Source organism: Bifidobacterium asteroides (assembly GCF_030758775.1).
In the GTDB taxonomy this organism is placed as follows: Bacteria; Actinomycetota; Actinomycetes; order Actinomycetales; family Bifidobacteriaceae; genus Bombiscardovia; species Bombiscardovia kimbladii.
In genome coordinates, this window is the sequence record NZ_CP132384.1 from 980,418 (window position 1) to 1,441,790 (window position 461,373).

372 protein-coding genes, 11 tRNA genes, 6 pseudogenes and 3 riboswitches (1 of these 392 cut by a window edge) are annotated in these 461,373 nt (G+C 61.5%); of the genes and pseudogenes, 135 read left to right on the plus strand and 254 right to left on the minus strand.

The window, feature by feature from the left end; all coding sequences use genetic code 11:
* The 15 genes from RAM15_RS03730 to RAM15_RS03800 form a co-directional block, all read right to left on the minus strand.
* Positions 1-582 carry the 5' portion of a response regulator gene (locus tag RAM15_RS03730; RefSeq protein ID WP_306222149.1) on the minus strand. Its footprint begins 45 nt before the window's first position, so 582 of the gene's 627 nt are visible here — the first part of the coding sequence; the start codon lies at positions 580-582; the stop codon falls past the left edge of the window.
* A complete protein-coding gene (locus RAM15_RS03735) occupies positions 579-1,961 on the minus strand; it encodes a sensor histidine kinase (protein ID WP_306222150.1) in 1,383 nt (460 codons plus the stop codon). The genes RAM15_RS03730 and RAM15_RS03735 overlap by 4 nt, the downstream gene beginning before the upstream one ends.
* Positions 1,962-2,059: 98 nt before the next feature.
* Positions 2,060-3,784: an MFS transporter gene (locus RAM15_RS03740; protein ID WP_372338677.1), complete on the minus strand. Its 1,725-nt coding sequence runs from the start codon at positions 3,782-3,784 to the stop codon at positions 2,060-2,062.
* A gap of 421 nt (positions 3,785-4,205) precedes the next feature.
* A complete protein-coding gene (locus tag RAM15_RS03745; RefSeq protein ID WP_306222153.1) occupies positions 4,206-4,610 on the minus strand; it encodes a DUF2511 domain-containing protein in 405 nt (134 codons plus the stop codon).
* Positions 4,611-4,645: 35 nt separating this feature from the next.
* Positions 4,646-5,506, minus strand: coding sequence for an ABC transporter ATP-binding protein (locus tag RAM15_RS03750; RefSeq protein ID WP_306222154.1), 861 nt, complete (start codon positions 5,504-5,506; stop codon positions 4,646-4,648).
* Between the two features lie 31 nt (positions 5,507-5,537).
* A complete protein-coding gene (locus RAM15_RS03755; RefSeq protein WP_306222155.1) occupies positions 5,538-6,296 on the minus strand; it encodes a murein hydrolase transporter LrgB in 759 nt (252 codons plus the stop codon).
* The gene (locus RAM15_RS03760; RefSeq protein ID WP_306222156.1) at positions 6,293-6,910 is read right to left on the minus strand and encodes a hypothetical protein; all 618 of its coding nucleotides are present in this window, start codon (positions 6,908-6,910) and stop codon (positions 6,293-6,295) included. Before RAM15_RS03760 ends, RAM15_RS03755 begins: the two co-directional genes overlap by 4 nt.
* Positions 6,911-7,017: 107 nt before the next feature.
* Entirely contained in the window at positions 7,018-7,863 is an 846-nt protein-coding gene (locus RAM15_RS03765; protein WP_306222157.1) for a hypothetical protein, read from the minus strand.
* A gap of 14 nt (positions 7,864-7,877) precedes the next feature.
* A complete protein-coding gene (locus RAM15_RS03770) occupies positions 7,878-8,474 on the minus strand; it encodes an RNA polymerase sigma factor (protein ID WP_306222158.1) in 597 nt (198 codons plus the stop codon).
* Positions 8,475-8,684: 210 nt separating this feature from the next.
* Positions 8,685-9,218 carry a ClbS/DfsB family four-helix bundle protein gene (locus RAM15_RS03775; protein ID WP_306222159.1) on the minus strand — a complete coding sequence of 178 codons (534 nt, stop codon included), beginning with the start codon at positions 9,216-9,218 and terminating at the stop codon, positions 8,685-8,687.
* A gap of 284 nt (positions 9,219-9,502) precedes the next feature.
* Positions 9,503-10,888, minus strand: a complete 1,386-nt coding sequence (locus RAM15_RS03780; RefSeq protein ID WP_306222160.1) for a hypothetical protein — start codon at positions 10,886-10,888, stop codon at positions 9,503-9,505.
* A 32-nt stretch (positions 10,889-10,920) separates the two neighbouring features.
* A complete protein-coding gene (locus RAM15_RS03785; protein ID WP_306222161.1) occupies positions 10,921-11,586 on the minus strand; it encodes an ABC transporter ATP-binding protein in 666 nt (221 codons plus the stop codon).
* Positions 11,587-11,967: 381 nt separating this feature from the next.
* A complete protein-coding gene (locus RAM15_RS03790; protein WP_306222162.1) occupies positions 11,968-13,008 on the minus strand; it encodes a zinc-dependent alcohol dehydrogenase family protein in 1,041 nt (346 codons plus the stop codon).
* A gap of 250 nt (positions 13,009-13,258) precedes the next feature.
* The gene (locus tag RAM15_RS03795; protein ID WP_306222163.1) at positions 13,259-13,882 is read right to left on the minus strand and encodes an endonuclease III domain-containing protein; all 624 of its coding nucleotides are present in this window, start codon (positions 13,880-13,882) and stop codon (positions 13,259-13,261) included.
* A 120-nt stretch (positions 13,883-14,002) separates the two neighbouring features.
* Entirely contained in the window at positions 14,003-14,650 is a 648-nt protein-coding gene (locus RAM15_RS03800; protein WP_306222244.1) for an HAD family hydrolase, read from the minus strand.
* A gap of 311 nt (positions 14,651-14,961) precedes the next feature.
* On the opposite strand from RAM15_RS03800, the gene RAM15_RS03805 reads away from it, so the two are divergent.
* Complete coding sequence (locus tag RAM15_RS03805) at positions 14,962-15,300, plus strand: metalloregulator ArsR/SmtB family transcription factor (protein ID WP_306222165.1); 339 nt, start codon at positions 14,962-14,964, stop codon at positions 15,298-15,300.
* Between the two features lie 10 nt (positions 15,301-15,310).
* Complete coding sequence (locus RAM15_RS03810) at positions 15,311-16,039, plus strand: SdpI family protein (RefSeq protein ID WP_306222166.1); 729 nt, start codon at positions 15,311-15,313, stop codon at positions 16,037-16,039.
* Between the two features lie 217 nt (positions 16,040-16,256).
* On the opposite strand, the gene der is transcribed toward RAM15_RS03810, so the two are convergent.
* On the minus strand, positions 16,257-18,365 hold the full coding sequence (gene der, locus RAM15_RS03815; protein WP_306222167.1) for a bifunctional cytidylate kinase/GTPase Der: 2,109 nt from the start codon (positions 18,363-18,365) through the stop codon (positions 16,257-16,259).
* Positions 18,362-19,135 (minus strand): pseudouridine synthase, encoded by a 774-nt coding sequence (locus RAM15_RS03820; RefSeq protein WP_045924410.1) that lies wholly within the window; start codon positions 19,133-19,135, stop codon positions 18,362-18,364. The genes der and RAM15_RS03820 overlap by 4 nt, the downstream gene beginning before the upstream one ends.
* Before the next feature lie 170 nt (positions 19,136-19,305).
* Between RAM15_RS03820 and RAM15_RS03825 the strand changes: the two genes are divergently transcribed.
* The gene (locus RAM15_RS03825; RefSeq protein ID WP_306222169.1) at positions 19,306-20,526 is read left to right on the plus strand and encodes an MIP/aquaporin family protein; all 1,221 of its coding nucleotides are present in this window, start codon (positions 19,306-19,308) and stop codon (positions 20,524-20,526) included.
* Between the two features lie 6 nt (positions 20,527-20,532).
* Here RAM15_RS03825 and RAM15_RS03830 read toward each other — a convergent pair whose 3' ends face one another.
* The 17 genes from RAM15_RS03830 to RAM15_RS03910 form a co-directional block, all read right to left on the minus strand.
* Positions 20,533-20,880, minus strand: coding sequence for a DUF3017 domain-containing protein (locus RAM15_RS03830; RefSeq protein WP_306222170.1), 348 nt, complete (start codon positions 20,878-20,880; stop codon positions 20,533-20,535).
* A gap of 133 nt (positions 20,881-21,013) precedes the next feature.
* Entirely contained in the window at positions 21,014-22,387 is a 1,374-nt protein-coding gene (locus tag RAM15_RS03835; RefSeq protein ID WP_306222172.1) for an NAD-dependent succinate-semialdehyde dehydrogenase, read from the minus strand.
* A gap of 131 nt (positions 22,388-22,518) precedes the next feature.
* Positions 22,519-24,120, minus strand: coding sequence for a bifunctional phosphoribosylaminoimidazolecarboxamide formyltransferase/IMP cyclohydrolase (purH, locus tag RAM15_RS03840; protein WP_306222173.1), 1,602 nt, complete (start codon positions 24,118-24,120; stop codon positions 22,519-22,521).
* Positions 24,121-24,172: 52 nt separating this feature from the next.
* Positions 24,173-25,549, minus strand: a complete 1,377-nt coding sequence (locus tag RAM15_RS03845) for a cell division protein PerM (protein ID WP_306222174.1) — start codon at positions 25,547-25,549, stop codon at positions 24,173-24,175.
* Positions 25,546-26,469 (minus strand): succinate--CoA ligase subunit alpha, encoded by a 924-nt coding sequence (gene sucD, locus RAM15_RS03850; RefSeq protein WP_306222176.1) that lies wholly within the window; start codon positions 26,467-26,469, stop codon positions 25,546-25,548. The genes RAM15_RS03845 and sucD overlap by 4 nt, the downstream gene beginning before the upstream one ends.
* Positions 26,466-27,680 carry an ADP-forming succinate--CoA ligase subunit beta gene (gene sucC, locus RAM15_RS03855; RefSeq protein WP_306222177.1) on the minus strand — a complete coding sequence of 405 codons (1,215 nt, stop codon included), beginning with the start codon at positions 27,678-27,680 and terminating at the stop codon, positions 26,466-26,468. The genes sucD and sucC overlap by 4 nt, the downstream gene beginning before the upstream one ends.
* 22 nt (positions 27,681-27,702) lie before the next feature.
* The gene (locus tag RAM15_RS03860) at positions 27,703-28,287 is read right to left on the minus strand and encodes an adenine phosphoribosyltransferase (protein ID WP_110412910.1); all 585 of its coding nucleotides are present in this window, start codon (positions 28,285-28,287) and stop codon (positions 27,703-27,705) included.
* A gap of 107 nt (positions 28,288-28,394) precedes the next feature.
* A complete protein-coding gene (locus RAM15_RS03865; RefSeq protein ID WP_306222178.1) occupies positions 28,395-28,982 on the minus strand; it encodes a preprotein translocase subunit YajC in 588 nt (195 codons plus the stop codon).
* 66 nt (positions 28,983-29,048) lie between these two features.
* Positions 29,049-30,125, minus strand: a complete 1,077-nt coding sequence (gene ruvB, locus RAM15_RS03870; RefSeq protein WP_257468485.1) for a Holliday junction branch migration DNA helicase RuvB — start codon at positions 30,123-30,125, stop codon at positions 29,049-29,051.
* Between the two features lie 3 nt (positions 30,126-30,128).
* Positions 30,129-30,740 carry a Holliday junction branch migration protein RuvA gene (gene ruvA, locus RAM15_RS03875; RefSeq protein ID WP_306222179.1) on the minus strand — a complete coding sequence of 204 codons (612 nt, stop codon included), beginning with the start codon at positions 30,738-30,740 and terminating at the stop codon, positions 30,129-30,131.
* A gap of 42 nt (positions 30,741-30,782) precedes the next feature.
* Positions 30,783-31,364 carry a crossover junction endodeoxyribonuclease RuvC gene (gene ruvC, locus RAM15_RS03880; RefSeq protein ID WP_045924420.1) on the minus strand — a complete coding sequence of 194 codons (582 nt, stop codon included), beginning with the start codon at positions 31,362-31,364 and terminating at the stop codon, positions 30,783-30,785.
* A 4-nt stretch (positions 31,365-31,368) separates the two neighbouring features.
* Complete coding sequence (locus RAM15_RS03885) at positions 31,369-32,124, minus strand: YebC/PmpR family DNA-binding transcriptional regulator (protein ID WP_024627747.1); 756 nt, start codon at positions 32,122-32,124, stop codon at positions 31,369-31,371.
* 61 nt (positions 32,125-32,185) lie between these two features.
* Positions 32,186-33,472, minus strand: a complete 1,287-nt coding sequence (locus RAM15_RS03890; RefSeq protein WP_306222180.1) for a glycosyltransferase family 4 protein — start codon at positions 33,470-33,472, stop codon at positions 32,186-32,188.
* The gene (locus tag RAM15_RS03895) at positions 33,447-34,457 is read right to left on the minus strand and encodes a phosphatidylinositol mannoside acyltransferase (RefSeq protein ID WP_306222181.1); all 1,011 of its coding nucleotides are present in this window, start codon (positions 34,455-34,457) and stop codon (positions 33,447-33,449) included. The genes RAM15_RS03890 and RAM15_RS03895 overlap by 26 nt, the downstream gene beginning before the upstream one ends.
* Before the next feature lie 4 nt (positions 34,458-34,461).
* Positions 34,462-35,136 carry a phosphatidylinositol phosphate synthase gene (gene pgsA / locus RAM15_RS03900; protein WP_306222183.1) on the minus strand — a complete coding sequence of 225 codons (675 nt, stop codon included), beginning with the start codon at positions 35,134-35,136 and terminating at the stop codon, positions 34,462-34,464.
* 3 nt (positions 35,137-35,139) lie between these two features.
* Complete coding sequence (gene thrS, locus RAM15_RS03905; RefSeq protein WP_306222185.1) at positions 35,140-37,185, minus strand: threonine--tRNA ligase; 2,046 nt, start codon at positions 37,183-37,185, stop codon at positions 35,140-35,142.
* Positions 37,186-37,261: 76 nt separating this feature from the next.
* Positions 37,262-38,092 carry a PAC2 family protein gene (locus RAM15_RS03910; RefSeq protein ID WP_306222186.1) on the minus strand — a complete coding sequence of 277 codons (831 nt, stop codon included), beginning with the start codon at positions 38,090-38,092 and terminating at the stop codon, positions 37,262-37,264.
* A 162-nt stretch (positions 38,093-38,254) separates the two neighbouring features.
* Here RAM15_RS03910 and RAM15_RS03915 point away from each other — a divergent pair.
* The 4 genes from RAM15_RS03915 (at position 38,255) to RAM15_RS03930 (ending at position 38,625) form a co-directional block, all read left to right on the plus strand.
* Positions 38,255-38,327: transfer RNA gene (locus RAM15_RS03915), tRNA-Gly, on the plus strand.
* A gap of 28 nt (positions 38,328-38,355) precedes the next feature.
* Positions 38,356-38,426 (plus strand) — tRNA-Cys (locus tag RAM15_RS03920).
* Positions 38,427-38,449: 23 nt separating this feature from the next.
* Positions 38,450-38,521: transfer RNA gene (locus RAM15_RS03925), tRNA-Val, on the plus strand.
* A gap of 31 nt (positions 38,522-38,552) precedes the next feature.
* Positions 38,553-38,625: transfer RNA gene (locus RAM15_RS03930), tRNA-Val, on the plus strand.
* A gap of 600 nt (positions 38,626-39,225) precedes the next feature.
* Here RAM15_RS03930 and RAM15_RS03935 read toward each other — a convergent pair.
* The 3 genes from RAM15_RS03935 to RAM15_RS03945 form a co-directional block, all read right to left on the minus strand.
* The gene (locus RAM15_RS03935; protein ID WP_306222187.1) at positions 39,226-39,879 is read right to left on the minus strand and encodes a helix-turn-helix transcriptional regulator; all 654 of its coding nucleotides are present in this window, start codon (positions 39,877-39,879) and stop codon (positions 39,226-39,228) included.
* A gap of 755 nt (positions 39,880-40,634) precedes the next feature.
* Positions 40,635-44,174 carry an RCC1 domain-containing protein gene (locus RAM15_RS03940; RefSeq protein WP_306222188.1) on the minus strand — a complete coding sequence of 1,180 codons (3,540 nt, stop codon included), beginning with the start codon at positions 44,172-44,174 and terminating at the stop codon, positions 40,635-40,637.
* Between the two features lie 185 nt (positions 44,175-44,359).
* The gene (locus RAM15_RS03945) at positions 44,360-45,235 is read right to left on the minus strand and encodes an undecaprenyl-diphosphate phosphatase (protein WP_029678827.1); all 876 of its coding nucleotides are present in this window, start codon (positions 45,233-45,235) and stop codon (positions 44,360-44,362) included.
* Between the two features lie 145 nt (positions 45,236-45,380).
* Here RAM15_RS03945 and RAM15_RS03950 point away from each other — a divergent pair, with 145 nt between their 5' ends.
* Positions 45,381-46,175 carry a fructosamine kinase family protein gene (locus RAM15_RS03950; RefSeq protein WP_306222189.1) on the plus strand — a complete coding sequence of 265 codons (795 nt, stop codon included), beginning with the start codon at positions 45,381-45,383 and terminating at the stop codon, positions 46,173-46,175.
* Between the two features lie 10 nt (positions 46,176-46,185).
* On the opposite strand, the gene dnaJ is transcribed toward RAM15_RS03950, so the two are convergent.
* Both dnaJ and hrcA read right to left on the minus strand, forming a co-directional pair.
* Complete coding sequence (gene dnaJ / locus RAM15_RS03955; RefSeq protein ID WP_306222190.1) at positions 46,186-47,322, minus strand: molecular chaperone DnaJ; 1,137 nt, start codon at positions 47,320-47,322, stop codon at positions 46,186-46,188.
* Positions 47,323-47,406: 84 nt separating this feature from the next.
* Complete coding sequence (gene hrcA / locus RAM15_RS03960) at positions 47,407-48,480, minus strand: heat-inducible transcriptional repressor HrcA (RefSeq protein WP_154313491.1); 1,074 nt, start codon at positions 48,478-48,480, stop codon at positions 47,407-47,409.
* Between the two features lie 184 nt (positions 48,481-48,664).
* Here hrcA and tkt point away from each other — a divergent pair, with 184 nt between their 5' ends.
* Both tkt and tal read left to right on the plus strand, forming a co-directional pair.
* A complete protein-coding gene (gene tkt / locus RAM15_RS03965; protein ID WP_306222191.1) occupies positions 48,665-50,767 on the plus strand; it encodes a transketolase in 2,103 nt (700 codons plus the stop codon).
* 155 nt (positions 50,768-50,922) lie between these two features.
* Positions 50,923-52,033: pseudogene (gene tal / locus RAM15_RS03970) on the plus strand (transaldolase).
* A 93-nt stretch (positions 52,034-52,126) separates the two neighbouring features.
* Here the strand turns inward: tal and hemH are convergent.
* The 12 genes from hemH to RAM15_RS04030 all read right to left on the minus strand — a co-directional run bounded on the left by hemH (position 52,127) and on the right by RAM15_RS04030 (position 66,875).
* Positions 52,127-53,050, minus strand: coding sequence for a ferrochelatase (gene hemH / locus RAM15_RS03975; protein ID WP_306222192.1), 924 nt, complete (start codon positions 53,048-53,050; stop codon positions 52,127-52,129).
* Positions 53,043-54,389: an MFS transporter gene (locus RAM15_RS03980; protein ID WP_306222193.1), complete on the minus strand. Its 1,347-nt coding sequence runs from the start codon at positions 54,387-54,389 to the stop codon at positions 53,043-53,045. Before RAM15_RS03980 ends, hemH begins: the two co-directional genes overlap by 8 nt.
* A 55-nt stretch (positions 54,390-54,444) precedes the next feature.
* The gene (gene hemQ, locus RAM15_RS03985; RefSeq protein ID WP_306222195.1) at positions 54,445-55,203 is read right to left on the minus strand and encodes a hydrogen peroxide-dependent heme synthase; all 759 of its coding nucleotides are present in this window, start codon (positions 55,201-55,203) and stop codon (positions 54,445-54,447) included.
* 233 nt (positions 55,204-55,436) lie between these two features.
* Positions 55,437-55,685, minus strand: a complete 249-nt coding sequence (secG, locus tag RAM15_RS03990) for a preprotein translocase subunit SecG (RefSeq protein WP_101432389.1) — start codon at positions 55,683-55,685, stop codon at positions 55,437-55,439.
* A 60-nt stretch (positions 55,686-55,745) separates the two neighbouring features.
* Entirely contained in the window at positions 55,746-56,528 is a 783-nt protein-coding gene (gene tpiA, locus RAM15_RS03995; RefSeq protein WP_306222196.1) for a triose-phosphate isomerase, read from the minus strand.
* A gap of 90 nt (positions 56,529-56,618) precedes the next feature.
* Positions 56,619-57,815: a phosphoglycerate kinase gene (locus tag RAM15_RS04000; protein ID WP_306222197.1), complete on the minus strand. Its 1,197-nt coding sequence runs from the start codon at positions 57,813-57,815 to the stop codon at positions 56,619-56,621.
* Between the two features lie 79 nt (positions 57,816-57,894).
* On the minus strand, positions 57,895-58,854 hold the full coding sequence (whiA, locus tag RAM15_RS04005) for a DNA-binding protein WhiA (protein WP_045935384.1): 960 nt from the start codon (positions 58,852-58,854) through the stop codon (positions 57,895-57,897).
* A 120-nt stretch (positions 58,855-58,974) separates the two neighbouring features.
* A complete protein-coding gene (gene rapZ, locus RAM15_RS04010; RefSeq protein ID WP_306222199.1) occupies positions 58,975-59,868 on the minus strand; it encodes an RNase adapter RapZ in 894 nt (297 codons plus the stop codon).
* A gap of 2 nt (positions 59,869-59,870) precedes the next feature.
* Positions 59,871-60,842, minus strand: coding sequence for a shikimate dehydrogenase family protein (locus RAM15_RS04015; protein ID WP_306222201.1), 972 nt, complete (start codon positions 60,840-60,842; stop codon positions 59,871-59,873).
* A 49-nt stretch (positions 60,843-60,891) separates the two neighbouring features.
* Positions 60,892-63,192 carry an excinuclease ABC subunit UvrC gene (uvrC, locus tag RAM15_RS04020; protein ID WP_306222203.1) on the minus strand — a complete coding sequence of 767 codons (2,301 nt, stop codon included), beginning with the start codon at positions 63,190-63,192 and terminating at the stop codon, positions 60,892-60,894.
* On the minus strand, positions 63,189-66,110 hold the full coding sequence (gene uvrA / locus RAM15_RS04025; protein ID WP_306222245.1) for an excinuclease ABC subunit UvrA: 2,922 nt from the start codon (positions 66,108-66,110) through the stop codon (positions 63,189-63,191). The genes uvrC and uvrA overlap by 4 nt, the downstream gene beginning before the upstream one ends.
* Before the next feature lie 162 nt (positions 66,111-66,272).
* Positions 66,273-66,875, minus strand: coding sequence for a DNA-3-methyladenine glycosylase I (locus tag RAM15_RS04030; protein ID WP_306220866.1), 603 nt, complete (start codon positions 66,873-66,875; stop codon positions 66,273-66,275).
* A 197-nt stretch (positions 66,876-67,072) separates the two neighbouring features.
* Between RAM15_RS04030 and RAM15_RS04035 the strand changes: the two genes are divergently transcribed.
* Positions 67,073-68,251, plus strand: coding sequence for a TspO/MBR family protein (locus RAM15_RS04035; protein ID WP_306220867.1), 1,179 nt, complete (start codon positions 67,073-67,075; stop codon positions 68,249-68,251).
* 117 nt (positions 68,252-68,368) lie between these two features.
* Positions 68,369-69,970 carry an ABC-F family ATP-binding cassette domain-containing protein gene (locus RAM15_RS04040; protein ID WP_110412939.1) on the plus strand — a complete coding sequence of 534 codons (1,602 nt, stop codon included), beginning with the start codon at positions 68,369-68,371 and terminating at the stop codon, positions 69,968-69,970.
* A 21-nt stretch (positions 69,971-69,991) separates the two neighbouring features.
* Here RAM15_RS04040 and RAM15_RS04045 read toward each other — a convergent pair whose 3' ends face one another.
* Positions 69,992-70,681: an MgtC/SapB family protein gene (locus RAM15_RS04045; protein WP_306220868.1), complete on the minus strand. Its 690-nt coding sequence runs from the start codon at positions 70,679-70,681 to the stop codon at positions 69,992-69,994.
* 136 nt (positions 70,682-70,817) lie between these two features.
* On the opposite strand from RAM15_RS04045, the gene RAM15_RS04050 reads away from it, so the two are divergent.
* The 3 genes from RAM15_RS04050 to RAM15_RS04060 are packed head-to-tail and all read left to right on the plus strand — an operon-like array spanning position 70,818 to position 74,499.
* Positions 70,818-72,725, plus strand: a complete 1,908-nt coding sequence (locus tag RAM15_RS04050; protein WP_306220869.1) for a bifunctional ADP-dependent NAD(P)H-hydrate dehydratase/NAD(P)H-hydrate epimerase — start codon at positions 70,818-70,820, stop codon at positions 72,723-72,725.
* Positions 72,726-72,753: 28 nt separating this feature from the next.
* A complete protein-coding gene (locus RAM15_RS04055) occupies positions 72,754-73,536 on the plus strand; it encodes a 2,3-bisphosphoglycerate-dependent phosphoglycerate mutase (protein ID WP_306220870.1) in 783 nt (260 codons plus the stop codon).
* A 24-nt stretch (positions 73,537-73,560) separates the two neighbouring features.
* Positions 73,561-74,499 carry a LysR family transcriptional regulator gene (locus RAM15_RS04060; RefSeq protein WP_306220871.1) on the plus strand — a complete coding sequence of 313 codons (939 nt, stop codon included), beginning with the start codon at positions 73,561-73,563 and terminating at the stop codon, positions 74,497-74,499.
* 85 nt (positions 74,500-74,584) lie between these two features.
* Here the strand turns inward: RAM15_RS04060 and RAM15_RS04065 are convergent, their stop codons facing one another.
* The 13 genes from RAM15_RS04065 to RAM15_RS04125 all read right to left on the minus strand — a co-directional run bounded on the left by RAM15_RS04065 (position 74,585) and on the right by RAM15_RS04125 (position 89,812).
* Positions 74,585-75,703, minus strand: coding sequence for a DsbA family protein (locus tag RAM15_RS04065; RefSeq protein WP_306220872.1), 1,119 nt, complete (start codon positions 75,701-75,703; stop codon positions 74,585-74,587).
* 126 nt (positions 75,704-75,829) lie between these two features.
* Positions 75,830-76,579, minus strand: a complete 750-nt coding sequence (pyrE, locus tag RAM15_RS04070; RefSeq protein ID WP_306220873.1) for an orotate phosphoribosyltransferase — start codon at positions 76,577-76,579, stop codon at positions 75,830-75,832.
* Complete coding sequence (locus tag RAM15_RS04075) at positions 76,576-77,523, minus strand: dihydroorotate dehydrogenase (RefSeq protein ID WP_101432402.1); 948 nt, start codon at positions 77,521-77,523, stop codon at positions 76,576-76,578. The genes pyrE and RAM15_RS04075 overlap by 4 nt, the downstream gene beginning before the upstream one ends.
* Positions 77,520-78,365 (minus strand): iron-sulfur cluster-binding protein, encoded by an 846-nt coding sequence (locus tag RAM15_RS04080; RefSeq protein ID WP_306220874.1) that lies wholly within the window; start codon positions 78,363-78,365, stop codon positions 77,520-77,522. Before RAM15_RS04080 ends, RAM15_RS04075 begins: the two co-directional genes overlap by 4 nt.
* Complete coding sequence (pyrF, locus tag RAM15_RS04085) at positions 78,362-79,423, minus strand: orotidine-5'-phosphate decarboxylase (protein WP_306220875.1); 1,062 nt, start codon at positions 79,421-79,423, stop codon at positions 78,362-78,364. The genes RAM15_RS04080 and pyrF overlap by 4 nt, the downstream gene beginning before the upstream one ends.
* 2 nt (positions 79,424-79,425) lie before the next feature.
* Entirely contained in the window at positions 79,426-80,850 is a 1,425-nt protein-coding gene (locus tag RAM15_RS04090; protein ID WP_306220876.1) for a dihydroorotase, read from the minus strand.
* A gap of 1 nt (position 80,851) precedes the next feature.
* Positions 80,852-81,265 (minus strand): aspartate carbamoyltransferase regulatory subunit, encoded by a 414-nt coding sequence (locus tag RAM15_RS04095; protein ID WP_015021856.1) that lies wholly within the window; start codon positions 81,263-81,265, stop codon positions 80,852-80,854.
* Positions 81,262-82,269: an aspartate carbamoyltransferase gene (pyrB, locus tag RAM15_RS04100; protein ID WP_306220877.1), complete on the minus strand. Its 1,008-nt coding sequence runs from the start codon at positions 82,267-82,269 to the stop codon at positions 81,262-81,264. Before pyrB ends, RAM15_RS04095 begins: the two co-directional genes overlap by 4 nt.
* A gap of 70 nt (positions 82,270-82,339) precedes the next feature.
* Positions 82,340-85,420 carry a bifunctional [glutamine synthetase] adenylyltransferase/[glutamine synthetase]-adenylyl-L-tyrosine phosphorylase gene (locus tag RAM15_RS04105; protein WP_306220878.1) on the minus strand — a complete coding sequence of 1,027 codons (3,081 nt, stop codon included), beginning with the start codon at positions 85,418-85,420 and terminating at the stop codon, positions 82,340-82,342.
* Positions 85,421-85,505: 85 nt separating this feature from the next.
* Entirely contained in the window at positions 85,506-85,706 is a 201-nt protein-coding gene (locus RAM15_RS04110) for a hypothetical protein (protein WP_024627988.1), read from the minus strand.
* A gap of 85 nt (positions 85,707-85,791) precedes the next feature.
* A complete protein-coding gene (mmsB, locus tag RAM15_RS04115) occupies positions 85,792-87,027 on the minus strand; it encodes a multiple monosaccharide ABC transporter permease (protein ID WP_024627987.1) in 1,236 nt (411 codons plus the stop codon).
* Positions 87,024-88,580 carry a sugar ABC transporter ATP-binding protein gene (locus RAM15_RS04120; RefSeq protein WP_306220879.1) on the minus strand — a complete coding sequence of 519 codons (1,557 nt, stop codon included), beginning with the start codon at positions 88,578-88,580 and terminating at the stop codon, positions 87,024-87,026. The genes mmsB and RAM15_RS04120 overlap by 4 nt, the downstream gene beginning before the upstream one ends.
* A 77-nt stretch (positions 88,581-88,657) precedes the next feature.
* The gene (locus RAM15_RS04125; RefSeq protein WP_306220880.1) at positions 88,658-89,812 is read right to left on the minus strand and encodes a sugar ABC transporter substrate-binding protein; all 1,155 of its coding nucleotides are present in this window, start codon (positions 89,810-89,812) and stop codon (positions 88,658-88,660) included.
* A 236-nt stretch (positions 89,813-90,048) separates the two neighbouring features.
* Here RAM15_RS04125 and RAM15_RS04130 point away from each other — a divergent pair, with 236 nt between their 5' ends.
* Genes RAM15_RS04130 through RAM15_RS04140 form a run of 3 tightly spaced genes read left to right on the plus strand, consistent with a single transcriptional unit; the run spans position 90,049 to position 92,434 of the window.
* Positions 90,049-91,242, plus strand: a complete 1,194-nt coding sequence (locus RAM15_RS04130) for an ROK family transcriptional regulator (protein WP_306220881.1) — start codon at positions 90,049-90,051, stop codon at positions 91,240-91,242.
* A gap of 15 nt (positions 91,243-91,257) precedes the next feature.
* Entirely contained in the window at positions 91,258-92,097 is an 840-nt protein-coding gene (locus tag RAM15_RS04135) for an ATP-binding cassette domain-containing protein (RefSeq protein ID WP_306220882.1), read from the plus strand.
* A 16-nt stretch (positions 92,098-92,113) separates the two neighbouring features.
* Entirely contained in the window at positions 92,114-92,434 is a 321-nt protein-coding gene (locus tag RAM15_RS04140) for a hypothetical protein (RefSeq protein ID WP_306220883.1), read from the plus strand.
* A gap of 59 nt (positions 92,435-92,493) precedes the next feature.
* On the opposite strand, the gene metF is transcribed toward RAM15_RS04140, so the two are convergent.
* The 12 genes from metF to lepA form a co-directional block, all read right to left on the minus strand.
* Positions 92,494-93,375, minus strand: coding sequence for a methylenetetrahydrofolate reductase [NAD(P)H] (metF, locus tag RAM15_RS04145; RefSeq protein ID WP_306220884.1), 882 nt, complete (start codon positions 93,373-93,375; stop codon positions 92,494-92,496).
* On the minus strand, positions 93,368-95,704 hold the full coding sequence (gene metE / locus RAM15_RS04150) for a 5-methyltetrahydropteroyltriglutamate--homocysteine S-methyltransferase (RefSeq protein ID WP_306220885.1): 2,337 nt from the start codon (positions 95,702-95,704) through the stop codon (positions 93,368-93,370). The genes metF and metE overlap by 8 nt, the downstream gene beginning before the upstream one ends.
* Positions 95,705-95,881: 177 nt before the next feature.
* Positions 95,882-96,442, minus strand: a complete 561-nt coding sequence (locus tag RAM15_RS04155) for a SixA phosphatase family protein (protein ID WP_306220886.1) — start codon at positions 96,440-96,442, stop codon at positions 95,882-95,884.
* Between the two features lie 80 nt (positions 96,443-96,522).
* Positions 96,523-97,656, minus strand: coding sequence for a tRNA (adenine-N1)-methyltransferase (locus RAM15_RS04160; RefSeq protein WP_306220887.1), 1,134 nt, complete (start codon positions 97,654-97,656; stop codon positions 96,523-96,525).
* A gap of 6 nt (positions 97,657-97,662) precedes the next feature.
* Positions 97,663-99,609, minus strand: coding sequence for an ABC transporter ATP-binding protein (locus tag RAM15_RS04165; RefSeq protein WP_306220888.1), 1,947 nt, complete (start codon positions 99,607-99,609; stop codon positions 97,663-97,665).
* On the minus strand, positions 99,610-101,373 hold the full coding sequence (locus tag RAM15_RS04170; protein WP_306220889.1) for an ABC transporter ATP-binding protein: 1,764 nt from the start codon (positions 101,371-101,373) through the stop codon (positions 99,610-99,612). It abuts the gene before it with no gap.
* 141 nt (positions 101,374-101,514) lie between these two features.
* Positions 101,515-102,354 carry an ABC transporter ATP-binding protein gene (locus RAM15_RS04175; RefSeq protein WP_306220890.1) on the minus strand — a complete coding sequence of 280 codons (840 nt, stop codon included), beginning with the start codon at positions 102,352-102,354 and terminating at the stop codon, positions 101,515-101,517.
* Positions 102,355-102,356: 2 nt separating this feature from the next.
* Complete coding sequence (locus tag RAM15_RS04180; protein WP_024627974.1) at positions 102,357-102,809, minus strand: hypothetical protein; 453 nt, start codon at positions 102,807-102,809, stop codon at positions 102,357-102,359.
* Between the two features lie 45 nt (positions 102,810-102,854).
* Positions 102,855-104,402, minus strand: a complete 1,548-nt coding sequence (locus RAM15_RS04185; protein ID WP_306220891.1) for a glutamate synthase subunit beta — start codon at positions 104,400-104,402, stop codon at positions 102,855-102,857.
* Between the two features lies 1 nt (position 104,403).
* A complete protein-coding gene (gene gltB / locus RAM15_RS04190) occupies positions 104,404-108,978 on the minus strand; it encodes a glutamate synthase large subunit (protein WP_306220892.1) in 4,575 nt (1,524 codons plus the stop codon).
* A gap of 123 nt (positions 108,979-109,101) precedes the next feature.
* A complete protein-coding gene (gene hemW / locus RAM15_RS04195; RefSeq protein ID WP_306220893.1) occupies positions 109,102-110,445 on the minus strand; it encodes a radical SAM family heme chaperone HemW in 1,344 nt (447 codons plus the stop codon).
* 4 nt (positions 110,446-110,449) lie between these two features.
* The gene (gene lepA / locus RAM15_RS04200; RefSeq protein ID WP_101432419.1) at positions 110,450-112,327 is read right to left on the minus strand and encodes a translation elongation factor 4; all 1,878 of its coding nucleotides are present in this window, start codon (positions 112,325-112,327) and stop codon (positions 110,450-110,452) included.
* Between the two features lie 145 nt (positions 112,328-112,472).
* On the opposite strand from lepA, the gene rpsT reads away from it, so the two are divergent.
* Positions 112,473-112,733, plus strand: a complete 261-nt coding sequence (gene rpsT / locus RAM15_RS04205) for a 30S ribosomal protein S20 (protein ID WP_015021872.1) — start codon at positions 112,473-112,475, stop codon at positions 112,731-112,733.
* Positions 112,734-112,772: 39 nt separating this feature from the next.
* Here rpsT and RAM15_RS04210 read toward each other — a convergent pair whose 3' ends face one another.
* The 3 genes from RAM15_RS04210 to RAM15_RS04220 form a co-directional block, all read right to left on the minus strand.
* Positions 112,773-113,567 (minus strand): trimeric intracellular cation channel family protein, encoded by a 795-nt coding sequence (locus RAM15_RS04210; RefSeq protein WP_306220894.1) that lies wholly within the window; start codon positions 113,565-113,567, stop codon positions 112,773-112,775.
* A gap of 183 nt (positions 113,568-113,750) precedes the next feature.
* Positions 113,751-114,878, minus strand: coding sequence for a branched-chain amino acid aminotransferase (locus RAM15_RS04215; RefSeq protein WP_306220895.1), 1,128 nt, complete (start codon positions 114,876-114,878; stop codon positions 113,751-113,753).
* Between the two features lie 204 nt (positions 114,879-115,082).
* Positions 115,083-115,706, minus strand: a complete 624-nt coding sequence (locus RAM15_RS04220; protein WP_306220896.1) for a 50S ribosomal protein L25/general stress protein Ctc — start codon at positions 115,704-115,706, stop codon at positions 115,083-115,085.
* Between the two features lie 235 nt (positions 115,707-115,941).
* Here RAM15_RS04220 and RAM15_RS04225 point away from each other — a divergent pair, with 235 nt between their 5' ends.
* Positions 115,942-117,951, plus strand: coding sequence for an AMP-dependent synthetase/ligase (locus tag RAM15_RS04225; protein WP_372338636.1), 2,010 nt, complete (start codon positions 115,942-115,944; stop codon positions 117,949-117,951).
* A gap of 6 nt (positions 117,952-117,957) precedes the next feature.
* On the opposite strand, the gene era is transcribed toward RAM15_RS04225, so the two are convergent.
* The 6 genes from era to RAM15_RS04255 form a co-directional block, all read right to left on the minus strand.
* Complete coding sequence (gene era / locus RAM15_RS04230; protein ID WP_306220897.1) at positions 117,958-118,911, minus strand: GTPase Era; 954 nt, start codon at positions 118,909-118,911, stop codon at positions 117,958-117,960.
* Complete coding sequence (locus RAM15_RS04235) at positions 118,908-120,320, minus strand: hemolysin family protein (protein WP_306222247.1); 1,413 nt, start codon at positions 120,318-120,320, stop codon at positions 118,908-118,910. Before RAM15_RS04235 ends, era begins: the two co-directional genes overlap by 4 nt.
* Positions 120,313-120,867, minus strand: coding sequence for an rRNA maturation RNase YbeY (ybeY, locus tag RAM15_RS04240; protein WP_101432424.1), 555 nt, complete (start codon positions 120,865-120,867; stop codon positions 120,313-120,315). Before ybeY ends, RAM15_RS04235 begins: the two co-directional genes overlap by 8 nt.
* Positions 120,864-121,991: a PhoH family protein gene (locus tag RAM15_RS04245; RefSeq protein ID WP_306220898.1), complete on the minus strand. Its 1,128-nt coding sequence runs from the start codon at positions 121,989-121,991 to the stop codon at positions 120,864-120,866. The genes ybeY and RAM15_RS04245 overlap by 4 nt, the downstream gene beginning before the upstream one ends.
* A gap of 40 nt (positions 121,992-122,031) precedes the next feature.
* Positions 122,032-122,379: a histidine triad nucleotide-binding protein gene (locus RAM15_RS04250; protein ID WP_306220899.1), complete on the minus strand. Its 348-nt coding sequence runs from the start codon at positions 122,377-122,379 to the stop codon at positions 122,032-122,034.
* Between the two features lie 88 nt (positions 122,380-122,467).
* Entirely contained in the window at positions 122,468-123,268 is an 801-nt protein-coding gene (locus RAM15_RS04255) for a 16S rRNA (uracil(1498)-N(3))-methyltransferase (protein ID WP_306220900.1), read from the minus strand.
* Positions 123,269-123,387: 119 nt separating this feature from the next.
* On the opposite strand from RAM15_RS04255, the gene RAM15_RS04260 reads away from it, so the two are divergent.
* Positions 123,388-123,476: transfer RNA gene (locus tag RAM15_RS04260), tRNA-Leu, on the plus strand.
* Here RAM15_RS04260 and RAM15_RS04265 read toward each other — a convergent pair.
* The gene (locus RAM15_RS04265) at positions 123,458-124,330 is read right to left on the minus strand and encodes a MerR family transcriptional regulator (RefSeq protein WP_306220901.1); all 873 of its coding nucleotides are present in this window, start codon (positions 124,328-124,330) and stop codon (positions 123,458-123,460) included. The genes RAM15_RS04260 and RAM15_RS04265 overlap by 19 nt on opposite strands.
* Positions 124,331-124,597: 267 nt before the next feature.
* Here RAM15_RS04265 and RAM15_RS04270 point away from each other — a divergent pair, with 267 nt between their 5' ends.
* From RAM15_RS04270 to RAM15_RS04280, 3 genes are all read left to right on the plus strand, one after another.
* Positions 124,598-126,121 carry a carboxylesterase/lipase family protein gene (locus RAM15_RS04270; RefSeq protein WP_306220902.1) on the plus strand — a complete coding sequence of 508 codons (1,524 nt, stop codon included), beginning with the start codon at positions 124,598-124,600 and terminating at the stop codon, positions 126,119-126,121.
* A gap of 36 nt (positions 126,122-126,157) precedes the next feature.
* Positions 126,158-127,414, plus strand: a complete 1,257-nt coding sequence (locus RAM15_RS04275) for an MFS transporter (protein WP_306220903.1) — start codon at positions 126,158-126,160, stop codon at positions 127,412-127,414.
* Positions 127,415-127,518: 104 nt separating this feature from the next.
* Positions 127,519-128,385, plus strand: coding sequence for a TrmH family RNA methyltransferase (locus RAM15_RS04280; RefSeq protein WP_306220904.1), 867 nt, complete (start codon positions 127,519-127,521; stop codon positions 128,383-128,385).
* Between the two features lie 89 nt (positions 128,386-128,474).
* On the opposite strand, the gene RAM15_RS04285 is transcribed toward RAM15_RS04280, so the two are convergent.
* The 12 genes from RAM15_RS04285 to aroC form a co-directional block, all read right to left on the minus strand.
* A complete protein-coding gene (locus tag RAM15_RS04285) occupies positions 128,475-129,791 on the minus strand; it encodes a uracil-xanthine permease family protein (protein WP_306220905.1) in 1,317 nt (438 codons plus the stop codon).
* 101 nt (positions 129,792-129,892) lie between these two features.
* Positions 129,893-130,615 carry a metal-sulfur cluster assembly factor gene (locus RAM15_RS04290; protein ID WP_306220906.1) on the minus strand — a complete coding sequence of 241 codons (723 nt, stop codon included), beginning with the start codon at positions 130,613-130,615 and terminating at the stop codon, positions 129,893-129,895.
* Positions 130,612-131,199, minus strand: a complete 588-nt coding sequence (gene sufU, locus RAM15_RS04295) for a Fe-S cluster assembly sulfur transfer protein SufU (RefSeq protein ID WP_306220907.1) — start codon at positions 131,197-131,199, stop codon at positions 130,612-130,614. The genes RAM15_RS04290 and sufU overlap by 4 nt, the downstream gene beginning before the upstream one ends.
* 60 nt (positions 131,200-131,259) lie before the next feature.
* Positions 131,260-132,534, minus strand: coding sequence for a SufS family cysteine desulfurase (locus RAM15_RS04300; RefSeq protein ID WP_306220908.1), 1,275 nt, complete (start codon positions 132,532-132,534; stop codon positions 131,260-131,262).
* 21 nt (positions 132,535-132,555) lie between these two features.
* Positions 132,556-133,335: a Fe-S cluster assembly ATPase SufC gene (sufC, locus tag RAM15_RS04305; RefSeq protein ID WP_306220909.1), complete on the minus strand. Its 780-nt coding sequence runs from the start codon at positions 133,333-133,335 to the stop codon at positions 132,556-132,558.
* A 1-nt stretch (position 133,336) separates the two neighbouring features.
* Positions 133,337-134,563: a Fe-S cluster assembly protein SufD gene (gene sufD / locus RAM15_RS04310; RefSeq protein WP_306220910.1), complete on the minus strand. Its 1,227-nt coding sequence runs from the start codon at positions 134,561-134,563 to the stop codon at positions 133,337-133,339.
* A complete protein-coding gene (gene sufB, locus RAM15_RS04315; RefSeq protein WP_081581024.1) occupies positions 134,563-136,017 on the minus strand; it encodes a Fe-S cluster assembly protein SufB in 1,455 nt (484 codons plus the stop codon). The genes sufD and sufB overlap by 1 nt, the downstream gene beginning before the upstream one ends.
* 260 nt (positions 136,018-136,277) lie before the next feature.
* Positions 136,278-137,942, minus strand: a complete 1,665-nt coding sequence (locus RAM15_RS04320) for a CTP synthase (protein ID WP_306220911.1) — start codon at positions 137,940-137,942, stop codon at positions 136,278-136,280.
* Between the two features lie 65 nt (positions 137,943-138,007).
* On the minus strand, positions 138,008-140,551 hold the full coding sequence (locus RAM15_RS04325) for an excinuclease ABC subunit UvrA (RefSeq protein ID WP_306220912.1): 2,544 nt from the start codon (positions 140,549-140,551) through the stop codon (positions 138,008-138,010).
* Entirely contained in the window at positions 140,548-141,018 is a 471-nt protein-coding gene (aroQ, locus tag RAM15_RS04330) for a type II 3-dehydroquinate dehydratase (RefSeq protein WP_306220913.1), read from the minus strand. The genes RAM15_RS04325 and aroQ overlap by 4 nt, the downstream gene beginning before the upstream one ends.
* 3 nt (positions 141,019-141,021) lie before the next feature.
* Complete coding sequence (locus RAM15_RS04335) at positions 141,022-142,653, minus strand: bifunctional shikimate kinase/3-dehydroquinate synthase (RefSeq protein ID WP_306220914.1); 1,632 nt, start codon at positions 142,651-142,653, stop codon at positions 141,022-141,024.
* A 13-nt stretch (positions 142,654-142,666) separates the two neighbouring features.
* Positions 142,667-143,860, minus strand: coding sequence for a chorismate synthase (gene aroC, locus RAM15_RS04340; protein ID WP_306220915.1), 1,194 nt, complete (start codon positions 143,858-143,860; stop codon positions 142,667-142,669).
* 62 nt (positions 143,861-143,922) lie between these two features.
* Between aroC and RAM15_RS04345 the strand changes: the two genes are divergently transcribed.
* On the plus strand, positions 143,923-144,396 hold the full coding sequence (locus tag RAM15_RS04345; RefSeq protein WP_306220916.1) for a hypothetical protein: 474 nt from the start codon (positions 143,923-143,925) through the stop codon (positions 144,394-144,396).
* A 25-nt stretch (positions 144,397-144,421) separates the two neighbouring features.
* On the opposite strand, the gene mltG is transcribed toward RAM15_RS04345, so the two are convergent.
* The 7 genes from mltG to rpsD all read right to left on the minus strand — a co-directional run bounded on the left by mltG (position 144,422) and on the right by rpsD (position 151,128).
* Positions 144,422-145,618 carry an endolytic transglycosylase MltG gene (gene mltG / locus RAM15_RS04350; protein WP_306220917.1) on the minus strand — a complete coding sequence of 399 codons (1,197 nt, stop codon included), beginning with the start codon at positions 145,616-145,618 and terminating at the stop codon, positions 144,422-144,424.
* Positions 145,619-146,101 carry a Holliday junction resolvase RuvX gene (gene ruvX, locus RAM15_RS04355; protein WP_306220918.1) on the minus strand — a complete coding sequence of 161 codons (483 nt, stop codon included), beginning with the start codon at positions 146,099-146,101 and terminating at the stop codon, positions 145,619-145,621. It lies immediately after the preceding gene.
* A 7-nt stretch (positions 146,102-146,108) separates the two neighbouring features.
* On the minus strand, positions 146,109-148,790 hold the full coding sequence (alaS, locus tag RAM15_RS04360; protein WP_306220919.1) for an alanine--tRNA ligase: 2,682 nt from the start codon (positions 148,788-148,790) through the stop codon (positions 146,109-146,111).
* Between the two features lie 178 nt (positions 148,791-148,968).
* Positions 148,969-149,202, minus strand: a complete 234-nt coding sequence (locus tag RAM15_RS04365) for a hypothetical protein (RefSeq protein ID WP_306220920.1) — start codon at positions 149,200-149,202, stop codon at positions 148,969-148,971.
* Positions 149,202-149,648, minus strand: a complete 447-nt coding sequence (locus tag RAM15_RS04370; RefSeq protein ID WP_306220921.1) for a DUF948 domain-containing protein — start codon at positions 149,646-149,648, stop codon at positions 149,202-149,204. Before RAM15_RS04370 ends, RAM15_RS04365 begins: the two co-directional genes overlap by 1 nt.
* Before the next feature lie 92 nt (positions 149,649-149,740).
* Positions 149,741-150,409, minus strand: a complete 669-nt coding sequence (locus tag RAM15_RS04375; protein ID WP_306220922.1) for a histidine phosphatase family protein — start codon at positions 150,407-150,409, stop codon at positions 149,741-149,743.
* Between the two features lie 92 nt (positions 150,410-150,501).
* The gene (gene rpsD / locus RAM15_RS04380; RefSeq protein ID WP_015021916.1) at positions 150,502-151,128 is read right to left on the minus strand and encodes a 30S ribosomal protein S4; all 627 of its coding nucleotides are present in this window, start codon (positions 151,126-151,128) and stop codon (positions 150,502-150,504) included.
* A gap of 426 nt (positions 151,129-151,554) precedes the next feature.
* Between rpsD and RAM15_RS04385 the strand changes: the two genes are divergently transcribed.
* From RAM15_RS04385 to RAM15_RS04395, 3 genes are all read left to right on the plus strand, one after another.
* On the plus strand, positions 151,555-151,896 hold the full coding sequence (locus RAM15_RS04385) for a hypothetical protein (protein WP_306220923.1): 342 nt from the start codon (positions 151,555-151,557) through the stop codon (positions 151,894-151,896).
* Positions 151,893-152,192: an MFS transporter gene (locus tag RAM15_RS04390; protein ID WP_306220924.1), complete on the plus strand. Its 300-nt coding sequence runs from the start codon at positions 151,893-151,895 to the stop codon at positions 152,190-152,192. The genes RAM15_RS04385 and RAM15_RS04390 overlap by 4 nt, the downstream gene beginning before the upstream one ends.
* A gap of 240 nt (positions 152,193-152,432) precedes the next feature.
* Positions 152,433-152,870 carry a hypothetical protein gene (locus RAM15_RS04395; protein WP_306220925.1) on the plus strand — a complete coding sequence of 146 codons (438 nt, stop codon included), beginning with the start codon at positions 152,433-152,435 and terminating at the stop codon, positions 152,868-152,870.
* Between the two features lie 163 nt (positions 152,871-153,033).
* Here RAM15_RS04395 and RAM15_RS04400 read toward each other — a convergent pair whose 3' ends face one another.
* The 4 genes from RAM15_RS04400 to RAM15_RS04415 all read right to left on the minus strand — a co-directional run bounded on the left by RAM15_RS04400 (position 153,034) and on the right by RAM15_RS04415 (position 157,243).
* Positions 153,034-153,606, minus strand: coding sequence for an NAD(P)H-dependent oxidoreductase (locus tag RAM15_RS04400; RefSeq protein ID WP_198200463.1), 573 nt, complete (start codon positions 153,604-153,606; stop codon positions 153,034-153,036).
* A 121-nt stretch (positions 153,607-153,727) separates the two neighbouring features.
* Positions 153,728-155,065, minus strand: a complete 1,338-nt coding sequence (locus tag RAM15_RS04405; protein ID WP_306220926.1) for an ABC transporter permease — start codon at positions 155,063-155,065, stop codon at positions 153,728-153,730.
* Positions 155,052-156,245, minus strand: a complete 1,194-nt coding sequence (locus RAM15_RS04410; protein ID WP_306220927.1) for an ABC transporter permease — start codon at positions 156,243-156,245, stop codon at positions 155,052-155,054. Before RAM15_RS04410 ends, RAM15_RS04405 begins: the two co-directional genes overlap by 14 nt.
* A 41-nt stretch (positions 156,246-156,286) precedes the next feature.
* Positions 156,287-157,243 carry an ABC transporter ATP-binding protein gene (locus RAM15_RS04415; protein WP_306220928.1) on the minus strand — a complete coding sequence of 319 codons (957 nt, stop codon included), beginning with the start codon at positions 157,241-157,243 and terminating at the stop codon, positions 156,287-156,289.
* A 178-nt stretch (positions 157,244-157,421) separates the two neighbouring features.
* Here RAM15_RS04415 and RAM15_RS04420 point away from each other — a divergent pair, with 178 nt between their 5' ends.
* Together RAM15_RS04420 and RAM15_RS04425 are read left to right on the plus strand one after the other, a co-directional pair.
* Entirely contained in the window at positions 157,422-158,684 is a 1,263-nt protein-coding gene (locus tag RAM15_RS04420) for a sensor histidine kinase (protein ID WP_306220929.1), read from the plus strand.
* Entirely contained in the window at positions 158,681-159,334 is a 654-nt protein-coding gene (locus RAM15_RS04425; RefSeq protein ID WP_306220930.1) for a response regulator transcription factor, read from the plus strand. Before RAM15_RS04420 ends, RAM15_RS04425 begins: the two co-directional genes overlap by 4 nt.
* A 27-nt stretch (positions 159,335-159,361) precedes the next feature.
* On the opposite strand, the gene RAM15_RS04430 is transcribed toward RAM15_RS04425, so the two are convergent.
* Positions 159,362-161,890, minus strand: a complete 2,529-nt coding sequence (locus RAM15_RS04430; protein ID WP_306220931.1) for a UvrD-helicase domain-containing protein — start codon at positions 161,888-161,890, stop codon at positions 159,362-159,364.
* Positions 161,891-162,096: 206 nt separating this feature from the next.
* The gene (locus tag RAM15_RS04435) at positions 162,097-162,390 is read right to left on the minus strand and encodes a hypothetical protein (protein WP_045924523.1); all 294 of its coding nucleotides are present in this window, start codon (positions 162,388-162,390) and stop codon (positions 162,097-162,099) included.
* 247 nt (positions 162,391-162,637) lie between these two features.
* Between RAM15_RS04435 and RAM15_RS04440 the strand changes: the two genes are divergently transcribed.
* Positions 162,638-163,228, plus strand: coding sequence for a xanthine phosphoribosyltransferase (locus tag RAM15_RS04440; protein ID WP_306220932.1), 591 nt, complete (start codon positions 162,638-162,640; stop codon positions 163,226-163,228).
* A 39-nt stretch (positions 163,229-163,267) separates the two neighbouring features.
* On the opposite strand, the gene RAM15_RS04445 is transcribed toward RAM15_RS04440, so the two are convergent.
* The 3 genes from RAM15_RS04445 to RAM15_RS04455 all read right to left on the minus strand — a co-directional run bounded on the left by RAM15_RS04445 (position 163,268) and on the right by RAM15_RS04455 (position 166,785).
* Positions 163,268-164,260 carry a D-2-hydroxyacid dehydrogenase gene (locus tag RAM15_RS04445; RefSeq protein ID WP_306220933.1) on the minus strand — a complete coding sequence of 331 codons (993 nt, stop codon included), beginning with the start codon at positions 164,258-164,260 and terminating at the stop codon, positions 163,268-163,270.
* Between the two features lie 70 nt (positions 164,261-164,330).
* Positions 164,331-165,500, minus strand: a complete 1,170-nt coding sequence (locus tag RAM15_RS04450; RefSeq protein WP_306220934.1) for an aminotransferase class I/II-fold pyridoxal phosphate-dependent enzyme — start codon at positions 165,498-165,500, stop codon at positions 164,331-164,333.
* 340 nt (positions 165,501-165,840) lie between these two features.
* Positions 165,841-166,785 (minus strand): sugar-binding transcriptional regulator, encoded by a 945-nt coding sequence (locus RAM15_RS04455; RefSeq protein ID WP_306220935.1) that lies wholly within the window; start codon positions 166,783-166,785, stop codon positions 165,841-165,843.
* 154 nt (positions 166,786-166,939) lie between these two features.
* On the opposite strand from RAM15_RS04455, the gene deoC reads away from it, so the two are divergent.
* From deoC to RAM15_RS04505, 10 genes are all read left to right on the plus strand, one after another.
* A complete protein-coding gene (gene deoC, locus RAM15_RS04460) occupies positions 166,940-167,590 on the plus strand; it encodes a deoxyribose-phosphate aldolase (protein ID WP_267430489.1) in 651 nt (216 codons plus the stop codon).
* Between the two features lie 94 nt (positions 167,591-167,684).
* Positions 167,685-169,055 (plus strand): L-fucose:H+ symporter permease, encoded by a 1,371-nt coding sequence (fucP, locus tag RAM15_RS04465; protein WP_306220936.1) that lies wholly within the window; start codon positions 167,685-167,687, stop codon positions 169,053-169,055.
* 14 nt (positions 169,056-169,069) lie between these two features.
* Positions 169,070-170,086, plus strand: a complete 1,017-nt coding sequence (locus RAM15_RS04470) for an aldose 1-epimerase family protein (RefSeq protein ID WP_306220937.1) — start codon at positions 169,070-169,072, stop codon at positions 170,084-170,086.
* A gap of 7 nt (positions 170,087-170,093) precedes the next feature.
* Positions 170,094-171,020, plus strand: coding sequence for a ribokinase (gene rbsK / locus RAM15_RS04475; RefSeq protein WP_306220938.1), 927 nt, complete (start codon positions 170,094-170,096; stop codon positions 171,018-171,020).
* 153 nt (positions 171,021-171,173) lie between these two features.
* On the plus strand, positions 171,174-171,998 hold the full coding sequence (locus tag RAM15_RS04480; protein ID WP_306220939.1) for an oxidoreductase: 825 nt from the start codon (positions 171,174-171,176) through the stop codon (positions 171,996-171,998).
* A gap of 350 nt (positions 171,999-172,348) precedes the next feature.
* Entirely contained in the window at positions 172,349-173,356 is a 1,008-nt protein-coding gene (locus tag RAM15_RS04485; RefSeq protein WP_306220940.1) for a hypothetical protein, read from the plus strand.
* Entirely contained in the window at positions 173,343-173,669 is a 327-nt protein-coding gene (locus RAM15_RS04490) for a hypothetical protein (protein ID WP_306220941.1), read from the plus strand. The genes RAM15_RS04485 and RAM15_RS04490 overlap by 14 nt, the downstream gene beginning before the upstream one ends.
* Before the next feature lie 428 nt (positions 173,670-174,097).
* On the plus strand, positions 174,098-174,394 hold the full coding sequence (locus RAM15_RS04495; protein WP_306220942.1) for a hypothetical protein: 297 nt from the start codon (positions 174,098-174,100) through the stop codon (positions 174,392-174,394).
* A gap of 1,640 nt (positions 174,395-176,034) precedes the next feature.
* The gene (locus RAM15_RS04500) at positions 176,035-176,460 is read left to right on the plus strand and encodes a TetR/AcrR family transcriptional regulator (protein ID WP_306220943.1); all 426 of its coding nucleotides are present in this window, start codon (positions 176,035-176,037) and stop codon (positions 176,458-176,460) included.
* Positions 176,457-176,813, plus strand: a complete 357-nt coding sequence (locus RAM15_RS04505) for a hypothetical protein (RefSeq protein WP_306220944.1) — start codon at positions 176,457-176,459, stop codon at positions 176,811-176,813. Before RAM15_RS04500 ends, RAM15_RS04505 begins: the two co-directional genes overlap by 4 nt.
* 138 nt (positions 176,814-176,951) lie before the next feature.
* On the opposite strand, the gene guaA is transcribed toward RAM15_RS04505, so the two are convergent.
* Positions 176,952-178,514 (minus strand): glutamine-hydrolyzing GMP synthase, encoded by a 1,563-nt coding sequence (gene guaA, locus RAM15_RS04510; RefSeq protein ID WP_306220945.1) that lies wholly within the window; start codon positions 178,512-178,514, stop codon positions 176,952-176,954.
* A gap of 337 nt (positions 178,515-178,851) precedes the next feature.
* On the opposite strand from guaA, the gene RAM15_RS04515 reads away from it, so the two are divergent.
* From RAM15_RS04515 to RAM15_RS04525, 3 genes are all read left to right on the plus strand, one after another.
* Positions 178,852-181,326: a phosphoketolase gene (locus tag RAM15_RS04515; RefSeq protein ID WP_306220946.1), complete on the plus strand. Its 2,475-nt coding sequence runs from the start codon at positions 178,852-178,854 to the stop codon at positions 181,324-181,326.
* A gap of 126 nt (positions 181,327-181,452) precedes the next feature.
* Positions 181,453-183,141: a phosphate acetyltransferase gene (gene pta / locus RAM15_RS04520; protein ID WP_306220947.1), complete on the plus strand. Its 1,689-nt coding sequence runs from the start codon at positions 181,453-181,455 to the stop codon at positions 183,139-183,141.
* 189 nt (positions 183,142-183,330) lie between these two features.
* Positions 183,331-184,557 carry an acetate/propionate family kinase gene (locus RAM15_RS04525; protein ID WP_306220948.1) on the plus strand — a complete coding sequence of 409 codons (1,227 nt, stop codon included), beginning with the start codon at positions 183,331-183,333 and terminating at the stop codon, positions 184,555-184,557.
* 157 nt (positions 184,558-184,714) lie between these two features.
* Here the strand turns inward: RAM15_RS04525 and hisN are convergent, their stop codons facing one another.
* Together hisN and aroA are read right to left on the minus strand one after the other, a co-directional pair.
* On the minus strand, positions 184,715-185,515 hold the full coding sequence (gene hisN / locus RAM15_RS04530; RefSeq protein ID WP_306220949.1) for a histidinol-phosphatase: 801 nt from the start codon (positions 185,513-185,515) through the stop codon (positions 184,715-184,717).
* Positions 185,516-185,547: 32 nt separating this feature from the next.
* The gene (aroA, locus tag RAM15_RS04535) at positions 185,548-186,903 is read right to left on the minus strand and encodes a 3-phosphoshikimate 1-carboxyvinyltransferase (protein ID WP_372338637.1); all 1,356 of its coding nucleotides are present in this window, start codon (positions 186,901-186,903) and stop codon (positions 185,548-185,550) included.
* A 118-nt stretch (positions 186,904-187,021) separates the two neighbouring features.
* Between aroA and RAM15_RS04540 the strand changes: the two genes are divergently transcribed.
* Positions 187,022-187,095, plus strand: a tRNA-Pro gene (locus tag RAM15_RS04540).
* Here the strand turns inward: RAM15_RS04540 and RAM15_RS04545 are convergent.
* The 9 genes from RAM15_RS04545 to RAM15_RS04585 form a co-directional block, all read right to left on the minus strand.
* A complete protein-coding gene (locus RAM15_RS04545) occupies positions 187,087-188,373 on the minus strand; it encodes an MFS transporter (RefSeq protein ID WP_306220951.1) in 1,287 nt (428 codons plus the stop codon). The two genes, RAM15_RS04540 and RAM15_RS04545, sit on opposite strands and share 9 nt — an antisense overlap.
* Positions 188,374-188,386: 13 nt before the next feature.
* On the minus strand, positions 188,387-189,082 hold the full coding sequence (locus RAM15_RS04550) for an ABC transporter permease (RefSeq protein ID WP_306220952.1): 696 nt from the start codon (positions 189,080-189,082) through the stop codon (positions 188,387-188,389).
* A gap of 1 nt (position 189,083) precedes the next feature.
* Positions 189,084-189,815 (minus strand): ABC transporter ATP-binding protein, encoded by a 732-nt coding sequence (locus tag RAM15_RS04555; protein WP_306220953.1) that lies wholly within the window; start codon positions 189,813-189,815, stop codon positions 189,084-189,086.
* Positions 189,816-189,931: 116 nt separating this feature from the next.
* Complete coding sequence (locus RAM15_RS04560) at positions 189,932-190,645, minus strand: TetR/AcrR family transcriptional regulator (protein ID WP_306220954.1); 714 nt, start codon at positions 190,643-190,645, stop codon at positions 189,932-189,934.
* Positions 190,646-190,773: 128 nt separating this feature from the next.
* A complete protein-coding gene (locus RAM15_RS04565) occupies positions 190,774-191,457 on the minus strand; it encodes an NUDIX hydrolase (protein ID WP_306220955.1) in 684 nt (227 codons plus the stop codon).
* A gap of 35 nt (positions 191,458-191,492) precedes the next feature.
* Entirely contained in the window at positions 191,493-192,410 is a 918-nt protein-coding gene (locus tag RAM15_RS04570; RefSeq protein ID WP_306220956.1) for a Nif3-like dinuclear metal center hexameric protein, read from the minus strand.
* A 49-nt stretch (positions 192,411-192,459) separates the two neighbouring features.
* Positions 192,460-195,354 carry a DNA polymerase I gene (gene polA / locus RAM15_RS04575; protein WP_306220957.1) on the minus strand — a complete coding sequence of 965 codons (2,895 nt, stop codon included), beginning with the start codon at positions 195,352-195,354 and terminating at the stop codon, positions 192,460-192,462.
* Between the two features lie 7 nt (positions 195,355-195,361).
* Positions 195,362-195,994, minus strand: coding sequence for an ANTAR domain-containing response regulator (locus tag RAM15_RS04580; protein WP_197071164.1), 633 nt, complete (start codon positions 195,992-195,994; stop codon positions 195,362-195,364).
* A gap of 64 nt (positions 195,995-196,058) precedes the next feature.
* Positions 196,059-196,132: transfer RNA gene (locus RAM15_RS04585), tRNA-Leu, on the minus strand.
* A 121-nt stretch (positions 196,133-196,253) separates the two neighbouring features.
* Here RAM15_RS04585 and RAM15_RS04590 point away from each other — a divergent pair.
* Positions 196,254-196,847, plus strand: coding sequence for an NUDIX domain-containing protein (locus RAM15_RS04590; protein ID WP_024627356.1), 594 nt, complete (start codon positions 196,254-196,256; stop codon positions 196,845-196,847).
* 149 nt (positions 196,848-196,996) lie between these two features.
* On the opposite strand, the gene pyk is transcribed toward RAM15_RS04590, so the two are convergent.
* The 6 genes from pyk to RAM15_RS04620 all read right to left on the minus strand — a co-directional run bounded on the left by pyk (position 196,997) and on the right by RAM15_RS04620 (position 205,092).
* Positions 196,997-198,439: a pyruvate kinase gene (gene pyk / locus RAM15_RS04595; RefSeq protein WP_306220958.1), complete on the minus strand. Its 1,443-nt coding sequence runs from the start codon at positions 198,437-198,439 to the stop codon at positions 196,997-196,999.
* A gap of 111 nt (positions 198,440-198,550) precedes the next feature.
* The gene (locus tag RAM15_RS04600) at positions 198,551-199,552 is read right to left on the minus strand and encodes a TerC family protein (protein WP_306220959.1); all 1,002 of its coding nucleotides are present in this window, start codon (positions 199,550-199,552) and stop codon (positions 198,551-198,553) included.
* 141 nt (positions 199,553-199,693) lie between these two features.
* Positions 199,694-201,805, minus strand: coding sequence for an excinuclease ABC subunit UvrB (uvrB, locus tag RAM15_RS04605; protein WP_045924557.1), 2,112 nt, complete (start codon positions 201,803-201,805; stop codon positions 199,694-199,696).
* A 38-nt stretch (positions 201,806-201,843) separates the two neighbouring features.
* Positions 201,844-202,491: a dephospho-CoA kinase gene (gene coaE, locus RAM15_RS04610; protein WP_306220960.1), complete on the minus strand. Its 648-nt coding sequence runs from the start codon at positions 202,489-202,491 to the stop codon at positions 201,844-201,846.
* Positions 202,492-202,562: 71 nt separating this feature from the next.
* Positions 202,563-204,068, minus strand: coding sequence for a 30S ribosomal protein S1 (rpsA, locus tag RAM15_RS04615; RefSeq protein WP_306220961.1), 1,506 nt, complete (start codon positions 204,066-204,068; stop codon positions 202,563-202,565).
* 103 nt (positions 204,069-204,171) lie between these two features.
* On the minus strand, positions 204,172-205,092 hold the full coding sequence (locus tag RAM15_RS04620; RefSeq protein ID WP_306220962.1) for a bifunctional methylenetetrahydrofolate dehydrogenase/methenyltetrahydrofolate cyclohydrolase: 921 nt from the start codon (positions 205,090-205,092) through the stop codon (positions 204,172-204,174).
* A 212-nt stretch (positions 205,093-205,304) separates the two neighbouring features.
* Here RAM15_RS04620 and RAM15_RS04625 point away from each other — a divergent pair, with 212 nt between their 5' ends.
* Together RAM15_RS04625 and RAM15_RS04630 are read left to right on the plus strand one after the other, a co-directional pair.
* Entirely contained in the window at positions 205,305-206,180 is an 876-nt protein-coding gene (locus tag RAM15_RS04625; RefSeq protein WP_306220963.1) for an ABC transporter ATP-binding protein, read from the plus strand.
* Positions 206,177-207,004, plus strand: a complete 828-nt coding sequence (locus RAM15_RS04630; RefSeq protein WP_045924561.1) for a metal ABC transporter permease — start codon at positions 206,177-206,179, stop codon at positions 207,002-207,004. The genes RAM15_RS04625 and RAM15_RS04630 overlap by 4 nt, the downstream gene beginning before the upstream one ends.
* Positions 207,005-207,010: 6 nt before the next feature.
* Here the strand turns inward: RAM15_RS04630 and RAM15_RS04635 are convergent, their stop codons facing one another.
* Together RAM15_RS04635 and RAM15_RS04640 are read right to left on the minus strand one after the other, a co-directional pair.
* Positions 207,011-207,490: a 2-C-methyl-D-erythritol 2,4-cyclodiphosphate synthase gene (locus RAM15_RS04635; RefSeq protein WP_101432492.1), complete on the minus strand. Its 480-nt coding sequence runs from the start codon at positions 207,488-207,490 to the stop codon at positions 207,011-207,013.
* Between the two features lie 14 nt (positions 207,491-207,504).
* A complete protein-coding gene (locus tag RAM15_RS04640) occupies positions 207,505-208,125 on the minus strand; it encodes a CarD family transcriptional regulator (protein WP_024627346.1) in 621 nt (206 codons plus the stop codon).
* Between the two features lie 224 nt (positions 208,126-208,349).
* Here RAM15_RS04640 and RAM15_RS04645 point away from each other — a divergent pair, with 224 nt between their 5' ends.
* From RAM15_RS04645 to RAM15_RS04660, 4 genes are all read left to right on the plus strand, one after another.
* On the plus strand, positions 208,350-209,087 hold the full coding sequence (locus tag RAM15_RS04645; RefSeq protein ID WP_045924564.1) for a response regulator transcription factor: 738 nt from the start codon (positions 208,350-208,352) through the stop codon (positions 209,085-209,087).
* A gap of 9 nt (positions 209,088-209,096) precedes the next feature.
* Entirely contained in the window at positions 209,097-210,236 is a 1,140-nt protein-coding gene (locus tag RAM15_RS04650) for a sensor histidine kinase (RefSeq protein ID WP_372338638.1), read from the plus strand.
* A gap of 70 nt (positions 210,237-210,306) precedes the next feature.
* Positions 210,307-210,924 carry a LexA family protein gene (locus RAM15_RS04655; RefSeq protein ID WP_144085689.1) on the plus strand — a complete coding sequence of 206 codons (618 nt, stop codon included), beginning with the start codon at positions 210,307-210,309 and terminating at the stop codon, positions 210,922-210,924.
* Positions 210,921-212,273: a Y-family DNA polymerase gene (locus RAM15_RS04660; RefSeq protein ID WP_306220964.1), complete on the plus strand. Its 1,353-nt coding sequence runs from the start codon at positions 210,921-210,923 to the stop codon at positions 212,271-212,273. The genes RAM15_RS04655 and RAM15_RS04660 overlap by 4 nt, the downstream gene beginning before the upstream one ends.
* Here the strand turns inward: RAM15_RS04660 and RAM15_RS04665 are convergent.
* Positions 212,270-213,010 (minus strand): ComF family protein, encoded by a 741-nt coding sequence (locus RAM15_RS04665; RefSeq protein WP_306220965.1) that lies wholly within the window; start codon positions 213,008-213,010, stop codon positions 212,270-212,272. The genes RAM15_RS04660 and RAM15_RS04665 overlap by 4 nt on opposite strands.
* A 112-nt stretch (positions 213,011-213,122) precedes the next feature.
* Positions 213,123-213,962, minus strand: a complete 840-nt coding sequence (locus RAM15_RS04670; protein ID WP_372338639.1) for an HAD-IIB family hydrolase — start codon at positions 213,960-213,962, stop codon at positions 213,123-213,125.
* 65 nt (positions 213,963-214,027) lie between these two features.
* Here RAM15_RS04670 and RAM15_RS04675 point away from each other — a divergent pair, with 65 nt between their 5' ends.
* The gene (locus RAM15_RS04675) at positions 214,028-214,462 is read left to right on the plus strand and encodes a metallopeptidase family protein (protein WP_024627339.1); all 435 of its coding nucleotides are present in this window, start codon (positions 214,028-214,030) and stop codon (positions 214,460-214,462) included.
* 10 nt (positions 214,463-214,472) lie between these two features.
* On the opposite strand, the gene RAM15_RS04680 is transcribed toward RAM15_RS04675, so the two are convergent.
* From RAM15_RS04680 to RAM15_RS04690, 3 genes are read right to left on the minus strand one after another with little or no spacing between them, the layout of a single operon-like run.
* Positions 214,473-215,996, minus strand: a complete 1,524-nt coding sequence (locus RAM15_RS04680; protein ID WP_306220966.1) for a DUF5719 family protein — start codon at positions 215,994-215,996, stop codon at positions 214,473-214,475.
* Positions 215,993-219,133, minus strand: a complete 3,141-nt coding sequence (locus RAM15_RS04685) for a glycosyltransferase (protein WP_306220967.1) — start codon at positions 219,131-219,133, stop codon at positions 215,993-215,995. Before RAM15_RS04685 ends, RAM15_RS04680 begins: the two co-directional genes overlap by 4 nt.
* 58 nt (positions 219,134-219,191) lie before the next feature.
* Positions 219,192-219,449 carry a WhiB family transcriptional regulator gene (locus tag RAM15_RS04690; protein ID WP_029676165.1) on the minus strand — a complete coding sequence of 86 codons (258 nt, stop codon included), beginning with the start codon at positions 219,447-219,449 and terminating at the stop codon, positions 219,192-219,194.
* A gap of 304 nt (positions 219,450-219,753) precedes the next feature.
* Between RAM15_RS04690 and RAM15_RS04695 the strand changes: the two genes are divergently transcribed.
* The 4 genes from RAM15_RS04695 to RAM15_RS04710 all read left to right on the plus strand — a co-directional run bounded on the left by RAM15_RS04695 (position 219,754) and on the right by RAM15_RS04710 (position 224,924).
* Positions 219,754-221,208, plus strand: a complete 1,455-nt coding sequence (locus RAM15_RS04695; protein ID WP_306220968.1) for an LCP family protein — start codon at positions 219,754-219,756, stop codon at positions 221,206-221,208.
* 341 nt (positions 221,209-221,549) lie between these two features.
* Positions 221,550-222,521: an LCP family protein gene (locus RAM15_RS04700; RefSeq protein WP_306220969.1), complete on the plus strand. Its 972-nt coding sequence runs from the start codon at positions 221,550-221,552 to the stop codon at positions 222,519-222,521.
* A gap of 93 nt (positions 222,522-222,614) precedes the next feature.
* Positions 222,615-224,567: an FtsK/SpoIIIE domain-containing protein gene (locus RAM15_RS04705; RefSeq protein WP_306220970.1), complete on the plus strand. Its 1,953-nt coding sequence runs from the start codon at positions 222,615-222,617 to the stop codon at positions 224,565-224,567.
* Between the two features lie 78 nt (positions 224,568-224,645).
* Positions 224,646-224,924, plus strand: a complete 279-nt coding sequence (locus tag RAM15_RS04710) for a WhiB family transcriptional regulator (RefSeq protein WP_015021978.1) — start codon at positions 224,646-224,648, stop codon at positions 224,922-224,924.
* An 81-nt stretch (positions 224,925-225,005) separates the two neighbouring features.
* On the opposite strand, the gene RAM15_RS04715 is transcribed toward RAM15_RS04710, so the two are convergent.
* Entirely contained in the window at positions 225,006-226,493 is a 1,488-nt protein-coding gene (locus tag RAM15_RS04715) for a sensor histidine kinase (RefSeq protein ID WP_024627333.1), read from the minus strand.
* 168 nt (positions 226,494-226,661) lie between these two features.
* On the opposite strand from RAM15_RS04715, the gene trhA reads away from it, so the two are divergent.
* Positions 226,662-227,582 carry a PAQR family membrane homeostasis protein TrhA gene (trhA, locus tag RAM15_RS04720; RefSeq protein WP_101432503.1) on the plus strand — a complete coding sequence of 307 codons (921 nt, stop codon included), beginning with the start codon at positions 226,662-226,664 and terminating at the stop codon, positions 227,580-227,582.
* Positions 227,583-227,744: 162 nt separating this feature from the next.
* On the opposite strand, the gene RAM15_RS04725 is transcribed toward trhA, so the two are convergent.
* From RAM15_RS04725 to RAM15_RS04785, 13 genes and pseudogenes are all read right to left on the minus strand, one after another.
* Positions 227,745-228,224 carry a GreA/GreB family elongation factor gene (locus RAM15_RS04725; protein WP_024627331.1) on the minus strand — a complete coding sequence of 160 codons (480 nt, stop codon included), beginning with the start codon at positions 228,222-228,224 and terminating at the stop codon, positions 227,745-227,747.
* Between the two features lie 105 nt (positions 228,225-228,329).
* Complete coding sequence (locus RAM15_RS04730) at positions 228,330-228,737, minus strand: FKBP-type peptidyl-prolyl cis-trans isomerase (protein ID WP_024627330.1); 408 nt, start codon at positions 228,735-228,737, stop codon at positions 228,330-228,332.
* Between the two features lie 90 nt (positions 228,738-228,827).
* Positions 228,828-228,913 (minus strand) — tRNA-Leu (locus RAM15_RS04735).
* Between the two features lie 24 nt (positions 228,914-228,937).
* Positions 228,938-229,939: a Ppx/GppA phosphatase family protein gene (locus RAM15_RS04740; protein ID WP_306220971.1), complete on the minus strand. Its 1,002-nt coding sequence runs from the start codon at positions 229,937-229,939 to the stop codon at positions 228,938-228,940.
* A gap of 11 nt (positions 229,940-229,950) precedes the next feature.
* A complete protein-coding gene (locus RAM15_RS04745; RefSeq protein WP_372338678.1) occupies positions 229,951-230,559 on the minus strand; it encodes a DUF501 domain-containing protein in 609 nt (202 codons plus the stop codon).
* A gap of 136 nt (positions 230,560-230,695) precedes the next feature.
* Entirely contained in the window at positions 230,696-231,250 is a 555-nt protein-coding gene (locus RAM15_RS04750; RefSeq protein WP_306220972.1) for an FtsB family cell division protein, read from the minus strand.
* Positions 231,251-231,351: 101 nt separating this feature from the next.
* On the minus strand, positions 231,352-232,647 hold the full coding sequence (eno, locus tag RAM15_RS04755) for a phosphopyruvate hydratase (protein ID WP_024627326.1): 1,296 nt from the start codon (positions 232,645-232,647) through the stop codon (positions 231,352-231,354).
* A gap of 43 nt (positions 232,648-232,690) precedes the next feature.
* Positions 232,691-236,293 (minus strand): transcription-repair coupling factor, encoded by a 3,603-nt coding sequence (gene mfd / locus RAM15_RS04760; RefSeq protein ID WP_306220973.1) that lies wholly within the window; start codon positions 236,291-236,293, stop codon positions 232,691-232,693.
* Entirely contained in the window at positions 236,283-236,882 is a 600-nt protein-coding gene (pth, locus tag RAM15_RS04765) for an aminoacyl-tRNA hydrolase (protein WP_306220974.1), read from the minus strand. The genes mfd and pth overlap by 11 nt, the downstream gene beginning before the upstream one ends.
* A gap of 40 nt (positions 236,883-236,922) precedes the next feature.
* On the minus strand, positions 236,923-237,453 hold the full coding sequence (locus RAM15_RS04770) for a GNAT family N-acetyltransferase (protein ID WP_306220975.1): 531 nt from the start codon (positions 237,451-237,453) through the stop codon (positions 236,923-236,925).
* Positions 237,450-240,656 carry a UPF0182 family membrane protein gene (locus RAM15_RS04775; protein WP_306220976.1) on the minus strand — a complete coding sequence of 1,069 codons (3,207 nt, stop codon included), beginning with the start codon at positions 240,654-240,656 and terminating at the stop codon, positions 237,450-237,452. The genes RAM15_RS04770 and RAM15_RS04775 overlap by 4 nt, the downstream gene beginning before the upstream one ends.
* A 9-nt stretch (positions 240,657-240,665) precedes the next feature.
* A pseudogene (locus RAM15_RS04780) lies at positions 240,666-241,830 on the minus strand (glycosyltransferase family 4 protein).
* Positions 241,827-242,459 (minus strand): NAD(P)H-dependent oxidoreductase, encoded by a 633-nt coding sequence (locus RAM15_RS04785; protein WP_306220977.1) that lies wholly within the window; start codon positions 242,457-242,459, stop codon positions 241,827-241,829. The pseudogene RAM15_RS04780 and the gene RAM15_RS04785 overlap by 4 nt, the downstream one beginning before the upstream one ends.
* A gap of 133 nt (positions 242,460-242,592) precedes the next feature.
* Positions 242,593-242,751: riboswitch (M-box (ykoK) riboswitch) on the plus strand.
* Positions 242,752-242,848: 97 nt separating this feature from the next.
* On the opposite strand from RAM15_RS04785, the gene RAM15_RS04790 reads away from it, so the two are divergent.
* The 4 genes from RAM15_RS04790 to RAM15_RS04805 all read left to right on the plus strand — a co-directional run bounded on the left by RAM15_RS04790 (position 242,849) and on the right by RAM15_RS04805 (position 246,983).
* A complete protein-coding gene (locus RAM15_RS04790; RefSeq protein ID WP_306222250.1) occupies positions 242,849-244,588 on the plus strand; it encodes an ABC transporter permease in 1,740 nt (579 codons plus the stop codon).
* Between the two features lie 20 nt (positions 244,589-244,608).
* Complete coding sequence (locus RAM15_RS04795) at positions 244,609-245,961, plus strand: ABC transporter ATP-binding protein (RefSeq protein WP_372338640.1); 1,353 nt, start codon at positions 244,609-244,611, stop codon at positions 245,959-245,961.
* A gap of 46 nt (positions 245,962-246,007) precedes the next feature.
* A riboswitch (Fluoride riboswitch) is annotated at positions 246,008-246,080 on the plus strand.
* Positions 246,081-246,168: 88 nt separating this feature from the next.
* On the plus strand, positions 246,169-246,606 hold the full coding sequence (locus RAM15_RS04800; RefSeq protein WP_306220979.1) for a fluoride efflux transporter FluC: 438 nt from the start codon (positions 246,169-246,171) through the stop codon (positions 246,604-246,606).
* Complete coding sequence (locus RAM15_RS04805; RefSeq protein ID WP_306220980.1) at positions 246,603-246,983, plus strand: fluoride efflux transporter FluC; 381 nt, start codon at positions 246,603-246,605, stop codon at positions 246,981-246,983. Before RAM15_RS04800 ends, RAM15_RS04805 begins: the two co-directional genes overlap by 4 nt.
* A 33-nt stretch (positions 246,984-247,016) precedes the next feature.
* Here the strand turns inward: RAM15_RS04805 and RAM15_RS04810 are convergent, their stop codons facing one another.
* From RAM15_RS04810 to RAM15_RS04835, 6 genes are all read right to left on the minus strand, one after another.
* Entirely contained in the window at positions 247,017-248,024 is a 1,008-nt protein-coding gene (locus tag RAM15_RS04810) for a bile acid:sodium symporter family protein (RefSeq protein WP_306220981.1), read from the minus strand.
* Between the two features lie 123 nt (positions 248,025-248,147).
* Positions 248,148-248,936, minus strand: coding sequence for a L,D-transpeptidase (locus RAM15_RS04815; protein ID WP_306220982.1), 789 nt, complete (start codon positions 248,934-248,936; stop codon positions 248,148-248,150).
* 54 nt (positions 248,937-248,990) lie between these two features.
* A complete protein-coding gene (locus RAM15_RS04820) occupies positions 248,991-249,791 on the minus strand; it encodes an alpha/beta fold hydrolase (RefSeq protein ID WP_306220983.1) in 801 nt (266 codons plus the stop codon).
* Positions 249,788-250,894, minus strand: a complete 1,107-nt coding sequence (gene ychF / locus RAM15_RS04825; RefSeq protein WP_306220984.1) for a redox-regulated ATPase YchF — start codon at positions 250,892-250,894, stop codon at positions 249,788-249,790. The genes RAM15_RS04820 and ychF overlap by 4 nt, the downstream gene beginning before the upstream one ends.
* A 42-nt stretch (positions 250,895-250,936) precedes the next feature.
* Complete coding sequence (proC, locus tag RAM15_RS04830; protein WP_306220985.1) at positions 250,937-251,740, minus strand: pyrroline-5-carboxylate reductase; 804 nt, start codon at positions 251,738-251,740, stop codon at positions 250,937-250,939.
* A gap of 10 nt (positions 251,741-251,750) precedes the next feature.
* Positions 251,751-253,130, minus strand: coding sequence for an alpha/beta fold hydrolase (locus tag RAM15_RS04835; RefSeq protein WP_306220986.1), 1,380 nt, complete (start codon positions 253,128-253,130; stop codon positions 251,751-251,753).
* 253 nt (positions 253,131-253,383) lie between these two features.
* Here RAM15_RS04835 and RAM15_RS04840 point away from each other — a divergent pair, with 253 nt between their 5' ends.
* The 7 genes from RAM15_RS04840 to RAM15_RS04870 all read left to right on the plus strand — a co-directional run bounded on the left by RAM15_RS04840 (position 253,384) and on the right by RAM15_RS04870 (position 268,102).
* Complete coding sequence (locus RAM15_RS04840) at positions 253,384-253,530, plus strand: hypothetical protein (protein WP_306220987.1); 147 nt, start codon at positions 253,384-253,386, stop codon at positions 253,528-253,530.
* Positions 253,531-253,771: 241 nt separating this feature from the next.
* A complete protein-coding gene (locus tag RAM15_RS04845; protein WP_306220988.1) occupies positions 253,772-256,984 on the plus strand; it encodes an RCC1 domain-containing protein in 3,213 nt (1,070 codons plus the stop codon).
* Between the two features lie 606 nt (positions 256,985-257,590).
* On the plus strand, positions 257,591-261,118 hold the full coding sequence (locus RAM15_RS04850) for an RCC1 domain-containing protein (RefSeq protein WP_306220989.1): 3,528 nt from the start codon (positions 257,591-257,593) through the stop codon (positions 261,116-261,118).
* 477 nt (positions 261,119-261,595) lie between these two features.
* Positions 261,596-262,633, plus strand: a complete 1,038-nt coding sequence (locus RAM15_RS04855; RefSeq protein WP_306220990.1) for a LacI family DNA-binding transcriptional regulator — start codon at positions 261,596-261,598, stop codon at positions 262,631-262,633.
* Positions 262,634-262,687: 54 nt separating this feature from the next.
* Positions 262,688-263,671 carry a ribokinase gene (locus tag RAM15_RS04860; protein ID WP_372338642.1) on the plus strand — a complete coding sequence of 328 codons (984 nt, stop codon included), beginning with the start codon at positions 262,688-262,690 and terminating at the stop codon, positions 263,669-263,671.
* Positions 263,672-264,349: 678 nt separating this feature from the next.
* Complete coding sequence (locus RAM15_RS04865) at positions 264,350-267,028, plus strand: DUF7134 domain-containing protein (RefSeq protein ID WP_306220991.1); 2,679 nt, start codon at positions 264,350-264,352, stop codon at positions 267,026-267,028.
* 384 nt (positions 267,029-267,412) lie between these two features.
* Entirely contained in the window at positions 267,413-268,102 is a 690-nt protein-coding gene (locus tag RAM15_RS04870; RefSeq protein WP_306220992.1) for a response regulator, read from the plus strand.
* 19 nt (positions 268,103-268,121) lie between these two features.
* Here the strand turns inward: RAM15_RS04870 and RAM15_RS04875 are convergent, their stop codons facing one another.
* Together RAM15_RS04875 and RAM15_RS04880 are read right to left on the minus strand one after the other, a co-directional pair.
* Complete coding sequence (locus tag RAM15_RS04875) at positions 268,122-270,770, minus strand: ABC transporter permease (RefSeq protein ID WP_306220993.1); 2,649 nt, start codon at positions 270,768-270,770, stop codon at positions 268,122-268,124.
* 31 nt (positions 270,771-270,801) lie between these two features.
* A complete protein-coding gene (locus tag RAM15_RS04880; RefSeq protein WP_306220994.1) occupies positions 270,802-271,686 on the minus strand; it encodes an ABC transporter ATP-binding protein in 885 nt (294 codons plus the stop codon).
* 88 nt (positions 271,687-271,774) lie between these two features.
* Between RAM15_RS04880 and RAM15_RS04885 the strand changes: the two genes are divergently transcribed.
* On the plus strand, positions 271,775-271,969 hold the full coding sequence (locus RAM15_RS04885; RefSeq protein ID WP_306220995.1) for a hypothetical protein: 195 nt from the start codon (positions 271,775-271,777) through the stop codon (positions 271,967-271,969).
* Positions 271,970-272,129: 160 nt separating this feature from the next.
* Here RAM15_RS04885 and RAM15_RS04890 read toward each other — a convergent pair whose 3' ends face one another.
* The 3 genes from RAM15_RS04890 to RAM15_RS04900 form a co-directional block, all read right to left on the minus strand.
* Complete coding sequence (locus RAM15_RS04890) at positions 272,130-274,781, minus strand: ABC transporter permease (RefSeq protein ID WP_306220996.1); 2,652 nt, start codon at positions 274,779-274,781, stop codon at positions 272,130-272,132.
* Positions 274,782-274,834: 53 nt separating this feature from the next.
* A complete protein-coding gene (locus RAM15_RS04895) occupies positions 274,835-275,725 on the minus strand; it encodes an ABC transporter ATP-binding protein (protein ID WP_306220997.1) in 891 nt (296 codons plus the stop codon).
* A 192-nt stretch (positions 275,726-275,917) separates the two neighbouring features.
* Positions 275,918-277,237 (minus strand): O-acetylhomoserine aminocarboxypropyltransferase/cysteine synthase family protein, encoded by a 1,320-nt coding sequence (locus RAM15_RS04900; protein WP_306222251.1) that lies wholly within the window; start codon positions 277,235-277,237, stop codon positions 275,918-275,920.
* 266 nt (positions 277,238-277,503) lie between these two features.
* On the opposite strand from RAM15_RS04900, the gene RAM15_RS04905 reads away from it, so the two are divergent.
* The 4 genes from RAM15_RS04905 (at position 277,504) to RAM15_RS04920 (ending at position 282,869) form a co-directional block, all read left to right on the plus strand.
* Positions 277,504-278,400, plus strand: a complete 897-nt coding sequence (locus tag RAM15_RS04905; protein ID WP_306220998.1) for a pyridoxamine kinase — start codon at positions 277,504-277,506, stop codon at positions 278,398-278,400.
* Between the two features lie 491 nt (positions 278,401-278,891).
* Positions 278,892-279,620, plus strand: coding sequence for a YraN family protein (locus RAM15_RS04910; RefSeq protein ID WP_306220999.1), 729 nt, complete (start codon positions 278,892-278,894; stop codon positions 279,618-279,620).
* Positions 279,620-281,206, plus strand: coding sequence for a YifB family Mg chelatase-like AAA ATPase (locus tag RAM15_RS04915; RefSeq protein WP_306221000.1), 1,587 nt, complete (start codon positions 279,620-279,622; stop codon positions 281,204-281,206). The genes RAM15_RS04910 and RAM15_RS04915 overlap by 1 nt, the downstream gene beginning before the upstream one ends.
* A gap of 1 nt (position 281,207) precedes the next feature.
* Positions 281,208-282,869, plus strand: a complete 1,662-nt coding sequence (locus tag RAM15_RS04920; RefSeq protein WP_306221001.1) for a DNA-processing protein DprA — start codon at positions 281,208-281,210, stop codon at positions 282,867-282,869.
* On the opposite strand, the gene RAM15_RS04925 is transcribed toward RAM15_RS04920, so the two are convergent.
* Positions 282,785-283,129, minus strand: a complete 345-nt coding sequence (locus RAM15_RS04925) for an MGMT family protein (RefSeq protein ID WP_306221002.1) — start codon at positions 283,127-283,129, stop codon at positions 282,785-282,787. The genes RAM15_RS04920 and RAM15_RS04925 overlap by 85 nt on opposite strands.
* 78 nt (positions 283,130-283,207) lie before the next feature.
* Between RAM15_RS04925 and RAM15_RS04930 the strand changes: the two genes are divergently transcribed.
* The 3 genes from RAM15_RS04930 (at position 283,208) to RAM15_RS04940 (ending at position 287,148) form a co-directional block, all read left to right on the plus strand.
* Positions 283,208-285,109 carry an FAD-dependent oxidoreductase gene (locus tag RAM15_RS04930; RefSeq protein WP_306221003.1) on the plus strand — a complete coding sequence of 634 codons (1,902 nt, stop codon included), beginning with the start codon at positions 283,208-283,210 and terminating at the stop codon, positions 285,107-285,109.
* Between the two features lie 142 nt (positions 285,110-285,251).
* A complete protein-coding gene (locus tag RAM15_RS04935) occupies positions 285,252-286,397 on the plus strand; it encodes a succinate dehydrogenase/fumarate reductase iron-sulfur subunit (RefSeq protein ID WP_444832397.1) in 1,146 nt (381 codons plus the stop codon).
* A 73-nt stretch (positions 286,398-286,470) separates the two neighbouring features.
* Complete coding sequence (locus tag RAM15_RS04940; RefSeq protein WP_306221004.1) at positions 286,471-287,148, plus strand: O-methyltransferase; 678 nt, start codon at positions 286,471-286,473, stop codon at positions 287,146-287,148.
* 18 nt (positions 287,149-287,166) lie between these two features.
* Here the strand turns inward: RAM15_RS04940 and RAM15_RS04945 are convergent, their stop codons facing one another.
* The 3 genes from RAM15_RS04945 to RAM15_RS04955 all read right to left on the minus strand — a co-directional run bounded on the left by RAM15_RS04945 (position 287,167) and on the right by RAM15_RS04955 (position 289,960).
* Positions 287,167-287,934 (minus strand): LOG family protein, encoded by a 768-nt coding sequence (locus RAM15_RS04945; RefSeq protein WP_306221005.1) that lies wholly within the window; start codon positions 287,932-287,934, stop codon positions 287,167-287,169.
* Between the two features lie 324 nt (positions 287,935-288,258).
* Positions 288,259-289,014 (minus strand): ABC transporter permease, encoded by a 756-nt coding sequence (locus RAM15_RS04950; RefSeq protein ID WP_306221006.1) that lies wholly within the window; start codon positions 289,012-289,014, stop codon positions 288,259-288,261.
* A 31-nt stretch (positions 289,015-289,045) separates the two neighbouring features.
* Positions 289,046-289,960, minus strand: a complete 915-nt coding sequence (locus RAM15_RS04955) for an ABC transporter ATP-binding protein (protein WP_306221007.1) — start codon at positions 289,958-289,960, stop codon at positions 289,046-289,048.
* A gap of 387 nt (positions 289,961-290,347) precedes the next feature.
* On the opposite strand from RAM15_RS04955, the gene RAM15_RS08525 reads away from it, so the two are divergent.
* Complete coding sequence (locus RAM15_RS08525; protein ID WP_372338643.1) at positions 290,348-290,749, plus strand: EXLDI protein; 402 nt, start codon at positions 290,348-290,350, stop codon at positions 290,747-290,749.
* A gap of 1,106 nt (positions 290,750-291,855) precedes the next feature.
* Here RAM15_RS08525 and RAM15_RS04960 read toward each other — a convergent pair.
* The 5 genes from RAM15_RS04960 to RAM15_RS04980 form a co-directional block, all read right to left on the minus strand.
* Positions 291,856-292,902: a hypothetical protein gene (locus RAM15_RS04960; protein ID WP_306221008.1), complete on the minus strand. Its 1,047-nt coding sequence runs from the start codon at positions 292,900-292,902 to the stop codon at positions 291,856-291,858.
* 1,676 nt (positions 292,903-294,578) lie between these two features.
* Complete coding sequence (locus RAM15_RS04965) at positions 294,579-294,932, minus strand: hypothetical protein (RefSeq protein WP_306221009.1); 354 nt, start codon at positions 294,930-294,932, stop codon at positions 294,579-294,581.
* Between the two features lie 84 nt (positions 294,933-295,016).
* Positions 295,017-296,258 (minus strand): ABC transporter ATP-binding protein, encoded by a 1,242-nt coding sequence (locus RAM15_RS04970; protein WP_306221010.1) that lies wholly within the window; start codon positions 296,256-296,258, stop codon positions 295,017-295,019.
* A gap of 9 nt (positions 296,259-296,267) precedes the next feature.
* The gene (locus RAM15_RS04975; protein ID WP_306221011.1) at positions 296,268-296,774 is read right to left on the minus strand and encodes an ABC transporter transmembrane domain-containing protein; all 507 of its coding nucleotides are present in this window, start codon (positions 296,772-296,774) and stop codon (positions 296,268-296,270) included.
* Complete coding sequence (locus RAM15_RS04980; RefSeq protein WP_306221012.1) at positions 296,775-298,682, minus strand: ABC transporter ATP-binding protein; 1,908 nt, start codon at positions 298,680-298,682, stop codon at positions 296,775-296,777.
* Positions 298,683-298,969: 287 nt separating this feature from the next.
* Between RAM15_RS04980 and RAM15_RS04985 the strand changes: the two genes are divergently transcribed.
* Positions 298,970-299,944, plus strand: coding sequence for a helix-turn-helix domain-containing protein (locus RAM15_RS04985; RefSeq protein WP_306221013.1), 975 nt, complete (start codon positions 298,970-298,972; stop codon positions 299,942-299,944).
* Between the two features lie 596 nt (positions 299,945-300,540).
* Here the strand turns inward: RAM15_RS04985 and RAM15_RS04990 are convergent.
* From RAM15_RS04990 to RAM15_RS05000, 3 genes are all read right to left on the minus strand, one after another.
* Positions 300,541-301,179, minus strand: coding sequence for a hypothetical protein (locus RAM15_RS04990; protein WP_306221014.1), 639 nt, complete (start codon positions 301,177-301,179; stop codon positions 300,541-300,543).
* A 516-nt stretch (positions 301,180-301,695) separates the two neighbouring features.
* Entirely contained in the window at positions 301,696-302,040 is a 345-nt protein-coding gene (locus tag RAM15_RS04995; RefSeq protein ID WP_306221015.1) for a hypothetical protein, read from the minus strand.
* Between the two features lie 703 nt (positions 302,041-302,743).
* Positions 302,744-302,956: a hypothetical protein gene (locus RAM15_RS05000; protein ID WP_306221016.1), complete on the minus strand. Its 213-nt coding sequence runs from the start codon at positions 302,954-302,956 to the stop codon at positions 302,744-302,746.
* Positions 302,957-303,217: 261 nt separating this feature from the next.
* On the opposite strand from RAM15_RS05000, the gene RAM15_RS05005 reads away from it, so the two are divergent.
* Together RAM15_RS05005 and RAM15_RS05010 are read left to right on the plus strand one after the other, a co-directional pair.
* A complete protein-coding gene (locus tag RAM15_RS05005) occupies positions 303,218-303,526 on the plus strand; it encodes a hypothetical protein (protein ID WP_306221017.1) in 309 nt (102 codons plus the stop codon).
* Positions 303,490-303,966 (plus strand): hypothetical protein, encoded by a 477-nt coding sequence (locus RAM15_RS05010; protein ID WP_306221018.1) that lies wholly within the window; start codon positions 303,490-303,492, stop codon positions 303,964-303,966. The genes RAM15_RS05005 and RAM15_RS05010 overlap by 37 nt, the downstream gene beginning before the upstream one ends.
* On the opposite strand, the gene RAM15_RS05015 is transcribed toward RAM15_RS05010, so the two are convergent.
* Positions 303,917-304,501 (minus strand): hypothetical protein, encoded by a 585-nt coding sequence (locus RAM15_RS05015; protein WP_306221019.1) that lies wholly within the window; start codon positions 304,499-304,501, stop codon positions 303,917-303,919. The two genes, RAM15_RS05010 and RAM15_RS05015, sit on opposite strands and share 50 nt — an antisense overlap.
* Positions 304,502-304,889: 388 nt before the next feature.
* On the opposite strand from RAM15_RS05015, the gene RAM15_RS05020 reads away from it, so the two are divergent.
* From RAM15_RS05020 to RAM15_RS05030, 3 genes are all read left to right on the plus strand, one after another.
* Entirely contained in the window at positions 304,890-305,471 is a 582-nt protein-coding gene (locus RAM15_RS05020; protein ID WP_306221020.1) for a hypothetical protein, read from the plus strand.
* Positions 305,468-305,668, plus strand: a complete 201-nt coding sequence (locus tag RAM15_RS05025) for a hypothetical protein (RefSeq protein WP_306221021.1) — start codon at positions 305,468-305,470, stop codon at positions 305,666-305,668. The genes RAM15_RS05020 and RAM15_RS05025 overlap by 4 nt, the downstream gene beginning before the upstream one ends.
* 92 nt (positions 305,669-305,760) lie before the next feature.
* On the plus strand, positions 305,761-306,654 hold the full coding sequence (locus RAM15_RS05030) for an Ltp family lipoprotein (protein ID WP_306221022.1): 894 nt from the start codon (positions 305,761-305,763) through the stop codon (positions 306,652-306,654).
* Positions 306,655-306,801: 147 nt separating this feature from the next.
* Here the strand turns inward: RAM15_RS05030 and RAM15_RS05035 are convergent.
* From RAM15_RS05035 to RAM15_RS05130, 20 genes are all read right to left on the minus strand, one after another.
* Positions 306,802-306,878: transfer RNA gene (locus RAM15_RS05035), tRNA-Arg, on the minus strand.
* A 106-nt stretch (positions 306,879-306,984) separates the two neighbouring features.
* Positions 306,985-307,743, minus strand: coding sequence for a TlyA family RNA methyltransferase (locus RAM15_RS05040; RefSeq protein WP_306222253.1), 759 nt, complete (start codon positions 307,741-307,743; stop codon positions 306,985-306,987).
* A 47-nt stretch (positions 307,744-307,790) separates the two neighbouring features.
* Positions 307,791-307,934, minus strand: coding sequence for a hypothetical protein (locus tag RAM15_RS05045; protein WP_306221023.1), 144 nt, complete (start codon positions 307,932-307,934; stop codon positions 307,791-307,793).
* A 182-nt stretch (positions 307,935-308,116) separates the two neighbouring features.
* Positions 308,117-309,178 carry an HAD-IIA family hydrolase gene (locus tag RAM15_RS05050; RefSeq protein WP_306221024.1) on the minus strand — a complete coding sequence of 354 codons (1,062 nt, stop codon included), beginning with the start codon at positions 309,176-309,178 and terminating at the stop codon, positions 308,117-308,119.
* Positions 309,175-311,367 (minus strand): helicase, encoded by a 2,193-nt coding sequence (locus RAM15_RS05055; RefSeq protein WP_306221025.1) that lies wholly within the window; start codon positions 311,365-311,367, stop codon positions 309,175-309,177. Before RAM15_RS05055 ends, RAM15_RS05050 begins: the two co-directional genes overlap by 4 nt.
* A gap of 23 nt (positions 311,368-311,390) precedes the next feature.
* Entirely contained in the window at positions 311,391-312,722 is a 1,332-nt protein-coding gene (gene tyrS, locus RAM15_RS05060) for a tyrosine--tRNA ligase (protein WP_306221026.1), read from the minus strand.
* A 222-nt stretch (positions 312,723-312,944) separates the two neighbouring features.
* Complete coding sequence (locus RAM15_RS05065; RefSeq protein WP_306221027.1) at positions 312,945-313,676, minus strand: SGNH/GDSL hydrolase family protein; 732 nt, start codon at positions 313,674-313,676, stop codon at positions 312,945-312,947.
* 93 nt (positions 313,677-313,769) lie between these two features.
* Positions 313,770-315,215: an argininosuccinate lyase gene (gene argH / locus RAM15_RS05070; RefSeq protein ID WP_306222254.1), complete on the minus strand. Its 1,446-nt coding sequence runs from the start codon at positions 315,213-315,215 to the stop codon at positions 313,770-313,772.
* A 17-nt stretch (positions 315,216-315,232) separates the two neighbouring features.
* Positions 315,233-316,468: an argininosuccinate synthase gene (locus tag RAM15_RS05075; RefSeq protein ID WP_306221028.1), complete on the minus strand. Its 1,236-nt coding sequence runs from the start codon at positions 316,466-316,468 to the stop codon at positions 315,233-315,235.
* Between the two features lie 59 nt (positions 316,469-316,527).
* Entirely contained in the window at positions 316,528-317,064 is a 537-nt protein-coding gene (locus tag RAM15_RS05080; RefSeq protein ID WP_306221029.1) for an arginine repressor, read from the minus strand.
* On the minus strand, positions 317,064-318,038 hold the full coding sequence (gene argF / locus RAM15_RS05085; RefSeq protein ID WP_306221030.1) for an ornithine carbamoyltransferase: 975 nt from the start codon (positions 318,036-318,038) through the stop codon (positions 317,064-317,066). Before argF ends, RAM15_RS05080 begins: the two co-directional genes overlap by 1 nt.
* 54 nt (positions 318,039-318,092) lie before the next feature.
* The gene (locus RAM15_RS05090) at positions 318,093-319,358 is read right to left on the minus strand and encodes an acetylornithine transaminase (protein WP_306222255.1); all 1,266 of its coding nucleotides are present in this window, start codon (positions 319,356-319,358) and stop codon (positions 318,093-318,095) included.
* Between the two features lie 7 nt (positions 319,359-319,365).
* Positions 319,366-320,313, minus strand: a complete 948-nt coding sequence (argB, locus tag RAM15_RS05095; protein ID WP_306221031.1) for an acetylglutamate kinase — start codon at positions 320,311-320,313, stop codon at positions 319,366-319,368.
* Between the two features lie 72 nt (positions 320,314-320,385).
* Positions 320,386-321,555, minus strand: a complete 1,170-nt coding sequence (gene argJ / locus RAM15_RS05100) for a bifunctional glutamate N-acetyltransferase/amino-acid acetyltransferase ArgJ (protein WP_306221032.1) — start codon at positions 321,553-321,555, stop codon at positions 320,386-320,388.
* Positions 321,552-322,646, minus strand: a complete 1,095-nt coding sequence (gene argC / locus RAM15_RS05105) for an N-acetyl-gamma-glutamyl-phosphate reductase (protein WP_306221033.1) — start codon at positions 322,644-322,646, stop codon at positions 321,552-321,554. Before argC ends, argJ begins: the two co-directional genes overlap by 4 nt.
* Positions 322,647-322,754: 108 nt before the next feature.
* Entirely contained in the window at positions 322,755-323,345 is a 591-nt protein-coding gene (locus RAM15_RS05110) for a DJ-1/PfpI family protein (RefSeq protein WP_306221034.1), read from the minus strand.
* Between the two features lie 23 nt (positions 323,346-323,368).
* Entirely contained in the window at positions 323,369-323,986 is a 618-nt protein-coding gene (locus RAM15_RS05115) for a DUF4190 domain-containing protein (RefSeq protein WP_306221035.1), read from the minus strand.
* A gap of 25 nt (positions 323,987-324,011) precedes the next feature.
* Positions 324,012-326,618 carry a phenylalanine--tRNA ligase subunit beta gene (gene pheT, locus RAM15_RS05120; protein WP_306221036.1) on the minus strand — a complete coding sequence of 869 codons (2,607 nt, stop codon included), beginning with the start codon at positions 326,616-326,618 and terminating at the stop codon, positions 324,012-324,014.
* Between the two features lie 7 nt (positions 326,619-326,625).
* Positions 326,626-327,693 carry a phenylalanine--tRNA ligase subunit alpha gene (gene pheS / locus RAM15_RS05125; RefSeq protein WP_306221037.1) on the minus strand — a complete coding sequence of 356 codons (1,068 nt, stop codon included), beginning with the start codon at positions 327,691-327,693 and terminating at the stop codon, positions 326,626-326,628.
* Positions 327,694-327,762: 69 nt separating this feature from the next.
* Positions 327,763-328,683, minus strand: a complete 921-nt coding sequence (locus RAM15_RS05130; RefSeq protein WP_306222256.1) for a TrmH family RNA methyltransferase — start codon at positions 328,681-328,683, stop codon at positions 327,763-327,765.
* 220 nt (positions 328,684-328,903) lie between these two features.
* Here RAM15_RS05130 and RAM15_RS05135 point away from each other — a divergent pair, with 220 nt between their 5' ends.
* On the plus strand, positions 328,904-329,524 hold the full coding sequence (locus tag RAM15_RS05135) for a superoxide dismutase (RefSeq protein ID WP_015022073.1): 621 nt from the start codon (positions 328,904-328,906) through the stop codon (positions 329,522-329,524).
* A gap of 109 nt (positions 329,525-329,633) precedes the next feature.
* On the opposite strand, the gene RAM15_RS08575 is transcribed toward RAM15_RS05135, so the two are convergent.
* The 3 genes from RAM15_RS08575 to RAM15_RS05150 form a co-directional block, all read right to left on the minus strand.
* Positions 329,634-332,129, minus strand: coding sequence for an ATP-binding cassette domain-containing protein (locus tag RAM15_RS08575; RefSeq protein ID WP_306221038.1), 2,496 nt, complete (start codon positions 332,127-332,129; stop codon positions 329,634-329,636).
* Positions 332,130-332,139: 10 nt separating this feature from the next.
* Complete coding sequence (locus RAM15_RS05145; protein ID WP_306221039.1) at positions 332,140-332,814, minus strand: ECF transporter S component; 675 nt, start codon at positions 332,812-332,814, stop codon at positions 332,140-332,142.
* A 168-nt stretch (positions 332,815-332,982) separates the two neighbouring features.
* Entirely contained in the window at positions 332,983-334,359 is a 1,377-nt protein-coding gene (locus tag RAM15_RS05150; protein ID WP_306221040.1) for a dipeptidase, read from the minus strand.
* 66 nt (positions 334,360-334,425) lie between these two features.
* Between RAM15_RS05150 and RAM15_RS05155 the strand changes: the two genes are divergently transcribed.
* The 5 genes from RAM15_RS05155 (at position 334,426) to RAM15_RS05175 (ending at position 340,574) form a co-directional block, all read left to right on the plus strand.
* Positions 334,426-335,052 carry a DUF3043 domain-containing protein gene (locus tag RAM15_RS05155; RefSeq protein WP_306221041.1) on the plus strand — a complete coding sequence of 209 codons (627 nt, stop codon included), beginning with the start codon at positions 334,426-334,428 and terminating at the stop codon, positions 335,050-335,052.
* Between the two features lie 140 nt (positions 335,053-335,192).
* Complete coding sequence (locus RAM15_RS05160; protein WP_306221043.1) at positions 335,193-336,680, plus strand: dihydrolipoyl dehydrogenase family protein; 1,488 nt, start codon at positions 335,193-335,195, stop codon at positions 336,678-336,680.
* A gap of 48 nt (positions 336,681-336,728) precedes the next feature.
* Positions 336,729-337,463 (plus strand): DUF4191 domain-containing protein, encoded by a 735-nt coding sequence (locus tag RAM15_RS05165; protein ID WP_306221044.1) that lies wholly within the window; start codon positions 336,729-336,731, stop codon positions 337,461-337,463.
* A gap of 143 nt (positions 337,464-337,606) precedes the next feature.
* Positions 337,607-339,043, plus strand: coding sequence for a type I glutamate--ammonia ligase (gene glnA / locus RAM15_RS05170; RefSeq protein ID WP_101432564.1), 1,437 nt, complete (start codon positions 337,607-337,609; stop codon positions 339,041-339,043).
* A 184-nt stretch (positions 339,044-339,227) separates the two neighbouring features.
* Positions 339,228-340,574 carry an MFS transporter gene (locus RAM15_RS05175; RefSeq protein WP_306221045.1) on the plus strand — a complete coding sequence of 449 codons (1,347 nt, stop codon included), beginning with the start codon at positions 339,228-339,230 and terminating at the stop codon, positions 340,572-340,574.
* 44 nt (positions 340,575-340,618) lie between these two features.
* Here RAM15_RS05175 and RAM15_RS05180 read toward each other — a convergent pair whose 3' ends face one another.
* The 3 genes from RAM15_RS05180 to RAM15_RS05190 all read right to left on the minus strand — a co-directional run bounded on the left by RAM15_RS05180 (position 340,619) and on the right by RAM15_RS05190 (position 347,897).
* The gene (locus RAM15_RS05180) at positions 340,619-341,815 is read right to left on the minus strand and encodes an Mrp/NBP35 family ATP-binding protein (RefSeq protein WP_306221046.1); all 1,197 of its coding nucleotides are present in this window, start codon (positions 341,813-341,815) and stop codon (positions 340,619-340,621) included.
* Positions 341,816-341,884: 69 nt separating this feature from the next.
* A complete protein-coding gene (gene ligA / locus RAM15_RS05185) occupies positions 341,885-344,473 on the minus strand; it encodes an NAD-dependent DNA ligase LigA (protein ID WP_306221047.1) in 2,589 nt (862 codons plus the stop codon).
* Positions 344,466-347,897, minus strand: coding sequence for a tetratricopeptide repeat protein (locus tag RAM15_RS05190; RefSeq protein WP_306221048.1), 3,432 nt, complete (start codon positions 347,895-347,897; stop codon positions 344,466-344,468). The genes ligA and RAM15_RS05190 overlap by 8 nt, the downstream gene beginning before the upstream one ends.
* Before the next feature lie 53 nt (positions 347,898-347,950).
* On the opposite strand from RAM15_RS05190, the gene RAM15_RS05195 reads away from it, so the two are divergent.
* Entirely contained in the window at positions 347,951-350,206 is a 2,256-nt protein-coding gene (locus tag RAM15_RS05195) for a hypothetical protein (RefSeq protein ID WP_306221049.1), read from the plus strand.
* A gap of 18 nt (positions 350,207-350,224) precedes the next feature.
* Here the strand turns inward: RAM15_RS05195 and RAM15_RS05200 are convergent, their stop codons facing one another.
* From RAM15_RS05200 to ppgK, 4 genes are all read right to left on the minus strand, one after another.
* Positions 350,225-352,462, minus strand: a complete 2,238-nt coding sequence (locus tag RAM15_RS05200; RefSeq protein WP_306221050.1) for an exo-alpha-(1->6)-L-arabinopyranosidase — start codon at positions 352,460-352,462, stop codon at positions 350,225-350,227.
* A 70-nt stretch (positions 352,463-352,532) separates the two neighbouring features.
* Positions 352,533-353,909 (minus strand): MFS transporter, encoded by a 1,377-nt coding sequence (locus RAM15_RS05205; protein ID WP_306221051.1) that lies wholly within the window; start codon positions 353,907-353,909, stop codon positions 352,533-352,535.
* A gap of 131 nt (positions 353,910-354,040) precedes the next feature.
* Positions 354,041-355,222 carry a pyridoxal phosphate-dependent aminotransferase gene (locus RAM15_RS05210; RefSeq protein WP_306221052.1) on the minus strand — a complete coding sequence of 394 codons (1,182 nt, stop codon included), beginning with the start codon at positions 355,220-355,222 and terminating at the stop codon, positions 354,041-354,043.
* A 75-nt stretch (positions 355,223-355,297) separates the two neighbouring features.
* Entirely contained in the window at positions 355,298-356,068 is a 771-nt protein-coding gene (gene ppgK / locus RAM15_RS05215) for a polyphosphate--glucose phosphotransferase (protein WP_024626544.1), read from the minus strand.
* A gap of 172 nt (positions 356,069-356,240) precedes the next feature.
* Between ppgK and RAM15_RS05220 the strand changes: the two genes are divergently transcribed.
* Together RAM15_RS05220 and RAM15_RS05225 are read left to right on the plus strand one after the other, a co-directional pair.
* Complete coding sequence (locus RAM15_RS05220) at positions 356,241-357,020, plus strand: nitroreductase family protein (protein ID WP_306221053.1); 780 nt, start codon at positions 356,241-356,243, stop codon at positions 357,018-357,020.
* Positions 357,021-357,072: 52 nt separating this feature from the next.
* Complete coding sequence (locus RAM15_RS05225) at positions 357,073-357,846, plus strand: histidine phosphatase family protein (RefSeq protein ID WP_306221054.1); 774 nt, start codon at positions 357,073-357,075, stop codon at positions 357,844-357,846.
* Between the two features lie 12 nt (positions 357,847-357,858).
* Here RAM15_RS05225 and RAM15_RS05230 read toward each other — a convergent pair whose 3' ends face one another.
* Positions 357,859-358,884 carry a glycosyltransferase gene (locus RAM15_RS05230; protein WP_306221055.1) on the minus strand — a complete coding sequence of 342 codons (1,026 nt, stop codon included), beginning with the start codon at positions 358,882-358,884 and terminating at the stop codon, positions 357,859-357,861.
* Between the two features lie 238 nt (positions 358,885-359,122).
* Positions 359,123-359,257: riboswitch (FMN riboswitch) on the plus strand.
* Here RAM15_RS05230 and RAM15_RS05235 point away from each other — a divergent pair.
* A pseudogene (locus tag RAM15_RS05235) lies at positions 359,242-359,867 on the plus strand (ECF transporter S component). (Overlaps the previous riboswitch by 16 nt.)
* Positions 359,868-359,876: 9 nt before the next feature.
* Entirely contained in the window at positions 359,877-362,309 is a 2,433-nt protein-coding gene (locus tag RAM15_RS05240; protein WP_306221056.1) for an energy-coupling factor transporter ATPase, read from the plus strand.
* A gap of 393 nt (positions 362,310-362,702) precedes the next feature.
* Here RAM15_RS05240 and RAM15_RS05245 read toward each other — a convergent pair whose 3' ends face one another.
* The 6 genes from RAM15_RS05245 to RAM15_RS05270 form a co-directional block, all read right to left on the minus strand.
* Positions 362,703-365,351 (minus strand): ATP-dependent Clp protease ATP-binding subunit, encoded by a 2,649-nt coding sequence (locus tag RAM15_RS05245; protein WP_306221057.1) that lies wholly within the window; start codon positions 365,349-365,351, stop codon positions 362,703-362,705.
* A gap of 102 nt (positions 365,352-365,453) precedes the next feature.
* On the minus strand, positions 365,454-366,473 hold the full coding sequence (locus tag RAM15_RS05250) for a DUF3027 domain-containing protein (protein WP_306221058.1): 1,020 nt from the start codon (positions 366,471-366,473) through the stop codon (positions 365,454-365,456).
* Between the two features lie 68 nt (positions 366,474-366,541).
* On the minus strand, positions 366,542-366,931 hold the full coding sequence (locus tag RAM15_RS05255; protein ID WP_015022102.1) for a cold-shock protein: 390 nt from the start codon (positions 366,929-366,931) through the stop codon (positions 366,542-366,544).
* Positions 366,932-367,017: 86 nt separating this feature from the next.
* Positions 367,018-368,973: a sensor histidine kinase gene (locus tag RAM15_RS05260; protein ID WP_444832404.1), complete on the minus strand. Its 1,956-nt coding sequence runs from the start codon at positions 368,971-368,973 to the stop codon at positions 367,018-367,020.
* Positions 368,963-369,721: a response regulator transcription factor gene (locus RAM15_RS05265; protein ID WP_306221060.1), complete on the minus strand. Its 759-nt coding sequence runs from the start codon at positions 369,719-369,721 to the stop codon at positions 368,963-368,965. The genes RAM15_RS05260 and RAM15_RS05265 overlap by 11 nt, the downstream gene beginning before the upstream one ends.
* Positions 369,722-369,725: 4 nt before the next feature.
* A complete protein-coding gene (locus tag RAM15_RS05270; protein WP_306221061.1) occupies positions 369,726-370,517 on the minus strand; it encodes a TPM domain-containing protein in 792 nt (263 codons plus the stop codon).
* A 69-nt stretch (positions 370,518-370,586) separates the two neighbouring features.
* On the opposite strand from RAM15_RS05270, the gene RAM15_RS05275 reads away from it, so the two are divergent.
* The gene (locus RAM15_RS05275) at positions 370,587-370,880 is read left to right on the plus strand and encodes a WXG100 family type VII secretion target (protein WP_306221062.1); all 294 of its coding nucleotides are present in this window, start codon (positions 370,587-370,589) and stop codon (positions 370,878-370,880) included.
* A gap of 206 nt (positions 370,881-371,086) precedes the next feature.
* On the opposite strand, the gene groL is transcribed toward RAM15_RS05275, so the two are convergent.
* From groL to RAM15_RS05290, 3 genes are all read right to left on the minus strand, one after another.
* Positions 371,087-372,706 (minus strand): chaperonin GroEL, encoded by a 1,620-nt coding sequence (groL, locus tag RAM15_RS05280; protein WP_101432598.1) that lies wholly within the window; start codon positions 372,704-372,706, stop codon positions 371,087-371,089.
* A 320-nt stretch (positions 372,707-373,026) separates the two neighbouring features.
* Positions 373,027-373,230 (minus strand): cold-shock protein, encoded by a 204-nt coding sequence (locus tag RAM15_RS05285; protein WP_045924634.1) that lies wholly within the window; start codon positions 373,228-373,230, stop codon positions 373,027-373,029.
* A gap of 170 nt (positions 373,231-373,400) precedes the next feature.
* Positions 373,401-374,045 (minus strand): LytR C-terminal domain-containing protein, encoded by a 645-nt coding sequence (locus RAM15_RS05290; protein WP_306221063.1) that lies wholly within the window; start codon positions 374,043-374,045, stop codon positions 373,401-373,403.
* Between the two features lie 149 nt (positions 374,046-374,194).
* Here RAM15_RS05290 and RAM15_RS05295 point away from each other — a divergent pair, with 149 nt between their 5' ends.
* The 12 genes and pseudogenes from RAM15_RS05295 to RAM15_RS05350 all read left to right on the plus strand — a co-directional run bounded on the left by RAM15_RS05295 (position 374,195) and on the right by RAM15_RS05350 (position 386,502).
* Positions 374,195-374,983: a uracil-DNA glycosylase gene (locus RAM15_RS05295; protein ID WP_231575791.1), complete on the plus strand. Its 789-nt coding sequence runs from the start codon at positions 374,195-374,197 to the stop codon at positions 374,981-374,983.
* A gap of 45 nt (positions 374,984-375,028) precedes the next feature.
* Positions 375,029-376,084 carry an AAA family ATPase gene (locus RAM15_RS05300; RefSeq protein ID WP_372338645.1) on the plus strand — a complete coding sequence of 352 codons (1,056 nt, stop codon included), beginning with the start codon at positions 375,029-375,031 and terminating at the stop codon, positions 376,082-376,084.
* A complete protein-coding gene (locus RAM15_RS05305) occupies positions 376,081-377,013 on the plus strand; it encodes a DUF58 domain-containing protein (protein WP_306221065.1) in 933 nt (310 codons plus the stop codon). The genes RAM15_RS05300 and RAM15_RS05305 overlap by 4 nt, the downstream gene beginning before the upstream one ends.
* Complete coding sequence (locus RAM15_RS05310) at positions 377,010-377,543, plus strand: hypothetical protein (RefSeq protein WP_306221066.1); 534 nt, start codon at positions 377,010-377,012, stop codon at positions 377,541-377,543. The genes RAM15_RS05305 and RAM15_RS05310 overlap by 4 nt, the downstream gene beginning before the upstream one ends.
* On the plus strand, positions 377,540-378,616 hold the full coding sequence (locus RAM15_RS05315) for a vWA domain-containing protein (RefSeq protein WP_306221067.1): 1,077 nt from the start codon (positions 377,540-377,542) through the stop codon (positions 378,614-378,616). The genes RAM15_RS05310 and RAM15_RS05315 overlap by 4 nt, the downstream gene beginning before the upstream one ends.
* Positions 378,613-379,641: a vWA domain-containing protein gene (locus RAM15_RS05320; protein ID WP_306221068.1), complete on the plus strand. Its 1,029-nt coding sequence runs from the start codon at positions 378,613-378,615 to the stop codon at positions 379,639-379,641. The genes RAM15_RS05315 and RAM15_RS05320 overlap by 4 nt, the downstream gene beginning before the upstream one ends.
* Complete coding sequence (locus RAM15_RS05325) at positions 379,638-380,171, plus strand: DUF6466 family protein (protein WP_306221069.1); 534 nt, start codon at positions 379,638-379,640, stop codon at positions 380,169-380,171. The genes RAM15_RS05320 and RAM15_RS05325 overlap by 4 nt, the downstream gene beginning before the upstream one ends.
* Before the next feature lie 127 nt (positions 380,172-380,298).
* Positions 380,299-380,628 (plus strand): hypothetical protein, encoded by a 330-nt coding sequence (locus RAM15_RS05330; protein WP_306221070.1) that lies wholly within the window; start codon positions 380,299-380,301, stop codon positions 380,626-380,628.
* The gene (locus tag RAM15_RS05335) at positions 380,625-382,052 is read left to right on the plus strand and encodes an esterase/lipase family protein (protein WP_306221071.1); all 1,428 of its coding nucleotides are present in this window, start codon (positions 380,625-380,627) and stop codon (positions 382,050-382,052) included. The genes RAM15_RS05330 and RAM15_RS05335 overlap by 4 nt, the downstream gene beginning before the upstream one ends.
* A gap of 72 nt (positions 382,053-382,124) precedes the next feature.
* Entirely contained in the window at positions 382,125-383,570 is a 1,446-nt protein-coding gene (gene purB / locus RAM15_RS05340; protein WP_306221072.1) for an adenylosuccinate lyase, read from the plus strand.
* Between the two features lie 2 nt (positions 383,571-383,572).
* On the plus strand, positions 383,573-386,044 hold the full coding sequence (locus RAM15_RS05345) for a lysylphosphatidylglycerol synthase transmembrane domain-containing protein (protein ID WP_306221073.1): 2,472 nt from the start codon (positions 383,573-383,575) through the stop codon (positions 386,042-386,044).
* A 169-nt stretch (positions 386,045-386,213) separates the two neighbouring features.
* A pseudogene (locus RAM15_RS05350) lies at positions 386,214-386,502 on the plus strand (HU family DNA-binding protein).
* Positions 386,503-386,602: 100 nt separating this feature from the next.
* On the opposite strand, the pseudogene RAM15_RS05355 reads toward RAM15_RS05350, so the two are convergent.
* The 10 genes and pseudogenes from RAM15_RS05355 to rpoZ form a co-directional block, all read right to left on the minus strand.
* Positions 386,603-388,031 (minus strand): annotated as a pseudogene (locus tag RAM15_RS05355) (proteasome accessory factor PafA2 family protein).
* 3 nt (positions 388,032-388,034) lie between these two features.
* A complete protein-coding gene (locus RAM15_RS05360) occupies positions 388,035-388,238 on the minus strand; it encodes a ubiquitin-like protein Pup (RefSeq protein WP_306221075.1) in 204 nt (67 codons plus the stop codon).
* Between the two features lie 24 nt (positions 388,239-388,262).
* A complete protein-coding gene (locus RAM15_RS05365) occupies positions 388,263-389,099 on the minus strand; it encodes an inositol monophosphatase family protein (protein WP_045924645.1) in 837 nt (278 codons plus the stop codon).
* 90 nt (positions 389,100-389,189) lie between these two features.
* On the minus strand, positions 389,190-390,698 hold the full coding sequence (gene dop, locus RAM15_RS05370) for a depupylase/deamidase Dop (protein WP_306221076.1): 1,509 nt from the start codon (positions 390,696-390,698) through the stop codon (positions 389,190-389,192).
* Entirely contained in the window at positions 390,695-392,272 is a 1,578-nt protein-coding gene (arc, locus tag RAM15_RS05375; RefSeq protein WP_306221077.1) for a proteasome ATPase, read from the minus strand. The genes dop and arc overlap by 4 nt, the downstream gene beginning before the upstream one ends.
* Positions 392,273-392,337: 65 nt before the next feature.
* Positions 392,338-393,312, minus strand: a complete 975-nt coding sequence (gene fmt / locus RAM15_RS05380) for a methionyl-tRNA formyltransferase (RefSeq protein WP_306221078.1) — start codon at positions 393,310-393,312, stop codon at positions 392,338-392,340.
* Between the two features lie 45 nt (positions 393,313-393,357).
* A complete protein-coding gene (locus RAM15_RS05385; protein ID WP_306221079.1) occupies positions 393,358-394,062 on the minus strand; it encodes an HAD family hydrolase in 705 nt (234 codons plus the stop codon).
* 101 nt (positions 394,063-394,163) lie between these two features.
* Entirely contained in the window at positions 394,164-396,467 is a 2,304-nt protein-coding gene (locus tag RAM15_RS05390; RefSeq protein WP_306221080.1) for a primosomal protein N', read from the minus strand.
* Positions 396,468-396,559: 92 nt separating this feature from the next.
* The gene (metK, locus tag RAM15_RS05395; protein ID WP_045924651.1) at positions 396,560-397,780 is read right to left on the minus strand and encodes a methionine adenosyltransferase; all 1,221 of its coding nucleotides are present in this window, start codon (positions 397,778-397,780) and stop codon (positions 396,560-396,562) included.
* 61 nt (positions 397,781-397,841) lie between these two features.
* Positions 397,842-398,126 (minus strand): DNA-directed RNA polymerase subunit omega, encoded by a 285-nt coding sequence (rpoZ, locus tag RAM15_RS05400; RefSeq protein WP_015022131.1) that lies wholly within the window; start codon positions 398,124-398,126, stop codon positions 397,842-397,844.
* Between the two features lie 178 nt (positions 398,127-398,304).
* On the opposite strand from rpoZ, the pseudogene ilvD reads away from it, so the two are divergent.
* A pseudogene (gene ilvD / locus RAM15_RS05405) lies at positions 398,305-400,165 on the plus strand (dihydroxy-acid dehydratase).
* Positions 400,166-400,241: 76 nt separating this feature from the next.
* On the opposite strand, the gene gmk reads toward ilvD, so the two are convergent.
* The 10 genes from gmk to RAM15_RS05455 form a co-directional block, all read right to left on the minus strand.
* Positions 400,242-400,865: a guanylate kinase gene (gmk, locus tag RAM15_RS05410; RefSeq protein ID WP_306222257.1), complete on the minus strand. Its 624-nt coding sequence runs from the start codon at positions 400,863-400,865 to the stop codon at positions 400,242-400,244.
* Between the two features lie 98 nt (positions 400,866-400,963).
* The gene (gene carB / locus RAM15_RS05415) at positions 400,964-404,338 is read right to left on the minus strand and encodes a carbamoyl-phosphate synthase large subunit (protein WP_306221081.1); all 3,375 of its coding nucleotides are present in this window, start codon (positions 404,336-404,338) and stop codon (positions 400,964-400,966) included.
* On the minus strand, positions 404,331-405,560 hold the full coding sequence (gene carA, locus RAM15_RS05420) for a glutamine-hydrolyzing carbamoyl-phosphate synthase small subunit (protein ID WP_372338681.1): 1,230 nt from the start codon (positions 405,558-405,560) through the stop codon (positions 404,331-404,333). Before carA ends, carB begins: the two co-directional genes overlap by 8 nt.
* 196 nt (positions 405,561-405,756) lie before the next feature.
* On the minus strand, positions 405,757-406,461 hold the full coding sequence (gene nusB, locus RAM15_RS05425) for a transcription antitermination factor NusB (RefSeq protein ID WP_372338646.1): 705 nt from the start codon (positions 406,459-406,461) through the stop codon (positions 405,757-405,759).
* Positions 406,462-406,483: 22 nt separating this feature from the next.
* Positions 406,484-407,047 carry an elongation factor P gene (gene efp / locus RAM15_RS05430; protein ID WP_306221083.1) on the minus strand — a complete coding sequence of 188 codons (564 nt, stop codon included), beginning with the start codon at positions 407,045-407,047 and terminating at the stop codon, positions 406,484-406,486.
* Positions 407,048-407,283: 236 nt separating this feature from the next.
* Complete coding sequence (gene tuf / locus RAM15_RS05435; RefSeq protein WP_015022138.1) at positions 407,284-408,483, minus strand: elongation factor Tu; 1,200 nt, start codon at positions 408,481-408,483, stop codon at positions 407,284-407,286.
* A gap of 195 nt (positions 408,484-408,678) precedes the next feature.
* The gene (fusA, locus tag RAM15_RS05440) at positions 408,679-410,805 is read right to left on the minus strand and encodes an elongation factor G (RefSeq protein ID WP_045924656.1); all 2,127 of its coding nucleotides are present in this window, start codon (positions 410,803-410,805) and stop codon (positions 408,679-408,681) included.
* A 26-nt stretch (positions 410,806-410,831) separates the two neighbouring features.
* Positions 410,832-411,302: a 30S ribosomal protein S7 gene (gene rpsG / locus RAM15_RS05445; RefSeq protein ID WP_015022140.1), complete on the minus strand. Its 471-nt coding sequence runs from the start codon at positions 411,300-411,302 to the stop codon at positions 410,832-410,834.
* Positions 411,303-411,305: 3 nt separating this feature from the next.
* On the minus strand, positions 411,306-411,677 hold the full coding sequence (rpsL, locus tag RAM15_RS05450; RefSeq protein WP_015022141.1) for a 30S ribosomal protein S12: 372 nt from the start codon (positions 411,675-411,677) through the stop codon (positions 411,306-411,308).
* Positions 411,678-412,125: 448 nt separating this feature from the next.
* Positions 412,126-412,494, minus strand: coding sequence for a DUF488 domain-containing protein (locus RAM15_RS05455; protein ID WP_306221084.1), 369 nt, complete (start codon positions 412,492-412,494; stop codon positions 412,126-412,128).
* A gap of 112 nt (positions 412,495-412,606) precedes the next feature.
* On the opposite strand from RAM15_RS05455, the gene RAM15_RS05460 reads away from it, so the two are divergent.
* The 5 genes from RAM15_RS05460 to RAM15_RS05480 all read left to right on the plus strand — a co-directional run bounded on the left by RAM15_RS05460 (position 412,607) and on the right by RAM15_RS05480 (position 416,643).
* Positions 412,607-413,605: a YwiC-like family protein gene (locus RAM15_RS05460; protein ID WP_306221085.1), complete on the plus strand. Its 999-nt coding sequence runs from the start codon at positions 412,607-412,609 to the stop codon at positions 413,603-413,605.
* A complete protein-coding gene (locus RAM15_RS05465; protein ID WP_306221086.1) occupies positions 413,602-414,171 on the plus strand; it encodes a DNA-deoxyinosine glycosylase in 570 nt (189 codons plus the stop codon). Before RAM15_RS05460 ends, RAM15_RS05465 begins: the two co-directional genes overlap by 4 nt.
* A 190-nt stretch (positions 414,172-414,361) precedes the next feature.
* Positions 414,362-414,619 (plus strand): hypothetical protein, encoded by a 258-nt coding sequence (locus RAM15_RS05470; RefSeq protein ID WP_306221087.1) that lies wholly within the window; start codon positions 414,362-414,364, stop codon positions 414,617-414,619.
* A gap of 121 nt (positions 414,620-414,740) precedes the next feature.
* Positions 414,741-414,813 (plus strand) — tRNA-His (locus tag RAM15_RS05475).
* A gap of 642 nt (positions 414,814-415,455) precedes the next feature.
* Positions 415,456-416,643, plus strand: a complete 1,188-nt coding sequence (locus RAM15_RS05480; RefSeq protein ID WP_306221088.1) for a hypothetical protein — start codon at positions 415,456-415,458, stop codon at positions 416,641-416,643.
* A 1-nt stretch (position 416,644) separates the two neighbouring features.
* Here the strand turns inward: RAM15_RS05480 and RAM15_RS05485 are convergent, their stop codons facing one another.
* Positions 416,645-419,104: a DNA cytosine methyltransferase gene (locus RAM15_RS05485; protein WP_306221089.1), complete on the minus strand. Its 2,460-nt coding sequence runs from the start codon at positions 419,102-419,104 to the stop codon at positions 416,645-416,647.
* Positions 419,105-419,332: 228 nt separating this feature from the next.
* Between RAM15_RS05485 and RAM15_RS05490 the strand changes: the two genes are divergently transcribed.
* Positions 419,333-420,253, plus strand: coding sequence for a LysR family transcriptional regulator (locus tag RAM15_RS05490; RefSeq protein WP_306221090.1), 921 nt, complete (start codon positions 419,333-419,335; stop codon positions 420,251-420,253).
* 115 nt (positions 420,254-420,368) lie between these two features.
* Here the strand turns inward: RAM15_RS05490 and RAM15_RS05495 are convergent, their stop codons facing one another.
* The gene (locus RAM15_RS05495; RefSeq protein ID WP_306221091.1) at positions 420,369-420,737 is read right to left on the minus strand and encodes a VOC family protein; all 369 of its coding nucleotides are present in this window, start codon (positions 420,735-420,737) and stop codon (positions 420,369-420,371) included.
* Between the two features lie 318 nt (positions 420,738-421,055).
* Between RAM15_RS05495 and RAM15_RS05500 the strand changes: the two genes are divergently transcribed.
* A complete protein-coding gene (locus RAM15_RS05500; RefSeq protein ID WP_306221092.1) occupies positions 421,056-421,382 on the plus strand; it encodes a carboxymuconolactone decarboxylase family protein in 327 nt (108 codons plus the stop codon).
* 13 nt (positions 421,383-421,395) lie between these two features.
* Positions 421,396-421,857: an NAD(P)H-dependent oxidoreductase gene (locus RAM15_RS05505; protein ID WP_306221093.1), complete on the plus strand. Its 462-nt coding sequence runs from the start codon at positions 421,396-421,398 to the stop codon at positions 421,855-421,857.
* Positions 421,858-422,060: 203 nt separating this feature from the next.
* Here the strand turns inward: RAM15_RS05505 and RAM15_RS05510 are convergent, their stop codons facing one another.
* On the minus strand, positions 422,061-422,750 hold the full coding sequence (locus RAM15_RS05510; protein WP_306221094.1) for an aldo/keto reductase: 690 nt from the start codon (positions 422,748-422,750) through the stop codon (positions 422,061-422,063).
* 16 nt (positions 422,751-422,766) lie between these two features.
* Positions 422,767-422,913: a hypothetical protein gene (locus RAM15_RS05515; RefSeq protein ID WP_306221095.1), complete on the minus strand. Its 147-nt coding sequence runs from the start codon at positions 422,911-422,913 to the stop codon at positions 422,767-422,769.
* Between the two features lie 1,254 nt (positions 422,914-424,167).
* On the opposite strand from RAM15_RS05515, the gene RAM15_RS05520 reads away from it, so the two are divergent.
* The 6 genes from RAM15_RS05520 (at position 424,168) to RAM15_RS05545 (ending at position 430,975) form a co-directional block, all read left to right on the plus strand.
* Positions 424,168-425,040, plus strand: coding sequence for a hypothetical protein (locus RAM15_RS05520; protein WP_306221096.1), 873 nt, complete (start codon positions 424,168-424,170; stop codon positions 425,038-425,040).
* 557 nt (positions 425,041-425,597) lie between these two features.
* Positions 425,598-426,788, plus strand: coding sequence for an NAD(P) transhydrogenase subunit alpha (locus RAM15_RS05525; protein ID WP_306221097.1), 1,191 nt, complete (start codon positions 425,598-425,600; stop codon positions 426,786-426,788).
* The gene (locus tag RAM15_RS05530; protein ID WP_306221098.1) at positions 426,785-427,153 is read left to right on the plus strand and encodes an NAD(P) transhydrogenase subunit alpha; all 369 of its coding nucleotides are present in this window, start codon (positions 426,785-426,787) and stop codon (positions 427,151-427,153) included. The genes RAM15_RS05525 and RAM15_RS05530 overlap by 4 nt, the downstream gene beginning before the upstream one ends.
* Complete coding sequence (locus tag RAM15_RS05535) at positions 427,150-428,559, plus strand: NAD(P)(+) transhydrogenase (Re/Si-specific) subunit beta (RefSeq protein WP_306221099.1); 1,410 nt, start codon at positions 427,150-427,152, stop codon at positions 428,557-428,559. Before RAM15_RS05530 ends, RAM15_RS05535 begins: the two co-directional genes overlap by 4 nt.
* Before the next feature lie 81 nt (positions 428,560-428,640).
* A complete protein-coding gene (locus RAM15_RS05540; protein WP_306221100.1) occupies positions 428,641-429,666 on the plus strand; it encodes a threonine aldolase family protein in 1,026 nt (341 codons plus the stop codon).
* Positions 429,667-429,925: 259 nt separating this feature from the next.
* Positions 429,926-430,975 carry an NAD(P)-dependent alcohol dehydrogenase gene (locus RAM15_RS05545; RefSeq protein ID WP_306221101.1) on the plus strand — a complete coding sequence of 350 codons (1,050 nt, stop codon included), beginning with the start codon at positions 429,926-429,928 and terminating at the stop codon, positions 430,973-430,975.
* A 192-nt stretch (positions 430,976-431,167) separates the two neighbouring features.
* Here RAM15_RS05545 and RAM15_RS05550 read toward each other — a convergent pair whose 3' ends face one another.
* On the minus strand, positions 431,168-432,073 hold the full coding sequence (locus RAM15_RS05550) for a sensor histidine kinase (RefSeq protein WP_306221102.1): 906 nt from the start codon (positions 432,071-432,073) through the stop codon (positions 431,168-431,170).
* A gap of 50 nt (positions 432,074-432,123) precedes the next feature.
* Positions 432,124-432,816, minus strand: a complete 693-nt coding sequence (locus RAM15_RS05555) for a response regulator transcription factor (protein WP_015022157.1) — start codon at positions 432,814-432,816, stop codon at positions 432,124-432,126.
* Between the two features lie 157 nt (positions 432,817-432,973).
* Here RAM15_RS05555 and RAM15_RS05560 point away from each other — a divergent pair, with 157 nt between their 5' ends.
* Both RAM15_RS05560 and RAM15_RS05565 read left to right on the plus strand, forming a co-directional pair.
* Complete coding sequence (locus RAM15_RS05560) at positions 432,974-433,906, plus strand: ABC transporter ATP-binding protein (RefSeq protein WP_306221103.1); 933 nt, start codon at positions 432,974-432,976, stop codon at positions 433,904-433,906.
* Positions 433,903-434,679: an ABC transporter permease gene (locus RAM15_RS05565; protein ID WP_306221104.1), complete on the plus strand. Its 777-nt coding sequence runs from the start codon at positions 433,903-433,905 to the stop codon at positions 434,677-434,679. Before RAM15_RS05560 ends, RAM15_RS05565 begins: the two co-directional genes overlap by 4 nt.
* 6 nt (positions 434,680-434,685) lie before the next feature.
* On the opposite strand, the gene RAM15_RS05570 is transcribed toward RAM15_RS05565, so the two are convergent.
* From RAM15_RS05570 to RAM15_RS05590, 5 genes are all read right to left on the minus strand, one after another.
* Positions 434,686-435,864: a glycosyltransferase gene (locus tag RAM15_RS05570; protein ID WP_306221105.1), complete on the minus strand. Its 1,179-nt coding sequence runs from the start codon at positions 435,862-435,864 to the stop codon at positions 434,686-434,688.
* Positions 435,865-435,941: 77 nt separating this feature from the next.
* Positions 435,942-436,805, minus strand: coding sequence for a MetQ/NlpA family ABC transporter substrate-binding protein (locus RAM15_RS05575; RefSeq protein ID WP_306221106.1), 864 nt, complete (start codon positions 436,803-436,805; stop codon positions 435,942-435,944).
* 33 nt (positions 436,806-436,838) lie between these two features.
* Positions 436,839-437,720 carry a MetQ/NlpA family ABC transporter substrate-binding protein gene (locus RAM15_RS05580; protein WP_306221107.1) on the minus strand — a complete coding sequence of 294 codons (882 nt, stop codon included), beginning with the start codon at positions 437,718-437,720 and terminating at the stop codon, positions 436,839-436,841.
* Between the two features lie 25 nt (positions 437,721-437,745).
* On the minus strand, positions 437,746-438,426 hold the full coding sequence (locus RAM15_RS05585; protein ID WP_144085182.1) for a methionine ABC transporter permease: 681 nt from the start codon (positions 438,424-438,426) through the stop codon (positions 437,746-437,748).
* Complete coding sequence (locus RAM15_RS05590; RefSeq protein WP_306221108.1) at positions 438,423-439,475, minus strand: methionine ABC transporter ATP-binding protein; 1,053 nt, start codon at positions 439,473-439,475, stop codon at positions 438,423-438,425. Before RAM15_RS05590 ends, RAM15_RS05585 begins: the two co-directional genes overlap by 4 nt.
* Before the next feature lie 135 nt (positions 439,476-439,610).
* Here RAM15_RS05590 and purT point away from each other — a divergent pair, with 135 nt between their 5' ends.
* From purT to purD, 6 genes are all read left to right on the plus strand, one after another.
* Positions 439,611-440,918 carry a formate-dependent phosphoribosylglycinamide formyltransferase gene (purT, locus tag RAM15_RS05595; protein WP_372338647.1) on the plus strand — a complete coding sequence of 436 codons (1,308 nt, stop codon included), beginning with the start codon at positions 439,611-439,613 and terminating at the stop codon, positions 440,916-440,918.
* 77 nt (positions 440,919-440,995) lie between these two features.
* Positions 440,996-441,748 (plus strand): phosphoribosylaminoimidazolesuccinocarboxamide synthase, encoded by a 753-nt coding sequence (purC, locus tag RAM15_RS05600; protein ID WP_045924672.1) that lies wholly within the window; start codon positions 440,996-440,998, stop codon positions 441,746-441,748.
* A gap of 79 nt (positions 441,749-441,827) precedes the next feature.
* Positions 441,828-445,607: a phosphoribosylformylglycinamidine synthase gene (locus RAM15_RS05605; RefSeq protein WP_306221110.1), complete on the plus strand. Its 3,780-nt coding sequence runs from the start codon at positions 441,828-441,830 to the stop codon at positions 445,605-445,607.
* Between the two features lie 17 nt (positions 445,608-445,624).
* Positions 445,625-447,130, plus strand: coding sequence for an amidophosphoribosyltransferase (gene purF / locus RAM15_RS05610; RefSeq protein ID WP_306221111.1), 1,506 nt, complete (start codon positions 445,625-445,627; stop codon positions 447,128-447,130).
* A gap of 45 nt (positions 447,131-447,175) precedes the next feature.
* Positions 447,176-448,225, plus strand: coding sequence for a phosphoribosylformylglycinamidine cyclo-ligase (gene purM, locus RAM15_RS05615; protein ID WP_306221112.1), 1,050 nt, complete (start codon positions 447,176-447,178; stop codon positions 448,223-448,225).
* A gap of 18 nt (positions 448,226-448,243) precedes the next feature.
* Entirely contained in the window at positions 448,244-449,515 is a 1,272-nt protein-coding gene (purD, locus tag RAM15_RS05620) for a phosphoribosylamine--glycine ligase (RefSeq protein ID WP_306221113.1), read from the plus strand.
* On the opposite strand, the gene RAM15_RS05625 is transcribed toward purD, so the two are convergent.
* Together RAM15_RS05625 and RAM15_RS05630 are read right to left on the minus strand one after the other, a co-directional pair.
* On the minus strand, positions 449,512-451,689 hold the full coding sequence (locus tag RAM15_RS05625; protein ID WP_306221114.1) for a sulfatase-like hydrolase/transferase: 2,178 nt from the start codon (positions 451,687-451,689) through the stop codon (positions 449,512-449,514). The two genes, purD and RAM15_RS05625, sit on opposite strands and share 4 nt — an antisense overlap.
* Positions 451,690-451,815: 126 nt before the next feature.
* Complete coding sequence (locus RAM15_RS05630) at positions 451,816-452,736, minus strand: metal ABC transporter solute-binding protein, Zn/Mn family (RefSeq protein ID WP_306221115.1); 921 nt, start codon at positions 452,734-452,736, stop codon at positions 451,816-451,818.
* A 220-nt stretch (positions 452,737-452,956) separates the two neighbouring features.
* Here RAM15_RS05630 and RAM15_RS05635 point away from each other — a divergent pair, with 220 nt between their 5' ends.
* Together RAM15_RS05635 and RAM15_RS05640 are read left to right on the plus strand one after the other, a co-directional pair.
* Positions 452,957-454,321, plus strand: coding sequence for an alpha/beta hydrolase (locus RAM15_RS05635; RefSeq protein ID WP_306221116.1), 1,365 nt, complete (start codon positions 452,957-452,959; stop codon positions 454,319-454,321).
* A 54-nt stretch (positions 454,322-454,375) separates the two neighbouring features.
* Entirely contained in the window at positions 454,376-456,985 is a 2,610-nt protein-coding gene (locus tag RAM15_RS05640) for a bifunctional lysylphosphatidylglycerol flippase/synthetase MprF (RefSeq protein WP_306221117.1), read from the plus strand.
* Here RAM15_RS05640 and RAM15_RS05645 read toward each other — a convergent pair.
* From RAM15_RS05645 to purE, 3 genes are all read right to left on the minus strand, one after another.
* Positions 456,957-457,400 carry a Fur family transcriptional regulator gene (locus tag RAM15_RS05645; protein ID WP_306221118.1) on the minus strand — a complete coding sequence of 148 codons (444 nt, stop codon included), beginning with the start codon at positions 457,398-457,400 and terminating at the stop codon, positions 456,957-456,959. The genes RAM15_RS05640 and RAM15_RS05645 overlap by 29 nt on opposite strands.
* A 69-nt stretch (positions 457,401-457,469) precedes the next feature.
* Positions 457,470-458,636 carry a 5-(carboxyamino)imidazole ribonucleotide synthase gene (gene purK / locus RAM15_RS05650; RefSeq protein ID WP_306221119.1) on the minus strand — a complete coding sequence of 389 codons (1,167 nt, stop codon included), beginning with the start codon at positions 458,634-458,636 and terminating at the stop codon, positions 457,470-457,472.
* The gene (gene purE, locus RAM15_RS05655; RefSeq protein WP_045924682.1) at positions 458,620-459,126 is read right to left on the minus strand and encodes a 5-(carboxyamino)imidazole ribonucleotide mutase; all 507 of its coding nucleotides are present in this window, start codon (positions 459,124-459,126) and stop codon (positions 458,620-458,622) included. The genes purK and purE overlap by 17 nt, the downstream gene beginning before the upstream one ends.
* Positions 459,127-459,307: 181 nt before the next feature.
* Between purE and RAM15_RS05660 the strand changes: the two genes are divergently transcribed.
* A complete protein-coding gene (locus RAM15_RS05660) occupies positions 459,308-461,185 on the plus strand; it encodes a 1-deoxy-D-xylulose-5-phosphate synthase (RefSeq protein WP_306221120.1) in 1,878 nt (625 codons plus the stop codon).
* Positions 461,186-461,229: 44 nt separating this feature from the next.
* A tRNA-Arg gene (locus RAM15_RS05665) sits at positions 461,230-461,306 on the plus strand.
* Positions 461,307-461,373 lie beyond the last annotated feature (67 nt).

Consider the following 461,373-nt stretch of genomic DNA (forward strand, 5'->3'; position numbering starts at 1 on the left):
AGCCGTGCGATCGCTGACCTCCAATTTGGCGAAGATCCGACTGAAGTATGTTTTTACTGTTGCCTCGCTGATGTATAAGTGTTCTGCGATTTGCCGATTGGTCATGCCTTTGGCGGCCTCGCGCAGCACACGTGTCTCTTGTTCGGACAGTGCTGGTCTGGTCGCAGGGCGCAGCGCCTTGCTGACTGCTTCCGCGGCGGTCGGATTCAGGACAGTGGATCCTGCAACAGTGTCACGGATAGCTTGGGCCAAGACATGAGGTTCTACGTCTTTCAGCAGATAGCCATTGGCTCCGGCTTCTATGGCCGGCAGAATATCGTGGTCGGAATCGTAAGTGGTAAGAATCAATACCTTGGTTTTGGGATAAGAAGCCAGCACTTTTCGGGTGACTTCAGGACCGTTCATATCAGGCATCCGCAGATCGAGTAGCAACAAATCCGGACGTGTTTTCGCTACAGCCTCTATGGCCTGGGTGCCATTACATGCTTCGGCAACCACTTCAAGGTCTGCATGGCGTTTCAGCATGCTGCGTATGCCCTCCCGAACCATGGGGTGGTCGTCGGCCATGACAAGTCGGATCATCTTTCCTCCTTATCTGGTCGAGTAGTGTTACTTGGTCTTTCGACAGGAATATTTACAGTTATGGAGGTGCCTTGCCCGGGAACGGAGGTTACCGTACAACGCCCACCCGCGTCTTGAGCTCGTTTGGCCATATCTCGCAGACCATAGCCATGCCCGGCCTTTTCCATCTCCTGGAAATCCAAGTTTTGAATATCAAAACCACGACCATCATCCTTGATCCGAAGCTGTAACAGTTCCTGCCCTTTCAAAAGCAAGCTCACCTGTACATGCTGGGCACTGGCATGCTTGGAAATATTAGTCAGGGACTCCTGGACTATACGCAGCAGGTTGACCTCGGTCTGCTTAGGCAAGGGCGGCAAGGTTCGTTGAATCCGACACTGTGATTGAAAACCTGTCTTTGCTGCGGTGGAATGCACTGTCCGCTCCAGGGCCGTCTTCAGGTCCCTGCCATCCAGATCAGCCGGTGCCGAATCCGCAATCATTCTTCTGGTGTCATCCAAAGAACCCTTCGACGTGCTGGCGATCATTTCCAAATGCTTCTGAGCTGCAGGTATGTCGTCGATCAGTTCTTCATGAGCTACCCTGGCCAAGGCCAGAATGGAAGTCAAAGACTGGGCGATCGTGTCATGCATTTCGTCGGCCACACGTTCACGCTCGATGGACGCTCCTTCAGCTCTGCTGAGTCTGCGAATCGTCTCTTGTTGAGACTCCATTTTGTCCAGCAGCATTTGATTATGTCCGTTGGTCAAAGCCAGGACATTAAAGGACTTTCCAATCATTGCGGAGAATACCACTACGAGAATCATGAGCATAAGATTGCCGGATAGATCTGTACTCAAGAACCTTTTTCCAGCCAAAGCCATGGCCAAATAGGCTATATTCAGGACTCCCACCAACCCCAGAGCAGGAAGGTAGGCAAAAGCGATGAAGAGTTGTGGCACGATAAACAGCTGAGCCAGAATGGCGGTACCATCCAACCAGGCGCCCATGGGCAGGCAGCCCAGCGTCAGCAGAGCGAAAATCCAACCATATGCTCCTGTTTTGCTTACCGGCTGATCTGCCGTTTGCCGATCAAATCTTTCAGACTTGTCATATACCCTAGGCAGAACCAAGATCATGAAAAACAAGCAAGGCAATAGGATGAGAAGGCTTGAAACAAGTTTATAGGTCATGGATGCAGTAGAGAAGAAGCAATTGGCTCCTACTACGCAGCCTGCTTCCACAATGAAATACCAGTTCCAGGTGTTATGAAGACGTTGACGCTGGGCATCGGTTCTTGCGGTCGCGTCAAGTTGACCGTCGCCGCAATCACCATTTAGATTCATTGAAAGCTGGTCTTGCTGTTGGTTTTCTCGATTAATTCCCTCAGTGATTTTCACTCATGTCTCCCATGACTTGCACACTTATTCACCCTACTGCCAAAATGCCTGTAGAAATCGTCGGGTTTTCCTGTTTCCGAGCCTCGAAACCGGGATCTTCATTGGTTTTTGATTGTCTTACCAGCGAAAATTTGCTTGCCTTTTCGGGGATACAAGAGAGCCAAGGGAATGAATAGCAAGGACAGACAACCCATTGCTAGGAAGACCTTGCTGCTGCCGCTGGCATAGGAGGCCCTGATCAGAGGCATGATCATATTCCGCATGGATTGGGGCATACTGGCGAATTGTGATTGAGCACCTGCCGAAGTTCCGGATCCAATAGTATCTGCGATGGCTTGCGCTCGGGATGCACTTACTCCGTACTTGCCCAAGGCCTTATGAATATCCAGGGCAAAATAATGGGTGCACAAGGGTCCAAGCATTGCCATGCCTAAGGCGCCGCCGAAGTTTTTGAAGGTCTGATTGATGGCAGTGACTTCGCCATAAGAGGCGTTGATGGCCCGATTGACCGCATCAGTGGATGATGGCGAGAACATGAATCCGATCCCTGCACCCGCAACCACCATGGAAAGTGACAGCCAGACGGTATTGGAGGGCAGTCCTTTATCGAGCGAACCGGCTGTAAGCGACATGAGGGAGAAACCCGTTGCGGCTATCAAGCCGGCGATCAGCAATACCGGTTTCATGCCATGTCTGTTGAAGAGTTGGGCGCCTAACAAGGCGGAAACCAGGAAACCTAAGAAAAAGTAGAGGATGAATAGGCTGGTCATCAATGTTGACCGGTTGAGTGCAAGGAGCCCATAGACGCTGAGGAAGTACATGATGGGTTGGAAGATCACGGCGGCTACCAACATGGCGAGCTGGGAAATGTCGAATGGTGGGTTGCGGAAGATTCTGAGTTTAATGATTGGATTGTCAACGTGCGAATCCCAGAAGCCGAACACCAGGAATAGCACAAGGCTGGCACCAAAACTGGCAATAATGCGCCAATCCGACCAGCCAACGGTGCTGCCCTGTTGAATCGGCACGATCAGAGCTATCATGGCGAGTCCTACGGCCAGGCCGCCAGCCCAGTCAATATGCTGACTACCGGGTTCGGTTGTGGGTGAGTCCTTCGGAATCATCGAGACGATCATGGCGATTGCCGCCAGAGCCAGAGGCAGATTGATGAAGAAGATGTCGCGCCAGGAGTATTGAATCAGCCAAGAGCCCAGAATGGGGCCCAAACATGTCATGGCTCCTGTGATGGCGAAGAACAGAGCCATGTTTCCGGCCCTCTTGTTTTCGGCCGAGTAGGAGAACAGAATACCGATAGCGGCCGGGAACATCATGGCTGAACCAATGCCTTGGAGCGCTCGGGAGAAGATCATCAGCATCAGCGACAGTGAATTTGCAGGAACAAGTCCGCAACATAAACTGCCCATTCCAAAAAGGAATGTACCTGAAAGCATGATGCGCTTGTAGCCCGCTAGATCAGACAGATGCCCGCAGATGGGGAAAGTGGCGGCCGCAGCCAGCATGTAGGCGTTGACAATCCACTGTATGCCGCTTGCGGTCAGACCCAGACCTGATTGGACTGCCTGACTCGATAAGGAGACGATTGTCGAATCTATGTTGGTCATAGAGACGGCGACAATAAGTCCAATCATGATCAGGCTGAGTTTTTTGTGATTGATAGGAGGTTGTGAACCCTCAATCACTGGCAAGGGGTCTTCTTGTCTTTTGACTTTGCAATCTTGCATGCTGTCTCTCTTTCGTGTTTGCGCAATTGATTTCGCCGTAATCAGCTTTGGAGGCGCTACACCATGAGAGTAAAAAGATATTCTCGCTTCTTATGTCATCCCAGTCGCTGTATCTCTGTCCCCCATTCGGATGACATGATGTCAGCCGTGTCAGAGCTGGGGCTAGAAGATCAGCAATACAACAGTTTGCGGAAACAGACTGTGTGAGTTATAGGGCTGTCTGGTGCTGGGAAAAGTACTGTCTCGCAGTTTATCGAGTGATTTTATAAGCCAATTGGTGGGGGGGGGGGAATCGATAGTTATGGCAGGCAGATTACCCAGAAGACTCGCGAGCAACTGCCCTCTCCACTGGCCAATGTGAGCGGTATTCGCCTGACGCTATGAATGAGTAATATCAGCGACAGACAATGCAATGTGAGGACATTCTCCACGCAGTCAACCTGGGTGACCTGTTGTCATTGTTGCCCACCGTTTGGCTATCTGTTGGGCCCTGTAAATTGGTTTATTTTGGTATGTCGCAGACCGAGAAGGCGAAACTCATCAGAGTTCCTACTGACTTACTCTTGTCTGATTTTAGTGTTTCAATGCTTTTGAGATGCTCGTTGTCTTGTACCTGGTTCAGTGCGTACTGTTCACCATCTGAGGTGGTAAAGCGGAGGATGGGTTCTCCCTGCTTGTTGAGCTTGCATGACACGGTGCCCTCATCAACTTTAAGAGGCCAGGTGTGACCCAGATCTTCTTTCGAAATTGTTTGCGGGTTGCTGGTAGCTGCGACTTTATTGTTTCCATCAGTGGAATACTCTTCAGGGTGCTTCATGCCATCAGCGCAGCCGACAACCCCCACTGTCAGCATAACTGTGGCGCATATAAGGAAAAGGGTCCTAAGGCTCTGCTTGATTCGTTTCATAATTATCGACGTTCTTTCATACTTGGAGACGGTTTCTAGCGCTCGCTGGCCAAAGCCATATATCCGTCCTCAAGGTTGGGCGCAGTTTCGACAGAGCCTGCGGGCGGGGTGTCGGTGACTATGCGGTATCTTGTCCCCTGTGGGGTGGGTTCCGCGTTGATGATTGTGGCATTTTCCGGTGGGGCCGCGATAGGGGGCGTGACCCAGGTGTGACCGGCAGCTTCATGGATCAGCCCCTCTGTCGGCCCGTCATACTGGTTGCGTCCGCAACGTAATACACACACCCAAGGGCAGGTTTGTGCAACATCATCGAGTATGTGGGTGGAGAGGATAACGGTTCGATCCTGTCCCAGCTGGGCAAGGAGCGTGCGGAATCGCATGCGCTCTTCGGGATCCAACCCCGCTGTGGGTTCGTCGACTACCAGTAGCTGGGGGTCGCCCATAAGTGCCTGTGCAATGCCAACCCTGCGCCTCATGCCCCCGGATAGCCCCCCGATAGGTTGGTTCATCACGTCTTCCAATCCCACCTGTTCCAGGAGGGTATGCGCCTGCTCCTGCCGCATGTGTTTGTTGTCGATCATTTTCAAGATGCCGATATAGTCAAGGAATTCAAGCGGGGACAGGTTCTCGTAGGGGGTGATGTGCTGTGGCAGATAACCCAGGTGCCGTTTTAGATTTCGCCTGTTGGCCGGCGAAGAGAGGTCTTGTCCATCAATAAAAATTTTACCTTTAGTCGGTTTGATTATTCCGGTGAGAATGCGCATGAGGGTTGTTTTACCGGCACCATTTGGTCCTATAAGCCCTATCATGCCCTGTGGAAGATCAACGGTCAGATCGTTTAAAGCGGCTGGTCTCCCCCGAAAATCCTTGGTCAGATGGTCAATGGAGATAAACATGTGAGCAATTCCTTTCAAAGTCAGATGAAAGTCAGACCCGAGCTTTTATGCGGTTGGAGGCTATGTTTGCACCAGTGAAAAGGAGGAAGATAATACACACCTGCCAGAGCAGGGATATGACTCCTGACTGGACGGTAAAGGGGCCGTTCGCCGGCATGTACATAGGATTGGTATGAAACCATCCCTGTGCAATGGGATCGCCAATGACTGCAAGCGGTCCGCCATTGAGTGTTGGAAGTGGTAAGAGGGGGGTATAGAAAGCCAGCCAAGCCCATGCCAGGACGGCAAGAATTCGGGCTACGATCGTGGGCAACAGGGCTCCTAACAGGGCGGATATCCCCATAGCGATCAGCATTGATGGCGAGAGTATGACAAGTGCTACTGCCGGGGCTACCAGTATTGCCTTACCGTTGCCGTGGATGGCTTGGTGGACCGCGATCAATACAAGGAAAAGCAGGGAAGATGATATGCAGATGACCCAGGCTCCCAAGACATGAGCTGAGCGGATGACTGACATCGGCAAGGGGGAGGTGGATTCAAGCTCGTCCATACCTGTTCGCCTGCCGGCAGTCATAAGGTCGCTAAAAGATGCTGCGTATGCCAACGGGGTGAACATAGCAAGAACCTGTCCGGTAAAGACAAGACCATCTGTGTCGCTGAATCCAGGTGACATAGGAGAAGCATAGGCTAAAAAGAGGGCGAAGAGCGCCAGCGGCATGCTGGCTATCCACAAGGCTTTGCGCCGATAAAACATCAGTAGCGTGATGCGTACAAGGCTCAGCATCCTCATAGGGCTGCCACCTTTACAACATTGCGCTCCGCATCACCGCACATGTTCCATCCGAAGATTGCGCCTGCCGCTGCAAAAAACATTGGGAGGAGTCGTTGCCGGACTGGATCGGTTATGTATGGATCCCATATAAAACATAAAAACAGCCAAATAGCTATGGAAGCCAGCGATGACGTTGGCATAGACATGGTAAGTACGGCTATAAGGAAAACCAGACAGTTGACAATGAATATACTGCCAACCGGGGTAATGATGCTCACCCATCCCATGTCACGTGGCCAAAGTCGCATCATATGCAAGCCGATAAAAAGAAGGCCTGCGGCAGCAAGAAATGCTCCGGTAATGATAAGCAGCCTGGTAACTTGAACTTTCCGCCATCCAGTTGGAGTTGACTCAGCAAGTTCAACGATTGGGTCACCATTGAGCACAAAAGCTGTAGATAGGCCAGCAGCAATTACTGGCACCTGAGTAAGAACCATCATAACCGGCCGTATGCGGCTCAATGACCAGATGCCCTCCAGTACGAAGCCCACAAGAAGAATACCTGCGGTCAGTATGAACGGCAGTAATACCAGCCTATAAAGCCTCTTGAGCTGTATACCTACGAAAGCCAACCTCGTCCACCTTCCTCATATCTGGTTTTGGCCTCGGCCGCCGCCAGACATTGCTCGCTGCTCGTTCCGTCTGCTTAGTTAGTAGCGAGAGAGGATGAAAAGGTTCATTAATTTTTATCTCCACCGGCGAGTTGAGTATGCCAGACAAGAGGGGCTGTAAGGATAACAGCAGATATGAGTCCCACTGTAACGAGGATGAACCCTGCCCAGGCTGCGGCGGTAGTGGGTGCCGAATTGACCCATGCCGGGAGGAAAAATGATGACCTCAAGTTCTGCAAAGTTCTCAATAGTGGTGCAAGTACCCCTAGGAGTAGTGCAATCCAAGAGCATTGCCATATGCATAAGAGGGCCACGATATTCGCCAGGAGTGTTATGGGGGCTATCGTTTGGGCAATAACTGGCAGGGGCCTTATTCCAGGGTTGATTGCAGTGACAATCAATAAGGCTGCTCCCCCGACGACAATGTTGGAGATAAAGGCCAGCAATAGCCTAGAAGCTACTACAACTTGAGGTCCCAGGGGCATACTGAGCATTAATTCACGATCATCTTTAATGGAAAAGACCAGGATCATGGTCAGTGCCATGTTGAGCATGAGCATATTTGAAAAGATATGCGTACCGAGACTGCCGTAACGCGCACCTTGCATAAGGTTGCTAATTAAAACCGAGCACGCTGCTATCGCGATTTCCACCAGTAAGATATATCGCGGTATGAGGCGTAATTGTGCCAGAACAAGCGGGCCACAGGAACGCACTCGATGCATGAATGGTATTGGTTGATCCGTTGCCAACGACGGCTTCTGGTGGATGGCCTTCATTACGCTAGTAAAAGCCGGAACTGCCGGTTGGGCATTCTGCTCTTTTTCCCTAAGCGCCTCTTGAACTTCACCCCGGTATTCTTCAGTGACTGGGCCTGTGCTGTCTGGGCTTGTGCTCTTATATCGGTCTGTCATAATCACCCCTTCAATTATCTCTGGCTCGGCACTTTATGGCTTTTGACTGGAGCGAAGTCGGTCAACTGTGGGCGCAGGATCTGCCTTGCCCGAGCAATACGAGACTTCACAGTCCCAACCGGGATGTCGAGCAGGGAGGCTATTTCCGGGTAGGGTAACTCGTGGAGCCAGGCCAGCGTCACCGTGTATGCCATTTCTGCTGGGAGTGCACCAATCCTTTGCCGTATTATTTCCATCGTCAGATCCTTATTGACCAGTTCTACAGGCTCCAGCTGATCATCGGTTATCGAGTCAAGTTCCACCTGATCCATTTGGTCAGGTGGTTTCGGTTTGCGACGTTTCATATAGATTTGCCGTCGGGCAATGCTGAGTATCCAGGTAAGCACCTTGCTGTCTGTGCGGAAGGTTTTTGAGGAACGCCAGCAGCCCAGCCATGTGTCAGCAAAAACTTCACTGGCATCCTCATCGTCGGATATTCGCAGGGAAATAAAGGCTTGGACGGTATGAGCATACTTATTGTAAAGTGCTTCAAAGGCCGATTCATTCTCAGCGGCCACCATTTTGATCAGCCTTATATCATCAGCATCTGGATCAATGCGAGATCGTTTCACTGATGATGTCCTTCTCTGTATTGTCTACATCCTAGATATCGTCCTGCATACTGTTATGCAAGCGGTTATCGCGGTTATGCTCCATTGCTATTACGAATATGTTGGGATGTCGCTTTTAGGGTCGCCCGTACTGTGAATTTAGTCGCAAAGTCGCAGGGCAACCCATTACTGTCTGTGAGTGAAGCTGGCTCTTTTCAGGTGTCCTAGCGCTTATTTGCGTCCTTTCAAGTACTTCCGTATCTTCTTCAGGGCCCAGTCGTAATGGCTGGAGGTTGAAGAGATGAAGGCAGAGCCCAAGGTAGAGTTTCCGGTCCATGGAAGGGCGCCCTTGGTGAATAGCTGCTCGTTGGTGAAGGATTGTGCTAGGGCCATGACCTTCTTATGGGATTCGATAAACAGGTTCAAGGCCTGATCATAGGTGGTGTCATCATGCTTGTCCCGCAGCTTCACATTCATCTCGCCGTAATTGCGCCAGTTGTAGCCCTCAGGAAGAAAGTCGTGGGTCCTGCCCTGCTGGTTGTCCTCGACCCAATTCAACAGCAGCTGATGCCACTCGTAGAGATGGACGAGCACATCCTTGATGTTCCTGTCGCGTGCCCAATGGGCCCCCTTCTCCTTGCTCAGGTCGAAGGAAAAGCGGCCATTGCGTTCTTCCGGTGTGAGCGGCTCAAGCAACGCCATGAGTTTGTCGAAGCCATCATCAGCCGCCTTGATGAGTTCTTCCTTGGTGGTCGGTCGCGCCATGACGATCCTCCATTTGTCTGTTGTTGACAAGATTTGACTGGTCCATCGTCACCTGTCTCGGTTTGTCATCGACTGTACCCTATATGAGCCTTACAAATGCTCGCGTGTAGGAAATCGTCGCGAACTCAAATGCTCACAGTCGCATCTACCTACCAATCAAATTCATCAAGCCGAGCGCTACATATACCGACTTAATTTATTTAACAAGAGCCATGAAGGAATGACAGAGGTGGCAGGCTTGCTATGGCTCAAATATGTACCCGGCTGTATGCAGCGGGACTTTATCACTCGCCGATGGCATGCGATATGACACTGACAGAGTTCTCGAATCTGGTGGTCAGAGCTTGGATTCCTGTGGCTGCGGCACCAAGCACGGATGCGATGAGCACCACTACGATCCAAGCGCCCCATTGCACGCTCATCTGTGCTTTGCCCATGAAGCGTGAGAGCATGAAAGTCAGGGATGAGGTGCAGAGCAATGTGATGACCAGGGAGAACAGTGTGCTGGTAATCATAGTGATGATGCCGTCAAGCGCGCCCAATACTCTGAGCTGGCCGATTCCAGCACCTGATACGTAGGTCAGCGCCAGATCAAGTCCTCTGCCTTTGGAAGTGATCAAGGTGCCTGCAATTGCACCTGTTATCGCGATGATTATTGGCGGTCCAGTGAGCGCCAAGAGACTCGCAAACATGTCTGTGGTCGCCGGAACGCTGCCTGGTGTGTGGGGAAAAGCGACTAGCAAGGTGGTGATCATTGTGCTCAACCCTCCGCTGACGGTCATCAGCAATGATAGACCCGCAGTCATCGGGATTATCGTCGCTCCCTGGCGCTGTATGCTGCCGACAGCCTGTTGGCCTGCCAGCCTCCAGGTTCTGGATGGCAACGCTACAATACGCGTCCATATCGCCGTGAAGCCGGGCAGGAGATATGGCGCGAAAGCTGCCAGCGAAAATATCAGGAGGAACATGCCGCCCATGGCGAAGGCGAGAAATACCGTCATCCGATCTGGAGCGGCAGCGCTGCTCATCTGACTGGCACGAGGGTTAGTTGCAAGTGCAAAAGCTGGAATCAGCAACATGCAGCCAGCACCAATCAAGCATACGATTCCCAGGAGGAAGCGGAAGACGCCTATCCGCTTTGGAGGGTCCTGGGATTGCCTGAGGGCTTCCATTGGTCGTATTTTCGAGAGCGAACGGATAGTCAACAAGGTGCTTATGAAGATGGGCGCAGCGCTGAAAGCGAGGCCTTTGCCTAGCGAATCGAACAGGTGGCTGCCGGCATAGGTCAAATGCAAATCAAATGGATTTGTCACCATGGCGAAGGTCAAGGGCGTAATCACTGGCAGCAAAAGGCAGGTGGCTGCAATGGACAGGATGAATAATCCCATGACTATCAGCAGATTCCAGGCCAGCAGTTGCCAAGGCAGAGCGCCTTGCAAAACCATGAGCGCCAGTTGATGCCGGCGTTGATTCAGTGCTGAATTCATGACCCATAGCAGCACAGCTACGGTGATGATCACGCTGAATGCTAAGGCGGGACCAGTGTATGTGGATCCAAGTACCTGCTCCGGGCCCTGATAGTCCTGATCAATGATCGTGGCGATCGCGATGAGGGAGCAGATGACAGTCTGGGATACGACCATGGCCAGCAAGACGGCGCTCCAGACCATGGGCGCTGCTTTGAGTTCGGACAGAGCGCCTCTCATGCCATGGGCGCTTTCGCAGAGAATGACTGGCTGATACGGCCATCGCGCACGGCAAAAAGCCGATCGCACTGGTCTGCCACCTCATTGTTATGCGTCACCAGTACGATGGTTTTCTTTTCGTGGTTGGCAAGTTCCTTAAGCACCGATATGACCTTTTCTCCCGATTCCTGATCCAAGGCGCCAGTTGGCTCGTCCGCGAATACCACGTCTGCGTCGGATAACAGAACCCGGGCCAGGGCAACACGTTGCTGCTCGCCGCCTGACAGTAGGGTGACGCTTTTCTTTTTCTGATCGATCAGGCCAAAGTACTTCAAGAGGGAATCCGCCGTCTTTCTGGGAAAGCGGGATCCGCGAAGGGTGAATGGCAGAGCCAGATTCTGCTCGACTGTCATGCTGGTGATCAGGTTGTAGGACTGGAATACGAAGCCTAGATGCTGGCGTCTGAACTTGGTCATGGCCGACAGCCCCAGACGGGTTATGTCCTTGCCCAGCAGAAGCACATTGCCGCTAGTGGCCTTCTCCAGCCCAGCCAGGCAGTACAGCAGCGTCGATTTGCCGCTGCCTGACGGCCCTATGATGCCGGTCATCTCCCCCGGATACGCAGTGAATGCTATGTCATTGAGAATGGTCAGCGAATCGCCGCGGCGCGGGGAGACCACCATGGACAGCCCCGTAGCTTCAATCGTTGGTGTCGGGCCTCTGCTCACGCATACGTTGGGGTTATTCATAGTTGCATCTTTCCCTTGGATGATCATCGACGACCTTCCAGACTGAGGCATCTACGCTCAGTAATGCTGATTCGCCTCGCAGATGTCATGTGCCCTCGTTCGTCGCTTGACCCTGTATGACGGTCATCCTTGTCGTCATCAGTCACTTCCATTGATATCAGCGAAAGAAGGGATGAAATACCCTGATTTACCCTGAACTATCCCTGACTCGGCCCTGATTTTTTCGGAATAAGAGGTATGTTCAGGCAGGCATGCTTACGCGGCGCCACCGGTAATGTCAGCAGCGCCGAGAATCAGCTGATTACTGCTGCAGCCTCATTCGCCAACAAGCACCAGGGATTTGATGGCGGTGCGCTGGTCCATGGCCTCATAGGCCTCCTGGATGTGATCCAAGGCAAAGCGCTGGGTGAAGACCTTGCCTGGCTGGATGCTGCCCTTGAGCACCTGGTCAAGCAGCAGATGCCTGTCATATGTGGTGACTGCGGCCGTCCCGCCTCGCAGACCGACATTGCGCCAGAAGAGCTTAGAGGTGTCCATGGTAGCCTGCTGCGGTACGCCGACCCGGCCGACCACTGCGCCGGGCCGGGCCACCCTGACGGCGGTGTCGGTGGACAGTTCGGTGCCCACGCATTCCAGGACCGCATCGGCTCCTGCTCCGTCGGTGAGAGCCATGACCTGCTCCACAGCAGCGTCGCCGCGTTCAGCCACGATGTCAGTGGCTCCGAATTCACGCGCCAACCTCTGGCGGTCCTCATGCCGGCTCATGGCGATGATGCGTTCGGCCCCACGCAGCTTGGCTGCTAAGACTCCGCACAGACCCACCGCTCCATCGCCTATGACCACGACTGTATCGCCCTCTTTGGCCTGGGCTGTGGCGGCTGCATGATAACCCGTGGCCATCACGTCGGAGAGGGTCAGCAGGGAGTCGAGCATGTCGTCGCTGTAGTCCTCAGGTTGGCCTGGAATCTGCACCAAGGCCCAGTCCGCGTTGGTGAATCGCAGATACTCGCTCTGATAGCCGCCGCTCCCCCGCCTGTCCGGATCAAGGCAGTCACCGTCGAAGCCGGCCCTGCAGGCCGCGCAGTGCCCGCAGCCATGGGTGAAAGGCGCTATGACGAAGTCACCAGGTTTGACATGAGTGACATCGGAGCCCACCTTTTCGACCAGGCCGATGGCCTCGTGCCCTACGTGACTGCCTGAGGGCATTGAGGAAATACCCCGGTACCACCACAGGTCGGATCCGCACACGCAGGCCCGTATGACCCGAATCACGGCATCTCCCGGCTTTTCGATGGTCGGCATCGGTGCTTCCTCCAGCTCGATGCGGCCTGGCTTCACAAACTTTGCTGCCTTCATGCTCCTGCTCCCCATTCTTCACTACCTGGCATATTCGCCTGCCAAGTATGCGAATGAAACATAGTCTACGGAGTTCAATCCGCTTGAAGTCAAGTCGATGCCTTATTGTGTGCGATTCACCGAGGTTCGGACAAGATTGTCACACCGGAATACGGTCATAAGATGCAGCCGTATATAGGTGCTTTATAGGGGTGCCGTATCGGGATACCGTCATATGCCTTGTGACTCGGCCGAACCTCAAGGGATCAACTCATTTGGAAGAGCTTTCATGACCGCCAAGTTCCTTAAGGAAGGCGGCATAGGCTTGGGGGTTGCGATGGTTTTTGCCTGCTTGGACAATCAACCCGTGATATTCGCACAAGTCGTTGAGCGGCCATTGATCAACCCGAATAAAATCCGCCTCGTACTCTTCACCCTCCTGGTATGACCGCAGGGAGGCCCAACCCAGACCGTCCAGCATCCGGCGTGCATAGGCATCCCAGATGAAGCAGCGCTGGCCGAAGGCATAGAGCCGTATGACATCCGCCGTCTCGCGTCCGACTCCGGCAATGGTGAGCAGATCGTCACGCAGACCTTCATCCGCGCAATCCTCAACATCGGCCGTGCGGATGCCGTGAGCCAGCAGCCACTGAGCCAGGGCCTTGCATGTGCGTGCCTTGGCCTTCATGAAGCCGCTTGATCTGATCAAGTTCGTCAGCCTTGCCAGATCGACGTCGGCCATGTTGCAGGGGTTGAGCAGATCGGCCTTGCGCAGCTGCTCGATGGACATGGCCGCGTTTCCCCAGGCCGTATGCTGGACCAGCACCGCTCCGATCATCATCTCGAAGTCGGTCTCTGCCGGCCACCAATTCTGCAATCCCAGGCGAGCGAGCAAACGTGAATACAGCCACTTTGAGCAACCGGCATTTATCCTGCCTGAATTGCTCATAACGCCTCCACCAAACTACTTGACGCTTTTCATGGTAACAGCTGGCTCCAGCCGGTGCGGAGCGAGTCAGAGAATGGCAGGCGCCTGGGCGAAGTCAGTGATAGCGCCATCAGCCTCAGAGCGAATGGCATCCCAATCCTTGTCCGAAGACTGGTCGTACATGGCCCAGACCTTCATCCCAGCCCGCTTGGCCGAATCGACGGCGACCAGAAGATCCTCGAACACTGTGCAGTGGTCGGGCGCAACTCCCAGCATCCGTGAAGCCAACAGGTAGATTTCCGGTTCCTCTTTGCCGATGCTTTTGGCATCATCCACGCTGCAGACCTGGTCGAAGCAATCGGTCATCCCAGCGTGCTTCAGAGCAGCCTGTCGTAGGCGCGGCGGAAGGCTGGTTGCCACAGCCAGGGCGGCACCGCTGGCTTTTAGCGCCTGCAGGTAATCGCGTGCATGTGGTTTGGGCTGCACAGCTGTGGCGTAGAGCAGGAGTGCGTCCTCGTTCCACTCCTCCACAAGATCTTCTGGGCGCTCGTCAAGGTGGAAGCGGTCGATGGTGTATCTGGCAATGGCACCGGTCTGCATGGAGGCCACTGCAGATGCGTAATCGTCCGGCATGGGGATGTTGCGGCGAGCAAAGAAACGTTGGTCGATTTCCTTCCAAACTCCCATGGAATCCAGAAGTGTGCCGTCCAAGTCGAAGATGGCGGCCTTGCCAATGTTGACTTTTGTTCTATCTTCGCCCACGCCGCACGTTCTCCTGTCTGTCGAAGTTCTTCATAGTAGCATGACCTAAGAGCATGACCTGCCCAGCGGCTTAGAGCCAAGGCCCTCCCCAATAAGCCTTGGCTGTAGAAAAGTAGGTAAGTTCAACAGTTTAATGTTGCTACACAAGCCATTAATCCGAGTGATTGTCAATTATTTTGCGCTCAGCGAGCTAAAAGCACATAAAAGTTGAAGAGTATATACAATATTGGTTGAAACAATGTTAGCATGCAAATACTAGAGAAAATCATCGAAAAAGGAGACCTATGGCTATTCAAGAAACAACAGCGGCTCTGGCTGATCCCCTGCGTCGTCGTGTGCTGGATCTTTTGGAGCAGGGCGGCATGGAGGCGGGACGCCTGGCCGAAAAACTGGGAATGACGCCATCCAAGCTGTCCTATCATCTGCGGAAGTTGAAAGAAGCAGACCTGATTGTCGGCCACAAGCAGGGCACCAGGGTCATCTACGAACTCAATCTGAGTGTGCTGGACAGCACTATTCAGTGGCTCTACCGCCTGCGGACCAGCGCCAGCGACAAGAGAAGTCTGCCCGAGCCGCGGATTGTGAGCAAGGAAACTGGTTCGACAGCAGTTTCCGAGTCCTAAGGAGACTCTCATGGCTGATGGCGGCAAAGCGGGTCGGTTCGTCCCGACCCTGGTCGTGGCTCAGTGGTTGCCGGGGATAATCATGCTGGGCGTAAGCTGCTTAGTGGTCAATCGTCTGCCGAATGAAAACGTCCCGCTTCATTGGAATGCACAGAACCAGGTGGATCGCTGGGGCTCTCCCCAGGAGCTGGTTTGGATGCCCTGCTTCTGTCTGGTCATTGCGCTGATTTGGACCATCCTCATGTTCGTCCTGCGTGCATATTTGATTAAACGTGGTGATGAAGCGGGGCATACCTTGACCGTTTTTCTGCTTGGTGGTCTATGCATGCAGATTATTGTCGCGGTTTTAGATCTGTTCGAATTAGCTGTTGCTGATTCTCATTGGGGCTGGTGGCCGACGGATTTCGGCATCGATAAGGTCGCCATGCTATTGACCGGTCTGACTCTCATAGTCATCGGCAATCTTGCTCCTAAAACCAGACCCAACGGCATCAGCGGTTTTCGAGTGCCAGGTGCCTACGCCAGCCGCGAGGCTTGGCGCCGTTGTCAGCAGTTTGGCGGGGTGCTATTCATGATTCTGGGCGTGGTCATGATCCTGGCTGCCCTGGCTTATAGCGGAGTCAGGCTCTACTGGATCTGTGGAACCGCTCTGGCAATCGTCCTTGTACTCATATTTGCCTATGGTTCATACGCTGGCAGAAAGTATGCCGGGCAGGGCGGACCCGTGTACCACCGTTAGAGCTTATATGCAATGAGTGGTTTGAAGGAGACTGCAAATAACAGATCTGCATATACGCAATGGGGACTATCCGAATCCTTTGGAAGGATTCGGAGGTTCCCTAAATACAACAAATGTCCAGAAACACAGTTCTTTCTACAAGGATTTGCAGACAAGGCCGTCTAGTCGAGAAGGCAAGGTCCCTGGGCCGACTAAAGAACCGGCCCAGGGACCTTCTTTATTTGCGCTTCTTCTTTTCGCGGATATGCACGGAGATCTGGATGGGAGTGCCCTCGAAGCCGAACTCTTCGCGCAGACAGCGTTCCAGATAGCGGCGGTAGCCATGCTCCAGGAAGCCGGTAGCGAAGATCACGAAACGCGGCGGCCTGGTGGAGGCTTGGGTGGCGAAGAGAATCCTCGGTTGCTTGCCGCCCCGCAGTGGATGCGGGTGTGCAGCCTGAACCTTGCCCAGGAAGGAGTTGAGCTTGCCGGTCGGTATGCGCTTGTCCCATGATTCCAGAGCAGTGCGCATGGCCTTGGCCAGCCGGTTGGTGTGCCAGCCGGTCTTGGCAGACAGGTTGACCCGCTCGGCCCAGGTGACCCGGTCGAATTCGGTCTGCCAGAGCCGCTCAAGACGCTGACGGCCGAAGTCGTCCAGCAGATCCCACTTGTTGAAGACCAGAACGATGGCCCGACCAGCATCCACGGCCTGGCTCATGACCTTCAAGTCCTGATCGGCGATGGGCTGGGAGGCATCGAAGAGAATCAGCGCCAGTTCCGAGCGTTCGATGGCCGCCTGGGTGCGCAGGCTGGAGTAGTATTCGGCACCCGAGATCTTGTGCAGGCGGCGCTTGATGCCGGCGGTGTCGATGAAGAGCCAGTCCTCGCCGTCCACCTGTACCACCTCGTCGACCGGGTCACGGGTGGTGCCCGCTACATCGTGAACCACGGCCCGCTCCTCGTGGGCCAGCTGGTTGAGCAGGGAGGACTTGCCCACGTTGGGCCGGCCGACCAGGGCCACCCGGCGCAGGCCGTCCGGGGTGAGGAATCCCGAAGTCTTGTCGGCTTTGCCGAGCTGTTCCAGCGCGGCGTCCAGCAGGTCGCCTATCCCTCGGCCGTGCATGGCGGAGATGGCATAGGGTTCGCCCAGGCCCAGCTTCCAGAATTCGGAGGCGGTGTAGTCGGCCATCCGGTCATCCAGCTTGTTGACGGCCAGGACGACCGGCTTGCCGGCGGCCCGCAGCATGGTGACGATCCGCTCGTCGCTGGCGGTCAGTCCCACCTGGCCATCCACGACCAGAATGACGGCATCCGCCAGCGATACGGCGACCTGTGCCTGGGAGGCGATGGCGGATTCGATGCCCTCCACATCGCTCTCCCAGCCCCCGGTGTCTACCAGCTTGAATTGGGTGCCGGCCCACTCGGCCTCGTAGCTGACACGATCCCGGGTCACGCCAGGGGTGTCTTCGACTACGGCAGCACGGCGGCCGAGAATCCTGTTGACCAGGGTGGACTTGCCCACGTTGGGCCTTCCCACCACGGCCAGCACGCCCACGGCCTTGGGGCCATGGTCCTGGTCATCCTGGTCCTGGGAGCCGCCCTCCAGCAGAGCACGGTCCTCCTCGTCCAGCTCATAGTCGTCCAGGTTCCGGGCGTACTCGTCGTAGGAGTCCTCCTCCATGGCCGAGGAGACCAGATCGATCAGGGCCTTCAGGGTCTGCTCGAAGGTCAGATCGGAGTTGTCCACGGTGGTCACCCCGTCGGCGGCGCTCATGAAGGAGGTGACCTTGGAATCCCGGGCATCCCGGGCAGCCAGATCCTCGGCGCCTGCTGATCCAGCCTGGGCCTGGCCGCTGCGACGGGCCTGGCGGACCTCTTCGCGGGCTGTCAGCAGCACACGGATCTGGGCATCCGGGGCCACCACGGTGGTGATGTCCCGTCCTTCGGCCACCACACCGCGCTCCTGGTCAGCCATGATGGCCCGCTGGGCGGCGATGAGGACATGGCGCACAGCCGGAATCGAAGAGACTACGGAGACGTGTTCGGAGACCCTGGTGGAGCGTATCGCTTCATCCACGTCACGACCGTCCAGGCTGACAGTGGGATGTTCGGGGTCCAGTCCCATGACCAGGTGGCCACCGGTGATGGAATCGGCCACGGCCTCAGTGATCGCCTCCTGGTCGGGCTGGTCCGTATCCAGGTCCAGCCCGCGGTCCATGCACCAGAGGGTGGCCGCCCGGTACATGGCGCCCGTATCCAGGTAAGCCAGGCCGAAATGCTTGGCCAGGGCCCGCGAGGTGGAGGACTTGCCCACTCCCGCAGGGCCATCGATGGCGACAGTGATCACAGTCCGACCTCCTTATCCAGGGCCTTGATCTCAGCTGCAGAGAGCACCCGGTAGGAGCCAGGACGGATCTCGCCCAGCCGGATGGGGCCGATCTGGGTGCGCACCAGCCGGGTCACCGGGTAGCCGATGGCGCCGAAGATGCGCCGGACTATCCGGTTCTTGCCCGAATGCAGGACCACCTTGACGATGGTGTGCTCGCGGTTGTGGTCGATGATGGCGCAATGGTCCAGCCGGATCAGGCCGTCGTCCAGCTCCACCCCCTGGGTGACCAGCCGTCGGCAGACGTTGCCGCCGATGTGGCCGCTGAGCGTGGCAATATAGGTCTTTTCCACCTCGTAGCGCGGGTGCATGACGTGCTGGGCCAGCTCCCCATCGTCGGTCATGAGGATCAGGCCCTCTGAGTCATAGTCCAGCCTGCCCATGTGGAAGACGCGCTCGTAACGGTCCCCGATGATGTCGCGCAGGGTGAACCGGCCCTTGGGGTCGTCCATGGTCGAGAGGACCTTGCGCGGCTTGTTCAGGGCAAGGGTGACATGCTTGTCGTTCAGATGGATGCGGGATCCATCCACGCGGATCTGCTGATGGGAGGGGTCCACCCGGCTGCCCAGCGTGGTGACCAGCTTGCCGTCGACCTCGACCCTGCCCTGGGTGATGATCTGCTCGCATTTGCGACGAGAGCCGAAGCCGGCCTGGGCCAGCACCTTCTGGAGGCGGATGCCCTCCTCCCCCTGTTCGCGCGCTCTGATCGCCTGTGTGTATGGATGTGGCATCGTTCTCCCAACGTGGCCTGATAGATATGTAACGGATGACGTTCTGGACGACCGCAGCCGCCGAAAGGTCATATCATACTATATCGGAGCCTAGGGAAGTGTTGTTGGCTTGCCCTAAGCTGGAAGCTGTTGTTGTTCATTGTCGTCGAAGGGATTGCAAGGTGGGGAACATGACTATGGAAGCAAGTGCTGAGCCGGTTCTCGAACAGGCCGACGGGCAGGTTGCCGCAAAGCCCGTCCGCAGGCGGATCAGGCCCCGTGATGTTCGTTGGATTCGTGCGGCCGCAGAGCTGGTGGGCACCTTCCTGATCTGCGCGGTCATCTACCTGTCCTACAGCTTCGGCCAGCTGGTCATGGGCCAGCCCAGCGTGGTGCTGCCGGTCCTGGGAACCGCCCTGACCTACCTGGTCGTTACGGCCATGCTGGGCGGCGTCTCCGGCGGCCACTTCAACCCCGCCGTGACCGTTGCCGCCATGTTCACCTCGCAGATCAGCATGGTGGACGGGCTGATCTACATCGTCGCCCAGGTGATCGGCGCTATTGGCGCCGGTGCGCTCGCCGTTGCCCTTGTGCCAGTCAGCAAGTCCGTGCCGGACAGGACCTGGCTCATGTTCTCGGTCAACGGTTTTTCAGGCGGCTCGCCCGCTGCAGCCACCCTGGGCCAGCAGCACATCGCCTTCGGGGCGCCCATGGCCATCGTGGTTGAGCTGATCGGCTGCATGATCGTGGTGGCTGCGGCCATCACCACCCTGCGCTCCGACGGCCGCGCCCGTCGCAACCATGCTCTCTATACCGGGCTGGCCTACGGCGTCGGCGTGCTGGTCACCTACCCCATCACCTGCTCGGGACTGAACCCGGCTCGTTCCACCGGTATCGCCATCTTCGCCCAGTCCAAGCACATGGCCGTCAGCCCGATCTCCCAGCTCTGGCTCTTCTGGATCTGCCCCCTGCTGGCTGCCTCTCTGGTGGCCCTGGTCATCATCATGACCAGCATCATCACCGACAACATGGCCATGCGCGCCATGGGTGCCGCCACTGATGCGCAGCTAGTTGTACAGGTGGATGCAGATGCTCAGGCACAAGCACAAGCTGATGCTTTTGCCCCCGGTGCCCAGGCTCAGGATCAATCGGCCCAGGCATCTCCTGCTCCGGTTCAAACCCCTGGTGCTGATACAACTGACACGGCCGCCCCTGCAGACACCACTGCTCAGACCGTCGATGTATCTTCTCTATCCGATTCCGATGCAGAGCAGGAGGCTGATGCTGGAAAGGATGCTGTTGCCCCAGCTAATGCAGGAACCATTCCCGATCTGCAGGTCGAGCCCCTTCATAGTGCTTCGGAAACAGAAGACAGTGATGATCAATCCGAAGACAAGCCTACTGAAGGCTGAGAGGGGTCACAGCATCAGCTGAATGCTGGTGTAGGTGACCAGCAGGCCGATGCCCAGGGCGATGCTGATGAAGGCATCGAAGGGCACCGACCGGACCTTCCAGGGGCTGCGTTCCTTGAGGATCAGGCGCAGGGCGCCGCAAACCAGGGCCGCGACGGACACCAGTCCAGTCGCGGCCCATGTGTATCCGCAGAAGGCCACGAGCGCGGCGACAAGCACCACGAGAAAGATGATGGCCTCGCAGATAGGGCGACCCTCCTGAGCCTCCGAGACGAAGGGGTGGCCTCGACCAGAAGTCTTGGGCGGTTGCGGGGGCTTGGGGTTCGGGTTTTCGGTCTTAGCCGCGTCTGCCATGTTCTCCTGCCTTCTGCACATGCTCTGTCGGTTCGAGCCTACCAGTGCTGTTGACGCAAAGCGACCGTGCCGCCATCGCCCTTGGACGATGATGGCACGGTCGCTCTTTCAACAAGGAGCCGGAGCAGTCCGATCAGTTCTTGTGCTGGAAGATCAGGTGCTCGTTGGCGAAGGTGTCGAAGCCCAGGCTGTAGAGCTCACGGCCATAGCCGGAGTTCTTGATGCCTCCGAAGGGCAGCTCGGGCATGGTCACCCATCCGCCGTTGATGAAGGTCATGCCGGTCTCGATGCGACGGGCCAGGGCATCCGCATGGTCGGTATCCGAGGAGAAGACCACACCGCCCAGGCCGTAGCTGGAGTCGTTGGCCAGCTCGATGGCCTCATCCTCGTTGGCCACCTTGTAAATGGATGCCACAGGGCCGAACATCTCCTGGTTGTAGACAGGGTTGTTACGGTCGATGTCCGTCAGAACCGTCGGGGTGAAGAAGGCCCCCGGCGAATCGTAGGGCTTGTTACCGTAGACGACCTTGGCTCCACCGGCCACTGCCGTTTCGACCTGCTTGGCCAGGTTGTCGCGGGCGGAGACCATGCACATGGGGGCCAGCGTGGTTTCGGGGTTGCTGGGATCGCCCAGAACCGCGTGCGAGAAGGCGTCGACGATGAGCGAGACGAAGTCGTCGTAGCGGTTCTCCGTGACGATGAAGCGCTTGGAGGAGGTGCAGACCTGGCCGGCGTTCGTCAGCCTGGCGCCTGGGGCCACCTTCTTGAGCAGATCCCAGTCAGCGTCATCCAGGACGATGAAGACGTCGTTGCCGCCCAGCTCCATGGAGGACTTCTTCAGGTTGGCTCCAGCCGACTTGGCCACCGAGGCGCCGCCGCGCTCCGATCCGGTCAGGGCCACGCCAGAGACACGAGGATCGGCGATGGCACGGTCCACCTGATCATAATTGACGAAGAGATTGGTCAGGCTGCCCTCGGGGGCTCCTGCTTCTCTTACGGTCTGTTCGAAGGCTACAGCCGAGCCGGGCACGTTGGAGGCGTGCTTGAGGATCATGGGGTTGCCCAGAATGAAGTTGGGGGCGAACACGCGCATGATCTGGTAGTAGGGGAAGTTCCAAGGCTCAACCATGAACACGATGCCGGTGGCCTGCTTGACGTAGTAGGCCTTGCCGGCGGGGTTGTCCAGGGGGACGGGAGCCAGCAGCTCCTCGGCGTGATCGGCGAAGTAGTCGGCGATGTCGGCGCACAGCTCCACCTCGGCACGGGCCTCGCCCACCAGCTTGCCCATATCCAGGGTCAGGTTGGCTGCCAGGGCATCCTCGTTCTGGCGGAAGAGCTTGGCGACCTGGTGCAGTTGTGCGGGACGGTCTCCCGGGCCCTCCTGCTTGCGCCAGGTCTTGTAAAGGTCATGGCCACGGGCCAGGGCGTTCTCCAGGTCTTCATCGGTGGCATCTGGATACGTCTTGATCAGTTGGTTGTTAAAAGGATTGACTGTCTGATAGGTCACAATATCTCCTTCGAATTATGGGTACCTAGTCAGCATCATCGCTGGTCAGTTCTTTCAGCATATCACCGCATTGGACCCCACGGTCAAGGAATTTGTCGCAGGGCGACATTCGGCCGCAGGGTCCGGTTTCATCAGTGGAAGAAGTGGCGTGTCCCGGTCAGATACATGGTCAGATCGGCGTCCTGGGCGGCCTTGATCACCTCGGGATCACGGATGGATCCTCCCGGCTGCACCACGGCCCTGATGCCGGCCTGGATCAGATATTCCAGACCGTCGGCGAAGGGGAAGAAGGCATCGGATGCGGCCACCGAGCCCTTGGCCCGGTTGCGGCCCTCATCCAGCGTGTTGGCCCGCTCCACGGCCAAATGGCTGGAGTCAACCCTGTTGACCTGGCCCATGCCGATGCCCACGGTGGCTCCCTGGTTGGCCAGGAGCACGGCGTTGGACTTGACCGAGCGGATGGCCCGCCAGGCGAAGGTCAGATCATCCATGGTCGCCTGGTCGGCGGGATTGCCGGAGACCAGACGCCAGGTGGAGGGATTGTCTCCCGGGGCGTCGATCAGGTCGGGTGTCTGCACCAGGGCTCCCCCGTCGATTTGACGGATGATCGGGCGCTGACGCGGGCGGCGTTGCACAGACAGGATGCGCAGGTTCTTCTTGGTCCGCAGCAGGTCCAGGGCCTCGGGCTCATAGCCTGGTGCCACAATCACCTCGGTGAAGACCGGCTTGATCTGCTGGGCCATGGTCAGGGTGACCGTGCGGTTGGCGGCGATGACCCCGCCATAGGCGCTCATGGGGTCGCAGGCGTGGGCGCGGCGGTGGGCCTGGGCGATGTCCTCCCCCACGGCCAGACCGCAGGGGTTGGAGTGCTTGACCACGGCCACTGCGGGCAGGTCGGGGAAGTCCCAGACCGAGCGCCATGCGGAGTCAGCGTCCACATAGTTGTTGTAGCTCATTTCCTTGGCCCCGCCCAGGTGCTCTGCCGCAGCGAAGCCGTCCCGGTCCAGCGGGTCCAGGTAGAGGGCGGCCTTCTGGTGGGGGTTCTCCCCGTAGCGCAGTTGGTTGGCCAGACGCCAGGTGCGGGTCATCGCCTGTGCTGGTTTCTGATCCTCTGCCTTGTCCTGCTTGTCGTCAACCCATGTGCGTGCTGTCCACTCGGCGATGGCCGCATCATAGGAGGCTGTCAGAGCGAAGGCTTTGGCAGCCAGACGTCCGCGCTCAGCCAGGCTGAAACCGGTGCCGGAGGCGATGCGATCGGCGGCCAGGGCATAGTCGTCCGGGTCGGTGATCACAGCCACGCTGGCATGGTTCTTGGCGGCGGCCCGGATCATGGCAGGGCCGCCGATGTCGATGCGCTCCAGGCACTGGTCCGCGTCGGCGCCCTCGAGGACGGTCTGTTCGAAGGGGTAGAGGTTGACCACCACCAGGTCGAAGGGGGCTATGCCCAGGTCTTTGAGTTGCCGGACATGGTCGGGGTTGGTCATGTCGGCCAGCAGCCCGGCATGGATGTGCGGATCCAGGGTTTTGACCCGGCCGTCAAGGCTCTCAGGGAAACCGGTGACCTTTTCCACCGGGGTGACCTGGACGCCCAGATCCTGCAGCTTCTTTGCGGTGCTGCCGGTGGATACGACCTCGGTGCCTGCCTGGCGGAAGGCCGATGCCAGGGCCTCAAGGCCCTGCTTGTGGTAGACCGAGACCAGCGCTCGGTTGATGGTTCGATTCGTGGTGACCATGGAAACTCCTACTCCTATGCTTGAATGCCGAGGCGCCCCGCCACCTTCGGACCTACTTGCCTGGTCTGCGGGTGGACGAGACCTGTCGTGGTGTGTCTGCTCGGTCGGTTGCCTTGGACTCCTTTCTCCCCTGACCGCGTGATTGGTTGTGTTTTTCCTTGTTTTCCGCCTGGGCGGAAGTCTTTTTGGTGTCTGCCTGACGCAGATAGTCAATCAGGACGTCCTTGATGATGATCAGGGCGGCGATGACGAGTGCCAGCAGCCATATTCCCAGCAGGCCGACCCCCAGGGAGGTCCCGATCATGCGCAGGGAGGAGGCTATGGGCACGCCCACTCCGGACAGTCGCTGGCGGCCCAGGGCCCCGTTGGAGAGCTGGAAAAGCAGGGCAAGACCGAGCAGGGCGACCATCCAGGCCAGGACCATGGCCAGGGTTGCCATCAGGAAGCAGACTGCGGTGTCTCGGGACTTCAGCCCTGCTTGGCGCACAGCAGCATGAATTCTGACTCCCCATGGCCCGGTCAGCAGCAGAATGCCCGCAACCACTCCGGCCAGCAGGGGCAGGTTGAGCAGGAGCAGACGAACCTCCTGCCGGGAGACCGGCTCCGGGAACAGCCCGAAGAGGGGCAGCGAGGGCAGGCTTGAGGCGTGTCCGGACCAGAGGGTGAAGGCGGCCAGCTGGCCTATCTTGAAACCGTCACCGAAAAGCCAGGAGGCAGCCCAGATGATCAGATTGGGCAGCCAGGCCAGGGAGGCCAGACTGGTCGTTACAGCCGAGGCGGTGCCCATACGTGTCAGTTCGAACAGGCGGCCCACGTCTCCGTGATAGAGAACAATCCATACAATCAGGGCGATCAGGCCGGCGGCCAGCATGGCGGCCAAGAGGATCAAGCCGGCCGTGAGCCCGAGCCGGATGGTCCTGCGGACCTGAACGGGCACGGCCTCTTTGATTCGTTTGGTGAAAGCCTGGCGGAATGGTTCAGAGCGGACCCAGGCCCAGCCGTAACCCAATAGGAAGACCAGGCCGGTCCGCAAAAGAATGACCGGGGTGGTGTCCACCTGGATGGTCTGGCTGCCCTGCATGAGGATGAGGCTGCAGAGCACCCAGACGACCAGGCCGGCAATGCAGCCGCCGACGGACATGCCCAGCCGGCTGACCAGGGAGCGGATCATCCAGATCAGCAGGCCGGTCAGCAGCAAAGGAATGATGGTCAAGGTCAGGGCCCCTGCCGTGAACCCACAGCCCTGGGTGAGCAGGGTGATGGTTTCCGTCAGGGCCACGGTGGCCATGGACAGGGAAGGCCCGCCCTCCTCGATGGAGATGATGAGCAGGAGCAGGGCCATGCAGGCCCCGAGGGCGACAGTGTAGATAAGTATGGCTAGGTAGGCCTCGAGGGCCCCCCGGAGCCACACTTTCACCCTGTCGGTCATATGATGGCATGCTCCCGTAGCAGGTCGAGTGTCAGCCGGGCGGTCTCGCCGGGTGTAGTGCCCACCTGGATGCCGACGGACTCAAGCACTTCCTTCTTGTCTGCAGCTGTGCCCTTGCCGCCCGAGATGATGGCTCCGGCGTGGCCCATCTGCTTGCCCTCTGGGGCGGTGAAGCCGGCGATATAGGCCACGATGGGCTTGGTCATGTGGGTGGAGGCCCAGCGGGCGGCCTCCTGTTCAGCCGAACCGCCGATTTCGCCGATCATGACGCAGGCCTTGGTCTCGGGATCGCGGTTGAAGGCCTGCAGGGCCTCCAGCATGGTGGTGCCCACAATGGGGTCGCCGCCGATGCCCAGGCAGGCGGTGAAGCCGATGGAGGACAGCTCCCCCATGAGCTGGTAGGTCAGGGTGCCGGACTTGGAGACCAGCCCCAGCGGGCCGCGACCGGCGATGCCCTGCGGGATGATGCCCAGGTCTGCGCCGACGCCGTTGGGCCGGTCGGACATGGTCATCAGTCCTGGGCAGTTGGGGCCGACGATGCGGCAGCCACGTTCCCTGGCCAGGGCCACGCAGTAAGCGGTGTCGGCCACGGGAATGCCCTCGGTGATGACCACGATCAGGGTGATGCCGGCCTCGATGGCCTCGACCATGGCGTCCTTGGCGAATTTGGGCGGGACGAAGACCACGGAGGTACGAGCCCCGGTCGCCTGCCGCGCTGCTGCGCAATCGGCGTAGACGGGCACTTGACGAGCCTGGCCGTCAGGGCCGTCAAAGTCGACTGTGATTCCGGCCTTGCGGGCGTTGACCCCAGCCTGGATGTTGGTGCCTGCCACCATCATGCGGGCCGTGTGGACCATGCCCTGGCGACCGGTCATGCCCTGAACCATGACGGGGGCGCCGTCTTCAACGAAGAGGGTCATCGTCCCGTCTCCTTTCCTGCCTGGGCGGCCAGGGCCACGGCCTGGTCCGCCGCCTCCTCCATGGTGCGGGCCACCTTGAGCCGAGGCTCTTGGGCCTTGGCCAGCAGGTCCAGTCCCTCGGCAGCCTCATTGCCGTCGAAGCGGACCACGATGGGCCGGTCGTCGTTCTGATCTTGCTCGCCCGCAGCGTTCACGGCTGCCAGGATGCCCTGGGCCACCTGCTGGCAGGAGGTGATGCCTCCATAGACATTGACCATGACCGAACGGACCTTGGGGTCGGAGAGGACCACGTCCAGGCTGGTGCGCATGACTTCAGGAGAGGCTCCGCCGCCGATGTCGAGGAAGTTCGCGGGTCCGATAGGAAGGCCCTGACGCTGTCCTGACCCGGCAACCGCGTCCAAGGAACTCATGACCAGTCCTGCGCCGTTGCCGATGACGCCCACCTGGCCGTCCAGATGGACGTAGTGCAGGCCAGCGGCCTTGGCCTTGGCTTCCAGAGGGTCGACTTGCGCCGGGTCCGTGAACCGTTTCCAGCCGTCGTGCCGGAAGGCCGCATTCCCGTCCAGGGAGATCTTGGCATCGAGGGCGTCCAGGTGCTTGGTGGCCTCGTCGTCCGGGTCGCCCACCTTGGCCAGGGGGTTGATCTCGACCAGGGTCGCGTCGCTGTCCTGGAAGGTGTGCCACATGCCCAGAAGTATCTGCGCGGCCTGCTCCAGATCGGCATGGTAGAAGCCGATGCGCTCGGCCATGGTGCGGGCGGCCTGCCTCTCGAAATCCTCCAGGGGGCCGATGTGCAGGCGCCGGACCGATCCGGGATGCTCGCGGGCGATGGTCTCCACCTCGGTGCCGCCGCTGGCCGTGGCCAGGACATCGTAGTCCCGGGAGGTGCGGTCCACCGAGATGGACAGGTAGTACTCGTGCAGGATGTTGCGTGCCTCGGTGACCAGGATCCCGCTGACCGGATGGCCATCGATGTTCATGGGCAGGATGGCCTCGGCCAAGGCTACGGCCTGATCGTGATTCTCGGCTCTCTTGACGGCTCCGGCCTGTCCCCTATGGCCAATGGTGGCCTGGCCCTTGATCATGCAGGGGTAGCCGATGACGTCGGCTGCCTGGCCGGCCTCTTCTGCGGTTGAGGCATAGACGGCCCTGGGTTGGGAGATGCCATGTTCAGCGAGCAGCTGCCTGGCCTGGTATTCGTACAAATCCATGGTGAAGGTCCCCCAATCGTGCTCAGGCAGGCATGTTCATCAGGCAGGTGACCGGGTAGGCACCCAGGGCCTTGCGACCGTCCAGACCGTTGAGCTCCATGACGAAGCTGAAACCAGCCACCTGGCCCCCGGCCTGCTCCACCAGACGCGCTGCTGCCTGGGCGGAACCGCCGGTGGCGATCAGGTCGTCGACAATCAGGACCCGCTGGCCAGGGCGCAGGGAGCCCTGCTCGATTTCGATGCGGGCGTTGCCGTATTCGAGGGCATACTCCTGGCTGTAGGTGGGCTCGGGAAGCTTGCCGGCCTTGCGCATGGGCAGGAAGCCCTTGCCCAGATCGGTGGCCAGCTGGGGGCCGATCAGAAAGCCGCGTGCCTCAAGCCCGGCCACCAGGTCGAAGTCCTCCGGCTTGACGGGCAGGGTGCGCTTCATGGCGTCGAGGATGATGGCCAACCCTCTGGGATCCGACATGGCGGGGATGAAGTCCCTGAAAAGGATCCCCTTCTTGGGAAAGTCCGGAATGGTACGGATCAATGAGATCAGATAAGCGGCGTCATCATCGCCCACCTGCTTAAGTTCTCCAACCTTGATATCGTCCGATTGAGCCATGATCTTCTTTCTGTTTTGCTCCTTGGAAGTGGTTGCGGGGCCATCATACGCGCGCCGCGTTTCCGTTCGGAGTCAGACTGACGGGAGGTGTGGCGCGCGTATGAGGTTCAGGACTTGGCGGAAGTCGAATCCGAAGTCTTGGAAGCCTTGGACGTATCCGATTCGTCAGTGTCGTCGGACTTCTCCGCAGTCTCTTCCTTGTCCGATTCGTCTTCAGGATCCGGCTGGGTATCCGACTTAGCCTCGGCATCATCCTTGCCTTCTGAGGCGGCAGAGTTTTGGGCGGCAGCATCATCGGCGGCGGTTTCCTCACCGTCGGCATTGCCGCTGGCGTTGTCGTCTTCTTCAGCGGCGGTGACCTCGGCGGGCGCATCTGCATTCTCGGGCAGGGGGTTGCCGTTTTCGTCAACCTCGTCATCGTGGATGTAGGCCGGGACGATGGGCGGCTTGGTGATGGCCTGGATGCGCCAGCGGGACTGCGAACCCTCGGAGTCGATGACCACCTGTTCCTTCTCCAGATCCACAGAGACGACCTTGCCCAGAAAGCCTGTGGTGGTGGCTACCTCGTCACCGGGCTGCAGGGACTGGCGGAAGTCCTGGACCGCGGCCTGCTGCTGCTTGCTCTTGCGGGAGCTTCCCCACATCATGGCGATCATCAGGGCGATGATGACGATCATGAAAATCATGGATCCCATGGCTGTTTCCACTCCTTGTTTCGGCGGGTATCAAACGGCGATATGCATTGCTGCGAAGACCCCAGTCTAGAACAGCTTCATGACATCCTCGGGCGGTTTGCGGCCCAGGTGCTCCCAGGCCTTGGTGGTGGCCACACGCCCCTTCGGGGTGCGTACCAGGAAGCCCTCGCGCACCAGGTAGGGCTCACAGACCGTCTCGACCGTCTCCGCCTCCTCGCCCACCATGGCGGCCAGGTTGTTCAGGCCCACGGGTCCGCCGTCGAAACTGTTGACGATGGCCTTGAGGACGGCCAGATCCAGACGGTCCAGCCCCTCGGAGTCGATCTGGTAGAGGGACAGGGCCTGCTTGACATCGTCAGGGCCGACCTGGTCAAGATCGTGGACTATGGCCCAATCGCGCACCCGGCGCAGGAGGCGGTTGGCGATCCTGGGCGTGCCGCGGGAGCGCAGGGCCAGCTGATGGGCGGCGTCATCCTGCAGGACGATGCCCAGGACCTTGGCCGACCGTTCGACCAGCTTCTCCAGCTCCTCCTCCGGGTAGAAGTCCAGGTGGGCGGTGAAGCCGAACCGGGCCCGCAGGGGCGAGGGCAGCATGCCTTCGCGGGTGGTGGCGCCTATGACCGTGAACCTGGGCAGGGTCAGCGGAATGGAGGAGGCTCCGGGGCCCTTGCCCACCATGACATCCACCCGGAAGTCCTCCATGGCGATGTAGAGCAGCTCCTCGGCGGCCCTGGGCAGGCGGTGGATCTCGTCGATGAAGAGCACCTCGCCGGCTTCCAGGGAGCTCAGGATGGAGGCCAGGTCGCCGGCATGCTGGACGGCCGGCCCCGAGGTGACGCGGATGGGCACCTCCAGCTCGTGGGCGACGATCATGGCCAGGGTGGTCTTGCCCAGGCCTGGAGGGCCCGCCAGAAGGATGTGATCGGGGGCCACGTCCCGCTTTTTGGCGGCCTTCAGGAAGAGGCCCAGCTGGGCCTTGAGCCGGGGCTGTCCGATGAATCCGTCCAGGGTTTCCGGACGCAGCTCCTCGTCGCTGACCGGCTCGCCTTCGATGGGCCGGGCCGAGACCATCCGCAGGGATTCCTCCTGGGCGTCGCCGTTCTGGGAATCGATGTACCCGGTAGACATCTGCTTGTCAGCCATGGGTCAGCGCCCCCTGTCCAGCCGGGTCAGGGCTTGCTTGAGCACCTTGGGAATGTCGGCCGGCTGCAGGGGCAGGGTGTAGCCGCCCTCGCTGCAGGTCTGCTCCACGGCCTGCTCGGCATCACGCTGCAGCCAGCCCAGGGAGATCAGTCCTTCAACCACCTGGTGGGCGCCGTCGTCGGTCTGGGCGGGTCCCTGCTTGCCTGTGCCGGCATCCAGATCCAGCTTGCCGGAGAGCTCGAGGATGATCTTCTGAGCGCCCTTCTTGCCCAGGCCGGGCGCCCGGGACAGGGCCGCAGCGTCGCCGTCGGCCACGGCCTGGGCCAGCTGGTCCGAGTTCAGGGTGGCGAGGATGGACAGGGCCACGCGCGGTCCGATGCCGCTGACCTTCTGCAGCTGGGCGAAGAGGGATTTCGACGTGCGGCTGAGGAATCCGTAGAGGGTCAGTGCATCCTGGGTCAGGGAGAGGGCCGTGTAAACAGTGACCGTGGATTCGGCCCGCATGGAGGCCAGGTCCGACTGGGGCATGCGCACCTCGAACCCCACCCCCGAAACATCGATGACGGCAGAGCCTGTTTCGATGGCGGCCACCCGCCCGGTCAGCATTGCCAGCACTTGATCACCCCTCGATGGAATCGAACGTCTGTTCGAATCAGCTTACATGTCTCGCTGGACTCCCCGATGCTTGCCGTACTTGGCGGAGGCCTGTGCCCACTGCCGTTGGGCCTGGGTCAGATGCTCCTCGCGCTCCCCGCCCTGGATGGCGCCGGCGGGCCTTAGGGCGTGGCAGATGGCCTGGGCCAGAGCGTCGGCAGCGTCGGCGGGCTTGGGCAGCTGGTTGAGCCCCAAGATGCGGGCCACCATCCGCTGCACTTGGATCTTGTCAGCCTGGCCATTGCCGGTCACCGCCATCTTGGCCTCGGTAGGGGTGTGCAGGGCTACGGGGATTCCCCGCTGCGCAGCCCCCAGCATGGCCAGCCCTGCCGCCTGGGCGGTGCCTAGCACGGTGTTGTGGTTGGACTGGGCAAAGACCCGCTCGATGGACACCACGTCAGGGCTGAAACGGTCCAGGGCGGCCGTCAGCCCCTGGTAGATGGCCAGCAGCCGCAGGTCCTGGCTCTGTTCGGGGTCTGAGCGCACGACGTCCACATGAACAAAGGAAAGCCGGCGCGATGCACCGGCTTCAATGACGCCAACGCCGCATCGGGTGAGCCCCGGGTCGACGCCGAGAACGATCATAGGGTCACTCGTCGTCCAACTGGGCCATGACCTCGTCGGGGGCGGTCCAGTTGCTGTAGATCTCCTGCACGTCGTCCAGGTCGTCCAGGTTGTCGATCAGCTTGGAGACCTTGCGGGCGGAGTCCAGGTCCAGGGTGACCTCGCTCTTGGGGTTGAGGACCAGGTCGGCGGAGTCGTAGTCCATGCCCGCGTCCTGCAGGGCCTTGCGGACGTTGACCATGTCGCCGGGGGCAGTCAGCACGGTGTAGCTCTCGCCGTTGTCCTGCACGTCCTCAGCACCGGCCTCGGCGGCCTTCTCGAAGACCGTGTCGTAGTCCAGGCCCTCCGAGGGGACGATGATCTGGCCCTTGCGCTCGAAGTTGAAGCTGACCGACCCGTTCTGGGCCAGGGAGCCGCCGCCCTTGGTCAGGGTGGAACGGACCTCGGCGGCCGCGCGGTTGCGGTTGTCGGTCAGGCATTCGATGATGATGCCCACGCCTGCGGGAGCGTAGCCCTCGTAGACGATGGTCTCGTAGTTGGCTGCTCCGGCCTCCTCGCCCGAGCCGCGCTTGACGGCCCTGGTGATGTTGTCTGCGGGCACGGAGGACTTCTTGGCCTTGACGATGGCGTCGTAGAGGGTGGGGTTGCCGTCGGGGTCACCGCCGCCGGTGCGGGCGGCGATCTCGATGTTCTTGATCAGCTTGGCGAAGAGCTTGCCACGCTTGGCGTCGATGGCTGCTTTCTTGTGCTTGGTGGTCGCCCACTTCGAATGCCCTGACATATGTCTCCTGACGGTACGAATGCGTAAACGAATGGAATTCTAGTTCCGCTCTTCGACAATTTTACGGGTTTTCAGGCCCTTTCGTGGGGGCTTCATCGCAAGGAGAACCAGCCTTCCGGCCCACCAGCCTGCCCAGCAGGCCACGGCGATGATCGGGCCTGGCCGCCAGGGCCCGGGCGTAGACATCCAGAACCTGGTCGGTGACCCGCTCCCAGTCGTAGTCGCTGGCCCGACGCATTCCGCACGAGGCCAGGTCCAGGCGGGCAGGTCGGTCGCTCAGCAGTTCAAGAACCGCCCTGGCGCAGTCCTGGGGGTTTCCGGTGGCGAACAGACGTGCACCGCGGCCGTTCTGGGAGACGTCCTCGAAGGCGGGCAGGTCCGAGGCCACCACCGGGCAGCCTGCCGCCATGGCCTCAACCAGCACGATGCCAAAGCTCTCTCCCCCGGTCTGCGGTGCCACATACAGGCCCAGGCTGTGGTAGAAGGAGGCCTTGTCCTCGTCGCTGATCCGGCCCAGGAAGGTGAAGTGCCGGGCCAGTCCGGGATCGACGTCCTCAAGTATTTTCCGGGCCTCCGCCTGGCCGTCGCCTGCACACAGGAAGCGGGCTCCGGGCACCCGCTGCAGAATGGCAGGTGCGGCCTGGGCCAGAATCCTGAACCCCTTGCGCTCCTCCTTCATCCGTCCCAGGAATCCGATGGTGGGCTCCCGCTCGCTCCCCTGCCATTCCGGGCGCGGCCGGGCATTGCGCAGGGCTCTGGTTTCGATGCCGTTGGGGATGATCTGGCTGGGTATGCCCGGTTCCAACAGATTCTTGGCGTTCTGCATGGCCGAGGGGCTGACGAAGATGGCCTGGCTGATGTTGGCCAGGTATCGGCGCAGGTAGCGCCTGGTCAGCCTCAGGGCCAGCGGGGTCGTATCGAAGGCCGCATGGAAAGTGGCCACATAGGGGCAGGGAATGAATCCGGGCCTCAGGGGCTTGTGGCTCAGGGAGGGCACCTCGGGCTCGTGCAGGTGCAGAATGTCGAAGTGGCCCTGCCTGACCCATTGCCGGGTCTTGTGGCCGGCCACACCGAAGTAGCTCAGGTTGGCCACGGATCCGTTGTAGGGAATGGAGAAGGAGGAGCCGGTGGTCTGCACCCAGAGGGGCATGTCCTGGGTGCGTCGGCCCGGGGCCAGAACCTGCACCTGGTGGCCGCGGTCCATAAGATGCCTGGCGAAGTCGCGGATGTGCAGTTGGACGCCGCCCGGGGTTTCGAAGGAGTAGGGCGAGATGATCCCCACCCGCAGGGGCGCCTTGATGGCGGTGCGCTCTGATTCCTGCTCAGGCCTTTGCTCGGGTGCTTTCATGCCCGTCACCTCCCTTGTTCTTGGATGCCTGGGCCAGGATGAAGTCCGGCAGGTCGTGCATCCGGGAAAGATCCAGATCCTCAAGGAAAATCGGCTGGAGCATGTGCCAGTCCTCGGGATGCTCGCGAATGCCCTGGGCCCACTGGTCCACCCAGGCCTGGGTCAGGTCCTTGATGGCCTGCTCCCGGGGCATGTCCAGGTAGGGCTCGATGGCGATGGGCCCGTCCACCTGGCAGACATAGCCGTAGGGGGTCTTGGCCTGCCGACGGCGCTCCCCCTTCAGCTTTTCCCTGTGCATGTTCACGGTATACAGGGGCAGACGGGCGTCCAAGGCGATGACGGCAGGTCCGGCGGCCACGCGAATCCAGGAGTCGAAGGCCTTGACGAAGACGCCTCGGCGGCTCAGGTCGCGGTCGGCCAACAGGGGCACCACCTGGCAAGGCTTCCGCAGCAGGGTCGTCAGACGGCCGGTGATGTCCTGCTCGCCGGTCAGCAGGATGTTCATGCCCAGGCGGCGACGGATGTCCGCAAAGGTGTTCAGCATCCCAGGATCCCGCAGCCGCTCGGCCACCGTGGTGACCTGGCCGACCGTGGAGCAGGCCCAGAAGCCCGCGTAGTCCCAGTTGCCCTGGTGGCCCATGCCGATGGGCAGGGATCGCAGGCCGATGTCGCTCTTGGCCGGATCCGGGTAGGCGCTGCCGCCGCCGTGTATGCGTGCCAGCAGCTGCTCCTTGGTGCGGGCTCCCACGGTCAGGGCTTCGACGAAGTAGACAAAGTAGGAGCGCATGCCCTGGCGCGAGGTGCGCCGCAGGCTGCGATGGTCGGCCTCTGGCATGACATGGGCCAGGTTGCGCTCCAGCTGTCTGACGCCGCCTATCCGGAACAGCCAGCAGAGGTCGGCCGCCGCCAGGAAGAGGCCGCGCAGCAGCCCCTCGGGCACCAGACGCGCATGCTGCGCCAGAAAGATGAGCAGTCGGTCCGGCATAGGCTCACTCGTGGTTGGGGTTGGCGGGCTGCGGGTTGCGGCTCATGTCCTTGGCGACGTGGCTGATCCGCTGCCAGACGGTGACGATGCCCAGCAGGGCCAGCAGGACCAGGAAGCAGCTGAGCACGGCCAGGGGCAGCCCGGCTCCCGTCAGGGCCATGCCCACCAGGATGATGACCAGCCGGTCCGATCTGGTGGCGATGCCGTTCTTGGCCTCGAAGCCCTCGGCCTCGGCCCGGGCCCGGGCGTAGGAGGTGACGAAGGAGGTCATGATGGCGAAGAGGGCTGCGGCCATGCCCACCTGTGCCCAGATGTCGGGACCCTGGTGGCTGCCACCGGCCACCCAGTCCAGCTCGTGGCGGCGCAGGTAGATGATGACCCCGGCCAGGACGGCCCAGTCGGCTATCCGGTCAAGGGTGGAGTCCAGGAAGCCCCCGAACTGGGTGCCACCGCCGGTCAGCGCGGCCACGGAACCATCCAGGGAGTCGAAGGCCACCAGGATTGCCAGGACGATGGCCCCGGGCAGGAGCCAGCCGGTGAACCCGGTCGCGATGGCTACCAGGGTGGTGCCTACGGCTCCGCTGATGGTGACACCGTTGGCGCTCACGCCCAGACGAACCAGGCCGCGGGCGATGGGGGCGATGATGCGCTTCCAGGGGCGCCGTAGATGTTCGAACATTGGTCAGTCCTGACTGCAGGAGGTGTTCGCTCGGAAGTCGTCTGCCGAGTTGATCTGGGCGCGGACCTTGATGGCCTCGTTGATCCAGGCGCGGGCCTGCTCCACGGGCACCCCGTTGAGCTGGCTGCCGTCGCGGAAGCGGAAGGAGACCGCGTTCTTGGAGGCATCCTCCTCGCCGGCGATCAGGATGAAGGGGGCCTTGGACTTGGCTGCGTTGCGGATCTTCTTGCCGAAGCGGTCGTCGGAGCGGTCGATCTCGCAACGGACCATGTCGTCGCGCAGCTGGTCCAGCAGGTGCTCCAGGTGGGGGGCGAACTCGTCGGCCACGGGCACGGCCTGCACCTGGACGGGGGCCAGCCAGGCCGGGAAGGCGCCGGCGTAGTGCTCCAGCAGGATGGCGAAGAAGCGCTCGATGGAGCCGAAGAGGGCCCGGTGGATCATGACCGGCCGCTGGTGGGAGCCGTCGGCGGCGATGTACTCCAGCTGGAAGCGCTCGGGCAGGTTGAAGTCCAGCTGAATGGTGGAGACCTGCCAGGTGCGCCCAATGGCGTCCCGGGCCTGCACGGAGATCTTGGGCCCGTAGAAGGCGGCGCCCTCGGGGTCGTCGACCAGCTCCAGTCCGGAGTCCTTGGCCACCTCGGCCAGGGTGTTGGTGGCCTCCTCCCAGACCTCGTCGGAGCCGACGAACTTGTTGGGATCCTTGGTGGACAGCTCCAGGTAGAAGTCGTTGAGGCCGAAGTCCTTCAACACCTTGAGCACGAACTGGAGCAGGTTGGTCAGCTCCCCCTTCATCTGGTCCCTGGTGCAGTAGATGTGGGAGTCGTCCTGGGTCAGGCCGCGCACGCGGGTCAGGCCGTGGACCTCGCCGGACTTCTCGTAGCGGTAGACGGTGCCGAACTCGAACAGCCGCAGGGGCAGCTCCTTGTAGGAGCGCTGGCGGGACTTGAAGATCAGGTTGTGCATGGGGCAGTTCATGGGCTTCAGGTAGTAGTCGAAGCCCTGGCGGGTGACCTTGCCGTTGGCGTCCTTCTCCTCGTCCAGGTGCATGGGCGGGTACATGCCGTCCTTGTACCACTGCAGATGGCCCGAGATCTCGTAGAGGTGGCCCTTGGTGATGTGCGGGGTCTGCACGAAGGAGTAGCCGTTGCGCCGGTGCATTTCACGGGAGTAGTCCTCCATGGCGTTGATGACGGCCGCGCCCTTGGGGTGGAAGACGGGCAGTCCGGGCCCGATCTCGTCCGGGAAGGAGAAGAGGTCCATCTCGGCGCCGAGCTTGCGGTGGTCGCGGCGGGCGGCCTCCTCCAGACGGGCGGTGTAGGCCTTCATGTCGTCCTTGTTGGCCCAGGCGGTGCCGTAGATGCGCTGGAGCATGGGGTTCTTCTCGTCCCCGCGCCAGTAGGCGGCGGCAGTGCGCATGAGCTTGAAGCTGCGGATGTAGCGGGTGTTGGGCAGGTGGGGGCCCCGGCAGAGGTCCTTCCATACCGTGTTGCCCTCGCGGTCCAGGTTGTCATACATGGTCAGCTCGCCGCCGGTGGCCACCTCGGTGGCCTCCTCGCTGTTGATCTCGGCCTCCTTGGCTCCGATCAGCTCCAGCTTGTAGGGCTGGTCGGCCTCCTCCTTGCGGGCCTCCTCTTCGGTGACCACGCGCCGGCGGAAGCTCTGGGAGGACTTGATGATCCGCTTCATACGCTGTTCGATCTGCTTGAGGTCGTCGGGGGTGAAGGGCTTGTCCACGTCGAAGTCGTAGTAGAAGCCGTCCTTGATGACCGGGCCGATGCCCAGCTTGGCGTCGGGGCGGATCTCCTGGACGGCCTGGGCCATGACGTGGGTGGCCGAGTGCCGCATGATGGCCAGTCCCTGGTCGCTCTCCAGGGTGATGGGCTCGACCTTGTCGCCCTCGTGCAGGGGCGTGTAGAGGTCGCGTGGCTGCCCGTTGAGGTCGACGGCGATGATGTCCTTGTCGTCAGCAAAAAGCTGGACGCCAGTCTGATCCGCCGCCACCTCCTTCCGTTCGCCCTTGACGATGATGGAGATGCTCGACTGTGTCATGAATGCCGTCCTTGCTATCGGAGCCCGCGTTACAGGGTGCAGGCTGGACATGGTTATCGAGCCACAGCCTAGGTCGTCACTCAGACAAGGAGGGGCCTTTGTTGCCCATGGAGCGCAGATAATCCTCGGCTTCCCGGACCAGCTCTTCGGCGGCCGGCTCGTCCACCTGGGCCTGGTCGACGTCCATCTCCAGACGGTGGACGTAGTTGGCCAGGTCGTCGTTGCAGCGCAGCAGCATTCCGGCCTGGGCCTTCCACTCGGCGGCCTTGCGGGGCAGGTCCCCCTCGTCAAGGCGGACGCCGAGCATGGCCGAGAGCCTTTGCAGCAGCTGCAGGGTGCCCTGGGCGCACTCGTCGCTGCCCAGGTACTGGGGAACGGAGACCCAGATGGACTCGGTGCTGTAGCCGTCCTGGGTGGCCAGGGCGTCCAGGACGGTGGGGATGCCTATGGGGCCGGAATGGCCGTCGGTGTCGGTCTTGGGCTGGTCGCCGGCCAGGTCGTCGATGGGCAGGGGCCTGGTGTGGGGGCAGTCGGCGAACATGGCGCCTAGGGTGATGATGGCCTCCGCCTCGTCGTCTTCGGCCCAGTGGATGCTGCGCCGGCAGAAGTCGCTCCAGTGGTAGTTGGGCTCCGGGCCCATCTCCAGCAGAAGGGTGTGGGTATCATCAATCCGCACCCGGTAGATCTTGGCGGAGGGCCAGATGATCCGCCGCCTGCCCTGCACATGGCAGAGCATGGGCCGTGACATCTGGTAGTCGTAGAACCCGTCGCCCGGAATGCTGCCGATCTCGTGGGACTCGTAGACGTTCAACAGGTGGCGGATGACGTTGGTCGAGGCTGAGCACGCATCGTTCCAGCCATCGAAGGCGGCCACCATGGTGCAGTGCTGCCTGGCTTCTTCACTCATACCTTTCACCCTACCGGTAGGAAGCCCTGTATTTCGCGGCTTTGCCGTCAGCGGAGGGTGGCTCTATGACGCGGCGACACGCGCTTTTTGCCAAGTGCGGAGGTCTACGCTACAGTAGTGCAACGTGCTTCGGCAGTCACCACCACGGTGAAAGTTGAAAGTGCGGGCATAGCTTAGTTGGTAAAGCGCGACCTTGCCAAGGTCGAGACCGCGGGTCCGAGTCCCGTTGCCCGCTCGAGGTTTTCGAGCAGTTTAACCAATACGGTGGGTTAGCCAAGCGGTTAGGCAGCGGCCTGCAAAGCCGTATAGACGAGTTCGACTCTCGTACCCACCTCTCTCTCGAAACGAGAATGACCCGGGCGGTTGGCGCAGAGGTAGCGCACTTCCCTGACACGGAAGGGGTCACTGGTTCGAATCCAGTATCGCCCACAAGGATCACTTCGGTGGTCTTTCCCAATCCGGGCGATTGGCGCAGCGGCTAGCGCACTTCGTTCACACCGAAGGGGTCGCAGGTTCGATTCCTGCATCGCCCACCTGGATCTTCTCCTTCTCCCCTATCTTCCATCTAAAGACAGTTTTCAGTCAGTAATTGATGCCTACAAATCTTCTCAATTATCAGTGATCGTATTCCCCATGATCCCCGACTAATGATTCCTTCTGCAGAAATTTAGGTAATAAATTATTGTTACCAATACAAACGAGGTTTGCTCTTCATGCTCACTTACAGTGCTCGTATCGGCTGTATTGCGCACCAGCTGCCGCTTGCCATGCCGGTTGTCATGGCGGATAGCGAACGGAGTGTTGAGCATGTCCGGGACCTTGTGATAATTTGCTCTTAGCAACAGGTCGGGGGACCTGCCTGAAACGGGAGTACCTGTGCATCCTTGAAGAGGTGATAGCATGAAGAAAGGCCTAGGCCAATGAGGGCACGTAACTAGCCTGGCTGAATCTGCAATACGCCACAGCTTGAGGAAACTGTGGTCTCCCTGTTTTACCTATGCAATACTTGCGTGGTCTGTTTGCGTGGCCACGTTCCGGTTGTCGCCAATGGCGGCGGCCGCGCTGTAAAGCTCCTCCGGCGGCACAGAAATATACCCCCCTCTCCTGCCGCCGGAGGTCTTACTTTTCAGGCCCTATTTGAGGGCCTGCAGGTAGCGGTAGAGGGTGGGAATCGATATCTTGAGCTCGGGGGCTACGATACCTACCGCGCCCTTGATGAGGAAGATGCCCCGGTCCTTGATGTTGCGGATGATGTCCAGCCTGTCCTGCTTGGTCAGCTTGTCCATGGGGATGTTGAACTGGCGGACCTCGTCCCTGGTGATTCTGCGGATGTTCTCTGCGGGTTCCTCGCTCATGTGACTGCGTGAGGTTTCGGTTGAGATCTGCACATCGTCGGAGTCGATCGAGGACAGGGTCTGCAGCACATGCGCCGCCTGCTGCAGCTCGGTGATGTTGATGCTGATGCAGAGCAGGCCAATGACGGTCTGCTCCCGGTTGCGGATCAGGTAGGAGGAGACGCGGAACTCGTGCTTGTTCAGGCGGCGCCCACGGTAGTCGGAGACGAAGTCGGCCCCGTCCTGGTCGGCCCGTGTGGCCAGCTGAAGCGTCTGGTCCGTAACCCCGTCCCCCAGGGAGCGTCCGGAGAGCTGACCGTTGCGGATGAAGACGATGGAATTCTCCGGGCGGGTGATGTCATGCACAACAATCTCGGCCATAGGACCGAAGGAATCGGCTATGAATTCTGCCAGGGGAAATACCTGTTCAAGGTTGTCTACTGTGAAATGCATGGCTGATCCTCAACATCCTAACAGGGCGGCTTGTAGCCACCGGTTGGTGCTGCGGGAAGCGAAAGGCATTGGATGGCGTGATATGGTCCATCACCTCCATACCAGCCAATCGGCCTCCTCTAATCCCGTATATTAGACCTTCTTTTGCGCACTTCAGTCCTTTGCATACGGCCTATTGAGACCGCAGGAGTGCTGAAGTGCCGAAGGGGTTTTCATGGTAACGCATCAAGGCGGCTGAATCTTGCTTTTCGCAAACCCGGCCAGTCGTAACGGACTCGGTGTCGTGGCGAAGCTGCTTTTCCCCAATCCTGCAGGACAGAAAGAGACAAGATGATCGGTAATCATTGTAAACTAAGTAATTCAGAAGCGGGGCATCAGTACCTGTATGGTTCCTAGGACAAGACGCAAGGACAATGTGAGTCTGGTCACATGTTTTGTTGTCGGGTGGATCTGAAAGCGACTTTGCCAAAGATATTGAACTGGCTTATGTGAGGCACATAATGAAATGAGTAAACAGCGGCCGGGCGGGCTGGGGGCTGTTTAAGCCTCTTGGCCGGCCTGGCTGTGTTTCCTCCTCTCCCAGGCGGGGATGGGGGCGTGCATGCCTGCCTTCGGCTGCTGCCTGCGGAAGTGTGGTGGGGGCGCGGGAGGGAAGTGTCGGCTCTCTTGGGGTTTGAGCCTTCAGTGACACGTTTCCTCCCTGCTCCCCCTATGTGGGCCGGGGGCGGGGGGATTGATACGCCGCCCGGCCGCTCTTACTCGTGTGAAGCGTGTGACAGCCTGTGTTGTTCTCTCCTGTGGCGGCGTGAGGCGAGGACCCCGCCCATGCCGGTCATTCCTGTGGCCAGGATGAGCAGGATGCCCTCCCCGCCTGCTCTTGGGAGCACGCCTGCGGGCAGGTACGTGTATCGGAGGGTGGTGTCGGGCGTTTGGGGTGCGCCGCCCAGCGTGTAGTCCACGCTGACCGTGACCGTGCCCGGCTGGTGCGCGGGCGTGGTCACGGTGACACTATTGCCGTCGCCGCGCGTCAGCCCTGATACGGGTGTCTGGTCGAATCTGACGCCGGTGATCACCAGCTGCAGGTTGAACGACACCGGCACAGGAACAAGACTACTAGCGCTAAAGTTATAGTGCCCTGTGGGGATGCTGTCGTTGCCGAGCTGGCCATAGCCGTTGTATCCCCAGGCGTAGGCGTTGCCGTCGCTGCCCACGGCCAGCGAATACTCGTATCCGCCGCTGACCTGTGCGGCTTTGAGCCCTTGGCTCTTGTCGGTGGGGCTGGCGGGGTCGCGCACGCGCACAGGAACAGACGAAGAGCCGGCTCTGCTGTTGTTGCCGAGTCCGCCATAGGCGTTGGTTCCCCAGGCGTAGACGTATCCGTCGCTGTCCACGGCCAGCGAATGCCAGTATCTGGCGCTGACCTGTGTGGCTTTCAGCCCTTTGCTCGTGTCGGTGGGGCTGGCGGGGTCGCGCACGCGCACAGGAACGGATGAATTCGCATAGTCGCCGCTGGTGTTGTTGCCGAGCTGGCCAACGTTGTTGACTCCCCAAGCGTAGACGTTCCCGTCGCTGCCCACGGCCAGCGAGTGCCATTCTCCGCCGCTGACCTGTGTGGCTTTCAGCCCTTTGCTCGTGTCGGTGGGATTAGTGGGGTCACGCACACGCACAGGAACATACGAAGAGCCTCCGCCGTTGCCGAGCTGGCCATACTTGTTGTCTCCCCAGGCGTAGGCGTTCCCGTCGCTGCCCAGGGCCAGCGAATGATCGTATCCGGCGCTGACCTGCACGTAGGTGAAATCCTCTGGCAGGTCCGGGTACGTGCTGCGGTCGGGCGTCTTCACCCTGACCGGCGCATGCCGCTCGCTGGTTGTCCCGTCGCCGAGCCGGCCATTGCTGTTGTCTCCCCAGGCGTAGGCGTTCCCGTCGCTGCCCAGGGCCAGCGAATGAGAGCCTCCGGCGCTGACATGCACGTAGGTGAAATCCGCTGGCAGATCCGGGTACGTCTTGCGATCAGGCTTCCTCACCCTCACTGGCGTAGACCGATAGCTGCCGCTCGTCCCATCGCCGAGCTGGCCATAGTAGCTATTGTCTCCCCAGGCGTAGGCGTTCCCGTCGCTGCCCAGGGCCAGCGAATGAGAGCTTCCGGCGCTGACCTGCACGTAGGTGAAATCCGCTGGCAGGTCCGGGTACGTGTTGCGGTCAGGCTGCTTCACCATGACCGGCGTATGACGTTCCGTGATGCTCGTCCCGTCGCCGAGCTGGCCATAGTAGTTGTCTCCCCATGCGTAGGCATTCCCGTCGCTGCCCACCGCCAAGGAAAAATTGCCGTTGGCTGCTCCGCTGACCTGGCTGAGCCTGATGCCCCGGCTGGCGCTGTCAGGCGGGGTGATGGTGGTGGATTCCCTGCCCAGCTGGCTGCCCTTGTCGGGGCTGATGCTCCACGCGCTGTTCCGGCCTGCGTGCGACCATCTGGCGGTCAGGGTCAGGTTCTTGTCGACGGGCTTGCTGAAATCGTAGGCGATATCGCCGATGAACCATCCGTCGAACAGGAAGCCTTGGCGCGCCGGGTCAGGGGAGGGGCGCTTCACCCTGCTGTTCGGGGCGGAGAAACTCTGGTCTGTGGGTTCTGGTTTTCCTCCGCCTGTGTCGAATCGGACCGTGAGTGTGGATCGTGGTTCGGTGTCTCGTGTCAGCGTCTGGTCGGCCGTGTAGTTGAGGCTCCTGGTGAAGGGCCGGCCGTCTTGCCTGCCGGTGATGAGGATGGCGGCTGGCCCGGGCTTGCTGGCAGGTATGTCCGCCTGCCATGAATCGTTGTTCCTGCTGAGCGTCAATGCTTGGCCGTCCATGCTGGCTGATTCCAAAGCGGGCGACTGTGTGGTGTCGAGCCGGGCTGGCCTGCCTGGCTGGCCCTGCTTGTCTAAGCTCCACGTGAACGCATTGTCCTGCCTGCTGATGGCGGTCATCCTGCTGCCGGTGCTTGCAGCCTGCGTGTACTGCTGGCTCCCGTCGTCTGCCCGGGTGGGTGCTTCGCCAGGCTTCCAAGCCCAGATGTGGCCTTTGGAATCAACCAAAGCTGCTTGTGTTGTATTAATGCTTATTGCTATTACGGCAGAATGGTCAGGCAGGACTAGCGACTCTGTCTGGTTTTGTCCGTTGTCCAGATAGCTGGCCTGGCCTGTTGAGTCCAGAAGTATAAAGCCGTGATCCATAGCTGATATCTGAACAATTCGGTTGGCTAGCTTGACGGGTTGAATCTGATTGGTATTAATGGCATACGGCTTCCGAGTCCAGGCCTGGCCCTTGCTGTCCAAGGCGAGCAGGCGATCAATGTTGGCAGCCGCTTTGACTGCCAATGCCTGCCTTGGCAGGCTTATGGCCTTTCCTGTTGGCTCACCCTTACTGGTCCATGTGTGGATACGCCCTTCCTGATCTACTGCCATAAGTCGGTCAGCAGCCATGGCAATGCTGGTGTAGGTCGTGGGGTCTGCCTCGAGTAGGGCTGGCGTCTCCCCGCTTTTGCTCCAAATGTAGATGCGGTGGTCCCGGCTCAGGGCCGCGTAGCTGTTATCGCCAGCGACTCCAGCTGTGAATCGCACCTCGCCAGACGTATCTCGAGGTGATGGCACCTGAACAGGCATCTTATCGTTCGTTGTCCACGTGAAAAGGTGGCCATCGCCGGTCACGCCGATCAGCTTGCCGTCATGGGCTTCCAAGGTGCTGAACGATGGTGAATCCGAGTTTGGCGGTGTGATGGTGATGCTGGTGCCGACGGAAGCCGGACCATGGTCAGGGCTGAGCGCCCAATCAGTCACCGGGGTCCACTTGGCCTTCAAAACGGTGTCCCCGGTGATCGGGGTGCGGAAGTCCATGATCCTGTCATGCTCCGACCAGCCGTCAAACCTGTAGCCGTCACGCTTCGGATTATCGGCAGGAGGTGACGCTAGCGATCCATCCGGCACAGTTACACGTTCCGCTTTGCTTCCATTAGCAGGATCGAACATGACCGTGTGAGAATCAGCAGCAGACTTGATTACTGCGGTTGAATAAGAGCTGGATGGGGAGATTCCAAGGGACTGGGAAGGGCCAGTTGGAGACTGACTAGCAGAAGGGGAAACAGATGAAGTGGTCAGCGGCGAGGGGGAAGGCAGGCTAGAAGGTTGTAGATGGCTAAGGGAACCGTTATCTACCTGAGTTGTATAGCGACCCCCCCCCCTGTTGACATCTGAGCCGGAGGCGAAGACGGTGCCGGTGGCCATGCCGGTCAGCAGCAGGGGTATCAGCACCATTGCTGACATGAGCGACCGCAGGCCAAACCTATGCGTGCGAGAATCGGCAGACGTCGACGACGAAACCACAACAAACCTCCCCAAAGGATTCAAAACATTTCACTGACCCAGTCCCCCGCAACCATGGGCAGCGCATGAGCAAATCCTATCACGGGGCCATATGAGCGTCGAATCCCCCGGCAATTCACCCAGGCTCAGCTGGCCGCCACGCCCCCTACTGCGGGCAGGGCGCCGACCATGAGCATGATGGCCACGAAGATGGCCAGGCCGATCCGGTAGATGACGAATCCCCGGTAGGAGAAGCGCGAGACGATCTTCAAAAAGGCGATGATGACGATGTATCCCAGCAGGAAGCTGACCACGGTGGCGCAGATGGTGGCCCCCCAGCCGGGGAAGGCAGCGTCCGCGTTGATGTTCTTCAAGGATTTTACCGTCTCGAGGATGCCGGCGCCGAAGACGGCGGGAATGGCCATGAGGAAGCTGACCCGGGTGGCGGACTCGCGGGTGTAGCCCAGGGCGCGGCCGAAGGTCATGGTGCCGCCCGAGCGGGATACGCCGGGGATCAGGGCCAGCATTTGCCCGATGCCGAAGAGCAGGGCGTCGCGGGCGCTCATCTGGCGGATCTCCTTGTTCTGGCGGCCGTGGCGGTCGAAGTAGTCCAGCAGCAGGCCGAAGACGATCAGCACCACCACGGTGATCCAGAGGTTGCGCAGCTTGGTCTCGATTATCTTCTGGAAGAGCAGGCCCGCCACCACGATGGGCAGGGTTCCCAGAATGATGTACCAGCCTAGGGCCGCGTCATGATCCTTGGAGCCCATCCGCTCGCGCCAGGAGGAGCCGTCCTTGCCGGCCAGGCAGCGGAACCAGTGGGTCAGTATGCGGGCAATGTCATGCCGGAAGTAGAGCAGGACCGCCAGCTCGGTGCCGAATTGGATGATGGCTGTGAAGGCCGCGCCAGGGTCCTGGCCCAGCAGGCCGCCCACGATGCGGATATGGGCGCTGGATGAGACGGGGAAATACTCCGTCAGGGCCTGCACCAGGCCGAACAGAATGGCTTCGAAGAAATTCATGGACCCCTCTTGCTATGTCGGACAACAATGGCAAGCATAGCCACCGCGCAGGGCAGGCAGAGCCAAGGGCCGGGCATGTCTCGCAGAATGCCCACAATGGGTCTTGTCGGAATCGACGACTCGACGAATAGGGGTGTGGATCATCATGGCCAAGACCTACAGAAAATCCAGGGGCGGGGCCCCGGCGGGATTCTTCGAGTGCGAGGGGCGTGGGCTTCAATGGCTGGGCCAGGCTCAGGCCCAGGGCGGTCCCCGGGTGGTGGACGTTTACGACTGGGGCCCGGACTACCTGGACATCGAGGAGGTGGCCTCCGCCTCCCCCACGCCTGGTGCCGCCTACCGTTTTGGCGCCCAGCTGGCCCACATGCATGATGCCGGGGCCGACCACTTCGGCTCCGCGCCCGAGGGCTACACGGGCACCTGCTACTTCGGACCCCTGCAGGATCCGCTCCCCATGGACGTGGGCGCCTGGGACGACCCGGCCACCTACTGGGCCAAGGGACGGCTGGAGCCCATGGTGGGCATGGCCATGGATCGGCGAGCCCTGAACCGCAATGACATGAAGATGACCGAAGAGGTGATCCAGGCCCTGCCGGAGCTGCTGGGCGCTGCCGCCAATGACAAGCCAGCCCGGGTCCACGGGGACCTGTGGAGCGGGAACGTCATGTGGACCAGGAACGACGGGAACACCCAGGCCGTCCTGATCGACCCTGCGGCCCATGGCGGCCACCGCGAGGAGGATCTGGCCATGCTGCAGCTGTTCGGCATCCCCTACCTGGGGCAGATTCTGGACGGTTACCAGAGCGTGCATCCCCTGGCGGCCGGCTACCGGAACCGGACCACGCTCTGGCAGCTCTACGCCATCGCCGGGCACTGCGCATTCTTCGGCGGCGGCTATGTGAGCGAGTACCGGTCCATGTGCCGGTCGCTGCTGGGCTGACTCAGCCGGCTCAGCTGAAGATGTCCTTGAGCTTGCCGAAGATCCCCTTGCGGCCCCAGGCTCCGGCAGGCTTGGCGCTCTGCGGGACCTGCCTGGCTTCGGAGTCGTGGCTGTTGGCGAAGTCCTCAATAAGGCGGCGCTGATCGTCGTCCAGCTTGGTGGGGATCTGGACCAGCACGTGGACGATGATGTCGCCGCGCTCCTCCCGGTTGCCGAGCCTGGTTACTCCCAGGCCCTTGATGGTGATCTCCTGGTCGGGCTGGCAGCCGGCGGGGATGTCCACCTGGCGCTGGCCGTCGAAGGTCTCCAGGTCAACCTGGTGGCCCAGCACGGCCCAGGTCATGGGCACGGCGATCCAGCAGTGCAGATCCTGGCCGCTGCGGGTGTAGTGTTTGTCGGGCTTGATGGTGATGTCCACATACAGGTCGCCGGCGGCACCGCCGCCCTCGCCCACCTCGCCCTGGGAGGCCAGCCGCAGCCGGGAGCCGTCAGCCACGCCTGCGGGCACGTTGACGCCCACCTCGCGCCGGGTGCGCACACGGCCGTGGCCGTTGCAGACCGGGCAGGGGTGCTCGATGATGGTGCCGTGGCCCTCGCACCGCTCGCAGGGTGCCTGGCTCATCATCTGCCCCAGCAGGGTCCGCACCACCTTCTGGGCATAGCCCTTGCCGTTGCAGACCGGGCAGGTCACCGGGGATGTCCCCTTCTGGGCCCCCGAGCCGCCGCACTCCTGGCAGAGGCCGTAGGTGCTGATGGGGGTGCGCACCACGCCGCCGAAGATGGCGGTCTTCATGTCCACGGAGACCTGGGCCAGGGCGTCCCGGCCGGGCTGGGTGCGCGGAATGGGCCCCTGGGCGGTGCCCCCGAAGCCGCCGCCGAAGAACTGGTTGAAGACGTCGCCCATGTCGAAGGGGCTGCCCCCCTGGGAGGCCTGCGGGTCGTTGGGGTCCACGCCCGCGTCGTACATGCGCCGCTTCTCGGGGTCGGAGAGCACCTCGTAGGCGCTGTTGACCTCCTTGAACTTGTCCTCGTATTCAGGCCCGGCGATGTCCGGGTGGTACTTGCGGCTCATCTTGCGATAGGCACGCTTGATGTCCTGATCGCTCGCGCCGCGCTCGACTCCCAAAACCTCGTAGTAATCTGCCACCGATCATCCTTTTCGTTTGATGCCCTCTCGACCCATAGTTGCATGGGCCCACGATACCTATGACTTATGCGTTTGCCTTGACGGTCACGGCTCCCCGTCGCCTGCCAAAAAACCGGTCAAATACGAGGCCACGGCACGAACCGCGCTCATGGTCGCCGGATAGTCCATGTGGGTCGGGCCGATGGAGCCCACGAAGGCCACGGGCTCGTCGGCTTCGGAGCCGTCGGTCTGCCTGGACCGGGCATGCCCGTATCCGCTGGTCACCACCGAGGCGTGGGCCAGCTCCGGGGTCCTGGTTTCGGTGCCGATGGCCACGCTGACCCCGTTGCTCTCGCGGGAAAGCTCGCTCTGGGCCCGCATGAGCCGCATGAGCACCACCTGCTCCTCCAGGGCGTCCAGCAGCGAGCCCAGGTCCCCCAGGGAGACGGCCTGGCTGTGGGTCAGCTGGGAGGTGCCGGCCATGTAGAGGCCGCTGGTCTGCTCCCGGGTGGCCATCTCGTCGAAGACCGTGGCCACCAGGCGCAGCATGGACTTGTCACGGCCCTCGGTCAGGGAGTCGGCCAGCATGCGGCAGCGGTCGGCGGCGCGGTCCAGGGGCAGGTCCTGGCACTGCCTGTTGATTTTGTCGGACAGATCCGCCAGGGCATTCGGGTCCTCCTGCAGGGGCCCGTGCAGGGTGCGCTGGACCACCCGGCCGGTGTCGGTGATGACCACCATAAGCACGGTCCCCCGGCTCAGTCCTATGAGCTCGGCCCGGCGCAGGTTCGAGCTGGCCAGGGAGGGCGAGGCCACCACGGCGATCTGCCCGGTGATCTGGGCCAGAAGCCGGGCGGCGTGCTGCAGGGTGTCCTCCAGGTTGACCGACCCGGACAGGAAGGCGTTGATCCCCCGGCGCTGGGCGGCGGACAGGGGCACGATGGTGGCCAGCCTGTCGACGAAGTAACGGTAGCCCTTCTGGGTGGGGATGCGGCCGGCCGAGGTGTGGGGCTGGATCAGGTAGCCCTCGCTCTCCAGGGCCGCCATGTCGTTGCGCACGGTGGCGGAGCTGACTCCAAGCTGATGATTTCTGGTGAGCGAACCCGACCCTACCGGCTCGCGAGAACGGATATAGTCCTCGACGACCGCGCGCAGCACCAGCATGCGTCTGGTATTAGGCAATGTCGCTCCTTCCGTCATGGTTTCATTATTAGCACTCGGGCCATGAGAGTGCCAAAATGTCGCGCGAAGAGCCGAATTGTGTCGTCTCAAACCGATACGATGGAAGCGCAATGTGAAGGTAATCGAACATTTTCGACACAAGTCGAACATGGAGACCTCTAGATTGGAAGGAAAGCAGCACCATATGGCAGATTTCACATGGTCCGAACTCGATGAGCGGGCTGTCAAGATGGCCAAGGTCCTCTCGGCCGACGCGGTCGAGAAGGCCGGAAGCGGCCACCCCGGCTCCCCTATTTCGCTGGCGCCCATCGCCTACGCGCTCTACCAGCACTTCATCCGTCACGACCCCAACGACCCCGACTGGGTCGGGCGTGATCGGTTCATTCTTTCCGGCGGCCACGCCTCGCTGACCCAGTACGTGCAGCTCTACTTCTCCGGGTACGGACTGACCCTGGACGACCTCAAGCGCTTCCGCACCGCCGGCACCAGGACCCCCGGCCACCCCGAGTACGGCCTGACCCCCGGCATCGAGATGACCACCGGCCCGCTGGGCCAGGGTCTGGCCTCGGCCGTGGGCTTCGCCTATGGACAGCGTTACGAGCGCGGTCTGCTGGATCCGGATGCACCCGAGGGGCAGTCCCCCTTCGACCATAAGGTCTGGGTCATCTGCGGCGAGGGCGACGTCGAGGAGGGCGTCTCCTCCGAGGCCAGCTCCCTTGCCGGCGACCAGCGCCTGGGCAACCTGACCGTCATCTTCGATGCCAACCATATCCAGATCGAGGGCGACACCCGCATCTCCCTGGGCGAGGACATCCTCAAGCGCTACCAGGCCTACGGCTGGTACACCGACGAGTTCAGCTTCATCCAGCCCGACGGCTCCTACAAGGAGGACGTCGAGGGCCTGGCTGCCGTCCTGGAGAAGGCCGAGCAGGTCACCGACCGGCCCAAGTTCATCAAGGTGGACACCCTGATGGCCTGGCCCACCCCCGGCAAGACCAACGATCCTTCAGCCCACGGCTCAGCCCTGGGCGCCGAGGCCGTCGCCGGCCTGAAGAAGGCCCTGGGCTACGACCCTGAGCAGAGCTTCCAGATTGACGAGGAGGCCCTGGCCCACGCCCGCGAGGTCGCCCAGCGCGGCCTGGCCGCCCACAAGGACTGGGACGAGAAGTACCGGGCCTGGCGCAAGGCCAACCCCGACAAGGCCGACCTCTACGATCGCATCCATGCCGGCAAGCTGCCCGAGGGCTTCGACAAGGCCCTGGACGACCTGGAGGCTGGCTTCGAGCCCGGCTCCAAGGTGGCCACCCGCAAGGCCTCCGGCGCGGTCATCAACGCCCTGGCCCCCATCATGCCCGAGCTCTGGGGAGGATCCGCCGATCTGGGCGGCTCCAACAACACCAACATCAACGGTGCAGTCTCTTTCGCCCCGGAGGCCGACGAGACCGTCCAGTGGCCCAAGGCCAGCAAGTACGGCCGCCAGCTGCACTTCGGCGTGCGCGAGTTCGGCATGGGCGCCATCACCAACGGCATCCTGCTGGGTTCGGACACCAGGCCCTACAACGGGACCTTCTTCCAGTTCAGCGACTATGAGCGCCCCTCGGTGCGCCTGGCCGCCCTGATGGACATCCCCAACCTGTATGTGTGGACCCACGATTCCGTGGCCCTGGGCGAGGATGGCCCCACCCACCAGCCCATCGAGCACCTGACCGCCATGCGCGCCATCCCCCAGATGGAGGTTGTGCGCCCCGCCGATCAGTACGAGACCGCTGAGGCCTACCGCGCCTTCTTCGAGAAGGACAACACCCACCCCACGGCCATGATCCTGACCAGGCAGGGCGTGCCCACCCTGGAAGAGACCAAGGCCAAGGCCCGCGAAGGCGTGCGCAAGGGCGCCTACGTGCTGGTCGACACCGAGGGCCAGCCCGACGTGCTCATCATGGCCTCCGGCTCCGAGGTGCAGCACGCTGTGGCCGCCTCCAAGACCCTGGCCGAGCAGGGCGTCAAGGCCCGCGTCATCTCCGTGCCCTCGCTGGAGTGGTTCGAGGAGCAGGACGACGAGTACAAGGAAGCCGTTCTGCCTGCCTCCGTCAAGGCCCGCGTCTCCGTTGAGGCCGGACTGGCCACGCCCTGGTACAAGTACCTGGGCAGCTATGGCAAGCCCGTCTCCATCGAGCAGTTCGGCCTGCAGGGCAGCGGCGACGAGAACATGCGCGACCTGGGCATCACCGCCGATCATGTGGTCGAAGCAGCACAGGCCTCCCTGGAGGAAGTCCGTCGGGCCCGCTGAACCCGGCATCGTGATCAATCGGGGGCCGTCCGCGACGCCGGCCCCCTCCCCTGCAGGCACGCCCGAAACGCGGGCCTGCGGGAATACAGCAACAGACTTCCCGGTAGTGCATAGTGAATGTGATTCCATCGGGAACCCAAATAAGGAGTGACAAGATGGCAGAAAATGCAAACACCCAGCGCACCAGCGATTCAGGTGTCTCGATCTGGTTGGACGATCTGAGCCGCACCCGCATCGAGTCGGGCAATCTGCAGCAACTGATCGCCGAGCGCAATGTGGTGGGCGTGACCACCAACCCCTCGATTTTCCAGAAGGCCCTGAGCCAGGTGGGTCCCTATGACGAACAGCTCAAGCAGCTGGGCCGCATCCCCGTCGAGGAGGCCGTCCGCGAGCTGACCACCACCGATGTGCGCAACGCCACCGACATCTTCCGCGAGGTCGCCGAGAAGACCGACTACGTGGATGGACGCGTCTCCATCGAGGTCGATCCTCGTCTGGCCCACAACACCGAAGAGACCGAGAAGCAGGCCGAAGAGCTTTGGAACAAGGTCGATCGTCCCAACGCCATGATCAAGATCCCCGCCACCCTGGAGGGCCTGCCTGCCATCACCGCCACCCTGGCCAAGGGCATCTCGGTCAACGTGACCCTGATCTTCTCCCTGGAGCGCTACAAGCAGGTCATCGACGCCTTCATCGAGGGCATGGTCCAGGCCGACAAGAACGGCCATGACCTGAAGCACATGGGCTCGGTCGCCTCCTTCTTCGTCTCCCGCGTGGACACTGCGGTTGACAAGCTGCTCGAGGCCAACGGCTCTGACGAGGCCAAGTCCCTGGAGGGCAAGGCCGCTGTGGCCAACGCCCGCCTGGCCTACGAGCTCTTCGAGAACGGCCTTCGACAGCGATCCTCGCTGGGCCGGCCTGGAAGCCAAGGGCGCCAAGCGTCAGCGTCCGCTCTGGGCCTCCACCGGCACCAAGAACGCCGCCTACTCCGACTGCAAGTACGTGGACGAGCTGGTGGCCCCTGACGTGGTCAACACCATGCCTGAGAAGACCCTGAACGCTCTGGCCGATCACGGCAACGGCGCTCCCTCTGTCAAGGGCACCTATGAGGAGAGCCACCAGGTGATGCAGAAGCTGGCAGACCTGGGCATCAACATCAAGGATGTGACCGACAAGCTGGAGGCCGATGGCGTCGCTGCCTTCATCGACTCCTGGGATTCGGTCCTCTCCGACGTGCAGAAGGGCATCGACCGCGTCAACGGCTGAGCGCCTGACTGACAGTCGCTGACTGACACTCGCTGCCAATAAAGATTGTGCCCCCGTCCGGCTCAAACCGGACGGGGGCACAATTCGTATCGGTTACTCGGCCTTGGTCTCCTCGACCACCTGCTGCAGGGTGGCGATCAGGGCTGGGCTGTCGTTGGGCATGTTCAGCCTGGTCAGGGTGCCGCCGGCGGACTCGATGGCCTTGGCCAGCTCCATGTCCACGTCGTAGCAGATCTCCAGGTTGTCGGCGATGAAGCCGATGGAGGCGGAGACGATGGTCTTCATGCCGCTCTCGGTGATCAGATCCTTGGCCACCTTGACGAAATCAGGCCCGATCCAGGGCTCCTGGGTGCGGCCTGCCGACTGCCAGGCCAGCACGTACTGGTCCTCATTGAGGCCGGCGGCCTGGGCCACGGCATTGGACAGACCGATGACCTCATCCTTGTAGGGATCCCCTCCCTGGATGATGCGCAGGGGCAGGGAGTGGGCGCTGAAGATCACCTTGGTGTCCGGCCGGTCGGTCAGATCCTTCTTGGCCACCAGCTGGTCGCTCCAGAAGTGGATCAGCTCCTGGTGGTTCCACCAGGACCGCACCGGCAGGTATTCCATGCCCGGATGGGCCTCGATGGCCTTGCGGGCGCGGTTGTGGTAGTCCTCGCTCGAATAGGAGGAGTACTGCGGGGCCAGGGGCAGGCCGATCACCCTGGTGATGCCATCGGCGGCGATCTGGTCGACCGCATCCTGGATGAAGGGGGTGATGTACTTCAGCCCCTCGTAGACCTTGTAGGCGCCGGGGTGGGCCTTGTCCAGCGCAGCCTGGAGGCCGTCGCGCTGGGCCGTGGTGATCCTGGCCAGGGGCGAGGGCAGACCGATGGCCTTGTAGCGGCCGACCAGCTGGTCCATGAGCGGCTTGGGCGGCTCCTGCCCATGGCGGATGTTGGTGTAGTACCCCCTGATGTCGGACTCCTGGTAGGGGGTGCCGTACGCCATGAGGAGGACTGCTGTAGGTTCAGTCATCAGCAACTTCTTTCTGTGAAAATGGAATGCAGTATGTCAGGCCGATATTGACCAGGGCTATGACGATGACCACCAGGAACATGTTCCTGTAGGAGGCCAGACCGGCCTGTCCGCCCACCTTGCCCAATTCAATGGCCGAGGCGAAGAGCAGTGGGGCGATGGTGGTGCCGATCTTCTTGCAGGCCGACAGCCCGCCGATGGCCTGCATGCGGTTCTCGGGCCCGGCCAGCCTTCCGGCGATGACCTGGAGCGGCGAGGACATCATGGAGCCCATGCCGACCCCCATCAGGAAGGACAGGACCATGAAGAGCTGCAGGTTGTGCAGGGTCAGGGTGATCACCAGGGCCATCAGGCCTATCAGCGACGACGAAAAGACCAGCGTGGTCCGGTAGCCGAACTTGTCGACCAGGAGACCGCCCAGCCAGGACCCGACCACGGAGCCGAGCCCGACGCCGACCATGACCATGCCGGCCGAGCGGACCGGGAGCCCGAAGACGGAGTGGACATAGGTCGGAATGTAGACGAAGAGGGAGAAGAACATGCCTCCCAGCGTTCCCAGCAGCAGGGTGAGCCCGTAGGAGGGCAGCTTCAGCAGGCGGATGGGCAGGAAGGGCATGGTCTCCTTGGAGTCGCCCAGCCCCCGCTCATGTACCAGGAAGACCGCGCCGGCCACCACTGTGACCAGGAGGCATCCGATGATCAGGGCCAGATAGGTCGTGCCGTACTGGAGGAAGGTGATCGCCACCATCAGCAGGGCCAGAGCGATGCTGAAGGAGCCCAGGCCCAGGTAGTCGGTCTTCCAGGCGCGGTCGGTCTGGGAGTCGCCCATCATGAACCAGGCCAGAATAAACAAAATGGCCAGGAAGGGCAGCATCATGAAGTAGTAGGCCCGCCATCCGTGGGTGATGCCCAGGAGCATGCCCGAAAGGACCGGGCTGACCATGGCGGAAAGGCCGGCGATGATGCCCACCGTGGAGACCTTCCTGCCCTGGTTGTTCCTGCGGGCGCGCTGCAGAAGGACGTTCATGGACAGGACCATGATGCCGCTGTCTCCCAGGGACTGGATGAACCGGCCCAGCAGCATGACCGCATAGTTGGGCGAGACCGCCGTCATCAGACATCCAAGGAACCAGAAGGCCAGCTCCCAGAGGAAGACCTTCCTGGTCCCGTGGGCGTCGGAGAGGTTGGAGGTGATGGGGGTGCCCACCACCAGTCCCAGGGTGTAGAGTCCGACCACCCAGGAGGAGCCCATGGTGGTCAGGCCGAAGGTCCGTGTGATGGACGGCAGCATGGTCGGCACCGCTCCCCCATCCAGCTGGGTGATGAAGACGATGACCATGAAGAACCATATGGGCGTGGAAAGGATCGATCTTCTCTCTCTTGCAGACATGGTGTTACTGTCCCATCTGGTCCGTGAGCAGCCTGTCAATGCGCTCGGGATCGGTATGGGTGCCTACCAGGAAGTAGGGGAATTCTCCGTAGATGGAGCTGGCTTCGATGTAGCGCATCTCGGTGACGATCTTCTTGAATTGGACAGGGTCGTCGGCGAAGAGGGTGACGCCCCACTCGTAGTCGTCCAGGCCGATGGAGCCCGTCAGGATGATGGAGACCTTGCCGGCGTATGAGCGGCCGATCTTGCCGTGGTCGTGCATATAAGCCTTGCGCTGGTCGTAGGGCAGCGTGTACCAGTTGGCGCCTGGGACGCGGGTCTTGGACATGGGGTAGAAGCAGATGTAAGGCTTGTCGGGCGTCTTGGGATGCAGGCTGGCGTTGACGTAGGACCAGCCGCGGTCCGTGGTCGGCTTGCCCGAGTAGAGGCCCACCTCGGTGACCGACACATAGGAGATGGTCGGCTCCAGGTAATCGGAGATGCGCAGCTTCTCCAGGGAGGTCTCGACCTCCTGCAGCTGGTCCAGGGTCTCCCTGAGGACCATCAGGCCCAGGTCGGCCTTCTGCCCGTTGACCTGGCACCAGTAGTGGCTTCCCTGGCCCTGGGACTGGACCGCGTCCAGCTGTGCGGCCAGGGCCTTGAACTCATCCAGGCATTCCCGGCGTTCGCCCTGGGGCACTCGGCGCCACTTGGCCCAATCGATCTTCCAGAAGAGGTGGAGGCAGAACCAGCCCTCCAGGCTCGGTGCAGCTTGCTCAGCCATGAGCACTTCCTTTCGCTTGCTTAGCTTGCACGGCATTGTGTGATGCGCCGCTCGTCGGGCACACCATTCTCCACTCTATCCGTCAGACGGCTGAATTGTTGGATTATCGATGCATTGTGAATGACATATTCTGGTAATCGTCAAGGAGTATGAGCACTGCACTAAAGTCATTCTGATACAGAAAAACCCCGGTCAATGCCGGGGTCAGAAATTTCAGGTATTGGCGACCGGAATCAGGCCAGCTTGTACTTGGTAATGAGATCCAAGGCGATGATGATGGCCACCCAGATCAGGGCCACGATAATGGTCAGCCGGTTCAGGTTCTTCTCGGCTGCGCCTGAGGTGCCCGCGTTGGAGCCGATTCCACCGCCGAACATATCGGACAGGCCGCCGCCCTTGCCCTTGTGCAACAGAATCAGCATGGTCAGCAGTATGCTGGCGAGGATCACAACGACTTCGAGCACAATCTTGACAATGGTCACGGCACATACCTCCATGTAAGGAACTGGGAACAAGTATACAGACACCCGGGGAAAAACGCATCAGCCCTTGGCGGCCAGTCTCACGATTCGCGAGAACTCCTCCACATCCAGGGAGGCGCCGCCCACCAGAAAACCGTCCACGTCCGGCTGGGTAATCATCTGGGAGGCGTTCTTGGAGGTGACCGAGCCGCCGTAGAGGATGCGCACGGCCTGGCCGGCAGGCTCCCCGAACTTGCTTGAGATATGGTCGCGGATGGCCCGGGCGGCCTGCTGGGCGGTGTCCGGGGTGGCCACCATGCCCGTGCCGATGGCCCAGACCGGTTCGTAGGCCACGATCAGGTTTTCCATGTCCTCCTTGGCCAGGTCGCGGGTGACGTCATTGACCTGGCCAACGGCGAAGTCCAGCTGGATGCCCTGGCGGCGCTCCTCGTAGCTCTCCCCCACGCAGAGGATGGGCTTCATGCCCGCAGTCAAGACGGCACGGACCTGGTCGACAATGTTGGCATCGTCCTCGGGATGGTACTTGCGCCGCTCGGAGTGGCCCACGATGACGTAGCTGCAGCCCAGCTGAGCCAGCATGTCGGCGGACACATCCCCGGTGAAGGCGCCCTGGGCGGTGACTGAGACGGCCTGCGCCCCGTATTCGATGGGCAGGTTGTCGGCCTCCACCAGCACCTGGACGGAACGCAGGGCGGTGAAGGCGGGCATCAGAGCCACCTGGCAGCGCCTGCGGTCGAAGTGGGCGTCGCGCAGGAGCCAGGCCAGCTTCTGCACGAAATAGGTGGCTTCCAGGTGGTCGAAGTTCATCTTCCAATTGCCGGCCACCAGGGGAATGCGTGCCATACCAGACCTTTCCATCCGCGCAACAACAACAATGCCGGGCCGCCGGATGCGAAACCCGGTGACCCGGCATTGCCCGTCTGTCTGCCGATCTTACTCCAGCACCTTAAGGCCCGGAAGCTCCTTGCCCTCAAGGAACTCCAGAGAGGCGCCGCCGCCGGTGGAGATGTGCGAGAAGCCATCCTCGGGGAAGCCCAGGTTGCGCACGGCCGAGGCGGAGTCGCCGCCGCCGACGATGGTGAAGGCTCCGGCCTTGGTGGCGTCGACCAGGCCCTGGGCCACAGCCCGGGTGCCATCGGCGAATGCCGGGAACTCGAAGACGCCCATGGGGCCGTTCCAGACCACGGTCTTGGAGTCCACGATCTTGTCGTGGAAGAGCTTCTGGGAGTCCGGACCGATGTCCAGACCCATCTTGTCCGCGGGGATGCCGTCGGCAGGAACCACCTGGTGGGGCGAATCCGCCTTGAACTCGTCAGCCGCCACGATGTCGGTGGGCAGGACCAGCTCCACGCCCTTCTCGCGGGCGGTGGCCATGTAGCCCTTGACGGTGTCTACCTGATCCTCCTCCAGCAGGGAGGAGCCGACCTCGTAGCCCTCGGCCTTGAGGAAGGTGAAGACCATGCCGCCGCCGATGACCAGGCGGTCGGCCTTGCTGAGCAGGTTCTCGATGACACCCAGCTTGTCGGAGACCTTGGAGCCGCCCAGGACCACAGTGAAGGGCCGCTCGGGGTTCTCGGTCGCCTTGGACAGGGCCTTGACTTCCTTCTCGACCAGCAGGCCTGCGGCAGAGGGCAGGAACTTGGCCACGGAGTAGTTGGAGCCCTGGGCGCGGTGGACCACGCCGAAGCCGTCGGAGACGAAGACGTCGCCCAGGTCGGCGATCTTGCGGGCGTAGGCGTCGCGCTCGGCCTCGTCCTTGCTGGTCTCCTCGGGGTTGTAGCGCACGTTCTGCAGCAGGACCACGTCGCCGTCGTTCATGGCGGCCACCTTGGCATGGGCATCGGGACCGTAGGTGTCCTCGGCCAGGGTGACCTGCACGCCCAGCAGCTCGCCCAGGCGGGCGGCCACGGGAGCCAGGCTCAGCTCGGGAACGACCTTGCCCTTAGGGCGACCCAGGTGGGCCATGAGAATGACCTTGGCACCCTGGCCACGAAGCTGCTCGATGGTCGGCAGGGCGGCGCGGATGCGGCCGTCGTCCGTAATGGTGGTGCCGTCCAGCGGCACGTTGAAGTCCGCGCGGACGAGCACGCGCTTGCCCTTGAGATCACCGAGGCTCTTCAGTGTTTTCATGCGTATCCTTTCTGACTGCGGGTCCATGCGCCCGCTCCCCTGCCATGGTACTCAGGCAGACCGACCTGTGTGAGCTATCTCACTCTTGTTTGGCCTGTTCCTCGGCCCTCTTCTTTTCGACCTTGGTGGCCAGCTGCAGCAGACGGCGGATGCGTCCGGCGATGGCATCCTTGGTGACCGGCGGGTCGGCCAGGCGGCCCAGCTCTTCGAGGGAGGCCTCGCGGTGGTCCAGACGAAGCTGGCCGGCCGCACGCAGGTTCTCGGGGATGTCGTCGCCCAGAATTTCAAAGGCCTTGGTGACCTTGGCGCTGGCCTCGACGGCGGCCTTGGCGGAGCGGCGCATATTGGCATCGTCGAAGTTGGCCAGGCGGTTGGCCTTGCCGCGGGATTCACCGTCGCTGCGCTTGCCGGTCCACTCACGGGAGGACTTGGGGGCGCCCATCAGGTTGAGCATGCGTTCGATGACGTCCGGATCACGCAGGGTGACGCGCTCGGAGCTGCGCACCTGGCGGGCCTTGGCGTTGATGCCCAGACGGCGGGCGGCGCCCACCAGGGCCAGGGCGGCCTCGGATCCTGGGCAGACGATCTCCAGGTAGGAGGCCTTGCCCGGGTCGGACAGCTCGCCATGGGCCAGGAAGGCCCCTCGCCAGGCGGCCTTGACCTGGGCGATGTTGCCGGAGACGATGTCGGCGGGAAGACCGCGAACCGGATGCTTGCGGCGGTCCAACAGACCGGTCTGCAGGGCCAGGGCGCCGCCCGCCCGCAGCACGCGGACCGAGTAGCGGGTCAGGTTGCCGGTGGGGGCCTGCCGCTTGACCTGGATCAGATCGGAATCATGACCGTAGACGTCCCTGATGGTGTTCTGCAACCACTGCGCTGCCGGCAGGGAGTCGAATTGCGCTTCCACCACAATGTGACGCTGAATGATGTGCAGTCCGCCGCCGAAGCGGATCATGGCCGCCGATTGTGCTTTCTTGGCAGAGGGGGGTTCGTTGTCAATCGCGGCCAGCTCGCTTTTGACATCATCAAGTAGGGCCAAGAGCCGTCCTCCTACGAAAAAATACTGAAAAATGAATACTTCTCGGCCGCACGACACACCTGCCGTGGCGACCACCGGATTACTGTGATACCGAATATCTTGGACAAATTGCGCCTTTGGCTATCCGCGGGAACGGTGCGGCAGCTCGCGGGCCGAGACCGTCACCTCCATTCCCCGGGACCGCAGACGGGCGGCCAGAGCGTCGGCCATGGCCACTGACCGGTGCTGTCCGCCAGTGCAGCCAAAGGCGATGGTCACATAGTGCTTGTCCTCGCGCGCATAGCCGCTGAGCGCGGTCAAGATGGCGGTGGTGTAGGCATCCAGGAACTCCTTGGCGCCCTTGCTGTCCATCACATAGTCGCGGACCGGGCCGTCATGGCCGTTCAGGTCCCGCAGCTCGGGGACCCAGTAGGGGTTGGGCAGGAAGCGAACGTCGGCTACGAAGTCGGCATCGATGGGCAGGCCGTACTTGAATCCGAAGCTCATGATGTGCACGCCCACGGTGGTCGGGCCGGAGCCCAGGACCATTTCGTAGAGGCGCGTGGAGAGCTGATGGATGCTCAGATTGGAGGTGTCGATGACCATGTCCGCACGCTCCTTGAGACCGCCCAGCAGGCGGCGCTCCTCGTGAATGCCGTCGATCAGGCGGCCCGAGCCCTGCAGGGGGTGGGGACGGCGGACGGACTCATAGCGCTTGACCAGCACCTGGTCGGAGGCGTCCAGAAAGAGGATGCGGCAACGCACGCCCAGGTCGTCCAGATGGCTGAGCACGGCCGACAGGTCGTCGAAGTAGGAGCGGGACCGGACGTCGATGACGGCAGCCAGGCGGTGCAGGGAGCTTCCGGCGGAGGTCATCATGTCGACCAGGGGGACCAGCAGGCGCGGGGGCATGTTGTCGACCACATACCAGCCCATGTCCTCCATGGAGTCGGCGGCGCGGGAGCGGCCTGCGCCGGACATGCCTGTGATCAGCAGCACCTCGAAGCCTGCGAAGGGCGGTTTTTCCGTCGTCATCGTCATGCCTCCCTCAAGGCTTGGTCCATGGCGGCCACCGGAACAGCGGCCAAGGGTCGGCCGGTCATCAGCGCCACCTGACGCACGGCTTGATAGAGCAGCATGCGTTCACCGCTGATGGCCCGTGCGCCCGGCCGTCGGCAGAAGGCCCTCATGAGCGGGGTGGGCCGGGGGTCATAGACCACATCCAGCAGGACCGGGCCCATGCGACTGCCGCCATCAGCCGTATTGAACAAATCGGCCAGGGGGTCGGCTGCACCCGAAGGCAGGGTGGAGACGACAATATCAGCCTTGGTCAATGCCCTTTCAGCTGCCTCAGCCCGGTCCATGGCGGTCACGTTTGGTTCAGGCAGGCCCAATCGAGAGGAAAGGTCCAGCATGTGGTCACAGTGCTCCGGGTTGCGGGCCAGCAGGTCCGCACGCTCGACCCCCAGCACCTTCAAGGCACAGAAGGCGGACTCGGCGGTGTTCCCGTTGCCGATGACCAGGGCCTGCGCTCCCCCATACGGTTGGTCAGGAAGCCGGTCCTGCCGACCCTGACCGGCTGCCTTAAGCAGGGCGGACAACTCGTCAGGGTCTTCGTCGGCCCGGCAGCGGTCGGCAGCCTCCAGCAGGGCGGCCACGATCCCCTCCACGTCGGTGTTGTACAGGGACAGCCCATTGGCTGGGCCGCCCTGTGCAAAGACTGCTGTGTTGGCCACTTTCAGGGTCTGGGACCAGCAGTCACGAAAATCGCCCAAGGGGCCGACGGCACTCTTCAAGGGCATGGTCAGGCTGAGACCGGCCCAGGACGGGTCAAGGCCGTGGATAAAGTCCGCCAGGCCGTCAGCGTCCATGCGCACACGGCCGTAACGCCAGCCGTCCAGGCCAAGCGCGGCATAGGCTGATCTATGCAAAAGTGGCGAAAGGGAATGGCTGATGGGGTCGCCCAGGACGGCACAACGACGATCAGGCCCATTCATATCTGCAATCACGCACCAATCAAGATCAGGGCATGGCCTTCTGCCAGCCTTCTGAGCCATTTTATCGCTGGCTGTCCCCGGCCTGATCCTGGTCGCTGTGCAGGGCCTGGTAGATGGCCTCGGCCTTGGCGGAGCCGATGCCCTTGACGGCCTCCAGCTCCTCCTGGGATGCCTGGCGCATGCGCTTGACCGACCCGAAGTGATTGAGCAGCTTCTTCTGGTAGGCGGGGCCGATGCCCGGAATCTCGTCCAGGGCCGACCGGAGGGCACCCTTGCGCCGGGTCTGCCGGTGGTAGGTGATGGCGAAGCGGTGGGACTCGTCGCGCACCCGCTGCAGCAGGTACATGCCCTCGGACTGGCGCTTGAGGATGATGGGATAGTCGTCGTCGGGCACCCAGACCTCCTCCAGGCGCTTGGCCAGCCCGCACAGGGCCACATCGTCCACCCCGCAGTCGTGCAGGGCCCGGGCGGCGGCGGTCACCTGGGGCTTGCCGCCATCGACCACGATCAGGTTGGGCTTGTAGGCGAAGTGGCGGGCGGCGGTGTTCTGCTGGACGATGGCCCCCTCCTCCTGCTCCACCAGTTCGGGTGCCTTGTCGTTGGCCTTTCGCTCGGCCTCCATGCTGTCGCCGCTGTCGCCTGCGATGTTGCCGTGGCGGAAGCGCCTGGTCAGAGTTTCGTAGATGGCGCTCATGTCGTCCACAGCGCCCTTGCCGTCCTCGCCTCGGATGGCGAATCGGCGGTACTCGGACTTCTTGGGTACCGCGTCCTCGAAGACCACCATGGAGGCCACCTGGAACTGGCCGCCCACGGTGTTGGAGATGTCGTAGCACTCGATGCGCAGCGGGGCGCGGTCAAGACCTAAAGCCTTGGCCACGTCGTTCATGGCCTGGGTGCGGGTGCCCATGTCGCTCATGCGGCTGAGCTTGCTGCGCTGCAGGGCCTGGCGGGCGTTGGCGTTCGCCCGGTCCATCAGGGACTTCTTCTCACCCCGGCTGGCCACCCGGATGGTCACTGAGGACCCCCGCAGCCCCCGCAGCCACTCCTGCAGGTCGCCGGTCCGGTCGGGCTGGATGGGGACGATGACCTCGGGAGGCACCGGGGAGATGGGGGCCAGCAGGTCGGCGCGTCCGGTCTGATCCTGATGCTGGTGTCGGCTCCTGGTGGCCTTGGCCCGGGCCTCGGCATCCAGGGCCGTGACCCTCTGGGTGGAGCCCATGGCATCCCTGTCCTGGCTGATGGAGACCTGGGTCTCGGAATCCCCAGGCAGCTTGTGCAGCTCGCTGTCGTTCTCATTCATCAGATCCGAGTAGACCTGCACCAAGAGGTCGCTGATCAGCTCGCTGTCGGAGACGTCCTCGACCCGCTCCACGCTCCAGTTGCGTTCGCCGCGAATGGCGCCCGAGCGCACGAAGAAGGCATGGACCGAGGCCTCCAGTTCGTCAGAGGCCACGCCGAAGACGTCCACATCCACGTTGGAGGCGAAGGCGACGGCATTCTGCTCGATGACCGTGTCCAGCATGGCGATCTGGTCGCGCAGACGGGCGGCCTTCTCGAAGTCCAGCTCCTTGCTGGCCTTCTGCATGCTCCTGGTCAGCCCGGCCCGGTAGCTCTTGCCCAGCCTGCCGGTGATGACCCCGGTCAGCTCCGTGCACAGACGCCGGTGGTCGCTGGCGCTGATCCGGCCCACACAGGGGGCTGAGCACTTGCCGATGGAGGCCAGCAGGCAGGGGCGGCCGCTGAGCTTGGCCTTGCGGAAGACGCCGGGGGTGCAGGTGCGCACCGGATAGGTCTTGAGCAGGGCGTCCAGGGTGTGCTTCATGTCCCAGACCTTGGCGTAGGGGCCGAAGTAGCGGGTGTCGTGCCGCTTGCGCACGCGGGTCATCCACACCCGGGGGAACTCCTCGCCCACGGAGACGGCCAGGTAGGGGTAGGTCTTGTCGTCGCGCAGCTTGACGTTGAAGTGCGGATCGAACTCCTTGATCCAGGTGTATTCAAGGGTCAGGGACTCCAGGTCGGTGCCCACCACGGTCCACTCCAGGCTCCGGGCCGTCAGCACCATGGTCTGGGTGCGCGGGTGCAGGTTCTCCAAGGGCTGGAAGTAGTTGGTCAGACGGTTGCGCAGGTTCTTGGCCTTGCCCACGTAGATGACCCGGCCGTCGCCGTCCCGCCACTTGTAGACCCCCGGCTGGGCGGGGATGTCGGAGGTCTTGGGGCGGAAGAGGTCCCGGCTGTCTCCCAGCAGGGGCGCGCCGTTCTTGTTGACGCCGGTCGTGGCGCCGGTGGCGGACTCCTCCTCCAGGGCTTGGGCGGTGCGTCGCCATACCTGCGGCGTGTGCCGCTCGAAGCAGCTGCGGGTCATGATCGTGTGGCCTTGGCTACCTTGGCGGGATCAAGCATGGGCTTCAAGTACTTGCCGGTCCAGCTGTCCGGGTTGGCGGCCACCTGCTCCGGGGTGCCCTGGGCCACCACGGTGCCGCCGCCGTCGCCGCCCTCGGGTCCCAGGTCGATGATCCAGTCGGCGGTCTTGATCACGTCCAGGTTGTGCTCGATGACGATGACCGTGTTGCCCTTGTCGACCAGACCGTGCAGGACCTTGAGCAGCTTGCGCACGTCCTCGAAGTGCAGGCCCGTGGTGGGCTCGTCCAGGATGTAGACGGTCTTGCCGTCGGAGCGCCGCTGCAGCTCGGTGGCCAGCTTGACCCGCTGGGACTCCCCTCCGGACAGGGTGGGCGCCGGCTGGCCCAGGCGGATGTAGCCCAGGCCCACGTCCACCAGGGTGTCCAGGTAGCGTGCGATGGAGGGATAGGCCTTGAAGAAGCGGGCGGCCTCCTCGATGGGCATGTCCAGCACATCCGAGACGGTCTTGCCGTTGTAGGTGACCTCCAGGGTCTCCCTGTTGTATCGCTTGCCATGGCAGGTCTCGCACTGCACGTAGACGTCGGGCAGGAAGTTCATCTCGATCTTGATGGTTCCGTCACCGTGGCAGGTCTCGCAGCGGCCGCCCTTGACGTTGAAGGAGAAGCGGCCTGGACCGTAGCCGCGCACCTGGGCCTCGGGGGTCTTGGCGAAGAGCTGGCGGATCTTGTCCCAGACGCCGGTGTAGGTGGCCGGGTTGGAGCGCGGGGTGCGGCCGATGGGGTTCTGGTCCACGTGGATGACCTTGCGCACCTGGTCCACACCCTCCACCCGGGTGTGCTTGCCGGGCACGATGCGGGCGTTGTTGAGCTGGTCGGCCAGCACCGGATAGAGGATGGAGTTGACCAGGGTGGACTTGCCGGAACCGGAGACGCCGGTGACCAGGGTCATGACCCCCAGCGGGAAGGAGACCTTGAGATTCTTCAGATTGTTCTCGCGAGCTCCCACCACGGTCAGCTGACGGGTCTTGCTGGTCTTGCGGCGGCGCTTGGGCACCTCGATGGAACGGCGTCCGGCGATGTAGTCTGCTGTGATTGAACGCGAGGCCTTGACCAGGTCCTCAGAGCGCCCGGAGAAGATGACCTCCCCGCCGTGCTCGCCGGCACCTGGGCCGATGTCGACCAGCCAGTCGGCCTGGCGGATGGTGTCCTCGTCGTGCTCGACCACAATCAGGGTGTTGCCCAGGTCGCGCAGCCGCTGCAGGGTCTTGATCAGCCGGTCGTTGTCCCGCTGGTGCAGGCCGATGGAGGGCTCGTCCAGCACGTACATGACGCCCACCAGGCCCGAGCCGATCTGGGTGGCCAGGCGGATGCGCTGGGCCTCGCCGCCGGAGAGGGTGGCCGCCGCCCGGGACAGGGTCAGGTAGTTCAGACCCACGTCGTTGAGGAAGCGCAGACGGGCGCGGATCTCCTTGAGGACCTCCCCGGCGATCTTGGCCTGGGCGCCCTCCATGTGCAGGCCCTCAATCCACTTCAGGCTGGCGGAAATGGCCATGTCGCAGACCTGGGCGATGGACAGGCCGTCCACGGTCACGGCCAGGACCTCGGGCTTCAGGCGCTTGCCCTGGCAGACCTGGCAGGGCACCTCGCGCATGTAGGACTCGTAGTACTGCTTCATGGGCTGCGAGTCGGTCTCGTCGTGGCGGCGCATCAGGGTGCGGACCACGCCCTCGAACCCGGTGGTGTACTCGCGCAGGCGGCCCCAGCGGTTCCGGTAGGAGACGTCCACCTTGAAGTCGTGCCCGTACATGACGGCATGGCGGACCTCCTCGGGCAGGTCCTTCCAGGGGGTCGAGGTGGAGAAGCCCATCTCCTTGGCCAGGCCGTCCAGCAGGTGGCCGTAGAAGCGCTGCTGGCTCTTGGTGCCGCTCCAGGGTTCCACAGCCCCGTCCTTGAGGCTCTTCTCCGGGTCGGGCACCACCAGCTCGGGGTCGATCTCCAGGTTGAATCCCAGGCCGGTGCAGGCCGGGCAGGCTCCGTAGGGGGCGTTGAAGGAGAAGGTCCGGGGCTCGATCTCGTCCAGCTCCAGCTCGTGGCCGTTGGGGCAGGAACGCTTTTCGGAGAAGGGCTGGCGGCGCTCGGGATCCTTGGCATCCAGATCCACGAAGTCGGCCACCACGGTGCCCTTGGCCAGCCTCAGTGCGGTCTCCACAGAGTCGGTCAGCCGCTGGCGCATGCCCTCGCGGATGACCAGCCGGTCCACCACCACCTCGATGGTGTGCTTCTTCTGCTTGGTCAGCTTGATGGAGTCGGACAGCTGATGCATGTCCCCGTCGATGATGGCCCGGGAGTAGCCGTCGGAGCGCAGGAGCTCCAGGGTCTCAACGAACTCGCCCTTGCGGCCCTTGACGATGGGGGCCAGGAGCTGGAAACGGGTCCCCTCCGGCCTGGACATGAGGGTGTCGACGATCTGCTGCGGCGACTGGGCCCGCACCTCGGCCCCGCAGACCGGGCAGTGGGGAATGCCTGTCCTGGCGAAGAGCAGGCGCAGGTAGTCGTAGACCTCGGTGATGGTGCCCACGGTGGAACGGGGGTTGCGGTTGGTAGTCTTCTGGTCGATGGAGACGGCCGGGCTCAGGCCCTCGATGAAGTCCACGTCGGGCTTGTCCATCTGGCCCAGGAACTGGCGGGCATAGGCGGAGAGGGACTCCACGTAGCGGCGCTGGCCCTCGGCGAAGAGGGTGTCAAAGGCCAGGGAGGACTTGCCGGAGCCCGACAGGCCGGTGAAGACCACCATCCGGTTGCGGGGTATGGACAGGTTGACGTTCTTGAGGTTGTGGGCCCGGGCGCCCTGGATGACGATTTTGCGGTCGTTGGGCACCGTGGACAGGTCCGCCACCAGGGACCCCTTGGATTCGATCATGCGCGGGTTCTCGATGGCCGCGTCCACTGTCGACTTAGGCTTGTTCTGCTGCTTCACGTGCTTCCCATCCGCTTCCCTGAAGACCCATGGCCAAGGCTGAGGCCAAAGCCTGACCATACTATCGCCGGGGCCGAATAATTCGAACAGGTGTTCGACGACGGCTTAGATGGCCGGGGCGGGCGGATCCAGGGGCGGACGGCCGCAGCCGTTGAGGAAGCAGTCGTGCTGGTGGTCGTTGATCATGCCGGCCGCCTGAAGAAACGAATGGACCGTCACCGGCCCCAGGAAGCGCAGGCCCAGGTCGCGCATGTCCTTGCAGACGATGGCCGACAGGTGGTCGTAGCGCGGTATGGACGGATCGTCCGGGTAGTCGTGGTTGATGGTCAGCCCGCCGGTGAAGGACCAGCAGTAGCGGTCGAATGCCTCCCCGGGAAATCGGCGGGCGATCAGGGCGGCATTGGCGACCGTGGCTTCGATTTTCCGCCGATTGCGGATGATGGACGGGTCAGCCATGAGAGAGTTGATTCGGTCGGCATCGAAGGCCGCGACCGCTTGAATATCGAAGTTGTCGAAATCCTTGAAGAGGGCCTGGCGGCGATGCAGGACCAGCTGCCAGCTGAGCCCGCACTGGAATATCTCCAGGGAGAGCATGGCGAAGAGCCTCTGGGAGCCGTGCAGGGGGCGGCCCCACTCATGGTCGTGGTAGCTGCGCATGAGCGGATCATCCACCTGAGCCCAGTCGCATCGATATAAAGGTTCGGCCACTTCACGCTCCCCTCTGCAGTATTTGGCTTCAGGATTTGGCTTCAGGCTAGCACCGGCGGCCGCCCGAACCGGGTGGTCAATACCACTGAGCCGGGCTGGCCGCTTTAGAGTTGAAACAGAGGCCGGTCGGCCCATGCCCGGGGCCATCCCCATGGCGGCGGTACGGTTGCGGCCGGCAAGGAGAGGAAGCATGTGCCATGACTGACAAGGACAATCCGCGCAGACTCTGGACCGACGATGAGGACCCGGTCGAGAGGGCCAAGCGCACCTCCCCTGCCATGCAGGGCAACCAATCAACCTCGGGCTCGTCATCGGCAGCCCGGAGTTCGAGGAATGAGAGTTCAGCATCTTCCGGTGCGTCGACTTCAAATTCTTCGACTTCGAATTCGTCTAGTTCAGGTTCATCGTCTTCAAGTGCCTCAGCCAAGCAGTCTGGTGATTCGTCGCAGAAGGCCTCGACTGAAAAAACCAGCACAGATGAGACCGCCAGTAGAGGCGAGAAACGCTCTGATAACAACAGCACTAAGGCAGCACAGGAATCAAATCAGACCAAAAGGCAGGGTCAGCCCGAGAAGGAGCAGGAATCCTCCAAGGGACGCGGCTGGAAGCTGTTCGAGGACATCCTGCTCTGGGTGGCCTGGGTGGCCATGGTGGGCTTCAACGGCTATGCGGAGGTCTACCACTTCAATGGCACGACCGTGGGCGGCCTGGCCCGCAAGGTCGATCTGTGGATCATGCCTGCCGGCTACGTCTTCGCCATCTGGGGGGTCATCTACATCGCCCTGGCCATCTGGCTCTTCCGCTTCTGCCTGGCCGGGCCAAGCCGCAAACGCCTGGGCTTCCTGCCCTTTACGCTGAGCGGGCTGCTCTTCGTGGCCACCTGCTGCCTGAACATCGCCTGGCTGGCCCTGTGGCACATGGAGCGCAACTTCTGGGCTCTGGTCATCATCCTCATTCTGACCGTGCTGGCCTGGATGCTCTACGCCCTGGTGCGCCGGGACGCCACCAAGGCCGGAACCCCCACCGCCGCCAAGGCCCTGGACTGGATTCCCCTGTCGATATACGCCAGCTGGCTGAGCGTGGCCACCCTGGTCAACGCCGGATACATGGTGGTCGCCGGGCACAAGGTCGGCAGCGCGGTCCAGGGATTCGCCACCATCATCCTGGTCGGCGCCCTCCTGGCCGTCGCCTACCTGATGAACAGGCACGGCAAGGACTGGGTCTTCGGCCTGGTGGTCATCTGGACCTGCCTGGGCATCGGCATCAGGATCTTCTCCTTCGCTGCCGCCATGGGCGTGCTGGTCATCGCCCTGACCGCCGTGGGCGCCTTCCTGGTCTACTTCCCTTGGGACAAGTTCAGGCTGGTCCGTCGCTGATCCGTCCATGATCCATCCATTGCCCCGTCAGCCGAGACGCTCTGGCGGGGCTTGCTTCTTGCTACCATGATTCCTTGCAAGTTTTGAATCCATAAGGAAAGCGGGGTCGGAGGCGGCATGGCTATTGAGGCGCAGGGACTTGAGATCCGGATAGGTGCCCGACTACTCCTGCAAGCCACCGACTTCCACGTGACCAAGGGCGACCGGATCGGCCTTGTGGGCCGCAACGGCGCCGGCAAGACCACGCTGACCCGGGTCATCACCGGCGACATGCTCCCCTCGGCTGGCAAGGTGCGGGTGACCGGACAGCTGGGGTACCTGCCCCAGTCCACCCATGCGGGCGACTCCGAGCAGAGCGCCCTGGACAGGGTCATGAGCGCCAGGGACATCGCATCCATCATCCAACGGATGCGCAAGGCCGAGACCGATATGACCAGTCCTGACCCCAAGGTCATGGAAAAGGCCATGAAGCGCTACGACAAGGCCCAGCAGGACTTCGAGAACGCCGGCGGCTATGCGGCCCAGTCGCAGGCCATCGTCATGGGCGAGAGCCTGGGGCTGAGCCAGGAGACCCTGCAGCAGGCACTGGGCACCCTCTCCGGCGGTCAGCGCCGACGGGTCGAGCTGGCCAGGATCCTCTTCTCCGACGCCGACACCCTGATTCTGGACGAGCCCACCAACCACCTGGATGCCGACTCCATCGAATGGCTCAAGGGCTATTTGCGCCGGTTCGAGGGCGGCTTCCTGATCATCTCCCACTCCACCGAGCTGCTGGACGAGACTGTCAACCGCATCTGGCACCTGGATGCCCAGCGTTCCTGCATCGACATGTACACCATGGGATGGAAGGCCTACCTGCGCCAGCGGGTGGTGGATGAGGAACGACGCCGCCGCGAACGGGAGGTGGCCGAGAAAAAGGCCGACCGTCTGATGCGGCAGGGCATCCGCCTGCACGCCAAGGCCACCAAGGCCGTGGCCGCCCAGAACATGATGCGCCGCGCCCAGCGCCTGCTGGCCGACACCCAGGAGGCGGAAAAGGCCGAGAAGGTGGCGGACCTGCGCTTCCCGGATCCTGCTCCCTGCGGCCGTACGCCCATCATGGCCGAGGACCTGTCCAAGGCCTACGGCTCCAACATCGTCTTCGCCGGCATCAATCTGGCCATCGACAAGGGCTCCCGGGTGGTCATCCTGGGGTACAACGGCGCTGGCAAGACCACCACCCTGCGCCTGCTGGCCGGCATCGAACAGCCCGATACGGGCAAGGTGACCCTGGGGCATGGGGCCAAGATCGGCTACTTCGCCCAGGAGCACGACACCCTGGATAACGATGTCACCGTTCTGGAGAACCTTCAGCATGTTGCTCCTGACCTGGACAACACCCAGGCGCGGACCATCCTGGGATCCTTCCTCTTCTCAGGGGACGACGCCATGAAACCTACAAAGGTGCTCTCCGGCGGCGAAAAGACCCGTCTGGCCCTGGCCACCCTGGTGACCAGCCGGGCCAACGTCCTGCTGCTGGACGAGCCCACCAACAATCTGGACCCCGCTTCGCGTGACGAGATACTCAAGGCCATCGCCAAGTACGAGGGGGCCATCGTGCTGGTCACCCACGACGAGGGGGCCGTCAAGGCGCTCAACCCCGAGCGGGTGCTGCTCATGCCCGACGGCGATGAGGACCTCTGGAGCGACGACTACCTGGATCTGGTGGCCGAAGAGTAGGCAGCCGCAATAGCGAGCGGGTCAGTCGTCCCCGCCTAGGACCTCCACGCCCTTGACCCCTGGGGTCTGACCAATGGATTCCACCAGCTCGATCACATCCCCCTTGCCTAGCAGGTTGACGGTGACATCAGCGCCCTTCCAGGCATCCCGGTGCAGCTCGTGGATGGTCAGCACCCGGGATTCGAAGCCCATGCGGGTGGCCAGGAGCAGGGATTCGCGCAGACAGCCGTGGCCATCCTGATATACGATGCGCAGAACCGTGTTCTGACGGTTGCGCAGGAACCACTTGAGGATGGGCGCGATGACCAGGACGGCCAGAAAGTAGAAGACGACCGCCAGGATGGCGATGGCGAAGAGCTGGACCCCGCAGGCCATGCCTACGGCGGCGGCCACCCAGATGGCGCTGGCTGTGGTCAAGCCCTTGACCGAGTCGTGGTTGAAGAAGATGACTCCGGCCCCGATGAAGCCGATGCCCGAGGCCACGCCGGCCGCGATTCGCGAGGCATCCCAGGAGTAGTTGCCCACAGCGGCCTGGATGCCGTAAAGGGAGACCATGGTGAACAGGCAGCTGCCCAGGCCCACCAGAATGTGGGTGCGGATGCCAGCGTCGTGTTTGAGGAACTCGCGCTCGAAGCCGATCAGACCACAGAGCACCACCGTCAGGACCACCGCCATAATCTGTCCTTGATTCGGCATTGCGAATCCCTGCATGGATTTCCTTCCTACCCTCGTAAATAGGCAGACCTTATAACGCTTGCAGGACAAGGCCATCGGATAGAGTGGAGCCAGCACGTGGCCGGCCGTGCCGCCGCCACACGTGGACCTTTTGAATGAGGGGTGTGATGCCATGAAGCCGTCACCAGATGAACGCCGCGAAGCCCGCCGGACTCTGGCCACCAGCGCCTATACCGCCGACATGATCCGATCCTTGGAGCAGCCGTTTTTGGATGACGGGGTGCCCCTGATGCGTATCGCCGCCGGATCCCTGGCCTCCGTGGCCGACGTCATGCTGACCCAGGCCGGGCTGGAGCCGGCAGGAGCCCGGATCGTCCTGCTGGCAGGAGCCGGCAACAATGGCGGCGACGGGCTCTACGCTTCGGCTGACCTGGCCGGGCACGGGGCCGACGTGACGGTGGTGGCGACCGGGCGCAGCCTGCACCAGGGCGGATTGGATGCCCTCCTGCGTGCCGGCGGAGTGGTCACGGCCCTGGATCCCCAGGCAGCCATCCCCGGCTGCGAGGCACCGGCCGGCCCGGACCAGGCCTCCGAAGAGCTGGACCAGGCCCTGGAGCTGTGCCGACAGGCGGATCTGATCATCGATGCCATGACAGGCATCGGCCTCAAGGGGGCGCTGCGCGGCATCCCCGCCGCTCTGGCCGCGGAACTGGGCATGGAGGGCAGCCTGCCCGACAGGCCAGCCTGGCACGACCCCGCCGATCAAGACGGGCCCCTGGTGCTGGCCGTGGATACTCCCTCCGGCGTGGACATTGATGAAGGCACCCTGCCCGGGGCCTACATACCGGCGGATGTGACCGTGACCATGGGAGCCATGAAGCCCTGCCTGATGCTGCCTCCGGCCGCCTACGTCTGCGGCAGAATCGTCCTGGTGGACTTCGGCTTCGACACCTCGGCCCTGGTCCCCAGCGTCTCCTGCATGAACGCCGAGGACTGCGCCGGACTTCTGCGGGCGCCCCGGGTGGATGACACCAAGTACACCAGAGGCGTGGTCGGCCTGGTCACGGGATCCGCCCTTTACCATGGTGCGGGGCTGCTCTCCAGCAGGGCGGCGGCCAGCGGCAATGTGGGCATGATCCGTTATTGCGGCCCCGAGCAGGTGGGCAACTTGATCCTGCAGGAGCTGCCCGAAACGGTCCTGGGCCGTGGACGTGTCGAATCCTGGGTGCTGGGATCGGGCGTGCCTACGCAGCAGGCCCTGGAGGCCGCTGGCCCTGAAGGCCAGGACGGCCAGCGGGATCTGATTGCCGACATACTCAACCGTCAGGCCGCGGACCTGGACGAGGACGAGGCCGCGGCAGATCCGCCGGTGGTCGCCGATGCCGGAGCCCTGGACCTGCTGCCGGACCGGCTGGGGCCACGCACCGTCCTGACCCCGCATGCGGGCGAAATGGCCGCCCTGCTCAACTCGCATGGCGAGAACGTGGACGGCAACCAAGTCATGGCGGAACCCCTGCACTGGGCTGTCCGCGCCTGCCAGCTGACCGGGGCCACCATTCTGCTCAAGGGCGCCATCACACTGGTTGTCGGCGAGGACGGCACCGACCGCCCCCGGGTCATTACCACCGGCTTCGGGCCGGCCTGGCTGTCCACGGCCGGATCAGGGGACGTGCTCTCCGGCACCATCGGAGCGCTGCTGGCCCAGAACGCCGGACCGATCCAGGATGATGCCACCCTGATGGCGGATCTGACGGCAGCTGCGGCCTTCCTGCACGGACTGGCCGGTTCTTTGGCCAGCGGCGGCAGGCAGACCGGCTGGGAGCAGCCGCTGATCTTCGACCCCCGCAAGCCCCAGGATTTCGCCGATCTGGTAGCCCAGGACAGCCAGCGGGATGGTCACGGGACTGTTGCAGGACCCATGGGACAACCGATTCGCGCCGGGCAGGTGGCCGATGCCCTGCCCAGGGCCATAGGGCTGGTCATGTCAAGAGCCGAGGGAACTGCCGACCAGAACGACCGATCCGCCCAGGATGGGGACGATGCCTCTCAGTTCTTCGAGAACAGCTCGCTTTGGTTCTAAACACGTCATCAGCAAAGGAGTCTATTCGATGACCGCGCAGCTCATCGTCATGCGTCATGGGGAAAGCGTCTGGACTCAGAAGTCGGTCAACCGTTTCGCCGGTTGGGTGGACGTGCCCCTGACGGAACGCGGACTGGATCAGGCCCGCCATGCCGGACGGCTGCTCAAGGAGTCAGGCCTGCTGCCCGACCTGGTCTTCACCTCCCTGCTGACCCGCAGCATCGTCACCGCAAACACGGTGTTGGACCTGGTTGATCGGGCCTGGATTCCGGTGGAGCGCACCTGGAGGCTGAACGAGCGCCACTATGGCGCCTTCCAGGGACAGACGCGACCGGCCATGCTGGAACGCTACGGCCAGCAGCAATTCGACATCTACCGGCGTTCCTACGATGTTCGGCCGCCTGCCATCGCAACCGATTCGCCATACTTTCAGGGACGGGATCCGCGCTATGCCCTGGCCATGCGCGACGGGCTGGACAGCCGGAATCCGGCCGAGATCCGTGCCGAGTGCCTCAAGGACCTGCTGCTCCGCCTGCAACCCTACTGGCGCAGCAAGATAGCCCCGAACCTGGCCCAAGGCCGGACTGTGCTCGTCGTCACCCACGGGTCCGTGGTCCGCAGCCTGATCAAGGTCCTTGAAGAGGTTGACGACAAGGACATCAGATCCATCAACGTGCCCACTGGCGTGCCCATGGTCTACAGCTTCGTGAACGGCGAAGACGGCAACCCCCAGGTCCAGGGTCCGGGTCGCTATCTGGATCAGGAGGCCGCCGACCAGGGTATGGCTGAAACCGCGGCCCTGGGCCGATAGGGCCTTAGGTATAGATTGGCTTGTATGACACTGCTCCAACTGCGCTACATCGTCAAGATCGTCGAATGCGGCTCGATGAACGAGGCCTCGCACGAGCTCTACATCTCCCAGCCGGCACTGAGCTCATCGGTCAAGGAGCTGGAGAACGAGCTGGGCATCGAAATCTTCACCCGCCACTCCCAGGGGATCGCTCTGACCGTGGACGGGGCGGAATTCCTGACCTATGCCCGACAGATTCTGGACCAGACCGACCTGCTGGAGGCCCGCTATAAGCAGGTCAGGCCCCGCAAGCAGCTCTGCCGGGTCTCCACCCAGCACTACATGTTCGCAGTGGAAGCCTTCGTGGAGATGATCAACTCCATCGATTCCGACGAGTACGAATTCACCATACGGGAGACGCGCACCAGGGACATCATCGACCAGGTGGCCACCCTCCAGTCCGAAATCGGCATCATCTACGAGTCCGACTTCAACAAGCGGGTGCTGTCCAAGATGCTCCGGGAGAAGCACCTGGACTTCCACCCCCTCTTCCGGGCGGACCTACATGTCTTCATCGCACGAACCAACCCCCTGGCCGATCGGGCCATGGTGACCATGAAGGACCTGGAGCCCTACCCCTTCCTGCAGTACGAGCAGGGCGAAGAGGGTTCCTTCTACTTCGCCGAGGAGGCGGTCTGGCCCGACTACTCCCCCAAGCAGATCACCGTGAGTGACCGGGCCACCATGCTCAACTTCATCGTCGGGCTCAACGCCTACACGGTCTGCACCGGCATCGACAACGAGGACCTGAACAACGAGAAGATCGTCAGCGTCCCCCTGGAGTCGGACGAATCCATGCTGGTGGGCTGGATCGTCAACAGCCGGACCAAACTGTCCCATGCCGCCGAACTCTACTTGGACAAGCTGCGCCAGGTGGTGTCCAGCCACGGATACTCGCTGATCGAGCAGGAGCCAGACAAGTAAGAGCCAGGCAAGCGACCGTCCAAGAGGTAACAGTTCCTCCTGTAGCGGTGACGAGTGAACTTCGCCGCTGGTCACTAATCGCCGTTCACTTTACTGCCAGCGCTTTTCCCTGTGCTCCGATGGAGGGCATCTTCCCCTGATGGCCCACATCCTGCGATTTGAGCCCCAGGGCCTTGAGCAGGGCCCGGTCCAGATGTTCCAATCCGCCCTGGCTCTTGGCCGCTGCGGTCAGATCCCAGACCCTGCCGTTGATCATGATGGTGGGGGTCGAGAACTCCCCTTTGGTGTCCTTGGCGTCCTTGCGGGTGATGGCATAGGCGTTGACCTTGTCCACCCATGGCCTGTAGGTTCCCTGGGCGAAACGGTCTGCCAAAGCCCTGGGCACGCCCGCGCCCACGGCCTTGTCGGCCAGACGTGCATCGGAGACCGCCTGATAGGAGCTTTCATTGGGTTGGAAGTCTGCTGCAAAGACGGCGGCAGCGAAGGCCGGCAGATGGTCCGGATCCTCCTGGGCCACCATGGCCAGGGCGTTGTCCACGCGGCTGGAATACTGGTCGCTGGAGGCCGAATCCAGGAAGTTCAAAAAGTTGTAGGTGACGTTGATTTGGCCGGCGCTGATCATGCGCTGCAGCTGGGGATCGATGACCCGGCCCACCTTGCCGCACCAGGGGCACATGGGGTCCATGAAGATCTCAAGGGTCGGTGCGTCGGCAACCTTCTTCTTGCTGCCGACCCCCTTGGCTGAAACAGTCAGCCCTCCCTGGTCGTCGGCCACCGAAGGCTTGACGGTGACCTCTTGCAGGGCCCTGTAGGCCTTGGCATCCCCGCTGGGACCATGGCTGACTTGCGCGGCCGATGCTCCTGATGAGGGCTTTTGGGCTGACTGGCTGCCTGTTGCATGATCAGCCCACAGCATGTATATGCCTGCCGCAAGCACCAGCACAAGAGCCACCGCCACCAGTATCAACGGAACCCTCCGCGAGCTCTGTGCAGGTGCACTTTCTTCAGAGCCGCTCTCCTGAGGCTGACCTGTCCCTACGGGTTTCTCCTCAGTGGCAATTCGCCCTTCAGCAGGTTCTGCAGTATCCGCAGGTTTTGCTGCATCAGCTGAAGTGGCCGAAACGGTAGGCTTGGTCGCATTCACCGCATCGGCCGTAGTCCGGTCCGGTTCCTCATGACCGTTCTGCTCCAGAGGTTTTGTCATGATCCATGGCCTTCCTTGCGATGATGATCCGTCGGCCTGCCCGTCGGACCTTTACCAATCTACACGAGGGTCGGCCGACGGGATGACCGTCCGGAGAATGTGCGCCGATATGAGCTGGTCACTCGCTCAGGCCCCGTAGCGCTCCAGATAGTCCCTGGCGGCATCGGCCGTGCGCTGATCCAGAATGGGCGACCCGTCCGGGCCTTTCATGGAGGCGGCCGCGTCGAAGATCTGGCGGACGTTGACGATGCTGATGACCGGGAAGTGGAATTCGTCCATGATGGATTCGACAGCCGAGCCCTGGCCCTGTCCGGTGCGCTCCATCCGATCCACGGAGAGCACCAGGCCGACGATGGTCACCTTGGCCTGGGACATGATCTTGGGCACCACCTGGCGGACCGCGGTCCCGGCGGTCATGACGTCATCCACCAGCAGCACCCTCATGCCATCCCTTAACTGGGTGCCGACCATGAGCCCTCCGTCGCCGTGGTCCTTGACCTCCTTGCGGTCAAAGGTGTAGCCGACCGGCATGCCGTGCGCCCCGCTCAGTGCGATGGCGGTGGAGACGGCCAGGGGGATCCCCTTGTAGGCCGGACCGAATACCGTATCGATGTCGGCCGGCAGGGTCCCCTGCTTCACGGCCTGCACGATGGTCCGGGCGTAGAACTCCCCCAGCAGGGCGATCAACCGTCCGTCATTGAAGGCTCCGGCATTGATGAAGTAGGGCGAGCGCCGCCCCGACTTCAGAGTGAAGTCACCGAACTTGAGGGCCCCGCTCTGCAGCAGGAAGCTGGTGAAGCCCTCCTGGATGCGGCGGGTCTGCTCCTGGTCATCCCCGTCATGTTCGGCCCTGTTTTCTGCTGCGGATGCGCTCATCGCCAGCACTCCCCTTTCTTGAGCAAATCGGCCAGCTTGGGCCGCTCGTCCAACAGATCGTCCAGCTCCCGGGCCACCCTCATGGGCGCCACAGGATCCACCAGGGCCGCAGCCCCTACTTCCACGGCGTTGGCTCCGGCATAGAGGAATTCCAAGGCCGTGCGTCCCGAGTCGATGCCCCCGATGCCGATGATGGGAACCTCGGGCAGTGCCTGGCGCACCCGCCAGACGAAGGACAGAGCTATGGGCAGGATGCAGGGGCCGGAGACTCCGCCGGTGCCCTGGGCCAGGATGGGCCTGCCTGTGTTGATGTCGATGCGCATGCCCACCAGGGTGTTGATCAGGCTGAGGGCATCCGCCCCCCCATCGACGGCCGCCTTGGCCACTTCCACGATATCGGTGACGTTGGGGGTCAGCTTGACCACCATGGGCTTGTCGGTCAGACCCCGCAGCCTGGTGATCAGCCGGTTCAGGGCCTTGGCGTCGGTGCCTACGGACATTCCACCATGTGAGACGTTGGGGCAGGAGACGTTGATCTCCAGCATGTCAGCCGGGGAGTCGGCCAGCCGTTCCACGACTGTGGCATAGTCCTCGTCGCTGTGGCCGGCCACATTGGTGACCACGTTGGCTCCCAGGGCCTTGAGCCTGGGCAGCTCGTCCACCAGGTAATGGTCCACGCCCGGGTTCTGCAGGCCCACGGAGTTGACCATGCCGGCGGGGCTCTCGGCTGTCCTGGGCGTGGGGTTGCCTTCCCAGGGCACCGGCGAAACCCCCTTGGTGGAGATGGCGCCCATTTGGGAGACGTCGTAATAGTCGCCGCATGCATCCAGGTTGAAGGTGCCCGAGGCCGTGCCCACCGGGTTCTTCCAGGGCGTGCCGGCCACAACAGTGCCATGCCGCCAGGCGTGCGGCTCCAGAGGGTCCATGATCGTCAGCCCGCTCATCGTGCCTCCTTCTTGTCCCCGCCTGCATCCCAGATCAGACGGTCGGCGGCAAAGACCGGGCCGTCCTTGCAGACCTTGAGCCTGCCGTCCACGGTGTCGACCACGCAGGCCACGCAGGTGCCATAGCCGCAACCCATCCGGGACTCCATGCAGCACTGGGCGGGCAGGCCGGTCTGGCGGGCCCAGGCGGCCACGGCCCGCATCATGGGCAGGGGTCCGCAGGTCAGAATGATGGTCCGCTCGGGATCGATGTCGCCGCGCACCCGGTCCAAGAGGGTTATGACATCCCCGGAGGCATTGTCGATGGACTCCAATCGATCGGTCAGCGGGCCCATGATGGCATCGGCGAACCGATGGTCACGGTAGCCCAGCAGGGCGGTGGTGCTCACACCGGACCGGCCTTGAAGGCACTGGGCTGCGCGGATCAGCGGGGGGACGCCCAGGCCGCCGCCCACCAGCAGATAGTCAGCCGGCTTCCCCAGGTCGAAGCCATGGCCCAGGGGCCCCAGCAGGTCCACGGCCATGCCTGGCTGCAGGCGGGAGAACTCATAGGTCCCCTGGCCCACGACGGCGAAGATGATCTCGATCTGCTCGCCTTCCAGGACCCGGCTGATGCCGAAGGGCCTGGGCATCATGGTCATGCGGTCGGCCGAGTAGAGGTTGATGAAGGCTCCTGCAGGAGCATGGGCTGCCAGGTAGGGGTCGCAGATGGTCATCCGCCAGACCTGCTGGTCCAACGGCTCCATGCCGGTGACCTGGGCCGTGCGGCGTCCGGGCATCCGGCCTGCCTGTTGGGCCTGCTCCTCCACCCGGCTGGTGGATATGAAGAGGTTGGGTTTCATCGGGCCTCCTTGATCGCCTGATTGAGATCGTCCTTCATGGCCTGCGCGGCTTGGCGGGCATCGCGTGTTACCATGCCCAGGGCCGCCTGAACGCTGAGCTGCGGGCTGTAGTCAGGATCCTTTCGCCAGGCTGCGATGATTCCCCGAGAGGAATTGACCACAGCGCCGCCGCCGGACCGGTCGAACATGGGCGCCACGTCGGCCGCCGAACCGCCCTGGGCTCCGTAGCCGGGGACCAGGAAGAAGGTGTGGGGCATGGCCCGGCGCAGAAGGGCCCCGTCCTCGGGGTGGGTAGCGCCGACCACGGCTCCAAGCCTGGAGTAACCTGATTGGCCGATGGAGGGCCGTCCCCAGGATTCGACCAATTCGCCCAGGCGCTGATAGATGGTGCCGCCGCCTGAGTCCGTATCCAGGCCCAGCTCCTGGATCTGGCTGCCCGAGGGGTTGGAGGTGCGCACCAGGGCGAAGAGGTCGCCCTGGATGTGCTCGGCCGCCTGCAGGAAGGGTTCCACCCCGTCGGAACCCAGGTAGACGTTGATGGTCAGGGCATCCTCATACCAGGGGAACCTCCCGCCTGTTCGCCCCGGGCCATCCACAGCCTGCTCCGGGGCGAAGGGCAGGGGAAGCCCATCCAGGTGGGCGGCGTAGGCCTCGGCCGTGGAGCCGATGTCCCCGCGCTTGACGTCCCCGATGACGTAGAGGCCTCGATCGGCTGCGGCCCGGCAGGTGCCGGTGTAGGCCCTGATGCCCCAGGCTCCTAGGGCCTCGTACATGGCGATCTGGGGCTTGACTGCGGGCACCAGGTCGGCCACGCCTTCCAGGATGGCCAGGTTGAAGCGCAGATAGGCCCGGGCCAGGTGGTCCGCCCAGACGGCCTGAGCCTGTTCGCCCTGGGTCTGCTGCGGGTCCTTGGGGTCCAGGCCCATCCGGGCCATGCTCCCGGCGGCACGCTGCCGCGCCTGTTCGATCAGCTGGCTGGGCAGCAGTTCCGGTCGCGGATCCAGACCGACCACCGTCGGATTCTGCTTGTCCTGGATGAGCGCGGTCAGTCGATCCATGCTCAGTTCCTTTCCCTGGTGATGACGCGGCTTGCGGGCAGGCGGGAGAAGACCAGACGCCCATCCTTGATGGTGGCCATGACCCGTCCGGTCAGCTCTGCACCGGCAAAGGGGGTGTTCCTTGCCTTGGAGTGGAAGCGGTTGGGATCAACCTTCCACTTGGCCTCAGGGTCCAAAATGACCAGGTCGACGGGTGGCTGGTCAGCCCCGCTGTGCTGATCGACTTCCAACAGAAGGTGACCGGTGTCGGCTTGATTGACCTTGTTGGCCTTGCGCGAGGACAGGTCTTCGGGCAGGAGCCGATGCATGCCCATGAGCTCGGCCGGGGCCAGGGACATGAGCTCTATCAGGCGGTCATGGCTGACGAGCCCGCTTGTGACCAGGATCTGGTTGCAGACCGCGTAGGCAGTCTCCAGGCCGATGATGCCGTTGGGGGCGTCCTTGAGCCCCAGCGCCTTCTCGGCAGCGGTGTGGGGGGCGTGGTCGGTGGCAATCATGTCGACAGTGCCGTCGGCCACGGCCTCAAGCGCAGCCTGCTGGTCAGGGCGGGAGCGCAGCGGAGGGTTCATCTTGGCCATGCTGCCGCAACGCAGCAGGTCCTCGTCGCAGAGGGCCAGATAGTGGGGCGCGGTCTCGCAGGTAATCGGCAGCCCATGGGCCTTGGCGCTTCGGACGGCTTCGAACCCGCCGGCGGTGCTGACATGCTGCAGATGCACCCTGGTGCCGGTGCGTTCCGCCAAGGCGATGTCCCGATTGATGATGGCGGTCTCGGTTGAGGCGGGAATCCCCTCCAGCCCCAGTTGACGGCTGACAGCGCCAAGATTGACCTGACCGTGCTCGTGATGTTCGCAGTGGTCCAGGATGGGCAGGTCGAATTCCCGGGCGTTGGCGGCCACAGCCTCCAGGGTCTGGTCGGTGACGGCCGAGCCGTCGTCACTGATGGCCACTACAGGGTGTGCCCATCCGTGGCCGGGCAGGTGACCCGACCAGTCGTCTGGGTTTGAGGCCCGACGACCTGCCCGGTCCATGGTGGCGGCCACGCAGAGGGCATACTCCACCGGCAGGTGCAGTCCGTGGTCACGCTCATAGGATTCCAGGTAGTCAATGACCGTGCGCCCGTCGGCCATCCTGGCATGACCGTCCATGACGGGCCGGGTGTTGGGCATGAGCAGTATCAGCCCATAGCCTCCAGCTGCTGCGGCAGTGGCGCCGGTGACCATATCCTCCTTGTCGGTCTGCCCAGGGTCGCGCAGGTGAACGTGGGGATCGACCAGGGCCGGAGCCAGCACCAGCCCTGAGGCATCTATCTGATCCACCTCTGCCGACACGGCGCCGGTCTCGTCGATCAGCGCGCTGTCAGCGGCCTGGGGAAGCACCAGATCGATCGCCCTGCCGCTGCGCCAATCGGTCAACCCCAGCAGCCGCATGTCAGTCTTCAGCCTTCTCGTCGCAGTAGTCGCAGCGGTAGACCCCGGCAGCGTCCAGGTGGAAGCGCTGGTCCACGCCGGTCTCCACCGTGGTGACGCAACGGGGGTTGACGCAGGTGATGACGTTGACCAGATGGTTGGGGCGGTCAGGCTGATGCTTGCTGACGATCCTGCCCTGCCGGACCACGTCTACGGTGGCCTCGGGTGCGATGAACCCCAGAGCGGTCAGGTCCAGATCCCCGGTCTGCTCGATCTTGATGATGTCCTTGGACCCGTACTTGCGGCTGTCCGTGTTCATGATCAGGGCCAGCCGGGTTTTCGCCGGATCCACGCGCAGGTAGTGCAGGACTTTCAGGGCTGTGCCCGCACGAACGTGGTCGATGATGATGCCGTCAACAATGCTGGTGACCTTCATGCGGCCACCTCCTTCTGCTTGCGGTAACCAGGCAGCTCGTCGCCCAGCAGGGCGCTCTCCAGGGCCATTCTGACCAGCATGCCATTGCGGACTTGCTGGAAGTAGGCCGCACGCGGATCATCGTCCACCTCCACGGCGATCTCATTGACCCTGGGCAGCGGGTGGAGGATGGCCATGTCGGGGCGCGCGGCCCGAAGCTTGTCGGCATTCAGAATGTAAGTGTCGCGCAGACGCAGGTAGTCGTCCTCGTTGAAGAAGCGCTCCTGCTGGACACGGGTCATGTAGAGCACGTCCAGGTCGCCGATGACCCCATTCAGGTCCCCGGTCTCCCGGTAGGTGCAGTCGGCCGAGGAACGTATTCGTTCCAGAACGTACTCGGGGGTGCGCAGCTCGTCGGGGCTGATCAGGACGAAGTCCACGTGGCCCAGGCGGCAGAGGGTGGTGATTAGGGAGTGGACGGTGCGGCCGAAGGTCAGGTCCCCGCACAGGCCGATGGTCAGGTGGTTCAGCCGGCCCTTGCGCGCGCGGATGGTGGCCAGGTCGGTCAGGGTCTGGGTCGGGTGCATGTGTCCGCCGTCTCCGGCGTTGATGACCGGGACCGTGGCTGTCTGGGAGGCCACCAGTGCGGCACCCTCCTTGGGGTGGCGGATGGCCACGATGTCGGCGTAGTTGGAGACCGTCTTCAGGGTGTCGCTGATGGACTCCCCCTTGGAGACGCTGGCCAGCTGGGCGCCGGCGAATCCGATGACCTGGCCGCCCAGACGGAGCATGGCCGTCTCGAAGCTGAGCCGGGTGCGGGTGCTGGGTTCATAGAAGAGCGTGGCCAGGACACGGCCGTCGCAGGTATGGGCCACCTGACGGCGATGGGTGTCGATGTAGGCCGCCCGATCCAGCAAATCCAGGATCTGGGTCATGGGAATGTCGTCGAGGGTCACCACACTTCGCCCACGAAGCGGAACGACGGCGGAAGAGGTGTTGGATGCGTGATCAACTTGTTGGGACAACGGCTCACCTTCCTCAAGGTGGCCACCTTATGTGACCTGAACAAGCATACGACCCCGGATGGACCCAGGGTCAGCCGCCGTAGAAGAGCCGTTCCATGACCTGCCTGCAGCGGCGCATGGCCGCCAGCAGCTCGTTGACAAAGCGCTGGCCTCGGTGGGCCGGGTAGCCCAGGCAGACTGCAATGCCTCCCAGCACCTGTCCGTCGTCAGGCAGGATGTCCGCCTGGGATACCCTTCCGGACCAGAGGAAGTTGGCGTTGCGGGCTGCTGTGCAGAGCACCCAGCTGCGGCGCAGGGCCTTGGCATCCTTGGCCTTGATAAGTCCCGCAGCCTCCAGGGCATCCAGGGCGGTCAGCGTGCCGGTGACCTGCAGCTCAGGCAGATCGTGGGCATGACGCAGCTGGAGGAGCTGAACCGTCCATTCCACGTCAGACAGCCCTCCCCGGCCCAGCTTCAGATGCCGGTCCCGACGCACGCCGCGCGGCAGCCGCTCTGCCTCCATCCGGGCCTTGAGACGGCGGATCTGCCCCAGCTCCTCCTCGTTGGGCGGCTGCTGAGGGTAGCGGAGCGGATTGGCTATGCCCTCCAGAAAGTCCTTGGCCAAGCCGGCGTCCCCAGCTGCGAACCTGGCCCGGATCAGGGCCTGATGTTCCCAGGTCTCGGACCATTCGCGGTAGTAGCGCTGGTAGGAGTCCAGGGAACGCACCAGAGGACCCTGGCGACCTTCGGGGCGCAGGTCAAAGTCCAGGTCGATGCCGGGCTCCAGGCTGGCTGGTCCAGCCAGGACGGCCCGCAGGTCGGCGGTCACCCCACGTGCGAATTCGGCCGCCTGGTCCTGGTCGGCGCCTGATGACGGACGGTAGACCAGCATGATGTCGGCATCCGAGTTGAAGTTGACCTCCCTGCCCCCGTATCGACCCATGCCGATCACGGCCAGATCGGCTGGTGCGCCAGCCTGTTCCGAGCGGTGGTCCACGGCCCAGTCCAGGGCTGCATTGATGGCTGCATCGTAGACATCGGACATGCCCGCCAGGCAGGCCTGCTGATCGTCCACCCCGCTCATCCAGCCCAGCCCGATCCGCTCGATCTCCTGTCGGCGCATGGCCCGGACGGCTGTGGCGAACTCCTCCAGCGAGTCCGCATGCCGGGTTCGATAGGCTGCGGCGCGCTTGTCCAGAGTGGCCCGATCACGGGGGTTCATGTCCTGGTCATGGCCCAGCCAGGTCACCGACTGGACGGACCGGGCCAGGGCGCCGGACAGATAGCGGGAGTTGGACAGGACATGGCAGAGGCGGCGGGCGGCCGAGGTGGAGTCCCGCAGGAATCCCAGGTAGGTGCTCTTGCCGCCGAAGTGCTCCTCAAGGGTTCGCCAGCCCAGGAGTCCCATGTCCGGATCCTGCCCCTCCCCCAGCCACTGGAGGACGGCGGGCATGAGGATGCGGTTGATGCGCGCCGATCGGGTGACCCCTGTGGTCAGGGCTGTGACGTGACGAATGGCTGCATCGGGGTCGGCGAAGCCGATGGAGGCGAACCTGGCGCGGGCCGCCTGGGGGCGCAGGCTGACCTCGTCCTCGTCCACCTGGGCATTGATGGGCAGCATGGGACGGAAATAGATGGCCTGGTGAAGGTTGCGGACCTCGATTCTGGTGGCCTGGTATTGGGCCAGCATCTGGTCGGCGTGCAGACCGAAGGCCCGGGCCAGCCGCCTCAGATCGCGGTTGCTCTCCAGCTCCTCCAGGCTGGGCGGCCGCTGGCCGAGTGTGCCTGAACGGGTGATTTTCGGGAAGAGGTGGGTGCGGCGCAGCTGCCACATCTGCAGGCGATGCTCCATGACCCGCTCGAAGCGATAGTCATGGTCCAGCTGGTCGCCGTGCTTGCGTGAAATGTAGCCGCCGCGGGACAGGGCCTGCAGGGCATCCAAGGTGGCCGGACAACGCAGATCCGGGTCGCTGGAGCCATGGACCAGCTGGAGCATCTGGACGGTGAATTCCACATCCCGCAGTCCGCCCTGGCCCAGCTTGATTTCGCGCTCCTTGCGGTCCTCGGGTATCAGCCGCTCCACACGCTGGCGCATCCGCTGGCAGTCGTAGACGAAGTTGGGACGCTGACAGGCCCCCCAAACCAGGGGCTCGACCATGGCCGAATAGTCCTGTCCCAGGGCCTTGTCGCCAGCGACAGGACGGGCCTTGAGCAGGGCCTGGAATTCCCAGTTCTCAGCCCACTGGGCATAGTAGTCGGCGTAAGAGGCCAGACGGCGCACCAGGGGTCCGTCACGTCCCTCGGGCCGCAGGGCAGTATCGACCTTCCACAGCGGCGGCTCGGTCGATCCGGGAATGACCGCCTGGCAGACACGCTGCAGGAGGACGGCCATGGCAGTGCCGACGGCAATAAGATCAGTCCCATTCGGGTCCGCCCCCGAAGCCGGCTCCACCAAGTACATGAGATCCACGTCGGACACGTAGTTGAGCTCCTGGGCGCCCAGCTTGCCCATGCCTATGACGGTCAGACGGCATGAATCCGCATTGGGGACCTGACGGCAGGCAATGCTCAGAGCCCCTTGGAGTGCGGCATCGGCCATGTCTGACAGGGCCCTGCTGATTGATGGCTCCAACTCCAGAGGGTCCTCGGCTGCCAGGTCGCGGGCCATGACTGCAGCCAGCTGCAGCCGGTATTCGAACCGCAGTGCATCGGCGTAGGCCGCCAGTGAAGGCGAGGATTCTGAATTCTTCTCCACCTTATCCAAGGCGTCAAGGACCCGCCTCTGCCTGGTTTCCGCCGGGCAGTCAGCCAGGTGGTCGGGGTCGAGGGCAGCCGCCTCTGCCAGTTCCGGCCGCGAGCGCATCAGTCGGCCCATGGCCTCCGAGGCCCCCAACACCCTGATCAGCGACTGGGCTCCCTTTTGGTTTTCCTGCGGGGATCCGGCCAGAAAGCCCGGCCGGGCTCCTTGCGGATACTGCTCCAGAATTCGTATCATCCCAGCAAGGGCTTCGTCCGGATCACAGGCCTGGTCTAGGCTCTGGACCAGGGTTTGCTCCAGAGCCTGGTCGTCCACCAGACGGGCAAGCCGATCCAGCCGGACCCGGGCCTTGTCCAGGTCATGCAGCCCAAGGTGTATCAGGGTCGAAGTGGTCGGTTGCGCCGGATCTTCCATGACTCATCCCCTGCCTTTGCTTAAGGCTCCACAACGACTCTGATGTCTGCGGAACCGGTACAGGCATTATAGGGGTGACGGGTCGTCAGCCCTTGCGGCCCTCCCGGAAGGCGCAGACGGCACAGTATACAGTGACGACGGCTAAGCACACGGAGAAGATCAGTGTGGGCCATGTCAGCAGGCTGCCGTCCCGCACAGCCTCAGCCAGGGATTGGACCAGCCAGATGGCGCAGGCAGCAGCAGTCAGGCCATACATCCGAGAACGAGCCTTGCCGGTGATACGCACGATTGTTCTCCTTTTTTACCAATGTTTTAAAAATAGTTGACGGTATGAGGGGCGGGAAATGCCCGTCTCTCATACCGATAATCGGTTAGCTCTTGCGGCGCTTGGACATGACGTCGATAGCCACGGCCAGCAGGAGCACCAGCCCCTTGATGGTCTTGACGATGGCCGTGTCCACGCCCATGATGGACAGTCCCTGGTTGATCACACCCATGACGAAGGCTCCGACGACCGCCCCGGGAATGGTGCCGATGCCGCCGGTGACAGCCGTGCCGCCGATGAAGCAGGATGCGATAGCGTCCATTTCGAACTCCATACCAGCCTGGGCGGTGGCCGAGGCCAGTCGTGAAAGCATGCAGATGGCTGCCACAGCGGACAGGAAGCCCATGTGGACGAATAGCGTGAAGTCCACCCGTTTGGCATTGATGCCCGAGAGCACGGCAGCCTTGCGGTTGCCGCCCACTGCGTATACATGTCGGCCGAAGACGGTCCTGGTGAGGATGAAGTTGTAAATCAGGACCAATACGGCCACGATGACCAGCATTATGGGCGTCCCGCCCTGGTTCTCATTGCCGGAGGAGGCCAGCAGGTAGGTCACGAAGAGGATGACGACTGCGGCCACGATGATCTTGCCGGTCATCAAGGCCTTGGGCTCGGGAACCAGACCTACAGCCAGGGTCTTGCGGCGGCGGGCAATCTGCGACCAGGCATAGGCCAGGATGCAGATCAGGCCCAGAACCACGGTCAGGCCGTCGAAGGGGCCCCACCATCCCAGGATGTTGGGCAGGTAGTCACGGGCGATCCCCCTGAACTGTGCGGAGGTGATGGGCACGGATTCGCCGACGATGACTGTGGCCAGACCACGGAAGATCAGCATGCCGGCCAGGGTGGTGATAAATCCTGGAATGCCGATGACGGCGACCCAGAAGCCCTGCCAGATGCCGATCAGCAGACCTACGATCAAGGACAGGCCGATGGCCACGATCCAATTGACCCCCATATGTTCCATGAGGATGGCGCACACGCCTCCGATGAAGGCCACCAGCGAGCCCACCGACAAATCAATGTGGGTGGCGATGATGACCATGACCATGCCGATGGCCAGGATGATCACGTAGGCGTTCTGCTGGATCAGCGAGACGAAGCTGTTGGGTTTGAGCAGCACCCCCTTAGTCAGTATTTCGAAGACGACCACGATGACCACCAGAGCGCCGACGATGCCATACTGCCGGGCGTTGCTGGCCAGGGAGGCCAGAATGCCAGGTCCTGCCTGTTCTTGTTCCACCGCCTGGGCGGTGCTCTTGTTGCTGTTGGGCGAGCTCATCTGGCTGCCACTCCCTTCTTTTCCTGGGTCATGCCCTTCATCAGATATTCCTGCGAGAAGTCCCGGCGCTCCACGTCGTTGGTGATGACCCCCTGGCTGACCGTATAAATCCGGTCACAGATGCCGATCAGCTCGGGCAATTCAGAGGAGATGACCACCACAGCCTTGCCCTGGTCGACCAGCCGGTCGATGATCTCGTAGATCTCGTACTTGGCTCCCACATCAATGCCTCGGGTGGGCTCGTCCAGGATGAGCACATCAGGATCCGAGATCACCCACTTGGCCAGCACGACCTTTTGCTGGTTGCCGCCGGAAAGGGTGGAGACGGGCACATCGATGTTGCTGCACTTGATGTTGAAGTCCTTGCGGTACTCCTCCACCCGTGCCCTCTCCAGGTTCTCGTTCATGACCCCATGGCGGCTCATTTTCTTGAGCGAAGCCAAGGAGGCGTTTTCCCTGATGTTCTGCAGCAGGTTGAGTCCGAAGACCTTGCGGTCCTCAGTGGCATAGGCCAGGCCCGAGTCGATGGCCGACTGGACGTTCGGCAGCTCGACCTGACGGCCATGCATCTCGATTCTGCCGCTGATATGGCTGCCATAGGACCGCCCGAAGATGCTCATGGCCATCTCGGTGCGACCAGCACCCATGAGTCCCGCCAATCCGACGATCTCACCCTCGTGAACCACCAGATTGGCATGATCGACCACGGTGCGGGAGGGATCCTGCGGGTGGTGGACAGTCCAATCGCTGACCTTGAGCACCTCCTTGCCGATGTGCGGCACGTGCTCGGGATAGAGGTTGGTCAGCTCGCGGCCGACCATCTTCTGGATGAGCAGATCCTGATCCAGCGGGTGGTCTTGGTCGATTCGCATGCCGCCCACCGTGGAGCCATCCCGTAGAATGGTCACCCCATCCGCAATCTGTCCCACCTCGCCCAGCTTGTGGGTGATGAGGATGCTGGTCACTCCCTGCTGGTCACGCAGCTGTCTGACCAGATCCAGCAGATGATCGGAATCATCGTCGTTCAAGGCGGCTGTGGGCTCATCCAGAATCAGCAGCCTGACGTGCTTGGACAGCGCCTTGGCGATCTCCACCAGCTGCTGCTTGCCCACTCCAAGGTCCATGACCCTGGTGTCGGGTTTCTCGTCCAGCCCCACACGCTCCAACAGACGCGAGGCCTTGGCCCTCGTCGTGTCCCAGTCCATTACGCCATTGTGGGCCTGCTCATTGCCCAGGAAGATGTTCTCGGCAATGGATAGGAAAGGGCTCAGCGCCAGCTCCTGGTGGATGATGACGATGCCGTCGTCCTCCGAATCATTGATGGTCCGGTAGCGGCAGGGCTTGCCGTCGAACAGGATTTCGCCGGTATAGCTGCCATGAGGGTAGACCCCGGACAGCACATTCATCAGGGTTGACTTGCCGGCCCCGTTTTCCCCGCAGATGGCATGGATTTCGCCCTTGTGCACATCCATGTCGACATTGGACAGAGCCTTTACCGGACCGAAGGTCTTGGTGATTCCCTGCATTCGCAACAAGATGTCCTCGTCGGACATGCTTTCACCTCCTGTGCGCCGACCGTCCCTCCCCTTGACCGGAAGCGGGACGGTCCGGCGCGACTGTGATGCCGACCTCACTTGGTCAGCTGATCGAATCGTGCCTGGGTCAGGTAGTTCGCCTTGACCAGATCGGTCAGGTTGTCCTTGGTGATGGCCTTGGGATCCAGCAGCTTCGAGGGTACCTTGATGCTGTTGTTGTCAAAGGTGCCGTTGATGCCGGTAACCTTCTTGCCCTGGGCAATTTCGAGGATCATGTCGTAGACGGCCTCGGCCAGCTTGTTGACGTCCTTGAAGACGGTCTGACCTTGCAGTCCCTTGGAGATGTTGGCCACGGAGATCTCCATGGCGTCCTGCCCGGTGATCTTGGGCCAGCTGTCGGTATTGGGCTGGATGTCGGGCCTCTTGGACTGGATGGCGTTGATGACTCCCTGGCTGATGCCGTCATAGGGACTGAGCACGGCATCCAGACGCTCGCCATGGGCGTAGGTCGAATCAAGAATGGACTCCATATCCTTCTGAGCCTGCTCGGTCTTCCAGGATTGGACGGAGATCTTCTGCCAGTCTGAAAGCTTGAAGTCCTTGGTCACGCCGCCGCCATGCTGGGAGGGACTGACCAGAACGCCCGACTTGAAGTAGGGCTGAAGCAGCTCCCAGGCGCCCTTGAAGAAGTACTTGGCGTTGTTGTCGTCGGGAGAACCGGTAAAGAGCTCAATATTGAATGGACCCTTGGCTCCGTTTTTGAGCCCCAGCTGGTCTATCAGCCAGTTGGCCTCCAGCACGCCGGTGCGCTCAAGCTGGAAGGTCGCATAGTAGTCAACGGCCTTGGTGTTCATGATCAGCCGGTCATAGGCGATGACCTTGGCCCCGGCATCCTTGGCCTTCTCGACAGCCGGCCCAACAGCGGTGCCGTCCTTGGAAGCCACCACCACGATCTTGGCGCCCTTGTTGACCATGTTCTCGATGTCGGCATTCTGCTGGGCGGGCTTGTCATCCGCGAAGGAGAGCACTACCTTGTAGCCTGCCTTCTCCAGTTTGCTCTTGAGGTTGTTGCCGTCCTTGTTCCAACGCTCCTCGGACTTGGTGGGCATGGACACGCCGATGGTGGCTCCTTTGCTGATCGCCCCTCCCTCCTGGGAGGAACTGGAGGCACGTGATCCTCCGCAGGCGCCCAGTCCGGTCAGCATGGCGACGCCGATGACTGCCGCCATGGTTCGTTGCATCATCTTCATGAAGACTCCTTCATCCTTGAATTCTCCGGCAGGCATCTCCGTCTGCCTGGGCCCCTTCATTGCAGGCCCAGTGGTCAGCATACCCATTTGTGTTTACTTTATCAACTCAATAAAGCTAAATATCTATTTATATGTTATGTACATGAATTTAATAATTCGTCCGGATTACTTACTCCCATCGGCGGAAGAGGTGCTATGGGCGGGGGCAAGCCACGATCTTGGCTACACTGGAACCTATGGCACATCGATTGTTCGGTTCACAGTCCTCATTGCGTGAGGCCAACCGTGCACTATTGCTGGATACGATCCGAAAATTCGGCGCCATGACCCAGATCGAACTGGCTGAAAATACCGGGCTTTCAACGGCAACTGTCTCCAACCTGGTGCGTTTGATGGGCGATCAGGGACTACTGGAGACATCCTCCACCACCAGAAACGGCCGCCGCGCCACCCTGGTCATGCTGGCCCGCCGCAAGGGCCTCGGAGTCGGGCTCTATATCGGCCGTCACGAAATGCGGCTGGAAGTTGTCGACGCCAGCCATGCCATCCTGGCAGAGCATGATATGGCGCTGCCACGGCAGCACAAGCCTGACACAACCCTGGAACGGGCCATGATCCTGATCAAGGAGACGCTGACTTCCATCGGCGCCCAATCGGATGAGCTTGTCGGCCTGGGCCTGGCCATGGGGGCCCCAGTGGACTGCAGAACTCACCAGCTGGCCATTCCCGGCATCCTGCGGGGCTGGGACAAGGAGGATCTGATAGGCACCTTCCATGAGGCCTTCCAGGTGCCGGTCCAGGTGGACAACGATGCCAACTTCTCAGCCATGGCCGAGCTGAGAATGGGCGCGGCAGTCGGCAGACGAAACTTCGTTTACATCCACGCCAATGACGGTGTGGGTGCGGGAATCGTCATCAACGGCGACGTGTGGCGGGGCACCACCGGGCTGGCAGGCGAAATAGGCCATGTCCAGGTGGATCCCTTGGGCGATATCTGCATCTGCGGCAACCGCGGGTGCCTGAATACTGTGGTGGACGAGAGCCGTCTGGTCTCCTTGCTCAGCGTGACACACGGGAACATGACCCTGGAGGATCTGGTGGGCAATGCCGTCAAGGGGGACCCGGGCTGCAGACGGATTGTGGGCGACGCGGCCATCCGCATCGGCAATGTAGTAGCCGATCTGTGCAACGCCGTGGATCCCGAGGTGGTGATTCTGGGAGGCATTCTGAGCACAACCGAAGACGTGTTTCTGGAACCCCTCCGGGAGACCCTTCAGCGCATGCTTTTCCCTGACGCCATGGTTCCCATGGAGGTGCTCCCTGCCCGCTATCCGATTACCGGTTCCGCTTTGGGGGCGGCTATGATGGCTGTCGACAGCGTCAACGAACACATTGATGTGTCCAACAAGTCCGCAGGTCGATCATCGTAGAGGAGGTGACCTGGATTGCATAAAACCGCTGTCTTGATGCAGATGGACGACCTCTGCATCAGGTTCGGGTTCGTTGAGGCCCTCAAACATATCAACCTGGATATCCGCCAACACGAAGTGCTCGCCATCGTAGGCGACAATGGAGCAGGCAAGTCCACACTGGTCAGGATTCTGTCCGGCTTGATCCGACCCGACCAGGGTACCTTGCTCTGGAAGGGCCGACCAACCAGCATTCCCTCGATCAGAGTCGCCAATCAGTTGGGCATTGCAGCCGTTTTCCAGGGGCAGGACTTCTGCGACAACCTGGATGTCTCCTCCAACCTCTTCCTGGGCAAGGAATTGCGCGATCGTCACCATCGGCGTGACGACGAAGCCATGCGTCGGCGCACCCGTCAGGTCCTCCAGTCGCTGTCCTCCCCCATCCGCGTGGGACAACCCATGGCAACCCTTTCCCTGGGGCAAAAACAGACTGTATCGATCGCCAGGACCCTGCTGGACAATCCGGAGCTGATCCTGCTCGACGAGCCGACGGCCTCCTTGTCAGTCATGCAGTCCGCAGAGGTGCTCAACTACATCAAGCGCATGCGTTCCGAGGGGCGCAGCATACTCATGGTCTGCCACGATCTGCCGGACGTTTTCGCGGTTTCCGACCGCATAGCAGTCATGCGCCAGGGACGGCTGGTAGGAGTCCTTCCTACGGCCAAGACATCTTATGAGACTGTAATAGCCTTGATTTCGGGCATTGATCCCGAAGATGTCATACAGGACCAGGAGCAGCTGGATGCCATGGCCAGAGCCAACGCCCGCGTCCACGCCCTGCGCGGCACCAGAAAGGCCTTGCCCGAGCAATCATGAACAAAGGAATCCTAGAATGCAGCTGACCGATATCCTCCTGACCATTGCCTGCGCCCTGATAGGGCTGGCGGTGGGACTGATCTACGGACTTCTGCCGAAGAAAAACGACCGACTGACCGATTCGCAACAGCGCTGGACACAGGTCCTGTCCCTGATCGGGGTCGGCCTGGTGGTGATCCTCATTCTGCTGGGGCGCGACCTGGCCTCCTGGGTGACCATCGGAGGGATGATCCTCGGTCTGTTGATTGGCATGATACCGCCGCTGAACAGGGCTGCGCTCAAGGTCTGGCCATGGCTGAGGCCCCGCACCGACAATCAGGGCCAAAAGCGTCGCTGAAAGCTGGCGATCACGCTTTTGCCGTCATCGATGCGGGGCCTCCCCCTGCTCCTATGCAATTATTTTTGGCTGCTGACCGGCTCTTCCTTGGCCCCCGCCTGATGGAAGAGGTGGCGGACGTTGTGCCAGATGCGCCTGGTGACGCCGGAGTGGTTCATGGAGTAGAGGTGGATGCCGTCCACCCCATGGGCCACCAGGTCGGCGATCTGCTGTGAGGCGTAGATGATGCCCGCCTCGCGCAGGCTGGCCCGGTCGTCGCCCCAGCGCTCCAGGATGGATTCAACCGCCGCCGGGATCCGCGCCTGGCAGACCTCGCTCATGTGCCGGACCTGGCCCTCGTTGGTGATGGGCATGATGCCGGCCTCGATGGGCACTTGGATGCCGGCTGCCCGGGCCCGGTCCAGGAAGTCAAGAAAATCGGCGTTGTCGTAGAAGAGCTGCGAGACCAGATGATCCACGCCGGAATCCACCTTGATCCGCAGATTCTCAATGTCCTCCTCGGGCGAGGCGGCCTCAGGATGGGTCTCCGGATAACAGGCCCCGTATATCGACAGGTTCGGCCGACGGGAGCGGATGTAGGCGGCCAAGTCGCTGGCATGATCGAAGACTCCGGCGGGCTCGCGGCCCTCCACGCTGTCGCCGCGCAGGGCCAGCACCGCTGCCACCCCTGCATCATCGAACATGTCCAGGGCCTGGTCGATCACCTCGCGGTCCGCATACTGGGCGGTCAAGTGAGCCACGGCAGGGATGCCGTACTCGGTATGGATGGTCTTGGCTATGCGGGCCGTGGCTGTGCGGTCCGAGCGCCGGCCGGTCCCGTAGGTCACCGAGATGAAGTCGGGCATCAGCCCTTCCAGCCCATCCAGGGTGTCATAGATGGTGCCCACCGGGGCATCGCGCTTGGGGGGAAAGACCTCCAGGGAAAAGATAGGCTCATGCATGATCCGACTCCTGACTGGACGATAGCTCCGCACGCACCTGATGGGCGGCGGCCACCATGTGCTCCAGGCTGGGCCAGGTCTCCTTGTCGCCTCGGGTCTTCAATCCGCAGTCGGGATTGATCCAGACCTTGGCCGCATCCAGCTTCTTCAGGATGGCGTGGATACGGTCCACGATCTCCTCGGTGGAGGGGATGCGCGGCGAGTGGATGTCGTAGACTCCGGGGCCTGCCTCGGTCTCGAACTTGGCCTCCTGAATGGCATCCAGGACGGTCAGGTCGGAGCGGGAGGCTTCGAAGGAGATCACATCGGCGTCCATGGCATCAATGTCCTTGATGATGTCATTGAACTCCGAGTAGCACATGTGGGTGTGAATTTGGGTAGTGGGTTTGACCCCGGAATGCACCAGCCGGAAGGCGGGGATGGCCCAGTCCAGGTAACGGCTGTGCCAGTCGGAGCGCCTCAGCGGCAGCTTCTCGCGCAGGGCGGCTTCGTCGATTTGGATGATGCGGATGCCCGCAGCCTCCAGGTCCAGGACCTCGTCACGGATGGCCAGGGCCAGCTGGCGGGTCTGCTGCTTGTGATCGATGTCCTCGCGGGGCCAGGACCAGTTGAGAATGGTCACCGGACCGGTCAGCATCCCCTTGACCACATGGTTGGTGCGGGACTGGGCATATGAGGACCAGCGGACGGTGATGGGCCTGGCGCGGGAGATGTCCCCCCAGACGATGGGAGGCTTGACGCAGCGGGTGCCGTAGGACTGGACCCAGGCATTCCGGGTAAAGAGGTAGCCCTTGAGGTTCTGGCCGAAGTACTCGACCATGTCGTTGCGCTCGAACTCGCCGTGGACCAGCACATCCAGGCCGATCTGCTCCTGGTGGTCGATGACCTGGTCGATCTTGCGGGCGATGAAGTCGTCGTAGTCCTCCTGGCTGATCTCCTTCTTGCGCAGGCGGGCACGCTCGGCGCGGACCTCGGCGGTCTGGGGGAAGGAGCCGATGGTGGTGGTCGGCAGCAGGGGCAGACCCAGCTCCTGGGCCTGGATCCTCTGGCGTTCGGGCCGGGCCGGGGTACGCACAAAGTCCTCGTCCTTAAGGCCGGCCAGGCGCTGCTGCACCTGGGGGTCGGGCTGGACGCGGCTGCCGTCGAAGAGCTTCTGGTTGTCGGCAAGGGCCTTGCTGGAGCGGCGCTGGTCCTCGTCGGCATCGGCCAGCTGGGCCAGGTCGTGCAGCTCGCCCAGCTTCTCCAAGGCGAAGGCGAAGTGGGGCCGCACGGTGTCGGCATCCAGCCCATCCTCGTCGGCCACGGTATAGGGCACGTGCAGCAGTGAGCATGCGGTGGACACCACCACGTTCGGGGTCACCTGGTGCAGGGCATCCAGCAGGCCCAGGCTGACTGCATAGTCGTTGCGCCAGATGTTGCGGCCGTTGACCAGGCCGGCGAAGATGGTGGTTCCCTCCGGCACGCTATGCTCCTTGAGGGCCGCCAGGTTCTCATCCCTGCCCTCGACCAGATCCAGACCGATGCCGTCGAAGCCCAGGTCAGCCAGCCGGGCATAGCAGTCGCCAATATGGCCGAAGTAGGTGTTGAGCAGGATACGGACCTTGCCCTGGCCGCTCTGGCGGGCCTTGAGAATGGGCCCATAGAGGGTATCGAAGAGGTCCTGGTCGCCCGGTTCCTTGTCCAGGACCAGATAGGGCTCGTCCAGCTGTACCCAGTCGGCGCCAAGGCCGATGAACCGCTCCAGTATGGTCGCATAGGCCTTGGCCAGGTCCTGGACCAGTGCCGGGTCAGGATCCAGCAGCTCGCCCTGGGGGCCGCGTGCCAGCTTGAGGAAGGTGTAGGGGCCGATCAGCACCGGCTTGGCGGCGATGCCCTGCTTGCGCGCCTCCTGGAACTCCTTGAAAGGCTTGTCGCCCTCAAGGGCGATTTTGGTGTCCTGGTCGATCTCGGGCACCAGGTAGTGGTAGTTGGTGGTGAACCATTTCTTCATGGGCAGGGCGGTCACGTCACCCTGCTCCCCCTGGTAGCCGCGGCCCATGGCGAAGAGGGTGTCCTCAGGGCCCAGGCCCAGCTTCCGATAGCGCTCGGGCACGACGCCCAGGAGGATGGACGTATCCAAGACCTGGTCGTAGTAGCTGAAATCGTTGACGGGAATCAGGTCGACGCCGGCCTCCTGCTGAAGCTGCCAGTGCCTGGCCCGCAGATCAGCGGCCGTGCGCCGTACCTCGTCCAGATTCCGTTCGCCCTTCCAATAGCCCTCGATGGCCCTCTTGAGTTCGCGGTGCGCGCCGATGCGCGGGAATCCGGACACGGATGTAATCGCTGCCATGAAACCTCCCAGTTTCGTCCTGATGTCTTTGGTCAGCCTATCAGCGGCGGGAGGAGGCGGGTAATTGGTGCAAATAAGGTGTCGCCATAACCTGAATCGATAACGGCAGGACAGCAGCAACGGGATTACTGGACGCTAAGACTGCCTATAGAAGATCGTCTACGGCTTGTTCGCCGGTCAGTCTTCAAGGTCCTGGGGGCCCAGAATGCCAAGCAAACGGGCCTGGTGGGTTCCCCAGTCGGTCAATGGCCGTTCAGACCCCAGCACGACCATAGTGGCCGGGGGCAGTCCAAGATTGAGCAGGTCCAAAAGGTCGGGATCGGAGTTGTCCTCGGCCAGCCATTGTGAGCAGATAGACATGGTGGGCTCATGACCCAGGATGAGGACCCGACGGTCACGATCCTCGGTCTGCGCCAGCTCGTCGAAGACCGCCTGCATGCCGGATTCATAGAGGGATTCCCGGTAATCGACACGCGGCCCATCCCCCAAGGGCTTGAGCATGCCGTCCAGGGTCTGACGGGCCCGGGGTGCGCCCGAGCAGATGATGCGGTCAGGCACCAGGCCCAAAGCGGTCAAGCCACGGCCCATGATCCGAGCCTGTCTCTGGCCACGGTCGGTCAGCTGGCGGCTGCGATCGCCCTGCGACCCCTGGCGTCCGGTCTTGGCGTGACGCATGAGCATGAGGGTTCGGCTGCACCGCCGCAGATCCTCAGCCTTCAGACCCTTTCGCAAACCCATCCATGCTTCCTTTCCCGACAATCTCATCAGTCGCCCTTCCCATTATGACAGAGCCCAGTGGATACGCCGGTCATGGGTGATCAGTCTTCCTGATCCTGTCCGCTTTGCACAGTTCGCACCTGATGGTCCAGGTCACGCAGCACCTTGCGCAGCTTGCGATCGGAGACCCGGCGCAGCTCCAGATCCTCGAGATCCTCCAGGTTATCCATCTCGCGCTCGCGATTGGAGCCGCTGGTCTCGGCAGGCCCCCGGCCCTGATCCACGTCTGTCTGGTAGTCCTTGGTGGCCCGGATATGCTTGCGCAGAGCCTGCTGGCCGGAAGCCATGGCCCTGCTGGTCAAGAGGAAGCCGGTGTGCCCGATCATCTCATGCTCGGGTCGGACCGCCAGGCCGTCGGCCTTCCAGGAACGCTCCAGGCTCTCCATGATCTCGGGCTCGGTCCACCGGCCGTCGGCGCGCAGGGCCTCGGCCAGCCGGCTGAGCTGGGTGGTGGTGGTCACATAGGCGGTCAGCACGCCGCCGGGGGCCATGACCCGATAGGCCTGCTCCAGACGGTTCCAAGGGTCCAGCATGTCCAGAACAATACGGTCGAATTCATCCTCGGGCAGGTCGGCGGCAAGGGTGTCGAAGTCGCCGGTGCGCAGGTCCCACTGGGCAGGGCGCTGTCCAAAGAAGACGGTGGCATTGCCCATGGCCACCCGGGCGAACTCCTCCCGCCGCTCGATGCTGGTCAGCTTCCCCTCCGTGCCGATGGCATCCAGCAGGCCCAGGCTCATGGCCCCTGATCCGGCCCCCGACTCCAGGACCCTCATGCCCGGACAGATGTCGCCCAGGAGGATGACCCTGGCCACGTCCTTGGGGTACATGATCTGGGCGCCGCGCGGCATGGAGAGGATGTAGTCCTCCAGCCGGGGGCGCATGACGGTGAAGGCCCATCCCCCTATGCTTCGCGAGGACTTCCAGGGCTTGGCCCTGTCAGGTGCTTCTGTGACAGTGCCGGCATCCTGCTTGTGGCGCATCTGCCGCCACTTGTCAGCCGAAATGGTCACCACCACGGATCCCTCGGGCAGGCCAATCATGGCCTCGTGCGGCAGGAGCCCGTGGTCGGTCTGGGTCAGGCCGCCAGGTTCCAGCATGACCGTCAGCCTGCGGCCACGCCGGTCGGTCAGCTGGACCCGCTCCCCTACGCTCAGCGGACCGCGTCTAAGGCTCATGCCCCCTCAGTCCTCCTCGCCCTTGGTGAACTGGGAGTTGTAGAGGGAGGCATAGGCGCCTCCGCGCTCCAGCAGCTGGTCGTGGGTGCCCTGCTCGACCACCGAGCCGTGGTTGACCACCAGGATCAGGTCGGCGTCGCGGATGGTGGACAGCCTGTGCGCGATGACGAAGGAGGTCCTGCCCTTGCGCAGGGTGTTCATGGCCTGCTGGACCAGCAGCTCGGTCCTGGTGTCCACCGAGGATGTGGCCTCGTCCAGGATCAGGATATCGGGGTCGGACAGGAAGGCCCGGCAGATGGTCATCAGCTGGCGTTCGCCCTGGCTGAGCTCGCTGCTGTCCTCATTGAGGACGGTGTCGTAGCCTTGGGGCAGCTTGCGGATGAACTCGTCCACATGGGTGGCCTTGGCGCCGTCGATCATGGTCTGCTCAGGAATGGTCTGCCCCTCGTCCAGCCCGTAGAGCAGGTTGTCGCGGACGGTGCCGTCGAAGAGCCAGGTGTCCTGCAGGACCATGCCGAAGTGGCTGCGCAGGTCGTGGCGGGTCACCCTGGAGGTGTCCACGCCGTCGATGGTGATGTGCCCGCCCTGGATCTCGTAGAAGCGCATGAGCAGGTTGACCAGTGTGGTCTTGCCGGCGCCGGTGGGCCCGACGATGGCGATGGTCTGCCCGGGCTTGGCCTCGATGGACAGGTCCCTGATCAGCGGCTCGGCCGGATCGTAGGAGAAGCGGACGTGGTCGAAGCGGACGTGGCCCTCGACCTTGCCTCCGGTCTCCTGGCCCAGATGGTCGGGATGCTCGATGTCCGGCACCTCCTCGGCCTCGTCCAGGAAGTCGAAGACCCTGCGGCAGGAGGCCAGGGAGGACTGGAGCATGGTGCCCATGGAGGCCAGCTGGCCGATGGGCTGGGAGGCCTGACGGGTGTACTGGGTGAAGGCCTGCAGGCCGCCCAGGCTCATGCTGCCGTTGAGCACGTGCACGCCGCCGATGATGACCACGATCACGAAGCTCAGGTTGCCGAAGAAGGTAGACATGGGCGTGACCAGGGCCGAGAAGAAGGAGGCCTTGAAGCTGGCCTGGTAGAGCTCCTGGTTGCGCTCCTCGAACTCCTCTTCAGCCTTGTGCTGGTGTCCGAATGCCCGGACCACCATGTGGCCTGAGAACATCTCCTCCACGTGGCTGTTGACCTGGCCGGTGCGTATCCACTGCCTGGTGAACTGGGGCTGGGTCTTCTTGAGGATGATGCCCGCGCACAGGGCCATGACCGGGATGATGATGAAGGCGATCAGGGTCAGCAGGGGCGAGATGGTCAGCATCATGATGAAGGCGCCGATGATGGAGAAGACCGAGAAGAGCAGCTCGCCAAGGATCTGCTGCAGGGTGCCCGAGATGTTGTCGATGTCGTTGGTGGTCCGGCTCATGACCTCGCCGCGCGGGGTCCGGTCGAAGTACTGCAGGGGCAGCCGGTCCAGCTTGTCCTCGATCTGCCTGCGCATGGTATAGACCGCGTCTGAAACCAGCCGGGTCATCAGGAAGTTCTGCACCAGCCTGACCAGGATGGAGATCAGGTAGATGCCGATGACGAACATGAGGATGGTGCCGAAGCGCCCCCAGTCGATGCCCACGCCAACCTGGACGTTCATGGAGTCGATCATCCGGGCGAACTTGTCCTGCCCGCGGGACTGCAGGTAGGTGACCACAGCCTGCTTGGGGGTGCCGGGCTTGGCGCCCATCTTGACCAGCATGGAACCCAGCAGCCCCTCGAAAAGGACGTTGGTGGCCTCGCCCATGACCTTGGGCCCGATGACGATCATGGCCACGGCAATCATGCCGGAGAGGACCATGACGATGACCCTCCAGGGGCTGGCCAGCAGGTAATGGACCAGCCGGCCCACGGTGTGGCGGCGGCCGCCTACGGCCTTCGAGCCTGTATTTGCGCTCAAGTTCCTTGCCATCTACTCGGCCCTCCCCTCGTCAATGCTCAGCTCTTCCACGTCGGGACCCTGCCCGCCCTGGGATTGGACGATCTCCTGGTAGGTGGGGCAGTCCTCCATGAGCTCGTCGTGGGTGCCCCGGCCGACGATGCGGCCTCGGTCCAGGACCAGAATCTGGTCGGCGTCGCGGATGGACGCCGCCCTCTGGGCCACGACGATCTGGGTGGCCTCGCGGGTGACCGGCACCAGGGCCTCGTGCAGGGCGCGGTCGGTGGTCATGTCCAAGGCCGAGAAGGAGTCGTCGAAGGTGTAGATGCGGGGGTTGCGCAGAATGGCCCTGGCCATGCAGAGCCGCTGCTTCTGCCCGCCGGAGAAGTTGGTGCCGCCCTCGGCCACGCGGGCATCAAGGCCCTCGGGGATCTCATGGACGAAGTCCTCTGCCTGGGCGATGCGCAGGGCCTGCCAGATGCGGTCGTCATCGGCATCGGGGTCCCCGTAGTGCATGTTGTCGCGGATGGTGCCGGTGAAGAGGGTGGCTTTCTGCGGGACCGGCCCGAAGATCAGGGCCAGCTGGTCGGGGTCGTACTCGCGCACATCGTGCCCGTCCACCAGGACCTGGCCGTTGGTGACGTCGAACATGCGGTTGGCCAGCCGGATGATGGTGGACTTGCCGGATCCCGTGGCCCCGATGATGGCCGTCGTGGTCCCCGGCCGTGCAGTGAAGGAGATATCCGAAAGGACCGGGTCCTGGGCGCCAGGATAGCTGAAGTCCACATGCTTGAACTCCAGCAGCCCCTGAGGGTGCTCGTTGCGGTAGGGATGCTCGGGAGCGGCGATCTCGCTGGTGGCCTCCAGGACCTCGTTGATCCTTCGGGCGGCCACAGCGGCCCTGGGCAGCATGACCGACATCATAGCGGCCATCATCAGGCCTGACAGGATGATCATCAGGTACTGGATGAAGGCCTGCAGGGCGCCGATCTGCATGGCCCCGGAGTCGATGCGGCGGCCGCCGAACCACATGATGGCCACGTTGGACATGTTCAGCAGGAACCACATGAGCGGCACCATCATGCTCATCAGCCGGCCGGTGGAGATCAGGACGCCGTAGACGTCGCGGTTGGCCTTGTCGAAGCGGGCTGCCTCGGTCTTCTCGCGGACGAAGGCACGGATGACCCGCACGCCGGAGATCTGCTCGCGGACCAGGCGGTTGACGGAGTCCAGCATGTTCTGCAGGCGGGTGAACAGGGGGCCCATCCTGCCCATGAGCACCAGGGCCACCAGGAGAATCAGGGGGATGATGACCGCCAGGGACCAGGTCAGGGGGCCGTCCTGGCGCAGGGCCAGAATCAGCCCGCCGATCAGCATGACCGGGGCCTGCAGGATGATCATCAGGGTCTGCATGGTGGTCATCTGCATCTGCTGGACGTCGTTGGTGGTGCGGGTGATCAGGGAACCGGCCGAGAAGCGCTCGATCTCGTTGAGGCTGAAGCCCTCCACCGAGGCGAACAGGTCCCTGCGCAGCTCGTAGCCCATCCTCATGGCCAGCCGGGTGGCGCAGTAGACGGCGACCACGTTGGCCACGATCTGGAGGGCGGTGATCCCCATCATCTGCCAGCCGATCCTGTAGATGGCATCCTGGTCGCCTACGGCCACGCCCTTGTCGATGATGTCCGCCTGCAGGTTGGGCAGGTAGAGGTTCAAGGCCGTCTGCGCCACCTGAAAGAGCACCAGAACGGCCACCTGCAGCCAATAAGGCCTCAGGTAGCGGGTCCATATCTTGATCACGTCAACATCCTTCACGCAACAGGTCTGCCGCAGTCCCCGGGCAGACAAACCACCACAGTCTATACCCGGGCCTGAGTTGATGAATTGGCTATTCCTTGAGCTGACACGGGCGTGTCAGAACGGGTCCGCAGGCAGTGGCGTTCAGACGGCGAAGGCACCCCAGCGTCCGTCACGGTGGACCACGGTCAAATCCAGCCCGAAGAGCTCGCTCAGGCGCGGACCGGTCAGTCCACCCTCCAAGGGGCCCTGGTAGACGATGGTGCCCGGATCCGGGTCGCCGGTGTCTGCAGTATCGGCAGGACGCCGGCCCATCATGGCTATCCGGTTGAAGCCCAGGGGAATCTCCTCAAGTCGGTGGGTGACGAGTATGACCGTGCGGTCCTTGTCCTCCCTGCCGATGTCGCTCAAGGCCCTGAGCACCAGCTCCCGGCCGCCCAGATCCAGTCCGGTGGTCGGCTCGTCCAGGATGAGCAGGTCGGGATTGGCCATCAGCGCCCGGCATATCAGCACCCGGCCGCGCTCCCCTTCGGAGAGCCGGTACATGCGCTTGCCCTTGAGGTAGGCGATGCCGAACCGGTCCATCAGGGCCAGGGTGGCCTCTTCCTGCTTGGCCGTGAAGGTCTCCCTCCAGCGTCCGGTGGTATCGCTGAAGGCTGTCAGCACCACGTCGTAGGGATCCTCCTGGGGGCTGATGGTCTTGGCCAGGCCGGCCGAGGCCAGACCAATCCGATGCCGGTAGGAGAAGACGTTCACCTTGCCCAGCCGGTTGCCCAGGATCTCCACGCTGCCGGTGCTGGGGAAGCCTCGGGTGCTCATCATGGCCACCAGGGTGGATTTGCCCACCCCGTTGGGTCCGAAGAGGACCCATTTCTGCCCACGGCCCACCTCAAGGTTGACATCGTTCAGTATGACCCGGCCCTGACGGCGGAATCCCACGTGCTGCATGCGCACGGCCTGCTGTTCTGCCACGCTTTCGGTCATGATCACAGGGCCGTTCCGTAAGAGTCCAGACGGGGATTGTCCCGGTTGCCGCCCACCAGGAAAAGCCCCAGCACGCCCAGGCAGAAGACCGCCGCGATGGCGATGGTGGCCCAGATGGGAACGTGGGGCAGCCACATGCAGACCAGGAAGGCCAGGCCGGAGCAGATGATCAGGGCCCAGACCAGGATTCGCAGCCATTGGCGCACGCCGCTGGGAGCCCTGAGCAGACGGGGGTTGCGGTCATTGGGGTCCACGGAGTCCTTCTGCACCAGGTCATCGGTGTGCCCAGTGGGCTTCCACTCGGCGCCCTGGCCAGCCTCCAGCCGGCGGGAGCGCTCCTGCAAGGCCCGTTCATCCATCACTCCGGCCCTGCCCTTGGCCGTCATCCTCCGGTCATCGTTGCCGCCACGGCGGCTCCGCTTGGCCTGCGCCCTACGTTCAGCGCGGTTGGTCATATCCCACTGCCTCCATCCCTTCGATCGGCACCATACCTTTTCATATTAGCGTGGGTGCTTGTCGGCCGCAGGCAGGGCCATGGCGCGCTCATCGGCTCGGATGGGGGCGGGCAATTCAGTGGCGCCAGTCAGATACCGGTCCACGGCCGCCGCGCAGGAACGGCCCTCGGCCAGGGCCCAGACCACCAGGGACTGGCCGCGTCCGGCATCACCGCACACGAAGATGCCGTCACGTTCGGTGGCGTAGTCGGCATTCCGTGCCACGTTGCCGCGCGGGTCCAGCCCTAGGCCGGTCTGTCCGGTCAGGGTGGCCGTCTCGGGATGGGCAAAGCCAATGCTGATCAGCACCAGGTCGGCAGGCAAGACCCGCTCGGTGTCGGGATGGGGGATGATTCGGTCCTGGTCGTCACGGCTGACATCCACCACGCGAACGCCGCGCACCCGTCCCTCATGGTCCTGGTCGAAGCCAGTGGGGGCGCTGGTCCGGTCCAGGTTGATCCGGTCATCGGAGCCGTCGCCCAGGTATTCCAGGCTGTCCACCGCGTACTCGTAGTGGCCGCCCTCCTCCATGGAAGAGGTGGGATTGTAGAGCCGGGCGTAGGTTGGCCAGGGCCGGTTATCGGGCCTGGACGAGGGCTCTTTGGGTCGGATCTGGAGGACGGTGACCGACTTGGCGCCCTCTCGCAGGGCCGTGCCCAGGCAATCCGAACCTGTGTCGCCGCCGCCGATGATGATGACGTCCTTGCCGGCGGCATCGATGTTGTTGATGGGCTCGCGGCCCATGAGTTTGCGGGTGGGGTCGGGCAGGAAGTCCATGGCGTAGTGGATGCCCTTGAGCTCCCTGCCGGGAAGGTCCACCCGCCGGGGTTCGGTGGAACCGATGGCCACCACCAGGGCGTCATAGCGGGCCCGCAGCTGGTCCCAGCCCAGGTCCCGGCCCACCTCGACGCCGGTGCGGAATCGGGTCCCCTCGGCCTCCATCTGCTCCAGCCGACGGTCCAGCAGGGACTTCTCCAGCTTGAAGGCTGGGATGCCGTAGCGCAGGAGTCCGCCAATGGCATCGGCGCGCTCATAGACCACCACCGTGTGCCCGGCCCGGGTCAGCTGCTGGGCGCAGGCCAGCCCCGCAGGACCCGACCCGACCACGGCCACGGTCATGTCGGTCAGCCGCTGGGGCGGCCTGGGCTTGACCAGGCCCAGGGACCAGGCCTGGTCGATGATGGTCTGCTCGTCTAGCTTGATGGTGGTGGCCGGCTGGTGGATGGAGAGCACGCAGGAGGACTCGCAGGGAGCCGGGCAGATCCGTCCGGTGAACTCCGGGAAGTTGTTGGTCAGGCTCAGCCGTTCGTAGGCCTCCTCCCAACGGCCCCGTGACAGCAAATCGTTGAACTCGGGGATCAGGTTGCCCAGGGGGCAGCCGGTCATGCAGAAGGGGGTGCCGCAGTCCATGCAGCGGGCGGCCTGCTCGGCGGTCCAGGGACCGGGGCCAGTGGTCTGGTGCACGTCCCGCCAGTCCTTCAGGCGTTCGGCTACCGGGCGCTCGGCCAGCTCGTGCCGGGTGCGTACCTTGAGGAATCCCTTGGGGTCGACCATATCAGTGCGCTCCTTCCATGACCTGGGCGTAGGTGGCGTCCCAGACGCCGGGCTCGTTGAAGTCCACCTGCTCGCGTTCGGCCTCTTCCATGGCCTTCTTCATGGCCAGATAACGACGGGGAACCAGATGGGTGAACCGGGCCAGCGCGCTCGGCCAGTCCTCCAGCAGCCCGGCCGCAGCCTTTGACCCGGTCAGCCGGACATGCTCCGCTATCAGTTCCTTGAGCATGGCCGCCTGGTCCTGGTCGGGCTCCAAGGCCAGCAGGGAGCCGTCATTCCAGGCTTGCGGATTCAGCCGGGAGGTGTCCATGTCCAGCAGGTAGGCATCCCCTCCCGAGAAGCCGGCGCCGAAGTTGCGCCCTGTGGGCCCCAGAACCACCACCAGGCCGCCTGTCATGTACTCGCAACCGTGGTCGCCCAGGCCCTCGACCACGAAACGGCCGCCCCCGTTGCGTACGGCGAAGCGCTCCCCGGCCCGGCCGGCCACGAACATGTCGCCCGAGGTGGCGCCGAATCCGGCCACGTTGCCGCAGATGACAGTCTGGTGCGGATCGAACCTGACGCCTTGGGCAGCCTGGAGGATCAGACGGCCGCCGGACAGGCCCTTGCCTGCATAGTCGTTGGCCTCGCCGATCACCCGGATGGTCTCGCCCCTGGGGATGAATGCACCCAGGGATTGACCGGCAGAACCTGTCAACGTGATGTCCACGGTGTCCACAGGCAGGCCGGCGGCTCCGTATTGGCGGGTGATCCTGTAGCCCAGCATGGTGCCCACGCTCCGGTTGACGTTGCGCACGGTTGTCTTGATGGCCACCGGTCGGCCCTCGTCCAGGGCGTCGACGGCCTGATTGATCAGGTCCACATCCAGGGACTTGTCCAGTTCGTGGTCCTGGGCCTGGGTGTGGTGCAATACCGTGCCCGGGGTGGGGCCAGGCTTGCGCAGGATGGCATCCAGGTCGATGCCCTGGCTCTTCCAGGTGCGCACGGAGGGGTCCCGGCGCAGGCACTCCACGTGGCCGACCGCCTCCTCCAGGCTGGCGAATCCCAGGGAGGCCAGGATCTCCCGCACCTGACGGGCCATGAACATGAAGAAGTTGACCAGGTCCTCGGGCCGACCGGTGAAGCGCGAGCGCAGCTCCGGATCCTGGGTGGCTATGCCCTGGGGGCAGGTGTTCTTATGGCAGGCCCGCATCATGACGCAGCCCTCCACCTGCAGCGCCGTGGTGGCGAAGCCGAACTCCTCGGCCCCCAGCAGGGCGGCTACGACCACGTCGCGGCCGGTCTTGAGCTCCCCGTCGCACTGGACCACGATCCGCGAGCGCAGGTCGTTCATGACCAGGGTCTGCTGGGTCTCGGCCAGGCCCAGCTCCCAGGGGGTGCCCGCGTGCTTGATGGCGTTGAGCGGCGCCGCCCCCGTGCCGCCGTCCTGGCCCGAGATGAGGACCACATCGGCATGGCACTTGGCCACGCCCGCAGCCACGGTTCCCACCCCGTGCTCGGAGACCAGCTTGACGTGGATGCGGGCTTGGGGGTTGGCCATCTTCAGGTCGTGGATCAGCTGCTTCAAGTCCTCGATGGAGTAGATGTCGTGGTGGGGCGGAGGCGAGATGAGCTCGACACCGGGTGTGGACCGTCTGACCTGGGCGATCCAGGGCGGGACCTTGGCGCCGGGAAGATGGCCGCCCTCCCCCGGCTTGGCTCCCTGGGCCAGTTTGATCTGCAGGTCGGTGGCCGAGACCAGGTAGTCGCTGGTCACCCCGAACCGGGCCGAGGCCACCTGCTTGATGCGGCTGGTCCTGGCAGGGTCTGCAATCCGATCCGGCGACTCGCCCCCCTCGCCCGAGTTTGACCGCGCGCCGAGCCGATTCATGGCCAGGGCCATGGTCTCATGGGCCTCCTGGGAGATGGACCCGTAGCTCATGGCGCCGGTGGAGAAACGGGTGACGATGGACTCGGCGGGCTCCACCTGGTCCAGCGGTATGGGCGCCCTGTCGGAGTGCAGCTCCATGAGGCCGCGCAGGGTCATGCCCTGCTTGGCCGCAGCGTTCACATGGTCGGTGTAGGCATTGAAAAGCCCGTAGTCCCCGCGCTTGGTGGACTGCTGGAGCAGGAAGATGGATTCGGGGTCGTTCAGGTGGTCCTCGCCAGTGCGCCGCCAGTGGTAGTTGCCGCCTGTCTCCAGATCATGCCCGGAGCCGGCGGTCCACTCGATGGGGTAGGCCACCCGATGGCGCTGGGCCACCTCGGCGGCGATCTCATCCAAGCCTATGCCGCCCACCAGGGAGGTGGTGCCGGTGAACCAGCGGTCGATGACCTCACGGCTCAGTCCGACGGCCTCGAAGAGCTGGGAGCCGCGGTAGGACATGATGGTGCTCACACCCATCTTGCTCATGATTTTCAGGACCCCAGTGCTCAGGGCCCGGACCAGGTTGGCGGAGGCCTTTTTCGCATCCACGTGCAGGTCGCCGCTGTTGGCCAGGTTCTCCACGGACTCCAGAGCCAGGTAGGGGTTGACGCAGGCGGCGCCATAAGCGATAAGCAGGGCCACATGATGGACCTCGCGCACGTCGCCGGCCTCCACCGCCAGGGAGACCTGGGTGCGGGTGTGCCGACGGAGCAGGTGGTGCTGGACGGCCCCGGTCAGCAGCAGGGAGGGTATGGGCCCCCAGATGTGGTTGGAATCCCGGTCAGAGAGGACAAGGACATTGCAGCCCTCCTCGATGGCCTGATCCACCTCTCTTTCGATGGCCTCCAGACGCTCCTCAAGGGCCTTGCCACCTCCGGCAACCTGGTAGAGGCCGCGGATCAGACGGGGGCGGAAGCGGCCTTCCAGGACCGGCGCCCGGTCCAGGCGCTTGATCTGCGCCATCTGGACGGAGTCCACCACCGGCAGGTCGATGTGGATCTTCCAGGCGTGCTCGGGGGTGTCCTCCAAAAGGTTGGGCTCGGGCCCGATGGCCGAGGCGATGCTGGTCACCAGCTCCTCGCGCTCCCAGTCCAGGGGCGGATTGGTGACCTGGGCGAACTTCTGGGTGAAGTAGTCGAAGAGCATGCGCGAGCGGCGCGAGAGCACGGCGATGGGCGCGTCATTGCCCATGGAGCCGATGGGCTCGCTGCCGGTTTCGGCCATGGGCCCCAGCAGCATGGTCAGATCCTCCCGGGTATAGCCGAAGGCCTGCTGTCTGCGGTGGACCGAGATGCGCGAGTAGTTGACATGCTCGCGCTCGGGCAGGTCATCCAGGCGGACGGTCCGCTCGGAGACCCACTTCCTGTAAGGGTGCAGGCTGGCCAGCTGGTGCTTGATCTCGCTGTCGGGCACTATCCGGCCCTCTTCGGTGTCAGCCAGGAACATGCGTCCCGGCTCCAGCCTGCCCTTGGCGACGATGGACTCCTGGGGCGTATCCTCAAGGACGCCGGCCTCCGAGGCCAGGACCAGGTGGCCGTCATCGGTCAGCTGCCAGCGGCCCGGGCGCAGGCCATTGCGGTCCAGCTGGGCGCCCACCAGGGTCCCGTCGGTGAAGACGATGGCCGCCGGGCCGTCCCAGGGCTCGATCAGGGTATCGTTGTACTGATAGAAGGCCTTCAGGTCAGGGTCCATGTCCGGATCCTGCTGCCAGGCCGGAGGCATCATCATGGAGACGGCGTGGGGCAGGGACCGTCCTGCCAGGTGGAGCAGCTCAAGGGTCTCGTCGAAGGTGCCTGAGTCTGAGGCTCCAGGGGTGTTGACCGGCAGCAACGGGGCCATGTCGCCCAGCAGTTCCGAGCTCAGCTTTCCCTCGCGGGCCGACATCCAGTTGCGGTTGCCCTGGATGGTGTTGATCTCCCCGTTGTGGGCGATCATCCTGAAGGGCTGGGCCAGCGGCCAGGAGGGGAAGGTGTTGGTGGAGAAGCGGGAGTGGACGATGGCCAGGCGGGCCTTCAAGACCGGGTCACCCAGATCGGGGAAGAAGCCCTGCAGCTGCTTGGTAGTCAGCATGCCCTTGTAGGTGATGGTCCGGCAGGACAGGGAGGCGAAGTAGACGCCCAGCTCGTGCTCGGCCCGCTTGCGGACCCGGTAGCCCAGCCGCTCCAGATCCAGTCCTCCGCGGCTATCCGGCCCGGCGTCGCACATGATGGGCATGAGGAAGCGAGGCATGGAGGCCAGAGCCTGCAGACCCAGTCCGTCAGGATCGGTGGGCACTGACCGCCAGGCCAGGACGCGCAGCCCCTCCTGGCCAGCGATCGATGCTATGGCCTCCTCCTGGCTGGCAGCCTGCGCCGGGTCCCTGTCCAGGAAGGCCATACCCGCCAGATAGTGGCCGGCTTCGGGCAGATCCCGGCAGACCCGGGTGCGCATGAACTCGTCGGGCATGGAGAGCATGATGCCGGCCCCGTCGCCGGTGTTGGGCTCGGCTCCCACGGCCCCTCGGTGGTCCAGGTTGACCAGGACGCGGATGCCCTGTTCGACGATCAGTCTTTCATCCCGTCGGTTCAGGGTGGCCACCATGCCGAAACCGCAGGCATCGTGTTCCGTATCAGGGTCGTAGAGCCCTTGCGGGCCGTGGACATGCAGATCGAGAGGGGCCGTGAATGACACCGCAATCACCTCATTCGTGGACGGGGGCGGGGCCGGCATGCTCCACCCTTGAGGAGCCTTGTCAATGGTGAATCAACAGAATAATGCATCCACAGGTGACATCCGTGTAACGTTCCGCAGTGTCTAACGAATTCCTACCGCCTCCAGGACCTGGTCGATGACCAGATCGTTGAGCAGGCGGCCCCGGCGGGTCACCTGGATTCTGTCGCGCACGGGCAGCAAAAGGCCCTGATCGACCAGATCCCTAAGGATCTTCGGGTCGGCCGGACGACCCGCCTGCCTGGTCAGCCGATCCAGTCCTAGACCTTCCGGCAGGCGCAGGGCCAGCATGACCGTCTCCTCCAGGTCCTGCCTGAAACCCAGAAGCTCGGCATCCTGCCAGGGCACATGTCCGGCGTCCATGGCGGCGGCCCAGTCCCTGGGGTGGGCGATGTCCCAGGAGCGAATGGCCCTGGCACGCCGCTCCCCCAGGCCGGGCTCCGGCGATAGCCACCAGCGTGCCCCGGGATCGGCCTCTTGCGCCGCTGCTGTTCCTGTGGCCCTGAACCCGGGAGAGACGGACGGCATAGGCTCCTGTTCCCGAGCTTCATCCACCGGCGCCATGCCCGTGTCCTGGCCTTCCAGAGCACGATAGTGGGAGTGGGCGCCGGGGCCGATGCCGGCCCAGTCCACGTTGTGCCAGTAGCCCAGGTTGTGGCGGCTCTCCTGGCCGGGGCGGGCCCAGTTGGAGATCTCATACCAGTTAAGGCCTGCCTGGGAGAGCATGTCGTCGGCCATCTCGTACTTGGCCGCCTCGTCGTCGTCATCGGGTGCAGGCAGCTGGCCCCGGCGCACGGCTCGGCCCATCTTGGTGGTGGGCTCCAGGGTCAGGGCGTAGGCGGAGACATGGTCCACGCCCAGGTCCAGGGCCGCCTGCAGGCTGGTCCGCCAATCCTCAAGCCGCTCCCCCGGCGTCCCGTAGATCAGGTCCACACTGGCCCTGAGTCCCAGGTCCTTGGCGGCGGCCACATCAGTGGTCACATTGGCCGGAGTATGGGTGCGGTCCAGGGTGGCCAGGACGCTGGGCACCGCTGACTGCATGCCGAAGGAGACCCGATTGATGCCGCCCCGAAGCAGCTGCTCCAGATAGGCCCGATCAACGGTGTCGGGGTTGGCCTCGGTGGTGATCTCGGCCCCGGGGGACAGACCCCAGAGGTCGGCCACGGCCTCGACCATGCGCACCAGATCCTGGGCCGGCAGAATGGTGGGCGTGCCTCCGCCGAAGAAGATGGTGGACACGGGCGGCTCTATCAGGCCTCGGGAGGTCTGCCAGTCGCGGACCATGCGCATCTCCTGGATGGCCAGGTCGGCATAGTGCTCCCGGCTGGCGCCCCCGCCCAGGTCGCGGGCCGTGTAGGTGTTGAAGTCGCAGTAGCCGCAGCGGCGCATGCAGAAGGGCACATGGATGTAGACCTGGTAGGATCCCACCCGTTCAGCCCTCCTTCCTGGCGGCGGCCCGGATCTTGTCCTTGGTGTCCCGGTCCTGGGCCTGGCCGGTGCTCAGAGCGGCGATGAATGCCTCCTGGGGCACCTCGACATGTCCCAGCATCTTCATGCGCTTCTTGCCGGCCTTCTGCTTCTCCAGCAGCTTGCGCTTGCGGGTGATGTCCCCGCCGTAGCACTTGGCCAGCACGTCCTTGCGCAGGGCGCTGATGGTCTCCCGGGCGATGATGCGCGACCCTATGGCCGCCTGGATGGGGATCTCGAACTGCTGGCGCGGAATCAGCTTGCGCAGCTTCTTGGTCATCATCACCCCGTAGGCGTAGGCCTTGTCCTTGTGGACGATGGCCGAGAAGGCGTCGATCTTCTCCCCCTGGATGAGGATGTCCACCTTGACCAGGTCGGCGGACTGGGTGCCGTCGGGCTGGTAGTCCAGGCTGGCGTAGCCCTTGGTCCGGCTCTTCAGCTGGTCGAAGAAGTCGAAGACGATCTCGGCCAGGGGCATCCTGTAATGCATCTCGACGCGCTCGGGGCTCAGATACTCCATGGTCCCCATCTGCCCGCGATGGTCCTGGCAGAGCTCCATGACCGGTCCGATGAACTCCTTGGGGGTGATGATATCGGCGCTGACCACGGGTTCCAGAATCCGGCGAACCTTGCCGTCGGGGAACTCGCTGGGGTTGGTCACCGTGTGCTCGCTGCCGTCCTCCATGGTCACCTGATAGGTGACGTTGGGGGCCGTGGCGATCAGATCCATGCCGAACTCCCTGCTCAGGCGCTCGGTGACGATCTCCATGTGCAGCAGCCCCAGGAAGCCGCAGCGGAAGCCGAAGCCCAGGGCCACCGAGGTCTCCGGCTCATAGACCAGGGCGGCATCGTTGAGCTTGAGCTTGTCCAGGGCGTCACGCAGCTCGGGGAACTGGGCGTTGTCGATAGGGAATAGTCCGGAATAGACCATGGGCTGGGGGTCCTGATAGCCGGGCAGGGGCTCCTTGGCCGGGTTGGCCTCGGTGGTGACCGTGTCGCCCACCTTGGACTGGCTGACGTCCTTGACGCCGGTGATCACGTAGCCGACCTCCCCGGCACCCAGGGCCTTGGTGGGTGTCATGTCGGGACTGATCACGCCCAACTCGATGGGGTCGTGCACGGTCGCCCGGCCCATCATGCGGATCTTCTGGCGCTCCTTGAGCTCGCCGTCCACCATCCGGATGTAAGTGACGATTCCCCGATAGGAGTCGTAGACCGAGTCGAAGATCAGAGCCCGGGCCGGGGCCTTGGGATCCCCCTTGGGAGCCGGCACCTGGTCCACGATGCGGTCCACCAGCTCACGGATCCCCTGGCCGGTCTTGCCCGACACCCGGAGCACCTCGTCCGTGGAGCAGCCGATCAGGTTGGCGATCTCCTCGGCGTGCTTGTCCGGCTCGGCCGAAGGCAGGTCGATCTTGTTGAGGACGGGGATGATGGTCAGGTCATCCTCCAGGGCCATATAGAGGTTCGAGAGGGTCTGCGCCTCGATGCCCTGGGTGGCGTCCACCAGCAGAACCGCGCCCTCGCAGGCCTCCAGGGCCCGGGATACCTCGTAGGTGAAGTCCACGTGGCCCGGGGTGTCGATCATGCCCAGGGTGTATTCGACGCCGTCCTTGACCCAGGGCAGGCGGACGGCCTGGGACTTGATGGTGATGCCGCGCTCCTGCTCGATGTCCATCCTGTCCAGGAACCGGTCGTGCATCTCGCGCTTAGGCACAATCCCGCTCAGCTGCAGGATCCGGTCGGCCACCGTGGATTTGCCGTGATCGATGTGGGCGATGATGCAGAAGTTGCGGATCAGCGATTGGTCGGTGAATCCTGGTTGGTTCTTGGCTTCCTGCACCGGTCTGCTCTCCTCACGTACGTCTGGTCTAACGATTCTAGACGATGCCCTGGGCCGAAGCGCCCGTCTATGGCGGATTCTTCTCCCGGTCGGGTGCTACTATGGTGGGTTGTCTGTACAGATACATTCATCGTTTGGAGCAACATTGGCAAACATCAAGTCGCAGAAGAAGCGGGTCATCACCAACGAAAAGGCGCACCTGCGCAACAAGGAGGTCAAGAGCGCAATCAAGACCTCCGTGCGTTCCGTGCGCAAGGCCGTGGATGCCGGTGACAAGGAGGCCGCTCAGGCTGCCTACCAGGTGGCCGCCCGCCGTCTGGACAAGGCCGCCGGCAAGGGTGTGATTCACCGCAACCAGGCCGCCAACCGCAAGTCCGGTCTGGCCAACGCCGTCAACGCCCTCTGAACCGGGTGCCCACAAGGGCCGGTGATCCAAGCGCTTGGGTCACCGGCCCTTCTTCGTATCCGGTTTCCGGTCGGAATCCTCGTCGTTGTGCTTGATGGTGACACTGATGTTCGACCGGCCACGCATCAGATGACGGATGGCCCTGGCCAGCTGGGCATCGTTGAGCGGCAGCCGGGCCGAGCGCCGGTCCACCGCCCCAGGCACCAGAATGTTGAATTTCACCGAGATGATGCGCAGGACGACCACCAGGGCCACGATGGCCAGGTCCAGGGCCATGTCGACCCGGGCCGGATAGAGCCCATGCTGCTGGGCGCGCGTGGATGCCAGGGTCAGCATGCAGCCGATCAGGGAAGGCAATGCATACCAATGCTGGTCCTGGATGACCGCAGGCACCTGGTTGAGGAGGATGTCTCGCAGCAGGCCGCCAACCAGGGCCGTGGCCATGCCCATGAAGATGGCCGTCATGCCACCGGTTCCACTCATCAGCGCCTTGGCCGTGCCGTTGACGGCAAAGGATCCCAGGGCCATGGCATCAGTGACCAACATGGACCAGGTCATCCTGCTGATTTCAGGATGGGCGACAGCCACCACCAGGCCGGATGCCAGGGTGACGATGACTGAGCCCTTGTCGGTAATGCCGCTGGGCGGCACCTGACCCAGAAGAACGTCTCGGACCACCCCGCCTCCCAGGGCACTGATCCAGGAGACCAGCAGAATGGAGATGATGTCGTAGCCCTTGCGCACGGCAGCCAGGCCACCCGAAAGCCCGCAGCTGAAGATGCCCAGGTACTCGATGACCATGAAGATCAGGTTCCCCTCCAAGGCCGTCTTCATCCCGCGCTTCTCCTCCCGGAATCGTCCCGCACTCAAGTCTGTCTATAGATTAGCCAAGCACAGAGCTGAACAGGCCGGTGATGTGCGCAAGGCCACAAATATGAAGGAAGGCGGCCCAAGGCGAAACGTCGCCCTGAAGTCGCCTTCCATTCAAGACCTGTCAGGCAGGAATGGGGTCAGCGCTCAGCAGACCTTCCACATCCAGTCGTGCGGGTCTTCGATCTCGCCCAGCTGGATGCCCAGGAGCTCGTTGCGCAGGTCCATGGTGACCTTGCCGGAGCCGCCGTCGGCCACCTGGACGTCGAAGTTCTCGGACTTGAAGCGTCCGATGGGGGTGATGATGGCGGCGGTTCCGCAGGCGAACACCTCAGTGACCTCGCCCGAGCGGATGTCGTCCAGCAGGGTGTCCAGGCGGATCATGGTCTCCACCACATCCCTGCCGTGATCCTGGGCCAGGGCGATCAGGGAGTTGCGGGTGACGCCGGGCAGAATGGTTCCGGTCAGGCTGGGGGTCTCCAGGTGCCCGTCCTTGTGGACGGTGAACATGTTCATGCCGCCCAGCTCCTCCAGGTAGGTCTTGGTGGCCGCGTCGACGAAGCAGACCTGCTCGCAGCCATGCTCGGCACCGCGGTTCTCACCCAGGAGGGAGGCTGCATAGTTGCCGCCGCACTTGGCAAAGCCGGTGCCGCCGGGGCCGGTGCGGAACCACTTGTCCTCCACCCAGATGCTGACCGGCTTGACCCCGCCGGCGAAGTAGGGCCCCGAGGGCGAGGCGATGACGCAATAGTCCACCGCATGCGGGGCGCGCACGCCCAGGAACGGCTCGGAGGCGAACATGTAGGGGCGCATATAGAGCGTGTACTCGCGCCGCTTGGGCACCCAGGCCGCGTCACGACGGACCAGGGCCGCAACCGAGCCTAGGAAGTCATTGGGCTCAAGCGGAGGCAGGGCCAGACGCTTGGCTGAATTGTAGAAGCGCTGAGCGTTGGCATCGGGGCGGAAGAGCCAGATGGAGCCGTCGTCGTGGTAGTAGGCCTTGAGTCCCTCGAAGGCCTCCTGGGCGTAATGGAGCACCGAGGCCCCCGGATCCAGGCTGAGCGGTCCGTAGGGCTCAACCCTGCGATCATTCCAGCCGTCTTCCGAAGTCCATCCCATGTGGGTCATGTTGTCTGAGAAGAGCTGGCCGAAGGCGGGCTTGTCAATCAGCCGGGCACGCTCCTCGTCAGAGGCGGGATGATCGTTGGGAATGACCTTGAAAGCGTCCGCCAACTCATTGAGTGCCTTCGGGTCGTGATGTGATTGCTCTGCCATTGTCTACCACTTCTTCTTGCTGCTGTATTTGTTTGCTCGGGTGCAATGCTTATGGCGATGCCCGGTACACGAACTATCGCATAGGCAGGCCTTGACCTGTTCAGCGCATTTCGCATAGTGACCGTCATAGGCAAAAAGGCCGCAGGATCGTGATGATCCCACGGCCTTAGCAGCAAACGCCTTGGCAGTAACGAACCTCTGGGTTCACTCGCTCTGGGCGTCAGCCTCCGGAGCGGCTTCCGCATCAGCCTGTTCGGTCTCCTCGGCGGGGGTCTCCAGGCTCTCCTCCTTGGGGATCTCGACGGAGACGATGGATTCCTCCATATCGTCGATGATCAGCTCGGAGCCTTCGGGCAGCTTGACATCCTTGGCCAGGATCTTGTCGCCCTCGGACAGGCCCTCCACACTGATGTCGATGCGCTCGGGCAGGTTGGACACGTCGGCCCGGACCTGCAGGTTCTGGGTGTCGATCAGGGCCACGGCAGCGCCCTTGGTCTCGCCGCTGACGAAGACGGGCACCTCCACGGTGACCTTCTCGCCTGCGCGGACCTCATAGAAGTCGATGTGCTCCACCTGGCGCTTGACCGGGTTGCGCTGCACGTCCTTGACCACGGCCGTCTTGGTCTGCCCGCCGAAGCTGATGGAGAAGAGGGCGTTGGCGCGGCGCAGGGCCAGAGTGGTCTCGCGCATGGGCAGCTTGATGTAGTCGGGCTGGGCGCCGCCGGCGTAGATGGTGGCGGGGATCTGCTGGGCCACGCGCATGCGGCGTGCCGCCCCCTTGCCGAATTGGTCGCGGACTTCGCCCTCGAGCTTAATTGTGTTAGCCATGTTGGCTTCCTTCCTTGAGTGGTTCCTCAAAACCGACCTGGGCCGGTCCTGGCGCATCGCCGCGTCGGATTCCGGACCGCCCATAAGGAAAGGCCGCCGATGATCCAGCCGAGTCGATAACGGAGGCCATGAAGCCTCCCTCGCCAAAGCAACGTGCCTACTTTAGCACCGGGCCATCCCTTCTCCAAGTAGGCGGCTATTCTGGACATATCCCGCGATTATTGAAGGAGACAACGTGTCGTTACTAGCATCGGTCAAATCTTTTGTGGCACACCAGGTGGGTCATGGGGAGGGACCGACTGGCGAACAGGCCGCGGATCCGTCAGGTGCCGCCCAGGAAGCCCTCGCCCTGCCCAATACGCATTTCTGGTCAGCTGACTACGCCACCACCACGCGCATGGATCCGGCCTCGGGACTGCTCTCGGCCACCACCGCCGGCATGGGACCGGTGCCTGACGACATGACCGTCTATGACATCTACGCTGATCGGGCCCGCCGTACCCCCGACCAGCCGGTCCTGCACTTCGTTGAAAACGGCAGCTGGACCTACCGGACCGGCCGAGAGATCCTGCATGACATCAGGACCACCGCCAAGGGCTTCATGCACTACGGGCTGAAGAAGGGCGATGCCGTGGCCTTCATGTGCAGGACCAGCTATGAGTGGGACATCGTGGATGCCGCGGTCCTGTCCATCGGCGGGATCATCGCCACCATCTACGACACCGATTCGGCCGAACAGATCCGATTCATCGTCAACAACTCCGACGCCAAGCTGCTGGTGGTGCAGACCACCGAGATGCGCGCCAAGGCCGAGGGGGCCGATAAGGACTGCCCCACCCTGGAGCGGATCGCCTGCCTGGAGTCCGGAGCCCTGCAGGAGCTGCAGGCCTACGGGGAGTCGGTCAGCGATGCCGAACTCGACGAGCGGATCAACTCCATCCGCAAGACCGACCTCTGCTCCATCGTCTACACCTCCGGTTCCACAGCGGCGCCCAAGGGCGTGGAGATGACCCATGAGCATTACTGCCAGCTGGCCAGGAACCTGAACGCCTTCATCCCCAATCTGACCCACGACCCGGATGGATCCATCCTGCTCTTCCTTCCCCAGGCCCACACCTTCGCCCGGGCCATCAGCTACGGGGTCGTCTACGGAACCATGCAGGTGTACATCTCCTCCGGGCTGGCCACCCTGCTGTCCGACCTGCAGGAGTCCAAGCCCACGGTCATCATCGGCGTGCCCAGGGTCTTCGAGAAGGTCTACAACGCCGCATCACAGAAGGCCGGGCATGGCATCAAGGGCAGGATCTTCAACGGGGCGGCCCGGGCGGCGCGCACCTACATGGAGGACATCTCCCGCAAGGGCTGGCCGACCAAGCGCAGCGCCCTGCGGCGAGCCATCTATGACCCGCTGGTCTACGCTTCCCTGCGCCAGGTCCTGGGCGGACGGGCCAAGTGGATCGTCTCCGGAGGCGCTCCCCTGGATCCTGAACTGTTGGGGTTCTTCCGTGGCGCCAATGTTCCGGTCTATGAGGGGTACGGCCTGACCGAGACCACCGCACCCTGCGCCTTCAACCCCCTGGGCACCCCCTACCACCGGGGCTCAGTGGGCATCCCCTTCCCGGGATTCACCATCCGCATCGCCTCGGACGGCGAGGTGCAGATCAAGGGCGTCTGCGTATTCCACCGCTACCACAAGAATGAGGAGGCCACTCGTGCATCCTTCACCGAGGACGGCTGGTACGCCACAGGCGACCTGGGCCGGCTCTCCCGCGACGGGTTCCTCTTCCTGACCGGGCGAAAGAAGGATTTGATCATCACAGCTGGCGGCAAGAACGTCTCCCCCAGGCCCATCGAGGAGGTCATCGAGCGCTCCGAGATCGTCTCCCAGGCCCTGGTTCTGGGCGACAAGCGTCCCTTCATCTCGGCCCTGGTCACCCTGAACGAGTCCGCCCTGCGGCCCTGGCTGGCATCCAAGGGACTGGATCGCAACATGTCCCTGCAGGAGGCGGCCCAGAACGCCGTGGTCCGGGCCGAGGTCCAGGAGTATGTGGACCGGGCCAACGAGGGCGTCTCCCGGGCCGAGTCAGTGCGCAAGTTCATCATCCTGCCCGAGGAGTTCACCCAGGACAACGGGCTGATGACACCATCCATGAAGGTGATCCGGCCCAAGGTCATCGAGCGCTACGCCGACCTTCTGAACACCCGGATGTACACAGCCAAGCGCACCCCGGCACCGCGCCGCTGAGTAGGATCAGAACCCCAGGCGCTCCAGCTGCTTGGGGTCGGTCTGCCAGTTGCGGGCCACCTTGACATGCAGATCCAGCCGGACCTTGCGACCCATGGTCCGGTTGATGGCGGTGCGCAGCTTCTTTTTCACCCGCACCAGGTGCTCGGCCCCCCGTCCAATGACGATGGGCTTCTGGGAGTCGCGCTCTACATAAATGCCGATGTGAACAGTGTCGCGCCCGCCCTCCGGATCCGGATCGATGGACTCCACGCGGACGGCCAGGGAGTGGGGCAACTCGTCGTTGAGCTCCTCCAGGTAGGCTCCGCGGACCAGCTCGGCGATCATGTCTTCGGGACGTTCCTCGGTCAGCTGGTCGTCAGGGTAGAGCTGAGGGCCCTCGGGCATGGCATCCATCAACACCTGGGCCACCTCGTCCACGTTGTCAGCTTCCAAGGCGCTGACCGGAACAATCTGGGAGAAGTCGGCGAAGGCGCCTATCTCCAGGAGCTTGTCCACCAATTGACCCTTGCTCAGCTGGTCAATCTTGGTCACCACGGCAATCAAAGGCTTTCGCCAGATCCACTTGCCGTCCTTGTCCTTGCGGGCGAACTCGGACCGCAGCCGGCTCAGAATGCGGCGATCGCCGGGGCCAATGGCCTGGTCGGCAGGCAGCAGGAATGCAATGGCATCCACATCGGACAGGGAGGCTTCCACAACGTCGTTGAGCCGCTGGCCCAAGAGGGTGCGCGGACGGTGGATGCCCGGTGTATCCACCAGGACCACCTGGGCCTCGGGACGGGTCATGATCCCCCGGATAGCCTTGCGGGTGGTCTCCGGCCGGGAGGAAGCTATGGCGATGGGTCGGCCAACCAGGGCGTTCATAAGGGTGGACTTGCCCACATTGGGTCGGCCCACTACTGCCACGAACCCCGATCGGTGGGCCGGCGCCTTGGCATCGCTCTGTTCTTCCTTGGTCATGAATTCTCCTGACTGTCCTGCTCGGGTTGATCCCCGTCGGCCTGTTCTTCTTTTTGTTCTGCACCGTCCTCCAGGGCGATGCTTGATCCGTTGGCTGGCTCGACCACGATGGTGGCGATCTTCTTGCGGCGGCCGACCGCCTCGCCTGCGGTCAGCCTGATGCCGCGTGTCACCGCCGATGCGCCCGAGACGGGCACTGAACCAAGCAGCTTGGTCAGCAGGCCATAGACTGTGTCCACATCGTCCTCGTCGATGGTGATCTCGTAGAGCTCCTCCAGGTCGGTGATGGGTGTGCGGACCGGCAGTTGCCAGGTGTGCGGGCCGATCTGTTTGGGCTCATCGTGCTGGACACGGTCGTGCTCGTCCTCCAGCTCGCCCACGATCTGCTCAATGGCATCCTCTATGGTGACCAGACCGGCGATGCCCCCGTACTCGTCCACGACCACGGCCAGGTGGTGGCGGGAGCGCTGCATGTAGTGGAAGAGGTCGTCGACCGGCTTGGATTCAGGTACCAGAACCGGCCGGCGAATGATGGAGGCGACCGATCTGTCGCCCTTGCGGTTGAAGGCCAGGGCGCGAACCACGTCCTTCAAGTAGACGATGCCGACCAGGTCATCCACGTCGTCCCCTATAGCGGGAATGCGGGAGAATCCCGACCGGGAGAAGAGCTTCAGGGCCGAATCCAGGCTGGCATCCTTGGAGATGCAGATCATGTCGGTGCGGGGAACCATGATCTCGCGCGTCAGCGTGGTCGACAGGGTCAACACGTTCTTCAGCATCTCGGAGATCTCGGGATCGAAGGCACCGGCCTCCACCAGTTGGTCGACCATAGCTCGACCCTGCTCGATCTGGATCTTCTCCAGCTCCTCGTCGTCGGAAAGGTCGCCGCGGTGGTTTTTGCGGGAGCGGGCTTCGGCCTGCCGCCGACGCTTGAAAGGCGTCAGAAGAACAGCCAGCCCGACCAGGCGAACATGCTTGAGCAGTGCCTCCATGGGCTGGCGGGAACGTCCATGAGGACCCAGGGTGACGGAGATGGCGGCCACCAGGACGGCCATGACCACTCCGCACAGCAGTTGCTCCCAGAGGGGCAGACCGCCAAGGGCAGCCATGCAGGCCACCAGGACACCGACCAGGATGTCGCAGATGATGCGTACGTAGGCGCAAGCGCTGCCCGTCACCTGACGCTGGGAGATCAGACTCTGGGCCCGATGAATGCGGTCGATCCGCTTCATCCTGGAGAACTGGCTGAGCTCCTGGTCGGTCTGCAGGCCCAAAATCAGATTGTTGAGACTGGATCGGGTCACCCTGTTGAGCGCCCCCTGGGCCTCGGCCAGAGCCAGGGAGAGCACGACCAGAGCGATGGCGGCCAGAGCCATGACCACCAAGGCGACTATAGCCCGGTCACTCATGGGATCTGCCTCTCCGGTGGGCACCACGGCCATACCGCTCATAGATCTCCAGAGCGTTGGTGGCCCCGGCCGGCAGCCCGGCCTCCGCTATGGGCCCCTGCCTCAGGGCCAGAAAGGTCAGCAGCAGCTGGCGTTGCAGACCGAACATCTGCTCCTCCTGCTCCCTGCTGGTGTGGTCGTAACCCAGCAGATGCAGGGTGCCGTGGATGGCCAGCAGCAGCATCTCCTCCATAGTGGAATGACCGGCTGCCAGGGCCTGCTGTGCCGCCACCCAAGGGCAGATGACGATGTCGCCCAGGATGCCCTCCTGCCGATGGTTCTCGTCGCCGGGGCGCAGCTCGTCCATGGGGAAGCTCATGACATCGGTTGGGCCGGCCAGGTTCATCCAGCGCTCGTGCAGCACCGCCATGGGCTCGGGGTCGTTGAAGATGATGGTCATGTCGGACTGGGTGCTCACCCGCATCTGGTCCAGCACCCATACTCCCAGGTCGGAGAAGGTCTTGGCATCGATCAGCCACTGGGTCTCGTTGGTCACTTCCACGCTCATGCCTGCTCCCGTCTCCGTCTGCGGGCTTGATCGGCACGGTCGTAGGCCCGGACAATCCGCCCGACCAGCCGATTGCGCACCACGTCGGCCGCCTGCAGGTGCACGAAGGCGATGTCGTCGATGCCGTGCAGCACCTGTTCGATGGTGGCCAGACCAGATGCAGGCCCGCCCAGATCCACCTGGGTGACGTCGCCGGTGATGACCATCTTGGTATTGAAGCCCAGGCGGGTCAGGAACATCTTCATCTGCCTGCCGGTGGTGTTCTGCGCCTCATCCAGGATGACGAAGGCATCGTTCAGGGTTCGTCCGCGCATGTAGGCCAGCGGGGCCACCTCAATGGTCTCATCGGCCAGAAGGCGGTGGAGCCGCGAGGTGCCCAGCATGTCGGCCAGGGCATCGTAGAGGGGCCGCAGGTATGGGTCCACCTTCTCATTGAGGGTGCCGGGCAGAAAGCCCAAGCTCTCCCCCGCCTCCACGGCAGGCCTGGTCAGGATGATGCGCCCGATGCGTCCGGCCCGGAATTCCTGAACCGCCTTGGCCACTGCCAGATAGGTCTTGCCGGTGCCTGCCGGTCCGATGCCGAAGGTGATGGTATGCGTTTCAATGGCGGCCACATAGGCGGACTGGCCAGCGGTCTTGGGCCTGATCGGGCCCTTGGAGGCCTGGGTCAGGGGGCGGCGACGAAGAGCAGCAGGGGCTGCCTGACTCGATAGGTTGATGCCGTCCAGGGCGTTGACCCCCTCTGACCCTGCAATGGCCGTCTCCTGATAATCGCGGTCTGCAGGGATTCGATCCGCCGTTTTACGGCCTCTTGCCTGATGGTCTGCCGAGTTGGCAGCGACGGGCTCCAAGCGTCGGTGATCCAGTATTCGCCCCACCTGATCGGCATCCACAGGGACCTGATCTGCGGTCTGCATGAGTTCGGACAGCAGGTCACGGATCTGGGCCGCCTGCACGTCTCCCTGTCGATCCCGGGCCCTCAGCATGATCCGGTTGCCCCGAACCAGGATGGAGACCGCTGGGAAGGCGCGCTCGATCCTTTCGATGACTGCATCCTCCGGCCCCAGCACCTGAACCGGGTCGATCCCCTCTGGAATCTCCAGGGTTCGCGTAGTTACCGCCACGGATTCCCTTCCTGCACGACGACGATGGTGAACACGAGCCTCACTCAGGCAACACCTGTCCGGTCAGAACGTGTGCGTGGACATGGAAGACCGATTGGCCGGCATCCGCTCCCGTGTTGAAAATCAGCCGGTAGGCTCCATGGAAGTCCTTGTCGGCGATCTGCTGCGCCAGCTGGACGATGTGGGCCAGAGTGTCGGGAGCGGCCTTGGCCAATTCGGCCACGGACGCGTAGTGGTGACGCGGGACGATCAGGACATGGACGGCGGCCTTAGGGTTGGCATCCTTGAAAGCGTAGACGGTCTCATCCTCATAGACCTTTTCGCTGGGGACCTCCCCTGCCACGATTCTGCAGAAAATGCAGTCCTCCTGCCGATCGTCATCGCTCATGACCGCTCCTCACTGTTTGCCGACATTGCTGTTTTGGTATTTTCGCTGTTTTCCATCTTATTGTCGAGGTTGTATATTGCGCGCGACTTCATGCGCTGGGCTCAGGGGCTGCTGACTGCCAGCGGCCCATCATGTCCGCCAGCAGGGTCAGGGCTACAGGTCCGGCCAGGGAAGCCCGGAGGATGTTGCCGCCCAGCCGAACCGGCAAAGCTCCCTCCCTCATCATGGCCTGAATCTCCTGATCGGCAATCCCGCCCTCGGGTCCCACAACCACGGCTACGGACGAACCGGCCGGCAGCTTGTTTACACGTTTACGGACCGCATCCCATCCAAGGTCAGCATCCTGGTGCAGTATCAGGACCATACTTCCCTGGTCGGTCGCCTTCCGGCACCAAGAGGCCAGGCCATGGCTGTCCACCTTATTGAGCAGTCGAGGACGGTAGGCCCTCCGGCTCTGCTCGGTCGCGGCATCCAAGGCGGACTGCCAGTGCCGGTCGTTGCGGCCCGGCCGCCATTTGGCTATGGACCGGTCAGCCTGCCAGGGCATGACCTGATCGACTCCGATCTGGGTGGCCATGTCGATGGCCTGCTCGTCCCTGCCGCCCTTGGCCAGGGCCTGGACCAGAATCAGTTCCTGCTCGGGTGGTGCCTGCCGCCCTACTGCGGTGACCTCCACCAGGCCGGTCGAAGCATCCCTGACCAGAGCGCTGATATGCAGTCCGTCTCCGTCGGAAAGATCCAGTTGGTCCCCGTTCTTTAGCCTCATAGAGCCCAGAGCATGGCGACAGATGCGCTCGGGCAGGGTCAGGCGCCAGCCTGTATGGAGCTCATCGCTGGCCAGTGGGGAATCATCGTGGTCGGGATCCAGCAGGAAGAGGGGTGCAGTCATGGTGTTAGGCTACAGCCCGCCGCCGAAAAGCGCTCTTCCGTGACGACACGCTCCCCCAATCGCCCAGTGCGCAATATCGTCTGAGATGCTATGATTATCTCCGTTGCGATTACGCACCTGTCCGGGTGGCGGAATGGTAGACGCGCTAGCTTGAGGTGCTAGTGCCTATATATATACAGGCGTACGGGTTCAACTCCCGTTCCGGACACTCGATTCCACGTCGTTGGGGACTACAGGGATCTCCATCCTGCTCACATACTCATCGAAGTCATTGGACTCATATTCGCCGATGAGGCAGAATTCCAAGGGATCCCCGTCCACACGGTAGCCCATGGTCTTCAGATCTTCCAGCATCTTGCCATGGATCTGTCTGCAGCGGGCAAAACTGCCCACAAAGGTACAGGAGGCATAGGTGCCGGCTTGCAGATCATAATCACCGCTGAACCCCGGATCGGGGCAGTAGAGCAGGATGGCCTTGGGCGGGAACCAGCCCTTGACCGGGCGTGAAGCATCCACTTGATAGCAGGTCAGCGTATTGAGGATCTGCAACGTCTCATGGTGCAGTGCCGTGTAGTGGGCGAATGCAAAGGGTATTCGGTCATAGTCGATCATGTGATCAGACACCAAAGCGCAGTGGCGCAGGGGACGGTGGACGATGACGGTCCGTGCCGGAGATATGGAGGTCATGGCCTGCGTATACTTCTGCAAGCTGCTCAAGAGGCCTCGCTTGATGGAGGCCAAATATCGCATCTGGCTGTCCACATGTTCCACCTCCTCGTCAATCAAGGACAGTGTGGCATCGAAAGTGCGATTGTCCAAGTAGTGTCCGATGCGGTCCAGACTGAAATCCAGCTTCCGAAGGGCCTGAATGACGTTCAGCCGAGCGAAGTCATCTGGTCCATAGAGACGGTAACCATTGACCGGATTGCGACGAGGGACCACCAGCCCGATCTGCTCATAGTAATACAAGGTCTCGGTCGTGATGTCATACAAGCGCGCCGTCTGACGGATGGTGTAGCCCTCCTCCATCAGGCTTGCTGTTTCGTCAGCCTTGACTTCCATAACTACCTCCTGCAAGGGTCTGGTCCGACCCTAAGGTTTTTCATGCCCCTCTCACCTTGACCTTTTATGGACGCAATCCATCATATCAGCCTGGAAGCCTTGCACTGCAAGGGTTTTGCCCTCTACCTACATCTTCAGATTCAAACTTCCGCAATGACTGTTTGCTCGATTTGACCCTCGCCTGACACCAGGCCATAGGGTGAAATTCATCCAGGGTCGACGGGGACACAACCGCCGACCGAGCACTACCTCGCGGAAAGGAAAATCATGCCAACCGTCACCACAGAATTTGGCACCTACCATGGCATCACCACCCCTCAGGGGACCGTCGCCTACTTGGGCATCCCCTACGCCAAGCCTCCCGTCGGCTCCCGACGCTGGAAGGCCCCGGAACATCTGGATCCTGAGCACCGGGACTACGACTGCACCCACTTCGGGGATTCCGCCCTGCAGAAGTACGACCCGGTCATGTATGCCTCCCGCCGTCAGCAGAGCGAGAACTGCCTGAGCCTGAACGTCTGGGTCGGCCATGAGGGGGCCCAAAAGCTGCCCGTCATGGTCTTCATCCACGGCGGAGCTTACGTGGAGGGCGGTTCGTCCGACCCCATGTATGACGGAAGCAACTTCACCAAGCGCAACGATGTTGTCTATGTCACCATCAACTACCGGGTCAACCTCTTCGGGTACATGAACCTGGCAGGACTGCCCGGAGGCGACGAATACCGGCAGTCAGGCTATCTAGGGCTCATGGACCAGGTGGCTGCCCTGCAGTGGGTCCAGGAGAACATCGCTGCCTTCGGCGGAGATCCTGACCGGGTCACCCTCTTTGGCGAATCCTGCGGTTCGGGCTCCACCATGCTGCTGACCGTCGCCCCAGCCGCCAAGGGACTCTTCCAAAGGGCCATTGGCGAATCCGGCCCCATCCAGCTCTACAACACCCCGGAATCCACGGCTCCCTATGCCCAGGAATTCATGGAGATGATGGGCTGCAAGACTGCCCAGGAGCTGGCGGCCCTGCCCGTCGGCGACATCATGATGAAGTTCACCGGAGATTTCTTCGCCAAGCATATCCATGAGATCTCGTTGATCTTCGCTCCCACCACCGACGGCGACTACCTTCCGGCCAAGCCTCTCCAGGCATTCAAGGACGGTGCCGCAAAGGACGTGGAGATCATGCTGGGCTGCAACGCCGACGAGTTCGCTTACTGGAAGCTCTACTTCAAGGACTTCGCCAACGAAATGCCCGACTTCTGGCACCACCAGGCCATTTTCCACTTTGACGGCAAGCTGGACTCCGAGCGCTACGAGAAGCTTTGGGAGCAGGCTCACCCCGGAGAAGACCCCGCCGAGCGCTATCTGGAGTACACCAACCAGATCGGCTTCAGGGTTGGCACCAACCTCATGTGCGAGTACCAGTCCAAGTACAACACCGTCTACCAGTATTTGTTCACCTACGCCTCCAAGATCCCCGGCATGGGCTCCTGCCATGCCATTGAGCTGCCCTTCGTGCTGCATAACACCCAGCGGCCTGACCTGCCCGAGACCTTGACCGGCGAGGTACCGCCCATGCACCTGTCAGATGAGATGAACGACGCCTGGTGCTCCTTCGCAACCACCGGCCGTCCTGTCAGCGGCGCCGGGGATGCCTGGGAGTCCTACAGCGTCGACCATCCAGACACCATGGTCATCGACGAGAACGGCTGGAAGCTGCGCCGCGACGTCAACAAGGAGAACATCGACCTGCTTCGGCCGGCATTCGAGGAGTGCCTGCTGGACGGAGACCGTCACTAGGCCGCCTGTTCCACGTAAATCGTGGAGGGAGAGAACATGAATACTCGAAAATCATCCAATTACCGCTGGGTCATCGCGGCCGTGGTCTGCCTGATCGGCATTCTGTCCAACTACATGCAGTACCAGATATCCGCCCTTGCGGTCTACCTGATGCCCATGCTGCACATCGACCAGGCCGGATTCTCGACCCTGCTGCTCATGCCCATGCTGACCGCAGTATTCCTCAGCATCCCCATGGGCACCATCGGTGACCGTGTCGGCCCCAAGAAGGTAGTGCTGACCGGTCTGGCCATCGCCGTGGTCGGCGCCTACATCAGGACCTTCGGCCTCAACTTCCCCTTGCAGATGCTCTCGATGTTCCTGTTGGGGGCTGGCATCGCTGCCCTCAACGCCAACCTGGTCAAGATCTTCAGCGTCTGGTTCGGCGATCAGACGCAGATCGCCATGGGATTCTTCTACGGCTCGGCCGGCATCGGGGTCATCCTGGCCCAGATGGTTGCTCCCCGGTTCTCGGTGCGCACCTCCTATCTGAGCGCAGCCATCATCCTGACCGTGGCAAGCCTGCTCTGGGTCTTCCTGATTCGTGACGCTCCTGAAGGAGTGCAGCTGCCGCCAGCCACCGATTCTCCGCTCAAGTACTTCAATGTCGCGGCAAGGAGCCGCAATGTCTGGCTGATCGCCCTCTGCTACGGCTGCTCCATGGCCGCGTCCACCGCCTTCGCTGGATTCATTCCCCAGACGCTGATCAACAACAACGGCTTCAACAAGACCTCAGCCGGTCTGGTTGCCTCTGCAGCTGCCTTGGGATCCATCGCAGGATCCATCATCGGACCCATGATCAGCTCTCGTCTGGGCAAGTGGAAGGGCTACCTCTTCGCCACCATTCTGGTGGGTACTGCACTCATGGTCTACTTCTGGGCGGTGGTGCTTATGCTGAAGAAGGCCCCGGTCGTGGGTCTGCTCTGCTGCATCATGTTTGTTTCGGGCGCCTTCGGTGCCATAAACGGCCCCATCGTCCAGGCTATGCCCTTCGCCCTGCCTGAGATTCGCGGCAAGTATGCCGGAAGCGCCGGCGGTCTGGTCAGCACTGTTGGCCTTCTCTGCGCCTTCCTGCTGCCCATCATCATCTCCTCGGTCAGCAAGGGCAACTACGTGCTCAACCTGGGACTGGAAAGCATGATCTTCCTGCTCTCCGATGTCTTCGTTCTGCTCCTGCCCGAGCTCGGCCCTCAAGGCGAGATCGCCAAGCGCATCGCTGCCTCCGACCGTCAGGCTGCAGAAGAGAAGAAGTGATAGCTTAGCAGAGCTGAAACTCCGACTGCCTTAGGCGGCGCGACCGTATGTTTTCGGTTGCGCCGCCTATGCTGTTGTCAGAACGAGAAGGAGGAGCGGCAGGCGTGCTCAGGGTGAACATCGACTCCATAGAGGATGACAGAATCGAGGCCTACACCAGGCTGACCGAGCCTCAGCTGCGCAATCGTCTGGAGCCAGCCAAGGGCCTGTTCATCGCCGAGTCCCCCAAGGTCATCGCCCGCGCCCTGGATGCCGGGGTCGAGCCCATCTCCTTCCTGGTGGAAGAGCCCTGGCTGGAGGGGATGCGCCCCATGTTCGACCAGGTGGACGCAAGCTTCGGGCCCAACGTCCCTGTCTATGTGGCCAGCCCCGCACAGCTCAAGGCCATCACCGGCTACCGGCTGCATCGGGGCGCGCTTGCCGCCATGAGACGCTGGCCCCTGCCAACCGTGGAGCAGATCTGCCGCTCGGCAAAGCGGGTGGCCGTCATGGAAAACATTGTAGACCACACCAACATTGGCGCCCTGATGCGTTCGGCGGCAGCCCTGCAGGTGGATGCGGTCCTGGTCACTCCCTCCTGCTCCGACCCTCTTTACCGCAGGGCCGCACGGGTCTCCATGGGCACGGTCTTTCAGGTTCCATGGACCAGGATTGGCGGCGACGACATCCACGCCTGGCCCGACCAGGGTATGAGCCAGCTGCATGATCTGGGCTTCACCACGGCGGCCATGGCCCTGAACCGGGACGCCATCAGCCTGGATGAGCTGGCGGAACGGCTAAGGCCAGGTCCGGACCGGATCAATCGCCTGGCCCTCATATTCGGTACCGAAGGCGACGGGCTGAGCCACAGAACCATCGCCCGGGCGGACCTGACTGTGCGCATCCCCATGAGCCACGACGTGGACAGCCTGAATGTGGCTGCCTCAAGTGCCGTGGCCTTCTACGCGACCAGACCCGAACAGGCTGGCTGAGCCTTGCCAGCTGCACAAACAGGCAAACCTTGGCATCAGGCATCTTCGAGTATCGGGCAGCTGCGGAAAGTCGGGCAAACCTGACGCAATCAGCGCTCTTGGGAGACGGCCTGCGAATCCTCATGAATGTAGTCGTCCGGGTCGATAGTCCCCCGCCAGCGGCCGATGGCCTTGAGTCCGTGGTACATGACCAGCGTTGCCACAGAGCCGATGGCGATGCCGTTGAAGCTGACCCCGGCCACAGCAAAAGTGAAGTCCGCGATGCCCACGATCATGACGACGGCGCCCACGGTCATGTTGACGGACTTGCCGAAGTCCACCTTGTTTTCCACCCAGATGCGGATGCCCAGCATGCCGATCATGCCGTAGAGCATGGTGGTGACCCCGCCCAGAACGCCAGTGGGAATGGTGTTGATGATGGCCCCGAACTTGGGGCAGAGGGAGAGCAGGAAGGCGAAGATTGCGGCGCACCAGTAGGCGGCCGTGGAGTAGACCTTGGTGGCGGCCATGACGCCGATGTTCTCCGCGTATGTGGTGGTGCCCGAGCCTCCGCCCAGCCCGGCCAGCGTGGTGCCCAGACCGTCGGCCATCAGGGCGGTGCCGATCTGGTCGTCATAATCGCGGCCGGTCATCAGGGCCACTGACTTGACATGACCGATGTTCTCGGCCACCAGGACAAGCACTACGGGGATGAACATGGCCAGGACTGATGGGTTGGCCTGAGGAGTGTGGAAGTGAGGCAGACCGAACCAGGCGGCCTTCTCCACAGCCGCGAAGTCGACCTGGCCCTGGGTGACCGCGAAGATGTAGCCGACGATGACTCCCAGAAGGATGTTGAGCCGGCCGATCAGGCCCTTGAAGAGGACGGCTATCAGCATGACGGCCACCAGGGTGACCAGGGCGGTCAGCGGGGCTGATTTGAAGTTCTTCCAGGCTGAGGGCGCCAGATTGAAGCCGATGATGGCCACGATGGCGCCGTTCACCACTGGGGGCATGATCAGATCGATCCATCGCGAGCCGGCGAAGTGCACGATCAGGCCGATCAGGAAGAGCAGGGCGCCGGTGACCATGATACCAAAAGAGGCTACAGCCAGACCCTTGTGGGCGGTGGTCACTGCCAGGACGGGAGCGATGAAGCCGAAGGAGCTGCCCAGGTAGGAGGGCAGCCGGTTGCGGTTGATCAGCAGGAAGAGGGCCGTGGACATGGCCGTGAAGAAGAGGGTGGTTGAGGGATCGAATCCGGTCAGAATGGGAACCAGGAAAGTGGAGCCGAACATGGCGATGACATGCTGGGCACCGATGCCAGCCGTACGTGGCCATGTGAGTCGCTCGTCGGGTTCCACAACCTCGCCCGGAGCCAATGTTTTCCCGTCGCCGTGCAGTTTCCAGCCCATGGACAATGCCATTTCACTGTGCTTTCTCTCATGCGCCGTGCCGGTCACGGCGGACCGGAATCATCAGTATATTCGCATGGGAGGACCCGGGTTGGTCTACCGGAGGGACGGTCTCACTGATAGGTGGGCATGTTCTCGAAGTTGAAGCCGATGGCGGCCAGCTGCTCGCGACCCTCAGGGGTGATCATATCCAGGGTCCAGCGCGGCGACCAGGTCCAGTCGATGCGGAACTCCTCGACCAGGCCCGCCAAGACGCTGGCGCACTGGTCTTCAATCAGGTCAGTCAGCGGGCAGGCCGGCGTGGTCAGGGTCATGGTGATGATGGCCCTGCCCAGTTCGTCGATTTCGATGCCATAGACCAATCCCAGATCGACCACGTCAATGCCCAGCTCGGGATCGATGACCTGGTGCAGGGCCTCCCTGACATCCTCAGCAGTGGCCCGGCCGATGTCGTCGACGGCCTTGAGAGGGATGGCCTCCTCAGCGGCGGCCTCAGCATCAGCGGCATTCTGGTCCGCAGCCTTCTCACCATTGGCGGCCGACGCACTGGCCGGGTTTTGGGCACTCGAGCCTTGGTCCGCTGACGGGCCTTCAAGGGAGACTTCAGAGTTAGCTGTGTTAGCACGCTGATCGTCAGACTTGGCCGAATCGGACTTCTTGTCAGCCTGGCCATCGACCTGACGCATGGAACCACCCTCGGCCGACTTCAGCACCGTTTCCGCGCCCAGGGGATTGCTGGCCAGGGCCTGTGCCGTGCCGGGATCGCTGATGGCCCTGCCCACCGAGGCCAGGATGGAGTCCTGGGGCTCGGGCACCAGATTCGTATTGCCGCTCATGCCTGCTCCTCCTTCTCACCTTTGTCGCCCTCTCGCCCAGCTGACAGGGCCTGAGCCACCGAGGCCTTCATGCCCTCCCAGCCCAGTAGGGCGCACTTGATTCGCATAGGATACTTGGACACGCCCTGGAAGACCATGGCATCACCGAGAGCGTCCTGCTTCTTCTCGTCCTCGATTCCAGCTCCCCGCGATTCCATAAGCTGGCGGAAGTCTGCAGCCAGATCCATGGCATGGTCAACGGTCTGTCCCTGGACCAGATCCACCATGATGGACAGGCTGGCTTGGCTGATTGAACAACCCGAACCCTGCCAGACGATCCGCTGGATGAGGTCGGGACCGCCCTGCTCGCCGGGCGCCACCTCCACATGAATGGTGGCCTGATCCCCGCAGGTGGGATTGAACTGGTGGGACTCGGCAGCCAGGCAGGCCTCGTGCTCCACCCTCATGGTCACGCCGTCGCCATCAGGGTCTTCTCCCCCATCAGCCTGATCCCCTACACGCCCGTGAGGATCCCGGGCTGCATCCAGGATCACCTCCTGGTACATCTGCTCCAGTTCTTCGTCATCCATCCCGAAATCCGCCATGTCCTCAAACCTACCAGTATGTCTTTGCCAAATCCGTCTATGCGCTGCCGGTGAAGACCCTCAGGCCACCCGGAAGAACTTGCGGACCCCGGCGACGGCATCCAGCAGGGCATCCGTGTCGGCCACGGTGTTGTACACGCCGGTCGAAGCCCGGTTGGAGGCCATCAGGCCAAAGTGCCGATGGACCGGCTGAGCGCAGTGGTGTCCTACGCGGATGGCAATGCCGCGCGAATCCACATACTGGCCTACGTCATGGGGATGAACCCCTTGAACGTCGAAGGCGACTGTGCCGATCCGGTCCTCGGGAGTGGTCGGCCCCAGGATGCGTACCCCGTCCAACTCCCCCAGCCTCAGCAGACCTGCAGTGATGGCCTTCTCATGTTCGGCCACGTTCTCCATGCCCAGATCCATCAGCCAATCGGCAGCTACGCCAGCGCCGATCATCTGGGCCACCGGCTGGGTGCCGGCCTCGAACCGGGCCGGAGGATCCATATAGCTGGCTGGGCGGTCCAGATAGGCCAGCTCCACCATGGATCCGCCGAATGATGCCGGAGGCAGGGCTTCCAGCAACTCACGGCGGCCGTAGAGGAAGCCCACGCCGGTGGGGCCATACATCTTGTGAGCACTCCAGGCGGCGAAGTCCACATCCATGGCATGCAGGTCCACAGGCAGGTGAGGCACCGATTGGCAAACGTCCAGCACCACCAGGGCGCCCACCTGGTGGGCACGACGGACGATGGGCTTGATGTCAGTGACGGCGCCGGTCACATTGCTGATGTGGGTAACGGCAACCACCTTGGTTCGCTCGGTGATGACCTGGTCGGCGGTATCGGCCAGAACACGACCCTCCGGATCCAGATCAAAGTATTTGAGCACTGCTCCGGTCCGGTAGCAGAGCTCCTGGAAGGGCAGGAGGACCGAATGGTGCTCGGCCTTGCTGACCACGACTTCATCCCCCGGCTTCAGGGCGAATCGACGTGCCGCCTTGCCTCCACGACCGAGGCTGGCGTTGCCGAAAGCGGTGGCCAGCAGGTTCAGAGCCGCTGTGGCCCCGGCGGTGACGACAATCTCCTCGCCGCCCTCCTGGCCTTCTGCGCCTACCAGGGCGGCCACGCGGGAGCGGGCATGCTCGAAGGCCATGGTGCTGCGGGCGGCCAATTCGTGTGCGCCCCGATGCACCCCGGCGTTGTCCTTCAGGTAGAAGTCCCGAACGGCATCGATGACCGCCAGGGGCTTCTGAGCCGTTGCGGCCGAATCCAGATAGACCAAGGGGTGGCCATGCACCTGCTGGTCCAGAATCGGAAACTGCTGCCGAATGCTGTCATCGATGACCATTGCGGACCTCTTCTCTTATCCTCAGGCCAGGGCTGATTCCGAGTCGGCGCCCTCGGGCAGATACTGGTCGTACCCGGTCTCCTCCAGGGTGTCGGCCAGCTCGGGGCCGCCGGTCTTCACAAAGCGCCCGTCGGCGAAGACATGGACGATATCAGGCTTGATGTACTTGAGGATCCTGGTGTAGTGGGTGACCATGAGCACGCCCATGCCGGTGTTCTCCTTGGCCCTGTTGACCCCCTCGGAGACGATGCGCAGGGCGTCCACGTCCAGACCGGAGTCGGTTTCGTCCAGGATGGCAAACTTGGGCTTGAGCAGCTCCAGCTGCAGAACCTCGGCCCGCTTCTTCTCGCCACCGGAGAAGCCCTCGTTGACCGAGCGCCGGGCGAACTTGGAATCCATGCGCAGCCGCTTCATGGCATCGTTCAGGTCCTTGGTCCACTGGCGGATGGCCGGGGCCTTGCCGTCGACCTCGGTCTTGGCAGTACGCAGGAAATTGGTCATGGACACGCCCGGCACCTCGACCGGGTACTGCATGGCCAGGAAGAGCCCGGCCTTGGCCCGCTCGTCAGGGGTCATCTTGAGCAGATCCTTCCCATCCAGCAGGGCCTGGCCGGAATCCACCTCATACTTGGGATGGCCGGCCAATGTGTAGGCCAGGGTGGACTTGCCCGACCCGTTGGGCCCCATGATGGCGTGGGTCTCGCCGGAGTTGACGGTCAGCGTGGCCCCCTTGAGGATCTGCTTGCGACCCTCCTTGGTCTCCACTGAGACGTGCAGATCCTTGATTTCCAATGTGGACATGTCAGTTCTCCTCCAAAACGTGCTGCATCTCTTGATCCTCGCCGGCCGCCAGCCTGCGGTCGATGACCCCCATCAGGTGCCCGGAGACGCTGGGGACGTCGATCTCCTCCACCAGTTCGCCGAAGAAGCCTCGGACCACCAGCTTGCGGGCCTCCTGCTCGGGGATGCCGCGGGACTGCAGGTAGAAGAGCTCCTCGTCGTCGAAGCGGCCGACCGAACTGGCATGGCCTGCCCCGATAATGTCGCCATTCTCGATCTCCAGGTTGGGCTCGGAATCGGCGATGGCCCCGGGGGTGAGCACCAGGTTTCGGTTGAGCTCGTAGGAGTCGGTTCCTGGCGCGGTGGGCTGAATGAGCGCGTTGCCCACCCAGGTGGTGTGTGCGCCTATTCCGTCCAGGGCCCCCTTGTAGACCACACGGGACTTGCAGTTGGGATGGTTGTGCACCACCATGGTCCGGTGCTCCATGTGCTGGCCGGGATCGACGAAGTAGATGCCCAGCATGTTCAGGTCGCCCTGCTCGCCGCCGAAGTCCTGGTCCATGCGCAGCCGCACGACATCGCCTCCCAGACTGACCACCGAGTGACGCAGGGAGGACTCGGCTCCCAGGTGGATGCGGTGGTTGCCTACATGCTTGCTGCCCTTGTCCCACTCCTGGATGAAGGTGGTCGACATCTGCGAATTGTCGCCAATGTCGATTTCAACCCCCTCGGCCAGACGTGCCTGGCCCTGGTGTTCGACCACCAGATCGGCCTTGGTGCCCGCTTCGGCCTTGATGACCAGGTGGAAGGCATCCAGTTCGGGGCCGCCGCCGTTGACACGGACCAGCACAGGCTGATCCAGGGTGCCCCTGAGGTTGACCACAGTCGCCTGCTTGCCGCTGGCCCACTCCACAGCTGCCGCTCGGTCGCTGGGTTTGAGGACGGTGCCGCAGGGGGCCTGATCCATGGGAATCCGGCTGAAGCTGACCTGATCTGCAGGCGGTTCAGACCCGTCGATCATGGTGACTGAGACCTTGGTCAGGCCGCTGGGCTGGAAGACGGTGAAGAACTCCTCCATCCGGTCGATGGGGGTGAACCGCCAGTCATCCTGCTTGCGGGTGGGCATGGGGAAGTCGTCAGGGTTGAAGGAGCGGGGCTCCTTGTCGGCGCTGGACGGCATGGTGGCCGGGAAAGCATAAGGATCCTTGGGATCCGCATGCGGAATGGTTATTTCGCTGTTTTGTGACATCAGCCTACCGAACCCTCCATCTGCAATTCGACCAAGCGGTTGAGCTCCAACGCGTACTCCATGGGCAGCTGCCGGGAGATGGGTTCTACGAACCCACGCACGATCATGCCCATGGCCTCCTTCTCCTCCAGGCCACGGCTCATCAGGTAGAAGAGCTGGTCCTCGGAAACCTTGGAGACGGTGGCCTCGTGGGCCATGGAGACGTCGTCCTCGCGGACGTCCACGTGCGGGTAGGTGTCCGAGCGGGAGTAGTCGTCCACCAGCAGGGCGTCGCAGACCACCGAGGAGGAGGACTTCTCGGCTCCCTTGATGATCTTGACCAGGCCCCGGTATGCGGCCCTTCCCCCGTTGCGGGAGATGGACTTGGAGACGATAGTGGAGGAGGTGTGGGGTGCCAGGTGGATCATCTTGGCGCCCGTGTCCTGGTACTGTCCCTTGCCGGCGAAGCCCAGGGAGAGGGTCTCCGCCTTGGCATAGGGCTCAGCCAGGATGCAGGCCGGGTACTTCATGGTCGCCTTGGAGCCGATGTTGCCGTCAACCCACTCCATGGTGCCGCCCTCGCGCACATATGCACGCTGGGTGACCAGGTTGTAGACGTTGTTGGACCAGTTCTGGACCGTGGTGTAGCGCACGCGGGCGTGGGGCTCGACCACAATCTCCACGTTGGCCGCATGCAGGGAGTCGGTGGAGTAGATGGGGGCCGTGCAGCCCTCCACGTAATGGACGTAGGAGCCCTCGTCGGCGATGATCAGCGTGCGCTCGAACTGGCCCATGTTGGGCGTGTTGATGCGGAAGTAGGCCTGCAAGGGGATGTCCACATGGACGCCCTTGGGCACGTATACGAAGGAGCCGCCCGACCAGGCCGCCGTGTTCAGGGCGGCGAACTTGTTGTCGTCCGGAGGGATGACCGTGGCGAAGTACTTGCGGAAGAGGTCCGGGTACTCTTTCAGGGCCGTGTCCGTATCCAGGAAGATGACCCCCTGTTTGCGCAGATCGTCGCGGATGGAGTTGTAAATGACCTCGGACTCATACTGGGCGGCCACGCCGGAGACCAGCCGCTTCTTCTCGGCCTCGGGGATGCCCAGCCGGTCATAGGTGGTGCGGATGTCGTCGGGCAGGTCCTTCCAGTCTTTGGCCTGCTCCTTCAAAGGCTTGACATAGTACTTGAAGTCGTCGGCATCGAACCCGCTCAAATCCACGCCCCACTTGGGCATGGGCTTCTCCATGAAGGCCCGATAGCCCTTGAGACGCATCTGCAGCATCCAGTCAGGCTCGCCCTTGTCGGCCGAGATGGCCCGGACCACGTCCTCGTCGATGCCCTTGTGGGCGTTGCGCCCGGCATCGTCGGAGTCGTGCCAGCCATAGGTATAGTCGCCGAACTCGGAGATGATCTGGTCGTCTTTTTTGATTTTCTCTTCATTGACGCGGGAGCGGTCGGCCACATACTGGCTCATTTCCACATCCCGCGATGTGTCTGTCCGCTGCGAGGTGCTGTCCACGAGCTGAGACCTCCTAACACACGCACGGCCGCCATATGCGGCCGATCACACCTTTACAGAATAACCAGGACAGTAGTAAACCGCCAGACCTGGGCTTACGCTCTCTAAGGAATCCAGCCGACCCTCTTGACAAAGCCGTCGATACGGACAATCGCCCGCTTCCCAACAAGAGGGAAACGGGCGATCATACCGAAAGAGTCCGAAAGGAATCGACCTCAGGCCGCCTCCTGGCCTCCGTGCTCCAGGCTGGCCTTGACCAGGCCGGCGAAGAGGGGATGCGGCTTGGTGGGCCGGGACTTGAACTCCGGGTGGGCCTGGGTGCCCACATAGAAGGGGTGCTGGTCCTGGGAGAGCTCCACGAACTCGGTCAGCTGCCCGTCCGGGCTGGTGCCCGAGATGTGCAGACCGGCCTTGTCCAGCCGCTCCTTGTAGGCCACGTTGACCTCGTAGCGGTGGCGGTGGCGCTCGGAGATCTCGGTGGAGCCGTAGAGCCGGGCCACCAGGGAATCGGGCTTGAGCACCGCCGGGTAGGCGCCCAGCCGCATGGTGTGGCCCATGTCGCCGTGGCCGGCCACGATGTCCTTCTGCTCCTCCATGGTGGCGATGACCGGGTTCTCGCAGTCAGGCTCGAACTCCGAGGAGTTGGCGTCCTCCAGCCCCAGGACATGGCGGGCGAACTCGATGACCATGGACTGCAGGCCCAGGCAGAGGCCCAGGGCAGGCAGGCCGGTCTCACGGGCGTAGCGCAGGGCGCCGATCTTGCCCTCGATGCCGCGGATGCCGAAGCCTCCGGGGACCACGATGCCGTCCACGCCCTCCAGGGCCTTGCGGGCGCCGTCCATGGTCTCGCAGGTGTCGGCGGCCACCAGCTTGACCTGGACCTGGGAACGGTTGGCGAAGCCGCCGGCCTTCAGGGCCTCGATGACCGACAGGTAGGCGTCAGGCAGGTCGATGTACTTGCCCACGATGGCGATGGCCACCTTGGTGCGGGGGTTGTGGACCCGGTCCAGCAGATCCTCCCACTCGTTCCAGTCGACGTCGTGGAAGGGCAGTCCCAGCTTGCGCACCACGTAGGCATCCAGACCCTCCTTGTAGAGGATCTTGGGCACGTCGTAAATGCTGGGCGCATCCACGCAGTTGACCACGCCCTCGGCATCCACGTCGCACATCAGGGAGATCTTGTCCTTGATGCCCTGGTTGAGCGGCCGGTCCGAGCGCAGCACCAGGGCGTCGGGGGCGATGCCCAGCTGGCGCAGGGCCATGACCGAGTGCTGGGTGGGCTTGGTCTTGAGCTCGTGGGCGGCGGCCACGTAGGGCACCAGGGAGACATGGACGAACATGCAGTTGTCCGGGCCGATGTCCCGACGAACCTCACGGGCGGCCTCCATGAAGGGCTGGGACTCGATGTCGCCCACAGTCCCGCCGATCTCGGTGATGATCACATCCACGTCGTCGCTGGCCTGGGCCCGCATACGGCTCTTGATCTCGTTGGTCACGTGGGGAATGACCTGGACGCACTGACCCAGGTACTCCCCCGCCCGCTCCTTGCGCAGAACGGACTGGTAGATCTGGCCCGTGGTCACGTTGGCCTTCTGGGAGAGGAAGACGTCGGTGAAACGCTCATAGTGGCCGATGTCCAGATCGGTCTCGGCCCCATCCTCGGTCACGTAGACCTCGCCGTGTTGGAAGGGGTTCATGGTCCCCGGATCGACGTTGATGTAGGGATCCAGCTTCTGTTGAAGAACGCGAATTCCGCGGCTTCTCAGCAGTCGGCCCAGAGAGGATGCGGTCAGTCCCTTGCCCAGTGAAGAGACCACGCCGCCGGTGACGAAAATGTGTTTGGTGATATGCCCTTGCGAATTTCCATGTTCTCTGACCATGGAACTTCAGCCTATCAGGCAGGAGCGACCAGAAAGCGGCCAACACTCGAGGAGGAGGGACGGATTCAGGCACGGCTCAGATGCAGGTGGTCGGCCAGGTAGCGGCCGGTCACTGAATCCGGGTTACGGGCCACTGATTCAGGGTCGCCCTGGGCTACGATCCTTCCGCCACGGTCGCCGCCGCCCGGGCCCATATCGACCACATGGTCGGCGTTGGCGATCATGTCCAGATCGTGCTCGATGAAGACCACTGTGGCCCCCTTGCTGACCAGGCGCTCCAGCACCCCGATCAGGACGCGCACATCCAAGGGATGCAGGCCGGTGGTGGGTTCGTCCAGGACGAACATGGAGCCATTCTGCCTGCGGCCCAACTCGTTGGAGAGCTTCAGCCGCTGGGCCTCCCCGCCAGACAGGGAGGGGGTGTCCTCCCCCAGGGTCAGGTAGTCCAGGCCCAGGTCCTTCAAGGTCTGCAAGCCTCGGCGGATGGCCGTGTACTCGCGGCCCTGCGCGAAGACCTCCAGGGCACGGCCCACCTCCATGGCCAGCAGATCGGGTAGGCTCATAGACTCCGGGTGTGCCGGCGTGGATAGACGGTACTGCTCGGCCTCCGGGCGGTATCGACGACCCTGGCAGCTGGGGCAGGTGATGGGGATGTCGGGCAGGAACTGCACGTCCAGGCTGATCTGTCCGGTGCCGTCGCACTGGGGGCAGCGCAGGGATCCGGTGTTGTAGGAGAATGCGGAGATGCCCAGCTTGTCTTTTTTCGCCTGGTCAGTGGCCGCGAAGAGGCGGCGCAGCCGGTCCATCAGCCCCGAGTAGGTGGCCACTGTGGAACGCACGTTGATGCCTATGGGCGAGGAGTCCACCAGGCGAACCCTGTCGATGCCCGCAGGGTCCAGACTGTGCACATGCTTGGGCATGGGGTCGCCTTGGATGCGGGCCTGCAGGGCCGGAACCAGGGACTCCAGGATCATGGTGGTCTTGCCGGAGCCGGATACGCCGGTTACAGCCGTCATGCATCCGCGAGGAATGGCCAGATCCAAAGGGTGGACCGTGTGAATGGGCCCTGACTGCATGCGGATCCACTCATGCTCTGCAGGCATGGGATGCCGGTCCCGTACCAAAACGGATTCACGTCCATCCAGAAAACCGGCGATGCGTGAGTCCGGGTCTGCAGCGATCCGCTCAGGGGCTCCCTGGGCCAGGATCCTGCCGCCGCGCTCCCCTGCACCGGGACCCATTTCGATCAGATAGTCGGCTGATTGCAAAACCTTGACGTCGTGGTCGACGAAAACCACCGAATTCCCATCGGCCAGCAGGTCGCGCATGACCCCTATCAGCCCCTCCAGGTTGGCAGGATGCAGGCCGGTCGAGGGCTCGTCCAGCACATAGAGCACGCCTGTGGTCTCGTTGCGCACGGCCCTGGCCAGCTGGGCCCGCTGCCGCTCGCCGGTGGACAGGGAGGCGCTGGAGCGGTCCAGGGTCAGGTAGCTCAGCCCGAGCTGGATCAGCCGCCTGCCCATCTCATCCAGGGTCTTGCAGAGGGCCGAAGCCATGGGCTGCATGGGTTCAGGCAGCGTGGGCGGCAGCTTCCGACCCCAGTCCAGCACCTCATCCAGGGGCCAGGAGGTGACCTCGGCCAGATTGTCCCCGTTGATTCGGGGCAGACGCGCCCGCTGGTTGAGGCGGGTGCCCTTGCAGTCCGGGCAGGTCCGCTCGGTCAGGAACTTGGTTACCTTGGCCAGACGCTTGTCGTCGTTGGCCCTCTTGAGCTCCTCGGTCACGGTCAGCCGTGCGTTGCGGAAGGTGAAGTCCAGCTCGTGGACCCCCTTGATCGAAGTAATGGTGATGTGCTTCTTCTCGGCCGGCCCCTCGAAGACGATCCTCCGCTCCCAATCGGTCAGGTCCCGCCAGGGCACGTCGGTGCGGACTCCGAACTCGCGAACGATGTCGGGCTGGACGTTGAAGCCGAAGGTCCGCCAGGGCACCACGGCCCCCTGGTCGATGGTCAGGCTGTCATCGGGGACCAGGGTGGCATCGTCCACCTCGCGCACGGTTCCGGTCCCCTGGCAGGTGGGGCAGGCTCCCAAGGAGTTGAAGGCCAGCTCCTCGGCGCTGGGAGGCTCGACTTTAGCACCGCAGATGGGGCAGGTGATGGGCATCTCGGCTGCGACAGCCAGGGTGGGCTCCTGGCGATGGCCATTGGGGCAGACATGGCTGGACAGCCGGGAGAACATCAGTCTGAGCACATTGAGCAGCTCGGTGGCGGTGCCGAAGGTGGAGCGCATGCCGCCCACGCCCGGCCGCTGACGCAGGGCCAGCGCAGGGGGCAGGAAACGCACCGACTCCACCTGTGGGCGCTGGGCCTGGGTCATCCGCCTTCTGGTGTAGGTGGACAGGGATTCCAAGTAACGCCGGGACCCCTCGGCATAGAGGACCCCCAGAGCCAGGGAGGACTTGCCGGAGCCGGAGACCCCCGCGATGCCCACCAAGCGATTCAAAGGAATGTCGACATCCAGATTGCGCAGGTTATGGACCCTGGCGCCGCGGACAAGGATGGCCTCGGGCGGTGCGGAGAGTTTCTCGCTGGTCTCCCCGCTCTCGCTCATGCGGTCTCCAGCAGGTGGGCCACTGCTTCCAGGGCCAGCCGGTAGCCGTAGAAGCCCATGCCTGTGATGGTGCCGGTAGCCACCGGCGAGATGACGCTACGCCGGCGGAAGGCCTCCCTGGAGGCCGGATTGGAAATATGGACCTCCATCAGCGGCAGCCCTGCCTGGGTGACCTGGACGGCGGCATCGGCAAGCCCATAGCTGTAGTGGGTGAAGGCGGCCGGGTTGAGCACCACCGCGCTGCCCTGGTCCACAGCCTGATGCATCCAGCGGATGACCTGGCCCTCGTCGTCCGACTGCAGCACCTGAACATCCAGACCCAGCTGCTGACCCCAGTTTTCGCAGTCCCGGGTCAGCGTCGCAAGATCCTGTCGACCGTAGACATCAGGGTCGCGCACGCCCAGCCGACCCAGGTTGGGTCCGTTGACCACCAGAACCGTCTGCCTGCCCTTGTCGGCATCCGCCATATGTCATTCCTCCTTGCGTATGGCCTGGAAGGCCTCCTTGAGCGCCGAGACCGGCGGGTCGTCCAGGTGGGTGGGTTTGCCCAAACCATCAAGAATGATAAACCGCAACTTGTTGCCACGGGCCTTTTTGTCCCGATGCATGAGGGCCAGCACCTGGTCGAAGTCGCCCCCGTTCCACCAGGTTCTCAGTCCCAGGGAGGATAGCAGCTGCCGGTGGTAATCGACCGCATCCTGATCCAGATGGCCGGTGATCCTGGCCAGCTCGGCTGCAAAGACCATGCCCACGGACACGGCCTGGCCATGCCGCCAGGTGAAGTGTTCGATCTTCTCGATGGCGTGGCCCAGGGTGTGGCCGTAGTTGAGGAACTCCCGCAAGCCCGACTCCTTGAGGTCGACTGAGACGTGCCGGGCCTTGACCTCGACCGTACGCTCGATCAGATCCTGGACCACTGTTCCCAGCCACTGGTCGGACTCCTGTCCGTCGAAGGCGCGCAGGGACTCGGCCCGCTCCTCCAGCTCGCGCAGGATGCCTCCGTCCATGATGAACCCGGACTTGGCCACCTCGCCCAGGCCTTCTACAAAGATGTCATTGGGCAGGGTCCGCAGGGTCCGCAGATCAGCCAGGACGCCGGCAGGGGTATAGAAGCTGCCGACCAGATTCTTGCCCTGCTCCAGGTTGATGCCGGTTTTGCCTCCGGTGGAGGCGTCGACCATGGCCAGCAGGGAGGTGGGGCAGTTCACATAGCGGATGCCCCGCATCCAGGTGGCGGCGATGAACCCGGCCTGGTCTGTGGCCGCTCCACCGCCCAGCCCCACAACCGCGTCGGAACGGGTGAAGCCCTCGGTGGCCAGACGCTCCCAGATGCCCTGGCTGACCTGGATGGTCTTGCCGGCCTCTGCGTCGGGAATGGTAAGATCCACCACCTGATACCCGGCCTGGCGAAGCAGGGCCCGGGCATGGTCGGAATGGCGCTGGACCGGCTGGGTGTGGATCAGGGCCACACGCATGGTCTGGTCGCCAAGCAGCTCGTGCAGCCGCCCCGTCACCCCTGCTCCGATCCTCACGTCGTAGGGGTCGGGACCGCTGACGTGAACCACCCGCTCAGTCAAGGCATCGGCCAGCCGTCTGGCCAGGGCCCGGGGGGTGGTGTTTCTGGATTTAAGGGTGATGGTGGCCAGCTCCTGGTAGACGCTGCGACGCTCACGATAAAGAGCCATCCAGCGCTCCGATGCGCCGCCGCGTAGAAGGGGGCGATGATCTGACCGAGCTGCTCGGCTGACCCCCTCCTCGGGGTCGACTTCCAGGTAGACCACAGCGCCTCCTGCCAGCCGATAGTCCTGCAGCGCCTGGAAGACCTCGGTGCTCATGGGAGCGCCTCCTCCCAGGGACAGGATGCCGCCAGGAAAGTCCTTCAAGAGGTCCAGGACCGTCCTGGTCTCCATGCCGCGGAAAGCCTGCTCGCCCTGAGTATCGAAGATCTCGCTGACCGATCGGCCTGCTTCCTCCTCGATGCACTGGTCCGTATCCCGGAAGGGCGCCTTGATCAGGGCAGCCGTCTCCCTGCCCAGCCGGGTCTTGCCCGCACCGGGCATGCCGATGACGACGGCCTTGGGCATGCTGCTACTTTCAATCATGGAAGTCCGCCCCTCACCGCAGATGCTCGGGCCAGGACTGGAGGTAGGCTTCGGCGTTGCGCCGAACCTCCTCAAGCGAGTCGCCGCCGAACTTCTCCAAGACGAATCGCGCCAGGGTCAGGTTCATCATGGCTTCGCCGATCACTGCTGCGGCAGGCACGGCGGTCACGTCGGAACGCTGATGGATGGCCTGGGCAGGCTGGCCGGTGGCCACATCCACCGTGCGCAGGGCCCGCGGCACCGAGGAGATGGGCTTCATGGCGGCCCTGACCCTGATGGGCTGGCCGTTGGACGTGCCGCCCTCCAAGCCTCCTGCGTGATTGCTGAGTCTGCGGATGGTGCCGTCCGGACCGGGCTCCATCTCGTCATGGGCCTGCGAGCCGGGGCGATCAGCCTCGCTGAAGCCATCGCCGATCTCCACGCCCTTGATGGCCTGAATGCCCATGAAGGCGCTGGCCAGGGCAGCATCCAGACGGCGATCGTCCTCCACATAGGTGCCCAGGCCTGCCGGCACACCATAGGCAATAACCTCGAAGACCCCGCCTGCGGTGTCGCCGTCCTTCTTGATCTGGTCGATCCTGGCCATCATCCGCTTCTCGGCGTCCTTATCCAAGGTCCTGACCGGCGAGGCGTCCAGTGCAGGTCCGTCCTCAGGGCCGGGCGTGACTTCATGGCCCTCCCGGCCGACCCCGGCTATGGAAATGACATGGGAGACGGTCCGTATGCCCAGAGCCTGCTGCAGGAAGTCGGCAGCCACCGATCCCAGGGCCACCCGGGAGGCGGTCTCCCTGGCCGATGAGCGCTCGAGGACCGGGCGCGCATCCGTAAACCCGTACTTGCGCATGCCGGTCAGATCGGCGTGGCCGGGCCTGGGCCTGGTCAGCGGGGCGTTGCGGCCGGTCGCCGGAGGCTCCTGGTCGGCAGGCAGCTCGTCCACGCTCATGATCCGCTCCCACTTGGGCCACTCCGTATTGCCGATCTCGATGGCCACCGGAGAGCCGAGCGTCCGTCCATGTCTGACCCCGGTCAGCAGCCGAACCCGATCCTGTTCGAAGCCCATCCTGGCTCCGCGTCCATAGCCCAGCCGACGACGGGCCAAGGCCGATTCAATATCCTTGGTGGACACGGCGACCCCTGCGGGCAGACCCTCCATCATGGCCACCAGGGCCTCTCCGTGGGATTCCCCTGCCGTCTGCCAGCGCAACATATTCAAGCTCCTCGTTCGTTCCTCGTTTGCCAGGTTAGGGCTACGTATGATTATCTTAGAAGATGGTCTACCTCATCCCAGCGCCGGGACTGCTAACCGCCCTCCTCCTGGCCCTGATCGACATCCGCACCCGGCGGGTCCCACGTCTTCCAGTGCTCTTGGGACTGGTTCTGCAGACTGTGACCCTGCTGGTCTTTTCACTGTTCCAGGCTCAGCCGATGCTGCTGGTGCGGTGCCTGCTGCTGACTCTGGCCTCTGCAGGCCTTCAGCTCACGCTAGCCCTGATCCGACCCGGTGCCCTAGGGCTGGGCGACGTGACGGCCACAGGTCTGGTGGCCCTGAGCCTGTCGGTTCTGGGATGGACAACGATCCTGGTCTGGTGGGTGATGATGGGACTGCTGGGGCTAATTGCCTTGGCTCTGGCCTGGTTGGCTCGTCGGCGTGGATCGGCCGGAACACGCAACCCGCTCTCGCTGGCCTACGTCCCGGTCATCCTCGCCGCAGCAGTAGCGGCCCTGATCATTGACGCCGTCTAGGCAATTGCGGCCCCAGAGCAGGGCACTAGTTGTTCTGCTCGTTGTGCTGAGATTCCCAGGCCTTGTATTCCTTGACATCTCGGTTGAACTGATCCTGGTTGTCGCTGAACCTGGTCTCTCCCGTGTCCAAGTTGACAGTCACGAAATAGAGCCAGTTGCCCGACTCCGGGTGCATGGCCGCCTGGATGGCCTCGTCTCCCGGGCTACCGATGGGGCCTGGAGGCAGGCCCTGGTGGACCCTGGTGTTGTAGGGGTCGTCGGCGTTCTGGAGCATGGCATCGGTCAGCTTCAAGGCCGATACGTTGTTGGAGTAGGCCACCGTGCTGTCCATGCCCAAGGGCATTCCCTTGGCCAATCGGTTGTCGATGACCTTTGCCACCTTGCCGTAGTATTCCGATTTGTTGACCTCGGCTTCGGTAATGGAGGCTGTATTCAGGATGGTCTGCCGTTCCTGACCGCCGGGTACGCCCAACTGATCCAGATGCTCAATACGCTTGGAGACCAGGTTGGTCAGGATGGCCTTGGCTGACCCGGCCTTGCGCACATCGTACTCCCCGGGCTGCAGCCAGCCCTCGAAGTCTCCCTGGGCCTCCTGGGGCAGAATCCCCTCCCCCTTGGCTTGAACCAAGGCATCGAATTCGCTCTGCGGCACCCCAGAAAGCTGAGCGGCCCTGGCAATCACATCACGTACTCGCTCGCCGGCCCGCACCTGCAGGAAGCCGCCGGCCTTGTTCCGGTCAGTCAGAATGGTCACGACATCGGAGGCTTTCATTCGCAGACGCAGATCGAAGGTGCCGGGCACCAGCCTGGACTCGGATTGGGCGCTGGTGATGGCGTGCAAAAAGGCCTCCGTGGACTTGACCACTCCAGCCTTGACCAAGTTGGCACCGACCTGATCAGCCCCCTGGCCGCTCTCGATCGTGAACTCCACCGGCGCTCCACCAGGGCCGGGATAATCAGGGGCGACCTCCTTGGTGGCTACGATCCTGGGAGTTCCATGGCGTAGCCCGCCCACCAGAATCACCACGCAGGAGGCAGCAACCACCACGGCCAAAGCGATGAGGAGAACCATAATCCGCTGACGGCGCTTGCGACGTTCACGCCGACGACGCATCTCACGACGCGAACGAGGAGGACGTGGCGGCATGGCGGAGACCGGGGCTTGCCCATCGGCCACCCACTGGACCTTATCCTGGAAGAATTCCTGCATGTCGTCGGCCAATTACCACTCCTTGTCGGCACGTTGGTTGTCCAGGGCCGACTGCAGCAGCACAACAGCGGACTGCTGATCGACCACAGGACGATGTCTTCGCCCGTCCACGCGAGCATCGTATAGCTGACGATGGGCGCTGACGGTCGTCAGTCGTTCGTCTCGCAATACTACACTGGGCAGCTGCTCAGGGGCAATGTCGGCATCCCGGGAAGCCTCCTGAAGGCGTCCGGTCAAGGCGCGCACCCAACGGGAAGCCTTTTTGGCGCTGCGACCAGCCTGACCGCTCAGGAGCAGAGGGTATCCGACTACGACCTTGGACACACATTTATCCATAATCAGGTCTTCCACCTGGTCCAGAGCCTGGAAGTAGTCGCCCTGAACCCTGATGTTGCCAGCGGGAAAGGCCAGGGTCAGCTCCGGGTCCGACAGGGCCAGACCCACCCTGGCTTCCCCAAGATCCACCCCCAGCCATACGGCTGTATGTGATCGCACGAGAAGCTCAGCCCTCTCGGACCTGATCACTCAGGGCCTTCAAGGCCCGATCAATAGCCGAGGCATCCTGACCGCCGCCCTGGGCGAAGTCAGGCTTGCCTCCTCCGCCGCCTCCCAGGACCTTGGAGGCTGTCCTGACCAGGTCGCCGGCCCTGAGACCGCGATCACGGGCAGCCTGATTGGTGGCTACGAAGATGACGGGCTTGTCATCCTCGCTGACACCGGCCAGGGCGACTACCACAGGGTACTCCTCGCCCATGCGGGCCCGCAGGTCGGTCACCGTCTTGCGCAAGGCATCCACAGAACCGAAACGGCCCATATTCCGGGATGCGATCTTGACATCTTCCGGGGCATGCAGGGCCTGGCTGGCCAGTTCGGGCACAGCCTGGGCCATCTGCTGCTCATAGGTGGCCGCCAGTCGGCGGTCAGACTCCTTGAGCTTGGCCAGCAGGGCCGAGATCCTGGATTCCAGCTCATCGGGGCGGGCGTTGAGCTTGTCGGAGAGCTGGGAGACCAGAGCGTGCTCACGGGCGTTGTACTCGTAAGCCCCCTGGCCCACTACAGCATCGACACGACGGACGCCGGTGCCCACCGAGGCCTCGGACATGATGGAGACCGCACCGATCTTGCCCACGTGATCCACATGGGTTCCCCCGCAGAGCTCACGGCTCCAGCCGTCCTCACCTATGGAGACCACACGGACCACGTCGCCGTACTTCTCCCCGAACAGGTGCATGGCGCCCAGGGCGATGGCATCGTCGTACTTCATCTCCTGCGCGGTCACAGCCAGGTTGTCGCGCAACCGGTCGTTGACGCGGGCTTCCACCGCATCCATGGCCTGGCGGCTGGGGGCCTGCGACCACTGGAAGTCGAAGCGGAGCCTGTTGGGCGCATCCTCGGAGCCGCGCTGCGTGGCCTGGGGACCCAATTCCTCGCGCAGGGCCTTGTGGACCATGTGCGTGGCCGTGTGCGAGCGGGCAATGGCGCCGCGCCGGTTCCGGTCGATGTTGGCCGTGACCTTGGCCTGCAGGGTCAGCGTTCCCTCGGTCAGGCGGCAGCGGTGGATGGTCAGCCCTTTGATGGGCTTCTGCACGTCATCCACCTCCAGGACGGCCCCATCGTCGGTCAGGATCTCTCCCTGGTCGGCCAGCTGACCGCCTGCCTCGGCGTAGAAAGGCGAACGGTCCAGAATCACCTCGACCTGGGCAGGGGCCTTGACGGCCGGAACCGCTCCCTTGCCCTCCTGGATGATGCCCAGGACGGTCGAGCGGCTGGAAAAGTCGGTGTAGCCCAGGAAGACCTGAGGCTCTTTCAGGCTCTTGCGCATATCGTCGTAGACGCTCAGGTCCACGTTGTGCCGCTTCTTCATGGCATCGGCGCGGGCCCTGGACTTCTGCTCGTTCATGAGCTTCCGGAACTCGTCCTGATCCACCTTGACGCCCTGCTCGGCGGCCATCTCCAGGGTCAGCTCAATGGGGAAGCCGTAAGTGTCGTGCAGGGTGAAGGCATCCTTGCCGGAGACCTCGGGATCGCCCTTGCCCTTCTTGGCCTTGTTGACGGCCGTATCCAGAATGGTGGTCCCCTTGTCCAGGGTCCGGCGGAAGGCCAGCTCCTCGCCATAGGCCGACTCGGCCACCTCGGAGAAGGTGTCGTTGAGCTCAGGGTAGCTGGGGGCCATGGCCTCCTTGGAGACCGGGAAGAGCTGGGGCAGAACCTCCTGGTCCACGCCCAGCATCTTCATAGAGCGGATGGTCCGGCGCAGCAGACGACGCAACACATAGCCGCGGCCGACGTTGCTGGGGCGGACGCCGTCGCTCATGATCATCAGGGCCGAGCGGACGTGGTCGGCCACCACGCGGAAGCGCACGTCAGCCTGGGCATCGTCGCCGTAGTGCCGGCCAGACAGGTCCTCGGCCGCCTGGATGACGGGGTAGACCTCGTCGGTCTCATAGATGTTCTGCTTGCCCTGGAGCAGGTAGGCCAGGCGCTCCAGTCCGGCGCCGGTGTCGATGTTCTTGTGCTCCAGCTCGCCTACGATGTGCAGGTCGGTCTTGGAGCGGACGTTGTCCACCTCGTAGTTTTCGAAGACCAGATCCCAGATTTCGATGTACCGGTTCTCATCTGCCGAGGGACCGCCCTCCTTGCCGTAAGCAGGGCCGCGGTCCACATAGATTTCAGAGCAGGGGCCGCCGGGGCCGGGGCCACCAGTGGTCCAGAAGTTGTCCTCCATGCCCAGGATTTCCATGTGCTCGGGATCGAAGCCCTCGTTCTTCCACAGGGAGCGGGCCTCGTCATCGTCGGTGTAGGTGGTCACCCAGATCGTTTCGGGATCGAAGCCGTAGCCACCCTGGTCCTGGGGCTTGGTCAGCAGGTCCCAGGCGTAGTGGATGGCCTCCTCCTTGAAGTAGTCTCCGAAGGAGAAGTTGCCCAGCATCTGGAAGAAGGTGCCGTGACGGGTGGTCTTGCCCACCTCGTCGATGTCCAGGGTGCGCACGCACTTCTGGTTGCTGGCCATCCGGCTCCTGGGCGGGGTCTGCTCCCCCAGCAGATAGGGGATGAAGGGGACCATGCCGGCGATGGTGAAGAGCGTGGTGGGATTGGGCGAGATCAGGGAGGCGGATGGAACCACCAGATGATCCTTGCCCTGGAAATAATCGAGGAAACGCTTGGCGATTTCCGATGTGCGCATGCTGCTTCTGCTCCTTCAGACCCGGTGAACGCCGACGGGATTACGGGTTGTCCAAATGACTCTGTTGTCCGGGGCGCGAACATGTCGCCCGCACCCCGGACTCATAGCTATAGCTGAATATGGTGATTTTACACCGGCCAGGCGCATCTGTCCTGGCCTGTCCGCCCCAGGCTCAGCCCTAGAAACGGTCCAGATAGCGGCGGTCCAGCTCCTCCTGCCGCTGGTGCATTGTCTGGGTGAACTGGTGCACCAGGCCGGACAGGGTCCGTGAAGCCACCTGATCCTGGTCCTCGCCCAGCACGAATTCCCTCGCACGCTTGGGGGTGTTGGCCCTCACATAGGCCTCGGCCTTGGTCACCAGGACCACGCCTGCAGTGACTCCCAGCCCCATCCAGAAGATCCGTTTGAACATCAGCGGGTCCTCCCCTCGTTCCCTTGGCCCTCATTGGCCTTTTGTGCGGTGGTATTTGGTGCGGTGGAGGGCTTGGATTCGGCGCTGTTGCGGCCTCCTGAAAGGAATGACGAGATCGTCTTGCGCAGGGCGTAGAAGAAGGCCGCCACTTTGATGACCGGCTTGCCCAGCATTGATCCATACAGGTCGGTCAGGGCGCCAACGTTGCCTGCCGTGGTCGAAGCCGCTGCGGAGATGCGATTGACGTCAGTCAGAGTCTGGTTGAGCTGGGTGACCGTGCTGGTGGACTCGTCCAGGGTGGGCACGACATGGTCGCCCGCCTGCTTGATGGTCTGCGCCAGCTGATCGAAGAGCTTCCCCAGACGAATCAGGGGATAGATCAGAAACCCCGCCAGGATAGCGAAGGCAATGGCCGCTATCAGGCCGGCAATCTGTCCTACGTCCATCTGCTACCTCTCTTCCATAGGTACGATACTGGGGACAAGGCTAGCACGCGCCGTCTATCAGTCCAGGCCATGACTGGCCTATTGAAGCCGGTTCATTGATTGAAGGACCGAACCTGCAGGGCCCGCTCAAAGGGAGCCTCCGTATCGAAGTCAAATATGGTGACACTTCCGTTGCTTGGGCGGCTGCTGGTGTCGTAACGCCCGCCGCCGAAGCGGTTGACCAGACTGAGCAAGGTGTTGCCGTGCGAAATCAGCAGGACGCGGTCGCCATCTTTCAGATGGGGATCAGCGGCAATCAGGGCGAATCCACCGGCAATGCGAGTCCAGTACTCGCTGTCGGACTCGGCATCGCCAAAGGGATCGGCCTGCTTGAGGAAGTCCCTGGTGGCGGCCAGACCAAACTGGTCCACGATCTGCTGGTAGGTGCCTGCTCCATGGGGAGCGCCTGCAGCCCACCAGGCCATGGCCATATCCTGTCCCTCGAAGTAGCCATAGAACTGCTCGCGGAAATGACTGTCGCTGACTGGTTCGGGCTTTTTCTCCGACTGGTTCTGGGCCAGGATCCTGCGGACTGTCTCCTGGGCGCGTGTGGTGTCCGAGCAGTAGGCTGCCGCAAAGCTCACCTTGCTCAATTTCTGGCCCGCACGATCGGCATCCTCCAGCCCCGATGAGGTCAGGGGCGAGTTGGACCAGCCCTGAAGACGGTTGTAGCGGTTGAAATAGGTCTGCCCATGGCGGACGGCATACAGATGGAGCAACATGCCTCCATTATCCCACCCACAATCCGGCAGGGGTGGCAGATCCTGACACGCAAAGGGCCCCGGACGAACCGGGGCCCCAAAGTTCCTGGTGGTCAGCGAGCGTAGAACTCGACCACGTACTGGATGTTGATCTGAACCGGGATCTCCTCCGGCTCAGGCTTGCGGACCAGGCTGGCCTTCAGAGAGGCCAGGTCCACGTCCAGGTAGCCGGGGACTGCGGGCAGCACATCCCGATGGACACCTTCGGCGGCAATCTGGAAGGGCACCATGGTCTGGCTCTTGGGCTTGACCTGGATGGTCTGGCCGGGCTTGACCCTATATGAGGGGCGGTCCACGATGTTGCCGTCGACCAGGATGTGGCGGTGGACCACGTACTGACGGGCCTGGGCGGTGGTGCGGGCGATGCCGGCGCGCAGAACCAGGTTGTCCAGGCGGCACTCCAGCTCGCGAAGCATGGCGGCACCGGTCTGGCCGGACTCGTGGGTGCCCCGCTCATAGGCGGCGCGCAGCTGCTTCTCGGAGACGCCGTACTGGGCGCGCAGCCTCTGCTTCTCGCGCAGACGGACGGCGTAGTCGGACTCGGTGCGACGGCGGCTGCGGCCGTGCTCGCCGGGGCCATAGGGGCGCTTCTCGAACAGGCGCTGGGCCTTGGGAGTCAGGGCGATGCCCAGAGCGCGGGACAGGCGGACCTGGCGACGCGCACGCTGAATGTTAGTCATTGATGCAATCCTTACTTGCTTCTGTCGTTATCTGAACGAAGACGGCCGGAACCGTCGAGTCAGGCCTCTCCAATGCTTCACCGTGCCAAGCACGAACGACCTTGCGGCCGCCGACCCATTGATGGGCTGAGACTCCAGATAGGTTCGCGCACAACCGCGCAAACCAAGTGTTCATTAAACCACATGCGGCCGACCGACGGCAGTGCGTATGTCGTGACATATTCATACCAACAGTCGGTACGATATTCAGTCACGGCTGGCAGACTCCCCCAACCAATCAACGACAACTCGTCTCAGCGACCGGAAAGGAAGACGATCATGGCCCGCAACGCACACCCTGAGCTGACGCAGGAGCGAATCATCTAAGCCGCCACCGAGCTCTTCTCCCCCAGGCGAGCGCAAAAAAGACTGGAGGCCGCGAATCTGATGTGCCGCAAATTCAACCCAAAGGCCAATCCCAAGATGATCGGCATGGAATTCACCGCCCTGGTGGATGAGCGGGACGACTTTGTCGACCTGATCACACAGGGCAATCAGGACGGCTCAATGCATGTAGAGCATATAGAACAAACCGCGGAGATCATCCGCCTGCTGGCCAACATGTGGCTGCTGCCTTTCTTCCGCCGGGGAACACAGGCTGAGCTGCGCACCAGAGCAGCTTGCTTTTTCTCAATCATGCAAGGCTTGGGCATCCCCCTGGAGGACCAGGGATTCTCCGACCTGCTCGCATCCTTCGGCACCGACGCCCAAGGCGAAGCCGGGATATGAGCTCGCCCGATCAGGCCCAAACCTCAAGCAAAGGACTGCTGACACCGCCATTCATTGCTCTTCTGACGACTGAGATTCTCTCCAATCTAGGGCAGACATGTTTGGTCTTCGCCCTTCCACTTCATTTGCTGAACATTTCAGGATCAGCATCCCTCTATGGCATGGCCTCCGCTCTGGCCGTCCTTCCATTCATACTCCTGACGCCTCTGGGCGGAGCTCTGGCCGACCGGCTGCACAAGCAGTCCACCATGGCAGTGCTGGACATTCTGTCAGCGTTGACTACATCATGCAGGTAGTCGGGGTTTCCGCCCTGGCCTGCCTTCTGTCGGCTGCCTGGATCAGGATCGCCGTCAGAATTCCCGAACCAGCACAAAGCCACTTCCAAGGCCCAAAAGCACTGGTGAGCCATCTGGTCGCTGACACGAAAGAGGCTGCACAATTTCTGGTCAGGCATGGCAACCTCAAAGTGGTCATAGGACTCAGCCTGGCGGCCAATCTGATCTTTGCCTCCTACGTCAACGTGGCCCTGCCCTTATATGGTCACTCGCACGCTGGGCCTGAGCAATGCCATGCAGGGGCTGGCCGAAGGAATACTTGCCTGCGGAAGCCTGCTTGGAGCCATTCTGGTATCCATCCGTCCAACCTGGTTCCATCTGCGACGGATACCCTTGCTGCTCTCGGGCAGCGCCCTGGTTCTCCTTCCCATTGCAGCAGAACTGCTCATGCATTCGCCTACACATGTCCTCTTCGCACTGGTAACCGGATGCATGGCTCTGGCTGCGGGAATGGTGCAGACGGTCAACATCACTTCCCTGTCCTATGAACAGATTCACATCCCCGCAAGGCTGATAGGCAAGGTAATAGGACTGACCAACAGCTTGTGCATGTGCGCGATCCCGCTGGGACAGGCCGCCTTCGGCCCGCTGATCGACCACAGCCCTATGACCCTGATCATCACTGGGGTGTTCTGGTGACACTGCTGACATGTCTAATCGCCAGGCTGGCCATGAAACCGGACGAATAGTCAGCGAGGCGAAGGCCTTTTGAATGCCGCGCCGGCGCTTTTTCGTCATTGATGACCTAGGATCCGTCACTTAGCGACGTAGACACAAAAGTATCTCAATAAGGCTGATGGCCTTAATTTGCTGAGGGCACTTTATTGCATATCTTCTGAGTGAAGGCCTTGCGGCGTTCAGGTGTATCAACCTTCGAGTCGATGCGGCCCAGAATGCTGGCCCCTGTGAATTTGATACCACAGAATTTTAAGATGGAGTACTTCCATCGGGTCACGGTGGAGCCATACATCTTGGAGACGAAGGCCGGCCCATGGCTGCTACTGATGATTTGCGCTGTCTTGCCTTTGAGCAGTCCCTCCGATTTAAGGCTGCTCTCATATCGGTAGGCAAATTGGGGCGTGAGTACCCTATCCAGCCAGCCCTTGAGGATGGCCGGTTCGCCCGCCCACCAAATGGGGAAGACGAAGACCAGATGATCAGCTCGGGCAACCATGTTTTGATAACGCTTAGGCGCTGATTCGTCCTCCATGTGCTTGGCATAGCCGTAGCGAAGCACCGGGTCAAAGTCTTCCTGGCTAAGGTCGATCATTTCGACTGTGTGGCCTTTACGCCGGGCAGCTTGCGCATAAGCCTGGGCGTTGGTATGGCTAAAACTACCTCCATAGGGTGATCCTTGAATAACGAGTATGTTCATATCATTTACTTCTTCAGTTGTGTTGCATTTGGTTTTTGCTCTATTATCCAAAATTATTTTATATTCGGTAGATTACCGTAAGCAAAACCGTTGACAGAAAGATGATATGAATCCGGAAAAACTACCCGATCATACTGGGGTCGGAGCTGACAGGAGCGACCAGGGTGGCCCGGGTGCGTGTCAGGCGTGAGACCATAAGGCCGACACAGGCATAAGCCAGCGCGAACAAGGCAACCACGGTCAGCGGAAGGCCCCAGGAGGCCAAGCCTGCTGCGCTCGAATCCATGATTGATTGGACTGCAGTGTTGTACCACCAGCCCGGCGTCAGTTTGCCGATCGTCTGCATGACCGGAGGCAGGGGGCCGCCGGAACTTGACCCGGAGGTGAACATAACCACCAGGCCGAAGGTGACCCCGACGGAGTTTATGAGCGAAGAAGAAGGATTGAACTGAGCAAGCATGAATCCAAAGGATGCCGCCGATACAGCGAATACCAGCATGACGAAAAAGCTCAGCAGCACCCTCCCCCAGCCAAGCGAAGCCAGGGAAACCCCCGATGCCGCCATGCTGAAGGCAACGAGTGCCACGTAGTATACCCAGGAGAAGCCTGCCAGGATGAGGGCTGCCGTGAGCTCCTGTCCATTCAGGCTGCTTGACCGCACTGGAGAGGCAAGCAGGCGTCGATGTCGGTCGGGAGAACTGAAGGCCCCGAAGAGTGTGGCAACGCAGACCGTCAATGCCGTCATCAAGGGAAAAGCAGCCAGGCCGACTGTCGTAGCGAAGCCTTTCAACAAAGCTCCATGGTTATCAGTCTTGGGGCTGGCATGGATGCCCATATGTGGCTGGTTGCCGGCATAGTGGGCTACTGCATAGGCAGCCGCATCCTTGACCGCCGCAGATGAATGCAGCTCCATCGAACCTTTTTGGCCTAGACCCGTAAGCAAGGCAGTACGAAGAGCATCAAAATAACTGTCCACCTGCAATTGTGCCAGACTGCCGCGGCTGGAATTATAGGAGGCAGCCGTTTCAACTTTAGGAAAACTCGGTGTCTTACCGCCGCTGTGAGCTTGGGCAGCAGTGTCGTCAAGCGCATCAAGGAACCGGTTGCCATATCCGGCTGGGATGATAACGGTCAAATCGCTTTTACCGGATACATTGGCGTCCTGCAGGGCTTGAGGCTCATCTTTGACTGTCACCAATTGGGCCGACTTGCCCAGATACTGCTCCAGACCCTGGCCCATCGCGCAACCAGCCTGGTTATCGCAGTCTCGGTTGATGACGACTATTTTCGCCTGCGCAGGTTCAAAGCGACCAACCGAGCTTGAGGTATTGGCACGTACCGCGGCCTGCATGTTCGTGGAACCGATGACAATCATGATCAGGCTCATGCCCACTAGATACAGGAGGAGGTAGAACTTATGCGCCCAGATGACGCGCAGTGCTGTTTTACAAGTATTCATACCGTTGTTTCCTTAGGAGCAGACCACAGATGGCCAGGAAGATGGCAGCCATAGTGACCAGAATGCCGCAGGTGCGGGCGAAGGGTGCCAGGCTGTCGTAGTAGACGATGTCGTAAAAGAGGTTGGAGACCTGCTTGACCGGGTTGAGCAGGTGAAGGATGGGAGCATGCTCCTGGATGGCATTGTTCAGGTCCATAGCCAGGCTGCCGTAGAGGCCGATAAAGGCACTCAGCGTGCAGTCGATTCCTATGACCAGGCCAACCTTCGTCTCGGTGGGGAGTTTGGGAATCGCGCCCATCATAGAGCCGAAAGCGGTGGCCATAAAGGTGCCTACGGCGATGGCTATGAGGGCTATCGGGTCGCGACCACCGGTTTGCACTCCACAGACTGTGCGGACGAAGATGTAGGCAACCAGGAGGCTGACTGCGGAGAAGAGCCAGGAGGCCAGAAAGGCGCCCGCTGCCTGCCGCCACTTGGGACTGGGAGAACTGGCTCGTCGGGCTCCCAAGGCTGAAAGGTTGGGCTGAGTCCTGGCAATCATCTCGGCAGCGGTGCTGGCACCGATAAGGCAGGCCATAGCCAGCACAGCGAAGAAGTAGGGCGCGGTCATAGATGGGTGGATGTGCGTCAGGCGGATCTGCCTGGTGTAGGTCGGTCCGCCGGATTGCAACAGAATTTGATTGCTTGGTGAGGCAATGGCTGCCCTTGCGGAATTGGCTTGGTTGAAACTGCCCAGCGAGGCGGACAGAATGGAGACCGCTATGCCTTCTGAGGCGGTTGCATCGGATTGGATGCTGGCGGCTTCGCGGTCGGACAGGACCATGTTGACCAGTCCGTCAGAGCCCGCGTACAGGTAACCAATATCCTTCCGGCTATCCAGACGCGTGTTCGCTTCCTCCCTGGAAGCCACTGTCGTCGGGATAAGCAGCTGAGTGTCGTCAGACCCAGCCTTGGGCTTCTTCGATAGCGATGAGACCAGTTCGTCAGCACCTGGGCTGGCTTTCCAGTTGGCGTCCGAGACTATGGCGAAGTGCTGTGCCTCGGCAGTGTAACTGTCTTGCAGGTTGCCCATGATGCCCAGCATCAGAGCGGCCAGAATGACCGGGAAGGCCAGAACCCAGAATAGGGAGGAGGTGTTGCGTATCGAGGTTTTGACGTTGATCAGGAATGAGTTCCACATGGATAGGTGCTCCTTACGGCAATCGAGCCTATGGACCGCGCTCAGTCGCGCAGTTCCTTGCCGGTCAGTTCCAGGAACACGTCGTTCAGGGATGGCGGACGGCTGGTCAGGTGGCCGTAGCTGGTCTTGGTGGATTCCAGGACCGTCAGCACGTCCTGGAGGTTGTGCTCGCCCTGTCTGCAGTGGATAACCAGTTCCTTGCCGTCATAGTCGACGGACTGGGCCAGGGGCAGGGCACGGATCTGGGCCAGAGTGGAGTCCTGAAGATCCAGGGTCTCGACGGTGACCTGCTCGCCGGCCTGGACCATGCCCTTGAGCTCCTCGGCAGTGCCCAGGGCGATCTGACGGCCGTGATCCATGATCATGATCCGTGTACAGATCTGCTCCACCTCCTCCATGTAATGGCTGGTGTAGACCACCGTGGCCCCCTCGGTATTCAGCCGTTCGATGCCCTCCAGGATGGCGTTGCGGCTCTGGGGGTCAACAGCGACGGTGGGCTCGTCAAAGAAAATGAGGTCAGGCTGGTGGGCGATGCCGCATGCGATGTTGAGCCTGCGCAGCAGACCGCCAGACAGTTTGCCGGGTCGGAACTTGCGGAATTCGCCCAGCCCCACGAAGTCGATGGCCTGCTCGACCAGATTCTTGCGGTCGGCCTTCTTGGGCACATAGAGGGAGCAAAAATAGTCGATGTTCTCCTGCACGCTCAGTTCGTTAAAGACAGCCACATTCTGCGGAACCACGCCGATACGACTTTTCAGGTCGTAGGAGGTCGGGGTCATCTCCTGCCCGAATATGCGAACCGTCCCCGATTCAAAGCTGAGCAGGGCCAGTATGCAGTTGATGGCGGTTGACTTGCCTGAACCATTGGGGCCAAGCAGTCCGAATACCTCACCGCGATTGACTTCCATGTCGAAGTGGTCCAAGGCCACCATGTCACCGTAGCGCTTCACCAATGCGCTGACCTTCAAGGCCGGCTCTTGCTCACGTGAACTGTTCATAACTCCATCATCCCAGCCTGGGCTGGCCCAACACCATGACAGCCGTCATCAAAGTTGTGGATGCTCAAATCAAACCTATGACATTTGTCACGGGTGGTCCTGCCTGCGCCTAGGCTCAGGAACGGGTAGCCCGAGAATTACTATTTGAGGCAATAGGTAACAGGGCAAGGAGGCATTCATGGGCAGGATAGCTGGCTGGCTGATCCTGCTTGGTCTGGGGACCTTGTGCGGATCGTGGTATGGTTCAGGGGTTTCAGGAACCCTGATCGCCGGGCTTCTGGCCTCAATAGCCGCAGGAGCCCTGTGTGAATGGCTGCTGCCAGCGCCAGGTTCCATCTGGGGCGGCGCTCTGGTGTCGCTTTTGGCAATGTTCATTCAAGACTGGCTTTTCTTCTTGCCGGCTCTGGCCTTCGAGGCGGGGGTCGGACTCGGAGCTATGGTTCCGGCTATCAGATCAGCCGGCATGAAAGATTCCCGAGCCAAGGACTCCGGGCTTGCCCGGCCCAGGCTGCTCTTGGCCTTGCTGCCGGCATTCTTTTGGCTGATACCGGCCATGGCCGACCTCATACTGTTCACAGGCCTCACCCAGCGCTATGCCCTGCTGACTTTGTTGACATCAGCACTGGCGCAAGGCGGCGGACTGGCATGTGCACACTTGGCCGTGGCTAAGGGTCGTGTCTGGCAGATTGAAGACACCGAGCGCTACCGGATTCGCCAACTGCACGGCCGCATCAACGACTTGGACGAAGAGCGGGCCCAGGCGACCCGAATGGCGCACTTATCCGAGCGGACCCGGATCGCTCGGGATATTCATGACAATGTGGGTCACCTGCTCACCCGAGCCATCATGCAGATCCAGGCTGGCCGGGTGGTTGCGCAAAGCAAGGGCGATCAGAGTACCGAGCAGATATTGGGTGATGTCGGCAAGACCTTGGATGCAGCCATGACCACAATCCGTCGTTCGGTGCATGACTTGGAGGATGAAGGCACCGACTTCGCATCCCAGATGGAGGATGCCAGCTCCGAGGCTTCTATGGGGCGGCTGAAGGTCGATCTGAACAACGGCATTGAGACAGCGCCTGCACCAGTGTGCCGTTGCCTGGCCACCATTGTTCGCGAGGCCCTTACCAATACGGTCCGCCATTCCTCAGCCAGGTCGGCGCAGGTCATTCTGCGCGACCTCCCTGCCTTCTGGCAGATGGTGGTGCAGGACGACGGCGGAATTCAGCACTCGCAGCCTGACAGCTCGCCCACTCAAGAGTCAAGGCTCCAGCGCGGCATGGGACTGGCTGATATGGAAGCCAGGGCCAGGGCCTTGGGCGGCACGGCCAACAGCGGCCCCAACCGACAGGGTTGGAAGGTCTTCGTATCCTTGCCCAAGGAGCCCTGGTCCAACCACAGCGCAGCTGAGCATGGAGAGGATAGGAAGGTCATGGCATGAAAGTCGCTATCGCTGATGACGATCCGATTGTCTGCTCGTCCCTGTCAACGATTTTGACGGCAACCGGTACTGCAGACGTGATCTGGACAGCCAATGACGGCCAGTCAGCCCTGGATTGTTTCCAAGCGACTGGCGGCTGGCCTGACGTGCTGCTGCTCGATGTACAGATGCCTGGCATGGACGGCCTGGAGGCGGCGGAGCGCATCATCGCCCTGGATCCGGCTGCTCGGGTGCTCTTTCTGACCACCTTTGCAGACAAGGAATATATTTCCCGCGCCCTGGCCTTGGGAGCCAAGGGGTATGTGATCAAGCAGGACGTGGCCTCAGTGGTGCCGGCCCTCCAAGCCGTCATGGCAGGGCAGACGGTTCTTGGAGCCGAGGCCGTGGCTAACCTGTCACTTGGCAAGCAGGAGGAGCAGACGCGAAAGGACCCAGCTGAGCCTGCTCCCCGGCGCTTCCAAACCCTGACTGACCGCGAGCGTGAAATCGTCGTTCTGGTGGCCGACGGCCTCGATAATCAGGCCATCGCCAGGCGTCTCTATCTCAGCGAGGGCACCGTCCGCAATCACATCTCAGCCATCCTGGCCAAGACCAACCTGGCCAACCGCACCCAGCTCGCTGTGGAATGGCTGTCTGCACAAGAGTCGTGAGCATACAGTTTTTGGAGTCTCAGTCCTTTAGAGCTTTTCGATCGGCGCCAAACGCAGCATCAGCCTCTTGGTTCCCTCGGAACCGAAGTCCACAGTCAGGACCGAGTTGTGACCCTTGTCCTGAATGTCGACCACCTTGCCCAGGCCATACTGGTCGTGGGCAACCCTGTCACCCAGGGAGAAGTCCTGAATGGACAGGCCGTTCGACTTGGGCTGGACCGAGGCCTTGCCAGCGTGCGAGGTTGACGACGGGCTTGTCGTGCTCCGCCGAGTCGTGACCCTTCCATTTCTGGAGGAGGAGCCGCGGGAGCCGTAACCCGATGATCCGAACGACCGCTGCGAGGAGGCCCGCGAGCGCCCGTACCCATTGCGGGAAGAGCCGAAGCCGGAGCCGAACCCGCCGAATGAACGATGACCGAATGCACGGCCGTCGCTTTCATCCTCGAAGCCGCCGAATTCGTCCTCGTCGTCACCCAGGTCCCAGCCTGCGCGCATCCGCTCGTTGCCGGCCTGCCGACGCTTCCAGTCGATCAGATCGTCAGGGATGTCATCCAAGAACTGGCTGGGCAGCATCTCATTGACCTGCCCCCACTGGGAGCGGACGGCCGCCCGGGTCAGGTAGAGACGCCGCTTGGCACGGGTCACGCCCACATAGGCCAGTCGACGCTCCTCCTGCATCTCATCGGTATCCTCCAGGCAGCGGGAGTGCGGGAAGGTTCCCTGCTCCATGCCGGTCAGGAAGACCACCGGATACTCCAGGCCCTTGGCCGTGTGCAGGGTCATCAGCGTCACCTTGCCCGAGTCGTCGCCCAGGCCCGGCAGCTGGTCCGAGTCGGCCACCAGTGCCGTGGTCTCCAGGAAACCGGCCAACGTAGCGTCAGGAGTCTTCTGCTCGAACTCGGCGGCCACGGACTGCAGCTGGCCAAGGTTCTCCAGCCGGGAGGCATCCTGCGGATCCACCGACTTGCGCAGCTCGTCCAGCATGCCGGAGTCCTCCAGAACCTTCTCAACAATCTGGGATGGCTTGGTATCGTGCTCTGCGGCAAAGTCGGTCAGGGAGGTGATCAGATCCCTGAAGGCCTTCATCCGCTTGACCATCAGCGTGGAGGCCCCGGGCACCTCCTCGATATGCTGCACCCCCTCCCAAAAGGAGACCTGATGCAGATCCGCATAGGAGGTCGCCGCCGCCTCGGCACGTGCGGCCAGGCCCCGCTTGGGCACGTTGAGTATCCGTCGCATGTTCACATCGTCCTGGGGATTGGCGATGGCGTGCAGGTAGGCCAGGGCGTCCTTGATCTCCTTGCGCTCGTAGAAGCGGGTCCCGCCCACCAGCTGATAGGGCAGGCCGGCGTTGATGAGCCCCTCCTCCAAGGCGCGGGACTGGGCGTTGGCCCGGTACATGATGGCCATGTCGGAGTAGGGAATGCCCTCCTCGCTGCGCAGCCGGGCGATCTCGGTGGCGATCCAGGCAGCCTCCTGCTGGGCGTTGTCGGCGGCATAGCCCACGATGGGCTCCCCCTTGCCCAGGGCGGTCCAGAGCTTCTTGGGCTTGCGGCCCTCGTTCTTGACAATGATGGCATTGGCCGCATCCAGAATGGTCTGGGTGGAACGGTAGTTCTGCTCCAGGAGGATGGTCCGGGCTCCAGGGAAGTCCTTCTCGAAGTCCCTGATGTTGCTGATGTCAGCCCCTCGGAAGGCATAGATGGACTGGTCCGAATCGCCCACCACGGTGATCCAGGCCTGGTCCTGCTTGTCGGCATCGGCACCGGCCAGCTCGCGCATGAGCACATACTGGGCATGGTTGGTGTCCTGGTACTCGTCCACCAGCACGTAGCGGAACCGATGGTGGTAATACTGGGCCACCATCGGGGACTGCTGGAGCAGCTGGACCGTGCGCACGATCAGATCGTCGAAGTCGACGGCGTTGGCCTGAGCCAGCCGATGCTCGTACTCGGCGTAGACCACGGAGTAGAGCTCCTCCTCGTTGCCGAAGCGGGCGGTGATCTGCTGGCCGCGCTGCCCGGGCCGGTAGTCGGGGGCGTACTCCTGCAACTGTGTGCGCCAATCCTGCAGGTTGTTCTTGTAGTCGGATATGCGGCTCAAAATGTTTCTGGGGGTGTAGCGCTTCAGATCGATGTTGAGATCCTTACCGATCAGTTTGATCAGACGTTCGGAATCGGCCGTGTCATAGATGGTGAAGCCTGATCGCAGGCCGATTTCCTTGCCGTCCCGCCTCAGAATGCGCACGCAGGCCGAGTGGAAGGTGGACACCCACATGCGGTCGGCCACGGGCCCGATCAGCCTGCGCAGACGTTCACGCATCTCGGAGGCCGCCTTGTTGGTGAAGGTGATGGCCAGAATCTGGCTGGGCCAGGCGCCGAACTGACTGAGGATCCAGGCGATTCTGCGGGTCAGCACCCTGGTCTTGCCCGAGCCTGCGCCTGCTCCGATCAGCAGGGCCGGGCCCTGGTATTGCACCGCCTCGGCCTGCCGATCGTTGAGCCCCTTGAGCAGCTCCTTGGCGCTGCGCTGGATCAAGTCCGGTTCCTCGTTCACAAGCCACCTCTTGCCATCTGGTCTCGGTCACCGTCTCAGGCCGGATGGCGCACACCCGGCAGACAACTATTTCTACCACAAAGCGGTGTCATCGATCTTGGCTCATGGGTTAGCCGGCAGACATACCAGCAGACATAGAAGACCCCGTCCGCCTTGAGAATAGGGAAAGCGAACGGGGTTTAGTCGGGGAAGTCGAGATGACCCAGTCAGTTGCGCACTTGGTCCTTGGCGTTGTTGACAGCCTCGGTTGCGCCCTGCTCAGCCTTGGCCTTGCCGACCTTGGCATCGGCCTTGGCCTGGTCCATCTTGTCGGAGGCGGCGTCCTTGGCGTCGCCCATCTTGTCCTGGGCAGCGTCCTTGGCGTCGCCCATCTTATCGGCAACGGCGTCCTTGGCATCGGATGCCTTGTCCATAACGGTGTCTTTTACATCGCCAGCGACATCGGAAATCTTCTCGCCGGCAGACTTCATGGCATCCTTTGCATCATCCAGAATCCCCATATGGTCCTCCTTAGGTCCTTGAACGCACCGTGACGATGCGTGACCATTGCGGTCAATTTTCACTGTAACAGTCAGGGCCTTGAATCCGCGGATTGACGGGCTGACACGCCAGGAAGACACTCCAATCCGCTGGAGGTGAAACCTGGCGGATCAGGGCAGCCGGACCACAGTCCCAGAACCGGGTTATCTTGGTGTCTATCCGTCGGGACCATAGGGGCCCCGCATTCATGACGACAAGGACGATGACATGCAGGAACTTGAGGAGCGAATCCGCCGCCAGGGCACGGTCAAGCCTGGCAATGTACTCAAGGTGGACGCCTTCCTCAACCATCAGTGCGACGTGCGGCTCTTCGACCACATGGGCGCTGAATGGGCCCGCCTGTTCGCTGGACACAAGATCGACAAGATTCTGACCATCGAGGCATCCGGCATCGGCATCGCCTGCCTGGCCGCCCGCCACTTCGGGGACGTGCCGGTGGTATTCGCCAAGAAGACCCAGTCCATCAACCTTGACGGCGACCAGTACACGGCCCGCATCTACTCCTTCACCAAGCAGCGTGAGTACCCCGTCATCGTGGCCAAGCGCTTCCTCAAGGAGGGCGAGCACGTGCTGATCCTTGACGACTTTTTGGCCAAGGGCAACGCCCTGCACGGTCTGATCGACATCTGCCATGATGCCAAGGTCGTCATCGAGGGCATCGGCATCGCCGTGGAGAAGGGCTTCCAGGAGGGCGGCCGCACCCTGCGCAAAGAGGGCTACAACCTCAAGTCCCTGGCCATCGTGGAAAGCATGGACCCGGACCGGGGCACCATCACCTTTGCTCAGAACCCAGCCTGAGCAGGTCGGCGCCCGGTCCGGGTGGCATAAACCATGGACTCAGTCCACCTGATGCTCGCTGGTGCCGCCCTCCAGGATGGTCTTCACATCGTTCAGGGAGATGTTGACCATGGCGTTCACGGCGGCATCGGTGTAGAAGCCGATGTGGGGCGAGACCTCCACATTGGGCATGGCCTTGAGGGTCTCCAGGGCCTGGTTGTCGACCTTGGTTCCGCTCAGATCCTTATCGAAGATGCCGGCCTCCCCCTCGATGGTGTCGATGGCGGCACCGGCGATGGACTTGGTCTGCAGGGCCTTGATCAGTGCCGGGGTGTCCACAATAGGGCCACGGGCGGCGTTGATCATGAAGGCTGAGGGCTTCATGGCATCCAGGGCCTGCGCATTGATCAGATGATGGGTGGTCTCGTCCAGCGGCGTATGGACGGTGACGATGTCGGCCCGCTTCAAAAGGGTGGGCAGATCCACATAGTCCAGGGTGTCTGCCAGCTCGGGGCGGTGAACCGGATCATTGGCGATCACGGTGGAGCCCAGGGCCCGGAAGATCCTGGCCACGGCCGATCCGATCTTGCCGGCTCCGATGATCCCCACGGTCAGATTGTGGATCTCGTGGGCCTGAAGCCCAGCCCAGGTATAGTCATCCTTGGCTTCGCGAGCGCTGGCCTCCCCCAGATGCCGGACCAGACGCATGACCTGGGCCAGGACCAGTTCGGAGACCGACCGGGGCGAGTAGGCAGGCACGTTGGTGACGACCAGCCCGTTCTCCCGAGCGGCCTGCAGGTTGACGATGTCATAGCCCGTGATCCGCAGGGTCAGCTGCTTGAGGCCATACTCCTTGAGCCGCTGGTAGAGCTCGGGCTCGGGCAGGGCCGCGTGCTGCTGGATGACGATACCGTCGTATCTCTTGATCATGTCCACGGTCTTCATCCCCAGATCGTGGTCGGTGGTGTCCACCTGAATGTCATTGGCTTGCGCCCAGGCCTGAATGGCCTCCTGCTCGTCGGGGCGTACTGAATACATGAGAATACTGGTCATTTTCTAGTCCTTGGTAACTGTCTTCGTTGATGGTTGATAGAGAGTGGTTGTTGGATGAATCCCAGGGGAATCATCCGCGATTTTGACGCATATAGTCGCTGATTCGCTCCACCGCGGTGTGCAGATCCTCCATGGAGGCAGCATAGGAGATGCGGACGTAGCCTTCTCCCCCAGGCCCGAAGCTTGCTCCGGGGATTACCGCCACCTTGGCCTTTCGAGCCAGGTCGTAGACGAAGCTCCAGCTGTCGCGCATGCCCTCAGGCAACCGGGCGAAGATATAGAAGGCGCCCTTGGGATCGATGACATCCAGACCGACCTCGGGCAGGGCCTTGACCAGATAGTCCCGCCGCTTGCGGTAGGCCTCGCGCATCGGATCCGTGTCATTCATGCCCTTGGTCAGAGCCTCCTGGGCCGCATACTGGGCGTTGGTGGTCACCGAAGTGATGGTGAACTCGTTGACCTTGCTGAGCTGGTCAATGACGTCGGCCGGGCCAGCGGCGATGCCGACCCGCCATCCAGTCATGGCATGGGACTTGGAAACCCCGCCAAGAACGACCGTCTGCTCAGGCAGAATGGTGCCCATGGACACATGGGTGCCCTGGTAGGTCAGCTCGGCATAGATCTCATCGCTGAGCACGAAGAAGCCGTGCTTGCGCGCCACCTGGGCCAGTGCTTCCAGATCCTCGCGGGCGTAGGTCACCCCGGTGGGGTTGGTCGGATAGTTGAGCACCAGGGCCTTGACCGGACCATCGCTGTGTTCGATGGCGGCCTCCAGCTTGTCCGGCCTGAGAATGAAGCCGTCATCGGATGTGTCGACGAAGACGGTCTTGGCGCCGCTCAGCTGGGCGATGGGGATATAGAGAGGGAAGATGGGCGTGGGCAGAATGACCGTGTCGCCCGGGTTGATCATGGCGGTAAGGCCCGAGAAGATGCCCCCGGTGGCCCCGGCCGTAATCACCATCTGCGTGTCAGGGTCGTAGTCCAGCCCGTACTTGGCGTGTAGATAGTCGGCTGCCGCCTTGCGCAGACTGGGCATGCCGCGACTCTCGGTGTAATGACTGTGGTTGTCCTGGATGGCCTGAATGCCCGCCTGCTTGACGTGCTCAGGGGTGAAGAAGTCCGGTTCCCCCAGGGTCAGCTTCACGATGCCGTCTATCCCGGCGATCTCCTTGTTGAACTCGAGAATGTCGCTCGGCGCCAGAGCTTTGACCCTGGCATTCATATGATCCGCCAATGTCATTGGCTTGTCCTTTCCCATGCGGTTACTTCAACCATTGTCGCTGGTGCTGCCCTACCGACTATGCGGTGACGATGCACGGGAAATGCTGTCGACGACTGCAGGGCCGGTGGGTTCCGATCCATGCAACCGTTCCTACAAGGCACGCGGCGTCACAGATCGAATCCGTGCCACCAATAGGTAAATCGTGTGCCCTGCATGCTGAAACCTCCTGCGGAATCTACAATCAGCATTGATAGTAAGCGTACAGCGGTGTTTCAACAATCATACGAGCGCGACCATTATTTGACCAAACGCTTGTGTACTGGCAAGCAGCGCAATTCCCTCGATTGCAGAGGTTCGCCTATTCCTCCAACAGACGCATGGCAGCCTGCGAATCCGTAATCAGCACGTTGGCATAGCCGCCCAGAAGCGCCGCACGCATGGATGCTATCTTGGGAGGCCCTCCCGCCACCAATATGGAACATGGCTTCTTGCGCAACCGATCAAGCTGTATCCCCACCGTTCTTGCGTCAATGCCGTCATCCGCAATGGAGCCGTCAGGAGCTATAAATCGTGAAAGCACATCGCCGACAGCCTTGTGCTGCAGCATGGCAATCTCCCTACGGGAGAGATATCCCAGCTTGAAGAGCATGGCATCGTCACGAACGGTTCCGCAGGTAAACAAGGCGATATCGGTCCGATCGCCCTGACGAACAATCCTGTCTATAAAACGGTCCTTGAGCACAATATCCCGAGTCAATGCGTTGTCGAAGATGACCGGCAGGGGCAGCACTGTAGTGGTGGTGCCGAAGGCCATGCCGAATTTCAAGGCGATATCCGCGGCATAGTTGTTGAAGTCAGATGCGGAGACACTTCCCTTCAACTGCACCACCGATACATCCTTGTGCTCATTAGGGCGCAGATGATCGGCTACAGCCTTGAGGGTTCTCCCCCAACTGATGCCCAGCCGGTCGTGATCGCCGACGATCTCAGCCAGGTAATCTGCTGTAACAGCACCCAGTTTGTCCCTGATGGCATCTTCATCGCCGGTCGAGTCATAGGCCAGCCTGACCTCGCGCAGGCCGAAAGCCACCTTGAGTCTTCTGGCCAGGGACTGCAGATCAGCCTGGGGATCAGTGATGAGCACGCGGACAAGCCCTTCTTGCCTGGCGTAGGCCAGAAGACGCGAAACCGTCGGGCGAGAAACGCCCAGTCTGCGGGCGATGGCGTTTTGACCCAAGCCCTCCTCGTAATACCAGTGACAGACTGTGACAGCTTGATTCCTATGCTGTTCATCGTCGATCATGAAACTTCCTCTTCTCCTAGTCGTGCGGAAACAGCAGCCAATGACAGCGTCAGGTCATGTGATGTTCGAGCTTCAGTTTTGAACATATGTTCATTTTAGCATTTTACTTCCGTGCATTGACTGTTACAGTGATGCCCACAAGGAGGTAACAATCATGCAGATCAATCGCCTAATCGATCACACGCTGCTCAAGCCGGAGGCAACACTCGCTCAGATCGACCAGGTCATCGACGAAGCCCTGAACAATCATTTCTATTCGGTCATGGTCAATCCCTACTGGGTTTCCCACGTCCATGAGCGGGTCAAAGGTTCGGATGTCCTGACTGCCTGCGTCATCGGCTTCCCCCTGGGTGCCAACACCACAGCCAGCAAGGTCGCCGAAAGCCGGGAAGCCATCGCAAACGGAGCCGATGAGCTGGATATGGTGATCAACATCGGCGAAATGACGGGCGGTCGAGAGGAGCTCGTTGCCAAGGATATTCGTGCAGTCGTCGAGACCGTGCATCAGGCAGGAAAAGTCATCAAGGTCATCATCGAGACAGCTCTGCTTGACGATAAGCAGATCGCGCGGGCCAGCAGGCTGGTGGCCGACGCAGGCGCTGATTTCGTCAAAACATCCACTGGATTCGCCAGCCGTGGCGCCAGTGTGCACGACATCGAAGTCATCAAACAAGCAGTCGGCGACAGAATTCACATCAAGGCCGCCGGCGGCATCCACACCAGGCAAGAGGCTGAGGCCCTGATCAAGGCAGGTGTGGAACGGCTGGGCACCAGCTCCAGCATGGCCATCATCGGCAAGGCCTGACCTCGGCGTCCGGGGGCCGGCCCCCCGGACCGACTCTTATATTCTCGGCACACGCAATGCGGCGGCCACCGAATGCAAACCCAAGGAGGGGTTCATGCAATCAACAACCTTACAGAAGCGTCCAAAAGCATCCTTTCATCCATTCAGACTGCGCGCGCAGGAATTGGATGATGGATACCTGGACAGGACGCCGATGCTCCAGTACATCCTGCTCTCCTGTCTATTCCCCCTTTGGGGAGCGGCCGCCAGTCTCAATGACATACTCATAACCCAGTTCAAGACCATCTTCACCCTGTCCAATGTCGCCAGCGCCTTTGTACAGACAGCCTTTTATCTGGGCTACTTTCTGATCGCCATACCGGCTTCGCTCATCATCAAGAAGACCTCATACAAGGTCGCCATCATGATCGGCCTTTCGCTGTACACCATCGGCTGTTCGATTTTCTTCCCAGCCTCGCGCATGGCCACCTACGGCTTCTTCCTGATCGCCCTGTTCGCCTTGGCCTGCGGTTTAAGCTTCCTGGAGACCTCGGCCAACACCTTCAGCTCCCTCATGGGACCTAAGAAGTATGCCACTCTGCGGCTTAACATCTCTGAGACTTTTTACCCGCTCGGCGCCATAGCGGGCATATTGCTGGGCAAATACCTGATCTTCGGTGCAGGCCAGAGCCTTGAAAAGCAGATGGAAGGGCTTCACGGACAGGCCCGCATCACCTTCGGCGAGCGCGCCCTTCAACATACGCTTTTGCCTTACAAATACATCATCTTCGTCCTGCTGGTCGCCCTAGTGCTTTTCGCATTGACGCAGTTCCCTTCAGGCAAGCCCAGGGTGGATTCCACCAAGCAGCAGCCTCAAGCGCGCATCGGCGAGACACTGGCCTATCTTGCGCACAATCGCCGCTTCCTTTGGGGAATTTTCACCGAATTCATGTATATAGGAATGCAGACGGCTGTATGGTCCTTCACCATCAGATTGGCCATGGAGCTCAATTCCTCAATCAATGAACGTTCGGCATCGACTTTCATGATCTACAGCTATGTCGCCTTCTTCGTAGGCAAGGTGATCGCCAACTTCATGATGAAGTCCATGCACCCCTCCCGGGTCCTGCAGTGGTTCTCGGCATTCGGATTGGCTGCCCTGGTCTACATCCTCCTGGTGCGCAACATGAGTGCCGTCTATGCGGCCATTATCGTCTCGGGCCTGTTCGGACCCTGCTGGGCCACCATCTACTCCCAGACCTTGGAGACGGTAACCGATAAGCGCCACACGGAAACAGCGGGCGCCATCATCGTCATGTCCATCGTGGGCGGGGCTTTCATCCCTGTTGTGCAGGGATTCCTTGCAGACATCTCGAACATGTCCCTGTCCTTCCTGGTCGATGTGGTCTGCTTCGCGGTCGTCTGCGTCTATTCCACAGCAAAGATGCGCGCTTTCAAGGCTGAAGGCGCTCGAGAAAACCAATGAAAGGAAAACCAATCATGCAACAGCTTCACCTCAATCATGACATGTTCGGCCCGGCCGAGTTCACCCTCTATCAGGACGACGATTTCAAAGCCGTCACCTTCACCTACCCATCAGGAGTTGAAGCGGTCCGCATGGAGAACTCGCGCGGCCAGCTCACCGTCCTGCCCTACATGGGCCTGATCATCTGGGATGCGGTCTTCGACTCCATCAGCCTGAAGATGAAGGACATGTTCTCGCAACCCCTTCCCGGCACGGCCATAGCAGATACCTACGGCTGCTTCCAGTTCACGTCAGGACTCCTTGGCGGCGGAACCCCGGCCCCGGAGGACGACTACCAACTCCACGGCGAGGCTCCGACCAGCCGTATGGACAGCGCCTGGCTGGGATTCGGAGATGGGACCATGTCAATACATGGGCAATTCGAATATGTCAAAGGGTTCGGCGACCACTACCTGAGCCGGCCAGCCGTAACCCTGCACGCTGATTCCGGACTCTTCGACATCGGCCTGGAGGTCACCAACCTCTCCAACTACCAGACCATGCCTCTGCAATACATGTGCCATATGAACTACGCCTACGTGCATGACGGGCACATGGAGCAGAACGTGCCTGACGAGGCTTTCCGTCTGCGCCAGACCGTTCCCGCCCACGTCCATCCCACCCCGCAATGGCTGGCCTACAACGAAGAGCTCAAGGCCAGCGGCGAGCTGATCAACGACCTGAACGACGAGAGCCACTACGATCCTGAGATCGTCTTCTTCTCCCAGAACCTGACCAAGTTTACGGATGTGGCCGAGTTCCGGCTCCATCTGAATGCCGAACACAACTTCCTGACACGGTTCAGCACGGAGCAATTCCCCATTGTCACCCGCTGGATCCTGTACAACGCCGACCAACAGGTGGCGGCCTTTGCGCTGCCCGGCACCAGCACGCCTGAGGGCCGCGCCGCCGCTGAGAAGGCGGGCACCCTGATCCATCTGAAGCCCCAGGAAACACGTTCATTCCTGGTAACTACCGGCCTGGAAAGGTAAGGACAATATGGCTGACATCACCGTCATCGGTTCCAACATGTATGAGCTGACCACCTTTGTCGATCGCATGCCGGTGGAAGGAGAGACCGTAGAGGCTCCTGAATTCGAGATGGGATTCGGCGGCAAGGGGGCCAACCAGGCCATCGCCGCCGCCCGTCTGGGTTCACAGGTCAGCTTCATCACCATGGTCGGCAGGGACGAATTCGGCAGACAGCAGCTGGAGAACTATCGCAGCAACGGCATCAGCTCCGATGGAATCGGCATCGCCGATGGAAGCAGCGGCGTGGCGCCCATCTTTGTGGACACCAGCGGCGACAATCGGATCCTGATCGTCAAAGGCGCCAACAAACAGCTCACACCAGCCGCCTTGGACGATAAAAAAGACCTGATCAAGGGATCGAAACTGGTCGTTCTCCAACAGGAGATCGCCTTGGAGACCAACTACCATGCCATTGAACTGGCAGAGGACTACGGCGTGCCTGTACTGCTGAACCCTGCTCCAGCAAATGACGATCTGAACATCGACTATGTCTCCAAAGTGGCCTTCTTCGCACCGAATGAGACCGAGCTGGCCACGCTCACAGGAATGCCCACAGGGACATTGGATGAGATCAAGGCCGCAGCACGGAACTTGGTAAGGCGCGGAGTAGGCAACCTGATTGTCACCATGGGCGGCAAGGGCGCCCTATGGGTCAGCGCCGACCAGGAGCTGCTGGTGCCTGCTGTCACGGTTGAAGCCGTGGATACCACTGGCGCCGGAGATGCTTTCATCGGCTCGTTCGCCCACTACTACACGCAGGGCGAGGATGTGCCAACCGCTCTGGGGCACGCCAACAGATACGCTGCAATCAGCGTCACGCGCCGTGGCACCCAGAAGGCTTATCCAACAGCTGCCGAGCTGAACGACCTCCTGCTGGAAAGGGTGCAGGCATAAGATCTTCGCTATGGTCGCATTGCCAGGCGTGGACGGGTAGACCGCCCTCGTCTGGCTTTTTTATGTCCTTGCAACGAAATGCTGTCATATACTGTGCCTCAAAGAAAAGCAGGAGCCACGATTCACAGACACCAGCCAGAAGGGGTGATAAGTATGACCAATCGAGTGGCGCTGGTCACTGGAGCCACCAGCGGCATCGGGTATGAAACCGCTGGCCTGCTCGCCGATCATGGATACCAGGTATATGCGGCAGGACGACGAGTCGAACGATTGAAGCCACTGGCCGACAAGAGGGTGACGGCCGTGCAGATGGACCTGACCGATTCCGCCTCCATTGAGAAGGCCGTCGCACGAATTCTGCAGAAGGAGAAGCGGGTCGACCTACTAGTCAACAACGCCGGCTACGGCTCATATGGCCCAGTCGAGCAGGTTTCCATCGACGAGGTCCGGCGACAATTCGAGGTCAACCTCTTCGGCCTCGCCCGACTGACCCAGCTGGTGCTGCCAGCCATGCGCCGGGCCAGACGCGGCCGGATCGTCAACACCTCATCCATGGCTGGCCGGATGGTCACCTATATGGGTGCCTGGTACCATGCCACCAAGTACGCCCTAGAGGCCTTCAGCGACGCTTTACGCATGGAAACCCGCCCCTTCGGCATCGACGTGGTCCTGATCGAGCCTGGAGCCATCGCCACCAACTGGGGCGCAATCGCCGCCGACCATCTTCAGAAGGTCACCCGCAAGAGTGCCTATCGAAAGTCAGGGTTCCAAGCTGCTGCTGGATTGCGCAAGCTTTACTCCAGCAGGCATTTGACCCGACCATCAACCATTGCCAAGGCCATCGTCCGTGCTTCGACGGTACGCCATCCCCGTCCGCGCTACCTTCTGGGCTTCGGAGCCAAACCTCTGGTCGCCCTTCATGCCCTGCTCCCCGCCCGTGCCTGGGACTGCCTGATGGTCCATGCCAAGGACCTGTAAACGCTAAAACTACGCACCAGAGCAGTGTCTTCATTGAAACCAGATGCGTGCATGAAGCTTAAGCTCCCCGAAGTCAAATACTGTCCCAGCTATTGTGAAATACCAACAGTCTCATTTACCTCGATTTCCTTGCCAAGGCCGGTATTGACCAGGAGAGCCATGCGAACGACGCTGGGTTGGGGTATTGCAAGTACCTTGCCCCGCCTATTCATTGATATTTGGTTGAGTTTCTGACTGCCCACAAACAAAGCAATTGCTGTAAGCGCCTTTGAGTATCGGACAGTTATAATCTAATTAATTATCGTCATTTATTAGCGTGCAGCCAGCATGTCCTTCGATAGGGGGTTTCATTGAAGCCTGAAGAATCTGAGCTCAACGCCGATCCGGACTCGCCTTTGGCATTTTTCCTGAACGGAATAAGGAATGGCGTCAATAAAAGCAATGCCGCTATTAAAGACATAGTTCATGCACTGGAACGCGAATCCTCCGGATTCGCCTTGGCATATAAGGCCAGGAAAAGTGATTTTCGCCTGGTGGTAGATGCTCCAAAAAATACGCTTGACGCCATCGCCAATGGTGACATTAAGCTGACTGCCGATAGAACAGGCAATACCTTTGCCCAACTTTTGGATCCTAACGGACGATATGGAAAGAAACTGCCCATCAAGCGCGAGGATTTCAGCGGGGGAATTGATCCCGTTCAAGCGGCGAACGCCATACAACTCAGGGCAATCCAAGGTCAGCTTGAAGACATCGCCCACCAGATTGCAGTCATAGATGTGCGCGTGCAGGAAGTCCTCGAGGGGCAGCAGAGCGATAGGCTCGGCCTCCTACAGAGCGGCATGCGCCTTTATCTGCAGGCTCGTGAAGTTGATGACGACACTCTCAGAAAGCTCCTTGTGTCTCAGTCCTTACGCGCTCTATCGGACGCAGAGGCCCAGCTCGAGCTGAAGATGGAGTCTGACGTGAAATATCTCGCTAATGGCGACTATGAGCATGAAAAAGGCAAACGCACAAAACTCATCGATGAAAGAATGGACAGCATCAACAGTTGCTTTCCTGCCATACACCAGGCGTCGATTGCCAGAGCAGCCATTTTTTGCGAGCAAGGAGAGCCCAAGGCCATGGCGAAATCCCTGGAAACATATTCGCACTTCATAAAGACGACTGTGGGAGACCATGCGGGCCTTCTAGCGGAATGCGATCGCTCTGATACAGGAACAGAACAGGGAATTTGGCGATCTCGAGCCGCACTTCAACTTGACGTTTCCAATCTAAGCGAGGCCCTAGCATTGCCTGAGAAGCACCTGTACCTTAAGGTATCTGATGAAAAGGATGAGAGCCATGAAGAGCGTTAGAGGCTGCACCAACCAGGAATGCGACTCTTACAAAAAGAACGACAAATATAAAAAAGACTATGATTACTGCCCAAAATGCGGCTCAAAACTGATGGCCGTATGCAACTCCCGTGGATGCCACACTTTCTTGGATAACCCGGATAGCATCTTCTGCGCCCGCTGTTTGGCCAAAAGAAAAGACCGTGCGGATCATGTGAAGAAGAACATGTCCACCATCGGCGGAAGCGTGTTAGTAGCAGGTGGTTTCCTCGCAAAAAAAGGCAAGACAATCGCCTCAGTTTTAGCGACGGCAAGCAAATTCATACCAAAATGAAGGCCTTCATGGACCGGAACAACATGCCTTGGGCGCGGTGGCTGGCATCCAACATGTACTCCACCCCATATGCGTGGCCAGATGACTGAGTCGACACCATACCAGCTGTTTGCTGACCGGCCAGGGAGCAACACGCTACGCCCAGATCAGTAGGTTCGAAATATGCAACATACTGACGGATAGAGCCAGAAGGCGTTGGGAGTTGAGAGCGGCCAAGGCCGCGACATCAGAGTTTGACGACACAAAACGTGCGATTAGTGATTCCATGATGTTGTTATATAGTTGTTATGAAAGTGAGTCATAGGCGATTCATGAAAGCGTTGAGGTATCGGCGGCTTCTGTGACGAAGACTCTCGCGGCTGGATTCTAAAAGCGATCAGAACTTCAGCGGCCAACAATGAGCACCAGGAATTTTGAGAGGAATAGCCATGAGCTTGACGAATGACAAGAATCCGAGGGTTGAAGTCACAAAGATATTTGCCGACTACGAACACCCCATGACTGCGGCAGTGGAATGGGCCCAAAGCATCGCCACTTCCAGGGGAATAAATCCCAGCAAGGATCAAGTTGTGTTTATCCGTGAACTCAGGCGTGAGGAGCCGAGTCTAAGTCTGAAATCCGCCGTGTACCTTGCTCAGATGACAGAGAAAGCTGTCCGAACCGAACACAACGCAGATGAAACAGGCATCAAGAGTCTGCTGCACACTGATAGCATTATTCCGTGATCCCCACCAGTCCCATTCAAGCGAACTGGGGGTATGGGTATACCTCGAAGTCATCTAAGTGACGATATATTGGGCTCAATATGATTGGGGTCCTTTTGTTGAAGCCAACCTCTCCCCCAAATAAGATAGTGCTTTCAATTTTCTCAACTGCTATGTGGCGATGAGCCACCTGCCCTCTGGTCGGGTATAACACCAGTGTGGCCATACTCTGATCTTAATGATGGCGGTGCTTCCCGAAACGCTTACGTGGATTGCCAAAGATCGGGTCAGACTTGGCTTGAACCACTTCGCTAACCTTGCCCCTCGCATTAATCGGAGCCGATAAAGCGCCCTCTAATCGCGCAATAGAAGACTTCGAGACACCATATGTTTCCCTACATATTTATCTCTTCAACAATTATGTTGGCTTTTTGTTTTTCTGCAGCTAATGCACGGCTATGCCATTTGGCATACATGTCAACCAAAGGAAACTGATATGCAGTCATAGAACACACACAAGGTACTGGCCCTAGTGCAAACAAGCGCGTCAGCGGCACTGATGTTGGTGTTACCGGAACGGCTAGCGTTCCTGAACTCATTACAACTGCGCAGAAGCCAATGATTGAACAGCTCCAAACCAGAGAAAATGGTTCATCGCTCAGCACTGCAGAACTTGATCAATTGGCCGATTGTCTGGATCAGCTTCCTACAGAGATTAAAAATGCCGACTCCAGGACCATTCCGCATTTCGCTGAAAACTGGATAACTTCTTAGCTGACGGAACCTTCTTTTATAACTGACCCTCAGATAACCAGATCCAACCGAGGTTTGATTTGGGAGGGTTCATTTTCCAGACAGGAATTGTCTTTATACAATACGGTGTCCCGGCCTATAGGATCGTCAGCGGAATCAGCACGCTCGGTAAAGTCTGGGGCGGAATTTCCGGTATCAAATGGGCGCTGCGATCAGGTCATGCTGAGCTCTGATTGGAGGAGATGTTGCCAGAGTGCTGTTGTGAATAATTGGGATTGACTGTGTAATAAGGGAATGCTTCGGCTGATTTATGCTCTGAGTATTTGCAATTCAGGTGACTACTGACACCATAAATGTTGATGGTCGCCAACTCTACTTGTAATTAAAGGAGTGTCGAATGAAACCTGGAAGAGACGCGGAACTTGTTCCGGGTCCATTTATCGATATCTGGATTGTCAGTATCATCGTTAGCGACGTTGACGGGTCGATATTTACACTGGTCTTTCTCGTTGTAACCATTATCGAAAACTGCACATATAAGTTCAACAATTCTCGTTGATATCCAGCTGATAATCGTATTCCTTGTTGATTCCCTAGAAGCCCTGAATATATTCGTTCAATCAAAAAACAGAACACCGAAAGTTCCTCAGGGCAGTAGTTTCAGCGGGAAACATGGTTATTACACTGGTTATCACTTCTCCTATGGCAGTTTTTATGCTCGGATAGGCTTTATGCTCGGATGGGGGCCATCTTCATGGCTCTTGATTCTCGTGCTCATCGCTGGAAGCTTGCCATCGAATTACTATTTCCATCACCGACTGCTTCTAAAAAGAAGTAACGATAATCATGAGCAAGAAGACCGTCCATTATTCTTGACCATTCAGTCAAATAATGCTATCTTGGCGTGTATGGGTCGCAAGAGAAGTTTCGATGATGATGAGGTACTTGCCCGTGCCCGCGAGGTTTTCCTGGAGCATGGCTATGAGGGCACTTCGATTGATGCTCTCGTCGAGGCCACGGGTCTGCTCCGGGGCAGTCTCTACGGTGCCTTCGGCAGCAAGCGTGGCATGTTCGTGGCTGCGCTACGTGATGCAACGGATTCTGAGTCGAACGATTCAGGAGTGCTCAATCTGGTATTGGTGGCACTCATGGAGCTGTCAGATCATGATCTTGAGGTTCGCAGGCTGGTCAGGGATTACCTTGTAAAGCTGTCCAGCTCAGGATCTGACGATACCAATGCTGTGACCGTTGATGTCGCCACGCTCCTTGGTGAGACGCTGCTGCAGCGTGCACATATTCGGTTGCAGTCTGATGATGAAAGAAGCAAGTCATGAACAACAAGGTGGCAATTGTCGGACAAACGCTGGAGATTGAACCGCAAGGCTTGGATAAGATGTGGTCGTTCAAAGGGAAACTGGTGGTGCCGCTCGAGCATGTTCTCGGTGCCAGCGAGGATCCGGGCATTCTTGATGATGCCAAGGGGCTGCGTGCGCCCGGCCTTCATGTTCCCGGTAAATGGGCCGGCACATACATTGAGCATGGGGAAAAGACATTCTGGAATGTCACCAGACCGGAAAGTCCCATTGTCATCCAACTCAAGGGTGAGCGCTATGACCGACTGGTGCTCGGGGTGGAACATCCTCGTGAGCTGGTTGACCAGATTAACGCGGCCATTACAAAGCAATAAACAATAAATTGCTGGACCTGAGTTCTTCTATCGACTATCGGAAATTCAATAGCCCGAGAACCAGATAACTGGGCCGACAAGTCATATGTGACCATACCGTCTTCGACGTATCGCCGTATGGCTCGTCGGCCCAAATGCTCACTCCCATTCGATGGTTGCCGGAGGCTTTGAGGTGCAGTCCAGGACCACGCGGTTGATGCCCGGGCACTCGTTGGTAATGCGAGTGGAAATAGTAGACAGCACATCATAGGGCAGCCGTGTCCAGTCAGCGGTCATGGCGTCCTCGGAGGAGACCGGACGCAGCACGATCGGCGAGCCATAGGTGCGCTCGTCGCCCTGCACACCTACCGAATGCACATTGGCCAGCAGCACCACCGGGCACTGCCAAATCTGCCGATCCAGCCCAGCCTTGGACAGCTCCTCGCGGGCGATGGCGTCAGCCTCGCGCAGGGTCTCCAAACGTTCCTGGGTGATCTCGCCGATGATGCGGATGCCCAGACCAGGGCCCGGGAAGGGCTGACGCCAGACGATCTGGTCAGGCAGGCCCAGTTCGGTGCCGATGGCCCGGACCTCGTCCTTGAAGAGGGTGCGCAGAGGCTCGATCAGCTGGAACTTGACGTCCTTGGGCAGACCGCCCACATTGTGGTGGGACTTGATATTGGCCGCTCCGTCTCCGCCGCCCGATTCGACCACGTCGGGGTAGAGCGTGCCCTGCACCAGGAACTTGACTTCCTTGCCGGTCTTGCCGGCCTCCTCAATCACCTGCCGCTGGGCCTTTTCAAAGGTGCGGATGAACTTCTCGCCGATGATCTTGCGCTTGCGCTCTGGTTCGGAAACACCCTTGAGGGCGGTCAGGAAGTCCTGCGAGGCATCCACGGCGATCAGCTTGATGCCAGTGGCGGCTACGAAATCATGCTTGACCTGCTCGGCCTCCCCCTTGCGCAAGAGCCCATGATCCACAAAGACGCAGGTCAGCTGGTCGCCGACGGCCCTGTGGACCAGAGCGGCCGCCACGGCTGAATCGACGCCGCCCGACAGGCCGCAGATGACCTGGTCGTCACCCACCGTGCGACGGATCTTCTCCACCTGCTGTTCGATGATGCCCGAGGCGTTCCAGTCCGACGGTAGTCCGGCGCACTGGTGCAGGAAGCGGTCGATCAGGTCCTGCCCCAGAGGGGTGTTGGTCACCTCGGGATGCCACTGGACCCCGTACAGCCCCCGGGAAGGATCCTGCATGGCCGCCACCGGAGCACCCTCGGTATGCGCCAGGACCTCAAATCCCTCAGGCGCACGGTTGACAGCGACGCCATGGCTCATCCACACATCCTGCCTTGCGGGTGAATCCTGCAGGATTCCCTTGGCGCTGTCGATGAAGGCCTCGGTCTTGCCGTACTCTCCCAGGGCCGCCTTGTCCACCTCGCCGCCCAGCTCATGGGCCATGACCTGGAAGCCGTAGCAGATGCCCAGCACGGGCACCCCTGCCTCGAAAATCCTCTTATCTATGGAAGGTGCCCCATCCACGTAGACGGAGGCCGGGCCGCCGGAGAGGATGACCGCCTTGGGATCCTTGGCCAGCATCTGATCCAGGCTCATTGAATGAGGCACCAGCTCGGAGTAGACCCCCGCCTCCCTGACTCGACGAGCGATCAGCTGGGCGTACTGCGCACCGAAATCGACCACCAGGACGGGACCCTGTGCCATAAGACTCCTTATATATACGTATGCTGTATCTGCCATGGATGCCCGAGAGCGACGATTCAACGCCCGCGGACAAGTCCAGTATGGTTGCAGTTTTCGACAATGCTACCGTCATTGAGCCCTGGTCGGCACCCCCGGCGGAAATTCAAGTCTGCAAGCAGACAATTCCCTCGCATTTTCTCACAAGAGCGAACACACACTGCAAGAAAACGTTCAGAAAAGTCTGCTCGTTCACGTACCATGTAGGCATTGGGTACGAACCCGACGGATGCCTGAAATGACACCGTACGAGCCCGTAACCGAGGTAAATAAACAATCGCACTATAGTGCAGGAGTACACATGACGAATCCTGTTATCGGCACCCCTTGGGCGAAGCTGGAGACCCCAATCGCCGAGGAGACCCTCGAGGCCGTCGACAAGTATTGGCGGGCGGCCAACTATCTTTCCATCGGACAGATTTATCTTCGCAGCAACCCCCTGATGAAGGAGCCCTTCACTCGGGAGGATGTCAAGCATCGTCTGGTCGGCCACTGGGGCACCACCCCCGGCCTGAACTTCCTGCTGGGCCATATCAACCGTCTGATCGCCGACCATCAGCAGAACACCGTAATCATCATGGGCCCCGGCCACGGCGGCCCCGCCGGCACCTCGCAGTCCTACCTGGACGGCACCTACAGCGAGTACTACCCCAAGATCACCAACGATGAGGCTGGCCTGCAGAAGTTCTTCCGCCAGTTCTCCTACCCGGGCGGCATCCCCTCCCACTTCGCGCCTGAGACCCCCGGGTCCATCCACGAGGGCGGCGAGCTGGGCTATGCCCTCTCCCACGCCTACGGCGCCATCATGAACAACCCCAGCCTCTTCGTGCCCTGCATCGTGGGCGACGGCGAGGCCGAGACCGGCCCTCTGGCCACCGGCTGGCAGTCCAACAAGCTGGTCAACCCCCGCACCGACGGCATCGTCCTGCCCATCCTGCATCTGAACGGCTACAAGATCGCCAACCCGACCATCCTCTCGCGCATCTCCGACGAGGAGCTGCATGAGTACTTCCATGGCATGGGTTATGAGCCCTTCGAGTTCGTTGCAGGGTTCGACGACGAGGACCATCTGTCCATCCACCGTCGCTTCGCCGACATGCTGGAGACCGTCTTCGACAAGATCTGCGACATCAAGGCCCGGGCCGAAACCGACGACATGACCCGTCCCTTCTACCCCATGATCATCTTCCGCACCCCCAAGGGCTGGACCTGCCCCAAGTTCATCGACGGCAAGAAGACCGAGGGATCCTGGCGCGCCCACCAGGTGCCGCTGACCTCCGCCCGCGACACCGAGGCCCACTTCCAGATCCTCAAGAACTGGCTGGCCTCCTACAAGCCCGAGGAGCTCTTCGACGAGAAGGGCACCCTGCGTCCCGAGGTCACCAGCTTCATGCCCAAGGGCGACCTGCGCATCGGCGAGAACCCCAACGCCAACGGCGGCCGGCTGCTCAAGCCGCTTGAGCTGCCTGACATCCACGACTACGAGATCGACATCAAGAAGCACGGCCACGGCTGGGGCGCCACCGAGGCCACCCGCGTCCTGGGCTACTACACCCGCGACGTACTGGCCAAGAACCCCACTGACTTCCGCATCTTCGGGCCCGATGAGACGGCTTCCAACCGTCTGGCCGCTGCCTACGAAGTGACCAACAAGCAGTGGGATGCCGACTACCTGTCGGAGCTGACCGACGAGCATATGGCCCACACCGGCCAGGTCATCGAGCAGCTCTCCGAGCACCAGATGGAAGGCTTCCTGGAGGGATACCTGCTGACCGGGCGCCACGGCATCTGGAGCTCCTACGAGTCCTTCGTGCACGTCATCGACTCCATGATCAACCAGCACGCCAAGTGGCTGGAGGCCACCGTCCGCGAAATCCCGTGGCGCAAGCCCATCGCCGGACTGAACCTCCTGGTCACCTCGCACGTCTGGCGTCAGGACCACAACGGGTTCTCCCACCAGGATCCCGGCTTCGTCGACATCCTGCTGAACAAGAACTTCAACAACGATCACGTGGTCAACATCTACTTCCCCGCCGATGCCAACATGCTGCTGAACGTGGGCGAGCGTTGCTACAAGTCGACCAACTGCATCAACGCCATCTTCGCCGGCAAGCAGCCCGCCGCCACCTACCAGAGCGTGGACGAGGCCGCCGCCGAGCTGGAGAAGGGGGCCGCCCGTTGGGATTGGGCCTCCAACGCCAAGGATGCCGAGGATGCTGATGTCGTCATCGCCACCGCGGGCGACATCCCCACCCAGGAGGCCCTGGCCGCCGACGACATGCTGCAGAAGCTGGGCCTCAAGGTTCAGTTCGTCAACGTGGTCGACCTGCTGAAGATCCAGGACACCGAGGAGAACGATCAGGCCCTGTCCGACGAGGAGTTCACCGAGCTCTTCAGCAAGGACAAGCCGGTCCTGTTCGCCTTCCACGCCTACCCCGGCTCCATCTACCGCCTAATCCACGGACGTCCCAACCACGACAACTTCTCCGTGCACGGCTACGAGGAGCAGGGCTCCACCACCACGCCATTCGACATGGTGCGCGTCAACAACATGGATCGTTGGTGCCTGGCCGCCTCCGCCCTGAAGTTGGTGGATACCGGCAAGTACGCCGACCAGATCGACAAGTGGACCAAGTTCCGCGACGAGGCCTTCCAGTTCGCCGTGGACAAGGGCTACGACCACCCCGATTACACCGATTGGGTCTGGCCCGATGCCAACCGCGCCGGCCAGGAGACCATCTCCGCCACCGCCGCGACCGCCGGAGACAACGAGTGATACGCTGATCCGACCCTGAAACCGCCCGTCATGCGCAGCCCGCATGGCGGGCGGTTTCTGTATACTGGACAAGGTTGTGAACAAAGCAGTCATCAAGGCAACCACATCCGGACAGGAGAAGACACAGTGAGTCTTGCAAGCATCACCATCATCAGCCCAGAAGCCGCCAACGGCCGCAATGTCGTGGCCTACGGCCTGACCAAGGCCCTGAGCGCCAAAGCCAAAACGGCCGTATTCAGGCCAATCGCCTGCAGGAAGCACCCATTGACCCCGGAACTGGTTGCAGCCAGCTCATTCCCCGATACGGATCCAGAGATCTGCCGTGGCAAGTGCCCCGGGCACGCCACTGAAGATCCCATGCAGACCCGGGCCGATGTCCTCAACGCCTATGACGGGCTGGTGGAGGCCACCCATCCCGAGCGCGTCCTGATCGTGGGCAGTGATGCCTCGAAGCTCTTCGACCCCGGCCTGTTTGCCCTGAACGCGCAGATCGCCGCCGACCTGAGGTCCCCGGTCATGCTGGCCGTCTGCACCATCGGCAGGGAACCCGGTCAGGTCATGAAGACCGTGGCTGCCTGCCGCCGGACCATCGAGGCCCAGGGAGCCGTGCTTGCCGGAATCTTCATCACCGGATGCCAGCCTGAACAGAAGGCGCCTCTTGCTCAGGCCTTCCAAGAGTATGATCTGCCGACCTGGACCGTCTCCAAGATGGACTTCGACACGGATCCGTCCGCCGATCAGGCCCGCCAGGCCACCAGCCAGACATTCCAGCAGGAGGTGGACGTCGACCAGGTGCTGAAGGCCGCCGACGCCGCCAGCCCCAAGGCCACCACTCCTGTAGCCTTCCAGAACGATCTGCTGGCCAAGGCCAAGGCCAACAGGAAGACCATAGTCCTGCCCGAAGGCGGCGAGGACCGCATCATCAAGGCGGCCGACTACCTGCTGGCCCGCAACATCGTTGACCTGATCATCGTGGGCGACAAGGATTCCATTCTGGCCCGCGGCAAGGAGCTTGGCCTCAACAACCTGGACAAGGCCTCCTTCCAGCCCATGGACGACGAGCAGGTGCTGGCACCCATGGTCGATCGCCTCTGCCAGCTGCGCGCCAAGAAGGGCATGACCCCGGAGCAGGCACGCAAGCAGCTGGCGGATCCCTCCTACTTCGGCACCATGCTGGTGGTGCTGGGCAAGGCCGACGGCCTGGTGTCCGGCTCCATCAACTCAACCGCCAACACGGTCCGCCCAGCCCTGCAGGTGATCAAGACCAAGCCGGGCGCCTCGCTGGTCTCCGGAGCCTTCCTCATGTGCTTCCCCGACCATGTGGCGGTCTTCGCCGACTGCGCCATCAACCTCAACCCGTCGTCCGAACAACTGGCTGACATAGCCATTCAGTCGGCCCAGACGGCCCGCTCCTTCGGCGTGGAACCGCGCGTGGGCATGCTCTCCTACTCCACCCTGGGCTCGGGCAAGGGCCCGGATGTGGACCTGGTGGAAGAGGCCACCCGCCTGGCCAAGGAGAAGGCGCCGGACCTGCCCATCGTGGGCCCCATCCAGTTCGATGCGGCCTGGTCCCCCACTGTGGCGGCCACCAAGGCCAAGGGCGATCCGGTCGCCGGAACGGTCAACGTCTTCGTCTTCCCCAGCCTGAGTGCCGGCAACATCGGCTACAAGGCCGTACAGCGCACCTCGGGCGCCCTGGCCATCGGACCGGTGCTGCAGGGGCTGAACAAGCCGGTCAACGACCTCTCGCGCGGTGCCCTGGTAGCTGACATCATCAACACCGTGGCTCTGACCGCCGTCGAGGCCCAGGACTGACGACCGTCTTATAACGTCTATGCAAACCTCTGGGGCTGCTGCTGGATCCTATCTTCAAGAAGGTTCCGGCAGCAGCCCCAAAATCATGTCGGCCTGGCTATATACCGCGCCTTGTAAGGGCCGACGAGTAATCTTGAAGACTGATTGAGGAGCGCAGGCTCTATACAAGCACATCAGGAGGATGCCCCAATGGCGAAAACCGTCCTAGTCATCAATTCGGGTTCAAGCTCGATCAAGTACCAGCTGGTCGATCTGGAGACCAGCCAGAGCCTGGCCTCGGGTCTGGTCGAGAAGATCGGCGAGCCCACCGACGGCCACTACAAGCACGAGGTCAACGGCGAGAAGCATGAGCTTGAGGAGCCCATCCACGACCATGAGACCGGACTCAAGCGCGTCCTGGGCTTCTTCAAGGAGTATGGCCCTGATCTGGACAAGGCCGGCATCATCGCTGTTGGCCACCGTGTCGTCCAGGGTGGAGCCATCTTCCCCAAGCCTGCCCTCCTGACCAAGAAGACCCTGAGCCAGGTCAAGGATCTGGCCGTGCTGGCCCCCCTGCACAACGGACCCGAGGCTGAGGGCGCCGAGGTCATGAGCCGGCTGATGCCGCAGACCCCCCAGGTCTTCGTCTTCGACTCCTCCTTCTTCTTCGAACTGCCCAAGAAGGCCTCCACCTACGCCCTCAACAAGGACATCGCCAAGCAGTACCACATCCGTCGCTATGGCGCCCACGGCACCAGCCACCAGTATGTGGGCCAGCTGGTTCCCGGCCTGCTGGGTAAGCCCGCAGAAGGCCTGCGGCAGATCGTCCTGCACATCGGCAACGGGGCTTCCGCTTCGGCGCAGGTCTCCGGGCATCCCGTCGAGACCTCCATGGGCCTGACCCCTCTGGAGGGCCTGGTCATGGGCGGGCGCACCGGCGACATCGACCCTGCCGTTGTCTTCCACCTGATCCGCAACGCCCACATGAGCGTTGACGAGCTGGACACCCTCTTCAACAAGCGCTCCGGCATGACCGGCCTGACCGGCCACGGCGACATGCGCGAGGTCCACAAGCTGATCGCCGAGGGCGACGAGGATGCCAAGCTGGCCCTGGATATCTACATCCACCGCATTGTCGGCTACATCGGCAACTACACGGCCCAGATGGGCGGCCTGGATGCCATTACCTTCACGGCCGGAGTGGGCGAAAACGATGAAATCGTGCGCCGTCGGGTCATCGAGCAGCTGGCACCCTTCGGCGTGAAGCTGGACCAGGAGAAGAACGACCAGCGGTCCAAGGAGGCCCGAATCATTTCCACCCCCGACAGCACGGTCGCCGTCTGCGTCATCCCCACCAACGAGGAACTCTCCATCGCCCGCCAGGCCGAGGTCGTCGCCAGCCAGGGCGATGCCTACGGCAACAAGTTCCAGGCCTGACCGTTGACCGGACCTTTCCCCTCAATCTGATTGATGATTGAATGAGGGATGATTGAGTTCAAGGTTTGGTTCTAGGAACCTGGTCCTAAGAGCAGAAAGAGGCCGGCGACCACAGCAATGCATGTGGTCACCGACCTTTTTCTATATATCGTTTGGGTCAGTCCCCCAAAGCCGCCAGTGCCTCCTTGTGCAGAAGACCGTTGCTGGCTAGACCATTGCCACCCCATGGACCCGGGTTGCCTGCCAGGTCGGTAAAGCTGCCGCCTGCTTCGGTCACGATGGGAACCAGCGCACCCATGTCATAGAGGTCAAGTTCCGGCTCGGCCGCCAGGTCGATGGCACCCTGGGCCAGGAGCATGTACTGCCAGAAGTCGCCGAATCCGCGCAGACGCCAGATCCGGTCAGTCAGGTCGAGAAGCCGCTCCCGGCGGCCTATGGCCTTCCACCCTGTCAGCGATGACAAGGACATGGAAGCGTCTTCCATCCGATCCACTCTTGATACGTGGATGGCCTTGGGGGCCTCGCCCTGGCGCGCCATGTAGGCTCCCTGACCCTGCGCAGCATACCAACGGGTGCCCAGCATGGGGGCCGATACCGCGCCGACCACCATCTGGTGGTCTACCTCCAAGCCGATCAGGGTCGCCCAGACGGGGACCCCGCGCACATAGTTCTTGGTCCCGTCAATCGGATCGATGATCCACCGCCTGCCGTTGGACTCCTGCTTTCCCAGCTCCTCGGCATAGATGGTATCGTCCGGCCTAGCCCGGGCCAGCACGCGACGAATCACCGCCTCCGCCTCTTTGTCGGCCTGAGTGACCGGGGTATTGTCCGACTTGCGTTCCACGTGAAGATCCGGCGACTTGAAATAGCCCATGGTGACCTGATCCGCCTGGTCGGCCATGGCGATGGCCAGGTCCAGATCCTCCTGCCAGGTCTGCCCTTCAGCCTCGATGCTCATAACACGGCTCCTTTCGCTCGAATCACTGTAGCTCAGCCTTGGTCCTCGCCTGCCAGCATCCGCTTCCACATCCCCGGGAAGTCGGGCATGGTCTTGGCCGTGGTGCCGATGTTGCGCACCCTGATGCCAGGTATCCTGAGCCCGATCATGGCGGCAAAGGTGGCCATGCGATGGTCGGCATAAGTCTCCATGACGGCCCCGTGCATGCTCTGAACAGGCACAGGCTCGATGGCCAGGCCATCATCCAGTTCGCGAGCCTGACCGCCTATTCTGGTGATTTCGGTGGCCAATGCCTTCAGCCGATTGGTCTCATGACCGCGCAGGTGGCCGATGCCGTGCAGGCGGCTGGGTCCGTCGGCAAAGACCAGGATTGCTGCAATCGAGGGAACAATCTCGCCCGCCGGGGAAAGGTCGAAGTCGCCGAGTCCATGGATGGCTTCCCTACCGGTCACCCTGCAGGCGGGACTGCCCTGCCCGTCGGGAACCATGTCTACCTGCGCACCCATGGTCCCCAGATACCCGGGCAGCAAGCCACCTGGCTGGGTGGTATGCTCTGGCCAGTTGGGCACGCTGACCTGCCCGCCTCCGATCAGGGCCGCTCCCAGGAAGGGGGCCGCATTCGACAGGTCGGGCTCCACCTGGACCTGATCAGGCAGCCCTGTCCCTGCAGTCCCTCTGCCCTCAACGCTCCACCTGCAGCGGTCGGGATTGGCCCGGACCTGGACTCCGGCCTGACGCAGGTCCTCAACGGTCATCGCGATATGCGGAAGACTGGGCAGAAGCTGACCAGAGTGGACGATGGTCGTCGGGCCATCAGCCCTGGCAGCCAGCAGCAGGAGGCCGGAAATGAACTGCGAAGATGCAGATGAGTCGATGGTCACCTCCCTGCCCACCAGGCGATCCGGCGGTGTGAGCACAAAGGGCAGGAAGCCCTCCTGGCCCAGGTACTCGATCCTGGCTCCCAGCTGGGTCAGCCCCTCCAGCAGAGGTCTCATGGGACGGCGATAGGCCTGCTCGTCTCCGTCAAATCGTGTGGGGCCATCAGCCAGCATGGCCAGGCCCGGCACAAAACGCATGACGGTTCCGGCCAGTCCGCAGTCCACGCGAGTGCCACCGCGGAATCGCCCGCCTGCCGGTGGAGTGACGGTCACATTCGTAGCCTTGTTCGGGTCAACCCGACAGTCCACGCCGAGAGCCTCCAGGGCCTGAATCATCAGGTCCGTATCACGCGATCTGAGCAAACCAGTCAGCCTGACCGGACGACTTCCCAGGGCCGCCAGAATCAGATACCTGTTCGAGAGGGACTTACTCCCCGGTATGGTCACCGTTGCATCCAAAGGACTATCGGCCTGCGGTGCCGCCCATGTCTCTTCCACTGTCATGGTCACAATGGTAACCGCAGGCGCAGAGCTGTTCTTGCTCCCTGCTCACCCCCACAGGACCGGCCGGGACCCGACCCTGTGCTATATTGATACATTGTGCCCATACGGTGATGCCTATGGGTGCCGGGCTATAGCGCAGCTTGGTAGCGCGCCTGCTTTGGGTGCAGGATGTCGCCGGTTCAAATCCGGCTAGCCCGACTTTTGCCTTCGTCCCATGTCGGGAGTTGGATCCCTGGCGTTCATGCCCAGCAATCCCACAGAGAAAATCGCCAGAGCAAGAAGGCCCGTCAGGCTCGCATAAATCGACATGGTGATGGGGATGCCGACCAGATTGCCCAGCGTCAGAAAGACCATCTGCCCCAGAGGCGCTCCGATCATCATGACAGTCTGTACCACTCCCATAGTTGCAGCCAGGTGGTCCTCACCCACTGTGCTGATGAGCATGGTCATGAACCGAGGGTTGATCTTGCCCAAAAGATAGTTCATGACCAGGAGCGGGAGGAACAGCAGGGCAGGAATGTGCAGCCATACCAGGTTGATCCCTACCATGGCGGCTGCGGCCATGACTCCGGTCAGCAGGTGGGCCATGGGCAGCCGCCTGAGTGGATCTGCGGCAAGGAGTGCGCCAAGGATAAGTCCCAGCGAGGAGATGCCGTTGACGGCGGCTATGGTCGTGCCGTAGCTTCCCCACCAGACCTCGGGCATGGAGATAAGCCCCAGATTGAGCAGGGGCTGCAGAGCCGTCCCCAGAAGGTTGACCAGACAGCCGAAGCCTACCATCATGACCAGGAATGTAGAGCTGCGGAACTCCCCCAAGGCCATACGGAGGCTGGAGGACAGGCCCACATGCTTGCCCACAGGTGAACCATTGCCTGTGACCTCCGCCCTGGCGAATGCCTTATAGCCAATGGCCACCAAAATTCCCGCCAGCAGAAAGGTGGCAGCATTGATCAGCGCGAATACAGCGAATCTATTGCCCAGGATAGCGATCAACACCGCACCTCCGCCTGCACTGATGACAGCCGCGACATTGGATGCAGCGGAGGTGATTGAGGTCGCCTGATGGAGCTGGCCTGGCTGGACCAGGTGTTTGAGGACCGGCATCCACAGACTGCCTGCATATCCCTCCAGCATGGAGGATGCCATGTCCATGGCAACTAGCAGCACAAAGACGGGCAGGCTCTTGGACCTGCCGATCATTATGGCCATAACCAGATAGATACACACTTGAATCAGCTTGATCACAACTTGCATCCGCGTCTTGTGCACGGTCCTGTCGGCCAGGTATCCGGTCAGGATGGCCGTCAGAGCTGGAGCCACCCAGGCCATTGAGGCTATGGAAACAGCCAGTCCGGCAAAGGGCATGGTCTGGGCATAGACGATGAAGACGATGTTGAAGAGCTCGCCTCCCACCGTATTCAACAGACTGGCCAGAACCATGGTCACAAAAGGCTTGTTCTTCAGAAGCTCCTGCATGGTCAGCCGTCGATCAGGGCAGTTCAATCTTCATGAGGGTCCGATGAAGCAGCCACCATGCCGGCAGGGAGGCCAGAAAGATGATCAGAAGTAGCAGAGCAGACAGTAGCGGGGACAGGGAGAGCAGGTTGCCCACTACAGCGTCCAGCAGGAGCAGGACCGCGAACATGATGGGCAGCGAACGCTTCCAGAAGCCTATAGAGAGGGCGATGCCAACCAACCCCACCAGTCCGGCAAGGCTGGTAACCAGCATGAGGAGAACCTGTTCAAGCAGACTGCCTGGCGAGCCCGTTCCAAGCGAACCCACAAGACGGTCGATCAGTAGCATGACGGTCAGGGTGATGGCCGTCCCAGACAAGTAGGAGAGCGCAGTGAAGAGGCCGACGAAGATCAACTTGGCCAGCAGGATTCGGCTTCGCGATATGGGCAATGAGAGGGTGAGCGCCAGGTTCCTCCCCGTATAGGGCTCAATGAAGACCAGGTTGCAGAGGGCAGCAGCCACCAGGGAGAAGCCCACCAGAAGGATGACCAGGGCCATCTGCAGCACGAAGGCCAGGCTTGACAACCGAGGATCTGACCGTCCGCTAGTGTGGCCAATGGCCAGGAACATGCCTCCCAGAGCCAATGCTGCAGCTACTACTGCCAGTCCTCCGAAGATGCAGGGCCAAAGCCTTGTCTTTTTCAGTTCCAATTTCAACAGCGTCTTCATATCAACCCTCCATAGCCTTGATCAGAGTTCGCTCGGCGGCCTCCTGGCCCTGATTGATCAGTTCCGGCATACTGGCCCGCAGGCTGACTCTGCCGTCCGCCACGACCATCACGTGGTCGGCCGTGCGCAACACTTCGGAGAGAATGTGGCTGGAAAAGAGGATTGCACTCCCCTGGGCTGCCAGGCTGCGCAGGCTATCTCGCAGCTGTCCGATGGCCACAGGGTCCAGTCCGTTGAGCGGCTCGTCCAGTAGGTAAAGGTCAGGATGATGGCCCATGCACCTGGCCAGGGCCAGCCTCTGCCTCATGCCCATGGAATACCTGCCGACAGGCGTGGCTGAGTCGGCGGCCAAACCGACCTTCTCCAAAAGTTGGCTGATCCCCGTAGGCTCGGCATCCCTATGCTCCCGGTCTGCCAATGACAGGTAGGTCAGGTCAATCTCAAGATTCTCCCTAGCGCTGAGGGACTCATAAAAGACCGGCTCGTTGATGAACACTCCCATCCTGGCCAGATTGCCCGGGTAGTCTTCGCTCAGAGGCCTCCCCAGAAAACAGACTCTGCCGCCGACAGGCCTCTGCATTCCGGTCAGGATCTTCAACAGCGTGGACTTGCCAGCCCCGTTGGCACCTAGCAAGCCCAGAATCTCGCCCTGCCCCAGGGTCAAATCCAGTCCGGACAGCACCTCCCTGCCTTCAAACACTTGGACAATTCCGTCCGCCTCCAGCAGCTCCATAAAACTCCTTTCAAAAATACCAATGGTATGTTTGGTGGAAACAAAAACCAGTACTCGTTGAGTGCCCGAATCTTGCTAGTAGCCAGAGCCCTCTGGCCTTAAGAGATCTATCAGCTCTAAGAGACCCCTTGATCCCGATTCTTGTCAGATTTCTCTTGCGTGGACTCCCCGCCGGTGGCAGTCAAAGGATTGCTCTTCAGATGCGCATGCAAGTGCACGGCCGCATGAATAACCCGATCATCGATGAGCGGCGCCCCTATTCCCTTGAGCATATCGGCCAGCAGGGTGAACTTGGAGACCACCTGGTCCCGGGTCATGGTCGAGAATCGAATCCCTATCCACATGTTGAGCAGGATATAAAGCACCTGGGCCAGATCCTCAGGATTGCAAGGGGCGATAGAACCGTCCTCCATGCCTTCACGGACATAGGGGGTGATCACGTCCACAATCCTGTCCATGGATTTCAGGTACATCTGGCCTACCATTCGGGGACTCTTCAGCAGGGTTCTGGCGGAAAAGGTGACATCGAGACGCGAGTAGGCCGACAAGGAGGCAATCAGCTCGTTGCGCAGCTTGTCCAGCCCGGTTTCGCCCGGCCAGTCCCCCAGCCAGTCACCTTGGGATGAGGACGAGGCCATGCGCTCGGTAACTGCGTGGAAAATAGCCGTCTTAGAGGGGAAATGGTAGTAAACCGCTCCCTTAGTCATGCCGCCCAGACCATCGACGATGTCCTGGATGCTGGTTCCGTCGTAACCCTTTTCCAGAAAGAGCCGCTGCGCTACATCGAGGATCTGATTGCGATGTCCTTCAGGATCCTTCGGCGTGCCCATGCAGTGCTCCTCTTCCTGTCAGCGCAACAATGCCTGATCATTCTGACCTGACCATCTTTTCTGACAAGAACCTATCATACCACCGGTATGTTCTACTCGCCCAATCACAGGCGTTGATGCCTGGGACCTTAATCCTTCTGCAGGCGACGGATGGCCTCATGCTGAATGGCCACCACTGCCTTGGCATCGGCGACTCCAGCTGCGCAGAGCTCCTGCCAGGAGACCCAGGCCGACTGGATATGCTCGCCCGGGTCGAAGTCGGTGGATCCTTGATGCCAGCGACGCAGATGCAGGACCACGATGTGGCCGAGCTCGTCGCTCATGCCTAGGGAGGAGTAGACATCGGGAGCAGCATCGATCCAACCGTCTTCAGGATTCAGATGGCTTTCTGAGGCCGGTGCGCCCTCAGGTCCAGGCACCAGACCAGTCTCCTCACGCAGCTCGCGCAGGACAGCCTTGACAGGGCTCTCCCCCGGGTCGATGAAACCGGCTGGCAGGCCGAAGACATAGGCCTGGGCGCCCACCCGGTATTCGCGGGTCAGCAGATAGGCATCGGCAGCGCAGTCGTGTACCAGCATGACCACGCAGGGGTCGTGACGGATGAGCTGCCGATCGATGGTTTCCTTGGAACCGTCGCGCCGGAACATAGCCACCTGCTGCTGGTCGATAACGAATATCGGGCCGCGGAAGACCTCCCTGTCATCCATCAACTCGGGAGCGCGGGTCATATCGATGCCCTTGGGTCCCTGTCCATCGCGGCCGTCCAGCCTGGCAGCCAATCGTGCCTGCAGATCCTGTGCTTCATCGCTCATGAAATCACTCCTCCTCAACCATCAACCCTCAGCTGTCAACGCATCACTATGGTCCAGGGATCGGTGACGATGGACGAAACCTCCACCTGCGGGCGAACACCGGTGGCCGTCTCCATAGCCCCGGCGATGTCTCCCTTGGCGTAGCGGAACCAGAGGCTCTCAATTGCCGAGTGCGGGGTGTTGATCAGCATGGGTCTGGGTTGATTGGGCCGACCGGCCATCCGGGCCTCATAGAGCGCCTGTTGGTAGGCATCCGTGGCAGGGTGATGGCGCAAATCGCTGGTGATGTAGACATCGGCCCCCGTGGACCGAACCAGGTCGAACTCGGAGTCCCCCGAGCCGGGCAGCAGGGCGACTGTGGAGACCATGGCATCGGACGGACCGACCGCCTGAACACCCAGAGCCGTCCTGGGCAGGAGATTCGCCACCGTATGAACCAAATTCTCAAATGGCATGGGCTTGGGAAGCCGTCCCCAACGACCCAGGCCTACCTGGATCCCCTGATCGGCGTGCAGGTCGCGGTTTGAGACCGGCTGAGGGGCCAGCGGTCGCGCATCCTGCAGGCCCAGGGCATCGGCAGCCGCCTGGGCCACGCCACGGTAGGCGGCATCAGCGTTGGTATGCCCCACCCAGAGCCCGCAATAGCCCTCGATCAGCCTGGTTATCATATCCCCGCGGAAGCCCAGGCCGGAAACCTGGTGGACTGATCTGAAGAAAAGCGGATGGTGAGTGATCAGCAGGTCGGCCTTGTGATCCAGGGCCTCCTGAACCACATCGGGCCGAGGGTCCACAGCGCACCAGATCCGTCTGACCGGCCAGGACGGATCCCCCGCCACCAAACCCGGATGGTCCCATTCCTCCGCGTAATCCAGTGGGTAAAGCCCCTCTAGCAGATCCACCACCTGACCCAGGGGCACTGAAGGCCTCTGGGCCTCATCCTGTTCATCAGACATGACGATCCCTCCTCGGATCCTGCTGGGCCCAGGCCACCCCCGTGTCAGGTCAGTGAGCAGCCAGCTCCCAGTCCTGGCCGATGCCGGTGGACACGTCCAGGGGCACAGCCAATTCAACGGCATGTTCCATGGAATCCTTGACCAGCTTGGTGGCCTTGTCGGTCTCTCCGGGAGCTATTTCCACCAGCAGTTCATCGTGGATCTGCAGAGAGATGCGGCTCTTCAGCCCCTGGTCGGACAAGGCACGGCTGGCCTTGATCATGGCGATCTTCATAATGTCGGCAGCCGACCCTTGGATGGGCGCGTTCAGGGCGGCCCTCTCGGCGGCCTCGCGGGTGGGACGGCGCTTGGATCGCAGCCCAGGGAAGTAGCGCCGCCGCCCGAACATGGTCTCGGTGTAGCCCTTCTCCCGGGCGTCGGCCACCAGGGACTCCAGGTACTCATGGACCTTGCCGAAGGTGGCGAAGTACTTGGCGCGCAGCACGTCGGCCGCAGCCGGGCTGATCTTGAGCTGCTGGGCCAGGCCGTAGGTGCTCAGTCCATAGGCCAGGCCGTAGCTCATGGCCTTCACGTGGGAGCGCTGGTCTCCCGTGACCTCCTCCATGGGGATGTCATAGACCAGGCTGGCCACGTACCGGTGGAAGTCGGCGCCAGACTTGAAGGCATCGATCAGGGCCTGGTCCCCGGAAAGATGGGCCATGATCCGCAGCTCCACCTGGGAGTAGTCCGAGGAGAGCAGCGCCTCGTAGCCGCTGCCAGGCACGAAGGCCGAGCGGATCTCGCGGCCCCGGGCATCCCGGTTGGGGATGTTCTGCAGGTTGGGATCCACCGAGCTCAGCCGACCAGTGGCGGCCACGGTCTGCTCGTAGGTGGTGTGCAGCCGTCCATCCCGGAGATTGACAGCCTCGCGCAGGGTCTGCACGATCTGCTTGAGCTTGTTAGTCTCCCTGTGCTTGAGCAGGGCGCCCAGGAAGTCGTTGGCCCGCTCGTTGTTGACCGACTTGATGTACAGGTCCTGCAGGACTGAGACGTTGGTCGAATAGGAGCCGGTCTTGGTCCTGTGGGTGGGCACCAGGCCCATGTCGTCGAAGAGCACCTTGCTCAGCTGCTTGGGGCTCTGCAGGTTGACACGGCTGCCGGCCCTATCCCAGGCGATTTCCTGGGCCTGGCGGGCCTCGGCGGCGAACCGGTCGTGCATCTCCTTCAGGCGGGCATCATCCACCTTGGCGCCCTCGGTCTCCATCTGCGCCAGGACTGCGGAGGTGGGCAGCTCTATGGTGCGCAGCAGGCCGTACTGGTGGCGCTCGTCCATCAGCTCCTGCAGCCGCTCGGAGACCATCATGACGTACTGGGCCTGACGCAGAATCCGGGTCCCCCGCCTGCGTTCGTCCTCTTCCTCTCGCCCGTCCAGTGCCAGGGCCCCCTGGGTAGCCTCGGGCTCCTCCTCTACTGGGATGGCCAGGAAATGGGCGACGGCCTGTTCCAGGTTGTCGGCATGAAAATCAGGCTCAGCCAGATAGCCTGCCAGCTTAGTGTCGAACAGGGGTAGGGGCATGTGCAGCCCCTGGCTCTCCAGGAGGTGCAGGTGCTCCTTGTAGCCATGGACCACGCAGGTGCCGATCCGCTGGTCGATCAGCTCCTGGATGGCCCCACGCATGTCTTCGTCTATGTCTTCTGCCATCAGGACCAGGCCGTGCCCGTCCATGGAGAGAATGGCCAGCTCCTCCAGGCCATAGTCGCCGTGCTTGGCCCAGCCGATGGCGTGGAGAACCCAGTGCTCCTTCATGGCCTCGCTGCAGCGCATGGCATTCTGGTCGGAGTCGCCGATGTCCTTGATTTTGTCCAAGGAATCGGCCATGGCCTTGACATGGTCCGCCGAACGCCGGCAGAGAGCCTTGTCCGGCAGATGCTTCTGGCACCAGTCCCGCAGCTGGTCGGCGGACTCCGCCTTATCGCGCTCGGGCTGGACGAACTCCTCCTGCTTGTTGCTGACATCAACCAGTGCCGAGGCTGGAGAATAATCGTAATCGGCTACCGTGTTGAATCCGCGCAGGATCTTCTTGCGAGTCTGCGGGCCGAACTGCAGCTGCTCGAAGATGGGCAGCACCTGATCCGTATGGATGGTGCCGAAACGCAGATCCTCCACCTTCACGCCCAGATCCAGATCCCGCACCAGGGCATTGACCTTCCGGTTGAGCCGCACCTGGTCGGCGTTCTCCGCCAGGGCCTGGCCCTTCTTGCCGCCGATCTCGTCGGCGTGCTCCAGAATGGAATCCAGCGATCCGTACTTGTTGATCCACTTGGCGGCATAGCCGTCGCCCACGCCCGGCACTCCGGGGATGTTGTCGGCCCCTTCGCCGCGCATGGCGGCCAGGTCCGGATACTGCTGCGGGGTCACCTTGTAGCGGTCCATAATGGCCTGGGGGGTCATGTGCTTGAGGTTCTTGAAGTGGTGGCCGGGGTAGAGCACGGTGATGTCGTCGTCCACCAGCTGGAAGGCATCCCGGTCCCCTGACAGGACCAGGGTCTTGAATCCGGCCTGCTCCCCCATGGTGGCCAGCGTGCCGATGATGTCGTCGCCCTCGTAACCGGGCTTTTCGATATAGGTGATGCCCAGGCCCTTGAGCAGGTCCTGGATCAGGGGCAGCTGGGTCAGCAGCTCCTTGGGGGCGGCTTCACGGGTGCCCTTGTACTGGGGCAGCATGGCATTGCGGAAGGTGCCGCCCTTGACGTCAAAGGCCACGCCCATATGGGTGGGCTTCTCCTTGGCCATGACATCCGCCAGCATGGTGGCAAATCCCCACACCGCGTTGGTGGGCTGCCCGGTCGAGGTGGTGAAACTCTCGACGGGAAGGGCATAGAAGGCCCGGAAGGCCAGCGAATGTCCGTCGACGACCAGCAGGGTGCGGCCGTCCTTGTCCTGCTTCTTCGTCTGGTCTTCCATGGGAGGGCTAACGGTCGTTCTGGTTGGCCACGTTGTTGATGACCACGTCGGCCACCTCCTGCATGGTCAGCCTGCGGTCCATGGAGGTCTTCTGGATCCAGCGGAAGGCCTCGGACTCGGTCATGCCCATGCTCTCCATGAGCAGACCCTTGGCCCTGTCCACCCGCTTGCGGGCCTCGAAACGGGCCTTCATGTCGGTGACCTCGTCCTTCAGGGCGTTGATCTGGTCAAAGCGCGAGATAGCCACCTCAAGGGCCGGCAGCAGCTTTTCAGGAGCGAAAGGCTTGACCACGTAGGCCATGGCTCCTGCATCAGCCGCCTTCTCAACCAGGCTTTGCTGGGAGAACGCCGTCAGCATAACCACCGGAGCCAGGTTCTCCTTGCCGATCTCAGTGGCGGCGGTAATGCCGTCAGTGCCGGGCATCTTCACATCCATGACCACCACGTCGGGCCTCAGCTCGCGAGTCAGATCAATGGCCTCCTGGCCGCTGGCCGCCTGGCCGACCACGTCATAGCCGGCATCCTCGAGAGCTTCGACGGTATCGAGCCTGATCAAAGCCTCGTCCTCCGCCACAACCACGGTCCGCCCTTCGGGGGAATCGCTGCGGTTCTTACTCTCTGAAGCCACTTTCAACCTCATTTCCTGAAAGTCCAACCGATCTTCACCTAAAACCGATGAGGGACGGATGGGGTTCGCTTTATCGTGCCCCCGGTGAGACTCGAACTCACACTGCACGGATTTTGAGGCCGTTTCCTCTACCAGTTGGGATACGGGGGCTTTTCGTTACCACAGAGAATCTACCATACTTTGGCGACGACGCAAGGTTATTCGTGTTGAATCTGCCTTAGAATGAAGACAGTTATGTATACAGGCACATCAGCAGTCGAAGGAGAGCATGATGACCACTCAGATCTATCGACGGTTCGATCCTTGGCGCACCTCCCCCGTCCAGGAGAAGGCCCGCAAGCAGATTATGGACAGCCACTACTTCAGCGTCGACAGGGTCACCTTTGAATCCAGCGACAATCAGACCTTCGATCGCAGCATCGTCAGCGAGAAGCATGGAGACACCATCGCCGTCCTGGCCATCACCGACGACGGGAGGATACCGCTGGTCGAGCAGTACCGTCTGCCCACCCACCGCTGGACCCTTGAGCTGCCGGCCGGGCATCCGCTCAACGACAAGGAAGCCCCCATCGATGTGGCCACCAGGCGGTTGCGCGAGGAGGCCGGATACAAGGCTGCCTCCTTTAACCAGTTCGCGAGGTTCATCAACACCCCCAGCTTCTCCACCCAGCACACCACGCTCTTCTACGCGGAGGGCCTTACCCCGGTCCAGCCGGCCAGCCTGGCACCAGAGACCCCGCACCAGAACGTGCGGCTCTTCACCGTGGATGAGGCCTACGACATGGTGATTGCAGGGACCATACTGGACGCCAAAACCACCATTGCCATCCTGCGGGCCAAAATCGGACTTTCCGACCTGCACTGAGACAGACACCCTCACACAAAGAACCGGTGGCCTCTCCCCCTGCATTTACCAACGGGGAAAGACCACCGGTTCACTGCTTCATCAGCATCTTGGGAATCTCAGGGTCCGCCTGACTGACTCAATCGACAGTCAGGCGGCAAATCCGAGAATCACTCGTTGGAGCCCACGGTGTGGACGTAGATGCAGTCGGTGTTGCCCGGCTCATGCTCGCCCTGGGCGCAGCTGAGCACCACCAGGCAGTCGCCGTCGGAGACCTTGCCCTGCTTCTTCAAGGTGGAGTCCACGAAGTTCATCAGGTCTGCGCGATTGAAGTCGTGGTAGTCCTGCCCGCAGAGGAACGCCTCGGTGCCCCAGCTCAAGGCCAGCCAATGATAGGTGTGCTCATTGGTGGTCAGTGCATAGATTGGGGCAGCCGGACGCTCGCGAGAGATCCGGTGCACGGTGTTGCCCGTCTGAGTGAAGGCCACGATGGCCTTGGCGTTGATCTTGTCGGCCAGATCCACGGCGGCGGAGGAGACGGCGCCAGAGTTGGACATATCCAGGTTGTGCATGGCCGGGATACGGTCGAAGCCGTGCGTGGTGGCGTAGTCGGAGATCCGGGCCATGGTGGAGACCGTGGTGTCGGGGTATTCGCCCACGGCGGTCTCATTGGAGGTCATGGTGGCATCGGCGCCGTCAAGAACGGCGTTGGCGCAGTCTGAGGCCTCAGCGCGGCTGGGGATGGGCGAATGCACCATGGAGCCCAGGACCTCGGTGGCGACGATGACCGGCTTGGCGTACTGACGGGCCAGCTCGATGCAGCGCTTGGTCACCAGTGGGACCTGCTCGAAGGGCATCTCCACAGCCATATCGCCGCGGGCCACCATGATGCCGTCGAAGGCCTTGACGATCTCCTCCAGGTTCTCAACAGCCTGGGGCTTCTCGATCTTGGCCACGATGGGGATGCGGCGACCCTCCTCGTCCATGATCTCGTGGGCGCGGTCGATGTCGGTGGCGAAGCGGACGAAGGACATGGCGATGATGTCGGAGCCGGTGCGGATGCCCCAGCGCAGATCCTCCTCGTCCTTTGGGGTCAGCGCCGGCAGGCTCACGGCCACACCAGGCAGGTTGATGCCTTTGTGGGAGGAGACAGGACCGGCCACGACCACCTTGGTGTGGACCTGGTTGCCCTCGACCTTGGTGACCTCCAGGCGGACCTTGCCGTCGTCGATCAGGATGGGATCGCCGGGGTGGCAGTCCCCGGGCAGACCCTTGAAAGTGGTGGAGGTCATGTGCTCGTCACCCTCGACATCGTCGGTGGTGATGATGAACTCCTGGCCCTCCTTGAGGACGACCTTGTCTTCGCCCTGCTCGTTCTTCTTGAACCAGCCACAGCGAATCTTGGGACCTTGCAGATCGACCAGGGCCGCCACATTTCGTCCAGTCTCCTTGCTGGCCTGACGGACGTTGTTGTAAACCTTGAGGTGATCTTCAGGGGTGCCGTGCGACCGGTTGAGCCTGGCCACATCCATGCCGGCCTTGACCAGCTTGGTAATGTTTTCCAGAGACTCCGAAGCCGGCCCGATGGTGTCGACGATCTTGGCTTTGCGCATATGCTACCTGCCTGTTCTTTTTCCTGTTTACCGTTCTATTGTACAGACTCGGCCTGATGGGAACCACTATTTCCCGTTAGCGCTAACAACCCTTGTGATTCAAAGGATTGTTTATTGGTTTTTCCCCTGCGAGGCGGTTTCAAGGGACTGACGACGGCTCTTGAGCACCGAAGCCAGAGCGGCGATGCCTACGGCCAGGACGATGACCAGCAGGGATGCCCAGGTCGGTATATCCGGCACGGCTGTCAGGGGCCGTCCGCCGTTGATGAAGGGCAACGTGTTGCCGTGCAGAGCCTCCAGGATCAGCTTGACGCCGATGAAGGCCAGGACCACAGCCAGCCCCAGGGGCAGATACTCCAGCTTGTCCAACAGGGATCCCAGCAGGAAGTAGAGCTGCTGCAGGCCCAGCAGGGCGAAGACATTGGAGGTGAAGACGATGAAGGGATCCTTGGTCAGTCCGAAGATGGCCGGAATGGAGTCAAAGGCGAACATGACATCGGTGGTGCCGATGGCCAGGAAGACCACCAGCATGGGCGTGAAGTAGCGCTTGCCCTCGAAGGTGGTCCGCAGACGCTCACCGTCGTAATGGCTGGTGATGGGGATGACCCGTCGCAGGGCCTTGATCAGCCCGTTCTCGTGGTACTCCTCCTGCTTGCCCCGGCTGGAGACCATGTTCCAGGCGGTATAGAGCAGGAAGAAGCCGAAGATGAAGAAGACCCAGGTGAAACGGGTGATCAGCGCCGTCCCGGCCAGGATGAAGACGCCGCGCAGCAGCAGGGCGATGGTGATGCCGACGCTGAGCACATAGCGCTGAAGCTGCAGGGGCACGGCGAAATTGCTCATGATGATGACGAAGACGAAGAGGTTGTCGATGCTGAGCGAGTATTCGGTCAGCCAGCCCGAATAGAACTCGATGGCCGGCTTGGATCCGGCCACCTTCCAGATCAAAGCACCAAAAATCAGAGCCATGACCACGAAGAAGCCGATGTGCCTGACGCACTCGCCGGTCGAAGGCACGTGCGGCCGGCGCCCAATCACCAGAAGATCGACCACGAAGAAGACGGCCAGCACAACCAGGCTCACAACCATGAACGGCAGAGGTGTCTCGGACATATCACCAGACTCTAGCGGCAAGATATGACGTGTTCGTCTCCCCCGTCTGCCCGTAGGACATCCTCACAGGCAGCGGTCTGCAGGTCGGGCCTGTGATGCTCTTGCCTCCACATCACAGGCCGAACTTGCTTTTTGGCCTACTTACTTTTTGGCCTCGGTCATCTGCCGCAGCTCCTTCTTCAGATCCTTGATTTCGTCGCGCAGACGAGCCGCAAGCTCAAACTGCAGCTGTTGCGCAGCTGTGTGCATCTGGTCGCTCAGCTGACGGATCAGGTCGGCAAGGTCCTGCGCCGGCAGACCGGCCTGGAGTATCTCCTGATGCCGCTTGTCGGCCTCCTCCTTGTCGTAGAGGGGCACGCCCAAGTGGGAATTGCCGGCCTTGTTGGCGTTGCGGTAGCCGCCTGCCAGCAGGGTCTGGGTGTCCACATCCTCCTTGGCCAGCATGTCGTTGACGTCGCTGATCTTCTTGATCAGCGGCTTGGGATCCACGCCGTGCTCCTTGTTGTAGGCGATCTGCTTGGCCCGGCGACGGTTGGTCTCGCTGATGGCCTTGTCCATGGAGTCGGTGACCTCGTCCGCGTACATGATGACCTTGCCGGACACGTTCCTGGCCGCACGGCCGATGGTCTGGATCAGGGACCGGTAGGAGCGCAGGAAGCCCTCCTTGTCCGCATCCAGGATGGCCACCAGGGAGACCTCGGGCAGATCCAGCCCCTCACGCAGGAGGTTGATGCCCACAATGACGTCGATCTTGCCCTCGCGCAGCTCCCGCAGGAGCTCCACCCGCCGCAGGGTGTCCACGTCCGAGTGCAGGTACTCCACCTTGATGTCGCGCTCGAGCAGGTAGTCGGTCAGATCCTCGGCCATCTTCTTGGTCAGCGTGGTCACCAGAACCCGCTCGTGACGTTCCACCCGGGCCTTGATCTCGTCCAGGAGGTCGTCCACCTGGCCCTTGACAGGCCTGACCTCCACCTCGGGATCCAGAAGGCCTGTGGGTCGGATGACCTGCTCCACCACACCGTCGGACAGGCCCATCTCGTAGTCGCCAGGCGTAGCCGACAGGTAGACGGTCTGGCCCACCTTGTCCAGAAACTCGGGCCACTTCAGGGGACGGTTGTCCATGGCCGAGGGCAGACGGAAGCCGTGCTCAACCAGGGTCCGCTTGCGGCTGGCATCCCCCTCGTACATGGCTCCGATCTGGGGAACCGTCACATGGGACTCGTCGATGACCAACAGGAAGTCGTCGGGGAAGAAGTCCAGCAGGGTGTGGGGCGGGGAACCGGGTTCGCGCCCGTCGAAGTGGCGGGAATAGTTCTCCACTCCGGAGCAGGTGCCGATCTGGGTGAGCATCTCCAGGTCGTAGGTGGTGCGCATGGTCAGCCTCTGGGCCTCCAGCTCCTTGCCCTGCTTGCGCAGCTGGCCCACACGCCAGTCCAGCTCCTCCTTGATGGTCTTCAGGGCGCGTTCCATCCGCTCGGGACCGGCCACATAGTGGGAGGCTGGGAAGATGTGCACGGAGGTCTCATGGGCGATCTCGTCCCCGGTCAGCGGGTGCAGTGTGGAGATGCGGTCGATCTCGTCGCCAAAGAATTCGATGCGGACGGCCAGCTCCTCATAGACGGGGATGATCTCGACCGTGTCGCCGCGCACGCGGAAGGTGCCTCGGGTGAAGGCGATGTCGTTGCGCTTGTACTGCATGTCCACGAACTTGCGCAGCAGGTCGTCCCGATTGATCCGGTCGCCCTCGTGCAGGAAGAGCATGCGTCCGGCGTATTCCTCGGGCGTGCCCAAGCCGTAGATGCAGGAGACGGTGGCCACCACCACACAGTCGCGCCTGGTCAGCAGGTTGGCCGTGGCGGCGTGCCGGAGCCGCTCCACGTCGTCGTTGATGTTCGAGTCCTTCTCGATATAGGTATCCGTTTGAGGGATGTAGGCCTCGGGCTGGTAGTAGTCGTAGTAGGAGACGAAGTAGGAGACCGCGTTGTCGGGCATGAGCTCGCGGAACTCGGCGCAGAGCTGGGCGGCCAGGGTCTTGTTGGGCTCCAGAATCAGAGTGGGCCGCTGCAGGCGCTCGATCAGCCAGGCCGTGGTCGCGGTCTTGCCGGTGCCGGTGGCGCCCATGAGCACCACGTCGTTCTCGCCGTTCTCGATCCGCGTGGCCAGCTCCTCGATGGCCTCTGGCTGGTCGCCGGAGGGCTTGTAGGGAGACTTGACCACGAAGGGCTTGTCGGTCCGCTCAATGTTGAACCCCATGAAACTCCCTTCCAGGATGCGTCATTCGCCAAGGCCCCTCAGTCGCTGTGCGAGGACCCCTGGGCCAAGGATTTCAGCTCTTCATATATCCTATCAACAGACTCGAACATTTGTTCGATAGGCTGGGATCCGTCCACCAGCAGATCGGCCTGGGCGCGTCGCGAACTGCTGCTGGCCTGGGAACCGATGCGCTCAACAGCCTGGCTTGGCGTCATATGCCGCTGATTCACCATACGCGCAATCCTCGCCTGGCTTGGGGCCTCCACCAGCAGGACCCTGTCGAAATGAAAAGGAATGGCTGATCCCACCTCGATCAGCAGGGGCACCTCATGGACCACCACCTCGGAACCCTCCAGCCAGGGCTGCTCGGCCTTGGCGGCCAGCTCATAGACCAGCGGATGGATGATGTCATCCAAGTCCTTGCGATCCCGGTCGGCCGTCGGCCCGCCGAAGACCCGTGCCGCCAGGGCTGACCTGTCCACTCCACCACGACCGTCCCCGCAGTCTGAACCGAACCGCTCCAGGACCGGCTTTACGCCGGGTCCGCCTGGGGCGATGACCTCATGGGAGAGCCGGTCGTAGTCAATGACCTTGGCTCCGTCCTGAGCCAGCCGAGCCGCCACCGTGCTCTTGCCAGCCGCTATCCCGCCAGTCAACCCCACACGTATCATCCCGACCTCCCGCATAACCCTTATGGCAGCAGATACAAATGGAGGGGCCCGACCGAGGCCGGACCCCTCCATTCACCGCTTGATGCTCACTTCTTTTCCTTGAGCAGCTGCTCACGCAGGGCGGCCAGCTGGTCGTCGGAGGCCAAGGTGCCCTCGGAGCTGGACTCCGAGCTGTAGTTGGTGGTCTCCTCGGAGCTCTGACGGCGGGAGCGCGAACCGGAGGAGGGCGCCTGGGAGGACCGGCTGTCCTCGGCGGCCGAAGCCTCGGCGTTCTCCAGCTCCTTGGCCACGAAGGCCTTGTGCTGCTCCCAGAGGTCGTGGGCGGCCGCATACTGGGACTCCCACTCCTCCCGCTGCTTCTCGTAGCCGGCGATCCACTCGTTGCTCTCGGGGTCAAAGCCCTCGGGGTACTTGTAGTTGCCCTCCTCGTCGTACTCGGCGGGCATGCCGTAGATGGCCGGATCGAAGTCCTCGGAGGTCGGGTCGACGGAGTCGTCGGCCTGCTTGAGGGACAGGGAGATGCGGCGGCGATCCAGGTCGACGTCGATGACCTTGACGAAGATCTCCTCGCCCTGCTTGACCACGGTCTCGGGGTTCTCCACGTGGCGGTTGGCCAGCTCGGAGATGTGGACCAAGCCCTCGATGCCGTCCTCGACGGAGACGAAGACGCCGAACTGCACGATCTTGGTGACCTTGCCCTTGACGATCTGTCCGGGCACGTGGGTCCGGGCGAAGCGCTGCCAAGGATCTTCCTGGGTGGCCTTGAGGGACAGCGAGATGCGCTCGCGGTCCATATCGACATCCAGCACCTCGACGGTGACCTTGTCGCCCACCTTGACGACCTCGCTGGGGTGATCGATGTGCTTCCAGGAGAGCTCGGAGACGTGGATCAGGCCGTCCACACCGCCCAGGTCGACGAAGGCGCCGAAGTTGACGATGGAGCTGACCGTGCCCTCGCGGATCTGGCCCTTCTTGAGCTGGGCCATGAAGGTCTCGCGCACCTCGGACTGGGTCTCCTCCAGGTACTGGCGGCGGGAGAGGACCACGTTGTTGCGGTTCTTGTCCAGCTCCAGGATCTTGGCCTTGATCTTCTGCCCGATGTAGGGAGACAGGTCGCGCACGCGGCGCATCTCGACCAGGGATGCGGGCAGGAAGCCACGCAGGCCGATGTCGACGATGAGCCCGCCCTTGACGGCCTCGATGACGGTGCCCTCAACGACGCCGTCAGCCTCCTTGATCTTCTCGATGTCGCCCCAGGCGCGCTCGTACTGGGCACGCTTCTTGGACAGGATCAGGCGGCCTTCCTTGTCCTCCTTGGTGACGACCAGAGCCTCGATGGTGTCACCGACCTGGACCACATCGTCGGGATCGACATCCTTCTTGATGGAAAGCTCGCGGGAGGGAATCACGCCCTCGGTCTTGTAGCCGATGTCCAGCAAAACCTCGTCATGGTCGATCTTAACGACCGTCCCCTCGACCAGATCCCCATCGTCGAAGTTCTTGATGGTGGAATCGACTGCCTTGATGAAGTCTTCCTCGGACCCGATGTCATTGACCGCGACCTGGGGGACTTCCTTCTTGTTCTCTGCCATTAATTAAATTGTTTCTTGTATAGTTGGTGGATATTTTTTCCGTATTGAGTTATGTGTTCCCGCCGGCAGGCGCGAACATTCTCCATGATAGGAGACACCACGGTCATTGTCGCCGGGAGACCTCGGGCGTGTCGCAAGCAAGGATTCCGGCGGCCCGCTCAGCGGATTCGACCACATTGACCAGGAGCATGGCCCGGGTCATGGGCCCCACCCCGCCGGGATTGGGCGTATAGGCGGCTGCAGACAGCCTGGCGGCCGGATCGATGTCGCCCTTGATCCGCCAGCGCCCCTCCTGCTGATCCCAGATCCGGGAGACGCCTACATCCACCAGGACGGCACCCTGGCCAACCTGGTCCGGGCCAACCAGCCCTGCCCGGCCCACGGCTGCGATGATCACGTCAGCCCTGCGCATATGGGCATCGACATCCCTGGTGCGGGTATGGCAGAGGGTCACGGTGGCATCCACTCCGCGGTTGGTCAAGAGCAGCCCGATGGTGCGGCCCACGGTCAATCCTCGGCCCAGCACGCAGACCTCCTTGCCGGCCAGGTCGATCCCGTAATGGTCCAGCAGGTGCAGGATACCCCGCGGGGTGCAGGGCAGGGGGGTCCGCACCCGGCCCTCGGTATGCAAGACCAGCTGGCCCAGGTTGTAAGGATGCATGCCGTCGGCGTCCTTGGCCGGATCGATGCGATCGATGATCTCGGTGGGATCCACGCCCTCGGGCAGGGGCAGCTGAACGATGTAGCCGGTGCATTCAGGATCCTGATTGAGCTGATCCACCGCAGCAAGAATCCGCTCCTTGCCGGCATCGGCGGGCAGATCAATCCTGATCGACCGGATGCCCACCTGGCTGCAGTCCCGGTGCTTGCCCTCTACGTATTTGACCGAACCGGGGTCATCCCCCACCAGAATGGTCCCCAGGCCAGGAGTGCGTCCCATGGCCGTCAGCCTCGCCACGCGAGCGCGCAGGTCCTCCTTGAGTTCCGCAGCCGCCGCCTTGCCGTCCAGTTTCACTGCAGTCAATACATCTCCATCATCCAAGCGGGCGCAAACCCTTGTCGAAATCGTCTGGGCCAGATTAGCGCAGATTCCTCCCCCGACGGGACCAGCGTCCATTGGCCGGTCTGGGAGGACTCGACTGCTGAAGTTGCGTGCTGTCCCCTCCCCAGCGATAATGAGAATCATGCTCAATAAGAGCAGGTTCACCATTTTGAGCCCGTGCAGGAAAGGAAGCCATGGATACGGACACGGATAGAACATCCACGCAGGCCTGCATCGTCTGCGACCATGCCGCCATCCGCCGTTCCGGGCGGCTGATCTGGTCGGAGGGGACCTTCACCATTCCCTCGGGGACCGTGACGGCCATCGTGGGCACCAACGGCACGGGCAAGACCAGCATGATGCAGGCCGAGCTGGGCCTGCTCCCCCTGGACGCCGGCAGCCTGCGGGTCCTTGGGCAGCCGGCCGGCCAGGCCAACGACCGCATCGGTTACGTACCCCAGAGCTACACCTCGGACATCGACTCCAACCTTACGGCCGAACAATCCGTCCTGCTGGGGCTGACCGGCACCCGGTTCGGCATTCACCCCGTCACCCGGCAGGACCGCGAGCGCGCCAGAGAAGCCATGCGCTTCGTCGGCGTTCAGGACAGGGCCCACCTGCGCCTGTCCCAGCTCTCCGGCGGCCTGCGGCAGCGGGTGGCCATCGCCCAGGCCCTGGTCTGCGATCCTGATCTGCTCATGCTCGACGAGCCCCTGGCCAATCTGGACCTGGCCGGGCAGCGCGCCACCGTCCACCTGCTGGCGCAGCTCAACAGCCGTCTGGGCATGTCCATCCAGGTGGTGGCCCACGACCTGAACATGCTGCTGCCTGTGCTGACCGGGGCGGTCTATCTGCTGGACGGGCACCCTCATTACGCCCGCATGGACGACGTGCTGGACTCGGACCTGCTCACCCACCTCTACGGCACCAAGGTGGAGGTGGTCACCACTCCCCAGGGGGACATGTTCGTGGCCCCCGACATGGACGAGCCGATCGGGCCCGTCCACAATCGCTACCAACCCAGCCAGGTGGCCCGCCTGCACGGGACGGACCGGGAAAGGAACTCATGACCACGCCAGTCTTCGACCCCCATTGGACGGAGATTCTCGCCGCCCCCTTCATGCGCAATGCCATGGTGGCCGGATTGTGCATCGCCGTGGCCGCCGGAGCCATGGGCTACTTCACCATCGCCAGACACTCCACCTTCGCCGCCCACGCCCTGGCCCACATTGGCCTGCCCGGCGCCACGGGGGCCGTCCTGCTAGGGCTGCCGGTCTCTGCCGGCATGGGCCTGTTCGCCCTGGGCGGGGCGCTGGTCATCGGAGCTCTGGGCAAGCGGGCCTCCCAGAGGGAGATCGCCACGGGCACGGTCCTGGCCTTCGCCACCGGCCTGGGGCTCTTCTTCGCCAGGATGTCCAGCTCGGCCTCCCAGCAGATGCAGGCCATCCTCTTCGGATCCATCCTGACCATCACCCGGGGCCAGGTCGTCGGCTTCATCATCTTCGATGCGATCCTGCTGATCCTGTTGGCCCTGATCTACCGGCCCCTGCTCTTCAGCTCCCTGGATGAGCAGGTGGCCCAGGCTCGCGGCGTGCCCATCGGGCTGATGAACCTGACCTTCATGGCCATCATGGCCGGCGTCATCACCATCGCCGTGCCGGCAGTGGGGACCCTGCTCATCTTCGCTCTGGTCGTCACTCCGGCGGCCACGGCCAACATCCTGGTGGCCTCTCCCCTGCGGGCCATGCTTCTATCAGGATTGATCTGCCTGGCTTCAATCTGGGGAGGCCTGGTGATCTCGGCCATGGTGCCGGCCCCTCCCAGCTTCGTCATCGTGACCCTGTCCACCCTCTTCTGGGCTCTGGCCAAGGGATGGGCGGCCCTGCGCGCCTGATGCCGGTCAGTCCACCAGGGCGGTGGCCATGACGGCGATGCCCTCGTTGTGACCGGCAAAGCCCATGCCGTCAGTGGTGGTGGCAGTCAGCCGAACCGGTGCCCCGACAGCCTGGCTCATGGCCTGCTGGGCCAGGTGACGACGCGAGGAAATTCTGGGGCGCTGGCCGACGATGACCAGGGAGGCGTTGAGCAGCCTGCGACCGTGCTCATGCAGACAGTCCATGGTCTTCTCCAGCATGGCCGACCCATGCATGCCCGCTCCAGGGGCCTGCGCTCCCAGGCCGAACAGGGTGCCGATATCGCCCAGATCGGCGGCTGACAGGATGGCATCGATCAGGGCATGGGCGGCTGCATCGCCGTCAGAATCGCCCAGCAGTCCGGGGGTTCCGTCATTCCAGGACAGACAGGCCAGCCAGAGGGGACGCTCACCGGTTGGATCAAAGCGATGGGCGTCAAAGCCCAGTCCAATGCTTGGATGGCCCATGACCGGCTCCGGTCTCAGCGCTTGGCCTTGGTCTTGCCCTTGCCCTTGGTCTTGGCGGCCTCCTGGGCCACCCGTGCCAGGGTCTTGGAAGCCGGCTCCTTGGGGGACTTGGTATGGTGCTTGTCGTCGCCGGGCATGGGCTCAGCATAGCCCAGGTTGACGTCCAGCAGGCGCTGGGCCTCGTCCTCGTCCAGCTTCTCGGACAGGGCGATCTCGGAGGTCAGGATCTTGCGGGCCTTGATCAGCATCCGCTTCTCGCCTGCCGACAGCCCGTGCTCGTCCACGTCGCGCTGGGAGAGGTCGCGCACCACCTCGGCGATCTTGTTGACCTCGCCGGTGGCGATCTTCTCCACATTCAGCTTGTAGCGGCGCGACCAGTTCATCTCCTTCTCCTCGACCACCGGGGTGCGCAGGATCTCGAAGACCTTGGCCACCGCCTTGGCGTCGACGATGTCCCTGACGCCCACCTTGGCCGCGTTCTCGACGGGGACGTTGATGACCAGTCCGTCCGAAGAGAGCACGGACAGCTGCAGGTACTTGCGGGTGACGCCCTTGACAGTCCGTTCGGTGATGGCGTCCACCCTGGCGGCCCCATGACGCGGATAGACGACCATGTCACCGACCTTGTAACCCATATGCCCTCCAGAACGAGTCGAGAAAATACCATATAATAATGCCATTGCGCATGGACTTGCTGACGGGCGCCCTGGGACGACGCGATTCTCCGCGAGCACACTTCCCCTGGAGGCTCTGAAGACTATTCTGGAAGAAACGACGGTGGTGGAACGAATGCCGACAAGGCTCCACCCCGCATGACGAGCATCGTTTTGCGGATCAGTGATCGAAAACAGAGGTAGGCATGATCAGAAACACAAGCCGCTACACTACACCCAGCACCATCCTGGTGGTTGAGGACGAACCCACCCTGGCCACTGCCATAGCCCAGCGCATCACCGCCGAAGGGTGGACGGCCCGGGTGGCATCGGACGGTGCCAGCGCCGTGCAGGCCGCTTCCCAGATCAAGCCCGACCTGGTCATCATGGACATCATGCTGCCCGTCATGGACGGACTGGAGGCCACCAAGCGGATCGTGGCCGAGCGGCCGGTGCCGGTGCTGATTCTGACCGCCAGGGACGACGAGGCCGACAAGGTGACCGGTCTGGGCGCCGGAGCCGACGACTACATGACCAAGCCCTTCTCCATGCGCGAGCTGATCGCACGCTGCAAGGCCCTCCTGCGCCGGGTGGAGCGGGCCAAGGTCATCGCCAAGAACTCCGAGAACGAGAAGGTGCTGGACTTCGGATCCCTGGTCATCGACCCGGCCCAACGCATCGTGACCCTGCGCGGGGAGCAGATTCACCTGACACCCACCGAATTCGACCTGCTGGCCACGCTGGCCCGCCGGCCCAAGTCCGTGCTCACCCGCGAGAAGCTGTTGGAGGAGGTCTGGGACTGGGTGGATGCCTCGGGCACCAGGACGGTGGACTCCCACGTCAAGGCCCTGCGCCACAAGCTGGGCTCGCAGATGATCCGCACCGTGCATGGCGTGGGCTACGCCTTCGAGCCACCCGAGGATCAGGAACAGGACCAGCGGTAGCAGCCGCGGATGCACGCTATGAGCAAGGACGGCAGAAGCCGGCGCAAGGGGCCCGGTCTGAGTGCGCGTGTGGACCGGGAACGGCCCATTGGATCCTTCGCCTCATTGAAAGTGGAGCTGAGCGTACTGATCATCATCTCCACAGCCATCGCCTTCGTCATGGCCTGGTTCCTGCTGAAGATGGGCTGGAGCGGCTGGATCGCCATGCCGCTGACCCTGGTGGTGGCCCTGGGGATCACCTACTTCTTCTCCCGAGGGCTCACCGCTCCCCTGCGGCAGATGCGGGATGCGGCCGAGGCCATGGCCGACGGGGACTACACGGTCCGGGTCCACGCCACCACGACCAGCCATGACGAGGTGGGGCTCCTGGCCCAGTCCTTCAACGAGATGGCCGAGGAGCTCCAGCACGCCGACCAGATGCGCCGGGACATGGTGGCCAATGTCAGCCACGAGCTGCGCACCCCCGTCTCGGCCCTGCAGGCCATGGTGGAGAACATGGCGGACGGGGTGACCGAGCCCACGCCAGCCAACCTGGAGGGGATCCTGGAGCAGACCCACCGCCTGTCCGACCTGATTGCCTTCCTGCTGGACCTGTCGAGGATGGAGGCCGGGGCCGCCAGCCTGCAGATCGAGGACTTCGACTTCGGGGACTTCATCGACGAGACCCTCCAGCCCCTGGCCATAGCCGACGCCGGGCATGCCCATGACATCCAGGTGGATCTGGAGAAGGGCCTGAGAATGGAGGGCGACCAGGATCGGCTGCGCCAGCTCTTCACCAACGTCATCAGCAACGCCCTGAAGCACTCGGCCGACGGCACCACGGTGCTGATCCAGGCCCACGAGGATCAGCAGCAGGAGACCATAGTCACCAACGTGGTCAACTTCGGCTCGCAGATACCCCCCGAGGCCCGTACCGATATCTTCCGGCGCTTCGTCAAGGGCAAGGCCGGCCCGGGCACGGAGTCAGGCGGCACCGGGCTGGGGCTGTCCATCGCCCGCTGGGCGGCCCAGTTGCATGGAGGCCAGGTGCAGGTGGTGGACGACCCGCGCGGAGCGGACTTCGAGATCACCCTGCCCAGATATCACCGCGACCCCGACGAGGACGAGGGGGACGGGGACGGCTCCGGCGGGCCCGACGCGCCGCATTGACGGGGAGGCGCACTTCGGCTCATAATGAAATCGAACATTTGTTCGAATGCCATCGAGTTCGAGGTGTGCCATGGTCGCTACCATTCATGGGTCGCCGGAGGCGGCCCCTGCTTCCCTGCCGGAGTGCCGGGTCGATGCCCTGAGTCCCTTCCGAGGGCACCCCAGCCCTGTCCCGCAGGCCCTGGAGGCTGTCCACGCCGGCTTCCCCTCAGTGGCCCAGGACTACTTCAGCGGCGACTTCAGCTTCGACCAGAACGTCATCGTCCACCCCGACTCCACCTTCATCATCCATGTGGCCGGCGATTCCATGACCGGAGCCGGCATCTTCGATGGGGACCTGTTGGTGGTCGACCGGTCACTGGAGCCACGCGAGGGGGACATCGTCATCGCCATCCTGGACGACGAGCTGCTGGTCAAGCGGCTGGCCAGGCGCAAGGGACGGACCATGCTGCGGGCCGAGAACCCCGACTACCCCGACTTCCTGCCCCAGGAGGGCGAGGAACTGGTCATCTGGGGGGTGGTCATCGGCAACTACCACTGGCAGCGGGTGGACACCAAGGGCGAATCGCGGAGCGGCTCTCCCCTGCCCCAGGTCACCTATCCCGGACATACCCCGCACGGACGCAGGCGCACGGGAAGCCAGGGCCGGAAACCCGCCTATCCTTCCACGGGCTGGGGGTCGGCATGAGCGCGCAGAGACCAGCCCAGCCGGCACCCGGGACCGCTCTGACAGGCCGGGTGGTCCTGGCTGATGCCAACTCTTTCTTTGCCTCATGTGAGGCCGTCTTCGACCCCTCCCTGGCTGATCGCCCGGTGGTTGTGCTGTCCAACAACGACGGCTGCGTGGTGGCCCGCAACCGCCCGGCCAAGGCCCTGGGCATCACCAACGGCACACCCTGGTTCACCATTCGCGACCGGGCCCTGCAGGACGGAGTGGTGGCCCGCAGCTCCAACTATGAGCTCTATGCCAGCCTCTCAAGGCGCATGATGGCCATCATGGCCCATTTCCTGCCCAACCAGGAGATCTACTCCATCGACGAGTGCTTCATGGACAGCATCTGGAACGACAAGCGCACCGTCGAGATCTGCCGGGAGCTGCGCGCCGCGGTCCTGCGATGCACCGGCATTCCCGTCAGCGTGGGTGTGGCGCCTACCAAGACCCTGGCCAAGGTGGCCAACCACTGGGCCAAGGACCATCCCTCGACCGAGGGGATCACCCTCTGGAGCCAGGTGGAGTCCCAGTATGGCGACCAGGCTCTGGCATCAGTGCCCATCGACCAGGTCTGGGGAGTGGGCCGGCGGCTGACCGGCAGGCTCATGGGCATGGGCATCACCACCGCCCTGGATCTGCGCGATGCCGATCCCTCCCTGATCCGGCATCGGTTCTCCGTCATGCTGCAGCGCACCGTCCTGGAGTTGAGGGGACGACCCTGCATTGAGCCCGAGGCGGATGCCGCCAGGGGCGTGCGCACCGATCAGATTCTGTGCTCGCGCATGTTCTCCCACCCCATAGAGGGCTACGCCACCCTGGCCCAGGCGCTGAGCATCTACGCCCAGAAGGCCTGCCGCCGCCTGCGTCGACAGCACGGCCTGTGCGGCAGGGTGCGGGTCTTCTGCTCCACCAGCCCCTATGCGCCCCAGCAGTTCTGCTCAGCTGGCCGGACCGTCGTCCTGGAGGATCCCAGCGACGATCCGCTGGTCATCGCCGGCGCAGCCAGCCGGGCGCTCAAGGGCCGAGTGGATCCCCACGCCCGTTGGATCCGGGCCGGGGTGGTTCTGCTGGACCTGACCGATGCCGACCACTTCCACACCTTGGAAGGACTGGATGCAGCCCGGGACACCCATGGTCTGGGGGACGTCCTGGAGGACGCCACCCGTCGTTTCGGCCCCTTCCGCGTGGGCGTAGGCTACGGAGGCATCCGCGGCCAGGGCCGGGGCGACGAGGATACGGGGGCCGACTGGGCCATGAACCGGGGCATGCTCTCCCCCAGGGCCACCACCCGCTGGGACGAGATGGCCGTAGCACAGGCCCGTTAGAGGTCCTCATGGCCTGGAGGAACAGCCGCCAGAGCCAGGGCAGCCAGAGGCAGAGCACCCGCAGTCTCCAGGGCACGGGCGCACTGGCGGATGGTGGATCCCGTGGTGATGATGTCGTCCACAACCAAGACAGGATGACCGGACAGCCGTGATGGATCCACAACCGCGATCCGGCCTGCCAGCCGACGCGAACGGTTCCGACGGCCGCCCGCCTGGACAGACTTGGTCCTGACGGAGTTCATGATCAGAGCAGATTCCACACGGGCGGTCAGGCCCTGCCGCTGCAGGGCCTGGACCAGAGACAGGAGGATCGGCTGCAGATGAACCCTCCCCCGCCTTCGCAGGGATGAGGACGAGGAGGGGGCGGGAACCACCAGAATGGCCCCGGCAGGCTTGGGCCGGAGCAGAGGATCGATCAGCCTGGACAGGGCTGGAGCCAGATCGGCCATGACCTGGCCCAGCGGCCTGTCCAAGGGCCGGTTGTCATGGTCCTTCCAGGCCAGAATGATCCGCCTGACAGGTCCTCGATAGGGCGCGCAGGCCAGGGCCAGACCTACGGCATAGGCGGGCGCAGGCACCGACAGGGGCCGGAAGAGCAGGGATCTGCAACTGGGGCAGAGCAGAAGGTCAGGGCGGCCGCAGCCGGCGCAGGCTCGAGGAGCCAGCAGGTCCAGGACCGAGCCCGCCAAGGCCGAGGCGACAGCACAAGCGGCCTGTCGGAGTCGATCAAATGCCAATGAAGGGTTGCGCATACCGCCCAGCCAACCCCAATACGCAGAGGATAGGCAAGCAGATCAGATCCATGTGCATAAACAGGCTGTCTGTTCACAGAATTGTCTGCAGACAGGTTCAGACCAGATCTGCCTCCATGGCCTGAATCAGGTCCAGGGCATCAGCAGGATTGTGCACCCGCAGAGCCATGGCCCCGGCCAGGGCCGCCGGATAGTCGTTGCCGTCAGGATCCATCCGGTCGCCCACGAAGGCGATATCGCCGACATCCACACCCAGTATCCTGGCCAGGGAGGTCACGGCGTAGGCCTTGTCAATGCCCTTGGCCGAGATGTCCACGCTGGTGGAGCCGCCGGAGCGCACCTGCAGGTTGGGCAGATCAGCGGCCACGGCCCGGGCCAGGGCGTCCTTGCGGCTGTTGTCCGGATCCCAGGCCTCCTTGGCTTCTACGGGGGCCTGCTGACCCAGGGCGGAGAAGGTAATCTGGCTGCCACGATCCTCGATGCGCGGCCCCCAGACCTGCTCCTCCCAGTCGCCCAGCTGCTTGGCCCTGCGCTCCAGGCTGGCCTCGGCGGCCTGCCGGTCCTGGGCGCTCAGGTCGTGGGCGTAGACGCAATCCCAGCTTCCATCCTGCCAGCGGTAGTAGCGGGTGCCGCTGGTGGGCATCAGATGCAGTTGGCCGAAACGGGTATCGTCAGGCAGGGCATCCAGCACCTGGTCGCGGAACTGGCTGAACCGCCCGCCAGAGACGATGGCTACGGGCCGAAGCCGGGTCAGGGCGGCGAAATGAACGGCCATGGTCTGGTCCATGCGGGTCTTGGACAGCGCCAGGGTATTGTCCAGATCGAAGGCCAGCACCCGTGCCCGTGCGCAGATGGACCCTATGTCTTGGCTGCCCCACCAGGCCACGTTCACCGCACCGTCCTCCGCCATGATTGCTCCCATCCGCTTGTCGATCATCGCTCCATGCTACAAGACACCCTGAATCGAAACTGCCACTGGATTGAGGGGCTATGGTGAGTGTCATGATCAACGATCAGCCGCCTTGGTCCCGCAGCGTCTACCGGGACAGTCATGGCCGGGGGATTCGTCGGCCCACCTTCGGCACCCGCCTGCCCCGCTATCGCACCAGATGCGGGATCTTCGACGACCTGACCGCGGCCCAGATCCGGCGTCTGGGAGCCGGCTGGCCCCAGCTGGTCAAACCCGTCCAATTCGCAGTCGAGGATGTGCCGCCCTCCGACCCCACCCCCTGGGAGGACAGGGCGGATCTCTTCTCACGCAGTTTCCCGGCAGGCCGCGGCATCCCCGCCAGAATCGTCCTCTACCGGCTGCCCATCCAGAGCAAGACCCGAGACCGCACCGAGCTGGAGCTGATTATCCGCGACGAACTGGTTCTGCAGCTGGCTGACCTTTATGGGCGCGACCCCGAGGAAATCGACCCCATGTGGGGACGCTGACAGCCGACTTTCAGGGCAGGACAGCGGAATCCGGGCCGGAGCGGATCAGCGTGGTGGCAGGCATGAGCCCGTCAGGAGCCATGACCGCCAGACCGGCCAGGCCAGCCTGGTTGACCGCGTCCACGCTCAGGCGGGCATTCCAGATCAGCCGGGAGGAGCCATGCCCGGAATCCTCGTTCAGCCGCACGGCGGCCACCTGGTCGCCCAGATCGTGGGCTGAAAGCTCATGGGCCCGACCCGGCTCAACCGTCAGCGAGCGCTCATCCAATTTTTTGCCCTTCTCGTCGAACCCGACCAGTTCGGCCTTGATCGGATCCGTCGATGGGTTGACCAGGGTCAGCGCAGCCTGGGCAGGCTGGGATATGGTCAGGGCCGAGGAGGCGGCAGCAGCACCCGCAGGAATCAGGGCCAGATCGGACTGCGACTGGTCCTGGCTGCCTTGGCCGGTCACCTGCAGGACCGCTCGGACAGGCTGGTCGGCATGCACCTGCAGAGCCAGCTTGCCGTCAGGCACGCCGCCCAAGTCCACCGCAGCAGCCCTGGAACCCTGCAAATCCACCCGCCGCAGGGATTCCCGACCGTCTTCATCCATCCAGGAAAGCTCCACCGCAGTGGCCTTGGAACCCTGCAGAAGCAGGGTGGCCTGGTCTGCCCCGCGCAGGCCGGGAATAACCAGATCATGGCCGGGCGCCGCCAAGGCGGTTGCCTGATCCGACCCGCGTGGATCGAGTCCAGCCATGACATTGACCGAGACCGACATGGCCACTGGCGCCTGGGAGCTGCGAGCCCGGACATAGATGGCCTGCTGTCCGGGAGCCGCCGCAGACAGGTCGTATGAGGCATAGCCTCCAGGCGCCACAGTCATGGTGTTCCCGGTCTCCAAGGACAGGTTGCCGGAAGAATGCGAACCCTGGATCTCAAGACTGATGACCGTAGCCTTGGATGACGGGTTGTAGGCCACCAGCCGCTGTGTGGCCCCTCGGCCGGTGGCGGGCAACAGGAAGTCGGCATCCATGGCGGCCCGAGGGCAGGCCAGCGCCTGGATCCCTCGCAGATCGCCCTTGGTGGCCCAGGAGACCATGCCGACGGCAGCCCCTGTGCCCGGCTGGGACTTGAGCATCCGGGAATCGAATGCAGTGGCCGAAGTGCCTGGATCGAGCGAGGCGGCCATCGCCTTCTGCCCGTCCACAGGATCGGGATCAGTCATCATGGTGCGTCGCCCGCCTGCAAGCGGGGTCAGGCTGGCACTGCCGATGGCTCCAAAGGCGGCGGCTGTGACACGGGCGCTCAGATCGCCCTCCGAGGCCTTGAACTGGTCATCGCCGACCTTGTCCTCATCCGCTACCGTCATTCGAGCCGGGCAGTAGGACGCTGCCTCACGTTGGCTGACCCGGGTGGCAACGACTGCCGAGCCCTGGGCCCCGTCGGCCAAAGAGGCTGGAGGCGTCCATACCGTCAGAACAGCAATCAAAACCGCCACCAGAGGTGCCGTGACCAGAGCAGCCACCAGGGATCCCTTGCTTCGTGCACTCATAGTTGCTCCCCTCCAAAGTAGCCAGGACGCGGCAGAGCCACCAGGCAGTATCCCAGCAGAACCAAGCCCAGGGCCCAGAGCCAGACCCTCCTCCAGGTGCTGGCCGCCGCCTGACGGGCCCCGGCCATGTTGACCCCCACATCCCTGCCGGATTGCGAGCTCAAACGGAAATAGGTTCCCTGGGCATTGGTCGCCACCTGCTGGGCGCCATCGCTGGCGGTGATGTTGGATACCAGGTCATCGTTGGGCGTGGATCCCATGCCGCCGGCACCAGAACGGTCGGCAGGCACATAGATTCCTCCGAAGCCCAGGCCGGATACAGCCGCTACAGCCTTGGAGTCGGCATTGGCCATCAGAGCCGCCGCCGAACGCGAGAGGACATCCTGACCGGCCATCTTCCCGCCGTTCACCATCTGGGCGCGCAGGGCAGGCGAGGCATCGATCAGCTCTCCTCGTGAGGTGTGCAGACCCGTGTAGGCCACGCGGCCATGTGAGGGCGAGGTCAGCACCAGCACCCGGTGGGACGGATCCTTGTTCAGATAGTCCACCGCCACTGCCGGAAGCTGCCGGTCATCAGCGGACAGGGGCCCTCCGACTGGCGCCGCCAGACCAGCCGCTGCCACGCCTGCCGTGACCAGGGTCAGGATCAAACCCAGCAGGAGCCTGAAAATCCGTCCTCCGCCATCAGCCGCAGCTGCAGAGGTTGAAGAGGACTGCGCAGGAGGCAGGGGCGGACGATCACCATCGCCGTCTGGAACCTGACCGTGCCCGGGAGCAAGGGGCGAGAAGGGACGGACGGCCCGGCCAGCCAGGAGGCCCAGACAAGCCAGCAGTCCCATGAGTGCAAGCATCACACCGGGCAGGACCGAACCGGCCACTGGACCGGTCTCGTCCAAGCCGGTGCAGACCGCCTGGGAGATCAGCGCCAGAATCAGGCCCAGCAGAACGGTAATCCAAAGAATCCTGGCAGTCTTGAGCGCCCGAGGCACAACCAAGGCGATAAAGGCCAGCAGGGCCACCACCAGCAGACAGCAGGCCAGGGTGGTCGGGCGCCAGAGCTCAGGTCGCCACCTGACGGGCCACAGGGCCGAAACGTCCAGGCCCAACAGGCGGGCCAGCAGTTGCCCCAGGCTCCCGGTTCTGGGCTGACCGGCCAGGCCCGTCGAGGGGATCAGAAGATCTGCGAAAAGCTGTCTGAAAAGCCCTTGATGGGCATGGTGCAAGGAATTGACCAGGGTGGGCGCCAGGGCCAGCGCCGAGGGCAGGGGCATCAGGAGCAGCATGACCCGATGGGAAGGTACCAGGCAGATCGCCATGATGAAGAGCGGGATCATGGCCAGCATGAGCTGAGGTTCGGCAGCCAGGACCGGCAGGAAGCAGATAGAGGCCAGAGCCGCCTGCTGCACCGAAGCCTTGGGGCGCACGGGAGCCTCGGTCTGATACAGCCCCACGGCCTTGAAAACAAAGGCAAAGGCGGCAGGCATGAAGGCCATGACCGTCAGCATGGGCAGCTGCAGGCCATCCACTATGCCCAGGGCGAATGCCAGACAAGCCCAGAGCAACCCCAGCAGGACGCGGACGGGATTGGACCTGGTGACCACGCCGGCCAGAGCCCAGAACGACAGAGCGGCCAGTCCCGTCTCCGCCAGGAGCATCAGGGCCATGGCTTGGGCTACGTGACCGCCGGTCAGCAGAGCGAAGGGCAGAAGCACCAGGAGGAAGGGGGCAGGAACTGCAGGCTGCCCAACGCCTCCGGCCAGGGACCAGGAGGTGGTGGCCGCCGTCAGCAGCTGGGACCAATCGGCTCCTGACGAGGGCAGGGAGGGCGCATGGATGGCCCCTCCCGAGAAGATAGCGCGACACAGGGGCCAATGGGTGACCACCAAGGCCGCCAAGACCGCTAGGGTCATCCCTGTAGCCCAGGCCATGCGACGCAGGAACTGCTGCCGCAGATGAGCCAGGGCCAGGTGGCTGAGCATGGGATGCTCACGCTGATCATGAAAGGCCTGCCTGCGCTGCCGCCACTGCCGGATCTGCTGGCCGTTGGCCTGAAGAATGTCCAACCGGCGGGGACTGCCATGGCAGGCGGAGGTCAGACGGCGGCGCATGGTCAGCAGCGCTGCAGGTCGAGCCAGGATCCGCCAGGGCGCGCACAGACGGCAGAGGGCCCTGTAGGGCCGCTTGCCGATAAGATCAACCGCCATGAGCCACAATGCCGCCAGAACTCGCCAGAGCCAGACCAGCGGCCACCAGGGCAGGGCAAAATCGGTCAGCAGGTAGCGTTCCCGGGCCAGTATGGGACTCATGGAGGCGTCCAAGGGGCGGTCGGGCTGCACCGCCCGCCCGTTCCGATCACGCAACCCGCTCATCCGGGCGCTGGCATGGGCCATCCGGGCTCCCGGCACGATTACCACCCGTCCCCCTGACAGGCAGATACGGCGGCAAAGATCGTCGGACTGGCCGAAAGTGCCAGCCCAGGCGCCTGGTCCATCCAAGTCCTTCATGGTCTGCATGGGCACCAGGGCGCCAGCCAGGCTCACCGCGAAGACATCCTGACGCGCGTCATACTGCTGCTGGTCGGGCTCGCTGTCCACTACCAGGCTCACCGTTCGGTGACGGTAGGCGTAACGACCCACGTCACGCAGCCCCTCGCCCTGCCAGTCATACTGCTTGGCACCCAGCAGGGAGGCAGTGGGATTGCTGTGCCAGGTGTCCACCAGCTCGTCCAGACAATGATTGTCCAGTGGACGGCAGTCGTCGTGCAGAAGCCAAAGAGCCCGGATCCGACCAGGCAGGCGGGCATAGCCAAGCGCCTTGTCCAAGGCATCGCCAAAGGAGGAGGCGCCTCGCGCGCGAACCACCTGCACTTCCACCCGCGCGGGCCCATCCACCGGAAACTGCGCATAAAGTGGCTCTGCGGTGGACCCCGAACAGTCCGCGATGACCAGGACCCGCGGCAAGAGGCTCTGCCGCAAGAGGGCACGCAGGGTGTCCGGCAAATAGGTCAGATCATGCTCGACCGTGATCACCGCCGCCACGGCATCCTCCACATGAGGACTGGCGGCGGGTGAACATTCGTTCATGACCGAAGAGAGGACCTGCCGGACATCCTGGGCTTGAGGCGCGACGAAACTCATGCGTTCCAGTCTACGCAAACCAGGTCACCGAATGCCTCGCTCGGGCATCCGCGGCGATTCAGACTTGACGCTGTGCGCGCATCCTCTTCTTGTAACGGCGGCGCTCCCGTTCACTCATGCCGCCCCAGATGCCGAAGCGCTCGTCGTGTTCGACCGCCCAGTCCAGGCACTGCTTGCGGACGGTGCAGTCGGCGCAGACCCTCTTGGCCTCCTGGGTGGAGCCTCCCTTGCCCGGGAAGAACGCTTCCGGATCGGTCTGCGCACAGAGCGCCTCGCTTCGCCAGGATGGTCCGACGTTGACTTCGAACCACTGCATCAGCGGCGTCAGTCTGTTTTTAGTTGTACTGCTATACCGAGTGTCAACAAATCCACTCATAGCGACCCCCCAGTCCCTAGTGTGTTTACACACTTTCATTACAGCTGCTGCAGGGGCCTTCTGTCAACCCCTAAATATCTGCCAGCGCAACTGAGCAACACATGCAGGGAGCCATATCGCCCGAAGAGGAGCTGCGGATGGGGGTCAGACTATACTATGACTGGTTCAAGCACGCTTCGCCGCCATCCCGGTTCTTCCCGCCGGAATGACCCCTACAGCGACAGCCGATGAGGAAGGCATACCATTGACGTCCCCAACCAGAAAGATGGGTCTGCCCAACATCAAGGCGGGCAGGAACGGCAAGCCCCAGCACAGCGACGGGTTCCGCAGCAGCCACCGTCTGCGCACGGGCATCTGTCTGGCTCTTACCTTCGTTCTTTGTTTCGTGGCCTCGACGGTGGCGGCCTTCTGGACCGACATCAACGGTCACATGCACGTGCTCGAGCCCGTCAGCCTGGCTCAAACCCACAAGGCCCCGGAGGACATCTACAAGGGCAAAACCCTGAACGTCCTGGTGCTGGGCCAAGACACCCGCGACGGCAAGGGCAATGCCGAGGTGGGCGGCAGCGGCGACGGCCTGGAGGAGAACCACCAGTCGGATACGGCCATGGTGGTCCAGATCGCCGCCGACCGCTCCTATGTGAATGTGGTCTCCATTCCCAGGGACTCCATCGTGAACGCCCCGGCCTGCACCACCAGCAAGGGGGAGACCATCCCGGCCCGCCGCCAGGTCATGTTCAACTCCATCTTCGCCGAGGGCTACAGCCAGGGCGGCGATGCCAATTCGGCCGCCAGCTGCTCCCTGGCGGCGGTCCGTTCCCTGACCGGCTTGGACATCCAGCAGTTTGTGGTGGCTGACTTCAACGGCCTCAAGTCCATCATCGACGCCCTGGGCGGGGTCGACGTGTGCATCCCCAAGGACACCTGGGACGGCTATACCGGCATCAACCTGAAGCGCGGCCTGCATCATCTGGACGGCACCCAGGCCACCGAGTACGCTCGCATGCGCCACGGAACCGGCGCCGACGGGTCGGACATCATGCGCACCACCCGCCAGCAGTATCTGATCAAGAGCCTGGTCAACGAGGCCAAGACCGTCAACATCTATTCCGACCTGCCCAAGGCCTACCGTCTGGCCACCACCTCCATGTCCACCCTGCAGCTGAGCGAGGGGCTGGGCAGCTTCCAGACCCTGCTGGGCCTGGGCAATTCGCTCAAGCATATAGACACCACACATATCTACGCCCGGACCATACCTGTCGAGGAATGGTCCCAGGACAACAACCGGGTGGTGTGGACGGACGAGGCCGAAACCATCTGGCACCTGCTGCGAGAGGGCAAGCCTTTGACCCAGGCCAATGAGGACGCAGAGTCGGCCTCCTCATCAGGCAGCCAGGCCGGCAATGGTCAGGATGCCCAGAGCGCCCAAAACCCGCAGAGTGCCACTCAGACGGCTGGCAACGGCTCTGACACAGGGGACGGCACCCAATCCCCCTCCGCATCCGCCGCTGCTCTTCCCAAGCCCGATCCCCGTACCGGACTGATCACCATGCCCGACAAGACCCTGATCGATCCCAACACGGGCGGGACCGTCGATCCGGACGACGGAACCATCAGGGATGCGAACACCGGACAGTACATCGGCATGGCGGACCGCTACCTGTTTGCTACGGTCTGTGCGGTTCCGGCGCAGAGATAGCCGATTAAGCCCCTCTGGGTCGTTCAGGCATGCTATTGCTGACCTAGTCGGCCAAAGCTACGGAGGTTAAGGGTATGCGGACTGGATCAGACCAAGGCGGACAAGGACAGGAGCCTCCTAGCTTCATGCCCTCCGGGCATCACCGTCCGGCGGCCGACCCCAGATCTCCAGGCACCGAGGCTAGACACAGCCGTAACCAGACGCCCCCCAGCTTCTCCCCCTCCTCCGGGACGGGGCATCAGAAAGCCAGACGCACCAGTGGCTCCTCGAAAACTACACCCAGGCCGGCGGCTGCAGCCGCACCTGTTAAAAATGACTGGGGCAACAGCAACAACCGGAACATGCGGAACGGCACTGCCCTCGTCCGTAAACACCCAGTGCGCAAGTTCGTAATCATTCTGCTGCTGGTCCTGCTGCTGGCACTGGTCGTACTGGCAGGTGGGGGATGGTTCTGGGTCAATGGCAAGCTCACCCGCGACAAAATGCTGACCGATACCCCTGGCTCAGAGGCCACTACCTGGCTCCTGCTGGGATCGGACCAGCGCGACGGTTCTCCGGGGGCAGGACAGGATGCCAGCATCACAGGCTTCCGCACCGACACCATCCTGGTGCTGACCAAACCCCGCCACGGAGCCGCCTCCCTGATTTCGGTCCCCCGCGACTCCCTGGTCAAGCAGGATGGGGATTACATGAAGATCAACGCCGTGGCCTACACATCGGGCTACCGGGCCCTGACCGGCCAGATCGAGGACATCACCGGTCATAAGGTCGATCATGTGGCCCTGATCCGTTTCGGAGGCCTCAGCAAGGTGGTCGACGCCCTGGGGGGTGTCAGGCTTTGCTATGACGCAGATGTCAACGACCCCAACTCCGGCATGGTCTGGTCTCGCGGCTGCCATCAGGCCGATGGCGGCATGGCCCTGGCCTTCACCCGCATGCGCTACTCGGATCCCAAGGGAGACTTTGGGCGTGCCGAACGCCAGCGCCAGGCCATCTCGGCCATCAGCGCCAAGGCCCTGCAGCCCTCGGTCATGCTCAACCCGTCGAGGGCCGGCAAGGTCCTTTCGGCAGGTCTGGATGCCCTGGTGGTGGATGAGCGGGCCAACCCCATAGACCTTGTGCGCATGGTCCTGGCCTTCCGCAGCGCCAGCAGCAGCAATGGGGTCACCGGAAGCGTCTACTGGACAGACCCCGACTACTATCCGGGCGGGGGCATCGGTTCCACCGTCCTGCTGGATCAAGCCCGCAACACCGACCTGTTCAACCAACTGGCCCAGGGCAGTCATGCCGCTGGAACTGTCGGCGGCATGTAGCGCCGCTTTGCGCACACCATCAATCCCGTCCACATTTGACCACATGCCAGGCTTGCTCTAGCGCTCCTGCATCGGGCAGCTCATGCTGAAGGCATGACCAAGGCCAATTCATCAGCATCCATGTCGACAGACCCGAGCGGGTCTGCAGGCAGCGATTGGCACTCTGCCGGCTCCAAAGATGGGAAGGCCAAAAGGGGAAGCGCCCAGGTCATTCTGACCCTGGTTACACAGACGGCTCCGGCCCTGGCCCAGGCGGGCATGATCTGGTACGTAGTAGGCCAGGGCCGCTGGATGCTCCTCCTCCTGCTGCTGCCCAGCTTGACGGGCACCCTGGCCATGGTGCTTCTGAGCCTGCTGCGAATGCATCGCCGGTCATCGTCCGCTCCGCCGGCAGGCGCACAATCGGCATACGGCACAGTATCGGATCGTGCATCCCTCTCGACAACTACAGAGAACGAGACCTTGCAGGACCTGGCTGGACTGGCCTCTGACCCCGGCCCTCAGCTGGAGTCCCGGCTCTTGGAATCAGGGCCTTCGGGATCGCAAGGTCTGCCCTGGCAGGGCATCGTCCACGCATGGCTTGCCGCATCAGGAAGGTCGGCACCGGCAGTCATCGGCATCCGGCCTGATCATGGCCCGCTGGTCATCGATCTGCCCCGCGACGGACCCCACGCCCTGGTGGCAGGTACTACCGGATCAGGCAAATCAGTCTTTCTGCAGACCTGGTGTCTGGCCCTGGCCGCCAGCCAGCCGCCAGACCGGCTCAATCTGGTCCTGCTGGACTTCAAGGGCGGTGCCGGCTTCGGCCTGTTGGCCCGACTGCCGCACACCGTGGGCTGCGTGACCAATCTGGACCTGGACCGAGCCGTACGCGCGCTGAACGGCCTTCAACGGGAATTGGAACGCCGCCAGCGCCTGGTCGCCAGAGCAGGGGTTGAGGACACCGCCCGCATGGCCGATCCACCGGCACGCCTGGTGGTGGTCATTGACGAGTTCCAGGCCCTGCGCCAACTCCTGCCTGACTACCTGGACAGGCTGACCTCTCTGGCCTCTCAGGGCAGATCCCTGGGCATGAACCTGGTGGCCTGCACCCAGCAGACCATGGGGCAGGTCAGCGCCCAGATGCGTGCCAACATGAACCTGGGCATATGTCTGCGAGTGCGGGACCCCCTGCAGTCCAGGGAGCTGCTGGGCTCCTCCTGTGCCACGGCGATCGACCCTGCCTGTCCGGGTCTGGGCTTCCTGGAGCAGGGCCGGGGTCCACAAGCCTTCCGCACCTGCCCAGCAGCTGATCCGCAGGCTCTGGTGGGCCAGATCGTCAAGGCCAGCCGCTTTTGCGGCAGCCGACCGCCGGCACCGCTTTTCTCCCCTCCCCTGCCAGAGCATGATCCGGCCTGCGGGCAGGTCCTCTGGCAATCGGGACGGCCTCAGATACCTCTGGGACACATGGACGACGGGGTTCTGCTCCATCTCTATCGCCTGCCGCTCAACGGTCATACCGCCCTGATCGGACCTCGAGGACGGGGCAAGAGCACCCTGCTGGCGCTGCTGGCTCGTTCCCTGCTCACCCTGATGAAGCCAGGGGCCCGACCAGAGCCCAGCTTCGACCTGCGCATCACGCGTCGAACAGGTCACGGCTACAACAGCCGGGACTTTCCCGGCCCGGTGCCGTCACCGCCTCAAGGCCGTCGGGATGGCAGCCGTGCATTGGTCTGGATTCTTGACGATGCCCAGGATCTGCTGGATCCGCTTTGTCGGGATCCTCTGGCCCCTCTTCTGCAGGAGGCTCTGGGTCAGGAGGGAACCTCCGTGATCCTGGCCGTGGAGACGGCCAGCGCCCTGCGCAGACCAGAGCGTTTCAGCCGTCGTCTGGTGTTCCCCTGCGGCGAACGGGGGGCCGATCTGGCAGCTGGCATCCCCTCCGATCAGCTGGCCACCCTCCCCACCAGGGCCAGCGCCATTCCCGGACGGTGTCTGGTTCTGGAAGCGGGTCTCGCCATTCCGCTACAGGTGTTCTCTTTAGCCGTAAAACAAATGAACCCTTGAAAAAAGTCACTCATCGTGCTTATCTTGCATAGGGTAGTGATAAAAGCATCGATAAAAACTTCTTGGAGGCTTAGGTAGATGAGTAATGCGTTTGATTGGCGCGCCAAGGCTGCTTGCCGTGACAAGGACCCTGAGCTGTTCTTCCCCGTCGGCAACACCGGTGCAGCCTATCAGCAGATCGAGGAGGCCAAGGCTGTCTGCAGGACCTGCAAGGTCATTGACGCCTGTCTGAAGTGCGCGCTGGACACCAACCAGGATTACGGTGTCTGGGGCGGACTGAGCGAGGACGAACGCAGGGCTCTGAAGCGCAGGGCCATGCGTGCGCGCAGGTCCCAGGCCATGCAGATGCAGTCCTGATATCTTCCCGATTGCGCAAAACAGGAGAGGGGCGATGGCTTGATGCCGTCGCCCCTCTCTTTTCCTAAAAGGTGCCTGGTATCACACGTCCTGGGCCACGCGCAGCTTGATGTTGATGACCACCCTGGTACCGCCATCCCGGCGGGGCTCCCACTTGACCGTGCCGCCAAAGTCGTTGGTGACGAAGGTGTTGATGATCTGCGTGCCCAGCCCGGATCCGGTGGAACGAGCCTGGCCCTGATCCGACTCGGTGCTGTAGCCGTTGCCGTCATCCTCGACCACCACATTGAGATTGTTGCCGCCCCGGCCCACCGATATGGTGATATGCCCCTCGTCACGGCCCTCGAAGCCGTGCTCGACCGCGTTGTTGACCAGTTCGGTCAGCACCAGGGACAGGGGTGTGGCATCCTGGGCGGGCATCATCCCGAACTTGCCCACGTAGGAGATGGTGATGTGCTGGTCGCTGGTGGTGGCCAGGTCCACGCTCATCTTGAGCAGGTTGGCGATCACCTTGTCGAAGTCCACAATCTCGTCGGCGGTCTGGCTGAGGCCCTCATGAACCACAGCGATGGTCTGGACCCGTCGCTGGGCCTCCTCCAGCTCCTTGCGTACCTCGTCGGACTTGGTGCGCCTGGCCTGCAGCCGCAGCAGGGCCGACACGGCCTGGAGGTTGTTCTTGACCCGGTGGTGGATCTCGGAGATGGTGGCATCCTTGGTCTGCAGCTCCTTCTCCCGGCGGCGCAGTTCGGTCACATCCCGGCAGAGCACGATGGCGCCGATCCGGCCCTGCTTGCCATAGAGGGGCAGGGAGCGCATGGAGACGGCCGACCCGTTGGCGTCCAGCTCCGAGTCCACAGCCGCCTTGCCCGACAGGACCAGTGGCAGGGAGTCGGGCACGGGATCGTTCTCCTTGAGCAGGGAGGTGCCGATCTCGCTCAGGTACTGGCCGATCATGGTCTCCACTGAGCCCAGCCTGCGGAAGCAGCTGATGGCGTTGGGCGAGGCGTACCGCACCACGCCGCTTGACGTCAGCACGAAGAAGCCGTCGGCCACCCTGGCGTTGTGCCGTTGGTTGAGCACTGAATCCGCGTAGGGAAACTCGCCGCGGGTGATCATCTCGAAGAGCTCCTTGCCCGCGTTGATGCTCTCGCTCTCGTAGCGGCCGTTGGACTCGCGGGTGGCCATGTTGGTCTCGCGGACCACCAGACCCAGGGTCCTGCCCTGGTGACGGATGGGGGCGTAGACGTCGCAGACCGTGGCGCGGCCTATGGTGCGCAGCTTGTTGGACCGCAGCACCCCCTTGGACTGCATGGCCGCCTCCAGTTCCTCGCGGCGGTCAGCCGGAAAGTGCTCCCCCACCACATCTTCGGTGCGCAGGGACATGACCGTGGAGGGCCGGCACTGTTCGGCCACGGTGAACTCCCCCTCGCCGGTGCGCAGCAGGAGCAGCAGGTCCGCAAAGCTCAGATCGGCGATGACCTGCCAGTCGGCCACCAGGTGGTGGAGCCACTCACGGTCCTCCTCATTGCAGTCGTCGCAGGATGCCAGAATCTCGGAAAAATCAGCCATGCCCCCCATCATACAAAGGGCCCTCGGAAGCAGACAGGCGGGTCATGCCCAGGGCGATGATGACATGCGCGTCCAATGCGCAGGTCTGGGGTAGGGTGGTTGACGGATGTTTCGCCCCGGCGACCGGACCCTACAGGCCCGGACCAGTCAAGGGGCCAAGGGAGGGCCATGGCAACCAGGACCAGCGAGGACGGCAGACCGTCCGAGGATCAGGAGGTCGATCCCGATCTCGAACGCCGCCGCCAGCAACGCCGTCAGGAGCTGACCTACCTGCGCCGGGATGCGGAGGTGGCCCACGAGGCCCATCTGCAGGCCAGGGCTGACGCGGTGCGTGCCAAGGCCAAGGCCAAGGCTGCGCGGATCATGGCCAAGGCCGAGATCAAGGCCTCGCGAATCGAGGGCATCCCCGACATGGAGATCGAGCGCAAGGTCCGCCTGGATGTCCACGGCCGTCCCAAGCCCCTCCTGCGTGGCTGGATCCACGCCGTGGCCGCCCCCCTGGCCCTGGCCGCCGGCATCGTGCTGATCTGCCTGGCCCACGGCACTGGGCTCAAGCTGGCCTGTGCGGTCTTCATGGTCGCCTCACTGGCCCTCTTCGGCAACTCCGCCCTCTACCATCTGGGCGACTGGACCCCGGGGACCACGGACGTGCTGCGCCGCCTGGACCATGTCAACATCTTCCTGCTCATCGCCGGCACCTACACGCCCATTTCCTTCGCCCTGGATCCCTTCTGGCGGCGGATCATCATCCTGGGCATGTGGGGGGCCAGCTTGGTGGCCATGATCGTCCACGTCTTCTGGATCGAGGCTCCCCGCTGGCTCTACACCCTGGTCTACGTGGTCTTCGGAGTCTCGGGCGTGGGCTTCCTGAAGCTCTTCTGGGACTCCCCCATGGCCGGTCCGCCGGTGGTGTGGCTGATCGTGGCCGGCGGTCTGGCCTACATCCTTGGGGCGATTGTCTACGGTCTGCGCCGGCCGGATCCCTGGCCGCGGGTATTCGGCTTCCATGAGATATTCCACTGCGGCACGGTCATCGGCTACGCCTGCCACATCGTGGCCATCTACCTGGTGGTCTGCAACCTGCGCTGAACAAATCGCCAACCTGGCGGTCTGTCATCGAGCACCATCCAACACAAGCCACCGGCCGACCTTACGAATCAAGCGGTGACCCAGAGAAAAAGCCGCTCTCCGTCGACCATGGCGGGGAGCGGCTTTATTCAGGCCGGGCCGGGACGGTGAGGGGTCGTCCCGCTACTTGAGGGGCTGGGCATCCTTGACGGTGACCGAGATGTCCTTGCCGTTGGGTGCCTTGTAGGTCACGGTCTGGCCCTTCTTGGCGCCCATGAGAGCCGCGCCGATGGGCGACTCGGGGCTGATGACGTCGTAGTCGGTGGCCACGGTCAGATCCCTGGAGCCCAGCACATAGACCATTTCGTTGCCGGCCATGGTCAGGGTCACCAGGGAGCCGTTGCCCACCGTGCCCGCCTTGGGGGCCTTGAGGATCTTGGCGTTGCGCAGCTTGACGATCAGCTCGTTGATCCGTCCCTCGTTCTTGCCCTGCTCCTCGCGGGCAGCCTGGTAGCCGCCGTTCTCGCTCAGATCACCCTCGGCACGAGCCGCCGCGATGCGTTCGGTGATCTCGTCGCGGTACTCGCCCTGACGGTGGTCGAGCTCCTCCTTCAGCTTGTCGTAAGCGGCCTGTGTCAGCAGAATCGTCTTTTCCTCAGCCATGTGATTCCTCCTTGTTTGATGCGCTTGTCTCGTGGCCCGACCTGAACTGCAAAGTCAAGGGTATGAAAAAGGCGCCGGCCCTCACCGGCGCCTGGAGACCCTTGTCTACCGTGTCGATATGATGTCGATCACGAAAACCAGGGTATCGTCGCCGCCGATGCCCGCCTGGGGCATCCCCTGACGGCCATATCCATACTCCGGCGGAATGGAGACCACCAACCTGGACCCCACGTTGTGACCGGGCACCGTCTGGTCCCAGCCGCGAATGACCTGCCCCACGCCAATGCCGAAGCTGGCCGGCTGATGGCGCTGGAAGCTGGAGTCGAAGACCTGATCCGAACCCCAGACGACGCCGTGATAGTTGACGGTGACGGTATCGCCCTTGCGTACCACGGGCCCGTCCCCCTCGACCAGCTCCACGGCGCGCAGCCCGCTGGGCGCCGGACCATGGAAGGTTATGGTCGGCGTGGCGCCGAATTCGGCGTTCACCTCGGGCATGGATTGGTCACTCATGACAACTCCTTTGGTTTTCTTGCGTACCAGAGTATCGGTTCGTCGGCCGGGTGACAAGTTGCGACACTGCCGTCCAAGCCGATGAGGCCTTGGTGCCCCGGGTGGGAATCGAACCCACAAGCCGGTGAAGGCGGCGGATTTTAAGTCCGATGCGTATACCATTTCGCCACCGGGGCCGTAACCCATAACGCCTTAGTATATCATTCGCGCAGGAGGGTCCGGCCGTAGTCCAGGACCAGGCCATCCAGAAGGCCGTGCTCGCTGGCCACATAGGTTCCCGAAGCCAGCGCACTGGTACTGGCATGGCCCAGGCGCTCCAGCAGACGGCTCCAGATCAGGGCGCCGCCGCCGATCACATCCACACGGCCGGGATGGATGGCCTTGAGTTCCCTGCGCTCCTGCCGGCTCATGTTCAGCACCCGGTCGTCAACCCGGCGGGCCGCATCGACCGCAATGGACCGGCCATCGACGGCATGGCGATCGTAGACCTCGCATCCCAGGGCCAGGGCGCTCATGGTGGTGACCGTGCCGGAGACCCCGATCAGGCTGCCTACCCCGGCTACGGGAACCTGTTCGAAGGCCCGGTCGATCCAGCCGTCAACATCCTCCAGCGCCTGGTCGATCTGCTCCTGGGTGGGCGGATCGCCCAGCAGATGGCGCTCGGTCATCCGCACGGAGCCGATGTTCATGGAGTAGGAGGCCCTGACCTGGTCCACAGGCAGATCGCTCCCGTCCCCGCCCAGGACCAGCTCGGTGGAGCCGCCACCCAGGTCGACCACCAGGTAGGGCGCAGGAGGCATGTCGGCGCTGCCCCGCTGCTCCAGCACGCTGACCGCGCCCAGAAAACTCAGCGAGGCCTCCTGGGAGCCGCTGATGACCTCGGGCGTGACCCCAAGGATGGAGCGCACCCCCTCTTCGAAACTTTCTCGGTTGTCAGCGTCCCTGGTGGCCGAGGTGGCCACAAAGCGCAGACCATCCACCGGGTGCTCCTGCAGCTGCTGGGAGAAGAGCCGGCAGGCCTCAAAGGCACGGTCCAGAGCTTGGTCGGAAAAGCGGTGGTTGCGGTCCACGCCCTCCCCCAGCCGGATGACGCGCATCAGCCTGGGAGCCACCGGATGCAGCCCCTGCCGGTCCACCTGGGCTATCAGCAGACGTATGGAGTTGGTGCCGCAGTCCACGCCCGCCACCGTTACCTGATCCATGGAAGCCCCCTTCATTGGTTTTCCTGCTGGTTCGCTTGCCCGGATGCCTCAGTCCAAGGCTGCGCGCACCGGCAGACCTGCGTGTCGAATACCCGACGCACCAGACTCAGAACCCGGTCGCCCAGGGGATTGACCCCAGGCCCCATAACCAGGGACTGGGCAGCCAGAGCGTGCAGACACTTGACCCTCTTGGGCATGCCACCGGCCGAGATTCCGGCGATGTGTCCCTCGTCGTCGCCCAGCCGCTGGGCCAGGGCGGAACGGAAGGCCAGATAGAGCTCGTGGGCCCTGCGGTAGGCGCTGGCCAGGTCCGGATCCGAACCAAGCTCGGCATTCCAGTCGGCCATGACGCCGTCGGCCTCCAGCCGGGAGACGGCCTTGACGGCCTCGGGGCTGGTCAGATAGCAGGTGGTCGGAAAGGGTGTGCCGTCTTCCAGCTGGGGCCGGGTGACCACAGCCAGCGGATTGCCGCAGACGCAGCGGGCGCCCACGGCCACCATGCCCCGCGGATAGCGGCCCAGCTGCCGGTTCACGACGGCTGTCTGCTCCGGCGTGGCCGGGGTCGCCAGAAGCTCCTGGATACGGTCTTTGACCGCCGCCAGATCCCGGTCGGTAACCAGGCTGGTGGCTTTAGGCTCGACCCGGGCCTTGTCTGCGGCTTGAGATTCCACTGCTGCCTGGGGCCTTTTCTGGGCCTTGATCACGCTGTCCTCATCTTCCCTGATTGTTTCCTGCTGCTAAGTTCATAGTCGGAGTTCACTGCGCTCCCCCACCCTCGGATGGAGAGGGGCCATCAGAACCGCCTGGACTGCTTGAACCAGACGGACTGGCAGAGCCGGTCGGACTGGATTCCCCCTTGCTTCTGTCGGCAGCAGGATCCTGGTCGGCCTTGGCGAAGGAATAGGCCATCTCCTGATACCAGGGCAGGGAGTTCTTCCTGGGGGCCCGGACCCCCTTGCTTCCGGCCTGGTCCTTGTCCTTGCCTCCCGTGACCGCCTCCGGGTGCAGGACCCGGATGGCCTCCTCGTCAGGGAAGACGAATCCCAGCCGATCCCGGGCTTGTGCGGTCACATAGGCCTTGTCGTCCCAGCGCCGGATCTGGTTCTCCAGGTCACGCTTGTGCTCGACAAGCTGGGCCTGCTGGTTGCGCAGGCCGTTGAGCTCGGAAAGATTGATGGCGTAGGCGTGAAAGGTGGAGACCAGCTGGATCAGACCCAGGGCCACGATGATGACCGCCACAAAGAAGGTGATGGGTCCCGACGACCGCCTGCCTGTCCGCCGGTTGGCGCCGTCACGTTTGTTCTTGGCCATACCCATAAAAATACCCGCGGCAGCCGACGCGGACCGCCACGGGTAAAAGACTTCACAGTCGGGTCAAAACCTGCAAGGAGTCCGGCCCGGCTGGCAAGACCTTACTTGGTGTACTTCTTGCAGGCCTTGAAGGCGCTGTAGCCGGCGTACTCGGCGGTGGAGCCCAGCTCCTCCTCGATCTCCAGCAGTCGGTTGTACTTGGCGATGCGCTCGCCACGGGCCGGAGCGCCGGTCTTGATCTGGCGGGTGTTCTTGGCCACGGCCAGGTCGGCGATGGTGGTGTCGGAGGTCTCGCCGGAACGGTGGGAAACCATGGAGGTGAACCCGTTGGCGGTGGCCAGCTCGATGGCGTCCAGGGTCTCGGTCACGGTGCCGATCTGGTTGAGCTTGACCAGCAGGGAGTTGGCGGCCTTCAGGTCGATGCCCTTCTGCAGCCTCTTGGGGTTGGTCACCAGCAGGTCGTCGCCCACGAACTGCAGGCGGTCGCCCATGGCGGCGGTGATCTTCTGCCAGGCGCCCCAGTCCTCCTCAGCGAAGGGATCCTCGATGGAGACCAGCGGGTAGCGCTCGACCAGGCCCTGGTAGTAGTCCAGCATGTAGTCGGCGTCGCGGTCCTCGCCGTCGAAGTGGTACTTGTCGGTGTCCTTGTTGTAGAACTCCGAGGAGGCCACGTCCAGGCAGAGGCCGATCTGCTTGCCGGGCTCGTAGCCGGCAGCTTCAATGGCGTCGACGATGTACTTCAGGGAGTCCTCGTTGGACTTCATCTTGGGGGCAAAGCCGCCCTCGTCGCCCAGGCCGGTCTCGTGGCCGTCCTTCTTCAGGATGCCCTTGAGGGTGTGGTAGACCTCGACGCCGGCGCGCAGGGCCTCCCGGTAGGAGTCGAAGCCGTAGGGGGAGATCATGTACTCCTGGATGTCGGTGGCGAAGTCAGCGTGGGCGCCGCCGTTCATGATGTTCATGTTGGGCACAGGCAGGATGTGTCCGTTGGTGCCGCCCAGGTAACGGTAGAGGGGCAGCTCGGCGGACTCGGCAGCCGCATAGAGCGCAGCCAGGGAGACGCCCAGGATGGCGTTGGCGCCCAGCTTGCCCTTGTTGGGGGTGCCGTCCAGGTCAATCATGGTCTCGTCCAGGGCGCGCTGATCGGTGGCGTCCATGCCGATGACATTGGGAGCGATGGTCTCATTGACCGCCTTGACGGCGTCCAGCACACCCTTGCCCTGATAGCGCTTCTTGTCGCCATCCCTACGTTCCCAGGCCTCGGCCTCGCCGGTGGAGGCACCGGAGGGAACCAGACCACGCCCCTCGGCGCCGTCCTCGGTCTGCAGAACGACCTCGACGGTCGGGTTGCCACGGGAATCAAGAATTTCGCGCGCGAACACGCTTTCAATTGCTGCCACAACTGCTCCTTCAATAAGTTGTTGTGATGTCTCTTACAGGATACTAGTTTTGTTGGACGGGGGCGGGACCCGCTGGCGTGCCATCGTCCGAGGACTTGGGCAGCCCCCAGGCCAGGTCGTCCAGCAGGGTGTCCACCCAGGCGGTCATGGCCGCCGAATCCATGGGCCCCGATCCCAGGGAGCCCGCGAAGGGCGCCGGGATCAGCAGGGTCTGCGTCACCGGGCGGTACTGGCTGCCCTTGTATATTCGTGCGATCCTGGCCTGCAGGGAGTCGGGCATGGTCACGGGCCTGATCCGCACCCGGGTGCCCTGGGAGGCGATCTCCGAAATGCCCATGGAGCGAGCCTTGGCCCGCAGCCTGGCCACCGCGAAGAGGGTGTCGAACTGGGCGGGCGGACGTCCGTATCGGTCGGTCAGCTCCTCGTGCAGGTCGCGCAGATCCTGCTCGTTGCGGGCCGAGGCCAGCTTGCGGTAGGCCTCCAGACGCAGCTTGTCCGAGTCGATGTAGTCCACCGGAATGGAGGCCTCCAGGGGCAGGTCGATGCTGACGGTGACCGGCTCGGTCCGCCCGGGCTCCTTGTACTCTTCCACCGCCTCGGAGACCATGCGCACGTAAAGGTCGAAGCCGACCCCCTCGATGTGGCCGGACTGCTCATCGCCCAGCAGGTTGCCGGTGCCGCGCAGCTCCAGGTCCTTCATGGCCACGTCGTAGCCGGACCCCAGGGCCGTGTTCTGGGCGATGGTGGCCAGCCTGTCGTGGGCGGTCTGGGTCATGGGCTTGCTGGGATCGTAGAGGAAGTAGGCGTAGGCGCGCTCCCGGCCGCGTCCCACCCGGCCGCGCAGCTGGTGGAGCTGGGAGAGCCCGAAGCGGTCGGCCCGGTCCACGATCAACGTATTGGCGTTGGGGATATCCAGGCCGGTCTCGACGATGGTCGTGCAGACCAGCACATCGATGTCCCGGTGCCAGAAGTCGCGGATGACCCCGTCCAGCTGCTTCTCCCCCATCTTGCCGTGGGCCACGCCCACCTTGGCCTCGGGGACCAGCGTCTGCACCTTGGCCGAGACCTTGCCGATGTCCTCCACCCGGTTGTGGATGTAGAAGATCTGCCCCCCGCGCAGAAGCTCGCGGCGAATGGCCGCAGTCACCTGGGCATCCTCGTAGGCGCCCACATAGGTCAGCACCGGCAGACGATCCTCGGGGGGCGTGGCCAGGGTGGACATCTCCCGGATGCCGGTCACCGCCATCTCCAGGGTGCGCGGAATGGGCGTGGCCGACAGGGACAGGACGTCCACATTGGTCCGCATGGCCTTGAGGGTCTCCTTGGCCTCCACGCCGAAGCGCTGCTCCTCGTCCACGATCATCAGGCCCAGATCCTTGAAGCGGATGCGCGGGTTGAGCAGCTTGTGGGTGCCGATGACCACGTCCACGGCCCCGCTGGCCAAGCCCTCCATGGTGGCCTGGTTCTCCTTGGCGGTCTGGAAGCGGCTCATGGCGGCCACGTCCACCGGAAAGCCCTCGAACCGCTCGGTGAAGGTCTGATAGTGCTGCTGTACCAGCAGGGTCGTGGGGACCAGGACCACCACCTGCTTGCCATCCTGAACGGCCTTGAAGGCGGCGCGGATGGCTATTTCGGTCTTGCCGAAGCCCACATCCCCGCAGATCAGGCGGTCCATGGGCACCGGCTTCTCCATGTCGGCCTTGACCTCGTCGATGGCGGTCAGCTGGTCGGGGGTCTCCTGGTAGGGGAAGGCATCCTCCAGCTCCTTCTGCCAGGGGGTGTCGGGGCTGAAGGCGAAGCCCTTGGTGCGCTGCCGGGCCGAGTAGAGCTTGACCAGGCCCTGGGCGATCTTGTGGACGTGCTTGCGGGCCTTGGCCTTGGTGGCCGACCAGTCGGATCCGCCCAGCTTGTTGAGCCTGGGGATCTCGGCGCCGATGTAGCGGCTGACCTGGTCCAGCTGGTCGGCCGGCACGAAGAGCTTGTCTGGCGGGGCGTTGCGTTTGGAGGGTGCGTACTCCAGAACCAGGTACTCCCGGCTGCCCTTGCTGGGGCCCACGCCCACGCTGCGCTGGCGCATGCCCAGGAAGCGGCCGATGCCGTGCTGGTCGTGGACCACGTAGTCGCCGGGTTTGAGCTCGTCCAGGTCGATGGCCTTGCGCCGGCGGTTGGAGGTCTTGCTGCCTGCGGCCACGCTGGTGCGCCCGGTCAGGTCCCGCTCGGTCAGCAGGGCCAGATGGGCGGACTGGTCCACGAAGCCGTCCACGGCCAGGGAACGGTGGTACTCCACCCCGACAACACCAGTGGTCTGCACGGCCCGGCGCAGACGGCTCAGGGTTCCCTGGGCCGGAGCGGTCACCACAACCCGGTCGCCGCGCTCCAGCAGGGAGGCGATGCCCGAGGCGGCCCTATCCTCGTCGCCGCGGTACTGGTCCGGTGCCAGGGCATCCAGACGCTCGGCCCCCTCCCGGTCCGGGTCCACCGACAGGTCGGTCAGCTTCCAGACCTCCCCCTTGCGGTACTCCAGGGATGAGATGACCTCGTCGTAGTCCAGGAAGCTGGCCCTGTCGAAGCTGATGGGCGCACCCGAGCCCTGCCCGGAGGCGGCCACATGCCAGCTGGCGGCCAGGAACTCGTTGGCGGTCTTGACCAGGTCCTGGGCGGAACGGGCCAGCAGCTGCGGCTCCGACAGCAGAATCAGAGCGCCCTCGGGCAGCATGGACCCCACCGGCACCAGGTCGTCGACCAGGGCAGGCAGGAGGGACTCCATGCCCTCCACCGGAATGGCCTGGGCGATGGACTCCAGCATGTCGTCGGCGTTGGGGATGCTTCCGATCAGGGAGCGGGCACGGGCGCGGACCTGGTCGGTCAGCTGCAGCTCGCGGCAGGGCGGCGCCCAGATCCGGTCCAGGTCAGGGCCGTAGGTGCGCTGGTCGGAGGCGTGGAAGCTGCGGATGGTGTCCACCTCGTCGCCGAAGAACTCGATGCGCACCGGGTGGGCCATGGTGGGGACGAAAACATCCAGGATGCCGCCTCGGACGGCGAACTGGCCGCGCTCCATGACCAGATCGACCCGGGTGTAGGCGTTGCGGACCAGAGCTTCGACGGCCTGATCCAGGGGCAGGTCCTGGCCGCGCAGAAAGACCAGGGGCTCCACATCCTGCAGACCCTTGACCACCGGCTGCAGCAGGGAGCGCACGGGCATGACCAGGATGCGGATAGGTCCGAAGTCAGGGTCGCCCTGGACCGGATGGGCCAGCCGCCTGAAGACGGCCATCCGGGAGGCCACGGTGTCTGCCCGGGGCGAGAGCCGTTCGTGAGGCAGGGTCTCCCAGGAGCGCAGCAGGGCCACATCACCCGGGTCGCCCTCATACCAGGAGCGGACGGCGCCGGCCATCTCCTGGGCGTCACGCTCGGAGGGGACCACCAGAACGACCGGGGCACGTCCAGCTGCTGCGGCGGCCAGGGCGGGCCTGATGCCCTGGGGAGCCTGCACCATGAGGGAGGTGTCGGTGTCGGCCGCAGGCTGGGAGTCTCCTTGGACCAACCTTTTGAAGGCAGCATCTGCCTGCAGGTCGTCCAGGAGGGGACGCAGGGACCCGTTCAGCGATTCCTGGGGCTCGGCCTTCTGGGTATGCTCATCGACCATTGAACTGCTCCTGAGCCTGGCTGAGGCCCTTGATGATTACGGTTTCCGCGGCGTCCGCGCCGTCGGCCAAAAACTCAGGCAGACGCTTGCGCTGGTCGCCGGCAAAGGTGCCCAGCACCCAGTCCACAGTGCGCCGATGGGCGTCAGGACCTCCTCGGGCATGCCCCACGCCCATGCGGACCCGGGCGTAGGCGTTGCTGCCCAGGGAGCGGTCGATGGAACGAATGCCATTGTGCCCGCCCGAGGACCCGCCGGCCTTGACCTTGATCCGGCCGAACTCCAGGTCCATGTCGTCATGGATGACCACGACCCGGCCAACCGGTATGTGGTAGTAAGAGCAGATGGAGGCCAGGGCATCGCCGGAGTCGTTCATGAAGGTCAGCGGCTTGGCCAGGAAGAAGGGTGTGCGGCGTCCGTCAAGATCCAGGGTGCCACGGCCCAGCTGGGCCAGGCCCTTGTGATCGCGCAGGTTGACCGACCAGCGTTCGGCCAGCAGATCGGCGCACATGAAGCCCATGTTGTGCCTGGTGCCCTTGTACTCGTCACCCGGGTTGCCCAGTCCGGCTATCAGCCAGAAATCGGATGCCATGTAGGTGATACCTCCTGCTCTCAAACGCGACGGTGAGATTCTACACAGGCTCCCCGACCCCGTTTCGCTCAAGGGACAGGCTCCAGTAGGAGACGTCATGCAGGGAGAACCGGTCCCAGGCGGCCTGGGGCAGGAGGCCGAAGCGGCTGAATCCGAACCGGTGCAGGAGGGCCTTGGAGGCCGAGTTGTCATCGAAGATGATGGCCACGGCCAGACGCATGCCCACCTGCCGGGCGCGCTCCAGCAGGGAATGGACCATCAGGGCTCCCAGGCCACGCCTACGGCTGCCGCGGTCCACGTAGTAGCCCAGCTCGCAGGTCTCCTGGTAGCCGGGCCGGTCGTAGTAGGCCGACAGGGAGCCGAAAGCCAGCACCCTGCCCTCCTGCTCCAGGACCAGGACCGGATGGCCCTGGTCTGGATCATGTGCCAGTAACCATTCCAGGCGCTGATCCAGGCTGACCGGGGCCGTATCCGCCGTGGAACCGCCATCCATGACCGCCTGGTTGTAGATGGCGGTGACTGCCTCCAGGTCCCCGCGGCGGCAGAGCCGGATGCGCGGGGTGGCGCTCACTTGTTGCCGCCCTCCTGGTCGGAGGCCTCCTTGAGGGCTTCGCGCAGACGGTTCTGCGCCTCGCCGTAGGCGCTAAAGTCACCCTTCTTCAGGGCGGCATCGCCGTCGCTCATGGCCTGGTTGGCCTTGTCCAAGGCCTGTTTCAGGGCCTGTCCTGCTGTGGCCGAAGCCCCGCCAGACCCGGTGGTCTTATCCGGGGCCTTACCGGATTGCTTGCTCTGATCAGTATCAGATTTGGTGCGTCCGGTGTTGTCGGCATCGCCGGCCGATGCGCCCGAGTTGCCCTGGAAGGTCTTGTCAAGAGCCGCATCCAGTGTGGCCGACGACGACACCTTGTCTCCGAAGGCCACCAAAACCCGCTTGAGCAGAGGGAAGCTGGTGGCGCCGCTGGACTGGACGTAGACCGGCTGGATGTAGATCAGCCCGCCGCCTATGGGCAGTGTCAGCAGGTTGCCGCGTTTGACCTTGGTGGACCCGGACTGGAGCAGGTTGAGCTCGGTGGAGACCGCAGCGTCCGAGTTGAAGTTGTTCTGGGCCTGCCCTGGGCCGGGAACATTGGAATTCTTGGGCAGCTCCATCAGCCGGATGGTCCCGTAGTCGGGGCCTATCACCCCCTTGGTGGACCCGGCGTCGGAATCCACGGACAGGAACCCGGTCAGGATCTCCCTGGTGGAGGTGCCAGCGGGGATGAAGGTGGAGGTCAACGAGAAGGCGGGCTTGTCAGTCCCCGGTGTCTGCAGGGTCAGATAGTAGGGAGGCTGCTTGACCCCGGCCTTCTGCTCCTTGCTGCTCCCGGTCGGATCCACGGGGGTCTGCCAGAAGTCCTCGCCGGAGAAGAACTGGCTGGCCGAGTTGACGTGGTACTGGGAAAGGAGCTGGCGCTGCACCTTGAACAGGCTCTCCGGGTAGCGCATATGGCTCATCAGGTCGCCCGAGATGGACGAGAGCGGCTTGAACTGGCCGGGGAAGACCTTCTGCCAGGCCTTGAGCACCGGATCCTTGGCGTCCCAGGCATACAGATCCACCGAGCCGTCGTAGGCATCGACCGTAGCCTTGACGGAGTTGCGGATGTAGTTGGCCTTCTGGGAGCCCAGTCCCTTGACGGCCTCCGAGCTCAGGGTGGTCGTGTCCTGGGTGATGGGACCCAGGTCCACCTTCTGGGAGTAGGGGTAGGCATCAGAGGTGGTGTAGCCGTCGACGATCCACTTGACCCGGCCATCCACCACAGCCGGGTAGACGCGACCGTCCAGGGTCAGATAGGGGGCGATCTGGGCCACGCGCTCCTTGGGCGAGCGGTTGTAGAGGATCTGCGAGTCGGGGGTGACGCGGTCCGAGAAGAGGATCTGGTCGGATCCAAAGCGGATGGCGTAGAGGACCCGGGCCAGGAAGTTGCCCACCGAGGGGCCGCCGTTGCCCTTGAAGGTGTTGGTGGCTCCCTTGGAGCCGGTGGGATAGTCGAACTCCCAGCCTGAGGAGCCCTGGGGCGCGCCGACGATGGAGTACTCGGGCGCGTTGGGCGAGAAGTAGATTCGCGGCTCGTAGTGCTGGCTGTCGGTCAGTTTGCCCTTCGTGGGGATGTCCTGTTCGAAGAATTCGGGCTGCCCATCCGGGGTGACCTTGTTGCCGTAGGCGGCCACGATGCCGTAGCCGTGGGTGAAGACCGTGTGGTCGTTGACCCAGTTGCGGTTGTCGTTGCCCTCCAGGTCCAGCTCGCGAGCGCCGATGACCGTGTCCTGGCTGACTCCGTCAATGTCGTACTTGTCGACGGCCAGGGTGTCCTCGAAGGTGTAGTACTGCTTGGACTGCTGCAGCTGACGGAAGGTGGGCGAAACCACCTGGGGATCTAGCAGGCGGATCTGCGCAGTGGTCTCGGCATCACGGGAGAGGGCACCCGACTGGACCTCGGTGGTGGCGTCATAGGCCTCGGTCTTCAGCCTGTCCAGCCCATAGGCCTGGGCGGTGGCGGTGATGTTGCGCTGGATGTAGGCGGACTCCATCTCCTGGGCATTGGGGTTGACCCGGAAGCGCTGGACCAGCGCCGGCCAGAAAACGGTCAGCAGCAGGGACAGGACGACGGTGACGGCTACAGCCAGGACGGGAACCCGCCACTGCTTGACGGCCGAACCCAGCGATCCTGCATGGACACGGCCGGGTTCCAGGGTGGGCGACCTCAGAATCCAGACAGCCAGGATGATGCCCAGCAGGGCCATGACCACAGCCATGATCAGGGTGACGGGAATGGCCGCCTTGACTGAAGTGTAGGAGGCGCCGGTGATCCGGTCGCCCTCCTCGGTCAGCCTGCCGAAGACGCCCAGGGCCGTATCGCCGGCCCAGACCAGCATGAACAGGACCAGCCAGACGGCTACCTGCCTGCGGGCGGCACGGGTCATCTCCAGAATGCCGCGGCCCTGCACGGGCATGGTCAGCCGAATGCCGCCCATGAGGAAGTTGGTGACCAGGCTGAAGACCGTGGCCGCCAGCAGCATCATCAGCAGGGAGGAGACCAGCAGCCGCAGGCCGGGCAGGATGAAGACGTAGAAGCCGTTGTCCAGGCCGAACTGGGGATCGCGCACCCCGAAGGACTGGGCGTTGAAGAGCAGGAGCACCTGCTTCCAGTCGGCGTTGAACTGGAAGCCGAAGAAAACACCGACGACCAGGGAGACCACCGCGGCCACCTTGAGCGCCTTGCGTGAAGAGACCCCCTTGCCGACCTCGATCAGATCTCCCCTGACCCTGATGGTGGACCCGTCGGGCGAATCGGGACGGCTGCGGATAGCCAGGAAGGCCGAGAGCAGGGTCACTGCGGCCAGCAGCAGGGCGTAGGCCAGCCACAGGCCCACCTTGATGCCCAGCTGGGTCCAGACGATCTGAGCCGCCCCCAGCTGGGAAAACCACATGACATCGGTGATGAAGCGGCTGAGCCCGAACAGGAGCAGGAGGACGACCAGGACGACAGCGACAACCACGGCCAGAATCCGCATGCCCCGGGAAGGTCCGTTATTGTCCTTCTTGCGGGAGGTCAGCCGGGGGTCGCCTGGTCCGGCGAAGCGGAAACGTGGCGTGCCGCCGCCCCCTTGGCCGGGACCCTCCCCATCGGTCTGCACATGCAGGATGACCGGGTCGTCGTCGTTGCGACGCCGGCCTGGTCCGCCTGGGCCGCCCTCGGGGTCGAACATGGAACCGAAGAAATCGAAGAATGACATGTACCTAGCCTACATGAGACGGCGGTCCTGGATGGCTTGCCTGTAGACCTCCTCCACCTGATCGGCCACCGTGGTCACGTCGTAGCGATCCAAGAGCGCCAGCTGGTCATGGCGCACGTTCCGCCTCCAGGAGGGGTCCCCCAAGGCCTGGGTGATTCGCCGGGCCAGCAGATCGGGTGTGTTGGGCGAGTCGACGGGCACCAGAGCCCGCTCATCGCCCATCAGGGTGGACCGGTAGCCGGGATTGTCCCCGGCCAGCACCGGAGCCGTGCCCGAGGCGATGGCCTCCAGCAGGACGATGCCGAAGCGACTCGCCCCCGGTGGAGGGAAAGACGGTCAGGTCGGAGGAGGCCAGCAGGGCGGGCTTGTCCTTCTCGTCCACAAATCCGGGGAAGGCCACCGGTGTGCGCAGAGCGGCGGCCTTCCGACGGCAGTCCTCCAGCAGCGGGCCCTTGCCGGCCATGGTCACATGCAGGCCCTCGGGCAGAATGCCGGCCCGCTCCCCAGCCTGGAGGGCCGAAAGCAGGATCCCCGCCCCCTTGCGGGCCACGAACCGCCCCAGGAAGACCAGATGCGGCCCCTGGCCGTGCAGGCGCGCCACCTCCTGGTCGCCAGCGGCCTGTCGGGCCCGGCGCAGGGCAGCCACGTCCACGGGGTTGGCCACCACCCTGCTGGGCACGCCGGCAGTCTGCCGGGCATAGCTGGCCGCCACTGGCGAGACCGCGATGACCCTGTCGATGCGCCTATGGGTCCTGCGGTTGATCATCCCCAGCAGCCGGCCGCCCAGCAGCTGCAGGCTCCCTGTGGGGGCGATGTGATAGGTGGCCACCAGGGCTGTTGCCGGGTTCGCGGCGCGGATGACCCGACCTGCCAGGAAGGGACTGTAGGGGGCCTGGACGTGCAGCAGGTCGAAGTGCCCGGCCTCCAGGACCCGGCGGATGGGCGCCTTGGGCGCCGGCAGCGGTATGCGCATCCTGTTGCCATTGAAGGAGACCATGACGTTGCGGGACAGGGAGTGGACACCGTCAACCGGCGGATGGGCGGTCTGACCGACCAGATACTGGACCCTGTGGCCCCGCCTGCCCAGCTCCCGTCCCAGGGTCAGAATGTGCTGCTGGACTCCGTCAAAGACATCCAGGGTGTCATCGAAGACGAATCCGATGCTGAGCGTCACTGAGCGTCCTGGCCAGCTCCGGGCTCGTTCCCTGCGGCCAGCTGACGACCCTTCAAGGCCAGGGCCACCAGGTGCCGGTCGGCGGCCTCCCGCGCCTGCGGGTCATCGTTGCCCGAGTCCAGATTGTCCACATAGATGGTCTCCACCTGAGCGACCTGGCAGTACTTGAGGAAGGTTTGCCTGCGCAGCTGGTTGTCCAGGGCCTCGCCGATGCCGCTGGACTGGTACCATTCCTTGTCTCCGCCGGTCAGCATGACCAGCTCCACCCGGCGCCCGGCCAAGGCACCCGGGGTGCCATCAGCGTGGTAAGCGAAGCCCCGGCAGATGACCCGGTCGATGAAGCCCTTCATGATGGCCGGCATGCTGTACCAGTAGACGGGGAAGACCAGGGCCAGCACGTCCGCATCCTTGATGCGCTCCTGCATGGCCTGGGCATCCTCGGGCATGGGTCCCTGGCCCAGGTAGTGGGTCCTGTCCTCCATGCCGAAGACGGGATTGAATCCCTCGGCGCAAAGGTCGATCAACTCGGTGCGAGCCCCGCCCTCGGCCGCCCCGTCCAGCAGGGCGTTGCCCGCCGCATCGGTCAGGCTCTTGGGTTCGGGGTTGGCCGTGACTGCCACGATCTTCATAGGGATTCGCTCCTTACATTCCATTTCGCGCCTGCACCGACTGCGTGCAGACCCTTGTCATTGTCAGTCCTGGCAAGGACGGCAACACCGGTTTGGCAAATGCTTGACACTGCTCTGAGGCCCATCTATGTTATTGGGTGGTCGGTAGGTGAAGCTACCGCATGGACAAGGCATGCTGCCGCAAAGTGGTGGAGACACCCCGCGCAGGTCAACAGTCCCCGTCGGATCAAGGCAGGGACTAATGCAGGGCCAAATACCATGCGAAGCCGAAGCTTGAACGATGACAATGGTCGGCTCATGGCCGATCGCCACGCCGTCTTCGAGGCTGCCGACAGGGATGTTCCGCACCTTGGAGGGAGGCCATCGTGAATACTGTCGCACTGCCAGGAATGCTCCGTTCGCCACTGAACGACGACCGCAGCCAGGCATCGCGCTCCACCCGCATATGGACGGGTCTGGCCGTAGCCATTGGCGCTCTGGTCCTGCTGGGGGCCTTGGCCTATCTGCTGCCGGCCCTGGGCGCGCCCATCGGCCCCGCCGGGGTACCCTCGCACGTCTCCACCGACCCGGCCAACCTGCCCTACTACGCGCTGCGCTCCCTCTTCCGCATGTTCACGGCCCTGATCATCTCCCTGGTCTTCGCCTTCCTCTACGGGCTGGCCGCCGCGCGCTCCCGCCGCCTGGGCGCCGTGCTCATCCCCCTGCTGGACATCCTGCAGTCGGTGCCCGTCCTGGGCTTTCTGTCGGCCACCATCTCCATCTGGCTGGTCCTCTTCCCCGGGTCCATCATGGGCGTGGAGGCGGCCTCCATCTTCGCCATCTTCACCAGCCAGGCCTGGAACATGGCCTTCTCCTTCTATAACTCCCTGACCAGCGAGCCCTCCGACCTGGACGAGGCGGTGAGGCTGATGCGCCTGACCCGCTGGCAGCGCTTCTGGAAGCTGGATGTGCCCAACTCCATGATCCCCCTGCTCTGGAACTGCATGATGAGCATGGGCGGCGGCTGGTTCTTCCTGACCGCCTCCGAGATGATCTCGGTCAACAACAGGACCCTGGCCCTGCCCGGCATCGGCTCCTTCGTGGAGGAGGCCACCGCCGAGCAGGACCTGGGCAAGGTGGGGCTGGCCATCCTGACCATGATCGTGGTGGTGCTGCTGATTGACTTCCTGCTCTGGAAGCCGCTGACCGCCTGGGCCGAGAAGTTCCGCTACACCAGCAGCCAGTCCACCGAGCCCCGGCGCAGCCTGGTGCTGACGATCATCCGCCTGTCCGGGGTCAAGGACCTGCTGGGCCTGGTGGGCCATCCCCTGGCCGACCTGCTGGACCGGATCACCCGCCCCCTGGGCCGCACCGGGGCGCGCTGGAGCCGTGGAGGCGGACGCAGGCGGGCAAGCGACCTGGTCTGGTGGGTCTGCCTGGCCCTGATCGGTCTGTGGGGTCTCTGGCAGCTGGACCGCCTGGTCATCCGCCCGCTGGGCCTGGGCGAGGTCGGCCACGTCTTCCAGCTGGGCCTGCTGACCTTCCTGCGAGTGCTGATCCTGATGGTGGTCTGCACCATCGTCTGGGTGCCCATCGGTGCCCTGATCGGCATGAATCCGCGCATCTCCCGCTATCTGCAGCCCCTGGTGCAGATCCTGGCCTCCTTCCCGGCCAACTTCATCTTCCCCTTCGTCACCATGGTCTTCATCATCTGGCGGATCGACATCAACTGGGGCAGCATCCTGCTCATGGCCCTGGGCACCCAGTGGTACATCCTCTTCAACGTCATCGCCGGAGCCTCGGCCATCCCCGACGACCTGCTGGAGATGTCGCGCAGCCTGGGGCAGAACCGCTGGCAGCGATGGAAGACCCTGATCCTGCCGGCCCTGTTCGGCTCCTGGTGCACCGGCGGCATCACAGCGGCCGGCGGGGCCTGGAACGCCTCCATCGTCTCCGAGGTGGTCTCCTACGGCAAGACCGAGCTGACGGCCAAGGGCCTGGGTGCCTACATCGCCCAGGTGACCGCCACCGGCGACACCCCCCGCATCATCCTGGGGGTGGCCGTCATGAGCATCTTCGTGGTCCTGGCCGACCGGTTCTTCTGGTCTCCCCTGCAATCACTGGCACAACGGCGCTATTCCCTGACATGAGAAGTCTGAGAGGTTCGACAATGACCAAGATCAATTCCAACGGGATCATCACGGCCGAGCACGTGACCAAGACCTACCAGTCCGACAAGGGCGCGGAGCTGACCGTCCTGGACAGCATCGACTTCACCCTGCACGAGGGCGAGGTGGTGGCCATCCTGGGCCGCTCCGGCGCCGGCAAGTCCACCCTGCTGCGCATCCTGGCCGGCCTGGTTCCAGCCAGCAAGGGCAGCGTCGAATACCGGGGCAAGCAGCTGGACGGGCCCAACCCCGGCGTGGCTCTGGTCTTCCAGAGCTTCGCCCTGATGCCCTGGCTGACCGTCAAGGACAACGTGGAGCTGGGCCTGCAGGCCCGTGGCGTGCCTAAGAAGGAGCGCGAGAAACTCTCCCTGGCCGCCATCGACGCCATCGGCCTGGACGGCTTCGAAAGCGCCTACCCCAAGGAGCTCTCCGGCGGCATGCGCCAGCGCGTGGGCATCGCCCGTGCCCTGGTCCTCAAGCCGGACGCCCTCTTCATGGACGAGCCCTTCTCGGCCCTGGACGTGTTGACTGCCGAAAACCTTCGCCAGGAGGTCCTCAAGGTCTGGTCCGAGGAGGCGGGCAGCGTCAAGTCGGTCCTGATCGTCACCCACAACATCGAGGAGGCCGTGGAGATGGCCGACCGGGTCCTGGTCCTGGACTCGCATCCGGGCCGGGTCATCGCCGACGTGCCCATCAACCTGGACAGGCCTCGGGACAAGCAGTCCGACCTCTTCCAGTCCTGCGTGGACTACCTCTACTCCATCCTGACCGGCCAGCGCGACAGCGAGGACATCCGCCGCCGTCTGCAGACCAAGGTGCGCAACCGTCAGGCTGTGCGGGATTCGGTCCGGGACGAGGACACCGCCGAGCGCAACCTGCCCGATGCCACCCCCGGCGGCCTGGCCGGTCTGGCCGATGTCATGGTCAACCAGCCCAACGGCATGGATCTGGCCGACCTGGCCGCCAAGCTCTCCTTCGAGGTGGATGACCTCTTCCCCCTGATTGACGCCGGGCTCATGCTGGGCATCTTCCAGGCGGACAACGGGCACGTCAGGCTGACCGACCAGGGCCGTGCCTGGCACGACGCGGACATTCTGGAGAGCAAGGAGATGTTCTCACGGATGCTGATGGATCATGTTCCGCTGATCCGCATCATCGACCGGGCCCTGAAGAACAGCGACGACAAGAGCCTGCATGGCTCCCTGATCCTGGATCTGCTGCGGGCCCACCACTCGGACAAGGAGGCCGTCCAGCAGTTCGACACCGCCATCACCTGGGGCCGCTACGGCGAGCTCTTCGACTACGATGCCGACGACGACCGGCTGACCCTGGATCCGGAAAACCACACCGAGTGAACAGTCTCGCAGCTGCGACGGCTGCGGTCCCCTTGGGCTCCTAGAATGAGCCTCGGGCGATGGAACCCGCCCGGGGCTTGAGCCCCGAACCGCAAACTGCTGATAGTTCCTGCACCATGATTCGACGACCCGTCTGTGGGCCGGGTGCAGGCGCATGCCATTCAGCCCGACCCTGCGGACGCTGATCCGTCGGGAACCGAGCCTTCAATGACCAAATCCCCTACCGGACCTGATATGGCCACAGCCCTGGTGGTGATGCTAGGCGGAACACTAGGCACCGGCTGCCGGTACGCCCTGAGCCTGCTGCCGGGCCAGAGCGGCCCCCTGCATCCGGGAACCCTCCTGGCCAACCTGATCGCCTGCGCAGGCTACGCCCTGCTGACCGCCTTCCTGGCCGGGCTGCCCAAAAGCACGCATGAGCGCCGAAGGCAGCTGACCAACAAGGGTCTGGGCATGGGCCTGTGCGGAGGGCTGTCGACCATGTCCACGCTCTCGCTGGAACTGGTCCAAGGACTGTCGGGCGGCCAAGTCCGGGCAACCCTTGTCTACCTGCTGGTCTCCTTTGCCGGAGGCCTGATGGCCTCCTGGGCCATGGCCGCGCTGGGAGCACGTCTGGCCGCACATATCCAGGCGGGTGCGCGATGACCATTGCATTGACATTGCTGATCTGCCTGTGCGGCGGCCTGGGGGCCGGACTGCGCTACCTGCTGGACACCCTGGTCAAGGCCCGCTGGCAGGTGGACCTGCCCCTGTCGACCATGATCATCAACCTGCTGGCCGGATTGGCTGCAGGGCTGGTGGCCGCCCTGGCCGCCTTCCACGGACTGCCCGCCTGGGGACGGCTGCTGCTGGCCACAGGACTGCTGGGCGGCTTCTCCACCTTCTCGACAGCGGTCAACGAAGTGTTGGCCCTGACCCGGCAGAGACGGCATCTGGCGGCTCTTGGCTATCTGGCAGCTTCAATCTTTCTGCCGCCCCTGCTGACGGCCCTGGGCTTCCTGCTGGCCGGACCGGGCCTGTAGCAGATCCAGCCAGCAATCAAGGAGCTGCGGAACCTAGGCGCGAACCGGTTCCGGACGACCCTGGGCGGAGTCGGCGGCAATCCCCAGACGGTCGTCATGCCGACGCCACCAGGCGGACAGCACCGAGCCGGAGATGTTGTGCCAGACACTGAAGAAGGTGGAGGGGATGGCCACAATCGGGTCGGCCGCGAAAGCCTGCAGTGCCAGGGTCGCGCCCAGTCCGGAATCCTGCATGCCCACCTCGAAGGTAATGGCCTTCTGCTGGGCGTAGCGGAACCCCTTGGGGTAGAGGCGGTACATGAGCCGGCTGAAGAGGAAGCCCAGCCCGTACCCGCACAGGTTGTGAAGCATGACCACTGGCAGGACCAGGGCGGTGGCGGCGGTGAAGAGCTTGGCATGGTTGACGGAGACGACCACGCCGATGATGATCAGTATGGCGATCTGCGAGACTGCCGGCAGGGCCACGGTCACCTTCTGCACCTTCTCCTTGAATATGGCGTGGACGGCCAGGCCCAGGGCGATGGGGATCAGCACCACCTCAAGGGCGGTCAGGAAGAGCTGCTTGGTGGGGATGGCCACATACTGGCTGGCCAGCAGGTTCATCAGCATGGGGATCATGAAGGGCGCACACAAGGTGGAGAGCAGTCCTATGGACACATCCAGGGCCACATCGCCTCGTGACAGATAGGACATGACGTTGGAGGAGGTCCCCGAGGGGCAGCAGCCCACCAGGATGACTCCCACGGCGATCATGCCGTCCAGGCGGAAGATGCGGCAGAGCAGCACGGCCAGCAGGGGCATAATCAGGTAATGGGCTATGGTGCCGACGATGACCATGAGCGGCATCTTGAGGATTCGCTTGAAGTCGTCCAGGCTCAGGGTCAGCCCCATGCCGAAGAGAATAATGCTCAGGAAGTAGTTGGTGTAGCTACGGGCCCAAATGCTAATCTGCGGGACAAAGAAGTTGATGGCGGCCCACGCTAGGACCACCAGAATGAACCACTTAGTCAACCAGTCACTGAACCGCTGCACCTTTTGCATGATTCCTGACCACTTCCTCTCGATAATTCTCTCTGTGGTAGGGGCAAAGTTAGAAAACCGAGGGCAGGCACGACGGCGAATGGTCGCATTTTGGACGAGGCAATCCCGGCTTGCCAGAGAAATTCACTTGACCAGGACGGGTGTGCCGGTGGGCACGGACTGCATGATCCACCGAGCGTCGGGCACCGTCAGCCGGATGCAGCCGTGGGAACCAGGGCGGATGCCCAGCATATCGGCCTCCTCCTTGATGTAGCCGCCCTTGGAATCTGTGGGGACCGAGTGGAAGAGGAAGACCCCGTGGTTCAGAAAGCTGGTGTAGTAGCGGGCGCCCATCCCCTCGCCGGGATTGTAGAAGTGGTCGCCGCGCTCGGCCTGGATGCGGAAGCTGCCCCTGGGCGTGGAGTCATCCATGCCCGTCGAGGCATACATGGTATAGAGCAGGTCTGACCCATCACGCACGTAGACCCGCTGGTCCCGAAGGCTGACCTCCAGAGAGAGGCCAGGGTGGGCTGCAGGATCCGGGTAATCAACCTGCTGGGAAGGCTTGAGCCAATCGACAGGATGAGCGGAAGTAGCAGCAGGGTCTGGCTTCTGCTGCTTTGTCTGCTGCTTTGTCGTTGATGAAGAGGAGGCAGATTTACTGGGATGATGTGCCTTGGGGAATCGTCTGACCGAAACGGTGGATGTGCTCGAAGCACCCGCAGGTGTGGTTCGTTCCGCATGAGCCGCATCCACCGGTTGGAACAGGTTGACGATCACGACTGTCAGCAACAGCGTCAGCAGGGCGCTTGTCACTACCACAGGCGTGCGGCGGACAGGATCCAGCAGCCAACGGAGCATGGCAAGCGCACGCCGCTTAAGGCGTTCGCTATCCAATCCCCAGACAGCCATGTCCTTCCCCTTCGTCGCCATTGAACGAACCTGTATGCACAGTTCATTGTAGTGACAAACGAAACCGGGAGAGACTCAGCCTTTCAGCACCTGCCTGGCCCAATCCTCCAGAAGGTCGCAGACCAGGGCGGTCTGCTCGATCTGCACATTGTGGCCGGCCCGGTCCAGCACCGAGTAGGAGGCCCGGGGGAAGCGGCAGGCCAGGTCGAACTGGTCCAGGTAGCCCACACGGTCGTCCTGGCGGCCGCAGACAAAGAGGACAGGGGCTATGAACCCGTTCCAGGCGCGGTCGAAGTCCATATCCAGCCGGTAGTGCCCCTCCATCCGAGCCGCCGTATCGGCATCGGCCGAACGAATGCCGGGCATGATGGTGCGTTGGTAGGCCTCAAGATGCTCCCGGGACTCCACCACAGCCATCTGCCGGTAGGCATGCCTGGTGAACTCGTCCACATCGGCCAAGCCCTGGTCGTCCCGGACCAGCACCTGACGCGGGGGCAGGCGCCTGTGGGCGGTCACCGGGTCGACCACCGAGGAGAGCAGAGCCATCCCCCGGCAGCGGTCCAGTCGACCGGCGGCGGCATGGCGGCTGAGCAGCCCGCCCAGGGAGTTGCCCACCAGGGCGAAAGGGCCGCCACCGCTGAAAATGTCCACCTGCTTATCCAGCCACCGGGCCAAGCCGTCCAGGTCGAGGATGGACGGGTCAGGCGGCGTGCGGCCGAAGCCAGGCTGGTCCAGGTAGATCCGCTCGAATCCGCCCACCCGCTCGAAGACGGGGTCCAGGTCATCGAAGATGTGATGGTCCACGCCGGACCCGTGCACGAAGATCAGCGGCAGCCCATGACTCCGGCGAATGGCGAACCCGGGACGGGCGCTCACTTCTTGGAGCCGGAGGGGATGCCGGTCTTGAACTCCACGATGTCGCCGTCCTGCATGACGTAGTCCTTGCCCTCAAGGCGCATCTTGCCCTCCTCGCGCACCTTGGCGTAGGAGCCGTCGGCGGCCACGAAGTCGTCGTAGGAGACCACCTCGGCCTTGATGAAGCCCTTCTCGAAGTCGGTGTGGATGACGCCAGCGGCCTGGGGGGCAGTCCAGCCCTTGTGAATCTGCCAGGCGCGCACCTCCTTGACCCCGGCTGTCAGGAAGGTCTGCAGGCCAAGAATGTCGAAGCCCACCCGGGCCAGCTGGTCCAGGCCGGACTCCTTGAGCCCGGCATCGGTCAGCATCTCGCGGGCGTCGGCCTCGTCAAGCTCGGTCAGCTCGGACTCGAACTGGGCGTTGAGGAAGATGGCAGGCGCAGGAGCCACGGAGTCGGCCAGCTGCTTCTTCATATCCTCGTTCTGCAGCTCGTCGTCGTCCACGTTGAAGACGTAGATGAAGGGCTTGGCGGTCATCAGATGCAGGTCGTAGAGCTCGTCCTTGTCGATGTCCCCGGCCTGGGCCGCCTGGTCGATGGTCCGCCCCTGGCCCAGAATCTCCTTGGCCTTACGGACCGTGTCCAGGTAGGCGGGCTTGATCTTGCCGCCGCGCTGGTCCTTCTCCAGCTTGGGCAGGGCCTTGTCGATGGTCTGCATGTCGGCCAGGATCAGCTCGGTGTTGATGGTGTCGATGTCGTCGGCCGGATCCACCTTGCCGTTGACGTGGACGATGTCGTCGTCATTGAAGGCGCGAACCACCTCGCAGATGGCGTCGGCCTCGCGGATGTTGGCCAGGAACTGGTTGCCCAGCCCCTCCCCCTCCGAGGCTCCCTTGACGATGCCGGCGATGTCCACGAAGGTGACCGTGGCGGGCACGATCTTGTCCGTGTGGACCAGCCTGGCCAGTACGGGCAGCCGGTCGTCGGGCAGGGGCACGATGCCGGTGTTGGGCTCGATGGTGGCGAAGGGGTAGTTCTCCGCCAGAACGTTGTTGCGGGTGAGGGCGTTGAAGAGTGTGGACTTGCCGACGTTGGGCAGCCCGACGATTCCTATGGTTAACGACATATCCACCAGTCTATTGCCCGGACTGCCCCGGCGTGGCTTCCCCTAGTCGCCGCGCTCCACCGCATCGATGGCCTCGATGACCGCTCCACGGAAGCCGTGCTTCTCCAGGGAGGCGACCCCCTTGATGGTGGTTCCGCCCGGCGAGCAGACCGCGTCCTTCATGGCCCCGGGGTTGGTGCCGGTGGCCAGGTAGAGGGCCCCGGTCCCTTGAACCATTCGTGCCGCCAGCCGGTAGGCCGCCTGCCTGGGCAGCCCGTGCTCCACCCCGGCATCGGCCAGGGCCTCCATATACATGGCTGTGTAGGCGGGCGCACATCCGGCGATGGTCGTACCCACCGAGACCAGCTCCCTAGGCAGACGCTCGATTATGGCCACCGGGTCGAAGATCTGGGTGAACAGCTCCCGCTCCTGGTCGGTCAGGGTGTCTTCCTCCTGGGTGACCAGAATCCCCTGCCCTACCGAAATGGGGGTGTTGGGGATGGCGCAGATCAGGTGGGTGCCCTCCTCCAGGATGTCGGCATAGTCCTCAAGGGTCATGCCGCCTACAACAGAAAGGACCATGCGGTCCGGATCAGCCAGCTCATGGCGGATGGGCTCGCAGACCTGGGCCACCTGCCCCGGTTTGACGGCCAGAATCACCAGGTCGGCGGCTGCAGCCACCTCGGTTCCGGAGTGCATGGGCCGCACCCCCAGCTGGGCCGCCCGCTCCACCAGCCGGTCATAGTGGGCTGCGCAGGCCACAATCCGGCCGCCGGGCAGCACACCCGCGTCGACAAGCCCCTGGGCCATGGCCTGGGCCATGTTGCCGTATCCGATGAATCCGAGAGTCAATGAGTCCGTGTTCATGTCCTCAAGTCTAGCTGCGCGCCGGGAAAAGCCCCTCCAGATCGCCGCGCTCCAGGGCCAGCCGGTAGAGGTGGGCGAAGACCCTGTCCCCGTGCAGACCGTCGTGCTCAAACTCGTTGGTCACCCAGGCATGGGCGTGACCCACGCGCGAGAGGGTGTCCAGCTGGAGCTCGGAGGGCACGTAGAGGTCGTCGGCATAGACCGCGGCCTGCAGGGGGACCTGATTGTCGGCCAGACGCTTGGGATCGTACAGGTGGCCCCAGGAACCTTCCTCCATGAGCAGGCTGACCGCCGGGCCGAATGGGCGCAGGGCCGACTCCTGCTCGAACATCCAGGGGAAGACCGCTTCCCCGGTGAACATGAGCGGGCGGGCAGCAGTATCGAATTCAGGGCGGGCATCGCGCACCCGCTGCCCAGCCCAGCGCAGGGGTTCGCAGTCCCCATCGGCGTAGATGAACTCCTGCAGGGGCCAGTAGAGCGGCGTAACAGCAGTGGCCGCCCGCACCCCCTCCAGGAAGGCCTGCGAGAGGGTGGCCTGGGAGCTACTAGAGCCGGAAGCGGGCAGGCTGCCGTCGCCGTCCAGGAAGGCCGTGTCCAACAGCCAGTGGAGACGCTCAAACCCGCCGCTCTTGCCCAGGTCGGCACCCAGAGTCTGCAGCCGCTCCACGCTCAGGGGATCACCGCCGGGCAGGGCCACATCGCCCTGGGCCAGCCGGTCGGCAATGGCCGCCACACGGTCTTGATCCCCCGGATAGCGCTGGTAGAAGGCCTGGGACCGCTGAGCCATCTTGGTGAAGGTGTGAGAGAAGAGCTCGTAAGCATCAGTAGGGATGTGAGGCACGCCCCCGGCAGTGAAGGCCGCAGCCAGCCCCTGTGGGAAGTTCGACAGGTAGGCCATGGTCAGGAAGCCGCCGAAACTCTGCCCCAGGGCCACCCAGGGGCGGCCGGCGAAGACCGTGCGACGCAGGTGTTCGAAGTCCCTGATGATGGAGTCCGCCAGAAAATGCTTCAGATAGTCGGCCTGGGCCCGGGGCTCGCCCAGGGAAGCCATGGTGGAGCCGTCGATGGCGCTGGACCGGCCCGTACCCCGCTGGTCGGGCAGGACAATGCGGAAGTGGCGCAGGGCCTCGGCCATCCACCCGTCGGCAGTGGCGTTCAACGGCCGTGGGGCGCCCGAGCCGGGTCCACCCTGCAGGTAGACCAGCAGCGGCAGGTCGTCGTGGATGTGCTCGGGGGCGCAGACCACGCGGTAGAAGCAGCGGATGACCGCCTGGTCCGAATGATCTTCGGCTCGCCAGACGCCAGGTTCACTGCCCGCCCAGTCCAAGGGAACGGGGATGGACCCCTCCCGAACGTAGAGTCCCGGCAGATAGTATTCCTGGTTGGTCATACACTGGCTCCTTTCTTTTAGGTCAGTCGGGTTCATTGTCGCCGGGCGGTTGGACCTGGCTCGTGTGTTGTTTGCAGACCGGGTGGTAGGGTGAAAAGCGGGGGATGTCGAGAAGACAGCTGGCTTACGCCATGGTTCCTGTAATCCGATGCAGGGCAGGCATTGACAGACAGCACGGCTTTCCGACAGGCAGAACTTACACAGATAAGCGGCGTGTGCTCCGCTTGGTGTTTGGTGAAGGGGTTTTGGTTTCATGCATATGGTTACCCGTCTGCGTCGAATCCTGGCGATGATGACCGTCCTGCTGGGCCTGCTGGCAGGCCTGGGCATCGCATCCGCCCAGGCGGACGCTCCCATACTCACCGGGGGGGGGGGGTCGTCAGACCCCTCGCGTAGCTAAGCAAACCCCCGCCACTCTCCCCAGCAACGCAACCAACACACCACTGCCAACACCCTCGCCGATACAAACCACCACACCATTAGGTTCCGCAACACCGAGTCCAAGCACTCCATCTTCGACCACAAGCAATACAGACAGCGCGGGCTCCGTTACGGCCAAGCCATCCGATAAGACGGATGATCAAACTTCGCATGTGGTGCGCTTCGACCCCGCCGACGGAAGCACACCCGCACAGGCGAGCGTGAAAACCGGCACCCTCGTCACCCTCCCCCCGCAACAGAACCCGCAGCGTCCCGGCTTCCGGTTCGACGGGTGGACACTCGACGGCCAGCCTTTCGACTTCCGGACCCCCGTCCTCCAGGACACGACCCTGAAAGCCCAGTGGACCAGAGCCACGGACTGGGTACTGAGCCCGGACCACGGGCCCGCCACCGGCACTAGGCTGACCATCAGCCCGCCCGACAGGCAGGAACCTCAATTCGCCAGCATCCAAGCCGCCGGAGAGCAGTTTATCGGCCTGACAGGCGACGGGCGCATCCACACCTGGACGCAGGACCACACACCCAACCAAGTTGCTCTCCCCGCCCATGCCGCCCAAGGGTTCCACTACCTGCAGGCGGCAGCCGGCAGCCGCCGGCAGGCAGCACTCGGATCCGACCAGCACATCTACACCTGGACCAGCGGGCAAACAACGCCCACCATCCTCGACGCCAGCCAGAACACCAGGTTCACCAGCATCAGCATAAACGACGACCGGCTCCTGGCCGTGGACGAGAAAGGACAGGTCCACGCCTTCCAAAACAGCCAGGCCGACAGCCAGAATCAGAATCTGAAGCCCGCCGAACAGGTGACGCTCAGCCTGCCTGGAAAGGCGCATGCCGTCACCGCCGTCGCCTCCGCCAGCCGGACCCTCATCGTGGACGCGGACGGCCAGGCCTGGATCTGGGATGCGAGCAACACCGGCAACATCAAACCTGAACACATCAAACAGGACCCGGGAATGCGCACCGTCCAAGCCGCAGCCCTCGACCAAGGATTCCTCCTCCTGGACGCAGAAAGGCAGATCCATTACCTGGCCGACAACACGACCAGCATCACAGCGGTCAGCCTGCCGGAAAGCAATAAAGCCGGCCGGATCAGCGCCAACGGCAGCCAGGCCATCATCACCGACACAGACGGCCACCTCTGGGCCTGGAAGCCAGGCGAAACACCCGTGCGCGCGGACAACGGGAGCAAGCAATACATACAGGCGGCCGAAGCCGACGGCAGGATCACCGCCATAGACGGGCAAGGCAACTTGTTCACATGGGGCCTGAACCCTCACAATGATCAGGGCAAGCCAGCAAGAATCGCCACTATCACAACGTTCACACTGGAATCAGCCAGCATGAGCGGCCAGGCATTGACACTCAGCAAAACAGACGACACCTGGCAGGTAGAAGCTCCAGCCCACGAGCCCGGACAAGCCACCATCACTATCACCGGCAGACAAGACGGCCAGCCCTTCAGCAGCAGCCTCAAGTACACCGTCGACCAGCCGCTGTTAAGGGATATCCAACAGGATTCCACCCACACGGTCACCTTCGATACAGCCGGAGGAAGCCAGGCACCCCAACCCCAGCAAGTCAACTACCCCTACGGTAGGGTGAAGCGGCCCTCCCCCGACCCGACGCGCAATGGTTACCAGTTCTACGGATGGTTCATCGACAATGTCGCCTACGACTTCAGCAAGCCTGTAACCAAAGACCTCAGACTTACTGCCCATTGGTCGTCAAACAAGTGGACAATAAGCCCTGATACGGGCAGCCAAATCGGCGGTGAAACGACCACCATTACCCCACCAACCAATACAAACGGTATCAAGTTCAACCAGATCAGCAGCTCAAACACCGGTTCATTTTCACTGGCCGTGGGCAGCGACGGAAACGCATACGCCTGGGGAGACAACACGTATGGCCAGCTTGGCGACGGGACTGCCAACAACTCCAGATATACGCCTGTCATGGTGCAGAAGCCTGATCGCAAGTCGTATCCGGACCTGCCGGCGGATTTCACCTATGTGCAGGTCAGCGCCGGAGGCCGGCATTCGCTGGCCGTGGGCAGCGACGGATACGCCTACGCATGGGGAAACAACAGCTCTGGCCAGCTCGGCAACAACACGAAAACGAAATCGTATGTTCCTGTGCGCATACGCGACCCCGGCACCCCCGCCGACACGAGCAAAGGGCTGCAATCCGTACAGGTCAGCGCCGGAGGCGATTTTTCGCTGGCTGTAGGCAACAACGGAAACGCATACGCCTGGGGATGGAACTGGTATGGCCAACTCGGCAACAACACCAGCGGCTTCAGTGAGTATTCGTCTTTTCCTGTGCAAGTGCGTGACCCCGCCAGCCCCGCTGATGCAAGCAAGGGACTACAAGCCATACAAATCAGCGCAGGAAACTTGCATTCGCTGGCTTTGGGCAGCAATGGATACGTGTACGCCTGGGGATGGAACAGCTATGGACAGCTTGGCGACAATACCAACGACATCTCTGAGGATTCACATTCGGCTTTCCCTGTGCGCGTGCGCGACCCCGACAACCCCTCCGACGCGAGTATGGGGCTGAAAGCCATACAGATCAGCGCCGGATACGATCATTCGATGGCCGTGGGCAGCGACGGGTACGCATACGCCTGGGGATGGAACATCAAGGGCCAGCTCGGTAACAACACCACCAACGACAGCTACAGTGGGAATCCTTTTCCTGTGCGCGTGTGCGACCCCGCCAACCCCACTGATACGAGCAAAGGGCTGAAAGCCACACAGGTGAGCGGCGGATACTGGCATTCGCTGGCCGTGGGCAGCGACGGATACGCCTACGCCTGGGGATACAACTGGTATGGTCAGCTCGGTAACAACACGAAAACGGATTCGTATGTTCCTGTGCCCGTGCGTGACCCCGCCAAACCCACTGACACAAACAAAGGGCTGAAAGCCACACAGGTGAGCGCCGGATACTGGCATTCGCTGGCCGTGGGCAGCGACGGATATGTGTACGCCTGGGGAAACAACGGAAACGGTCGGCTCGGCGACGGCACCACCAACGGCAAGTTAGCTCCTGTGCCGGTGGTGTTCAACCTGCAGCCGGTAATCAGTGCAGTCAGGTTCGACACCAGCCCCGGCACGCATCTGACCCCTGTCAGCAACAGCAACAGCGTCACAGCGCTCACGCCCTCACATCAGCCAGGCACGGTCACGGTCAGCGTGGACTACACGATGGGCGGCACAGGAAACACGCTGACCGACACATCCCTCAGATACACATACACGCCTGCAGGTGTGCTCCCCCAGGCCGGCGGTGAGGGCATTCTGCTGGCCCTGGCCACCGGCATGACCGGCATGGGCGGAGTCCTGGCCTCACGCCGCCACAGGAGGGAAACACATAGTCTGTCACACGCTTCACACGAGTAAGACAGGCCGGGCGGCGTATCAATCCCCCCGCCACCGGCCCACATAGGGGGAGCAGGGAGGAACGTGTCACTTAAGGCTCAACCCCAAGAGAGCCGACACATCCTCCCTCGCCCCCACCACACTTCCGCAGGCGGGGCTGCGGGAAGGCAGACGCGCCCCCACCCCCGCCTGGAAGAGGAGGAAACACAGCCAAGTCGTCCCGAAGGCTTAACAGCCCCCAGCCAGCCTGTCCGCGGTTCATCTCCAAACCCCGAATAATAACTATAAGCAGCCACTCTTCCATAGCCGTAAGAATCAATGTTCCCGTAAAGCTGGACGGGATTTGGCTGATGCCTGTAGGTTCAGATGGTATGATTTACATGGGGATGTTGAGGGGTCTTTCGTCTTCTGACTGCATTCGGGCAATTGGCGCCGGATCGGCTTTGAACGGCCAAGAGACTCCTTTGCAAGTAAGACGTAGCAGTGGTGTTGGCCGGCCGTTGGCGAATAACAGATGGCAGGCAAGCCTGTTGTTGGGGAAGAGGTTTGTAAGTCATGCGTATAGGCTCCCGATTGCGTTCGCTGTCGTTCGTGATTATTCTTCTGCTGCTCCTGTCAGGCTTGGGCATGGTCGAAGCCGAAGCTGAAACCGATGCTGGTACTGAATCCATGTTTATCGGGGGGGGGGGGGGTCGTCAGACCCCTCGCGTAGCTGAGGGAACCCCCGCCACTCTTCCCAGCAGCACAACCAACACCCCGCTTCCCTCGCCCTCGCCCCTGAAAACCGCCTTGCCCCTGAACCCCGCGACACCGAGTCCGGACATCCCGTCATCGTCCACAGACAGTCCAGGCAGTGCAGACTCCGCTTCAACCAAGCCCTCTGGGCAGACGGTTGATCAAGCCACGTACACAGTGCGCTTCGACCCAGCCAACGGGAGCAAACCCACCCAGGCGACCGTGAAGACCGGGACGCTTGCCTCACCATCGCAAAAGAACCCGCAACGTGATGGTTTCCGGTTCGACGGGTGGATGCTTGATGGCCAGCCCTTCGATTTCCAGACCCCCATCCTCCAAGACATGACGCTGAACGCCCGCTGGACCAAGGCCACGGACTGGACACTGGGCCCGGACCATGGGCCCGCCTCCGGCGCCCGCCTGACCATCAGCCCACCCGACAGGCAGGAACCCTACTACACCAGCATCCTCACGGCAGGCAGCCAGTTTGTCGGTCTGACAGGCGACGGCAACCTTTACGCTTGGGCGCAAGACGGTATGCCAAAACAGGTTGCTCTCCCTGCCCAGGCTCCAGACGGATTCCATTACCTGCAGGCCGCCGCCGGCAGCCAATGGCAGACGGCCCTCGGATCCGACCAGCAGATATACACCTGGGCCAGCCAACAGCCCACGCCCACGCCCGCCATCCTCGACATTGATGGGAACATCAGGTTTACCAGCATCAGCACAAGCGGCGACCAGCTACTGGCCGTGGACCAACAGGGCCGTGTCCACATCTTCCAGGCCAGCCAGTCCGACAGCCGGAACATGAAACCCACTGAGCAATCCACGATCAGCCTGCCCGTGCAAGCTCAGGCGACACTGGCCGTCGCCTCCCCCAGCCGGACACTCATCGTGGACGCGGACGGACAGGCATGGTCATGGAAGCCGGGCCAGGCAGGAAACACGAAGCCGTCACCCATCATGCGGGACCAGGGCGTACGCATCATCCAGGCCACAGCCCTCGACCTGGGGCTGCTCCTGCTGGACGCTGACGGGCAGGCCTGGTACCTGGCCGACAGCTCGACCAGCGCCAAAGCCGTCAACCTGCCGGAAAGCATGAAGGCCGGCCGGATCAGCGCCAGCAATAACCAGGCCATAATCACAGACACGGACGGCCGCCTCTGGTCCTGGAAGCCAGGCGAGGCGCCCATACGCGCAGACAGCGGGAACCGACACTACCTGCAAGCAGTCCGCATCGGCAACAGAATCGCCGCCCTAGACAGGCAGGGAAGCCTATACCAGTGGAGCATCGACGCCCAAGGCCAGCCCGGCAAGCCGGCAAAAATCGACCCCACCACAGCGCCCGCCCTGGAATCAGCCAGCCTGGACGGCCAAGCATTGACGCTCAGCAAAACCGGCGATGCCTGGCAGGCAGATGTCCCCGCCCGCAATCCCGGTCCGGCCGTCATCACCATCTCCGGCAGGCAGGAGGATAAGCCCTTCACCAGGAGCCTTGACTACACGGTCGACCAGACCCTGACCAGAGCCGTCCAGCCTGGCTCCACCTACAAGGTCAGCTTCAACACAGCAGGAGGAAGCCAGGCACCCCAACCCCAGCAGGTCACCTATCCATTCGGAAGGGTGCAGCGCCCCTACCCAGACCCGACCCGCAGCGGCTACCAATTCGGCGGGTGGTTCATCGGCAAGATCGCCTACGACTTCAGCAAACCCGTCACCAACAACCTCACCATCAGCGCCAAATGGACCTACAAAGACCCCAACAACACCTGGAGGATCAACCCCGACAACGGCAGCCAGCTCGGCGGGCAACAAACCACCATTACCCCGCCGACCGACGCCAGCGGCGTCAAATTCAACCAGGTCAACTGCTCACAGAGTCCCGACAGCTTTTCTCTAGCGGTTGGCAGCGATGGAAACGCCTACGCCTGGGGAGGCAACAGCTATGGTCAACTCGGAGACGGGACGACCACCAATAGGACTACGCCGGTCAAGGTGAAGAAGCCTGCAGGCGTGTCGACTGATTTCAACTACTTGCAGGACAGTGCCGGATGGCAACATTCGCTGGGCCTAGGCAGCGACGGATACGTGTATGCCTGGGGATACAACAACTATGGCCAGCTCGGCAACAACACCAGCGGGGGCTATTCGTCTGTTCCCGTGCGCGTGCGCGACCCTGCCAGCCCCACTGACGCGAACAAAGGACTGAAGGCCATACAAGTGAGCGCCGGATACTACCATTCGCTGGCCGTCGACAAGGATGGAAACATTTGGGCATGGGGACTCAACAAAAACGGTCAGCTCGGCAACAACACCAACAACTTCACTGAAAAAGCAAATCCTTTTCCCAAATGGGTTCAGCTTGATCCCACCGGTGCTAACACAGAGCTGAAAGCCGTACAGGTCAGCGGCGGAGGCTATCACTCTCTGGCAATCGACGAGGATGGAAACACCTGGGCGTGGGGGTACAACTACTATGGCCAACTCGGCAACAACACCAACAGCGAAATAAACGACAAGGCAAATCCTAATCCCCAAAAAGTGCTGCTTAATCCCACTGATGCAAACACTGTGCTGAAAGCCGTACAGGTCAGCGGCGGAGACTCTCATTCGCTGGCAATCGACGAGAAAGGGAATGTTTGGGCATGGGGATGGAACCGCTACGCCCAACTTGGCACTGGCAACGTCACCGGCCAGTTTGTTGCGAATCCTGTTCCTAAACAGGTGCTACTTGATCCCAAGGACGCGAACACAGGGCTGAAAGTTGTACAGGTCAGCGCCGGAAGCTCTCATTCGCTGGCAATCGACGAGAAAGGGACCACTTGGGCATGGGGAAACAACGGCGATGGCCGACTCGGTGACAATACTACGAATCTCCGTCTTTCTCCCGTGAAGGTGGCTGCCTCCGCGCAACACACGAACTCGGCCGACCCTTGGCTGAACACTGTGCAAGTCAGAGCAGGATGGCAGCATTCGCTGGCCATCGACATGGACGGAAACGCCAAAGGATGGGGAGATAACAGCAATGGCCAGATCGGCAATACCGATGTGGGAAGCCTGAGTTTGGTTCCAATGCCAGTGATGTTCCCTCTACAGCCGGTGATCACTGCAGCCAGGTTCGACACCAGCCCCGGCACGAACCTGACCCATGTCAGCAACAGCAGCAACGTCACCGTGGTGACTCCTGCGCATGAGCCGGGACCAGTCACAGTCAGCGTCGACTACAAGCTTGGCGACAAAGTCCAGAAGCCAGACACCTCACTTACCTACACGTACACGCCCCTAGGCGTGCTGCCCAAGGCCGGCGGTGAGGGCATTCTGCTCGCCCTGGCTACCAGTATGACGGGCATGGGCGGGGTTCTGGCATCCCGCCGCCACCGGAGGGAACAACATAGTCTGTCACATGCTTCGCACGAGTAAGAGCGGCCGGGCGGCGTATCAATCCCCCCGCCCCCGGCCCTACATAGGGGGAGCAGGGAGGAACGTGCCAGTCAAGGCTCAAACCCCAAGAGAGCCGACACTTCCCTCCCGCGCCCCCACCACACTTCCGCAGGCAGCAGCCGAAGGCAGGCATGCACGCCCCCGCCTCCGCCCGGGAAAGAGGGGAAACACAGCCAGGCCGGCCAGAAGGCTCAACAACCTCTAGTCGGCCCGGCCGCTGTTCATCTCCCTATCCCAGCATAATCGCGCAAACAGCAGCTTCATCCCCGAACATTCAGCCTCGTTCAACTTCATTCAGAGCCAACCCTCGACGGGCCATGCTGTGAAAGTTGCGGTATCGTTACCGCACTGATATAACTGAAGGCTGTCAGAACCGTTCGCCTGTCCATGGCGGCGGTCAGGCAACCGCCGAGGTCGGCAGTCCGGCCCGGCGGCCGACCACTTCGACGAAAGGCCATGATGGCGTACGCGACGATCAGGGATGTGGCCCAACGGGCCGGAGTCTCCGTATCGACGGTCTCCCGAGCCCTCAACGACTCCGGGCGCATCTCCCCCGCCACACGACAGCGCATCAACCAGGTCATCCACGACCTGCACTATGTGCCGGACTCCCGGGCCCGATCCATGCACTCCGCCCACTCGCGCACCATCGGCCTGCTCATCCCCGACATCCGCAACTCCTACTTCGCGGACCTGGCCTATCTGATCCAGGGCCAGCTGCTCAACCACGGCTTCCAGACCCTGATCTGCACCTCCACCCAGGGCGACCCCGGCGAGGATCGGGCCCAGGTGCGCAACCTGCTGGGCCAGCACATCGACGGAGCCATCATCGTGCCCGGGCCGCGTTCCTCGCACACCCTGGAGGAGCTGACCAGACGCGGGCTGCCCCTGGTCTGCGTGGACCGTGCCGCCGAGGGTGCCGCCGGACGCGACGGGCGGGCCATCCCCTGCGTGGACGCCGACCCCGAGCCCGGCCTGAGGCAGGCCCTTGAGGATCTGCACGCCCAGGGCCACCGACGCATCACCCTGGTGCCCGGACCCCTCAGGGAATCGGCCACCTTCCGGGAACGCCTGGACGTATACCGGAACCTGCTGGCAGGCATCGAGGGCATGGACGACCCTCTGGCGGACCAGGTGGAACCCGGCACCTTCGACCCCGACATGATCGACCTCTGGGCCCGGCAGGGAATCACCGGCGTGCTCTTCGGATCCTCCCTGGATGCCATACGCGCCATCAAAACGGCCCAGTCCCGAGGAATCGGCATCGGCGAGGACCTGTCCATGATCACCTTCGACGACCTGCCCGTCTTCCGCATCCTGACCCCGGCAGTGTCGACCATCTCCCAGCAGATCGACACCATGGGGACCCGCTGCGTGGACATGCTCCTGGCTCTGATGGCAGGCTCGCCCGTGCGGTCGGTCCGGCTGCAGACCAGCTACCGCCACTGCGCCTCGGTGGGTCGCCCGCCCGCGCACACCGGCCAGGATCCCTGAACCTGTCACAGCGTGATCATCAAGGCGGACAAGCTCATCAAGGAACGGAGAAACATGATTCAAGATATGGCGGCGGCACCCGACCAGGTGCTCAAGGGACTGGATGCCATCACGGGATCCATCTCGGTGGTCGGGTCCATGAATGCGGACTACACCGTCAACACCGACCGGCTGCCCAAGCCCGGCGAGACCATCAACGGGGGTCCCCTGCAGGTGCTGCCCGGGGGCAAGTCGGCCAACCAGGCGGCGACCGCAGCCCGCATCGGCGCCCAGGTCAGGCTCTTCGGGGCCGTGGGATCCGACTCCAACGCCGACTTCCTGCTGGGGCAGCTGGGCAATGCCGGGGTGGACGTCTCCCATGTGATGACCGTGCCGGGAGCCAGCGGAACCACAGTCATCACCGTGGACGCGCGCGGCGAGAACACCATCGTCTACTCCCCCGGCTCCAACGGCAAGGTGGATGTGGACTACGCCCACCGCTCCCGCCAGGCCCTGACCTCGGCCAAGGTGCTGGGCCTGTGCCTGGAGAGCCCCATCGAGACGGTCACCGAGGTCGCGCGCATGGGCCACGAGGCCGGCATGACCGTGCTGCTCAACGACTCCCCCTTCCGCGCCGACCTGCCTGCCGACCTGATCGCCAACTCCGACCTGATCCTGGTCAACGAGCATGAGATGGCCCAGCTGCTGGGCATCGACGAGCCCGAGGACGGCGACTGGCTGGGGGCCGACTGGGACCGGATCAACCAGACCATGCAGGACTTCGGCTTCCACCGGGCCATCGTCACCCTGGGCGGCGAGGGGTCCATGGTGCTGGACCAGGGCCGGACCTACCGGATTCACGCCGTGCATGTGGACGCTGTGGACACCACCGGCTGCGGGGACGCCTTCATGGGCACCGTGCTGGCCGGCCTGGCCTCCGACATGACCCTGGTTGAGGCCGCCCAGCTGGCCTCATACGTCTCCGCATACGCCGCCACCGGGCAGGGGGCGCAGGCCTCCTACGGCACGGCCGAGCAGATTCGGCTGCGCTTCTCCTGAGACTGGGTGCCCTCCCCTGCGCTGTCAGGCCGACGAACCGTTGCGGAATGCACGACGATTCGTCGGCCTGACTGGTATCTGTGGAATACAGGCTGGATGGATGGATATGGGGTGCATACTTGTTGCCGGCTGCCAGCTGCCAATTGCCAATTGAGCACAAATGTGGAATCCATATGGAATCCATACTCATTGCCGACTGAGCGCAAGTCTGCGATCCGCTCTTACTGCCTACTGAATCCAAGCGCGGAATCCGAGTTTGTTGCCAGTTAAAGCCCTCCAAGGGTTGGGACCGTGCATTGGGGTACGCATACGTCTTGGGGTACGCATACGTCTCGGCCGTGCATGCTATGCAGAAAGCCATTCCATGCAAGAATGCGTGTACAGCACCACGGCAAGGAACGGTACTAGGCCTCCCAAAGCCAAAGCGGCCAAACCGATAAACGGCAATCGCCATCTGCAAAGCCGCCATCTTCCGACTCACTATCTTTTGATTCGCCATTCAGCACCCACCCCCGATCGCAACTGCTCCGACTTATCCACTTTGAGACAGCCTGGGACCACATTTGACCACATCATCCCTCGGACTGATGGCACCTCCCTCCGTCCCTGAATAGTGTTGATCCCATGAGCACAGTCAGTCAAACAGCGCAGCGACCAATCACCAGGTCCAATAATCGAATGCTGCTGCCTGACGCTCTCTTCGCCATCCTTCTGTTGCTTCTATTGAGTGGCTCCACCGCCAATCTCAAAGATGGGGCCCTGATCCCCTTGCAGGAAAACCTAATCCTGATGTGGACGGTCCTGCTCATAGCCCCTGTCGTTATCCGTCGTCGATTCCCCGACCTGGCAGCCTGGCTCTTCGTCGCTGTGGCTCTGGCTCAGCTTTTGTTGGGGCCAGCCATCATGCCCGCCGATGCAGTCTGCCTGGTTATGGTCTATTCATGTCTGCTCTATGGACGCCCATCCTTGCGTCGACTCTACCTGACCTTGGCCTGGGTCATGACGCCCTTATCCTGCCTTATCTTCACATTGGTCGATTTGGGTTTTCTGCCTCCGGGTAGAGCACAGCCGGATCGCATCTCAATGTGGCCGATCTCATTCAGAGAACTGGCGACCACCTTCCTATCGAATTTCCTGATCGAAGCGCTCTTACTGCTCGTAGCCATCGTCGCAGCCTACTGGACGCGGACCAGGCGAGATGCCCTTGACGAGGCCCGGCGACGCAACCACGCCCTGGCTCTGCAGGCAGAACAGAGCGCCGCCCTGTCTGCCAGTGCTGAGCGGGCCCGCATAGCGCGTGACATGCACGATGTCGTCGCCCACACACTGTCCATCGTCATCGTGCAGGCGGATGCCGGCAGATACGCAGCCACTGCCGATGCGAGCCTGGCCCTCAAGACCATGCGCACCATCGATCAAGAGAGCCGTCGCGCCCTACGCGAGCTGAGCTCCCTCTTCGGCAAACTTAAATCACCGACCTACCCAGCGGCCGCAACCAGCCAAAAAGCAGCGGATTCCCCTCCCAATCAGCACCCGTCTTCCCCATCACCAACGGATCCTGCCGACATCCATACCCTTGACCAATCTCAAGCAACTGCCCAAACGAATTCCGCTCGTCAATCCACGAACACTCGTGATCGGAATCCAGCCGGAACAGATTGCACTCAGCCAAGTCAAGCGAGCGACTATCTTCACACAAGCAAAGAAACTTCAGCTGCTAATACTGCCAAGGCCAACGTTGATACGGCCGACGATGCGTGTATTTGGCCCTCAGTTGCCACCTCTTCAGGCAATCCGCCAACCAGCTACGAATCATGGACAAACTTGATAGATGCCGCCCAACTTGCTCAGCCAGAATCTCAATTCAACCGACGCCTCGAAGGCCGGCCCCACCCGGAAAAGTTGGATCGCAGCCGCGCCATGACTGCTTATCGGGTCCTTCAAGAAGCCTTGACCAATGTTCGCAAACATGCCGCTCCGGCTTCGGATGTGCGGATTGAAGAGCAGTGGCTCACAGATGGTCTGTGCCTCACCATTGACGACCAACCGCTCGACCATGCCACTACCAATTCAGATTCTCCGCCGCAGATGGATCAACCTGAGCATTCAGTTTTCGGCCTTTTGGGAATGCGCGAACGACTGACTTCCCTGGGAGGCAGCCTTCAAGCTGGTCCCAAGCCAGAAGGCGGTTACCACCTCCAGGCGCGAATTCCTTTTGCTACTCCGCCAAAATCCGACCCTGAAGCAGGAATACATGCCAACCGACAAATGCAATGGTCCCTGCGTTCGATTGTCTCCACGCTCTTCGTTTGGTTTCAACGCCATCCGTTGACGGCCGACCTGGGTCTGGTAATCGGAGTCGTTTTGGTAGAAAATCCAGGCCAAGCTCTTGCCATAGCACCTGTCACTCCCCAATATGATCCAGGCCGGCCAGCAAGAATCATTGCCACACTAGCTATCACTTTGCCTCTGATTCTGCGCAGGGTCCGTCCGGGCATTTGCGCCGCCATAGTGGCTGCAGTCGCCGCCCTGCTGCTGCTCTTCTCGCCCTGGCTGCCGGAAGCTGCAGTCTTATCCCCAATCGCCGTCTATTCAGCAATGGTTTACGGTAAAGACAAAACCAGGCACTGGGTCCCGTTCGCGGTCATCACGGATATGGTTTTGTGGGCTGTCAGATGTGCAGCCAATAACCAAGGGTGTCCCACCATTTTGTCTTACATGACAGAAGGACCGGCAGAAGCCTCTTTTTCTGCATCCCATTTAGCGCTTTTTATAGTGATGACCGCACCGGCCTTGATCTGTCTGCTGACCATTCTGATTGCCTCACGCCGACGCACTCGTGGTTCGGTCCTGCTTCTCCAGCAGGAACGCGAGCGCGCGCTAAACCAGACCTTGCAGGAAAGCCAGGCTCTGGCAGCCAATCAAGAGCGGGAACTCATCGGTGCCACCATGCAGGTAGAAGTGGCCACCACACTGAATACAGTCATTGCATCCACCGGCAAGGCCATCGCCGAGTTGAACGATTACCAAGTCAAGGAGGTGGATCCTCCCCCAGAGCAGGTAGCACAAGCCTTCGGCGACATTGCAACCCAAGGACGCCAGGCCCTGGCTCGTATGCGACAACTACTCACAGTCCTGCGTCACAGTTCCAGCACTGATTTGCACTCAAACACTGACACCACCGACGTGTCAGACGAGAGCCCCAATTCAGACAGGAACCATATGGTCGATCCCACCCACAAGACCACACCTTCGCCGGCTCTTCACCCAGCCAAACCCCTGCCAGTAGATCTTGACGATCAGCCTGACAACCCTCCGCAACATTCGCAACAGGATAAGGAATCAAAGCATGTCTAATCGGACCAACCGGACTCCAGACATGAGCGTTCTTGATGATGTACACCTCCTATGGCGAGCACACAGGAAATGGATACACAGGAAACGTACACAGCAGGCAATCAGCCCACCGGAAGAATGGAGCATTCTATGAATCACGAACCTGATGATCAGCCCAGGCCAGGAGTCAGTAACCGAAGCGGCTCACTTCACCATTTGGTAGTGGCTCCGTCAACAGTTATTTCGGTAACAATCACTCAGACAACCATCGCTTAGACAACACTCAATCAAACAGCGATTACCTTGGCTACAAATTGTAACCTGTCGCAATTCCTAGCCACACTCGACTCAGATAAAATCGGATGGTGGCGCTGACCATCATCTAGCGGAAAGAAGCAGGCAGTTATGGAACGGACCGAACCCATCAGCGTTGCCATCGTGGATGATCAGGATCTGGTCCGGGCTGGCTTTGCCATGGTCATCGGCTCCCAGGATGACATGACCGTGGTTGGCCAAGGCGCGGACGGCGAGCAAGCGGTGGACTTGGCTTCACGCCTGCGGCCTGATGTGATCCTTATGGATGTCCGCATGCCCGGCATGGATGGTTTGACAGCCACCCGCCAGATCACTGCTCTGTCGCCTGACCGTCCGGAGCCCAGGGTCATTGTGCTGACCACCTTTGATCTTGACGAATACGTCATGGCTGCTATAAAAGCCGGCGCATCGGGATTTCTGCTCAAGGATACCGAGCCTGAAACCCTCCTGTCCTCCATCCGTACAGTCCACCGGGGCAACGCGATCATTGCCCCTTCGGCCACAAAACGTCTGATAGAACACATGGCCCATGACATGCCTGAGGCCGAATCCATGCCTTCGGGATCGACCTATCGCGATCCCGAAGCAGACCTACTCACTGACCGCGAGCTTCAGGTTCTTGTTCACATAGCCCAAGGCCTGAGCAACCAGGAGATTGCCGACAATCTGGGAATCTCACTGCCCACGGTGAAAACCCATGTCACTCATATTCTCCAGAAAATCAATGCCCGCGACCGTGTCCAAGCAGTGGTCTTCGCTTACGAAAACCATCTGGTATGAACCAGGCCATCAGTCAGCATCAATCGTCACTGAGCGCCTCAATGGGTGAAACCTTGACTGCCTCCCTGGCTGGCAGCACACTAGCTACCACCGCAGCCAGCAAGGCCACTGGCAGTATCAGCGCAAAAGCCGACCATGGCACGGTGAAGGTCACGGATCCTAAGGGCACAAAGACCTGATAGGCTCCTATCCACCCGAATAGCATTCCTAGAACGATTCCAGCCAGACTGGCTCCTAGGGCAATCATGCAGGCTTCGACTCCCAAGGATCGGCGAACCTGGACGCTGCTCATGCCGATTGCTCTGAGCGTGGCGTTCTCACGACGGCGTTCCAGCACCGACATCATCAAAGTGTTGGAGACCCCTATGAGGGCAATGATGACGGCAACGCCCAGCAATGCCACCATGATCGCCAACAAGGAATCGATTCTTTCGCCCCATAGCCTCTTTTGCGTCAGCCCACCGCTGATAGCCATGTCATCATGCTCTCCGACAGCCTGACGTATGTCATCCAAGAGCAGTGCGGCATCGCGATCTCCTTGCGTCCTGATCCAGATTTCATGCGCCTTGGTGTTTATCCCAGCGACATTCCGGGAGTCCGTGATTGCATAGACGCCACTGGTATCCAGCCCGCCGAATCCTGCAAAGACCCCAGTCAATGTTCTTCTTGCAAGTGTCTCTTTTCCACGTTCATCGTCCGTCTGAGGATCAGCCATCGACAACTTCAACTGACTTCCATTCTGGTAACCGGAATGCTTGGAAATCGTTCTGGTCGATACCAGCAGTGCATCCGACTTTTGCGTATCTGGACCCAGATCGGCATGAAGCACACGCCTGATACGTGAAGCATCCAAGGCATAGACAGTCATGGAATCTTGTGAGGGGCCTCCCGACTCGACCTTGGCATTGAATCGCTGCACCAGCTCTGCATCAGCTACACCTTTGATCCGTTCAATGGCCCGCACATTATTCTTATTCAGCCCCTGACCAGATATTTCAATATCCAAGGAATAACGCTGATCAATATCCTTGGCCAAGGTCCGTTTAGTGGTTACCGCACCTGTAGCCAGAGTGGAGACCAGGGTTACGCCAATCAGGAGAGCAACACCTGTGGCAGCGACTCGTGAGGGATTTCGAGCGATATTCGCCACTCCAACCCTGCAAGATGGTCCAATCCGGGACACAGGCCTACCCAGGCAACGCAGAAGAGCTGGAATCCACCGACGCGCACCGGTCAGCACACCCAGGAAAATCAGCAAAACACCCAATACCGCGAGACCCAGCAAGAGTTCCTGCTGATTAGTGGTCTGGACTGTATCGCCGGCGTTTGTCCTGACTAGCTCCCTGACACGCCAAGAGGACCAGATCACGAACGCTATGCCAATGACCGCCAACAGGATGCTGATCAGCAGACCGGTCCGTTTCCTGCTTCCTTGCTCCTGATAATCCACTGGCTGCAGGGCTTCAAGCGGTCTGACCCTGATAGCCGTACGAGTAGACCCAAAGGCAGCCACCAAGGTTGCCAGAACTCCAAGCGCAAACGGAACCAGAAGGGCAGCAGGAGTAAGCAGAAGTGCAAGTTCCATGGTGCCCGAATGCAAACCAAGGCATCCGGCAAGACCCATCAAGCCCATAGCCAGCAGGATGCCAATCAAGGACGATATGACACCAAGAAGCAGGGCCTGCTGCAGCACGCCTAACCTGATTTGCCGTCGATCCGCACCAATAACCCTCAGCAGGGCCAGATACCTGCGCTGTCTGGCCACCATGATCTGGAAGGTGTTGGCAATCACCAAGGCAGCCACTACCATGGCCAGCACACCGAAAGTCATGAGGAAGACAGTCATGATGTTCACGCCATTGCCTGTCTGCTCACTGAGCAGCCTGTCCTCCATGGCCCGACGGTCCTCCAGCCGGTATCCGTCGGGAACGTATCGGCTGATATCATGCAGCGTGTTCTGGAGGTCCTTGCCTTGGCCATTAACCAACAGATAGATGTTTTCCACAGGAGGGGACGCCGGTCCAGCCATTCCCACCTTAGTCAGCAGACGATCAATCCGAGAACCCGTCAGCACCACGGCTCCGCCGAAGTCGTCGTACTGTCCACCACGGCTCTTGCTGATACCTGAGATGGTCAAGTTCGCAGTGCCTTGGTCAACAAGGCTTTCTTTATTTGAAGAATCCTGAGCACTGTCACTTTCTGGGAGCATCAGCGGGGACAGATGGAGGCGCACCTTATCCCCAATGCCCGCCCGGAGCCTGTCAGCGACGGAACGCGGCAGTACCACCTGATCGTCTGAATCCGGCCATTGTCCCCGATCCAAATCGATAGGCATGAGCTCCTGCCTGGCACCCATAATCGCCAGAATCCCCTTGCTGGACTGACCGTTTGCTTCCATGTCCACCATGAGGTTGACATCGGGGCGCAGACCACGAACCCCTTGCAGTTTCGACAGTCCCCTGCTATCGAACTCGTCGTACAGAATTGGCTTGTCCTGATCCCTTCTGGAAGTCACAGCATAATTGGCTTGACCGGCATCCATACTGATCTCGCGGCGCATGGAGGCGTTCGCCACGTTGCCAAAAAGAAGTGTCAGGCACATAAAGAGGGTGCCGATCACGATGGCCAGACCAGCCGGCATCATCATTCGCGCATCGCGCTTCATCATCGTACGGGTTATCCGCCACACAATGCACCCCCTAGTCCTGTACCTGGGAATAGCCAGCAGCGCCAGCCGAAACTTGTTCAGCCAGAAGATCGTTCATGGCTTTCACCGTCGGATTCTGTCGGTCCGCAACGATCTGTCCGTCGGCAAAGACCAGCGCACGGTCGGCATAGGATGCGGCATAGGCATCATGAGTGACCATGATGACGGTCTGATTCAGCTCACGTACGGAATCGCGCAGGAACTTCAGAACACCAGTGCTTGCGGCCAGGTCCAGGTTCCCCGTCGGTTCGTCCGCGAAGACCAGACCGGGTTTGGTTATCAGCGCTCTGGCGATGGCGACCCGCTGCTGCTGTCCCCCGGATAATTCACCGGGAAGATGGTCCAGCCTCTCCGACAAACCCAGCGTCTCTATCAGCTGCTCCATCCACGAGTTGTCGGGCCGAACGCCGTCCAGTACCAGCGGCATGAGGATGTTCTGTTTGGCCGTGAACATAGGCAGCAGGTTGAAGCTCTGGAAGATGAATCCCAGATGCCGCCGCCTGATCAGGGTCAGCTGACGGTCGTCCAGTCGTGTCAGGTCGACTCGGCCAGCCTGATCGATCGATGGATGATGACGATGCCTACTCTTCGGGTACAGAAGATCAGCGGCCATATAGACATGACCAGAGGTGACAGTATCCAGACCGGCTAGAACGTGCATAAGCGTTGACTTGCCCGAACCTGAAGGCCCCATGATGGCCGTGAACTGGCCTTGCTCGAAATTCACGTCGATTCCGCGCAGGGCATGGACAGCACTCGAACCTTGCCCATAATCCTTGGTCAGCTGCCTGGCGCTGACGGCCGGTGGTCCCGCGACGCCTGGGCCTGCACTGTCGATTAACCCTTGCGAAGACGCGGTATCCGTTTTGTGCTGCATGGTGCTCCTTATCCGCCAGGAAGCCTTTCTCCCGTCTGCTTCTGACCCTATGCGGCTATCAGCTGCCGCGATATGGTCCCTAGGAGGGATGAAAAGAATCAATCTTACGGATGAGTGCGCTGAAAAACTCTTCCTGTTAGGCTGGCACCATCCAAATCAACGCGGGGCGGCGGGGATGGACATCTGGGAGATGAAGAACATCATGTTCAGCGCAAAAGACGTGAGCCTCAAGACATGCAACCATCGGATCAATGTATTGCAACAATTGCCCCGATCCCCTTGATTGACTGCGGGAATATCAAGGTCCCTTCGCTCAAGCCGGCTCCCTTCCAAGCAGCATCAGTGAAGACGGCATCTGAGGAGACAAATCAATCATTCCCGGCGCCGACCAAGGCGCACTGGGATAAAGACTGGTGCTTATGATGCGCGCTGGTTGCTTGCCGTCATTCCTCAGCAAGAGCCACAACCGGTGGAGTCCGGTTGACACGTCTTGCTGGCAGGACGCTTGCCAGGATCGCCGCTACAAGCGCCACCACCAGAATCACCAGTCCAGTGGACCAGGGAATGGGGAAAGCCACAGTCCCCAAAGAGGAGAAGATCTCATAGGCTGCAGCCCAGCCGAAGAGCAGACCCAGGACCATGCCAGACAAGGACGACCCCAGGGCTATCAGCCCTGATTCCACAGCCAGGGATCGTCTGATCTGCTTGCGTGTCATTCCAATGGCCCGCAGGGTGGCGGACTCACGCCGGCGTTCCAGCACCGAAAGGGAAAGCGTGTTGGCCACGCCAATCAATGCGATGGCAACTGCCACCGCCAGCAGGGCCAGGATAATCATGAGCAGGTTGTCGATGGTCCGGTCCCACTGTTGCTTCTCAGCCAGCCCGCCCTTCACAGAAACAGCCGAATACCCAGAAAGTGCACTCTTCACCTTGTCTATGAACTCCGAGACTGTTGGCGAGCCATCGACCTTGGCCCAGATCTGCACGGTCTGAGGCTGAGCGCCATTGAGCGAGGATGAGTCAGTCAGGCCATATAAGTCACTGGCATCAATCCCCTGGAAGGGCGCATAGACACTGGTCACGAAGAGTCTTTGAGCCACCGTTGCGGATCCGCCTTGAGCGTCGCCTTGAATCGGGTTGAGTATATTGAGCCCTAGGTTCCCGCCGTCATGAAAATCCTTCTGTTTGTCCATGAGGCTTTTGGGAAGCAGCAGGGCATCTTGTCCAGAAAAATCCTGGCCGACCTTGGTATTCAGGAGGCGATCGATCTTGTTTGAATCCAGGGCGAAAATAGTCATTCCTGCACCGTTCTCGCCGCCTGATTTGACCATGGCAGCATATTGGGGCACCAGTTCTGCCTGCGCGACCCCGTCGATTTGTCGAATGGCGTTCAGAGCCTTGGCATCCAGGCCATCGGCGCTGATCTGCAGATCGACCGAGTAGTGCTCATCCATCATGTCGTCCATGGTCTGCTTGGCGCTGGCGGCGCCTGTAGTCAGGGTGGCGACCAGCGTTACGCCGATCAGGAGGGCGGTACCTGTTGCCGCCACACGGGAATGATTCCGTGCAATGTTAGCCACGGCGATTGTGGACGAGGGCCCAATCCGCGAAACCAGGGATCCGACTCCCTTGAGCATGAAAGGAATCCAACGATTGGCACTGAGAAGGATACCTAGGAAGGCAAGGACAATGCCGATGACGGCCATCACGGCAACAATGTTGGGCCCGTCTCCGGAGGCCTTGCTGGCCTTGTCTGCCGTGACATTGAGCCTGACCTGCCAGAGAGACCAGACCGTCATGGTGATGCCCAGCAGAATCATGACCACGCTGACAAACAGTCGTATCCTGCTCGTCCGCTTGTTCTGCAAAAGATCGGCAGGCCTCAGCGCCTCCAAAGGACTGACCCTGGTGGCGGCCCATGAAGATCCCAAGGAGGCCAAAACCGTAACGACGATGCCGAAAACGAGAGGCACCAGGATAACTGCCGGAGTCAACTTCAATTGAAAGTAGAGGGAACTCGTATGAGCCTTGGCTGCACCCAGAATGGCCATGATGCCGATGGCGGCGCCGACCCCGATCAGGGAGGCCACAGCGCCCAGGATAATGGAACGCATCAGGACGCTGGCCCTGACCTGACTCTTATTGGCGCCAATCGTCCTCAGGAGGGCCAGGTAGCGACGTTGCCGAGCCACCATGACCTGGAAGGTGTTGGCTATGACGGTGGCAGCCACGAACATGGCCAGCGTGCCGAATACCAGAAGGAAGGTAGTCACGGGGTTTTGGGAACCGCCGAGCGCGGTCTTGACCAGTCGGTCCTCCATAGTGTGACGATCTTCAAGGGAATAGCCGGAAGGCATGAGCTTACGCAAAGAGGCCAGACTCCCATCGAGGTCGCTGCCCTGTCCGCCAACATTCAGGTAGATGTTCTGGGCATACAGGTTACCCATGTCGCCAAGACCTGCTGTAGCCATCAAAGCATCTATGGTCTTGGGGGTCAGCACGATTGCGCCGCCCGATTCGCCAAACCTGTCGCCCTCGTTGCCCTGGTTCGCACTGACACCCGACAAGGTCAGCGGCTTCGATATGAACCTGCCCGCAACCTGGTCAGCACTGGCTTGCCCTTTTGGCCCCAGGTCCTCGGAAATATACAGCATGTTAGGCGAGAGGTTCAGATTCACCTTGTCACCCAGGGAGAGCTTGAGCCTGGACACAGTCGGCCCGGGTAGAACCACCTGGTCATCAGCGCTGGGCCAGGATCCCTTGGACAGACCGACCGGCATCAGCGATGAATCCGCCATAGGAATGGCAATCACGCTCTCGCTCTTGATCTTGCCGGCACGGACATCAACCATGAGCTGGACGTCTGATCTGACTGCGTGAACACCTGGGACTTTTGCCAGCTCCTCGGCTTTGAAGTCCTTCACCCTTTTCTGCTCTGAATGGTTGCCTTCCGCTGGGATGATGGCGTAGTTGGCCTGGGCGGCATCGGATGAGACCATCCGCCGCATGGAAACATCCATGGTGTTGCCGAAGAGGAAGGTCATGGCGATAAACAGTGTTCCGACGACAATGGCGATGCCGGCGGGAACCATCATGCCCAGGTCATGCCGAATCATTTTTCTAGCAACGAACCACATGAGCATTCCCCTCAGCGATGAGCAGCCGAGTCAGCTGTAGCTGTAGAGGCCATGACTTCCTCGGAGAGCAAGGCGTTCATGGAATCCACAGTGGGTCTGTCTTGGTCTGCCACGATTCGCCCATCCGCAAATACCAAAGCCCGATCGGCAAAGGAGGCCGCAAAGACATCATGTGTGACCATGATGATGGTCTGCCCCAGCTCGCGGACCGAATCCCGCAGGAAGCTGAGCACCTCGGTCGAAGAGGCCGTGTCCAGGTTTCCCGTGGGCTCGTCTGCAAAAACGATGGCAGGTTTGGCGATGAGAGCCCTGGCGATGGCCACACGCTGCTGCTGACCGCCCGAAAGCTCGCTGGGCCGGTGGCTCAGCCTATCCTCCAGGCCCAGGGTCTTGGCCAGAACCTCCAGCCATGCTGCGTTCGGCTTGGCCCCATCCAGGATCAGAGGCATGAGGATGTTCTGCTTGGCCGTAAACATGGGCAGGAGGTTAAAACTCTGGAAAATGAAGCCCAGGCTCTGGCGCCTCAAGAGGGTCAGCTGATTGTCGTTGAGCTTGGTCAGGTCGACTACGCCCCTCCGCCCTCCTTGACGACGGGCCCGCCTGCCCTTCACACCGGCGGCATCGGTCCCGTTCAGGTAGACATGTCCGGAGGTAACGGTGTCCAAGCCCGCCAAGGTATGCATGAGGGTGGATTTGCCCGACCCGGAGGGACCCATGATGGCCGTGAACCTGCCCCGTTCGAATTCGACATCAACGCCCCGCAGGGCATGGACCAGGTTCTCCCCACTGCCATAATCCTTGGTCAGCCCCTTGGCCTTGATGGCCACCTGAGCTATCTGCCTCGGTTCCCCCGCACCGGACGATGGATCGGAAGACGCCCTTGTCTTTGCTCCATGTTTCATGCCTCCATCTTACCTACCGCAATATTGCCGCCTTACTGGTCAGGTGCTGTCTGCCACTGGAGAAGGAAGGGGAGGCATATACAAAGGTGCCCATCGAAACGTAATGAGGTTTCGACAGGCACCTTCTGCTTCTTCGCCTTCTCGGTCATATATCGCGCAGATACGGCACCAAGAAGGAAGTGTGATTGCCGGTTACTTGGCCAGACCGGACTCCTTCAATGCCTGGAAGGCACCCTTGAGGTCGTCCAGAATGTCCTCGATGTTCTCTGTGCCGATGGAGAGCCTGATGGTACCGGGATGGATGGCCTGATCCTCCAGCTCCTCCGGTGTCTCCTGGGAGTGGGTGGTCGATGCCGGGTGGATGGCCAGCGACTTCACATCAGCCACGTTGGCCAGGAGGGAGAAGAGATGCAGGTTGTTGATGAAGACCCTGGCCGCATCCTTGCCGCCCTTCAGATCGAAGGTGAAGATGGACCCGGCGCCGTTGGGGAAGTAGCGCTTGTAGAGCTCGTGGTCGGGGCGCCCCTCGATGGCCGGATGGCTGACCGACTCCACCTCCGGCACGGTCTGCAGATAATCCACCACCTTCAAGGCGTTCTCGACGTGGCGCTCAACCCTCAGCGAGAGTGTCTCCGTCCCCTGCAGGAGGAGGAAGGCTGCAAAGGGCGAGATGACGGCGCCGGTGTCGCGCAGGAGGATGGCGCGAATGCGGGTGACGAAGGCCGCAGCCCCCAGATCCTGGTAGAAGCGCAGACCGTGGTAGCTGGGGTCGGGTTCGGTCAAGGTGGGGAACTTGCCGGGCACTGCCGCCCAGTCGAACTTGCCGCCTTCAACGACGACCCCGCCCAGGGTGGTGCCGTGGCCGCCAATGAACTTGGTGGCCGATTCCACGACGATGTCAGCCCCGTGCTCCAGCGGACGGAACAGGTAAGGAGTGGCGAAAGTGTTGTCGACGATCACCGGGAGGTTGTGGTCATGGGCGATCTTGGAGATGGCCTCGAAGTCGGGCAGGTCGGCGTTGGGGTTGCCGAAGGTCTCGAAGAAGACCAGCTTGGTGTTGTCCTGGATGGCCGACTCGAAGTTGGACGGGTCCGAAGGGTCCACGAAGGTGGTCTCGACACCATCGCGGGGCAGGGTGTGCTTGAGGAGGTTGAAGGTGCCGCCGTAGATGTTCTTGGAGGACACAATATGGTCCCCGGTCTGGGTGATGTTCCGGAAGGCATACTCCACGGCTGCCGCTCCCGAGGCCACGGCCAAACCGGCAGTGCCGTTCTCCAGGGCGGCGATCCTGTCCTCGAAGACCCCCTGGGTGGAGTTGGTCAGACGGCCGTAGATGTTGCCCGGGTCCTTCAGCGCAAACCGGGCCTCGGCGTGGTCGAAGTCGTGGAAGACGTAGCTGGTGGTGGCGTAGATGGGCACGGCCCGGGAATCAGTGGCTGGGTCGGCCTGCTCCTGGCCCACGTGGAGCTGAAGCGTCTCGAAATGGTACTTGTGCGGGTTCTGGTCGGTCATGTCGATTCCTATCTGTTGGTGACGTGCGTCCTCGTCCATGTTCTTGAATGTGACCATAAGCGGCACAAGCCCACCTGTTCAAGCCAGAAGGGACTTTTCGGTATCGTCCTTTTTTATAACAACTTCCAAAAGGTTGAAAGCAGGCCTTTTTCATCTCGGTATTCCACACGCGGCGGTTCCCGTTTAACCCCTCCGCTGTAGAGTCGAGTAAGCGACGGAGAAGACTCCGCTGCGAACAGCCTAAGCAGGCATGAAGGAGTTCAAAGATGGCCGGACAGACGGACGATCAGAACAGGCTCTACCAGCGCGACAGCAAGTACATCCCCCGAGTCGCCGCTGTGCATGACATGTGCGGGTATGGCAAGTGCTCGCTGACGGCCGCCATCCCCATCCTTTCGGCAGCCGGATGCGACGTTTGCCCGGTGCCCACAGCCCTGTTCAGCGCGCATACCATGTTCAAGGACTACACCTTCCACGACACCACTGAAATGCTGCCGGGATACCTGGATGCCTGGCAGAAGGAGGGCGTCGACCTGGACGGGATCTACAGCGGGTTCCTGGGCAGCGCCGAGCAGGTCGACATCATTCAGCGCATGTATCGGGAATACCCCAAGGCCCTGCGGCTGGTCGACCCGGTCATGGGCGACGGCGGATCCATGTACCCCACCTACACCGAGGAAATGTGCCGGGCCGTGACCAACCTGGTCGATGGGGCCGACCTGCTCATGCCCAACCTGACCGAGGTCAGTCTGCTGACCGGCATCGACTACGAAGGCCAGGACCTTGACGATGCCCAGGTCGGTCAGCGTCTGGGCCGCCTGCTGGATATGGGCGCGAAAAACGTCATCATCAAGGGCATCGACCGGAAGGACGGCAAGCTGCGCAACTTCGTGGCCTCAGCAGATCATGGCGGAGTCAGCGAGCGCACCGAGCTGGTCCATGACAAGCTGCCCTTCATGATCCACGGGACCGGCGATGCCTTTGCATCCAGCCTCTGCGGGGCGCTCTTTGCAGGACGAGGCCTGGCCGATGCCGCCCGGATCGCCGGCGAATTCGTCCGCTCAGCCATGCAGCATACACGCAATCAGCCCGACTATCAGCAGCGCGGTGTCAGCTTCGAGCTGGATCTGGGGCAGATGACTGCTCTGATGCAGGAGCAGTGAGCCCGAGGTCGGTGAAGCAGCCTAGAAGTCCGGGCATTCGTCAAGTTTGGAAAACCAAGGTGGATGAATGGAATCCAGACCACCTCAATCGCCTTATTGTTGCCGACCAAATAACCGGTCGACAAGCTGACAAATCAGTCATAGAGATGGGTTAACCACAGCAGACCGGAAGGCGTTGCCAGCGAATTCGCCGGCGGTGTCTTCCGGTCTTTTTATCTGCCTGTTGCCCTGCTCCCCTCGCTTATTTGCTTTACTTGATGTCACTCGTTTCTGTTTCCTTGGTTCTGCTTTTCTTGATTCCGCTTTGCTTGGTTTCTGTCTCAGTCCTTCTTGCCTCTGCCGCCTCTGCCTGATGCAGAGATAAGGGCAATAGGTACAGCGTCTGCATCGTCAATCCACTCGTTCATCCACTTTCGTGCGTGCGCAGGTTCATTCGACCACATGCCCGGTTCTACTAGTCGCCGACCTCCTTCCAGTGGTCTCCTAGAAACATGGATACACAAGCACTGACTAGACCAACCAATCTCCGCACAGTCTTCAACGACAAGGACGACAGAACCGATGCCGACGCTATGTTCGCAGACCCATCGGCCACACAGCCCATAAGCGCTCTGCCTGATTCCATAGGCTCCGCCAGCAACGCGGAAATAATGCAACCTGGAAATACCACATCAGCCACGAGCAGCCCTGAATCTTGCGACATGGAGCTGGCAGATGTTGAGCGACAGATCAGAGCCAAAGGCGTAAGCAGCCGAGAGCTCGGACGTTTGGGCGAAGACTACGCCTGCCAGTGGCTGAGACAACGAAACTGGAGAATCCTGGCCCGGAATTGGAGAAGCAGATTCGGCGAGCTGGACATCATCGCCCTGGATCCTGAGGCGACTCTGGTCTTCGTAGAGGTCAAGACCAGACGCACCGGTCGGTTCGGGTCCCCGGAACAGGCAGTCGGCCCGCGCAAACAGACCCATCTGCGTCGAGCAGCTGTCCAATGGCTGATAAGCCACGACCGAGATCCCAACGCACGGCATCGCGGCACCCGTTTTGATGTCATCAGCCTGTCAGTCAAGTCCGACCCTGCCAGAAGCATGCATACCGAGGGGTCCCATCCCCCGGCTTCCTGTCAGGCAACCGCCGAGGCCGTCAGGGGATCCAACCGTTCGGGCAGGGGCGGCTGGAATCCGGGATCGGTCTTCCTCAGACACACCAGGGAGGCCTTCTGATGCGTCTCGGATCCGCCGAATCCGTGGGACTGATAGGTCTTAAGGCCTTTCTCATCCACGTGCAGTCCTTCATCTCCCCAGGGCTGCCCTACTTCTCCATCATCGGTCTGCCGGATGCCTCCTTGTCGGAGTCGCGGGAACGGGTCAAATCCGCCTGCTCGGCCTGCGGATTCCGGTGGCCGCAGACCAGGGTCACCGTCAACATGTCCCCTGCTTCAAAACCCAAGCATGGCTCCTCACACGATCTGGCCATCGCGACCAGCGTTCTGGAAGCCGGCGGAGCGCTGCCGACGGAGGGCCTAGACCATACTGTCATCCTGGGCGAACTCAACCTGGACGGCACTATTCTGCCCATCAACGGTTTGCTCCCCATTCTCACTCAGGCCAGAGCTCAGGGAATCACGCATGCTTTCGTCCCTGCAGACAACCTTGATGAGGCCCGTCTAGTTCCCGATATCGAGGTCGTGGGACTGCGCCACCTGGGCCAGCTCATCCAGGCCTTGGGTGGGCAAAGCAGGATTGTCGTCCCCGAAGCAGACACTCGCCGGGACTCTGACAAGTCGACCGCCATAGCGAGTGTGCACCCCAGGAACTCAGGTCATGAAGACAACTCACCCGCCAATGCCGACTCGTCTCCGCCCAAGCCGGACATGGCTGATGTGATCGGCCAGGAGGAGACCAAATGGGCCATGATGGTAGCTGCAGCCGGCGGTCACCACATGCTCATGGTCGGTCCTCCAGGAGCCGGCAAAAGCATGCTTGCAGAACGGCTTCCCAGCATCATGCCCGCCCTGGATGCTGTTCAACAACTGGAGGTGGCCTCCATCCGATCTTTGTGCGGCACGCTGAGCCAATATGGGATCTCCGATGTGCCGCCCTTCGAGGCTCCTCATCATACGATCTCCATGGCGGCCATGGTTGGTGGCGGCGCCGGACTGGCCACGCCTGGCGCCATCACCCGTGCCCACCGCGGCGTCCTCTTCATGGATGAAGCCCCGGAATTCTCCCCAAGGGTGATCCAATCCCTGCGCGAGCCCCTGGAGATCGGGCGAATCTTCCTGTCCCGCGCCAAGGGCAGCACCACCTTCCCGGCTCGTTTCCAACTGGTCATGGCTGCCAACCCCTGCCCCTGCGGATACGGATACGGCACAGGCGAGCGCTGCACCTGCACGCCCCGCGAGCGCCTCCGCTACTGGAACAGGCTGTCCGGACCCATCATGGACCGCATCGACATCCAAACCACAGTCCCGCCGGTGACCGACCCGGGATTCGACGACCACCGCCCACGCCAGCGCAGCGCCCAGATCCGCCAGCGTGTGACCCGCGCCCGCCAGACGGCAAAAGAACGCTTCCGCAAGCAGGGCTGGACCTGCAACGCCCAGATCAGCGGAGAATGGCTGCGCCAGAACACATCAGCCAAGGCACGTTCGGTTGTGGATCAGGCCCTGCGCAGGCAACGGATCAGTCTGCGAGGAGCCGACAGGACCATGCGCCTGGCTTGGACTCTGGCAGACCTGGACGGGCGGACCAGCCCGGGTGCGGACGACGTGAACACCGGCATCCTGCTCAGGACAAGGGCCGTCTGAGATGTCCAAACCCTTGATAAAAACCATGCCTGCCGGCCGACCGCGACCGATGACCATAGTCGAGAGCGACTGGCTTGCCAGAGCTGTGCTGACCTTGGCGGCAGATGGCCCCGATGCCTTCATGATCGCCTGCCTGCTGGGCTCGAACCAGGCAGCCGACCTGTGCCGAAACCTGATCGAGCTGGGAGCGCCGAACCAGTCGGATGGCAAGGACCCTCACGAAGCAGCACGCTCCAAACTGGACGAACGCTTTCTTAAGGGGACGGCTCGGTGGGGACGACAAACGAGCCCTGAGGACCTCACCCGGTTCCACAAGATCAGCAGCTCCTGGCGAAGACGTCTGACGCCCCTGCTGGCCATGGACACCGACCAGGTGCGGACCATGATGACTGGTGGAGGCCAATTCTGGGTGATGACCCCAGGCGACCCCTGCTGGCCAGGTCAGGTGGACGACCTGGCACGCCGCTCCGACTGGTCCCCTCCCCTCTGCCTGTGGGGACGAGGCAATCCTGAAGCATTGATCTGCTGTGACCACCCCTTGGCCGTTGTCGGATCCAGAGCCTGTGACGAGTATGGCCGGTCCATCGCCCATCAAATAGCCAGACAGGCTGCCGGCCAAGGCCACCTGGTCGTCTCCGGCGGGGCCATGGGCACGGATGCCGCCGCCCACTGGGGAGCCCTGGCCGCTGGCGGCGGACGCACGGTCGCCGTTTTTGCTGGAGGCCTGCTGCATATGGGTCCCAAACGCAACAGCCGTCTGTTCGAGAACATCGAAGCAGATGGCGGCGCGCTGATCAGCGAACTGCCGCCTGGCACCATCCCTGAGGCGCGTCGGTTCCTGCTGCGCAACCGGATCATCGCCGCCCTGGCCTCCGACATCGTGGTTGCACAGGCCCGTCACCGATCCGGCGCCCTGAACACCGCCAACTGGGGTGTGGAATTGGGCCGTCGCGTGCTGGCTGCCCCCGGCAGAATCGACCAGCCGGAAAACACCGGCTGCAACCGGCTCATCCATGAGGGCAAGGCGGAGTTGCTCCTGTCGGCATCCGACATCCAAGACATCTGCCATCCCGCCCATGGACCTATCCACCCTGACGAGCCTGTTCGACAAGGGACCGACAGTTCAGTCAAAACCGCCGAAGATCATGAGCATCAAGGAAGTAGGCAGCCCACGCAGCGCGTACCGCCGCTTGACTGTGATCATCCTATCCAAACCACTCACGGCAATCAGCCGCTCCCGATCACGCTCAAACAATCCGGTACTAATAAATGCAGGCTTTCGACCCACTCTCAGCACAAAGAGCATCCTTCAACCCCGCCATCAAATCCAGGCATGGCCCATGAACACGAAAAAGCCGACGACGATCGCCTAACCAAGGAGGAGGCAACCGTGCTGGCGGCTGTCCGTACCTGCCAGCGCCGGGGCGGTCCGCCCATGATGGGACAGCTTCGCACTGAGCTGGCCAATCAGGGACATGAACTCTCAGTCAGGCATCTGATGCAGCTGCTGGGTTCCCTGGAGATTCGTGGTCTGATCAACCTGAAGGGCGGATGCGTGGTAGCTGAAGACCAGAAGAATCAGGCCTTCCAGCGACAGCGATTCAAATCCACCACCCAGCCGTCCGCACCAGCCGATTCATCGCTGCGGGGAGGAACAAAATGAACGCCTTCATCCTCCAGCAGCTGACGCTGGCGTTCAGGCCCGCCAAAAGCGAATCCCGGGGCCAGAGAACCATCGCGGAAGACCACGCGATGACAGGGAATCACCCCAGGTTCAGGATTGTCATGAAGCGCATAACCCACGAACCTGGCGTTGCGTGGATGACCAGTCAGGGAGGCGACCTGACCGTAGGTGGCCACCTTGCCGCGAGGGATCCGCCTGACGACCTGATACACCTGCTGGGAGAAGGAAAGTTCGGTCATAAGACCCATTCTGCCCTCGTAAGCAGACATGGACTGGAAGGGCCACCACAATCAACGGGTCGTGACAGTATCAATGGTATGAATCCGCAGAAGGTCAGAAACCGCTATGATGCCGTCATCGTCGGAGCCGGAGCGGCCGGATTGTCGACGGCTCTGGGACTCTATAGAGCTCTGGAGAGCGACGGAAACAGGAACGGCTCGTCGCCAAAGGTCCTGGTCGTCTCCAAGCTGCAGCCCCTGCGATCCCACACCGGCTCAGCAGAGGGCGGCATTGCGGCCAGTCTGGGCAACCAGGAAAAAGACGACTGGCATTGGCACTACTACGACACCATCAAGGGCAGCGACTGGCTGGCTGACCAGGATGCCGTGCGGATTCTGGCCGAGCAGGCCCCGGGCATCGTCATCCAGCTGGAGCATGACGGAGTGGCCTTCTCAAGGACTGAAGACGGGCACATCGCCCAGCGGAAGTTCGGCGGCCATACCGCTGATTATGGCGGACACCCAGTCAGGAGAGCAGCCTATGCAGCCGATCGCATCGGCCACCAGATCCTCCACGCCCTTTGGCAGCAGTGCCTGCACCTGGGAGTCGAGTTCGCTGAGGAATGGTATGTGACCGATCTGGTCGTTGACCCGCCCACTGATGAGAAATCCGGCGGCCATGCCCGAGGACTGATCGTCCTGAACACCCACGCCGGCAAACTGCAGGCCATCCAAGCCGACAATATCGTCCTGTGCACGGGCGGAGCCGGCCGACTCTTCCATACGACCTCCAACTCCTGGGACCTGACCGGTGACGGCATGGCGCTCGCCCTGCAGGCCGGCCTGCAGCTGGAGGATATAGAGTTCATCCAATTCCATCCCACCGGCCTGGGCCACACCGGCATTCTTCTTTCAGAAGCCTCCCGCGCAGAAGGCGGCGTGCTCAGGAACAGTCAGGGCAAGGCTTTCATGCAGGACTACGCGCCGGGACACGGCGACCTGGCCGCCAGGGATGTGGTCAGCCGTTCCATCATGGCCGAGATTGATGCAGGTCGCGGGGTGGCCGATCCATCGGACCCGGACGGGCCTCATGATTGCGTCTGGCTGGACATGACCGGCATTGACGGCCAGCGCATGACCGCCCTGCTCCCCCAGGTCACCGAGACCATCCATCGATACGCCCACCTGGATCCCACTGTGGATATGGTTCCGGTCAAACCCACCGCCCACTACACCATGGGAGGCATCCCCATCACGGATCGCGGCCGTGTCTATCGCTGGCAGGATGGACGCCGTCGAGTCGTCGACGGACTGTTTGCCGCCGGGGAATGCTCCTGTGTCAGCGTTCATGGGGCCAACCGGCTGGGCGGCAATTCCCTGCTGGATGCCTGCCTCTTTGGCACCAAAACCGGGCAGACCATCGCCGCCGCCATGTCCAATGCCGACAAGCCAAACGACATGACCGACACGTCTCCGCTGGCACAAGCCCTGCAGAAGCGTCAGGCCTTCATGGACGAGTTGCTGGCTGGCGCAAGCAACGCCGAGCCCTCGGAACCAGCATTGGCCGACAACCAAGGCGAAGAACCCGACACCGGTGACGAGGCCGGCCTGAACAACCCTTACGTACTGATGGGCCGACTGGGACGGCTGATGGAGGAGGCCGTTGCCGTCCGATGCGATCAGAGCAGCATCGAAAGGGGTTTGCGCGGCCTGGATCACCTGGATGCTGATGCCAAACAGCTGCGTGCGCACAGTGGGACAGCAGTGCTCAACCAGGAGGTGACCGCCATCATGGAGGTGGACAACCTGCTGACCTTGGCCCGGGCCGTCCTGAACGCCAGCCTGCAGCGTCAGGAGTCCCGCGGCGCCCTGTACCGGAGCGATTATCCGCAGCGCGATGACGAACACTACCTGGCTCACACCATGATCGATGCCAAGGAAAACGTCTCCTGGCAGCCCGTTCATATCGTCGACATGCCTCCCAAGGGCCGCAACTACTGATGGGCTCTGATGATGGACTCTGAGCCCAATCTGTTCAGACAGGCAACCGCTCGACACCTATCCAGGTCAGGCAGGGATTAGGATGGAGTCCGCGCATATCAGTGGGCATCGGGCCGTTTCCCGAACAAGGACAGGAGCAACCGTGACATCACAGTCCACGGAATCAGACGGATCCAAGGCATCCGCATCGGACCGCGATCCCCGCCCGGTGACCTTCCGAATAGCCCGGTTTACCCCACGACCTCAATCAGAGCGTCCGGCACGAACCAACCCATTCGCTAAAAACAACCCCTTCGCCACAACAGGCAGTCGACGGGCCCGCGGCCGCCGTTGGACGCAGGAGTACAGGATTCGTATCGCCCCACAGCGCACCGTTCTGGATGCCCTTCTGCAGATCAAGCGAGAGGTGGATCCCACACTGAACTTCCGGTACTCCTGTGGCCATGGCATGTGTGGGTCGGATGCTGTGCTCATCAACGGCCGCCCAGATCTGCTCTGCACAGCTACCATCGCCGACTGCCTGGCTGCATCCAAGACCATGCCGAACGCCTACGCCTCACCCGGTGTAGCTACAGGAAACCTACAGGCCCAGCAACCTCCGGCCTTCCGTCGCACAGGTACAACGACAACCGCAACGGCCGTATCCATGTCGGCATCGCACTCAGGCTCGGTCTCAGATTCAGATTCAACGGTCCCAGACTTCTTAGCTACAGATCCTAGGAAAACCGCAACCGCTACAAAAACTACAGGCCTTATAGGCGCCCCACACCCCACAGAAAAATCGGACCCTGCAGAATCTTCAGCAGTGGAGATCCGCCCGCTTCCTGGCTTCACCCCGCTCAGAGATCTGATAGTGGACACCGATGCCATGTTTGAGCAGATTCGACGCTTCAAGCCGTATCTGCTCCATGATGATTCCTCGGCTGATAGCAACCAAGCGGCCCAGGCAAAGGCGGCCGGCACAAAGCCATCGTCGGAATACCGGCAAACCCCGGAAGAGCTGGCCCGGTATGAGCTGCTCAGCACCTGCATCGCCTGCGGGCTATGCCAGGGCGCCTGCCCCATTTATGCGGGCGGTGAAGCCTTCGCCGGGCCGGCAGCCATGATCGCAGCGGCTCGATTCATCAACGATTCCCGCGACAGCCATCGCCAGGAACGTCTTGAAGCCATCGACCAGGTGGACGGAATCCAGGCATGCCAGTCCATACGGGCCTGCACCCGACCCTGCCCCAGAGGGATCGACGTAGGTGAAGAGATGTGGAAGCTGGTCGAAGCCGTCAAGGAGTAGTCAGACTCCTGCGCACACAGGTCAGCAAGAGCCGGCGACAGGCTTGTGCCCTCTAGTCGTTACCATGGTTAGCATGGACAAAACCTCGTACAACAACATCGCCAGAGGATGGGAATTCGCCGAGGCAAGCGCTCTGAACGTCGAATCCGACAAGTTGCAGACCTTGCGAGACAAGGCTACAGAGGCCGGATTCGCCCAATGTTCCCGGTCTCAAGGCGCCTTCCTGCAGTTCCTGGCCGGCCGGAACGCTCCGGCATCCATCATCCTGGTAGGTAACGGCTCTGCGGTCGAAGCCCTGCGCCTGATGACGGGCCTGCATGGTCATGGCCAGTTCACCGCCGTTGACTCTACAGCCCAAGGCACCTCGCTGGTCAAAAAAATATTCGCAGGCATGGAGAAAGCCCACCCAGGCATGAGGCTGAGGGCAGTCAACGCGGCTGCCCGTACCTACTTCCCCAGGCTCAACCCCAGCGACTACGACCTTATCGTCGTCTCAGGCAATGGGGACAACTACCAACAGGTTATGGACCAGGCCCCGCGCCTGCTCAAGGACCGGGGACAGCTGATCTTCACGGATGCCTTTGACCTGCTGGAGGAACCGGACAAGGGCGGCGTGCTCAACCCGGCCAACAGAACCGCAAAAACGACCACCTTGCGCACCATCATGGATGCCATAAGCAAAGACAATGCCTGGGAATCATGTCTGCTGCCCATCGGCACGGGCATGATCATGGCCACCCGCGCCCGCTGACCGCCGCTCACCTATTATTCAGGCACGGTGACGCAGAATGGCCTGGACAGCCTCGTCAGGATCATCAGTGCGGATGACCAGATCAGGGTCCAGCTCAGAAATCATGCCCCGCTGCTTCACCGTGTCCGAAATCCAGTCAAAGAGTCCCTGCCAGTAAGCCCTGTCGAACAGGACGATGGGCATGCTGGGTGCCTTATGGGTTTGGACCAGGGTCAGCACCTCGAACATCTCATCCAGGGTGCCGAACCCACCGGGGCAGACGATGATGCCCGAGGAGTATTTCATGAACATCATCTTGCGTACGAAGAAGTAGCGGAAGGTGATGCCCAGATTCACCCAGCGGTTGAGTCCCTGCTCCATGGGCAATTCGATGCCCAGGCCGACGGACTTGCCGCCAACCTCAGCAGCACCCTTGTTGGCCGCCTCCATGATGCCGGGCCCTCCCCCGGTAATGACTGCCATACCGGCCTTGGCCAAGTCGCCGCCCATCTTGCGCGCAGCAGCATAGTTGTGATCCTCCTTGCCGGTCCGAGCTGAACCAAAGATGGCGGCTGCCGGACCCAGCTCCGCCAACGCACCGAACCCGTCGACGAACTCGGCCTGGATGCGCAGCACCCGCCAAGGATCCATATGCAGCCAGTCTGTGTCACCGCCCGACGAGAGCAAACCAGCATTGGCATCCGCCTCAGGAATCATGGGCCCGCGCATGATGACCGGACCGCTGTGGTAGGTCCTGCCCAGGTCCGGGCCTTCGTCGTCATTGTGATTGTCAACCATATCCGCCATGTACGCATTCCTTCATCGGGCCCCAATCCGAAGGACCCGCTCGATCCTGTTCCGGCTCTCATGATAGCGGCCCCCGCCGCCCGGCTGACGGCAAGACCAGATTCATATCAGGAGAGATAACCGCAGGCGCTAAGGGTAGCGAGGACGAGCTGAATCAGATCAACGGAGTATGGTTCTGCACTCCTAGACATGCACAAATAACTGGGAGGAAAACCTGGTCCGAGACTCAAACCGTCTTATGGTTGGTGGCACAGATTACTTACAACTTGCTTGAATATTTCAACTTTCAAACATGTTTAATCTATGACACTTCGGGCTCGAAACTCACTCCACATCCCATTTGAAACCACGAACCGCCAAAAACACAAGCACTGCAGTAACAGCAAGCACGATGGAGGTTGAAAGCATAGCGCCCGTTTGCTGCAGAGGATTTTTTGATGCCCAGAAAATGAGATCTCCAAAGAGAGTCGACGGAATCCACCTGATAACATTCGTCAACCAATCCGGAAGGATTGCGAAGGGTATGGCCAGGCCACTCAAAAACAAAGCCAACAGTTGCACGAGAGCTCCCAAGTTGGTTGCCAACTGCGGTGACGAAAGCCAGCCACCCATTAAATACCCCAAGGCAAGAAACATGACCAGTCCCAATAAGGACACGACAAAAACCCGACCAATATCCCTAAAAGGAAGCAGATTCAGCAACACCGAAGCGCCTACTATGACAAGGATCTGCAGGGTCGCCATAATGAACCTTACAGCCAGATACGTCATCAAATAGTCTGCTTTTCGGATCGGCGTTGTTGAAAGTACCCTGAGAGCTCCTGATTGCCTGACCTCGGCCAAAGGACCTGCAGTCATGGTCAAAGCTGTACCAGTCACTGCCAGAAAGAGCGCCATGGGCATAACGAATGGGCTGAAGTCTGGAGCATCAGCCTGCCCTTTCATCATCTCGGACATGAGAAGAAACATTCCCGCCATGGCAAAAGGGAAAATTATGACAAAAATAAAATACGAAGTGTTCCTGACTAGTTCACGAGTCTGCAGCGCCAACAAGGGGCGAAGGTGCCTTTTTTCTATCATCTGGAGTCCTAACAAAAATGAGTATTATCAATTATTCAAAATCATGCCCGGTCAATTTCACGAAGGCATCATAAAGGCTTGGTTCGTTCATACGTAATTGGGAAACCGCAGGATTGCTCGACAGCACAGCAATAACAGGATCCGTATCGTCGGCACGTATTGAAATGGTTGTCTTATCAACGACTTCCGGTTCGCCAAAAGTCCGAAGCATGCTCACAAGATCCGTTATTCCATCTGGCTTTACTCGGCAGGATATCAACGTCCCCTTGGCATGTTTCCTTATGAGTTCCTCCGGACTGCCTTGGGCTACAGACCGACCATGATCTATCACCGCTACTTCATGGCACAGAACTCGCGCTTCATCTAGATCATGTGTCGATAGGACAATCGTCGTACCTTCTTCGGCCAGAAACCTAAGCACCTTCCAAAGGTCGTCCCGAGCCATTACATCAAGACCAGTGGACGGTTCGTCAAGTACGGCTAATTTCGTCCGCCCGATGATGGATAAACCGACATTCAGGCGCTGTTTTTGTCCACCTGATAATTTCGCTACTTTACGGAGCAGCAATTCGTCCAAGCCCATCCATTTTGCGACTTGATCCACATCACGTGGGTGATCATAAAGACTGGCCCAAAATGACAGTATCTCCCCCACTCTTTCCTGGGGAAAGATAGTGGACTCCTGGGGTTGAATACTCACCCGCCGATGAACCCGCTGCGAATCGGTCTGCGGATTCCTGCCAAATATGCTGACGGATCCGGAAGTCGGTTTTCTCAAGCCGACAGCTATTTCAAGCGTTGTTGATTTTCCAGCACCGTTAGGGCCCAACAGACCAAAGATGCCCCCTTCAGAGACAATTAGATCAAGGTGATCCAGCGCCTTGATAACCCCTGCCGGCGTTTCATACTCTTTAACTAGATTGCCAAGTTCTATAGCATCATTCATTGGTGCCACCCTTTATGGTAGGTACAGCGGTTCGTTAAAGTTTCATTGCATTGAGCGGCCAAACCTGCCAGACACTCTTCGAAAAGAGTACCACCAATGGTGGTTGAAATACATCAGCATCAGAACCGCTGACTGCTGCGTCCAAATATTCGAGTGCCTGTCTACAGCAGAGCTGCTAAAGCAACTTATTGATGAATCAAGCGAGCCAACCGTATCGAACATTGGTTGATCCTGAGAAGCAGCAACCTACCTCTTAAGATGAGTATGCTTATACGCATGGTTGCAAAAAAATTTATGTCTCGGAGCAAGATTTACCTCTTTTGACGGAAGCTGTGAAGTATGCAGACAGTCTCTCAGCGGCTGTTGTGCTAGGTCTACGACTTTTCATTGATTCTGAGAAAGAGAAAGAGTCAAGGAAACAAAGATATAGAACTGAAAGTTTCATCCGATGGCCGAGAAATCATAAAAAGGTTCAAAGATGAAAGAATTTTTAAATTCAGTGATAGGACTTCCGAGGAAAGGCACATTACGGAGATATTCCTAACAAAGAAGAAGAACTATGTTTTGTACGAACGAATTTTCACCGACTGGTCGATGATTGCCGAGCACGCCACTCAACTGCGTGAGGATCCGAGCAATTGGTACATTGATTTTCCAGAAGATGATATTCGAAAGATGTCTGTGTATGAATCACTCGATCAGCTGAAATCGCAGTTACCAAACAACATTGCTCAAAAGATAAAGTCAGCTATGTTTACGTATAAGAGTGTTGAGGTCTTAGATATATAGCCACAATTACTTTGTGCCGGTCAATTTCTGACAAGAAAAACTCACAGTAAGTGCAAAAATCAAAGCCCTGATGGTTTGAGATTGGCGGAATAATAAGTGATGCGTTATAGTCACTATTTTAGACTTTAAATCGAGGACAGGATTCGTTTGTTAGTAGGACATTTCGATTCACTGTAGACGACAAATAAGTTCCAGACACAATAAATCCAGCAAGGTCTTTAAACTTCACGGGAATACACTAGATTGACAACCTCGTCTTCAATAATTCCCGTACAAATTAGAAAATTCTCTGTCTTTCACGTGCCGGAACTCTTAGTAATGAGAACTGGCCGACGGCCACAGAGAACCGTTTTTCCACGTCGACCAAAAACAGGGCAAACCTAGAGTTTAAGCTGTTTGGGAGAAGCATCGCATGGCGAACCGAGCCATGCGAGCCAGTAAGCGTCACCAATTACCCAACTGGTAGCCTTGTCAAGGATAGTATCCGTGATGAATACTTCAGGTTGAGGTATGCGACTGAACAGGACCATGCATGCTTTTGTGTTTTATTGACGGCACCAATGGCGGTCAATAGCCTGCCTCGTGATCCCATCGGTTGCAATGTTCAAACTCCAGCGTGACCCATATAGATTTAGTCTGCTATGAGAATGCGATAGAGCATCCAATCCTGTTCGGTGGCTGATGTGATATTCTACCATCAAGCGCAGCGCTTACACAAACTCTCGCATCCGTAGTTCCTATATTCAACAGCGCTTATTTTACAGCAATCAATTCACAGACTCCCTCAATTGCATTGTGCACAATGGTCATTCAGGGCCTGATAGATATGATTGAGCGGGACTGTCGCATACGGCCGCATCAAAGATCCTTGTAGCGTCCGTCCTCCCCCACCAGATCAAGGCATCGAACGCAATACCACACCCCGTTCGACGAGTCCTCATCACACCACCCAACGAGACAACACACTCCCAATAATGCTCCTTTCGTTATTAAGGATCACAGGTATTAATACAAATACTCCCACAGTCCATCTTCCTACCCACAGAAGCATTAGGTCCTATAGACCAAGTATGTCGATGATATTCAGAAGTTAACTTAGATAATGGTCAGTTATTCGGTAATGGCGAGTCAGCATCACCACCAATATCTCCTAACTTATTTTTCCTCCTACAATCTTGCTCCACATAGTGTGCATAACCTAATTCCGCTGCTGCACGATCAAATTCAGTCTGATCAACTGGGATTCCTTTACTGCAGATAAAGTTTGTGATTTTTGCACATAAACCCCCATAATTTTTATCGAATAATTGATGTAAACTCGGATTGACAATAAAAACAATATCATGAGTTTCTTTATCAATTTCAAAAACACCTAGAATATTTCTTGGAAAGATGCTATCTTTTATAATTATTTCTGAATGTACATCTTTATACCAAGTAGCCCCTAGATCTCGTAGTATTTTACAGAGATCCTTTGTTAAAACATAATTGTTCGTATCGTCCTTTCGAACAAAACCCATAATTATATATGAATAACGTCTTTGTTCGTTTCGATCTTGTGCAAATTTGAGCGCTGTTTTATATCCCTTTTTTCCATATGATGCGGAAACCAAAGGACTTCGACTTTTATCAGACCAGGCACCACCTATATTATGAGCTATATTTAACAGAAACATATAGGCTTTTTTAGCATCATTTGTTATACGAGGTTTTATTTTCCTTTTTTCAATAGGGTTAAAACCTTTTTCTTTCATTTTCGAATTCACAGTTACAAGTAATTCAAGCGCATCATCCGAACACAACCCAGTTTCATAATATCGAATTTGTCCATCCCGCCTTGTTCTCTCCAAAAAACCCTTTCCTTTTTCTCCCACTATGAAAAAATCATGAAAGTAATGGGCGTTAGCCCGTCCGTCTCCTGTCTTGTTTTCATAGGGGGTAAACCCTCTGAAAAAACAAATTGTGTTTTGGTTATCTATGTGATTATCCGATTGTTTTGTGACGTTATTATCACTAGGCTTTTGATTTCCGAAATAAATATTATCTAACAAACAACGGATTGCAGTATCTAATTCTGTCTTGACACTACTAATTTCATACTCGTCATTATTCGCCTTTTTTATTGTTTTTAATGTAATTTGTCGAAATAACATAGACACGATCCATGCCCCTTTTCCCTAACCAATTAATTGCTAGTATAAATTCTACCATTGAAGAATTTGAGTAGTGATCAAAACATATGCCGGTTAGTCTGTGGAGTTAGTATATCCCATTGGGACGTAAAACTGGTTCTGCCAGGTGCTAATGCATTATTGTTTCAGTACATCGAGGAATTGGTAGAGGCCTTATTAACTGTAGTTATTTCACTATGACACTAACAGGTTAGATTTGTTGATCGCTTAAGGCATGGTTGACGAGCTAAGCATCGCTTTTTGGCTTAGCGGCATCGCCAATAGATGGATAGCATCTGCATTCTCAATCCGAGCTCGCTGTGGACACATAACATGATGCGTTGGGCTTTGACCAAATTTATTGGACGGCTGTTTCAGACCTTCTGACGTAAGTACTGCATGTTCCTTAAAAACAATCTCTCAGGGTTCTCTTATATCTGATTAGATACCATCCTTAGGCGCATATCCTCCATATTTCAGTCCGGCTATGTTGAATCTTTGCAACTTGCGCACATTCAGGAGTGGCCACATGCCTGTCAGTGAATAGGAGCTTACGACGATGTAGAACAGGCAGAGTCCCATGGAAATGTTGGGTCTAGTATATATCTACACTATAACTATGATTAAGTCACCATTACTTATACCATACCATGGACTTAGATGCAGCAATACGACCCGTAACTACATTTCAGGAACCGAAGCCTTCACACTTCCGATATCAAGATGTCCAACTGTCACGGCTATGAGCACCGTTGCCGTGTAGCCAGATGCCATTTTATTCTAGCCGCGTCATCATCTTTTATGATTTAATCTCCCGCGCCCAATATTTTCGACGACGGGATAAAGGAACAAGATCAACAAGTCCCAGCAGATCTTGCAGAATATAGGCAGCGATATCCGACATGACTACAAGACGAAGCAACGAGGCGAGCATTTAACCGAGGAACATGGCATCAACCGACTCAGTTGGCATTTCAAACCTGATGATTTCTTGAAGAATTCATCATCGCATTATCCACACCAGGACCAATACAGGCATGAAGGATCCTCAATGCGAAATCAGCACCGATCGAGAGACAACACTAATGAAAGACAGGCTATTGGTGCCGGGCTTTGCTTGGCCTGCATCGACCCACTCTGCTCATGGGCATACCCGTGGCTCACTTCCGCCACACATCTCTGTAGCGGTTTCGTGGATCCATCTAGCTGTTCGGTTTCTTGCATAGCCAAGACCCAATTACGATGAATGACAGTTTCGGAGAACGCATCCAGCAAAAGGCTAGGGAACAGCCTGTGGGTAGGCAAGTCGGTGACATGGGCGTGGATGGAATCAGGAGCTGCTTGCCGGGACGACAGGCGTATTTTATTAGTTTACGAGGTTCAAATGCTGTGGTCGAGGCCGCTGTTCACTTAGTCTGGGAGCATGAACAATTAGACACTGCGACGTGTCCAAGTACCCGTCTCCTCCCTGAATTGGTGGCGGCCGACATTGTTTCACCGGGTGCTCATATAGCAAGCCAAACGGCTAACGCCAGGCTTGCTGCGCCCAATACACACAGCACGAACCAGCGCTTGTCATTCTTGCCCAATACGAATCCCCGAACAATCAGTGCCAAGCCGAGCAAAGCCGCGAATACCATAATCCAGAAACCCATTTTCTAGACCTTTCGTTGAAGTTTGATGATTCGATCATGCTGGTCAGCCAGGGAGGCGTCATGCGTAACGGTGACGATTGTGGATTCCGAATCGTGGTTCGGGCCAAAGAGCAGTGCGATGATCCTCGACCTGTTCGCTGAATCGTGAGCGGCAGCGGGCTCATCAGCAAGAGCGGCCTGGAATTCCGAATGGCGACCCATGCGAAGACTTCTCTTGCTTTTCCCCACCGGAATATTCAAGCGGTTTTTGCCAAATATAGACCCAATGCTCAGAGAGTCCGCCACCTGGCCGAAGCTTTCGGAATGCTCCTTGCCTAGTGCCCCTGCATAGAGCAGGGGCAGCTTGATGTTGCCCATGATGCTCAAGGAACTGATGAGCCTTGATTCCTGCAGAACGAACCTGATTTCCTGGCTCCTCCATGCAGCCGATCCAGGCTCTTTCTACAAGGACCAGCCTGCGCTCTCCCCCTGTAAGCGAACCATCCGCGCGAACTCACCATTTGCAGCCATAAGCTTCTGCGGAGAACCCTGCTCGACCACACGCCCATGGTCAAGAACGACAATCTTGTCGGCCTGCTCGACAGTGCGCATCCGGTGGGCGATGACCATGACGGTCTTCCCCACCAGCAATTGTGACATGGCTTCCTGCACCTGCGTCTCGTTCTCCACATCCAGGGAGGCGGTGGCCTCGTCAAGCAAGACAATCGGGGCATCCTTGAGAATGGCTCTGGCAATGGAAATCCGCTGCCGTTCACCTCCGGAGAATCTGGAGCCGTTTTCACCAATCATCGTCTGGTACCCCTGTGGCAGGCGTGAGACGAACTGGTCGCAGTTGGCGGCCCTGGCCGCAGCCAACACCTCCTCGTCACTGGCACCGCACCGCCCCATCCGAATATTGCCCATGACCGTGTCGTCAAAGAGCATCACGTCCTGGAAAACAACGGCATAGTCCCGCAGGAGAACCTCCGGATCCACTTGGCTCACATCCACCCCTCCCACGGTGATGGAACCTGAAGCGGCATCCCAGAAGCGAGCCGCCAATCGAGCGCAGGTCGATTTCCCGGACCCCGAGGGGCCCACCAGGGCCGTAATCTCCCCCTCCTTGGCAGTGAAACCAACATCTTCAAGAACCGGCTCATCTGCCGCCTTACCAGCAAGGCCGGGATAGGAGAAGGCAACGTGGTCGAAGACGATATCGTGCCCATCGGGATGAAATTCCGTACTCCCCTCAGCTACAGGTTCCTCGTTGATGGAGCGAATCCGCCGGGCCGAGCCCTGGGATTGGAAGAGTTCCGAAACCAGCATCAGCGCCTGATCAAAGGGCGAGTAAATCCGTGAGACCATCAGGAGGAATAGGAACATGACCATGAAGTCGATCCTGCCCTGGATGATCAATCCGGCAGCCACCAGGAAGGTCGTTGCCACACCCAACCTCAAAACCACCATGGCGGAGTTCAATATAAGGCCATTGGTCATCTCGGTTCGGACCGTAGTGGCTTCGGTGTCATCGATGGTCGAGAAGAGCCTCTCCAGATACCTGCCTTCCTGGTTGGTGGCGTGAATCTCCCGAACGCAGTCAAGCGCCTCCTGAATACCGTCGCTAACACGAATCTGGGCCTGTCTCGTACGCTGTGACGCGTTTTCGACGAATCGCCGAGTGGCAAAGATGATGGCGAAGGCCACCGGCACACTTCAGAAGGCAGCCAGATCAAGAGCCCAATTGATGGGCAGAAGGGCCAGAAAGACCAGGACGGATGAGACGACCGCACCGTAGAGCTGGCTCAGCGCATGGGCGTAGGCATGTTCCATGGTGGCCACGTCACCCAGAATGGTATCGGTCAGATCAGCCAGATCACGCCGCCCGAAAAAGGAGAGCGGCAGTTTGCGCAGTCGCTCGGCAAGGTCGATCCGCTGGGTTCCGGTCTGACTGAAAACCGCACCGTAGGAATAACTGTACTGGAACCAAGAGGTGCCGAAGAGGATAAGCGCAAAGACCAGGAGACCGGCCAGATAGGGCAGGACTTTCGGCAGAGGCGCCCCTGCCGTCAGATGCTCAACAAAAGCGTTCATGACCAGCAGAAGGGAGGCCGTTCCCGCCATGATAATCAGATTGGTCAGTGTGGTCCACAGCGTTCCCAGAACTACGATCTTCATGCCTTGGTCGGACAGGGCATACTTCTTCTTGAATGAGGCGAACACTTATGCCTCACCTCCTTCCCTCTGGATGTCGGAATCATCGGTAGACAAGTCCGCAACGAATGGTCCTGTACCCGGAACGGTCTGCTCCTCATCCGCAGTCGAGTCTGCGTGATTTCGCCCCGCTTCACCGGCAGCCTTCGGAGAGTTGTCGACCTTCCAGGAGACCGCCCGTTCGTAATCAGACCAGAGACGGGCATAGGTACCCTGCGCATCAAGAAGCTGGTTATGAGTGCCCTGCTCAACTAGGTGACCCCCATCCAGCACCAGGATTCGATCGACATGCGCCACAGTCGACAGACGGTGGGCAATCATGAGAACGGTGCGTCGTCGGCCTCCTTCAACCCGGGTCAGCTTGGTCAGCGCCTTCTGTATCAAGACCTCGTTCTCGGAATCGGCAAAAGCAGTCGCCTCATCCAGGACCACAATGGGAGACTCCTTGAGGATCGCCTTGGCCAGGGCCACACGCTGGACCTCTCCCCCGGAAAGGTAGGTTCCATTTGAACCGAGCATGGTGTTAAGCCCATCAGGAAGCTTGTCGACAATGTCCATGCACTGAGCCGCTCTCAACGCATCCATGACCTGCTCAGGAGTGGCTTCCGGTCTGGCTGCGCGGACGTTCTCCAGGATGGTCGTCGAAAAGAGCCTGTTGGTCTGGAAAACGAAGGCGACCTGCCCCATCAGATCGTGGGGATCGATGGATCTGACATCAATACCACCCACGGCGACCCTGCCGAAATCCACATCCCAAAAACGAGGCAATAGACTGACACAGGTCGATTTCCCGCCTCCCGAAGGTCCGACCAGGGCCACCGTTCCACCCTCCCGCACCTCGAAATCAATCCGCTCCAGTGCCGGACGATCGGCACCTGGGTAGGTATATGACACCCGTTCCAAGGAAGCATCCGCCGACTTCGGATGTTCAGGTTCGGTGGATACCGTCAGGGGGTCAACTCTGAGCACACCTGTGATCCTGCTCAAGGCATCGTCGGCCTTGCCGAAGGACTCGCTGGAGAACTGCAGACGGGTCATGGCAGTGGGAACCATGCCCGAGAAGACTGCATAGAAAGCGAAATCAGTCAGGAATGAAGTGAAATCACCCTGCCCAGAAGCCAGCAGGATGGCCACAGGAATCAGGAAGATCACGGTCCCGTTCAGGGCCGTCATCTGGATGGTCTGGGGCAGGTGGCAGATCTTCATGGAATAGGTCCTGGCTATTCGGCTGTAGTGCTTGATGGCCTCATGGAACGCCTTGAAGGAGTAAACCGTCTGTTGGAAGACCTTGACGACCGGAATACCGCGGACATATTCGGTCCCGGTCTTCGACATCCGCACCAACGCATCCTGGTATTCCGTCATAAAGGACTGTCCCTGATCGTTCATCATCATGCGGATGCAGACCAGGGCAATCAGGATGGGGAAAAGGCAGGCCAGGCCCATACGCCAATCGAAAACCAGCATCAGTACCGGCATGCCCAGAATCATGGCGAAGGAGCCAGCCGCGTCGGGGAGGATATGGGCGAGCAGATTCTCGGTGTCGCCCGCCGAGCCATCAATGGTTCGACGCAACTCGCCTGAAGCATGAAGATCGAAATACCCCAGGGGCAGGCTCATCAGGTGGCCGATGGCCTCTTTACGCATGTTGGAGGCACTCCGGAAGGCTGCCAGATGTGCCATCAACAGTCCTGCACAATACAAAATGACGGAAGCTGCCGCAAACCCTAATCCAGCCCATCCGTATATGGCGATTCCCGTGGCCTGGGACCACTTCGGCGCTACGGCGAGGAGGTCTTTTACTGCCAGCCATATGCAGATGTAGGGTCCAAGGCCGGCAATCGTGGAGAGGGCTGACAGACTACAGCCGAGATAGGAGAACACCTTACGAGGACCAGCAAAATCAAGCAGCTGCATTAGGGAACTACGCCCATGCGACCTGTCCTGTCCAGGCCAGCCTCCCCCGCTTTGTGCTTTACCTTCTGATAGGATCTGGCTTGTTACCCGAATCCGCCTGGTCTGTAGTCATCTCTTTCCTCCAGGTTCATCCAAAACTCTTGTCCTTCGTTGCCATCGAACGTAATCTGAGAAGCCAACGGCTGGAAGACCGTCACAGAGCGACGGATGAATCCATAAAAGGTGCGAACGAAAACGAAAGTCTACCGAGATCGCCACAAAGCCGGCAGGATGAAACCAGGTGAGCAATGACAGACCACGCGATACACTTCGAATCCCGCGAGATACAGACCCTGTATCGCCCCCAGGTAGAGCAACTCGGTATGGAACTCCATCACCGGTCGGGAGGATTGGAAGGGCAGGTCGATGGCGACATCTGCCAAGGAAGATTCCAAGCCAATCCGGCAGGTCCTCATTGCCTGGTCATATGGCACGACATCACCTTCCTGCGCGAGATGGATTTCAGCGAGTACGCCATGACCGACTACGCCTGCCTGACCCTGGATGAAAGCCCGGCATCCGACCCCGCTCCTTACGGGTTGCAGCCATGTACGAAGCAGGAGGGCAATATGGTCTCCTTGGTACAGCAGGCGGGAACAGTCACCAACCGTAAGCCGGCAGGCTTCCGCTCGCGGACCCGGAGCATCTGCATCCTGCCCGACTATTTCATGGAGCTGGAAAACCAATGGCCCGGCCAGGTCAAGGGACTCTTTGACACCTTCTGCCAACCCTGGCCATCCGATATTGCACTGACCGCTTCAACCGCCCTGTCAAATTGTGCCCCAGGGAGGCAGGGCCAGACAGAGTTCCTCATCAAAGCACACATCGACCTGCTCCTGGCAAGGCTGGCCCAGTCTTCCTCTGCCCTTGTACAGAGCCACGAACCGTCATATGACTGTGACCTAGTCCAACAGGCCAAAGCCCACATTCAATCCCACTTGGGCGGCGACCTCTCCATTGATCGGATAGCCCAAACCCTGTATGTGGGACGCACCCGTTTATGCCTGGCATTCAAGCGTGAGACCGGCACAAGTCTGGCCAGGTACATCAGAGAGCAAAGAATGGACCGGGCCCGCCACCTTCTCTCGTCCACCGAGGACAACGTTGCCTGGATTGGCCGGCAGGTCGGATACATGCGCCCCAGCTCATTCAGCGCTGTTTTCACCAGAGAAACCGGTGTTACTCCAATCGCTTGGCGCGAGCAGTACAGCCGTGTCAAATAAGCTCGCTGCAATTGATACGTCCGCGTTTCGAAAGTCAAGTAAATGGTCACAGACTTAAGGACTAAGACTTTGTGAACATTCCCTAAACCGATAGCCTTGTCCGGTTTTGGCCCCCAGACAGGAGGCTTATGGAGTGATATCGATGTCCCGTCCTAGCAGAGGGAAACCATCTTACGTTCCTCCGCACATAGAGATCATGTTCATATGGCTCTGCATCGAAACGAAGGGGCCCATCTGCGACTTGCCGCCACAAATCGTGATTTTCGAACTTTCAGGCATACATAGCGCTCACTCCCGTGTAGCGTACTTTTCCCGCTTTAACCAGATTGTGCAGAGTATCCATATTCTCTTCGATGGTGTGAAGCATTCCCGGCGGTGATTGATATAGAGGCCTACATAGTCCATTCCCAGACGTTCCAGACTATGGTCAATTTGCTGCGTTATAAGCTTTCGGGAATGCACGTGCTAGTTGGAGCGATCCAACGGGGATGAAGAAGACTTTGGTGGCAACGGCGATTCCGTCCTACTTCGCATACTTCTCCAGGGCATGGCTTAGGCATCGTTCAGATTTCCTATGCGGATAGACATTGGTGGCGTCAAAGAAGATGGATAGGTCTCCGTGTAGCAAGATGTGCTTCTGAGCGTTTATCCACGATAATCGACCGCAGCTCCTGCCAGGATTTCGAGCTTTTCAAGATGAGGGCACTACCAGAGAAACTTGACCAAAATCTAGTCTGCTCCACTTCATCGACAGTGGCTCCCTGGCGTGAAGGATCATCGCAGCAACAGACTTCACCTTCTGTGTTAGACACTCGAGTGCCGCGAAATACGACCAATTGGCCGCCTCTCGCTTTTGGATTTAGGGAGAAGTTGCAAGATACAGAGATTATCAGAGCGACTTGGATTGCGGGTAGATCTTCCAGAAAACTTATTGGGGCTTCAGGAAAAATCTCACCATTCAAGCCATAGGAACATCCCATTTCAAGATGGCCCCGCAATATCCATTCTTTGGCAGTATCATAGGCTCCGCTCTCAATCCCCTCAGCCAACAAGGTGTCGAGAGTCGGTACTGGGAGTCCTTCGGCATCCATAATCGACTGGATGCATGCCAGACCGCAACAGTTATCCTCACACTCCACCCGCGGTAGCTTCGTTCCGTCGGGCAAGGCAAGGTCCTCAAGCAGAGCATGTTGCAGATATCGATGAGACGCTAAAACGGTATCGTACATAGTCACACTGCACTCCTTCGTTGAGTTTCATCACTTCCATACAGTGTGGACAGAAAATACAGTGCGCCAGCACCAAACAGCAATGAGCAAACCAGACGCACTTCTCACTACTTCACCAAGTCAAGCTCATTATTGCCGTATTTCTCCGCCTTTTATGTAAAGACAAATGCCCTGCAGTCCTAGACAATATTTTGCACTCCAGCTGAGAAGGCCTAACGAGGCGGCAAGCTCAGAGACTCAGCGGAATCACAATCATGCTGAAGCCACTTCAGAGCCTCTCGTCACTCAATTTTTCGGAAGTCTCTTTTAACTAGACCAGAACGGAACTAGTACATAAACCTGTACAATGCTGAAGACATGACATAGATGTCCAGACCGCTCGACAGCAGCCTGCTTTATTTTTTGGTGAAAGGAACCGTCGATGTGGCTTTCGTTATGGAACTTACTCATAGATGTGTCACAGCTTCTAGGCGGCGTGGGAGTATTCTTCGCGGCAATTGAGTTCCGCCGATGGAGCAGAAGTCAAAAACGAGCAAGCCTTGATCTGCGCACATTCGCCGTAGACAAAGAGGGAACAGCTTCATCGCGTCTTACAAATGTCGGAGCAGCAAGTGCCAATATCCTCTCCTTGTGGCAAAGAGACGCCATCGTAGACAGTCCGATGGCATCCTGCATACCCTCCAGACTCGCGCCAGGGGAAAGCGTTGAACTCACTTTCCACGGTTGCAATTCCGCATCACGCATTTGGGTTGGATACAATTCGTCAGACGAATCAGACAGAATACGATTCGCCTGCCTGCCCTTGATGGAACAGCCGAATGTGACACAGCCGCACTCGCGGACAAGCAGCCCCACTATCTCAGACATGATCGGCGTCCATTCCAGTCGGTGGCACCATGGTGACCATTTGTCGCCGACGGGCAAGAGCGTAACTTGGATACGCGGTCTTGGGAGAAGAAAGAAAACACTACGCAAAATGGTCGAGATAATAATGGACATACACTCCCATGGAGGCAAATCAGTTCCTCTGCGTATGAGCGCAACGATGCTCTAGACTGAGTCGGCTTCAGATACCCTTTGGCCATCTCCTCAGCATCCGAAACCACATGAGACTGCATCTTCCGACCGTCGCAATTATCGCCGCGAGCACGCACCTCATGCACTAACCTTCTGTCGGGAAGACATCCCCCCGATCTAAGACTCAATAGGCAGGTTATAACCAAGGTGGTAGGACACCCCGCTAATCAATCAGCTTAGCAGAGCCGGCCAGTTACGCAGAGTGCTTTCCATACCATCAACTGAAACAGTCTACTCAAACGACTTAGATGTATTGTGAGCAAGAGTGATCTGCTTTCAGTTGTCAGAGCAATAGCTCAAATTATTGTCAATGAGGTCTATGAACAGGGTAGCCATTGTCCAACGCCCACCTTTCGAAAGGCCTGAAGTTATACCAAGAGGTGCACACTCTGATGCCACGGGGACCATATTGGCCGTAATGCTGGTTCCTAAGTCTTCTCACAGCGCAGCTGCATGCTGCCCCAAATGCACTAAAAAATGCGTGCGGTTCATATTACGCAACCAGTCTCTGGCCTTTGGGCGTATCGGAAAGCAGCGGAATCGGGTCACAATCAATGCCCTCGGCAATTCGGAAGACTTCCTCAAGCGTAAACGGCGTAAAAGTACGTGGTGTTGAGTTGAAAGTAGTGCTTGGCATCCCGGTCCTGCCCAGCAAAGCGACCTTCTTGATTCCTGATGTCCTGATTGCAGCATTCTTTTTGCTCACAGCTCTTTGCGTGATATGACTGTACTTCGCCTCATTTGACTAGCAGCAATTGCTGATTAGACTTCAACCGGTCTAAACTGCAATGTACTACTTAGCTGACAACATGTGTCACAGCTGCAGGAAAGTACTTGCATGACCAATGCTGTTACAGCAGAGCGATGCTATTCGGAAAATATGCCAGTGCGAAGCTGGGGAAGGCATAGTCTCGCACGGACACAGCCCAGCAAGGTGGCGAATGCCCTGGGCCATGCAAGATCAGCAATGTCGAACTGGCTGAATGCAAAGCCTCCGATAGACGTAGCAGTTGCCAATAAGATCTGCGACTATATCGGGATGGACATCACCGTGGTCATCCGCAGGGCCGAGCAACGTGTGATGGAAGACCTCGGCCCCTATCCTTCTCTGGCTGTGGATTCCTCCCAACTTCCCAAGGATGAGAAGGTGGCCTACGTGCTAGACAAGGTCAAGGCCGGCGATCAGTCCCTGGCGGCCATGAACGACCCCAACAAGGAGAAGGAGGCAGAAAGGCGGCGATGGCAGATAAGGGCCCAAGGCTCCTGGACGGCCTGACGTCGACGATGACGTACGGGCAGATGCGCCGCTACGCCGACACCCTGAACGTCACCATCAGCAGCGCGCTCCTGCCGGCAGGCATGACCGGCTTCTACGACGAAGCCACCAGGACCATCCTCATCGACAGGCAGCTCATCTACTGCCAGAAACACTGCACCCTCGTCCACGAGCTCATCCACTGGCAGCACGCCGACACCACCAGGGACGGCGTTTTCGGCTCCCGCTTGGAAAACCGAACGCGACGCGAAACCGCGTTGAAGCTCGTCAACCCACTCGAATACCAGACGGCGGAAGCCATGTATGAAGGCGACCCCTACCAGATCGCCTGCGAACTCGACGTCACCCTCCAAATCATCCAGGACTACAGGATATTGCTGAACGAGCAGCTCACCCATGCGCCACGGCGTCCAATCGGCCGTCAGCGATGGAAGCGATGATCTGCCGGTCGGATGCCGCCACAGACTGGTCGCGGATGATGTATGGGGACAAGTCGATTTCTTCGTGCTTGGGCGGCAGCTCGACGCGCATATGATACCGGCCCGTATGAGGATCCTGACGGATATGTGCCTGTGTGACACAGCCGTCTTCGGGCACCTGAAGATAATGCCGGGATGTCTGCAAAGGGGTAAGGCAGCCGGCTGACTCGCCATCCAGCCACACTTCTATGGTGGGCCACTGCCGATGCGGGTCGGACTGCACATGGCTTCTGGTGACCCACACCCACATCCATGCGCCCTTGCCATACCGGGCAAACAGATCCTGATGGTCCTGGCGACGGCCGACATCCACGCCCCTGCAGTCCTCCACTTCCGCTATCACCATGCCGTCGGGCTTCGCATTGCAGGGAGTGCAGTCCATGTCGGCCAGATAGCTGCGGCGGAATCTCATCTCACGCTCCTGCGGAGTCTCCTCATGGTCATCAGGACGAGGCTGCACATGGAAACCAAGGCCTGCATGTTTCTCTTCGTCCACTCGAACGGAGCCATCAGACGAACCTTCACCCTGAGTTTTCCTGGCATGCCGAGGCTTTGCGTCCTGATGCGACGGCTGCCCATCCTGTCTACGTGCTCCGTGTGCCCTCCGATGCCACCAGACAAGAATCCACACAAGCAATAGTGTCAGAACTACCCCGATCACGGGACTGCCTGCGAAAGCCGCAGCCAGGAAAAACAGGACAACGCCACCCACGACAACACTGGCGAAGATACGCAGCACCTTCTTCATATACAACAACATAGCCACAAGCAGAGAACACGTCAGAAGGCAAACCACATAAACATAGATGTACAGCACAAAAGCAATTAGGCAATTCTATGCTTGCTGATAATCTGCTGACAGTCAAAGCAGACAGGGAGGAAACATGAAAAGGCCAGTCGCTGCTATTGCAACCGCTTTAGCGCTAGTGTTAGGCCTATCGGGCTGCGGCGCAGTCAACAGCGCTCAAACCCAACCGGCAGACAAGACCGCCACGGCATCGCAGACGCCCAAGAAAAACAGCCGAGGCAACATCGTCAAACACGTGGGCGAGGAGGCAGGAGTAACAGGAGACGACGGCAAGGACGTGGTAACTTGGACCGTCACAGGGATCAACCCGAACCCTCAATGCACGGAATCCTATCAAGCTCCCGTAAAAAATGGTCACCTTATTGCGCTTGACGTGACAGTATCAACAACTCCGAAACTCAAGGACAGCGAATACAACCCATTCGATATCGCCTCAGGCAGCTTGTGGAAGTACATTCAAAAGGATGGCACACTATGGAACGGAGATCTGCTCAACGATTCAACCGTCTCCTGCATCCCGCAGGAACAGAGCTTGCCGACCGATATTGGTCCAGATATCAAGGCGCAGGGGAAAATAATACTCGACGTACCTGCCACTGATGGATACTTGGTCTTCGCACAGATGGGCAGGGACGGATGGGAGTATCCGCTCCAATGAAGTTCGGCATACGCACGCCAAGCCCCAAGCGCTCCCTCAAGGCGCGAACCACGGGCAAGTGGAAGAGGCAGGCGAAGAAGGCCCTCATCCCCGGGTACGGGAAGAAGGGCATGGGGTGGATACGGAACCCCAGGAAAGCCGCCTACAACAAGATCTACCGGAAGACCACGTTCAGCCTCTGGGACCTGTTCAAGTAAGACAAAAAAATGAGCCCCGCTCCGGCAGGGCTTTTCCCATGCCCGCGAAGCAGCTTGCTGTTCGGCAGGTCAATAGCAGCTAAGGTAGTTGTATGAGCAAGAGAGTTCTTGGTTTCATTATGTGCTGCGGCTTGATGGCAAGCCTTGCCAGTTGTGCACCTAAAAACACAACCGCAAAACCGAAATCATCAAGCGACTCCGCAGACTCCTTGTATGACCAGCGTCCCTTGTTCTTCTCATGCAGTGTAAAAGATGACAATGGCAACGACGTTAAAAACGATAAAGGTGAGACCAAGCTTATAACCATTAAAAATTACAAGGATTCATGGAAGTACCCGTCGCCACTCGACTGTATGGCCCAAGGAGAAACACCAGACCCCACCGAAGAGCAGAGAACAGCCTTGAGCAAGGTACAAACAAAGGACGACGCCTCCGACGCGGACGATGGATTCACACGCGTGCTGGCAGAATGCGCCAGCACCACAGGATACCCAATCGACGGGCGCAGCGACACGAACAAGGATCCAGACAAGAACCCCTTCGCCAACGCAGAAGCAGCCAAGGACGGATACAAGGTCCTAGCTTTCTGCCCAGACCACCCCCAAGCAGCAAGGATCAAACGGAACGCCGACCAAGCGTCATCCAATGATTCGCAGGGCAGCGCACAGCAGAAAGAAATCCCAGCCGAGTACCAATCCGCTCTATCGAAGGCTCAAGACTATTCAAGCATAATGCACATGTCTAAGGAAGGTATCCGCGAACAGCTATCAAGCGAGAACGGAGAGAAATTCTCTCAGCAAGCGGCACAATACGCCGTAGACAACCTCCAAGCTGATTACAACGCCAATGCCCTCGCCAAAGCCAAAGAATACCAGGAGACCATGCATATGAGCCCAGCAGCCATCCAGGAGCAGCTCACCAGCCAGTACGGAGAGAAGTTCACACAGGAAGAGGCGGCTTACGCCGTTCAACATCTCAACCAGTAACCAACTGCTACATATCAGCCCCGCTTCGGCGGGGCTTTTCTTTTGCGGAGACTTTTGTCACACAGATGTCACACAAAATCGCGTTTTGGAAGAATTACCCAGGTAATGGAAAAGCCCCGCAGCCTTTGCGGCTGTAGGGCTTTCGTGTGGTGCGCCAGACAGGATTCGAACCTGCAACCTGCTGATCCGTAGTCAGCTGCTCTAATCCGTTGGGCTACTGGCGCATGTTATCTTGACGAGGAACTCGTTTTTGACAACTCATTTATATTATCGCAATTGTGGATACTGTCCAGTCTGGTGTGTCGCGAAGGAAGCAGGAAACCGCAGGCGTCAGGCCGACTGTGACCAAGACAACCAGAGCAGATATTCAACGTTGCCATGGGCTCCGGTTATGGGCGATGGCATGGTAGCTCGGACAGCAAATCCATGCTCGCGCGCACAGGCCAAGACGCGATCCAGAGCCTCTTGCCTGCGGTCCTCGTCAGTCACAATGCCATGATGGCCCAGCAGGCTACGTCCGACCTCGAACTGGGGCTTGACCAGCAATAAGCAGTTAGCAGTAGACGCCAGCAAGGCAGGGAGAACGGGAATGACGTAGGTCAGCGAGATGAAGGACACATCCGAGACAACATATTCCGGACGATACGGCAGGTCGCCCGGCTGAACTTCGCGTATGTTGACACCGCTCATGTCAACCACCCTAGGATCAGCGGCAATCCGTTCCAGCAACTGTCCGTGGCCCACATCAAGGGCGATAACCCGCCTTGCGCCATGCCTAAGCAGAACATCAGTGAAACCGCCCGTGGAGGCCCCGATATCGAGACAGAGCCTGTCATGCGGATCTGGCATCCCCTGCGCCGCAAAAGTCGTCAGGGCACCCTCCAACTTCAGCGCTCCCCGGGAGGCATAGTCATCACCCGGGTCCAGAAGGATTACATCACCAGGCTGGACACTCTGAGCAGGCTTTGATGCCAGATGATCGTTGACCGTAACCCGGCCTTGACGAATCAACGCCTGGGCTCTGGCACGCGAATCCGTCAGCCCCTGTGCAGACAGGATGCGGTCAAGCCGGTCGCGGGTGTGAGCCACAGTCCTTCGACGACCGTCCCCAGCGCTGACGACTGTGTCCTCATCGTTCACTTGCCCTCCCGGTTCAGGTCCTGCTGGAGCCCGGTCAGCACCTTGCCGAGAAGCTCAACCTGTTGGGTATCATCCAGATCATCCAATTGAGCCAATTCAGGGAAACGTTCCAAAAGAGGTGCCATGGCCTGCTTGTCCATGGGCTCCTCAGGAGCTGACGCAGTCGTATCCTCATCATCTGCCTGTGAGGACCGTTCAGAAGGCTCAGACTCTACAGACTGCTCAATCTGGCCGGACTGCTCAGGTAGCCCGTAGTGATTGGATTCCTGGGATGGTCCACTCGCTCCCAGCTGTCCGAGCTTGACCTCTTCCGACATGGCCGCTATGCCCCGACGACGAAGGCGGGCAGATCCAGCGCGTCCATGTCTCCACCACGATCCTGGTACTCCCAGAGCGCACAGGCGCAGGCTCGCACAGCATCCAGATCGGACAGGGGATCGCCGCTACCCTCAAGAGCACGCAAAGTGACATGCCCGTCGTCATCCACCTTTGCGGTTTGGCCTCCGCAGTGCCAGGTCTGGTCGGCCTCCTTACTGGGCTGGGGTTGCGGCGCAGTGAGGCCACGCAAGTCTTCAGCCAGATAGGTTGGCCGCCATTTGGCCGGGGCAGTCAGAATGGCGGGTGTTCGGGCCACGCCCGTCAGGACGAGCATGGAGTCGTACCCGCCCCGGTTGGCTGCCTCGATGTCGGTGTCCAGACGATCGCCCACAGGCAGGCATCGGTCAATGTCCAAGATCTTCTGGTCGCCGGCCAAGAGCTGCCGAGCCTCATCGTACATGGCCGATTCCGGCTTCCCGGCCGAGTCCTCCGGTTGCTTGCCAGTAGCCAGAATCACCGCTTGGAGCATGGCCCCATTCCCGGGCGCCATGCCACCTTCGCGGGGCAGGGTCTGATCCTTGTTGGTAGTGAAGTAGCGCGCACCGCCTTCGATGGCAAAGGAGGCCTGGGCCAGGTCCTGCCAGCTCAGCTCGGGATACCAGGCCTGAATGACGGCCTCTGGCTTATCTGCGGCCTTGCCTACCGGCACCATTTTGTTGAGGCGGATCTGATCACGTAGATGATCGGATCCGATGACCAGCACCCTGGCGCCCTCCTGCAGGTGTCGGCGCAGCATTCGTGCGGCGACAACGGCGGAGGTGATGACCTGGCCATCATCCAGGGTCAGACCGAACCCGCGCAGCTGATCGGCCACTACATGGGGAAACCGGGATGCATTGTTGGTGGTGTAGGCCATGCGCATGCCGAGCGTCTGAGCGCGGTCGATGCCCTCGGCCGCATGCTCGACAGGATCAGCGCCCCGGTAGACCACCCCGTCCAGGTCCAGCAGGGCCAGACGGTAGGTCTTTGCCGGAGCGTCATCAGTTCCTTTGAGGAAGACGGTCACGATTCAGCCCTGTTTTCATCAGACGTATCGGACTCCTTGACCTGCTCATCATTGGTCTGTTCGTTTTCATGATCGAAAGTGTCTGCCTCGGATCCTGCATTCAGGACAGCCGCGTCGCCGTTGTCAGCAGCGGATTTATCGGCAACAGCCGTGTCGGTTTCGTCACTGCTCTGGTCGCTTTGAGAGCCATCGTCCGAAGTTTGCCCATCAAGGCGAGAGGGCTCTTCCCCGTGTTGCTCCACAGCGTCTGACGATTTCTGCATTCCGGATTCCGGCATTTCGGATGCCGGTATTTCGGATGAACCCGCTGCGTCGGACGAACCAAGTGAATCAGCTGCGTCGGATGTATCGGTCGAATCGGATGAACCAGCCGAATCAGATGAGCCACCTGTGTCAGTTGAGTCCGCTGAATCGTCCGAAGCTGCTGATTCAGGGGATTCCTCAACCTTGCTGTCATCGTCACCCTGATCGGATGCATCAGTGACATCAGACTCAGCGGCCTCAGTCTCAGCTTCAGCCTCATCCGAGGACTCCTCACCGCCATTCGGGTCGATGGATAGATCCTCCATCATGGCCGAATCCAGGTGCTCCAGGTCGTAGTCGATCAGGATTTCCTCGGACTGTCCGTCCTTCTGGCCATCCTCGTCCTCATCCTCGTCGGCATACTCCGCTTCCAGCCGATCCAGCAGGGGTTCCAGCTCCAGGGCCTCCTGGCTGCGACCAGCCTGTTCGAGGAAGTTCTGCTCGGCCTGCACGGCACGCATCCGGTAGTCGCCGCTGAGCCCACGAGCCTTGGCCAGGGCCTGAACGGTCTCGATGGCCTTGTCCCACAGGCCCAGATCGCCCAAGGCTCCGGCATAGACCAGGAACATCTCAGCCTTGGACTCGCCCTTGAGCTGGCTGCCCTCCTCGGAGGTTGCCTCCTCAATGGCCTTGCGGGGATTGCCCAGACCACGCTCGCAGTCGGCGATGAAGGGCAGGTAATCGGAATAGCCGTTCATGCGGTGTGCAGTGCGGAACTCCTTCAAGGCAAGCTTGTAGTCGCCTTGACGGTAGGCCACCAGGGCCAGCGTCTCACGAGCGAGATCGATCCGCGAGGCCTGCCGGGCAGCCCACTTGGCATGAGCCAGGGCCCCCTGGGGATCGGTCTCCTCCAGCGCGTAGGCGGCCAGGATGTGCAAACCGATGTTCTCGGCATGCTCCTTGCTCAGCCCGCGCAGGCGCAGACGGTCATCCTTGGAGAGCATGGACCACTCCAGGCCCTTAGGCATCTTGGGCTCGCCAGGCCGACGATCCGTGTAGGGGTTCTGCGAGGGGTAGGAGACGGTTCCGTCAGAGTTACGACGACCGCGGTCATAGCCATTCTGGCGGTCACGCTGATAAGTCCCGCGGCGGTCGTCATGGCGATAATCTTCACGGCGACGATCATCGCGACCATGCTGGCCCTGGTACCTGCCGCCATAGGAACGGTCGCCCCGATAGCCGCCTTGACGACGGTCATCACGGGAACGGTCGCCGTAGGAGCGGTTGCCGTAGGGACGGTCCCCATGTGAACGGTCTTGACGTGGACGGTCGTCACGGGAACGGTTGTTCCATGGACGATCCCCGCCGGACCGCTCATCCTGCCGACGATCAAACCTCCGGTCCTCACCCCGACGGCGGTCCCCGCGGAAGCCCTGACCACGATCACGGTCACGGTCATGCCGCTGGTAGCCGCGACCGGAACGACGATCGCCATACCCCGACCTACCGCGGTCGTTGTCATGATCACGATGCCCGTATCCGCCATGCCCCTTGGCATGGAAATCACGACGTGGACGGTCGCCATCCTGCCGACGGCCGTGGCGATCCTGGTCGGAATCCCTGCGGAAACCACCGTGGCCGTCCTGACGATCATGCCTGTATCCACGATTATCGCGGTCGAACCGGTCGTGCTCGCGTCCGCGGAAGGGCCGCTGTCCATTCCTGCTCTCGGAACGACGCTCTTCGCCGCCCTCGCCGTCATGGTTGTGGAAGTTGCCGGAGCGGTGACCTCCCGAACGATAGCCTCCGGAGCGGTATCCGCCCGAGCGCGAACCGCCCTTGTGGAAGCCCGAAGAGCGATGGCCGCCCGACCGAAAGCCTCCTGGGCGCGAACCGCCCCGGCCCCGTCCGCGATCGCCCCGGGAATGATTGTGTTCTTCTGCCATCAGTGTCCTTAATTCCTACGTTCCTACTTGCCGGCCCGACGCTCAAGTGCGCCCAGGGCCTTCTTTCCTCTGCGAACCAGGGCGAAGCGCCCATGCAGAAAGTCCTTGTTATCCAAAACTTGATCCGGATCCTCGACCCGCTGGTTATTCAGGTAAAAACCGCCCGATGCCACAGTCTTGCGCGCCTCAGAGACCGAGCGGAAGAGTCCGGCCGCAACCCCGGCTTCCACCAGACGCTGACCCTCGCTGGCTGCGGGCAGGGCTCGCCCGCCTTGGCCATCATCGACCTTGAGCCCGTCCAGAGCAGAATCCAGCACATCCTCGTCCAGCTCCTCCAGAGTCTTGCCGCGACCGAAGAGGGCACCCGAGGCATCAATGGCCCCTTGGGCGGCATGCTCGCCATGCACATAGGAGGTCACCTGCCAAGCCAGAACCTTCTGGGCCTCGCGCGCGCCCGGATCCTGTGCGGTCCTCTCCTCCAGACGCTCGATCTCGGCCTTGGGCAGGAAGGTGAAGGTCTTCAGCAGCTTGACCACCTGGTCGTCGGGCTGGTTGAACCAGAACTGGTAGAAGCGGTAGGGGCTGAACATGGTGGGATCCAGCCAGACCGCGTTGCCCTCGGACTTGCCGAACTTCTTGCCCTGGGAGTCGGTGATCAACGGGCTGGTCATAACGTTGACAGAGGCATTGCGCACCTTGCGGATCAGGTCCAGCCCGCTGGTCAGGTTCCCCCACTGGTCGCTGCCGCCCAGCTGCAGACTGCATCCGTAGCGGTCGAAGAGCTCCAGGAAGTCGTTGCCCTGCAGCACCTGGTAGCTGAACTCGGTAAAGGAGATGCCCTCGTCGGAGTCCAGGCGGCGGGCCACTGTGTCCTTGGCCAGCATGGTGCCCATGCGGAAGTTCTTGCCCACATCGCGCAGGAAGTCGATGGTGCTCATGGAGCCGGTCCACTCATAATTGTTGACAAACCGGACGGGATTCTCGCCTTCGGTATCCAGGAAGCGCCCGATCTGGCCACGCAGGCGCTCGGTCCACTCAGCCACGGTCTGCTTGGGATTCAGGGTGCGCTCCCCCGACTGCCGAGGATCGCCGATAAGCCCGGTGGCCCCGCCCACAACGGCGATGGGATGCAGACCGGCCGCCTGCAGGTGGCGCATGTTGAGCAGCTGGACCAGATTGCCCACGTGCAATGAGGGAGCTGTGGGGTCGAATCCGCAATAATAGGTCACCGAGGGGTCGGCCAGCACCTTCCTGAGCTCGGACTCGTCCGTGCACTGGGCAATGAGACCGCGCCACTTGAGTTCGTCGAAAAGCGAGTCGAAACCCGCCTGCCTGAAATCGGTGACCTGCGACATGAGAGGCTACTCCCTATCGAATATTTGATGAATGTATGCTAAACCCTACTATTCTTGCAACAGATAACGACACAGCAGGGCCTTGGACCGCCACAGACAAGGCCGCACAAAACCAGAATCCCCAAGGGACGAGACCAGATTAATCACGGTGAATCGACCACTGCGGATTGGCGATTGACCCCCGACTGCTTTAGCCAGGGCGGAGCGACTACCGTATCAAATTCAGGAATGCGCAGACACAGACAACTTATCGATCAGGTCTTGGGGAATGTGGTCGACCACGCAGGCGGCCATGCGCCGGTAACCCTCTACTCCGGGATGGAAGTGGTCAATGCCCCAGAAGTCGGGCCGGTCGGTGCCAACGTCGTCGCGGGTGGCATCCACGAAGGGCACCGAGGCCTCTTGACAGACCAGACGGCTGGTCTGCGTCTGGCGGGCTATCCGACGCTCCACCTCGGCCCTGAGCGCCCGGCCCAGGGCAGGATCCCGATAGAGCTGACCGGAGCTGAGGACCAGCACCTGGCGGCCCTTGTCTTTAGCCAGCTCGATGCTCGCCGCCAAGTCATCCCGCCACTGCTCATCGGTGCGGTTGGCCATGATGTCGTTGGATCCTGCACACAGAACCAGCAGATCAGGATAGTCCTGCAGGGCGGGCAGGAACCGGTAGCGCACCCTGCGGATGGTGGCCCCCAGCCGACCCTGGGTCGACCAGGATACCGGACGCCCCAGCCGGGCGGCCAGGCAGGCGGCTATATCGGGGACGAAGCCCTGGCTCTGGTCCTTCACCCCGCAGCCGACTGCCATGGAGTCGCCCACCACCAGCATGGTCAATGGCTCCAGGTCGCGGCCTTGGTCCGGAGGCGAGCACAACCCCTGGCGGGAACCGGGCGGCTCCTTGGCCAGAGTGATGTGCTGCTTGGCCCACCAAGCCTGGACCAGTGCCACCGGATTCATGATCGCCGCCGCCTTTCGCCGTTTACTCTTCCTCTTGAAGAATTGCCGTTGGGCATTCTAACGCGGCCACCGGTCCGGCGAAGACCAGAAACTTCACCTGGGAGGACGGTAGGCAGGCCCGTCAGACTGTGAGTCGGCGAATGCCCTCAGCTCCTCCAGCGCGTGTGCAGCCTGGTCCATCTGCTCCTTGACCCTCTCCGGTGCGGTGCCCCCCTGGCCCCGGCGAGCGCGCACGGCTCCCCCGGCGGTCAGGACAGAGCGGACCTCAGGAGCCCGATCGGCGGGCACCCAGTCAGCGAAGACCCTGATGAAGTCGGCATCATCCAGGTCAGCCAGCTCGCAGCCACGACCCTCGGCCAGCTTGACGCAGGCCCCGGAGAGCTCGTGGGCATGCCGGAAGGGTACCCCTTGCCTGACCAGCCACTCGGCCAGGTCGGTGGCCAGGGCGAATCCTGTGGGGGCCTGATCCTCCAGGCGGTCCTTGTTGAAGGTCAAGGTGGCGACCATGCCGGCAAAGGCGGGCAGCAGGACCTCCAGGGTGTCCACCTGGTCGAAGACCGCCTCCTTGTCCTCCTGCAGGTCGCGCGCATAGGCCGTCGGCAGCCCCTTGAGGGTGGTCAATAGGCCTGCCAGGTCCCCGACCAGTCGACCGGCCTTGCCGCGAGCCAGCTCAGCCACATCGGGATTCTTCTTCTGGGGCATGATGGAGGAACCGGTCGAGTAGCCGTCGTCCAGGCGGACGAAGGCGAACTCCTGGGTGTTCCAGATGATGATCTCTTCGGCCAGCCTGGACAGGTCCACGCCAATCATGGCGGCGACGAAGGCGAACTCGGCCACCACATCCCTGGCGGCAGTCCCGTCTATGGAGTTGGCGCAGACCCGGCTGAAGCCCAGATCCCGGGCCACCGGCAGGGGGTCCAGACCCAGGGTGGTGCCGGCGAGCGCGCCAGATCCATATGGGCTGGCATCGGCACGCTTATCCCAGTCCCTCAGGCGTTCCAGGTCACGGATCAGGGGCCAGACATGGGCCATGAGCTGGTGGGCCAGCAGGACGGGCTGGGCGTGCTGCATGTGGGTGCGGCCCGGCATGACCGTGGTCCCCGCCGCCCGGGCCTGATCCATCAGAGCCTGGGCCGTGCGCAGCAGATCCTTGGCCAGCACCCGGGCGTGGCGGCGCAGCCAGATCCGAATCAGGGTGGCGATCTGATCGTTGCGCGAGCGCCCGGCCCGCAGCTTGCCGCCCAGCTGGTCCCCCGCTATGTCGATCAGGCCGCGCTCCAGGGCCGTGGCCTCGTCCTCGTCGCCAGGCTCAGGGGCGAAAGCGCCGGAGTCCACCTGGTCCTGGAGCTCATCCAGGGCCTGTTCCATGCTTGCCAGCTCGCCATCGTCCAGCAGTCCAGCACGGTTGAGGGCACGGGCGTGGGCCCGGGAACCGGCCAGGTCGTCGTCGGCCAGACGCCAGTCGAACTGGGTGGACCGGCTGAGCTCGACCAGCGCCGGCGAGGGACCACCGCTGAAGCGCCCGCCCCAGAGGGCCATGGGCTTGTCGCCGCTGCTCACTGCTCTTGTCCGTCCTGTGCGATGCCGTTGCCGAAGCGCATGTCGCGGGCGGCGGCCACCTTGTCGGCCAAGCCGTAGATGGCGATGAACCCGTTGGAGGCGTTCTGATCGAAGCTGTCGCCGGACTCGTAGGTGGCCAGGCTGTAGTCGTAGAGTGAGCTGTCGGAGTGCCGACCGGTGACCACGGCCCGCCCTCCGTGCATGACCATGCGGATGCGGCCGGACACGTAGCGCTGGGTCTCCTCGATGAAGGCGTTCAGGGAACGGACGGCCGGCGAGTACCACTGGGCGTCGTAGACCAGCTCGCCCCAGCGCTTGTCGATGTCGCGCTTAATCCGGTGCTGTTCACGCTCCAGGCAGCAGTTCTCCAACTCCTGGTGGGCGGTGATCAGTGCCACGGCTCCCGGAGCCTCATAGAGCTCACGGGACTTGATACCCACCAGCCTGTCCTCGATCAGATCCACGCGTCCGATCCCCTGGGCTCCGGCGCGGCGGTTCATCTCCTCGATGGCCTCCAGAGGGGTGACGGCCCTGCCGTCGATGCGCACGGGGATGCCCTGCTCGAAGTCGATGGTCACCTCGTCCTCGACCGGCGGGAAGGCAGGGTCATCGGTGTAGGAGTAGACGTCCTTGGTGGGCCCGTTCCAGGGATCCTCCAGGTAGCCGGTCTCGATGGCCCGTCCCCAGACGTTCTGGTCGATGGAATAGGGGCTCTCCTCGGTCTGCTCAATGGGCAGGCGGTGCTCCTTGGCGTAGGCGATCTCCACATCCCTCATCAGCCCCAGGTCACGAACCGGGCTGATGGCCTTCAGCGAGGGGTCGATGGACATGATGGAGACCTCGAAACGGACCTGGTCGTTGCCCTTGCCGGTGCAGCCGTGGGCTATGGTGTCGGCACCGTACTGGTGGGCCGCCTGGACCAGATGCTTGGTGATCAGCGGCCTGGAGATGGCCGACACCAGCGGGTAGACGCCCTCGTACATGGCATTGGCCTTGAGCGCCAGCATGCAGTAATCCCTGGCGAACTCGTCCCGGGCATCCACCACGACTGACTCGACGGCCCCGCAGTCCAGGGCCCGCTGGCGGATGGTCTGCAGACGCTCCCCGCCCTGCCCAACATCCAGGGAGACGGCCACCACATCCTTGCCGGTGCGCTCCTTGAGGTAGGGAATGGATACCGAGGTGTCCAAGCCGCCCGAGTAGGCCAGCACGATGCGATTGTTTTCGGTCATGGCGATCCTCTTTCCTTGTGATTTCACACTTGCAGATGCTGAATTCTTGTCTTCTGCGTTCATCGGGCCCTGGCATCCTCCTGGCCGGAGACGATGGTCATGAGCCAGTCGGCCCGGGATGATGCCGCCTCATCGTCGGCAGCGATGATCAGAATCGTGTCGTCCCCGGCTATGGTGCCCAGAATCCCCTTGATGGGCTGGCGGTCCAGGGCGGAAGCCGCATATTGGGCGGCGCCGGCTGGGGTTCTGACCACGAGCAGGTTGCGGGCCCTGGCCACCGAGGTGATCAGCCCGGTCAGAATCTTGGCCAGATAGGCATCGGTCTTGTTTTCCCCCTCGACCTCAGGCCCCTCGGCGGCAGCGGCCTCCATGGCCTGCTGGTCGGTGGTGGCGGGAATCCAGTAGGCCATGCTGCCGTCTGCATACCGCAGCTTGGTGGCATGCAGGTCATCCAAGTCACGGCTCAGGGTGGCCTGGGTCACCTCGATGCCCTGCTCTGCCAAGAGGGCCGACAGCTGCTGCTGGGAGTTGACCCGATGTCGGCTCAGGGCCTGGCGAATGGCATCCAGCCGGGCCACCTTGGTCGTCGGGCGCATCAGCACACCCCCTGCAGGAGGGATTCGTCGCCCCGGGAGCGGGCCACCAGCCAGGTCATCAGGGCCTTCTGGGCGTGCAATCGGTTTTCTGCCTCGTCCCAGACCACGGACTGCGGGCCGTCAATGACCTCGGCCGTCACCTCCCGGCCCCTGTAGGCAGGCAGGCAATGCTGGAAGAGGGCATCCGGGCGGGCATGGGCCATAAGTGCAGCGTTGACCTGATAGGGCTGGAAGGGATGGGAGCGAATGGCATATTGGTCCTCCTCGCCCATCGAGACCCAGGTGTCGGTGAAGACGCAGTCGGCGTCCTCCACAGCCTGAACCGGATCCGTGGTGACCAGAATGGATCCGCCGTTTTCAGCAGCCAGGGTCCGCGCCTGATCCACCAGGCTTGGATCGGGCAGGAAGCCGTGGGGGCCGGCAATCCGCACGTTCATGCCGGCCACTGCTCCGCCCAGCAGGTAGGAGTTGGCCATGTTGTTGGCTGCATCGCCCAGGTAGGCGATGGTCATGCCAGCCAGGGCATCGACCCCGCCCCGGTGCTGGGCCAGGGTCAGGAAGTCGGCCAGAACCTGGCAGGGGTGGAAGGAGTCGGTCAGCGCATTGATGACAGGCACACTGGCATGGGCAGCCATGGTCTCCACCCGATCCTGGCCAAAGGTGCGCCAGACTATGGTGGACGTCATCCGCGTCAGCACCTTGGCGGTGTCCGCCACGGGCTCGCCACGGCCCAGCTGCGAGCCAGAGCTGTCGATGACCATGGGATAGCCGCCCAGCTGGGCCACACCCACGCAGAAGCTGGTTCTGGTGCGCGTGCTGGGCTTGTCGAAGATGATGGCCACGGCCTGGGGGCCCTGATAGGGCTGAGATAAATAGGGATTTGCCCTGAAGGCCATGCCCAGTCGAAGAACCTCCAACTGCTCCTCATGGTTGAGGTCATCGTCACGCAGCATGTGCCGCAAACCGCTGTTCATCTCTGCCTCCCTATCGCTATGATCATGTACGTCATTGATGGCTGATCTCACTGATCATCCTGTTGCAAGCCCTTCCTCGAGACTGACCGGAGCCTTGGACAGTATATCCACGGCCAGGTCGTTCTGGTCGGCCTGGATGATCAGGGGCGGGGCCAGACGCAGGGCATCAGGGGCCACAGCGTTGACGATCAGCCCGTGATCCAGGGCCCAGGAGGCCAGATCCCCGGCACAGGGGGCGCTCAGCTGGACCGCATCCAGCAGCCCTCTGCCTCTGACCTGGTTATAGAGGGGATTGCCGCAGTCGGTAAGGCCAGCGCGCAGCCTCTCGCCCATCTGCCGTGCCCGTTCCAGCAGGCCCTCCCGTTGGATGGTCTCCAAGGTGGTCAGTGCCAGGGCCGATCCCAGGGGATTGCCGCCGAAGGTGGACCCGTGCATGCCAGGGGTCAGCAGACCTGATGGCCCAGAGCCGAAGGTAATCATCCCGCCCATGGGGAAGCCGCCTGCCACCCCCTTGGCGAAGGTGAGCACGTCAGGGCAGGCTCCTCCGGACAGGCTCCGGTCCTGGAAGGCGAACCAGTGGCCGGTCCTGCCTATGCCGGTCTGCACCTCGTCCAAAATCATCAGGGCTCCGTACCGGCTGCAAAGCTCACGCACCTGCCGAACGTAGTCAGGATCCAGCGGCAGCACCCCGGCCTCCCCCTGGATGAGCTCCAGAATGACGGCGGCCACCGGCTCTCCTGAGGTCTCCCCCTGTGCGAAGGCCTCCTCCATAGCCTCGCCGTCTTCTGCCGGCAGGAAGCCCATGCCCGGGACCAGGGGCTGGAAGGGCTCACGAATGGCAGGTTTCCATGTCAGGCTCAAGGAGCCCATGCTGCGGCCGTGGAAACTATGGGTCAGAGCCAGGATCCGGCCAGGGTGACCGCCCATGCGAGCGCCATGCAGCCGGGCAAGCTTGATGGCCGCCTCATTGGCCTCGGTTCCCGAGTTGGCGAAGAAGACACGGGATCCCTCCGGGGCCTGAGCCAGATCCAGTAGTCGTTCGGCCAGCTCGATCTGAGGCTGGGAGGCGAAGAAGTTGCTGATGTGGGCCATCTTCCCGGCCTGCTCAGCCAGGGCCTTGTTCCAGGCCGGATGGGCGTAGCCCAGGGCATTGACCGCGATTCCGGCCATCATGTCCAGATAGCGGTTGCCGTCCAGGTCCCAGATCCAGGCGCCTCGGCCATGGTCCATGACCCTGCCCGGCCGTCCGAAGACCCGCATGTGGACGCGATCATAGCGGTCTGCCCATTGACTGCTCTGCGGCCCCTGAGGAGTCCTCATAGGTGCATCAGCCTTCGTCATGGCTCCTCCTCATGATCATGTCCCGGCCCGGCACGACCACTGTGCCGATGCCGTTGCGGGTGAATATCTCGTTGAGCATGGAATGCGGCCGCCGCCCGTCGATGACGTGGGCCTCGCCCACTCCGGATCGCACGGCCTGCAGGCAGGCCTCCATCTTGGGGCGCATCCCCTCATGCATGTCCTCCAACATGTCCTCAAGCCGGTCCACGCCGATGCTGGAGACCAGGGAGTCGGCCTGGGGCCAGTTGGCATACAGTCCCTCCACGTCGGTGAGAATGACCAGCTTCCGGGCCCCCAGAGCTACTGCCAGAGCGGATGCGGCCGCGTCGGCATTCACATTGAGCACCTGGGTGGGATCCTGCTCGTCAGGAGCCACAGAGGAGACGACGGGAATCCGACCGGCGTCGATCAGATCCTCGACGGCCGAGGCATCCACGCCCACGACCTCGCCCACCAGGCCCAGGTCGACTGGTCGGCCATCCGCCATGCCGGAGCGGCGGGCCGCACTGAACAGGCCGGCATCCTCCCCTGACAGGCCGACCGCCATGGGACCGTGAGCATTGATGGCACCGACCAGATCCCTGCCTACCTGTCCGGTCAGCACCATGCGAACCACCTTCATGGTCTCCGGTGTGGTCACCCGTAGGCCGCCGCGGAAGACCGAGGGGATGCCCAGGGCCTGGAGCATGCGGGAGATCTGCGGGCCGCCCCCGTGCACCACCACCGGATGCATGCCCACCTGCCTCAGGAAGACCATGTCCTGAGCGAAGCACTGACGCAGATGGTCGTCCACCATGGCATGGCCGCCGTATTTGACTACGATCCTCTGACCGGCGAACTCCTCCAGCCAGGGCAGGGCCTCGATGAGCACCTGGGCCTTGCGGGCATCGTCCAAGGCTGTTTCAGCTTCGGCATCCTGCTCGTCATCCGCCATCCTCTTCCCCTTTCCTTATGACCATCTTCCGTTTGCTGCGGCTCTTGGCAGCGCGCCCGATCAGGCTTCCTGTCAGGTGTGGTAGTCGGCATTGATGGTCACGTATTCGTGGGTCAGATCATCGGTCCATACCGTGGCCTGGCTGTCGCCCTGACCAAGGTCGATGTCGATATGAACCTCTGGGACGTGCAGGTCGACCAGCTCCGGATCCTGACCGGGACGGCCGCCCTGGCAGACCTTGATGCCGTTGAAGCTGACATCCACATGGGCCGGGTCATAGGCCGCCGTCGAAACCGGCACGGTGCCCAGGGAGGACACCACTCGGCCCCAGTTGGGATCCTCACCGGCCACCGCGCACTTGAGCAGTGTGGAGCCGGAGACCGCCCGTGCGCAGGCAAGGGCTGCATCCTCGCTCTCGGCACCATCCACACGGATACGGATCCGATGCCTGCTGCCCTCGCCGTCGGCCACAATCCGATGCGCCAGGTCCGCGCAGGCCTGACCGAGCTTCTCCTGGAACTGGTCGGGATCAGGCCGTACTCCTGAGGCCCCGGAGGCCATCAGCAGGACGGTGTCATTGGTGGACATGCACCCGTCCACGTCGATCCGGTTGAAGCTGAGCCGGCAAGCCTCGGACAGGGCCTGGCGAGCCTGTTCCGGCTCCAGAATGGCATCAGTGGTGATTACACAGATCATGGTGGCCAACTGCGGGGCGATCATCCCGGAACCCTTGACCATGCCGCCCAGCCGCCAGCCGGAACCGTCCACAGCCACGGTCTTGGTGCAGGTGTCGGTGGTCAATATGGCCTTGGCGGCCTCTTCGCCGGCCTCCTGACTGGCCGACAGCCCCTGGGCAGCCTGGTCAATGCCGGTCAAGATGGAGTCCAGGTGCAGCAGATGGCCGATGATCCCTGTGGAGCAGACGGCAACCCGCTCGGCGGGCAGGCCCAGTTTCTCGCCTGTCCGCTCGGCCATGGCCCTGGCCTGGTCCAGGCCCTCGGGGCCCGTGCAAGCGTTGGCATTGCCGGAGTTGATGACCACGGCTCCAGCACGGCCATCTTCAAGGATCCTGCTGGTCCAGACGACCGGAGCGGCCCGGAAACGATTGGGTGTGAAGACCCCCACAGCCGTGTCCATGGGTCCGCTGTTGACGACCAAGGCCAGGTTGCGGCGCTGTGAGCCTCCCGGACGATGGGCGATGGCCGTGCCGGTCCGGAAGCCTGCAGGGTAGGTGATGCTCATGGTGCCACTCCTATGGTTGTCAATCCGGTCTCCTCGGACAGGCCCAGAGCCAGATTCACGGCCTGGAGGGCCTGGCCTGCGGTGCCCCGGGTCAGGTTGTCGATGGCGGCGAAAGCGTAGAGGCGGTCGGCGCGCTGGTCCACAGCGACCTGGACCTGGGCCCGGTTGGAGCCATACACATCGGCCGTGGAGGGAAGCCTGCCCTCGGGGAGCAGATCGACAAACTGCTCGTCGGTATAGATCTCTTCCCAGACGGAACGAATATCAGCCATACCCATGCTCTGTCCACGCGCGCTCAGCTTGGCTGAGACCACAGCCAGAATCCCCCTTGACATGGGGACCAGTATGGGGGTCAGCCCCAAGCGGATGGATTGTTTGCCAAGACCCCCGAGGTTGGGGTCCGCAGCTGCGGCCTTGCGCAGGTTCTGCAGAATCTCAGGGATATGCCGATGGGTGCCTCCGACCGAGTAGGGATGGGCCGAATTGATGGCCTGGGCTGCCAGCAGATCCATTCTGCCGCCCGAGCGCCCGGCGCCCGAGTAGCCGACAGCAAGGTCGGCCACCAGATCATCGGTCTGCACCAGTCCGGCAGCCAAAGCGGGTTGGAAGGCCAGAGTGACTGCCGTGACATTGCAGCCGGGACCAGCGATCCGCCGAGTCTGTCCAAGCAGCTGACGCTGGCGGCCACCACCCGGGTTGAGCAGCTCAGGCATCCCATAGGTCCACGGGCTTGAGAAAGGTCCGCCGTAGTAGTCTTGCCAGTCGCCTGGATCCTCCAGCCGGTGATCAGCCCCCAAGTCGACCATCAGCGATTGCGGATCCAGCTGTTCGGCCAGGAGGCCAGAAGCCCCGTGAGGCAGGGCCAGAACCACCAGATCATGGCCGGCCAAGATATCCGGCTTCGTATCCTGAATCTGCAACGAGGCCAGCGACTCCGGCAGGTTGGGAGAGAACTCCCCCAGCAACCGGCCAGCCGAACCATGACCGGTGACCGTGCATACCTGAAAGGCTGGATGGGCCGCCAATAGACGGATCATCTCCGATCCGGCATACCCCGAAGCTCCCGCCACAGCCACCGTGTATTGCCGCATGAGTGCTCCCTTCATCGGGCACCATCATACATACTCATGCAGTAAAACGCATATTTATGCAATTCGGCGTGTCGCTATGCACCTGCTTTAGCTGCGCGACACTGTCACCTATGCGAAGGGGTCATAACCGGAATCTCGGTTGCGGATGTATTCCATCTGCGTACTGGCCTTGTCCGCAGCATCGGGCCCGCATGTGTCCTCCACAAAGGCCAGGGCCATATCGATGCCGGCCGAGATACCCGAAGAGGTGCGAAACTTTCCATCGACCACCCAGCGGGCATCTTTGATCCAGTCCACACGCTCCCCCGTGCCGACGACCCAGTCAAAGGCCAAGTCATTGGAGGTTGCACGCCGACCGTCGAGCACACCGGCGGCAGCCAAGAGAGCCGAGCCTGTGCAGACCGTCATTACCTGCGGCGACTGGGCAGCCAGACCTGCCAGCTGCCCAATCCATTGGTCATTTCCAACCAGAGTTCGCGTGCCAGAACCGCCGGGTATCAGCAAAACTCCCTTGGGATCAATCGCTTCGAGTCCTAGAGCTTCGACCCTGACGCCGCCCTCCCCGACTTTCACTCCAGGACCGTCCAAGGAGAAAAGCCGCACCCGGGCGCCATCAGTGTTGATGAAAACCTCAAAGGGGCCGAAAACATCCAAGGGTTCAAACCCGTCGAATACGACAATATTGATATCCAAGCCCATCTGAATGACCCCCTGCTTAAATGTCAGGCGCTGACACCATCCCCGCCTGAGCCGCCGCCACCCGTCGAGGGCGACGGCATCATCTGCTGGTAGAAGTCGTTCAGGGAGACCCCGTTGACCAGCAGCCAGATCCAGGCCAGCGTGAAGAGCAGGTTGATGATCAGGGCAGCCATGGCCAATCCATAGCCCTTCATGTGCAATTTGCGGGTCCGATACATGGAAACGCCGCCGAGCAAAGCGGGAATCACAGGCATGGGCAAAAAGAGGGCCATGAGGAAGGCGATGATGGCGCAGGGATCCCAGTGGCCATAGACCGGATTTTGGGAGGGGTCGTTCAGATCGGGCATGCCCTGGGGAGGCCAGACCGGAGCGCCGGGACGGGCCTGAGGATTCCCAGGATTCCCAGGATTTCCGCCGCGACCGGGACCCGGCTGCCCCGCCATGGGCATAGGCTGGTTGGCGGGGTTGCCTTGGGACGAATCCGATTTCTTGGTCTTGGATTCAGGATCTGGGCGACCGTAGATGTACGGATTCCATCCTGGATAACGATCGGCGCGTGCGCCGTACAAGGGCTGGTCGCCCCCATCATGATCCTGGCGGTCAGGTCCACCGGCTGTGCCCTGTTCTTGAGAATCCGTCATGTCCCTCGGTCCCCTCGATGCCCGGTCAGGCACGCAGCACGGCGCCCAGACCTGCAGTCTTGTCAACGATGGCCTGGCGCAGGGATTCGCTGTCCTCGGACGTCAAGGTACGGTCCGGGGCGCGGAAGGTGACTGCGAAGGCCAGCGATTTTGCATGTTCACCGATCTGATCGCCAGTGAAAACGTCGAACAGCTCGATGGATTCAAGACTAGACCCAGCCGCTTCTCTGATGGCGGAAGTCAGGTCGGCGGCCGAAACCGTTTCCGGCACGGTGAAGGCCAGATCCTGACGGACCGGCGGGAAGGTCGAGACCGGCTTAGCCTGCAGGGGCGTGTAGTCCAGGTGATCCAGCACCATGTCCAGACTCAGCTCGAAGGCGGCCGAGTGGGCGGGGAAGCCCAGAGCCTGATCAACCCGAGGATGCAGCTCGCCCACCATGCCGACAAGCGTGCCGTCATCCAGGACCAGCCTGGCGGTACGGCCCGGATGCCACTGGTCGGGCACCTGCTCGGCCGGGGGCTGCTCCAGCCGATAGTGTGCTCCCAGCCTGTCCAGAACACGACGAGCCGATTCGACTGCATCGGTCCAGTCCACATCCCTGCTGTCCTTGAGCCAGCCATCCTCCTGGGCACGGCCGGTCAGCAAGGCTGCCACATGCAGCCGTTGCTCTGGCAGACCCTGGTCCAGGCGGGCCAGATCCTCGTCGCTGGGCCGCACACCGCCCGGAAGGGTGGGCACCGCAGGAGCCTTGGGATCGCGACGGAAGACGTAGCCGATCTCGAAGAGACGCACATCCGTGTTGCCACGTCGAAGGTTGCGCTCCACGGTGTTGGCCAGCGGCAGCAGCAGGCTCTGCCTTAGATAGGGCCTGTCAGCGGCCATGGGGTTGGCAAGCTCCACGCTGTTGACATGAACCTCATCAGGATCCATGCCGAAGGCCTTGAAATCATTGTCGCCGACGAACGGGTAGTCCAGAACCTCGGTCAGCCCATATTCGGCCAGGGTGTCAGCCACCCAACGGCGGCGCTGCTGGCGATCGGTCAGACCAACCGCACCTGACACCTTGGGCGATGGCACGGTGACAGGGATGCGGTCATAGCCCACCAGGCGGGCCACCTCCTCGACCAGGTCGCAGCCCTCGCCCAGGTCGGGCCTCCAGGTTGGCGGAGTCACCGACAGCCGGTCTTGAGGATCACCTTGGACCGTGCAGCCAATGTCTCGAAGAATGGCCACGATGCGCTGGGGCTCCACCTCCAGTCCGGTCAAACGTGCCACCTCGCTGACGGCAAAGTCGATGACCGGCATGGGCTTGGTCTGGTTCAAATCCAACGGAGCATCCAGGTCCTGGCCACCGGCAAGGCGATGCAACAGATCGGCGGCCATGGCTGCAGCGGCCGGTTGCATCTGCGGATCCACCCCACGCTCAAAGCGCTTGGAGGCCTCCGAGGGCAGCTTGTGGCGACGGGCGGTCCGGGCGATGGTCACCTGGTCGAAGTGGGCGGACTCGATCAGGATGTTCTTCGTCTGATCGGTCACCTCTCCATACAGGCCGCCCATAACCCCGGCCAGACCCAGGATGCGGGAACCCTCATGCCCCTCGGGCGAGTCGGTGATGAGCAGATCTTCGGTGCTGAGCTCGCGATCTTTGCCATCAAGGGTGGTCAGGTGCTCGCCCTGCCTGGCCCTGCGGACGACGATGGGGCCGCTGAGCTTGTCCAGATCGTAGGCATGCAGGGGCTGGCCCAGGTCCAGCATGACGTAGTTGGTGATGTCCACCGGCAGGCTGATGGAGCGCATGCCGGCCCGAACCAGCCGACGACGCATCCAGCTGGGTGTGGCGGCTTTGGGGTCGCACCCGGTCAGGGCCCGCAGGTAGTAGCGGTCGCATCCGGGCTGACCATGAATGGGATTGTCGTCCTCAACATGCACCGCCAGCGGAGCCTGATCCTCCTGCGTTGCGGAGGCTGGCACGGTCTTGTTCAGCTCAATCACCGGATCCGTGTACTCAGCGCCCGTGGAGTGGTGGTATTCGCGGGCAACCCCCCGGTAGGAGAAGGCGTAGCCACGGTCCGGGGTGATGTTGATCTCTAGCACGGGCCTATTCATATGCAGGAGGCTCATGGCATCGTCACCGGGCTTGAACTGTTCGTACTGCTCGGGGGTGAACCCGTAGTTGCGCAGCAGGATGATGCCCTGATGGTCCGAACCCAGTCCCAGCTCACGCTCGGAGGCGCACATGCCGTCCGAGAGGTGGCCATAGGTCTTGCGCGGCTCGATGCGGAAGTCCCCAGGCAGGACGGCCCCCGGCAGGGTCACCACCACTTTCTCCCCCGCAGCCATGTTGGGGGCCCCGCAGACGATGCCACGCGGCACCTTGCGGCCCTGGTCGTCCACGGCGTTGTACTGCTCGCCCACATCCACATGGCACCAGTTGATGGTCTTGCCGTTCTTCTGGGGCTCGGGCTCGGCATCCACCACATAGCCGACCACAATGGGGCCGGTCACCGTGGACTGGTGGATGTCCTCTTCCTCCAGACCGACCCGGACCAGGTCCTTGGCCAGCTGTTCATAGGTCAGATCCTCGGGGACCTGCACATGCTCCTTGAGCCAGTCGATATCTACCATTGGCATCTGACGGTCACTCCCCCATCTCGAACTGCTGGCTGAACCGCACGTCGCCTTCGACCAGGTCGTGCATGTCGTTGATGTCGTGGCGCAGGAGCAGGGTGCGCTCCATGCCCACACCGAAGGCGAAGCCTGAGTAGCGCTGCGGGTCCACGCCGGCCGACCTCAGAACATTGGGGTTGACCATGCCGCAGCCTCCCCATTCGATCCATCCGGGGCCACCCTTCTTGTCGGGGAACCAGAGGTCCATCTCGGCGCTGGGCTCGGTGAAGGGGAAGTATGAGGGCCTCAGTCTGGTCCGGGCCTCGGGGCCGAACATGGCCACGGCGAGCTTGTCCAGGGTGCCCTTGAGATCGGCCATGGTCAGGTGTTCATCGACGGCGATGGCCTCGCACTGGTGGAAGACCGGGGTGTGGGTGGCATCCAGTTCATCGGTGCGGAAGACCCTGCCCGTGCAGGCCACGTAGAGCGGCACGCCACGGGTTATCAGGGAACGGGCCTGGTCGGGCGAGGTATGGGTGCGCATGACCATGTTGGAGCCGACGAAACCGGCGGCATCCCTGGCCTGGTTGCCCTTGACGTAGAAGGTGTCCTGCATCTGGCGGGCAGGATGGTCAGGGCCGAAGTTGAGCGCATCGAAGTTGTACCACTCGGCTTCCAGCTCGGGACCCTGGGCGATGCTCCAACCCATGGAGACGAAGAAGTCCTCCACGTCCTCCATGAGCTTGGACAGCGGGTGGCGGGCGCCCTGGGGACGGCGGTTGACCGGCAGGGTCATATCCACCTGCTCGGCGGCCAGGCGGCGGGACTCCTCCTCCTGGCGCAGCTGCCGCTCCTTGAGCCCGTAGGCGCGGCCAAAGTCAGCCTTGAGCTTGCCTGCCAGACGCCCGGCGGTCTTCTTCTGATCCGCTGGCAGCCGTCCGATGATCCGGCCGGATCCGGCCAGGGCGGAACCTGTCCCCGCATACTTGGCCTTGATCGCCTTGAGCTCTTCCAGATCGGAGGCTTCGCGAATCCTGCCGATGCCCTCGTTGACCTCGTCGGTCATCGCCGCGGGGTCGAATTCTTCCTGTGCCACCATGGACCTTTCCACTGTTGCCAATGCCGTGTCCGGGCCGCAAATCAGCGGAAATCCCGGTCGTTGACGCCTTCACATTCTTTCAATACGACTCGACATGGCCATGGCGTAGAGCAGCACCGCCGCCGAGGTAGCCAGATTGAGCGATTCAGCCCGCCCGTATATGGGTATGCGAACGATCTGATCCATGGACTCCAGCAGCTCATTGGGCAGCCCACGTGCCTCATTGCCGAAGAGCAGGGCCATGGGTTGACCCGCCGTGTCTGTCTTGGACAAGGCACCGCTCGCCATCAAATCATCCAGGGAGCGGACCGGTTTGTCCGGCGTGCCATAGACATCGGCCGCCACCATGGCCCGGCCCTGCTGTCTGCACAGGGCCAGGAAGTCCTCAGTGCCCATGGTCGCCAGGGGTATGTGAAAGGCCGAGCCAGCCGTAGAGCGAATGACCTTGGGATTGGTCGGTTCCACGCACTGATCCACCAGGATGACTGCCCGGCAGCCCGCAGCATCGGCCGTGCGAATGACGGTTCCGGCATTGCCTGGATCACGGATCTGCCAGAAAGCTGCCACCAGGTCGGGCCCCTCCCCCGTCAGGCTCCGGGGATCGTCAAGGTCCGTCGCTTGGGCCAAAAATCCATCAGTCCGCGCCTGGGCCAGGATCCCCTGCGCATTGCCGCTGATGGCATGCATGACCCTGGCGGAGACGAAGTGCCCATAGCAGTCAGGCAGCTCCCGGGCCTGCTCCATGATGGCGCCTGCGGTCTCGTTGAGCGGCCGCGGATGAACGCCCTTATCTATAGAAGAGGACTCATCCGCCTGAATATAGAGGTCAGTCAGCAGGTCGGGACGCCAGCGAACCGCCTCGCGCACGCTCTGCGGACCCTCTATCAGAAAGCGGCCATGTCGATGCCGGGCCCGCCGATCCTGCAATTCAGCCAGACGGCGAATTCGTTGGGCACGGGGATTGTCAAGAAGGGAGTCATCAAAGGGCATGGGCACAACTCTAGCCTCGGCAGTCGAAAGCACGGCTGACGAACCTTGATGAGCCCGCATCTGTGGGAAAGTTCACTGAAAGAAAGGCCTGCGCCCCTTGTGCTCCTCGGACAAGGGGCTAGTGTTAAAGAACCGGTCGGGTCGACCACGTCCGTTGTTGGTCTGGCGCAGACCGACCATCACTCGTCTGGCTTAGCCAGAATCATTGTGAGGAGACGATATGCCCGTATACACACTTCCCGATCTGCCCTACGACTACTCGGCGCTGGAGCCGTACGTGTCCGGCAAGATCATGGAGCTGCACCATGACAAGCACCATCAGGCTTATGTGAACGGTGCCAACAAGGCCCTGGAGCAGATCCACGACGCGGCCGAGTCCGGCAACGTGGCTCAGTCCAACCTGCTGGAGAAGAACCTGGCCTTCAACCTGGCCGGGCACAAGAACCACTCCATCTTCTGGAAGAACATGGCCCCGGCCATCGGCCAGGAGCCCACTGGCGAGCTCAAGGCCGCCATCGAGGACCAGTTCGGGTCCTTCCAGGGCTTCCAGACCTACTTCGAGTCCATGTGCGCCGGCATCCAGGGCTCCGGCTGGGCCGTCCTTGCCTGGGATACCCTGGGCGAGCGCCTGGTCACCCTGCAGATGTACGACCACCAGGGCAACCTGCCCGTCACCATCTTCCCGCTGGTCCTGCTGGACCTCTGGGAGCACGCCTACTACCTGGAGTACCTGAACGACCGGGCCAGCTACGTCAAGGCCTGGTGGCACATCGTCAACTGGGAGGATGCCTCCAAGCGCTTCGACGAGGTGCGCAACATCAACACCACTCTGGCCAGGTAAAAGACCAGCGCTTCCGACCACAGGCGGACCCCGGTCCTTTCCCCTCTCTGCGGGAGGCGGAAAGGACCGGGGTTCCTCCATATCTGGAGCCTGCGGAAATCCCTGACGATCAGTTGCCGAAGAAGGCGATGGAGCCGGTCAGGGCAGCCAGGGTCAGGGAGATTGCAGGCACAGCCAGGCATATGAGCAGGAAACCGGTGTCACGTGGTCTGATCTGGGAAACCCTGGCATGGGTGCGCGGTGTGCTGCCGCCGAAACCCCTGGCCTCCATGGCCGTAGCCAAGGTCGTCGAACGCCTGATGGACAGGACCAGCAGGGCGAAGGCCTGGGGCATAAAGGCCTTGAAACGGTTCTCATCGCCCAGCCCGCGACTGCGGCGCGAGGCGGTCAGGGCCGACCAGTCATCCTTGAGAACGGTGAAGAGCCGCATGCCGGCCAGCCCGCCGTAGACGAAGCGATCAGGCAGGTGGAGCACCTGGCTGAAGGCATCGGCCAGATCGGTGGCGTCTATTCCCAGCACGGTGATGATGGCGGGAATCCCGATGGCCAGGATTCGCAGCGCGGTGGCCAGGGCCAGATCCAACGACCGCTGGGTGATGTGGATCATGCCCCACTGCCAGTAGGTGGCGCCGCCGCTCTTGCCGTAGAGGATGATCGCCAGGGCCGAGCCGGGCGCTCCCAGGAAGATGGGCCAGGTGGATCTGACCACCCGCAGGGGTGTGAAGCCTGCCGCGCCCAGCATCAGGAACTCCAGGATCAGTGCCGTCGTGGCCGAGACCGGGTCCAGGCTGATCAGCAGGGGCAGAGCCGCCAGGAAAGCCCCGATCAGACGGAAGGCCGGATTGATGGAGGCTATGTATGGCGACCGGCTGGCCGGCTTGACCGGCTCGTCCCGCTGATCCATGGGCGTGACGGTCAGTCTGGCCGCAACAGTCTTCTGACGGGCCTGCAAATCTGACTCTGATACAGGCCAGACGGCCTTCTGGGCTCCCGGAGGCGTCATCTCCACCAGACGGGCATCCAGGGCCTGGACCAGCTCCCGGTCGTGGGTGACCAGGATGATGCAGGCTCCCTGGTCGCGCAGGTCTGCAATCAGCTGGGCCATGCTGACCCAGGTGTTCCTGTCCTGACCGAAGGTAGGCTCGTCAAGAATCAGCATCTGAGGTGCGGCGGCCAGGGCCGAGGCCACGGTGAGCCGCCGCTTCTCACCGCCCGAGAGCGTGTAAGGGTTGGCATGCGCGTACTGCCTCAGCCTGAAACGGTCCAGCAGCTCCAGGGCGCGAGCCTGGGCCCGGCCCTCGCTCATACCAGTGCGGATTGGAGCCAACTTGACCTCATCCAAGACCGTGCCCCGGGCGAACTGATGCTCGGGATTCTGAAAGACATAGGCGATGCGCGCCGCCAGCTGGGATGAGGTCCATCGGATGGGCTCGGGCTCGGCAGGCGTCTGCCCCTGGGATTCCCGGAGCAGGCGGTCCTGGGCAAGGACCGAACCGGCCACTGGCTCCAGCAGACCGGCCAGGGTCATGGCCAGCGTGGACTTGCCGGCTCCGTTGGCTCCGACCAAGGCGGTGATCTGACCGGCCCTGAATTCCAAATCGATATGCTCGGCCACTGCCTTGCCCTGACGGCCCACCGCCAGATCCTGAGCGGCCAGCAGGACGGGATGATCATCCTGGCCGGGATCGGATTGCCCGGACCTGACCCTGGACCCTCCAAGCTCAGGAAGCGAATCCCTGGCGCTCCTATAAGCTTCGGGAACCCAGATGCCCAGTGAGGCCAGGTCCAATCCCGGATCAGTGAATACCTCCTGGGGGCTGCCGTCGGCCATGATCACCGTCTTGCGATAGGTCGCAGCGCCCGATCCGCCGGTGCTGTCTTCAACCTCGCCCAGCCCAAGCACGATGACCCGGTCGATCATATCCATCCATGGACCTGCCCGGTGCTCGACCAGAATCATGGTCGAGCCTTGCCGGTCCAGGACCTTCCTGACGGCGCCGACAATCTGGTCGACGCCGATGGGATCCAGGTTGGCCGTGGGCTCATCCAGCAGGAGCAGCCCAGGCTGCATGGCCAGGGCGCCGGCCAGGGCCAGACGCTGCATCTGCCCTCCGCTTAGATGCATGGTGGACCGGGTCAGCTGCAGGTCAGCCAAACCCACCTCGGCCATGGCCCTCTGCACCCGTGGCCAGATTTCCTCTCGGGGCAGCCCCATGTTCTCGGGCCCGAAGGCCACATTGTCACCAAGCCGCTGAAAGATGGCCTGGGCATCCGGATCCTGCAGGACCAGCCCCACACGCCCCCGGCTGGAGACGGCGGGATTGCCGTCAATCAGGACCTGGCCCTGGGTCACCCCGCCTTCGTCATCCTCGACCTGATCCTGACCGCTCTGCGGGGCATGATCGCCCAGAAGCCCGGCCACACCCTCGAGGATGGTCGATTTGCCAATGCCGGAGGCTCCCAGCAGCAGCACCCGCTGACCTGCAGGAATGCTCAGGGAGAGGTCCCTGACGGCGAAGTGATTCCGATAGGCATGCCGATAACCCCAACCGCGCAGCTCCAAGGCTGCGGGTCGGTAGGGGTTGTCCTGGATGCTCCGATCCACGCCCAGACCTCTACTTCCCGGCCGTACGAATATCGCGGCCGGAGGCGAAACGGTCCAGAGCCCCGGTGGCGGCAATGGCCTTGTAGAGGTACCAGACCAGCACTCCAGCGATCAGAGCGCCCGAGATCAGGGTGGCTATCAGATAGATCACCCCATAGGGGCCGGTCAGGTTGATGGCCTGCAGGTGCGTGCAGAAGGAGTACAGCCAGCAGCCGAAACCAGCGGCAGCGCCTGACAGTGCCACCGTGGACATGTTCCAACGCCGGTAACGCAGCAGCATGAAGACCAGTTCGGCCATGAAGCCCTGAAGCAGACCAATCAGTATGGTCTCCACAGGCACCCATTGGCTGCCCAGCAGCGACTCCAGGATGGCTGCGACCAGCTCGGCATAGACGGCCGCCCCCGGCTTGCGCACGATGACCGATGCCAAGGGTCCGGCAAACAGGTAAAGACCGTTGAGAATGCCCCCCAGACCGGGCACGACCCCGTCCAGGAATGACCAGGGAATGGTGGTCACCATGGCGACCACCCAGTAGATGACTGCGGAGGCCACCCCGATGACCGAGGCTACGGCGATATCCACCACCCTCCACCGTCGGGAGGGGGTCCTGACCTGGGAGGGAGTCCGCTCGGACTCCGGCTCCGATCCGGAAGCAGTGTTGTTGATGAAATGACCATCGGTCATGATCTTGTGCCTTTCCTCGGGGCGCTCCCTGTGAGCGCCATCCCGTTCAGGCACGGGTCCAGTGACATCCGTGCGCCGGCATTACCCGGTAAACGTTCGTCCGGTTGAGGCTGAGCCTCCTCTCAGCCGCACGCCCATAGGCATACGGCCCCCGTGTCACTGGCCATCTTAGAACATACGGTGGTCAAGGAAATCCAGCAGCAGGGCCTCGGTGATGATGTTGTCGACCAGCCCCTGCAGGGAGATGGACTCGTTCGGGCTGTGGGCGTTGGACTGGGGATCCTCTGGGCCGGTCACCAGGACCTGGGCCTCAGGGAAGAGCCGCTTGAGTTCGGGGATGAAGGGGATGGATCCGCCCTCGCCCTTGTTGACCGGGTCCCGTCCGAAGGCCTGCCGCATGGCCTCCTCGGCCTGCCGGACCACCGGGCTGTCGGCATCCATGGCCCATCCCATGCCCATGTCGCCGGGCGTGACCTCCACCCTGGCCCCCTGAGGAGCATGGGCGATCAAAAAATCAGCCAAGGCCTGCGCGGCCTGCTCAGGGCGCTGGGTGGGCGCAGTGCGCAGGGAAATGCGGAAGCGGGTCGTATCAGCCAGCACGTTGAATGAGCCCTCCACCGGGTGGGCATCGAAGCCGATCACCGCCGCTGCAGGCTTGGTCCAGAGCCGGGAGGCCAGGGAGTCGGTTCCGGCCAGCCGGTAGGAGTCCACCACGCCGGCATCCGCACGCAGCTGGGCCTGGTCCAGGTCACGCTGCAGGCCGCCTATGGGCTGTCCGCCCTCCAGGCCGGGCACCGCCAGCTGACCCTGGTCGTCATACATGGAGGCGATCAGCATGGCGGCCAGGGTGTTGGCATCCAGGATGGGCCCGCCGAACTGCCCGGAGTGAACCGGGTGCTCAAGGACTGTGACCGTGACATCCAGGTCCGCATTCCCTCTTAGGGAGGTGGTCAGGCTGGGGGTGTCCGCCGACCAGTTGCCCGAGTCGGCCACGATGATCAGATCCGAGGCGAAATCGTCCCGATGAGCCTGGAGGAAGGGGATGAAGCTGCGCGAGCCCATCTCCTCCTCACCCTCGATGAAGACCTTGACGTTGACGCGCAGGTCCTTGCCCAGGGCGTGCAGGGCACCCGAGTGAATGGCGATGCCGCCACCGTCGTCGGCCGATCCGCGTCCGTAGAGCCGTCCCTCCTTCTCCACGCCGGCAAAGGGGTCAGTGGACCACTGGGAGGGATCGGGCACCGGCTGCACATCGTGATGGGCGTAGAGCAGAACGGTCGGGGCCTTGTCGTCCACCTGCCGGGATCCGATCACCTCGAAGGCGCCCGGGGTCCCGTCAGGATTGGTGGCCTGGACCACCCGGGCATCTACACCCACCTGCCGCAGTTGCCCGGCCACATAGTCGGCCGATCGCCGCATGTGATCCCCGGTGATCCCCTTGGCCGAAACCGAAGCCAGGGCGATCTTGTCCTTGAGCAGATCGACGATCCGGCTCCTATCGTCCTGCACACGTGTGCGGATCGTCTCCAGGCCCAGCTCCGCCATCGTTACCTCCTGTGATTGCTTGCGAATCAATGCTTGCGAGTCTAGGCGTCACCGTAACCTGTTCGCATGACATGGAACCCCTTCTCACGCAAGGATCGACGGGACAAAGAGGCGGAGGCGGACCAGACGGCCTCCACTGAAGAAGCACGAGGCAAGGGACGCCCCACACCCAAGCGCAAGCAGGCTGAGGCCCGGAACCTGCGCCCGCTGGTCCCCAAGGACCGCAAGGCCTCACGCAAGGCCGCCAAGGCCCGGATCCGGGCCCGTGAGGATGCCCAGTACGAAGCCATGAGGACCGGCGACCTCGACCACATGCCCAAGTCGGAGCGCCTGCCCTGGAGGATTTACATCCGCAACTATGTGGATGCCCGCTTCAATCTGCTGGAATGGATATTCCCGGCCATCATCCTTATGTTCGTCGCCACTCTGATGGGCATGTTCGTGGGCCCTCAGCACTATGCAACCTTCACCATGGTGGTGACCGTCCTGCTCTATGGCTACCTGATCATTGCCCTGATCGATACCTGGCTGATGTGGCGCAAGCTCAAGCGCCTGCTGATCGACAAGTTCGGCGAGCGCTCGGTGGCCAAAGGTTCGCGTTCGGCCTCCTACGCCTGGCAACGGGCCATGATGGTCCGGCGGTGGCGGGTTCCCAAGCCCAATCAGAGCAAGCGCGGGCACTGGCCCGACTGACAGCCGATTATCCTGACATACCAAACGAAGGAGTAGTCATGCCGCCCGGTGCCCTTTGGGTTCCGGGCGGTTTTTGCACTCACTCCGCATTGTGCGAATGCTCTTCATTCTCCCAGCCGGTACGGCTAGCATGGATTGTTATGCAGCAATCGATCAACCAACCCGGCACAGAGTCTCTTGACCCATGGGACGCCGACAGCCGCCAGTACGACACCATCATTATCGGATCAGGCCCAGGCGGGTATGCCACAGCCCTGCGCACGGCAGAGCTGGGCGGACGGGTGGCCCTGGTCGAGCAGGCCCCTGTGGTCGGCGGCGTCTGCCTGAACCGCGGATGCATCCCCACCAAGGCCCTGCTGACAGCCACCCAGGTTCTCGAACAGGCTGATCTCGGGGCCGCCATGGGCATCAATATCGGGTCGGCCAGCATCGACTACCAGAAGCTCCAGGATTATCAGGACCGGATGGTGGACGCCATGACCGGCGGCCTGTCCAGCCTGCTCAAGCAGCGTGGCATCACCGTGGTGCAAGGCCACGGCACCATCGTCGGCGACGGCCTGGTGGAGGTGACCGACGATGACGGCAATCGAACCCGGCTGACCACCTGCGACACCATCCTGGCCACTGGGTCTCACGCCAGGCCCTTGGAGGAGCTCCCCTTCGATGATCTGGTCATCGACACGGACCGGGCGCTGACCCTCAAGCCCTTCCCCCGCCGGGCGCTGATTATCGGTTCAGGTGCGGTGGCCCTGGAATTCGCCACCATTTGGAACCAAGCCGGCTGCCAGGTGACCCTGCTGGTCAGGCATGACCGGGTGCTCTCCCACTGGGGTCGGCGGACCGGCCAGATCATGACCCGGGAGCTGAAACGTCAGGGAATTCAGATCATCACCCATGCCCGCTGCTCGGGCGGGCACCGTCTGCCCGCAGATGGAGGCATGCAGGTCGACTACCAGCCGACCGACGACAAGGGCCAGGCGGGAGCGCTCGAGACCGATCTGGTTCTGGTGGCCATCGGCAGGGACCCCAATACCAACCCCGAGCATATGAAGGAGCTGGGCATCGACCTGGACGAGCAGGGTCAGGTCCTGACCGACTCCCAGGGGCGCACCAGCCGCGACCGGGTCTGGGCCCTGGGCGACATCACCCCTGGTCACCATCTGGCCCACAGGGCCTTCCAGCAGGGCATCACCCTGGCCGATGCCGCCTCTGGCCTGGATCCTGAACCTGTCAATGAGGCCACCATCCCCCGCGTGGTCTTCTCCTCCCCACAGGCCGCAGCTGTGGGCTTCAGCCGGCAGGAGGCCGAGGATGATCCATCGCTGAACCAGGTCAAGGAGACCATCTACCCCATGATGGCCAACTCGCGCATGCGCATGAGCGGCCTGCAGGGCACCCTCAGCCTGATCACCGCCTGCCAAGCCACCGATCTGGAGAAGCAGATAGTCGTCGGTCTGGAGATGGTCTCCCCCCAGGCCTCCGAGAATATCGCCGAGGCCCAGCAGCTGGTGGGCAACCAGATCCCCCTGCACCGGGCGGCCGGGCTCATCCATCCCCATCCCACCTTCTCGGAAGCCATTGGAGAGGCCCTGCTCAAGGCTGACGGCAGACCCCTGAACATGCGTTAGGCATGCGGTAGACTGGTCAACCAGTGAACGTTTCCGAGTGAGGATGGCATGGCTACAGAGGACACCAAGGGCAAAAAAACAAAAAAGAAGAACAGCACGATCAGTCAGATCGTCAAGATCTACCAATTCACTTACGCAGAGGACAAGGCTCTTCCCTGGCTGCTGGCCGCGGCCATCCTGGTGCCCACACTGATAGCAGTGGTGATCTGCCTGCTGGCTCACTTTGGCTGGCTGTCCTGGATCCTGACCGTGCTTCTGGGCATCATGGTCGGCCTGCTTCTGGCCACCATGACCCTGACCAGGCGCTCCGACAAGGTCGGCTACGCCAAGATGGAGGGTCGTCCAGGCGCTGCCGCCGCCGTGCTGAGCAGCATCTCCAAGGCGGGCTTCTCCTTCCCCCAGGAACCTGTATGGATTGATGCCAAGACCAAGGACGCCGTCTGGAGGGGCACCGGCCGAACCGGGGTCTACCTGATAGCCGAGGGCGACTACAACCGCGTCAACAAGGCCATGAACCGCGAAGAGGAGAAGATCCGCCGCATCACCCGTGGGTCGGCCATCCCCATCTACCGGATCAGCGTGGGCCACGGTCCTGACCAGGTACCGCTCAACAAGCTCCAGCGCACCGTGATCAAGAAGAAGGTCAAGCTGACCGCCACCGAGCTGGAGACCCTGAACGACCGGCTAGTCACCCTGCAAAAGCGGCAGAGCGCCCTGGGGGTGCCCAAGGGCATCGATCCGACCAAGATACATGTCAGCCGCAAGGCCATGCGCGGGCGCTGATGTTTTCAAGGTCCCGGCATCTCCCTCAGGGAGGCGCCGGGACCTTCGCATGAAACACCCCCGTAACCTCAGCGGCGCATTGCTGAAAAAACCGGTCCCCTAGACTGGGTGACCGTTACGGTTTCCACGAAAGGAGCAGTTCAGTGAGAGAACTGAAGTCAAAGGCCGATTGCGAAGCTCTGATCAACCAGGAGGGCGTGGAATATGTCTCAGTCAGGTTCACGGACCTGATCGGGGTCCAGCAGCACTTCACCGTGCCCGCCAGCGAATTCCTCAAGGACGCCTTCACAGACGGCATGGCCTTCGACGGCTCCTCCGTCCAAGGCTTCCAAGCCATCAACGAATCGGATATGAAGCTGATTCCCGATCCAGAGACTGCCTACCTGGATCCCTTCCGCCGTCATCGCACGCTGAATGTGGCCTTCTCCATTGTCGACCCGGTGACCGACGAGCCCTACTCGCGCGACCCCCGGCAGATCGCCGCCAAGGCGGAGGCCTACCTGCGCTCCACCGGCATCGCCGACACGGCCTCCTTCGCCCCCGAGGCCGAGTTCTTCATCTTCGACAAGGTCCGCTTCGAGAACAGCATGCAACGCTCCTTCTACGAGGTCGACTCCATCGAGGCTCCTTGGAACTCGGGCGTCGACGTCGAGGAGGACGGCTCCGACAACATCGGCTTCAAGAACCGGGTCAAGAAGGGCTACTTCCCCGTACCGCCCATCGACCACTACCAGGATCTGCGCGACGACATGGTGGCCAACCTGCAGAAGGTGGGCCTGATTCTGGAGCGCTCCCATCACGAGGTGGGCGGCGCCGGCCAGCAGGAGATCAACTATCGCTTCAACACCCTGCTGCATGCAGGCGACGACCTGATGAAGTACAAGTACGTGGTCCACGAGACCGCCGCCCTGGCCGGCAAGGCTGCCACCTTCATGCCCAAGCCCATCGCCGGGGACAACGGGACCGGCATGCACTGCCATCAGTCCCTCTGGAAGGATGGCAAGCCCCTCTTCTACGACGAGAACGGCTACGGCGGACTCTCCGACATCGCCCGCTGGTATGTGGGCGGCCTGATCGAACATGCCTCGTCCGTCCTGGCCTTCACCAACCCCTCCACCAACTCCTACAAGCGGCTGGTGCCCGGCTACGAGGCCCCGGTCAACCTGGTCTACTCGGCCAGGAACCGTTCGGCGGCCATCCGCATCCCCCTGGCAGGCACCTCGCCTGCCGCCAAGCGGATCGAGTTCCGCGCCCCCGACCCCTCCTGCAACCCCTTCCTGGCCTTCTCGGCCCAGCTGATGGCAGGACTGGACGGCATCCTCAACCACACCGAGCCTCCGGCCCCCATCGACAAGGACCTCTATGAGCTGCCCCCGGAGGAGCACGCCCAGATCAAGCAGGTGCCCGGCTCCCTGGAGGAGGCTTTGAACGCCTTGGAGGAGGATCACGACTTCCTGAGCGAGGGCGACGTCTTCACCGATGACCTGATCCAGACCTGGCTGGATTTGAAGCGCGGCGAGCTGGACCAGACCCGTCTGGCCCCCACCCCCCTGGAGTACGAGCTCTACTTCCACATCTGAGTTCACCTGACGGCTGACGCTGGCTGACCGGCCAGGTCACATGTGGCCCGATCCTTCCTGCTGAAGGGTCGGGCCTTTTTGCATCCCGCCTATAGACGGCAACACGCCAGCCCCGGCATCCCGGCATGCGGTCAGGCCAGAATGAGGAGAAGCATGAAAACGGATCCGATGGAGGTGGAAACCGATGCGCTGGCTGCGTGAGTTCATGGAGTTGCCCGTATATCTGCGAGCCATGCTCATCGTGGACCTCATGTGCAACTTCGGCATCGGCCTGGTCATGCCCATCGAGCTGCTCTTCGCCACCCACTCCTTGGGTGCCACCATGAGCGAGGCCGCCCTCCTGGTGACCATCAGCTCCGTGGGGTCCCTGATCTCCAACCCCATCATCGGCTGGGTCTCGGATCGTCGCTCCTCCTGGCTGGCCATGCACACGGCCATGATCTTCTCGGTCATCGGCCCCCTGATTTTCACCATGGCCCACGACTACCGGGCAGCAGTGGCGGGAGCCTTCGTCTCGGGCCTGGGGATGGGCATGCAGACCTCCTGGGCCAGCATTCTGACGCAGATCTCCACCAGGGAGCAGCACCGGATCGTCTACGGCATCAACCAGGCCGAACTCAACCTGGGCATTGGCCTAGGAGCGGCTGTAGGCGGTCTGCTGGCTGCAGGAGGTCAGGACTTCCTCTATCGCATTGGTTTTGGCGGCAGGGCCCTGGGATTCGCCCTGCTCAGCCTGTCCTTGCTGGTCATCGAACGACACTGGCAGCTGCGACGGTTGACGGCTGAGCTCAAGGCCAAGGCAGAGCGAGAGATCGTCCAGGAATCCGCCGGGGCAACCCATGCGCTAAAGGCCAGCCAGACAGACAGCGCAGAAAGCGTAACCGCCAACGGGACCTTCGGCGGGCGGACCAGCTCCCTGACCAGGGTACTGGCCTCCATGGCGCTGCTGACCCTGGGCACCTTCTTCATGGACCTGTTCGGCTACTCCCAGTTCGACGCCGGTCTGGTCACCACTCTGATATCAGATCCGCACATTCCCCGCTGGTCCCTGTCAGTGGTGGACGTGGTCAACACCTTCTCGGTGGTCATCATGAACATCGTGCTGCTGCCCCGGCTCAAGGACGCCAACCATGTGCGCCTGCTGCGCACCGTGCCGGTCTTCTGGGCTGCGGCCTGGGTGATCATCGTCCTGGGCCTGCGCCTGGATTCCACCCCCGGCGCCCTGAGCGTGGCCTCACTGGGAATCACCATCTTCGGACTGGGCGAGGTCATGATGGGCATCTCCCAGCCGGTGGTGGCCGCTGAGCTGGCCGGGCCATCATTCAGCGGACGTATGTTCGGCCTGCTCAACACGGCCGCCTCCTTGGGCTACATCGTGGGACCCATGTTCGCCTCCTACATCCTGGCCGGACATGAGGTCATTCCCTTCCTGGCCATGTGCGCCATCGGCCTGGTCGTGCTGGCTGTCCCCTGGTTCCTGGCCATCCCCTCGCGGCAGATCACCAGCCGGAAGAGCCCGGCCGCCGTCTAATCCCGGCCAAGGCATGGCGTCTGACTGACAACTTTGTCTTAGAGTCAGCCTTCGTCGGCTGTCCGATGGGCATCGCCAGGCTCCGAACCCGCCATCAGGGTCTTGGCCAGGTCCACAAACCGTTTGGTCAACGGCGAATCATCCAGGGAGCCATCAGGCCTGAGCACTGCCGGACGGCCGGACTCCCCCGACTCGCGCAGGTCGGTCTGCAGGGGCAGCTGCTCCAGCAGGGGCACCTGATACCCCAGGTCACGGGTCAGCTGGTCGGCCACCCGCTGGCCGCCACCCTGACCGAAGATGCGCAGCCGCTCGCCATTGTGCTCGTACCAGGACATGTTTTCGATCACACCCTGGACCTTGGTGGGCAGTTGGAGGGCCACCAGCCCTGAACGCACGGCCACCTGCGAGGCCGAGGGCTGGGGGGTGGTGACCACAATCAGCCGGCTGTTGGGCAGGGCCTGGGCCACTGACAGGGCCATGTCCCCGGTGCCAGGAGCCAGATCCAGCAGCAGCACATCGGGATCGCCCCACCAGACATCAGAGAGGAACTGTTCCAGCGAGCGCTGCAGGCGAGGACCCCTCCAGAGGATGGCCCGGTCCGACCCGGCGAACATGCCGATGGAGATCAGCTTGACCCCCCATGCGGTGACCGGCATCAGCATGCCGTGCAGATTGGTGGGCCGGCTGTGCACGCCGAAGAGCCCAGGCAGGGAGAACCCGTAGATGTCCGCGTCAATGGCGGCCGTGTCATAGCCCAGGGCAGCCAGCGTGGCCGCCAGGTTGACGGTCACCGAGGATTTGCCCACGCCCCCCTTGCCCGAGGCGATGGCGAAGATGCGGGTGCCTACGCCAGGCTTGGAGAAAGGGTTGCTGCGCCGTGCGGCCTTGAGGTCGGCCACCAGGTTGTCCAGCTTCTCCCGGCTCATGGAGGAGACATCGATATGCGGACGCAGCCGGGCTCGCGGGTAGGAGGTCACGGTCCCGTTGATCTGGTTGGTGATGGTGGTCGACAGCGGGCATCCCTTGATGGTCAGCTCCACCCGCACGGTCACCTCGTAGTCGGCCTGGGCATCCCTGGCCGGCTCGACAATGATGTCAGTGATCATGCCCAGATCGGTGATGGATCGACCCAGTTCTGGATCGATGACCCTGCTGAGCCGCTCATAGACCTCCCCCTTGATTCTTCGAGGCAGCTCCTCCAGATTCCGGGTCCCTTCCTTGCGATGCTCTACTTGTTCCATGCCGTCACCATATCGCGCCCAGCCATCGGCTGCTAGGGCGCGGCTGGTCGGATATTGCGAATGTCACAATCAGCCTTGGGCCGGGCTTGGGTCGCCGGTGTCAAGCAGACGGTGGAAAGCCGCCTCGTCCAGGATGGGCAGGCCCAGACTCTCAGCCTTGTCGGCCTTGGAGCCCGGGTTGGCACCGACCACCACATAGGTAGTCTTCTTGCTGACGGACCCAGAAGCCTTGCCGCCGCGCTCCACGATGGCCTCCTTGGCAGAGTCCCTGGAGAAGTCCTCCAGACTGCCGGTGACCACCACGGTCATGCCTTTCAGGGTCTGCGGCTTGGTGCTGCGTTCGACGTGAGCGCCCACCCCTGCGGCCTGCCAGGCATCCAGGATGCGACCGCGCCAGTCGCCGGGCTGTCGGGCGCCCTGGAACCAGTCGTGGATGGAGTGCGCAATCTCGGGGCCCACCCCGTCCAGCTCGGACAAGTCCTCCACGCTGGCCTCCTCCACGGCCTTGAGCGAGGGGAATCGGGTGGCGATGGCCCGGGCCGAGGTCGGTCCCAGGTGCCGGATGGACAGGGCCACCAGGACCCTCCACAGATCAGCATGCTTGGCCTTGTCGATCTCTTCAAGCATCTGCAGGGTGTTCCTGGAGGGTTGGGCGTCGGCACTGTCCAGTGCGGCCTCCTGGACCTGGGTCTCATGACTGTTCATGGCCCGCTCGCCCTGGCCCGCCTGGGCGCCCTTGGGCAGGTTATAGAAGGCTGGCACCCGGTACCAGAGGCCGCTGCCGCCGGTCCTGCGCTTGGCTGCGGCGCGCCCCTGCCGGCCTTCGACCTCCACCTGCTCCATCAGGGGAACCTCACGCCAGACATAGACCTGACGCAGATCCTCCACCTTCAGGTCGAAGAGGCCTGCCTCGCTGGTCAGGACCGGATCCTGACGTGGCGGAAGCTTCAGGTCCGGGTCCGGCTGGTAGGGGACTGCCTGGCCGCCCTGGTCGACCAGGACCTCACGCAGGCCGGGCGCGTAGACCTCAACGGAATCAGGCCGGTTCTCATCGGGGTTGGTCAGGGCTATGGCGCTCTGCTCCCCCAGATGCTCGATGTCCAGGGCCTTTCGCGAGGCCATATGGATGATCCGCTCGGTCAGCTGGGCCGGGCAGGACTCCACGTTGGGGCAGCGGATGTCCACATCGCCCTCCTTTGCCGGAGCCAGACGGGCGCCACAGCTGGGGCAGGTCTCGGGCATGACGAAGGGTCTCAGCTCCTTCTCGCGCCCCTTCCTGGCCTCGACGACCGGTCCGACCAGCTCGGGGATCACATCGCCCGCCTTGCGGACCACGACCGTGTCCCCGATCAGAATGCCCTTGCGCTTGACCTCGGAGGCGTTGTGGAGGGTGGTCCTGGAGACCGTGGACCCGGCCACGGTGACCGGGGTGAGCACAGCCACCGGGGTGATTCGCCCGGTCCGGCCCACCTGGACAGTGATGTCCAGAAGCCGGGTATTGACCTCCTCCGGCGGATACTTGTATGCCACGGCCCAGCGGGGGGCGCGTGAGGTGGCACCCAGCCTGCGTTGAAGATCTCGGTCCTGAAGCTTGACCACGATGCCGTCCAGGGCGTGCTCGATGTCATTGCGGTGCTGGCCATAATAGTCGATCATGTCCAGGATCTGGTCGAAGGAGGTGACGACCCGGTTGTGGGGAGAGACCGGAATCCCCCACTGCTTGTAGAGGTCGTAGGCCTGGGACTGATCGATGACCTCGTCGTGGGTCCCCTTGGGATGGGCCGGGCCCCACCTCATGGAGCCCAGGCCATGGGCGTAGAAGCTCAGACGACGGCTGGCCGTGATGCGCGGGTCCTTCTGCCTCAAGGACCCGGCGGCGGCGTTGCGAGGGTTGGCGAAGGGCGCCTTGCCCTCCTTCTCCTGCTGCTCATTGAGAGCGTTGAAGTCGTCGAACCGCATGAAGACCTCGCCGCGGACCTCCACGAACTCAGGGATGTCGCGGGCCGGGCCGGACAGGTTCTGCGGAATGCTTGGGATGGTCCGGACGTTCAGGGTGATATCCTCTCCGGTCACCCCGTCCCCCCTGGTCAGACCCTGCTCCAGGACCCCATTGCGGTAGAGAAGGTTGAGGGCCAGGCCGTCGATCTTGACCTCGCTGGTCATGGGCAGGGCCTTGTCCTCTGGCCAGTCAAGCTCGCTGCGAAGCCCCTCATACCACTGGCGCAGCTCGGCGACGCTGAAGACATCATCCAGGCTGAGCATCTGGGAGGGGTGGCGGACGGAGGCGAAGTCGTTGGAGAAGGTCCCTCCGACCCGGTGCGTCGGCGACTGGGGGGTATCCAGGCTGGGAAAGCGGGACTCCAGCTCCTGCAGGCAACGCATCCTGGCATCGTAGGCCGCGTCGGAGGAGACCGGAGCATCGTCTATGTAGTAGGCGACCTGGTCGGACTCCACCCAGGCGGCCAGCCTGGACCAGAGACGCTGGGCCTGTTGGGCTCCCAGGGAGTCAAGATCCAGCTCCCCCAGCCGCATGGCATCGGCATCGTCGGGCTGAAGGGAGGCTATCCATCGGTCAGTGCCCGGCCTGGGCCTGGACTGGGCATTGCCATCCTCATCACTGGTTTGCTGAATATCTTCCTGAGCTGTTTTGTCATGCATTGAGCGACCTCATGAACTGTGCCTGTACCACATCAACACCTTCATTATCGTCGTCGTTCATCCTGGCGGCCGCCATTGACAGGGTTCGGGCCGGGACGAAGAGCCCGCCGTCCACACAGATGCGCGCGGCCTGGCGCACTATCGAAGCCACCTCGGTGTGAGGCCAGACCGGCAGGCCATGTTCAGCCAGCACCTGGCGGGCCTGTCTGTGGTTTTCGGGCAGGACCACGCACTGGGAGCGGGCCCTGGCCTGCAGCTCGGCCAGCTCGCTCTTGAGGGCTGGTATCCGGTCGGGACTGATGTGCTCGCTCATCAGATAGGCCGCTGCAGCCACGTCGAACTCGTCGCGCATCCATGATGCATAGGCCAGACGGTAGTAGGCGAAGGAGGCATCGTCCCGGTCCAGAGCCACCCTCAGAGCATTGAGTGTGGCAGCCCGGGCCGAATCCCAGTCCTCCCGGTTGGCCAGCATGACCGCCAGCTTCAGGTGGGAGAGCGGGTAGGCGGGCGCATAGGCCACCATGGCGTTCAGGTGTTTGAGGGCCGCCTGGTCCTCCTTGAGCTGGGCCAGCAGATCGGCTATCTCCAGGTGGGCATAGAAGAGGTTGTCAGGAATGAGCAGGGTCCGCTCCCCCGGTGTGGCGAAGAGGCGGTTATAGACCACCCGCTCGGCGTAGGAGTTGAAGTAGCGGGGCACCTGGCCCTCGGCCGCAAAGACGGCATCCATATGGGCGATGGCATCCTGCTCAACCTGTATGCCCTGGGCTGCGCCGCCGGAGAAGAGCAGATCGCGGGCTTTGACGCGCTCCTTGTCCAACTGGGATGACAGGGAGAAGTCGAAGTCGGGAACAGGGGTGCCGTCGATCATGGCGCTGGCAACCTGAGGGGCCAGCTGCTCCAGCTCCGGGTCGCCAATGCTTTCGATGATGCCCGTGGCCGCCTGGGCCTTGGCTGCCGAAGTCATGGCCCGGTCAGAAGCCAGCTGATGGAAGCCGCCTACAGCCCTCTGCAGCAGGTCGGCCCGCTGGATGGACAGATCCACAGCCTGATGCGCGCCCAGTGCCTTGGCAGACTTGTCGGCAAAGGCCACCTCGGAGAACTCGGGCTCCTCCTGGCTGCCATGGGGGCTGAAGCGATCATCGCGCATGTCGAAGACAGCCTCAGTGGGCTTGAGCCCGCCCTGGGAATCCAGCTGCATGGCCGCGTCGAAGAAGCGGTAGACGGCACGTGGATCCTTCAGACCCTGTGAACGGATGCGGGAGAGGAAGAGTTCCCTGCTGAAGACCACCGAAACCAAGGTGCGTATGGTCGGATTGCTCTGCAGAGCGCTGAGCGGGTTCTGCGATGCGTCGTCGTCGCTCTGATCTGCGGAGGCATCATCATTGGAGACATCCTCGTCCGAGGCTCCATCCGCGGCAGACTCGTCCTTATCGGACCCATTGGCTGACGACGGGGCTGCAAAGGCTGCAGAGTCAAGGTCCACGCCCTGCATGAGATCCTTGAACTCACGATCCACGGATTCCTTTTCGCCCTGATCCTCGGCCTTGTCTTCCTCTTCGTCCTGTTGTTGCTCAGGAGCCATCCGGGAGGCGATGGGCTTGGCGGGATCGCCGTGTACGTCGCCATCCTTGGGATCAGCCTTGGACCCAGTGGGGGCCACCTCACCTGAACGCATGCGTTCAAAGGCCTCCAAAGCCTGTCCCATCATGGTCCTGATGGCCGAGTTCTGCTGGTCGACAGCCTCTTCCAGACCGATGGAGTCGATCTGCAGGCTGACCTCGCGCACAGCTGGATCCGCCCCGAAGGCCAGGGCGGCCATCATCAGCCCGACGCGCAAATTGTAGTCAGCGCTCATGGCGGAACGTTCGCCCTCGTCCAAGTCCCGCCAGGCCCGTGACTTGTCCTCGTAGCGGCTGGAGGGCATCATGGTGCGCCCTGCCGCAGTGAAGGCCAGAGCCACCTGCCCCTGAGCCAGATTGGACCTGAACTCCACATCAAAACGGAAGGGCAGCCGCAGGGATCGCATGAGCATGGCCAGCGTCTGCCGGTAGACCCACTCGGATTGCACGGGCTCCTGACCCTGGCCGTCCGCCCGCACCGGCAGCGCCTGGGGAGCCTGTTGACGCACCATGACAGCGGTGGCTGCGGCCTTGTCGACCATGGCGTTGATAGCAGTCCGCCCGTCATCTTCCAGCGGGTTGAAGCGAATCGGATAGTCACCCGGGCGCAGCAGGGCGACTATGGCAGGATCGTCCAAGAGGGCCTGGTCCAGCCGGGTAGCCTGGACGCGGTTGATCGAGTCCTCGGTAGGCAGCGTCCCCAGACGGGCATTGCGCTCCAGCCAGGCGCTGACAGCGGCAAACCTGTTCAGATTGCCTTCGATGCGCAGGGCCGCCAAGGCGGCGGTGAACTCCAATCCGTTATCCCAGCTCAGGAAGTAGGCACCGGAGTAGGAGGAAGCATACAGATGCAGGGGCTCCGCCCCGTGAACGGCCTCCAAACCCGAGACGGGCGACAGAGCCCCGGCCTCACGCATCAGGTCGGCGAACAGATCCTCCAGCCCGGAGACCCGCTGCCCATGGGAGCGTGCCTGGATCATGTCGCCCACGCTGCGGCGGATGGCTCCCATGGGTGCCTCCCGGTTGAGCCGGTAGAAGATGTTGCCCGAGCCGAACCCAGTGAAGGTCCCCTGGATGCGCGGCAGCAGGTAGGCGGCGAAGAAGGCGATGGCCACAGCATCCCGATACTCCAGGTCCAGACGCATCTCCGGAGGCAGCAGGGGACGCAGCTGCTCCAGGCAATAGCGGCCATTGGCCCGCAGCCAGGAGGCCAACCAGCGCAGGTGGCCGGCATCGTCACGACCTACTACAGCACCTTGCAGGGCGCGGACCGGCCCCGAACCCTGTTCTGGATCAAGGCCCAGCCGACGACCGTCGGCCAAGGTCACCTCCTCCTCCCGGCCCAGCAGGAAGGCAGGCTCCATGTTCTGCAGGTCCATCCGGCTCTGCTCGCCAATGAAAACCCGGCCATGGTCGTCAGCCAGAGCGATCTGGGCAAAGTGACGGCGATCGGTGAAGATCCCCAATGCGAAGCCCCGGCCTGGGGCATCGGGCCACTGGACCCAGCCCAGCGTCAGCCCCTCGGGCACGCCCTGCAGGCGGGGAAAAAGCCGGCGCTTGACAGCAATACCTAAAATACGGCTGTGAGAGGCCAGGAATTCGCGCATCTGCCGATCATCCGGATGGCCTCCCGTCCGGTTGATCAGATCGACCATGTCGGCCACCGAAGAATCCAGGGGACGATCCCCACGACCCCCTGTGGTCGGCCGAGAGGAGCCCGCCAATCCCTCCAGTGCGGAAAGAATGGAACGGCCCAGGCCGGACAGATCCCCGAACCCCCGGGACTTCTTCGCGTTCTTGGACATACCTTCGATTGTCCCAATCCAGCGCGACATGTCGCCGTTAGAATAAAACCGTGATGACTCTGCCAGCCCTGCGACGACCCACCCCGGCCAGGGGCACGACCATTCGGCTGCTGGCAGCGCTTGTTGTTGTGCTCATCCTCGAACTGGGAGTGTTCAATCTGGCCCATTGGCAGTCCCTGATAGGCTCCAGGTCAAACTCTCCGGCACAGACTACGGGCGATGCCCACTCCCCACCAGGCCGGCTGGGACCAGGGCTGTCCCCTCTGCCGGGCGGGGGACTGAAAATCGCCGATCCGGCTGGCGCCTGGGTGGATGTCCCTGTCGCCGATGGACAGGCATCCTTCGCCCAGGCTCACTTTGCAGAGGATGTCGAGGGTTCATTCCTGTCGCAGATCCATGTACGTCTGGACCTGCGCCTGGCCGGCGATGGGGGCTGGACCCAGGGCACCCGAGGACTGGTCTGCCCCGGTCAGGCTCGCAGCCACTATCTGCGCATCCGCGGAAAACCCAGCGGCGCCCGGATACAGGCCATGCGCCTGTGGATACAGGAACCCATCGGTTCCCGACTGGAACTGACAGGAGTGACCCCAGCCAAGGTGGTCCCCCTGGACTTCAACTTGGCGCGGATACTGATGCTGACCTGTCTGGCAGCACTGATCCTGGGCTACCTGCCCGGTTCGATCCTCTGGCGGACCCGGCTGGATACAGGCTCGGTGAGCCAGCGTCTGGTCCTGGCCCTGATCCTGGCCCCGCTGGCAGCCTGGTCCTGCTGGAACATCCAGCATGATCTGTCCACCTTCACCCCCATGGCCTACCACCAGCCGCATGCCTACGTCTACGACTTCAACCAGTACGATCACGTAGCCCAGGCCCTTCTTCATGGACGCCCCTGGCTGGATCTGGGCCAGGCGCCAGGTCTGGCCAAGGCAGCCAACCCCTTTGACATAGCCACCCGCAACGCGCTGCTGGCACAGGACCAGCAACCCATCTATTGGGACTACGTCTACCGGGGCGGCCACTGGTACTCCTACTTCGGCGTCCTGCCGGTGCTGCTGCTCTTCCTGCCCTACCGAGCGATTACCGGCCTGGTGCATCCAGGCGGCTATGCCCTGCCCACCAGTTCGGCTGCAGCCCTGCTGGTTGCGGCGGCCACCATCATGACGGCTCTGGCCACCATCCGCCTGCTGGCCCGCTGGTTTCCCCGAGTCAACTTGGCCGTGGTCGGCATGGCCCTTGCAACCATGCTGGGAGGATCCGGCATGGTCTACCTCTGGTGCCGCCGAAACTTCTACACGATTCCCTTCGATGCCTCCTTGCTGGCGGTCATGACCGGACTTTGGCTCTGGATGGGGGCCAGACGGGTCAGGCAACAGACTGCGGACGCTGGTAAACATCCGAGTCATCGGTCAACACGTATGTGGACCATAGAAGACGGGGACCACCCCTGGCATCTGTCCCCAACCCGGCTTTTTTTGGGATCGCTGTCAGTGGCTGCCACCCTGGGTTGCCGACCCACCTTCCTGGCCGCCGGTCTGTTGGCGCTACCCCTGTTTGCCCGGGAAATAAAGGCAGTATTCAGTACCCTGTTCACGCGTGGCAGCCATCCTGACGGCCTGTCCCGGGGGCGGGCGCTGTCCCTGCTGACCTGCGGCCTCTTGCCGGTCCTCCTGGTGGCCGCCCCCCTGCTCTGGTACAACCGTTGGCGGTTCGGATCCATGCTGGACTTCGGCAACCGGTATCAAATGACCGTCCTGGACCTGACCAACTATCATCCCGGCACCCAGGGCCTGCTTCAGATCTTCGGCTACTATTTGCTGCAGCCGTTGACCAGTCTGCCCATCTTCCCCTACCTGCAATTCTCCCCGGCTCCCATGCGGATCTGGCACTTCACCGAACCTGGCCTGGGCGGGCTCCTGGTCACCTCCCCGGTACTATTGCTGGCCATGGCTCTTGTCGCCCTGCCCCGAGTGCGAAACTATCTGCAGCGCCGGGGATGGATGCCCGCCTTGATCCTGGCCCTGGCCCTGGCGGTCCTGGTCATGGCCGCGGACTCCTATATTGGCGGATTCTCAGTGCGCTATACCATCGATTTCGCTTGGCTGATCTGCCTGGCCGCCGTGGTGGTCATGGCCGCTGCATCCTCAATATACGAAGACGGCCGCTCCACTGCGGGAGCGGCCGTCATGAGCCTGCTGACACTGGCCTGCCTGGCTGGTCTGATCCTGACATTTATCAACGCCGTGGTCCTGCTGGAGCACTTCGACTCCAGCCAAGCCATGAACGTGGCCGTCTGGTTCCTAGGACCCTGAGCCCAGCCGACCTCGGTGTCAGGAGTCCAGACCCTGTTGCTTGAGGGCCTGGTTATACCGGTCGACCATGTCAGCCACGATGCCATTGCCATCGCCGCCCGACAGGGTGATGACCGAGGCCAGAGGCATGGTGTCGAAAAGCTGGGCCGTATTGGGATCGTCGGGCAGCGGTATGCCATCCTGCTCGACACGGTCACGCAGGATGGGCCCGCCGATCGAATTCTCACGCCACTCGGCCATGGTCGATTCGGCATTCAACGGAATGAACCTGCCGTCGCCGTCCACCTGCAGGTCCTGCTCCGCAACCAGATCGCGGCTGGAGGTACCCACCTGGATACGGTAGGTGCCCGCCTCCACATGCCAGGTATCCATGGCTGTGGACCAGTAGGCGAAGTCGCGTTCAGTCAGGTCCATGCTCACTCGGCGGGACTGCCCGGCCTTCAGGAAGACCTTGGTGAAGGCCTTGAGCTCATGGCTGGGCCGGTTCACCCGGCTGGCGCAGGGTGCCACATAGACCTGCACGGTCTGAGCGCCATCCACCTGCGAGGTGTTGGTCACCGTCACCTCCACCCGAGCCGAGTTGGCTCCGGTCTTGGTCACCGCAACCTGATCCAGGTCAAAGTCGGCATAGGACAGCCCGAACCCGAAGGGGAAGGCCACCGGACGCTGGAAGGTGTCGTAGTAGCGGTAGCCCACGTAGACGCCCTCGCCATAGCGGGAGTGACCCTCCTCGCCGGGGAAGGAGGTGATGGTGGGGTTGTCCTCCAGCCGGACCGGAATGGTTTCAGGTAGATGTCCCGAGGGATTGGCGGCGCCGGTCAGCGCATCCACCACGGCGCGTCCTCCCTCCTGGCCCAGCAGCCAGGTCTCCAGCAGACCCTTGGTCTTGTCCATCCAGTTGGCAACTGTCACCACGGCTCCATTGGAGAGGACGGCGACCACCCGGTCGTTGACCTCGGAGACAGCCTTGAGCAGAGCCACCTGCTTGTCAGGAAGATCCATGCTGGTGCGGTCGAAGCCCTCGGACTCGGCATCTTCAGGCAACCCCAGGAAGAGCACCACAGTGTCGGCTCCGCGCGCGACCTCAAGCGCCTGCTGGGTCAGAGCAGGATCCTGCTCCTTGTCGTCAAACGTGAACCCGGGCGCGAAGTCCACATTCATTCCGGCCTCTTTGAAGCCATCCAGCGCCGAAGAGACCTCGGTGGGTGTGATGTGCGAGGAACCACCGCCCTGGTAGCGCGGAGTCCGGGCGAATTCGCCGATGACAGCGACCTTCTTCTTCGGATCAAGCGGCAGGATCCGATCCTCGTTGCGCAGCAGCACGATGGACTCCTGGGCCGCGCGACGGGCCACGTTGTTGTGCTCCTGGACGTCGTAGCGATACCCCTGCTGGGACATGGCCGGACGGGCCTTGTCGATCAGGTCAAGGATCCCCTGGGCCATCCGGTCCAGCTGTTCCTTGCCCAACTTGCCAGCCTGCACGGCCTGAACCACCTGGTCGTCAGTGTGGGAGGGCGGCATCTCCAGATTGAGCCCGGCCTGCAGGGCATTGACCCTGTTGTGGACAGCCCCCCAGTCGGACATGACCATGCCCTGGTAGCCCCACTCGCCGCGCAGCACGTCCGTCAGCAGCCAGCGGTTCTCCGAGCTGAAGACCCCGTTGAGCTTGTTGTAGGCGCACATGATGGTCCAGGGCTTGGCATTCCTGACCACGTATTCGAAGGCCGGCAGGTAGATCTCGCGCAAGGTGCGCTCGTCCACGTCAGAGCTGACCCTGAGCCTGTCGGTCTCCTGGTTGTTGGCTGCAAAGTGTTTTAGAGAGGTTCCGACTCCCTTGGACTGGACCCCTTCGACCAGACCAGCGGCTTCATGCCCAGCCAGGAGCGGATCCTCCGAGTAAAACTCGAAGTTGCGGCCGCCCAGCGGGCTGCGCTTGATGTTGATGCCGGGGCCCAGAATCACGGCCACCTTCTCCTGGATGCACTCTTCGCCCATGGCCTGGCCCACCTGGTAGGTCAGATCAGGATTCCATGAGGAGGCCAGTCCGGCGGTCGGAGGGAAGCAGGTGGCCGGGACCGAGCCGTAGACGTCGGAGCCTGTGGCCTTGCGCAGGCCATAAGGGCCGTCGGTGATCATATAGCCTTCATAGCCCTTGTCGGGAAGTCCCTGCAGGTGCCAGGAGTCGGATCCCGAGGTCAGCGAGGCCTCCTCTTGCAGATCCAAATCCTCGGCTTTGGTATGCGATTTTTCCGTCATGTCTGTGTCCTTTCGGATTCGATTGCCCGGGCCGCTGCTCATCACAGGTCCGGATTACAGGTTTTCAGACTCACTTGACCTTACGGATCATCATGATAAAGAAGGTCCCCGCCAGCAGGCAGACGATGGCGACGGGGAAGATCATCCTATAGCCGCCAAAGATGCCGATGACCAGGGTGGTGCACCCGGGGGCGATCACCTGGCCAATGGTATTGGCCAGGTTGAGGATGCCCAGGTCCTTGCCCGCCTCCTTGGCATTCGGCAGCACATCGACATTCAACGCCTGATCCACTGACATGTAGCAACCGTTGCCGATTCCGGCCAAGGCGGCATAAATGTACATGCCCGTTGCGGTCGGCATCAGGAAGGGGAAAACCATCCCGAGAGCAATGATCAGACAGCTGATGGCCACAATCACTTTCCGCTTCTGCAGGAAGTCCGAGAGAGGGCCCGAGACCACAGCGGCCAGGATGGTGGTGATCACCGAGAGCAGAGCCATGATCTTGAGTGTGGATGCAGCCTGGTCATCACTCAAACGGCAGTACTTCTGCAGAATGTAGAGTTGGTAGCCCTGGATCATGTAACAGCCGACGATGAAAGTGAACCTGCCCAGAAGCGCCATGTAGAAGTCCCGGCTGTTCTTGGTGGGCGGTATGAAGGACCGGCCGACGTCAGCCCAGGTGCGTTCCACGACTGTGTTTGCAGCTGACTTCTCGCGCGGCCAGATCAACACGGTGAGGATTCCAGAGAAGAGGAAGATGATCATGCCGACTATCAGGCCCGTGCGGATGTTGGCTATGAACGAGCTGCCGATGATGTTTCCCAGTTGCTGGCCAACCACCTGGCTGGCACCATACAGAGCCGAGTAGGTTCCCCTGGTCGATTCGGGAATCCTGTCTGAGAGGACCGCCACAGCCGGGGCTATCAGGCAGTTGATGCCCACCTGGACGATGCACCAGCCAAAGATGATCATGAAAAGGGTATGCGACTGGATGATCATCAGAAAACCAAGGGCGCCGATAATACCGCCCAGCACGATCCAGGGGGTGCGCTTGCCGACGCGGAACCTGGACATATCCGAGAGAGCGCCGAAAATAACGTTGGCCACCAAGGCAAATACGCAGCCAATCGAATTCATCGTCCCTAGGGCCGCTTCGGCGCTGACCCCGTGCAGGGTATTGAAGATCTGAGGCAGAAGAACCCCTGAACCCATGGAAAAGGGCGCAGCCCAGAGCAGGGATACCAGGGCGAACCCGATGGCGAAACGGACCTTCTCCTTGCTGTTGAGCCTTCTGCCGGTATCAGGAGCCAGGCTCGCATCCATGCCCTGGCCTGCGACAGCGCCTCCGGCCTCATCCGCAGAGGCCATGGCTTTGATGTCCTCCCATACTCGATCACCGACCCCCTCAGCCGGGTCTCCCCTTCGATCATTATGTTTGTTCCCCATCTTCAATGCTCCTTCGTGTGCAACCTTGCAATCAGTGGCTCATCATCGAGCCCCACCAACCTCCCCCTTCCATGACGGGTGATCATTCCGAATTCATTATCGGAGCAAACCAGGCAAGAGGAGGGTTTTCTTCACAGCATTTTTTCGATAGCTGAGACGACTGAGTCTACATTTCGGCGGAATTCCAAGGTTTCCGGAAGGAGCGACAGGGCCAGGTATCCGTTGCCTGGCATGTCGAAAAAGTATCCGGGCTGGCCAGTCAACCCGTAGGACCCAATCAGGCGGAGAATCAATTCCTCCTCGTCGATGACCTGGGGAAAGCGCAGCAGAACGTTCCAGCCTCCCTCGGGCCTGAGCAGGGAGACGCTGGACTGTTTTTGGCCCAATATCCGTCTAAGGCTTTCAAGATTGCCCCTGACGCGCTCCCCCACTCGGCTGGTCTGACTGGGAATATTTGCCAGCATGGCTTCCATATCCCTGGTGATCAGAAGACTCATGGGCAGGTAATCATCGGCTATCAGGTCGAGCTGGCGCTTGGCCTGGGCAACCTGGTCGGCTGGCCCGGAAACCTGGATCCAGCCCACCTTGGCATGGGGAGCTGCCAGGCTCTTCGAGAACCCGTCCAGGGCGAAGGTCAGCACCTGCTTCTCACCGGCCAACCGGGCACGACCCGGCAGGGGATCCAGCGGGTAGTCGAAGAAGACCTCGTCCGCAATGACGGCCACCCCATGCCGCTGACAGAGTTCCAGCAGCGACTGGCGTTCTTCCGGATGAATGTAGGAACCGGTGGGATTGTTGGGGTTGATAAGGACCAGGGCACGGATACGATCGCCATCCGGTCCCTCCAGGGCCTGCCTGACTGTGGCCAGGTCAAGGACCCAGGATCCGTCGTAGGACAGGCGGTATGGGATTGTCCGAACGCACTCCAGTCCGGCGATGGATTCTATGAGAGGATATCCAGGCCTGGGCTCCAGAATGGCGTCACCCGGATCGCAGAGGAGCTTCATCAGCCAGGAATAAGCCTCGGATGTCGATGAGAGCAGGTAGAGGTCATCAGGACTGACCACTCTGCCGCCCTCGCTCTGGCCCAATCCCCGGCGCGCGGTCAGAAACTCAGCCAGGGCCTGGCGGGCCTTACCAGGCCCCCTCGGTTCCGCCTCATAGACTTGCGGCAGGAATGCCGGGGCCAGCCCGAAGCGGGTGGGATTGGAGTCGTTCAGCCTGCCCAGCTTGAGACCATGAGCTCGGGCTTCTGACTCGGCAAGAGCAATGCGATTGGGGCGGTCAGACCCTGTTCGGCGGGAAAAATGCACGATTCTTCAGCCCCTCATCCGATCCAACACCCGCATGAACGCTCCATGCAGGATGGCCGCAGGAAAAGCCCTGCTTCACCCCAGGTGCTTTTGCCGAAGGTCAGCCAGATAGGCGGCGCCTACGATGCCGGCCTGGTTGCGCAGCTTGGCAGCTACGATGGGGGTCTTGATGTCGATGTGGGGCAGGAACTTCTCGCTCATCCGGCTGACACCGCCGCCGACGACGAAGAAGTCAGGGTTGAAGTAGTGTTCAAGCAGGCGGTAGTACTTGGTCAGACGATTGGCCCACTTCTTGTAGCTCAGCTTCTTGCGGTCACGCACCGATGAGGCTGCGTACTTCTCTGCGTCCTTGCCGTCCAGCGTCAGGTGGCCCAGCTCGCTGTTGGGAATCAGCACGCCGTTATAAATCAGCGCCGTGCCGATTCCGGTGCCCAGTGTGGTGGCGATGACCAGACCCTTCTGGCCCTTGGCAGCCCCGTACTGCACCTCGGCGAGACCGGCCGCATCCGCGTCGTTGACAACGCTGACGGGCCTGCCGCAGGCCTTGGAAAGAACCTCTTGGACATTGGTACCCACCCAGGCCTGGTCCAAGTTGGCCATGAAATCCAGCGGCTTGTCAGGCTTGACAGGGGCCGGGAAGGCGATGCCCACAGGCACGTCCGAGGAAACTTCGAAGCGGTCCAATAGCTCCTTGACGACAACCCCCACAGCCTCCGGCGTGGAGTGCTCGGGAGTGAGAATTTTCTTGCGAGGCTCTGCAAAATCCCCGATCGTCAGGTCGACAGGGGCAGCCTTGATGCCGGATCCACCAATATCCACTCCGAAAGCCTGCGCTGTTTCAATCATTGCTGCTCCTTAGCTGATCAAAGATGAGGGTCCGAACCGGCACGGTAGCGATTGTACCCCAAGGCATGCCTCTGCAGCCCTTGGGGGCGGCATAAGCCAGACCAAGCGCGGCCCTTCCACTTGGCTTGTGCCACTACCTGCAGGAAGAATAATTGGGTGGGATAATGAGATTATGACCGAACATACACAGCTTATTGACGCAGTCAACGTGCGCATCACCACTAGAGAATATGACCCCAAGCCCATCGATCCCGACCTGGCCAGGCAGCTGGGCAGCACCCTGAACGCTCTGAACACGTTGAGCGGTCTGGACATGCAGCTGGTCCTGGGCAAGCCCGATGCCTTCGCGGCCGACAACGCCTCCGGCCACCTAGCCAATGCGGCCAACTACCTGGCCCTGGTCGGACCCAAGGACGATCAGGAGAGCTTGGAGAAAGCCGGCTTTTACGGCGAGCGCATGGTCCTTTCCGCCACCCTGTACGGACTGGGGACAGGATGGGTGTCGGGCAGCTGGGACCGTCAGGCAGCCGAACGCCACTGCCGGATCACCCCCAGCCAGTCGCTTTATCTGGTAGTCACCATCGGCTACCCAGCCGATCAGGTCGGCTACGGCAACCAGGACTTCGACAAGCTTTGCCAACGTCAGAGCGAGCATCGAACCTCCAAGAGCTATGAGGAGCTGACCTCAGCCATGAGCGCGCAGGACCGCCGGGATGCTCCGGAGTGGTTCAAAGCCGGCGTGGCTGCCGCCGCCAAGGCGCCTTCGGCCATGAACGGACAGCCGGTGGTTTTCGCCTGGGACAAGGACACAGGCGATGCGATCGCCACCCTGGATCCCTCGGTCGCCTACGGATCCGCAGTCGATCTGGGCATAGCCAAAATGAACTTCCAGATTGGCGCCGGCGGCGGCACATGGACCTGGGGAGACGGAGGCCGTTTCATCAGGTCCTGATCGGGGCTGTATCCCAGTGCTCCGGCAAGGGGACCGTGTAGGGTGATGAACTATGAACAATGGAGCATCATCATCTCAGCCCACCACCGAACCAAGCACTGAAGCTGGTTCGACAACCCTTTATCTGACCCGTCACGGAAGAACGACGGCCAATGTCATGCATCTGATGCAGGGCTGGTCCGATTTCCCTCTCACCTGGCAAGGCCGCGAGGACGTGCGCCAGTTCGGTCGGGGTCTGCGGTCCATTCGCTTCCGGGCAGCCTGGAGCGGCAATCTGAGCCGCCAGTATGAAACGGCCCGCCTGGCCCTTGATATGTCCGGCAACGGAGACCTGCGTGTGGGCGTGGACCCTGACCTGCGCGAGGACAATTTCGGCAGTTTCGAGGGCCGGGACGAGCGCGCCACTCTGGACCAGGTCTGCGCCGCCATGGGTTTTAAGGACTTCGTTACGGCCAAGGCAACTTACGGCAGGAACATCTCCGTCCATATGCAGGACACCTTCCATCGGCTGGATGCCCAGGACGTCCTTTCCGCCGGACTTGAGGAACAGGATCGGGCTGAGACCACCGCCCAGGTCCGCAGCAGGATGATCGCGGTGCTGACGCGCATCGCCCAGTCCGCCATCGAAGAGGGCGGCGGACCGGTCCTGGTGGTCTCCTCCGGCATGTGCCTGCAACAGTTCCTAGTGGCCATCGATGACCACTGCCCCATCCCTGACATGGACAACACCGCTGTCACCAAGGTCATCTACCAGGATGACGGTTTCCATCTGGCAGGGCCTATCGGTTCCATGGAGTACTTCCAAGCAGGAAGTCAGGAAAAGTAGCAGGCAAAACTTTCAGGCGCCCTGTATTTCCCTGGCTGGTTGGCCCTTGAGGGGCTCCATGGGCCTCCAGTCGGGATCGTGCAATATCTGGCGCGAATCCACCCATCCCTTCAGGATGGCAGGGATACCAGTCATGATGTGACTGCGATCAACAGCCAGAAGGCGGATGATTTCCTTGAGAGCTGTTGCCAGGGTCCCCAGGGCGAAAGCCAGAGGCCGATAGTCCCCATGGACCATGAAATACCTGGCCATAAAACCTCGGTTGCGCATGATGTGGTAGCGATTCATATCCGAGGTGGAATTGAGCTGGCGCACCCCGGCAATGTTCCAGTTGGCGATGTTGCGAGTCCGACGCATGACTACATCGGATACGACCACAGGCTGTGTGACCTTGGATGCCAAATACCCATAGATGGTGTCATCCCAATAGATAAAGAAGCGCGGGTCAGGCAGACCGATTTGTTCCACAACTTGCCGGGAGAAGAACCCTCCTTCAAAGCACATGGTGTTCATGGGACGACAGCCCGATGGGCCGAACTCCCCTGGTGCTATCGGGTCTGGAATGCCCAAGGCGGTAAGGAAATGATACTGCCAATAGAAGGGGCCGCCATCATAATCCAGCCGGGAACCCTGCACCACCTGATAGCGTTCACTCCACTTAGCCAGCAGGTCAAGTCCTTCGGGCTCTACTGCAACGTCATCATCCATGACCCAGAACCATTTGGCACCAAGCTCGTATGCCTTGCGCACACCGGCGGAGAAGCCTCCCGCGCCGCCACCATTGTGGTCCTGCGGCAGATACACGACACGATCCTGATTGCCGGAGCCGTCGATGATGGTCCTGCCCCAACGCCCGGTCACACGTTCAGAAAACTGCTCGACCATGGTTCGCGTGTCTGCCGAATGCTCGTTATCCACCACCACAATCCGCCAAGGGGCCTGGGTGAGCTGGAGGATGGAGTCGAACAGGCCTGTCAGCAATTCCTGACGCTTATACGTAACGACGACCATGGCCGCCTTGTTCAAGGTCTTTCCCATGCTCTCCATTGTGGCACTGCCCCGTAACTTTGCCTCTTTTCACAGGCAGCAGATGGTCGCTCATCCTCGGCATCCTCCAGCCTCCTTGCAGCATTGTGAACTTTCGACAACCTCACATTCGTTGTGCAGGCTGCAATGGTTGCATGAAAGGCGGTTGTATTGCCCTCCTGGCGTGTCTGGAAATGCACCAGCAGCAAGAGGGAATTGACCATTCCAAGGACCGCAGCTATATTGAAATCGTCAGTTTCAGGGAAGGTGAAAGTCCTTACTGGCGGTATCCGGCTGAAGGCCGGGAGCCCGCGACCCGCGCAAGCGGTGGATATCGGTCGAAGTCCGAAGCCAACGGTTACAGTCCGGATGGAAGAAACGAGGCCCTCTATGAGCATGCCCAATTCTCATTCACACACCACTGCAAACAAGGACACGCGCTTCAACGATGTCCACTCCACAGGTGCAGGTGGTTCAGGACGCTGGTCGACCAAGCGGATCGCGGTCTACGCGCTCTTCGTAGCCTTGGCCATGGTTCTGAGCTTCTTCTCCTTCCCGATCTTTCCAGCCGCTCCCTGGCTCAAATACGACCCATCAGGCATCGTCGTCCTGGTATGCGGCTTCGCCTTCGGACCGGCGGCTGCCGCCATCATCTCCATACTGGGATTCGTCCCGCACCTGTTCACCAACCCCTTCGGCGCTCTGATCTCGATGATCGTGGCCCTGGCTCTGAGCGTGCCGGCAGCCTTGGTCTACCGCAGGATGCACAGCCGTAAGGGAGCGGTCATCGGAATTGTCTCCGGCGCCATTCTGGGCGTGATCGCAGCCATCCTGTGCAACGTGGTGATCACCCCTTCTACGCGCACATGTCCATGGCCAAGGTGGTCGCCATGATCGTGCCCATCCTCCTGCCCTTCAACCTGATGAAGTTCGCCATCCACGGCGTAGTCACCTTCCTGATCTACAAGCCCATCTCCACACTGATCAACAAGTAGGCCACATCCATGACCCAATCCGCCGTCTTGGATTCAGCGGATTCGAAGACAACGGTCGCCCGGCTCAGCCAGGTCTCCTTCTCCTATGACGGAGGCGAGACCTGGGCCTTGGACCACCTGTCCATGGAAGTGCATGCAGGCGAACATTTGTGCATCCTGGGAGCGAATGGCTCCGGCAAATCCACGCTGGGAAGCATTCTCTCGGGCGCGACGGCACCTGACCACGGCCAGGTCGAGCTTATGGGCCGAGCGGTCTGCTCCGACACCCAGGATCAGGGCCGCCAGATCGACGCTGAGGCTTACCGGCAGGCACGGCGGAGCATCGGTATGGTCTTTCAGAACCCTGAGGACCAGATCGTGACCACCGTCGTCCAGGACGATGCGGCTTTCGGACCCGAGAATCTGGGCCTGCCCCGCCAGAAGATGCTCTCCTGCGTGCCAGCGGCCCTGGAACAGGTCGACTTGCAGACGCGGATGAATGATGATCCCACCCGCATGTCGGGCGGACAGCAGCAACGACTGGCCCTGGCCGGCAGCCTGGCCATGAATCCAGGCATGATGGTGCTGGACGAACCTGGAGCCATGCTCGATGCGGCCGGCCGGCAGGAGATTCAATCGATCCTCTGCCGGCTGACAGCCCAGGGCACAGCTGTCGTCCACATCACCCACCTGCTCGAACAAGCCAGACGGGCTGATCGGGTTCTCGTGCTTGATCATGGGCGCATCGTGGCCTCTGGAAGACCTGATCAGATTCTGAACAGGCAGGATCTGCCTGCCCTTGTTGGCGAACCTGACCAGAATTCGCTGACCCAAAGCAGGGCATCGGATACGGGCGCAAAGACCACAGTCGATGACCACGCTATCCCCATGGTCAAGTTCTCGGATGTCTCTTACAGCTTTCCTGACGCAGGCAGCAAAGCCCTCAGCCAGGTGAATCTGGAGCTCGCTGGAGGACAGACCCTAGCCATTATCGGGCGCAACGGATCCGGCAAGTCAACTCTGGCCAGGCTCATCTGTGCCCTGGCAGATCCCGACAGCGGATCCATCCAGGTGGCCGGCCTGCCCCTGGCCGGACCCGACCGGCCCAAGGCCAAGCATCTGCGACGCCAGAATCTGAAGCTTCTGCGCCAAAGGGTCGGCTATGTCATGCAATACCCCGAACATCAGCTTTTTGCGGATACTGTTAGTCAGGACATCGCCTATGGTCCACACAACCTGGGCTATGGGCCCGAACAGGTGCAGCAGCGGGTGGATGATGCCATGAAGCTTCTGGGCATCGGTGATCTGGCCGACCGCTCCCCCTTCGACCTCTCGGGGGGTCAGCGGCGCCTGGTGGCCATCGCCGGCGTCGTAGCCTGCAGCCCGCAACTGCTGGTTTTGGACGAGGTCACCGCCAGTCTCGACCCCCAGGCCTGCGCACGAATTATGGCATTGCTTCGAGTGCTCCATCAGCGCGGCGTCACCATCGTCATGAGCACCCACGCCGATCGCGAGGCCCTGGATCTGGCCGACCAGACCCTGCTCCTGGAGCATGGAGAAACGCTAGCCTATGGGCCTACTGCCGAAGTCGTGGAGCGCTACCATCAGCTGCTCGCCACAGATGCAGCGGAGAAGGAAGCTGCTGGCAAAGAAACTTCAGGCAGGAAAACGGATCGCACCCAAGCCGACCAGAAACCCTTATCCTTGCTGGCGAGGCTGGACCCGCGAGCCAAGCTGGTGACCTTCCTCCTAGCTATGTTCACCGCTTTCGCCATTTCCACGCCTGCGCAGCTTGTTCTGGCGCTGGTGGTCACTGTAGGCCTCTTTGCCGCCGCCCGGGCACCACTGCATTCCATTATGAAATCAGTCAAGGGCTTTCTGGCCCTCATGCTTCTGCTGGCCCTGTTCAATCTCTTGGTCACTCAGACCGGCCGCAGACTGGCTGCCTGGGGTCCATTCGTGCTGACCACCGGCGGCATTTGGGTGGCTGTACTCTATGCCTGCCGCTTCATGCTGATCATCTTTCTGGGGGCTCTCCTGGTGGAGACCACCACCCCGACACAGATGACCGATGCTTGTGAATCCCTGCTGAGCCCACTGTCCAGGCTGGGCATCCACACCAATGAAATCGCCCTGGTCCTTTCACTGGCTCTGCGTTTCATCCCTACCCTAGGACGTGAGGTTCAGGCCATCGTGGAAGCCCAGGCAGCCCGTGGCGGATCCATCGAGTCCGGCTCGCTCTCGCAACGCCTGCATGCGGCCATGGCTATCACGGTTCCCGTCTTCGCCGGAGCCCTGCGCCACGCTGACAACCTGAGCCGGGCCTTGGATGCCCGGTGCTATGAGGGCAGCCGTCAAGAGCGCACCCACTACCGACTGCTGCGACTGGGCAGGATGGACATCCTGTTCATCGCTCTCATGGCCCTTTACCTGTTGGCCCTGCTGCTGCATCCCCTGTTCTGAGGGGTCCGGCTACGTCAAGCATTTAGGTTCCTTGTTCCTTCAAGGTCAACAAGGCCTTCTTCCACGCCTGGCCTGAGTCGCCGGCCGTTTGGGGTAAACGAACCGTTATACATGGAATGCTGACCTGGCAAACACTGATGTCAATTACCTGCCAATTCCATCGCTGCCTTAAGCCTGATATAAGAGAATGATCGAACCATTCGATGGACTCGTAAGCAAAAGCAAATGCCGAGCTCACACTGCCAATAGAAGCCATGGATTCCAAGTGACGTTTCAGAAACTGCATTACAGATATCGACGCAAATCCCCGGCAGTACAGAATAAGAGGGGTTGGAGCACTGTAATGTGCTCCAACCCCTCTTCAGTCAGCTGCGTCGGGCCTCAACCCTTATCTCAGTCACTGGCAGGCGAACTCTGAGCGGACTGCTCAGAACCTTGACCATCCTGGCTCTGGCTGTCGGCCTCGCCTGCTGGCGGAACATCAGCGTCGGAAGAGCTCACCGAAGCTCCGACCAGTTCAGACTTCTGGTCCTGCTTATCAGCGGAGCTGGCCGCATGACGGGGTCCTTCGAAGGGCTTGCCAGTGAAGGTGAACTCACCCAGGATGCCCTCGCCTTCGGCATCGACCTGGACGGACTCGTTGTCCGTAAGTTCGCCCATGAGGATCTTCTCGGAGACCGCATCCTCGATGTCCCGCTGGATGACGCGGCGCAGAGGCCGGGCACCCAGGAGCGGATCGAAGCCCTTTTCGGCCAGCAGGTCCTTGGCCTTGTCGGTCAGATCCAGGGACATGTGGCGCTCAAAGAGACGATCGTTGAGCTGAGCGATGTCCAGATCGACGATCTGACGGACCTGGGGCTCGGTCAGCTGCTGGAAGACGATGATGTCATCCAGACGGTTCAGGAACTCGGGCCTGAACTGCTGCTTGAGCTCACTGGTCACCTGGTCCTTCATCCGCTGATAGGAGGTTTCGGTGTTGCCGCTCACGTTGAAGCCGGTATTGGCCGCCTTGGCGATGTCGCGGGTTCCCAGGTTGGTGGTCAGGATGATGATGGTGTTCTTGAAGTCCACCATGCGACCCTGCCCATCGGTCAGATGGCCGTCGTCCAGCACCTGCAGAAGGGTGTTGAAGATGTCCGGGTGAGCCTTCTCGATCTCGTCGAAGAGGACTACAGAGAACGGCTTGCGCCTGACTTTCTCGGTCAGCTCGCCGCCCTCTTCGTAGCCCACGTACCCCGGAGGGGCGCCGAAGAGACGAGAGGTGGAGTACTTCTCCGAGAACTCGGACATATCCACCCGGATCAGGGCATTCTCATCGTCAAAGAGGAACTGGGCCAGAGCCTTGGCCAGCTCGGTCTTGCCCACGCCGGTGGGGCCGGCGAAGATGAAGGAACCTGCGGGACGCTTGGGATCCTTGAGACCCACACGGGTGCGGCGGATGGAGCGGGACAGGGCGGAGACGGCCTCGTCCTGGCCGATGATCCGCTTGTGCAGCTCCTTCTCCATGCCCAAGAGCTTCTTGGATTCGGCCTGGGTCAGCTTGAAGACCGGGATGCCGGTGGTAGAAGAGACCACCTCGGCGATCACATCCTCGTCGACAACCATCTTGACGTCGGACTCGCCCTCGTGCCAGGCCTGTTCCTTCTCCTTGCGCTCGGCCTCCAGCTTCTCCTGGCTGTCGCGCAGCTGAGCGGCCTTCTCGAAGTCCTGGTCCTTGATGGCCTGATCCTTCTGGGCGGAGATGCGATCCACCTTGGCGTCCAGCTCCTTGAGCTCCGGCGGGGCGGTCAGCCGCTTGATGCGCAGGCGTGCGCCGGCCTCATCGATCAGATCGATAGCCTTGTCAGGCAGGTTCCTGTCCTGGATGTAGCGTGCAGAGAGCTCAGCCGCCGACTGCAGGGCCTTGTCAGTGATAGTGACATGGTGGTGATGCTCATAACGGCCACGCAGACCCTTGAGGATCTCGATGGTCTGGGCGATGGTGGGCTCGGAGACCTGAATGGGCTGGAAGCGCCGCTCCAGGGCCGCATCCTTCTCGATGTACTTGCGGTACTCGTCGGTGGTGGTCGCTCCGATGGTCTGCAGCTCGCCGCGGGCCAGCAGGGGCTTGAGCATGTCAGAGGCGCCCAGGGCCCCGTCAGCCGAACCTGCGCCGACGATGGTGTGAATCTCATCGATGAAGAGGATGATGTCGCCGCGGGTCTTGATCTCCTTGAGCACCTTCTTCAGGCGCTCCTCGAAGTCGCCCCGGTAGCGTGAACCGGCCACCATGGAACCCAGATCCAGCGAGTAGACCTGCTTGCCCTTGAGGGTCTCGGGAACATCGCCCTCATGAATCTTCTGCGCCAGGCCCTCGACCACAGCGGTCTTGCCTACACCGGGCTCTCCGATCAGCACGGGGTTGTTCTTGGTCCTCCTGGAAAGGACGACCATGACCCGCTCGATCTCGTTGGCCCGGCCGATGACCGGATCCAGCTTGCCTTCCGCAGCCTCCTGGGTCAGGTTCCTGCCGAACTGGTCCAGAATGGCCGAACCGGTCTGTCCACCCTTGTTGGAAACGCCGCCGGCATTGGCCAGATCGCCCTTGCCAGCGTCGCCGCCCTCGTGGTTGCCGCGAATCATGTCAATAGTGGCGGTCCGCAGATCGCCCAAGTCCACACCCATCTTGATCAGCACCTGGGTGCCGACGCCCTCACCCTCGCGGATGAGTCCCAGCAGAATGTGCTCGGTGCCAATGTAAGAGTGACCCAGCTGGAGCGCCTCGCGCAGTGACAGCTCCAGAACCTGACGGGCGTGCGGGGTGAATGGGATATGCCCATTGGGAACCGCATTGCCCTTACCGATCATCTCCTCAACCTGTTTGCGGGTGGCATCCAGTTCCACGCCCTTGGAGGCCAGGGCCTTGGCGGCAACACCGTCACCCTCCCTGATCAGGCCCAGGAGGAGGTGCTCGGTGCCGATGTAATTGTGCTGCAGGGTGCGGGCCTCTTCCTGCGCCAGCACAATCACCCGCCGCGCACGGTCGGTAAACCGTTCGAACATACTTGTCCTTCCCTTTGATCCGTAATTCACTCTACAGATTTACGGTGACGTTTATTCTCGGCCCGCCGGTGATTGCGCTCTGAACGCAACGAGGCCTTGGAATCAGTCCTCTGAGCCGTCTTCCGACTGCATCTGCTCCATGAGTTCCACCTCTGAGCGCTCCTCGCGTGGCTTCTGCCTGACCACGTCAATATGAAGATCGTCATAGGCCGGCTGGGACTGGACCCAGAGATGGGACTCCTCCTGGGGCTCGATCTCGGAATGCTCGCCGCAGCCATGATCCAGGGAGACCACGCGCCCGTCGTCCGGGCTCCATCGGTTGGCGCAGACGCCAAACATGGTCCCCAGATCGCCTGCCAGGGGAATCATGAAGCCACAGGTCTCGCAGGCCTTGCCCTTGGCCGTCCTGGTCGACAGGGACTTGGGACCGTGCTGACCCTCGTACCAACGTTTGGCGGTCGCTGTCCTGGCCTCGGCCGTCATCACGTGTCGGCGGGTCAGAGCGAAACGGTCGACGGCCTCATCCAGGTCATCGGAAGAGGTCTGTGCGCCGAGGGGAATCAGATCATTCGACTCCTGCTCGTGAACGTCTTTTTCTTCACTTGGGCGGTCTGCCGGGCGGAAGACCACGCCGTCAGTCTCCTGATCGGACCCATCACCAACAAGGGGACTCGATTCTTGCTGGCCTTCTTCATCATCTGCGGGGTTATCATCTTCGGGGCTCTGCTGTACTTGAGAATTCTGATGGCTGGCTTGCGCTGGCTTGTATCCGGCTGTCAGCCTGGGGTCGTCGGGCTCGGTTCCCATGGCATCGGTCACGCTCAGATCCGAGGGCAGCAGGCGGTCCTTCCAGGGAACCCAAGCGGGCGGCTGCAGGGCCGCATCTGTAGGCACCAGAGAGGATTCATCCACAGTCCAGGTATCGGCATCCTCGTCACGGTAGAGGGTGACCGACCACTGCCAGCCCTCATAGCCCTTGATGGCCGAGGCGAACCGGTAGTCCCAGACTCCGTCGCCAATCAGGGTGCGGCCGACCAGCCCACCGACCTCATCGCTGTCGGCGGCCACGCTCAGAGCCACTCGCCTAGCCAGTTCCTCAGGATCCAGGTCCTCTTGAACCATCTATCACACCTTCATCATCAGTGGGACCGGATCAGACCGATCCACGTGGGATTGTTCTCGCCGTCTGCTCAGTCCGGCACGTCGAAGTCATCGGCCACAGCCCTTAAGAGGGTGGCCAGCTTGGCGGATTCAGCCCGACCTGGATAGTGATGTCGACGCAGGCCATTGCCCGCAGAGTCCAGCAGCTTGATCAAGTCCTCCACGATGGCGGCCATATCGTCCGGATCGGGTCGCTTGGCACGCAGAATGGAGGGGGTCGGCCCCACCAGCTTCAGATCCAGGGCTTGGGGACCCTTGCGGCCCTCAGCCACTGAGAACTCCACCCGGGATCCCTTGCGTATGGTGGACACCCCAGCAGGCAGGGCTGATGAGGGCAGGAAGACATCCCCGCCTTGTTCATCTGTGATGAACCCGAACCCCCGCTTGGCGTCGTACCACCGTACTCTCCCGCTGGGCATGCTCTGCCACTTCCTTACGTTGCTTCTTGAACTGATATATCCGAATTCAGTCTACCTGAACGCAACGGGCAGGACGACCCATCTTGTCATGGGCGTACGGGACGGCTGGGGGCAGAATTGGCCTGGTCCTCAAGGCGCCCCTGATCCCGGATGACGCCTTGGGGTATGACGATGGTGAAGGTCAAGCCGCCTCCCGGGGTCTGCGAGGCGCATATGAATCCCTGATGAGCTTTGACAATGGACTGGACAATGGCCAGTCCAAGCCCCGTGCCGCCCTTCTCCCGAGCCCTGGACGGATCGGCCGTGTAGAAACGCTCGAAGAGCCTGGACCTGGATTCCTCCGGGACGCCTGGCCCGTGGTCAACCACCCGGATGATGGCATAGTCGGTGCCCACATGGCTGTTCTCTGCCACCTGGATCGCCTCAGTCAGGTGTCCCAGCGAGGACTCAGTGGCCTCCAACCTGGTCAGATCCGCTGGAGCAATGGTCGCCTTGACCAGGCCCAATCCCACCTGGACCGGCGAATCGGCTGGGGTGTAGCGGTGGACATTGCCCACGATATTGGTAATCACCTGACGCAGGCGGCTGGGGTCGCCAGTCACCGGTACCGAGGGCAGGGGACCCTCCTGGATGTCCAGGCTGACGGCCGGGCCAAGGTGCCCGCCCACGGTGATCTTTTCCTTGTTGCGTCCCTTGAGGCCCGGCAGACCCTTGTTAGGCGTGACCGGCTTCTCCTGGGGGGCGGGCTGGTCTTCGGTATGCAGGCAAATCCTTCCTGTAGCCACTTCTCTGCCCGGGTCCAAGGCATGCAGGTCGTCCACCCCGTCTCGCACCAGTCCAGTCAGATCGACCGGCAGGGTCGGGTCGATCCCCCTGCCCTCATCCAGACGTGCAAGCGAAAGCAGATCCGTGACCAGGACCGTCATCCTTGTCGAGGAGTCTTCGATGTGCTGGATGGACTTGTCGGCACGCTCCAGAGCCCCTGGATAGTCGCGCTGCATCCTGTAGAGCTCTGCATAGCCGTGGATGGCGGCCAGAGGGGTACGAAGCTCATGGCTGGCGTCCGAAACAAACTGTTTCATCTTTTCGGTGGTCTGGCGCTGCTCGTCGAAGGAACGCTCGATTCGCGCCAGCATGGCGTTCAGGGATGCTGCCAGGGAACCCACCTCGGTATTCTCGGGGAAGCTGGGAATGCGTTGGGATAGGTCACCGGCCGCTATCTTGGCAGCGGTCTTTTCAATGCGTTTGAGAGGAACCAGGGTGGACTGGATCAGCAGAACCGAGATGACTCCACCCAGAAGGACCACAACAACAGAAATGATCATGCAGAAAGCCGTCAGATCGTGCACGGCCTCGTCCTGGTCGCTCATGGACAGACCGATGAAGAGGATGCCGCTGATTTCGGAGCCGTCCAGTTCGTTGCGCAGCTTCCACTGCATGGCCACCACTCGCCAGGAGGCCCGGGCTCGCTTCATGGTGTCCCGGTCTGGCGAGGCCTGTCGCGAGACGCGCACATAGGCCGGTACCGTGGTGGGCTTGCCCAGGGGTATCGAGTCCAGGCTGCCGTCGGCGGGCAGACGCGGGCGGGAAATGACCCCGTTGACCTGCATAGGATTCAGATCGTCCGAAATAATGTGCAGCTTATCGTCGCGGATCTGCAGGAAGTAATCAGTGGGGCCAAGGCCATTCTTGCTCAGGTCCTCCTGGCGCAGAAGGGTGGCGTTGCGGATACCAAGGTTGGCCTGGCGGATCAGCTGGGAGTCCGTGCGCTTCATCAGATAGTCATCGGCCATCTGGCAGATGGCCACAGAGACACCCACCGTACCCACGATGAGCAGGATGAGCATGCTGGCTACAAGCTTGGTGCTTAAGGGAATGGCAGCCAGCGGCGACCTGCGCATGGACCGACCCCTCGGTCTGCCGGAGCCCTTTCCCTTCTCAGAATCCGAACCCATGGCGGAGTCGGTCCTGTCAGCCGACCTCGGGTCGTGAGTATCCGACGGTTCTGCCATGGGAGTCGAGCCCAAGGGACTAGTCGCCATCGCCGCCATCCGATGCGTTCTGCCTAGGGGCCCGAATCATGTAGCCGATGCCCCGCTTGGTCTCGATCAGCGGGGTGACCTTGCGCTCCCCGCCGTGTCCGTCACTGATGGTGATGCCATCCACCTTCTTGCGCAGGTAGGAGATGTAGGACTCCACAATGGCCGCATCCCCGCCCCAGTCGTACTGCCAGACATGATCCAGAATCTGCGCCTTGCTGAGCACGCGGCCCTCATTGTCCATCAGGTAGCGCAGCAGCTTGTATTCGGTCGGACTCAGGTCGATGGGTCGCCCGGCCCTGGTGACGTCGTGCGAATCCTCGTTGATCTCCAGATCCCCTACGCGGATGATCGGATCGTCCTCCTGATGCTCGCGCGTCCTGCGCAATATGGCCTTGATCCTGGCCACAACCTCCTCCAGGCTGAAGGGTTTGGTCACGTAGTCGTCGCCGCCCACAGTCAGCCCCATGACCTTGTCCTGGGTATCATCTCTGGCCGTCAGGAAGAGCACCGGCGCCTCGATTCCCTCTTGACGGATACGGGAGGTGACCGTGAATCCATCGATATCAGGCAGCATGACATCCAGGACGATCAGATCAGGCTGGATGCGCTCAATGACCTGAATGGCCTCGGAGCCGGACGCCGCGGTCTCGACCGCAAAGCCTGCGAAGTGCAGGGAGGCCACCAGCAGATCCCTGATGGACGGTTCGTCGTCGACCACGACCAGTTGTGCTTGCGTCGGTTTGCTCATGGTCTCAGCTTGCCGCGTCTTTCTGGGTATTATCTGAGAGTTCGCTGACCGTCTCTGTCGGGCGTAATTGCTTCTTCGGAGCACCGGACTTGCGATGATGAGCCCCGGTTCGGCTACTGCGACGCCACCAAATCGCAACGGCTACGCCCAGCATGACCAGGACGACAACCGTCACCGAAAGGGCAATGATCATCACCCGGCGATGCCGATGGTTTTGGTCAAGAGTCTCAACCTGGTCCATCATGGCCTTGGCCGACCCCACCCAGTCGGGATTGCGGCCCTTGGTGACCGGCTCCAAAGCAGCCTGCGAGAGCTGATCTACGCTGGATTGGTCCTTGAGCCAAGCCTGCGAGTTGCTGGAGACCGCCACGACCAATTTGCCGTCCTGAGAGGCCACAGCCAGTAGAACCGTGTCGTGGGTGGGCTTCATTGATTCGAGCACCCTGGATGCCCAGGTCTCAGGCTTAACGCCCTGATAGAAATGCGGAAGGTAGAGCAGCCGGACCGATACTCCTGTTTGCTCTGCGGTTTCCTGGATAGCATCCTTGACGGATCCTACGTCCGAACCCAGCAAATTCTGCGGATCAGTGATCGCGTCGGTCATGGTTCCGACCCCAGCCTGAGGCTCATCGGCACAAGCCTTGGTCGGCCCCATAACCCCGACCGTCAAAATCATCAAGAGCAGAAAAGCCAGCACCCGCTTTATGGGTGAAACGCCGACCGGATTCGTCTTGTGGAAGGGGACTCGTTCGTCCACATGGGTCCGCGGACGGGGCAACTGCGTGAACACTGTCATAGTGTCCACAGTAGCGGTTGACGGCATTGGACTCCCCCACCATCACCGCCATTCACGGAAAGGACAATCATGACACGGTACCAAGTCGATTCGGATCAGATACAGACGGCCTCCGGCGCGGTCAGCGGCTCGATAGGGGCCATCAGAGATGCCGTGGCGGGAATGTACACCAATCTGGACAATCTGCAAAGCGTCTGGCAGGGCTCGGCGGCCAGCCAATTCGCCACAGTGGCCCAGCAGTGGCGCGCCTCGCAGGCTCAGATGGAACAGGCGCTTGAAGGTATCCAGTCAGCTCTGACACAGGCATCGTCGCTCTATGCGGACACCGAGGCCCAGGCCACCCGTCTCTTCGCTGGAGCCTGACGCCTGGTTGATGCATGCAGGCAACCCGGAGCCATTCGATCATGGCGGATCGGCCCCAGACCCGGCAAGCATATATGGAAAACGGAACAGACGGTGAACGAGTGCAAGAAAAGAGACAGGGGCTTGCGCACCATTATCCGGTGCGCAGGCCCCTGTCCTTGGCGATCAATCAGTCCAGCCGAAAAGCCCGGCCGAACCTCGAGGGATCAGTAGCCCATGTCGCCCTGAGGCTGAGCGGCAGCAGGTGCCGGAGGCTCAGGCTTGTTGGCCACGACGGCCTCGGTGGTCAGGAAGAGCCCGGCGATGGAGGCTGCGTTCTGCAGGGCAGAGCGGGTCACCTTGACGGGGTCGGCCACACCGGCCTCCAGCAGGTCCTGGTACTCGTTGTTGGCGGCGTTGAAGCCCTGGCCGGCAGGCAGCGAACGGACCTTGTTGATGACCACGTCACCGGAGATGCCGCTGTTCTCGGCGATCTGCTTGATGGGGGCCTCAATGGCGCGGAAGACGATGGAGGCACCGGTGGACTCGTCGCCATCCAGCTTGACATCCTTCTCGGCCTTGGCAGCGGCCTGAACCAGAGCCACGCCGCCTCCGGGCAGCAGACCCTCTTCAATGGCGGCCTTGGCGTTGCGGACAGCATCCTCGATGCGGTGCTTGCGCTCCTTGGCTTCGACCTCGGTGGCTGCGCCGACCTTGATGACGGCCACGCCGCCGGCCAGCTTGGCCAGCCGCTCCTGCAGCTTCTCGCGGTCGTAGTCGGAGTCAGTGTTCTCAATCTCGGTGCGGATCTGGCCCACGCGTGCGGAGACCTCATCCTTGGAGCCGCCACCGGAGACGATAGTGGTCTCGTCCTTGGAGACGATGACCTTCTTGGCGGTGCCCAGCACGCTCATGTCGATGGAGTCCAGTTTGAGGCCGAGCTCGTCGGAGACCACCTGTGCGCCGGTCAGAATGGCCATATCCTGCAGCATGGCCTTGCGGCGGTCGCCAAAGCCAGGAGCCTTGACGGCGCAGGAGTTGAAGGTGCCGCGGATCTTGTTGAGGATCAGAGTGGGCAGCGCCTCGCCATCCACATCCTCAGCGACGATCAGCAGCGGCTTGCCGGTCTTCATGACCAGCTCAGCAATGTGGACCACGTCCTGCTGGCTGGAGACCTTGCCCGAGGTCAGCAGAATGTAAGGATCATCCAGAACGGCGGTCTGGTCGTCGTTGTTGGTGACGAAGTAGGGGGCGATGTAGCCCTTGTCGAAGCGCATGCCCTCGGTGAACTCCAGGTCCAGGCCGAAGCGGTTGTTGTCCTCGACGGTGACCACGCCGTCCTGGCCGACCTTGTCCAGGGCCTCGGCGATCTCATTGCCGATCTCGGGGTCGCCCGCAGAAATGGTGGCGGTGGCAGCGATCTGGTCCTTGGTCTCGACTTCCTTGGACTGAGCCACGAGCTCCTTGACGATGGCGTCGGCGGCCTTCTCGATGCCGCGACGCAGGGCGATGGGGTTGGACCCGGCAGCCACGTTCTTCAGGCCCTCATGCACCAGGGACTGGGCCAGTACGGTGGCAGTGGTGGTGCCGTCTCCGGCTACGTCGTCAGTCTTCTTGGCGACTTCCTTGACCAGCTCGGCGCCGATGCGCTCGTAAGGATCCTCCAGGTCGATCTCCTTGGCGATGGAGACGCCGTCGTTGGTGATGGTCGGGGCCCCGTAGGACTTGTCCAGCACCACATTGCGACCCTTGGGGCCCAAGGTGACCTTGACTGTGTCGGCCAGCTTGTCCAGGCCGGCAAGCATGCCCTGACGAGCTTCCTCGTCATACTCGATGATTTTTGCCATTGTTGCTTCCTCCGTCATGGCTTGAGGTTTCATGACCCACCGTCGGCGTGGAACGGAACCCGACCGTCAGCTGTCGTGTTATCACTCCCGCACCTCGAGTGCTAATTCAGCAGATTAGCACTCGATGGAGCCGAGTGCCAACCCCAGGGGAAAATACGCTGCAGGCTGTATGCCATATCGCCCCTGACCCATCGGCCGCGCCCACAGGCAATCCGCACCCTGCACAGTCCCGGCTCAGCACTGTAATTCGAAACACATGCTACAAAAAAATGGACCCCGGAATAACCGGGATCCACCATGACGAATACAGAAGACGACAATCAGAGCTTGGTGACCTTGGTTGCCTGCAGACCCTTGGGGCCCTCTTCCACCTGATATTCGACCTTATCTCCCTCATCAAGGGTCTTGAACCCGTCGGACTGAATGGCTGAGTAGTGCACGAACACGTCCTCGCCGCCATCGTCGGGATTGATGAATCCGTAACCCTTGCCAGCGCTGAAGAATTTCACAGTGCCTTGTGCCATAACTAACTTCCTTAACATAGGTGCCGCGTCACAACAGATACGAGACTGACCGCATCTGCCTGGTCGGCAAGGTCAGTTTAGGCCTATCGACAGGGCAATTGCAAAACGCCGGGCCGAAATTCGGGAACTTTTGCCATCGAATTCCCTTTTGTCGTCCGGCTGGCTGAACCTTACTGCATGAGGATGGCTTCCACCGGAGTGGAGGCCACGGAGGACTGCTCAACCTGGGTGATGCCCAGCAGGCTGGCCACCTCCTGGGCGGTAGCCTTGTCGGCCTCATCACGGTAGCGGACCGTGCTTACGCCAGGCAGAGCGCCCTGCGGATTGGTTGCCGTGACCGCAGTGTAACCGGCATTGACCAGGACCTGGCGCTTGCTGCCCGCATGCCCGGTGATCCTGGTTCCGTTGATGATGGCCACCTGTGTGCCCCTGTTGACCACAGGTGCCGGGCTGCTGCTGGATGCACTCGTCGAAGGCGATTGCGAGGGCGGCTGCGAAGCCTGCTCCTGGGAGGATTTTTCAGCAGAGGTCTTGCTGTCTGAGGCGGAGGTGGATGCAGACCGCTTGGGCACATGGTGGCTGATGACCCGGGAGGCATCAGTGTGCGTCTGCTGCCAGGGCAGGGAGCCGCTGACTGCAGCCCATAAGCCCAGTCCGCACAGCACGGCCAGGACAACCACCAGCAGGTAGGGCAGAGCCCTGACCGGCAGGGAACGGGGCCCCCGATGCACACCGACCGGCCCCTTGGGAGGGTTGTCGAACGCATCATGAACCTGAGGGCGCGCCTGCGTCCCATTGTCGCGCGTGCTAGCCATGAACTCTCCTCCGCTCCACCGGATCCTGAACCATTATATGTAATGGGACGCCGGAGCAGCATCCCGCTGACCATCCGACGTTCCCCGCAAGCCCGGGAAAGCCATGACAACCCTGACCGGCTCATATCACCAAGCGATATAGTGACCTTATGAACAGCAGCCAGCCTATTGCCGCAACCTCCCCCGCGCCGACGAACGGAACCGGTACCAACCCTCCGACCATAGCAGGAGGCCAGGGCCGAACCCATCGCAAACCTCTGAGCGCCTTGGTGGATCCTGGCTGGGCCAAGGCTCTCGCTCCTGTCGAGCCCAACATCCACCGGATGGGCGACTTCCTCAGATCCGAGCTGGCCCAGGGCCACCGCTATCTGCCTGCCAGCAAGAACATCCTTCGCGCCTTTACCATCCCCTTCGACTCCATCAAGGTCCTGATCGTGGGCCAGGATCCCTATCCGACGCCCGGGCATCCGGTGGGCCTGAGCTTCTGCGTGGACCCTGCCGTCAGCCCCATCCCCGGCTCCCTGCGCAATATTTACACCGAGCTCAGCTCCGACCTGGGCCTGCCCACGCCCTCCAACGGCGATCTGACGCCTTGGACCAGGCGAGGGGTCATGCTGCTGAACCGCTGCCTGACTGTACGGGTGGGCAAGCCGGCCAGCCACCGGAACAAGGGCTGGGAGGAGATCACCGACGCCGCCATCCGAGCTCTGAACGACCGACGCGACCAGGAGGGCAGGGTCCGGCCCCTGGTGGCCATTCTTTGGGGAAGGCAGGCCCAGAGCCTGGAGCCCCTGCTGACCAATGCGGCCATCATCAAATCCCCGCATCCCAGCCCCATGTCGGCCCGATACGGCTTCTTCGGGTCACGTCCATTCTCCAAGGCCAACCATGCCTTGGAGGCCATGGGCGCCCAGCCGGTGGATTGGTCCCTGACCTGATTCCAGCTGGCTGAATCGTCAGGAAATGCCGTTACCATGTCTGCTATGGCATTATTCCCACCTCGACCCAGTCAGTCCCCATCTGTTCAGCCTGCTCAGGACAGGCAGGTTCCGCCGATCAGCCAGGACGACCTGCAACGTTGCCGTCAGTTGGCCGACCGGATCAGGATCCGCTTTTCCAGGACTCTGGTAGGCCAGGAGAACCTGCGGGAGGCCCTGATCCTGACGCTGGTGGCCTCAGGACACATCCTGATCGAATCCGTGCCCGGCCTGGCCAAGACCACCGCCGCTCAGACCCTGGCCACCTCGGTCTCCGGCAGCTTCAAGCGGATCCAGTGCACGCCCGACCTGATGCCCTCGGATCTGGTAGGCACCCAGGTCTACGACTTCTCCACACAGCGCTTCTCGACGCAGCTGGGCCCTATCCACGCCAACTTCGTTCTCCTGGACGAGATCAACCGCTCCAACGCCAAGACCCAGTCAGCCATGCTTGAGGCCATGGCCGAGGGCGCCACCACCATCGGCGGCGAGCGTATAGCCCTGCCCCGGCCCTTCATGGTGATCGCCACCCAGAACCCCATTGAGGAGGAAGGCACTTACAACCTGCCCGAGGCCCAGATGGACCGGTTCATGCTCAAGGCCGTCATGACATATCCTGATGCCGACCAGGAGACCCGAATGCTGCAGATGCTGACCAGCCGAGGCACCGATATGCCCGGCAAGGACGATCGGGACGCCTTGACCATCGCCGATGTGGACTTCCTGAGGCAGAAGGCCCGGCAGGTCCACGTGGCACAGCCCATCATGCGATATGCAGTCGATCTGGCAGCCACCAGCAGGGGGGCTGGATCGCGGCCCATCCAAGGGTTGGCCGAGCAGGTGAGGCTGGGAGCCAGCCCGCGTGCCTCCATCGCCCTGGTGCGCATTGGCCAGGCCAGAGCCCTGCTGACTGGCAGGGATTACGTCATTCCCGAGGATCTGAAGGACTGGGCCCATTCGGTGCTCCGCCACCGGATCCTGCTGACTTTCGAGGCGCAGGCCGACGGCATCAGCAGCGACGACATCATCGACCAGATCGTGGACACGGTGCCGGTGCCATGAGCCGTCGACGCTCGAATCGCGACCCGGTCCGCAGACGGATCGAGTCCTTGGACACCAGTCTGCGGCTTCCCACGGTGCGCAGGGCCCTTGGGCTGCTGGAGGGCGAGCATTCCTCTGGCCGACGCGGCGGTGGTGACGAACGTGCCGACCTGCGCGCCTATGAGTTCGGAGACGAAACCCGCATGATCGACTGGCACGCCAGCGCACGGATGGGTCGGCCCATGGTGGTGGAGCGCGAGCGCCTGGTTACCAGCAAGGCCTGGCTGCTGCTGGATGTCGGCCGCGAGATGTCCGGAACGTGCCCTGACGGGGAACAGGCCATCCAGGTGGCCGCCAACGCCCTGTGCATGTTCGCCTCCCTCTGCCTGCGCCGCAGCGATGAGGTGGACCTGGTCCTGGTCGATTCATCCGCCATCCGCCGCATACCCTGCCAGGGGGGCTTCGCCCGATTCGAACAGACCCTGGACCGGGCTCTGGAGTCACCGCTGGATCAGCCACGCAACCTTGAGGCACTGCTGGGCTACGCTGCCGGCATCCAGGACCGGCAGGCCATGCTGGTCATTGCCACCGACCAGTCGGCATTGCACGTTGACCTGATGCCGACCATCCGACAGTTGGCAACCACCCACCCCCTGAATTTCATTGGAGTGGAGACCATGAATCCCCTGCGCCAGCAGCCCCCTATGGGCTCGGTGACGGATGCGCCCAGCGGACGCAGGATCCCGGCTTTCCTGCGTACCGCAAACGGGACGCGAGCTGTGGACCTGCACAGGCGCTATCAGATCGAGGCCTTTAGCGGGGAACTGGCCAGAATCGGGGCCTCGCTGATCCGGGCCGACTCCAGCACAGCCATGTTCAACAGGTTCATCCACCTGCTCTCAGCCGGCCGACCAGGCATTCCCATGCGACGGACGGTGATGGCGGCATGAATGCTGTCGTCCTGATTCGTCTTGCGTCCGGTCATGGTCGAATCAAGATCATGCCCACCATGACCCAGCCCACATGGCTGCTGGCTCTGACGACGACCGCCATCGTACTGGCCCTGGCCCTGGCCGGAGCGGCCATTCTCCTGCCCAGGTTCCGCCGTCAGCAGGAAGGGCACCCGATCCAAGCGAGCTCTGACTCCCTCGATGCATGGCGTCAGAGGATCGATCAGGTGGTGGCCCAGTACGACAAGGGCCATCTGGACCGTGACCAGGCCATGACAGCACTGGCCGCTATCGCTCGTGGATTTGCCTCCCGTTCCTGGAACAGCGACATGAACTCCAAGACTTTGGCCGAAATCCAGGCTCAGCCCCGTACGCCGAGTACGCGGCAGGGTCTGGACCTGCTTCGACAGACCATAGATGCCCTCTACCCGCCCGAATTCGCCCTTCCCAAGGACAGCAAGGGAACTGACACCACGGTGAATCAGGCAGCCGAGTGGGTACGGGATTTGATTGAACGGTGGCCGCGATGAGCATAGGCAATCTGTCCTGGCGGTGGCCATGGCTGCCGATTCTGGCCCTGGCCCTGGCTCTGACGTTCGGCCTGCTGGCCTACCGTATGGCAGGTCGTGGCAAGCCTGATCAGCAAACAGGGGCACGGGTCTGGACCCTGAAGAGCGATCTGGACACCGATGAGGGCCATGAGGCGCTGAGGCGCTGGCGACGATTGAACCGCTGCGCCGCAATCCTGCTCTCTCTGGCCCTGCTGATGGTTTTGAGCCTGGCCGCCAGGCCCGCCCGGGTCGATCGGACATTGGAGCAGGGTCATAACCGCGATATCGTGCTATGTCTGGATGTGTCCGGCTCCACCTTGCCCTACGACAGGCAGGTAATCGCCTCCTACCTCGACCTGGTCCGCAGCTTCCGGGGCGAACGCATGGCTCTGAGCATCTTCAACTCCACCTCGCGCACCGTCTTCCCCCTTACCGATGACTACGGCATGATCACTGCCGAATTGAGCAAGGCACGGCGGATCCTGGACGGGGTGCAGTCCCAGGACCGCATCGATGCCATGAGCGGACGACAGTACCAGGACATCAGCGACTGGCTGGAGGGCACGCAGAACCGCCGGGACACCACCTCACTGATCGGCGACGGGCTGGTGGGCTGCGCTGCGCTCCTGCCGCAATTCGCTCCCAAGGGCCAACCCGGACCGGCAAAGGCCGACCGACGTTCGAGCTCCCTGGTCCTGGCCACCGATAACGTGGTCTCCGGCAAACCCACATACACCCTGGAGGAGGCGCTCAAGCTGACCTCGGCCGCAGGAATCGCCGTGGACGGCCTCTATTCGGGACCGGACCAGGGCACCGAGGCGGAGAGCACACGGCAGATGCAGCGGCTGATCGAAGCCCGCGGCGGCATCTTCCTTAGACGGCAGGACGGGAACTCCATCAACGCGCTGGTCCGCCGGATCGAACATCGCCATGGAGCCGACCCACGCCAGCAGGAGCAGTCCAGCCTGGTGGATGCACCCGGCTGGTGGACCCTGGCCCTGGCCCTGGCGCTGTCCGGATATCTGCTCCTGGCCTGGAGGCTGAAGCGATGAACATACTCAAGTCCCTGACCTTTGAGCCTGCCCTGGGCTGGGTGGCCGGCGGCCTATTGTCGGGCCTGCTGCTGCTCCTGGCCATTGCGCTGGTCATCCATGGACTGCGCAAGGGCCGGGATACGGATGCCGATCGCTGGGCCTTGGCCCGGCGCACCGCCATGGTCCTGATCCTGGCCCTCATGGTCCTGACCCCCAGCACCGTCAGCAAAACCACCAACAAGGCCGTCAACGCCACTGATGTCTTCATTGCGGTTGACGTGACCGGATCCATGGCAGTCAAGGATGCCGGATATGGGGCCCAGGACGGCATCAGCCGGTTGGAGGCGGCCAAAGCAGCCGTCCGCGACCTGGTCGACACCTATCCGGATGCATCCTTCTCAGCCCTGAGTTTCGGCGCCTCGGCCAGCGTCGATCTGCCCCTGACCCCCGACGTGCGAGCTGTGGACAACTGGGCCCGCGGGCTGGCCACAGAGCCCACCTCCCGTTCCTCCGGCTCCAGCTTGGATGCTCCTCTGGATCGGCTGACTCTGGCATTGAAGCAGACCAAGGACCAGCATCCCAACGACCGGATCCTGCTCTATCTGATCAGCGATGGAGAGCAGACCGGCAGAGACGAACGGCGATCCTTCAGCGTACTCAGGGAAGGGCTGGACGAGGCCTTCGTCCTGGGAACCGGCTCAGCCAAGGGAGGCACGGTGCCGTTGACCTCGGACGTCGGCGGCAGCGGCGCCGGAGGCTGGGTGACGGATCCGCAGACCGGCCAGCCGGGCATCTCGGCCATGGATCCGGACACCCTCAAGGCCATGGCCGACGAGATGAGCGGCCACTATCAGGCCCTGGCCAAGGGCGTCACTGTCCGCGAGGGTGCTACAGCTTCGGCCTCCAAGCGCTACCGGGTGACTACGGTCGACCAGGTGCGCCGACATGTCACCCCGCTGGTCTGGCCCTTGGCACTGGTGGAACTGGTCCTGGTCCTGGTTGAGGCAGGGCAATGGGTCCGTACTTCGAGGAGATTGCTATGAGCAGGAACACCCTTCGAACGCGTCTGGTCCTTATCGTTTTAGCCCTGATAGCAGCGCTGGCCGGGGCATGGGGCCTGATCAACGTCAGAGCCATCGCCACTTACAACGAGGCCACGCGCACACTGAACACCAGCATCCGGCAGGCCCGAAACCCACAGGCAGACCCGGCAGCAATCAAGGCGCTGCAAGATCAGGCGGACCGCCTTTTCGCCCAAGCGGCGCGGCCGGGCCCCTTGCTTCTGCCGAAGACCAGGCAGGCCGCGCAGGCCAACCAAGCGACCAGCACTGCGCTGACCCAGCGTACGGAACGGGTACTCAAAAAACAACAAGCAGACAAAACCAAGAATGGGCAGGATGGAAAGAGCGGATCAGGCAAGGGCTCATCCTCTGGGTTGACCAAGCAGCAGGAAGCTGAGGTAGAGGATCTGCTCAAGCGCAACCAGGAACAGAGCGATCCCTCCTCGTCCCCCAGCCCAACAGGCAATACGGGCGGCCACCAGGATCGGGAAAAGAACGTCAAACCCTGGTGACCGGCCTCACCAGGCATTGCTCGATCATTTTTCGAAGACCCGTCCCCATCAAAACGGATCAGGCAACATCCGACCACATGGCCCAATCGACGCCATGCAAGCATGACTGCGGTGATGAAGTAGACGCATGGACAAGTCATCACCATCGTCACTACCCACCCTGGGCCCCTTCCTCGAGCAGCCCTCCTACCTGTCCGATCCTGAGGCGGCCGGAGCCTGCCCCTGCCACGCACGGGTGGCCCGCTGCCGGACCATGCTGGCCGATATGGCTCGGCAGTCGCGAACAACCCTGGTCCACCTGAGCGAACTAGCCGACCAGGCTCTGAGGGTCGACTGGCAGGGAAAGGCCGCTCAGGCCTACCGGGCCCAGGTACGGGCCATGGATGCCCTCTGCCAGGATCAGCGTGTCCAGGCAGGACGCACCCTGAACCTGATCGATCAAGAGAGCCGACCATGAAGCGGACGGTCACCGCCGCACCGGATGCCAACGGTTACACCAGCACAGAATTGGACCACCTGACCGGCATGGCGGACCGGCTCAACCAGGCAGGCGGAGCCCTGGCCACCCTGCAGACGCAATGGATTCTCACCAATCAGGCCATCCGCAGAACCATGCCAGGGTTGCCCGCCCTCCCCTGCACCCAGGCTGCCGTGCCGCCGCCAGGTCACGCCCGTCTGCCCCTGGACCTGATGGTGACCTTCTGCAGTGGCCAAGCTCAGGCCTGCGAAGATCTCCGCACCAGGCTCCAGTCTGTGGCCGATCGGCTGACCAAGGCCTACGGGTTGTACTCGCAGGCGGAATCATTCATGGAAAGGCTGATAGACTCCCTGATGTCCAAGGCCTTGACCCTGTTTCAGCCTATTGCCCCGTTCATGCTGGGAACCATCGGTCTGAGCTTGGGAGCAGCTAAACTGACCGGCGAACTGGATGCCTCGCAATTCCAGGAATTTCTGGAAACTACGGCCGGCATCCATCAGCCTCTGCTGGCCGCCGCCGCATCCGACCTGACTTCAGACCACCATGATCCTATTGGCAGATTGGTCACCGGTCCAGGCCTGCTGGTGCCCTTCGTACTCGCCCATCTTCAGGGTGACCGGCTCACGATGGATCCTGTCCAGCCTCAGGGCAAGGGGTTGGGCGAGGCTCATGACATCGCCACCGCTCTGCGAAATCTGGAGAGCTTGGGATCCTGCCAGGACGGCATTCCTTACGCAACCATCGCTGTACAACGATATCGGGAGGCGGACGGCAAGGACCGTTGGCTGGTCTACATACCCGGCACCAGCTCCCATCTCGATTCGCCCATCGGCTGGTGCCAAAACATCCAGCTCATGAGCGACAAGGCTTCAGTACGCGAAAGGGCGGCCTCCCTGCGTCTGGTGGACCAGGCCATGCGGGATGCCGGGGTGCGCCCGGACGATCCGGTCAGCCTGGTGGGTCATTCCCAGGGCGGTATCGTGGCCGCCACCATGGCCTCGGATCTTTCCAACCGCTACCACTTCGATCACATCGTGACCGTCGGATCGCCCATCGCCCATCGCCAGATAGGGTCAGACACCTGGGTCACCAGCGTGGAGATGCGCGAAGAGCTGGTCTCCAGTCTTGATGGAGCCGACAACCCCTCCCGGCCCAATCAGCTGACCGTGAGGGGAAGGGCGGGAGGACCTCCCCCTCCAGGTGGCAGCCGGACTGGCCGGACAGTGACCACTGCCGGACCCGGCAAGGAATCCACCCATGGCATGGCCTACCAGCGGGCGGCCTGGGCCGATGCCCGAGATCTGAACTCACCAGCAGTACGACGTCAGGACGACCACTTCGCCCATGCCATCGAGGGCGATCTGCAGGAGACCCGCTATTACCGCGGCAGGCTGCAGCGATGAGCAGGACACGCGGTCCACCAGAAGCGCCCATGTCGATTCCTGCTGGTTGACCCGGTCGTCTAGGCTGGAGGCATGAACCTGAGCCGAATCACCCCAGTCATCCCCCTCAATCCCTTGGACGGACGTTACCGCAGGCAGACCGCCGATTTGGTGGACTATCTGAGCGAACCTGCCTTGAACCGCGAGCGCATGCGGGTCGAGGTCGAATGGATGATCATGCTGGCCAACGGCTACCCGGGCAACGGCCAGCACCCGGTCCTGCCGGGCGTAGAGCCCCTGACCAAAGCCGAGCAGGCTTATCTGCGAGCCGTCCCCGAGGATTTCGACGCCGACGGCATCGCTGAACTGGCTGACATCGAAGCCCAGACCCACCACGATGTCAAAGCCGTGGAATACTACATCGACCGCCGTCTGGAAGCTGCAGCCACAGCCCTTGGCCCTGAGTCCCAACTTCCCGGGTTGACACCCCTGGTCCACTTCGCCTGCACCAGCGAAGACATCAACAATCTGGCCTATGCCCGCTGCATCCGAGGCGGGGTCGAACAGGTCTGGCTCCCCAAGGCCACCCGAATCGAGAGCCATCTGGCGACCATGGCGGAGCAATACCGGGATCTGCCCATGCTCGCCCTGACCCACGGCCAGCCGGCCACACCCACCACCCTGGGCAAGGAGATGGCGGTCTACGTCCACCGGCTGCACCGGCAGCTGGATCGGATCCGCCATCAGGACTACATGGGCAAGATGAATGGCGCCACTGGAACCTTTGGCGCCCATCTGGCCGCCCTGCCGCAGGTGGATTGGATCGATCTGACCCGGGCCTTCGTCACAGAACGGATGGGCCTGGTCTGGAACCCACTGACCACTCAGATCGAGTCCCACGACTGGCAGGCCGAGCTCTTCGGCAACATCGCCCACCTGGGCCGGATCCTGCACAACCTGGCCGTGGATGTCTGGATGTACATCTCCCGTGGCGTCTTCGCCCAGGAACCCGTCAAAGGCGCCACCGGCTCCAGCACCATGCCCCACAAGGTCAACCCCATACGATTCGAGAACGCCGAAGCCAATCTGGAGATCTCAGGAGCCCTGCTGGACACTCTGGCCACAACCCTGACCGAAACCCGCTGGCAGCGGGACCTGACTGACTCCACCACCCAGCGCAACATCGGTTCGGCCCTGGGCTACAGCCTGCTGGCTCTGGACAACCTGGACGGCGGTCTGCAGACCATCCACCCAGACAAGACACAGATGGCCCGGGAACTGGACAGCAACTGGGAGGTCCTGGGCGAGCCCATTCAGACGACCATGCGGGCCGCCGGGCTGGCTGGACGCTCAGGCATGGATCACCCCTATGAGCAGGTCAAGGAGCTGATGCGGGGCAAGAGGATCGGCCGGGAGGATGTCGAGCACTTCATCGACGGCTTGGACCTGGATCAGGACACGGCCAGTCGGCTCAAGGCCTTGACGCCGGCAACCTACACCGGTGCAGCCGGAACCTTGGTGGACTTCGATCGCGACTGACCATGACCCCGTCCCAGTCGACCATCACCCCCGAGGACACCGATTCCGCCGACCCTGTGCAGGAAGACCAGGTCGTCATTCGGGATACCCCACCCCAGCGGGTTCATGATGCCGAAGACCTGCTTCGAGCCCTGGCAGCACTGATCCTGGGAATCCTGGTCACTCTGGCAGCTGTCTATCTGAAGGGCATAGCCGCCGGGGTCGAGTCGGACATGCGCCAGGCCGGCAATGCCATGGACTGGCTCATGGACGTGCCCACGGCCTTCCTTCAGCAAGCAGTGACCGTGACCGTGGTCCTGGCGGTGCTTGTCCATCTGCTGGTCAACAGGGAATGGATCCAGGCCATCACTGCCCCCTTGGCCATGTTCCTGGGCTTCGGGCTGGTCATGCTGACCTCCAACCTGATCCTGAAGGCGGGCAACCCGACCCTGATCGCCTCATTCAGCTCCCAGAACGCCATAGGGTCTCCCGTCCTGCTGCCTGACTTCTATGCCGGTCTGGCTGCCTTCCTGAGTGCAGCAGGACCCCGTCGCCTGCGCAGCTCGGTCAAGTGGGGATGGAACGCTCTATACGTCGTGGCCATCATCATGGTCGCCATATCCTCCAATTCGGCCAGCGGGGTTCTGGTCTCGCTGATCCTTGGCCGAATCATGGGCATGGTCGTCCGATACCTGGCGGGCACGCAGAACAAGGGCGCTTGGGGGCAGGGCGTGGTGCAGGCCATAGCCTCCATCGGCATCCATGCCGCCAGCCTGGAGCGTCAGGATCCCAGTCTAGACAACGATGGCCAGCCCCTGCCCGCCCTCGACGACGATCTTATCGAAGCCTCCCGCATCTACAGGGCCCGTGACAGGGATGGCCGCACCTACACGGTTTCGGTCATGGACGGCCAGCTGCACACCATGGGCTATCTGATGCAGCTCTGGCAGTGGATCAAACTGTCCGGAGTCTCCATGCGCCGGGACCGGTCGGTCAGAAACTCCATGCAACACCATATGGCCATGCTGACTGAATTGCGGGACCTGGGACTGACCGCCCTGCACCCCTATGGTCTGGCGGAGAGCGCCGAATCCTCAATTCTGGTCCTTGAGGATGATATCCATCTTGGGCCCTTGGAACCTGAGAACCTGGACGCCGACAGGGCCAAGCAGCTGATGGACTACCTTCGCCGGGCCAACGAGCGCGGCTTCACACACCGCCGCATCCGCCCAGAGACTCTGGCCGTGGATCAGTCAGGCTCCGCGGTCATCGCCGGCTGGGAGAACGGCGACAGCGCCAGCTCCCAGGCCAACATCGCCCTGGACCGGGTCCAGCTTCTCGCCCTGATCGCCGCGATGATCGGCGTGGACCAAGCCATCACGGCCGCCCGCGCCTCCTGGGGGGTCAAGACCCTGGCGGGGCTATCGCCATTCTGCCAGATGGTGGCCATTCCCTCGCAGACCCAGGCCTTGCCTGGCTGGGATCGACAGATTCTGACTGATCTGCGCAAACAGCTGCAGACCTTGGCTCCTCCTGAGTCGGTGGCTGAGACCAGCCAGGTAACCCTCTCACGTTTCAGTCTGCGCAGCTTCGTGGCCCTGGCCTTGCTGGTAGTAGCTGTCGCCGTCATCGTCACCCAGTTCAATCTGCCCCAGGTCATCAGCGCCGTCCGCAATGCCAACCCTTGGATGGCTGGCCTCTCCTTCCTGCTGGGATCACTGTCCTGGGTGGGTTGCGCCATTACCCTAGGAGTCTTCATCGACCCGGCCAAGCGCGATTTCAAGGGCATTTTCCTATCCCAGGTGGCCTCCTCGTTCACCTCGGTCTCCATGCCCGCCGGGGTGGGGCCGGCCTTCGTCAACCTGCAGTTCCTGAGGCGGAACGGTTATGACAACACCATGGCCACGGCCATCATGAGCGCCGTGGTGGCCGTCCAGTTCGCGACCACCTTCTGTCTGCTGATCGGCATCGGGCTGTTCACCGGGCGCAACACCCTATCCGGGATGATCCCCACCAACACCCTGGTCATCGTCATCGGGACAGTGGCCATCATCGCAGCCCTGATCATGGCCGTGCCTTACACACGGCGACTGGTCATGGAACGCCTGATGCCCATCGTGGCCTCTTACGCCCGCCACCTTATAGAGATTCTGACTCAGCCCAGGCAGCTGGTGGTGGCCGTGCTTGGGGCTGTGATGCAGTCAGCCGCCCTGGGCATGAGTTTCTGGGCCGCCCTGATGGCCTTCGGCTGCCGGACCAACGTTTTCGAGACTACCTTCGTCTTCCTCCTGGCCAATACGCTGGGTTCGGCTGTCCCCACACCCGGCGGCCTGGGAGCCATAGAGGCGGTGCTCTTCTCCGCCTTCCGCCTGGCAGGCGTTCCCTCGGGCGTAGCCATCTCGGCCACTCTGGTCTTCCGGGTGGCCACCTATTGGCTGCGCATCCCCTTGGGAGCCTTGGCCATGCGCTGGCTGAGCAACCATAATCGCATCTAAAGAGCCCCTCGGACACTTTCATTCCCAAGGGCCTCAAAAATCGCTTGATGAAATGTCGGAAACCCCCGGAAAATGCGGTGTTTGGGCCTAATCTGCGGTAATATCAGTCATTGACCGTTGGGCTTTCCCCAAATCAAGCAATGGGAGGCCCCCGAAAGAAGGATGTTCTATGGCATACAACAAGTCGGATCTCGTTTCGAAGATTGCGCAGAAGTCCAACCTGACCAAGGCTCAGGCGGAAGCTGCTGTCAACGCCGTTCCAGGATGTCTTCGTCGAGGCCATGAAGTCCGGCGAGGGTCTGAAGCTGACCGGTCTGTTCTCAGCTGAGCGCGTCAAGCGCGCCGCCCGCACCGGCCGCAACCCCCGCACCGGTGAGACCATCAAGATTCCGGCCAGCTATGGCGTGCGTATCTCTGCCGGCTCGCTGCTGAAGAAGGCCGTCACCAACAAAAAGTGAAACAAGCCTTTCTGCAAGGGCCCTGACATCCATCCACGGATGCCAGGGCCCTTCTTGTTGGAACAGACCTCATTGAAGTCCCGCAGCGCAAACCGGGCTTCTAGGCACCAGGCTCTGCGGCACTCTTCAGAAAATCCATCAGGGAGCGGTATCGGGGCGGGCCCAGATGGTCGAAGGGGTCAGGCAGGTTTACCTCGACTCGGCGGGAACCCCCTAGGACCAGCTGGCTCCAGTCGCATGACCATGTGCGTGTTCCCCGGTCTGCAGCACGAACGAAGTCGCCACGCAAACGAGCCCGGGTATCCTGCGGGGGCTGATCCATGGCGCGCTGCACCTCGGAATCGTCGACCGGCGAGCGCATGAGTCCATGACTGATCAGGCCAGGGAAGGCACCTTCCCGCGCTCAGATCGTGATAGTCCAGGTCCAGGGCCTCGTCCAGATCACGTCCGGCGCCTCGTCGACTCAGCCCTTGGAGCAGCCGCAACTTGGCAGCCCAATCCACCCAGTCAGCCAGATCCTGCCAACGCCCCGCGTCCAGCGCATCCAAGGCCGCTCTCCAAAGTCGCAGGGCACGCAGAGCCTGAGGCCGGTCGATGCCTATATCCTCCTGCTGGTCCACCAAGGCCTTACAGGCCGACCAATAGGCCTCTTGCAGACCCAGAGCGCTGATGCTGCCGGTCTTCGTGGAAGCCTGCAGCTCGAGGGTTACCCGGCCGGTCCGATCCCGGCTGACGGCTCGGACCGCTGCACCGGGATCAGCCAAGGCCCAGTCGGCCAGCTCTGGCCGGCGGCCCCGGCAGCAGGCCTGCTCGATCAAGTTCAGGACCAGGTGGGTGCTGGCCATCTTGAACCAGGTGGCCAGCGGCGACCGGTTGGTATCACCCACGATCACATGCAGACGCCGCCATCGTTCGGGATCAGCCAGAGGCTCGTCACGGGTGTTGACCATAGGACGGGCACGGGTTGTGGCCGAGGAGACCCCTTCGTCCAGAAAATCGGCCCGCTGGCTGAGCTGGAACCCGTCTGGGCTCAGACGACCCGCCCCGGTGATCAGCTGTCGGGTGACCAGAAAGGGGACCAGGCAGGCTCCGATCATGTCCAGGGGGACTCGCCGGTCCAGCAAATAGTTCTCATGGCAGCCGAAGGCATGGCCTTGGGCATCCACATTGTTGGCAAAGAGGTGAACCTTCACCGGCCTGCCCAGGTCCTCCGCCAGGCCTTTCCCGGCGCGCTCCGCAAGGTCGGTCACGGTCCGCTCACCGGCCAGCACCTGGGTCAGGGCCGTCAGCGGATCGCGGGCCTCCGCCGTGGCATACTCCGGGTGGGAGCCCACGTCCAGGTAGAGTCGGGCGCCATTGGGCAGATAGATGTTGGTTGACCCGTGCTTCTCAATCAGAGGGCGGAACATGGCCATGGCAACCCGGCCGGCAGCGTAGGGTCCACTGGCGCCGGTCAGGCTCAGTCCGTATTCGGTCTCGATGCCGAATATCCTGCGAAAGTCCGATTCAGCCCCCTGCCCGTCCGCCATGGATCACTGGCCGCCCTTCTGGACAAAGCCCTGCACATACTCCTTGGCGTTGGTCTCCAGGGTGGTCTCGATGTCATCAAGGACCGCATCCAGGTCGGACTCAGCCGTCTGACCCTGTTTACGCGCCCCGGTCTGCGGCAGATTCTCTTCCTGCTCCTGCTGCTGCCCGGCTGCCACATGCCGTCCCTGCTGGGATGCCTCAGCCATGGTCGCCCTCCTTTCCGGCGCGGATCAGCGCCCGCTCAGATACGTGTTCAAATCCTCGGCGATAAGCCCGTTGGTGGCCACCACGTCGTTGCTGCCCTCCCAGCGCACGTGCCCGCCGTCCCAGCGCCAGAGGGTACCCTTGGCCTCCCGGACCACGACAGCCGCCGCAGAGACCGCAGGGATGTCCCAGGAGTGCAGGGCCGGTTCGAAGTAGGCATCGTAGCTGCCGTCCGCCACCCGGCACAGATCCAGCGAGACCGGACCCACGCGCTTGATGTCAGCAGGCTTGCCGGCCATGCGCGAGACGATCTGCAGGACCTTTTCGGACTCGTTGGGGAAGTAGGACATGCCGAAGCTGATCACTGACCCGTTCAGGGTGGTCATCGTGGAAGGAATGATCTTCTCCCGCTTGTCGCCCACAATGGTCCGTCGGATCCTGATGGCGCCCTGGCCCTTGGCGGCCAGATAGGTCAGGCCCAGGACCGGCGCGTGCACGATGCCCAGGACCGGTGAAGCGTGCCCCTTCTCGTCCACGGCGAAGAGGGAGATGGTCAGCGTCCATTCGGCCATGTTGCGCACATAGTTGACCGGACCGTCGATGTGGCCCAGGCACCAGTAACGGCCGCCTGGACGGCGATTGCCGGCCTCCTCCTCCCAGAAGCCGTCCATAGGATCCAGGGCAGCGATCTTGGTCCGGCAGTAACGGATCAGGCGCGTGTCAATGCCCGGCGAGAACTGGGTGCCCTGGCCGATGGCCGAGGTGGAGCGGGGGTCGTGGGGGTTGATCTGGTCCTGGAGGGCATGACGGCCAGCCTCCACAGCAATAGTGGCGGCCTGCATGGCCAAATCGCGCAATTCCATACTTCTCTTCTCTTTCAAACGGGTGGTCGAGACATTGCCGACCGTGATCCACCGGTGGTCGTCCGGTCGGATATCGGACTGTTTTCTGCGCTACCTGCAGTATATGTCGCGGTCATCCCGGCAGGAAGACCTTGTATGACCCAGCGGATCGGACAGATCCACGATCCTGGTTTGAGGCTCCCCCTCCGGTCCCTGCCCCTCAAGAATGACACGACTCCAGGAGACGGCTTTGACCGCATCAGGGCAGCGGTGCAGCAGCTGGGAACGGCACCAGGCACGAGTCTGCTCCGGCCCCTGGTCCATGGCCCTGGTGATCTGATCGGGATCAGCTAGTCGCTGGATAGATCCTTGCAGTCGCCATGGCAGGTCACGGCCGGGGTCCACCCGTGCCCAGGCCAGATCCAGCGCCGCCAGACGGGGATCCGACCAGTCGGGCATGGCACGGCGGCGGCGCAGTCGCTCCAAGAGCTGCCACTTGAGCAGCCATTCCAACCTGCCTGCCTGATCGTGCATGGCCAGACGAGCCTCCTCGTCGCCAGAACGCACGGCAGCCAGATCCGCGAGCACCTGGTCCCAGAGGTTCAGAACCCGGTCGTCGGCACAACCTGGCCGGTCGATACCCCTTCTGGCCTGGCGGGCCGCATCCAGCAATGCCTTTTGGATGGTCAGCGCATCGGCGAACCCCCCGTTTGCCAAGGCCAGCGGCTTGGTCAGAGCGACATCACGGGAAACCGTGTGCAGGGCTGACACCGGGTCATCCAGCGTCCAGCGATCCAGCAGTTCATCGACCTGACTGGTCGAATCATCCTCGGACTCCAAAAGCCCGAGCAGCAGATCGGTGGTCCCCAGCTTGAGAACCAGGGGCGCATCCAGCCGGTTGGCATCACCCACGATCACGTGGAGGCGGCGGCTGCCCGGCCCAGCATGGGACTCGTCCCGGGTATTGATGATCGGCCGCCCGAAGGTGGTCTGCAGTCCAATCCGGCTGGTCAGATAGTCGGCGCGCTGGCTGAGCTGGAAGCCGGCCTCCTCGCTCCTGGGCCCCAGGCCCACTCTGCCCGAGCCGGTGTAGATCTGGCGGGTGACGAAATGAATGGTCATCAGGGCCGCCACCCTGGCGAAGGGCACCGCCCTGTCCATCAGATAGTTCTCATGGGATCCCCAGGCGGCGCCCTTGCCGTCCACGTTGTTCTTGTAGAGAGCCAGACCTCCAGCCTTTTCCGCGGCCTGGGCCATCATCCGGTCACCCGCACGATCCTGCACCAGCGCATCGAAGGCATCCACCGTTTCCGCCGAAGCATACTCGGGGTGGGCATGATCCACGTAAATCCGAGCGCCGTTGGGAGCTGCCACATCGATCAGCCGGGCGCCGGGCGCATCAGTGAGCATGCTCGGAGCAGCAACGGAACGCGGCAGCCGACCTCCCCTGGCATCATTGACCGGATCCTCGCTCCCGTAGTCCCAGCGGATGTGCGCCAAGGCCGGCTGAGCAGCGGCCCTTACCAGACGCAGGGCCAGAGTGCGTGGATCAGCGCCGGGATCCTGGGGATCGGCAATGGCATACTCCGTCTCAGTGCCCATGACCCGCCCGGCATTCATGACCGCTCCCCTTGCCCGTCGACCGGGCGAACCTCCTGGACCTGCCCTGGGCGCAGTCCTGCCAGATCTGCCCAGCGGTCCGGGTCCTGGCCGCGGAGCTCCTCCAGAGTGTCCTCATACTGCCCACGGACCGCCCTGGTGCAGAGCTCGCGGTCCAGGCCCACCTGCCGGCCCTGTTCGATGGAGGCCTTGACCGCCATGGTCTTGACCCGATCAACCAGGTTATGCAGCATGGCGCCGGAGACCACAGACTCCAGGTAGAGCGGCTGCCAGCGGCCGGAGGCATCCATGACCCTGCCCAGCAAGTGGTCATCATCCCGAGCGAAGAGTCCATCGACCAGCACCTGGATCAGCTCCTCCGGCCCGGCATCATCCTCCATGGGCATATCGGAGCCCAGGTACTTGCCCAGAATGGCGGCCGACCTGGCCCTGTCGGGGCGATCGATGCGGATCTTGACATCGAGTCTCCCCGGGCGCAGAACCGCCGGGTCGATCATGTCGATGCGGTTGGAGGCGCCGATGACCATGACCTGGTCCAGGGACTCGACACCGTCCAGCTCGGTCAGGAACTGGGGGACAATGGTGGTCTCCACATCCGATGAGATGCCCGATCCCCGGGTGCGGAGCAGGGCATCCATCTCGTCGATGAAGACCACCACTGGTCCACCCTGGCCTGCAAGGCTGCGGGCCCGGGCGAACAGGCGGCGGATCAGCCGTTCCGACTCGCCCACGAACTTGTTGAGCACCTCGGGGCCCTTGACCGACAGGAAGACCCCGTGACCGTCGCTCTCCTGGGCCAGGGCGCGGGCCAAGGCCTTGGCGATCATGGTCTTGCCATTGCCGGGCGGACCGTAGAGCAGGACACCCTTGGGGGCCTGGAGCCCATAACGACGCATCAGATCGGCATGCTGGAAGGGCAGCTGGACCGCATCCCGGATCCGCTCGATCTGCCTGTCCAGGCCGCCAATATCCGAGAAGTCCACGTCAGGAGTCTCCTCCAGCAGCATGTCGGACTGATCCGACTCAGGCAGAACAGCCAGGGCCAGCGAACAGCTTTCATCCATGAGCAAGGCGCTGCCCGCCTCGATGGGCTGATCCTGCAGAGAGCCTGCACGCGCAGCGACGCGAGTCTGCCCGGAGGGGTCTTCCACCAACAGGGCACCGGATTCCAAGGTCTCCCGCAGCGTGCGGACCTGCCCAGTCACCGGCTGATCGCCCACACGCACCACCACCATATCGGCGTTGAGCAGAACCTCCTGGCCGGCCCTGATCCGTTCGGCGCGGATATTGGGCGCCAGGGGCACCACCATCCGACGCGAACCGTTCAGGATCAGCAGGCGGGCCTGCTGCACCCCCTGGCTGTCATAGGCGACGGAATCCACGCCCAAGGCCAGGGCAGCCGTCAAGGGCGGCTGAGCCAACTGGGCCAACTGGCTCTTGGCCTTGGACAGCTCTTTCGCAGCCCTGGTCAGCGCCGCAGCCAGGGCACGGTTGCGCCGATCCCCGGCCAGATCCTGGGCATTTGCATCCTCGGCCTGCTCCTTGTCGGCCTGGTCAGCATCATCAGACTGCATGGCTTTCCTCCTTCATTCGCCCCTGGAATCCCCGCATGGCCTGGACAGCCAGCCGGTGGAAGAATTCAGCTGCAGCGGGCCCCGTCTTCCAAGCGAGCGCCACGGGCCCAGTCCATGGCCTTCATGGCGCGCTTGCCGGCAGCCTTGACCATCTGCAGCTCCAGGGGCAGGGTCTTGGTGCCCACCCAGAGGTGGCGACGGTCCATGGCCAGCCGACCCGGTTCCAGGTGCCCCGGAAGACCTGGCTCATCCCCTCGGGCCGGTGCCGCCCTGAGCACGGTCAGTCCTGTCTGCTCGTCCTGCGGGTCATCGCCCCGCCGGTACAGACACCAGGCTCCCGGTTCCGGGCTGCAGGCCCGAACCTGCCGATCCAGGGCAAAGACGGGCACATCGAAACGCATGTGGGCATCCTGATGGGTGATTTTGGCGGCCACCTGATAGGCGCCCCGCGTCTGCTCCTTGGGTTGAATCCGACCCTCCGCAAGGGCCTCCAGGCTGGAAGCCAGCAGGTGGGATCCGTCCTCGGCCAGGCGATCCAGCAGCTCGCCCGATGTCTCGTGCGGCCCGATTTCCACCGTTGACTGGGCCAGGACGGGCCCCTCATCCATGCCGGCCGTCAGCCTGAAGACCGTGGCGCCAGTGATGGTATCCCCGGCCCAGATGGCCCGTTGGACCGGAGCTGCCCCCCGCCACTGCGGCAGCAGGGAAAAGTGCAGGTTGTACCATCCACCATCAAAGGCGTCCAGGACCGGCTGACGCAGGATCCGTCCGTAGGCCACGACGGCCGCACAGCTGGCGCCTGTATCCTGCAGCCGCGCCGGAAAATCCGGATCGGATGGATTGTTCTCAAGAACGGGGATCCCCAGCCTGAGGGCCTCGGCCTTGACCGGACTGGGATGCAGATGCCTTCCACGCCCCTGGGGGGCGTCGGGTCTGGTGAGCACGGCAGCAACCCGGAAATGCTCCTGATCGGCCGCCAGCAGTCTCAGCGATGGCAAGGCGACCTGGGGTGTGCCTGCAAACAGCAATGTCATGGCCATATCGGCAATCTCCTTTTCATCTGACGGCTTCGGACCTCTGCACGTTCACTGCACCTGAGGAATGTTCACCCCGGCCTCGATCAGGGCGGTGCGCAGCCCGTAGGGGTCGCTGAATCGCAGGCTGCGGATGCCGGCCTTGTTGGCGCCGACTACATTCATACCCTTGTCATCCACGAAGAGGGTCCTGCCAGCCTGGATTCCGAACCGATCCAGGGCGTACCGGTAGATGGCCGGGTCAGGCTTGCGCATGTGGATGGGCCCGGAGACCACCACCCCGTCCAGCCTATGCAGGAAGGAGTCGCCGTCCCAGGCGTGATGGAAGAGCTCGGCACCCCAGTTGGTCAACCCCCAGACACCCAGGCCTGCCGCCTTCAGATCCTCCACCAGCATGCGGGCACCAGGCACCGGGCCGGCCAGCGAATCGACGAAGTGGTCACAGTAGTAGGCGAACATGGCATCCCAGGGGGATCCGCAGTTGGCGGCCACCCAGTCACGGGCCTGGGCGCAGGTGGCTCCGCCGTCCATCATGTCGTTGGCCCGGTAAAAGCCGGAACGGCTGTCATCCAGCATGGATTCGATGCTCTTGCGCCCGTACCGGGCCACCATGGCCATCTCGGGCTGCCAACGAATCAGGACGTTGCCGAAGTCGAAGATGACCTGTTCAATGGGCTGACCCTGGCACTGAGCTGCTTCCTGCTCAGACTGGATCACATCTGCTTCAATCTGGACTTCGCCCGGCCAGCCCTTCATGGCTCTCCGCCTTTCCCGAATTCGTTCATCTGCGCCTCTGCCTGCGCCCCCTCATGAAACCACGCCGCATAGACCCTGCAGATATTTGCTTGGAGCGACAATCAGGTCAGATCCTTGGGATCCATCCGGAAGCGCAACTCCCCTCGCCCGCGGCCGGCCACGTACCTGGCCTGAGCCTGCTTGAGATCGTCAGCCAGCTTATCCCTGGAGCTGATGGGTACCCGAACCAGAGCTTGGACCCTATCCTGGGTTCCCTCCAAATAGCCGGCTTTCAGTGTGGATGGCGCCGGTATGGGCACAGGCCCAAGCAGGGCAGGAACAGACTCAGGACCGGCATCGGTTACTGCCTCCTGACCCGGTGCAATCCCGACGGCGTCCAGCATCGAGACGACGGCCTCCCTTTCACCCCATATTGCAGCCATACCGACCGCAGGGGGCATGGCCGTCAGCCGACGATCCTGCAGATCGGCAGCGGCCAGTACCGGCCCCTGCCAGGTCATCAGCGCCTGGGCCAGCTGGGGATCGCATTCCCCCAGCAGGAGCACCTGACCTCCCTGGGCCCGGGAGCGGCAGAAGGAGGCCACGCGCATCCAGGCTCCCAGGGTGTCCATACGCGCATCGACGCCAGGGGCATACAGGCTGGTCCAGGCGTCCAGAATGGCCACGGCCCGGTATCCCCGTGACAGCCGGGGCAGATCCGAATCGCCAGTGTCCTTATTGCTGCCATCCATGCTCGAGGCGACCACTCTGGGCTCGGCGCCTGGTGTGGCGATGACCAGACTGGGGCGATCCTGTACACGCTCGACCACCCCGCGAGGCTGGCTGGGCGAAGAGATGACGATGGGCACATTCCTGAAGAGCATGCGCAGCTCCTGGGCCGTCCCAGCGGCGCCTACCCTGACCACCCGAAGCCGTGAACCCCCGCAATCCGGACAGAACCAGTCCGTAGCCGCTGCCCCGCACCAGGCGCATCGGGGCGCACCAGGCCGCCGTGCCCGCAGGGGCCCAGTGCAGCGGGGGCAACGAGCCTGATGATGACAGCGAGCGCAACTCAGGCTTTCGAAGATGCCGTCCTGCGGTATGGACAGCAGAACCGGACCACGCTCCAAGGCCTTGTTGATAACGGCGACTGCGGTATGGGGAACCCGGGCGCCGATGGTCGGGTCGGCCAGATGGCTCAGCTCCTCCCGGTTCAGCCAGCGGATCCAAGGCAGCAGAGTGGTCACCACAGGCCGGTCAAGCGTCAGGGCAGTGCCTGGACCGGTCACGCCAGAGTCCGCTTCGGTGGCCTCGGGCAGACTCTCCCAGTGGGAACGCACACTTCTGGCACGGGCCATGGCCAGGAAGACGCCGCCGTGGGCACGCGCCCGCAGCCTCAGCACTCCGCGGGCGTTGGCGTAGGGCATCATCCCATCGGCGTACTGGTAGCTGGCATCGTCCATCAGAGCGAAGAGGGCAGGACCCTCCACCGGGGCGTACATGGCAGCCCGCAGCCCGATGGCGCAGCGGACTTGACCGGAGGCCAGCGCAAGGTAGGCCCTGTAGCGCTCGGCAGGAGCCATGCCGCTGTCCAGAATGGCGAAATCACCAGACCAGCCGTGAGCCTCCTGTTGACCAGGACCGGCGGCGACAGATGGGCCGAAGGGGCGCAACCCCAGCTGCTGAAGGACTGCGGACAGGTGGGTCACCTGACGGGTGCCCGGCAACACCATAACCGCCGACCGGCCGGCCAGCAGGGCGCCTATCAGCACCCTGGCAGCCAGCAGGGCGGCCTGGTCCATGCCGGGCAGAATGTCGGTCAAAAAGGAGCCGAAGTCATCATCTTCCAGGGAGTTATCCAGTTTCTCCAACCCCCGATAGCCCGGATCAAGCCTCTGTTTCAGATCCTTCTGCCGCTGGGCCAGCCCGGCCACCCAGGCGGGGTCGGACGCCAATCGAGGCTGACCGGGAACCAGCTGCTGCTCCTTGTCGATACGGGCCACGCGAGGGGGCAGGGCCAGCCGCAGAATGTTGGCCTCAGTGCCCCCATAGGCTCTGGCAATGGCAGTGATATCCGCGCGCAGGGAAGATGAGATCAGGCTGCGATCCAGCACCACCCGTTCCAGGTAGCGCAAGGAGGCGCGGGGAACCTGGCTGTCTGCCACGCGTTCCCAGATGATGCCGTTGACCCTGCGCGCCCCAAACCGGACGCGAACCAGACATCCCGGCTGTGCATGTTCGTCCTGGTCGGCATCCACCAGATAATCGAAGGTCCCACCCAGGTGAGTGGCCTGCACGTCCAGCACCACCCGTGCCACAGGGAGTTCATCGGCCGGTCTGCGGGGAGGTTTCTTTCGACTGCTGCTCGAACGACGGCGCGGAGCAAGACCTTCCAGGGCGGGCTGACTGACGTCCTGCGAATCCATGGCTCCTCCCCTCGCTTTCACAATTAAGAGAGCCACGGCGGATTCCCCAGTCGATGACCCGGGAATCCGCCGTGGCTCTTGATGAACAGCTGCTACCTGGTCATGCCGATGGCGGCCTTGAGCTCGCCCACCTTGTCCACCTGCTCCCAGGTGAAGTCGGGATCCTCCCGGCCGAAGTGCCCATAGGCTGCAGTCTTGGCGTAAATGGGCCTCAACAGGTCCAGCTCATCGATGATGGCAGCAGGCCGCAGGTCGAAGACCTCGCGCACAGCCTCTTGGATCTGCTCCCGGCTGACCCCCTGCTCGGTGCCGTAGGTCTCCACGTTGACGCTGACCGGTTCGGCCACGCCAATGGCATAGGCCACCTGGACCTCGACCTTGTGCGCCAGTCCAGCGGCCACGATGTTCTTGGCTACCCAACGCGCGGCGTAGGCGGCGGACCGGTCGACCTTGCTGGGATCCTTGCCGGAGAAGGCGCCGCCTCCATGATGGGCCGCACCTCCGTAGGTGTCCACGATGATCTTGCGCCCGGTCAGTCCTGCGTCAGCCGCAGGGCCGCCCAGAACAAAGGAGCCGGTCGGATTGACCAGCACCCGGTAGCCCTGGTGCTCGACGGCCTGGCCGCAGACGCGATCCAGCACAGGCGTGATGACGTGCTCCATCAACTGCTCCTGCAGCCAGTCATGCCCCACCTCGGGATCGTGCTGGGTGGAGATGAGGACCGTGTCCACCCGGCGGGGCCGGTCATCCTGATCGTATTCGATGGTGACCTGGGTCTTGCCGTCGGGGCGCAGGTGGGGGATGATCCCCTCCTTGCGGACCTGTGCCAGCCGGAAGGCCAGCTGGTGGGCCAGATAGATGGGCAGGGGCATGAGCGTGTCGGTCTCATCGCAGGCGTACCCGAACATGACTCCCTGGTCGCCGGCCCCCTGGGACTGGTAACGCTCCTCGCGGGTGGCGGCGCTCTCCTGGCTGGCCGACAGCCGTTCCACGCCCTGGTTGATCTCCTTGCTCTGCTCGCTCAGAGCCACGGTCACGCCGCAGGAATCCGCATCCAGCCCGATTTCGGATGAGGTGTAGCCGATCCTGCGCAGCACCGACCGGACCTGTGACTGAATGTCCGTGTAGCCCTGGGACGAGACCTCTCCGAAGACGAAGAAGAGGCCAGTGGCCGCCGAGGTCTCCACAGCCACATGGGAGTGCGGATCCTGGGCGATCAGATCGTCCAGAATGGCATCGGAAATCTGGTCGCAGACCTTGTCTGGATGGCCCTCGGTCACTGATTCAGCCGAAATCAGCCGTCGCTCTGTCATTTCATTCACCTTTGTCTAGAAACCGTCACCGTCCGAGGACCCTGCACTGAGAGTCGAAAGCTCAGTTGCCTTCGCTCAGATCGTCCTCGCCCAGGGTCTCTTCAAGCAGGCCCTCGTTGATCTCCCGGAAGGCGATGGACAGGGGCTTCTCCTGGTTCTGGTACTCAACCAGCGGGCCGACGTTCTGCAACAGGCCCTCATTGAGCTGTGTGAAATAGGAATTGATCTGGCGGGCCCTCTTGGCCGCGAAGATAGAGAGCGCATACTTCGAATCGGCGTGCTTCATGAGGTCGTCAATAGGAGGATTCGCAAATCCCTGCGGATGGGGCTCGGTACCGAATGCCATAAGATGTTTCTCCAATTCAACTGGATGAACCATTCATTCAATCTGAATGATTTTACCGCCCGGGCTCGATTTTAGCCTCGCAGGCTTCTCTGCCGGAAAAAGCGGGGCGAAAAGGCCGAAAATTCCAGCATGTGGTCATGTTCAAACCGCTGATGCCCACGTTCACTTGAATAAAACTATGCAGATGCGATCAGCCAAATTGATGAAGGAACGAGAGTTCGCGGGCGCCCGTGCTCTCTATCGTGCCGCTGGCGTCAAGGGTGAGGACTTCGGCAAGCCCATCGTGGCCATCGCCAATTCCTTCTCCGAGTTCGTGCCCGGCCACGTCCACCTGAACAAGGTGGGGCGCCTAGTCTCCAAGGCCGTCAAGGAAGCGGGCGGCATCCCCCGCGAGTTCAACACCATAGCCGTGGACGACGGCATCGCCATGGGCCATACAGGCATGCTTTACTCTCTGCCCAGCCGTGACCTGATTGCAGACGCTGTGGAGTACTCGGTCAACGCCCACTGCGCCGATGCCCTGATCTGCATTTCCAACTGCGACAAGATCACCCCCGGCATGCTCATGGCCGCTCTGCGTCTGAACATTCCCACGGTCTTCGTCTCCGGCGGCCCCATGGAGGCTGGACGTACGGTCATGCCCGACGGGACAGTCCAGGAGAGCACGGATCTGATCGACGTCATGTACGCTTCAGCGGATGACAGCATCGACGATGCGGGTCTGCTGGCCCTGGAGAAAACGGTCTGCCCCACCTGCGGTTCCTGCGCCGGCATGTTCACCGCCAACTCCATGAACTGCCTGACCGAGGCCATGGGTCTGGCCCTGCCCGGCAACGGCACCACCTTGGCCTCGCACACAGCCCGGAAGATGCTCTTCGAGCGGGCCGGCAAGCTGGTCGTCGAGATCGCCAACCGGTACTACCAGGATGACGACGACTCAGTCCTGCCGCGTTCCATCGCCACCAAGAAGGCCTTCCGAAAACGCCATGACCATGGATGTGGCCATGGGCGGATCAACCAACACCGTCCTGCACATCCTGGCCGCTGCACAGTCGGCGGATGTGGACTTCACCCTGGACGACATCGAGCGCATCTCCCACACAGTCCCCTGCATCTGCAAGGCCTCCCCCTCCGGAGACTGGGAGATATCCGACGTCCACCGTGCAGGCGGCATCTGCGGCATCCTGGGCGAGCTGGACCGTGGCGGAGTGCTGCACAAGGACACGCATTCCATCGACTACCCGGATCTGGAGTCCAAGCTCAACGACTGGGACATCATGCGTCCCACCTGCCTGGACCAGGCCAAGGAACTCTACCATGCAGCGCCCGGGCACATCACCTCCCCCGAGCCTTTCAACCAGTCCAAGGAATGGAAGGATCTGGACACCGACCGCGTCAACGGTGCCATCCATGACCTGGATCACCCGGCCGTCTCCGAAGGTGGCCTGGCCATACTGCGCGGCAATCTGGCCCCCGATGGCTGCGTGGTCAAGACCGCCGGCGTGCCCAAGGAAATCTGGAACTTCCGCGGACCGGCCCTGGTGGTCGAATCGCAGGAACAGGCCGTGGAGGTCATTCTCAATGGCACCCTGCACAAGGGTCAGGCCCTGGTCATCCGTTACGAGGGACCCAAGGGCGGCCCGGGCATGCAAGAGATGCTCTACCCCACCTCATTCGTCAAGGGCAAGGGCATCGGCAAGGACGTGGCCCTGCTGACCGACGGCCGCTACTCCGGCGGCTCATCAGGTCTGGCCATCGGCCATATCGCTCCTGAAGCAGCCAACAAGGGCCCCATCGCCCTGATCCGCAACGGCGACATGATCCGCATTGATATCCCCAACCGGCGTGTAGACGTCGAGCTGAGCGATGAGGAACTCGCCCAGCGCCGCGCTGAACTGGAGGCCGGCGAGGGCTATGTGGCCCACAGGGACCGCAAGGTCTCCCTGGCACTGAAGGCCTACGCTGCTTTCGCCCGCTCAGCAGACAAGGGCGCCACCCGCGACCCCGACCTGATCAACCGACTGTCGGGGCTGGACTGACAGACAAAAATCCCCCAATCGGGCTCTCACTCGATTGGGGGATTTTTTTGAATCTTCTGGAGTAAAGGGCAGGTGCTCAGAGACCGTATTCCTTGGCGATTACCGACCAGAGCGCCTGAGCGGCTTTATCCACACTGTCGTTGACTATGACCTGATCGAACTGATCCTCTGAGGCCAGCTCCACCTTGGCGGTCTCCAGCCTTCGGGCTCGCTGCTCCTCATTCTCGGTTCCCCGCATGTTCAGCCTGGTGACCAGGTCCTGGAATGACGGCGGCGCCAGGAAGACGTAAAACACTTCCAGCCCCAGCTCTCCCGCCCGTTGGCGGACACGATGCGCCCCCTGCAGGTCGATCTCCAGAATGGTGGGCACCCCTGCTGCCAGATGATCCAGGACCGGCTGCAGCGGGGTGCCATAGTGGGACATGCCATGGACCAGGGCGGTCTCCAGAAAATCTCCGGCTGCCTCCCTGCGGGCAAACTCCTGCTCGTCCATGAACCAGTAGGTGATGCCGTTCTTTTCGCCCGGACGCGGAGCGCGGGTGGTGGCCGAGACGGAGACCCAGACCTCCGGATGGGCATGACGCAGGGCCGCCTCCACAGTGCCCTTGCCAACTGCCGTGGGACCCGTCAACACAATCAACCGGCCGCCCGTCTCCCCCGGCCCCCCGGTCTGTGCTCCCGAAGAGTCCTGACTCGACATGTCGGCACCGTTGATCGCTGACACGGCCACTTCCTTTCCTTAAAGGTCATCCTCCGGCCTAGCTGGACCGGAACATGGGTCAATCATATAGCGAGCACCTACCTGGCCTTCTCCAGCTCCAGCAACCGGGCCGCGTGCTCCTGTATGCTCATGACCTCGTAGTCGTCCTTTTTGACCACATCAATGGCCATCAGAGCGGCTGAGAATTCGGTGATGGTAGTGAACTGCGGCAGATCGGCGGCAATGGCGGCAACTCGGATCAGATAGCCGTCGGAGCGCGAACCCCTTGAGCTAGGCGTGTTGAGGATCATGTCAATGGCCCCATCCTCAATCAACTGGACAGGATTCCGGCCCATATGCCTTACTCCGTCGGCATCTGTGAAGGCCTGACCCGGCTCTTCAGCATCGCTGATCTTGTCGACAACGGCCACATCAAAACCGTAGCGACGCAGGACAGAGGCCGTGCCACGGGTGGCGCAGATGCTGAAGCCCTGCTCCAGCAGACGCGCTGCCAGCATGGGCAGCTGCCGCTTGTCCGCGTCATTGACCGACAGGAAGACGACCCCGCTGGTGGGCAGACCTCCTTGGTAGGCGGCCAGCTGGCTCTTGGCGAAGGCGTGGGGGAAGTCCCGATCGAAGCCCATGACCTCTCCTGTGGAACGCATCTCCGGGCCCAGCAGAATGTCCACGGTACGACCCACTGGAGTGCGGAAGCGCTTGAAGGGCAGGACGGACTCCTTGACCGCCACAGGCTGGCCGACACGGACCATGCCGCCGTCGCCGACAGGCAGGAGCAGGCCGTTGGCTCGTTGCTGTGCGATGGACTCCCCCACCATGATCCGCGCCGCGGCCTTGGCCAGCGCCGTACCCGTGGCCTTGGAGGCGAAGGGGACGGTCCGGGATGCGCGGGGGTTGGCCTCGATCACATAGAGGGTGTTGGCCATGAAGGCATACTGAACATTGATCAGCCCCCTGACCCCGCATCCTTGGGCTATTGCCAGGGTTGCCTGCCGCAGCCGGTTGATCTGGTCGTCGGAGAGAGTCGAGGGCGGCAGGGTGCAGGCGGCATCACCGGAGTGGACTCCGGCCTCTTCCACATGCTCCATGATCCCGCCGATGTAGAGCTCCTGCCCGTCATAGAGGGCATCCACATCGATCTCGATGGCGTCCTGAAGGAACTTGTCAATCAACAGGGGCGAGGGCAGACGGCCAGAGACCACCGTATCGGCCTTGGCCTCCTCCAGGGCGCGATCCACGTAGGTGCCCAGCTGCTGGTCGTCATAGACGATCTCCATGCCTCGTCCACCCAGCACGTAGGAGGGCCTGACCAGAACCGGGTAGCCAATGGCATGTGCCGCATCTCTGGCCTCATCCAGGGAAAGAGCAGTGCCGTACCGGGGGGCGTTCAAATGCTCCTTGCTGAGCACCTGGCCGAAGAGTTCGCGGTTCTCGGCCAGGTCGATGGACTCGGGACTGGTTCCCAGAATGGGCACCCCGGCCGCCTTGAGCCTGGCAGCCAGAGAGAGGGGTGTCTGACCGCCCAGCTGGACGATGACCCCTTTGACCGGTCCCATGGCCTTCTCAGCCCGGTAGATCTCCAGAACGTCCTCGAAAGTCAGCGGCTCGAAATAGAGCCTGTCCGACATGTCATAGTCGGTGGAGACCGTCTCGGGATTGCAGTTGACCATGATGGTGTCATAGTCCTTGCCCAGCTCCTGGACGGCGTGCACGCAGGTGTAGTCAAACTCCACCCCTTGGCCTATCCGGTTGGGCCCCGAGCCCAGGATGATGACTGCCTCGCGTTTGCGGGGGCGCAGCTCGGACTCGTCGGCATAGCAGGAGTAGTAGTAGGGCGTGACGGCATCGAACTCGGCTGCGCAGGTGTCCACAGTCTTGTAGACAGGATGAAGACCGAAGGCCCAGCGAAGCTCCCTGACGACTGCCTCGCCCTGGTCGCCCATGCCGCGCAGGTGGGCGATCTGCAGGTCGCTCAGTCCCGATTGCTTGGCCCGGCGCAGCAGGTCCTCGTCCAGAACCTCGGCCTGGCGCACCTGAAGGGCCAGCTCGTTGATCATGCTGATCTGCTCCAGGAACCAGGGGTCGATCCTGGTGGCCTGGTGGACCTGCTCTACGGTGGCCCCTCCCCAGAAGGCCCGCTGAATCTGCAAATAGCGGTGCTCGGTGGGAGTGTGCATGGCCTCCAGCAGCCGGTCGGTCTCGGCCTGGTCGGGCCGGGGACCATCCCAGGAAAAGGTCATGTGGCGCTTGTCGATGGAGCGCATGGCCTTGCCCAGGGACTCGCGGAAATTACCGGCCAGGGCCATGGCCTCGCCCACGGACTTCATCGAGGTGGTCAGGGTCGTGTCCGCCCCGGGGAACTTCTCGAAGGTGAAGCGCGGGATCTTGGTGACCACGTAGTCGATGGTCGGCTCGAAGGAGGCAGGCGTTGAGCGGGTGATGTCGTTCTCGATCTCATCCAAGGTGTACCCAAGGGCCAGCTTGACCGCAATCTTGGCGATGGGGAAGCCGGTGGCCTTGGAAGCCAGAGCAGAAGACCGTGAAACACGCGGATTCATTTCGATGACGATGATCCGGCCGTTCTTGGGGTTGACGGCGAACTGGATGTTGCAGCCGCCAGTGTCCACCCCCACGCCGCGGATGATGGCGATGCCGATGTCACGCATCCGCTGATACTCCCGGTCGGTCAGAGTGAAGACCGGGGCCACAGTGATGGAGTCGCCGGTGTGCACGCCGACCGGATCCACATTCTCGATGGGGCAGACCACAACCACATTGTCCAAGCGGTCGCGCATGAGCTCCAGCTCATACTCCTTCCACCCCTCGATGCCCTCCTCCAGAAGTATCTCATCGGTGGGCGAATAGTGGATTCCTGCACCGGCGATCCGCCTCAGCTCCTCGCGATCATGGGCGATTCCAGAGCCCAGGCCGCCCATGGTAAAGGAAGGACGAACAACCAGAGGGTAGCCCAGTTCGGCAGCTACTGCCTCGGCCTCATCCAGACTGTGGGCGATGCGGGACCTGGCCGACTCGGCGCCGGCCTGGTCCACCACCTGCTTGAAGAGCTCGCGGTCCTCTCCCCTGTCGATGGCCTCCAGCGAAGCGCCGATCAGCTCAACCCCATAGCGCTCCAGCACGCCAGCCTTGCCCAGCTCCACGGCAGCGTTTAGAGCGGTCTGGCCGCCCAGGGTGGGCAGCAGCGCATCAGGCCGCTCCTTGGCGATGATCCGCTCCAGGAAGGGCAGGGCAATGGGCTCGATGTAGGTGGCATCGGCCATCTCGGGGTCCGTCATGATGGTGGCGGGATTGGAATTGACCAGGATGACACGAATCCCCTCTTCGCGCAGCACCCGGCAGGCCTGGGTCCCCGAATAGTCGAACTCGGCCGCTTGCCCGATGACGATGGGCCCCGAGCCGATAACCATGACTGAATGGATGTCCTGCCGCTTAGGCATGTGCCTTCCCTTCCCTGGCGTCCTGCATCAAAGTGACGAACCTGTCAAACAGATAGGAGGCATCGTGCGGACCAGCCGCCGCCTCCGGATGGTACTGAACGGAAAAGGCCGGAATGTCCAGACACTCCAGACCCTCGACCACGCCGTCGTTGAGATCGACATGAGACACCCGGACACGGCCATATCGGCCTTCACCATACGGTGAGGGCACTGGGTCTCCCTTGGGTGCCTTGACTGCGAATCCGTGATTATGGGCGGTGATCTCAACCTTGCCAGTGCTGAGATCCATGACCGGCTGATTGATGCCGCGATGACCGAATTTCAGCTTATAGGTCTCGAAGCCCAGGGCACGGCCCAGAAGCTGGTTGCCCAGGCAGATGCCGAAGAATGGCAGTCCGGCATCCAAAACTTGCCTGAGGAGCGACACCTCCTCGTCTGCGGTCGATGGGTCGCCTGGACCGTTGGAGAAGAAAACCCCGTCAGGCCGCAGGGCCTTTATCTGCTCGATGGTGGTGTCAACGGGAAGTACGTGGACCCTGCACCCGCGCTCAGCCAGCCTGTGAGGGGTCATGGACTTGATTCCCAAATCCACCGCCGCCACCGTGCAGACAGGCTCTTTCGCCTGACGGTCTCCGACTGGTTCGACGATATAGGACCTGTGCGTGCTGACCTCGCCGGTCAGATGGGACCCGCTCATCTTGGGGGCCGAACGGACCTGGTCAAGGAGTTCCTGCATGGTCCTGGGCCTGCCGCCGTCATTGAGCATTGGGTCCGGGCCTGAAAAAATACCGGCCCGCATGACACCTGCAGAACGCAAGTGTCGCACGAGCCGGCGGGTGTCTATGTGACTGATACCGACGATGCCCTGATCGACCAGCTGGTCATGGAGACTGCCCCGGGCCCGCCAGTTACTGACGTTGGGGCTGGGTTCCCGGACTACATACCCTGCCACCCAGATTCTGTCTGACTCCCCGTCCTGGTCATTGACGCCGGTATTACCGATGTGGGGGAAGGTCTGCACAACGATCTGCCGAGCATAGCTGGGATCCGTCAGGGTTTCTTGATACCCAGTCATTCCGGTCGAGAAAACAATTTCACCTATGGTAGTGCCCACCGCTCCGAAGGCTCTCCCCACATACACTTCCCCATCCTCAAGGATGAGCAAGGCACGATTGGAGAAACGGCTATCGGAGGTGATGGTGTTGGTGTCTTTCAGGTTCACCGAACCCCCTTGATTACCGCGGATATTCGCACCCATATTAATGACCCCCATGGATTATGCCGGCAGACCCAGCCAAAAAATGGTTGGTCAAATCTTGCAGGATAGACCGCTGGTCAACCAGTCTGAACATGGCAAAAGGCCGACCTGATGCCCTGATAGTTAGCGGGCATCGGTCGGCCTTCATCCGAATCATTGCTCAGTTGCCTGAAGGACGATCCGCATCGGAGGTCAGTTCCTCCGGCAGGGTCGGTTTCAGCTGGTCCAAGCTGGGGGCCGACTGATTGACAGTAAGGTCGGGAACCTGATCGGAGTCCCCTCTTTCAGATCCACTCGCTGCCGGTTCCGAATCGCTGTCAGCATGGGCATCCTCGGAGGAAACGGGCTTGGATGCTATGATCTCTGCTTTTGATTTATCGAATTCATCATCCGAAACATCTGTATCGGCCTCGGCTTCAGCCAGGGCAGCGATTCGATCGGCTTGCTCACGACGAGCCTGATGCTCATCCTTCTCCTGCTCCAGGGCGCTGAGAACACCGTGGATGAAGGAGGGAGCATCGGCATCCGAAAGTGTCTTGGCCAAGGACAGGGCCTCATCGATGGCCACCTTGTCAGGAACCTCGGGGTTGTAGAGCATCTCCCAGGCGGCGATACGCAATATGTTGCGGTCGATGGCATGCATGCGGCTCAGCGGCCACCGGGTGGAATGGGTTTGCAAAGCCTCATCGATATCTCGACGGTGCTTTGCCACACCCTCAACGATGGTCACGGCATAGGCGGGTAGAGGTGTCTGCGCCCCCGGCCTAGCCTTGCGCTCCTCCAGCAGGGAGAGGAAATCCTGACTCTTCTCATCGGCCTCATACAGGGTGTTCAAGGCCCGCTTGCGGGCTGTGGAACGTGCCATGGATGTGTGGTTTCCGCCTGACTCAGTTCTCGCGGCCCAGGTAGGAGCCGTCGCGGGTGTCCACCTTGACCTTCTCACCCTCGCCTACGAAGAGGGGGACCTGAATCTCGGCCCCGGTCTCCACAGTAGCAGGCTTGGTGCCGGCATTGGAGCGGTTGCCCTGCACGCCGGGCTCGGTTGCCGTCACGGTCAGCACCACGGATGCAGGCAGTTCAACTGACAGGGGGTTGCCGTCATGGAAGCTGATGATGCAGTCGGTGCCCTCCAGCAGGTAGCGCTCCTGATCGCCGACCAAGGCCTCGGGGATGTTGACCTGCTCGTAGGTGTTCATGTCCATGAACACGAAGGAGTCGCCGTCCCGGTAGGAGTACTGCATGGTCCGGTTGTCGACGGTCTCGAAGTCCATTTTCATGCCCGCGTTGAAAGTGCGGTCCACGATCTTGCCTGAGAGGACGTCCTTGATGGTCGTGCGCACAAAGGCCGGCCCCTTGCCCGGCTTGACGTGCTGGAACTTGATGACGGTCCAAAGCTTGCCGTCCAGGTTGATGACCGATCCGTTCTTGATGTCGTTGGAAGTCTGTGCCACCTTGATACCACCTCATTCTGATGAACGTTCCTTCGGAGGGCTCCTGGCCATCTGCCGAAAGCACCGGGCCACACAGGATCCGGCCCGCTCGCAATAAATCCTCGCCTATTATGCCACGGCGCATGAACACCGCACTCGGCCCAGTGGCGAATCTGGCCGGATATGGGCAGGGCCCGGAATCGCATGATGGATTCCGGGCCCCGTCATTGGATCGCGTCGACAAGCGACAGGCAATCCTACTCGATGATCTTGGTGACTCGACCTGAGCCGACCGTGTGGCCGCCTTCACGAACAGCGAAGGTCAGACCCTCCTCCATGGCGACGGGCTGGATCAGCTCGACGGAGAAGGTGGCGTGATCGCCGGGCTGAACCATCTCCACGCCCTCGGGCAGGGTGATGACGCCGGTGACGTCGGTGGTCCGGAAGTAGAACTGCGGACGGTAGTTGGAGAAGAACGGCGAGTGGCGTCCGCCCTCGTCCTTGGTCAGCACGTAGACTTCGCCCTCGAACTTGTGGTGAGGGGTCACGGTGCCGGGAGCAGCCACGACCTGGCCGCGCTCGACGTCCTCACGGCCGATGCCGCGCAGCAGCAGACCGGTGTTGTCGCCAGCCTCGGCCTCGTCCATCTGCTTGTGGAAGGTCTCGATGGAGGTGACGGTGGTGGACTGGGTGTCGCGCAGGCCGACGATCTCCACGTTGGTGTTCACGGGCAGCTTGCCGCGCTCGACACGGCCGGTCACCACGGTGCCGCGGCCGGAGATGGTGAAGACATCCTCGATGGGCATCAGGAAGGGCTTGTCCAGGTCGTGGACCGGGGTGGGGATGTAGTCGTCGACGGCATCCATGAGGTCCTTGATGGTCTGGACCCACTTGTCGTGGTCAGGGGCATCGTCGTGCAGGGCGCCGTAGGCGGAGGTGCGGATGACGGGGCAGTCGCGGTCGAAGCCGTTCTCGTCCAGCAGATCGCGGACTTCCTCCTCGACCAGCTCGATCAGCTCTTCGTCGTCGACCATGTCGCACTTGTTCAGGGCGACCAGGATCTTCGGCACGCCGACCTGGCGGGCCAGCAGAACGTGCTCGCGGGTCTGGGCCATGGGGCCGTCGGTGGCGGCGACCACCAGGATGGCGCCATCCATCTGAGCAGCGCCGGTGATCATGTTCTTGACGAAGTCGGCGTGCCCGGGGCAGTCCACGTGGGCGTAATGGCGCTTGGCGGTCTGGTACTCGATGTGCGCGATGTTGATGGTGATGCCGCGCTCCTTCTCCTCAGGAGCAGCGTCGATCTGAGCGAAATCGTACTCGGGGTTGACGTCCGGGTACTCCTCATGCAGCACCTTGGAGATGGCCGCGGTCAGGGTGGTCTTGCCGTGATCGACGTGGCCGATGGTGCCAATGTTAACGTGCGGCTTGGTCCGCTCGTACTTTTCCTTTGCCATTGTGTTTTGTCCTCCTGGACGTCTCGTAGGTTGCCTGCGCGAACCACGCACAGAGCACTCGCTACATATTACTGGGTTATCGGGTTCTTTGCCACTTTTGCCCTCCGCCCAGTCAGCGCTACAAGAGTGTAACGCCGACTTGTGACAGAAGAGCCTTTTGGCGGCGGCCCGCCATGGCGGCGGACTGGACCGGCATTACTCGCCTCGCTGGGCCTTGATGATCTCGTCGCTGACAGCCTTGGGAACCTCAGCGTAGGAGTCCATCTGCATGGTGAACATAGCGCGCCCCTGGGTCTTGGACCGGAGGTCGCCGATGTAGCCGAACATCTCCGACAGGGGCACCTTGGCGTCGATGACCTTGACGCCGGTGGCGTCGGTCATGGACTGGATGGAGCCACGACGGGAGTTGATGTCGCCCATGACGTCGCCCATGTACTCCTCGGGAGTACGGACCTCGACAGCCATGATGGGCTCGAGGATCACGGGCTTGGCCTTGGGAGCGGCCTCCTTGAAGCACATGGAGCCGGCGATCTTGAAGGCCATCTCCGAAGAGTCGACCTCGTGGATCTGGCCATCGGTCAGGGTCGCCTTGACGCCCACGACCGGGAAGCCTGCCAGCACGCCGGACTCCATGGCCTCCTGCACGCCAGCATCGACCGAGGGGATGAACTCCTTGGTGATGTGGCCGCCGGTGACCTTGTTCTCGAAGATGTAGGACTCGCCCTCGGAAGTGTCCAGGGGCTCGAAGTTCATGAGCACCTTGGCGAACTGGCCGGAACCGCCGGTCTGCTTCTTGTGGGTGTACTCCTGGTTCATGACGGGCTTGCGGATGGTCTCGCGGTAAGCCACCTGGGGCTTGCCCACGTTGCATTCCACATGGAACTCGCGGCGCATGCGGTCCACCAGGATGTCCAGCTGGAGCTCGCCCATGCCGGAAATCAGAGTCTGGCCCGACTCCTCGTCGGTCTTGACCTGGAAGGTGGGATCCTCCTCGGAGAGCTTCTGCAGGGCGATGCCCATCTTCTCCTGGTCGGCCTTGGTCTTGGGCTCCACGGCCACCTCAATCACAGGATCGGGGAAGGTCATGGATTCCAGCACCAGCGGTGCCTTCTCGTCGCACAGGGTGTCACCAGTGGTGACGTTCTTGAGCCCGACGAAGGCGTAGATATTGCCGGCGATGGCCTCGTCGACCGGATTCTCCTTGTTGGAGTGCATCTGGAAGAGCTTGCCGACGCGCTCCTTCTTGTCCTTGGTGGAGTCCAGAACCGTTTCGCCCTGGGCCACCTTGCCGGAGTAGACACGCACGTAGATCAGCTTGCCGTAGAAGGGGTGTGTGGCCACCTTGAAAGCCAGAGCCGAGAAAGGCTCGTCCACGGTGGGCTTGCGATCGATCTCGACGGACTCGTCGCCGATCTTGTAGCCCTTGATGGCCGGCACATCCTCGGGGCTGGGCAGGTAGTCCACAACCGCATCCAGCATGGGCTGCACGCCCTTGTCCTTGAAGGCGGAACCGCAGAAGACCGGGAAGGCCGACTGCTCGATGGTCATCTTGCGCACCGCGGTGCGGATCTCCTGCTGGGAGATCTCCTCGCCGCCCAGGTACTTCTCAAGCAGGTCCTCGTCCGACTCGGCCACAGCCTCAAGCAGTTCGGTGTGGTACTGCTCGGCCTTGTCCTTGAGATCATCGGGGATGTCGATGGTCTCGTACTTGGCGCCCAGGTCGGCCTCGTCCTTCCAGTAGTAGGCGACCATGCGAACCAGGTCGACCACGCCGTGGAAGTCGCTCTCAGCGCCGATGGGCAGCTGCATGACCAGCGGCTTGACGCCCAGCTTGTCCTTGATGGTGTCCACCGAGTAGTAGAAGTCGGCGCCCAGCTTGTCCATCTTGTTGATGAAGCAGATGCGGGGCACGCCATACTTGTCGGCCTGACGCCAGACGGTCTCGGACTGGGGCTCCACGCCCTCCTTGCCGTCGAACACCGCCACAGCGCCATCGAGCACACGCAGGGAGCGCTCCACCTCGGCAGTGAAGTCCACGTGGCCGGGGGTGTCGATGATGTTGATCTGGTAACGGTCCTCAGGATCGTGGGACTGGCGGTTCCAGAAGGCTGTAATGGCGGCGGAGGTGATCGTGATGCCACGTTCCTTCTCCTGGTCCATCCAGTCCATGGTGGAGGCGCCGTCGTGGGTCTCGCCGATCTTGTAGTTGACGCCGGTGTAGTAGAGGATACGCTCGGTCGTCGTTGTCTTGCCGGCATCGATGTGGGCCATGATGCCGATGTTGCGGACCTTGGTCAGGTCCGTGAGCACGTCTTGTGCCATAATTCCTTGTTCTCGCTCTCTTGGGATTACCAGCGATAGTGGGCGAACGCCTTGTTGGCCTCGGCCATCTTGTGGGTGTCCTCGCGGCGCTTGACCGCGGCACCCAGGCCGTTGGAGGCATCAAGGATCTCGTTGGCCAGCCGCTCCGACATGGTCTTCTCACGACGGGCGCGGCTGTAATCGGTCAGCCACCGCAACGAGAGCGTATTGGCGCGGTTCGGCTTGACCTCGACGGGAACCTGGTAGGTGGCGCCACCGACACGACGGCTGCGGACCTCCAGGCTGGGACGAATATTGTCCAGGGCGCGCTTGAGCACGGCCACAGGCTCCTGGTCGGTCTTCTCCTTGACCTGCTCCAGAGCGGTGTAGACGATGTTCTCGGCGATGGACTTCTTGCCGTCCAGCAGGATCTTGTTGATCAGCTGGGCCACCACGGTGGAACCGTAGATGGGATCGGGCAGGAGCTGGTGCTTTTTAGCTGGTCCTTTGCGTGACATGTGTTACTTGGCCTTCTTTGCTCCGTACAGGGAACGGCCCTGCTTGCGATCCTTGACTCCCTGGGTATCCAGCGCACCGCGCACGATGTGGTAGCGCACGCCGGGCAGATCCTTGACACGTCCGCCGCGCACCAGCACGATGGAGTGCTCCTGCAGGTTGTGGCCCTCGCCGGGGATGTAGGCGGAAACCTCGATGCCGGAGCTCAGACGGACACGGGCAACCTTACGCAGAGCCGAATTCGGCTTCTTGGGTGTGGTGGTGTAGACACGGGTGCACACACCGCGACGCAGCGGGCTGCCCTTGAGTGCCAAAGTCTTCGACTTGCGAGGCTTGGCCTTGCGCCCTTTGCGGACGAGCTGTTCAATTGTTGGCAACTGACTCTCTCCGATTCCTTCGATGAACTTGTCTTCGTTTGCACTGCGAGACCGCCGCACCGCAGCCGCAGTCGCTCCCAGGAGGAGAGATCAGCCACTGTCCACCGGCCCGATGGCCCCTGATCCTCCTGCCGGGCATTGCTGCCTGCATTCTTCGGATTCGGGGATATCCCGACAAGCTCACCTGTAACATAAGGCATGCTGTCGGCACACACGATGGAAAGTATATCACCGGGGCAGACACGGCCACGTCTAGCACTCTGAAGTATGCTCTGAGCTTTGCTCACTGTGATGCCGCACTGGAACCGTTTATAAGAAGCCCCCTGCAACAGACCTTATATTTACAGATACCTATAACGGCGTCCTACATGCATAGATATATAGATAGGTATCAGAAGTACGTATTTGGATCAGTAAATAGAGATGCAGGAATCATCAATGCGAGTGTCTACTTACCTTCCTTTTCAAGAGCCTGGCGAATGTAGTCGCGCAGGATCAGGGCATGGTTGACGGCCGGATCCTTGGCCGCATAGACCAGTGTCGTCCGATCGTGTTCGCGCACAATGCTCAGCAGATCCCCCAGGGCGGGATTGTCATCCAGCTCGGTACGGTAGCGGCGGGCGAAATCCTCGAAACGGTCCGGATCATGGTGCCACCAGCGCCGCAGGTCCGGACTGGGAGCGACGTCTTTGAGCCAGCCGGACAGGGCTGCCCGCTCCTTGCTGACACCGCGCGGCCAGAGCCTGTCGACCAGGATGCGGATCCCGTCCTCGTCAGCGGCCTGCTCGTATACGCGCTTGATATCCACCTGACCCATCATCTGCCTCCTGAAACCAGGGACCCGAGTGATTCATGTCTCCTTGAACCATGATATTGACGGAATCGGCATTACGGAAGAGACAGCGACTGCCATACCGGGGCGTAGGCTGATGAGTATGCTTACAGACGCAGACAAGGGCAAGGCGGCCGGATCAAACGGCAGCAGACCAAGCCCTCAAGCCCGCAATTCGGCAAAATCGACCGGACCAGGATCCAAGGGACGGCAGTGGCGGCGCCTATGGATACCCGACCAGATAGGCGGCTGGGCCATGGCCTTGATGCCGGGCTTGGCTGGGCTGCTGGTCGGAGGCCCGACCTGGAGGAGCCTGCTGCTCATGGTCGCCTGGGCTTTCTGCTACTGCTTTGAGTTCACTGGCTCGAGATGGATGGTCTCGCATCGGGCTGCCAGATTCGCGCCGCCAGCTCTGGGTTACGCCCTGCTCACGGCCGTGACCGGTCTGATCCTGTTGATCGGCACCCCCGGGCTCCTGCGATGGGCCCCGCTCTACCTGGTGCTGGGCGTGCTGAACTTCGCTGCCGCCTGGATGCGCACGGAACGCTCCTGGTGGAACGATGCTGTGGCCGTGATTGCGGCCTGCACGCTCTGTCTGATCGCCGTCTCCCTTGGGTCGCGATTCCAGCAGTCGGGACCAGGAATGGAAGGTGGCAACGCCGGCTACTTTGGATGCCAGCCGAATCCCCCTGTGGACTGCTTCGCCAGCGGATTTTTCCCTAGCGCCGCCCTGCCATCGATCGGAGTGGTCAGTGCAGCTGTCTTCGCTGTGACCCAGTTCGGTTCGGTCATCTTCGTCAAGACCATGATCCGCGAGCGCGGCAAGACCTGGTGCTACCTGCTTTCCCTGGCCTGGAACCTGGCCCTCTGCCTGATCGGGATCGCCATGGTGCGCAACGCAGGGTGGTGGCCTCTGTTGACCGCCCTGGTTCTGCTGGTTCGCGCGGCCCTGCTGCCCGCAATCTCCCGTCGGCGCCGCATCCCCATTCTGTATGTGGGATTGGTCGAATGCGCAACCAGCTTGCTGGTCTTCATTCTGGTGATCGCTCAGGCTGACGTGATGACTGCGGCTCTGACAAGCCTGCTCGGCGCATGACTGCAGGTTCGTCCTCACACGTCACTCATGAGTTCGGGCCTGTCTGGAATGACCGCTCCCGTGTGCTGATCCTGGGATCCATTCCCAGCCCGAGTTCGCGTGAGGCTGGCTTCTACTACATGTTTCCGCGCAACCGCTTCTGGCCCGTGCTGGCCGCGCTCTTCGACCAGCCTGTTCCGGAGCCTGATCCGGCTGTCCGCGCACGGTTCGCTCTCAATCACCGCATAGCACTATGGGATGTCATCCAAGAATCCGACATCCACGGCGCCTCCGATGCTTCTATCACCAATGTCGTTCCTGCCGACATCGCCGGCCTGCTGGACCGTGCGCCTATCGACACCATATTCACTACAGGACGCAAGGCAGGCCAGCTTTACCGTCGGTACTGCCTGCCGAGCCTGCAGGAGAAGGGGTATCGACCGATGATGATCAACCTGCCATCCACCAGCCCCGCCAACGCCGCTATGAGCCTGACCGATCTGATCAAGGCCTATCAACCCATAAGAAAAGCGCTCGACGAAGCAGAGCCGAGAAAGCCAGGCAATCGCTCCGACTACGGCAAATAGACAGATATCGACAGTCAAAGCCCAGGATGTTGCGAATCTTCCCAAGGATGAATTCGCCTTCCCTGATCCAAAACGTGACCATCTGGCGGAAGCGGTCCTGGATGGGTGCAAAACTGCTACGACAAGCCTGATGGCAGAATTCATCACCGTTCATGAACCACTTCCCTCCTCCGGCCGATGAACGGTTCTGGTGGGCTCGGATGACCAGCCTGTTGCCGTCCTCAGATATGCCTCGCTAAGCGTGACACAACTAGGCTTGGTCACATGGCAGCATCTTCTGAACAAGGGAGAAGGCTATAAAAGCCCGACAGATTGGCGCGAGGCGCATGACTCCTTCTGGGCCTCAGAGAACGTGCGACCGGCACTGGAAAATCCGGACTTCACGGTCAATAATCAGACCCTGGTAGTGCTGGAGGCTTTTTATGCAGAGGCCATGGTCGTGAGCTGAAAGTTCAAAGACGAAGCACGACCTTTGCCATATGAGCCGCATTTCACCGGCGTGCCATGTCATGCCATCGTGTATAGTTTCATCTGTTGCATTGATCCGCGATGCGGGTCGATACACCATGGTGGCTATAGCTCAGTCGGTAGAGCACCTGATTGTGGTTCAGGAGGTCGCGCGTTCGAGCCGCGTTAGCCACCCCGCTAGATGTTTGTATTATTTTTAACTTTAGATGCGCCTTGTTTCAATAGGACTTTGAGCTGCTTTTACCTGGACCAATCAAATCTCTCTAATTTCTGTAACAATCTCAGGCCTCATTCTGGTTCTCCTTAATTTTGCTTCCATGAGCCGCTTTTGATCTCGCCGAAGCTGTGAATGCTAAATTGCTGCTTTTTGCCACGTTGCTAGCTTTGGATTTGCTAAATATATGATAGTGCAGTATTTCTGGCATCCTTGATCAGATTCTTATTTTTCTGACACGACCATATAGTGCCAAGACATGACATTTCGAGATCAAGACCTTTACCGCTCGAGAGACGACATTAGCTACAAACAACTGGTGAATTAGATACCGGGAATTGTCCATTATTTCTGAATCTGAAGATGCGTTTTAAATAATAGTCACGAAATAAGTCGAACACGGTCTTTCGATAGAACCATTGGTTAGCGGTTATCTGTTATTTGTACAAGGGATTTGATTAATCCTGCCCGTGTCAAGAGAAAAAGTCTTTCCTGATTTTTACTTTTAAATGGTAAATAATTCCGAATTACAATTCAATTCGAAAATCAGATATGTGTAAACTGAATATGAGCTAAAATAGTATCTGTAAAAAGGAAATCAAATGATGAAACACAAAGCGGCGTATACAATGTCATTTACTTCTTCTAATGCTGGTGGGGTTCGGTGGTTTGATCAAAAGGTAACATATGATAATTTGGCCCAAATAGCAGACGCCGCACACTACACTGCACCTACTCATACTGTTTTCTCTCGGTTCGATATACAAAAGTGCCTCTCGCTAAACAGTGCTCTTACCAGGCAGTATGGCAAACCGCCTTTGAGTGACAAAAAAGCAAACGATGAGTATGACAAATTCATTGCCCAGAACCTAAATGTCCTAGCTTACTCAGGCGTTTTGAGTTCTTCACTGCAAGATAGGAAAAGAATATACTCGGTACAAAATTCTGGAGTGCTTCAACGCATAGCCGGTGATGAAAATCAATGTAGAGTTTTTCTAATTCAATACATCGAGTGGGTGCTAAAAAAATTTAATTGGTGGCAATATATCACGACATATGCAGACAGTCAGCATAAACAAGAAGACATGGATAACTTGAAAAAGCAATTCACGAACCTCTTAATAAATACCATGTCATTAGGCAGCAAAGGTAGCGCACATCCCGAAGTTGAGGCAGGACGAATTTTTCCAAAGGTAATTAATCTAACAGCTTATGCATTACTGATTCCAGGAATCAAGAGAGGTCGTGTAATGGATTGTCCACCAACAAACATAGACCTCATCTATAACAAACCAAATTGGAGAGATATTGCTTCGAAGAAACCCAAACAAATGACTCGCCAAGAGTATATTCAACAATCAAAGAGCGGCGCAGAATATGAATTGCACAGGCATCTCACAGACGCTGTAATGCTTAAAGTCAAGACATACCAGAGACAAATTTCGGAAATTCCTGATTCTTCCTTGGGGAAAGCTACGCATATCCACCACATTTTCCCAGTCCATTCTTACCCTACTTTAGCTGAAATACCCGAAAATATGATTGCACTCACACCTGGCCAGCATCTTGGGCAAGCTCATCCTGATGGAAATACACATAAGATTGATTTATCCTTTCAGCGTGTTTGCTTATCACAAAAACTGGAAACCATCAAAAAGAGTGTTCTTGAAAGAGATGGAATGTACACTTATAGTGGTTTCGTAAAGGTCCTTGAAGCTGGTTGGGGTCTACAAGATCTTAAGCCGACGTATAAGTCTCTGCGAGACGCAATAATCAATCATGTGGACTAAATTAGTGTATTTTTTCCGGGTTTTTGGGCACTCCCCACCAATAAACTAAACAAGAGTCTATATTGATAGATCTCGTAGAATAATTACAAGCTATCCTATAAAAAGATTGGAATTGCTTGCTGTCTGCGAATGATAAGAAAGTTCGAGAAGACTCGGGGTTCAAATCTCCATACAGGACCGCACAACTCCCATCAGGGACTGCACTTTTGCCACTTTCGAACTCTATAACCCGAGGGTTATACGACAGATTAGGAGCCAAGAATTTGCTGTTTCCAGGTAATCTTGCTATAGATGACGAAACACTGTCTGCAGTAGATTTCGAAACTTTGTAGTCTCTTGAATCGTGCTCTAAGTGACCGTTCATTCCGATGTTTCTCCCGCGTAGTACTCTTATCCCGCTAGATACAGCAAGTCGTCGGCTAATCTTCCTATCTCTCCATGCTCTAAATACACCTAACTTTAATAACTGAACAGTTTTGTCAAATTGGCTATTCCGATAAATGATCCATGTTGGGAATCGGCAATCTAGATAATATTCAGATGGTCCTGCCGCCATACACTCTTGCGGCCATGATTTAATTTTTAAGAGATTTTTCCCTTTTCTATAATCGCTTACCACTTCTATGACTAAACCTATTGTTTCAATTTTAGCATCATGAAATGTGAATTCACCGAAATCTAATATATGTCGTACATCAGTCATAGATGCAATTGTGTTACGTATATCTTGGTAATAGGCTGCGTGTAAAAATGCTTTGGGTAATACGAAAGCTACTCTCTCGGCTAACGAGACCGCTTTCCTTAAGAACCTAACAGACAGCTCCGAGTCTTTTCCCCAAGCACTGTTCTTATCCAACTTCCTGCGCCCAAAAGGAGGATTCCCAATTATTAAATCGAAATCATGAATCATCTCGCTGCAATCTTTGAGAAAATCTTTTCGACATATCGTCAAATTAATAAAGTTATTTGAGGTTTGGAATCGTTTTTTCACTTGTTTTATGACTTCTACATCGATATCTAAGCAATCCAAATCTATCGGGTAAAACTCAGCAAACTGATTCAGTATCTGAATAAACACGCCGCTTCCGCAAGAAGGCTCCAGAATCTTAATCGCTTTATTTCGATTCTCCTTATATTCTGCTAACGATCGCTTAACGACTGAAAAGGCGATCAAGGGTTCTGTATAATAAGCAGACAAACTTTTTTTGCGCAATTCTGAAACTTCGACGTAAGCACATTTTTGTGCTTCACTTGCCCAGTTAGAAACATGTGCGCGTCTAGGTCGTTGTGACGAAAACCTGAGAAATGGTGTAAGAGCTTTACTGATGTGGCGTGCTATCGATTGCGTCACAGGCACTGGTATGGCTTCGCCGAGACACTGTCTAATATTTAATGCGTGATTTTTTAATTCGCTCATACAAGCGCATGAACCTGCATCCGTCTGCGAATCGAACCAATGATAATCATCACGAACGCCCATCATTCTCATTAATTCTCGGATACTGAAAACCCGATCATCTTCTGGGTGAATCGTATTCTGGCTTGCCAGGATATCATTCCGCGTATGCACGCACGGAGCCACAGCATCCCAAGGAACACGTCTATACTTGTCACCATTTTTCTGCACATTCTGAATAACTTTGCCATTAACTACTCTATGTGGCCTCTTAAGTGGGTCCTTATTTTCAAAAGCAGAATGTCCTTCTTTTAAATCATGAATCCATGACCGCATCTCTTTGTTATACGGTCTGAAAGAATGTAGCACATCCCCCTCTGAGCTTTGCCCCATTTCCGTCAGTCGGGGAAGATCTCCGATTAGATCACGCAGCGTAGGCGCACTTTTCTTACTCGGGAACAAATCCAAAGGAGTTACCCATGTGATATCGTTGCGCACTCCAATGGTAAGAGATCGGGTACGGCTTGACGGAGAACCATAGTTGCTCAGCTGCAACACATGCGAATAAAATTCATAAGTAGCACCCAAGTCTGATTCGATTTCATCCTTAATCGGACGATTAATTCCATCTTGGCCAGTACAAATAGTCTTCATAAACGCCGGAACATTTTCAAATATGAAAACTAGAGGCTTAACCTTTTGAATAAGTTCTATCGACCGTACCACAAGCGAATTTCTTTTCAGCTCATCGCCCTTTTTATGGTTCGCAACAGACATCCCCTGACATGGAGGAGTAGCAATTACAGCGGTAATAGGCTGCTGTTTCTCTTCCATATAGTTCTCTGCGAGAGATAACACAGTTTCGAATGGACCTGGTAACAGTAAATCGCCACATATCAATCTATTGTCATCTGCAATGTGATTGATTCTTTGTATTTCGATTCGTTTAGATAACAATTCAGCTGAAGCTATGCAGAAGAAATGCTCATCATGAAAGCCAATGTCGCCAATACCTCCCGAGCTGAATAGGCTAATATATGAGTTTTCCGCTTTAACTGAATTCATAGGTCAACAATACAGCATAAGAAGGAAATTTACATCAGCGTTTTGCTTTTTGTCCTTCATCTCTTTATTCACTCACACTATGTGAAATTATGCCTTTCCACGGCATTTTGGAGCAGGAGTTTACATGAATTAGAGTCGCCGTCGTTCGAGGAAACCACTTAGGTTATTTAAACAAAGTGGTTTTATACTACGTTTATCATCATATCAAATTGCATAGTTGAATACAGAATGTATTTACGGGTGCTGAGGTATTTCCTGGCCATCGTTGAAGAGGGAAGCATCACTGGGGCAGCTGAGTACCTGAACATATCCCAGCCATCCCTGTCCAGGCAGATAAAAGATCTGGAAGAGCATCTAGAGCACAAACTCTTTGACCGCGGAAGCCGCACAATCACGCTGACCCCGGCCGGGGAACTGTTGCGCGACCGGGCACGCGAGATCGTGCTCATGGCCGACCGTGCCGAGGCCGAGCTCACAAGCATGGACAAGCCAATCAACGGCAACGTCTACATCGGGGCAGGGGAAACAGAAGCCGTGCGCTTCCTGGCCAGGGCCGCAGAGTGCATGCTGCAGCAGTATCCTCAGGTAAAGTTCCACATTTTCAGCGGCAATGGTCAGGCCGTAACAGATCAATTAGAATCAGGACTTCTGGATTTTGGCCTGCTTTTTGAGCCCTCGGACAACACCAAATACTCCTATATCAGCTTGCCTACAGCCGACAGATGGGGATTGCTCATACGCAAGGACTCCACGTTGGCCAGCCATGATGGCATCCGCCAGGAAGATCTTGAACAGATACCCCTCCTGCTCTCACGGCAGGTCAGGTTCGACAGAGAATTCAGCGGATGGAGTTCCTTCTCAGAGCACGAACTGCATGTTGTAGGAACCTACAATCTGCTCTTCAACGTGTCACTATTCGTCAGCGAAGGATGTGGTTACGCGCTCTGCCTGGACCGCATCATCAATCTGACCGAGGGCTCAAATCTGGTCTTCAAACCTCTGGTGCCTGAATTTAGAACAAGAGTGAACCTGGTTTGGAAGAGCAATAGGCATTTTTCATCGGCGGCGAGTCAGTATCTGGAAATATTACGAAGACAGATTGGAACAGAAAACGCCTGCAAATCTACAGAAGCCAGGAAAACGCTATGATGCGACTCGAGATGTAAGCAGACCCACGAAACCCAACCTGCACTAATTGACCTCCCGGCTCAAAGAATTAAGCCGGGAGGGTGCATGTACTGACGTATCCGGTTCATATTCCATATCAGTCCTGGTCGTATCTGGAAAGCTCGATCAGGTTCCTATCGGGATCCCTGACGTACACCGAGGTGATGGCCCCTTGCGCGCCAGTCCGATTTACCGGACCCATATAATCGATATGATGCTCATGAAGCGCGGCAACCACATCATCCAGCGAATCCTCCACGAGCAAACATAAATCAGCCGAGCCTGGCGTAGGCTTGTCCGCCTTGGGGTCAATCTCGTGGCCGGCCTCGTGAATGTTGATCTTCTGCTGGCCGAATTTCAGCGCCAAACGCCCATCGCCGAACGTCTGTACCTGCATGCCCAGCACATCATGGTAAAACGCGCAGGTCGCATCGACATCCTGCACTGTGATGACCAGATGATCCAAACCAGTGATTCTCATGAGCTCAACTCCCATCGCCTAGTAACCCAAAAGACAGCCTAAGCGGGCGCATTCGAAAAACTGGCATTGGGACCAGCAGAGAAGGCGACCCATAGTCACAACAGACAAGACTCCTGCCAGAGTCAAGAAGAAACCAATCGGATGAAAGCTCGGCAACGCACCCATGCAAAAACGAATACCAACATATAAGCAAATGGCATTATACATACCGTTTCGAGGGCCATAAACTATTGCCGTTCACATCCAAGACGGCAGCGAACCTGTGTCTTGGGAGATCATACAGTCAGCGAGGAAGGGAACGTCATGGCCACAAAACAAACAGCAGGAAGAGAGCAGTTGGGCGAATTCGCGCCTCAGTTCGCAGCTCTGAATGACGATGTTCTATTCGGTGAAGTCTGGGCTGATGAACAAGCACTGTCCGCGCACGACAGAAGCATGATCACCATAGCCGCATTGATTGCCATGGGCAGCACAGAACAGCTCGACGCTCATCTGAACATGGGAAAAAAGAACGGCATCACCAAGGACGAGATAGCAGCAGAAATTACCCATCTGGCTTTCTACGCAGGCTGTCCGAAGGCCTGGTCGGCTTTCAACCGCGCCAAGCAAATCTGGCAAAATGACGACTGAAGGAGAATAAGGCATGAAGCAAAACGCCAAGACGGCAGTCCTGGTCTTCCACCCCCATATGGAAGCCTCACGGATCAATGCCCGCCTGATGCGGAAAGCCAAGGGACATGAGGATAAAGGTATCCTGGTCCGGGACGAATATGCTGCCTTGCGCTCAAATCAGATCGACATCCCTAGTGAGCAAGCATTCCTCAAAGGCTGCGACCGTCTGGTATGGCAGTTTCCCATGTATTGGTACAGCTGTCCTCCGCTGCTCAAGGAGTGGGAAGACCTGGTACTAACCTACGGATGGGCCTACGGTACCCACGGCGATGCCCTGAAAGGCAAGGAACTCATGCTCGCCGTCTCGGTCGGCTCTGCCGGAGAGAACTATCACCATGAGGGCGAATTCGGCTATACGGTGGACGAGCTCCTGGCTCCGTTCAAAGCTACCAGCAATCTCATTGGAACCTCTATCGGAAGCCCTTTATTCTGACCGGCGTTAGCTCAGGTATGAGCGATCAGAGCCTGGAAAAGGCAGCCAAAGATTACTTGAGCTGTCTGCAAGGCGACTGGCCGGCACAATAGGCGCAGGCGCATGAAGAGCCTCAGCAAGAATCCCTAATATCAAGACGAGGGCATCCACACAGGAATCTTAAAGTGCGGGCGCCCTCGTCTTATCAGCTCAGCGGACCTCAGTCACTGTGTATAAGATAACCCATGCAGACGTGTGGTCTCCTCAGGCGTATCCACATTAAGAAATAGGCGACCTCCTGTATCCATGGCTCTGATGTCATGCATATCGTCATCATCAAGACTGAAATCTGCAATATTGTGGTTCTCGCGAATCCGTTCCTCATGCGCGGATTTCGGGATGGCGCATATCCCCTGCTGGGTCAGCCAGCGCAATACTATCTGGGCCGGTGTCTTGCCGTAGCGCTGGCCGATACGCATGAGGACAGGATTGTCGAAAATTCCCCGACGACCTTTAGCCAGAGGCGCCCAGGCCATGGGTGCAACCCCCTGCTCGTCCATGACCTTTCGAAGTGCGATCTGCTGGGTGAAGGGATGCAACTCAATCTGATTGACCATAGGCGCGATTCTGCTGGAAAGGATCAAATCAATTAGCCGGTCAGGCAGGAAATTGCAGACTCCGATGGCACGAACGCGGCCTTGGTCATACAGGTCTTCCATAGCTCTCCACGACCCATGATAATCGCCATAAGGTATATGGATAAGGTACAGATCCAGGTAGTCCGTCTGCAGGTTGATCAGGGTCTTTTCAAAGGACTGCATCGTCCCCTCGTAACCATTTTGCTGAATCCAGACCTTTGAGGAAAGGCTCACTTCCTCTCGAGGAATAGCAGATTCCCTCAGCGCATCCCCCACTGCTCTCTCGTTGCCATCAGAAGGCGGCTGTATCGATAAGGCGGTAGTCCCAATCGAGGGCCGATGCCACACCACGTCTGCATTCATCCAGATCACCTATCTGGTAGACTCCGAATCCCAATATGGGAAGCTCGAAGCCATCGCTCAGCTGCAGTTTTTCCATGCGCTATCGTCTCTTGGTGATGCCCTCCGGCAATCTAACAAAGCGTAGGATGATAGTACGTTACCCGTTACTTTTGGCTAAATATTCATCCTCTGCTTATGCGTATGTGCACCGGACCTTCGATCCCTGCCAGTAATGCTACTGCGACTTCCAGAAGCATCCCTTCCCCGGACGAGACGCACCGTACCCGGATTGACGGCGACGCTCAACAGGTCACTTGTGGAAGGAGTGGTTGATCTGTTCCTAATGGCTCAACTTATTGGATCTCTGTTTCTACTCATGGCCTTTGCTTCGATGCTGCCGCTACGACTGCCCAGCGGCAGCCGGGTCAACATTGTTTTGAACCTTATCGGCGCATGCTTGCTGGCCGTCTATGCTCTGACTAATCGTAGGTGGGCCTTTTGCCTCGAATGCGTATGGGCCCTAGTTGCGCTATACGCTATCATCCGTTCATATTTAAAAAGCGAGTCACTGGCGACCAAAAATTGCAGCCCGGCGACAGGGTAAGTGCAGGGCAAATGTATCCAGCCCATAGAAGCGGAACTGACTGTCTGCAAGATTGCTGATTATACAGAGATTGATCTAAACTCACCTTTTGTATTTTCAGGTCGAACCGACTAAGAGACTTCATTGGCCTGTCCAGCCGAGATGGCTCCCAGCCAGCACCTGGAACGCAGCGACAAATGGCGGGCCTTCTGCATCCAAGGCATACTTGATTTTTCACTTATCGGCATCCTGGCGCCGATTTCCACCATTCTGGCTCACAAGTGCATAAGCATTTCGCTGTCTCGACCTACAACATGGACTATGTCCTTACCAAGGCTGAGGACTTCCCTGCCGCCCTGGATGCCCTCGACAAGTCAAGATATACAATCTTCTGACTGATCGCGGCAACGTAGCAGCACAGAATATATCTTTTGCATAAGGAATGGGCAGAGGATTAAAAGGACACAAGAGCACACAATCAGTATCAATCATGACCGCCGATACTGTCCATTCATAAAACCAGCATCCTTCGTCGTTGAATTTATTGCAACGAATCCAACGCTTTTGCAGGCCCTTCCTCTTAACTAACTTTCTGTGCTTCACCTGCACTTGGTCAATATCGAAATGATGCCGACCTAGTGCCAGTCAATGCCGCTTTTACGAGTAAATGACACATAAACTGGCCTCAACGGAGGTTGCTTCCTGAAAATAGGCAGGCTACCAGATGACCTGCCACAAGTGACGGGAAGTACAAGCCTGGAGGATCAGATGAGCAACAATCGAAACGAACGTGCGAATAAGAACCAAGGCAGGCATGAGGGCAACTCCTCGCGGAGCGACGACACACGGGAAAGTTCCCAACAAACAACCATAAACGACAAGAACCACATGCCAAAACCAGTGGAAACTGCGAACGCCAGAAAGGAAAGCCAAGCAGAAGACGCCCCCAAGCCGAAGCCTGCACCAGAACAAACAGGCGAGAAGGAAGGCAGGGACTCATCTAGCAAGGACGCTGATCCTGGCAGACCTGAAGCACGAAATAAACAGGAACAAGCCGGCCACGTAGACAGAGAGCATGATGGCCCCTCTTATGACGACAAGCCGAGTCAACCCAATAAGTCTGCCGCAAAGGATGCGCCCGTACCTGTCGAGAAGCCATCTCAGCCAACTAGGGAAAGTAAACCTGCCAAACCGCCCAAGGCGAAAAACCATGACTCCTTCTATCTGGGCCTGGCCTCTGCAGTCTTGGTCGCAGCTCTGGGCCTCAGCCTGAGCACCATGCCGATCTTCTTCTCCCTGCCTCTTGCCGCAGTCTTATTCGGAATCGGTATCTGGCTCCTCTCCTATGCCAGCTTCAAGTCTCCCGGCAAGCCGGAGGGAGAGGGAACGGAGACGGACAGGCATACCAGGACGGTAGTCGTGGCGACGGTCCTTCTGGTGCTGCAGACCTTCATCATGGATGTCTTCATCTTCACCCGAATGGGAACAGTCGGCAAACACCAGAACGCCATCGTGATCACCTGGATCATCGCCAGCATGATCGAGACCCTGGCTGCCTTCGCCCTCATCTACCATCACAATCCCCTGCAGTCCAAGCCCAAGGATTCCGCGGCAAACGACAAGCACGAGGGAAATGAATAAGGCGCCACAGCGCACATAGATCAGAGACGACACAGAAGTCCAGAAGGGCAGGCTGACCGTCAATGTGAGACCGCCACAGCAGACGAACAAATCAGCTCGCCTAGCTGTTCTGTTCGCCAAGGTCTCGTGCTCACTGAGATTTTGCGTCTCAGGGTGCCACGTATCATTCTTGAAGACGCGCGGCACCCTTACATGATCAACCCACATACCGTAGTTGGTCATAGCTGGAAAGCATCGGATGGACAGGGCTACGATGCTATGCGTTACGTCGACCGGCCCTCAGAAAATTCGGTGACAAAACTGTGAGTCCATTCCTCGGACGTTACAACTTTACAGATATTGCATAGATCGCGGGGGTGCAACTATGCGGGCACAGCTTCATGCTCCTTCTATTTCTCGTCCACATTCGGAAAATACCTTGGGTTCGGTCCCTTCTCGACTGATACTTATACAGCGCAAGCACATACAGGCTGCACTAACCTCCCAACAGCAGGGTGCAGCAACTAGAATCAATGGTGCAATTGCTCACACACAGCTGTGTTTGAAAAAGGAAAGACATGAGTGGACCAGAACAATCTCCCGTAACCTTCGGGGTCCTCAAAGAGACAAACGAGGAAGAGTCTCGTGTGGCCCTAACGCCAGACATCGCGACCCGGCTGACCAGGCAAGGCATCACCTGCCTATTGGAGTCCGGGGCCGGGGCTCGAGCCGGCTTCCGGGATGAGGACTACCAGCGGACGGGAGCCACAGTCACCGACAGGGATACCGTCCTATCCAAATCAGAAGTCCTGGGTTTCGTCAACAGACCGGATAGTTCCTTGCTGAAGAGGATTCCAGCCGGAACATGGATCATCGGCATGCTGGGGTCCTTGAGCGACAGGGACTACATCAAATCCCTGGAAGCGGCCGGGCTTACGGGAATCGCCATGGAGCGGCTCCCCCGACAGCTCAGCTCGGCCCAGTCCATGGATGAGATGACCTCGCAGAACTCGGTCATGGGATACAAGGCGGCTCTGGTGGCTGCCGATGCCTATGGATCCTTCTTCCCCATGATGACCACTGCGGCGGGGACCATCCGACCAGCCAAGGTCCTGGTCCTGGGCGCGGGGATTGCAGGCCTGCAGGCCATCGGGACCGCAAAACGTCTGGGAGCCGTGGTTACTGCCTATGATGTCAGGCCCGCTTCCAGGCAGGAGGTGGAATCCTTGGGAGCCAAGTTCCTCGACTTGGGGCTGGACTTCTCCAAGGGACAGGGCCAGGGCGGCTATGCACGGCAGCTGACCGACCAGGAACAGGCCCAGCAGCAGGCTGCGGTGGATGCCAAAGCGGCAGGCTTCGATGTGGTCATCACCACGGCCAAGGTTCCAGGCGGAAAGCCTCCTCGCCTCCTGAGCGCCAAGGGTGTGGCCAATCTGCACCCCGGAGCAGTGATCGTGGACTGCGCTGCCAGTGACCTGGGCGGCAACGTCGAAGGATCACAGGTGGGAACCAGGACCACCGACAAGGGGGTCATCATGATCGGGGCACCATACCTGGCCAGCGGTGTAGCCACGACGGCATCCAACCTGCTGTCCAGAAATGTGGCGGACGTGCTGGTGCATTTCCTTCGTGATGGCGCGCTCAGCATCAAAGCGGACGACAAGATTGATCAGGCACTGGTGGCAACAGGAGCAGCCGAATCCGGCACGGGCGAAAGCGCGGATGCTCCAGATGCCGAAGAGACCGAAGAGAAAGGTCAGAAGCAATGAATTCTGTGGTCATAGCAATTACGCTTTTCATTCTGGCCCTGCTGATCGGCGTGGAGGTGATCGGCAAGGTTCCGGCCACGCTTCACACACCACTCATGTCAGGCGCCAACTCCATTCATGGCATTGTGATCGTCGGAGTGGTCATCATCGCGGCGGAGGCCCATTCCCCGCTTTCCTATGTACTCATATTCCTGGCTGCCGTCCTCGGCGCCATGAATGTGGTGGGCGGCTACGTGGTGACCGACAGGATGCTGGAGATGTTCAAGTCCTCCAAACCCGACAAGGGAAAGGATAAGGCAGGCCAGGATGAACAGGCTTCGTCCGCCCCGACCGAGACCGCTAAGAACGAGGGAGCCGACAAATGAACACCCTCGACATCATCACCTGGTTCGTCTACCTCCTTTCCTCGGTCATGTTCGTCATGGGCCTGCACTACATGAATTCCCCCAAGACGGCCCGTACAGGTAACCGAATTTCGGCAGCAGGCATGGTCATCGCCGTGGCCATGGCCTTCATCCACCTGTTCGCCACCGGTTTCACCTCCTCCCTGGCCATCGTTCTGCTTGTGCTTGGCATCCTGATCGGATCCGCAGCAGGGGTCTACTCGGCCAAGAAGGTCAAAATGACGGACATGCCTCAGCTGGTTTCCGTCTTCAACACGGTTGGCGGTGGCGCAGCTGCCTTGGTCGCCCTGAATGACATATTGACTTCTGAGGGCACCCCGACTCTGGTAGTGCTGATCACCGCCGGTCTGGGTGTGGTCATCGGTTCCATCACCTTCACCGGCTCCCTGATAGCTGCCGGCAAGCTCCAGGGCATCAGCATGATCAAAAACCTGAAGCTGCCGGCCAAGGCTGTCTGGAATGTGCTCTTCGCCCTGTTGACGGTTCTCAGCCTGGTCATGCTCTGCCTGAATCCGGGCAATCGGACCCTATGGGCCCTCCTGACGGCTATTTTCGCCCTGGGCTACGGACTGGTCTTCGTCATCCCCATCGGGGGCGCCGACATGCCCGTGGTCATCTCCGTCTTGAACGCCTGCACCGGCACAGCTGTGGCCATGAACGGCCTGGCCATCGACAACGTCGCTCTGATCGTGGCAGGCGCTTTGGTCGGTGCAGCCGGTGCCACCCTATCCGTCCTGATGGCCCAGGCCATGAACAGGCCGCTCCTGAGCGTTCTGGCCGGCGGGTTCGGCGGCTCCTCGACCAATGCTGCCCAGGACGCGAGCACCCAAGGGACCATGAAAGAGACCACGCCCGACGATGTGGCCGTCCAGCTGGTCTATGCGGACAAGGTCATCTTCGTCCCCGGCTTCGGTCTGGCGCAGGCCCAGGCCCAGCGCGAACTGGCCGACCTGGGCGAGCTGCTCAAGGGGCGAGGCGTGGAGGTCTCCTATGCCATCCATCCTGTGGCTGGACGTATGCCCGGACACATGAACGTCCTCTTGGCCGAGGCCAACGTCCCCTATGAGGAATTGATCGACCTTGATGACATCAACCCCCAGTTCCCCTCAGCCAACGTCGCCTTGGTAGTGGGCGCCAATGACGTGACCAACCCGGCTGCACGCCGACCAGGGACCGCGGTCTCCGGTATGCCCATCCTGGATGTCGACAAGGCCCAGCACGTTGTCGTCCTCAAGAGAGGCAGGGGCAAGGGGTACGCCGGCATCGAGAATGAGCTCTACTTCAACCCGAACACACAGATGCTCTTCAACGACGCCAAGGTCAGCCTTCAGGCGATCATTGCATCCGTCAAGGAGCTCATCGCCTGAGCATATGCTGTAGTCACAGCTATGGCTCCGGATCGGCTTGGCTGGTCCGGAGCCAATTATCGTCAAACAGGAAGGACCCACATGCTGTCATTTGTCAACGACTATTCCGAGGGCGCCCACCCCGAAGTCCTGCAGCGGCTGATCGACACCAACATGGAGCATCTTCCCGGCTATGGCAAGGATCGGTACTGCTCCTCCGCCGCTCAGAAGATCGCTCAGGCCTGCGACTGCCCCCAGGCTCAGGTCTATTTCATGGCCGGCGGGACCCAGACCAACCAGGTCGTCACCTCCTGCCTGCTGAAGCCTTACCAGGGAGTGGTCGCTGCGGATACGGGCCATGTCAACGTCCACGAGGCCGGCGCCATTGAAGCCGTAGGCCACAAGGTTCTGACCATCCCCGGCGAACAGGGAAAGATTCGTGCAGAGGACCTTAAGGCCTTTTTGGAAGGCTTCTACGCCGACGCAAACCATGAGCAGATGGTCTTCCCCGGAATGGTCTACATCTCCCATCCCACAGAGTATGGAACCCTCTATGCCCGCCAGGAGCTGGAAGACCTTTCGCAAATTTGTCGGGAACACAAGATTCCGCTCTACCTGGACGGGGCCAGGCTTGGGTACGGGCTGGTGGCCCCCGGAACCGACGTCGATCTGACGGACATAGCCCGTCTCTGCGACGTTTTCTACATCGGCGGGACCAAGGTCGGCGCACTCTGTGGGGAAGCGGTGGTCTTCCCCAGGGGGAACGCTCCCGAGCATTTCAGCACCATGATCAAAAGAAGAGGCGCCCTCCTGGCCAAGGGAAGACTCCTGGGAGTGCAGTTCGACGCCCTCTTTACCGACGGCCTCTACTCGCGAATCAGCCGGAACGCCATCCAGACGGCGGCGATGATCAAGAAGGCTCTGCATGAGAAAGGGTATCAGATTGTCATGGACTCCCCCACCAACCAGACCTTTGTCCGCCTGGACAACGAGCGCATGGAGAAGCTGTCCAAGCAGGTCGCCTTCGACTTCTGGGAACGCAGCGATGCCACCCACACCGTGATCCGACTGGCCACGTCCTGGGCGACGACAGTCGAGGACACCCAGGCTCTGATCAGTCTGCTGTAAAAGGCGCTCACACTCATCCTGGCAAGCTTTAGATCATTTTGTCCCCTCCCCTCCCAGTTCGCCTTAGGGGGGGGGGGCATATATATGGCTTTTCGACCCGACCTATAGGCATGGCAAATCCTGCATTGTTGGACATCTCACACTCTTTCGGGTGAGTGCAAATCTGACGTTCAGTAAAATTTTTATTGCAACGATGCTGATGCAGACACTCCCGCCCTGAACGCAAGGGCAGAAATGCTTCAACGATGAAAGGAAACTTATGAAAGCCGTTGTTTTCGAGCAATTCAACACCTTCCCCACCCTCAAGGAAGTGCCGGAGCCGACTCCCGGGAGCGGCGAGGTTCTCCTCAAGGTGGCCGGTGCAGGCTGCTGCCATTCCGACGTCTCCGTCTTCCAGGACTACACCCCCGAAACAGGCAGCCGCACCAAGCCGCCGTTCATTCTGGGACATGAGACCACCGGCTGGGTGGAAGAGGTAGGACCCGATGTCACGGGCTTCAAGAAGGGCGATGCCTACATCGTCTACGGGCCCACCGGATGCGGCCACTGCCCTCACTGCGTAGCCGGCCAGGAAAACTACTGCTCCAGCGCCGCAACCAACAAGTCGCTGGCTCTGGGTCTGGGGCGCGACGGCGGCATGGCCGAATACATGACCGTCCCGGCCCGCAACCTGGTGCCCCTGGGCGATGCGGATCCAATCGCGGCTGCACCCCTGGCTGACGCTGCCCTGACTCCCTACCACGCCATCCGGGCTGCCATGCCCCACCTGAACGGCGGCGGGAAGTATGCTCTGGTCATTGGCCTGGGCGGACTGGGGCAGATCGCTATTCAGATTCTGCACGCCCTGACCGGCGCCACTGTGATCGCCACTGACACCAAGCCGGAGGCTCTGGCCAAGGCTGAGGCCAAGGGTGCCATCCCCGTTATGAGCGACGAGCACCAGGTGGAGAACATCAGGAAGATCACCCATGGCGAGGGCGTGGATGCTGCCTTCGATTTCGTGGGTGTGGCCCCGACCATTGCTGCCGCACAGGCTTCGGGCGGCCCGGGATCCCGGGTGACCGTGGTCGGCATCGCCGGCGGCAAGGCGGAATACGACTGGTACTCTAAGCCCTGGGAGCAGGAGCTGTTGGGCGTGTACTGGGGCTCCATTCCTGAGCTCTACGATGTGGCCAACATGTATCGCCACGGCCAGATCCAGACCGAGATCGAAACCTACTCGCTGGACAACGCCTTGGATGCCTACCACAAGCTGGTCGACAACAAGCTCTCAGCCAGGGCCGTCATAGTCCCCCACACCAAGGCCTGATTTCCCTTGATCCTAGACGGAGAAGCGGCTCATTCATCGATTGGATTGAAGCACGATCGGATTTAAACACAATCGGATTGATGTGCTGACACCATTTCTCCGCCTACATACACTCGGTGGCCTGTCGCGGCCTTGTCATAAAGGCCGCGACAGGCCACAGCATCTTAACAAGCGACCTTAAACCCGCATTGTTTATGATTGGCTTGATTGGGGAGCATCACTCAGCAGCAAGTGGACCAAGAAAATACCATTGGCGGATTCCAGCCTCATGGAGCCGCCGAGCGAATCCACCAGGGAGTCGACGATGCTCAGACCCAGGCCTGTGCTTCTGATCTTGGTCCGTGATTGGTCATCGGTCTGGAACCGTTCCATGAGCCTGTCCACATCGACGGCTCCGCCCTTGGTTTTGTTGCCGAAGTCCAGATGAATTCGCCCATCTTCACTCTTGTGCAGGTCCACCCAGGCTGATTCCTCCGCATACTTGAGCCAGTTGCCAATCAGGTTCTGAATTATTCGACTCATCATGATCTGATCCGTCGTAATTTCCACACCAGTTTGAATTCTGGGCTCCACCGTAACGGACCGCGCGGTCAAAGAATCGAAAGCGTTGAAAAGCTCCTGCTGAACCAGGTCCGATAGGTCCACCCTGGTCAGATCCAGGCTCACGCTCTTCTCCTGTATCAGATTGAAATCCATCAGGTAATGAAGATAGTGATCCACTGACTGCAGATTGTTGAGAATCTTGCTCAATTGCTCCTGATCAGCCGATCCCTCCTTGAGCAGCTGGGCATATCCCCTGGCCACGGTCAAAGGGGTCTTGATGTCATGGGTTAGGTTGGTCAGCATCTGCCGGACTTGCTTGTTCTGCTCAGCCTGGATAATCTGCAGCCGTCTAGTCCTGTTCAGAACGGCGTTGATCCTATCCGCCAGAGTGCGGATGAGCCCGATATTGGACCCAGTGGTTACCAAGGCATTGGTGTCGGCATGGTTGATGAAGTCCAGATCATCACTGATCCGTTTGAGGTCGGTAGTCAGCATCATCAGGCCAATCGCTAAGGCGAGGGCGACAAGACCCAGAACAAGTGCAACCACCTTCACGGATTCACCTCCGGCGACCCCTTATTCATCGTTCTTCCTTCCGTGTGAATTCAAACCAGGCGAACCCCGATGCCCCAGACCGACACGATGTAGCGCTGGCTGCCGGCGTATCTGTTCAGGCTGGTCCGCAAGGTGCTCAGGTGCACATTGAGAGTGTTCTCGGCATTGATGTAGGGCTGGTTCCAAACCTGCCGATAGAGGTCTTCCTTCTCGAAAACCCGATGTGGATGGTCCATCAGAAGCTCAAGGATGGCGAATTCCTTGCGTGCCAGTTCGACCCTGTGCCCATCAACGCTGACCGTGTGCTCCATCCGGTCCAGCTCGATCCCCTGAAAACAAATCTTGGCGTCGGATTCACCTGCTGCATCCGCATCGGCTTTCAGTGCCCCGGATTGGCGCAGCTGGACCTGGACACGAGCGCGGAGCTCGTCAATGTCGAAAGGCTTGGTCACATAATCATTGGCGCCCTGCTCCAGGAGGCTGACGGTTCTGGTCTTATCCTGAATGGCCGTGAGGATGATGACCGGCACCGACGACATATGCCGAATGGCCTTGAGGACGCTGTCCCCGGTAACTACAGGGAGCATCAGATCCAGAAGGATCAGGTCGGGTTCCTCCTGCTGAAAGCGGGCCAAGGCCTGGGCGCCCGTCGTCGCCTGGATAATCCTGTAGGTCTCGCCCAGCACATCCTTGAGCAGGGACTGGATGTCCTCCTGATCCTCCACGACCAGAATCGTCGGCATACTGTCTTCCTTTCGCAGGTCACTCTCATGTTACTGAAGCCACCTAACGAGGCCGGTCTCGCCCAAGCGGATTTATGCAATTCTTAATGATTTCTTAGCCATGCAATTAAGAAAGGCACTTTAGATTCTCTGATAGCGACGTAGAGAAAGGAACCCCATGGACGATACCATTCTGGATATTAGCCATGCCAGCAAACGGTTCGGACGCTTTCAGGCACTGGACGATGTCAGCCTTTCCATAAACAAGGGCGAGGTCTACGGGCTGATTGGTGAGAACGGCGCCGGCAAAACCACTCTGATGCGTCTGATCACCGGGCTCTCCCCCATCCAGGAGGGAACCATAAGGCTGATGGGGCACACAATTGGCAAGGACAGCCGCATACTGAGCAGAATAGGCTCGATCATTGAGGCACCAGCCGCCTTCAAAAAATTGACCGTCAGCCAGAACATGAAGCTGACAGCCATCCAGCACGGGCTGACCGACGACAAGGCCATCGATCAGACCATCGACTTCGTTGGTCTGCGCGAGAAGGCCAAGACTCGGGCCGGTCACCTCTCTCTTGGCCAGCGTCAGCGCCTGGGGTTGGCCATGGCCATCCTCACACGGCCTGATTTCCTGATTCTGGACGAGCCCATCAACGGCCTGGACCCGGCAGGAATTATGGAATTCAGAACACTCCTGGACAGGCTCAACAAGGAACGCCAGACGACCATACTCATCTCCAGTCACATTCTGAGCGAACTCTATTTGGTCTCCTCTCGGTTCGGCTTCATCAGCCACGGCCGCCTGATCAAGGAGGTCAACAAGGATGAACTGGACCGGATCAATCAAAATGGACTTTTGATCGACGTGGACCAGAGCTCCAGGGCCGCCATGATCCTGGATCGCCAGGGAATCGGCCCCTTCCAAGTCCTTGGCGACCATCAGATTCTGATCAGGCAGGGGAATCTGGAACCGGGACCCATCAACAGTCTTCTTGTTCAGGAAGGCATCCTGGTCAATCAAATCAGTCAGCAGAAGGGATCGCTGGAGGAATATTTCGCGGATCTGCTGAACAAGGACCCTCAAGAGTCTAGGAGGCAACAATGATTAACCAGATCAGGGCCGACTTTTACAGGCAGCGGCGATCCATCGGCATGCTGATTCTGCTGATTGCCACTGTGGCCCTCGGCATAGTGACCACATGGAGCAAGACGACAATAGGAATAAGCACTGGAGGCGAAGACTACGATCATAAACTGATGGAAATCCAAGGCCAAAGCTGGACCATCAGGACCGGCCTGCAAGTGGGTGCCGCCTCCGCCTCGTCCCTGGTTTACTTTTACATCGCGGTCTTCGTTATCGTCATTGGTTCGGAATACAGCCAGCACACTTTGAAGAACACGTTGACATCAGGCATCTCACGAATACAGTTCATCCTAGGCAAGTACGTGACCATCCTGATTGACATCATCCTCCTGACCCTGTGCTACTTCATCACCATCCTGATCACCGGTCTGGCTCTAGGAAGGAAGCCGGGGGCCGACTGGGGCGTCTTGGGCAAGGATGTGGCCGTCATGACCCTACTGGTGAGCTTCTGCATTTCCGTCATCATCAGTCTGGGCATTGTCCTCTTGATCATTGCCAAATCCCTGGTCATCCCAGCGGTGGTGATCGTGATATGGCCCGTGCTGATCGGCCTCGTAGAGTTGACAGCAAAATGGCAGTGGCTGAAATACTTCGACTTCGTCGGGTTCGGCGAACAGATAGTTCTGAACACTCTGAAGGCCGATCAGGCCTGGATCTATGCCGGAGCATCCGTGGGTGTGGTCCTGGCGGCCATCATCGGATCGGCTCTGATCATATCCAAGCAGGAGATCTAAGCCAGGTCAGGCTATACCTGCTCCGGCTCTTTGATCGCTGACGGCCTGCATGGCCATATGGGCAAAGGCCTTGACGGAGGCATCCAGGGAATAATGTTCCTTGGCATGTTCGGCGTAGCGTCCGGACCAGACTGCAAGGACATCAGGATGGTCTATCCACCAGTCGATTTGCTCAGCCAGCGCCCAGGCCTTGCCAACCGGGAAGAGCGAATGCTGCGTCAGGGCGAAGTGTCCTGCGGCGCTCAGGTCGGATCGGGCAATGATCGGGACTGCGCCACAGGCCATCCCCTCCAGGACGCTGACCGATTCCAGATCCGCGATTGAGGGGTGGATAAGAAGATCGGCCCGCCTGAGCAGGTCGGGCATGGTCGCGTTCTGGTGGAATCCAATCGAGACCTGCATGCCGTCCAGCTGCCTGTCGGCTTCCGCCCTCAGTCGGCGCTCCATAGGCCCTGTGCCTGCTATGGTCAGGCTGATCCTGCGCCTGTTCCTGCACAGAGCCAAGGCTCGGATCAGGGTCAGATGGTCCTTTTCCCGGGCCAGCCTGCCGGAGGCCACGACTTGGATCAGCCGGTCTGATCGCTGACGCTCGTATCGGTCACGCTCATATCGGTTCCCGGGGTTGAACCTAGGCTGGTACCCGTTGGATATGACATGCAGGCGGGCCTTGTACCCATGCGAGCGCAGCAGGTCGGCCGTCAGCTGGGTGGGAACGTGGATGTGCCCGACATGATCGTAGAGCCAGAACCGAAAGAGCCGGTAGACGGCCGAGTCCACTCCGGGCAGCCAGCGCAATGGGCCTGCGGAATAGGTGATGTTCTCAGGCTGAATGTGAAACCCAGCAGTCACCGGTATGCCCATAGACCTGGCCTGTGCCAGGGCGGCGCGGCCGAAGGCGAATGGTTCGTAGATATGGACCAGATCCACACCGGCAAAGGCCCTTCGGAAGAGTTCCGGATCGGCACGAGCGAAGCTCATCTGCTGCCTGGCCGCCACACGGGAAACCAGAGGAATTCGATGCACCCGCGCCGGATAGTCTGTCGAGCCCACCCCCACCAGCCGGACCCGGTGCCCCAGCGCCTCCAGACCCTGGGCGTATTGGATGGCGGAATTGGAGGTCCCGTTGCCCCTGTTGCCGAAGGAATCCAGAACCAGGGCCAGCGTCAGGCGATCACGATCCCTCATCAGCCTTCCCTCCGCTGTTCATCATTAGCAGACTTGGGCCGGATTAAGACAGGTAGACGACCCGATTGCACCCACTATTAGTAGGAGAAGGCCGGGACTGCCGCCCCACGGTAGTAGCGGTTGATGGCATCAGCCACATAGCGGCTGTGATAGGCAGAGACCAGGGCCTTGTATGCGGCATCATTTTTGTCGGCCTGCCTGGCCACGATGATGTTGACATAGGGGTGATTGGCTGGCGATTTGAGATCGCCGGGCACCTGGTAGATGGCATCCTGGATCTTCATGCCGGCATCAAGGATGAAATTGGTGTTGGTAATGCCGGCCGCATAGTCGGGCAGGACCTTGACGATTCCCGGTGGATCGACCTGGTCCAGGACCAGCCCACGCGGATTGTCAACGATGTCTTCGGGAACCGGCGTGGTGGCCTTGGGGTCTCGCAGACCGATCAGCCCGGCGCTGGCAAGCACCTTCAGGGAGCGGCCCAGGTCGATGGGATCGCTGGGAATGGCCAGCCGCTCGCCATGCCCTATCTGGTCAACGCTCCGGTACTTCTTGGAGTACAGGTTGAGCGGTGAAATGTAGGTGTCGCCGATGGCGGCGAAGCGATACCCATGCTGCTTGGACTCCTGCTCCAGAAAGGCATAGTGTTGAAAAGCGTTCAGGTCGATCTCCCCGTTGGCCAGCGCCTGATTGGCGTAGCGCCCGTATTGGAAGGACCGAAGCTTGATTTTTATGCCGGCCCGGCGCTGGTCCAACTCGTGCTGAACAGCCTTCCAAATCTCTTCATCGGCATCGCCCACCAGGCCGATGCTGATCTCCCGCTGGCCGCGTTCAGGCTGGTTGACCTTGACATAGGCCACGCCCATCAGGACGGCGACCACCAGGATGACGACCGAAACAGCCGCCAGCTCTCGCTTGGCCCTGGTTCTTCTGGTGCTCATATCCGTCCTCCTTCATCGATGGAACCTATCGCATCAGGAAACCTTGAAAGCCGGCAGGCAGGCGCCCTTGTAGACACGGACGATGGTGTCGGCCACAGGCTTGGAATGATAGGCGCGCACCACTGCGGCGTAGGTGGGGTTGTCCCGCTGATCCTTGGTGGTGACGATGATGTTGATGTAAGGCTTATTGGCCGGGTTTTGCAGATCGTAAGGAACCTCGTGGATGGCATCGTGCACGCTTCGTCCACCATCGACCACGAAGTTGGCATTGGTGACCCCGCCTGCATAGTCAGGCAGCAGGTTGAGGATGCCGGCCGGATCCACCTGCTCGATGCGCAGATGCTTGGGATTGTCCACCACATCCTCGGGCAGCGGGTTGGTGGCCTTGGGGTCGCGCAGCCCGATCAGCTTGGCATCGGCCAGGACCTTCAAGGCCCGGCCCATGTTGGTGGCGTTGTTGGGAATGGCCACTCGGTCGCCGTCCTGAAACTGCGATGGCTTGGCATAGCGCTGCGAGTAGAGGTTCATGGGCGAGATGTAGGTATTGCCAAGCACGGCGAGCTGGTAATGGTTGGTCTTGACATCGTCCTCAAGGTAGGCATAGTGCTGGGCTGCGTTGAAATCCACCTCGCGGTTGGACGTGGCCTGGTTGACGTAGATGGCATCCTGGAAGGGCTTGAGTTCGATCCTGATGTGCTCACCACGCCGATCCAGCTCTGCCTGGACGGCCTTCCAGATCTGATCGTCCGAGCTGCCGATGACGCCGACCTTGACGACCTTGACATCGGCACCCACCTGGTTCAGACGGACATCGGTGCCGACCACCAACGCCAGCAGGAGGACGATGACCAGGCTGAGCGCCGCCAGTTGGATCTTGGCTTTGTTCTTTTTGCCGACGCGACTACGACCGACCACGATAATCTGACCTTTCCCGGGTTGCTCAGTGTTCGACGACCTCGGCCAGAAGCCGGCCGAACAGTTCGATCAGGGCGATGAAGATGACCAGCACGATGATGGTGGCGATGGTCACGTCATTCATGGACCGCTGGTAGCCCAGACGGATGGCGAAGTCGCCCAGACCTCCGCCGCCCACGATGCCCACGGTGGCGGTCTCGCCCACCAGACTGACGATGGTGATGGTGGTCACCCGGATGATGGAGGGGATGCCCTCACGCAGGTAGACATGCCAGATGATCTGCCAGGTGGTCATGCCCATGGACTCCGCCGCCTCGACATACCCAGGATCCAGACCGGCAAGGGCCGACTCGATCTGTCGGGAGAAGAAAGGCGTGATGCCCACGACCAGGGGGAAGATCGCCCCCTTGGGCCCGATGGCCGTGCCCATGAGCATCCTGGTCACCGGCACCAGGGCCGCCGCCAGAATGATGAAGGGGATGGAGCGGAAAAGGTCGATCAGCTTGTCCAGGATAGTGAAGACCAGGCCGTTGTGGCGGATGCCGTCACGTCGGCTGATGATCAGCCCCACCCCGATGACCAGGGCCAGCAGGAAGGAGATCACCCCGGAGACGCCGACCATGACCAGGGTCTGAACCATGCTGCTGAAAAACTCCGGCAGCCGGCTCATGACGTTGGGGAACCAGGTGGTAAGCAGGGACGTCATGACTTGAGAACCTCGATTCCGATGTTGCGCGAGCGCAGGTATTCCATGGCCTGGCGGATGTTTTCAGCGTCGCCGCCCACTCTGACCACCAGACCGCCCAGGGGCGCACCCTCCACCACATCGATGTCGCCGAAGATGATGTTGACGTCCAGGTTGTAGCGACGGCTGATGGTGGAGACCAGGGCTTCGGAGACCTCCTTGGAGACATAGGACATGCGCATGAGGATCTGCCCGGGCTCCAGGGCCACCAGGGGCGAATCGGCGGCCATCAGATCCTTGACCTTGTCCAGGTTGGAGGTGGTGGCCACGAAGGATTTGGTCAGCTGGGCCTTGGGGTCTGCAAAGACATCGAAGACCCTGCCCTGCTCCACGATGACCCCCTGGTCGATGACCGCCACCCGGTTGCAGATCTGCCGGATGACCGACATCTCATGGGTGATCATGACCACGGTGATGCCCAGCTGGTCGTGCAGGTCGCGGAGCAGCTGAAGAATGGAGCGCGTGGTGGTCGGATCCAGTGCGCTGGTGGCCTCGTCGCTGAGCAGGATATCCGGTTCGTTGGCCAGGGCTCGGGCGATGGCCACCCGCTGCTGCTGGCCGCCGGAGAGCTCGGCGGGATAGTGGTCGGCCAGCTCGGTCAGCCCTACCAGTTCCAGAAGCTCGGACACCCGGGCCCGTCGAGATGCACGGTCGCGGCCGCTCCCCCGCAGAGGCAGGCCCACATTGTCGGCCACCGTTCTGGAGGGCATCAGGTTGAAATGCTGGAAGATCATGCCGGTACGACGCCTCAGGTCCCTCAGCTCGGCCGGAGCCAGATCCTTGACCTCGCGGCCGCGGACCTTGACGCTGCCCGAGTCGTAATCCTCCAGCCCGTTGATGCAGCGGACCAGCGTGGACTTGCCCGCCCCGCTCAGACCAATGATGCCAAAAATATCCCCAGTCTCGACGGTCAGATCAATGTCGGCCAGTGCCGTCTTGTCTTCGTCGTCGTCGCTGTGATAGGTCTTGGTCAGGTGCTCCATCCGCACCGCCGGTGTCCGCTCGCTCACGTTCCCGCCTTCCCTGGTCGACTGCCTGACATGGTAATCGTCCCGACGGCCAGTGGACAAGAAGGCCTCTATAGATGTCATTTATAGGCATGTATCGATAACCCGCCTGCTTGGTCGATGGGTCGGTGGCAGAATATGGGTATGAGCGCATCCGGTCAGCAGCGGATTATCAACACCATCAATCCCGGGGAGCGACCGTTCGGCTCTCCTCTGGGGCCAAGACCTACACGAGTCCTTCTCCTAGGAGCCGGCGAACTCGGCCGCGAGATAGCCATCAGTCTGATGCGGCTGGGTGCCTGGGTTGGCGCGGCGGACTCCTACCCTGGCGCACCGGCCACCCAGGTGGCCCATGCCGGCTACCAGGTGAAAATGAGCGATCCCCAGGCTTTGGAGGACCTGATCGACAAGGTCCACCCAGATTTGATCGTGCCTGAAGTGGAGGCCATCGCCACAGACCGCCTGGTCGGTGCCGCGGCCCGGGGCATCCAGGTAGTGCCTGCCGCCCCCCTGGCGGCCATGTGTATGGATCGCAGGGCCCTGCGCGTCTTCGCCCACGAACAGGTAGGCCTGCCCACTACCCCCTACCGATTCGCCGACTCCCCCGAAGAGCTGGCCAGCGCGGCGGACCAGGTGGGCTACCCCTGCATGGTCAAACCCCTGATGAGCTCCTCCGGCCACGGACAGACTCTGGTGCGAAGCAGGGAGGGCTTGTCTCAAGCCTGGAATTCGGCACTGACCCAAGGCCGGGCAGCCACCAGGCACCAGGGCAAGGCCGAGGTCATCGTGGAAGCCCTGGCCCCCCTGGCCCATGAGCTGACGGTTCTGACCGTGGCCTCCTGCGCCGGCGTGGCCACCTGCACGCCCATCGGCCAGCGTCAGGAGGACGGGGACTACCGCCTCTCCTGGCAACCGGCGGATCTGAATCCTGACATCCTACAGCAGGCCCGGAGCATGGCCACCCGACTGGTTGAGGCCATGACCTCCCTGGCCCGCCAGAGCGGCGAGACCGGTTGGGGGATCTACGGTGTGGAGATCTTCGTCCTGCGCGACGGCTCCCTGCTCTTCAACGAGGTGGCGCCGCGCCCCCATGACACCGGCATGGTGACCATGATCTCCCAACGGCTGAGCGAGTTCGACCTTCACGCCCGGGCCATCCTGGGCATTCCCGTCCACCAGGAGGATCTGGCCCTGAGTCTGCCGGAAGGCGCATGCGCGGTCAGCCGGCCCATCCTGGTCAGGGGCCAGGGGCCGGTCAGCTTCCAAGGCTTGCCGCAGGCCCTGGACCACCCAGGCACTGATCTGCGCATCTTCTCCAAGCCGGAAGTGCATGGCCTGCGCCGCATGGGCGTGGCCCTGGCCTTGGGGCCGGATCTGCAGACCGCCACCGAACGCGCTGAAGCCGTGGCCAGCGATCTGAAACCGCGGGTGGGCACGGGGATGTAACCCGGGCTTGCTATGGTGGTCGTGTCCCAAGCAGTGCAGAAGTTTCCAATTCGCAACAAACTCGAGGAAGGCGAACAGTGGAAAAGTTGGGAATGCGCTATCAAGGCAAGGCCAAGAAACTGTACGAGACGGATGACCCGGACATACTCTGGGTTGAGTACACTGACCAGGCCACCGCGGGGAACGGGGCCAAGAAGGCCAATATCGAAGGCAAGGCCAGACTGAACAACAGGATCACTACCGTGATATTCTCCCTGCTGGCCCGTCGGGGGATCCCCAGCCACTTCGTACGCAGCATCTCGGATACCGAACAGCTCAACCGCCGGCTGGACATGTTCCCGCTGGAGATCGTCATGCGCAACCGGGCCGCAGGCTCCTTCGCCCAGCGGTACGGGGTTGAGGAAGGCACGGCCTTGAAGCAGCCGGTGCTGGAGTTCTTCTACAAGTCCGATCCCCTGGATGATCCGTTTATCAACCGGGACGACATCCTGGCCCTGGGACTGGCCACTGAGCAGGATCTGGACATCATCGCCGCGAAGACCCGGGAAATCAACGGGGCCCTGACCAGCATCTTCCGCGCCATCAACGTGGAGCTGGTGGACTTCAAGATCGAAATGGGCAAGACCGGCTCGGGCATCATCCTTCTCGGCGACGAGATCACCCCCGACACCTGCCGGCTCTGGGCGATCGGCAACAATAATGACGGCCAGGTCACCCACCTGGACAAGGACATCTTCCGCAGGGACCTGGGCAGCATCATTCCGGCTTATCAAACCATTCTGGATGGGCTGACCGAATTGGAGGAGCGCGAAAGCCAATCGAACAGCTGAATCGGTCGACCCGGAAGCGAGCATATCGCCTCCGGGTTTTTCATTGGTCCCCAACCAGTCCATCGCGAAAGGATCCATTGTGCTCTTCCGTGTCTATACCGAGAAAAAGCGGGGCTTCGACCAGGCCGCCGACAGGCTTGCCGAACAGCTGCGCACCCTGCCGGGCGTGCAAGGGCTGACCGGCCTGCGCATGTTCAACCGCTACGATCTGGAAGGCATCGACGAAGACCTCTTCAAACGCTGCCTGCCCACGGTCTTCGCCCAGCCCCAGACCGACCTGGTAGCCACCCGACTGGAGGAAGCCCTGCGCATGAAGGGCGATGGGGACCTGCCGCCGCTGGACTCCCCCATGCTCTTCGCCGTGGCCCCCCTGCCCGGCCAGTTCGATCAGCGAGCCGACTCCGCAGCCCAGTGTGTCCAGCTGATCGGCCAGGGCGCCCGCCCCTTGGTGGCCACAGCCACTGTCTACCTGCTCCAGGGCGACCTGGATGCCAAGCAAATAGAGGCCATCCGCAATTACCTGGTCAATCCGGTCGACTCACGGGTGGTAGGGCTGGAGCAGCCCAAGACCCTGGCCATGCCCGACGACGATCCGGATCCAGTGCCCGTATTGGACGGGTTCCGCGATCTGGATGATCCTGGACTGGAAGCATTGATCGACAAGCTGGACCTGGCCATGGATCTGCCGGATGCCCGCTTCTGCCGGGATCACTACCGCCAGGAAAAGCGCGACCCGACCCTGACCGAGCTCAAGGTGATCGACACCTATTGGTCGGACCACTGCCGGCACACCACCTTCAATACCAGGCTGGAGCGGATCGAGGCGGACAACCCCCGAGTACGGACCACGCTGGAACGGTATCGGGCAATCCGAGGAGAGCTGGGCCGTCAGGACCGACCTGAATGCCTGATGGACATGGCCACCATCGGAGCCAAGTACCTGCAGAAGCGCGGCATCCTGAACGACGTGGACCAGTCCGAGGAGGTCAACGCCTGCACTATCCGGACCAAGGTCGACGTGGACGGCCAGGATCAGGACTGGCTCTTCCTGTTCAAAAACGAGACCCATAACCATCCCACCGAGATCGAGCCCTTCGGTGGTGCAGCCACCTGCATCGGCGGAGCCATCCGCGATCCCCTGTCCGGAAGGGGCTACGTCTACCAGGCCATGAGGGTCAGCGGGGCAGCAGATCCCCGTCAACCGCTGGATCAGACCCTGCCCGGCAAGCTGCCCCAGGGCCGGATCGTCCGTCAGGCAGCCGATGGCTACTCCTCCTATGGCAACCAGATCGGGCTGGCCACCGGGCAGGTCCGGGAAATCTACCACCCAGGCTATGCGGCCAAGCGGATGGAGGTGGGCGCTGTGGTGGCCGCCACACCGGCCGACCATGTGATCCGCCGCCGGCCTGCACCCGGCGATCTGATCATCCTGGTGGGCGGCAGGACCGGCCGCGACGGAATCGGCGGCGCCACCGGAGCCTCCAAGTCCCAGAATGAAGAAAGTCTGGAACGTTGCGGAGCCGAGGTGCAGAAGGGCGATGCCCCTGAGGAGCGCAAGCTCCAGCGCCTCTTCCGCCGTCAGGAGGCGGCCAGGCTGATTGAGCGCTGCAATGACTTCGGAGCCGGCGGCGTTGCCGTGGCCGTGGGCGAACTGGCGGACGGGCTGAACGTGGACCTGGACCGGGTGCCGCTCAAGTACCAGGGGCTGGACGGTACCGAAATCGCCATTTCCGAGAGCCAGGAGCGCATGGCCGTGGCCCTGGCTGCCGAAGACGCGCCCGCCTTCATCGAGTACGCCCAGCAGGAGGACCTCGAGGCCACCGTCATCGCCGAGGTCACCGAAGAACCCCGGCTGCGGATGACCTGGCGATCAGAGACCATCGTGGACATCCCCCGATCCTTCCTGGCCTCCAACGGCGCCCCTCATAAGGCCGATGCCCAGGTAGCGGTCCCTGCTCCCTACCATGCCCCCTTCGAGGTCCAAGGCAACCTGGACGCGCGCATGAAGGCCCTGCTTGCAGATATCAACGTCTGCTCCCAGCAGGGTCTGGCCGAACAGTTCGACTCCACCATCGGCGCAGGCACCGTCCTCATGCCCTTCGGCGGAGCCCGACAGCTGACTCCGGCCCAGGCCATGGTGGCCAAGCTGCCCGTGGATGGGCACACTACCACCGCCTCGGCCATGGCCTGGGGATTCAACCCCTGGATCAGCAGCCAGGACCCATACACTGGCGCCTACCTGGCCGTGGTCGAGAGCCTGGCCAAGCTGGTGGCCTCTGGCTTCAGCCGTTCCCATGCCCACTTGAGCCTGCAGGAGTACTACCCCAAGCCCGGCGGCGACCCCCGGCGATGGGGCCTGCCAGTGGCTGGCGTCCTTGGCGCCCTCCAGGCCCAACTGGACCTGGCGGTGGGGGCCATAGGCGGCAAGGACTCCATGTCCGGCAGCTTCGAGGACCTGGATGTGCCGCCCACACTGATCAGCTTTGCTGTGGCCCTGGGGCAGGCCAAGGATGCAGTCTCCCCCGAATTCAAGGCGGCTGACCGTCAGGTCTATCTCTTGGCGCCCGAATACCAAGAGGACGGTTTACTGCCCGATCCGGAGAGCCTGCGGACCGTCATGGACCAGGTGGAATCGATGATCAGCCAGGGCCTGGTGGATGCTGCAGCCACTCCGGGCTACGGATGCATGGCACAGTCCCTGATGGAAATGTGCATAGGCAACAGGATCGGGCTGGATCTGGCATCAGACACTGCTATATCTGCGCTCTTCCGCCCCGCCTATGGAAGCTTCATCCTGGAGACCTCGGGTCCGGAACCCCTGTTCATTCAGAATTCCGGCCTGCATTTGCGCCTCCTCGGACACACTCGCGAGGATTATCATCTGCGCTGCGGCAGCGAGGATCTGGATCTGGCTGAGCTTGAGGAAATCCGTGCCAGGGGATTGGAAGGCATCTTCCCGTACCGGGGCCAAGGCGGCCAGGTGCCGACCATCGGCCGCACCGACCGTGAGCCCGGCAGGCCAGCGGCGCGCAGAACCAGGAGGGCTGCAAAGACTGCACGCCCCATGGTGGTCATGCCCGTCTTCCCCGGCACCAACTGCGAGTTCGACTCCGCACGGGCCTTCCAGGACGCTGGAGCCCAGGTGGATACCGTGGTCATCCGCAACCTGAATGCCGAGGACGTGACCGAAAGCTCCAGCCGCCTGGCCCGGGCCATTCGCAGCAGCCAGATACTGATGCTGCCCGGAGGCTTCTCCGGCGGCGATGAGCCAGACGGTTCGGCCAAACTGGTGGCATCCTTCCTGCGTTCCAACCAGGTAGCCGACGCTCTCCAGGAGCTTTTGCAGGACCGGGACGGGCTGGTTCTGGGCATCTGCAACGGCTTCCAGGCGCTGATCAAGCTGGGCCTGGTTCCCTACGGCAAAATCGTCACCGGCTCATCTGAGGATCCCACCCTGGCTGTCAACGCCATCGGCCGCCATCAGAGCCGTCTGGTCCACACCCGGATCAGCTCCACACGCTCCCCCTGGCTGAGCGCCTGCCGGGTGGGCGACATCCACACCATGCCCATCAGCCACGGGGAAGGGCGGTTCGTGGCCGAGCCCGGCCTCCTGCGCACCCTGATCGACCGAGGACAGGTGGCCGCCCAGTACGTGGACGAGCAGGGCCGTCCATCCATGGATCCGCTGGTCAACCCCAATGGATCCGACATGGCCGTCGAGGCCATCACCAGCCCGGACGGCCGGGTGCTGGGCAAGATGGGCCACACGGAGCGCAGCGGCCCCGACCTGTATCTCAACGTGCCCGGAAACCGCACGCAGCCGCTCTTCCAGTCGGGAGTGGACTACTTTGCCGCCTAGGGGAAAGGACATAGACCATGTCGTTGGAGCTTGAAGGCATCCACGAGGAGTGCGGGATTTTCGGCGTCTGGGGGCACCCCGACGCTGCCCGGCTGACCTACTTCGGCCTGCATGCCCTGCAGCACCGTGGCCAGGAGGGCGCCGGCATCGTTTCCAACGACCAGGGGCACCTGATAGGACAGCGGGGCCTGGGCCTGCTGACTCAGGTCTTCCCGGACGAGTCCAGCCTGGCACCGCTGACCGGTGACCGGGCCATCGGCCACGTTCGTTACGCCACAACCGGCTCAGGGTCCATCGAGAACATCCAGCCCTTCGTCTTCCGCTTCCATGACGGGGACATAGCCCTGGCTCACAACGGCAACCTGACCAACTGCAACAGCCTCAAGGCGCAGCTGGAGGATCAGGGGGCCATCTTCCACTCCAACTCCGACACCGAGGTGCTCATGCACCTGATTCGGCGCAGCCCTGAAAAGGACTTCATGGCGGCGCTCAAACAGGCCTTGCGCCAGGTCCATGGCGGCTTCGCCTACCTGCTCATGACCGAGGATGCCATGATCGGAGCCATGGACCCCAACGGCTTCCGTCCCCTTTCCCTGGGCCAGCTGCCAGGAGGGGCCTATGTCCTGGCCTCGGAGACCTGCGCATTGGACCTGGTCGGCGCCAGGCTGGTGCGGGACATCGGTCCCGGCGAAATCGTCCGGGTGGACGACACGGGCTACAGCATCGAGAGCTATACCGATCAGACCTGCCTGTCCATCTGCTCCATGGAGTTCATCTACTTCGCCAGGCCCGACTCCAATATTTATGGGGTCAACGTCCATTCGGCCCGCAAGAGAATGGGCGCGAGGCTGGCCCGTGAGGCCCCGGTGGACGCCGACATGGTCATCGGGGTGCCCAACTCCTCCCTGTCCGCCGCTTCAGGCTATGCCGAGGCGGCCGGGCTGCCCAACGAGATGGGGCTGATCAAGAACCAGTATGTGGCCCGCACCTTCATCCAGCCCAGCCAGGCCATGCGCGAGCAGGGCGTCAGGATGAAACTGGCCGCTGTGCGCGGCGTTGTAGCCGGCAAACGAGTGGTGGTCATCGACGATTCCATCGTCCGAGGCACCACCTCGCGCAGAATCGTCCGCCTGCTCCGGGAGGCTGGGGCCAGCGAGGTGCACATGCGCATCGCCTCCCCTCCCCTGCGCTACCCCTGCTACTACGGCATCGACATCCAACGGACCTCCGAACTGATTGCCGCCAAGAAGTCCGTGGAGCAGATCAGAGAAGCCATCGAGGCCGATTCCCTGGCCTACCTGAGTCTGGATGGTCTGGTGGATTCCATCGGCCTGGGTCGTGATGCACCCTACCAGGGACTCTGCGTGGCCTACTTCAACGGAGACTACCCAACGCGGCTTGACGACTACGAGCAGGGCTTCCTGGCCTCGCTGACCCCAGAGGACCGGGCCCGGCTGGAAGCCTCCAAGGGATCCTACGGGCTTGACATGCCTGCGGGGTCGGGGCAGAAGACAGACCAATGAGCACTAGCGAAGAGCAGAACAGACAGCGCAGAGAAAGGGGCATCCATGCCGAAGGCATATGAGCAGGCTGGGGTATCGGTGGAGGCCGGATACGAATTGATCGACAGGATCCGCTCCCACACGGCCAGGACCCGCAGGCCGGGCGCCGGCGACATCGGCGGCTTCGGCGGCGACTTCGATCTGTCTGCGCTCAATTACCGCCACCCAGTCCTGGTCTCGGGCACTGACGGCGTGGGCACCAAGCTGATGGTGGCCCGGGAAGCCGGCCGCCATGACACTATCGGCCAGGACTGCGTGGCCATGTGCGTCAATGACATCATCGCCCAGGGGGCCGAGCCGCTGATCTTCCTGGACTACATCGCCTGCGGACACAATGACCCGGCTCTGCTGGAGCAGGTGGTCAAGGGTGTGGCCGACGGCTGCGTCCAGGCCGGGGCCGCCCTGGTAGGCGGCGAGACCGCTGAGATGCCCGACATGTACCAGCCCGACGAGTACGATCTGGCCGGATTCACCGTGGGCGTGGTCGAGCGTGAGTCCCTGGTGGACGGTTCGGCCATCAGAGAAGGCGACCAGCTGATCGGCCTGCCCTCCTCGGGCGTCCACTCCAATGGCTTCTCGCTGATCCGACAGGTCCTGCTGGACCAGGGGGGCATGAAGCTGGAGGATCGGCCCTACCAGCTTGGCGGACGGACCCTGGGAGAGGAACTGTTGACCCCCACCCGCATCTATGTCAAGGCCCTGCGCCCGCTCTTCGCCTCCGGCCTACTCAGGGGCGCCGCCCACATCACCGGCGGCGGCTTCGTGGAAAAAGTGCCCAGGATCCTGCCCGAAGGACTGGCTGCCAGCTTCGACCTGAATGCCTGGAAGGTGCCGCCCATCTTCACCATGATCGAAGAGATGGGCAGGGTCGACCATCTGGAGATGTACAACATCTTCAACATGGGCATTGGGATGGTTCTGGTCGTTTCCCCTGATCAACTGGACCAGGCCCGCGCAGTCCTGAATGAGGAGCAGGAGCCCTACGCCCTGATCGGACAGGTGACAGATGCTCAAAACGGCCAGCAGGTCATCCTTAACGACAACGGTCGTCAGTAATAGCGAGAGGAGCCCATCATGGCGGACAAGGTACTGGTCATCGGCTCGGGAGCCAGGGAGCACGTTATCGCCACCACCCTGCTGTCCGGACCAGGAGTGGATCGGGTTTGGTGCGCCCCAGGCAACCCGGGTATGGAGCCGGACGGCATCAGCCTGCTGCAGGAGGATTCCTCGCAGCCAGAAAAACTGATCGCTGCAATACGCGAGCTGGGAATCGATTGGGTCTTCGTCGGACCCGAGGCTCCTTTAACCGCTGGATTGGTCGACGAACTGCAGGCTGCCGGCATCCCCGCCTTTGGTCCTACCAAGGCCGCGGCCCGCATCGAAGGATCCAAGGGCTTTGCCAAGGACCTGATGCGCAGGCATGGGATTCCTACCGCTGACTATGCGGTCTTTCATGACTTGGACAGTGCCAAGTCCTATGTGCACTCGCACGGCGCCCCGGTCGTCATTAAAGCTGACGGCCTGGCAGCCGGCAAGGGTGTGACGGTGGCCGCCGACCTTGACCAGGCCATACAGGCCCTGGATGACATCTTCATCGATCATAAGTTCGGGCAGGCAGGTGCCCAGGTAGTCATCGAGGATCAGCTGGTGGGTCAGGAGTGCTCGCTCATGTGTTTCGTCAGGGGCGAGCAGTTCTGGCCCATGCCCCTGTCACAAGATCACAAGCCCGCCTATGACGGGGATCGGGGTCCCAACACCGGCGGCATGGGGGCTTACTCCCCTCTGCCGCAGTTCGGTCCAGAACTGACCCAAAAGGCCTTGGACACCATCGTGGCCCCCACCGTCCGGGCCCTGGCCCAGGAAGGCAGTCCCTTCACCGGTGTCCTCTACACGGGATTGATGGTCACCGACAAAGGGCCTCAGGTCGTCGAATTTAATGCGCGACTGGGCGACCCGGAGACCGAAGTGGTGCTGCCCGCCCTGACCAGCGACCTGGGCACGGCCATCCGCACGCTGATGGAGGGCGGAGAGCCACAATTCACCTGGGATGAATCCCACAGCCGTTTGGGGGTGGTCCTGGCAGCCCAGGGCTATCCCGGCAATCCCAAGACCGGCGTGCCCGTACCCTTGATCGCCCCGGAGCAGGATCTCAGAGCCTACTACGCCGGAGTGTCCGGCTCGGCTTCCACTGGCCTGACGTCCTCCTCGGGAAGGACCGCCCTGGTCGTGGCCCAAGGCGACGACCTGGACCAAGCCGCCCGGCGAGTCTATGACCGGCTGGACGGATTGTCGATGCCCGGACTCTTCTATCGACACGACATCGGCCACCGCGGACTGGAAGCCTAGTTGGCCGAACTGGTCGAGCTCTCCCGGTCCTTGTCCCGGTTCTGCTCTTCCTGACGGACTTGCTCCTTGGCCTGCTCTTTGGCCTGGCGCTTCTTTTCAGCCTTCTGTCGGGCAGCATCGGAGCGGCGGGTGGGCGTGGCAGTGAAGCCCGTCCCCTGCAGGTAGTGCTTGCCGGCCATGATGTCGTACTGGATCAGCTTGTAGTCATTCAGGAGCTGCCGGGTGGCCCTGTCGAAATCTCGGGCATCCATGGGCTGACCCTGGGCATTCAGATAGTTGGTCTGCCCTGCTGGAATCCTGTTCCAGTCCTGGATTTGGTTGGCCACCGGAGGCTCAATGGCACTGATCTTTTCATGGAGCTGGGTCAGGAAGGCCGTGAAGGGCGAGACCTTGGCGTCCATGTGCTCGGCCGCCTGGGCTTGGAAGAAGTTTGGCGAGGAATAAGCGCTATTGCTGACCTGTGCTCCAGAAGAATCCGAAGCCTTGTTTGACCAGATGAAGTAGTCGGTCAGATGCAGGGCCAGGGAGTTGCGCTCGTCCCAGCTTGCCGTGCCGTAGATGCCGGGCAGATGATCCCCATAGAAGACCACGGTGACCGGCTTGCTCTGGGAGTCAAGGCTGTTCAGAAAATCGGCAGTAGCCTGATCGCTCAGGCTGACCCCCTTGGCGTAGGTGCGTATGGACTGCATCTCATCGTCGCCCAGGGGTCTGTTGGGGTCGGATGAACTGACCGAGAAGCCGTTGCCGTCATACCAGTCGTTGTAGGGCATGTGGTTCTGCATGGTGATGACCTCGACGAACTGGTTGCCCCTGTCGTCGCCCATCTGCTCCAAGGCGGATTCGTAAGCGGAGCGATCCCCCACATACTGGCTGCGGTCGATGCGGTCCTGGTGGGCTATCTGGTCAGGACCGGTCAGCGAGTAGAAATGCGAGAAGCCGAACTTCTTGTAGTTCTCGGCCCTGGAATACATGGAGGATTCATAAGGATGGAAGGCCAGGGACCTGGATGGCGTCCCCCAGGCCTGATTGACCGTGGGTATCCAGTTCAGGTGAGGGATGACCTGCTGATAGGGAGAGGTCAGCGAGGGATCGAAATTGGCCATGGACAGGCCGGTCATGGCCTGGAACTCCAGATTGGCCGTTCCCCCGCCATAGCCGGAGGAGAGCATGAGCCCGCTGGTGGTGCCCTCCTTGATGGATCTGATATGAGGCATGGGGTCCTGGTTGAGCGCGACGCCCGGCACCCGTGTGGGATCCGAGAACGACTCGGAGAGGATGTAGACCAGGCTCGACTCATTCATATAGGACTTGCGGTCATGGTTGATGCGGTCCGCCGAAAGCTGGTAGCGATGGGCCAGAGACTGCATGGTGGCACGACTGTATCCCGCGGGCTGGTCCATGACCTTGGGTCGCAGCTGCCGGGAGAATGACACGAAGACCCCGTTGCGCTGGGCGTCATAGACCGAGTCCCACATGGAGGGTTTGTCGCCCATGAACTGCGAGAAACGGTAGGCGGGACTGCCGTAGGTGCCCACAGTAGACATGAACACCGCCACCACCAGAACCGGAACAAGAACACCTGCTGTACGGAGCCCCGCACCCAAAGGCTTGTTGCCGGTGGCTACCGGACGGCCGCGACGGGCATCCATCCGCGTCACCACCCAGCAAAGCGCGCCGAGGACGATCAGGGCCACGACACCTAGCCCGATCATGATCAGGGACCGGGCCGGCAGGAAGGAGACCAGGTTGGCCGCATCAGCATGGAGGAAATCCAGGTCCGAGGGCAGGACAGCCTCATACCGTGCACGCACCTTGAAGCGTTCGATAACCGCTATGACCGCGCAGATGGCCAGGATCAGCCCTGATGCCGCCCAGAAGCGGTTGGTCAGGTAGGTCAGGGCCAGGTAGACCAGGCCCACAGCCAGCATGTTGAGCACCAGGACGAACCGACGCTGGGTCCACATGGCCGAGATGAAGCCCCAGAATCCGATCAGCGGGTTGGACAGCTCGACGCGGGAGCTGTTCAGGGAGACCCCCCACTGCAGGATGCCCACTGACAGGAAGTCAATCAGGATGAAGGCAAGCAGGTAGACCCACCCGCGTACCTGAAGACGTCCGGTCATGTTCTGCATCCAGGATCTCCACCGGCCGGGCTGATGCTTACGATCGTTCACCGCATACTCCTGACTTTGGCGATTGGGCCCGCTGGGCCTTTACCGATACCTGTGCCATTGTTCCCATCAAGGACGACAAGCCCCACGAAAACATCCCTTGGCGAACATCAAGCGCAGGTGGACTCATCAGGCCTTGGCGCCCGGCACCTGCTGGACCAAGGCGCTGATCCAATCCTCCAGGTTCCGGTACTTATCGGGGCGCTGCTCGCTGACCTCGAAGACCGGCACATGTGACTTGCGAGCCTCAGCAGCCAGCTCCTTGGAGGTTCGATTGACTTCTTGGGTGTTGAGGACCAGCATGTCCAAGCGTCCGGATGCCAGCAAATGACGGAAGGCCACAAGGTCCTCAGGCGAGGGCTCGCTCTCGTTGGCGGCCGCCCGCAGGTACCCCTCTGGGGTCAGATCCTCCATGCCCAGATCATGGCAAAGGTAGTAGGCAGCCGATTCCGTGGCCGCATAGTGTCGTCCCTGGGTGTGCTTGCGCGCATCGGCAATCAGATCGTCCAGCCGGGCCTGCCGACCCTGCCAGTCCTGGTAGGCCTTGTCGAAGCCAGCCGCTCGGTCTGGACGCAACTGCCTGTAGGCCTCATGCACGGCCTTGGCAGCTGCTCTCCTGCCCTGGGAGGAAAACCAGAGATGGGGGTTGTCGCCGGTCTTGCGCCCTGATGCCTTGGATACGTCCACCAGCTTGGCCTGCCCGGTTTCCGCGGCCTTGGCAGCCCAGTCGTCGATGCCGGCCCCGTTGACGATGACCAGGTCTGCACGACTGATCCGGGCGATGTCCGCCGTCGTCGGCTCATAGTCGTGGGCATCAGTCGAGGTGTTGCTCAGAATGGTATCCACCCGGGCCTGGTCGCCGCCTAGGTCCACAGCCAGGGACTGCCATTGGTTGATGCTGGCCACCACCTGCAGAGGGGCGGATCCTGTGGACGACGAGGATGATTCGCTCTTTCCGCAACCTGTCAGACAGGTCAGCAGGGTCAGTCCGGCCAGGAGGGCGGCGACCAAGGTACGAGTCCGGCGGAGGCGTAGGCTGCTGGCTTGCATGAATAGGGAGTTCCTTTCTGGCGACGGCACGGGACGGACCTGCCGCCAGGCCCGCCGACCGTTACTGAGATTGATTATCAATAAATATACCATAGACGAACCCATGACCGGAATCTGAAGATGCGGTCCTGGTGAGAATGAATGACTGTTCAAATGGCAGCCGTGCGACCGGACACTCCCTATACTGAACTGCGGATGTATTTTGGTTGGAAGGAATGGCATGGGTGCATGGCTGGCAAGGGTTCATCTGACCCAGGGGTGGTTGCCTGCGTCAATATTTTCGCTGACAGCCCTGGCTCTGATCGTGCTGGTGCTGACCGGACTGACGCACGGACGCTGGCGGACCCTGCTGCGTCAAGTGGCCATTGCCCTAGGCATAGGAGCCTTGGGACTGTTGGCCACCTGGCTGGTCTCCGACGTCTTTATGCTCTTCGGCGTCTCCCTGGGCTGGATGGTCATCATCAGCGTGGCCTTGGGATTTCTTGCAGTGGGGTTTGCTGTCTGCATCCTGATTACTGCACGTGGCTGGCGTCGGATTCTGGCCGCCCTGACCGTCCTGCTCTGCCTACTGTCCACCGGGCTTCGTGTGGATATCATCTACGGGGAGTTCACCACTCTGGGATCCCTGTTCAGCGTCTCCCTCTACCCCGACTACAACGATCATAAGGCAGCCAGACCGGCCATGAGCGTAGCCCAGTGGCGATCCTTGGCCTCACGGGGCGAGCTGCCCTCGCATCCCAGTGTCGGCCGATCCTACAGCATGCGCATCCCCAACAGCCGCTCCCGATTCGCGGCTCGTCCGGCTGATATCTACCTGCCGCCTGCCGCCTTGAGCGACAAACCGCCAGCGCTGCCTGTGTTCGTGCTTCTGGCCGGCCAGCCCGGAAGCCCCGACCGGCTCTTCACCGCCGGAGCCATTCCGGCCATGATGGATGCCTACGCCGCCCAGCACGACGGCCTGGCACCAGTGGTGGTCTCCCCCGACCAGAACGGTTCATCCTCTCACAACAGCCTATGCGTGGACTCCCCGGTCTACGGGAAGGCTGAAACCTACCTGAGCAGTGACGTTCCCGCCTGGATCCGCGCTGAACTGCCCGTCGCCAGCCAGCCCCAGCAATGGGCCATCGGCGGATTCTCCCAGGGCGGGACCTGTTCCACCCAGCTTGGGGCACGGCATCCAGACGTCTATGGAAGCATGCTCCCGGCTGATGGGGAACTGGAACCGACCCAAGGTCGGCAGGAACAGATGATCCGCGACTACTTCGGCGGCGACCGAAAGCGCTTCCTGGCCCAGGTTCCGGCCAGGGCCATGCTGGAGCGGGCGCCATCCCGCCAGCTTCTGTTCACCGCAGCCGGGTCCAACGATAAAGAGTCACAGCACAATATGATGGTCATCGCCAAGGCCGCCAACCAGGCGGGCATGAAGGTGCGGGCCGTCATCACCCAGGGATCGGGCCATGACTGGCATACAGTCAAGACGGCTTGGAAACCCGGGCTGGAGTGGGTGGGCGAAGCCATGGGACTAGGGCCCATGTCCCGACCGGTTGAAGATTTCCCGAACATTATCGAAACACACCTCGGCTGAACCGCTGACAGATCAGAGCGTCCAAACCGATAAGCAGAAAGAGCCGCCGCAATCATGGAGACAACAAATAAAGGATCCGGGCTGATGGAGCCTTCGGCCAAGACCGTGCTTCTGCGGGACCTGACCAGATGGGTCAGACGTCACGCTCTTGCACTGGCTTTCAGCCTTGCGCTGGTCCTGCTCAACCTGATTAGCTGGCTGCTGATCTGGCTGCTGCGCATCCCCGGCAGGACACGGCTGGGCATGCCGCTGTCAGACCTGATCATTCACCAGGTTCCGCATCCGGTCCACGGCCAGGGCCGCTCCTCGCTTCTGGTCCAGTTCGCACGGCTGCTGGTATCCTTGGTCATCACCCCTGGCCCCCTGCAACTGATCATAGATGTGGCCCTGGTGCTGGTCATGCTGTGCATCGCCGAGACCCGACTGGGTCGCAGACGCACCGTGCTGGCATCAGTCATCAGCGCGATAGGCGGCGCGGCTGTCGGGCTGATCATCTGCACCCTGATCAATGCACTCCAGGACCATTGGGCCTGGTTCATCCGAGTGCCCATGACGCTCAGCCCCATCATCCTGGTGGTCGGATCCCTGATGGCCTCCATCCCCTTCAGCGACTTCCTCTGGCGACGCAGGATCGCCACCATAGGCTACACGGCCTTGATACTGATGGTGCTGTATACCGGCAACCCCGGCTACTATTGCGCCCTGGCTGCAGCGCTGATCGGCCACTTGACCGGCCACCTCTGGCACGGACCGGTCCAGGACGCCAATCCGCATGGCCACAGCGGCTCCTATGAGACCCGCCACCTGCTGGGGGCCATTTCCACGGTTCTGGCTCTCGGCCCCCTGGTCACCGTCTCCTCCAGGATCCGCGCAGGATTCTTCACCCCGCTGGGCATGTTCCTGGGTTCGGACCCTGGCGGCAGCGCTGCCCTGTCCCGCTGCCTGGCCGAGAACAACCAGGCCAGCTGCTACGCCCAGTACGGTCTGGTCGCCGGCCGAGCACCCACCGGCGTCTCGTCCCTGATCATGCCCACCCTGGTACTGCTGGTGGTGGCCTGGGGCATCTACCATGGCCGCCGGGTTGCCGCTGTCACCGGTCTGGTCCTCAACACCCTGACCATCATCCTGGCGATACTCTATTTCCTGGTCTTCCCCCTGACCATCGGAGACGGCCTGCCACGGGTCATCCACCACGGCGCCCTGCCCTCCCTGCTGATCATCACCCTGCCGCCGCTGATTCTCAATTGGTTCCTGGCACGCAACCTGCGCATCTTCCTGGTACGGACCAAGGCCTCGCGCCTGCAGGTGGGCTGGGCGGCCATCGTCCTGGCCTTCCTGGCCACAGCCATGGGCTATCTGGCCTTCACTGCCGCAAGCCCCGGGTCCTTCCACCCCTGGCCCACCACCGGCAGGGCCCTCTCCCAGCTGCCCGAACTCTACCTGCCCAATGGTGTGGCCTCGCGCTTCCGCCCAGCCCTGGTCCCACGCACGCCCACCGGGATGATCGTCAGCCATGGGGTGGGGCTGATCTTCTGGCTGGCGGTCCTGGTGGTTCTGCTCTCCTGGATGCGCAGCTCGGTCATCCAGAACGGCAGCGAGCGCCAGGAGGCCGATCGTCTGGTCGAGTATGGGGGCGAGAGCATGTCCTTCATGACCACCTGGGAGGGCAACAGCTACTGGTTCTCTGACAGCGGGCGCTCGGCCATCGCCTACCGGCTTTTGCACGGCATAGCCCTGACCACCACTGGCCCATTCGGCGACCCTGACGAGTATGCGGACGATCTGGACGGATTCGCACGCTTCTGCAACGCCCACTCCTGGTCACCGGTCTTCTACAGCGTCCACAAGCCCCAACGCGATCTGCTCGCCTCCCGCGGCTGGTCCACCCTGACAGTCGGCTCGGAGATGGTGGTCACCCCCAGTCTTTGGCAGACCAAGGGCAAGAAGTGGCAGGACATTCGCACAGCCATCAACAAGGCCAAGCGCGACAAGATCACCGACGTATTGACCACATTCAACGATGCCTCCTGGGATGTCCAGTCGCAGATCGTGGACATCTCCGAGCAGTGGGCCGAACTCAAGGCCCTGCCCGAGATGAAGTTCACCCTGGGCGGCCTGGATGAGCTGAGGGACCCGCGCATGGCCATCCTCTACGCCGTGGACGACCAGGGCAAGGTGCTGGCCGTGACCAGCTGGATGCCCACCTACCGCCAGGGCCAGGTAATTGGATGGACCCTGGACTTCATGCGGCACAGGACCGACAGTCCCAACGGGATCATGGAGTTCCTGATAGCACGGATGGCCGAACGGCTGCGCGACCAGGGGACGGCGGAATTCATGAGCCTATCGGCCGCTCCCCTGGCCGGCATGGACAGCAGCGAAGACGATGACGATGGTCAGGGCGAAGATCGGACCGCCTTCCTGCAGCATGCTCTTCACCTGGTGGCCGACCTGATGGAGCCGGCCTATGGCTTCCGCTCGCTCTTCTTCTTTAAGAAGAAGTTCCAGCCCAGCGAGCACCCGGTCTATATCTGCTATCCCGACCCGGCTCAGCTGGCTCAGATCGGACTGGCTGTAGTCCAGGCCTACCTGCCCAATCTCAAGGCTTCTCAGGCCTGGGATGCCATCAAGACCATCATGCCCAAGGGCCGGGAGGATCACTGACGTCTGCCTGACCGGAGCGGTCTTGACAGCTGCTGCACAGGCCGTAGACCTCCAAGGTGTGCGAGGAGACCGTAAAGCCATGTTCAGACGCCACGGCCTTCAGCCAGCCATCGTCCGGCGGGCTGATCTCCACGGTCCTGCCGCAGCGTTCACAGACCAGATGATGGTGGTGCCTACGCTGGGCCAAGCAGACCCGGTAGAGGCGGATGCCTCCGTGCTCAATGCAGTCCAGGCTGCCGGACATATGCAGGGAAGCCAGCTGCCGATAGACCGTGGCCAGGCCGATTCGCTGGCCCGAATCGCCAAGGAGCCTGTGCAGCTCCTTGGCTGAAACAAAGTCATTCTGGGCCTGAAGAACCTTCCAGATGGCGTTCTTCTGCCGCGTCCGGCGGCCGACGGATGAGCCAGCGTTCATGATTAGATACACTCCTTGGGCTCCACCAAGCCTACATCCGGATTGCCGGGACGGATGTGAGGATTCGGTTCAGTCCAGGTCGGACCAGCAGCCTGTGGCCTCCAGATCCCTGGCAGTACTCTCAGGATCGTCGGTCAGCACCGTCAGATGCCCCATCTTGCGGTCGGTGCGCACTTCGGCCTTGCCGTAATCATGCAGGAACCATTCGGAGTGCTCATCAAGCAGCCTCCTGACCGGAGCCACATGCTGACCCAGAACGTTGACCATGACCGCGGGACTGAGCAGGCGAGGCTTAGGCAGTGGCCACCCGGCGATCCCCCGGACATGGGCATCGAACTGGTCCATGGAGCAGGCCTCGATAGTGTAGTGACCGGAATTATGAGGGCGCGGGGCCAACTCGTTGACCACCAGACCGCCATCGGGCATGACGAAGAGCTCAAGGGCCAAAGTCCCGGCCAGCTTGAAGCCGTCAGCCAGAGTCAGGGCCATGTCACGCGCCCGGTCGGCCATCTCAGGCTCGACCTTTGCCGGCGCCAGAGTCATGTGCAGGATGTTGTGACGGTGTTCGTTGCGCACCATGGGGAAGGTGACATAGTCCTTCCCGTTGCCCGAGACCAAAATGGAGGCCTCAAAGGCGAAGTCCACGAACCCCTCCAGCACGGAGGGCGGGAAGTCACGGCCCTTCATCCGCGCTTGCAGGGCCTGCAGATCCTCCTTGGTGCGCAGGACCGCTTGGCCATGGCCGTCATACCCACCAGTGCGAGTCTTGAGCACAGCGGGCATGCCCAGCTCTTTCAGGGCCGCATCCAGCTGATCAAGACTGTCAACCTGCCTCCAGGGAGCTGTATCGATGCCATGGCGGTTGATGAAGGTCTTCTCGTGGACGCGATCCTGGGTGACCCTGAGCAGGTCGGTCCCCTGGGGGATGGCCACACGGTCCCTCACCTGGTCCAGTGCGTCGGCATCCACGTTCTCGAATTCGTAGGTGAGCACATCGCTGCGGTCGGCAAGCCGCTTGAGGGCATCCAAGTCCCCATAGTCGGCCGTCTCCTGAAAATCGGCTACTTGGGCCGCTGGAGCATCGAGCGTAGGGTCCAGCACGCCGATGCGGAAGCCGTGGTAGCGGGCACTCAGAGCCATCATCCGTCCCAGCTGGCCGCCGCCGACGATCCCGATGACGGATCCCGGCTCCAGGTGATCGATTCTTCCCTTGGTCTCCTCAGACAAGCTTGGCATTGGAAGCCTCCACGGATCGGGCCAGCTCGGCACGGTAGTCATCCAGGGCCTGAGCCAGCCTCGGATCATTGATGGAGAGAATCGAAGCCGCCAGCAGGCCGGCGTTGGTAGCCCCGGACGCCCCAATAGCCGTAGTCGCTACAGGAATGCCGGCAGGCATCTGCACGATGGACAGGAGTGAATCAACCCCGCTCAATGCATGGGACTTCACTGGCACTCCGATGACCGGCAGCGTGGTCTGGGCCGCCACCATCCCAGGCAGATGGGCTGCTCCTCCGGCCCCGGCGATGATGACCCCTATGCCCTGGCTCCGGGCCTGATGCGCGAACTCCGCCATGCGCCCTGGTGTGCGATGGGCGGAGATGACCTCCTTGGTGTAGACGATAGCGAACCGGTCCAGCATCCGACAGGCTTCCTTCATCGTCTCCCAGTCGCTCGATGATCCCATGATCACTGCGACGCTTGCCCCTTCATGTGTATTGTCAGCCATCGGCCCTCCAATGTTCATGCACATCCGATACTACGCAAGGCCGGGGAGAAGCCGGCCAATCGTGACGGTCCTATGGATGTAAGGGCCGGGCCTGGTGAACATCGGGCTTACAGCGGTTCCAAACCGCCGCCCCAGACCTAGAATCATTGGATTGCACGACAGCAAAACAGACAGGAGGGTTATGGGCAAGCTTCTGGACAGCATCGACTCCCCAAAGGATCTGAAGGTTCTCTCCTTGGAAGAGCTGAATCGACTGGCCGACGAGATCCGTCAGCTGCTGATCCGCTTCTGTCGACGTCACGGCGGCCACCTGGGCTCCAACCTGGCCACCATCGAGCCCATCATCGCCCTGCACTACGTCTTCGACATGCCTCATGATCATCTGATCTTTGATGTCTCCCATCAGGCCTACACACACAAGATCCTGACCGGCCGGCGCCGGTTCTACACGGACCCTGAGTCTCAGAAGGATCTTTCCGGATTCACCTCGCCCAAGGAGAGCCCCTACGACGACTTCATGCTGGGGCACACCGGCACCTCCATCGGCCTGGCCTGCGGAATGGCCGCCCAGCGGGATGCGACCGGAGGCAAGGCCAACATCATCGCCTTGATCGGGGACGGCTCCCTGAGCAGCGGGCCAGCCTTCGAGGGGCTGGACTGGGCTGCTGAGCAGGGCGGCAACCTGATCATTGTGGTCAATGACAACGAAATGTCCATCGCCGAGAACCACGGGGGGCTATACAAGAGCCTGGCGGCCCTGCGTGCCAGCGGGGGACGCAGCTCAGACAATCCCTTCCGCTCCCTTGGACTGGACTACCGCTACGTGGATGAGGGCAACCGGATCGAGGATCTGATCGAGGCCTTCCGTCAGGTCAAAGACACTGATCATCCGGTGGTGGTTCATATCCATACCCGCAAGGGCCTGGGACTGGGCCAGGGCAGCCAAGGACAGATAGGATCGACTTCGATGGCCCAGAGCGATGGGCAAACAGCTCATATGACTTCCCTGCCGGATTTGCCCGCCGAGGGTCCGGTGGAGGCCAACCACTGGCAGGACGGCTTGGACTCCCTTAACCGTCTGCCCAACTCACGAAAGACCTACGGAAGAATGGCCATGCAGGCCCTGGAGGCCAGGTTCTCGCAAGAGCCGGGTCTGACGGTCATCTCCCCCGCTACACCGCTGTCCAACGGCATCGATCCCGACTTCCGTCAGCGGGCTGGAAATCACTACCGGGACGTGGGTATCGCCGAATCTCACGCGATAGCCTATGCCGCGGGCATCGCCAAGGCCGGAGGCACGCCTGTAGTCGCCACCTCAGCCACCTTCTTCCAGAGGGCCTACGACCAGATCGAGCAAGAGATGGCCTTGAACGGTAGTGCGGTGACCCTGCTGGTCTTTTCCACTGGCGTTGCCAAAACCGATGCCACACACTCAGGCACGGCCGACATGGTCATGATGCGAGGCATCCCCGGACTGACCTGCCTGGCTCCGACCAGCGGATCCGAGTTTCTGGACATGCTGGCCTGGGCCACTGGCCCGGCCCGGCAGCCGGTGGTCATTAGGGTGCCCGGCGAGCGCACGCTGGCGACAGAACGCGCAGGTAAGCCGATAGCGCCGGTAAAATCCGATTCCACGACCGCAGGCCAGCCATGGGACCGTTACCGTATCCTGCAGCAAGGCAGGACAGTGGCCCTGCTAGCTCTCGGCGATGCCCTGCCCCTGGGTCGTGACCTGGCTGATTCCTTGAAAGCGTCCCTGGGGCTGAAACCCACACTGGTGGATCCGCATCGCTATGACCGCTTGGATGAGCAGACCCTGGAGGCCCTGGCCAGCACCCACTCCCTGGTGGTCACCATCGAGGATGGTCAGCTGGATGGCGGCTGGGGCCAAGCGGTGGCTGTCTACTACGGACCTAGTCAGATTCGCACCCTGGCCTTCGGAGCGGCCAAGGAGTTCAAGGACCGGGTTCCCAAGGCCACCCTGCTGGAACGGTATGGCATGACCGTTCCTGCAATGACTCGAGCCATATCGGATGCCCTTGCCGACCAGGCTTCATAGATCTGACCCGCCGGTGGACCCAGGCGGGTACAATGAAAGGGTTTGGCCCCGTAGCTCAGCTGGATAGAGCAACTGACTTCTAATCTGTAGGTCGAGAGTTCGAATCTCTCCGGGGTCACCAACACAACCCCTACTCCCCAAACGGATGCAGGGGTTTTACCTTATCTCCTTGGCCAATAGACAATCTG

Coding starts and splice junctions, on each gene's coding strand:
- RAM15_RS04850 (WP_306220989.1), top strand. CDS start 257,591: ATGGTCGAAGCCGAAGCTGAAACCGATGCTGGTACTGAATCCATGTTT.
- fucP (WP_306220936.1), top strand. CDS start 167,685: ATGCAATCAACAACCTTACAGAAGCGTCCAAAAGCATCCTTTCATCCA.
- RAM15_RS04905 (WP_306220998.1), top strand. CDS start 277,504: ATGGCCGGACAGACGGACGATCAGAACAGGCTCTACCAGCGCGACAGC.
- RAM15_RS05390 (WP_306221080.1), bottom strand. CDS start 396,467: ATGGATTCGCAGGACGTCAGTCAGCCCGCCCTGGAAGGTCTTGCTCCG.
- RAM15_RS04270 (WP_306220902.1), top strand. CDS start 124,598: ATGCCAACCGTCACCACAGAATTTGGCACCTACCATGGCATCACCACC.
- RAM15_RS04160 (WP_306220887.1), bottom strand. CDS start 97,656: ATGAGCCTTAGACGCGGTCCGCTGAGCGTAGGGGAGCGGGTCCAGCTG.
- RAM15_RS05365 (WP_045924645.1), bottom strand. CDS start 389,099: ATGGAATTGCGCGATTTGGCCATGCAGGCCGCCACTATTGCTGTGGAG.
- RAM15_RS04065 (WP_306220872.1), bottom strand. CDS start 75,703: ATGACAAAACCTCTGGAGCAGAACGGTCATGAGGAACCGGACCGGACT.
- uvrA (WP_306222245.1), bottom strand. CDS start 66,110: ATGATCGAATCCAAGGGGTCCCTGGTGGCGGACCTGTCCACGGTGCCC.
- RAM15_RS04640 (WP_024627346.1), bottom strand. CDS start 208,125: ATGGGTTACAAGGTCGGTGACATGGTCGTCTATCCGCGTCATGGGGCC.
- RAM15_RS04040 (WP_110412939.1), top strand. CDS start 68,369: ATGGCTATTGAGGCGCAGGGACTTGAGATCCGGATAGGTGCCCGACTA.
- RAM15_RS05560 (WP_306221103.1), top strand. CDS start 432,974: ATGGACGATACCATTCTGGATATTAGCCATGCCAGCAAACGGTTCGGA.
- RAM15_RS04910 (WP_306220999.1), top strand. CDS start 278,892: ATGGATACACAAGCACTGACTAGACCAACCAATCTCCGCACAGTCTTC.
- RAM15_RS05645 (WP_306221118.1), bottom strand. CDS start 457,400: ATGAACGCTGGCTCATCCGTCGGCCGCCGGACGCGGCAGAAGAACGCC.
- RAM15_RS03950 (WP_306222189.1), top strand. CDS start 45,381: ATGGCCAAGACCTACAGAAAATCCAGGGGCGGGGCCCCGGCGGGATTC.
- ligA (WP_306221047.1), bottom strand. CDS start 344,473: ATGCATGACAAAACAGCTCAGGAAGATATTCAGCAAACCAGTGATGAG.
- RAM15_RS03935 (WP_306222187.1), bottom strand. CDS start 39,879: ATGCATTTCACAGTAGACAACCTTGAACAGGTATTTCCCCTGGCAGAA.
- RAM15_RS03940 (WP_306222188.1), bottom strand. CDS start 44,174: ATGTCAGCAATGGTGCTGATACCCCTGCTGCTGACCGGCATGGCCACC.
- RAM15_RS05465 (WP_306221086.1), top strand. CDS start 413,602: ATGACTGCAGGTTCGTCCTCACACGTCACTCATGAGTTCGGGCCTGTC.
- pth (WP_306220974.1), bottom strand. CDS start 236,882: ATGGCATCCGATTTCTGGCTGATAGCCGGACTGGGCAACCCGGGTGAC.
- RAM15_RS04650 (WP_372338638.1), top strand. CDS start 209,097: ATGCACGCTATGAGCAAGGACGGCAGAAGCCGGCGCAAGGGGCCCGGT.
- RAM15_RS05330 (WP_306221070.1), top strand. CDS start 380,299: ATGGACAAGTCATCACCATCGTCACTACCCACCCTGGGCCCCTTCCTC.
- RAM15_RS03980 (WP_306222193.1), bottom strand. CDS start 54,389: ATGGTCATCGTCTTCATCACCCAGCTGGATGGGGGAGCGGTGCCGACC.
- sucD (WP_306222176.1), bottom strand. CDS start 26,469: ATGACCCTCTTCGTTGAAGACGGCGCCCCCGTCATGGTTCAGGGCATG.
- RAM15_RS04925 (WP_306221002.1), bottom strand. CDS start 283,129: ATGACCGAACTTTCCTTCTCCCAGCAGGTGTATCAGGTCGTCAGGCGG.
- argH (WP_306222254.1), bottom strand. CDS start 315,215: ATGGCCCTCTGGGGCGGGCGCTTCAGCGGTGGTCCCTCGCCGGCGCTG.
- RAM15_RS05660 (WP_306221120.1), top strand. CDS start 459,308: ATGGGCAAGCTTCTGGACAGCATCGACTCCCCAAAGGATCTGAAGGTT.
- fusA (WP_045924656.1), bottom strand. CDS start 410,805: ATGGCACAAGACGTGCTCACGGACCTGACCAAGGTCCGCAACATCGGC.
- RAM15_RS03820 (WP_045924410.1), bottom strand. CDS start 19,135: ATGCCACATCCATACACACAGGCGATCAGAGCGCGCGAACAGGGGGAG.
- sufB (WP_081581024.1), bottom strand. CDS start 136,017: ATGAGCCAGTATGTGGCCGACCGCTCCCGCGTCAATGAAGAGAAAATC.
- RAM15_RS05635 (WP_306221116.1), top strand. CDS start 452,957: ATGGGTGCATGGCTGGCAAGGGTTCATCTGACCCAGGGGTGGTTGCCT.
- aroQ (WP_306220913.1), bottom strand. CDS start 141,018: ATGGCGGATGCCGACAAGGGCAGGCAGACGGTTCTGGTGGTCAACGGA.
- RAM15_RS04790 (WP_306222250.1), top strand. CDS start 242,849: ATGCTCCGTTCGCCACTGAACGACGACCGCAGCCAGGCATCGCGCTCC.
- RAM15_RS05570 (WP_306221105.1), bottom strand. CDS start 435,864: ATGAGGGATCGTGATCGCCTGACGCTGGCCCTGGTTCTGGATTCCTTC.
- pgsA (WP_306222183.1), bottom strand. CDS start 35,136: ATGTTCGAACATCTACGGCGCCCCTGGAAGCGCATCATCGCCCCCATC.
- RAM15_RS05310 (WP_306221066.1), top strand. CDS start 377,010: ATGAATGCTGTCGTCCTGATTCGTCTTGCGTCCGGTCATGGTCGAATC.
- rbsK (WP_306220938.1), top strand. CDS start 170,094: ATGGCTGACATCACCGTCATCGGTTCCAACATGTATGAGCTGACCACC.
- RAM15_RS04915 (WP_306221000.1), top strand. CDS start 279,620: ATGCGTCTCGGATCCGCCGAATCCGTGGGACTGATAGGTCTTAAGGCC.
- RAM15_RS04455 (WP_306220935.1), bottom strand. CDS start 166,785: ATGATCGACGATGAACAGCATAGGAATCAAGCTGTCACAGTCTGTCAC.
- RAM15_RS03865 (WP_306222178.1), bottom strand. CDS start 28,982: ATGGGATCCATGATTTTCATGATCGTCATCATCGCCCTGATGATCGCC.
- RAM15_RS05345 (WP_306221073.1), top strand. CDS start 383,573: ATGACCCCGTCCCAGTCGACCATCACCCCCGAGGACACCGATTCCGCC.
- RAM15_RS04400 (WP_198200463.1), bottom strand. CDS start 153,606: ATGAACATACTCGTTATTCAAGGATCACCCTATGGAGGTAGTTTTAGC.
- RAM15_RS04415 (WP_306220928.1), bottom strand. CDS start 157,243: ATGAACAGTTCACGTGAGCAAGAGCCGGCCTTGAAGGTCAGCGCATTG.
- RAM15_RS04685 (WP_306220967.1), bottom strand. CDS start 219,133: ATGAGTTTCGTCGCGCCTCAAGCCCAGGATGTCCGGCAGGTCCTCTCT.
- RAM15_RS03810 (WP_306222166.1), top strand. CDS start 15,311: ATGGCTGATGGCGGCAAAGCGGGTCGGTTCGTCCCGACCCTGGTCGTG.
- uvrC (WP_306222203.1), bottom strand. CDS start 63,192: ATGACCCGCAGCTGCTTCGAGCGGCACACGCCGCAGGTATGGCGACGC.
- RAM15_RS04955 (WP_306221007.1), bottom strand. CDS start 289,960: ATGAATGATGCTATAGAACTTGGCAATCTAGTTAAAGAGTATGAAACG.
- RAM15_RS04870 (WP_306220992.1), top strand. CDS start 267,413: ATGGAACGGACCGAACCCATCAGCGTTGCCATCGTGGATGATCAGGAT.
- RAM15_RS04525 (WP_306220948.1), top strand. CDS start 183,331: ATGGCGAAAACCGTCCTAGTCATCAATTCGGGTTCAAGCTCGATCAAG.
- proC (WP_306220985.1), bottom strand. CDS start 251,740: ATGAACACGGACTCATTGACTCTCGGATTCATCGGATACGGCAACATG.
- RAM15_RS05135 (WP_015022073.1), top strand. CDS start 328,904: ATGCCCGTATACACACTTCCCGATCTGCCCTACGACTACTCGGCGCTG.
- RAM15_RS04890 (WP_306220996.1), bottom strand. CDS start 274,781: ATGATGGTTCCCGCCGGCATCGCCATTGTCGTCGGAACACTGTTTATC.
- guaA (WP_306220945.1), bottom strand. CDS start 178,514: ATGGCACAGGGTCCCGTCCTGGTGGTCGATTTCGGTGCGCAGTACGCC.
- RAM15_RS04175 (WP_306220890.1), bottom strand. CDS start 102,354: ATGACCGAAAGCGTGGCAGAACAGCAGGCCGTGCGCATGCAGCACGTG.
- RAM15_RS04885 (WP_306220995.1), top strand. CDS start 271,775: ATGAAAAGAATCAATCTTACGGATGAGTGCGCTGAAAAACTCTTCCTG.
- RAM15_RS04080 (WP_306220874.1), bottom strand. CDS start 78,365: ATGAAACCCAACCTCTTCATATCCACCAGCCGGGTGGAGGAGCAGGCC.
- thrS (WP_306222185.1), bottom strand. CDS start 37,185: ATGACACAGTCGAGCATCTCCATCATCGTCAAGGGCGAACGGAAGGAG.
- RAM15_RS05180 (WP_306221046.1), bottom strand. CDS start 341,815: ATGGAACAAGTAGAGCATCGCAAGGAAGGGACCCGGAATCTGGAGGAG.
- RAM15_RS05315 (WP_306221067.1), top strand. CDS start 377,540: ATGAGCATAGGCAATCTGTCCTGGCGGTGGCCATGGCTGCCGATTCTG.
- RAM15_RS04435 (WP_045924523.1), bottom strand. CDS start 162,390: ATGGGGATTCTGGATGATGCAAAGGATGCCATGAAGTCTGCCGGCGAG.
- RAM15_RS05640 (WP_306221117.1), top strand. CDS start 454,376: ATGGAGACAACAAATAAAGGATCCGGGCTGATGGAGCCTTCGGCCAAG.
- RAM15_RS04920 (WP_306221001.1), top strand. CDS start 281,208: ATGTCCAAACCCTTGATAAAAACCATGCCTGCCGGCCGACCGCGACCG.
- RAM15_RS05145 (WP_306221039.1), bottom strand. CDS start 332,814: ATGACCGATGGTCATTTCATCAACAACACTGCTTCCGGATCGGAGCCG.
- RAM15_RS04675 (WP_024627339.1), top strand. CDS start 214,028: ATGATCAACGATCAGCCGCCTTGGTCCCGCAGCGTCTACCGGGACAGT.
- ruvB (WP_257468485.1), bottom strand. CDS start 30,125: ATGGCTGACAAGCAGATGTCTACCGGGTACATCGATTCCCAGAACGGC.
- RAM15_RS04345 (WP_306220916.1), top strand. CDS start 143,923: ATGGTCTACCTCATCCCAGCGCCGGGACTGCTAACCGCCCTCCTCCTG.
- RAM15_RS05480 (WP_306221088.1), top strand. CDS start 415,456: ATGATGAAACACAAAGCGGCGTATACAATGTCATTTACTTCTTCTAAT.
- RAM15_RS05525 (WP_306221097.1), top strand. CDS start 425,598: ATGAGTGGACCAGAACAATCTCCCGTAACCTTCGGGGTCCTCAAAGAG.
- RAM15_RS04775 (WP_306220976.1), bottom strand. CDS start 240,656: ATGTCATTCTTCGATTTCTTCGGTTCCATGTTCGACCCCGAGGGCGGC.
- RAM15_RS04690 (WP_029676165.1), bottom strand. CDS start 219,449: ATGCAGTGGTTCGAAGTCAACGTCGGACCATCCTGGCGAAGCGAGGCG.
- RAM15_RS04560 (WP_306220954.1), bottom strand. CDS start 190,645: ATGGGCACGCCGAAGGATCCTGAAGGACATCGCAATCAGATCCTCGAT.
- RAM15_RS05530 (WP_306221098.1), top strand. CDS start 426,785: ATGAATTCTGTGGTCATAGCAATTACGCTTTTCATTCTGGCCCTGCTG.
- RAM15_RS04035 (WP_306220867.1), top strand. CDS start 67,073: ATGACTGACAAGGACAATCCGCGCAGACTCTGGACCGACGATGAGGAC.
- RAM15_RS03765 (WP_306222157.1), bottom strand. CDS start 7,863: ATGACAGACCGATATAAGAGCACAAGCCCAGACAGCACAGGCCCAGTC.
- RAM15_RS05520 (WP_306221096.1), top strand. CDS start 424,168: ATGAGCAACAATCGAAACGAACGTGCGAATAAGAACCAAGGCAGGCAT.
- RAM15_RS04725 (WP_024627331.1), bottom strand. CDS start 228,224: ATGGCTGAGGAAAAGACGATTCTGCTGACACAGGCCGCTTACGACAAG.
- RAM15_RS04060 (WP_306220871.1), top strand. CDS start 73,561: ATGACACTGCTCCAACTGCGCTACATCGTCAAGATCGTCGAATGCGGC.
- RAM15_RS04335 (WP_306220914.1), bottom strand. CDS start 142,653: ATGATTGAAAGTAGCAGCATGCCCAAGGCCGTCGTCATCGGCATGCCC.
- RAM15_RS04265 (WP_306220901.1), bottom strand. CDS start 124,330: ATGGAAGTCAAGGCTGACGAAACAGCAAGCCTGATGGAGGAGGGCTAC.
- RAM15_RS03755 (WP_306222155.1), bottom strand. CDS start 6,296: ATGAGGATGCTGAGCCTTGTACGCATCACGCTACTGATGTTTTATCGG.
- RAM15_RS04255 (WP_306220900.1), bottom strand. CDS start 123,268: ATGACTGCACCCCTCTTCCTGCTGGATCCCGACCACGATGATTCCCCA.
- RAM15_RS05195 (WP_306221049.1), top strand. CDS start 347,951: ATGACTCTGCCAGCCCTGCGACGACCCACCCCGGCCAGGGGCACGACC.
- RAM15_RS04515 (WP_306220946.1), top strand. CDS start 178,852: ATGACGAATCCTGTTATCGGCACCCCTTGGGCGAAGCTGGAGACCCCA.
- RAM15_RS05090 (WP_306222255.1), bottom strand. CDS start 319,358: ATGAGGACTCCTCAGGGGCCGCAGAGCAGTCAATGGGCAGACCGCTAT.
- RAM15_RS04420 (WP_306220929.1), top strand. CDS start 157,422: ATGGGCAGGATAGCTGGCTGGCTGATCCTGCTTGGTCTGGGGACCTTG.
- tpiA (WP_306222196.1), bottom strand. CDS start 56,528: ATGGCACGCATTCCCCTGGTGGCCGGCAATTGGAAGATGAACTTCGAC.
- RAM15_RS05025 (WP_306221021.1), top strand. CDS start 305,468: ATGAAGTTCGGCATACGCACGCCAAGCCCCAAGCGCTCCCTCAAGGCG.
- purM (WP_306221112.1), top strand. CDS start 447,176: ATGCCGAAGGCATATGAGCAGGCTGGGGTATCGGTGGAGGCCGGATAC.
- RAM15_RS04000 (WP_306222197.1), bottom strand. CDS start 57,815: ATGAAAACACTGAAGAGCCTCGGTGATCTCAAGGGCAAGCGCGTGCTC.
- RAM15_RS04630 (WP_045924561.1), top strand. CDS start 206,177: ATGACCACGCCAGTCTTCGACCCCCATTGGACGGAGATTCTCGCCGCC.
- RAM15_RS05010 (WP_306221018.1), top strand. CDS start 303,490: ATGGCAGATAAGGGCCCAAGGCTCCTGGACGGCCTGACGTCGACGATG.
- RAM15_RS04370 (WP_306220921.1), bottom strand. CDS start 149,648: ATGGACGTAGGACAGATTGCCGGCCTGATAGCGGCCATTGCCTTCGCT.
- RAM15_RS04545 (WP_306220951.1), bottom strand. CDS start 188,373: ATGCAGGAGCTTCTGAAGAACAAGCCTTTTGTGACCATGGTTCTGGCC.
- RAM15_RS04645 (WP_045924564.1), top strand. CDS start 208,350: ATGATCAGAAACACAAGCCGCTACACTACACCCAGCACCATCCTGGTG.
- RAM15_RS04320 (WP_306220911.1), bottom strand. CDS start 137,942: ATGGTCAGAGAACATGGAAATTCGCAAGGGCATATCACCAAACACATT.
- RAM15_RS04425 (WP_306220930.1), top strand. CDS start 158,681: ATGAAAGTCGCTATCGCTGATGACGATCCGATTGTCTGCTCGTCCCTG.
- RAM15_RS05515 (WP_306221095.1), bottom strand. CDS start 422,913: ATGGAAAAACTGCAGCTGAGCGATGGCTTCGAGCTTCCCATATTGGGA.
- RAM15_RS03780 (WP_306222160.1), bottom strand. CDS start 10,888: ATGGTCTGGAGCGCCGTCTTGCTGGCCATGGTCGTATCCCAGACTGTC.
- RAM15_RS04235 (WP_306222247.1), bottom strand. CDS start 120,320: ATGAGTGACCGGGCTATAGTCGCCTTGGTGGTCATGGCTCTGGCCGCC.
- metK (WP_045924651.1), bottom strand. CDS start 397,780: ATGACAGAGCGACGGCTGATTTCGGCTGAATCAGTGACCGAGGGCCAT.
- rapZ (WP_306222199.1), bottom strand. CDS start 59,868: ATGACGACGGAAAAACCGCCCTTCGCAGGCTTCGAGGTGCTGCTGATC.
- RAM15_RS04130 (WP_306220881.1), top strand. CDS start 90,049: ATGGCACATCGATTGTTCGGTTCACAGTCCTCATTGCGTGAGGCCAAC.
- RAM15_RS05545 (WP_306221101.1), top strand. CDS start 429,926: ATGAAAGCCGTTGTTTTCGAGCAATTCAACACCTTCCCCACCCTCAAG.
- argB (WP_306221031.1), bottom strand. CDS start 320,313: ATGGCGGATGACGAGCAGGATGCCGAAGCTGAAACAGCCTTGGACGAT.
- RAM15_RS05385 (WP_306221079.1), bottom strand. CDS start 394,062: ATGAAGGGCTGGCCGGGCGAAGTCCAGATTGAAGCAGATGTGATCCAG.
- RAM15_RS04565 (WP_306220955.1), bottom strand. CDS start 191,457: ATGAGCGATGAAGCACAGGATCTGCAGGCACGATTGGCTGCCAGGCTG.
- pheS (WP_306221037.1), bottom strand. CDS start 327,693: ATGGTGGCACAGGAAGAATTCGACCCCGCGGCGATGACCGACGAGGTC.
- mmsB (WP_024627987.1), bottom strand. CDS start 87,027: ATGAGCTCGCCCAACAGCAACAAGAGCACCGCCCAGGCGGTGGAACAA.
- RAM15_RS03745 (WP_306222153.1), bottom strand. CDS start 4,610: ATGAAACGAATCAAGCAGAGCCTTAGGACCCTTTTCCTTATATGCGCC.
- RAM15_RS04550 (WP_306220952.1), bottom strand. CDS start 189,082: ATGAAGACGCTGTTGAAATTGGAACTGAAAAAGACAAGGCTTTGGCCC.
- RAM15_RS05555 (WP_015022157.1), bottom strand. CDS start 432,816: ATGCCGACGATTCTGGTCGTGGAGGATCAGGAGGACATCCAGTCCCTG.
- RAM15_RS04570 (WP_306220956.1), bottom strand. CDS start 192,410: ATGTCTGATGAACAGGATGAGGCCCAGAGGCCTTCAGTGCCCCTGGGT.
- rpsA (WP_306220961.1), bottom strand. CDS start 204,068: ATGGCAGAGAACAAGAAGGAAGTCCCCCAGGTCGCGGTCAATGACATC.
- RAM15_RS05585 (WP_144085182.1), bottom strand. CDS start 438,426: ATGACGTCCCTGCTTACCACCTGGTTCCCCAACGTCATGAGCCGGCTG.
- argC (WP_306221033.1), bottom strand. CDS start 322,646: ATGCGGCAATACACGGTGGCTGTGGCGGGAGCTTCGGGGTATGCCGGA.
- RAM15_RS03825 (WP_306222169.1), top strand. CDS start 19,306: ATGACTATGGAAGCAAGTGCTGAGCCGGTTCTCGAACAGGCCGACGGG.
- gmk (WP_306222257.1), bottom strand. CDS start 400,865: ATGTCGAGTCAGGACTCTTCGGGAGCACAGACCGGGGGGCCGGGGGAG.
- polA (WP_306220957.1), bottom strand. CDS start 195,354: ATGGAAGACCAGACGAAGAAGCAGGACAAGGACGGCCGCACCCTGCTG.
- pheT (WP_306221036.1), bottom strand. CDS start 326,618: ATGCCAATGGTAGATATCGACTGGCTCAAGGAGCATGTGCAGGTCCCC.
- RAM15_RS03830 (WP_306222170.1), bottom strand. CDS start 20,880: ATGGCAGACGCGGCTAAGACCGAAAACCCGAACCCCAAGCCCCCGCAA.
- arc (WP_306221077.1), bottom strand. CDS start 392,272: ATGCAGTCTGATGATGCTGACCAGGCCGACAAGGAGCAGGCCGAGGAT.
- RAM15_RS04860 (WP_372338642.1), top strand. CDS start 262,688: ATGATTCAAGATATGGCGGCGGCACCCGACCAGGTGCTCAAGGGACTG.
- RAM15_RS04215 (WP_306220895.1), bottom strand. CDS start 114,878: ATGGCAGAGCAATCACATCACGACCCGAAGGCACTCAATGAGTTGGCG.
- carB (WP_306221081.1), bottom strand. CDS start 404,338: ATGCCTAAGCGGCAGGACATCCATTCAGTCATGGTTATCGGCTCGGGG.
- RAM15_RS04140 (WP_306220883.1), top strand. CDS start 92,114: ATGCAGCTGACCGATATCCTCCTGACCATTGCCTGCGCCCTGATAGGG.
- aroC (WP_306220915.1), bottom strand. CDS start 143,860: ATGTTGCGCTGGCAGACGGCAGGGGAATCCCACGGAGAGGCCCTGGTG.
- coaE (WP_306220960.1), bottom strand. CDS start 202,491: ATGCGGGAGGTCGGGATGATACGTGTGGGGTTGACTGGCGGGATAGCG.
- RAM15_RS05275 (WP_306221062.1), top strand. CDS start 370,587: ATGACACGGTACCAAGTCGATTCGGATCAGATACAGACGGCCTCCGGC.
- hisN (WP_306220949.1), bottom strand. CDS start 185,515: ATGAGCATCGAGGCTGAAGGGCAGACCTGGCAGGAGGATCTGGACCTG.
- RAM15_RS04715 (WP_024627333.1), bottom strand. CDS start 226,493: ATGGCTGATTTTTCCGAGATTCTGGCATCCTGCGACGACTGCAATGAG.
- RAM15_RS04740 (WP_306220971.1), bottom strand. CDS start 229,939: ATGGATCAGGTAACGGTGGCGGGCGTGGACTGCGGCACCAACTCCATA.
- RAM15_RS04655 (WP_144085689.1), top strand. CDS start 210,307: ATGGTCGCTACCATTCATGGGTCGCCGGAGGCGGCCCCTGCTTCCCTG.
- RAM15_RS05205 (WP_306221051.1), bottom strand. CDS start 353,909: ATGGGGAACAAACATAATGATCGAAGGGGAGACCCGGCTGAGGGGGTC.
- sufC (WP_306220909.1), bottom strand. CDS start 133,335: ATGTCCACATTGGAAATCAAGGATCTGCACGTCTCAGTGGAGACCAAG.
- RAM15_RS05505 (WP_306221093.1), top strand. CDS start 421,396: ATGAAGCAAAACGCCAAGACGGCAGTCCTGGTCTTCCACCCCCATATG.
- RAM15_RS04120 (WP_306220879.1), bottom strand. CDS start 88,580: ATGTCCGACGAGGACATCTTGTTGCGAATGCAGGGAATCACCAAGACC.
- RAM15_RS04440 (WP_306220932.1), top strand. CDS start 162,638: ATGCAGGAACTTGAGGAGCGAATCCGCCGCCAGGGCACGGTCAAGCCT.
- RAM15_RS05115 (WP_306221035.1), bottom strand. CDS start 323,986: ATGACGGATTCTCAAGAACAGGGCACAGCCGGTGGACCTGACCGCCAG.
- pyk (WP_306220958.1), bottom strand. CDS start 198,439: ATGCGCAAAGCCAAGATCGTCGACACCATCGGGCCGGCTTCGGAGTCT.
- RAM15_RS04930 (WP_306221003.1), top strand. CDS start 283,208: ATGAATCCGCAGAAGGTCAGAAACCGCTATGATGCCGTCATCGTCGGA.
- hemQ (WP_306222195.1), bottom strand. CDS start 55,203: ATGGCTGAGCAAGCTGCACCGAGCCTGGAGGGCTGGTTCTGCCTCCAC.
- purK (WP_306221119.1), bottom strand. CDS start 458,636: ATGCCAAGCTTGTCTGAGGAGACCAAGGGAAGAATCGATCACCTGGAG.
- RAM15_RS04090 (WP_306220876.1), bottom strand. CDS start 80,850: ATGCGGCTGCTGGGGTTGACCGATTGGCGCAGCGGCAGGGCGATCGAT.
- rpsD (WP_015021916.1), bottom strand. CDS start 151,128: ATGACTAACATTCAGCGTGCGCGTCGCCAGGTCCGCCTGTCCCGCGCT.
- RAM15_RS04450 (WP_306220934.1), bottom strand. CDS start 165,500: ATGACATTGGCGGATCATATGAATGCCAGGGTCAAAGCTCTGGCGCCG.
- RAM15_RS05300 (WP_372338645.1), top strand. CDS start 375,029: ATGGCATTATTCCCACCTCGACCCAGTCAGTCCCCATCTGTTCAGCCT.
- RAM15_RS03775 (WP_306222159.1), bottom strand. CDS start 9,218: ATGGCGCGACCGACCACCAAGGAAGAACTCATCAAGGCGGCTGATGAT.
- RAM15_RS05575 (WP_306221106.1), bottom strand. CDS start 436,805: ATGAGCACCAGAAGAACCAGGGCCAAGCGAGAGCTGGCGGCTGTTTCG.
- RAM15_RS04490 (WP_306220941.1), top strand. CDS start 173,343: ATGAAGAGCGTTAGAGGCTGCACCAACCAGGAATGCGACTCTTACAAA.
- uvrB (WP_045924557.1), bottom strand. CDS start 201,805: ATGGGGTTCAACATTGAGCGGACCGACAAGCCCTTCGTGGTCAAGTCT.
- RAM15_RS04985 (WP_306221013.1), top strand. CDS start 298,970: ATGACAGACCACGCGATACACTTCGAATCCCGCGAGATACAGACCCTG.
- argJ (WP_306221032.1), bottom strand. CDS start 321,555: ATGAGCATCACCTACCCTGCAGGCTTCCGGACCGGCACGGCCATCGCC.
- RAM15_RS04165 (WP_306220888.1), bottom strand. CDS start 99,609: ATGGCAAGGAACTTGAGCGCAAATACAGGCTCGAAGGCCGTAGGCGGC.
- RAM15_RS05325 (WP_306221069.1), top strand. CDS start 379,638: ATGAGCAGGAACACCCTTCGAACGCGTCTGGTCCTTATCGTTTTAGCC.
- RAM15_RS03885 (WP_024627747.1), bottom strand. CDS start 32,124: ATGTCAGGGCATTCGAAGTGGGCGACCACCAAGCACAAGAAAGCAGCC.
- RAM15_RS04365 (WP_306220920.1), bottom strand. CDS start 149,202: ATGTTCAAACGGATCTTCTGGATGGGGCTGGGAGTCACTGCAGGCGTG.
- RAM15_RS04410 (WP_306220927.1), bottom strand. CDS start 156,245: ATGTGGAACTCATTCCTGATCAACGTCAAAACCTCGATACGCAACACC.
- RAM15_RS05130 (WP_306222256.1), bottom strand. CDS start 328,683: ATGCCCTTTGATGACTCCCTTCTTGACAATCCCCGTGCCCAACGAATT.
- RAM15_RS04390 (WP_306220924.1), top strand. CDS start 151,893: ATGAGCTCGCCCGATCAGGCCCAAACCTCAAGCAAAGGACTGCTGACA.
- metF (WP_306220884.1), bottom strand. CDS start 93,375: ATGCATGAGCCTATCTTTTCCCTGGAGGTCTTTCCCCCCAAGCGCGAT.
- RAM15_RS04995 (WP_306221015.1), bottom strand. CDS start 302,040: ATGTCTGAGATAGTGGGGCTGCTTGTCCGCGAGTGCGGCTGTGTCACA.
- RAM15_RS03895 (WP_306222181.1), bottom strand. CDS start 34,457: ATGCCGGACCGACTGCTCATCTTTCTGGCGCAGCATGCGCGTCTGGTG.
- RAM15_RS03890 (WP_306222180.1), bottom strand. CDS start 33,472: ATGAAAGCACCCGAGCAAAGGCCTGAGCAGGAATCAGAGCGCACCGCC.
- RAM15_RS03790 (WP_306222162.1), bottom strand. CDS start 13,008: ATGAAGGCAGCAAAGTTTGTGAAGCCAGGCCGCATCGAGCTGGAGGAA.
- RAM15_RS04125 (WP_306220880.1), bottom strand. CDS start 89,812: ATGAAGATGATGCAACGAACCATGGCGGCAGTCATCGGCGTCGCCATG.
- RAM15_RS04445 (WP_306220933.1), bottom strand. CDS start 164,260: ATGACCAGTATTCTCATGTATTCAGTACGCCCCGACGAGCAGGAGGCC.
- RAM15_RS04105 (WP_306220878.1), bottom strand. CDS start 85,420: ATGGAAGATCCGGCGCAACCGACCACTTCGACCCTGATACACCTTGGG.
- RAM15_RS04700 (WP_306220969.1), top strand. CDS start 221,550: ATGCGGAACGGCACTGCCCTCGTCCGTAAACACCCAGTGCGCAAGTTC.
- RAM15_RS04555 (WP_306220953.1), bottom strand. CDS start 189,815: ATGGAGCTGCTGGAGGCGGACGGAATTGTCCAAGTGTTTGAAGGCAGG.
- RAM15_RS05565 (WP_306221104.1), top strand. CDS start 433,903: ATGATTAACCAGATCAGGGCCGACTTTTACAGGCAGCGGCGATCCATC.
- purH (WP_306222173.1), bottom strand. CDS start 24,120: ATGGTCACCACGAATCGAACCATCAACCGAGCGCTGGTCTCGGTCTAC.
- purF (WP_306221111.1), top strand. CDS start 445,625: ATGTCGTTGGAGCTTGAAGGCATCCACGAGGAGTGCGGGATTTTCGGC.
- RAM15_RS04220 (WP_306220896.1), bottom strand. CDS start 115,706: ATGGCTAACACAATTAAGCTCGAGGGCGAAGTCCGCGACCAATTCGGC.
- RAM15_RS05080 (WP_306221029.1), bottom strand. CDS start 317,064: ATGCGCCCGACGACCAAGGTGGCCCGGCTGGATGCCATTCGCCAGGCC.
- RAM15_RS03945 (WP_029678827.1), bottom strand. CDS start 45,235: ATGAATTTCTTCGAAGCCATTCTGTTCGGCCTGGTGCAGGCCCTGACG.
- RAM15_RS04945 (WP_306221005.1), bottom strand. CDS start 287,934: ATGGCGGATATGGTTGACAATCACAATGACGACGAAGGCCCGGACCTG.
- RAM15_RS03750 (WP_306222154.1), bottom strand. CDS start 5,506: ATGTTTATCTCCATTGACCATCTGACCAAGGATTTTCGGGGGAGACCA.
- rpoZ (WP_015022131.1), bottom strand. CDS start 398,126: ATGGCATTCGGTACCGAGCCCCATCCGCAGGGATTTGCGAATCCTCCT.
- RAM15_RS05030 (WP_306221022.1), top strand. CDS start 305,761: ATGAGCAAGAGAGTTCTTGGTTTCATTATGTGCTGCGGCTTGATGGCA.
- RAM15_RS05165 (WP_306221044.1), top strand. CDS start 336,729: ATGGCTACAGAGGACACCAAGGGCAAAAAAACAAAAAAGAAGAACAGC.
- RAM15_RS04580 (WP_197071164.1), bottom strand. CDS start 195,994: ATGAGGTTGAAAGTGGCTTCAGAGAGTAAGAACCGCAGCGATTCCCCC.
- trhA (WP_101432503.1), top strand. CDS start 226,662: ATGGCAACCAGGACCAGCGAGGACGGCAGACCGTCCGAGGATCAGGAG.
- RAM15_RS04965 (WP_306221009.1), bottom strand. CDS start 294,932: ATGGGCAACATCAAGCTGCCCCTGCTCTATGCAGGGGCACTAGGCAAG.
- RAM15_RS04590 (WP_024627356.1), top strand. CDS start 196,254: ATGACCACTCAGATCTATCGACGGTTCGATCCTTGGCGCACCTCCCCC.
- purB (WP_306221072.1), top strand. CDS start 382,125: ATGAACCTGAGCCGAATCACCCCAGTCATCCCCCTCAATCCCTTGGAC.
- dop (WP_306221076.1), bottom strand. CDS start 390,698: ATGAATGCCGGGCGGGTCATGGGCACTGAGACGGAGTATGCCATTGCC.
- RAM15_RS04900 (WP_306222251.1), bottom strand. CDS start 277,237: ATGACCGACCAGAACCCGCACAAGTACCATTTCGAGACGCTTCAGCTC.
- sufD (WP_306220910.1), bottom strand. CDS start 134,563: ATGTCACAAAACAGCGAAATAACCATTCCGCATGCGGATCCCAAGGAT.
- RAM15_RS04300 (WP_306220908.1), bottom strand. CDS start 132,534: ATGGTCATCGATGACAGCATTCGGCAGCAGTTTCCGATTCTGGACCAG.
- RAM15_RS04500 (WP_306220943.1), top strand. CDS start 176,035: ATGGGTCGCAAGAGAAGTTTCGATGATGATGAGGTACTTGCCCGTGCC.
- RAM15_RS05460 (WP_306221085.1), top strand. CDS start 412,607: ATGAGTATGCTTACAGACGCAGACAAGGGCAAGGCGGCCGGATCAAAC.
- RAM15_RS04180 (WP_024627974.1), bottom strand. CDS start 102,809: ATGACCAACCGCGCTGAACGTAGGGCGCAGGCCAAGCGGAGCCGCCGT.
- RAM15_RS05260 (WP_444832404.1), bottom strand. CDS start 368,973: ATGGCGACTAGTCCCTTGGGCTCGACTCCCATGGCAGAACCGTCGGAT.
- RAM15_RS05065 (WP_306221027.1), bottom strand. CDS start 313,676: ATGAATCCGGTGGCACTGGTCCAGGCTTGGTGGGCCAAGCAGCACATC.
- ychF (WP_306220984.1), bottom strand. CDS start 250,894: ATGTCGTTAACCATAGGAATCGTCGGGCTGCCCAACGTCGGCAAGTCC.
- RAM15_RS04250 (WP_306220899.1), bottom strand. CDS start 122,379: ATGAGCGATGACGATCGGCAGGAGGACTGCATTTTCTGCAGAATCGTG.
- RAM15_RS05255 (WP_015022102.1), bottom strand. CDS start 366,931: ATGCCCAGCGGGAGAGTACGGTGGTACGACGCCAAGCGGGGGTTCGGG.
- RAM15_RS04385 (WP_306220923.1), top strand. CDS start 151,555: ATGTGCCGCAAATTCAACCCAAAGGCCAATCCCAAGATGATCGGCATG.
- RAM15_RS04075 (WP_101432402.1), bottom strand. CDS start 77,523: ATGAGCGGGCTGACGATCATGGACCCTCTGGAGCCGCACGCCTGGCGG.
- RAM15_RS04095 (WP_015021856.1), bottom strand. CDS start 81,265: ATGAAGGTCACCAGCATTGTTGACGGCATCATCATCGACCACGTTCGT.
- RAM15_RS05075 (WP_306221028.1), bottom strand. CDS start 316,468: ATGACCGAAAACAATCGCATCGTGCTGGCCTACTCGGGCGGCTTGGAC.
- RAM15_RS05320 (WP_306221068.1), top strand. CDS start 378,613: ATGAACATACTCAAGTCCCTGACCTTTGAGCCTGCCCTGGGCTGGGTG.
- hemH (WP_306222192.1), bottom strand. CDS start 53,050: ATGACTGAACCTACAGCAGTCCTCCTCATGGCGTACGGCACCCCCTAC.
- RAM15_RS05155 (WP_306221041.1), top strand. CDS start 334,426: ATGACATGGAACCCCTTCTCACGCAAGGATCGACGGGACAAAGAGGCG.
- RAM15_RS05490 (WP_306221090.1), top strand. CDS start 419,333: ATGTATTTACGGGTGCTGAGGTATTTCCTGGCCATCGTTGAAGAGGGA.
- RAM15_RS03845 (WP_306222174.1), bottom strand. CDS start 25,549: ATGACCGACAGGGTGAAAGTGTGGCTCCGGGGGGCCCTCGAGGCCTAC.
- RAM15_RS04375 (WP_306220922.1), bottom strand. CDS start 150,409: ATGTTGCTCCATCTGTATGCCGTCCGCCATGGGCAGACCTATTTCAAC.
- RAM15_RS04405 (WP_306220926.1), bottom strand. CDS start 155,065: ATGAATACTTGTAAAACAGCACTGCGCGTCATCTGGGCGCATAAGTTC.
- RAM15_RS04505 (WP_306220944.1), top strand. CDS start 176,457: ATGAACAACAAGGTGGCAATTGTCGGACAAACGCTGGAGATTGAACCG.
- RAM15_RS04865 (WP_306220991.1), top strand. CDS start 264,350: ATGCTGCTGCCTGACGCTCTCTTCGCCATCCTTCTGTTGCTTCTATTG.
- groL (WP_101432598.1), bottom strand. CDS start 372,706: ATGGCAAAAATCATCGAGTATGACGAGGAAGCTCGTCAGGGCATGCTT.
- RAM15_RS04810 (WP_306220981.1), bottom strand. CDS start 248,024: ATGCAAAAGGTGCAGCGGTTCAGTGACTGGTTGACTAAGTGGTTCATT.
- RAM15_RS05250 (WP_306221058.1), bottom strand. CDS start 366,473: ATGGTTCAAGAGGACCTGGATCCTGAGGAACTGGCTAGGCGAGTGGCT.
- RAM15_RS04495 (WP_306220942.1), top strand. CDS start 174,098: ATGAGCTTGACGAATGACAAGAATCCGAGGGTTGAAGTCACAAAGATA.
- RAM15_RS05160 (WP_306221043.1), top strand. CDS start 335,193: ATGCAGCAATCGATCAACCAACCCGGCACAGAGTCTCTTGACCCATGG.
- purD (WP_306221113.1), top strand. CDS start 448,244: ATGGCGGACAAGGTACTGGTCATCGGCTCGGGAGCCAGGGAGCACGTT.
- RAM15_RS04480 (WP_306220939.1), top strand. CDS start 171,174: ATGACCAATCGAGTGGCGCTGGTCACTGGAGCCACCAGCGGCATCGGG.
- RAM15_RS04795 (WP_372338640.1), top strand. CDS start 244,609: ATGACCAAGATCAATTCCAACGGGATCATCACGGCCGAGCACGTGACC.
- RAM15_RS05240 (WP_306221056.1), top strand. CDS start 359,877: ATGACCCAATCCGCCGTCTTGGATTCAGCGGATTCGAAGACAACGGTC.
- RAM15_RS05360 (WP_306221075.1), bottom strand. CDS start 388,238: ATGGCTGAGGCATCCCAGCAGGGACGGCATGTGGCAGCCGGGCAGCAG.
- RAM15_RS05335 (WP_306221071.1), top strand. CDS start 380,625: ATGAAGCGGACGGTCACCGCCGCACCGGATGCCAACGGTTACACCAGC.
- RAM15_RS04155 (WP_306220886.1), bottom strand. CDS start 96,442: ATGGGTTTGCGAAAGGGTCTGAAGGCTGAGGATCTGCGGCGGTGCAGC.
- RAM15_RS04680 (WP_306220966.1), bottom strand. CDS start 215,996: ATGAGTGCACGAAGCAAGGGATCCCTGGTGGCTGCTCTGGTCACGGCA.
- era (WP_306220897.1), bottom strand. CDS start 118,911: ATGACCAAGGAAGAACAGAGCGATGCCAAGGCGCCGGCCCACCGATCG.
- purE (WP_045924682.1), bottom strand. CDS start 459,126: ATGGCTGACAATACACATGAAGGGGCAAGCGTCGCAGTGATCATGGGA.
- ybeY (WP_101432424.1), bottom strand. CDS start 120,867: ATGAGCGTGGAAGTGACCAACGAGACCCAGTGGCTGATCGATGCCAAG.
- RAM15_RS04980 (WP_306221012.1), bottom strand. CDS start 298,682: ATGCAGCTGCTTGATTTTGCTGGTCCTCGTAAGGTGTTCTCCTATCTC.
- mfd (WP_306220973.1), bottom strand. CDS start 236,293: ATGGTCGATGAGCATACCCAGAAGGCCGAGCCCCAGGAATCGCTGAAC.
- RAM15_RS05630 (WP_306221115.1), bottom strand. CDS start 452,736: ATGCAAGCCAGCAGCCTACGCCTCCGCCGGACTCGTACCTTGGTCGCC.
- RAM15_RS04840 (WP_306220987.1), top strand. CDS start 253,384: ATGCATATGGTTACCCGTCTGCGTCGAATCCTGGCGATGATGACCGTC.
- deoC (WP_267430489.1), top strand. CDS start 166,940: ATGCAGATCAATCGCCTAATCGATCACACGCTGCTCAAGCCGGAGGCA.
- RAM15_RS05110 (WP_306221034.1), bottom strand. CDS start 323,345: ATGGGCTTGGATATCAATATTGTCGTATTCGACGGGTTTGAACCCTTG.
- RAM15_RS05020 (WP_306221020.1), top strand. CDS start 304,890: ATGAAAAGGCCAGTCGCTGCTATTGCAACCGCTTTAGCGCTAGTGTTA.
- RAM15_RS05540 (WP_306221100.1), top strand. CDS start 428,641: ATGCTGTCATTTGTCAACGACTATTCCGAGGGCGCCCACCCCGAAGTC.
- RAM15_RS04835 (WP_306220986.1), bottom strand. CDS start 253,130: ATGACCAACCAGGAATACTATCTGCCGGGACTCTACGTTCGGGAGGGG.
- RAM15_RS04785 (WP_306220977.1), bottom strand. CDS start 242,459: ATGAAGATCGTGGCAGTCACGGCCAACCCCGAACCCAAGAGCCTGACC.
- ruvC (WP_045924420.1), bottom strand. CDS start 31,364: ATGATCGTTCTCGGCGTCGACCCGGGGCTCACCCGATGCGGCGTTGGC.
- RAM15_RS03910 (WP_306222186.1), bottom strand. CDS start 38,092: ATGAGTGAAGAAGCCAGGCAGCACTGCACCATGGTGGCCGCCTTCGAT.
- RAM15_RS04285 (WP_306220905.1), bottom strand. CDS start 129,791: ATGGCATTGTCCATGGGCTGGAAACTGCACGGCGACGGGAAAACATTG.
- RAM15_RS04805 (WP_306220980.1), top strand. CDS start 246,603: ATGACCATTGCATTGACATTGCTGATCTGCCTGTGCGGCGGCCTGGGG.
- nusB (WP_372338646.1), bottom strand. CDS start 406,461: ATGGCACGTTCCACAGCCCGCAAGCGGGCCTTGAACACCCTGTATGAG.
- RAM15_RS04275 (WP_306220903.1), top strand. CDS start 126,158: ATGAATACTCGAAAATCATCCAATTACCGCTGGGTCATCGCGGCCGTG.
- RAM15_RS03805 (WP_306222165.1), top strand. CDS start 14,962: ATGGCTATTCAAGAAACAACAGCGGCTCTGGCTGATCCCCTGCGTCGT.
- RAM15_RS04960 (WP_306221008.1), bottom strand. CDS start 292,902: ATGTTATTTCGACAAATTACATTAAAAACAATAAAAAAGGCGAATAAT.
- purT (WP_372338647.1), top strand. CDS start 439,611: ATGGGTATGAGCGCATCCGGTCAGCAGCGGATTATCAACACCATCAAT.
- RAM15_RS04290 (WP_306220906.1), bottom strand. CDS start 130,615: ATGAGCGGCAATACGAATCTGGTGCCCGAGCCCCAGGACTCCATCCTG.
- sufU (WP_306220907.1), bottom strand. CDS start 131,199: ATGGCGGATTTCGGGATGGATGACGAAGAACTGGAGCAGATGTACCAG.
- tyrS (WP_306221026.1), bottom strand. CDS start 312,722: ATGTCGCAGGTCACCGATTTCAGGCAGGCGGGTTTCGACTCGCTTTTC.
- RAM15_RS04635 (WP_101432492.1), bottom strand. CDS start 207,490: ATGGGCCATCCAAGCATTGGACTGGGCTTTGACGCCCATCGCTTTGAT.
- rpsG (WP_015022140.1), bottom strand. CDS start 411,302: ATGTCACGCAAAGGACCAGCTAAAAAGCACCAGCTCCTGCCCGATCCC.
- RAM15_RS04880 (WP_306220994.1), bottom strand. CDS start 271,686: ATGCAGCACAAAACGGATACCGCGTCTTCGCAAGGGTTAATCGACAGT.
- RAM15_RS05285 (WP_045924634.1), bottom strand. CDS start 373,230: ATGGCACAAGGCACTGTGAAATTCTTCAGCGCTGGCAAGGGTTACGGA.
- RAM15_RS04660 (WP_306220964.1), top strand. CDS start 210,921: ATGAGCGCGCAGAGACCAGCCCAGCCGGCACCCGGGACCGCTCTGACA.
- argF (WP_306221030.1), bottom strand. CDS start 318,038: ATGAACAGCGGTTTGCGGCACATGCTGCGTGACGATGACCTCAACCAT.
- RAM15_RS05225 (WP_306221054.1), top strand. CDS start 357,073: ATGAACAATGGAGCATCATCATCTCAGCCCACCACCGAACCAAGCACT.
- RAM15_RS04600 (WP_306220959.1), bottom strand. CDS start 199,552: ATGTCCGAGACACCTCTGCCGTTCATGGTTGTGAGCCTGGTTGTGCTG.
- RAM15_RS05270 (WP_306221061.1), bottom strand. CDS start 370,517: ATGACAGTGTTCACGCAGTTGCCCCGTCCGCGGACCCATGTGGACGAA.
- RAM15_RS04895 (WP_306220997.1), bottom strand. CDS start 275,725: ATGAAACATGGAGCAAAGACAAGGGCGTCTTCCGATCCATCGTCCGGT.
- pyrE (WP_306220873.1), bottom strand. CDS start 76,579: ATGAGCGCATCCGCAGCAGAAAACAGGGCCGAACATGACGGGGATGAC.
- tuf (WP_015022138.1), bottom strand. CDS start 408,483: ATGGCAAAGGAAAAGTACGAGCGGACCAAGCCGCACGTTAACATTGGC.
- RAM15_RS04325 (WP_306220912.1), bottom strand. CDS start 140,551: ATGAGCGAGAGCGGGGAGACCAGCGAGAAACTCTCCGCACCGCCCGAG.
- RAM15_RS05290 (WP_306221063.1), bottom strand. CDS start 374,045: ATGGCTAGCACGCGCGACAATGGGACGCAGGCGCGCCCTCAGGTTCAT.
- RAM15_RS04855 (WP_306220990.1), top strand. CDS start 261,596: ATGATGGCGTACGCGACGATCAGGGATGTGGCCCAACGGGCCGGAGTC.
- RAM15_RS05220 (WP_306221053.1), top strand. CDS start 356,241: ATGACCGAACATACACAGCTTATTGACGCAGTCAACGTGCGCATCACC.
- RAM15_RS05045 (WP_306221023.1), bottom strand. CDS start 307,934: ATGGACAAGCAGGCCATGGCACCTCTTTTGGAACGTTTCCCTGAATTG.
- RAM15_RS04625 (WP_306220963.1), top strand. CDS start 205,305: ATGGATACGGACACGGATAGAACATCCACGCAGGCCTGCATCGTCTGC.
- RAM15_RS04050 (WP_306220869.1), top strand. CDS start 70,818: ATGAAGCCGTCACCAGATGAACGCCGCGAAGCCCGCCGGACTCTGGCC.
- ppgK (WP_024626544.1), bottom strand. CDS start 356,068: ATGATTGAAACAGCGCAGGCTTTCGGAGTGGATATTGGTGGATCCGGC.
- RAM15_RS04210 (WP_306220894.1), bottom strand. CDS start 113,567: ATGAAGACGGCCTTGGAGGGGAACCTGATCTTCATGGTCATCGAGTAC.
- RAM15_RS05055 (WP_306221025.1), bottom strand. CDS start 311,367: ATGGCAGAAGAACACAATCATTCCCGGGGCGATCGCGGACGGGGCCGG.
- RAM15_RS04055 (WP_306220870.1), top strand. CDS start 72,754: ATGACCGCGCAGCTCATCGTCATGCGTCATGGGGAAAGCGTCTGGACT.
- RAM15_RS05295 (WP_231575791.1), top strand. CDS start 374,195: ATGAACAGCAGCCAGCCTATTGCCGCAACCTCCCCCGCGCCGACGAAC.
- RAM15_RS05485 (WP_306221089.1), bottom strand. CDS start 419,104: ATGAATTCAGTTAAAGCGGAAAACTCATATATTAGCCTATTCAGCTCG.
- RAM15_RS04395 (WP_306220925.1), top strand. CDS start 152,433: ATGGTCACTCGCACGCTGGGCCTGAGCAATGCCATGCAGGGGCTGGCC.
- RAM15_RS04670 (WP_372338639.1), bottom strand. CDS start 213,962: ATGATCGACAAGCGGATGGGAGCAATCATGGCGGAGGACGGTGCGGTG.
- RAM15_RS04730 (WP_024627330.1), bottom strand. CDS start 228,737: ATGAGTGACCAATCCATGCCCGAGGTGAACGCCGAATTCGGCGCCACG.
- RAM15_RS05150 (WP_306221040.1), bottom strand. CDS start 334,359: ATGGCGGAGCTGGGCCTGGAGACGATCCGCACACGTGTGCAGGACGAT.
- RAM15_RS03785 (WP_306222161.1), bottom strand. CDS start 11,586: ATGGTGGTCTCCCCGCGCCGCGGCGATTCGCTGACCATTCTCAATGAC.
- RAM15_RS05200 (WP_306221050.1), bottom strand. CDS start 352,462: ATGACGGAAAAATCGCATACCAAAGCCGAGGATTTGGATCTGCAAGAG.
- RAM15_RS05175 (WP_306221045.1), top strand. CDS start 339,228: ATGCGCTGGCTGCGTGAGTTCATGGAGTTGCCCGTATATCTGCGAGCC.
- RAM15_RS05005 (WP_306221017.1), top strand. CDS start 303,218: ATGTCGAACTGGCTGAATGCAAAGCCTCCGATAGACGTAGCAGTTGCC.
- tkt (WP_306222191.1), top strand. CDS start 48,665: ATGGCAGATTTCACATGGTCCGAACTCGATGAGCGGGCTGTCAAGATG.
- RAM15_RS03860 (WP_110412910.1), bottom strand. CDS start 28,287: ATGGCTCAATCGGACGATATCAAGGTTGGAGAACTTAAGCAGGTGGGC.
- RAM15_RS04815 (WP_306220982.1), bottom strand. CDS start 248,936: ATGGCGACGAAGGGGAAGGACATGGCTGTCTGGGGATTGGATAGCGAA.
- RAM15_RS04950 (WP_306221006.1), bottom strand. CDS start 289,014: ATGATAGAAAAAAGGCACCTTCGCCCCTTGTTGGCGCTGCAGACTCGT.
- RAM15_RS04940 (WP_306221004.1), top strand. CDS start 286,471: ATGGACAAAACCTCGTACAACAACATCGCCAGAGGATGGGAATTCGCC.
- RAM15_RS05305 (WP_306221065.1), top strand. CDS start 376,081: ATGAGCCGTCGACGCTCGAATCGCGACCCGGTCCGCAGACGGATCGAG.
- fmt (WP_306221078.1), bottom strand. CDS start 393,312: ATGGCCATGACATTGCTGTTTGCAGGCACACCCCAGGTCGCCTTGCCA.
- RAM15_RS04875 (WP_306220993.1), bottom strand. CDS start 270,770: ATGATGAAGCGCGATGCGCGAATGATGATGCCGGCTGGTCTGGCCATC.
- metE (WP_306220885.1), bottom strand. CDS start 95,704: ATGGCAGCGATTACATCCGTGTCCGGATTCCCGCGCATCGGCGCGCAC.
- RAM15_RS04705 (WP_306220970.1), top strand. CDS start 222,615: ATGACCAAGGCCAATTCATCAGCATCCATGTCGACAGACCCGAGCGGG.
- pyrF (WP_306220875.1), bottom strand. CDS start 79,423: ATGGATCGACTGACCGCGCTCATCCAGGACAAGCAGAATCCGACGGTG.
- RAM15_RS04185 (WP_306220891.1), bottom strand. CDS start 104,402: ATGGTCGACCCCAAGGGATTCCTCAAGGTACGCACCCGGCACGAGCTG.
- RAM15_RS05265 (WP_306221060.1), bottom strand. CDS start 369,721: ATGAGCAAACCGACGCAAGCACAACTGGTCGTGGTCGACGACGAACCG.
- RAM15_RS05500 (WP_306221092.1), top strand. CDS start 421,056: ATGGCCACAAAACAAACAGCAGGAAGAGAGCAGTTGGGCGAATTCGCG.
- RAM15_RS04800 (WP_306220979.1), top strand. CDS start 246,169: ATGACCAAATCCCCTACCGGACCTGATATGGCCACAGCCCTGGTGGTG.
- alaS (WP_306220919.1), bottom strand. CDS start 148,790: ATGCGCACATCGGAAATCGCCAAGCGTTTCCTCGATTATTTCCAGGGC.
- RAM15_RS04710 (WP_015021978.1), top strand. CDS start 224,646: ATGAGTAATGCGTTTGATTGGCGCGCCAAGGCTGCTTGCCGTGACAAG.
- sucC (WP_306222177.1), bottom strand. CDS start 27,680: ATGGATTTGTACGAATACCAGGCCAGGCAGCTGCTCGCTGAACATGGC.
- RAM15_RS04470 (WP_306220937.1), top strand. CDS start 169,070: ATGCAACAGCTTCACCTCAATCATGACATGTTCGGCCCGGCCGAGTTC.
- RAM15_RS05230 (WP_306221055.1), bottom strand. CDS start 358,884: ATGGGAAAGACCTTGAACAAGGCGGCCATGGTCGTCGTTACGTATAAG.
- RAM15_RS05245 (WP_306221057.1), bottom strand. CDS start 365,351: ATGTTCGAACGGTTTACCGACCGTGCGCGGCGGGTGATTGTGCTGGCG.
- RAM15_RS05535 (WP_306221099.1), top strand. CDS start 427,150: ATGAACACCCTCGACATCATCACCTGGTTCGTCTACCTCCTTTCCTCG.
- RAM15_RS05190 (WP_306221048.1), bottom strand. CDS start 347,897: ATGTCCAAGAACGCGAAGAAGTCCCGGGGGTTCGGGGATCTGTCCGGC.
- RAM15_RS04045 (WP_306220868.1), bottom strand. CDS start 70,681: ATGCAGGGATTCGCAATGCCGAATCAAGGACAGATTATGGCGGTGGTC.
- RAM15_RS04750 (WP_306220972.1), bottom strand. CDS start 231,250: ATGGCCAAGAACAAACGTGACGGCGCCAACCGGCGGACAGGCAGGCGG.
- RAM15_RS05455 (WP_306221084.1), bottom strand. CDS start 412,494: ATGGGTCAGGTGGATATCAAGCGCGTATACGAGCAGGCCGCTGACGAG.